Origin of the sequence: Streptomyces rubiginosohelvolus, from assembly GCF_014649875.1 — a bacterium.
Lineage (GTDB): Bacteria > Actinomycetota > Actinomycetes > Streptomycetales > Streptomycetaceae > Streptomyces > Streptomyces rubiginosohelvolus.
In genome coordinates, this window is sequence record NZ_BMTW01000003.1 from 113215 (window position 1) to 557194 (window position 443980).

Below are 443980 nucleotides of genomic sequence, written 5' to 3' on the forward strand. Positions count from 1 at the left end.
ACGCGGCGGGCGACGAGGCCGGGGTCGCGGTGTTCGCGGCGCTGCGGCCGCTGGCCGAGGACCCGGGGGTGCTCGCGCTGTACGAGCGGCTCGACGAGCTGGAGGAGGCCGGGGTCGACGATCCGCGGATCGCGCCGCTGGCGGCCGAGCTGGCCGCCGCCGTACCGGACGAGGTCCTGGCGGTCATCCCCGAGGGGGAGCCGTCGGCGACGGGGTTCGGGCGGGTGCTGCTCGACGACTATCCGCCCGCGCAGCGTGCGGTGGTGCGCCGGGTGATGGAGGAGCTGGCCGAGCGGGTGCGGAGGAGGGGGACGTCATGAGGGCACGGGTGGCGAGAGGCCTGCGGGTCGCGATGTGGGCGGTGCTGCCCGGGGAGCTGGCGCTGGTGGTCTGTCTGGTGGCCGGGGTGCGGATACCCGGTGCCGTTCTGCTGGCGGCCGAGGCGCTGGTGGTGGGGATGCTCGCGCTGGAGGCGTACGTGATGTGGCCCCTGTACGCGGCCCGGCGGCGGGCGGGCGACACCCGGCGGGAGGCCGGGCTCGCCGTGGTGCGTGCGGCGGTGCCGGTCGCCCTGCGGCGGCTGATCGTCCATGAGTTCCGGGCGCTGCACAGTCTCGGGCTGTGGACCGTACGGCGCCGCCACCGGATTCCGGAGGGGGCCAGGCCGTTCTCGTACACCGAACCGCAGACCGGGATCATGTGGGCGTTCCTCTTCGTCTCCGTCGTCGAGACCGTGGTGCTGGCCCTGGTGATCCCCTGGCCGCTGGTCCACGCGATCGTGCTCGTGGTGGACGTGTACGGGATCGTCATCATCCTCGCCCTGCACGCCGCCGCGGTGACCCGGCCGCATCTCGTGGGGGCCGACGGTTCGCTGCGGCTGCGGTACGGGGCGTTGTTCGACCTCCGGGTGCCCGCCGCCGCCATCGCCTCCGCCCGGGTCGAGCGGCGCTTCCCGGACGGAGGTCTGGTCGGGGTCGACGAGGACGGGACGCTGGATCTGGCGGTGGGGAGCCAGACGACGGTGACCGTGGAGCTGACGGGGCCGGTGGAGTTCGTGCGGCCGCTCGGGCGGCACGGGAGTGCGCGGACGCTCCGGTTCCACGCGGACGATCCACGGGCGGTCGTCGCCGCGCTCACCGTTCCCGGGCGGGCCGCACCGTCTGCGCTGCCGACGGAGGACGCCGTGCCGCCCCGGGCCTCGCTCACGCCGGAGCAGGCCGCCCAGCCCCGACCTCGCCTCTGACTCCGCCCCGGGCCTCGCTCACGCCGGAGCGAACAGCACCGTCCCCGCCGCCGGCCCCGCCCGCGTGAGCCGGACCCGCAGCCGCTCCCCCAGCGGCAGCGGGGCCGTGCCGCCCTCGATCCGGCCGACGATCGCCGGGTCCCGGAGGTGCACCGTGCCGATGGCCGGGTCCCGGTCCTGGACGTCGACGACGTACGCGTCGAAGAGTTCGCCCTCGCGCCCCTCCAGCAGCGCCGCCTCGACCAGATCGACGCAGGCCCGCTCCACGGTGCCCGCGCGGCGCGTCCCCTCGGCCATCTCCTTCGGGAGGGCGGGGAGGGCCTCCCGTACCCACTCCGGGGGCGCCTTCCCGGCTGTCGCGGCGAGGCTGAGTTCGGAGGCGTACCGGTCGACCAGGCGCCGCAGCGGTGCGGTGCAGTGCGTGTAGAGGTCGGCGACGGCGGCGTGCACGGCGGGGTCGGGGAGGTCGCCGCCCTCGAAGACGGTGTAGCCCGCGCCGCGCAGCAGGGTGGTGCACTCCTGGAGGAACGCCGCGTGGTTGCTCTTCCCCGGGTCGAGGGAGCGGACGACCTCGGCGTACGGGACATGGTGTGGCCAGTCGATGCGCAGGGCGTGGGCGGAGCGCCGCAGCCGGGCGACGGCCCCGTCGGGCGCGAGCGGCAGGGTGCGCAGGATGCCGGTGCCCGTGTCGGCCATGAGCCGGGCGGCGGCCATTCCGGTGAGGAGCGAGATCTGCGCGTTCCAGGCCTCGGCGGGGAGCGTGGCGCGGTAGGCGAGGCCGTACGAGCCGTCGTGCTCGGTGATCTCCTGCTCGGGGACGTCGAGCGAGATGCCGCCCCGGGCCACTTCCTGCTCGGCGCGCAGCCGCCCGATGTCCCGGAGCAGGGCGAGGGGTTCCTCCGCGGTGCCCGCGTCGATCTGCCGCTGGACGCCCGCGTAGTCGAGCTTCGCGCGGCTGCGGATCAGGGCCCTGCGTACGTCCGTGGCGACGGCCACCCCGTCGCCGTCCAGGTCGATCCGCCACAGCGCGGCCGGGCGCGTCTCGCCGGGGAGGAGGCTGGCGGCGCCCTCGGAGAGGACGGTGGGGTGGAGGGGGATCCGGTCGTCGGGGAAGTAGAGGGTGGTGACCCGGCGGTGGGCCTCGGCGTCGAGCGCGCCGCCCGGGCGGACGAAGGCGGCGACGTCCGCGATGGCGTAGTGCACCCGGTAGCCGCGCCCGTCCCGGCGGCGCTCCAGGTGCATCGCCTGGTCGAGGTCGGTGGAGGCGGGCGGGTCGATGGTGAGGAAGGGGAGGTCGGTGGCGTCCTCGTGGGCCGACAGGTCCGGGGCCCGGGCGGCTTCCGTCGCCTCCGCGAGTACGTCGGGCGGGAAGGCGCCGGGCAGGTCGAGTTCGGTGCGCAGCGCCCGCAGGGCGGCCCCGAGCGAGCAGTCGGCTGCGCCGGTCATACGCAGGTGGCGGCGGGGCATGGCCCGAGCGTAGGCCGGGAGGGGGCGGGCGGCATCCGGGGCGGTTCCGGGGCCCGGACGGTAGGTCCCGTCCGAGGGGACGAGGGCGCGCGGGAAGCCGCATCCGGAGGCAGCAGCTCCCGGGCCGCCGTTCGGGGGCGGTGGACGAGGGCCCGCGCGGGGAAGCCGCAGAAGGATCCCCGGACCCGCCGCCGTACGGGAACCCCCGCCCCGCCCCCGTACCCTTGCCGAGGACCCGGCGAGCCCGCACGCCCCCGGATCCGCGCTCGCCGTACGTACGAAGGAGAACCGCCGTGCTCGTGCTGTTGCCGCCCTCCGAAGGAAAGGCCGCCTCGGGGCGCGGGGCCTCGCTGAAGCCGGAGTCGCTGTCGCTGCCTGGGCTCGCCCCGGCCCGTGCGGCGGTGCTGGACGAGCTGGTCGAGCTGTGCCAGGCGGACGAGGAGAAGGCCCGGGAGGTGCTCGGGCTGAGCGTGGGCCTTTCGGGCGAGGTCGGCAAGAACGCCGAGCTGCGCACCGCGGGGACCCGCCCGGCCGGGGAGCTGTACACCGGCGTGCTGTACGACGCCCTCGACCTGGCCACGCTGGAGACGGCCGCGCGACGCCGGGCGGCCGCCTCGCTGCTGGTCTTCTCGGGGCTGTGGGGCGCGGTCCGGATCGGTGACCGGATTCCGCCGTACCGCTGCTCGATGGGGGTGAAGCTGCCCGGTCTCGGCGCCCTCGGCGCGTACTGGCGCACCCCCATGGAGACCGTGCTGCCCGAGGCCGCGGGCGACGGGCTCGTCCTGGACCTGCGGTCCTCCGCGTACACGGCGGCGTGGAAGCCGAAGGGCGAGGTGGCTTCCCGGACGGCGAGCGTGCGGGTGCTCCACTCGCAGATCGTGGACGGCGTGGAGAAGCGGTCCGTGGTGAGCCACTTCAACAAGGCGACCAAGGGCCGGCTGGTCCGCGACCTGCTGGTGGCCGGTGCGCGGCCCAAGGACCCGGCGCGGCTGGTGGAGGTGTTGCGGGACCTCGGTTACGTGGTGGAGGCCGAGGCGCCCGCGCGGGCCGGGCGGCCGTGGTCGCTGGACGTGGTGGTGACGGAGATCCACTGAGCCGACCGCACGGGTAGGCGCGTTGCGCAGGACGCAACGCTCGTTGCAGATATTGGCGGCTGCGCGGCAGGATGACCCCATGACCTCCTCCGTGCCGCCCGCCGCGCCCTCCGCCGCACCCACCCCCGACGCCTCCGTGCTCGATCTCGCGCCCGTCGTCCCCGTCGTCGTCCTGCACGACGCCGCCGACGCGGTGCCGCTGGCTCGGGCGCTGGTGGCGGGCGGGCTCCCGGCGATCGAGGTGACGCTGCGGACGCCCGCCGCGCTGGAGTCGATCCGGGCCATGGCCGCCGAGGTGCCGGGCGCGGTGGTCGGCGCGGGCACGGTGATCTCGCCGGAGCACGTCCGGGAGACGGTGGCCGCCGGGGCCCGGTTCCTGGTCAGCCCGGGGTGGACGGACGCGCTGCTGGAGGCGATGAAGGCGTCCGGGCTGCCGTTCCTCCCGGGGGTCTCGACCACCTCCGAGGTGGTGGCCCTGCTGGAGCGCGGGGTGAGCGAGATGAAGTTCTTCCCGGCCGAGGCGGCGGGCGGCACGGCCTATCTCAAGGCCCTGTCGGCGCCTCTCCCTCAGGCCCGCTTCTGCCCCACCGGCGGCATCTCGCTCGCCTCCGCGCCCTCCTATCTCGCGCTGCCCAACGTCGGCTGTGTGGGCGGCAGTTGGATGGTCCCGGGCGATGCGGTGGCGGCGAAGGACTGGGACCGGGTGGCCCGTCTGGCGGCCGAGGCCGCGGCGCTCGCGCCGTAGGCATCCCGCCCGTCGGCGTCCGGCCCCGGGCGCACCCGACAGCGCGGGATCAGCGCAGGAGTTGCACCGCGTACAGCCCTCCGACGCCCAGGGCCAGCACCCCCAGCAGCAGCCGCAGCGCCGTTTCCGGCAGGCGCGGCTGGAGGCGGGCGCCCAGGTAGCCGCCGCAGAGTCCGCCGAGTCCGCAGGCCAGGCCGAGGGACCAGTACGGCGCGATGTCGCCCGTGGTGGTCAGGGACAGCAGTGCGTACGTCCCCGCGCCCACCACCGAGGTCACGAAGGTGGCGGCGAGCGCGGCCGGGGCGACCTTCGCCACCGGCATGCCGCGTCCGACCAGGATCGGGCCGAGGAGTGAGCCGCCGCCGATCCCGTAGATCCCTCCGGCGACGCCGACCGCCATGGCCAGCCGGGTCACGGCGCGGGACGAGGGCTCCCGTGCGGGGGCCGGGCGGGAGGCGCGGCGCAGGGTGCGCAGGCAGAGCCAGCCGCCCAACGGCAGGAGCAGGACGGCGATGAGCAGCCGGAACACCGACGGGCCCGGCACCGCGAACACCCGGATCACCGCCCCGACGACGACCCCGGGCACGGTGCCCAGGACGAGCAGCCGGGTCAGCGGCCCCCGCAGGGTCCCGGCCCTGTGGTGCCGCAGCAGGGCCCCGGGGCCCGCCACCACGTTGTAGAGCAGGTTGGTCGGGGTGACCGCCGGGCTGGGCACCCCGAGCACGCTGACCTGGACCGGCAGCAGGAACACCGCGCCCGAGACGCCCACCGGCGCGGTGGCCACGGAGATCAGCAGCCCGGCGGCGAACCCGAGCAGCCCCGTCGGCCAGTCCATGTGCGCCCGGCCCCGCTAGCGCAGGTGCGAGGTGTCGTTGAGCAGGCGTACGGAGGCGTTGCCGTCCGCGTAGTACGCGACGGTGGAGATCGAGGCCGCCGACAGCTCCATCCGGAACAGTGCCTCGGGCGGGGCTCCAAGGGCGAGCCGGACGAACGTCTTGATCGGCGTCACATGCGTGACCAGCAGGACCGTGCGGCCCGCGTACCGGGCGACGAGCCGGTCCCGGGCGGCGGCGACCCGCTCGGCGACCTCGGCGAAGCTCTCGCCGCCGCCGGTCGGGGCGGTGTCCGGGGAGGCCAGCCAGGCGGTGAGGTCGTCGCCGTACCGCTCGCGTACCTCGCCGAAGGTCAGACCCTCCCACGCGCCGAAGTCCGTCTCGCGCAGGCTCTCGTCGATCCGGACGTCCAGGCCGAGGCGGGCGGCGACGGCGGCGGCGGTCTCGCGGCAGCGGCGCAGCGGGGAGCTGACGATCTCCTGGACGGTGCCGAGGGCGGCGAAGTGCCCGGCGGCCCGTTCGGCCTGGCCGCGGCCGACGGCGGAGAGTTCGGGGTCGGTGCCGCCGCTGCCGGAGAACCGCTTCTCGGGCGTGAGGGCGGTCTCGCCGTGCCGGAGCAGGACGAGGGTGGCGGGCGCGCCCAGATCGGGGGCCGCACCCCAGCCGGCCTGCGGGGTCCCGGCGGACTGCTGCGGGGCGGGGTGGGCGTCCGTCGGCTCGCCGCCCGATTCCGCCGTCTCCTCGGCCAGGGAGAAGAGCGCGTCGGCGGCCGGGGCGGCCGCACCACGGGCCGCCGCCAGCGCCGCGCGGGCCCTGGCGGCGCCCGCGGCCTGGTCGCCGACCGGGCCCTGCACCGGCGACGGGGTGCCCGGGGTGCGGGCGGACGGGGCGTCCAGGGCGGCCGTCGAGGCGGATGCCTCCCACTGCCGGCCGTCGCGCCCCGCGTCCATCGCCTCGTTGGCGAGCCGGTCCGCGTGCTTGTTCTGCGCGCGCGGGATCCATTCGTACGTCACCGAGGACGGCGGCAGGATCGCGGCGGCCCGGGCCGCCAGCGGCTTCATGTCGGGGTGCTTGATCTTCCAGCGCCCCGACATCTGCTCGACCACGAGCTTGGAGTCCATCCGGACGTGGACCCGCAGCGCCTCCCCCGCATCCGGGAACAGCGCCTTCGCGGCCGTCAGTCCGGCGATCAGGCCCCGGTACTCGGCGACGTTGTTCGTCGCGACGCCGATGTACTCGGCGGCCTCGGCGAGGGGCTCCCCGGTGGCGGGGTCGATGACGACCGCGCCGTAACCGGCGGGTCCCGGGTTGCCCCGGGAGCCGCCGTCGGCCTCGACCACCACCTGGCGGGCGACGCTCATTACAGGCCCGACTCCGAGGTGCGGACCAGGATGCGGTGGCAGTTCTCGCAGCGCAGGACCGTCTCGGGGGAGGCGGCCTTCACGTCGTTGACCTCGGCCATGTTCAGCTCCAGGCGGCAGCCCTCGCAGCGGCGCTGGTAGAGCCGGGCGGCGCCGACCCCGCCCTGCTGGACGCGGAGCTTGTCGTACAGCTTCATCAGGTCGGCGGGGACGACCTCGGCGACGACCTGGCGGTCCTTGGTCACCGTGGCGGCCTCGGCGTCCAGTTCGGTGGTGGCCGCGTCGCGGCGGGCGGTGGCGTCGTCGACCTTGGCCTGGACGGCGGATACCCGCTCGGTCAGCTCGGCGACCCGCTCCTGGGCGGCCTCGCGGCGCTCCATGATCTCCAGGACGACGTCCTCCAGGTCGCCCTGGCGCTTGGCGAGCGAGGTGATCTCGCGCTGGAGGCTCTCCAGGTCCTTGGGCGAGGAGACCGCGCCGGAGTCCAGGCGCTGCTGGTCGCGGACGGCGCGCTGACGCACCTGGTCGACGTCCTGCTCGGCCTTGGTCTGCTCGCGGGCGGTGTCGCTCTCCTCGGTGGTGGAGGCGACCAACAGGTCACGCAGCTGCGCGAGGTCGCTGCTGAGCTGCTCGATCTCGGCGTGCTCCGGCAGCGAGGACCGCTTGTGGGAGAGCTGGGCGAGACGGGTGTCGAGGGCCTGGACGTCGAGAAGTCGGATCTGGTCGGCGGGCGCGGCGTTCAGTTGGGGGCTCCAGAGGAATGGTGGGTGGTCCAGGGGTCGGTGACCTGCTTCGAGACATGGACCCGCAGGTCCCATCCGTGGCGGTCGGAAAGCGCGTCGAGCTGGGCCGCCGCCTGCTCGCACCAGGGCCACTCGGTGGCCCAGTGCGCGGCGTCGACGAGGCCGAGCGGCGAGTGCTGCACGGCCTCGGACGCCGGGTGGTGGCGCAGGTCGGCGGTGAGGAAGGCGTCGACGCCCGCGGCGCGCACGGCGTCGAAGAGGCTGTCGCCGGAGCCGCCGCTGACGGCGACGGTGCGCACGAGCGCCTCCGGGTCGCCGGCCAGCCGGATGCCCTGCGCGGTGGCGGGGAGCCGGGCGGCGGCGCGGGCGGCGAAGGCGGCCAGGGTCTCGGGGTGGTCGAGCTCGCAGATCCGGCCGAGTCCGCGCCGCCCGTGGGGGTCGGTGGGGTCCGGTACGAGGGGTCCGGTGACGCGCAGGTCCAGGGCGCCGGCCAGCGCGTCGGAGACGCCGGGGTCGGCGGTGTCGGCGTTGGTGTGCGCGACGTGGAGGGCGATGTCGTGCTTGATGAGGGTGTGGACGACCTTGCCCTTGAAGGTGTCGGCGGCGACCGTCGTCGTCCCGCGCAGATAGAGCGGGTGGTGGGTGACGATCAGCTGGGCGCCGAGCTCCAGGGCCTCGTCGGCGATCTCGCGGACCGGGTCGACGGCGAACAGCACCCGGTCGATCTCCGCGTCCGGGTCGCCGCAGACCGTCCCGACCGCGTCCCATCCCTCGGCCCGCTCGGGTGGCCAGAGGGCGTCGAGGGCGGCGATGACTTCAGACAGACGGGGCACGGGGGAAAGGCTACCTGTCCGGGGTGGTCCGCCGCCCCTGGCCGCCGGACCTGTACGCGAGGACCGGCGGCCGGACACGAATCGTTACGTCAGAGGTCGTCGCCTTCTCGGTGACGCGGTCACTTCGCCAGGTCCGCGCGGAGGTCGTCGAGGACCAGGTCGGCCGAGGTGACGCCGAGGCCCAGGTACCAGGTCTCGTCGGAGACGTCCTTGGCCCGGCCCTCCCTCACGGCCTTCAGGTTCTTCCACAGCGGGTTGGACCGGGCGGTGTCGCGCTGGGTGGCCTTCGGGTCGCCGTAGACGCCGGTGAAGATCCAGTCGGCGTCCGCCTCGTCGATCTTCTCCGGGCTGATCTCGGCGGCGAGGTCGTCGATCTGCTGGTTCTCCGGACGCGGAAGACCGACGTCTTCGAGGATCGTGCCGATGAACGAGGCCTTGGCGTAGAGCCGGAGGCGGTCGGGCATGTAGCGGACCATGGACACGGTCGGCTTGTCCGGGCCGATGTCGTCGCCGAGCTTCTCGGCCTTCTTCTCGTACGCGGCGAGCGCGGACTCGGCCTGCTGGGTGCGGTCCAGCGCCTGGGCGTTGAGGAGGTAGTTCTCCTTCCAGGTGAAGCCGGGGCGGATGGAGAACACCGTGGGCGCGATCTTGGACAGCTCGTCGTACTTGTCCGCGGCGCGGAGCTGGCTGCCGAGGATCAGGTCCGGCCGCAGGCCCGCGATGGCTTCGAGGTTGAGGCTGTTGATCGTGCCGACGCTCTTCGGTGCGCCCGCGTCCTTCTTCAGGTACGAGGGAATGGCCGCGTCGCCCTCGCTGGGGGCGTAGCCGACCGGCTTCAGGCCCAGCGACACCACGTTGTCGAACTCGCCGACGTCCAGCACGACCACACGCTGCGGCGCGGCCTTGATCTCGGTCTTCCCCATGGCGTGGGTGACCGTACGGGGGAACTCGCCGGCCTTCGCGTCCGTGCCGTACGACGCGGTCTTCTTCGCCGCGTCCGCGAAGTCCTTGCCGCCCGTGGCGACGGCGGCCTTCTTGCCGCCGTCGGCCTTCGCCGCGTCCGCGTCCCCGCCGTCACCGCCTCCACAGGCGGACAGTGCGAGGGCGGCCGCCACGGCCAGGGCTGCTGCGGCGGTACCGCGGGGGCGTAGGGACATCACTTGCTCCAGCACGGGTGTTGGTTAGGGCCGCCTCACCATAGACAGGACCACCTCCAGCAGCACACTCACCCCCTCCACCTCAGGAGAATCCGGGCATCGCCACCCTTATGTGTGAAGTGCGGTGGCTCGTGTTGTTCGGCTGGAAGTGCGAAAACTAGCTTTCGTAGCCGGAGGTGACGAGTCCATGACTGCCTGTGCCATCGAGGGTGGATCCGCCGGGGCCGCCGCGACGGCGGACCCGGAAGCGGAACCCGAACCGGAAGAGCCCGGAGAGCCCGCCAGGGCGGACGGCTCCGGCCTGCTGCCCGCATCCACCGCGGCCGGACAAGCGGACGAGGGGAACGGGGAAACCGAAGAAGCGGAAGCATCGTCCACGGTGACCGACGCACGGTCGCACGCCGACGCCCCACCGCCCCCCGGCGGCTTCACGCTCACCGCGGACGGCGCCTATGCCGCCCGGCTCACCGCGGCTCCCGGGCCGCCGGGCGAGCGCGCCTGGTACCCCGAGCGGTGGACGCTGGACGGGCCCGAGCCGTACGCGGTGCCCCTCCCCCTCGACCAGCCCGAGGAGCCGGACTCCGAGGTGTCCCCGCTCGCCGACGGGCGGGTGCTGATCCGGCGGAGGGTGGCGGACCGGCAGATGTTCTCGCTGCTCTACCCGACCGGGCCCGGGACCGGCGAACTCCTGCTGGGCGCGGTCGGATGCGCGGAGATGACCCTGCTGCCGCCGTCGCCGGACGGCCGATGCGTGTACGCCCAGGCGGCCGGCGCGGACCACACATCGCTGTGGCTGGTGGCGGGCGGCGCGTTCGGGCCCGAGGAGGTCGCGCGGATTCCCGGGCACTGCTCGGGCGGGGTGTGGCTGGACCGGGCGGGCCGGATGCTGGCACTGGACCGGCAGGAGCCGGGCGGCGGGCCGGTCAAGGCGGTCGCCGTCGACCTCGGGCGGCAGGGTGAGGTGACGCCGCTGCTCCAGATCGCGCCGGGGAGCGACGACCGGCTGCTGCTCGCGGACCCGGACAGCGGGCTGCTGCTGCTCCGCTCCGACGCCCCGGGCCACGACCGGCTCGGCTGGGGCGTGCTGGGGAGCTGCCTGCCCGTGAGGTTCCCCGAGTGCCTGCGCCTCCCGGACGTGGCGGTGACGCCGTTCGCGGTGCAGCCGGGCCAGATGCTGATGCCGGAGAGCTGCGCGGTGGCGCTGCGGATCGACGGGGCGCCGGGCAGCTGGGTGGGCGTCTGGCGTCCGGCGGGCCGGCAACTGCACCAGTTCGCGGCCCCGTTGGGCTGGGTGCCGGGTGCCGGGTACTGGAGCCGGGACGGCGTGCTGCGCCTGCCGTACGCGAACGGGGCGACGCCCTGCGGTGTGGCGCTGCTGGAAGCCCCCGAGGACGTGGAACCCTCCGCCGTGACCGGCCGTACGGGGGGCGGGGAAGGCGGAGGGGAACCGTCCGCCGCCGATGCCGCTCCTGCTGTGTGTAAGCCCGTTCCGTTGGGGCAGGCGCCTCTGCACGGAGCCGCTCGACCTGATTGAATTCGGGGCCTGGGCTACGCGACCGTTCCGGGCGGGTACCGACGGTGACCGGGTCGGACGACGGTGGCGGGCCTTGCGACACACGTAGGCGCGACACAAGCAAGCGATCACAACGGGGTGACTTCCCACATGTCCGAAGCACGGACCGACACGACCCACCAGCGCCCGACGGGGGCGGACGAGGGGACTGGAACCGGTGGTTCCGGAAAGCACCGAGGGGGTGCGTCGGCGGAGAACACGTCGGTGCAGCCGCACGGCCGCCACCGCCGGCCCGTCGAAGCGGAATCCTCGGCGGCCTGAACCGCCTGGCAGTGCACTGAGGAGGGCCGGGACCGGCGGACGACCGCCGGTCCCGGCCCTCCCGTGCGTACGCCGGCCCTCCGGTGCGTACCGGGGATTCGGTTCGTGCACGGGATACGGCTACGGCTACGTACACGGGATTGGGCTACCGCCGCTTCAGCCCCAGCACTTCGGCGGCGGCGAACGTCTCGTTCGGCGGCCGGTCCGCGTAGTACGGGGTGAGCAGTTCGTCGAGCTCCGCGAAGGTGAACGTCTCCTTCGCCGCGTCGAACCGGGCCGCCACCCGCGGCCGTTCGACGACGGCGACCATCCCCCCGTGGACGACGAGCACCTGCCCGTTGACCCCGGCCGCCGCCGGTGAGGCGAGATAGCCGACGAGCGGGGAGACATGCTCGGGCGCCAGCGGGTCGAGGGTGCCGTCCGCCGGTTCCTGGAAGCCCGCGAAGACGTCCTCGGTCATCCGGGTCCGGGCGCGCGGGCAGATGGCGTTGGCGGTGACGCCGTACTTCGCGAGGGCGAGCGCGGTGGAGGTGGTGAGCCCGACGATGCCGCCCTTGGCCGCCGCGTAGTTGGGCTGCCCCGCCGAGCCCGCGAGGAACGCCTCCGACGAGGTGTTGACGATCCGCCCGTAGACCGGGCCGCCGGTGGCCTTGGAGCGGGTACGCCAGTGGGCGGCGGCGAAGTGCGTGGTGTTGAAGTGGCCCTTGAGGTGGACGCGGACCACCGAGTCCCATTCCTCCTCGGTCATCGAGAAGACCATCCGGTCGCGCAGGATGCCCGCGTTGTTGACCAGGATGTCGAGCCGGCCGTGGGCGGAGATCGCCGACTCGACGAGTTCGCGGGCCTGTTCGTGGTCGGACACGTCGCCGAGGTGGGCGACGGCCTGCCCGCCGGCCGCGCGGATCTCGGCGGCGACCTCCTCGGCGGGGGCGGCGGACGCCTCGCCCGAGCCGTCGCGGCCGGGCTGCCCGTAGTCGTTGACGACGACGGCCGCGCCGAGACGGGCCAGTTCGAGGGCTTCGGCGCGGCCGAGGCCGCGGCCCGCGCCGGTGACGATCGCGGACAGCCCGTCCAGCGGGAGGGGAAGTGACATCACGGTCCTCGGCTTCCTTGGATGCGGGCGGGGTTCAGAGCTCGATGCAGGTACGCAGCGCCTCGCCCGTGCGCATCTGGTCCAGGGCGTCGTTGATCCCGTCCAGCCGGACCCGGTGGGTGATCATCGACTCCAGGTCGATACGGCCCGCCCGCCAGAGCGCGATGGCCCGCTCGTAGGAGCGCAGGACGTCCCCGCCGCCGTACATGGAGGGCAGGATGCGCTTCTCGTCGAAGAACAGCTCGAACATGTTGACCTGGAAGGTGTCGTCCATGGCCCCGGCCCCGACGACGCAGAGGGTGCCGCCGCGGCGGGTGTTCTCGTAGGCGGTGCGGGCGGTGGCGGACTTTCCGACGACCTCGAAGACGTAGTCGAAGCCTTCGCCGCCGGTGATGCGCTGCTTGGCGTCGGCCAGTTCGCCCGGGTCGACGGCCTCGGTGGCGCCGAAGCGGAGGGCGGCCTCGCGGCGGGAGGCGACGGGGTCGACGGCGACGATCTGGGCCGCGCCCTGGACCCGGGCGCCCTGGATCGTGGAGATGCCCACGCCACCGCAGCCGATGACGGCGACCGATGAACCGGCTTCCACCTGGGCCGTGTTGATGGCCGCGCCGAGGCCGGTGGTGACTCCGCAGCCGATCAGGGCGGCGATCTCGAACGGTACGTCGTCGGGGATCGGCACCGCGCAGCCCGCGCCGACGACGACCTCCTCGGTGAAGGTGCCGGTGCCCGCGAAGCCGAAGACGTCGCCGCCGGGACGCTTGAAGTTGGGGGTGCCCGCGTTCATGAAGCCCGCCAGGCACAGGTGGGTCTGGCCGCGCTTGCAGGACGGACAGTCCCCGCAGGCGGGCAGCCAGCAGACGAGGACCCGGTCGCCGGCGCTCAGCCCGGTCACCCCGTCGCCGACGTCGACGACCTCGCCCGCGCCCTCGTGGCCGGGGATGAAGGGGGCGGGCTGCGGGAGGACGCCGCTCATCGCGGAGACGTCGGAGTGGCAGAGGCCGGTGGCGCGGATGCGGAGCTTGACCTTCCCCGGGCCGAAGCCCACCGCCTCGACGTCGTCGAGGACTTCGAGCTTCTCCTGGCCTATCTCGTGCAGTACGGCTGCGCGCATGGGTGGGACTCCCTCGATTCGGCTGCCAGACAAGAGTGCTGTTGGGTTCAGGAGTGTTCGACGAGCGTGTCGGCGAGGACCGGCGCGTCGTCGCGTTCGACGGCGGTGACCGTGACCTGGACGCGGCCGTCCCCGGTCCACATCCGGATACGGAGGGTCTCGCCGGGGAAGACCACTCCGGCGAAACGGGTGCGGTAGGCGGTGATCCGCGAGACGTCACCCTCCAGCAGGGTGTCGGTGACGGCCTTCAGGGTCATGCCGTAGGTGCACAGCCCGTGCAGGATCGGCCGGTCGAACCCGGCCAGCTTGGCGAAGGCGGGGTCGGCGTGGAGCGGGTTCCAGTCGCCGGAGAGCCGGTAGAGCAGCGCCTGGTCCTCGCGGATGCGCCGTTCGACCGTGCGGTCCGGGGCCCGCTCGGGCACGGTGAGCCGGTCGGACGGCCCGCGTTCCCCGCCGAACCCGCCCTCTCCCCGTACGAAGATCTCGGCGTCGTTGGTCCACAGCGGCCCGTCGTCGTCGCTCGCCTCGGTACGCAGCACGATGACGGCGGCCTTGCCCTTGTCGTACACCGCCGCGACCTTCGAGGTCTGGACGGCCCGGCCGGTCACCGGGATCGGGCGGTGGACGCGCACGGTCTGGCCGCCGTGCAGGACCGCGGCGAGGTCCACGTCGATGCCGGGCGCGCCCATCCCCCCGAAGGCGGCGGTGCCCGCGCCCGCGACGGTGGCGAAGCAGGGCAGTACCTGGAGCCGGGACTCCAGGGTGTAACGCAGTTCGTCGGGGTCGGTGGCGGGGGTGCCCGCGCCGAGACCGAGGTGGTAGAGCTGGACGTCCTTGTGGTCCCAGCCGATCTCGGCCCGGCGGGGTTCGGCGGCGAGGGCCGCTGAGGCATCAATGGGCATGACGGAGCAGCTCCTTGATGGTCCAGGGTGGCGGGAAGACCTCGGCACGGCCGTCCGCACCGTCGGCCGCACCGAGGTCGTGCGGTGACCGGCAGGGCACGCCCCTTCTAGAACGCGTTCTAGCCGATGCCGATGGCCCATGTATAACGCAGGCCCCGGAAGTTGGGAAGAGTGCTGACGCCCTGTCAGATCCAGCAAGTCCTAGGGCGTGGGGCGGGGCGTGCGGTGGTTCGGCAGCCAGAGCAGCATCACGATCACCCCGGCCAGCAGCACGCCGCTCGCCGTGCGGAACGCCATGGCGTATCCGGCGGTGATCTCGGCCGTGTCGCCGGAGCCCGCGGTGCGCGCGGCGGCGACGGTGGAGAGCACCGCGAGGCCCAGCGCGCCGCCCATGGTGCGGGAGGTGTTGACCAGGCCCGAGACGAGTCCGGCGTCGCCCGGCTCCGCGCCGGAGGTGGCGAGGGTGGCGAGCGGGGTGGAGGCGAGACCGGCGCCGGCCATCATGAGGACGCCGGGCAGGCAGATCGCGGTGAGGTAGGAGCCGTCCACGCCCATCGTGGACTGCCAGCCGAAGCCCGCGGCGGTGATCAGGACCCCGGCGACGGCGAGGCTCTTCGCCCCGGTGCGGACCATGAGGCGGGGGGCCAGCTTGGAGCCGATGACGACGGCGGCCGAGGTCGGGATCAGCGCGAGGCCGGCCTGCAACGGCGTGTAACCCAGGACGTTCTGGGCGTACACGGTCATGAAGTACCACATGGAGAAGGTCGCCGACCCCATGAGCAGCATCGACACGTTGGCCGAGGAGACGGCCCGTACGGAGAAGACGCGCAGCGGGATCAGCGGGACCGCGGTCCGGGCCTCGACCAGCACGAAGGCGGCCAGCAGGGCGAGCCCGGAGAGCAGCGGCACGAGGGTCGCGGCGGCCGTCCAGCCCTCGGCCTCGGTCTGGACGATGCCGTACGCGACGGCGGCGAGGCCCGCGGTGACCAGGACCGCGCCCAGCAGGTCGATACGGCGGCGGTCGCCCGCGCGGCCCTCGGTGATGCGGAGGGCGGCGGCGATCAGGACGAGCGCGCCGACGGGCACGTTGATCAGGAGGACCCAGCGCCAGGAGAGGGCGTCGGTGAGGACCCCGCCGATGAGCCCGCCGGCCGCGCCGCCGCCCGCCCCGACGGCCATCCAGGTGCCTATCGCCTTGGTACGGGCAGGCCCCTCGGGCACGGCCGCGGTGAGGATGGTGAGGGTGGCGGGCGCGAGGACGGCGGCCCCGAGGCCCTGCACGGCACGGGCGGCGAGGAGCTGCCAGCCCTCCTGGGCGAGACCGCCCGCGAGGGAGGCGGCGGTGAAGAGGCCGAGCCCGACGAGGAACATCAGCTTGCGCCCGTAGATGTCGGCGGCCCGCCCGCCCAGCAGCATGAACCCGGCGAACGCGATCGAGTAGGCGTTGACGACCCACTGGAGCCCCGCCGCGCTCAGCCCCAGGTCGGCCCGCATGGAGGGCAGCGCCACATTGACGACGGAGACGTCGAGGACGACGAGGAACTGGCCGGTGCAGGCGGCGAGCACGACGGCCCAGGTGCTGGGGCGTATGCGGGAGGAGGCGGGCGGGGCGGCGGCGGGCGCGGAGACATCGGGCATGACGGCCATGGTCGCAGGCGTCGGGTGGCCGGTACATCGGGTATCCGACCGAGGTTCGGGAGCGTGGTCACCGGTCGGGGGACCTAGGACCTGCGGCTGCCGCTTTGACACCTCAATGTCCTGATAAGTAACTGGATATATCCATTAGTCCCGGTTCTGTGCTGCTCCGGGAGAGCACTATGGGAGACCGCGAGACCGGCATGGCTGCCCTGCTGGGCCGTACGGCCGCGGCGGGCAACGTGTGAAGCCGCCAGGTCACCTATTACCCCATCGTGGGCATGGACCAGCCCACCCCGCAGTCCGTCCGGGTGCAGGACGGAAGCACCGAATCCTTCTGGGACCTGGAAGGCCGGGGCCTGACGGGCGACGGCACCGTGCCCGGGATCTCCGCTCACCTCGACGGCACGGAGGACGCCCGCGTCTTCACTCCGCAGCTGCACTCACGCCTGCAGGCGGAAGGGGCGATGCTCCACCACGTACGCGGGTTGCTCGGCTCGTTGGACCAGCCTTCGCCCAAGGATCTGCGCTCCGCCGCCCCGGTCTGGTTCAGCTACCGGGGCGAAGACGTGTACCTGACGGACGACCGCGTCACGGTGGAGCTGAGCGCGGAGAGCCACTTCAGCGAGAGTCAACTGCCGGTCGTCGAGGCGACGGTGGTCCTGCACAACCGGTCCACCGGGCAGACCCCGGTCCGCAGGACGGTGACCGTGGCACGGCAGCGACAGACACTGGACCTGGGAACGCTCCCGGCCGGCACCTACGAGATGCACGTCTCCGGGGACGAGCGGACCGTCCCGCTGTCCGATGTCCTCGTCGTGGCGGAAGTCCCCGACGAGGAGGAGAGCGGGTGAGGGCCCCTCACCGCCGCAGCAGTGTGACCACCGCCGCTCCGCCGAGCCCGATGTTGTGGGCGAGGGCGGTCCGGGCGCCGGGGACCTGGCGGGGTCCGGCCTCGCCGCGCAGGTGCCAGGTCAGCTCGGCGGCCTGGGCGATGCCGGTGGCGCCCAGCGGATGGCCCTTGGAGATCAGCCCGCCGGACGGGTTCACCACCCACCGGCCGCCGTAGGTGGTGGCCCCGGACTCGACGAGCTTGCCGGACTCGCCCTCGCCGCACAGGCCCAGCGCCTCGTAGGTGAGGAGTTCGTTGACGGAGAAGCAGTCGTGCAGCTCGATGACGTCGAGGTCGTCGGGGCCCAGGCCCGATGCGGCGTACACCTGCTCGGCGGCGGCCTTCGACATCGGGGCGCCGACCGCGTCGATGCAGCTGCCGGAGGCGAACGACGCCTCGGTGTCGGTGGTCATGGCCTGGGCGGCGATCTCCACCGCCCGCTCCCCGAGTCCGTGCCGCTCGACGAACCGTTCGGAAACCACGACGGCCGCCGCCGCACCGTCGGAGGTGGGCGAGCACTGGAGTTTGGTGAGGGGGCGGTGGACGGTACGGGCGGCGAGGACCTCCTCGACCGTGTACGGGTCCTGGAACTGGGCGTACGGGTTGTGCACCGAGTGCCGGTGGTTCTTGGCGCCGACCGCCGCGAGCTGCGCGGGCGTCGTCCCGTACCGCTCCATGTGCTCGCGGGCCGCGTTGCCGAAGATCTGGGCGGTGGGCGGGGACATCTCGAAGCCGTGGGCGGCCGCCATGATGCCGTAGTGCCGGGCGACGGGCGAGGTCGCGAAGTCGCCGCCGCCCGCGCCGCCGCCCAGTGATCCGCGCGCCATCTTCTCGAAGCCGACGGCGAGGACGCAGTCGCTGCCGCCGCCCTCGACGAACTGCCGGGCCAGCATCAGGGCGGTGGAGCCCGTGGCGCAGTTGTTGTTGACGTTGTAGACGGGGACGCCGGTCAACCCCAGTTCGTAGACCGCTCGTTGCCCGGCAGTGGATGCCTGGAAGCAGTAGCCGACGGGGACCTGCTCGACCTGGTCGTAACGGACCCCCGCGTCCGCCAGCGCGGCGGTGCCCGCCTCGCGGACCATGTCCCAGTACTGCCAGTCGCGGGTCTCGGGCTTCTCGAACTTCGTCATGCCGACGCCGACGATGTAGGCCTTCATCTCTTCCGACTCCTCCTGATGGAAGGGGTGTTCAGTCCCGGGGCAGGCCGAGGATGCGCTCGGCGACGACGTTGAGCTGGATCTGGGTGGTGCCGCCCGCGATGGTCAGGCAGCGGGACATCAGGAAGCCGTGGAGGGCCCGCTCCCCCGCCGCCGGTTCGTCCACCGAGCCCTGCGGGCCGAGGAGTTCGAGGGTGAGTTCGGCGACCTTCTGCTGGTGGAGTGTCTGGACGAGCTTGCGGACCGAGGCCCCGGCGCCCGGTTCGTTGCCGGAGACCTGCTGGAGGGTGGTGCGCAGCCCGACGCAGGCGAGCGCGTGGGCCTCGGCGGCGAGGGCCCCGACCCGGGCGCGAACGGTTTCGCCGAGCCCGGCCGAGAGGGCGATCAGGGCCTCAAGACCGCTGTCGAAGGTCAACTGGTCGGCCATGTGGACGCGTTCGTTGCCGAGCGTGTTGCGGGCGACCCGCCAGCCGCCGCCGACCTCGCCGACGACGGCGTCGGCGGGCAGCAGGACGTCGTCGAAGTACACCTCGTTGAAGAGGGATTCGCCGGTGATCTCCTTCAGCGGGCGGATGTCGATGCCCCGGGCCCGCTTCATGTCGACCAGGAAGTAGGTGAGCCCGCGGTGCTTGGGCACGTCCGGGTCGGTGCGGGCCAGCAGGATGCCGTGGTCGGCGGTGCGGGCGGCGCTCGTCCAGACCTTCTGCCCGGTGATCCGCCAGCCCTCGCCGGTCCGTACGGCACGGGTGCGCAGCGCGGCGAGATCGGACCCGGCGTCGGGTTCGGAGAAGAGCTGGCACCACTGGAGGTCGCCGCGCAGGGTGGCCGGCAGATAGCGCTCGCGCTGCTCCTCCGTCCCGTACGCGATCAGGGACGGCACCACCCAGGTGGCGATGGAGAGGTCACCGATCCGGATCCCCTGCTCGCGCAACTCCTGCTGGATCGCGAGCTGTTGTAGGGGGCCGGCGTCCAGCCCGTAGGGGGCGGGGAGGTGCGGGGCGGCGTAGCCGGTAGGGGCGAGGGCGCGGCGGGCCTCACGGGGCGCGAGGCCCCGGGCGGTGGCGAGGTGGGGGCGGGCCTCGGCGCGGTGACGGTCGGCCTCGGCGGGGAGTTCCAGGGCGAGTTCGCGGCGGGCCCCGGTCTCGGCGAGGCGGGCGGCGCGCAGCCGGTGGGCGTCGGCGGGTCCGAGGAGCTGCCGGGCGAGGACGGCCCGGCGCAACTGGAGGTGGGCGTCGTGCTCCCAGGTGAAGCCGATGCCGCCGAGGATCTGGATGGCGTCCTTGGCGCAGGTGTACGCGGCCTCGGGGGCGGTGGCGGCGGCGAGCGCGGCGACGAGCCCGCGCGCCTGGGGGCCGGCCGCCTCGGACCCGGCCGTCTCACTCGCGGCCGCCTCGGACCCGGCCGCCCCATCCTCGGCAGCCTCGGCCCCGGTCTCCTCGTCCACCGCGCGGGCCGCGTCCCAGGTGAGGGCGCGGGCCTGTTCGAGGCGGACGAGCATGTCGGCGCAGAGGTGCTTGACCGCCTGGAACGCCCCGATGGGCCGCCCGAACTGTTCGCGTACGGCGGCGTGCGCGACGGCGGTGTCCAGGCTCCGGGCCGCGGTGCCGCAGGCGTCGGCGGCGAGGAGGACGGTGGCCAGGTCCCGGGCGAGCTCCGGGTCGGCGATCGGCACGGCCCGGTCCGTCGGTACAAAGACGGCGTCGGCCCGCACCTCTGCGGTGGGCCGGGTCGGGTCGACGCTGCGGTGCGGGCGCACGGTGAGCCTCTCCGCCCCGGCGTCCACGAGGAACCAGCGCTCGCCGTCGGGCGTGGCGGCGGGCAGCAGGAGCAGGTCGGCCGCGTCGGCGCTCAGGACGGGCGGGGCGGTGCCGTCGAGGCGGTGGCCGGTCGCGGAGGGGGTGGCGGTGAGGGTGCCGGGGGTGAGGGCGAGGGCGGCGGTGCGGTCCCCCGCGGCCAGCTCCCGCAGCGCCCCGACCAGCGCGTCGGCCGTGACCGGGGCCCCGCCCCTGGCTGGCGCCCCGGCCCCGGCCGACGCCCCTGCCCCGCCGCCCGAGGAGCGGTGCCCGGCCGGCTCCCCGGCCCCGGCGGCCACCACCTGGTGCAGCACGGCGGAGGTGAGCGTCGTCGCGAGGTACGGGCCGGGGAGCGAGGCGTACGCGGCCTCCTCCAGGACGACAGCGAGGTCGAGGAGACTCCCGCCGCCACCTCCGTACGCCTCGGGCAGATGGATGCCGGTGAGCCCCTGGGCAACGAGCGCCTTCCAGTGCGCGGGGCGCACACCGGGGGCGGCCGGGCTCCCCGCGTCGAGGAGTTCCCGCACCTCACCCGGGGGTGCGGCGCGGGCCAGCCACCCCCGTACGGAGTGCGCCAGCGCGCGGTGCTCCTCGGTGATCCCGATGCCGGTACCGACGGCCGTGCCCCTGACCGTGCCCCTGCTCATGCGCGTCTCCGCCGGTCGCAGCCACTGGAACGGCGCAAGAGTAGAACACGTTTCAATCTGACGGAAGGTCAGAAGACTGCCGGATCCGCACAGGGAACAGCCGGAATAGAAGCGCCGCCCGGAAGCGTTCACCCTGCACACACTTGGGGGGAGCCCGGGTGACCGAAGGCTGCCCGGGAGGCCCCACGCATGCGACGGACGCGACAGACACGGCACATACAGGAGCTTCCCGAGCCGCCGAAAGCGCGGCGTTCCGGCGGCATCGTGCCCGTCCTCGCCTTCGCGGGCATCACCGTCGCGGTCATGCAGACCCTGCTCGTCCCGGTCATCAAGGATCTGCCGGTCCTGCTGGACACCGCCCCGGCCAACGCCACGTGGGTGATGACCGCCACCCTGCTCGCGGGCGCCGTCTCGACCCCGATCATGGGCCGCCTCGGCGATCTCTACGGCAAGCGGCGGATGCTGCTCGCCTCGCTGGCCGTGATGGTGATCGGCTCGCTGATCTGCGCCTCCACCGACGACCTGATCGTGATGATCACCGGCCGCGCGCTCCAGGGCTTCGCCATGGGCGCCATCCCGCTCGGCATCGGCATCATGCGCGACGAGCTGCCGCGCGAGAAGCTTGGCTCGGCAATGGCTCTGATGAGCTCGTCCATCGGCGTCGGCGGCGGACTCGCGCTGCCCGTCGCCGCGCTGGTCGCCCAGCACGCCGACTGGCACGCCCTGTTCCTCGGGTCGGCCGGGCTCGGCCTGCTCGCGATGGCGCTCACGTACGCACTCGTCCCCGAACCCCCGCTGCGCGCGCCCGGCTCCTTCGACCTCCTCGGCGCCCTCGGGCTCTCGCTCGGCCTGGTCCTCCTTCTCCTGCCGGTCACCAAGGGCAGCGACTGGGGCTGGACCTCGGCGCCGACCCTCGGGCTGCTCGCCGCCTCCGTGGCCACCCTGCTGCTGTGGGGCCTGTTCGAACTGCGCACCCCGGCGCCGCTGGTCGATCTGCGCACCACCGCCCGCCGCGAGGTGCTGCTCACCAACCTCGCGTCGATCATGGTCGGGGTCGCCTTCTACGCGGTCTCCCTGGTCCTTCCGCAACTGCTCCAGCTGCCCACGTCGACCGGTTACGGCCTCGGCCAGTCCATGGTGGTCGCCGGGCTCTGCGTGGCCCCGCTGGGCGTGACGATGATGTTCGTCGCCCCGCTGTACGCCCGGATCTCGGCCCGCCGGGGCCCCAAGGCCACGCTGATGCTCGGCATGCTGGTCATCGCGATCGGTTACGGGGCCGGGCTCGGCCTGCTCTCCGCCGCCTGGCAGACCGTGCTGATCGCGGTGGTGCTCGGCGCGGGCATCGGCCTCGCCTACTCCTCGCTGCCGGCCCTGATCATCGGGGCCGTCGACCCGTCGGAGACCGGCGCGGCCAACGGTCTCAACACCCTAATGCGGTCCATCGGCACCTCGGTGTCGAGCGCCGTCATCGGCATGGTGCTGGCCAACACCTCCGCGACCATGGGCTCGGTCGAGGTGCCGTCCATGGAGGGATTCCGGATCTCGTTCCTGATCGCCACGGGCGCGGTGCTGATCGGCCTGGTGCTGGCGGCGTTCCTGCCCGCGCAGCGGCCCTCCGCGCACCCGGTGCTCCTGGCGAGCAGCGCGGACGCCGGACCGGGCCCCGCCCCCTCCCCCGTGCCGGTCGCCCCGGTCGCCGCCACGGCCCCCGCCGAGGCCGTCGGCCGGAACGTACGGCACGATGGGTCGCCGTCGACCGGCCCGTGAGCCGCCCCGCCCCACCTGGAGGAACCCCGTGACCGCCGCCGCTTCCGCTTCCACCTCCGGACCCGCTGCGGCCGCCGGACCCGGGCCGGAGATCCTCGCGGCGTTCGAGGCCGCCAAGGGCTTCATGCCGGTACACGAGGGCCTCGCCCTGTACGCCGCCGCCACCGGGGCCGGTGCGCTCGGGCTGCCGCTGCTGGAGGTGGGCACGTACTGCGGGCGCTCCGCGATCCTGCTGGCGGACGCGGCGCGGAGCGTCGGGGTGACCGCGCTCACCGTGGACCACCACCGGGGCAGCGAGGAGCAGCAGCCGGGCTGGGAGTACCACGACCCGAGCGTGGTGGACCCGGAGGTCGGGCTGATGGACACCCTCCCCACCTTCCGCCGCACCCTGCGCCGGGCCGGCCTGGAGGACCACGTGGTGGCACTCGTCGGGCGTTCCCCGCAGGTCGCCGCCGTGTGGAGCGGACCGCTCGGGCTCGTCTTCATCGACGGCGGGCACACCGACGAGCACGCGAACGCCGACTACGAGGGCTGGGCCCCGCATGTGGTCGAGGGCGGGCTGCTGGTGATCCACGACGTGTTCCCCGACCCGGCCGACGGCGGGCAGGCCCCCTACCGGATCTACCGGCGGGCGCTGGCCTCCGGGGCGTTCACGGAGGTGTCGGTGACGGACTCGCTGCGTGTGCTGCGCCGCACGGGCGCCGGGATCTGAGCCGCCGGACGGCCGCATGGGTAGCATCGCCGCGTGCCGTACGACGACTGCCCTCCCCCCACCCGCCGTGCCCGGCCCCTGTCCGTGGCCGCCGCGCTGGCCGCCGTATGTCTGACCGCCGCCGGATGCGGCGGCGGCCCGGAGACCGGCGAGGCCGGTGCGGCCTCACCCCGGCCGGGCGCTGACGCCGCCACCTCGGCGGCCCCGACGCCGACCGGGAAACAGCCGCTGCCGAAGGGCCCGCTGACCGGCCGGACCGTGGTGATCGACCCCGGCCACAACCCCGGTAACCGCGATCACACCCGCGAGATCAACGAGCAGGTCGACATCGGCACCGGCCGCAAGGAGTGCGATACGACCGGGACGGCCACCAACGACGGTTACGCGGAGGCCCGGTTCACCCTGGACGTCTCCCACCGGCTGCGCGCACTGCTGGAGGCCGAGGGCGCCCGGGTCCGGCTGACGCACGACGCGGACCGGCCGTTCGGGCCGTGCATCGACGAGCGGGCCCGGATCGGGAACGAGGCGAAGGCCGACGCGGTGGTCTCGGTGCACGCGGACGGATCCGCGGTGGGCAACCGGGGCTTCCATGTGATCCTGCCCGCCGGGGTGAAGGGCGGTGGGGCCGACACCTCGAAGATCGTGAAGAGTTCCGCCGATCTCGGCGCGAGGATCGCGGGGCACTTCGCCCGTACGACCGGAAGCGCGCCTTCCAATTACATCGGCGGAAATACCGGCCTGGACACCCGCGATGATCTCGGTGGACTGAATCTGTCGACCGTGCCCAAAGTGTTCGTCGAATGCGGCAATATGCGTGATCCGAAGGACGCCGCGCTGCTCACCGCCGCGAGTTGGCGGCAGAAGGCGGCCCAGGGACTGGCCGACGGCATTGCCGGCTACCTGAAGGGGTAGTTCTGCGGTGATATTGGGGGGATAACCGTTCATGATCCGGGCTCGGGAGCAACCCGACCGGGCAGACGATAGATTCATCCGTACGATGGGGAGCCGCTCCCGAGCTTCGAGCCGCACCGGCGGCAGCGACGACCGCCCCGACGAGACGACCGACTAAGGACCTTCACGTGAATATCCGATCCCTCACACGAGGCGACGGCGTGGTGATCGGAGCAGCGGTCGTGCTGTTCATCGCCTCTTTCCTCGACTTCTCCAGCTACGACTGCCCGCAGGGCGTCGACTGCTCCCGGTTCGACAGCCCGAACGCCTGGGACTCGCTCGGTCTCCTGATGAGCGTCTTCCTCGCGGGCGTCATCGGCGCGGCGCTCCTGATCGTCAGCCGTGCGATGCCGGGCCGGAAGGTCGTCGGGCTGGACCTCGGCCAGTTCGGCGTGGCGCTCACCGTCTTCGCCCTGTGGACCGCTTTCTGGACGATCCTCGACGTCAACAACGCCGGAGCCGGCCTGATCCTCGGCCTGCTGGCCGCCCTCGTGCTCGCCGCCGGAGCAGTGGCCGGCCCGCTGGTCCCCGCGCTCAAGGCCCCGCTCCTCAGCCCGTCCGGCCCGTCGCAGGGCGTGCAGGGCGGCCAGCAGCCGTACGGTGCGCAGCCCGGCCAGGGCTACGGCTTCCCGGGCGGCCAGCAGCAGGCGCCGTACGGTGCCCAGCCGAGCCAGGGTTACGGCTACCCGGGCGCGCCCCAGCAGGGCCAGCCCGCCCAGGCCGACCCGGCGCAGGCGCAGCAGGCCCAGGCCCAGGCGCAGCAGCCCGCGCAGGGCGGTGCGGCCCCGGCGGGTGACTTCACCCCGTTCTGGTTCGCCGTTCCGGTGGCGCGCCCGCTGTACGGCGAGGACGGTTCGCCGAACCCGATCGCCGAGCTGGCGCCGGGCACCTGGTACCTCGCGGTGGAGCAGCGCGGCCAGAGCCTGATCGCGCAGACGCAGGACGGCCGTCGCGGCGTCCTCCAGGACACCACGGGCATCCAGCGCGGCTGATCCCCGACGCGTACCCCGCGGCCCCTCGCCCTTCCGGGCGGGGGGCCGTTGTCGTACAGTCCACCCCGCACCCAACGCTTCTGACACACCGTCAGTCACGGCTGGAGGGAACGGTATGCGGCTCGGACTCGCGCTCGGCTACTGGGGCCGCGGCCCGGACGCCGGCCAACTCGGCCTGGTCCAGGAGGCGGAGCGGCTCGGCTACGCGTCGGTGTGGACGGCGGAGGCCTGGGGCTCGGACGCCTTCACACCGCTGACCTGGATCGCCGCCCACACCTCGCGGATCCGGCTGGGGACCGGCATCGTCCAGATGGCGGCGCGCACCCCCACCGCGACGGCCATGCACGCGCTGACCCTGGACCATCTCTCCGGCGGCCGGATGCTGCTGGGCCTCGGCCTGTCGGGCCCGCAGGTGGTGGAGGGGTGGTACGGGCGGCCGTTCCCGAAGAGCCCGCTGACGGCGACCCGGGAGTACGTCGAGGTGATCCGGCAGGTGCTGGCGCGGCAGGGGCCGGTCGAGCTGGCGGGCCGCTTCCACTCCCATCCGTACGCCGGTCCGGACGCCACCGGGCTCGGCAAGCCGCTGAAGCCGATCACGCATCCGCTGCGCGCCTCGCTGCCGGTCCTGCTGGGGGCGGAGGGCCCGAAGAACATCGCGCAGACCGTGGAGATCGCGGACGGCTGGCTGCCGCTGTACTGGTCACCGCTGCGCACCGATGTCTACGAGACCTCCCTCACCGGGCTCCGGGAGGGGTTCATGGTCGCGCCGATGGCCCGCGCGCACGTCTGCGACGACGTGGCCGAGGGGCTGTGGCCGGTGAAGGCGATGCTCGGCTTCTACATCGGCGGGATGGGGCACGCGGCCCGCAACTTCCACGCCGACCTGATGGCCCGCATGGGGTTCGAGGAGGAGGCCCGGCGGATCCAGGAGCTGTTCCTCCAGGGCCGCAAGGAGGAGGCGGTGCGGGCGGTGCCGGACGCGTTCGCCGACGAGATCTCGCTGATCGGGCCGCGCGCCCGGATCGCGGAGCGGCTGGAGCTGTGGCGCACGGGACCGGTGACCGATCTGCTGGTCACCGCACCGGACCCGCACACGCTGCGGGTCCTGGCGGAGCTCAACTCCTAGGCGGGACAGCCCAGCAGGGTGCTCAGCCGAACGAGGACCGGTCCAGCCAGAAGTCCAGCAGCGCCGCGTCGCCGAGCACCTCGACCCGTGAACTGGTGGGCTCCAGGCGGCGGTTGAAGACGAGCATCAGATCGGTGAGGGTGCCGCGCAGGGCGACCGTGGCCTTGTCGTGCGCGTGCCGCCAGGTGAAGCGGTCGTCGCCGAACTCGATCAGCCACTCCGCGCCGGGCACATCGGTGGCGTGCAGATGCAACGACCGCCCGCCGCCCCGCAGTTCCGCCGCCTCCGGGTCGCCCTCCTCCTGGGCCAGGGCGACGATGCCGAGCCACTCCTCGATGGTGTCGGCGGCCACCTCGGCGTCGACCTCGTACGGGGCGCGGGCGGCGAGCGCCGCGTCCGCCCGGTGCACGGCCGTCTCGTGCGTCATGCGACGCGCCCAGAAGGCCGCACGCTGTTCGGTCACCCACGTCCACACCTCGGCGGCCGGCCCCGCCTCCCGCAGCGCGGCGACGGTGGCGGCCGCACCTTCGGCGAGCCAGGCGTCCAGCGCGGCCGGGTCCTCACTGTCCGGCCCCTCGAAGCCGGGCACCTTGTCCTCCGGGAACTCCTCGGAAGCACGGGTCCGGACGATCTCACCGACCCAGCGGTGCGCGCCGCCGACATGCACCGCGAGCTCGCGGAGGGTCCAGTCGGGGCAGCTGGGGACGGTCACGCCGAGATCGGCACCGGTCAGCACCGCGCGCAGGGCGTCGGTCTGGGCCAGGATCTCGTCGCAGTAACGGTCGTGGGAGAGAGACGTCATGCGGCACCTTAACCGGCGGCACCTGGGATGATCATTCCGATATCCGCCGGTCGTCGCCCCGCTCACCGACGGAACCATGAAGGCACCCATGCGAAGAAGGGCTACGCGACCCACTGATGCGCTTCTCCTCCGACGACCTCGTCTGCCGCATCGCCTGCAATCTGGAGCAGGTGCACACCGCCGACGAGGCGATGCGTGCCTGGCTGCCGCTGGTCTCCGAGCTCCGGCCGGTGTCGGCGGCGTTCGAGGCGGCCCATCCGGACGGCCTGCGCCGGGGCTACCTGGCCGACCTCCTCGTGGTCTCCTCCCTTCAGGACGGGGCCGGCGGCGGGAGCACCCGGAGCCGGCTGCTCGCCACCGTGGACGCGCTCGCCGTACGCCTCGGCCTGGACCCGGCGGACTTCGAGACCGACGAGGACGGCGCCGGCGGAGCGCTGGAGGCGAAGGACGAGCAGGACGGCTCGCCCTACGGCGCGTATCTGGTGCTCGCCCTGACCGGTGCGGACCCGCTGAACCCCGACGGCGAGGAGAAGGACTACGCAGACACGGGTGAGGACCTGCCCTGACCCTCGCGTGCCGCTATCCGGTCAACTGGGAGGTGGAGGGAACCTTGTCCTTCACCTCGGCACCCGCGTCCTTGCCCGCGTTCTTGATGCTGTCGATGACGCTCTCGAACGCTCCCACGTCGCCCTCCCCCGCCTCGCCCTTGCGGAGCTTGGTGCCCAGCCCCTTGAGCGATTCGATCCCGGCGGTGAGCGGGGCGACGGCCTTCGAGAGCAGCGGGTCGCCCTTGGCGTTCCTGGCCGCGGCCTGGAGCCGGTTGTAGGCGAACCCGCCCGCCAGGCCCGCCTTCACGAGGGCGAGCCTCCGGCCCTCGGCGCCCTTCTTGAACGTCCCGGCGCGGTACGGCTTCACGATCCACTGGTACGTCGCCCCGGCCGCCAGCCCCGCGTTGGCGACGAACCGGGTCTTGGCGAGCCGCTGCTTCTCGGCCGAGGCGGATACGGAGACGGAGGGGCTGGCGGCGGCCGAGGCGCTCGCGGCGTTGCCGCCCGAGGTGTCGTCGGAGTCGCCGCACGCGGTGGCGCCCGCCACCAGGGCGCAGGACAGCAGCAGCGCGGCCAGGGTGCGGCCAAGCGGTACGGAACGGGGCACGGCGGGGCCTCCTGACCGAGAGTGACGAATCTCGACACTCCCGCCCAGACTCACCCGTTCCTCAGGGGGCGGCCACCCGGCAGGGGCCGTCCGGGTTTCACCCTGCGTAAAGCGGCAACCAGAGTTCCATGTCTCCCAGAACCCGTTCAGGTAGCAGCTCAGCGGCACGCGTGATAGCCGTCGTGGCCGACATCTTGGCCTTCATCATCATCCTGTGGATCCTGATGTACCTGCTGGACGCCAACCGCGGCAACGACTTCGTGCAGTGGGTGCACGACGCGGCCCGCTGGCTGGCCGGCTGGTCGTACGACCTGTTCACGTTCGACAAGACGTGGGCGAACGTGGTCGCCGGTTACGGTCTCGCGGCCGTGGTCTACCTCTTCATCGGGCATGCCGTGGCGGGCCGGATCCGTCGCTGAACCGGCGCCACCCCAGGCGGTGTTCAGCGGCAGCAGTCCGGCTCCAGGCCGACCGGCAGCCGCTCGCCCCCGAAGACCGCGGTGGTCGCCTCGTCCCCCCCGAGCGCGGCCACCGCGAGCAGCAGGGAGCCCGCCGTCCAGGTGGTCAACTCCTCGGGCCAGACGGCCTTGTTGCCCTCGAAGACGTACCCCGTCCAGTACAGCCCGCCCTCGGCGCGCAGGTGCTGGATCGACTGGAGGATCTCCAGGGCCCGGTCCGACTCCCCCGTCGCCCAGAGGGCCAGGGCGAGTTCGCAGCTCTCGCCGCCGGTCACCCACGGGTTGGGCAGCACGCAGCGCACCCCGAGGCCGGGGACGACGAAGCGGTCCCAGCCCTCCTGGATGCGGGCGGTCGCCTCGGCCCCGGTGACGGCGCCGCCGAGGACGGGGTAGTACCAGTCCATCGAGTAGCGATTCTTGTCGAGGAACCGCTCGGGGTGGCTGCGGATCGCGTGCGCCAGCGCCCCGGTCGCCAACTCCCAGTCGGGCTGCGGCTCCTCGCGGCGCTCGGCGATGGCCAGCGCACAGCGCAGCGCCTGGTGGATCGAGGAGGATCCGGTCAGCAGCGCGTCGTTCACCGGGGTGCCGTCGGCCTCCCGCTTCCAGCCGATCTGGCCGCCGGGCTGCTGAAGCCGGAGCACGAACTCGACCGCCGCGTAGACCGTGGGCCACATCCGGTCGACGAACGCGTCGTCGCCGGTGGCGAGGTAGTGGTGCCAGACGCCCACGGCCACGTAAGCGCAGAAGTTGCTCTCCAGGCTCCGGTCCGTCGGCTGCTGCGGATCGCCGTCGTGGTAGGCGGCGTACCAGGAGCCGTCGGCGTTCTGGTTGCGGGCGAGCCACGCGTAGGCGCGGGCCGCCGCCTCGTGCTCGCCGGCCGCGTCCAGGGCCATCGCGGCCTCGGTGTGGTCCCACGGGTCGAGGTGGTGCCCCCGGAACCAGGGCAGCGCCCCGTCCTCCCGCTGTACGGCGGCGATCGCGGCGACCGTCTCGGCGGCCTGGGACACCGTCAGAACACCCGGCAGAACGAGGTGTTCGGTCTGTTCGGGAGTGCTCACGCCTCGGCCTTCGGCAGGTGCGGCTTGGTGGCGTACGCGACGAAGCTCTTGCCGACGACCGGGTTGAGGAGCTGCTCGGCGACCCGGGTCGCGAGCGGCTTCTTCATGATGTCCCAGACCAGCAGCTTGTGGTACGCCCGCACCGGCAGGGCCTTGTCGTTGTCGACGCCGAAGGCGCACTTGAGCCACCAGTACGGCGAGTGCAGGGCGTGCGCGTGGTGGGTGCCGTACGGCTTGAGCCCGGCCTCGCGGATCCGGGCGAGGAGCTGGTCGGCCTTGTAGATGCGGATGTGGCCGCCCTCGACCTCGTGGTACGCGTCGGAGAGCGTCCAGCAGATCTTCTCGGGGCCGTAGCGCGGGACGGTGATCGCTATCCGGCCGCCCGGCTTGAGCACCCGGACCATCTCGGCGAGGACGCCCTTGTCGTCCGGGATGTGCTCCATGACCTCGGAGATGATCACGACGTCGAAGGAGTCGTCGGGGAACGGCAGGTTGAGGGCGTCGCCCTCCATCGCGGTGGCGGTGGCGCCCTCGGGGGCCTCGCCGGCCTCCTTCATCGCGGCGAACCACTTGGCGACCTCGCGGATCTCCTCGGCGTTCTGGTCGAGGGCGACGACCTGCGCTCCGCGCCGGTAACACTCGAAGGCATGCCGGCCGGCACCGCAGCCCAGGTCGAGCACTCGGTCGCCGGCGGCGAGCGGGAAGCGGGTGAAGTCGACGGTCAGCACGAGGGCCTGCCTTCGAGGTCGGAGGTACGGGTTCCGGTAAACGCGGTCGCGGTCACCTGCGGACTCCGCGGGCGGTGATCGCCTGACGGTACAGCTCGGCCGTTCCGGCGGCCGCCCGGGCCCAGGTGAAGTTGGCCAGCACCCGTGCGCGGCCCGCCGTGCCGAGCCGGGCGCGCAGCTCCGGGTCGGCCAGCAGCCGGGCCAGCGCACCGGCCAGCGCGTCCGCGTCGCCGGGCGCCACCGCGAGGCAGGTCTCGCCGTCGCGGCCGGAGACCTCGGGGATCGCGCCGCCGGTGGTGGCGACGAGCGGGGTGCCGGTGGCCATGGCCTCGGCGGCGGGCAGCGAGAAACCCTCGTACAGCGAGGGCACGCAGGAGACCTGGGCGCTGCGCACCAGGTCGACCAGCTCGGCGTCGCTGATGCCCTTGACGAACTCGACGGCGTCCGCGAGCCCATGCCGCTCGATCGCGCGGGCGACCGGCCCGTCCTCGGCGCGCTTGCCGACGACGACGAGGTGGGCGGCGGGGTTCTCGGTGCGGAGCTTGGCGAGCGCGTCGACGAGGTGGACGAGGCCCTTGAGGGGGACGTCGGCGCTGGAGGTGGTGACGATCCGGCCCGGGACCTCGGGGACGGAGGGGTCGGGCGACCACAGGTCGGTGTCGGCGCCGATGTGGACGACGCTGATCCGGTCCTTGCGTACGCCGAGGTCCTCGACGATCTCGTCGCGGGAGGAGCCGGAGACGGTGAGGACGGTGTCCAGCTTGCGGGCGACCCGCTTCTGCATCCGCGTGAAGGCGTACCAGCGGCGTACGGAGGCGCGTCGGCGGCGACTGGTCGCGGCGGCCAGGTCGAGCCTGCGGTCCACGGTGATGGGGTGGTGGATCGTCGTCACGAGCGGGGCCCCGAGGTCGCCGAGGAGCCCGTAGCCGAGGGTCTGGTTGTCGTGGACGACGTCGAACTCGCCGCGCCGGGCCAGCAGATGGCGGCGGGCGCGCAGGCTGAAGGTGAGCGGTTCCGGGAAGCCGCCGGTCCACATGGTGGCGACCTCGGCGAGGTCGATCCAGTCGCGGTACTCGCCGCGCTTCGGGGTGCGGAAGGGGTCGGGCTGCCGGTAGAGGTCGAGGCTGGGCAGCTCGGTCAGCGGGACGCCCTCGTCGAGCACCGGGTAGGGCTGCGCGCCGATGACCTCGACGCTGTGGCCGAGGCGCGCCAGCTCGCGCCCGAGGTGGCGGACGTACACGCCCTGGCCACCGCAGAACGGATTGCCCTTGTAGGTGAGGAGTGCGATGCGCAACGGCCGGTCGCCGGTCCCGGCGATGCTGCCGTCGCCCGTGCGGGGGCCTGTCTCCACGGCCTCAGCGGTCACACTCGGCCCCCTTCTGACTGCGTGTTCGCCGGAGCGTAACCGGTCGCGCTAATCTAGAACAAGTTTCAGACTTGCTAGAACAAGTTTCATACTTGATCGCTCGACGTGCATCGAATCTACCGGCAGGTAGCGACGGCGGAACGGCCGGATCAGGTGATTCGCGCCACGGCGGACGCCCCTGGCATGCTGTGCGCGCCCGGACCGCCCGCTTCGCCCGTCCGGGTGGATCAAGCCATGGATCGTGGATCGTGGAACGGGGACAGCATGACCGCGGACGCCAGACCGGCAGCGCCTGCGCTGACCGAGCGCCAGGAGGCCCGTCGCCGCCGCATCCTGCACGCCAGCGCCCAGCTGGCCAGCCGGGGCGGGTTCGAGGCGGTGCAGATGCGGGAGGTGGCCGAGGCCGCCGGGGTCGCGCTGGGCACGCTCTACCGCTACTTCCCGTCCAAGATCCATCTGCTGGTCGCGACCATGCAGGACCAGCTCCAGCACCTGCACACCACGCTCCGCAAGCGCCCGCCGGCCGGCGACGACGCGGCCCAGCGGGTGGCCGAGACGCTGATGCGCGCCTTCCGCGCCCTGCAACGCGAACCGCACCTCGCGGACGCCATGGTCCGCGCCCTCACCTTCGCCGACCGCAGCGTCAGCCCCGAGGTGGACACGGTCTCCCGGCTCACCACGGCGATCATCCTGGACGCGATGGGCCTGGAGCACCCGACCCCGGAGCAGCTCTCGGCGGTCCGGGTCATCGAGCACACCTGGCACTCGGCGCTGATCACCTGGCTGTCGGGCCGGGCGTCGATCGCCCAGGTGAAGATCGACATCGAGACGGTCTGCCGCCTCATCGACCTGACGGCGGGACCTGACCGAGGCTGAGCGACGGCACGGGGGCCTTGGCGGCTCCGTCGGCTGCGGCGCCCCTGTCAGCCCCGTCAGCTCCGTCCGCTCCGTCCGCTCCGTCCGCTCCGGCGAGGGCCACCACGGCCGCGCGGCGCCGGTCCGTCCATTCGGTCAGCCGGACGTCGTCCCTCCCCGCCTTGAACAAGGCCTCCCGCCGGACCCACAACCGCAGCAGCGCCGGACCGGGATCCGGCTCGGCGCAGGCGGCGTCCACCTCGTCGTGCGGCAGCAGCCGCCTCAGTACGGAGACGGGCCCCGGCCGACGCGTCAGGGGCTCCACGTCGATACCGACCGGGCCCGGCCCGACCACCGCCGCTGCCAGACCGTCGGCATGGCTGAGACTGGCGCCGAGCCCGGGGCGGTCCGGAAGATACGGCCGACCGTGCCCGTCCCGCCCGCACCCGGGGCAGCGCTGGGCCGGCTCCACGTCACGTGGCGGCAGCCCGGTGACCCGGGAGGCGCACAGCCGCAGCAGCAGCCGGGCCGCCACCACGTCGTCGCGCCGGGCGGGCACCCGGATGCCCGCGAGCCGGTGCCGCTCCCAGGGGGCGAGCAGGCCCTCGTCCAAGTCCGGATGGGCCAGCACCTCGGCGGTGGTCGCGACGAGCGCCACGGCGGCCGCGCCCACCCGGCCGGGACCTGTGCCCACCCGGCCGGGACCTGAGCTCACCCGGCCGGGACCTCCGCGTGGCCGGCGGGGTCGAGGAAGCGCTCCTTGACGCGGGCGAGGGTGCGGAAGTCGTCGATGGTGACCTCCTGCAGATCGATGCTGCTGCCCGAGATCTCCTCCAGGAGATCGACGAACTCCAGGAAGTCCATGGAGTCGATGAGGCGGGCCTCGATGAGGTCCTCGTCCACGCCGATCGGGCCGTCGAGGCCGGGGTTCTTCTCGTGGAGCCACGCTGAGACCTGGTCCATGGGGGAAATCGCTCCTCTTGCTGTTCTGGTGACCGAACCGTTCCGGCGGCCGACGGACGGGGTGGAGGTCAGGAACCGGTGACGGCGGCCCGGAGCCGCTCCAGCGCCTGCTCGGCCGTGCCGTGGGCGAGGATCATCGCGTGCACCCAGCGCTCGACGCCGAAGGCGACGCAGGAGCTGTACGCGGGCCCGTGGGAGCCGGCGCGGATGCCGAGCCGCTCGCCGAAGAAGTTGCGGTGCCGGTTGACGGAGGCGATGGCCGTACCGTCGGGGGCGCTGTACTCGTACTTGACCGGGTCCAGTGCCATGAGGCGGGCCCGCGACCCCCCGTTGTCGTAGAACGGGTCGTCGGCCGCCGCCCGGGTCAGGGTCAGGCCGAGCCGCCCCGCCACCTCCTGGACGAACTCCCCTCCCCGCGCCTGGTGTTCGGTGGCCCCGTCCTTGGTCCCGAGGTAGAGCACCTCACGCATATGGAACCCCCACAGGCGGCGCAGGCCGTCGTAGTGGGTCTCGTTGCGGAAGCAGCGGCCGACCGCCGAGAGCCGCAGCCCGTCGTCACCGACGTCCTCGCCCTCCAGGGAGAGCAGCAGGCCGTAACAGGTCGCGGACGGCAGCACATGGCCGGTCGGCTGGAGCGGGAGATCCTGGGGCGAGCCGCCGGAGGCCAGACCGTCGAGCGCGTCCGGGCCGAACCGCCCTGCGGATACGCCGAGATGGGGAAAGTTGCGGAAGAAGTCCAGCCGCGCAAGGCCGTCGACGGAGAGCAGGGGCGGCCCCACCACTTCGGGGGCCGAGAGCTGTGCGGCCAGGCCGGTCAGGAGGTCGTCCAGGCCCCGCAGCAGGGCGGTGCGGACCGGGTCCAGCGTGATCAGCCCGGCGCCGGGGCTCTTCAGCTCGATGTCCGGCAGGGCGGTGATGCTGGGTGTGTTCATGGGACCGCGTCTTTCTGAAAAGCGGGTTGACAGGTCGTCACGAACCCGACCGCGCCCTTGGACACTAGGCCCGCTGCTCGCTTGTTGTCTAGACCAAAAATACCGAACGCCAGGTATCGGCTCCATGGCCACCTGGCACAGGACGGCACGCCATATCCCCATATGTAACGGGCACTTGACAGTCCGGGCGGTCTGGACCAATCCTGCTGATCGACGTGGTCACGGCTCCTCGCACCACGGCACTGCCATCCGTCCCGCCGACCGCGGCGACCCCGCTCCCCCGGGGTCGCCGCGCGGCCGGCCGAGGAGAAGAACCTGCCATGAACCTCATGACGACCCCCGCCCCTCGCCGCCGTCCCCGCCTGCACCGCGCGGCGTCGGACATCCCGTACTTCAGCGCGGACGGCGAGGCCTACCTCGCGCAGACGGCCCTGCGGGAGCTCGACAAGTCGCGTCCGCTGCGGGTGCTGTCCGAGGAGGACTTCGCCCACTGGCAGACGTACGGCTACGTCATCGTCCGCGAGGCGATACCGGCGGCAACAGCCCGCCGACTGCTCGACTTCACCTGGGAGTTCCAGGGCCTGGACCCCGAGCGGCCGGAGAGCTGGTACGAGGACCGGCCACTGCGCTCCGAGCTGGACCAGCAACTGCACATCTACGGCTTCGTCGAGGCGTACCACCACCAACTCCTCTGGGACAACCGGCAGTCGCAGCGGGTGTACGACGCCTTCGTCGACGTGTGGGACTGCGAGGAGCTGTGGGTCACCCTGGACCGGCTCAACCTCAACCCGCCCAACCGGGGCAACCGCGACCGCGCCCTGATCGAGGCGACGGACCGGGGCTTCGACATCGAGCTGCACTGGGACATCGACACCACGCTCGCCGTGCCGCCCCAGCGGGTGCAGGGCATCATCGCGCTCAACGACACCCGGCCGGAGACGGGCGGTTTCCAGTGCTGCCCGGAGCTGTTCCGGCAGTTCGACGCCTGGAAGGTCGCCCAGCCCGCGGACCGGGACCCGTTGCGCCCGGCCATCGACCGGGACGAACTCCCCGTCGTACGGCCGGATCTGCGCCCCGGCGACCTGCTCATCTGGAACGGTCTGCTGGCCCACGGGGTGGCCCGCAACCTCTCCGAGAACGGGGTGCGGGCCGTGCAGTACCTGTCGATGATGCCCGCCCTGGAGGAGCACGAGCGGCTGCGCAAGTCCCGGGTGGAGTCCTGGCGCCATCTGCGCACCCCGCGGTGGAACCGCACGCTGGTCGGCGACCCGGTGCTGCCCGAGTCCAAGCGCTACCCGACGGCCGAGCTGAACCCGCTGGGCAGCCGGCTGCTGGGGCTGGCCTCCTGGCAGGACCCGGTCGAGGACACAGCGGCCACTGCACCCGCCGCCGCAAGCGGGGAGCCTTCGTGCGCCGCGTCTGCCTGACCCTGCCCACGCACCGGGCATGCACCGGGACGATCACGGCGATCGCCGAGGAAGCGGCTTACGGGGCAAGGGAGCTCGGGGCGGAGGTGCACCTCCTGATCCTGGACTCCTCCCCCGCGCCGGTGCTTACCGAGCACCGGCAGGCGGTGGCCGCGCTGTTCGCGCAGCCCGGGGTAACCGTCCACCACCTCGACGAGGACGAGCAGCGGACCTTCCTGCGCGAGGTGGCGACCCGGTCCGCCGGGGATGCGGCTTCCGCGGACCGGCTGCTGGAGCTGATGCTGCCGTCCCGCGTCTCCTACGGGGCGTGCACCAACCGGGCGTTCCTCATCGCCCAGGCCCTCGGCTGCACGTCCGTCCATCGCCGGGACTCCGACAGCCGCTACCAGCGCGCCGACGGCGAGCCGGTCTTCCCTCTCCACCAGGAACTCACCTACCTCGGACAACGGGCGGACAACGTAAGGAAGTCGGCGACGAGGAGCAAGCTGCCGCCGGGCTCGGGAGACCGGCGGGTGGCGGTGGCGGGCGGCTCGTTCGTGGGCGAGATGTCGGTGGACGTCGCGGAGATCCGCGACCTCGACCCGGACACGTACGGCGAACTGGTCGGCCTGTCACTGCCCGAGGGCTCCCCGTCGATCTGGCGCAACCACCTGATCGACGCGTCGTTCCGGGGCGCGGGGAACGGGACGTTCGACGGCGACCACGCCACGCTCGCCCCGATCAGCCCGATGCGCGTGGACATGTGCAACGTGGCGCTGGACCACGAGGTCTACAGCCGGGTGCCGCTGCCGCCCGCCACGGACACCATCGGCACCGACTACTTCCTGCTTCACCTCACCCACGACGCCCGGCTTCCCGGCCTCCAGCACAACCGGCACATCGTGAACTTCCATACGGAGGAGCGGCGTACGGACGCCGGGTTCCTGGCGTACCAGGTCCGGTTCGCGAAGTTCCTTCTGGCGAAGGCGTATCTGAACACGGTGTACGCGAGGACGGCGGCGGCCGGTGACGCGCTGCTCGACGCGGAGGGCCACATCGAGGCATCCACGGTGGCCGGCTTCGTCCGGGACAGCGTCGGCCTGGACCGTACGGACGTGGCCCGCCGCCTGGACGTCATCGACCGGGCGTACCGCCGGCTCGGCGGCCGCTACACGACGGTCGCGGACACACTCGCCGACCGCCGCTCGCGCCTCCTGGACGAGGCCCGCGACGACATGGCCGACTTCGCCCACCTGATGGACCACTGGGAGGCCCTGACCGGTGCGAGCGCCGAAGCGGGCCTGGCCGTGACCCGATGACCCCGACCCCCGCCGTCGGCAAGGACACCATGCACCAGAACCCTCCGCCCCTCACCACGACCACGGTCACCGTCGCCTACGCGGGCGGTGACGAGCGCCGGGGCCCCGTCACCATGGGCCAGGCCAACATGATCCGCTGCATCCTGCGGGACGACCCGACCCACATCAACATCCACGATGTGTGGCCCGTCCCGGAGGGCACCACCTCGGCGGCCGTCACCGACGCCCTGCGGGCCCTGGCCGTACGGCACGAGGGGCTGCGCACCACCTTCCCGCACCCGCCGGGCGCGGCACCGGTCGGCCAAGTCGTGTCGGCGGAGGGCACGTTCACGGTGACCGTCCTCGACCACGCCGAACTCCCCGGCGATCCGGCGGAGTACGCGGAGTCGGTGGCGCGGGCGGCGCGGGCAGGGCGCTTCGCCCTCGATCGGGAGTTCCCGGTGCGGATCACCCTGCTCACCGTGGCCGGACAACCGGCCTACGTGGCACTGGCGTTCAGCCATGCGGTGGCGGACGGCAGCGCGATGGCCATCCTGCGCGAGGAGTTCGCCGAACTGCTGGCGGGCAAGGAGCTGCCGGGGCTCACGTCCCTGCCCCCGGTCGACCTGGCCGCCGTGGAGGCGTCCTCGGCCGGGCTGCGGAAGTCGGAGGCGTCCCTGCGGTACTGGGAGCGGATCCTCCGCACCGGGCCGCAGGAGATGTTCGCCGAGCCGCGCGGCAGGAGGCCGGGCACCGACGAGGAGGCCCGGCAGCTGACGCTCCGCTCGCGCCGGGGGGCCCGGGCGCTCGCCGGGGCGGCCCGCCGAACCGGGCACCCCGAGGCCACCGTGCTGATGGCCGCCTGGTGCGCCCTGGTGGCCCACCGGGCGGGCCAGGACAGCTGCGTCACCGCCGTTCCGAGCGCCAACCGGTTCCACGCGCGGGTCGCCCGTTCGGTGACCACGACGTCCCAGGACGCGCTGCTGCACCTGGACGTCCGGGTGGAGACGTTCGACGCGCTGGTCGCCCGGACGTGGGGGGCGGTGCTCAACGCCTACCGGCACAGCCAGTTCGACTCCGTACGGCTGTGGGAGATGATCGACCGGGTCACCGCCGAGCGCGGCAGCCACTTCGGCCGGGACGTGGTGTTCAACGACGTGAGCGCCCTGCCCGCCCCGCTCCTGGGCACGGACGCGCAGGAGCGCGACGACGCCGAGCAGGAGCTGACCTGGGGGCCGCCCCAGGCACTGCCGACCCGGCTGCTCGCCTTCACGTACCGGACGGCCCCCCAACTGCACATCTCCCTGTGGGCCGCCCCCTCGGTCTTCACCCCCGAGGAGGCCGAGGGTTTCCTCTCCGGGCTGGTCCTGCTCCTGGAGGCGGCCGCCGCCGGGGACGTGCCGATGAAGGCGCTGGCCGAGGTGACGGGAGTCCGCCCCGCCGAACGCGGGCCCGACTGGCTCCGGGTGGACGGCTGCTGGGTCTCGCCCGACGCCGTGCGCGAGACCCTCGGCCGGGCGGTGGGCGGACTGCCGGTGCGGGTGCAGGTGACCGAGACGTCCGGCGCCGAGCCGTACCTGACGGCGTACATCGCCCTCGGCGACACCTCGTTGACACCCACCGAGGCCCACCGGGCGCTGACCGCCCTCATCCCGGCCGCCGGTTCGGGGGTCCTGGCGCCCCACCGCTACGTACTCGTGGAGAACCCGCCCACCGAGCCGAACCGGAGCGACGCATGGCGTCGACTGAACACCATCGATGAAGGGACCGGCAGAAGCCGGCAGGTGTGACATGAGCGTTGACGACACGACCCTCCCGCAGCAGTCGGCCACGCTGCCGAGCCCCTGGCGATCGACCCGGTTCCGGCTGTTCTTCACGGCCCGCAGCGCGTCGCTGCTGGCCGACGGCATGCTGATGGTCTCCCTGACCACGGCGGTGCTGGGGGCGGGCCACGGGGCGAGCGGCGTCGGGTACGCGCTGGCGGCGTGGATGACCCCGATCGTGCTGCTGGTGCTGTTCGGCGGGGTGCTGGCCGACCGGTTCACGCCGCAGCTGATGATGATCTGCGCGGACGTGGCGCGCATGCTGGCCATGCTGACGCTGGCCACGCTCCTCTTCTCCTCCGACAGCGTCCCCCTGTGGCAGATCATGGGGTTGATGGCGCTGAGCGGGGCCGCGACGGCGATGTTCCAGCCCGGGATGGCGAGCATGGTCCCCCGGGTCGCGGAGGACATCCAGAAGGCCAACGCCCTGCTGCGGATCTCCGAGGCGCTGAGCACGCTGCTGGGCCCGGGCCTGGCGGGCATCCTCGTCGCGTACTGGCAGGTCTCGGGCTCGTACATCGTCATCGCGGCGGCGTACGCGCTCAGCGCCCTCGTCCTCCTCCCCCTGCGCAAGCTGCACACGGAACGCGACGAGGGCGACGCCCCGATGTGGCGCAGGCTGGCGACGGGCTGGCAGGAGTTCCGGTCCCGCCAGTGGCTGTGGGGCGTGATCGCGGTCTGGTCGGTGTACGGCCTGTTCGTGTTCGGCCCGGCGCTGCCGCTGGGGGCGGCGCTGATGATCGAGCAGCACGGGGCGAGCGGGTACGGCTGGATCGCCTCGGCGGACGGCGCGGGCACGATCATCGGCGGCCTGATCGGCATGCGCGTCCGCCCGCGCCGCCCCTTGGTCGCGGGCGCCCTGGCCATGCTCTGCTTCGCGCTCAACCCCCTGGCCCCGGCGCTGGAATGGTCCTTCGCGGCCACGGCGATCGCGCATGTCATCGCGGGTTACGGCTTCGCGTTCTGGGGCGTGATGTGGGCTACGAGCGTCCAGTCACACATCCCGCTGACGGTCCTGAGCCGCGTCTCGGCGTACGACGTCGCGGGCTCCATCATGGTCATCCCCCTGGGCCGCGCCCTGGCGGGCCCGGCGGCGGACGCGTTCGGCGCGAACGAGGTGCTGATCTTCTCGTCGGTGATGTCGTGCGCCCTGCTGGCGGTGATGCTGAGCGTCCCGGCGATCCGGGCGCTGCGGCGGGCGCCGGAGGGCGTGCTCCGGCCGAAGGCGGAGGGCGAGCCGGCGGTCTGATCTCGCGCGATCAGACCCGCACAACTGTCACGTCGTACTGCTGGATCCAGTCGCTCCGCGTGACGAGCACGAGGCGATGGGCCTGCGCCTGGGCGATGAGCAGCCGGTCGAAGGGGTCCTCGTGGACCAGGGGCAGCCGCCCGGCCCGGACGCCGTGGGCGGCGGTGACGGGAGGCTCGGGAAGGCGAGTCTTCGGCGAGCGTAAGGCGGTCCGGCCGCAGGACGGCCAGGGTCCGAGGCCGGGCCCTGCGCACTTACGCCATGCTGCGCAGCACCGCGTACGGCGATCACCTCAGCAATCCCGCTCACGACAGCATGGCCTCTGCCTGCTTTGGAAATCCCCGGAGCCCGCCGGCCCGCCCTACCTCGATCCGGACCGAGGCGATGCACTGCGTCCGGTCTGAGGCATCTGCCCGGCCACCCCCTCCCCCGAGAGCAGGTCATTGTCTTACTGAGCTTCTTCGGAACGGCCATGATCGGGTGACGGCGGTGTCTGGGACGTCGAGCTGCCGCAGCTCAGAGACAAGTCAGCCAAGGAGCGACCATCACTCCCTGGAGCGGCCGCTGGAAAGGCTCATTGTGCGTCCGCTCGGCTGAGCCGGGCAGCCCCCGGCCCCCCTCGCCCCCTCAGTCCTCCGGCGGAAACACCACCTCCCCCGACCCCGCCAGCGTCAGCGTGATCGCCTCCACCGGGCAGCCCTCCGCCGCCGCCAGGACGTGTTCGCCCGCGTCGCGGTCCTCCTTCGTCGGGTGGGACTGGCGGGCCGAGTCCAGGTGGAAGGCGTCGCCCGCGTGGTTGACGCACATGCCGGAGCCGATGCAGACCGAGCGGTCGACCTCCACGTGCCAGCGGTCGCCCATCACGCCTCCCGGTAGCCGGCGGGCAGGTGGATCATCTTGTGCTCGAAGAACTCGCCGTAGCCCTCGGGGCCGAACTCGCGGCCCAGGCCCGAGTTCTTGTAGCCACCGAACGGGCCGAGCATGTCGAGGCTGAAGGTGTTCACGCTGTACGTGCCCGTGCGGATGCGGCGGGCGATGTCGATGCCGCGTTCCGTGTCCGCCGTCCAGACGCTGCCGCTGAGGCCGTACGGGGAGTCGTCGGCGATGCGGACCGCCTCGGCCTCGTCCCCGTACGGGATGAGGCAGATGACCGGGCCGAAGATCTCCTCGCGGGCGATGCGCATCGAGTTGTCTACCGAGCCGAAGAGGGTGGGTTCGACGTACCAGCCGCGCTCCTGGGAGGCCGGCACGTTGCCGCCCGTGAGGATCTTGGCGCCCTCCTCCTGGCCCAACCTGATGTAGTCCAGGGAGCGTTGCTGCTGGCGTCGGGCCACCAGCGGGCCCAGTTCGGTGGTGGGGTCCATGGGGTCGCCTACACGCAAGGCTCCCGCCGCTGCCGCGAAGGCCTCCGCTATTTCCTCGTAGCGGCTGCGTGGCGCCAGGATGCGCGTCTGCGCCACGCACGCCTGGCCGTTGATCATCCACGCGAACGGGACGATGCCCGCCACCGCCGCCTCCAGGTCCGCGTCCGGGAGGATGACTGCTGCCGACTTGCCGCCCAACTCCAAAGTGACTCGCGTCAGGTTGTGCGACGCCACCTCCATCACGCGCCGGCCTGCCGCCACCGAGCCGGTGAAGGAGACCTTGTCCACGTCCGGGTGGCCCACCAGGTACTCGCTCACCTCACGGTCGGCCGGGAGGATGGACAGGACCCCGGGCGGCAGGCCCGCCTCCTCCGCTATCTCCGCCAAGAGGTAGGCGTCCAGCGGGGTTTCCGGGGAGACCTTCAACACCGCCGTGCAACCCGCCAGCAGTGCCGGGGCCAGCTTCGCCGCCGCCGTGAACTGCGGGACGTTCCACGGGACCACCGCCGCCACCACGCCCACAGGTTCACGGCGGACCAGCAGCGGGCCGAGGACTCCGTCGCGCCGTTCCTCGTACGGGAACGTCCGCGCCACCGTGATCGCCGAGTCCCACACCATCATCGCGGCCAGCGCCTGCACCATGACGCTCGCGCTGTACGGAGTGCCGTTCTGCGCGCTGATCAGGCGCGCGAACTCCTCGTGGCGTACGGCGAAGGCGTCCTTGATCCGGGTGATCACCGCGATCCGCTCGTCCAGTGTCATCCGGGGCCAGGGGCCCTCGTCGAAGGCGCGGCGAGCCGCGGCGACCGCCCGGTCGACATCCGCCTCCGAGGCGTGCGGCACGCGGCCGATGACCTGCTCGGTGTGCGGGGAGATCACCTCGATGACCTCGGTGGAGAGCGGATCGGTGAACTCCCCGCCGATGAACAGGCGTCCGTGCTCCACCAGCTCCGTACGTTCCGTCATGGCCGTCCCGCCTCCCGTGAACCCGTAACACCCGCACACACGAAACTGACTGTTCGTCAGAACTGATACCAGTTCTTGTTTCAGTAGTCCACGGGGGTCGCAGCGTCAATGGCCCCCGCACTCCGATGATTTGGTAGACCGGGGCTACCACTGAAACGAGTTCTCGTTACAGTGGAGGCCGAAGCGGAGAAGGGGAGCCCATGGCGCAGGTGACTCACGGGACCGGGACGCAGGTGGCCGATCACGGCGGGGGCGTCCACAGCATCAGGGTGCCCATCCCGGACAATCCCCTCGGGCACACCCTGGTCCATCTCGTCGACACCGACCGGGGGCCCGTCCTCATCGACACCGGCTGGGACGATCCCGCCTCCTGGGACACCCTGGTCGCCGGGCTCTCCGCCCTCGGTACCGCCGTCACCGACATCCACGGCGTCGTCATCACCCACCACCACCCCGACCACCACGGCCTCTCCGGCCAGGTCCGCGAGGCGTCCGGGGCCTGGATCGCGATGCACGAGGCCGACACCGCGATCGTCCGGCGCACCCGGGAATCCGAGCCCGGCACCTGGCTCGACTACCTCACCCGCAAGCTCGCCGGCGTCGGCGCACCGGACGACCACCTCGCCCCGCTGCGTGCCGCCCGCAGCGGGGGGCGGCTGCGGACCCTGCCCGGGCTGCGTGCCGCCCTGCCGGACAGGGAGATCGTCCCCGGGGAGCTGCTCGACCTCGCCGGGCGGCGGCTGCGTGCCGTCTGGACGCCCGGGCACACCCCTGGTCACGTCTGCCTCCATCTGGAGGAGCGGCATCCCGCCGGGCTGGAAGGGAACGGGCGGCTGTTCTCCGGCGACCACCTGCTGCCGGGGATCAGTCCGCACATCGGGCTGTACGAGGACCCGGACGACACCGCCGTCACCGATCCGCTGGGCGACTACCTCGCCTCGCTGGAGCGGATCGGCCGGCTCGGGGTGGCCGAGGTGCTGCCCGCGCACCAGCACGCCTTCACCGACGCGGGCGGGCGGGTGCGGGAGCTGCTGGACCACCACGAGGAGCGGCTGACCGGGCTCCTCGCCCTGCTCGCCACGCCCCTCACCCCGTGGCAGCTCGCCGAGCGGATGGAGTGGAACCGGCCCTGGGAGCAGATCCCGCACGGTTCGCGGTCCATCGCCGTGTCGGAGGCCGAGTCCCATCTGCGGCGACTTGTGAAGCTCGGCCGCGCGGAGGCCGTCCCGGGCGGGCCCCCGGTGACCTACATCGCCGTGTGAACCTCACTCGGCTGCGGACGACCGCGGTGACCTACATCGCCGTCCGAGCCCCCCACCAGGGGCGACCCCGGTGACGTACATCGCTGTGCGCGGCCCCGGCCCCTCCCCTACGGACCGGTAGAGTGGGCAGGTCGTCATCATGCCCGTACAGGGGGACGCCGGAGATCACCGGCGCAGCGCCCCAGCCGTGACCCGTCCGCCCGACGGCAGCCGGACCGCCCTCCGCGGAGCGTGACCGGCTCGGGCCACCGGAACCCCGGTGGCCGGCACCGTCGAGGCATACGGGGCCGGAGCCCGGTGCCCTCGTGCGCCCGGGGAGTCCGGCCCTCGCAGGAGAGGCCCAGCCAGCCATGACCGTACGCCGCAGCGCAGCCGCGCTCGCGACCACCGCCGTGCTCCTGGGCGTCGCCGCCCCCGTGGCGGTCGCCCCTGTGGCGGTAGCCGCACCGAGCCCTTCTCCTTCGGCGGATCTGCCGGCCGGGCTCTACGGCACCACGGACCCCACGTACGACGGGGTGTGGCGGCAGTCGCTCGCCTTCCTCGCGCAGAAGATCGAGTACGTCACGCCGTCGACGCAGGCGGTCGACTGGCTGGTGGGCCAGCAGTGCGACAGCGGGGCGTTCACCTCGTACCGGGACGCCTCCAAGCCCTGCGACGCGTCGACCGTGATGGACACCAACGCCACCGCCATCGCCGTCCAGGCCCTCGTCGAGATCAACCAGCGCCGCGAGGACGCCAACAACGGGGCCGACTGGCTGAAGTCCGTGCAGAACGAGGACGGCGGCTGGGGCTACAACCCCGGCAGCCCGTCCGACGCGAACTCCACCTCCATCGTCATCGGCGCGCTGGCCCGCACCGGCGTCCCGGTCAACGAGCTCACCACCGCCAACGGCAGCACCCCGTACACCGCGCTCCAGTCCCTGGCGATCGCCTGCGGCGAGAAGGACGGCGGCGCGTTCGCCTACCAGCCGGGCAAGAAGGGCGAGCTGACCGCCAACATGGACGCCACCGCGGCCTCCGTGCTCGGTCTGATGGGCAAGGGCATCGCCTCCGGCACGTCCAACGCGGTCAAGGATCCCTCCTGCACGAAGGGCGACGACCTCAGCCCGGAGCAGAGCGCCCAGAACGGCGCCTCCTTCCTCGCGGACACGCTGAAGAAGCAGCCGTATCTGGAGCAGGCCCCGATGCCGGGCGCCGAGGACTCCGCCCCGCAGCCCGACTACGGCAACACCTCGGACGCCGTCGTCGCGCTCGCCGCCTCCGGGCACGCGGACAAGGCGAAGGCGTCGGTCGCCTGGCTGCAGAAGAACGGCACCGGCTGGGCGAAGCAGGGCGGCCCGGCCGCCACCGCGCAGCTGATCCTCGCCGCCCACGCCACCGGCGCCGACGCGCGGAGCTTCGGCGGCGTCGACCTCGTCAAGCAGCTCAACTCGATGGGGCCCTCCCCGGCCGCCACCGCCCTCCCCTCGCCGACGCCCACCGGTCCGCAGCCCTCCAGCGGCACCGACAGCGACGACGGCGGACTGAGCCTGGGGTGGCTCATCGGCATCGGGCTGCTCGCCGGTACCGGCATCGGCTTCCTGCTCAGCATGCGCGGGAAGAAGAAGCAGCCGTGAGCCGTACGCCGATGGGTTCGGCAGCCGTGAGCCCTGCGCAGGCCACCGCCCGGCTGCGCGTTCCCCTCGTCGCCCTCCTGGCCGCCCTCGTCGCCGCCTCCGCCGTGCTCCTCGGCGCGGGAAGCGCCCAGGCCGCCGGGTACCGCTACTGGTCCTTCTGGGAGGGCAACGGCAAGAACTGGGAGTACGCCACCCAGGGGCCGTCCCTCCTGCGCCCGGACGACGGTACGGTCCAGGGCTTCCGGTTCGCCGTGAGCGAGGACTCGGGCGACGCGGACCAGCCGCGCCGGGCCCCCGACTTCGGGGCGATCTGTGCGGACACCCCGGCAGAGGACGGGAAGAAGCGGGTTGCGCTGGTGATCGACCCGGGGACGAGCACGGACGCTCCGGACGGGGAGAAGCCGCCGGCGCTGCGGACGGCCTGTGCCCAGGTCGCGCCGGACGCCAGCAGCGCGGAGGCGCTCGCCGCGGTGGCGAAGCCGCTGCGGTACGACGACAGCGCCATGCTCTGCGCGATCTCCGGCTATCCGAAGTCCGGCTGCGGCGAGCAGGTGTCGGGCGACAGCGGCAGCGCGAAGCCGTCGGAGCCCACGAAGACCACCGGCGACCAGGACAAGGGCGAGGAAAGTGACGGCGGCGGCGGTCCGTCCGTCGGGCTCCTCGTCGGCATCGGCGCCGTCCTGCTGCTCGGCATCGCCGCCGTCGTCCAGGCCCGCCGCCGCCGGTGACCGCCGCCCCCGCCCCGGCCCGGCTGCTGCGCCGGGCCCTGCACGCCCCCGAGGCGGACCGCGCCAACGCGCTGCCCGCCGGGGCGTGGTGGCTGTGGGCGCTGGGGCTCGCCACCGCCGCCTCCCGGACCACCAACCCGCTGCTGCTCGGGCTGCTGGTCGGCGTGGCGGGGTATGTGGTGGCGGCCCGGCGTACGGACGCGCCGTGGGCCCGTTCGTACGGGGCGTTCATCAAGCTCGGGCTCTTCGTCGTGGCGCTGCGCCTGGTCTTCTCCGTCTTCCTCGGCTCGCAGATCCCCGGCACGCACACCGTGTTCACGCTCCCCGAGCTGCCGCTGCCCGACTGGGCGCGGGGCGTGCGGATCGGCGGCCGGGTCACCGCCGAACAGCTCGTCTTCTCCCTCTACGACGGGATGAAGCTGGCCACCCTGCTGATCTGCATCGGCGCGGCGAACTCGCTGGCCAATCCGGCGCGGCTGCTGAAGTCACTGCCCGGTGCGCTGTACGAGGCCGGGGTCGCCGTCGTGGTCGCGATGACGTTCGCGCCGAACATGGTGGCCGACGTGGTCCGGCTGCGCACCGCGCGCCGGCTGCGGGGGCGGCCGACCGGCGGGGTGCGGGCGGTGGCGCAGATCGGGCTGCCGGTGCTGGAGGGCGCGCTGGAGCGGTCGGTGGCCGTGGCCGCGTCGATGGACGCGCGGGGGTACGGGCGTACCGCCCAGGTCCCGGCGGCCGTCCGGCACACCACTAACGTCCTCACCGTGGGCGGGCTGCTCGGGGTGTGCGCCGGTACGTACGGGCTGCTGGCCGCGCAGGGAGCGGTGTACGGGCTGCCGTTGCTGCTGGCCGGTCTGGTCGTCGCGATGGCCGGGCTGCGGCTCGGCGGGCGGCGCTCGGTGCGTACCCGCTATCGCCCGGACCGGTGGGGTGTGCGGGCCTGGCTGGTGGCGTGCTCGGGTGCGGCGGTCGCGGCGGCGATGATCTGGGCGGGGGCGGTGGACCCGGAGGCGCTGCGCCCCGGTGTCGTACCGCTGACCGCGCCGGTGCTGCCGCTGTGGCCCGCGGCGGCGGCGCTGATCGGGCTGCTGCCCGCGCTGGTCGCCCCCGTACCGCCGTCGGAGCGGGCGGCCGACAGACCAGTGCGACGCGGCAAGGAGCAGGCGTGATCAGGTTCGAGCGGGTCTCCGTGCGGTACGAGGGCACGGAGCGCCCCACGCTGTCCGGGGTCGACCTCACGGTCCCCGAGGGCGAACTCGTGCTGCTCGTCGGGCCCTCAGGTGTCGGCAAGTCGACTTTGCTGGGTACGGTCTCGGGGCTCGTCCCGCACTTCACGGGCGGGCTGCTGTCGGGCCGGGTCACGGTGGACGGCCGCGACACCCGTACGCACAAGCCGCGTGAACTGGCCGATCTGGTCGGGACCGTGGGCCAGGATCCCCTGGCCCACTTCGTCACGGACACCGTCGAGGACGAGCTCGCGTACGGCATGGAGTCGCTGGGTCTCGCCCCGGACGTGATGCGCCGCCGGGTCGAGGAGACCCTCGATCTGCTGGGCCTGGCCGAGCTGCGCGACCGGCCGATCGCGACCCTGTCGGGCGGCCAGCAGCAGCGGGTGGCGATCGGTTCGGTGCTCACGCCGCACCCGAAGGTGCTGGTGCTGGACGAGCCGACCTCCGCTCTGGACCCGGCGGCGGCCGAGGAGGTCCTCGCGGTGCTCCAGCGGCTGGTGCACGACCTGGGCACGACCGTGCTGATGGCCGAACACCGGCTGGAGCGGGTGGTGCAGTACGCGGACCAGGTCGTCCTGCTGCCCGCCCCGGGCGCGCCCCCGGTGATGGGGCCGCCCGACGGGATCATGAAGGTGTCGCCGGTCCGGCCGCCGGTGGCCGAGCTGGGCCTGCTGGCGGGCTGGGACCCGCTGCCCCTGTCGGTACGGGACGCCCGGCGCGCGGCGGGCGGGCTGCGGGAGCGGCTGGCGGGGGCCGCGGTGCCCGTGCGGGCGGGCGTTGCCCCGGCATCGGGGCCGGCGCCGGTGCCGGTGCCGGTGGTCGCCGCGGAACGCTCCCGCCCCGGCCGCCTCGCCCGGCTGCTGGGCCGGGGGTCCGCCGAGCCGGTCGCCCCGGCCGCCGCCGATCCGGTCACCCGCGTCGACGGGCTCGGCGTGCGGCGCGGCCGGGTCGAGGCGCTGCGCCGGGTGACGCTCACCGTGGCTCCGGGCGAGACGGTGGCCCTGATGGGGCGCAACGGGGCCGGCAAGTCCACGCTGCTCGGCGCGCTCGTCGGGATGATCGAGCCCACCGCGGGCTCCGTGCGCGTCGGCGGCCTGGCCCCGGCCCGGACGGACCCGCGCGCGATGGTGCGCCGCGTCGGCCTCGTACCGCAGGAGCCGCGCGATCTGCTGTACGCGGACACGGTGGCCGCCGAGTGCGCCGCCGCCGACCGGGACGCCGGCGCGACGGAGGGCACCTGCCGGGCGCTGGTGTCGGAGCTGCTGCCGGGGGTCGGGGACGACACCCATCCCCGGGACCTGTCCGAGGGGCAGCGCCTCGCGCTCGCCCTGGCGCTGGTGCTGACGGGCCGCCCGCCGCTTTTGCTGCTGGACGAGCCGACGCGGGGCCTGGACTACGCGGCGAAGGCCCGGCTCGTCGGCGTACTGCGCGGACTCGCGGCCGAGGGGCACGCGATCGTCCTGGCGACACACGATGTGGAGCTGGCGGCGGAACTGGCGCACCGGGTGGTGATCCTCGCCGACGGGGAGGTCGTCGCGGACGGCCCGACCGGTCAGGTGGTCGTCTCTTCCCCCGCCTTCGCCCCGCAGACGGCGAAGATCCTCGCCCCGCAGGAGTGGCTGACCGTGTCCCAGGTGCGCGGGGCGCTGGAGGCGGGAGCGTGAAGGCGATGACGGACGTCACCGAACGGGCTCCCCGGCCCGTGCGCCTCGGGCCGAAGTCCGTGGCCGTGCTGCTGCTGACCGGGGCCATCGGTGTGGTCGCCTTCGGGTGGCCGCTGCTGGTGGACACCGGGTCCGGGCTCGCGCACGCGCAGGACGCGCCCTGGCTGTTCGCGGCGCTGCTGCCGCTGCTCGTCGCGGTGGTGGTGGCGACGATCTCCGAGTCCGGGATGGACGCGAAGGCCGTCGCGATGCTCGGCGTGCTGGCGGCGGTCGGGGCGGCGTTGCGCCCGCTCGGGGCGGGCACGGCGGGCCTGGAGCCGATGTTCTTCCTGATGGTGCTGAGCGGCCGGGTGCTCGGACCCGGGTTCGGCTTCGTGCTCGGCTCGGTGACCATGTTCGCCTCGGCGCTGCTGACGGGCGGGGTCGGGCCGTGGATGCCGTTCCAGATGCTGTCGATGGGCTGGTTCACCATGGGCGCGGGCCTGCTGCCGGGGCCCGACCGGCTGCGCGGGCGGGCCGAGCTGGCGATGCTCGCGGTGTACGGGTGCGTCGCGGCGTTCGCGTACGGCGTGGTCATGAATCTGCAGGGCTGGCCGCTCATCACCGGTCTCGGTTCGGGGATCTCGTTCGACGAGGACGACCCGCTGCACCAGAACCTGGTGCGGTTCGTCGCCTACTGCCTGACGACCTCGCTGGGCTGGGACCTGGGGCGGGCGGTACTGACGGTGGTCCTGACCCTGACGCTCGGCCCGACGCTGCTGAAGGCGCTGCGCCGGGCCACCCGCCGCGCCGCGTTCGACGCGCGGGCGGCGTTCGGGGAGCCGGAGAGGCAGCCCGAGGGGACGGCCCCGGGCTCATCATGATGGGCCGCTGAGGCCGACAGGACCGCTGGACGCCCCGCCGTATGGACCGCTGGGCGCTCCCTGCGGGGTCACAGCCGCTGGATGATCGTTCCCGTCGCCAGGGCTCCTCCCGCGCACATCGTGATCAGCGCGAACTCCTTGTCGCGGCGTTCCAGTTCGTGCAGGGCCGTGGTGATCAGCCGGGCGCCAGTCGCGCCGACCGGGTGGCCCAGCGCGATCGCGCCGCCGTTGACGTTGACCTTCTCCAGGCCGTCGAGATCCGCCTCGAACTCCTGCGCCCAGCTCAGGACCACCGACGCGAACGCCTCGTTGATCTCGACGAGGTCGATGTCCCGCAGCGACATGCCGGCCTTGCCGAGCACCGCCCGGGTCGCGTCGATCGGACCGTCGAGGTGGAAGTGCGGGTCGGAGCCGACGAGGGCCTGGGCGACGATCCGGGCCCGGGGCTTGAGCTTGAGGGCCCGCGCCATGCGTTTGGAGGACCACAGGATGGCCGCGGCCCCGTCGGATATCTGCGAGGAGTTGCCCGCCGTGTGGATCGCGCTCGGCATCACGGCCTTCAGTCCGGCGAGCGCCTCCATCGAGGTGTCGCGCAGCCCCTCGTCCCGGTCGACGAGCCGCCACATGCCCTGCCCGGCCGCCTGCTCCTCCTCGGTGGTCGGGACCTGGACGGCGTACGTCTCGCGCTTGAAGCGCTCCTCGGCCCAGGCGGCGGCCGCCCGCTGCTGGGAGAGCAGGCCGAGGGCGTCCACCCGCTCCCGGGTCAGACCGCGCTTGCGGGCGATGCGCTCGGCGGCCTCGAACTGGTTGGGCAGGTCGACGTTCCACTCGTCGGGCCAGGGCTTTCCCGGTCCGTGCTTGGAGCCGCTGCCCAGCGGCACCCGGGACATCGCCTCGACGCCGCAGCTGATGCCGACGTCGATGACCCCGGCGGCGACCATGTTGGCGACCATGTGGGAGGCCTGCTGCGAGGAGCCGCACTGGCAGTCCACGGTGGTGGCGGCGGTCTCGTAGGGCAGGCCGACGGTCAGCCAGGCGGTGCGGGCCGGGTTCATCGACTGCTCGCCGGCGTGGGTGACGGTGCCGCCGACGATCTGTTCGACGCAGTCGGCCTGAATGCCGGTGCGGCCGAGAAGTTCACGGTAGGTCTCGCCCAGCAGGTAGGCGGGGTGCAGATTGGCGAGTGCGCCTCCACGCTTGCCGATGGGGGTGCGTACGGCTTCGACGATGACGGGTTCCGCGGCCATGAGCTCGTCCTCTCCTCGCGCTTCCGCAGGGGGCGTCCCGGCGCCCGCGGAAGGAACTAGTACGCGTTCTAGTTCTGCCCAGCAGTCTCGTGACGGCGACCCGGCTGCGCAAGGGGCGTGCACGCACCGCACACGCGCGACTCCGCAACGGAAGACCCCTTCCGCGCCTCCGCACACCCGCCCGGGGCGATGGATCCGGCCACGGCTCTTGCCACTTGTAGAACTCGTTACTACCTTGCGGGCAACTCCTGATGGGCCGTCAGAAGCAGGATGGCGCGCCCGTCGGACTCGGACGGTTCGCGATCAGATCCGGAGTGGAGAGGTGCCCATGCGCTGCCCCCATCTGCCCGACGGGTTCGACTTCACCGATCCCGATCTCCTCCAAGACCGTGTGCCGCACCCGGAGTTCGCCCTGATGCGGGAGACCGCACCGGTCTGGTGGTGCACCCAGCCGCCCAACATCTCCGGGTTCGGCGACGAGGGCTACTGGGTCGTCACCCGCCACGCGGACGTCAAGTACGTCTCCACGCACCCGGAGTTGTTCTCCTCGAACACCAACACCGCCGTCATCCGCTTCAACGAGACGATCAGCCGCGACCAGATCGACGTCCAGAAACTGATCATGCTGAACATGGACCCGCCGGAACACACCCGGGTCCGCCAGATCGTCCAGCGCGGCTTCACCCCGCGCGCGGTGCGCTCGCTGGAGGCGGCCCTGCGCTCCCGGGCCCGCTCCATCGTCGAGACGGCCCTCGCGTCGGCGGACGCGGACGGCTCCTTCGACTTCGTGACGAACATCGCGGTGGAGCTGCCGCTCCAGGCCATCGCCGAGCTCATCGGCGTACCGCAGGACGACCGGTCCAAGATCTTCGACTGGTCCAACAAGATGGCCGCGTACGACGATCCGGAGTACGCGATCACCGAGGAGGTCGGCGCCGAGGCGGCGATGGAGATCGTGGCGTACTCGATGAACCTGGCGGCGGCCCGCAAGGAGTGCCCGGCCCAGGACATCGTCACGCAGCTGGTCGCGGCGGAGGGCGAAGGGAACCTGTCCTCCGACGAGTTCGGGTTCTTCGTGATCCTGCTCGCGGTGGCCGGGAACGAGACGACCCGTAACGCGATCAGCCACGGCATGCACGCCTTCCTCACCCATCCCGAGCAGTGGGAGCTGTACAAACGGGAGCGGCCGAAGACCACCGCCGAGGAGATCGTGCGCTGGGCGACGCCGGTCGTCTCCTTCCAGCGGACCGCCACCCAGGATGTGGAGCTGGGCGGTCAGCGGATCAGGAAGGGCGAGCGGGTGGGTCTCTTCTACTCCTCGGCCAACAACGACCCGGAGGTGTTCGACGCCCCGGAGACCTTCGACATCACCCGCGACCCCAATCCGCACCTCGGGTTCGGGGGCGGTGGCCCGCACTTCTGCCTGGGCAAGTCGCTGGCCGTGATGGAGATCGACCTGATCTTCAACGCCGTCGCCGATGTGCTGCCGGACCTGCGGCTGCTGGAGGATCCGCGACGGCTGCGGTCGGCCTGGCTCAACGGGATCAAGCAGCTCCAGGTGACCACGGCGGCGGAGTCCTGACACCGGTCCCGAGTGGCGGGGCGGGCGCGACGGGCGGACCATGTGAGGACGCGGCGATCCACGCCGAAGGGGTGCCGGGACGGTGAACGTCGTCCCGGCACCCCTTCGGCCTGCTCACCCGCTGTGTGCCGCCTCCTGCTTCCCGGCCGGCACGGGCTCCGCCTGCTCGGCCGCCGGTTCCGCGGGCGGCGGCTCGACGGGTTCCGCCGCCGCTCCCCGCTCCTCGTCGACCAGCTTCCGCGGACCCGACAGCACATACGTCAGCCCGAAGCCCAGCCCCACGACGAGCGCGCCGCCGACCGCGTCGAGCACCCAGTGGTTGGCGGTGGCCACGATCGCGGCGATGGTGAAGAGCGGGTGCAGCAGGCCGAGCGCCTTCATCCACAGCTTCGGGGCCAGCATCACGATCACCACACCGCACCACAGCGACCAGCCGAAGTGCAGCGACGGCATCGCCGCGTACTGGTTGGTGACGGTGGTCAGCGTCCCGTAGTCGGGCTTCGCGAAGTCCTGCACCCCGTGGACGGTGTCGATGAAGCCGAGGCCGGGCATGAGCCGGGGCGGGGCCAGGGGGTAGAGCCAGAAGCCGACGAGCGCGAGGAGCGTGGCGAAGCCGATGGAGGAGCGGACCCAGCGGTAGTCGGCGGGGCGGCGCACGTACAGCACGCCGAGGATCGTCAGCGGGACGATGAAGTGGAACGTGGAGTAGTAGTAGTCGAAGAACTCGCGCAGCCAATCGATCTTGACGACGGCGTGGTTGACCCAGTGCTCGATGTCGATGTGCAGCCACTGCTCGATGGCGTGGATCTGCCGGCCGTGCTCCTCGGCGAGCGGGCGGCCCGCCCGGGCGGCCAGGCGGACCTGGGCGTAGGCGTCGTAGACGACCCGGATGAGCAGGAGTTCCAGCAGCAGGTTGGGGCGGGTGAAGACCCGGCGCCAGAACGGCAGGAGCGGCACGCGTCTCCAGCGCGCCGCGACCGGTTTCGCGTAGTCGGTGGGGACCGGGTGCTGCCAGTACGGCGAGGTGCGGGGCAGGAACGGGGCGAGGCAGGCCGCGCCGAGCGCCGTGAGGAGCAGGATGTTGTCGCGTACGGGGAAGAGCGCCTCGATGTTCGGCAGCAGCATCGTTCCCGGCAGGGTGGCGGCGAGCACCACCACGGACGGCCAGACCAGCCGGTCGGAGGCCCGCTTGCCGACCTTGCCGACGACCGCGAGGAGCACCCAGAGCAGCTGGTGCTGCCAGGCGGTCGGCGAGACGGCGACGACGGCGCAGCCGGTCACGGCCACCGCGAGGAGCAGCTGACCGTCCTCGGCGTACCGCACCGCGCGCCGCAGCCCGACGACGACGACGACGGCGGAGAGCACCAGGAACAGGGCGATCTCCAGGGGGCCTTCGAGGCCGAGCCGGAGCAGCGCCCCGTGCAGGGACTGGTTGGCGAGGCTGTCCGGCCGCTCCCCCAGTCCGGCGCCCGCGAGATGGTGCACCCAGTACGTCCACGAGTCCTTCGGCGCCGCGGCCCACGCGACGGCCGTGGCGAGGGCGAAGGTCGCGCCCGCGCACACCGACGCCTGCCGTCGGCCGGTCAGCCAGAGCAGGGCGGCGAAGAGCAGCAGCACCGGCTGGAAGGCGGCGGCGATGCCGACGAGGACGCCCGCCGCCCGGTGGTCCCGGACGACGAACCAGGCCAGGAGCACCAGCAGGACGGGCAGGATGCTCGTCTGGCCCAGGTGCAGGGCGTTGCGGACCGGCAGCGACAGCATGAACAGGCTGATCGCGACGGGGGCCGCGAGCAGGGCCGTCCGGCGGCCCACCGGCCCGGGCAGGGCCTTGGCCGCGACGAGGCCGAGGGCGACGACGAGCAGCAGGGACCCGAACGTCCAGGCCACGCCCAGGGTCTGCTGGGCCGTGGCGGTGAGCGGTTTCAGGACGAGCCCGGCGAAGGGCGTCCCGGTGAACCGGCCGCCGTCGTACAGCGAGCCCGTCATGTGCAGGACGCCGTTCTCCCCGATCCAGGTCTCCAGATCGAGGAGCCGTTCCCCCGGTGGCTGCCGGAGCACCACCGCCACCTGCCGTACCGCGAGCACGGCCACGACCAGCCAGAGCAGGGCCCTGGTCAGCCCCGCCCCCGCTCCCGTGTCCGCCGCCGCGTCACCGCGCACACTGTGATCCGCATTCACCACGCTGCGCCGACCCTCCCACCCGTTCCGTGCATCGCCCTTGGAAGTGGGGGCCATGCAGGATGAAGCCTCGCATTGCCCAACGAGGTAGACCCAATCAACCCCCTCTTTGCCTGGCTGTCATCCTGCTTTGGTCCGGAAGAACTCGTCCGTGGGGATGACGGGGGGCGCCGGAAGGCCTCGGGTCGGCGCGGGGAGGGCCTCAGGCGTCCGGGCCGGCGGGGGTGTCCGCCTGCCAGGCGGTGAACAGGGGTACGTCGCCGGCTCCGGCCAGCACGACGATGCCGAAAGGCCGGTCGAAGGCGATGTGGTGGACCCGCTGCGGCCGGGGCGCGGCACCCGCCGGGGCCGCGACCACCGTCACGGCCGCGGCCTCCACGCCCTCCTCGGCGATCTTCAGCACGGCCTCCTGGATCACGTCGGAGACGCGAAGGCGTTCGGGCGAGAGGCCGGAGAAGTCGGCGTCGTCCGAGGTGGCCAGCCGTACGCCGAGGGCGGGCAGCTGCTCGGTGACGGACACCCGGGTCCGCAGGGCGAGCCGCGGCAGCCCGACGGTCACCCGGTCGGTGTCCAGCGCGGTGCCCGCGGTCCGGGGTGCCCAGCCCACGGGGAGGACGCGTTCCGGGCCCGCCCCCGGCTCGCCCAGGACGAGGCGGACCCGGGCCCCGGGAACGCCGCCCGGCTCTTGGGCGCAGCGCAGCTCGACGGCGTACGCCCCGCCGGCCGTCCAGGCGTCGGCCATCGGCACGTCCTTGGACATGGTCGGCACCGGGCGGACCGTCCCGGCCGCGTCGGTGAACGGCAGAACCCGGGTGCGCCGGCCCTCGAACGGCTTCTCCCAGCGGGCCTTCAGCGCCAGGACGTTGACCAGGGCGAGCAGGGTGTCGTCGGTGATCTCCAGCGGCAGCCGCTCGATCAGCCCGCCGGTGGCCTCGCGCGCCCAGGCGTCGACGGCCGCCGGGTCCATCGGGTCGAAGCGGACGTCCGGCAGCGCCTCCCGGTACGCGCGCAGCACGGGCACCCGGCTCCAGACCCGGGTGGCCACGCCCAGCGCCCCGGTCGCCGCCAGCTCCCGGGCCACCTTCGTGACGGCCGGGGCGGCTTCCCGGTCCGCGGTGCCGAGGAGGGCCCGCAGCTCGGCGGCGGTCGCGCCGCGGGCGCCCGCGGCGACGGCGGCCAGGGCGAGCCACAGCCCGGCGGGCGAACAGACGAAGCCGACGGTCGGCACGGTACGGCCCCGGCGCCACCACCGCTCCCGCCCCCGGCCCGCTGTTCCCTCGGCGGCCATGCCGTCCTGTATCCAGCGTTCGGCGAGATGCTGGATCGCCCGGGTGTCGTGGTCGCGGCGTCGGTCGCGGACACGTCGGTCACTGCTGCCCCCTGCAGGTAATGGCGTCGTCGTCAGGCCGTACGGCAGCAAGAATGCCTGACATGACCTGGACCGTGGCCGCCGAACGTTTCGACTCCCCCGACGCGAGCGCACTGCGCCGTGACTACTACGACGAGGTCGCGAGCCGCTACTGGAACCGGCCCGCGACCGCCGCCGAGATCGCCGACGGGCTGGCCGACGACGGGGCCGACCTGCTCGTACCGCCGACCGGTCAGTTCGTCGTCGGGCGGTACGGGAGCAAGGCGGCGAGCTGTGCCGGTCTGGTGCTCACGGAGGAGGCCGGGGCGGGCACGGCGGAGCTGACGCGGGTGTACGTACGCCCGGCGTTCCGGGGGACGGGCGGCGGCGGGCTGCTGCTGGCCGCGGTGGAGGAGGCGGCGAGGGCGTACGGCGTACGGCTGCTGCGGCTGGACACCCGCAACGACCTGGTCGAGGCGCGCGGGCTGTACACGAAGCACGGGTACCGGGAGGTGCCGGCGTTCCACCGCCGCAACCCGTACGCGGAGCACTGGTTCGCCAAGGAGCTGTGACCCGGCCCCGGCGCGCGTGAACCGTCCGGGCTCAGGAGGGCGGGTGCGGGTGACCGTGGTCGCCCTGGTCGTCGAGGGCCCGGCTGTGGGCCTCGCGCTCGTCGCGGCGCAGGTGGGCCTCGTGGTCGCGGGGTGGCGTCGGGGAGTGGGGCCGTTCCCTGGTCGAGCCGCTGACCTCGGCGGTCAGTTCATGGACGAGTGTGACCAGGTCGGTGGGGCGCTCGGGGCCCCACCAGTCGCCGAGGAGTTTGGCGAGCGAGTCCTCGCGGGCTTGCGAGAGCCGCACGACGGCCTCGGCCCCGGAGTCGGTGAGGATCATCTGCAGGCCCTCCCGGCGGGCCAGTCCCCGTTCCTCGACCTGCCGGGCCGCGTCGGTGATCACGTGCAGCGGTACGGGAGCCGTCTCGGCGAGCCGGGCGGGTTCGACCATGCCGTGCCGCTTGATCCGCAGGAGCAGCCAGCTGGCCGCGGGCAGCAGGTCGTACCCGGCCCGCGCGGTGATCTTCTCGTAGATCTCGCGGCGGCCCTCCCGGGTGGCGAGCACGGACAGGGCACGGGCGCACTCGTCGTACGAGGAGCGCTCGACGGGGTTGGAGGCGAGCGTCTGGCTCGTGTCGGGGGCGGTCACCGAGCCCCGGAGCTTGTCCTCGCGGAGGAACCAGGCGAGGACGAAGGCGAGGAGGACGACCGGGGCGGCGTACAGGAAGACGTCCGTGATGGAGGTGGAGTACGCGCTGAGGACCGAGGGCCGCAGGTCGGCGGGGAGCTGCCCGATGGCCCGGGGGTCGGCGGACAGGCTCCCCGCGTCGATGCCCGGGGGCAGCGGCTGCCCGGCGAGCGCGTCCGTCAACTGGCCGGTCAGCCGGTTGGTGAAGATGGTCCCGAAGACGGCCACGCCGAACGCCGCGCCGATGGACCGGAAGAACGTCGCGCCGGAGGTGGCGACCCCGAGGTCCTGGTAGGAGACGGAGTTCTGGGCGACCAGGACGAGGACCTGCATCACCAGGCCGAGACCGGCGCCGAAGACGAAGAAGTAGACGCTCATCAGCCAGGTGGAGCTGGACTCGTCGAGGCGGTGGAGCAGCAGGAGACCGGCGGTGGTGAGGGCCGTGCCGAGGACCGGGAAGACCTTCCAGCGGCCGGTCCGGCTGACGATCTGGCCCGAGGCGGTCGAGGTGATCAGCAGGCCGAACACCATCGGCAGCATGTGCACGCCGGACATCGTCGGGGTGATGTCGTGGACCACCTGGAGGAACGTCGGCAGGTAGGTCATCGCGCCGAACATGGCGAAGCCGATGACGAAGCTGATCACGGCGACGAGGGTGAAGGTGCGGATCCGGAACAGCTTCAGCGGCAGCACGGGCTCGACGGCACGCCGTTCGGCGGCGATGAAGGCCACGAGCAGGACGACGGCGAGCACCGCGAGCGCGATGATCTGCGGGGAGCTCCAGGCCCAGGTCGTCCCGCCGAGGGAGGCGATGAGCACCAGGCTGGTCGCGACGGCCGCGATGAGGAAGGTGCCGAGGTAGTCGATGGTGTGCTTCTCGCGGCGGACCGGGATGTGCAGGACGGCCGCGATGACGCCCAGCGCGACGACGCCGATCGGCAGGTTGATGTAGAAGACCCAGCGCCAGCTGAGGTGTTCGGTGAAGAAACCGCCGAGGAGCGGCCCGAGGACGCTCGTCACCCCGAAGACGGCACCGAAGAGCCCTTGGTACTTGCCGCGTTCGCGCGGGGTGACGAGGTCGCCGACGATCGCCATCGACAGCACCATGAGCCCACCGCCGCCGAGTCCCTGGAGAGCCCGGAACCCGATCAGCTGGGGCATGTTCTGGGCGACTCCGCAGAGCGCGGAGCCGATCAGGAAGATCACGATCGCGGTCTGGAAGAGCTTCTTGCGGCCGTACTGGTCGCCGAGCTTGCCCCAGAGCGGGGTCGCCGCGGTGGCCGCCAGGAGATAGGCGGTCACCACCCAGGAGAGATGGTCGAGCCCGCCGAGCTCGCTGACGATGGTCGGCAGCGCGGTGGAGACGATGGTCTGGTCGAGTGCCGCGAGCAGCATGCCGAGGAGCAGCGCTCCGATCGCCACCAGGACGCTCCGGTGGGAATGTCCCTCACCGGGGGCCGCGGCCGAGGGCGGCGGGCTCAGCTGCTGGGACATGGGCGTCTCCTCTGCCGGGCCATGGCGTCTCCTCGATCCGCTGCGTCCGCTGATCCACTACACCCCCATCCTGGACGTTTCGCCCCGTTATGGCCTGCCGAAGGCGGGCGGAGCCCGCTGCGGGCCGTTGGGCTTCCCCGGAGCGGGCTGCATAATCGCAGGCAGTTCAAGGGGAGGGGACCCACGATGACCGGACACGCATGCCCGGAGTGCGGTAGACGGACGGCCGGGGAGCCCGGCACGGAGCACCGGGTTCCGTGCCGGTGCGGCGCGGGCGCGGGTTCGGCGCCGCTCACGGAGGACGAGCAGCGCGCCGCCCGTACGGCGGAGATCGCCGCGGCCGAGGACTTCGATCCGCTGCGCATCCGGCCGTACGTGACGCTGACCGAGCAGGCGACTGCGGGGGCGGACCGTACCGGGGCGGGCGAGGCTTCTCGTACGCCGGAGGGCGCGCAGCCCGGTACGCGGGCGGGCGAGGCTTCCGGGGCCGAGCGGCGTGGGTCCGACGTTCCGGGGGCGGCGGCGACCACGATGCCGCTGTTCCTGGGCGGCGACGGCCCGGACGCCGGTACGGGTACGGCTACGGGTGCAGGCCCGGGCGCGGGCACCGCCACCGGCGCGTACGCCGCACCGGCCGGAAGCGGAGACCGCAACCGCAGGCGGACCGCCGCCGCGAGCCCCGCCTTCGCTCCCGACCCCGTGCAGCCGCGCCGCAGGCGGCCTTTCGGGGCGCTCGCCGTGGGGGCGGCCGTGGCCGCGGTGGTCGGCACGGCGGCCTTCGCCGGGGGACTGTTCGGCGGCGACGACAGCGGGGACGAGGCGCTGCCGGAGGCGACCACGAGCGTCCCGGACACGGACGGCGAACCGGCCGCGTCGGTGGCCCCGTCCCCGTCCGCGTCGGCAGCTCCGTCCCGTACGCCGTCCCGCTCGGCGGCTCCGTCGGCCTCCCCGTCCGCTTCCGCATCGCCGACCAGGAGCCGGGAGCCCTCGCCGACCGCCAGCGCGTCCGCGTCACCGACGGCGAGTGCCTCACCCGCCCCGGAGGGCGGCGGCGCGCCCACGTCCTCGCCGTCCGCCGCCCCGCCCGCGGAGTTCGCCGGCCCCTCGCTGCGGCCGGGCGACCGCGGCCCGGAGGTCGGGGTGCTGCAGAACCGGCTCAGGGAGGTGTGGCTCTACTCGGGGCCGTCCGACCAGAACTACAGCGAGCGGGTGGAGAACGCGGTGGCGGTCTACCAGTCGTACAAAGCGATCCAGGGCGATCCGATGGGCGTGTACGGACCGAACACCCGGCGCGCGCTGGAGGCGGAGACGACCGGGCGCGGGCACGGCTGAGCCCGGGCGGCCGGGGGATCTGCGTGCGGCGAGCGAGGGGATTGGCGTTCCGGCTCCGGTTTTTGTATCGTGATGGAACAAAGTAGCTCCCGCCCGCACTCCCTGACCGGCGGGCGGGGGTTGCTCTGGTACGGCCCTGCGGCACGCGCGCCCGGGCCGTTCGTACACCTCCCCGCGTTTCTGGAGCAGCCGATGCCGGCCACCGTCCTCACCGCTCACGCCCTCCTTCTGGACATGGACGGCACCCTCGTGAACTCCGACGCGGTGGTGGAGCGCTGCTGGCGGCGCTGGGCGATCGAGCACGGGCTGGACCCCGAGGCGGCGCTCAAGGTGGTGCACGGCCGCCAGGGGTACGCCACGATGGCCGTCCTGCTCCCGGACCGCCCGATGGAGGAGAACTACGCGGACAACCGGGTGATGCTCGCCGAGGAGACCGCCGACGTCGAGGGTGTCGTGCCGATCGGCGGGGCGCCCGCGTTCATGGCCGCGATCGCCGAGCTGCCGCACGCCCTGGTGACCTCCGCCGACAGCGCGCTCGCGACGGCCCGGATGGGTGCGGCCGCGCTGCCGATGCCCGCCGTCCGCGTCACCGCCGAGCAGGTCGGCGCCAGCAAGCCGGACCCTGAGGGCTTCCTCAAGGGCGCGGCGGAGCTGGGCTTCGACGCGGCGGACTGCATCGTGTTCGAGGACTCCGAGGCGGGTATCGCGGCGGGCCGGGCGGCGGGCATGCGCGTCGTGGGCGTCGGCCCGCGCGCCGCGGCCCTGGCGCCGGACGCCCATGCGGCGGACCTGACGCAGGTGCGGGTGGAGGCGGCCGAGGACGGCTCGATCCGCCTGCACATCGACGAGGCCTGAGAGCCCCGGGGTTCAGTCCCGGTACAGCAGCCCGCGCGCGACCAGTTCCAGGACCGTCGCGACGGCCACCACCTGGACCGCCATCAGCGCCACCAGGACGAACAGCTGCACCGCGCCCGCCTCCACGGGTGAGGCGCCGCCCAGCAGCATGCCCACGAACGCCCCCGGCAGCGTGACGAGCCCGACCGTCCGGGTCTGGTCGAGCCCGGGCAGCAACGCGTCCGACGCCGCCGGCCGGACGATCTCCAGCCGGGCGTCCCGGTCGAGCAGGCCGAGGGCCATGCCCGCCTCCACCTCCCCGCGCCGGGCGGCGAGTTCGTCCAGGGCCCGCCGCCCGCTGAGTACGGTCGCGGTGAGCGCCCCGCCGATGAGGATGCCCGCCACCGGGATGAGCGCCATGCCTCGGACCGGCACGAGCCCCGTGAGCAACAGGGACCCCACCACGGGGAGCACCCCCGCCCCGATCGGCACGGCCGCCCAGCGCCAGGTGCGGTTGCCGGTGATGCGGCGGCCGGCGGTCCATACGGCCACGGCGAACATCAGCGCCACGAACCCGAGGAGCGGCGCCACCGAGCGGACCACCCAGCCGATGAGCAGGGAGACGGCGGCGAGTTGGGCCGCCGCCCGCACCCCGGCGACGAGGATCTCGCGCGACCGGCCCAGGGAGGCCCACGCGGCGACGGCGGCCGCGAAGACCAGCAGGACGGCGAGGACGACGCCGAGGGTGACGGAGACCGGAAGCAACACGCGGCAACGATAGAGCCGCACCCGGCTTCACCGAACTCCCCGGCGGCCCCGGGCCCGTACGGGCCCCGCATCCCGGGGACGACCGGAACGGCACCGATCCTCACCGGCCCCCGGGGACACGACCGGGCCCTCGGCGCCGCCCGGAGCCGCGACCGGCCCCAGGCCGCCCGGCTCGGGCGCGACCACACCCAGGCCACCCGGCGAGGCGCGCCGCACGGTCCGCACCCGGTGGGGGCGCGACCGGAACCACGAGCGCCCCCGGCTCTCCGGGACGGCACCCAACACCACCCGGACCACCCCTCCGTGACGGACCGACGCGCCCCCGTGATCCGTCACTCCCCTTGCACACCCCTTGATGTGACGTGCACATGTCGCCACTCTGTTACCTGACGCCCACCCCACGGAAACCTGGCGTCGCCACCATGGCCGGGATCTGCCCAGAGCCCGATCGTCACCCACCCACGTACCCCCCACATCAAGGGAGTTCGCATGTCCGGTGTCTACGCGCGTCGCCTCTCCGTCGTCGCCGCAACCGCAGCACTCGCCGCCACGTCCGCCCTGTTCACCGCGCCCAGCGCCCAGGCCGCCATGCCCACCCCGGTCAGCGCGGCGACCGCGCGGACCTACCTCGGCCAGCTCACCGTCGGCGCGGAGGGCTCGTCCAGCGGCTACAGCCGTGACAAGTTCCCGCACTGGATCACCCAGTCGGGAGCCTGCGACACCCGCGAGGTCGTCCTCAAGCGCGACGGCACGAACGTCCAGCAGAACTCCTCCTGCCAGGCGACCAGCGGCAGTTGGTACTCGCCCTACGACGGCGCCACCTGGAGCGCCGCCTCCGACGTGGACATCGACCACATGGTCCCGCTGGCCGAGGCCTGGCGCTCCGGCGCGAGCAGCTGGACCACCGCCCAGCGCCAGTCGTTCGCCAACGACCTGACCCGCCCCCAGCTCATCGCGGTCACCGACAACGTGAACCAGTCCAAGGGCGACAAGGACCCGGCCGAATGGATGCCGCCGAGCTCCTCGTACAAGTGCACCTACGTCCGCGCCTGGGTCCACGTCAAGAAGCAGTACAACCTGAGCGTCGACTCCGCCGAGAAGAGCGCCCTGCAGTCGGCCCTGAACGGCTGCTGACCCCGGGCGCGGCCCCCTGACACTCCCGGGACCCGTGCGCAGCCCTTCCGCGTTCTGTACGTTACGGAGCCGATCCGTTCCGGCGTCGCGAGGAGGCACCACATGGCCGGGCTGCGCCTGGGACCACTGCTGCGGTACGTCGACTGGGAGTCCGGGTCCACCGCGACCGTCTGGGTCGAGGCGAGCCGTCCGTGCACCGTGGAGGTCCGGTGCGCGGACGGCGCCTCGGGGACGTCGCCCACCTTCTCGGTGGCCGGGCATCACTACGCCCTGGTCGCGGTGGAGGGGCTGACGCCCGGCTCGACGACGGCGTACGAGGTGCTGATCGGCTCCCGGCGCGTCTGGCCGCCCGAGGACACCCGTCTCCCGCCGAGCACCATCACCACGCCGCCGGTGGCGACACCGGCGAACCCGGGGAAGGGCGCGACGGAGAGCGGCGGGGCGGCGCCGGACGGCGTGCGGATCTCGTTCGGGTCGTGCCGCTGGGCGGCCGCCCCGGACGGCGGGCACGATCCCGTGGGGCCGGACGCCCTGGTCACCCTGGCCACCCACCTCGCCGCGGATCCGGCGGCCGAGCGGCCCGACGTCCTGCTGCTCCTGGGCGACCAGGTGTACGCGGACGAGACCTCCGCCGCGACCCGCCGCAGACTCGCCGCCCGCCGGGACCTGAAGGAGCCGCCCGGCGCGGAGATCGCGGACTACGAGGAGTACACCTACCTCTACGACGAATCGTGGCGCGATCCGGAGGTCCGCTGGCTGCTCTCCACGGTTCCCAGCTGCATGATCTTCGACGACCACGACGTGATCGACGACTGGAACACCAGCGCCGCCTGGCAGCGGGACATCCGCGCCACGCCCTGGTGGCACGAACGGATCGTCAGCGGGCTGATGTCGTACTGGGTCCACCAGCACCTGGGCAACCTCTCCCCCGCCGAACTGGCCGCCGACCCCGTGTACGCGGCGGTCAGGGCCTCGCCCGACGGCACGGAGGCGCTGCGCCGCTTCGCCGCCGAGACCGACGCGGACCCCGCCCGTACCCGGTGGAGCTATCGGCGTGTTTTCGGCCGAGTACGGCTGGTGATGGTCGACACCCGCGCGGCCCGCGTCCTGGCCGAGGACCGGCGGGCGATGCTCGACCCCGAGGAGGCCGACTGGCTGCGGGAAGCGGTCCTGGACGACCCCGCTTCGTATGACCATCTGCTCATCGGCAGCTCTCTGCCGTGGCTGCTGCCCCCGCTCGTCCACGACACGGAGCGCTGGAACGCCTCGCTGTGCGCCGGCGTACGCGGGGACCGCTGGGCACGCTTCGGCGAGAAGGTGCGCCGTGCCGGTGACCTGGAGCACTGGGCCGCCTTCCCGGAATCCTTCGACCGGTTCACGGAGCTACTGCGGGAGGCCGCGAGCGGTCCGGACGCCCCGGCGACGGTATGCGTCCTCTCGGGCGATGTGCACCACGCCTACATCACCGAGCCCCGGTGGCCGGACGCCCCGCCCGGGAACGGACGCGCTTCCGGTACCGCCTCCGGCCCCGGCCCGGGAGGCGCCCCGGTGTCCCGCGTCCTCCAGCTGACCTGCTCCCCCGTGCACAACTCGGTCCCCCGGTGGATCCAGGCGGGATTCCGCTTCGGCTGGAGCCGGACGGGCCGGCGGATCGGCCGGTTCCTGGCGCGCCACGGCCGCACCGGGGCGTCGCCGGTCACCTGGGACAGGGCGGGCGGCCCCTGGTTCGGTAACCAGCTCATGACGCTCACATTGCTTGGCCGGAAGTCTGCGCTGACATTGGTACAGGCCACAGCGGGGAAGCAGGGGGCCCAGCTCGAAGCGGTTCTTGAGCGTTCACTCACCCCTGAGGGTTAGACGATTTTCAGCCATCCGACAGAATGTTGAAGTTGCAAGCACTGGTGAGGTTTCCCTAACCTGATGCGCCCAGTCGGTTCACGTCCCCACCCCGACCGAAGGAGCCCACCCCCCATGCTCATCCGCTTGAACCAGGCGCAGCCCTATGTGCTCAGCCTCTTCCGCTTCATCGTCGGCCTGCTCTTCGCCTTCCACGGCGCCGCCTCCCTCTTCGGGGTGCTCGGCGGCAACCAGGCGGAGACCGGTGCCTGGCCCGGCTGGTACGCCGCTCTGATCCAGCTGGTCTGCGGGTCTCTCGTCGCCCTCGGACTCGGCACCCGTGCCGCGGCGTTCCTCGCCTCGGGCTCGATGGCCTACGCGTACTTCAAGGTGCACCAGCCGGAAGCGTTCCTGCCGCTCCAGAACGGCGGCGAGCCGTCGGCGATGTTCTGCTGGGCGTTCCTGCTGCTGGTCTTCACCGGTCCGGGAGCGGTCGCCCTGGACCGCTTCTTCGGTTCGCGGAGCACGGGCACGGCGGCCACCGCCAAGGACACGACCCGGCACGACAAGGCCCCGGCCGTCTCGGTCTGACCGGCCCTCCCCGGCCCCCGCGTTCCGGCGCCGACCCGGCGCGCGGCGGGACCGGAAACGTACGGCGGCGCCCCGTTCCCCCGAGTTCGCGGAGGGAGCGGGGCGCCGCCGCGTACGCGGCGCTACGCGGTCAGGCCTGTCCCTCAGGCCCGAACGGCACCGTGAAGCAGGCGGCCCGCTCCCCCGCACCGCCCTGCCGGTCGTGGATGATCACCGACCGTGCCCCGCCCTCCCGGAAGTTCCAGCCGTGCAGGGCCTCCGCGCGCCCGTCGCCGTCCTCGTCCGTCCGGAAGTCCAGCCACACCTCGTTGACCGGGTCCGCGGTCGCCGACGGGCGGTGCTGGTAGTGCGGTCCCGCGGCGGCCGGGTCGGCACCGCAGGGCGAGGTGTGCACGTGCATCCCGTACGCACGGCCGGGCACGAGCCCGTGCAGGCGCGTCCCGACCCGGGTGCCGGACGGGTCCGTGAACTGGGTGACCTCGATCCGGGCGCCTGCCGGCACCAGCCGGGTGTCGTACGTCAGCGCGTCGGACGGCACGAAGGAACCGGGCGGGGAGAACACCCCCGCGGCCCGCATCCACGAGCTGCCGCCCGTGGCGGCGAGGTCATCCGTACGGCTCGGATCTGCCGCGAGAGCGCCGGGCGCGCCGTGGTCTCCTGAGCCGTCATGCGCTCCGGAGGCGCCGTGGGCGCCCGGGGCGTCGTGAGCTCCCGGGGCGTCGTGGGCGCCCTGAGCACCCTGCGTGCCGTGCCCGCTGTGGGCGGACTCCTGGGCGACGCCGACGCCCGATCCGTACGCCAGCGTCAGCAGCACCGCCGCTCCCGCCAGCGCGCCGGGGACCCGCGGGATCCCCCGGCCCCGCGACCTCGTACCGCCCTCGGGTCCCGCCGTCGGCCGCTGTCCCGAAATCGGGTGCGCCGGACCGGGTCCCGTCCGTACCATCCATGCCGTCATGCGCTGCTCCTCGCTCGTGCCGGTCTTTCTCCCCGCCTAACGGGCGCATGGCCGTCAGGTGTACGTGACCTGCACAACATCACCCGCCCTGGGCGATCTCGGGAGAGGCCCCACGCGTACGCTGTACAGCTGAACCTGCCGCCCCTGCCGCTCCCCTGCGACCGTCGCGGCGTCGACACGATCGGGGAGTCGTAGACGGTGTTGGAGAGTGTGGCTGCGCTGACCAGCAGCCCATGGATCTACGTGGTGGTCGCCGCCTCCGTCCTCCTGGACGTCTTCCTGCCCCTCCTGCCGAGCGGTGTTCTCGTCATCACGGCCGCCACGGCGGCGGCAGCGGGCTCCACCACCGTGAACGGCGCCGGTGAGGGCACCGGCGGGCAGGTCCCCTCGCTCGTCGTCCTGATCCTGTGCGCGGCCACCGCGTCGGTGCTCGGCGACCTCGTCGCGTACCGGCTCGCCTGGCGCGGGGGCGACCGGCTGGACCGGGCCATCGCCCGCTCCCGGCGCCTGACCAGCGCGCAGGAACGTCTCGGCGCGGCACTGAGCCGGGGCGGGGGCGCGCTGGTGATCATCGCCCGGTTCGCCCCGGCGGGCCGCTCCGTGGTCTCCCTCGGCGCGGGCGCCGCCCACCGAAGGAAGCGGGACTTCCTCCCCTGGTCCGCGCTGGCGGGCCTGGCCTGGGCCGGTTACAGCGTGGGGCTCGGCTACTTCGGCGGCCGTTGGCTGGGGTCGACCTGGTTCGGCACGGCCGTCTCGGTGCTGGCCCTGTTCGCGGCAGGCGCGCTGGCGGCGTTCGTGGTCAAGCGCCCCGCGACGCGCCCCGTATCTCCAGCCCGTCGAGCAGCTTCATCGTCGCTGCGGTGATCTCGTCGACGGCACGGTCGAACACCTCCCGGTTGTGCGCGGCGGGCGCGCGGAACCCGGAGACCTTGCGTACGTACTGAAGGGCGGCGGCCCGCATGTCCTCCTCGGTGGCCTCTTCGGGGAGGGCGGGCGGGCGGAGCGTCTTGATGCTGCGGCACATGACTCCAGTGTGGACCGCCCCACTGACAACGGACACCCGGCCGCCCCGCGGCCGGGTGACTCTCTGCCTGCGCCGGTCGCTCAGCCGCTCCGCGCCCAGTCGTCCCTGTCCGACCGGTCGGTGCACAGGGCCCAGATGACGAAGACGTCGATCGCGATGGTGACGATGGCCCAGACCGGGGTGTACGGGAGCCACATGAAGTTGGCGATGAGGTTCAGGGAGGCGAGGGCGACGCCCGCGCCGCGGGCCCAGGCCGCGCCTTTGAGGATGCCCCAGCCCACGAGGATGAGGACCACGCCCAGGATGAGGTGGATCCAGCCCCACGAGGTGACGCTGAACTTGAAGACGTAGTCGTTGATCCGCGTGTAGACGTCGTTCGAGGCGATCCCCGCGATGCCCTTCAGCACTCCGAGGACACCGTCCACGAAGAGCAGGACACCGGCGAACACCGTTCCCCCGGCCGCCCACGGGCTGCCCGGGTCGCCGCCCGGACGGGGTTCGGCGGGGCGCGAGGCGCCGGGCGGGGGCGGGGGTGTGCTGGACTGCGACATGAGGACTCCTTAGCCGGAACAGGCGCCGGTTCAGCCGGAACGGATGCCGGGCGCCTGCTGCCCTGACCCGCCCCGGTGGTGCGGGCAGATCAGCTCCGACGTTCCTCGCGGCGTCCGGGCGCGGCCAGCGGGACGCACCCGTTCGGGTGAAGGGTCACGGCGCACTGACCGTGACGATGCGCCCCTGGGCGTCGACGGTGAGCGCCTCCCGTTCGACGCGGTTGACCAGGGCGAGACCAGCCCACACGACGCCCCACACCAGGCACGAGAAGACGGTGAGGAAGGCGTGCAGCACGTGGTTCACCGGCTGCCCGCGCACCAGCACCACCTGGCTCCCGGAGCGGGACTCGACGCGCCAGCCGCTCGCGATGCGCCGGCTCACGACCCAGTCCAGGATGAGCGCCCGCTGCGCTGCGTCGGGAGGCTCGCGCCCGGCGTCCCCGGCGACGTAATAGCCGGGCGGAGGTTCGATCGACGCGCTCTCCCGTACCGTTCGACGACGCTTCACGGGATCACCCCCAGGTGTCGAGGTCGCCGCCGCGCCATTCGATCAGCCCGGGCCGGTCCAGCTCGACGATCTTGTCGGGCCCGGGGGCGAACCCCGCGGCCCGCAGCAGCGCGGCCACCTCGCCCCGCCCGTGCGCCAGGCCCACGATCTGGCCGTGCACGGTGACCCGCCGTCCTCCGGTCGCGGAAGGCGGATAGACGATCACGGGCGGGTGCTCGGCCATGCCTCCACGGTGCCCCGAGCCCTGCCCCCGCGCATCCCGGGCGGCCCCGCCCCGCTCCACGGAACCGCCCGGCCGCGGCCGGGCGTCCCCGAAGACATCTCTACGATCATGAATCGCGATGGAGGACCCGGCCCATGACGGCAACAGCCGCCCGCTATCTGTACGTGACCCGGCACGGTGAGGCCTCCGAGGACGAGACCACGCTGACGGAGGCCGGCCGCCGTCAGGCCGCCCTGCTCGGGGAGCGGCTGCGCGGGGCCCCGATCACGGCGATCCACCACGGCCCGCTCCCCCGCGCCGAGCAGACGGCGCGGCTGGTGGGCGAGCAGTTGCCGGGGGTTCCCCTGCTGCGGTCCGAACCGGCCGGCGACTACCTCCCGTACCTGCCGTCACGGGAGGAGCTGCCGGCGGAGTCGGCCGACCGGACGCTCGCCCGGCTGGCCGAATTCCCGGCGGCGGAACGCGAGCTGGGCCCCGGTCTCGCCGAGGAGGCGCTCGTACGGTTCACGGGAACGGTCGAGGGTGACGAGCCCCGCCATGAACTCCTCGTCACCCACAACTTCCTGGTCGGCTGGCTCGTCCGGGCCGCACTGGACGCCCCGAAGTGGCGCTGGCTGGGCCTCAACCACGCCAACGCCGGGCTGACCGTGATCCGTTACGCGCCCGGCCGTCCCCCGGCGCTCCTCCTGTTCAACGACACGGGCCATCTGCCCGCCGAACTCCGCTGGACCGGCTTCCCGCCCGAACTGCGCGTCTGAGGGGTTCAGCCGGTCCGCCCGCGACCGCCGATCATCGACATGAGCAGCTCGTGCGTCCCCGCGTCCGCGGCCGCGACGAGCCCGCTGCCACCCGATCCGCCCGGTCCGACCGGGCGGCCGTCGACCCCGGTGACGACGCAGCCGGCGGCCCGGCACAGGGCGATCCCGGCGGCGAAGTGCACGCTCCCGCTCAGGTCGCCGCCGTCCGTGACGTAGGCGGCCCGCCTGCCCGCCGCGACCCAGGCCAGCGCCAGCGTCGTGGAGACGACGCGCGGGCGGAAGCTCTCGATGAACCCGGGGTGGGCGAGCAGGTCGACGGCCCGGAATCCCGGGGCGCTCGGGAAGGGCGGATCGAGGTTCACGTCCACCAGCCGGGTGTCCGCCGTGGGCGTCAACGGCCGCTCGTCGCCCGGCACTCCGGTCCGGACCCGGGCGCTCTCCCCGTCGGTGAGGAAGACCTCGCCGCTGAACGGATCGGCCACGGCGGCCGGGCCGTTGCGCAACACCACGTTGACGGCGACGAGTTGGGAGCCGGTGGCGTAGTTGAGCGTCCCGCACAGGGGGTCCACCAGCCACTCCCGCTCCGCGTCGGCCGCCCCCTGCCTGCCGCCCTCCTCGCCGTGCACCGCGTCCCCGGGCCGGGCGGCACGGATGACGTCGAGGATCGCCTGCTCGGCGGCCAGGTCGGCGTCGGTGGCGAAGTCCCCGGAACCCTTGTCGATACGGGAGTGGATCCGCCCGTACCGGGCCCGCACGACCTCCGCCCCGGCCAGCGCGGCGGCTGCCGCGACCTCGGTGTCCGTCGGGTTCGTGGATGAGCCGATCACGCCCCCTCCCGACGGCCGAGGAGCAGCGCCTCCGAGCCGACCGGCCGGAATCCGGCGGCCTGGAACGCCCGGATGCTGCGCGCGTTGCCCGCGGCCTGCTGCGACCAGAGCGGTTCGCCCGGGGGTACGAGATGCCGTGCGGCTCTGGCCAGGGCTCGCCCGAGCCCCCGGTGCCGGGCGTCCTCGTCCAGCTCGACGGCCACCTCCCAACGACCGGCCACGCCGCGCCCGAGCACCAGCACTCCGCCGTCGACCTCCCACATCCGGACCCCGTCCCGGCGCCGCCGGGCACTCACGACCCGCGGGTGCACAGGATCGGTGATCTCCCTTATTTCCAGGCCGGGTTCACCGGGCAGCGAGGACGCCACGGTCAGGAGGTCGATCGTGTCGGTGGTCCGCCCGGTACGTTCCAGGAAGGCCGACAGGAAGCGCGGATGCATGGTCGCGGCCAGCGCATCGCAGTCCAGGGCGGCCAGCGTGGCATGGACCCACTCGGGGTCCTCGTCGGTGAACACGACCGAGTGCGCGGTGAAGGCGATCACCCCCGTGTCGCGGCCACTCGGCGCGGCGACCACGGTCGTCCTCCCGTCGGTCTCCGGAAACCGCCCGCACGCCGCTCCGTCCAGGATCTCCGTCAGTGTCTGCCCCATCAACTTCCCCCTCCTCCTTCACCGTTCGCCGCCCGCGCTCAGGAGAAACACGGATCGACCTTCAACGGTCAACGGCAGAAGGGACGATAACCCCATGACCGATGAAGATCTGTTCGAGCCCGACCCCTGCGACCGCAGCGAGACCGACGGGGATCACGTCTGATGTGGGAAAGCGCGATCGCCGTCATAGGCACCCTCGCCGGCGGACTCATGGTCACGGTCACCCAGCAGCTGACCGACCGGCGCCAGAAGCGCGAGCAGCACCGTGAGCGCGTCGCGGACCTCACCGGCCAGCTCCTGAGCGCCGCGCTCCGCTACCGCCAGCTGTACTGGCTCCGGGTGGACGCCCGCCGGGCGGGCGAGCCGGACCCCGTCGTCCGGGCGGATTTCTACCAGGCCCGCAGCGATGTGACCGAGGCCCGGGACCGGCTGGCCCTGGCCGTCACCGACGAGACCTTGCTCCGGGCGGCCGGACGCGCGGCCTGGAGTGCCCTGGACCTGAGCGACATCGACCCCGGCGTCCCGGAGGACGGCCGCTACACGCCGGAGACCGAGGCCCGGCTCGAAGCGGCGCGGCAGCGTACGCACAACGCCCACACCGAGCTGCGGCAGGCCGCCACCGGCTACGGCACCGCGTCGGCCCCCGGCCGTGCCGTCGACACACGGTCGCAGTCCACCTGACGTCCCTGTGGCCTCTTGGTGGACTTCCGGCATGAGAAGGCCCCCCGATCGATCACGATCGGGGGGCCGGAACAGGCTCTCACCTGCTACTCACTGCTGTGGGCGCGGACGGTTTCGAACCGCCGACATCTGCTTTGTAAGAGCAGCGCTCTACCCCTGAGCTACGCACCCGTGGATGAGGCAACAGCGTACATGGACCGGGGCCCTGCTCATAAACCGTTCGGGACCGGGGGATAACCCCACCCCCGAGACGGTGGTCGGCCGGATCCCGCCGGGGGCCGTCGGTGCATACGGTTTGAGTGCACCGGCAACGACGCCCGGTGGCACGCACCGCACGCACTGGGGGACCGATCACCGTGGACATCGTGACGAGCGCACCGACTGGCACCCGTTCCGGGGCGCGCCTCGGGGGCACCGGGCGGGCCCTCGCTCTCGGGGGCGGGGTGGCGTTCCTGGCGCTGGCTCTCACCGGGTGCGGGAGCACGGACGTGGACGGCGCCCCCGTCGAGCGCAAGTCGTTCGCTCTGGAGGGGAAGACGCTGACCATCGACGCCGAGAACGGAGTCGTGGACCTCGTGCCGGCCGATGTCGAGCAGGTCGAGGTGGAGCGGCAGTTCGACGGGTGGGCGGTGTTCGGCAGCGGGCCCGACGCCGTGTGGAAGATGGAGGGCGACACCCTCACGCTCCGCGTGACGTGCGAAGGCATCGGCAACTGCGACTCCCGGCACCAGGTGAAGGTGCCCCGCGGGGTCGCGGTGACAGCCGCCTCGGACAACGGGACGGTCACCGCCACCGGCTTCGACAGCGCGCTGGATCTGTCCTCCGACAACGGCGAGATCAACGTCCGGGACGCCGGCGGCGCGCTGAAGCTCAAGAGCGACAACGGGGAGGTGCGGGCCGAGCGGATATCCGGCCCTTCCGTGACCGCCCGCGCCGACAACGGGGAGATCCGGCTGGGCTTCGCCTCCGTGCCCGACCTCGTGGACACCGTGAGTGACAACGGGAGCATCACCATCGATCTGCCGTCGGGCGGGCAGAAGTACAAAGTCGATGCCTCCGCGGACAACGGGGACGTCTCCGTGGACGTGCCGCGCGGCGACGACAGCGCCCATGTGGTGAAGGCCTACAGCGACAACGGGGAAGTCACCGTGCGAAGCGCGAACTAACCGACCCGTGTGTTCGTCCTTACCTGGTGGGAGAATGTACCGGGCAGGGCGAATCGGCACGGGAGAGGGATGTGACGGCGACCAACGCGCGGCCGGAGGCAGGAGCGGGTGCGAGTTCCGCCGTTCGCAGTGGCCGGGACCTTCTGGCGCTGATGCTGCTGCCCGTGCCCCTCGTGCTGGCCGTGCTGCCCGCCGCCTTCGCCGGTGGCGGTACGCGCCGGTGGTTCGGCGGACGCGGGGGGGAGAGTCAGCGGGCCGAGGCGCAGGCCGCGAAGGACGCCGCCGCCGAGGCTTTCTACGACCTGGACACCGCCCAGCGTGATCTGCGGATCTCCATCGAGACCATCAACGCCGTGGACAGCTCCCCGCGCGGTCGCAAGGCGTCCGAGGACTTCGCCGCGCTCGGCCGGCGGATCGACGAGGTCAGCCACACCTACATCACCGCCGTCGACAGCCATGATCTGGACCGGGACGATCTGGAGCCCGCCGTCGCCTCCCGGGCCCGCACCGAGCTGACCCGGGCCAAGGACGACCTCGTGCGGGTCAAGGGCGAGCTGGACCGCTTCGCCCAGGGGCTCGGGCCGCTGCTGGGCAGTGCGGAGACCCAGCTCGCCCGGCTCGCCCCCGCCGTCGAGCGGGCCCGGCAGGCGCTCCTCGCGGCCAGCAACGCCCTCGACACCGTGCGGGCCGCGGGGCTGCGGGCCGATGAGCTCGCCGCCCGGCTCGCCGCGCTCGCCCCCGAGCTGACCAAGCTGAACCAGGGCGCGGGGAAGCACGGCGTCCCGGAGACCCTCCAGCGCGCCGATGTGGTCCTCCGTGACGCCGAGGCCGTGCGCACCGAGGCGGAGCGGCTGCCCGAGCGGGCCGCCGAGATCGACCGGCGGCTGGTGTCCCTGCGGACCCGGGCGCAGGCGCTCACGACCCGGGCGGGATCGGTGGAGCCGGTGCTCAGCGAGTTGCGGCGGCGTTTCTCGGCCGCCTGCTGGCAGGACCTCCAGCCCGTCCCGGAGCAGGCCGCCGTCAACGTACGGCAGGCGGAGGACAAGCTCGCCGAGGCGGCGAAGGCGCGGGAGGAGCAGCGCTGGGCGGACGCCACGTCCCGGCTGTCCACGGTCCGCGCCCTGCTCAACACGGTGGACGAGGCGGTCTCCGCCGCCGGGGACCGGTTGCAGCAGCTGAACGCGGTGGCGAAGGACCCGCAGCAGGAGATCGAGCGGACCCGGTTCGCGGTGCGGGACGCCCAGCGCCTCGCCATGGCCGGCCGGCACACGCCCGATCCCCGGCACGCACGGCCGCTCGACGATTCCGTCGCCCGGCTGGAGCGGGCCATCGCCGGGCTCGAAGGGCGCCACCCCGACTACTGGCACTTCCTGACCGAGACCGAGGCCGTGCGGCAAACCGCGGCCCGGGTCGTCTCCGACATCCGCGAGGAACGCGGCGGCGGCGCGTAGGGCCTTGTCGTCGAACTGCCGCCTGCCGCGCTCCGGGCGACGACTGCAGATGGACGCCTGGCCCCAGGGACGCGTGCTCTAGCCTGAGCCCATGCCTCGATACGAATTCCGGTGCCGCACCTGCGGAGACACCTTCGAAGTCAGCCGTCCCATGGCGCAGTCCTCGGACCCCGCCTCCTGCCCCGCGGGCCACGACGACACCGTCAAGCTGTTGTCCGCCGTGGCCGTGGGCGGCGCTGCCGGGTCCGCGCCGGCGCCCTCCGGCGGAGGCGGTGGCTGCTGCGGGGGCGGGTGCTGCGGCTGAGCCCCCGGAATCCGTCCCCGCAGCCAGCCCGCCACTACCTCTTGCGGGACAGCGTCAGGCCGTCCGCGACCGTCAGCAGCACGCTGTCCATCCGGGCGTCCGCGCTCACATGGTCGTTGAACTCCTTGATCGCCGCCGTCGGGCCCGTCGCCTCCGGGTCCGTCACCCCGCCGTGGAAGAGCACGTTGTCCGTGGCGATGACCCCGCCCTGCCGCATCCTGGGCACCAGCTCCTCCCAGTACGCGATGTAGCCGCCCTTGTCCGCGTCCAGGTAGGCGAAGTCGATGTGCGGCTCGGCGGGCATCGCGCGCAGGGAGTCCAGGGCCGGGGCGATCCGCAGGTCGATCCGGTCCGCGACGCCCGCCTTCTCCCAGGCGTCCCTGCCGTACGCCGTCCACTCCTCCGAGATGTCACAGGCGATCAGCGTGCCGTCGGCGGGCAGCGCCTGGGCCATCGCCAGGGCGCTGAACCCCGTGAACGTGCCGACCTCCACCACATGCCGGGCGCCGACCAGCCGGACGAGGAAGGCCAGCAGCGGGGCCTGTTCCTCGGCCGACACCATGCCCGCGTGGTCGGGGAATCGTGCGTACGTGGTGTCCACCAGCTCCCGCTGGACGGGGTCCAGCGGCGGGTTGTGGGCCAGCATGTACCGGTAGAGCTCGTCGGTGATCGTGGTGTCGTTGCCCTTGGTCATGCCCCCAGCCTCGCGCAACGCGCGCCCGCGCGCAGGAGAACTCACACAGCGGCGGCCGCCAGGAAGCGGCGCAGGATCTCCTCCCCCGCAGCCCCGCCCCGCTCCTCCAGGGCCACCACGTGCGGGGCCCGCCAGCCCTCGTCGGCCAGTTCGCCGTGGCCGGGGCGCCAGCCGAGGTCGGCGGCGAGCAGCAGGTCGGCGTCGAGGAGGGAGTCCCCGGCGGCGAGCGTGCGGGTGGCTCCCGTGCGGCTGGCGACCTCGTGCATCGCGGCGCTCTTGGTGAGCGGCGCCGGGACCGCGTAGATCTTGCGGCCCTGGAGGGAGACCGTCCAGCCGCGCGGACGGGCCCAGGCCGCCAGCTCCTTCACCCACTCCTCGGGCAGCAGGGACCGTTCGACGACGAGGTAGGTGAAGAGGTCCTCGGCGACCCGTTCCTTGAGCAGCCAGGCCGGGTCGGCGGTGGTGGCGAGGTGGGCGCGGATCTCGCTGAGCGGCGCGCACTCGGCCGCGATCCGGGACTCCACCTGCTGCTGCCAGTCGCGGTCGGAGACGCCGTCGACCAGGATGTGGCCGCCGTTGGCGCAGATCGCGTACCGGGAGGCGGGGCCGGGGAGGTGGATGCGGTGGTACTGCTCGCGGGTGCGGGTGGTGGTCGGCACGAAGACGGTGGCGCCCGCCACCTCGGTGAGGAGGGCGGCGGCCGTCTCCGTCATATAGGAGAGCGGCTTGTGGCCGTACACCTCGACGCACAGGAGCCGGGGGGCCTCCGCGTCCGGCATGGACAGGTCGAGCGAGGCGGCCGAGTAGATCAGCGTACGGTCGAGGTCGCTCGCCACCAGGGTGGTGGCCGAAGAGGTCGAAGAGGTCACGCTCATGCGCCCTTCACCGCCTTGCCGTCCGCGCCCGTCGCGCCGCGTGTGTACCGGGGGTGGATCAGACCGACACAGCTGTACGGGAGGCCGTCGACCTCCTCGACCGGGACGCCGCGCTGTTCGGCCAGCAGCCGGATGTGGGTCAGGTCCGCGCCCGCGCCGCGCTTCGCGAGGATCTTCCAGGGGACGCGGCGGAGCAGCACCCGGGTGGTCTCGCCGACGCCCGGCTTGACCAGGTTGACGTCGTGGATGCCGTACTCCTCGCTGATCCGCTCGACGGCCGCCCAGCCCTCCCAGGTCGGGGCACGGTCGGCGGCGAGCAGTTCCTTGGCCTCGTCCTCGACCTGGCCCGCCACCTCGTCGAAGCGGGCGGCGATCGTGTCGAGGAAGCGGACCGAGACGTCGGCGCCGGCCAGCTCCCGGTAGAACTTCCCGCCGTGGAAGTCGTTCGGCCCGACCAGGTCGGCGCGGAGCACCGTACGGGAAATGAGGCCGGAGACCGTGGAGTTGAGGCAGGCCGAGGGAATGAGGAAGTCCTCGCGGGTGCCGTACGTCCGCACACAGCCGCCCGGGTCCGCGAGCACCGCGATCTCCGGGTCGAAGCCGGCGGGCCCGCCCGACGCCTCGAACTCCTCTATCGCCGCTGCCAGTTCGCGGGTGATCGCACCCTTCCCCGTCCAGCCGTCGACGAACACCACGTCGGCCGGGTCGTGATGGGCGGCCAGCCAGCGCAGGGCGGTGGCGTCGATGCCCCGGCCCCGGACGATGGAGATGGCGTAGTGCGGCAGGTCCAGGCCGTGCCGGTGCTGGGCCCAGCGGCGCATCAGCACCCCGACCGGGGTTCCGGCCCGGGCGAGCGAGACGAGGACGGGGCGGGGGCCGCGTTCGGCGAGGACCGTCTCGGTGACGGTGCCGACGGCGCGGGCGATGCGCGCGGCGGAGGTCTCCAGGGCGGTGGAGAACAGCGCCTGGTACTCGGCGCTCGGCTGGTACTCCACGGGCAGCGACTCCGCGTAGTGCGCGCCGCCGCTCTGGATCGCCTCCTCGCGCTCCTCGGTGGGCGCCTCCAGCTCGGTGTCCGAGAGGTCCTGGAGCAGCCAGCCGACGTCCTCGGGCGCGTAGCTGGAGAAGTCGGGGCCTCGGAGGGGCTCGGGCAGCACGGCGGACTCCTGCGAGTGGGAGACAGGTGTGGGGGTGTACGAGGGGACGACCGCGAGGATCACCTGGCCGGTGTGGGCCGCCAGGCGGGCCAACAGCCCTTCGGAGGCGTGCAGTTCGGAGGTGTCGGCGGTGGAGTCGACGACGGCGACCACCGCGTCGAAGCCGGCGCCGGCCACGTTGTACGCGTACCGGTCGCCGGGGCCGTCCGCCGGGGTGTCGTGGGCCGGGAAGACGAGGCGGGTGCGTATCGCGTAGCCGGGGTCGTCGACGGCGAGGACGGGTGAGCGGGTGGTGGTGGAGTAGCGGACCTCCGTGTCGGCGCCCAGGGTCTCCTCCAGGGCCGTGCCCAGGCGCAGCGGCGCGTACATCAGCTCCTCGAAGCCGAGGACGAGCACCCGGCCCAGGCGCGCCCCGCCGCCCAGCGCGCCCGCGATCCGCTCCGCCATGCCCGGCAGCGCCGCTTCGAGCGCCGCCCGGTGGGCCGGGGTGAAGCCGTGCCGGCCGCCGTCGGGAACGCCCGCGGGCCAGTCGAGGTCGACGCGGGTGACCGGGGCGGGAGCCGGTACGGAGGGCGGCGCGGAGGCGGTAGCCTCCCGCGCTTCCCCGGCCTCCCCCGCCTCCGCCTGCTCCGCCTCCTGGGCCGCGACCAGGGCCTGGCCGCGTTCCAGCACGCCGTCCGGGAGCGTGACCGTGCCCGTGGAGCGGGTCACCAGGTCCACGCGGGCGCCGATCTCGGCGGCGAAGGCGGTCAGCCGGTCGCGGTCCGCCGGGGAGCGCATGTCGACCAGCGCGACGATGACGTACCGGTCGCGCGGGTGCAGTTCGTGCAGGGCGCGGATGGTGTTGAGCACCGTGTTGCCGGTGGAGAACTCGTCGTCGACCAGCACCAGGGTGGAGGCCTCCGCTCCCTGGGCCAGCAGCTCGGGGTCCTCCGGCAGCAGCAGGTGCGAGGTGGCGTGCGAGTGGGCCTCCTCGAAGCCGCCCGCCTGCGCCACGCCCGACACCGGGCGCCGGGTGGAGTGCAGGTACGGGGCGTCGCGCAGGCCGTCCGCGACGGCGTGGCCGAGGCCGGTGGCCGTCTCCGCGTATCCGAGGACCACCGCGCGGCGGGCCCCCTCCTCGCCGAGCAGCGCCCGGACCCGCTCACCGAGCCCGTATCCCGCCGCGTACACGACGGAGGGCCGCTGGGGCACATGCTTGCCCAGCACGTTGGAGACGAGCAGGTGCGCCCGCTTGGGGTTGCGGCGCAGGGCCAGGCCCAGTAGCTCCCGCAGGTCTCCGTCACCTTCGAGGGCGACTCCGAGCCGCTCGGCCACCCAGTCGCCCGACCACACCACGTCCACGTTCTCTTCTCTCGTCGCGCGCTCGCTCATCGACGCGCGCTCAGTTCGTCAGGCCGGCGGCCAGCAGGTCCACGAAGCCGACGTCTTCCCTCGCCACCCCGAAGACCTCGGCCCGCTGGAGCGTGCGCTCGGCCCAGGCCCGGTGCGGCTTCACTTCATTCATCTTGTTCGTGTACGCCGAGCGCAGCACCCCGCCGCCCCCGCGCTCGGGGCTCAGGATGTCCTGGGCGTCGGTGAACTCCTCGTGGCTGACCACGGACAGTGCGTGGACGGGCGCCACGTGCGACGGGTGGATGCAGGTCTTGCCGAGCAGGCCGTTGGCCCGGTCGAGCTCGATCTCCCGGAGCAGTCCGTCCATGTCGTGCTCGATGAGGGCCGTGCGCAGCTCCTCGGCGCGGCCCTCCAGGAAGGGGCTGCGGCGCAGCTGGGGCTTGAACATGCGCTCCTGGCGGCGGAAGTACTCCCAGACCGGGCCGGTGATCGTGAAGCCGGTGCCGTCGGCCCGGCCGAGCACGTTGACCACGTCGGCGATCACGGAGGCGACGATGTGGACGTCGTACGCCGTCATGTCGGGGGCGCGGCGCAGTCCGTAGGCCGAGCAGAAGTCGGTGACGCCGAGCCGCAGGGCGAGGACCCGGTCCCGGTATTTGTCGACGCTGCGGGCGATGCCCCGGAGGATGTCGCCGCGCGTCTCCAGATGGAGCAGCTCGGGGGATTCGAGGACGGGCATGGCGAAGAGCCGTCGGCCGCATGCCGTCTCGGCCTCGGCGAGCGCCTCCAGGAAGTGCCTGCCACGCTCTTCGGTGAATTTGGGAAGTACGAAACCGGACAACATCCGGACCGAGTCGCCGAGGCGGTGCACCAGGTCGGTGATCTGGGCCGGTTCCCGTACACGGATGAAGAGGAGCGGGACGTCCTCGCCGGCCTCGCCCTGGGCGTCGCCCGTGCTGCCTGCGGTAGGCCCGGACGCCGCGTCCCGGGCGGCCAGCGCGGCGAACTGCCTGATCAGGTTGGCTTCGGCGTCGGTCACCTCGGCGTCGTCGATCGAGTCCTCCAGGCAGAGCACCATGGAGACGACACCGCGCGCGGCCTGCTTCAGCACGTCCTCGGCGAGCGACGGACGGGTGGCCGGGGAGTAGAGCGTGGCCCCCAGGGCGACGGAGAGCATCTTCGCCGGGGACTCCGCGGTGAAGGTGCTGGGCTCTCTGTGGAACAGGCCCTCGCGGGCAGCGGGCGATATGTGCCCGAAGTGACGCATGATTTTCCCCCGAACTGCCTGACCGGCCGAACAACGCATGGCCGGTAATAGTACGTACGGACGGGTGTCAACAGTTCCCCATGTACATGAATTTCCGGTTACTCGCCCCTTGTCCGGCCCCCTCTCGCGGTACGGTCCCGCTCGGCCCGCGCCGAAACCGGGTACGGCCGTGCCGCCCCCCGCGTTGTCCGCACGGGCCCCCAGCAGGCAGGATGACCGTCATGACGCACACGATGCTGAAGGGCTCGAACGTCCCTGTCGATGCCGCGGCCGTCCGGGCCGTGCTGCGCTGGACCCCGGGCGCCGGGGTTCCCGACGTGGACGCCTCCGCCCTGCTCCTCGGTGCGTCCGGACGGGTGCGGTCGGACGAGGACTTCGTCTTCTACAACCAGCCCCGGCACCCCTCCGGCCTGGTCCGGCGGCTGCCGAAGCGCAGCGTCCCGGAAGGGCTGACGGACACCATCGAGGCGGACCTCGGGGCGCTCGACGCTTCGGTGGACCAGGTCGTCATCGCGGCCTCCTCCGACGGGGCCGCCTTCGAGCGGGTGCCGGACCTGCGGATACTCCTGTTCGACTCCGCGTTCGCCGACGGCGAGCCGCTGGCGGTGTTCGATGTGCGGCCGGAGACCGGGGAAGAGACGGCGATCATCTGCGGCGAGCTGTACCGCCGCGGCGAGGGCTGGAAGTTCCGTGCGGTCGGCCAGGGCTATCCCACCGGCCTGATCGGCCTGGCCACCGCCTTCGGTATCTCGGTGGACGAGTCGGAGGGCGCGGACCGGGCGGCCGACGGGACGCAGGAGCCGGCCGCCGCGGGACCTCTCCCGGCCGCCGTGCCGCCGCCTCCGAGCGCGCCGCCGGGACCCGTCCCGGCCGCGGTCACCGGGGCCGGGGCCGACTCCCAGGCCACGGTGCAGCATCAGCAGCCCTCCTACGGCTATCCGCCCCCGGCCGCGCCCCCCGCTGCCCCCGGGGCCCAGCAGCCGGCGTACGGCTATCCGCAGCCCGCCGCCGCACCGCCCGCCTACGGTTATCCGCAGCCCGCGGCAGCCGCCGCGCACGCGCCCGACCCCCATTTCGCGCTGCCTCCACAAGGTCCGCAGTTCGTCCGGTCCTGAGTCGTGCCCCGGGAGCGGCCCCGGATCAGGTCCGGGACTTGTAGCCGCGCCCCCATTGCATGCCGTAGCCGTACAGCCGGTCCAGCTCGGACTGGAATCCGTACACGAACTTCACCTCGCGGCGCACGATCAGCTCGTCCTTGATGTTCTCCACGGTGAACACCGCGCAGGAGCGGGCCTGCGGGGCGCGTTCGTCCAGCTCGATCTCGATCCGCGGGCCATGCCCCGGGTAGAGCGTGATCTTGGCGTGCGTACGGTCGAACGCCGGCGTCCGGTCGTAGATGTAGACGAAGAACAGCAGCCGCTTGATCTTGTCGCGCTGGTCGAGGTTGACGTAGACCGTCTCGCCCGAGGGCGCGCCGAACCGGTCGTCGCCGCTGAGCCGGACGTAGGGCGGGCCGTTGAGGTCGCCGATCAGACTGCCCAGCGGCTGCACGACCCCCTTGGTGCCGTCCATCAGCTCGTACATGCAGCCGAGGTCCAGGTCGACGTTGACGACGCCCTGGGTGTGCGCCTGGACCACCTCGGGCTTGAAGAGCTGGAGGGGGCGCCGCAGCCTGCCGCTCTGGCGTGAGCGGCCCTCGATGTCCGAGGTCCGCATCCGCCAGGAGAGGTTGACCCGGAGGTTGCCCGAGAGGGCTCCCTGCTTGTTGAGCGAGATCGTGGCGTTCCGCTTGGACAGCACGACGGCGCTCGACGTCGCGTTGCCCGAGTCGAACTGTGCCGCGCGCCCCGGCCACAGGCCGTCGAAGAATCCCATCCCTACCCCCACCTGTTCGCGTCGCCTGTTCGCGCCGACTGCTCGCGCTGCCTGTTCGCGCCCCGGACATCACTGCGGGGCGGCCGCCGGGCCGGGTCCGGGAGTTCCCGGAGAGCCGTCGCCGTGTGGGCCGCCCCGCAGAGAGCGTTCCTCAATCCTTACCGGGTCACACCCCGGAGGACACTTCCGCCTTGGTGCCCGAGCCGTCGCCCCCGCCGGATTCCGCGGCGAGCGCGCGGTTGCGCTTGACCGAGGACCAGAAGGAGAGGGCGATCAGGATCACGCCGACCGAGCCGGTGATGAGCTCGTTGATCTCGTGCTGGATGGTGATCAGCAGGATGATCGAGAGCGCGCCGATCGCGTAGTGCGCGCCGTGCTCCAGGTAGACGTAGTCGTCGAGCGTGCCCTCGCGCACCAGGTAGACGGTGAGCGAACGGACGTACATGGCGCCGATACCGAGGCCGAGGGCCATCAGCACGATCTCGTTGGTGATGGCGAAGGCGCCGATGACGCCGTCGAAGGAGAACGAGGCGTCCAGGACTTCCAGGTAGAGGAAGAGGAAGAACGCGGCCTTTCCGGCGAGGGCGACCCCGGTGACGGGCTTGCCCTTCTTCTTGGCCTCTTCCTCGGCCTCGTGCTCACGCTCCTCCTCCTCTTCGAGCTTGCCCTCGAAGAATCCGGAGAGCCCGCCGACGACGAGGTAGGTGATCAGACCGGCGATGCCGGAGAGCATGACCGTCCCCGACTTGTCCACGTGCCCGCCGCCGTGCTGGTGGGCCTGGGTCGCGAAGGTCATGGCGGTGATCATCAGGATGATCAGGGCGACGCAGACCGACAGCATGTCGACCTTGCCGAGCTTGGCGAGCGGACGCTCGATCCAGCGCAGCCAGTGGATGTCCCGGTCCTCGTCGAAGATGAAGTCGAGGAAGATCATCAGCAGGAACATGCCGCCGAAGGCGGCGATCGACGGATGGGCGTCCGTCACCAGTTCCTTGTACTTGTCCGGGTCGTTGAAGGACAGGTCGATGGCCTCGATCGGTCCGAGCTTGGCGCTCACGGCCACGATCACGACGGGGAACACCAGTCGCATACCGAAGACGGCGATGAGGATGCCGATGGTGAGGAAGATTTTCTGCCAGAAGGCATTCATCTTCTTCAGGATTCCGGCGTTGATCACCGCGTTGTCGAAGGACAGCGAGATCTCCAGGACGGACAGGATCGCGACGATGCCGAATGCCTGCCACCCCCCGTAGAAAATCGCTGCGACCAGGCCGAGCGCGGTAACCGCGAACGACCAGCCGAAGGTTTTCAGTACCACTGGCTACCCCATCGTGTTGTTAAAAGGGTCTCCCCCGGTGTGTCGGGGCCCCCCGCGCCGTGCGCGGCGTTATGAAACGTTGACGCCGAAGTCTAGAGCGATGCCCCGCAGGCCAGACGCGTACCCCTGGCCGACTGCACGGAATTTCCACTCGCCGTTGTACCGGTAGAGCTCGCCGAAGATCATCGCGGTCTCCGTCGAGGCGTCCTCGCTGAGGTCGTAGCGGGCCAGCTCCTGGCCGTCGGCCTGGTTGACCACGCGGATGAAGGCGTTGCTGACCTGGCCGAACGCCTGGCCCCGGTTGTCCGCGTCATGGATCGAGACCGGAAAGACGATCTTGTCGCAGTGGGCCGGGACCTGGTCGAGGCGGACGATGACGGACTCGTCGTCGCCGTCGCCCTCGCCGGTGAGGTTGTCGCCGGTGTGCTCGACGGAGCCGTCCGGGCTCGTGAGGTTGTTGTAGAAGACGAACCACTCGTCACCGAGCACCCGGCCCGACTGGCACAGCAGGGCGCTGGCGTCGAGGTCGAAAGCGGCGCCCGTGGTGGAGCGTGCGTCCCAGCCGAGCCCGACCAGCACCTGGGTGAGGTTGGGTGCGACCTTGGAGAGGGAGACATTGCCTCCCTTGGCGAGCGTGACGCCCATGTGTGTCCTCCCCGAGTCGTGAAAAAACGCTGCCGGGCGCTTTCGACGCCCGGGGTCGGGCGTCGAAAGCGCCCGGTCGGGGGCGTCCGGCGGGTCAGGACCGGCCGGACGCCCCCATGGCGCCAGAACGTCAGACGTTGACGCCGAAGTCCTGGGCGATGCCGCGCAGGCCGGAGGCGTAGCCCTGGCCGATGGCGCGGAACTTCCACTCGGCACCGTTGCGGTAGAGCTCGCCGAAGACCATCGCGGTCTCCGTCGAGGCGTCCTCGCTCAGGTCGTAGCGGGCGAGCTCGCTGTTGTCGGCCTGGTTGACCACGCGGATGTACGCGTTGCGGACCTGGCCGAAGCTCTGCTGACGGCTCTCGGCCTCGTAGATCGAGACCGGGAAGACGATCTTGTCGACGTCGGCCGGGACACCGGAGAGGTTCACCTTGATGACCTCGTCGTCGCCCTCGCCCTCACCGGTGGTGTTGTCACCGGTGTGCTCGACGGAGCCGTCGGGGCTCTTCAGGTTGTTGAAGAAGACGAAATTGCCGTCGGCGGCGACCTTGCCCTCGGCGTTCGCCAGCAGGGCGCTGGCGTCGAGGTCGAAGTCACCACCGGTGGTGGTGCGGGCGTCCCAGCCCAGACCGACGATGACCGCGGTCAGGTTGGGCGCGGCCTTGGTCAGCGAGACGTTGCCGCCCTTGCTGAGGCTGACTCCCACGAGTCCTCCAGTAGTTTTCTCAGGGGCCGGCAGACACCAGCGTCCCCGTCGTTCGTTGGCATCGGATCAACGATTGGATCCTAGTGACCGGTTCCCGGCCAAAACAGGCTTTTGACCGGGCGTCGCCAGGAGATCGTCTCAGAGCGCTTCGAGCGCCTTGACGTAATCGTTCAGGTCACGGGCGTCCGGGAGGCCGTTGACGACGCTCCAGCGGACGACGCCCTCCTTGTCGATGACGAAGGTGCCGCGCACCGCGCAGCCCTTGTCCTCGTCGAAGACGCCGTACGCCCGCGAGGTCTCCCCGTGCGGCCAGAAGTCGGACAGCAGCGGGTATTCGAGACCCTCCTGCTCGGCGAAGACGCGCAGGGTGTGGATGGAGTCGTTGGAGACGGCGAGGAGCTGGGTGCCCTCGTTCTCGAAGCGGGGCAGCTCGTCGCGGAGGGCGCAGAGCTCGCCGGTGCAGACGCCGGTGAAGGCGAACGGGTAGAACACCAGCACCACGTTCTTCTCACCGCGGAACTCCGACAGCCGCACGGTCCGGCCGTGGTTGTCCTTGAGCTGGAAGTCCGGGGCCTGGCTGCCGACCTCGATCGTCATGGAACACGTATCCCTTCGCCGCTTCTCCGCTTCCCGGCTCGGGTCCGTCCGGGTGACTCCCACCCTACGCAGACCGGCTGCGGCCAGACGAAGGCCCTCACGGGTGCGGGATGCGCCCGTGAGGGCCTCGGGGTGGTGCGAAGAGCGGTTCAGCGCTTGGCCTTGGCCCCCTTGGGAGTGGCCAGACGGCTGCCCGTCCAGTCCTTGCCCGCGCTGATGCTCTTGGTCTGGGCGAGCCCGGCCGTCTGGGCGGCCTCATTGATGTCGCTCGGTTCGACGTAACCGTCACGGCCGGTCTTCGGCGTCATCAGCCAGACCATCCCGCCGTCCTCGATCAGACCGATGGCATCCACCAGCGCGTCCGTAAGGTCGCCGTCCTCGTCGCGGAACCAGAGCAGAACGACGTCTGCGACGTCGTCGTACTCCTCGTCGACGAGTTCCTGGCCGGTAGTGGCCTCAATGCCCTCACGGAGCTCCAGCTCGACGTCGTCGTCGTAGCCGATCTCCTGGACCACCTGTCCGGGCTCGAACCCCAGGCGTGCTGCCGGGTTGGTCCGCTCCTCCGCGTGGTCCGCGGTCGCGCTCACGGGATGCCTCCTGATCATGTCTTCGGAAAATGCTGCAGCCACGCGCGTGCGCGGGGCGTAGGCCGTAGTCCACACGGGCCCGGCGAATCGCGCAAGTACCCAGCGTGCGAGACCGCCTATACGGTGACGTTCCCTGCCACGTCACCGCAAGTTCCGGCATGTCTCTCCGGCGGCTTCCCGGGGCCTGCCCGGGTCGCTCCGTCCGTTTACGTCCTTCCTCAGCTTATGCGGTTTCGCTCCGCCAATAGGAGTCGAACAGCCTTTGGGAACGCTTGGACGCCTTGGGCGTAAGGTTGCGGTTTGCCCGTACCCAGCCGTGCACTGCCCACACGCCTGCCCCGCGGACGAGTTCTCCGAACCGTGGGGTTACCCCTCGGTAGAGATGACGTTCGGGGCCTCGCGGTAGCACGATGGAGGCGGCGCGCACAGAGTTGACAGAGCTGTTCGGGGGGCACGTTCCCCGTAACAGCCCCGAGCACCACCGAACAGCGAAGGAACAGTGTGGCTTCCGGATCCGATCGCAACCCGATCATCATTGGCGGCCTTCCGAGCCAGGTCCCGGATTTCGATCCCGAGGAGACCCAGGAATGGCTCGACTCCCTCGACGCCGCCGTCGACGAGCGCGGCCGTGAGCGGGCCCGCTATCTGATGCTCCGGCTCATCGAGCGCGCGCGTGAGAAGCGCGTCGCCGTGCCGGAGATGCGCAGCACGGACTACGTGAACACGATCGCCACGAAGGACGAGCCGTTCTTCCCCGGCGACGAGGAGATCGAGCGCAAGGTCCTCAACGCGACCCGCTGGAACGCCGCCGTGATGGTCTCGCGGGCCCAGCGTCCCGGGATCGGCGTCGGCGGCCACATCGCCACCTTCGCCTCCTCCGCCTCGCTGTACGACGTGGGCTTCAACCACTTCTTCCGGGGCAAGGACCAGGGCGACGGCGGCGACCAGATCTTCTTCCAGGGACACGCGTCCCCGGGGATCTACGCCCGCGCGTTCCTGCTGGACCGGCTGAGCGAGGCGCAGCTCGACGCGTTCCGCCAGGAGAAGTCGAAGGCCCCGAACGGTCTGTCCAGCTACCCGCACCCGCGGCTGATGCCGGACTTCTGGGAGTTCCCGACCGTCTCGATGGGCCTCGGCCCGCTCGGCGCGATCTACCAGGCGCGGATGAACCGCTACATGGAGGCGCGCGGGATCGCCGACACCTCCAAGTCGCACGTCTGGGCCTATCTGGGCGACGGCGAGATGGACGAGCCGGAGTCGCTGGGCCAGCTGTCCATCGCGGCCCGTGAGGGCTTGGACAACCTGACCTTCGTCGTCAACTGCAACCTTCAGCGGCTCGACGGTCCGGTGCGCGGCAACGGCAAGATCATCCAGGAGCTGGAGTCGCAGTTCCGGGGCGCCGGCTGGAACGTCATCAAGCTGGTCTGGGACCGCTCCTGGGACCCGCTGCTGGCGCAGGACCGCACGGGCATCCTGGTCAACAAGCTGAACACCACGCCGGACGGCCAGTTCCAGACGTACGCGACCGAGACCGGCGCGTACATCCGCGAGCACTTCTTCGGCGACGACCCGCGGCTGCGGGACATGGTCAAGGACATGACCGACCAGCAGATCCTGCACCTGGGCCGCGGCGGTCACGACCACCGCAAGGTCTACGCGGCCTACGCGGCGGCCAAGGCCCACAAGGGCCAGCCGACGGTCATCCTGGCGCAGACCGTCAAGGGCTGGACGCTGGGGCCGAACTTCGAGGGCCGCAACGCGACCCACCAGATGAAGAAGCTCACGGTCGAGGACCTCAAGCGCTTCCGGGACCGCCTGCACATCCCGATCACGGACAAGCAGCTGGACGAGGGCTACCCGCCCTACTACCACCCGGGCCGCGACTCGGAGGAGATCCAGTACATGCACGACCGCCGGCAGGGTCTGGGCGGTTACGTCCCGACCCGGGTGGTCCGTGCGAAGCCGCTGCCGCAGCCTGCGGACAAGACGTACGCGGCCGCGAAGAAGGGTTCGGGTTCGCAGTCGATCGCCACCACCATGGCGTTCGTCCGCATCCTGAAGGACCTGATGCGGGACAAGGAGATCGGCAAGCGGTTCGTGCTGATCGCCCCCGACGAGTACCGCACGTTCGGCATGGACGCGTTCTTCCCGAGTGCGAAGATCTACAACCCGCTGGGCCAGCAGTACGAGGCGGTCGACCGGGAGCTGCTGCTCGCGTACAAGGAGTCCCCGACGGGTCAGATGCTGCACGACGGCATCTCCGAGGCGGGCTGCACGGCCTCGCTGATCGCGGCCGGTTCGGCGTACGCCACGCATGGCGAGCCGCTGATCCCGGTGTACGTCTTCTACTCGATGTTCGGGTTCCAGCGGACCGGCGACCAGTTCTGGCAGATGGCCGACCAGCTCTCGCGCGGCTTCGTGCTGGGCGCGACCGCCGGCCGCACCACGCTGACCGGTGAGGGCCTCCAGCACGCGGACGGCCACTCGCAGCTGCTCGCCTCGACGAACCCGGGCTGTGTCGCGTACGACCCGGCCTTCGGGTTCGAGATCGCGCACATCATGCAGGATGGGCTCCGCCGGATGTACGGCGAGGCGAACGAGGACGTCTTCTACTACCTCACCGTCTACAACGAGCCGATCCAGCACCCGGCCGAGCCGGAGAACGTGGACGTGGACGGCATCCTCAAGGGTGTCTACCGCTTCAAGCAGGGCGAGGCGGGCGAGATCCCGGCGCAGATCCTGGCGTCCGGTGTGGCGGTCCCGTGGGCCGTCGAGGCGCAGAAGATCCTCGCCGAGGAGTGGAACGTCAAGGCGGACGTCTGGTCGGCGACCTCCTGGAACGAGCTGCGCCGCGACGCGGTGGACGTGGAGCGCCACAACCTCCTGCACCCGGAGGAGGAGCAGCGCGTCCCGTACGTGACCAAGAAGCTCGAAGGGGCCCAGGGCCCGTTCGTGGCGGTCTCGGACTGGATGCGTTCGGTGCCGGACCAGATCGCGCGCTGGGTTCCGGGCGCGTACCAGTCGCTGGGCGCGGACGGCTTCGGCTTCGCGGACACCCGGGGTGCGGCCCGCCGGTTCTTCCACATCGACGCGCAGTCGATCGTGCTGGCGGTGCTGACCGAGCTGGCCAAGGAGGGCAAGGTCGACCGGTCGGCCCTGAAGAAGGCCGTCGACCGCTACGAGCTCCTGGACGTGGCCGCGGCCGATCCGGGCGCGGCGGGCGGCGACGCGTAAGCGGGAAACGCTGCGAAGGGGCGGTGACGCGGGCGCGTCACCGCCCCTTCGCATGTCCGGGGCCGGTGGGCTCAGTTCTCCCAGATCTTGAAGGCGCGTACCTGGTACGGGGACCGGGGCGCCCAGGTGCCCCCGCCCGGGTACGTCTCGAACTCCCCGGTCTCCGCGCACTCGGCGGACTGGTAGGTGGTGACGGGCCGCCCGGTGCGGTTGGCGAGGGACTGGGCGTCGCCGCCCTTCGGCAGGGGGACACAGCTCTCGATCTCGGTGTCGGAGAGCTCGAAGGTGTGGCGGGCCCCGGTGAAGTCGGGCTTCTTCCAGAGGCAGAGCCTGCCGGCCTCACAGGCGCCGAGAGCGACGCCCGGGGACCGCTCGGGGGCAGCGGCCGCCCGGTCGTGGGCCAGGGCCTGGGGAACGAGTGCGGAGACGGCCAGGACGGCCGCGAGAACGGCCGTACGCGTGAGGTTCGTGCGGGTGGGATTCGTACGCATGGGATTCGTGAGCGTGACGTTCGTGCGCATGGTGGATCAACCCCCGTGGTTGGTCGGTGATGTGCTTCCGCCGCTCACTCTGAGTCACCGGGGCGGCGGTGCGGAAGAGGGGACGGGGTGCTCCACCCTGATAGGCGACAGCCCCGCCGAAAGGATTCGGCGGGGCTGTGACCTGCACTGTGTTGACGATCCGTGTCGTCCTACGGGGCGCGTCAGATGTGACCGACCCCGGAACCCGCCTCGGCGTTCTCGCCGCGCTTGGTGAGGGTGGCGACGAGGGCGGCGACGACGGCGACACTGCCCGCGACGGTGAAGGCCAGGCCCATGCCGGACATGAAGGTGTCGTGGATGACCCCGCCGATGCGGTCGACGATGTCCGGCGTCATGCCGGGAGCCTTGGAGAGCGCCTCGGTCGGGACCATGCCGAACTCGGCGGCCTCCTCCAGCTTCGGGTCGGGTGCGCCGGGCAGGCCCGCGCCCGCCCAGTTGTCCGCGAAGTCGGCGCTGACCTTGGAGGACATGACCGCGCCGAGGACGGCGGTACCGAGCGCGCCGCCGACCTGCATGGCGGCCTGCTGGAGACCGCCGGCCACGCCGGACAGCTCCATGGGCGCGTTGCCGACGATGACCTCGGTGGCGCCGACCATGACCGGGGCGAGACCGCAGCCGAGCAGGGCGAACCAGAGGGACATCGCGAAGGTGCCGGTGGACTCGCTGAGCGTGGTCATGCCGAACATCGCGGTGGCCGTGCAGACCATGCCGCCGACCAGCGGGACGCGCGGACCGAACTTGGTGATCAGCGCACCGGCGACCGGCGAGGAGACGATCATCATGGCCGTCAGCGGCAGCAGGTGCAGACCGCTGTCGACCGGGCTGAGGCCGTGGACGCCCTGGAGGAAGAACGTCACGAAGAAGAGGCCGCCCATGAAGGCGAAGGCCATCAGCGTCATGAGGACGACACCGGCCGTCAACGGGATGGAGCGGAACATCCCCAGCGGGACGAGGGGCTCACGGACCCTGGTCTCCCAGAGGCCGAAGATGACGAAGAGCGCGACGGCGGAGGCGAGCCAGGCCCAGGTCCGCCCGTCGCCCCAGCCCCAGGACTCACCGGCCTTGATGATGCCCCAGATGAGGGCGAACATCGCGCTCGAGAGCAGCACGATGCCGGGGATGTCGAAGGAGCGCGGCGCGTTCGCGGCGCGGTGGTCCTTGAGGATCACCAGGCCGAAGGCGAGTGCCACGATGCCGACCGGCACGTTGATGAAGAAGACCGACTGCCAGCTGACGTGCTCGACGAGCAGACCGCCGACGATCGGGCCGCCCGCGGTGGAGGCTCCGATCACCATGCCCCAGATGCCGATCGCCATGTTCAGCTTCTCGGCGGGGAAGGTGGCGCGCAGCAGGCCGAGCGCGGCCGGCATCAGCAGGGCGCCGAAGAGGCCCTGGAGCACGCGGAAGAGAACGACGAGGCCGATCTCCTTGGAGAAACCGATCGCGGCGGACGAGACGGCGAAGCCGGCGATGCCGATGAGGAAGGTCTGCCGGTGGCCGAAGCGGTCACCCAGCTTGCCCGCGGTGATGAGGGCCACCGCGAGGGCGAGCAGATAGCCGTTGGTGATCCACTGGACGTCGGCGAGCGTGGCGCCGAGGTCCTTCTGGATGGCGGGGTTCGCGATGGCGACGATGGTGCCGTCGAGGGCGACCATCATCACGCCGATGGCGACGGCGAAGAGGGTCAGCCAGGGGTGGCCGCGAAGCCCCTTGACCGGGGCGGGTCCTGCGTTGTCTTCGGGCTCCCGCGGCGCCTTCTCGACGGTGGTCTGACTAGTCATACGGGGAGACTAGTGACAGCCTCTGACAGTTGACAAACCAATTCACAAGTCAGTAACTGTCACGTAGCTCACACGTTGCTCGCAGGTATGCTGAGCTGGACAAACACGGGAAAAGAGGGACCGGTACGTGACCGACGGGCAGACAGTCGAGCCCCGACCCGGACTGCGTGAACGCAAGAAGCAGCGCACCCGCGACGCCTTGTTGCGCGCCGCCCTCGAACTGTTCACGACCCAGGGGTACGAACGCACCACCGTCGACGAGATCGTCGACGCCGTGGAGGTCTCCCAGCGCACCTTCTTCCGCTACTTCGCGAGCAAGGAGGAGACCACCTTCGCCGTGCAGGAGATGGTCGAGTCCCGCTTCATCGAGGAGCTGCGGCGGCGCCCCGCGCACGAAGCGCCCTTCGAGGCCATGCGCCGGGCGGTGCTGTGCGCCTGGAACAGCATCGGCGAGGCGATCGAGGAGGTCATCACCGTCGACCTCCATATGCGGACCTACCAGATGATCGAGTCGACCCCCTCCCTGCTCGCCGCCCATATGCGGCGCGGCATCGCCTTGGAGAACCAGATCGCCCGGCTGATCGCGGAGCGCGAGGGGCTGGACGTGGAGCGGGACCCCCGGCCGCGGGTGGCCGTCGCCGCGTTCTCCGGGGTGATGCGGGTGACCGGCCAGCTGTGGGGGCAGGGGGTCGACCCGAGCGTGGAGGCGCTGCGCGATCTGACCGAGGAGTATCTCGACCAGCTCGTCCCGGCCCTCGCCCGCGACTGGCGCGAGAACTAGGGCCTGTCGTCGAACCGCCGTCGTCGCCCGGCGGTCCTGCCGACGACAGGTAGCACAGCCACGGGGCAGCTGTGACCCTCCGTGAGAAATCCGGGCTGAATCCTTCGCGGACGGGTGATGTACCTCACCTGAATCACGGTCGTCGGCGCGGGTCTCCTAGGGTGTGGCGCAGTGACTTCCTTCGACACCTCCCCCACGTTGACCGTATGGCGCGCGCTGCTCGCCGTAGCGGTGGTGTTCGTGATGCTGGCGACGACGGGCTGGAGCGCCGTACGCGATCAGCAGGCCGGCGGCCCCCGCGAGCTGGCGCTCGCCGCCTGGGCGCGGGACCGGATAGCGGGCCATTCGCTGCCGGAGGCCGACGCCCCCGCCTATCGGCTGGCCCACTTCTTCGCCACCCTCACCTCGGGCCAGCGGTTCGCGCTCGCGGACAAGTACCCGTCGGTGGTGGGAAACCTGGACGGCGCCCCGGTCACCCTGCGCTACCACGCCAACCGGGTGGCGCTCGGACAGGCCGTGGCCGTGGAGAAGATGCGGGCGCACGACGCGAAGTTGTCACCGGACGGGCGCGACGAGGCGCGGGCCCGGCTCGACCGGTTCCGTTCGCTGCTCAAGGGCGACCGGCAGATCCTGGCCTTCGATCCGTCCGGGAGGGGCCGGGCGGCCGAGGTGTTCGGCGATCTCGACCGGGCCGCCCGGGTCTCCGTCGTCGTCCCGGGCGTCGACACCCATCTGCTGACCCTGGAGCGCAGCAAGAGCAGCAAGCGCAGATACGCAGCCCCCGTCGGGATGGCCGAGTCCCTGTACGGGGCAGAGCGCTCGGCCTCCCCGGGCACGCGTACGGCGGTCATCGCGTGGGCCGACTACACCGCCCCGGCCGGTCTCGGCATGGACGCGGCGCTGGGCGGGCTCGCTGCGGACGGCGCGGTGCGGCTGAACGCGATGGTCGGCGCGCTGCCCGGCACCTCGAAGGTCTCGCTGTTCTGCCACAGCTACGGCTCCGTGGTGTGCGGGGTGGCCGCGCACCGGGCCCCCGACCGGGTGGCCGACATCGCGGTCGCGGGCAGCCCCGGCATGCGGGCCGCCAACGCCGGGCAGCTGGAGACCGGCGCCCGGATCTGGGCGACGCGGGACGGGGACGACTGGATCGGGGACGTACCGCACATGGAGTTCGGCGGGATCGGTCACGGGGCCGACCCGGTCGACCCGGCGTTCGGCGCGCGGATCGTCTCGGCGGCCGGGGCCGCCGGGCACAGCGGCTACTTCGAACCGGGCACCGAGAGCCTCGACAACTTCGCAGCGATCGGCGTCGGAGCGTACGGATCGATCAGCTGCGCGGGCGCCGACAGCACATGCCACAGCGGTATTTCCGGCGAGCGGGACGGCTGACGCGCGTAGAGGACCGTACCGGGCCGAAAAATTGGGACGTACTTCGAGGGGGGACGTGCGGGACTGTGCCGCATACGATGAGGCACATGGGTGATGTGCTGGCCGGAATTCATGCCACCTGGGAGTTCGACACCGACTCCGTGCTCATCCGCTTCGAACGGGGCATCCGCACACCGAAGCTCTTCCAGAGCCTGCGGGAACGCCGCATCCCGTATGCGGCGCTGTCGTCGGTGACGCTGACCCCCGGGAAGCGGGGCACGGTGGTTCTGCGTGCCGTGCCGAGGGTGGGTGCCGATCCTCTGGTGGAGGCTGCCTCCGGGCAGCTCAAGGAGGGGTGCGACCCCTATCGCCTGGTGCTTCCGGCGGAGCGGGAAGTGCTCGCCGAGTACTACGCGGACGAGCTGCGGGCCCTGCTGGACCCGGCGTCCGACGAGCCCGCCGACCGCTTCCTGGTGGCGGCCCCCGAGGCCCCGATGAACTTCAAGGCGTACGACGGGCGGGCCGGCTTCGACGGCGAGCGGGTCTCCTTCCGGTGGTCCTGGACCGGGGCGTCCAGCGCCAAGTGGAAGGCCGGCGACCAGAGCTTCAAAGTGAGCGAGTTGGCCGGAATCGTATGGCGCTCGCCCGAGGCGCTCGACGGCTACCTGCGGCTGCTGCCCCGCGCGGCGGCCCCGGTCGACCACCGCACCGGCGGCAGCCTGGGCGATCTGCACGGCCCCGGCGGCTCCGGGAGCGCGGACGGCGCGAGCGCCGACGGGGTGCCCGTGGCGGCTCCGGTCACCCGGGCCGCGGACCAGGATCCGGCCGCCGTGCTGTTCGGCCTGGGCTACGGGCCGGTGCACGAGTCGCTGCCCTTCGCCGCCGCCGTCCTGGAATCCGTACGCCGGACCCAGCCCGCGCCGGCCGCCTCCGCCCCGGCCCTGGTGAACGCCGGGCGGCGCGATCCCGCGGACATCGCCGAGCGGATACATCACCTCGGCGAGCTGCACCAGGCCGGACTGGTGACGGACGCCGAGTACACCGCGAAGAAGGCCCAGCTGCTCGCGGAGCTGTGACCGGGGCAGCGCCTGCTGCCGCGTACGCCGTGCCCTGCCGTCGCCGGGCCGTGACCGTACGCGGGGCCTCGACCCCGTACCGGAGTATGAGGCGGATCCGGCCGGGTCGGAACCCCGGTATGACGCCCGAGGGGCCTTCGCCTGCCTAGGCTGACCGGGCCATGGCCACTTCTCCTTCCCCCTCCCCCGCCGGGCCCCCGCCGCCCGCCGACGGCCTGCTGAGCGCCGCCCGCCGCAATCTGCGCGAGCTGGCCCACGGGCTGTCCCACGCGTCCCATCCGTCCACCCCGCTGCTGGCCGACGCGCCGAAGCCGTGGCAGCGGCTGCTGCCGTACGTCGTGGTGCTCGCCCTGGCCGCGACCTTCATCCCGGTCACCATCACCGTCCTGGCCTCGCAGTACGGCGTGCCGGGCGCGCTGGCCGGGGCGCTCGGGGTGGCCCAGGCGGCCCCGCTGCTGATGCTCGCCCACCGGCCCCTCCAGGCGTGGTGGATCATCTTCCCGGCCGACATCGTGAGCGCGCTGGTGCTGCTGGCCCACGATCCCGGGCGGCACGACACCTGGCCCTGGCCCCCGCCGACGCTGGTCGCCTACCTCTTCCTGCTGCTGGCCCTCGGCCTGCGCGAGACCCGGCGGACCGTCGTCGCGGTGTGGGCGGCGACGGCGGCGGCCGGGGCGGTCCTGCATCTGATCGCGCCCTCGGACCGCGCCACCGGCAGCGCTCTGCTGCTGCCGATCCTCGGCGCGGTGGTCCTGGTGATCGGCGCGGCGGTACGGGAGCGGGGCGAGGCGACCCGGCGGCTGGCCGAGCAGGAGACGATCAGCGAGGCGGAGCGGGCGCAGCGCACACTGCTGGAGGAGCGGACGCGGATCGCCCGCGAACTGCACGACGTGGTCGCGCACCACATGTCGGTGATCACCGTGCAGGCGGACTCCGCGCCGTACCGGATCTCCGGTCTCTCGGAGCCGGCGCGGGAGGAGTTCGCCTCCATCGCGGCGGCCGCGCGGGAGTCGCTCGGCGAGATGCGGCGGCTGCTGTCGGTGCTGCGCAGCGACGGCACCGAGGGCGACCGGGCCCCGCAGCCGGGACTGGACCGGCTCCAGCAGTTGGTGGAGGCGACGGTACGGGCCGGGCTGCCGGTGGAGCTGTCGCTGGCCGCGGATCTGGGTGAGGTGCCGTCGGCGGTGGATCTGTCGGCGTACCGGATCGTGCAGGAGGCGCTGGCCAATGTGGTGCGGCACGCGCCGGGTGCGCGCACCCAGGTCTCGGTCCGGGCGTCCGCGGGTCATCTGAACGTGCTGGTGGTCAACGGGCCCGCGCCGAAGCCCGCTTCGCCGCTGGAGAGCGCCGGGACCGGGCACGGGCTGGTGGGGATGCGCGAGCGCGTACGGTTGACCGGCGGCACGCTGGACACCGGTCCGCTGCCCGACGGCGGGTTCCGGGTGGCCGCCCGGATGCCGCTGCCCCCGGCCCACTCCCCGGCCGGCTCCCCGCCCGACTCCCCTTCCGTACAACCTTCTTCGGAGGATCTGTGACCATCCGCGTGATCATCGTCGACGACCAGGCCATGGTGCGGGCCGGGTTCGCGGCGCTGCTGGCAGCGCAGAGCGACATCGACGTGGTGGGCGAGGCGGCGGACGGCCGCCAGGGCGTGGACGTCAGCCGCAACCAGCATCCCGACGTGGTCCTGATGGATGTGCGGATGCCGGAGATGGACGGACTGGCCGCCGCACGCGAGCTGTTGAACCCGCCGGTGGGGGTGGTGCACCGGCCGAAGGTCCTGATGCTGACGACGTTCGACGTGGACGACTACGTGTACGAGGCGCTGCGTGCCGGGGCGTCGGGCTTCCTGCTGAAGGACGCGCCGCCAGCCGATCTGATCGCGGCGGTACGGGTGGTGGCGGCCGGGGACGCGCTGCTCGCACCCTCGGTGACCCGGCGACTGATCGCGGACTTCGCGGCGCAGCGGCCCGCCGGGGCGACGCGCACCGGGCAGGCGCTCCGGCTGAACGGGCTGACCCCGCGCGAGAGCGAGGTGCTGGAGCTGATCGCCCGGGGTCTTTCGAACCAGGAGATCGCGGGGCGGCTCGTGCTGGCCGAGCAGACCGTCAAGACGCACATCGGGCGGGTGCTGGCCAAGCTGGATCTGCGGGACCGGGCGCAGGCGGTGATCTTCGCGTACGAGTCGGGGCTGGTGACGCCGGGGGACGCGGGGGCGTAGCGGCCGCCCCCGGTTCCCCCACCCCCTACCCCGGTATCACCCCGCAGTTGGCTCCCCGGTGTGACGTCGCGTCACCCGTCCTCTTCCTACCTTCCTCCCGGTCGCACCGCCCGGTGCGGATCCGGAGAGGGAGGGCACGATGCGCCGATACGCGAGGACCCTGGTCGCGTTCGCACTGGCCGCCGGGATGGCGGCGGGAACCACCGGCTGGGTTTCGGGGGACGCGCAGCAGGCGCTGACCGGGCCGCCGCCGGGCAGTGCGCAGTGGCGGGCGGACCGCGCGCTGCTGGGCGCGGAGCTGCCCGATCCTGAGCGCACCACGCCTGCCGAAGTCGCGCGCTTCTTCGCGGGGTTGAGCACTGCCGAACAGCAACTGCTGCTGGTGCGGCATCCGTCCGTCGTCGGCAATCTCGACGGGGCGCCGCTGGAACTGCGCTACCGCGCCAACTCCCTTGCCCTGGCCGCCGAGGACGACCCCCGCTACCGTTCGCTCGCCGCTACCGGCCGGCAGATCCTCGCGTTCGACCCGCGCGGACGCGGCCAGGTCGCCGAGGTCTTCGGGGACCTGCGCACCGCGCAGCGGGTCTCCGTGGTGGTCCCCGGGTCCGACAACGACGCCGGGACCTTCGACCGGAAGGTCGCCGCGCACGGGGCCCCGCCCGGGATGGCCAGGACCCTGCACACGGCGGCCGGTCCGGGGACGGCCGTCGTCGCCTGGGTCGGGTACACCACTCCGGTGGGCGTCGGCATCGACGCGGCCACCGGCAGCCTCGCGGAGGCGGGCGCCGGGCGGCTGACCCGGTTCGCGGAGGGCCTGACGGCGGACGGACTGCCCGAGCCCGCCGTGTTCTGCCACAGCTACGGCTCCGTCGTCTGCGGGATCGCCGCACACCGTCTCCCCGCCACCGACGTGGTGGTCCTCGGCTCCCCCGGCATGCGGGCGGACGATGCCGCGGGGCTGCGGACGAAGGCGCGGGTGTGGGCGGCGAAGGACCCGACCGACTGGATCGACAACGTGCCGAACGTGCGTTTCGCGGGCCTCGGCCACGGCACGGACCCGACCGACCCGGCGTTCGGCGCCCGCCGCGTACCGGCGGAGGAGGCCCGGGGCCATGCCGGTTACTTCGCGCCGGGGACGGATTCGCTGCGGGCCTTCGCCGCCATCGCGCGGGGCACGGCCACGCCGGATGAGGCCGAGACACCCGCGGACGCACGGGCTTTGGCGCACGCGCCGGTCCTGGAAGGAGTCGCCCGATGAACGCCGTACGGGAGAACGCGCGGCGGCTCGCCGCCCGTGTCGACGCCTCCACCCCCGCCCACCGCGACCGCGCCGTCGACGGCCTGCGCGCGCTGGCCCTGCTCGCCGTGCCGCTCGGTCACTGGATGCTCGGCGGGTTCCGGCTGGACGCCGACGGTCTGCACAACGCGAGCCCGCTGGCCACGTTCGGCGCGCTCGCCCCCGCGAGTTGGGTGCTCCAGATGCTGGGGATCTTCTTCCTGGTCGGCGGGTACGCCTCGGTCCTCTCCTACCGCCGCCGGGCCTCGACGACGGCCGCCTGGCTGGGCGGCCGGCTGGCCCGGCTCGGCCGGCCGGTCCTCGGGGTGAGTGCCGTGTGGGCGGTGCTGGTCGCGGTGCTCTCCGCGCTGGGCGTACCCGGTGACACCCTGCGTACGGGGTCGACGCTGGTGATCCAGCCGCTCTGGTTCGTCGGGGTGTACACCGTGGTCACGGCCCTCACCCCGGTCTGCGTCACGCTGGCACGGAAGCTCGGCGGCTGGGCGGCACTCCCGCTGCTGGTCTCCGTCGCAATCGTGGACTTCCTGCGCTACGGGCCGTACGCGGAGGCGATGCCGTCCTGGCTGAGTGTGCTCAATGTCCTGCCCGGCTGGCTGTTCGCGTATCAGCTCGGCGTGTCCTGGGGCGAGGGGCGGATCGGGAAGCGCGGGGCCCGGCTGCTGCTGGTCGGCGGCGGGTTGCTGTTCGCCGTGCTGCTGCTGGTCTTCCACTACCCGGCGTCGATGGTCGGCGTGCCGGGCGAGGCCCGGACGAACTCGCATCCGCCGTCGCTGCTGGTGGTGGCGTTGGCGGCGGCCCAGAGCGGGGCGGCGATCCTGCTGCGCGACCGGCTCGGGCGGCTGCTGCGCAACCCGCTGCTCTGGGCGCCGGTCGTGGTGGTCAACCTGTCGGCGATGACGATCCTGTGCTGGCACCAGACGGCGATGCTGGCCGCCGCCGTACCGGCCTCGCTCGCGGGGACGGGGGGCATGGCGGTGGCCGGGCTGACGACCGCGCCGGACACGGTGGGCTGGATCCTCGCCCGGGCCGCTTGGCTGCCGGTGTTCGCCGGGCTGCTGGTGCTGATCGCCCGGTACGCGCGCCGCTTCGAGGCGCCGTGGCGGGCGGGCACCCGCGCCGCGAACGCCCGCCGCGCGCTGGCGGGGCTGCTCGCGGCGGGGTTCGCGGTGTTCGCGCTGGGGCTGGCGTGAGGCGGCGGCGTCGTCATGAACTTCATGAACCAGGCGATCACCGCGGACCCCTCCGGGCTACGCCTCCCGCGCCGCCGACGTACTGCTCATGTCCGGGTAGCGGTCCCCCGCCACCCGCCCCGCGATCGGCTCCAGCGCGGCCAGTTCATCGGCCGTGAGGGTCAGCCGGGTCGCCGCGACGTTCTCCAGGAGGCGGCCGCGCTTGCGGGTGCCGGGGATCGGGACCACGTTCAGGCCGTGGACCCCGGCGCGCTGCTGGACCCAGGCGAGGGCCACCTGCGCGGCCGTCGCCCCGTGCGCGGCGGCGATCTTGTGGACGGGCTCCAGCAGGGCCGCGTTCGTCCGGGCGTTGTCGCCGGTGAACCGGGGCTGGTGCTTGCGGAAGTCGCCCTCGGTGAGCTCCTTGCCCGCGTCGGTGAAGGCCCCGGTGAGGAAGCCCCGGCCGAGCGGGGAGTACGGGACGAGCGTGACGCCCAGCTCGGCCGCCGCGCCGACGGCGCTCTTCTCGACGTCCCGGCTGAAGAGGGACCACTCCGACTGGAGGGCGGCGATCGGGTGCACGGCGTACGCCTCGCGCAGTTCGGGGCCGGTCACCTCGCTCAGCCCGAGCTGCTTGACCTTGCCCTGCCGGACCAGCTCCGCCAGCGCGCCGACCGATTCGGCGAGCGGGACGGCCGGGTCGCGGCGGTGCATGTAGTAGAGGTCGATGACGTCGGTGTTCAGCCGGCGCAGGCTCGCCTCGACGGCGGTACGGATGTACGCGGGGTCGTTGCTGATGCCCCGGTACCGGGGGTCGTCGGTGCGGACGAGGGCGAACTTGGTGGCGAGGGTGATCTCGTCCCGGTGGGCCCCGACGAACGGGGCGAGGAACTCCTCGTTGGCCCCGCGCCCGTAGGCGTCGGCGGTGTCGAGGAGCGTGACGCCGGCCTCCAGGGCCGCGTCGAGGGTGTCGCGGGCGGCGCGTTCGTCGGTGTCGCCGTAGAACTCGCTCATGCCCATGCAGCCGAGGCCCTGGACGCCGACCCGCGGTCCGCCCGCTCCCAGCTCGACGGTGGCGATCTTGTCAACAGTCATCAGGCGCTGTGCCTCTCCGGCGCCCGGCGGGCGCCCGCATAGAAATCGATCTTGTGGTCGAGGACGGCGAGGGTGTCGTGGAGCTCCGCGATCCGCGAGATCACATCGCGGCGGGTCGCCTCCAGCAGCTCCTGCCGTGCCTCGAAGGTGGACTCCCCCTCCCGCAGCAGCTCCGCGTACCGCACCATGTCGGCGACGGGCATCCCGGTCAGCCGCAGCTTGCCGACGAAGGCCAGCCAGTCGAGGTCGCGGTTGCTGAAGCGGCGCTGGCCGGTGTGCGAGCGGTCGACGTGGGGCATGAGCCCGATGCGCTCGTACCAGCGCAGGGTGTGCGCGGTGAGGCCGGTGAAGGCGACGACCTCGCTGATCGAGTAGCTGTCCTGGCCCGCGGGGCGGGGGTGCTCCGTCATGTGTTCCACGCTAGATCCTTGGAGTGCACTCGAAGCAAGCGGAATCGGCGTCGTCTCCCCACGTCTCCTCCGATCCCCTCCGACCGCATATGCGCCGATTGCCCGAGATGAAGGAATGTTCATCCTGGCTTCATGTTCGTACCGCCCGGGACCGTCAGGGTGAACGCATGGCTTTCTCACCTCGTCTGGCGGCCCTGGCAGCCGTCGTCGCCGTGCCGCTGGGCATAGCGGCCACCAGCTATGCCATGACCGACACCTCGGAGGCGCCGAAGGTGCCCCCCACCGTCCAGCTGGAGGAGAGCCCGCGCGGCACACCGTCGCCGGGCCGGGACGCGTCGCCGAGCGGTGCCGCGTCCCCGAGCGGCTTCCCGACGCCGAGCGGTTCCTCCACCCCGACCCGTACACCGGACAGCTCCGTCGTCCCGGGCCCCTCCGCGGCCGACGACGACGATGACGACGACTTCGGTGATGACGGTTAGCCGGTCGCCCCTGGGGTTCCCGAGGATCTCCGCCCGCGTTCGGATCCTTCTGTGGTTGCTGGTCGTGATGGCGGTCGCGCTGGGCGCGGTCGCCGTCACCGTGCGCTCGATCCTCCAGCGGGACGTGGACCACCGCATCAGCCAGCTGCTCACGCAGGAGACCGGCGAGTTCGCGAACTTCGTGCCGCAGGGGGTGGACCCGGACACCGGCGGCCGGTTCGACACCGCCGACCGGCTGCTCCGCATCTATCTGCAACGCCAGTACGCCGACCCGGACGAGGAGCTGCTGGGGCTGACCGGCCCGGCCGGCGACCGGCCCGACGTCATCCGGCAGCGCCGCGACCTCCCCCCGGACACCGCCCTGTGGCAGGACACCGCATCGCTCACCCGGATCCGCGCCGACAAGGACTCCTTCGGCACGCTGGAGCGCCCGCAGGGCGAACTGCGCTGGGCGAAGGTCGAGATCGGGCCGTCGGCCGGCGGGCAGCCCGGGGCGTTCGTCGTCGCCTTCCACCCGGAGCGCGAACGGGACGTCGCCGACAAGACGTTCTGGATGCTGCTCGCCCTGTCCGGGGTCGCCCTGCTGATGACGACCGGGATCGGCTGGGCCGTCGCCGGACGCATCCTCGCGCCCGTCCGGCTCGTGCGGACGACGGCGGCGGAGCTGACCGAGCAGGATCTGACCCGGCGGATCCCCGTGGAGGGCCGGGACGACATCGCGGCCCTCGCCGAGACGTTCAACGCGATGCTCGACCGCCTTGAGCGGGCGTTCGCCGCGCAGCGGGTCTTCGTCGACGACGCCGGGCACGAGCTGCGCACCCCGATCACCATCGTCCGGGGCCATCTGGAGCTGATGGGCGACGATCCGGCGGACCGGGAGGAGACAGTACGGCTGGTCACGGACGAGCTGGACCGGATGAGCCGGATCGTGGAGGACCTGCTGCTGCTCGCGGGGGCCGAGCGCCCCGACTTCGTGCGCCCGGAGCCCGTCCAGCTCGCGGAGCTGACCGCCGACGTGTTCGTGAAGGTGCGGACCCTCGGTGAGCGGGAGTGGCAGCTCGACGGGGTCGCGGACCGCGAAGTGCGCCTGGATCCGCAGCGGATGACGCAGGCGATGGTCCAGCTCGCGCAGAACGCGGTCCAGCACACCGTGCCCGGCCAGCGCATCCGGATCGGCTCCCGGGCCGTCGGCTCCCGCGCCGAGGGCGACCGTATCGAGCTGTACGTCGCCGACCACGGGCCCGGCATTCCGCCGGAGGACGCCGAGGTCATCTTCGAGCGGTTCCGCCGGGGCACGTCCCGGCGCGGGACCCGCACCAGCGGGGCCGGGCTCGGCCTCGCCATCGTCAAGGCCATCGCGGAGGGCCACCACGGCCGCGTCGAACTCCGCCGGACCGAGGGCGGCGGAGCCACCTTCGTACTCACGCTGGAGACCGATTCATGAACCGCATCCTGATCGCCGAGGACGAGGAGCGCATCGCCTCGTTCGTCCAGAAGGGCCTGCGCGCCAACGGCTTCACCACGGTCGTCGCCGAGGACGGTGACCTGGCGCTCGGCCATGCGCTGACCGGCGGGTTCGACCTGATGGTGCTCGACATCGGGCTGCCGGGCCGGGACGGCTTCACCGTGCTCCGGGAGCTGCGGGAGGCGCGCGTCACGCTGCCGGTGATCGTGCTCACCGCCCGTGACTCCGTCCGGGACACGGTGGCCGGTCTGGAGGGCGGGGCCGACGACTGGATGACGAAGCCGTTCCGCTTCGAGGAGCTGCTCGCCCGGGTACGGCTGCGCCAGCGCACCGCGGCCCGGGCCCCCGAGGTCACCATGCTGCGCAGCGGCACCCTCGCCCTGGACCTGCGGACGCGCCGGGCCCGCGCGGAGGACCGGACGGTGGATCTGACGGCGCGCGAGTTCGTACTGCTGGAGATGTTCCTGCGCCACCCGGGCCAGGTGCTGTCGCGGGAGCAGATCCTGTCGCATGTGTGGGGGTACGACTTCGACCCCGGCTCCAACATCGTGGACGTGTATGTCCGGGCGCTGCGGAAGAAGTTGGGGGCGGAGCGGCTGGAGACGGTACGGGGGATGGGGTACCGGCTGCCTTAGCGGCCGGGTCCCGGCGGGCGGCCAGGGGCTGCCCCGAGCCGGCTCGACCGGACCGCCGTCGGCCATCAGGAGGTCGGGGCGGCGGGGAGATGAAAAGCCCTTCACGGGCGGCTCATCGACCGCTCACCCCGCCTTCAGAGGCTGTACAGCGTGCCTCTTCCTCTCCGGCAGACCGTCGGCCTCTGTGCCGTCCTCGGGCTCTGCGCTCTCCTCGCCGTCCCCGGCGCCGCCCCCGGCCTCAGCGCCGACGGGCGGCTCTCGCTCGCCGTCTTCGCCCTGGCCACCGCCGCCTGGATCGCCACCCCGGTGGACGACGCCTACATCGCGCTCGGCGCGGGCCTGGCGCTGACGGTGACGGGGGTGATCAGCAGCGAGACCCTGTTCGCCACGTTGGGCGACGAGACGGTGTGGCTGCTGATCTGCGCCTTCGTCCTGGCGGCCGCCGTGACCCGGACCGGGCTCGCGGGCCGGGCCGCCGTCTTCCTGGTCGGCGGGGCCAGGACCGTACGCCAGCTGGTGCACCTGACCACCGCCGGTCTCGTGGTCACCGCGTTCGCCGTGCCGGCCACGTCGGGGCGGGCCGCGCTCGCCCTCCCGGTGTTCCTGGCGCTGGCGGCCGCACTCCGTGAGCGGACCCGCCTGGTCGTCATGCTGGCGCTGCTCTTCCCCACCGTCATCCTGCTGTCCGCCGTCGCGACGCTGATCGGGGCGGGGGCGCACCTGATCACGGTCGGGGTGCTGTGGGAGCAGACCGGGGAGCAGCTGAGCTTCGTCCAATGGCTGGTCCTCGGGCTGCCGTTGGCCGTCGTCTCGTCCCATCTCGCCGCAGAACTGGTGCTGTTGACGACCACCCGGCGGGCCGACCGGAAGGGACCGGTCACGATCACGGCGGCGCAGATCCAGGAGCACTCCGAGACGGCCGTCGAGGGCCCGTTCACCCCGGCGGAGTCCCGATGCCTGCTGCTCCTGGCGACGGTCGTCCTGCTGTGGTGCAGCGAGCCGTTGCACGGGGTGTCGCCCGCCGTCGTCGCGCTCATCGGCGCGCTGGTGGCGACCTCGCCCGCGCTGGGGACGGTCCGCTTCAAGGACGGTCTGCGGACGGTCCCCTGGCCGCTGCTGCTGTTCATGGCCGCCACGATGGCGATGGGCGTCGCGCTCTCCGACTCGGGTGCGGCCGACTGGCTGGTGGGGTGGATACCCCTGGGGGCGTCCACGCCCCCGTGGATGTTCCTGGCCGGAGTGGTCGTCGTCAGCACGGCCGCCCACCTGGCGCTCCAGTCGCGCTCCGCCCGGTCCTCCGTCCTCGTCCCGCTGGTGGTCGCGGCGGCGGTCGGGGCCGGGGTCAACCCGGTCACGGCGGCGCTGGCGTCCACGGCCGCCGCCGGCTTCTGCCACACCCTGCCGTCCTCGGCCAAGCCGGTCGCGCTCTTCGCGGACGTGCCCGGCACCCCGACGTACACCCCGCGCGACCTGCTGCGGCTGTCCGCCTTCCTCGCGCCGCTCACGGCGGTCCTCGTCCTCGCCTTCGCCCTCGTCGTCTGGCCGCTGCTCGGCGTGCCTGTCCTCCTGGAGACCCAGCCATGACCCTTCGTCCTCACCGCATCGCCATCGCCCCCAGCGGATTCAAGGAGTCCCTGTCGGCCGCCCGGGTCGCGGAGGCCATCGCCACCGGGGTACGCCGGGTGATCCCCGACGCCGACCTCGACCTCATCCCCCTCGTGGACGGCGGCGAGGGTACGGCCGAGGCGCTGGCCCTGGCGGGCGGTGGCCGCCTGGTCCCGGTCACCGCGACGGGCCCGGTGGGCGACCCGGTCGCCTCGCACTTCGCACTGCTGGGCGGCGGCACAACACCCGGTCCGCTGACCGCCGTCGTGGAGATGGCGGCCGTCGCGGGCCTCGCCCTGGTCCCGCCGGACCGCCGCCACCCGGGCGCGACGACGACGTACGGTGTCGGCGAGCTGATCCGCGCGGCTCTGGACGCCGGGGCCCGGCGCATCCTCGTCGGCTGCGGCGACTCCGGTACGTCGGACGGCGGCGCGGGCGCGCTCCAGGCGCTCGGGGCCCGGCTGACCGACCGGCACGGCCGTGAACTCCGGCCGGGCGGAGGTGCGTTGCACGAACTGGAGCACATCGACCCGTCCGGCCTCGACCCGAGGCTCGCCGACGCCGAGCTGCTCGTGGCATGCAACCCGTACAACGTGCTGTGCGGAAAGCGCGGCGTGGCCCGGGTGTTCGGGCCGCAGAAGGGGGCGACCCCGGCGGAGGTGGAGCTGCTCTCGGCGGGCCTGGAACGGCTGGCCGCCGTCCTCACCCGGGACCTGGCCCCGGCGTTCGGCGCCACGGCTCTAGATCTGCGGACGGCCCCCGGCACGGGCGCGTCGGGCGGTCTGGGGGCGGGGCTCGCGTCCGTGGGCGCCCGGCTCCTGCCCCGGTACGACGTCCTCCTCGACGGCCTCGACCTGGACGCCCGCCTGGCCCGCGCCGACTTCGTGATCACGGCGGAAGGGGCGCTCGACCACCAGACCGTACGCGGCAAGATCCCGGCGGAGGTGGCGCGCCGGGCGCAGGCGGCGGGGGTACCGGTCCTGGTGCTGGCCGGGACGATCGGGCCGGGCGCGCAGGACGTACGGGCGGTGGGCGTGGACGCGTACAGCGCGATCCTGCCCGCGCCGATGACGCTGGTGGAGGCGATCGGCCGGAGCGGCGAGTTCCTGGCGGACGCGTCGGAGCGGGCTATGCGGATCATGGCCCTGGGGACCCGGTTGGCGCCGGTGGCCCCGCTGGCCGCGTGAGGGGGCAATCACCAGGTGCTGCCCGCCTGGATCAGGCCACCAGCCGGGCCCAGGGCATCTTGGACGGGCAGCACTGGAAGGAATGAGCTGGCTCTCTTATTGAGCTTGCCCATTCTTCCCCCTTTGAATGAAAAAGTAACCGATGACGGAGATGCATCCAATAATTCCCAGGAGCGCCCACCCGCCACTATTGCCGGAAACAATCAGAAAAACAGAAAGGGCGACACCGGCGACTGCAAATGCGGCGGCGAACTGAACGTACCGCTTTACGGCAGCGCGCTGCTCCATTGTCCATCCGACGTGCGGCTCCGACATTTTCATTCCTTTCGTGCGCCCTGGGGACCTGCTCGGTGGTGGCACCCGCTGAACGCCGCGAGGACCATAGGCGTACGTGTTGGCCTTCGCGCCGGCTTCGTCCGCCAACGCCATAACACTGCCGGGTGCAGCCCCCAAAGGCACCAGGAGGGCGAGCACCATTGCGTGAGCTCGCCCTCCTGAATCCAGGATGGATCAAAATTGGTTCTTGTTCCGATGGCGTGCACTCAAGGTGGCGGCGGCCCACGTGGCCAGGGTGATACCTAGGACGGTGAGACCGCCGGCAGTCATGCCCATGGCCAGGAGCGCTATGGAGAGAATCACCCCAAGGAAGCCGAAGATATGACTGGTCACCAGCAGTCGTTTCAGCAGCGACTGCCGTTGCAGTGGAACTCCGACTTGGCGCATGCCATATCTCCTTTCGCAGCTCTGAAGGGATGCCCCTCCAAGAGCGATCCGTTTAGTTGAAGGGCATTTGGGCTATCTGACTGACAGCCCATCCAGCCGCATAGCAGCCAGCGGCAAAACCCAGCGAGGTTCCGAGTGTCAGCGGGGCCGCGACCACAGCGCTCGCGCAGTACACGGAGACACCGCCCCCGGTAACCGCACCCGCTACGTCGCCCCACAGCGCCTCGGTGTCACCCTCAGCCAGATGCTGCCCCGCCTGAATGAGGTCACCAGCAGGGCCCAGGACATCCAGGAACGCCAGTCCGGTGGGGTCGATCTTGTTGACGGGGTCGCCTGCGGCATAGAGGTAGGGGTTCTGTTCCTGGCCGGAGGGGTCGGGGGTGGTGAAGCGGCCGATGTTGGGGTCGTAGTAGCGGGCCGCGAAGTGGTAGAGCCCGGTGGGGTCCTGGTAGCCGCCGGCGAAGCGGTAGGGCTGGGGGACCTGCTCGGTGGTGGCGGCTCGCTGGACGCCTCGCGGGCTGTAGGCGTACGTGTTGACCTTCGTGCCCGCTTCGTCCGTCAGGGCGACGACGCTGCCGAGTGCGTCGGTCAGGTAGTAGTGGTTCTTCCCCCCACGGGTCATGGAGTTCAGCGTTCCCCCGGGTTCGCGGTTGAATCCCGTGTCCACTCCGGCCGTTGAGGTGGCCGACAGGCCGAGGGGACCGTTGTGGAAGAAGGTGTCGCCGAGCTTGATGCGCTCGGACTGGTCGGTGGAACCGTACTGGCCCGCGTACGTCTTGCCGCCGGTCGTGATCGACGTCATCTGGGAGTGGTCCGACCACTTCATCCCGGTGCGGGTCGACTCGGGGGTGGAGGCGGCGGCTGTCTCATTGCCGATCTTGTCGTAAGCCCAGTTCGTGGCCGAGCCGTTCTTCGCGGTGATCTGCTGGGCGTCGTTGACCGTATAGGTGGTGCCACGCGGGCAGCCCTTGTCGACGCCCTGGGAGGTGAGGTTCCCGGCGAGGTCGTAGCAGTACTGCCAGGAGGAGGTGAGGGTGTTGCCCTTCTTCTCCGCCGCGTAGGAGAAGCGGCCTGACGTGTCGTATTCGTAGCTCGTCTTCGTCCCGGCGACCGCGTCGGTCGTGGTGCCGATCTTGCCGCCGTCCTTGCCGTCCGGGCGGGCGTAGGTGTACGCCAGGTCGACCAGGGTGCCCTTCGGGCTGGTGGCCTTGATCTTCTCCGGGCGGCCGGACTTGTCCGGGGTGACCTCCTGGACCGTGTTGCCCGGGTAGGTCGTCGTGGTGCGGACGTCGTTCCTGTTGTACCCGTACGTGGTGACCTTGCCCTTGGGGTCCTTCAGCTCCTTGAGCTTGTTGACCTCGTTCCAGGTGTAGTCGGTCAGGCCGGCGGGGTCCTTGTAGGTGTCGACGTTGCCCGCCGGGGTGTACGCCAGGACCGTCTGCGCCCCGTTCTGCAGGGTGCGGACCGTCTCGCGGGAGAGCGGGTCGAAGTCGTACCGGATGACTCCCGTGCCGTCGGAGCGCTGGGTGAGGTTGCCGTCGCCGTCGTACTCGTAGGTGACGGCCTGGTAGTTGGAGGAGTCGACCTTCTTCACCCGGTCACGGTGGTCGTAGGTGTAGACGATCGTGACCCCGCGGGCGTCCTTCACCGTCTCGGGGCGGCCCAGGGCGTCGTAGGTGTAGGTGGTCGTGCCCAGCGGTGCGGGGGCCTTGACCGTCTTCAGGTTGCCCTGGGCGTCGTAAGTGAACGTCGTGGAGACGGACTTCGCGTCCGTCATCTTCGTGGTGACCTTGCAGACCTGGCCCTCGAAGCCGCCGCAGGTGGGGGTGGCCGGGTTGTAGTCGAAGGACTGGTTGCCGCCGCCCGTTCCCTGCACGGCGACGGACTTGGTGTTGCCCGCCGTGTCGTAGGTGTACTTCGTCTTCTCGTCGTCCGCCGTGGTCATCGTCTCGGGCAGGTCCGACCCGGCGATCGTCTGGTAGCCGCTCATCGTGGCGGTCGCGCCGGTCGGAAGCTCGGACGATGTGGGGTTGTTCCGGGAGTCCCACCCGTACTTGGTGACGTTTCCGGAGGCCCCGCCCATGCCCATGGCGTCCGCGGCTTCCTCGACGTTGCGGTTCGCGTCGTACTTCTTGGAGCGTGACCGTTCCAGTGCGTCGGTGACCTTCTCGACCTGGCCGTCCGCGTCGTGCTCGTACGTCGTCGCGTGGTTCTCCGGGTCGGTGACCGTCGTCCTGCCGACCGCCGACGGGGAGGCGGCGGAGTAGGCGTAGGTCCAGGTCGGGCCGGTGTGGCCGGAGCCGTTGAACTCGGTGGCCCGGAGCATCGAGGTGACCCGGTTGTGGTCGTCGTAGGTGAAGACCGTCACCCGGCCCTCGTGAGTGGTGATCTTCGTCAGGCGGCGTGAGGAGTCATAGCCGAAGACCGTGGACTTCCCCTCGGTGTCCGTCGTCCTCTCCAGATCCCCGGCAGCGTTCAGGTCGAAGACGGACGTGCGGCCGGTGTGGTCCTCGGCCTGCCACTGGTTCGGGTACGTCTTGACCAGGTCCACCCAGCGCCCGGAGCGGGTCTCGGTCAGCTTGAAGCCCTTGTGCTCGCCGCCCTGGTCGTGCTGGGTGACCGTGATGGCGCCCTTGTTCTTGTCGGTCACCTTGGTCAGCGTGCCGTCGGCATTGTAGGTGTCCTTCGAACCGGACTTGCGGTCGGTCAGCGTGTACGTGCCGTCCGCGTTCTTCTTCAGGTCCTTGGAGTAGCCCTTGGGAGTGGTCAGGGACCCGTCGGACTCCTTCGCGAAGCGGACCGCCGCCCCGGTGGCGTCGTACAGGACCACCTCGCCGCCGTCCGCGAGGTTCAGATAACGCTCGTACTCCTGCCACCACCGCTGCGACACCTTGCCCCACGGGGCGTCCAGCGAGTTGTACGTCCGGGCCAGCCGCAGCTTCTGACCCACTCCGGCGATCTCGAAGTCCGTGCCCGCCAGCATCAGGTTGCCGGTGGAGTAGTTCACCCGCGCCACCAGCGAATCGGTGATCCGGAAGTCGGATATCTGGTGCCAGGGCACCGAACCCTGACCCTCCGGAACGTACGCGGCCGCTGCCGCCCCCCGGGCCGCCTTCCGGCCGGCCGGTGCGGGCGGTGTACCGGTTGCCGCACGCTCCTCCTCGGCCTCCAGCCAGGCCGCCTTCTCCGCCGAGGGCGCCGCCTCGTCCTCATTGCCGAACGGCTTGTTGGAACCGACCTTCACCGGCGGGATCTCCGCCTTCGGGCCGCCCGGGCCCCAGGCGGATGTCGCCGCTCCGTCAGCAGCCGGGCCTGCGCCCGGTGCCGCCAGTGACGGCAGCGCCGATGCCCCCAGAGCCGCCACCACCAGGGCGGCGGTCAGAGCGCTTCTGCGCTGTATACGGGCACGCCGAGATGGCGTGCCGAAAGCACGCGAAACCATGCGATCCCCCCACGGGATACGTAGACGCGGCGACCGCGGAGGCGATCGCCGGAGGCCCACACGCTGCCACGGTTCCTTCACGCGGCACGAACAAGTTCTCGACCAAAAACGCGCAAACGAGCGAGAACAAGCCGACTTTCACGCCCGCTTCGCCCCGAAAAGAACCTAGACCCAGCGTGACTTTCCCTGTGGCAACTGTTTCGGCGTCAACAAAAGCGGGGCTGAAAGCCAGCCCCGGACTCCCCCATTCCGCGCACCGAAACGCTTGAACAGTCAAGGTCGGGCAAAGAAGCACACGGCGAGGGACGGGGAATCATGGAGCAGCAACAGCGCGGGGCGAGATCCGGCCTGCGGAGGATCGACCGCACTACCCGCAGGGTCGGCATCGCGCTGTGCTGGTCCCACGCGATCGCCATCGCCCTCACCGCTGCCGAGGCCATCCTCCGGACGGCTACCGGCTGGTGGGTCATCAGCTGGGCGCTGACCGCCGCTCTCGTCACCATCTGGGCGCTGCTCCGGGCTGCCCAGAAAGGGCTCCTCCGAAGGGCCGCCGGCAGTGAAGGAAAGGAGCCCGACCCCTGCTGGCACGAAGGGCCCCCTCACTACGATCGCGCCGCATAGAGGCCCGGGTCCGACGACTCCGCCGACCCCGGAAGGCCGCCGAAGCCGACCGGTTAGGCTCGGACGCATGGAGAGCCTGCGCATCATCGACACCTGGCCGGTCACGACGGCGGCGGCCGCCGTCGTGCGGGCGGACGGCACGGTCCTCGGCACGCACGGGCCGGCCGACCACCGCTTCCCCCTCGCCTCGGTCACCAAGCCGCTCGCGGCCTACGCGGCGCTGGTGGCGTACGAGGAGGGGGCCGTCGAGCTGGACGAGCCCGCCGGGCCCGAGGGCTCCACGGTGCGCCACCTGCTCGCCCACACCAGCGGCCTCGCCTTCGACGAGCACCGGGTGACGGCCCCGCCCGGCAACCGCCGCCTGTATTCGAACGCGGGCTTCGAGGTACTCGGCGACCACATCGCCAAGGCGTCCGGCATCCCGTTCGCGGAGTACCTGCGCCAGGCCGTCCTGGAGCCGCTGGGCATGACCTCCACGACCCTCGACGGCTCCCCCGCCCGCGACGGCGTCTCCACCGTCGCCGACCTGGTCCGCTTCGCCGCCGAGGTCCAGGCCCCGCGCCTGCTCGACCCGCGTACGGTCCTGGAGGCCCAGAGCGTCGTGCATCCGGGCCTCAAGGGCGTCCTGCCGGGCTACGGCCACCAGAGCCCGAACGACTGGGGTCTCGGCTTCGAGATCCGCGACTCCAAGTCCCCGCACTGGACGGGCGACACGTCCTCCCCGGCGACGTTCGGGCACTTCGGCCAGTCGGGCACGTTCCTGTGGATCGACCCGGTCGCGGGCGCCGCCTGCGTCGCGCTGACCGACCGCGCCTTCGGCCCGTGGGCGGCGGAGGCCTGGACCCCGTTCACGGACGCCGTTCTGGCCGAGCTGCCCTGAACCGGCTGCTCAACTCGCCGTGTCCGCCAGCAGCTTCTCGTAGCCGACCAGGCGCACGCAGGCCGTGACGCCCGCGATCGCCTGCTCCAGCTCCTCGGGGGTGGGGAAGCTGGGCGCGATCCGGATCACCGCGTCGTCCGGGTCCTGGCCGTGCGGGTGGGTGGCGCCCGCCGGGGTGAGGACGATGCCCGCGTCGGCGGCGCGGCGCACGACCTCGCGGGCACAGCCGTCGAGGACCTTCAGGGTGATGAAGTAGCCGCCCTTGGGGTCCGTCCAGGTGGCGAGGCCGGTGGAGCCGAGTTCGGCTTCGAGGATGCGCAGGACGGCGTCGAACTTCGGGCGGAGCTTGGCGCGGTGGAGGTCCATGTGGGCGTGCACGCCCGCCTCGTCCTTGAGGAAGAGCGCGTGCCGCAGCTGGTTCACCTTGTCCGGGCCGATGGTGCGCTTGGCGAGGTTGCCGAGCAGCCAGGTGACGTTGTCGGGCGAGGCGCCGAAGAAGCCGACGCCGCTCCCGGCGAAGGTGATCTTCGAGGTGGAGCCGAAGACGAAGGCCCGGTCGGGGTGGCCGTGGCCGGCGCAGGCGGCGAGGACGTCGGCTATCGCGACGCGCTCGTCGGTCAGGTGGTGGACCGCGTACGCGTTGTCCCAGAAGATCCGGAAGTCCGGCGCGGCGGTGGGCATGGCGGCGAGCCGGTCGACGACCTCGTCGCTGTAGCTGATCCCGTCCGGGTTGCTGTACTTCGGGACGCACCAGATGCCCTTGACCGAGGCGTCCTCGGCCACCAGCCGCCCCACGGTGTCCATGTCCGGGCCCTGGTCGGTCATCGGGACCGGGATCATCTCGATGCCGAGCCGCTCGCACACGCCGAAGTGCCGGTCGTAGCCGGGTACGGGACAGAGGAAGGCGATCCGCTCCTGGTCCACCCAGCGGGAGGCGGCCCCCGGCAGCACGCTCAGCATCGCGTGCACCAGGCTGTCGTGCATCAGCTCCAGGCTGGAGTTGCCCGCGGCCACCAGCTGCTCGACGGGGACCTGGAGCGGGCCGCTGAAGATCTCACGCAGCTCGCGCAGGCCGTGGAGGCCGCCGTAGTTGCGGGTGTCCACGGATTCGGCGCTGCGGTACGTCTCGCCGGGCAGGGCGAGCAGCGGCGCGGACAGGTCGAGCTGGTCCGCGGCCGGCTTCCCGCGCGTGAGGTCGAGGGAGAGGCCCCGCCCCACCAGCTCGACGTAGTCCTGCTGCGCGCGGTCTCGGTGGGCGGCCAGGGCTTCGGGGCCGGACACGATGGTGTTGATGGCAGATCTCCTTCGCGGGCGAACGCACGGCATACGGACATATGACGCCGCCTGCACCTTACGAAGGCGCCCCGCTCCGGCAGGCCCCAGGGTCGGTGTCCCACGTCGCAACCGGTCGCCCGCGATCACGCCGGGGCGAGCCACGGGGTGCGCTGCTAGATTCGTCCGCCATGCGATCACGAGACTACGACCTCGAATTCCGGGAACAGGCCGCCCGCATACGTACCTGGGGCCTCGGCCTGCTGGTCCTGGCGGGCCTGCTCTGGGGCTGGTGCGCCTATCTGCTGATGACCGAGTACACGATCGAGACGCGCACCGGCTTCGAGAAGGAGTGCGCGGCGCGGCTGTTCACGGACGGCGGCACCGCCAACGAGGGTGTGTATGCCGGGGATTACTGCGCGGACGAGCGCGACTGGCCCGAGGCGCTGGTCGTCCTGGGGCTCTCCATCCCCGTGTCGCTCGTGGGGACCGCGCTGGTCACGACCGGCAGTGTGAGCCGGCGGATGAGCGGGCACGCCCAGGCGATGCGTGAGCTGGACCGGATCGCGGCGAGGCGGGAGAAGAAGTCCGAGCAGGCCCAGGGGTGATCGGCGGCTCCGGTACCCCTCCGGGAATTCGGTCGCGCCCCACGGGGTGAGCCCTTAGCTTCCCTCCGGACGCCGGGGTTCGCCCGGGGCTCTACGACGAGGGGGCCGCGTATGAGCGGCGAGGGTCCGCGGACCGACCGGCTGGGCATTCTGCTGGAGCAGTTCGACCAGGCACGGGAGATGGCCGAGGTCCGGCTGCACGGGCTCGGCGACGAGGAGTACCTCTGGGAGCCCGCGCCCGGCAGCTGGTCGATCCGCCGCCGGGAGGAGGCGGTGACGCCCCGGGCGTACGGTCCCGGCGCCTGGGTCATCGACAAGGGGGCGCCGGAGATCCCGGCGAGCGAGTACGCGGAGGTCGCGCGGCAGGCGGCGGACGGGATGTCCGTTGCGAAGATCGCCGAGGACTGGAGCGTGAGCGTCGAACGGGTCGAGGAGGTCCTCGCGTTCACCGGTGAGCCTGAGCCCGACGTCGTACCGGTCACCACCATCGCGTGGCGGCTCGGGCATCTGCACTCCGACTTCGAGGGCCGCTGGGAGTGGACCTTCGGCGAGCGGCGGCAGGACCCGCATCTGCTGGTCGACTTCACCCCGTCCGCCTCGCTCGCGCTGGAGCGGTTCTGGGCCACCCTCGACCGCCACCGCGCGAGTATCGGCGCGCTCACCGAGGGGCAGCTCGACACGGTCGGCCTCTCGCAGTACCCGTACGGCTCCGATCCGGACGACGCGTACATCGGCACACTGGCCAACGGCAATCTGGAGCTCATCCACCACATGGCCGAGATCGCGCTCCTGCGTGACCTGTGGCGGGCCCGCCGGTAGCGACAGCCCTCAGCCCGCCAGCTCCCAGACCAGCAGCTCCGCCGGGCCCGCCACCGCGACCGCCGCCAGGCCCCGGGCGTCGGTGATCCGGGCGGCGTCGCCGGGGCCGAGTTCCTCGCCGCCGAGGCCGACGCGGCCCCGCACCACATGCACGTACAGGCGCACCGCGTCCGGGACCGCCGTGCGTTCGTCCTCGGTCAGGCGGCGGACGTGGAGCATCGCGCCCGCGCCGGGCAGAGCGTACGGCGTGGAGTCGGCGATGCCGGGCACCACCGTGTACGAGGGTTCACCGCCCGGCTCCAAAGGGGCCAGCCACATCTGGAGGAAGGTCAGCGGATCGGTGCCGTCGTTGCGTTCGACGTGGCGGACCCCGGAGGCGGCACTCAGGTGGGCCACGTCCCCGGCCCGGACGACGGTGGAGTGCCCGGCCGAGTCGCGGTGGGTCAGCTCGCCCTCGACGACCCAGGTGACGATCTCCGTATGGCTGTGCGGGTGCTCGTCGAACCCGGCACCGGGGGCGAGGCGTTCCTCGTTGCAGGCCAGGATCGGGCCGAAGCGGAGGTTGTCCGGGTCGTAGAAGGAGCCGAAGGAGAGGGCGTGCCGGGTGTCGATCCCGGCGGCCCCGTCGCCGCCCCGGTAGCGGTCGTCGGACCGGTGCACGGATATCACCCGGCCACGGTAACCGGGGCCTCCGCGAGGTGTGCCGCTACCCGCCGGTACGGGCCGGCGTCGCCCCGCCCCACCGAGCCACCGGCCCGATAAGGCAGTCTTGTCCTCGTGCCCCGACCCGATCCTGAGCAGCCCCCCGCCCACGACGCCCACCTGCATGCCGCGACCCTGAAACGGCTGGAGCAGTCCTCCGGCCGGCTGGCCGCGAACGCGATTGCCCGCATGGACGAATCGCTGCCGTGGTACCGGGCGATGCCGCCGGAGAACCGGTCCTGGATCGGCCTGGTCGCCCAGGCCGGTATCGCCGCGTTCACCGAGTGGTTCCGGCATCCCGAGACCCCGCAGGCGATCTCGACCGACGTGTTCGGCACCGCCCCGCGCGAACTGACCCGGGCCATCACCCTGCGGCAGACCGTGGAGATGGTGCGGACCACGATCGAGGTCATGGAGGCCGCGATCGAGGAGGTGGCCGCCCCGGGCGACGAGTCGCTGCTGCGGGAGGCGCTGCTCGTCTACGCGCGCGAGATCGCCTTCGCAACCGCCCAGGTCTACGCCCAGGCCGCCGAGGCCCGGGGTGCCTGGGACGCCCGTCTTGAGTCGCTGGTGGTGAACGCGGTGCTCTCCGGCGAGGCCGACGAGGGTGCCGTATCCCGGGCCGCCGCGCTCGGCTGGAACTCCCCCGAGCACGTCTGCGTCATCCTCGGCACCGCGCCCGACGGGGACAGCGAGCTGACCGTGGAGGCGATCCGGCGGGCCGCCCGGCACGCCAAGCTCCAGGTCCTCACCGGGGTGCTCGGCAACCGGCTCGTCGTCATCGCGGGCGGCAGCGACAATCCGCTCCAGGTCGCAAAGGGCCTGATCGGGCCGTACGCGGCCGGGCCGGTCGTCGCGGGGCCCGTCGTGCCCGACCTGCTGGCCGCGACCCGGTCCGCGCAGGCGGCGGCGGCCGGGCTGAAGGCGTGCTCGGCGTGGCAGGACGCGCCGCGCCCGGTGCTGGCGGACGATCTCCTCCCGGAGCGCGCGATGGCCGGAGACCCGGCCGCGCGGGACCAGTTGGTGGAGGAGATCTACAGACCGCTGGAGGAGGCCGGCTCGGCTCTGCTGGAAACGCTGAGTGTCTATCTGGAGCAGGCGAGCAGTCTGGAAGGCGCCGCCCGGATGCTTTTTGTGCACCCCAACACCGTGCGCTACCGGCTGCGACGTGTGACCGACGTCACCGGATGGTCACCCTCCGATGTGCGCTCCGCGTTCACGCTGCGGATCGCCCTGATCCTGGGGCGCTTGGCCGCAGCGGATCCTCAGTCCTAGACTTTTGTTGGACTTCAACAATTCCCCCGACGGTTCTTCGTCCCTGTCCCCACGGGCGTGCGGAGCCGTCCACAAGAGAGAGTGTGAGGGTGCTCGTACTCGTCGCTCCCGGCCAAGGCGCTCAGACGCCCGGCTTCCTGACTCCCTGGCTCGACCTCCCCGGTGCCGCTGACCGCATCGCGGCCTGGTCCGACGCCATCGGGCTCGACCTTGCCCACTACGGCACGAAGGCCGACGCGGACCAGATCCGCGACACGGCCGTGGCCCAGCCGCTCCTGGTGGCCGCCGGGCTGCTGTCGGCGGCCGCCCTGGACGCCGCCTCCCCCGACGTCGTCGCGGGCCACAGCGTCGGTGAGATCACCGCCGCCACGCTCGCCGGTGTCATCGAGGACGAGGCCGCCCTGCGCTTCGTCCGGACCCGCGGGCTCGGCATGGCCGAGGCCGCCGCGGTCACCGAGACCGGGATGGCGGCCCTCCTCGGCGGCGACCCCGCCGTCACGGTCCCGCACCTGGAGAAGCTCGGGCTGACCCCGGCCAACGTCAACGGCGCCGGCCAGATCGTCGCCGCCGGCACCGCCGCCCAGCTCGCCGCCCTGGAGGGCGACAAGCCCGAGGGCGTGCGCCGGGTCGTCCCGCTGAAGGTGGCCGGCGCGTTCCACACGCACCACATGGCCCCGGCCGTGGAGAAGCTGCGCGCGGCGGTCGGCGACCTCACCGTCTCCGACCCGACCGTGCGCTACGTTTCCAACGCCGACGGCCACACCGTGGCCACCGGCACCGAGGTCATCGCCCGGCTGGTCGGGCAGGTCGCCAACCCGGTCCGCTGGGACCTGTGCATGGAGACCTTCCAGTCCCTGGGCGTCACCGCACTCGTCGAGCTGAGCCCCGGCGGCACCCTGACCGGGATCGCCAAGCGTGCCCTGCCCGGCGTGCGGACGCTCGCGCTCAAGACCCCCGACGACCTCGACGCGGCCCGCGCGCTCATCTCCGAGCACGCAGGCGTCTAAGGAGCGAGCATGTCGAAGATCAAGCCCAGCAAGGGCGCCCCGTACGCACGGATCCTCGGGGTCGGCGGCTACCGCCCGACCCGGGTCGTGCCGAACGAGGTGATCCTCGAGACGATCGACTCGTCCGACGAGTGGATCCGCTCCCGCTCCGGCATCGTCACCCGCCACTGGGCCTCCGAGGAGGAGACCGTGGCCATGATGTCGATCGAGGCGTCCGGCAAGGCCATCGCCGACGCGGGGATCGACCCCGAGCAGATCGGCGCGGTCGTCGTCTCGACCGTCTCGCACTTCAAGCAGACCCCGGCCGTCGCCACCGAGATCGCGCACCGGATCGGCTCGGGCAAGCCCGCCGCCTTCGACATCTCGGCCGGCTGCGCGGGCTTCGGCTACGGCCTCACCCTCGCCAAGGGCATGGTCGTCGAGGGCTCGGCGGAGTACGTCCTGGTGATCGGCGTGGAGCGGCTCAGCGACCTCACCGACCTGGAGGACCGCGCGACGGCCTTCCTGTTCGGTGACGGCGCGGGCGCGGTCGTCGTCGGCCCCTCCCAGGAGCCGGCCATCGGCCCGACCGTGTGGGGCTCCGAGGGCGACAAGTCCGAGACCATCAAGCAGACGGTCGGCTGGAACGAGTTCCGCCTCGGCGACGTCTCGCAGCTGCCGCTCGACTCGAAGGGCGAGGTCAAGTTCCCCGCCATCACGCAGGAGGGCCAGGCGGTCTTCCGCTGGGCCGTCTTCGAGATGGCGAAGGTCGCCCAGCAGGCGCTGGACGCGGCCGGGATCGCCCCGGAGGACCTGGACGTCTTCATCCCGCACCAGGCCAACATGCGGATCATCGACTCGATGGTGAAGACCCTGAAGCTGCCGGAGCACGTCACGGTCGCCCGTGACATCGAGTCCACCGGCAACACGTCCGCCGCCTCGATCCCGCTCGCCATGGAGCGGCTCCTGGCGACCGGTCAGGCGAAGAGCGGCGACACCGCGCTCGTCATCGGCTTCGGGGCGGGTCTCGTCTACGCCGCGACGGTCGTTACCCTCCCCTAGGCACACCGGACCTTTTGGGTCCGGATGCACGAACACCGAAGAAACCACCGAAGGAGCGCCAAGATGGCCGCCACGCAGGAAGAGATCGTCAAGGGTCTCGCCGAGATCGTCAACGAGATCGCCGGGATCCCGGAGGAGGACGTCCAGCTGGACAAGTCCTTCACCGACGACCTCGACGTCGACTCGCTGTCCATGGTCGAGGTCGTCGTCGCCGCCGAGGAGCGCTTCGACGTGAAGATCCCCGACGAGGACGTCAAGAACCTCAAGACGGTCGGCGACGCCGCCGACTACATCCTGAAGCACCAGGGCTGATCCCAGCCCGGCTGTGTCGCCACCCGGCGGTGGCGCCGCTGATTCACGACCCTCTACACGTGGAGAAGATTTTCCAGTGAACTCGACCAATCGCACCGTGGTCGTCACCGGTATCGGCGCAACCACTCCGCTGGGTGGCGACTCCGCATCGACCTGGGAAGGTCTGATGGCCGGCCGGTCCGGCGTCAAGCCTCTCGAAGGCGAGCGCTTCGCCGAACTGCCCGTCCGGATCGCCGCCCTCGCGGCCGTCGACCCGGGCGACGTCCTTCCCCGCCCGCTGGCCCGCAAGCTGGACCGCTCGGCGCAGTTCGCGCTGATCGCGGCCCGCGAGGCGTGGGCGGACGCGGGCTTCACCGCCAAGGCCGGCGAGGACGAGTCCATCGCCCCCGAGCGCCTCGGCTCGGTCATCGCCTCCGGTATCGGCGGCGTGATCACCCTGCTCGACCAGTACGACGTGCTGAAGGAGAAGGGCGTACGCCGCGTCTCCCCGCACACCGTGCCCATGCTCATGCCCAACGGCCCGGCGGCCAACGTCGGCCTGGAGGTCAACGCCCAGGCCGGTGTCCACACCCCCGTCTCGGCCTGCGCGTCCGGCGCGGAGGCCATCGGGTACGCCGTCGAGATGATCCGTACCGGCCGTGCCGACGTCGTCGTCGCCGGTGGCACGGAGGCGGCGATCCACCCGCTGCCGATCGCCGCGTTCGCCAACATGATGGCGATGTCCAAGAACAACGACGAGCCCCAGAAGGCCTCGCGTCCGTACGACACCGGCCGGGACGGCTTCGTCCTCGGCGAGGGTGCGGGCGTCGTCATCCTGGAGTCCGCCGAGCACGCCGCGAAGCGTGGCGCGAAGGTCTACTGCGAGGTGCTGGGCCAGGGCCTGTCGGCCGACGCCCACCACATCGCGCAGCCCGAGCCCACCGGGCGGGGCATCGCCGCCGCGATGCAGAACCTGCTGGACTCCAGCGACCTCAAGCCGTCCGAGGTGGTCCACCTCAACGCGCACGCCACGTCGACGCCGCAGGGGGACATCGCGGAGATCAAGGCGCTGCGGAAGGTGCTGGGCGACGACCTGGACCATGTCGCGATCTCCGCGACGAAGTCGATGACGGGCCACCTGCTGGGTGGCGCGGGCGGTATCGAGACGGTGGCCACCGTTCTCGCGCTGCACCACCGCATCGCACCGCCGACCATCAATGTCGACGACCTCGACGAGGCGGTCGAGGCGGACGTCGTGCGCGGTGAGCCCCGGGCGCTGCCCGAGGGGCCGATCGCGGCGATCAACAACTCGTTCGGGTTCGGTGGGCACAACGTGGTGCTGGCGTTCCGGTCCGTGTGACCTTGCCTTTACGGGTGAAGCCCGCTTCCCGGTCCTCGGGAGGCGGGCTTCTCTGTCAAGCCCCTCCGGCGATTGAGGAGCGGGGTCCGGGGCAGCGCCCCGGGAAGGTCACACGACCTGGTGCAGCCAGCGGACCGGCGCGCCCTCGCCCGCGTGGCGGAAGGTCTCCAGCTCGTCGTCCCACGGCTTGCCGAGCAGGGAGGCGATCTCGGCCTCCAGGTCGCTCTCGCCGCGTACCGACCGCGCCAGCGCGGCCCGTAGCCGGTCCTCGGGGACCAGGATGTCGCCGTGCATGCCGGTGACGGCGTGGAAGATGCCGAGGCCGGGGGTGGAGCTGTAGCGCTCGCCCTCGGCGGTGGGGCACGGTTCGGCGGTCACCTCGAAGCGCAGCAGATCCCAGCCGCGCAGGGCGGAGGCGAGCTGTGAGGCGGTGCCTGCGCGGCCCTTCCAGGAGAATTCGGACCGCCAGGTGCCGGGCGCGGCCGGCTGTCTGATCCAGTCCAGCTGGACCCGCACACCGAGGACGCCCGCCACTGCCCACTCGACATGTGGGCACAGCGCGCGCGGTGCGGAGTGAACGTACAGGACTCCACGTGTCGTCACCGGAACCTCCCGTATGGGACGAGGTACGCCTTCCCCAGCGGCCTCGCGTCCGTACCGCCTCTTTCCGGCCAGCGCCCGAGGTTGTCATCAGTAAACAGCATCGGGAGTTAATCTCCTGAAAAGGGACAGCATGTGACGTGACGTAATGTACCGGAGCCGTCCGTGTGTGCGCGGGCGGGCGGAACGCCACTGGTTCGACGGGGAAAAGCTACCGTGCGCCGGGGCCGTCCGTGTGACGTACCGTCGGTCTCAGGCCCCTGATTCGCCGGGTTTCACCCGGCAGGGCGCGCACAGCCCCGACCTGGGGATCATGTGCTTGCCGGGGGCATGTCCAGAGGCATACGCCACAGGTTGACCGGAGGGGATCCGACCGATGCCGGAGCGTGCGACACGCCCACGGATGCGTACCGCTGCCGCCGCGCTGACAGCGCTCTCGCTCGTCGGCGTCGCGGCGCTGGCGGGATGTTCCGGGGGTGGCTCGGAAGGCGGCGTGTCGCAGAACGCGCCGGCCGCCTCGCGCAGTACCTCGCCGTCCCCCTCCCCCGCCCCGGGCTGGAATCCGAGGCCCGGATCGATCGCGGCGGTCGGGGATTCGATCACCCGGGGTTTCGACGCGTGCTCGGTGCTGGCCGACTGCCCCGACGTGTCGTGGGCGACCGGTACGGACGACACGGTGCGCAGTCTCGCGGTCCGGCTGCTCGGCCCGTCGAAGGCGGCGGACCGGAGCTGGAACCTCGCGGTGTCGGGGTCGCGGATGGTGCAGTTGCCCGAGCAGATGGCGCGGGCGGCGAAGGAGCGGCCGGAGCTGGTGACGGTGATGACGGGTGCGAACGACGCGTGCCGGGACTCGGTGCGGCTGATGACGCCGGTGGCGGACTTCCGGGCGTCGTTCGAGGCGTCGATGCGGCAGCTGCGGGCCGGGGCGCCGAAGGCGCAGGTGTACGTCTCCAGCGTGCCGGATCTGAAGCGGCTCTGGTCGACGGGGCGGGTGAACGAGCTGGGCAAGAAGATCTGGGACCTCGGGATCTGTCAGTCGATGCTGGCCGACGCGGACGACCTCGGGCCCGCCGCCGTGGCCCGGCGGGACGCGGTGCAGGACCGGGTGGTGGCGTTCAACGAGGTGCTGCGGGACGTGTGTGCGAAGGATCGTCACTGCCGTTACGACGGCGGGGCGGTGTTCGACTTCCGGTTCACCGGGGCGCAGCTCAGCCCGTGGGACTGGTTCCACCCGAGCCGCGACGGCCAGGCCCGGCTGGCGGAGATCGCCTACCGCAACGTCACGGCCGCGGAGCCGCCCGCGTAGGGTCGATGACCATGACCAGCGGCACGGACACGGCGGTACAGGCGGAGAACTTCGGCGCGCTCGCGGACGGGACGCCCGTGCGCCGGTGGACGCTGGAGCGGGACGGGGTCCGGGTGCGGATCCTGACGTACGGCGCGATCGTGCAGTCGGTGGAGGCGCCGGGACGGGACGGCTCCCGGGCCCCGGTGGCGCTGGGGCTGCCGGATGTCGGCGGGTACGAAGAGTTCCCCGGGCCCTACTTCGGCGCGGTGGTCGGGCGGTACGCGAACCGGATCGGCGGCGCGTCGTTCGTGCTCGACGGGCGTACGCACCGGCTGACGGCCAACGAGGGCGCCACCCATCTGCACGGCGGGGCCAGGGGCTTCGACAAGCGGGTGTGGGACGCGGTGGCGGTGCCGGGCGGGGTGCGGATGTCCCTGGTATCGGCGGACGGGGACGAGGGGTATCCGGGGCGGCTCGACTTCTCGGTGACGTACACCCTGGAGCCGGGCGGGGCGCTGGTGCTCGACTACCGGGCGGTGACCGACGCGCCGACCGTGCTGAACCCGACCAGCCATCTGTACTGGAACCTGGCGGGCACGGACAGCGGGAGCGCGCTGGGCCAGCAACTGCGGATCGCGGCCGGGCACTTCACCCCGGTGGACGGGGCGTCGGTGCCGACCGGTGAGGTGCTGCCGGTGGCCGGGACCCGGTTCGACTTCCGTCGGACGCGGGCGGTGGGCGCTGGGTACGACCAGAACCTGGTGCTGGAGGAGGGGGCGCGGGACGGGGACGCCGTCGCCGCCGAGCTGTACGACGCCTGGTCCGGGCGGGTGCTGACCGTACGGACCACCGAGCCGGGGCTCCAGCTGTACACGGCCGACCACTTCGACGGGCGGCCGTTCGGGCCGTGTGCCGGGATCGCGCTGGAGACCCAGCACTTCCCGGACTCGCCGAACCGGCCGGAGTTCCCGACGACGGTCCTCCGGCCGGGCGAGGAGTTCGCCTCGCGCACCGTGTACGCCTTCTCGGTGCGCTGAGACGCTCCTATCGCAGTGCTCCTTGTACGGTGCTCCGCTCAGCGGGCCAGGCCCAGGGTGACGCCGAGGCCGACCAGGACCGAGCCGATTCCGCGGTTCAGGGCCTTCTGGCGGCGCAGCATCGCGCCGCGCAGCCGGGAGTGCGAGAAGAACAGCGCGACCAGGGCGAACCAGCCGAGGTGGGCGGCGGACATGAACAGGCCGTACCCCGCCTGCTGCCAGAGCGCCGTGTCGGGGCCGACGACCTGGGTGAAGGTCGCGACGACGAACAGGGTCGTCTTCGGGTTGAGCGCGTTGGTCAGGAAGCCGCTGCGCAGCGCCCCGAACGGGGAGAGTCCCGGCCGGTCCGACAGGTCGACGTCGAGGTCGGCGCGGGCCAGGAAGGTGCGCACCCCGATGTAGATCAGATAGGCGGCGCCGGCCAGCTTGACCGCGGTGAACAGGGCGGTCGAGGAGGCGATGAGCAGCCCGACGCCGAGCATCGTGTACGTGACGTGGACCAGGACGCCCGCGGCGACGCCGGCGGCCGCGAGGACGCCGGTGGTGCGCCCGTACAGATAGCTGTTGCGGACGACCATGGCGAAGTCGGCGCCCGGGGAGACGACCGCGAGGACGGTGATGGCGGCGACCGCCAGCAGCTCGGTCATGCGGACCACGCCCGGGAGGCCGGAGCGTCACCGCTGTCGGCGGTTCCGGGCCTGCCGTCCGGGTCCGGGTCGACCAGGTCGCGGGCGAGCAGGGTGGCCCCGGCGACGGCTCCCGGCATCAGGAACACCGCGACGAACGGGATCAGGAAGGACAGGACCAGCGGGACGCCGAAGCCGAGCACCAGCAGCCGGCGGCCGCGGAGCAGGACGAGGCGGTCCTTGAGGACCATGCCCCGGCGCTGGAGGGCGACGGCGGTCAGCTCCTCGGCCAGGAAGTAGCCGGAGACGCAGAAGCCGATCGCGGGGACCACGGTCTGCCCGACGACCGGGATGAAACCGCAGGCGAAGAGGATGATCCCGTACAGGGCGACACGCAGCAGGATGCGTACGGAGTCGCGGGCGGAGATCCACAGTTCCCGCCAGAGCGGCAGTCCGGACTCGGGGACCTCGCCGCCCTCGCTGCGGTCGACCTCCTCGGAGAGCGACTCGTAGAAGGGCTGGCCGACCAGGAGGGTCACGGCGGTGAAGGTGATGACCGCGAGGAACAGGCCGAAGACGAAGACGAGCGCGGTCAGCCCGGTGCGCAGCAGTCCCTGCCAGGGTGAGGACCAGTCGTCGGCGAACGGGGTCGCCCAGCCGACGAGGTCGTCGGCGCCGTAGCCGAGCCCGATCAGCGCTCCGGCGTAGACGACGAGGGTGACGAGTCCGGGCAGCAGCCCGAAGCCGAACCATCGTCCGTGTCGGGCAACCCAGCGTTGCCCCTTCATCAAGTAACCGAAACCCGCCCCGAGATCACTCATGGGCGTCAGCGTACGGCGTGCGGAAACGCGGCGAGGACCGCACCCCGGAGCGGGCTGCGGTCCTCGCGTGCGGTGCGGTGTCCGGTCAGGCGACCGACAGCTCGACCTTGATGTTGCCGCGGGTGGCGTTCGAGTACGGGCAGACCTGGTGGGCCTTCTCGATGAGCGCCTGCGCGGTGGCGGCGTCGACGTTCGGGATGGAGGCGCTGATCGCGACCTCCAGGCCGAAGCCGCCGGCCTCGGTCTTGCCGATGGAGACCGAGGCGGTCACCGTCGAGCCGGAGATGTCGGCCTTCTCCTGGCGGGCGACGACGCCCAGCGCGCCCTGGAAGCAGGCGCTGTAGCCCGCGGCGAAGAGCTGCTCGGGGTTGGTGCCCGCGCCGCTGCCGCCCATGGCCTTCGGCGGGTTCACGACGACGTCGAGCTGACCGTCGTCGGAGGAGACCCGGCCGTCGCGGCCGTTCTCGGCGGTGGCGACGGCGGTGTAGGCGACGTCGATCTTCTGGATGGTCATGGTGTGACGATTCCTCCGGTTGGTGCGCCGCGACTCGCGCCCACGATCGCGACGGCCTGCGGATGAGCCTAACGCGTGGCCTGCGGGGACAGGCGGTGGGTCAGACCAGGGAGACGATCATCTTGCCGGTGTTCTCGCCGCGGAGCAGGCCGACGAAGGCGTCGTAGCCGTTCTCGATACCCTCGACCTTGGTCTCCTGGAACTTCAGCTCGCCCGAGGCCAGCCAGCCGGCGACCTCCTGGACGAACTGCTGCTGGAGGTCGGAGTGGTCGCTCACGAGGACACCCTGGAGGCGCAGCCGCTTGCCGATGATCATCGCCATGTTGTTCGGGCCGGGGGTCGGCTCGGTGGCGTTGTACTGGGCGATCATGCCGCAGATGGTGGCGCGGCCGTGGACGTTGAGCGAGGAGATCGCGGCTTCGAGGTGCTCGCCGCCGACGTTGTCGAAGTAGACGTCGATGCCGTCGGGGGCGGCCGCCTTGAGCTGGTCGCGGACCGGCCCGTTCTTGTAGTTGAAGGCGGCGTCGAAGCCGTACTCCTCGGTGAGGAGCTTGACCTTCTCGTCGGAGCCCGCGGAGCCGATGACCCGGGAGGCGCCCTTGAGCTTCGCCATCTGGCCGACCTGGCTGCCGACGGCTCCGGCCGCGCCGGAGACGAAGACCGCGTCGCCCTCCTTGAAGGAGGCGACCTCGAACAGGCCCGCGTAGGCGGTGAGTCCGGGCATGCCGAGCACGCCGAGGTAGGCGGAGAGCGGGGCGATGTCGGGGTCGACCTTCACCGCGTGCTTGGCGGGCAGGTCGGCGATCTCGCGCCAGCCGAGGCCGTGCAGGACGTGGTCGCCGACGGCGAAGCCCTCGGCGTTCGAGGCGATGACCTCGCCGACCGCGCCGCCGTCCATGGGGTGGTCCAGCTTGAAGGGCGGGGTGTAGGACTTCACGTCGTTCATCCGGCCGCGCATGTACGGGTCGACCGAGAAGTACTTGTTGCGGACGAGGATGCGGCCTTCGGCCGGAGCGGCCACCGCGGCCTCACGCAGCGCGAAGTCCTCGGCCTTGGGCCAGCCGTGCGGGCGGGCGACGAGGTGCCATTCGCGGCTGGACGTGGGAAGTGCTGCAGACATGGGCTCGGGTTCTCCTCAATGTCCTACGGGGGGTGAGCCTCCGCGCCGTACTGGCTACTGCGCGAAAAGCTTCATGACATGAAACAACCATGCTCCTGAATATTTCATGATGTCAAGTAAATCGGTACGCTGTCGTCCATGGCCACTCGTACAGACACCCTTACCCTTGAGGTCGTCGAGCTCATCGGCACCGTCGTGGCGCGCTACCACGAGGAGTACGACCGGGCCGCCGCCGAGCACTCCCTCACGGGCGCGCAGGCACGGGTGCTCGGGCTGCTCTCGCTGGAGCCCCTGCCGATGCGGAAGATCGCCGTCAGGCTGAAGTGCGAGCCGTCGAACGTCACCGGGATCGTCGACCGGCTGGAGACCCGGGGCCTGGTCGAGCGCCGGCCCGATCCGGCCGACCGGCGGGTGAAGCTGGCCGCCGCGACGGAGACGGGCCGGCGCACGGCCCGTGAGCTGCGGGACGCGCTGGACTTCGCCCGGGAGCCGCTGGCCGGGCTCTCGGATGCCGAGCGCACGGTGCTGCGGGATCTGCTGCGCCGGATGCTGGGCGAGGAGACCCCGTAGGCGTCGCGCCTACGTGCACCACCACAGGAAGCGGGTGCAGGTCGGGGAGGGGGTCGGGCTGGGCGTCGGCTCCGCCGGGGGCGGCGGGGGTGCGGGCGCGGTCGTCGGCTGCTGCGGGTCGTCCGAGCCCGGTGGGTCGGCGGGCGGGCTGTCCGGGGCGTCGGACGGGTCAACCTCGTCCGGGTCCGGGGAGGCGGTGGGCTCGTCCGGGGTGGAAGCGTCGGGGCTCGGCGACCCGGACGGGTCCGGGCTCCCGCTGCGGGCGTCCGCCGGTTTCGCGTCCGTGCCGGGGCCCGTGGTCGCCCCGGCCCGGGAGCCGACAGGGCCGGGGTCGCGGGGTGCGTCGGCGGAGGTCTCCGCGGGCGGGGGCTTGGCCGGGTCGCCCGGCGCGTCGCTGACGAAGTCGGCCGCGGTGTCGTCCTGCCCGGGCTCAAGGGCCAGTTCCGCCAGGCTCAGCGCACCTGCGGCGAGGAGCAGCCCGAGGGCTCCGAGCAGCACGGTCCGGCCGCGTCTGCGGTGGCTGCCGCGGGCCCGCCGCCGGGAGGGGCGGGGCTCGCGGGCGGCGTCACGGCGGGCGGCCCTCCTGGTGCGGCGGGGGGCGTCGGTCTCGCCGGCCCGGGCGGTCGTCCCGTACGGCTCGTCCGGGGCGGGGCCGGCGGGCGCGGGCATCGCATAGGGGCCCAGCGCCTCGGCGGGCGTACCGCACCCGGCGCAGGCCAGGGCTCCGTTGAGATGCCGTCGGCACGGGTGGCAGTAATCCATGGCGCCCGCAGGTTAGGCGCGCGCGGAACAACCGGGGAAGCCGCCCAGGTGAGGATTGTGTGAGGAAGCTCGGCTTCCGGGGACAGCCGGTCCGATACGCCTGACACGCGGGAGGATGGGCGGCATGAGCACTCCCGCCCCCTTCGGCCCGCTCCAGTTCCAGCTCGTCCTGCTCCGCCGGATGGCCGATTTCCAGCCGGACCTGGTCGAGGATGCCCGGCACGAACTCAGCGCCTCCCTCGCCGACGTGCGGGAGGCCAACCGCCGCTGGCAGGCCATGGTGCGGGCGCCCCGGGGACGCGGATCGCTGCGGCGCTACCGCTCGGTCCTCGGCGAACCGGAGCTGATCCTGCCGCGCCGGGTCGGGGACCTGGAGTGCGAGGCGCTGCTGTGGCCGGTGCCGCTCTGGCCCGATCTGCGGTTCGAGGTGATGGCCGGGCCCGGCGGCGCCGTCTGGAACGAGTGGCTGGTCCGGGCCCCGGGCGCGGCGGGCCCGGAACTCACCTCCGTAACCGATCTGCTCCCCTGGTCGTGCACCGTGGACGAGGCGGCCCGCGCCTTTCCCCCGGCCCGGCCGATGGAGGGCAGCGCCCCGACCCGGTGGTCGCTCGCCGTCACGGATCCCGGGTCCGGCCGGGAGCGGGTCGCCGAGTTCACCTGGGGTCTGTTCCAGCGGCTGCTGCCGGGCGCGTGAGCTGAGGAGCCGTCAGCTCCAGCTCCCCTTCCGGCGCATCTCAACGCGCGCGACGGGCCGGACAGCGCCACAGTTGTCAGGAGAGATACCGGCTGCCGCCGGTGCCCCCTCCATCCGCGCGCTCGGGAGAATCGCCGTGACCGTCAGCCTTGAGCAGTTGCAGCGTTGCCATGTCGCCGTCGACCTCGGGGCCGCGAGGACCCGGGTGTACGTGAAGGGGCTCGGGCTCGTCGTCGACGAACCGAGCGTCGCCGCCGTCAACACCCGTACCGGCTCCCTCATCGCCGTCGGCGCGCTCGCCGAGCAGATGACCGGCCGCACCCCGGAGTACATCCGGGTGGCCCGCCCGGTCTCCGGCGGGAGCGTCGTCGACATCGAGATGGCCCAGCGGATGCTGCGTCATCTGCTGGGCGACAAGCTCCGCCGCCAGTTGCGCCGCAAGCCGCGGCTGCGCGCCGCCGCCTGCACCCCGCACGAGGCCGATCCGCTGGCCCAGCGGGCGACGGTGGAGACCCTCGTCGGGCTCGGCGCCCGCCGCGTCGAGCTGGTGGACACGCTGATCGCGGCGGCCGTGGGCTGCGGGCTGCCGGTCGAGCAGCCGACCGCCACCATGATCATGGTGTGCGGGGCCGCCACCACCCAGATCGCGGTGCTCTCGCTCGGCTCGATCGTGACCGCCGTACGGATCCCGGTGGGCGGCAACGCGATCGACGAGGCGATCATCCAGTACCTGCGCCAGCACCACGAGCTGCTGCTGCCGAGCCAGTCCGTGCGCCCGCTCCAGCTGGCCCTGCACGGCAACGGCATCCAGCTCACCGGCCCCGCGCTCACCGACATCCACGGCCGCGACGTGGCGACCGGGCTGGCCCGCACGGTGCAGGTCGACACCGCCGCCGTACGGCAGGCCATCAACACCCCGCTCACCGCGGTGCTCGACGGCGTGGGCAAGGTGCTCCGCGACTGCCCGCCGGACCTCGTGGCCGACCTCGCGGACCGCGGGATCATGATGGTCGGCGGCAGCGCTCTGCTCCCGGGCCTCGACCAGATGCTGCGGGACGCGACCGGGATGCCGGTGCACATCGCCGAGCGCCCCGACGTCTGCGCGGTGCTCGGTCTCGGCGCGATGCTGGACGGGAAGATCCAGCCGATGGTCCTCAACCCGCTGGCGGGGTGAGCGCGTCGGCGCGGACGCCGGGGACGGTGGACTCCGGACCGGCCGAGAACGGGCCGGCTCAGCCGGAACCGGCTCAGCCCGGAGCGGCTGGGTCCGATGCCGTCGTCGGGCGGCTGCCGATGCTGCTGGAGGCGGTCCTCAGCGTCGGCAGCGATCTGGATCTGGGCTCCACCCTCCAGCAGATCGTGGAGACCGCCACCGCTCTGACCGAAGCCCGCCACGGTGCGCTCGCCGTGCTGGAACCCGACCGGGACCGGATCGACGCCCTGTACACCACCGGAACGGCGGAGGCGGAGGCTGAGGGGAGCTTCCTCCGGGCGGCGATCGTGGTGCACACCGAGGTGTTCGGCCACCTCCACGTCGCCGGGAAGCGGGCGGGGCCGTTCACCGACGCCGACCTGGGTCTGCTGCGGGTGCTGGCCGCCCAGGCGGGCATCGCGATCGGCAACGCCCGGCTGTACGGGACGGCCCGGCAGCGCGAGCGCTGGATCGCGGGCGCGGCGGCCGTCACCACGGCCCTGCTGACCGGCAGCGACGCGGCCGACGCGCTGATGACGGTGGCGGAGCAGGCCCGGGTGCTGGCGGGCGCGTCGGCCGGGGTGATCCTCCAGCCGACGGAGGCGGGCGGGATGGAGATCGTGACCGCCTCCACGCCGGACGATCCGGCGGGCATCGTCGGCACGGTGATCGAGCCCGGGTCCGCGGTGCTCGTGCAGTTGCTCGGCGGCGAACCGGTCTTCATCGACGACTCGGCCACCGATCCCCGGATGACCACCGGCGTACGCTCCCGCTTCGGGCCGAGCATGATGCTGCCGCTGCAGAGCGGCGGGCGGCTCATCGGGACCCTTGCCCTTCCCCGGCGGCGCGGCGAGCGCCCCTACACGGATGTCGACCGGCTGCTGGCGACGCAGTTCGCCTCGCAGGCGGCCCTCGCCCTGGTGCTGGCGGACGCGCAGGCCGACCGGGAGCAGCTCGCGGTGTACGAGGACCGCGACCGGATCGCCCGCGACCTGCACGATCTGGTGGTCCAGCGGCTCTTCGCCACCGAGATGATGCTGGAGTCGACCCGGCGGCGGGCGGCGTCGGAGGAGGAGAGCGCGGGCGCCACGGAGGCGGGGCACGGCGGGGAGGCCGAGGAGCAGGCGGAGGCCGGGGTGCTGCTGGGGCGGGCCGTGGACGAGCTGGACTCCACCATCCAGGAGGTACGCACCGCCATCTTCGCGCTCCAGCAGCCGCCCGCCGCGGCCCCGAGCACCTTCCGGGGCCGGGTGCTGCGGGAGACCGGGGGCGCGGCGGCCCTGCTGGGCTTCCCGCCGTCCGTGCAGTTCACCGGGGCCGTGGACGCGCTGGTGGGCGAGGAGACGGGCCGGGAGCTGCTGGCCGCCCTGCGCGGGGCGCTGGCCGCGGCGCACCGCAGGCCCGGGGTCTCGGCCATCGAGGTCGAGGTGGACGCCACGGTCCGGCTGCCGGACGGGCGGATCGGGGTGCGGCTGGTGGTCGCGGACGACGGGCGCGGCGAGGACGGCGGCCGGCCGACGACGGTGACCTGGCAGGCCCCGGTCTGATCCCGGGCCCGTCCTCGCCCGCTCCCAGTGCTTCGAAACCGGCCCAGTGCTGCGAGACCGGGCCTCAGTGCTTCGGGGCTGCCCGCAGCGCGATCCGGGTGTTCGAGTGGGCGACGCCCGCCTCCCGTTTCAGCCGCCGCAACAGGCTGTCCAGCGCCCCCGGGTCGGCGGCCGTGGCCCGCAGGAGGTAGTCGTGGCCGCCGGTCACGTGCACCACCTCCGTGATCCCCGGCAGCATCAGCACCGAGCGTTCGAACTCCTCGTTCGTCGTGTCGAGGCGCAACGTCACATCGATGAAGACGACCAGGCCCGAACGGGTGTCGGCGGCCGGGTCGACGATGACGGTGAAGCCCCGGATGACCCCGTCGCGGCGCATCCGGCGGACCCGGTCGCCCGCCGCGTTGGCGCTGAGCCCCACGCGTACGCCCAGATCCCGGTACGAGATCCGGGCGTCCTCCTGGAGAATGCCGAGGATTTCCCTGTCCAGCCGATCCATACGGCGATTGTCCCAGCTTGTGACGATATTGGCTGAGGAAGCCCGGGGACGGGCCGTAGTCGCCCGGTCGGCGCAGTCCGACGGGCCGTGCGATGTCCCGCGCCCTTGACTTGCTGGTGTGGACACCTCTGTCAAGCAGTCCCCCGAGCCGCCCGCACCGGCGGCAGCGGCGCCGTCCCCGGCCGCGTACCGCAATCTCATCCTGGCGACGGTCGGCTTCGCGCTGACCTTCTGGGCGTGGAATCTGATCGCGCCGATGTCCGGGGACTACAAGGACCGCCTCGGGCTCAGCTCGTTCCAGCAGTCGTTCCTGGTGGCTGTGCCGGTGCTGGTCGGGTCGCTCGGCCGGATCCCGGTGGGGGCGCTGACGGACAAGTACGGCGCGAAGCTGATGTTCCCACTGGTCTCCGCGCTGACGATCGTGCCGGTACTGCTGCTGATCCCGGCGAAGAACTCGTACGGGGCGATGCTCGCGGTCGGCTTCCTGCTGGGGCTCGGCGGGACGACGTTCGCGATCGGCGTTCCGCTGGTCAACGCGTGGTTCCCGCCGCACAAACGGGGCTTCGCGCTGGGTGTGTTCGGCATGGGCATGGGCGGGGTGGCGCTGTCGGGGTACTTCACCCCGCGGATCGCGAAGCACGGCGACGATCTGCCGTTCCTGGTGGTCGCGGGGGCGCTCGTGGTGTTCGCGCTGGTGGCCGCCGTGCTGGTGACCGACCACCCGGGCCGGAAGATCCCCACGGACACCCTGGCGCACCGGCTCGGCGAGGCCGGGAAGCTGCGGGTGACGTGGGAGCTGTCGGCCCTGTACGCGATCGGCTTCGGTGGCATCGTGGCGTTCGGGGTCTATCTGCCGACGTATCTGAAGACCTGGTACGAGATGTCGCCGACCGAGGCGGGCACCAAGGCGGCCGGGTTCGCCCTGGTCACGGTGGTCTTCCGGCCGATCGGCGGCTGGCTCTCGGACCGGATCCACCCGGCGGTGGTGACCTCGGTGGCGCTGTTGCTGGCCGCGCTGATGGCGATCGTGCAGGCCTTCGAGCCGCCGCTGAACCCGGTCGGCACGATCGCGCTGCTGGCCATGGCGGCCGGGCTCGGCACCGCGAGCGGCAGTGTGTTCGCCCTGGTCTCGCAGGTGACGCCGCAGCCGAAGGTGGGCAGTGTGACGGGCATCGTCGGGGCGATGGGCGGCCTCGGCGGGTTCGTACCGCCGCTGGTGATGGGCGCGATCTACAGCGCCAAGGACTCCTACGCGATCGGCTTCATGCTGCTGTCCGATCTGGCGCTGGCGGGGTGTGTGTACGCGTACGGGCGGATGCGGACCATCCAGCGCGACGAGTGACGCGTCGGGCGTGGAGAACGGCCGCGTTCCCGCCGGAACGCGGCCGTTCGTGTGCGGGCTACCGGCGCTGCCGGAGCTGTTCTTCGAACCGGTCCGCCCAGTACGCGGTCCGGTCGAGGTAGGCCGTCTCGGCGGCTTCCCCGGTCTTTCCGTAGGCGCCCTCGAAGGTCTCGTAACCGTGGCCCGGGGGCGGGGTGGAGGAGGCGGGTTCGATGGAGCTGCCCTCGTGCCACTCGTTGAACGAGGTGACGGAGACCCAGGTGGGGTCGCCGCCGATGGCCGGGTCGAGGGCGTTGTTCCACTCCAGGTCGTACGAGGCGCCGTCCTCGCGGCCGAGGGTCGGGGTGGTGTTGCCGGGGACGGCCCGGTCGTCGATGTAGCCGGGGGCGACCGAGGGGGCCCAGACGAGACCGTTGGCCTTGGCGTAGTCGCCCGCGTTCTTCCAGCCGGGGGCGGTGGCGCCGGCGATGCCGTCGTAGGTGTAGATCCCGCCGAAGTGGTCGACCTTGCTGGTGTCGGTGGTCTGGGCGAGGACGATGGCGGTGTCCTTGACTGCGTCCAGGGCCGACCAGTCCTGGATCTTCAGGCTCTCGAAGATGTAGTAGGCGTTGCGGTCGCCGTTGGCCGCGTCCCGGTAGAACGCGGGGTGGTCGCCGAACTTCCCTTCCAGATAGGCGATGTCGTCGACGACGGACGCGGCGGTACGGCCGCCGTACGGTTCGATGTGCCAGGCGACCTCGATGCCGTGGCGGGCGGCGGCGTCCATCACGTCACCGGCGATGCTGTCCTCGTACCCCCCTTGGCCCCACCAGCTGTAGACGATGACGCCCGCGCCGGACCGTTTCACCCACTCCATGTGCTGGTCGACGGCTCCGGCGATGTCCCCGGAGTCGTACGGGCCGAGCTTCGGGTAGAGGTCGGCGCCGAGGGAGTCGGGCGGGGTGTGGCCGCCCTGCTGCCAGTGCCGCCAGCTGCCCGCCGGGCCCTCGGGGGTGCCGTACCAGGGGTAGTAGAAGAGGTGCACGTTGGACGAGCCCTCGTCCTCGGTGGCCGGGGCGCGGGTCAGGGTGAAGCGGTCCACGTCGAAGAGGGCGCCCGCTCCCCCGGTGAACCGCAGGAACAGCGGGCCCGTTCCGGCGGTCAGCGTGGTGGTGACCTCGGTGAAGGTCTCCCAGCCGCCGGTCGGGGCGACGTCCACGGAACCGAGGAGCGGCCCGGTGGCCGAGCCGGAGCGGATCTCGATCGTGCCGCCCGCACCGGCCGAGGAGACGGTGGCGGTGAAGGCGGTGGCCCCGGCGGCGTCGAGGGAGGAGTAGCCCGCCCAGTCGCCGTCGTCGATGTAGCCGAGGGTGGCTCCGCCGCTCGCCGATCCGTGGGCGGCGCTCTGGACGCCGGAGGAGGAGGTGTACGCCTCCGCCTCCGCGCTGTCGCCGCCCGGGCCCGGTCCTGGATCACCGGCGGAGCAGTCGGCCTCGACGGCTCCGGCCGCGTACTGGACTCCGCCGAGGAGGAGTTGGCGGAAGTCCGGGTCGGCGAAGGACTCGATGGTGTGGCCGAGCCCGGTGTAGAAGGAGCGGCCCTCCTGCTGTTCGTGGCACCAGGTGATGGGGTGGTCGCCCATCTCGCCGCCGCTGTAGCTGGATTCGTCCAGGGACTGGAGCACGTGGACGCTGTCGCGGGGGTTGGAGCGGTAGTTGTACCACTCGTCGGTCCGCGTCCAGGTGTCGTCCAGGTGCGCGGTCGCCGGGTGGGCGTGGTCCTCGGTGGTGAGGCGGGCCTCCTGGATCGCCGGGTGGCTCTGGAACCACGCCCCGACCAGGTCCTCGTACTCCGGCCAGTCGTACTCGGTGTCGGCAGCGGCGTGTACGCCGACGAAGCCGCCGCCCCCGTCGACGTACCCCTTCAGGGCGCTCTGCTGGGTGTCGTTCAGGACGTCGCCGGTGGTGGAGAGGAAGACGACGGCTTCGTAGTCGGCGAGGTTCGCCGGGGTGAAAGCAGCGGCGTCCTCGGTGGCGGTGACGGTGAAGTCGTTCTCCGAGCCCAGCTGTTGGAGGGCGGTGATGCCCGCCGGGATGGAGTCGTGGCGGAATCCGGCGGTCTTGGAGAAGACCAGGACCTGGTACGGGTCGGCGGCCGCCGCGCTCTGTACGCCGGGGCTCAGGAAGGCGGCCCCGAGGGTGAGGGCGACGGCGCAGGCGAGCCGTCGGGTACGGGATCGTCTCATCGGTCGTTCACCTGCGCTCCCTGAGTGGTGAAGGTGAAGGCGTCCAGGTCGAAGAGGCTTCCCTGGCCCGTCGGTCCGGTAAAGACGAAGAACAACTCCGTTGATCCGGCAGGGGCGTTGTTCACGTCGGCCGTGACGTCCACGAAGTTCTCCCAGCCGCCGGTCGGGGCGACGGGCAGGGAGGAGAGCAGGGTGCCCGTCGGGGAGCCGGCCCGTACCTCCAGGGTGCCGCCCGCGCCGCCCGAGGCGACCCGGGCCGTGATGGAGGTGGCGTTGGAGAGCACGTACGGCGCGAAGGAGACCCAGTCGCCGTCGTCCGTGTAGCCGACGGTCGCGCCGCCCTCCGCCGGGCCGTGCGGGGCGATCTCGATGCCGTTCTGGGCGGCGAAGTGCTCGCCCTGGCGGTGGCGGGGCTGGAGGATGGAGTCACTGTGCGTGGTGAGCCCGCCCGCGTCGGTGTACTCGGCGTCGAAGACCCCGTAGATGTTGGCGGCGCTGTCGTGCTCGCCGTCGACGGGGACGTCGATGGTGCCGGAGCAGCCGTTCTTCGAGGTGATCTGGTGGCGGTGGCTGTCGTGGCCGAGGAGGTAGGTGACCTTGACCTTGGAGCAGTCGACCGTGCCGTCCTCGGGGTCGCTGACGGTCACGGTGAAGGGGACGGAGTCGCCGAAGGAGAAGAGGCTGCCGTCCGCCGGGGTGGTGAGGGTGACCGTGGGTGCGGTGTTGCCCGCCGTCACGACCAGGCTCGCGGTGCCGGTGAGCCCTTCGGGGTCGGTGACGGTCAGGGTCGGGTTGTAGGTCCCGGCGGTGGTGTAGGTGTGGCTGGGGTTCGGGTCGGTGGAGGTGGTTCCGTCGCCGAAGTCCCAGGCGTAGGTGAGGTTTCCGCCCTCGGGGTCGGCGCTGCCGGCCGAGGAGAAGGAGACGGCGAGCGGGGTGGGCCCGGACGTCTTGTCGGCGGCGGCCTTGGCGACCGGGGACCGGTTGCTGCCCGCGAGGTACTCGACGCGGTACAGGGCCTGGTTGCCCGCGCCGGTGCCGTAGTCGAGGACGTAGAGCGCGCCGTCGGGTCCGAACGCGGAGTCCATGACCTGGGTGCCGGTCCACGGGAAGGTGTCGATGGTTCCCGGTGATCCGTCGGCCTTGACCTCGACCGGCTTGATCCACTTGCGGCCGTACTCGGTGGCGAAGAAGCGGCCGTCGAGGGAGGCGGGGAACTTCACGGCGGAGTCGAGGTCGGCGTCGAAGTTGTATACGGGCCCGGCCATCGGGGACTCGGAGCCGCCGCCGAACTCCGGCGGGGAGCCCGCGTCGCCGGCGTACCGGATCCAGGCGGGCTGGGCGGGCGGCAGGGTGGCGAGGCCGGTGTTGCGGAAGGAGTTGTTGGCGGGGCCGGAGGCACAGGCGTACTTCGCGCCGGACGGGCCGCCGGGGAAGGTGTACTCGCCGTACGTCTCCGTGGGCGTGTTGGTGCCCGTGCAGTACGGCCAGCCGAAGTTGCCGGGCTGGGTGACCCGGTTGAACTCGACCTGGCCGCTGGGGCCCCGGTTCGGGTCGGTGGTTCCGGCGTCGGGGCCGTAGTCGCCGATGTAGACGGCTCCGGACTCCTTGTCGACGGACATCCGGAACGGGTTGCGGAAGCCCATCGCGTAGATCTCGGGACGGGTGTTCGCGGTGCCGGGCGCGAAGAGGTTGCCCGCCGGGACGGTGTAGCCGCCGTCGGCCGTGGGCTTGATGCGGAGCAGCTTGCCGCGCAGGTCGTTGGTGTTGCCGGAGGAGCGCTGGGCGTCGAACTGCGGGTTGCGGTCGGTACGTTCGTCGATCGGGGCGTAGCCGGCCGACTCGAAGGGGTTGGTGTCGTCCCCGGTGGTCAGATACAGATTCCCGGCGGCGTCGAAGTCGATGTCGCCGCCGACGTGGCAGCACTGGCCCCGGTCGCTCTCGACTTCCAGGACGACCTTCTCGCTGCCGAGGTCGAGCGTGCCGTCGGCCTTGAGGACGAAGCGGGAGAGGTTGAGGTGCCCCTTCCATGCTGCGAAGTCGGCGGCCGAGCCGGTGGTGGGGGCGTCGCCGGGCGGCGTGTTCAGGAGCGGGGAGTAGTAGAGGTAGACGAAGCGGTTGGCCGTGAAGTCCGGGTCGACGGCGATGCCCTGGAGGCCCTCTTCGTCGTGGGTGTAGACGTCGAGCTTGCCCGCCGTCTTCGTCGACCCGGCGGCGTCGGTCAGCCGGACCGTGCCGTCGCGGGCGGTGTGCAGTACGGACCGGTCGGGCAGCACGGCGAGCGACATGGCCTCGCCCAGTTTGGCTGCTCCGAGGGCGAGTTGGACCTGCTGGTAGTCGGCGGCGGGGATGTCGGCCGCGATGCGCGGGGCTCGCGTCTCGGGGTCGGCGGCGAGGGCCGGTCCTGCGGCGGGGACGGCGAGCGTGGCCGCGAGGAGGGCGGCGAGGGCGGTGGCGTATCTGGACCACCGCGGGGGTGCGGGTGACATGGTCGAGTGGTTCCTTCCTGACGGTACGTGGGGTCTGTCAGGCAAGGCGCTGTCGCGCTTTGCGACGTGCAGGGGGAGGCTCGGGCGCTCGGGTGCGGGCCGGTTTTTCCCTGGAGAGAGCGCTCCAACTCGCTTACTGAGCAAGCTTTTTGCATGCTGGCAACGCAAAATTAATTTGTCAATGCTGTGTCGAAATTGCGGTTCGATGCTCCGTGCAGCCATGTGGCGGACGGGGCGGGCCCTCCGAATGCCCGACCTGGGGTGACGCTGCCCTCATCGGTCTCCGGGTCCCGGCGGTGCCGCCGCCGACGCCCTAGGCTTCCCGGCGTGACCCTCCTTCTTCCCGCGCTCCAGTCCCCCACCGGCCCGGCAGCCTCCCGGGAGGCCGTCCGGTTCGGCGCCCTCTCCCTGTCCTACGGCGAGCTGGCCGCCGCCTCCACCGCCCTCGCCGCCCGGATCGCGGACGCGGGCCGGGTCGCCGTCTGGGCCACCCCGACGCCGGAGACGGTGATCGCGGTGGTGGCGGCGCTGCGGGCCGGGGTTCCGGCGGTGCCGCTCAACCCTCGTACGGGCGAACGCGAGCTGGCGCACATCCTGGGCGACAGCGAGCCCACGGCCGTGCTGGCGGGCCCGGACGACGAGCTGCCCCCGGGGCTGGAGAAGCTGCGGCGGGTGACGGTGGACGCGCGAGCGGCGGCGGTCCCGGTAGCCCCGGCAGGCTCTCCGGCGCACGGGGCGGGCGCGGCGGGCCCCGACGTGTACGAGACCGGCGAGGCCGGTCCCGAGGATCCGGCCCTGATCGTCTACACCTCCGGCACCACCGGCCCGCCCAAGGGGGCCGTCCTGCCTCGCCGGGCCGTCGCCGCTTCCCTGGACGCGCTGGAGGACGCCTGGGGGTGGACCGGCGACGACGTCCTGGTCCACGCGCTGCCGCTGTTCCACGTCCACGGGCTGATCCTGGGCGTCCTCGGCCCGCTGCGGCGCGGCGGCTCCGTGCGCCACCTGGGGAAGTTCTCGCCCGAGGGCGTGGCCCGTGAGCTGGGGTCCGGGGGCACGATGCTGTTCGGTGTACCGACGATGTACCACCGGCTGGCGGAGGCGCTGGACGGACCGGCGGGTACCACCGAACGGGACGCGCTGGCAGGGGCGTTGGGCGGGGCGCGGCTGCTGGTCTCCGGTTCGGCGGCGCTGCCCGTGCACGACCACGAGCGCATCGCGGCGGCGACCGGGCGGCGGGTGATCGAGCGGTACGGCATGACGGAGACCCTGATGAACACGGGGATCCGGGCGGACGGCGTACCACGCCCGGGTACGGTGGGGCCGCCGCTCGCCGGGGTGGAGCTGCGCCTCGCGGAGGACGACGGCGCGGTGCTCGACGAGCCCGGCGCCATCGGCGAGATCCAGGTCCGGGGCCCCAACCTGTTCACCGGCTACCTCAACCGGCCCGACGCCACGGCTGCCGCCCATACGGCGGACGGCTGGTTCCGTACGGGCGACGTGGGCACGGTGGACCCGGACGGGTACGTCACCATCGTCGGGCGCAAGGCCACCGACCTGATCAAGAGCGGCGGCTACAAGATCGGCGCGGGCGAGATCGAGAACGTGCTCCTCGCCCACCCCGGAGTCCGGGAAGTGGCGGTGACCGGCGAGGAGGATCCGGACCTCGGCGAGCGGGTGGTGGCCTGGGTGGTCGCGACGGACCCCGAATCCCCGCCCTCCCCGCAGGAGTTGGCGGACCGGGTGGCGGCCCAGCTGGCCCCGCACAAGCGCCCGCGCACCGTGCGCTACCTGGACGCGCTGCCCCGCAACGACCTGGGCAAGATCATGAAGAGGTCGCTCCGTGCCTGACGCCACCCCCGCCCGCGCGACGGCTCGTGAGGCGATCGCCCTGCTCACCGGCGCGGCGGGCTTCACCGAGCACCGCCCGTCGCCGAGCCCCCTGCCGCCGGACGGCCCGCTCGGCTGGGCCGGGTACGACGCGGCACGGGAACGCGCCTCGGCCCGGACCGGCGAGGAAGAGTCCGTGGTGTACGGCACCGGGGTCGTCGGGGACCGCGCGTGCGTCCTGCTCTCCTTCGAATTCGGCTTCCTGGGCGGCTCGTTGGGCCGGCAGACCGGAGACCGACTGGCGGCCGCGTACGAACTGGCCCTGACCCGCCGCCTTCCGCTGCTCGCGCTCGTCGCCACGGGCGGCAGCCGGATGCAGGAGGGCATGGTCGCGCTCACCCAGCTCCAGCGGGTGGCCGCGGCCTCCGTCCGGCTGCGCGCGGCCGGCCTCCCGCAGATCGCGGTGGTCCGCGACCCGACGACCGGCGGCGGCTGGGCCACGGTGGGGGCGGGCGCGGATGTGGTGCTGGCGCTGCCGGGCGCGCAGGTGGGCTTCGCCGGTTCCCGGGTACGGCCACCGGGTGCCGACCCGTACGCGTACAGCGCCGAGGGCCAGTTCGCGGCGGGCCAGGTGGACGCGGTCGTCCCGGCCGACGAGCTGACCGCCACGGTGACGGACTGGCTGCGCGCACTGGGGCCGCACGAGGAACTGCCCGCAGCGCCGGTGCCGGGTGCGCTGTCGGCGGGCGGTGGCGAGCCGGGGGCCGGAGCCGGTACGGGATCGGGAGGCGGTACGGGATCGGGAGCCGGTATGGAGGCGGGAGCCGGCACGGGCGCGGGAGCCGCTACGGGATCGGCAGCCGGTACGCCGTCGGCGGCCGGTGCCGAGTCCGTGGCCGACAGGGACCCGGCGGCCCCGCTTCCCGAGACCGGGCGGGAGGCGGTGGCGCGGGCGCGCGATCCGCGACGGCCGCGCGCGGAGGCGTATCTGGCCGACTACTTCGCCGTACGGCTCCCGCTCCACGGGGACCGCTCCGGCTCCACGGACCCCGGGCTGCTCTGCGGCTTCGGGCTGCGCGCGGACGGGCAGCCGGTGGCGTACGTCGCCCAGTGCGGTACGCCGACCCGCCCGGCCGGATACCGCGCGGCGGCCCGGACGATCCGGCTGGCGGACCGGCTCGGTATCCCCGTCCTGACCCTGGTCGACACCCCCGGCGCGGCCAACGACGCCGAGGCGGAGCGGGCGGGCGCGGGCGCGGCCATCGCGGACACCTTCGCGGCGATCGCGGCGGCCCGGATCCCGGTGACGACGCTGGTGATCGGTGAGGGCGGTTCGGGCGGGGCGCTGGCGCTCGCGGCACCGGGCAACACCCATGTCACGGTGGACAGTTACTTCTCCGTCATCGCCCCGGAACTGGCCGCGGCGATCCTCAAGCGGCCGCCGTCGGAGACGGGCGCCACCGCCGACCAACTGCGGCTGCGCCCGCAGGACCTCGTGGACCTGGGCTTCGCCCGCTCGATCGTCGGTTAGACACGGTTCAGGACCCGCTCATGGCTGCGGGGCCGCCTGTCGCACCAGGGTGTCCCAGAGGCCGACGGCCCGGTCCACCGTGGAGCGGAGCCGCTCCACGGGCACGCCGTCGCGCGCCTCGATCGAGAGGCCGTACAGGATGGTCGCGTAGAAGTCGGCGACGGAGCGGACGTCCGTCTCCGGTGCCAACTCACCTTCGATGATCGCGCGTTCCAGCCTGTCCTCCAGCTCGGCAACCGTTCTCCGGCGGTGGCCGGCCAGATGCTCGGCGACGCCTCTGTTCTGGTGGGCGCAGTTGGCGGCCGCGAGGACGATCATGCAGCCGCTGGGCGTGCCCGTGTCGGCGAAGATGTCGATGTTCCCGCGCAGCATGGCTTCGACGGCGGCCCGGGCCGTCGGCTCCTCGCGCAGCGCGCGGGTGGTCGCCGAGCCCGTGGTGCTGCCGTAGAGCGCCACGGCCTCGCGGAACAACTGCTCCTTCGAACCGAAGGTGTTGTACAGGCTGGCGGAGTTGATGTTCATGGCGCCGGTCAGATCGGTGAGCTTCGTGCCCTCGTAGCCGAGCTCCCAGAACACCTCCATCGCGCCCCGCAGCGCCACCGTGCGGTCGAACGCCCGCGGTCGTCCTCTTTCAGCCATATCTGCCTTCTCGTAAGGGAGTTCGTGCCACCCCAGTCTGCCCGGTGTGTATTTTTAGATCGTTCGACCTAAAAATAGCTCACCATGGCGGCGGAAGGAACAAGATGTCTCAGCTCGCGGGCAGAGTGGCGTTGGTGACCGGGGGAAGTCGCGGCATAGGCGCCGCGGTCGCTCTCCGACTGGCGGAGGGCGGCGCGGATGTGGCGCTGACCTATGTGAACGCGGCCGACAAGGCGGCGGAGGTCGTGGCGGCGATCGAGGCCCTGGGCCGCAAGGCGCTGGCCGTCCGGGCCGACAGCGCGGACCCGGCGGCCGTCGTGGACTCCGTGGAGCGGGCCGCGGCCGCGTTCGGCCGCCTCGACATCCTGGTGAACAACGCCGGGATCTTCCCCTTCGGCCCGGTCGAGGACACGCCCCTGGCCGAGATCGACCGCACGCTCGCGGTCAATGTGCGGGCCGTCTACCTCGCCACCCAGGCCGCCCTCCCCCACATGGGACACGGCGGACGGGTCATCAGCATCGGGAGCTGCTGGGGCGCCCGCGTCCCCGTGTCGAACGTGACGCTGTACGCGATGAGCAAGTCGGCGCTGGTCGGCTTCACCAAGGGCCTGGCGCACGACGTGGCGCCCAAGGGGATCACCGCGAACATCGTGGACCCCGGCCCCACGGTGACCGACATGAATCCGGCGGGTACGGAGGTGGCCGAGGCGGAGCGTCTGAGGACGGCGGCGAAGGTCATGGGGGCCGACGTGGACATCGCGAACGCGGTGGCCTTCCTGGCGGGCCCGGAGGCGCGGTGGATCACCGGCACCACGCTGGCGGTGGACGGCGGGTACACGGCCTGACGGCTCTCTCGTCCGCTACGGCTACGGCTACGGTTGCGGGTCGCGGGCGTCGTAGCGGGCGAAGGCGCGCCACTTCAGCGCGAGCAGGGCGACGCCGGTGACGCACAGGACGCCGCCACCGGTGACGGCGACGGTGGGCGATGCGAGGTCGGCCACCGAGCCCGCCAGAAAGTCGCCGAGGCGGGGGCCGCCCGCCACGACGACGATGAAGACGCCCTGGAGGCGGCCGCGCAGTTCGTCGGGCACGGCCGCCTGGAGCATCGTGTTGCGGAAGACCATGGAGACGGTGTCCGCGCAGCCGGCGAGGGCCAGGAACACCAGCCCGAGCCAGAGGTTGCGGGTGAGTCCGAAGACGGCGATGGCGGTGCCCCAGAAGCCGACCGCCAGCAGGATCGCGAGTCCGTGCCGCCGGATCCGGCCGAGCCAGCCGGAGAACACCCCGCCGAGCAGCGCGCCGAGGGCCGGGGCGGCGACGAGCAGGCCGGTGGTCCGCGCGTCGCCCCCGTACCAGAGGACGGCGACGGCCGGGAACAGGGCGCGGGGGTGGGCGAGGACCATGGCGCACAGGTCGGTGAAGAAGGTCATCCGCAGATTCGGCCGGGTCCCGAGGAACCGCAGCCCGTCCAGGACGGAGGCCCGCTTGCCCGCCTCGCCGTCCTTGCGGTCGGGCAGCATCGAGGGCAGGCGCCACATCGCGTACAGGGAGGCGGTGAAGCAGACGGCGTCCACGGTGTACGCGGCCCGGTAGCCCCACCAGCCGACGATCAGGCCGCCCAGCATCGGACCCACGAGCGTGCCCGTCGTGCCGGTCATGGTCGTCAACGCGTTGGCGGCGGGCAGTTGTTCGGCCGGCAGCAGCCGGGCGATCATCGAGGAGCGGGCCGGGGCGTTGAGGGCGAAGCAGACGGCCTGGAGGGCCACGATCGCGTACAGCAGCCCGACGTGCTCGATGCCGCCGACGGTCGCCGCCACCAGGACGAGGGAGAGCCCGAACGACCCGGCGGCGCTGAACAGCCCGAGCTTGCGCCGGTCGACGGTGTCGGCGACGGCCCCGCCGTAGAGCCCGAAGACGACGAGCGGCACCAGTGAGCAGAACCCGATGAGCCCGACGGAGAACGCGGACCCGGTGATGTCGTAGACCTGGAGCGAGACCGCCAGCGCCGTCATGCCCTGGCCGATCCAGGAAACGGTGTTCCCGAACCAGAGCCGCCGGTAGTCGGGCGAGGTCCGCAGGGGCGTGAGGTCGGCGAGTATATGGGTGCGTCGTGCACGCGGTTCGGCTGATTCGGTCACAGGGGATGGTAGCCAGGGCCCTTGATCCGACAGCTCCGGGGGCCGGGACAGCACCGCGACCGGCAGGGGCAACCGAACAGGTTGCCGACTTGGCCGGAAGCAGATGCGCCACCGGGATACGGTCGGAGCCGTCCTTGCCATCACCCCGAGAGGCTGCTCGCGTTGTCCGCGTCTGTCCGAGGATCTCTCCGGCGTCACCGGTTCATCGGCACGGCCGTCTCCGTGTCGGCCGCCATCGCCCTCGCCGCCACGCTGTCGGCGTGCGCCGGCGACGGACCGCCGAAGAAGGCGTACACCGTGCCCGCGTCGCTGTGCGGAATCGCCGTGGACCCCGCACTGGTGAAAGCCGTCCTGCCCGGCGGGGACTCGCTCACCACGGCCACCGTGAAGCCGAACGGGGGAACGGTGCGCTGCAACCTGTCCGTGGACGGCAAGGATGCTCTCAGCCTCGCCCAGGCCTGGTGGTCCCAGGGGCAGACCACGGCGACGGTCTCGCAGGGGTACTCCCACACGGACGACGGAACGTTGTCGGAGGACGAACGCTTCGTCCACACCGGGAGGGCCGGCGTCGGCCGGACCGTTTCGTCCTGCGAGGTGTCGGAGCACCCGGAGCAGGACCTCTACATCGTGGTCGAGACGCGCGACACGGGCGTCGGCGACCCCGAGGCCATCGAGAAGCTCCTCGTCGCCTACACCAAGGCCGTCGAAGGGTCACCGGCCTGCCGGTGACCCGCAGGCGCCGTTCGCGGACGCCCTGCCGCAGGCCGAAGCGGGCGGGCGTCCGCGTGACGAGCCGTGGGGTGTGGGGTGTTCAGTCCAGGTCGGCGAGGTCGATGACGAACCGGTAGCGGACGTCGTTGCGGCGCAGGCGCTCCAAGGCCTCGTTCACCCGCGAGGACGGCAGCAGTTCGATATCCGCGGTGATGCCGTGGGCGGCGCAGAAGTCCAGCATGGCCGCGGTCGCGGGCAGGCCGCCGCTGCCTGCGGAGCTGAGCTTCTTGCGCCCCACGAGGAGGTCCATGGTCTCCACAGTGACGGGCCCGAGGTACCCGAGCTGGCTGAGGGTGCCGTCCATGGCGACGAGCCGGAGGTACGGGCCGAGGTCGTGCGGCGCGGAGATGGTGTCGATGACGACGTCGAACCGGTCCCGCGCCGCGGCCAGTTGTTCCGGATCACCGGACACGACGAGGTCGTGCGCGCCGAGGCGGCGCGCGTCCTCGGCCTTGTCAGGCGAGCGGCTGACGACCGACGTGGTGGCGCCGAGCGCCACGGCCATCTTGACCGCGAGGTGCCCCAGCCCGCCGAGCCCCGCCACGGCGACCCGGCTCCCGGGTCCCACACCGAGGGCCCGCAGCGGCTCCCAGACGGTCACACCGGCGCAGAGGAGGGGAGCGGCGGCGGCCGGGTCGAGGCCCGCGGGAAGGCGGTGGGCGCACCGGTCGCGGACGACGTACTCGCGGGAGTACCCGCCGAGGGTGGGCGAGCCGTCGTGCCGGTCGGTGCCGCCGTAGGTCAGGGTCGGGAAGTCGTGGCAGAAGTTCTGCTGGCCCGCCCGGCACATAGCGCACCGGCCGCAGGAGTCGACGATGTTGCCGACCGCGACAAGGTCGCCGACGGCGAAGCCGGAGACGTCGGGCCCGGTCGCGGTGACGACGCCGGTGAACTCGTGGCCCGGGACCAGAAGATTTCCGGCCCCGCCGTCGTCACCGTCCAGCGCGTGCAGGTCGGTGTGGCAGACGCCGCAGTAGTCGATCCGCACGGCGAGATCGTCGGCGCGCAGGTCGCGACGCTCGATCGGGGCGCGGCGCAGCGTGCCGGTGGTGCCGTCCGCCTGCCATCCGGTGGTGGAACGCATGACTCCTCCTTAAACAGACTGTTCGGTCTATCCGAGAGTAGGCACCCTTCCGGGCGAGAAGCAAACCAACTGTTCTGTCTGATAGCGTCGTGGACATGGCGGATCAGCCCCTCACCCCTCGCGGAGCCGCGACCTACCAGCGCATCCTCGACACAGCGACACAGGAGTTCGCCGAGCACGGCATCGCCGGCGCCCGTATCGAGCGGATCGTGGCCGCCGCGCGCACCAACAAGGCGCAGCTCTATGCCTACTTCGGCAACAAGGAGCGGCTCTTCGACGCGATCTTCCACGCGTCCCTGGAGCGGATCACGAACGTCGTGCCGATCGACGCGGCCGACCTCGCGGACTGGGCCGTACGGCTCTACGACGAGTACCTCCTGCGCCCCGACCTGATCCGGCTGGCCACCTGGGCCCGTCTGGAACGCCGCCCGGCCGGTCACCTCGTCGTCGAGCACGAGCACTACGACGACCGCAAACTGCGTGCCATCGCCGAGGCCCAGGCGGCCGGCCGGGTGCGCCCGGGCGATCCGTTCGACGTGCTGGCCCTGGTCATCGGTATGTCCATGGCCTGGTCACCGGTCAGCAACGTCTACGCGGCGACCGCCGACGAACCTCCCGAGCTGCACGAGCAGCGCCGCACACTCCTGCGCGAGACGGTCCGGCGCGCCGTCGCGGCGGAGTGACGCCGACCGCGCCGAGGGGTGCTGCTCCCGACGGGCCCGCCCCGGCGGCGGCGAGGCAGGCCTCCCGCAAGGCTCCGAACAGGCGACGGTACGCCGCGCGGAGGGCTGCCGCCCCCGGGCCGCTCCCGCCCCCTGTGTGTCCCCTGGTTCTTGATCCGAACGAATGAACGGGGGCCGCCACTCCGAAGTGGCGGCCCCCGTTTCACGTTCCCGCGGGTAGAAACGGTTCTCCACGAGATCCGAACGGTGGGGCGGGTGGGACTCGAACCCACGGCCGACGGATTATGAGTCCGCTGCTCTAACCGGCTGAGCTACCGCCCCGTTTCGGCGTGGCGCGTACAAGTGTGCGCACCGTCTGCCGCAGCATAGCCGGTCATACGATCTCTCGCTTCGGTTGGCCGACTTCACCTGATCTTGAGGACGTCGCTGCGTGCTGCCCGGTTGCAGGGAAGATCGAGACGACCCGAAAGAGTCGTACCGAGGCCCTGTCCACCGCCCTGGAGGGGATCAGGGCGCGCACGCGAAAGAGGACCCCGAAGGGCCCTCTCCCGTTCTGCTCCCCCGACTGGACTCGAACCAGTAACCCTCCGGTTAACAGCCGAATGCTCTGCCAATTGAGCTACAGGGGATCGCGCTCCCCCGACTGGACTCGAACCAGTAACCTGCCGGTTAACAGCCGGCTGCTCTGCCAATTGAGCTACAGGGGATTGCTGCGTTGCTTCGAAATCGTACCTGCCTGGCGGCTGCCGGGCGGCGCGCGTTCGCTGCGACACATACATTAGCGCAAGCAGGGGGGTGCTCCGCCAATCGGTATCGCCCGGGGTGATCTCGGGTGCTCGCGGGTAGGCGGGCTGCACACGTCGCACCAAGCGTAGGAAGGGTGGCAGCCATGCGGTACCGGCTCACGTTCATCGCCGGAGTGGCCCTCGGTTACGTGCTCGGCACGCGAGCCGGGCGCGAGCGTTACGAGCAGTTGAAGAAGTCGGCCCGGCAGTTCACGGAGAACCCCGCCGTGCGCAACGCCGCCGAGAGCGCCGCCCACAGCGGGCGGGACATCGCCGGCAAGGCGTACCACTCGGTCAGCGACAAGGTCGGGGACAAGGTCCCCGCATCGGTCGCCGAGCGGGTCCGGTCGCTGCGGGACCGCAGCAGCCAGAACGGCTTCGAGGACGACTGGGGGACGACCAACACCTGAGGGTGCCGTGGGGCGCAGGTGAGTTCCGGGATGGTCCCGCGGTGCGGCAGAATCTCCCTATGGGCATAGTCGCGGGGCTGGACAGTTCTTCCGCCTTCACTCACATCGTCGTCTGCGACACGGATTCGGGCGCCGTGCTCCGGGAGGGGTACGCCGCCCATCCGGTCGAGGCCAAAGCCGCCGAGGTCGATCCGCAGGCCTGGCTGCTCTCGCTCGGTGAGGCGGCCTCCGGCGGGCTGCTCGAAGGCGTGCAGGCCATCGGGGTCTCCGCGCAGCAGCACGGGCTCGTCCCTCTGGACCAGCAGGGCAATCTCGTACGCCCGGCCCTGCTCGGCAACGACCGGCGGGCGCAGGTCGCCGCGGCCGATCTCGTCGACGGGCTGGGCGGGCGGCAGGCCTGGGCCGAAGCCGTCGGGGCCGTGCCGAGCGCCGCGCAGCCGGTGGCGAAGCTGCGCTGGCTGGCGCGGACCGAGCCGGAGAACGCCCAGCGGGTGGCCGCCGTGCTCCAGCCGCACGACTGGCTCGTGTGGCAGTTGCTGGGCCGGCCCGCCCGGCGGACCACGGACCGGGGTGCCGCATCGGGCACCGGCTACTGGTCGGCCGGGTCCGGCTCCTACCGGCCCGATCTGGTCGAGCTGGCCCTCGGGCACTCCGCCGCCCTGCCCGAGGTGCTCGGGCCCGCGGACTCCGCCGGGATGACCCCGGAAGGGCTGCTGATCTCCGCGGGCACCGGCGAGACCATGGCCGCCGCCTTCGGGCTCGGGGTCGCCGTGGGCGACGCGGTGGTGTCGCTGGGGGCCTCCGGGTCCGTGATGGCGGTCCACCACGAGGCGCTCGCCGATCCGAGCGGGATGATCACCTCGTTCGCCGACGCCACCGGCATGCATCTGCCGGTCGTTCACCTCTCCAACGCCGTACGTGCCCTGCGCGGCACCGCCGAGATGCTGGGGCTGGACGGGCTGGAGGAGTTGTCCGCCCTCGCCCTGAAGTCGACGCCCGGGGCCTCGGGGCTCGTCCTGCTCCCCTATCTGGAGGGCGAGCGCACTCCTCAGCTTCCCCACACCGCCGGCACCCTCTGCGGGCTGCGGCGTGAGTCGATGAAGCCCGAGCACTTGGCGCGCGCCTCGTTCGAGGGCATGCTGTGCTCGCTCGCCGACGCCCTGGACGTGCTGCGCGGGCGGGGTGTGGAGGTGCGGCGGGTGTTCCTGCTGGGGGCCGCCGCCGAGCTCCCCGCCGTACAGGCGCTGGCTCCGGCGGTGTTCGGCACGCAGGTCGTGGTGCCGCAGCCCGCCCAGTACGCGGCGATCGGCGCGGCCCGGCAGGCGGCCTGGGCGCTCGGGGTCTCGCAGGGCTCCCTCGACCCGCGCACTCCCCCGGCCTGGCAGGGTGCGGCGGCCCAGGTGCTGGAGCCCGGTGACGAGCTGGCGGTGGGCGGGGCGGTGCGGCAGCAGTACACGGCGACCCGGGACCAGATCCACCCCGGGGCCTTCGGCGGGCAGCACCCGGCGTAGGGCCCGCTTCTCGGTCAGCGGCCCGCGCCCCGCACAGGTCCCGTTTCCCGCGCGGCGGCGCGCACCCCGCGCAGTCCTGACACCGGGGCGCGCCCGGCCGTGAGCTGGAGCGCGGGGGCTCCCCCGCGCTCCAGGTTTGACCCGGGCTTGGGGAAAACGGTTCGCTCGTGGAGTACGGCGTACGCGAAACTGGGTCGGCCTCTGCCTGCCGCCGATTCCGAGAGACCCGCGTGCTCATAAAACTCCTGCGGGCCCATCTGGGCCCGTACAAGAAACCCATCGTGCTGCTGGTGCTCCTCCAGTTGCTCCAGACCTGCGCCACCCTTTATCTGCCCAGCCTGAACGCCGACATCATTGACAACGGTGTCGTCACGGGCGATACCGGCTACATCCTGGAGTTCGGCGGTCTGATGATCGCCGTCAGCGTTCTGCAGGTGCTGTGCAATGTCGGGGCCGTGTATTACGGGGCCCGTACCGCTTCCGCCCTCGGGCGTGATGTGCGGGCCGCCGTCTTCGACCGGGTGCAGTCCTTCTCCGCCCGGGAGCTGGGGCGCTTCGGGGCCCCCTCGCTGATCACCCGGACCACCAACGACGTCCAGCAGGTCCAGATGCTGGTCCTGCTGGCGTTCACGCTGATGGTGTCGGCCCCGATCATGTGCGTCGGCGGGATCATCATGGCGCTCGGCCTCGATGTGCCGCTCTCCGCCGTGCTGCTGGCGGTCGTGCCGGTGCTCGGGGTCTCGGTCGGCCTGATCGTGCGGAGAATGGGACCGCTGTTCCGCACTATGCAGGAGCGGCTGGACGGTGTGAACCGGGTGCTGCGCGAGCAGATCACCGGCAACCGGGTCATCCGGGCGTTCGTCCGGGACGGGTACGAGGAGAAGCGCTTCCGGCAGGCGAACACCGAGCTGACCGATGTGTCGGTGGCGACCGGGCGGCTGATGGCGCTGATGTTCCCGACCGTGATGACGGTGGTGAACCTGTCGTCGATCGCGGTGGTGTGGTTCGGCGCGCACCGGATCGACAGCGGCGGGATGCAGATCGGTGCGCTGACCGCGTTCCTCGCCTATCTGATGCAGATCGTGATGGCCGTGATGATGGCCACCTTCATGTTCATGATGGTGCCGCGCGCCGAGGTCTGCGCCGAGCGCATCGAGGAGGTCCTCGGGACCGATTCGAGTGTCGTGCCGCCCGTCGCGCCCGTCACCGAGCTGCGCCGGCACGGCCATCTGGAGGTGCGGGGCGCGGAGTTCCGGTACCCGGGTGCGGAGGAGCCGGTGCTGCGGGCCGTGGATCTGGTGGCCAGGCCGGGTGAGACCACCGCGGTCATCGGGTCGACGGGCAGTGGGAAGTCCACGCTGCTCGGGCTCGTACCCCGGCTGTTCGACGTGACGGACGGCGAGGTGCTGGTCGACGGCGAGGACGTGCGGACGCTGGATCCGGCGCTGCTGGCGAGGACGGTGTCCCTGGTGCCGCAGAAGCCGTACCTCTTCTCGGGGACGGTGGCGACGAACCTGCGGTACGGGAATCCGGAGGCCACCGACGAGGAGCTGTGGCACGCGCTGGAGGTGGCGCAGGCCAAGGAGTTCGTGGCCGCCCTGGAGCACGGGCTCGACGCGCCGATCGCGCAGGGCGGCACCAATGTGTCCGGCGGTCAGCGGCAGCGGCTCGCGATCGCGCGGACGCTGGTGCAGAAGCCGGAGATCTATCTCTTCGACGACTCGTTCTCCGCGCTGGACTACGCGACCGACGCGGCGCTGCGGGCGGCGCTGGGCCGGGAGACGGCCGGGGCGACCGTGGTGATCGTGGCGCAGCGGGTGTCCACCATCCGTGACGCGGACCGGATCCTGGTGCTGGACGAGGGCCGGCTCGTGGGCACCGGCACCCATCACGAGCTGATGGACGGCAATGAAACGTACCGGGAGATCGTGCTCTCCCAGCTGACGGAAGCGGAGGCCGCGTAATGGCCGGTCCGGGCGGACGGATGATGGCCGGGGGCGCGCCCACCGACCGGTCGATGGATTTCAAGGGGTCGAGCAAGCGGCTGCTGAAGCGGTTCGGCCGGGAGAAGACCACGCTCTGGCTGATGCTGGGCGCGGTGGCGGTGAGCGTCGCCCTGTCGGTGGCCGGGCCGAAGATCCTGGGCAGGGCGACCGACCTGATCTTCGCCGGTGTCGTCGGGCGGGAGATGGCCGAGGGCACGACGAAGGCGCAGGCGCTCGAGGGGCTGCGGGAGAACGGCCGCGGGTCGATGGCGGACATGCTGTCGGGCGTGGACTTCACCCCGGGCCAGGGCATCGACTTCGACGCGGTGGGGAACGTCCTGCTGATGGCCCTGGCGGTCTACGTCGGGGCCGGGCTGCTGATGCTGGTGGCGACCCGTCTGTCGATCCGGGTGATCAACCGGATCGTGTTCCAGCTGCGTGAGGACCTGCAGACGAAGCTGGCGCGGCTGCCGCTGTCGTACTTCGACAAGGCCAAGCGCGGTGAGGTGCTGAGCCGGGCGACGAACGACATCGACAACATCTCGCAGACGCTCCAGCAGACGATGGGCCAGCTCATCAACTCCCTGCTGACCATCGTCGGCGTGCTGATCGTGATGTTCTGGATCTCGCCGCTGCTGGCGCTGGTCGCGCTGGTGACGATCCCGCTGTCGGTGGTCGTGGCCACCCAGGTCGGCAAGCGGTCGCAGCCGCAGTTCGTGCAGCAGTGGCGGGTGACGGGCACGCTCAACGCCCATATCGAGGAGATGTACACCGGGCACACCCTGGTGAAGGTCTTCGGCCGGCAGGAGGAGTCCGCGCGGGACTTCGCCGAGCAGAACGAGGCGCTGTACGAGGCGGGCTTCAAGGCCCAGTTCGCCAGCGGGATCATGCAGCCGCTGATGTTCTTCATCTCGAACATCAACTATGTGCTGGTCGCGGTGGTCGGCGGGCTCCGGGTCGCCTCGGGCGCACTGTCGATCGGTGACGTGCAGGCGTTCATCCAGTACTCGCGGCAGTTCTCGATGCCGCTGACGCAGGTCGCCTCGATGGCCAACCTGGTGCAGTCCGGTATCGCGTCGGCGGAGCGGGTCTTCGAGCTGCTGGACGCCGAGGAGCAGGACGCGGACCCGGAGCACGGGGAGCGCCCGGAGCGGCCGGAGGGCCGGGTCTCGCTGGAGAAGGTGTCCTTCCGCTACGAGCCGGACAAGCCGCTGATCGAGGGCCTGTCGCTGAGCGTGGAGCCGGGGCAGACCGTCGCGATCGTCGGTCCGACGGGTGCGGGCAAGACGACGCTGGTCAATCTGCTGATGCGGTTCTACGAGGTGACCGGCGGGCGGATCGCGCTCGACGGGGTCGACGTGGCGAAGATGTCCCGGGACGACCTGCGGTCCTCCATAGGGATGGTCCTCCAGGACACCTGGCTGTTCGGCGGGACGATCGCGGAGAACATCGCGTACGGCGCTTCGCGCGAGGTCACCCGCCAGGAGATCGAGGAGGCGGCGAAGGCGGCGCACGCGGACCGGTTCATCCGGACGCTGCCCGACGGGTACGACTCGGTGATCGACGACGAGGGGACCGGGGTCAGCGCGGGCGAGAAGCAGCTGATCACCATCGCGCGGGCGTTCCTGTCCGACCCGGTGATCCTGGTGCTCGACGAGGCGACCAGCTCGGTGGACACCCGGACCGAGGTGCTGATCCAGAAGGCGATGGCGCGCCTGGCCCACGGGCGTACGTCGTTCGTGATCGCGCACCGGCTCTCCACGATCCGGGACGCGGACGTGATCCTGGTGATGGAGAACGGCTCGATCGTCGAACAGGGCACGCACGACGAGCTGTTGGCGGCCGGTGGGGCCTATGCCCGGCTGTACGCCGCCCAGTTCGCGGAGGCGCTGGCCGAGGTGGACTGACTCCGCTCGCGCGGATCAGTCGAGGTAGCCGCGGAGTTGGTCGGCGAAGGCGTGGTCCCGCAGCCTGCTGAGGGTCTTGGACTCGATCTGGCGGATACGTTCGCGTGTCACGCCGAAGATGCGTCCTATCTCCTCCAGGGTGCGGGGCCGCCCGTCGTCCAGGCCGTAGCGCAGTTGGACGACCTTGCGTTCGCGCTCGCCGAGGGTGGAGAGCACCGCCTCCAAGTGCTGGCGCAGGAGCAGGAAGGCGGCGGACTCGACGGGTGAGGTGGCGTCGCCGTCCTCGATGAGGTCACCGAAGGAGACGTCGTCCTCCTCGCCGACGGGGGCGTGCAGGGAGACCGGTTCCTGGGCCAGGCGCAGGACTTCGGTGACCCGCTCGGGCGTCAGGTCCAGCTCGACGGCGATGTCCTCGGCGGTCGGCTCGACGCCGCGCTCCTGGAGGAGGCGGCGCTGGACGCGCACCACGCGGTTGATCAGCTCCACGACGTGGACGGGGACGCGGATGGTGCGGGCCTGGTCGGCCAGGGCGCGGGACATGGCCTGGCGGATCCACCAGGTGGCGTACGTGGAGAACTTGTAGCCCCGGGCGTAGTCGAACTTCTCCACCGCCCGGATCAGGCCGAGGTTGCCCTCCTGGACGAGGTCGAGCATGGTCAGCCCGCGGCCCACATACCGCTTGGCGACGGAGACGACGAGGCGGAGGTTGGCCTCGATGAGGCGGCGTTTGGCCGTGCGGCCCATCACGACCAGCCGGTCCAGGTCCACGGCGAGGCGGGAGTCGAGGTCCGGGGTGCCCGCGAGGCGCTCCTCGGCGAAGAGCCCGGCCTCGACGCGGCGGGCGAGCTCGACCTCCTCGGCGGCGGTGAGCAGCGGGATGCGGCCGATCTCGCGCAGATACTGCCGGAACAGGTCGGAGGTGGGGCCGCCGGAGTCCGCCCGGTTCCTGGGGTCCGGCGGTTCGGGGAGGTGCGTCGCTTCCACCATGACTGCCTCGGGTGCGTGTCCGGGCGGGCCGGCTGCGGTCTCCGGGTGGTGCAGGGCCCTGTTCTGCGCGGGGATCGCCGCCATGGGCGCGGTCGTGGTCGTCACGGTCCGGGTCTGCACGGGGGCGACCTCCAGGTGATCGCTGCCGGTTGACGGGGGCGGAGGTCTGTCCGGGCCCGGGTGTTCCCCTGCGGACCGGTGTGCTCCGATGACTCAGACATTCCCCAGTGTGGGGTACGACACACGGCTGTCACGAGGGGCGTGCGGGGACTTTCTGATTCCGGTCCGTCACCGGGCGGTTACCGGCATGCCGGGGCCGGAGTGGGCTCAGAGCGCGGCTGCGCCGTGGGCGCGCAGGGTCTGGGCGTACTGCTGGAGGACCCAGACCTCGTTCTGCGCGGCGGCCAGGTCCTGGGGTGCGACGTGGTTGCCGAGGCGGGCAAGGCTGCTCTGTACGTCGGCGATGCGGCGGTCCACCGCGCGCAGCCGGACGTGGACGAGGTGCATGCCGGCGTAGGTCTCGTCGATGGTGCGGCCGTGGAAGACCTCGACGGCCAGCTCGGTGACGAGGTTGCGGACGGTGTTGTCGGGGGCGGCGTCCAGGACCGCGCCCAGATACGCCCGGTCGTCGGCGATCCCCTGCTCGGCGCCGCCCGCCTCCTCGATGCAGCGGCGCACGGCGGCGTAGGGCGCGGCGGTGAACTCGTCCACGCCGTACGCGTCGAAGGCCGGGGAGACCAGGGCGGGCTTCTGGAGGGCGAGCTTGAGCAGTTCGCGCTCGGTGCGGTGGGCGGGGCTGCGGAGGTTGAGCGCGGGGCCGGAGAAGGCGGGCGCCGGAGCGGGGGCGGCCTGCTGCGGGGCGCCGCCGCGCGGGCCCCGGCCCTGGGGTCCGCCCCGGCCGCCCCGGTCCCCGTGGTCGCCGCCCTTGTCGCGGGCCCAGCGGGCGAGCTGGGCGACACGGCGGACGACGAACTCCTGGTCGAGGATGCCGACGAGACCGGCGAGCTGGACGGCGACCTCGCGCTGCACACTGCTCGTCTTGATCTTGGCGACGACGGCGGCGGCCTCGTCGAGAGCGGCGGCGCGGCCCGCCGGGGTCTCCAGGTCGTAGCGGCCGACGATCTGCCGCAGCGCGAACTCGAAGAGCGGGGTGCGCGGCTCGACCAGGTCGCGCACCGCGTCGTCGCCCTTGACGAGGCGCAGGTCGCAGGGGTCCATGCCGTCCGGGGCGATGGCGATGTAGGTCTCGGCGGCGAACTTCTGGTCGTCCTCGAAGGCGCGCAGGGCGGCCTTCTGGCCGGCCGAGTCGCCGTCGAAGGTGAAGATCACGCGGGCGCTGCCGTTGTCCATAAGGAGGCGGCGCAGGATCTTGATGTGGTCGTTGCCGAAGGCGGTGCCGCAGGTGGCGATGGCGGTGGTGACCCCGGCGAGGTGGCAGGCCATGACGTCGGTGTAGCCCTCGACGACGACGGCGCGGCTGGCCTTGGCGATGTCCTTCTTCGCCAGGTCGATGCCGTACAGCACCTGGGACTTCTTGTAGACCGGGGTCTCGGGGGTGTTCAGGTACTTCGGGCCGTTGTCGTCGTCGCGGAGCTTGCGGGCGCCGAAGCCGACGATGTCGCCCGCGGTGTCGCTGATCGGCCACATGAGCCGGCCGCGGAAGCGGTCGATGGGGCCGCGCCGGCCGTCCTGGGAGAGGCCGGAGGTGATCAGCTCCTTGTCGCTGAAGCCCTTGCCGCGGAGATACCGGGTGAGGTGGTCCCAGCCGGCCGGGCTGTAGCCGACCCGGAAGTGGGTGGCGGCCTCCTGGTCGAAGCCGCGTTCGGCGAGGAACTTCCGGCCGATCTCGGCCTCGGGGCTCTCCAGTGCACGGACGTAGAACTCGGCGGCGGCCTGGTGGGCCTCGATCAGCCGGATGCGTTCGCCGCGCTGGTGGGAGGGGTTGTAGCCGCCCTCCTCGTACCGCAGGGTGATGCCCGCCTTGGCGGCGAGGCGCTCGACCGTCTCCGAGAAGGAGAGGTGGTCGATCTTCATCACGAAGGCGATCGTGTCGCCGCCCTCCTGGCAGCCGAAGCAGTGGAACAGGCCCTTGGAGGGGCTGACCTGGAAGGAGGGGGACTTCTCGTCGTGGAAGGGGCAGAGGCCTTTGAGATTCCCGCCGCCCGCGTTGCGCAGCTGGAGGTACTCGGACACGACGGCGTCGATCGGGACCGCGTCCCGTACCGCCTTCACGTCGTCGTCATTGATCCTGCCAGCCACGCATGAAGTCTACGGGTGGGCTCGGACAGCCCGGGTCCCGGCGGGCGGGCGGCCGGGGCGCGGGCGGCGTGGCCCGTGCCCCGGCCGTACGTCTCAGAGCAGGGAGTCCAGCGGGACCGACGGGTCGGCGAGGGCCTCCGGGTCGTGCTGCTGACGGGCCCGGATCAGCTCCTGGACGGTCTCGGTGACATCCCACACGTTGACGTTCATCCCGGCGAGGACGCGGCGGTCCTTCAGCCAGAACGCGATGAACTCCCGCTTTCCGGCGTCGCCCCGGATGATCACCTCGTCGTAGGAGCCGGGCGGGGCCCAGCCGGAGTACTCGAGGCCCAGGTCGTACTGGTCGGAGAAGAAGTACGGGATCCGGTCGTACGTCACGTCCTGGCCGAGCATGGCGCGGGCGGCGGCAGGGCCGCCGTTCAGGGCGTTGGCCCAGTGCTCGACGCGCAGCCGGGTGCCGAGCAGCGGGTGCTGGGCCGCGGCGACGTCCCCGGCGGCGTAGATGTGCGGGTCGGAGGTGCGCAGCGAGGCGTCCACGGCGATGCCGCCGCCGTGGGCGCGCTCGGCCAGCTCCAGGCCGGCGGCCTCGGCGAGGGCGGAGCGCGGGGCGGCGCCGATCGCGGCGAGCACGTCGTGGGCGGGGTGCTCCTCGCCGTCGTCGGTGCGGGCGGCGAGCACCATGCCGTCCTGGCCGGTGATCTCGGTGAGGCGGGCGCCGAAGTGGAAGCGGACGCCGTGCGAGCTGTGCAGCTCGGTGAAGATCTGGCCCAGCTCGGGGCCGATGACCTGGTGCAGCGGGGTGGGCTCGGCCTCGACGACGGTCACCTCGGCGCCGTAGCCGCGGGCGGCGGCGGCGACTTCCAGGCCGATCCAGCCGGCTCCGGCGATGACCAGGTGGCCGTTGTCGCGGCCGAGGGCGGCGAGCACGTTGCGCAGCCGGTCGGCGTGGGCGAGGCGGCGCAGATGGTGGACGCCGGCCAGGTCGGTGCCGGGGATGTCGAGGCGGCGCGGTTCGGAGCCGGTGGCCAGCAGCAGCTTGTCGTAGTGGATGACGGTGTTGTCGCCGAGCTGCACGGTCTTCGCGTACCGGTCGAGCGCGGTGACCGGCTGGCCGAGGTGCAGTTCGACGTCGGCGCCCGCGTACCAGGGGCGTTCGTGGGTGAAGACGCTGTCCCGGTCGGCCTTGCCGTCCAGGTATCCCTTGGAGAGCGGCGGGCGTTCGTAGGGGTGGTCGCGCTCGTCGCCGATGAGGATCACCCGGCCGGTGAACCCTTCGGCACGCAGTGTTTCGGCCGCCTTCGCCCCTGCGAGTCCTGCTCCGACGATGACGAACGTCTGATGTGCGTCGACCACTTGATGCCTCCTCAGTGCTGTGCTGCGCGGCGCCCCCACAGCTGCGAGCGTCCCGCACGCAGCGTGATGGCGAAAGAGGGTGTGCCCCGGACAGGTCACACCCAGTGGTCAGAAGTCCGGCCCCTTCCAGTCTGCCCCTCAGCCACGGCGCGCTGTGAGCGCGGCGTGCAGGGATCGTGCGGAGGCGTCGGTGAGGGCGGCGATCTGGTCGATCAGGACCCGCTTGCGGGCGTGGTCGTCGGGGGCCTGGTCGAACAGGGCGCGGAAGTGCGGCTCCAGGCCCTCGGGGGCGCGGGCGGTGAGGGCGGCGGCCAGCTCGGCGATGACGATGCGCTGGTCGGCGCGGAGGGTCTCCTGTTCGGCGCGCTGCATCACGTAACGGTCGGCGACCGCCTTGAGGACGGCGCACTCGTTGCGGACGGTGCGCGGGACGACGAGCTCCGCGCCGTACCGGCCGAGGCGGCCGGGGCCGTACACCGCGCGGGTGGCGGTCTCGGCCTCGGTGCAGAAGCGGCCGATGAGCTGGCTGGTGGCGTCCTTCAGGCGGGCCTGGGCCACGGCGGAGCCGTCGTAGCCGTGCGGCCACCAGTCCTGGTCGATCAGCCGGTCCAGGGCCTCGGCGAGCTCCTGCGGGTCGGTGCCGGCGGGGACGTAGCGGCCGATGGCGACGGCCCAGATCTCCTCGCGCTCCGGTTCGGCGTAGAGGCAGTTGGGGTCGATGTGCCCGGCGTGCAGCCCGTCCTCGAAGTCGTGGACGCTGTACGCCACGTCGTCGGACCAGTCCATCACCTGCGCCTCGAAGCAGGTGCGGTCCTCGGGGGCGCCCTCGCGGGCCCAGGCGAAGACCGGGAGGTCGTCGGCGTACACCCCGAACTTCACCGAGTGCGGGTCGGTGGGGTGCGCGCCGCGCGGCCAGGGGTACTTGGTGGCGGCGTCCAGGGCGGCCCGGGTGAGGTTGAGGCCGACGCTGACCAGCTCGCCGGTGCGCGGGTCGTGGACGAAGCGCTTGGGCTCCAGGCGGGTCAGCAGGCGCAGCGACTGGGCGTTGCCCTCGAAGCCGCCGCAGTCGGAGGCGAAGTCGTTGAGGGCCTGCTCGCCGTTGTGGCCGAACGGCGGGTGGCCCATGTCGTGCGAGAGGCAGGCCGTCTCCACCAGGTCGGGGTCGCAGCCGAGGACCGCGCCGAGCTCGCGGCCGACCTGGGCGCACTCCAGGGAGTGGGTGAGCCGGGTACGGGGGCTGGCGTCCCACTGGTGGGAGCGGGTGCCGGGGGTGACGACCTGGGTCTTCCCGGCGAGCCGACGCAGGGCGGCGGAGTGCAGGACCCGGGCGCGGTCGCGCTGGAAGGCGGTGCGGCCGGGCCGCTTGTCCTCCTCGGTGTCGAAGCGCTCGGTGTCGGCGGGGCCGTAGGGGCTCGCCTCCGTGCCGCTCTGCGCGTTTCGTGCGCCGTGCGTGCCGTGTGCCGGTTCTGCCCCGTGTGCGCCCTGTGTGCCGTCCATGGTCCCGACAGTAGCGACCGGGACGGACAACGGGCGTGAGCGGGCCGGGATGTCAGGCGGAAGCGAGCAAGCTCACGGCGTCGGCGGGGGCGACCGCCGTCCTTGCCTGGTCGTAGCGGTGCAGGACGAGGCGGGCCATCGCCGGGTGGGTGCCGAGCGGGGCGGCGGCCCGGTGCGGTACGGCGTCGGCGCAGGCGCTCGCGAAGCGGCCGGGGGCGGTGAAGTACGAGGCGACGAAGGCCCGGTGGCGTCCCCTCGCGGCCAGCGCGCGCAGGGCGGCCGGGACGGTGGGCGCGGTGGCGGAGGCGTACGCGGGCACGACGGGCACGCCGAGGCGTTCGGCGAGCAGGCGGGCGGTGCGCCGGGTGTCCTGGGCGGAGTCGGGGTCGCGGGACCCGGCGGCGGCGAGGACCACGGCGGCGTGGCGGCCACCGTGGTCGGCGGCGTCCCAGCCGGCTTCGACGAGCCGCCCGTACAGCGCCTCCACGAGCAGGGGGTGCGGGCCGAGGGGCGCGGCGATCCGGGCCCGTACGCCGGGGGCGGCGGCCGTCGCCGCGGGCAGGTCGCGCTTGACGTGGTGGCCGCGCCCCAGGAGCAGCGGTACGAGGACGGCTTCGGCCCCGCGCAGGCCGTCCAGGGTGTCCGGGAGCAGCGGTGCGTTCAGCTCGATGTGGCCGAGCCGGACGTCGAGGCCGGGCCGCAGGTCGCGGACCCGGTCCAGGAGAGCCAGCACGGTGCGCAGGGCCTGCGGGTCGCGGCTGCCGTGTGCCACGGCGACCAGGGCCGGGGCGGAGGTGCCGCCGTCCGCTGCGGGGCGGTCGGGGTGCCGGGTGCGGTGCATGGGTCTGCGGGTTCCGTTCCGGGAGACGAGGCTGAGCTGTGCGCCGAGCTGGTCGGTGATGCGGGCGAGAAGGTGCGCGGTGCTGTGGGTCAGCGGGGGTGACTGCTGAGGGTGTTCCGGGGCCGGCTCCGTCATGGACCGATGGTGCCGGGCGGAGGTTGCCGGGCCGTTGCGTGAGGGTCACGGGGGTTTGCCGCCACCTCACGGCGGGGGCGGGGGCGGTGTGCGGTGCCTCGGAGGGCCGGGCCGGAGGTGGGGTGTCGGGCGCGTGTCCGGCGTGCGCGGGTCCGGCGCGGGCGGGCGTGCGCGGGTCCGGCGCGGGTGTCGGGCGCGGGTCGGGCGCGGGTGTCGGGCGCCACAGGCGGGGCGGCGGGCGAACCTTTGCGGCTTCCCGGTCGTCAGGTGGGGTGGGGGCACGGTGCGCGCACGGCGCGGCCGACGGACGGACGGCGCGGGGACGAGTGGGGGTTGCGGTGCGTGGGAAGAGCGGGGAGAGACGGAAGCGGCTCGGGCGGTCGGCGGGCCCGCGGCTGCCGGAGGGGCCCGCTGCCGTGCGGATCCGGGACCGGTTCGCTGCCGTACGGCTGCCGGGGCGGCCCACGCCGCGGCTCCGGGGCCGGTTCACCGGGCCGCGGCTCCCGGAACGGCCCACGCCTCGGCTTCGCGAGCGGCTCGCCGCCCTGCGGCTGCCGCGTACCCGGCGCGGGCAACGGCGGCTGGTGCAGGGGCTGATGGTCGCCTGTGTGCTGGCGCTCGTGCCCGCGACCTGGATGCGTCTGGCGGCCGGTGACCGGGTGGGCACGACAGCCGAGGCACCGGCCCGGGAGGTCGCCGTGGTGTTCGGGGCCGGGCTGTGGAACGGCCGGCCGACCCCGTATCTCGCGCACCGGCTGGACGCGGCGGCCGAGCTGTACCGCACCGGGAAGGTCAAGGTCGTCCTCGTCACCGGGGACAACAGCCGGGTGGAGTACGACGAGCCGGACGCGATGCGCACGTACCTCACCGGGCGCGGGGTGCCCGACGGGCGGATCGTGAGCGACTACGCCGGATTCGACTCCTGGGACTCCTGCGTCCGGGCCAAGAAGATCTTCGGGGTCGACCGGGCGGTGCTGGTGAGCCAGGGCTTCCACATCCACCGGGCGGTCACCCTGTGCCGGTCCGCCGGGATCGACGCGTACGGCGTCGCGGTCGACGAACCCCGGGACGCCACCTGGTACTACGGCGGCGCCCGGGAGCTGGCCGCCTCGGGCAAGGCGGCCCTCGACGCCCTGTTCCGGCCCGACCCGCGCTTCCTGGGGCCCGAGGAGCCGGGCGTGGCGGAGGCGCTTGCGCCGAGCGGGTGAAGCCCGGCGTCGGGGTACACCCCCTCAGCGTCCGGTGACCCACCGCCCCTCGGGAATGACCACGCCGCCGGTCCGCAGCGAGCGGGTGACGGCGGTCGCCGCGAGGTAGACCCAGGCCCGCACCGGGCCCCCGTCGCCGGGTCCCGGCAGCTCGACCTCGCGGACGACGCGTTCGTACAGGTTGCGCGGGTGGCCGGGCCCGAGGAACTCCTCCAGGTGGTCCAGCAGCCCGAGCAGCTCCCCGTACACCCCGGGCGCGGCGACGAGCAGGGTGCCGTGGACGCGGCCGTGGCCCTCGATGGCGTACGGGTAGCCGGGGCCGTCGTAGAGGAGGGCCCGGGGCAGCACGGCCGGGCGCTCCCCCGCCGTACGGCCCCGGAGGAACAGGTCGTGGTTGGGTTCGCCCGGCAGCAGCGTCCCGTACACGAAGAAGGGCAGTTCGGCGCCGGCGGAACCGCCGCCGCCCGGGCCGGGGGTGGTCATGGCCGCCGCCGTCACAGGGCTGCCGGAGGAGCCGTCTCCGCCGTCACCCAGCCGAGGTAGCGGGCGCTGCCCCGGATCACCGGCAGGGCGATGATCTCCGGCGTGTCGTAGTCGTGCTCGCGCTGGAGGTGCTCCTCCAGTTCGTCGTAACGCTCCGCCGCCGTCTTGAAGAGCACCTGCCACTCCTCGCTCGTCTCGATGGCGTTCTGCCACCGGTAGACGGAGGTGACGGGGGCGGAGATCTGCGCGCAGGCCGCCAGCCTGGCCTCCACCGCCGACTGCGCCAGGGCGTGGGCCTTGTCCTCGCTGTCGGTCGTGGTCAGTACGGTCAGCCATGCCGGCGGCGCTGTCATCGTCGGTCTCCTCGGAATGCGGACTCGGGGCACCTTGCCCGTGGGCCTTCGATGCGATTGTCGGCCCACCGGGCGTCAGGCGCCGTACGGACGGGACTTTCTGGCGTCGCGCAGGGCCGTGCCCCACCACACCACCTGGTCCAGCAGTACCTTGGCGGCCGCGTCGGCGGGGCCCGGGTCCCGGTGGCGCCCTTCGTCGTCGAAGAGGGCGCCCGCGTTGTGGAAGGACACGGTGTCGCGGACGGTGACGGTGTGCAGCTCGGCGAAGACCTGCCGCAGCTGCTCGACGGCGCGCAGCCCGCCGGAGATGCCGCCGTACGACACGAAGGCGACGGGCTTGGCCTGCCATTCGGCGCTGTGCCAGTCGATAAGGGTCTTCAGCGGTGCGGGGAAGGAGTGGTTGTACTCAGGGGTGAGGACGACGAAGGCGTCGGCCGCCGCGAGCCGTTCGGAGGCCGCCGCGAGCCGCGCCGCCTCCTCCGGACCGGGGCTGAAGGTGATCGCGGTGGGCAGGCCGGCCTCGGCGACGTCGATCAGGTCGGTCTCGATGCCGGGGTGCCGGGCCGCGCGGCCCAGGAACCAGTCGGCGACGACGGGGCCGAAGCGGCCGTCGCGGTTGCTGCCGAGGATGACGGCGACCTTGAGGGGGGCCGCCCCGGCGGACGAGGTGGGTGAAGTGGATGACGTGGATGCGGCTGTGGTGTCCATGGCGTCGACCTTTCTCCCTCAACCATGGTTGAGGTCAAGCCCTCGTCCCGACATGCGCCGCCTACGGTGGCCGCATGACGACACAGCCGCCTCCGCCCCACATCGAGCTCGACGGCCGCCCGGCCACCGAGGAGACCCTGCGGATCCCCGCCCTGTACGGCTTCGGCCACTTCACCGCACTCCAGGTGCGGGACGGCCGGGTGCGGGGCCTGGGCCTGCACCTCGCACGGCTGGACGCCGCGAACGGGGAGCTGTTCGGCCTGCCTCTGGACGGCGACCGGGTGCGGGAGCTGATCCGGCACGCCCTGGCCGGGGCGGGGCGGCGGGACGCCTCGGTGCGGGTGAACGCCTATCTGCCGCCCGGGGCGACGCGTACGACCCTGATGGTGACGGTCCGGGAGCCCGCCGTCATGCCGTCCGGGGCGCGGAGCCTGATGTCGGTGCCGTACGTACGCACCGCCCCGCACATCAAGCGGCCCGGCGAGTTCGGGCAGACGTACTACGGGGTGCTGGCCGGGCGGGCGGGGTTCGACGACGCGCTGCTGACCGCGCCGGGCGGTGTGGTGACCGAGGGGGCGATCACCAACATCGGCTTCTGGGACGGGACCTCGGTGGTGTGGCCCGACGCCCCGGCGCTCACCGGCATCACGATGGCCCTGCTGGAACAGGGCCTGGAGCGGGCCGGACGGCCATCGGTCCGCCGTCCGGTGACGCTGGACGGGCCCGACGGGGTGGGCCGTTTCCCCGCCGCCTTCGTCTGCAACTCGCAGGGCGTCGCACCGGTGCGGCGGATCGACGACACCGTGTTCCCGGTGGACGAGGAGCTGATGAAGGACCTGGGCGCGGTGTACGACAGCGCTCCGGAGGAGACCGTGTGAGGCTCCCCGTACGGATAGGGGGGTGGGCGAGCCCGGCCGTGCCGGACCATGGGGACATGCAGATCCACATCGAGGCCTCGGCCCTCCCCGGCCGCGCCTGCGGCCCGGACAGCGACTTTCCCGGCTACGAGAACATCCACGTCGGCGTCCAGCGCAAGGACCGGCCGGGCGAGCTGCTCGGCCTGCACCCCGGGGACGCCCCCACCGCGTCATGGGTGCTCGACTGCGAGGCCACCGAAACGGAGGACGGGGTCGCGGTGTCGGGGCCCTACGTCCAGAACCGGCTGGGCGGGCGGTTCGTCTATCTGTCCTGGGGCACGGTGGACGACGCCGGGGTCTTCACCATGTTCCGGCGCGCGAAGCTGATGTTCAGCGACATCGATCCGGAGGTCCTCGCCGCCGCCGCGCGCTCCGGGCAGCTCACCGGGCGGCTCGGGCTCACCGACGCCAAGGGACAGCCGCTGTGCGCCCGGGTGCGTCCGCCGCAGATCGTCTGGAGCGCCACAGGCGGGGCCTGAGCACCCCCGTACGGGCCGGCCGGCCGGAGGCGGATCCGACACCGCCCCCACCGGTCCAGGGGGGAGTGGGCCGGTGGGGGCGGGTGCCGTGGGGGGCGGGGATCCGTCCCGTGGGGGGGATGTCTTGCGTGTGCCCGGGGCCCACAAGGTCACACATGTGACCTACATCACACTCCACGTATGCGCCTCACCCGATCGGCACCCGGCCCGGCAGCTCGGACCGAACGGCCCAGCCACACCGCTGCGACCTGCGGTGATCCATTCCGGCAAGGGTGCCGCGCCGGTCCGTACGGGTGAAAGCTGACCCCGCGTCAGAAGGCGTGGCGGGCCGCGCCCCCGTTGGCTCGGGGACAGGACACACCCGCTCGCGCCGTCTGCCCGGAGGAACCCCATGCGCAGTCCTGCCCGCCTCGTGACCGGTACCGTCGGTGCCGCGTTCACCGTCATCGCGTTCGGTCTCACCGCCGCCGCTCCGTCCGCGTACGCGGGTGACTTCGGCCGTCTGGAGATCACCCCGGCGACCGCTCCCCCCGGCGCCACCATCACCGTGAACACCACCGCCTGCGGCAAGAAGGGCTCGGGCATCGGTGACGCGAACGAGCTGGACGCCGGGGACTTCGAGATGCGCCCCGGCACCCACAAGGAGGTCGTGGTCGGCCAGTTCACCGTGCCGCACGACACCCGGCCCGGTGTCTACGAGATCGTCGTCTCCTGCGACAACGGCAAGGACGCGGTCGGCGACCTCAAGGTGATCGGCGGCGGCAAGCACGAGAAGCCCATCCACGACCGCCCGTCCGGCCATGTGCGGACCGGGGTCGGCGGCAGCGTCGAACCGAACTCCACGCAGGTCGCCCTCGGCGTCGGCGTGATCGGCCTGGCCGCCGTCGGCGGACTGTGGCTGCTGCGCCGCCGCTCCGAGGGCGCCGAAGGAAGCTGATCCGCCGCTTCCCCTCTGACCGGGCGGGGCGCGTCCCCGAGCGCGTCCCGCCCGTCCCGGACCACCGACCGAGGACGACGCCGTGTCTCCGAGCGCGCAGAAGGCCAAGGGCTGGCTGGTGGGCATCGCCGTGCTGTGCGGCATCTGGCTCATCCAGAACGGGCCCGGCGGCCAGCTGATCCCGCCGCAGCCCTCCAGCGCCCAGGCCTTCGCCGCCGGCCCCCAGCTCCAGCCCGGCTCCCCGGTCGCCGAGCCGCTGAACCCGTCCGATCCGGTCCGCATCCGCATCCCGACCATCGAGGTGGACGCGCCGATGACGCCGCTGGGGCTGGCCGCCGACGGCAGCCTCGACGTACCGCCGGACGAGGACCGCAACCTCGCGGGCTGGTACGAGGACGGCGTCCCGCCCGGCGCGAAGGGCACCGCGATCGTCGCGGGACACGTGGACAACGCCGAGGGGCCGTCCGTCTTCTACGCCCTGGGCGCCCTGACCAAGGGGACCCGGGTCGAGGTGGACCGCCGGGACGGGCGCACGGCCGTGTTCTCGATCGACGCCATCGAGGTCTACGACAACGACGACTTCCCCGACCAGCGCGTCTACGGCGACGCGCCGCACGCCGCGCTCCGGCTGATCACCTGCGGCGGCGGGTTCTCGAAGGAGACCGGCTACCAGGGCAACGTGGTGGCGTACGCGCACCTCACGGACGTGCGCTGACCACCCGGGGCGCTACGCGTTCCACTGGTCGAAGCCGAGCTTGGCCACCAGCGAGAACACCACCGTCAGCAGCACCGCCCGGACGAAGCCGCTCCCCCGGCTCAGCGCCATCTTCGCCCCGATCATCCCGCCCGCCAGGTTGAAGACGGCCATCACGGCCGCGAGCTGCCACAGCACGGTGCCCTGGTACGCGAACATCGCCAGCGCCCCCGCGTTGGTGCACACGTTGACGATCTTCGCGGTGGCCGACGCGGTGACCAGGTCGAGGTGGAGCACGGCGGTCAGGGCCAGCACCAGGAAGGTGCCGGTGCCCGGCCCGAACAGCCCGTCGTAGAAACCGATCCCGCCGCCGACCAGCACGATCGCCGTGATGATCCGGACCCGGGCGACCGGCCGGTCCGTGCCGTCGCCCGCCGCCGCCGTGCCGAAGGACGGGCGCAGCATGACGAAGGCCGCGACCCCCAGCAGCACCACCATGATCACCGGGCGGAGCACCTCGCTGCTGATCCCGGCGGCGAAGAACGCCCCCGTCATCGACCCGGCGAGCGCCATCAGCCCGATCCGCACCGCAAGACCCACCCGCACCGGGGCTTTCCGCAGGAAGGTCACCGCCGCACCCGAGGTGCCCACGATCGCGACGGCCTTGTTGGTGCCGAGGACATGGGCCGCCGGTACGTGCGGCAGGCCGAGCAGCAGCGCGGGCAGGAGCAGCAGTCCGCCGCCGCCCACCACCGCGTCGATCCAGCCCGCGGCGGCCGCGGCGAGGCAGAGGAGGATCAGGGTCGACAGGGTTATGTCAGGCACGAACCGACCTTAGACGCCTGTCGCCCATGCCCCCTCACCTGGTCCCTCACAGGGCCCCTGCCCGGTCGCTGAGCGCAAGGTTCCGCCCGGGAAACAGCCGGGATGCGGCCGGGTAACACCTCCCGCCCAGGCTCGGGGCATGAGGACAACCGACGGAGGCCACTGAGATGCCGGAGCCCACCTTCGAGCCGCGCACCACCGCCGCCGCCTCGAACGCCACCCCGAACGCCCAGGCGCACACCGCCGTTCCGACGATCGTGGTCGTCGGGCACGGCATGGTCGGCCAGCGGTTCCTGGAGGCCCTGGCCGAGCGCGGGCTGACCCCGGCGGCCGGCGGCGCCCGCGTCGTCGTGCTCTGCGAGGAGCCCCGGCCCGCCTACGACCGGGTGCGGCTCACCTCGTACTTCGCCGGGCGGAGCCCCGAGGACCTCTCGCTGGTCGAGCCGGACTTCATGGCCCGGCACGGCGTCGAGCTGTACGTCGGCGACCCGGCGACGGCCGTGGACCGGGCGGGGCGGACGGTGACCGCGCGGTCCGGGGCGGTGTTCCCGTACGACACGCTGGTGCTGGCGACGGGCTCGTACCCCTTCGTGCCGCCGGTGCCGGGGAAGGACGCCCGGGGCTGCTTCGTCTACCGGACGATCGAGGACCTGCTCGCGATCGAGGAGTACGCGAGGGGCGCGGCGACCGGTGCGGTGGTCGGCGGCGGGCTGCTGGGTCTGGAGGCGGCCGGGGCGCTGAAGGGGCTCGGGCTGGCCACCCATGTCGTGGAGTTCGCGCCCCGGCTGATGCCGGTCCAGGTGGACGAGGGCGGGGGCGCGGCGCTGCTGCGGACGATCCAGGACATGGGTCTGAGCGTGCACACGGGGGTCGGTACGCAGGAGGTCACCGCGGGCGAGGACGGCGCGGTGACCGGGATGTCCCTCTCCGACGGGTCCTCGCTCGCCGTCGATCTGGTCGTCTTCTCGGCGGGCGTACGGCCCCGGGACCAGCTGGCCCGGGAGTGCGGCCTCGCGGTCGGGGAACGCGGCGGGATCGTCGTGGACGAGGAGTGCCGGACCTCCGATCCGGCGGTGTTCGCGATCGGCGAGTGCGCACTGACCGCCGACGGCCGGGTGTACGGCCTGGTCGCGCCGGGCTACGACATGGCCCGGACGGCGGCCGAGGTGATCGCGGGCGGGCGGTCCGCGTTCACGGGGGCGGACCTGTCGACGAAGCTGAAGCTGCTCGGGGTGGACGTGGCCTCGTTCGGCGACGCGCACGGGGCGGCCGAGGGCTCGCTCGACGTCGTGTACTCCGACGCCCGGGCGGGGGTCTACAAGAAGCTGGTGATCGGACCGGACGGGACCCTGCTGGGCGGGGTACTGGTCGGCGACGCGGAGCAGTACGGCACGCTGCGGCCACTGACGGGCACCGTACTGCCCGTCGCACCGGAGCAGTTGGTCCTGCCGGCCGGTTCGGGCGGCGGACCGGTGTCGCTCGGCCCCGGCGCGCTGCCGGACGAGGCGGTGATCTGCTCCTGCCACAACGTGACCAAGGGCGCGATCTGCGAGCACACCACGCTGCCCGAGGTGAAGAAGTGCACCAAGGCCGGTACGGGCTGCGGCAGTTGCCTCAAGGTGATCGGGCAGCTGATGCCGCCGCCGGAGGATTCGGGGCTGTGCGGCTGCTTCCCGTACAGCCGCAGCGAGCTGTACGAGATCGTCCGCACCCTGGAGGTCACCTCGTTCGCCGAACTGCTCGACTCGCACGGCCGCGAGGAGGCGCGGGGCAGTGACGGCTGCGAGGTCTGCAAGCCGACGGTCGGCTCGGTCATCGCCTCGCTGGCGCCCACGGTCGGCGCGAGCGGCTATGTGCTGGACGGCGAGCAGGCGGCGCTCCAGGACACCAACGACCACTTCCTCGCCAACCTCCAGCGCAACGGGTCCTATTCGATCGTGCCGCGCATCCCGGGCGGTGAGATCACCCCGGAGAAGCTCATCGTCATCGGTGAAGTGGCCCGCGACTTCGGCCTCTACACGAAGATCACCGGCGGCCAGCGCATCGACCTCTTCGGCGCCCGGGTGGACCAACTGCCGCTGATCTGGACCCGCCTGGTCGACGCGGGCTTCGAGTCCGGGCACGCGTACGGGAAATCGCTGCGCACGGTCAAGTCCTGTGTGGGGCAGACCTGGTGCCGCTACGGCGTGCAGGACTCGGTGAAGATGGCGATCGATCTGGAGCTGCGCTACCGGGGCCTGCGCTCCCCGCACAAGCTGAAGTCGGCGGTCTCCGGCTGCGCCCGCGAGTGCGCGGAGGCCCGGGGCAAGGACTTCGGGATCATCGCGACCGCCCAGGGCTGGAATCTGTACGTCGGCGGCAACGGCGGAGCCACCCCGCGCCACGCGGACCTGCTGGCCCAGGACCTCTCCGACGCCGAACTGGTGCGGCTGATCGACCGGTTCCTGATGTTCTACATCCGCACCGCCGACCGCCTGGAGCGCACCTCCGCGTGGCTGGAGCGGATCGACGGCGGCCTGGACCACGTCCGGGACGTGGTCGTCCACGACTCGCTGGGGCTCTGCGAGGAGCTGGAGCGGCTGATGGCCGACCATGTCGCGGGCTACCGCGACGAGTGGGCGGAGACCATCAACGACCCGGAGCGGCTGCGCCGGTTCGTCACCTTCGTCAACGCCCCCGACGCCCCCGACCCCTCGGTGAGGTTCGTTCCGGAGAGGGACCAGATCAAGCCGGATCTGGAACTGCTCGCGGGACCCGTCCTCGCCGTCCGCACCCTCGAAGGGACCGCATCCTGATGGCTACGGCGACGATCACGACAGCGCGGGGCACCGGATCCGTCCGGCTCGCCCACGGCGAGGACTGGCTGACGGTCTGCGAGCGGGGGCTGCTGATCCCCGGCCGGGGGGTGGCGGTGCTGCTGCCGGACGGGGACCAGGCGGCCGTCTTCATGGACCGGTCCGGCCAGGTGTACGCGATCGGCAACCGGGACCCGTTCACCGGGGCGTACGTCCTCTCGCGCGGGCTGCTCGGCTCGGCGGGCGGGCGGCCGTTCGTGGCCTCACCCCTGCTGAAGCAGCGCTTCGACCTGGCGACGGGGGCGTGCCTGGACGACGAGGAGGTGTCGGTGCCGGTGTTCGCCGTACGGGCGGACTGAACCGGACAACGGGAAAGGCCGGGGCGGGAGGGCGCAGCCCGGCCCCGGCCCGGAAGCCGGAGGGGTGGCCTGCGCAACCCCTCCGCCGCCCGTTCATCTTCATTTGACGTTCCGTCAACTCTGCACTCCTACAGTCCTGACGCGCGACCCGCCGGTCCGTCCGGAGCGGCGGGCCACACTCATGCGTGGAGTGATCGTGGAACGTCGGAACTTCTTGCGCACCGCGGTGATCGGCAGCTCGGCGGCGGCCTTCGGCGGCACCCTGTGGCGGGGCGCCGCCTTCGCCGACCCGGCCCAGCCGGCCCCCGGCCCGTACGGCACCCTCCAGGCGGCCGACGGCAACGGCATCCAGTTGCCGAGCGGCTTCACCAGCCGCGTGATCGCCCGCTCCGGGCAGACCGTGCCCGGCACCTCCTACCGCTGGCACAGCGCGCCCGACGGCGGGGCGACCTACGCCGACGGCTCGGGCTGGATCTACGTCTCCAACGCCGAGGTGTCCCCGAGCAGCGGGGGCGGGGCGAGCGCGGTGCGGTTCAGCTCCTCGGGGACGGTGACCTCCGCGTACCGGATCCTGGGCAACACGAACAACAACTGCGCGGGCGGCGCCACCCCGTGGAAGACCTGGCTCTCCTGCGAGGAGGTCACCCGGGGGTACGTCTACGAGACCGACCCGTGGGGCGTGAACGCGGCTGTGCGGCGCCCGGCGATGGGCCGCTTCAAGCACGAGGCGGCGGCGGCCGACCCGGACCACGGCTACGTGTATCTCACCGAGGACGAGAGCGACGGCCGCTTCTACCGCTTCCGGCCCACGGCCTGGGGGAATCTGTCGAACGGCACGTTGCAGGTGCTGGTCGCGGGTACGGGCACCTCGGGTCCGGTGACCTGGGCGAACGTACCGGATCCGGCCGCCTCCTCGACGCAGACGCGGCACCAGGTGTCCGGGGCGAAGGTGTTCAACGGCGGCGAGGGCTGCTTCTACGCGGCGGGCACCTGCTGGTTCACCACCAAGGGCGACAACCGGGTGTGGGCGTACGACGCGGCCACCTCGTCGATCTCGCTCGCCTACGACGACTCGCTGGTGACGGGCGGCTCCGCCCCGTTGACCGGGGTGGACAACGTCACCCGGTCCGGGTCCGGCGACCTCTACATCGCGGAGGACGGCGGGAACATGGAGATCTGCCTGATCACGCCGGACGACACGGTGGCCCCGTTCCTGCGGATCACCGGCCAGTCCGGTTCGGAGATCACCGGTCCCGCGTTCTCGCCGGACGGCAGCCGCCTCTACTTCTCCTCGCAGCGCGGGACGAGCGGCAGCTCGTCCGGCGGTATCACGTACGAGGTGAAGGGGCCGTTCCGCAGCTGACGCGGACGCCCGCGTGCGCCGGGGCTCCCCCGTGCCCCCGGCGCACGCCCTCGCGGGTCGGGCGGCTCAGCCCTGGGCGGCGGCCTCGTCCATCCACATGACCTCCCAGATGTGGTGGTCGGGGTCCTGGAACGAGCGGCCGTACATGAAGCCCATGTCCTGCGTCTCGCCCGCCGGGAACCCGCCGGAGGCCAGCGCGGCGTCGACGATCTCGTCGACCTTCTCGCGGCTGTCGGCGCTGAGCGCGAGGATGACCTCGGTCGCCTTCGAGGCGTCGACGATGTCCTTCTTGGTGAAGTCCTTGAAGCGCGGCTCCGTCATCAGCATGGCGAAGATCGTGTCGCTGATCACCAGACACGCGGTCTTGTCGTCGCTGAACGCCGGGTTGGTCGTGAAGCCGAGCTTCCCGAAGAAGCCCACCGTCGTCTCCAGGTTCTTCACCGGCAGGTTCACGAAGATCATCTGAGCCATGGTCGTTTCCTCTTCCTCTGTCCCGTGGCGCCCTCGGTGTTCCGTCCGGCGCTTTCGATGGTTAGACGGCGGGGCCGCGCAGAACTCATCGCCGTCGGCAGAAGAATTTCCCGGAACCTCAGGCGGGGCCCTAGTGGAGGGTGAGCGGGGCTCCGCCGCGCAGCAGGGAGCCGCCGAGCGGCGTCAGCGTGTGGAGGACCGAGCTGCCGTGGCGCAGCGTCAGGACGAGGCCCGCCTCGCGCAGCACGGAGGCGTGCTGGCTCGCGGACGCCAGCGACACCCCGGCCCTGCGGGCGAGTTCGCTGGTGGTGCAGCCCGTCCCTATGGAGGAGAGGACGGCCGAGCGGGTGTGCCCGACGAGCCGGCCGAGCCAGGGGCCCGGCTCGGCGAAGACGGGGGCGCCGGGGTTGGCCACCGGGTAGACGAGGACCGGCGGGAGGGAGGGGTCCCGGTAGACGACGGGCGCGCCCCGGCAGAAGAAGGACGGCTGGAGCAGCAGCCCGCGCCCGTCGAGATACAGATCGCGGTCGAAGGGGTAGTCGGCCTCCAGCACGGGTGAGCGCCAGCGGATCGACGGCGGCAGGGTGGCCAGCAGCTCGTCCGTGCCGCCGTCCAGCAGGGCCCGGCCGCGCACGGCCCGGTCCGCCTCGACGCTGGCCCGGATGTGCGGCCAGTAGGGCTCGACGGCCGCCTGGTGGTAGCTGCGGAGCGCGCTGATGAGCCGGGTGAGCGGTTCGGCGTGGCCCTCCATGAGCGCGGCGGGCAGCGCCGCGCCGGCCCGCCCCGCCCCGGCGGCCCGCTGACCGACCGACCGGTCTGCCCGCTGCCGGGTCCGGCCGGCGGCCAGCAGCTCCAGCTCGGTGTGGACCCGGTCGGCGGGAGTGTCGCGCAGGGCCTCGATGCCGGTGTCGAGTCCGAACGGCTCGGCGCCCTCTTGAGAGGGCGTCAGGAAATCCGGGAAATAGCCGCGGGGCGGAACGACCGCCGCCAGCAGCTGTGCTTCACCATTCAACCGCGCCCGGGATTCCGTACGCCATTTCCCGAACACCGTCGAAGCACGCCGGTCCCTGAGCCGGTGGAAACTCAGAATGGTTTCCCACAAGGCGTCCGGTCTCGTGGCCATCCGCACCCGCGAAAGGTCCAGCCTGGACACATGGATCCGCAGCACTACTCCCCCACCTGTTGCATTCTGTTGCATCCGCAATTGCCCCCACCGAAGGGTATGCGGACCGTCACAGGAGGTCACCACGGGGTTTCGGCCAGAAGTGAAAGGCCTCGCCCCGTTCCGCTTCACCGATGAGGCTGTACGACGTCGGGTACGCATCCGGTGCCCACCGGATGAGCACGTGAAGGCCGTGGGGGGCTTTGTGTGTTCGGCGGCGGTGGGCGACGGTGCGGCTCCGTACCCGACGGGGGTAAGCCGGGTGCGGTCCATGGGTGGGGATCCATGGACCGCACCCCGGTCCCGCTTCCCGCCCTTCACCCGAATTTCTTTGCGCATTAAACGAAGCAATGTGCTCTGCGCCACATTCTTCGCGCTCCATTCGGTGCGCGCTCCTGACGACTTCTCCGGACCGCCGGTCATTTCCGCGCACACCCCTCCCGTACCGCCGGTCACTTCCGGTCGGCGCAAAGCGAAGCGGCGGCACCCCCGCACAGGGTGCCGCCGCTTCTCGGTGCTCCGGGGCCGCCGCCGGGCCGGTGCGCCCGGTGAGGGCCGGGCTCGGCTTCCGGGGCGGTCCCGGAGGGGCGGGCCGCTCGGCGGCCTCGGTCGGTGGGCAGGGCTGTTCGTGCAGCCCTGCCCCTGAGGTCCGGGGTGTTCGTGCACCCCGGACCGTGAGTCCGGGTCAGCGGCTGTCACTGCCCCGGGACTCGGCTGCGGCCCGGCCCGCCTCCAGGCGGGCTACGGGGATGCGGAACGGCGAGCAGGAGACGTAGTCCAGGCCCACCTCGTGGAAGAAGTGCACCGACTCCGGGTCTCCGCCGTGCTCACCGCAGACGCCGAGCTTGAGGTCCGGGCGGGTGGCCCGGCCGGCCTCGACGGCGCTGCGGACCAGCGCGCCGACGCCGTCCTTGTCGATCGTCTCGAACGGGGAGACCCCGAAGATGCCCTTCTCCAGGTACGCGGTGAAGAACGAGGCCTCCACGTCGTCGCGGGAGAAGCCCCACACCGTCTGGGTCAGGTCGTTCGTGCCGAAGGAGAAGAACTGCGCGGCCTCGGCGATCTGGCCCGCCGTCAGCGCGGCGCGCGGCAGCTCGATCATGGTGCCGATGGTCAGCTTGAGGTCGGTGCCGGTGGCGGCCTGGACCTCCTCGATGACCCGGTCGGCCTCCTCGCGGACGATCTCCAGCTCCTGGACCGTACCCACGAGCGGAATCATCACCTCGGCGCGCGGGTCGCCCTTGGCGTTCTTGCGGTGGGCGGCGGCCTCGGCGATCGCCCGGACCTGCATGGCGAACAGACCGGGGATGACCAGGCCGAGGCGCACGCCGCGCAGGCCCAGCATCGGGTTCTGCTCGTGCAGCTTGTGCACCGCCTGGAGGAGGCGCAGGTCGTTCTCGTTGGCGTCCTTGCGGGACTCCGCGAGCGCGACGCGGACCGACAGCTCGGTGATGTCGGGCAGGAACTCGTGCAGCGGCGGGTCCAGGAGGCGGACGGTGACGGGCAGTCCGTCCATCGACTCGAACAGCTCGATGAAGTCGGCCTTCTGGAGCGGCAGAAGAGCGGCGAGAGCGGTCTCGCGCTCCTCGTCGGTGTCCGCCAGGATCAGCTTCTCGACCATCTCGCGGCGCTCGCCGAGGAACATGTGCTCGGTGCGGCACAGGCCGATGCCCTGGGCGCCGAAGCGGCGGGCCCGCAGGGCGTCCTCGGCGTTGTCGGCGTTGGCCCGTACGCGCAGCCGGCGTACCCGGTCCGCGTACGCCATGATCCGGTGCACGGCGGCGACCAGTTCGTCGGCGTCGTCGGCGCCCGCGTGCATGCGGCCCTCGAAGTACTCGACGACCGGGGACGGTACGACGGGGACCTCGCCGCGGTAGACCTTGCCGGTGGAGCCGTCGATCGAGACGAGGTCGCCCTCCTCGATCACCGTGCCGCCGACCGTCATCCGGCGGCGCTTGGTGTCGACCTCCAGGTCCTCGGCGCCGCAGACACAGGTCTTGCCCATGCCGCGCGCCACGACCGCCGCGTGGGAGGTCTTGCCGCCGCGCGAGGTGAGGATGCCCTCGGCGGCGATCATGCCTTCGAGGTCGTCGGGGTTGGTCTCGCGGCGGATCAGGATGACCTTCTCGCCGGAGCGGGACCACTTGATCGCGGTGTACGAGTCGAAGACGGCCTTGCCGACGGCGGCGCCCGGGGACGCGGCGATGCCCCGGCCGAGCAGCTCGGTCTTCGCCTCGATGTCGAAGCGGGGGAACATCAGCTGGGCGAGCTGCGCGCCGTTGACCCGCTGGAGGGCCTCGGCCTCGTCGATCAGGCCCTGGTCCACGAGCTGGGTGGCGATACGGAAGGCGGCGCCGGCGGTGCGCTTGCCGACCCGGGTCTGGAGCATCCAGAGCTGGCCGCGCTCGATGGTGAACTCGATGTCGCAGAGATCCTTGTAGTGGTTCTCCAGGGTCTCCATGATCTGCATGAGCTGGTCGTACGACTTCTTGTCGATCGACTCCAGGTCGGCGAGCGGCACCGTGTTGCGGATACCGGCGACGACGTCCTCGCCCTGCGCGTTCTGGAGGTAGTCGCCGTAGACGCCCTGGTGGCCGCTGGCCGGGTCGCGGGTGAAGGCGACGCCCGTACCGGAGTCGGGGCCCAGGTTGCCGAAGACCATCGAGCAGACGTTGACGGCCGTGCCGAGGTCGCCGGGGATGCGCTCCTGGCGGCGGTAGAGCTTGGCCCGGTCGGTGTTCCACGAGTCGAAGACCGCGTTTATGGCGAGGTCCATCTGCTCGCGCGCGTCCTGCGGGAACTCGCGTCCGGCCTCGGACTCGACGATCTTCTTGAACTGCTTGACCAGCTTCTTCAGGTCGGCCGCGGCGAGGTCGGTGTCGACCGTGACCTTCTTCGCGTGCTTGGCGGCCTCCAGGGCCTCCTCGAAGAGCTCGCCGTCGACCCCGAGGACGGTCTTGCCGAACATCTGGATGAGGCGGCGGTAGGAGTCCCAGGCGAAGCGCTCGTCACCGGACTGGGTGGCGAGACCGGCCACCGAGGCGTCGGAGAGACCGATGTTCAGGACCGTGTCCATCATGCCCGGCATGGAGAACTTGGCGCCGGAGCGGACGGAGACCAGCAGCGGGTCGTCGGCCTGGCCGAGCTGCTTGCCCATGCGCTCTTCCAGCGCCTTGAGGTGCGCACTCACCTCGTCGCGCAGCGCGGTCGGCGCGTCGCCGCTCTCCAGGTAGACCTTGCAGGCCTCGGTGGTGATCGTGAAGCCCGGAGGGACGGGCAACCCGAGGTTGGTCATCTCGGCGAGGTTGGCGCCCTTGCCGCCCAGAAGATCCTTCAGATCCTTGTTGCCCTCGGTGAAGTCGTAGACGAACTTCTGGGGATCTTTGTTTTCCGACACGGGTCTCGACTCCTCGAGGACGCGGTGGCTGCCCTGACGGCGAGGAACATACCCAGATCGAAGGTGTATGGGTACGTCCACTTGGTCGTCATACGGCCGCAACCACCCGTCCGCCAGCAGATCGAAAGGGTCGCCCGGCCGAAGCGCAGGAATCCTTGCCTTCACCTCCTGAAGGCGGCATGGCTGAAACTTGACCATAGTCGCTCACCTGAGCGGGACCCGGAGCAGGTGAGTCCACTTCTCGAAGGCAAGAGGGTGGCACTGAGTGCCACGTCTTCCAGAAGTGCAGCCAGCCACTTTTCGCTCATCTGAGCGCAACCCCGATCAAGGGTGGCGTGAATCACGCCCGATTCGGACCCCGGATTTCAGGATCCGGACGCCTCGGGACGCCTCAGGCAGTCGCTGAGCACCCCGAGATCCACCTCTTCCAGGCTACGGGCGAAGGTCCTCCCCCGCGCGGGATCGACCGGCAGGAGCGAGGGCACCACCAGCACGGCACACCCTGCGGCGTGCGCGGACGCGGTGCCGTCCGGGGAGTCCTCGACGGCCACACAGGCCGAGGCGGGGCCCGGGGGCGGCGGGGCGCCCGCGTCGATCTTGCAGGGGAAGGAGCCGGTGAGCTCGGCGGCGACAGCGGGCAACCCGTCCGCCGTCCCTCCCGTCACCGCGATCAGATGAGCGGCGGTGTCGGCGACGGGCCGACCGGGGGCGCGTACGCACTCGGCCGCCGGGCTCGGGGCGCGTACCGCGAGCGGAACCGGCCGCAGGGGCGGGTACGCGCTCAGCCTCGGAGACGTACGCCAGCGGGCCCGGCCGCAGGAGTCCGGCAGCGTACGGGCTCAGCCGCCGGAGGTGTCCAGCTCGGCGTCGGCGCTGATGCCGGCGCAGTCGTACGGGTCCTTGAGCCAGCCGTCCGGGAGGACGACCCGGTTGTTGCCGGAGGTCCGCCCGCGGGGTCCGTCGGCGCCGTCCGGCCAGGGCTGGTCGAGGTCCAGCTCGTGCAGCTGGCCGCCCAGCTCCTCCAGCGAGGAGGTGACGGCGAGCTTCTTGCGCATCTCGGAGCCGACCGCGAAGCCCTTCAGATACCAGGCCACGTGCTTACGGAAGTCGATGACGCCGCGCGCCTCGTCGCCGATCCACTCCCCCAGCAGCGTCGCGTGGCGCACCATGACGTCCGCGACCTCGCGCAGAGTGGGCGCGTGCCGTTCGCCGCGCCCCTCCATGGCGTTGACCAGATCGGCGAAGAGCCAGGGCCGCCCGAGGCACCCGCGCCCGACGACGACCCCGTCGCACCCGGTCTCGCGCATCATCCGCAGGGCGTCGTCGGCGCACCAGATGTCGCCGTTGCCGAGGACGGGGATCTCGGGGACGTGCTCCTTGAGCCGGGCGATGGCGTCCCAGTCGGCGGTGCCGCCGTAGTGCTGGGCGGTGGTGCGCCCGTGCAGGGCGACAGCGGTCACCCCCTCCTCGACGGCGATGCGCCCGGCGTCGAGGAACGTGAGGTGGTCGTCGTCGATGCCCTTGCGCATCTTGATGGTGACGGGAAGGTCCCCGGCGCCCGAGACGGCTTCCCTGAGGATGGCCCGCAGCAGGGGCCGCTTGTACGGAAGCGCGGAGCCGCCGCCCTTGCGGGTGACCTTGGGGACGGGGCAGCCGAAGTTCAGGTCGATGTGATCGGCGAGGTTCTCGTCCACGATCATGCGGACGGCCTTGCCGACGGTGACCGGGTCCACTCCGTACAGCTGGATCGAGCGCGGGGTCTCGGTCGCGTCGAAGTGGATGAGCTGCATCGTCTTCTCGTTGCGCTCGACCAGCGCCCGCGTGGTGATCATCTCGCTGACGAACAGCCCCTTGCCCCCGGAGAACTCCCGGCACAGCGTCCGGAACGGGGCGTTGGTGATACCGGCCATCGGGGCCAGCACGACCGGCGGCTGCACGGTGTGCGGGCCGATACGGAGCTGCGGGAGGGCGGGGGCGAGCGTGGTCATTGCTCCATTGTCGCGTACGCCGGAGGGTGGCGGACCGGGCTGTGTTCGCGATGCCGCCATCGGGCGGTTTCCGCCCATGCGCCGGACGTCGAGAATCGAGCGGCGGCTCCGTCCCAGAAGCAGATGCAGGAGCAGAAGCAGGAGCGGAAGCCGCAGCAGCGGACCGACTGCACGACCGAGAAGGAGTCCCCCGTGACCGTTCTTCGCATGGACAACGTGGCCGTCGTCGTCGACGATCTGGCGGCCGCAACCGCCTTCTTCATCGAGCTCGGCCTGGAGCTGGAGGGTGAAGCGCAGGTCGAGGGAGCCGTGCCGGACCGGATGACCGGCCTCGACGGGGTCCGCAGCGCCATCGCGATGATGCGCACCCCGGACGGCCACAGCAGGCTGGAGCTGACCAAGTTCCTCGCCCCGGCGGCGGTCGGCGCCGGGGCGGACGCCCCGGCGCCCAACACCCTGGGCCTGCACCGGGTGATGTTCGCGGTCGACGACCTGGACGACACGGTCGCCCGGCTGCGCGGCCACGGCGCCGAACTCCTCGGTGAGGTCGTGCAGTACGAGGACGCCTACCGCCTCTGCGACCTCCGCGGCCCTTCGGGGATCATCGTCGCCCTGGCCCAGCGGCTCGGCTGACCGAAGCCTCCCGACGGCGTCACCGGTCGCCGTCCACCGCGATGCGGTGCAGCCGTTCCAGCCGGCTCCGGGTCTCCTCGTCCACCGGCGGATAGCTCACCAGGCGCGGCCCGCTGGACGGGCCGAGCCAGAGGTTGGTGTGCTCGACGTGGAGCAGTCCCACCTGCGCGTTGCGGATGTACTTGGTGCGGCCGCGCTGGTCGACCACCTCGTGGCGGCCCCACACCTCGCGGAACTCCGGTGATCGCGTCTCCAGCCGGTGCAGCAGCGCCTTCCAGGCCGGCTCGGCGAGATGGCCGGCCATCGAGGCACGGAACTTGGCGGCCATCATGCGGGTGACCTCGGGCAGGTCGACGATCGAGGCACGCCAGTCGTCATGGGTGAAGGCCAGGAGCAGGCAGTTGCGGTCCTCGGGTGCCACCGCGTCCAGGTCGCAGAGCAGCCGGGCGTAGGTGCGGTTGTAGGCGAGGACGTCGTACCGGCTGTTCTGGACGCAGGCCGGAATGGGGTCCAGCTGCTCCAGCATGGTCCGCAGCGCCGGGGTGACGGTGGGGCACTCCGTGCCGGGTGCCGGGTCCGGAGCCGCGGCGAGGGCGAAGAGATGGGCGCGCTCGCTCGGGTCGAGCAGCAGGGCGCGGGCGAGGGCGTCCAGCACCTGGGCGGAGACCTGGATGTCCCGGGCCTGTTCGAGCCAGGTGTACCAGGTGACCCCGACCGCCGAGAGCTGGGCGACCTCTTCCCGGCGCAACCCCGGGGTGCGGCGGCGCCGTCCCCGGACGAGGCCCACCTGCTCGGGGGTGATGCGCTCGCGGCGGCTGCGCAGGAAGGCGGCCAGCTCGTGCCGCCGGATGTCGGACGGGGACTCCGTGCTGTCCGGTGCGAGCAGGGGGTCGGCTGCCATGGTCGTCATGCCTCCAGCGTGCGGGGTCTCGCCGCCTGTTGCCAGGTACTCCTGGTACCAGGATAAGAAGACTCTGGTACCAGGCTGGGATCGGCGGGAGAGTCGATGGCGTGAGTGAATCATCCGTACACACCTCTCCTCGTGCGGCTTCCGGACCGGCCCGGGCGACCCCCGCCGGCCAGGAACCCGTCCGCCACCACGACCACCCCACGCCCGTGCTGGGCGCGCTCGGCCTCTTCACCGTGCTGCTGGGCGCGGCTCTCCCGCTCATCGACTTCTTCATCGTGAACGTCGCGCTGCCCACGATCGACCGCGATCTGGACGCGGGCCCGGCCATGCTCGAACTCGTCGTCGCGGGCTACGGTCTCGCCTACGCCGTGCTGCTGGTCCTCGGCGGACGGCTCGGCGACATGGTGGGCCGCAGGCGGCTGTTCCTCATCGGCATGGCCGCCTTCGGGATCACGTCGCTGGCCTGCGGGCTCGCTCCGGACGCCTGGACGCTGGTCGGCGCCCGGGTGGCGCAGGGCGCGGCCGCCGCGCTGATGCTGCCGCAGGTGCTGGCCACGATCCAGGCGGCGACGCGGGGACCTCGCCGGGCCCGGGCGATGAGCCTGTACGGGGCGACGGCCGGGCTGTCGATGGTCGCCGGCCAGATCCTGGGCGGGGTGCTGGTCGCCGCCGCCCCGATGGCCTCGGTGTTCGGTGAGAGCGCGGGCTGGCGGTCGGTGTTCCTGGTGAACGTCCCGGTGGTCGTGGTGGGTCTGGTGCTGGCCGCCCGCGCGGTGCCGGAGACTCGCTCGGACCGCCCGGCCCCGGTCGACGTACCCGGAACGCTGCTGCTCGCCCTCTCCCTGGTCACCCTCCTCGCCCCGCTGACGGAGGGCCGGGCGGCGGGCTGGCCGCTGTGGACCTGGCTCTCGCTGGCCCTGTTCCCCTTCTCCGCGTACGCCTTCTACCGGGTGGAACGCCGGGCCGACCGGCTGGGCCGGGTGCCCCTGGTCCCGCCGAGCCTGCTGCGGCTGGACTCGCTGCGGCGGGGCCTGACTCTGGTGGTGCCGTTCTCCATCGGCTTCGGCGGCTTCATGTTCGTGATCGCGGTGGCGCTCCAGCAGGGCCTGCGGCTGGGCCCGGCCGCGGCCGGACTCTCGCTGGCCCCGATGGCCCTGGCCTTCTTCGGCGCCTCCCTGGCGGGCCCGCGCCTGGTACGCCGGTACGGCACCCGGGTGGTCACGGCGGGCGGCCTGATCCAGGCGGTGGGCGTGGTGGTCCTGGCGCTGACGGTGCACTACGCCTGGCAGGGCCTCGGCATCTGGGGCCTGCTCCCGGGGGTGGCGATCGCGGGCCTCGGCCAGGGTCTCCAGCTCCCCGTGCTGTTCCGGATCGTGCTCTCCGACGTACCGCCGGAGAAGGCCGGGGTGGGCGGCGGCGTGATGACGACGACCCAGCAGGCGGCGCTGGCCCTCGGGGTGGCCACGCTGGGCACCCTGTTCCTGGCGCTGGTGCCGACCCTGGGCATGCGGGACGCGCTGGTCGTGACCTTGCTGGCGCAGTTGGCGGCGGTGGCGCTGACGGTGGGGCTGAGCCTGCGGTTGCCGCGCACGGTGGGATGAGCGGGCCGCGGCGTGGGCCGCGTCCGGATCAGGCGAGGCGCGAGGCGTCCCAGGCCGCCTCGATCATCCGGAAGACCTCGTCCACCGCGTCCCCCGGCTCGGCCGCCTCACAGGCCAGCGCGAAGGCGTCGATCACGAACCTCGCGATGGTCCGGCAGGCCGTCGACGTCTCCGGTACGCCGAGTTCGGCGGCGATGGCGATGGCCAGCGCGTCCGCGTGGCGCAGCCGCATCGACTCCTCGTAGTCCCGCAGTGCCGGTGAGGACACGATCAGGCTCCGGACCGGAGCGGCCTCGGGTGCCGTGCAGTGGCGCACCATGGCGTGGATCTCCTGGCGCAGCGCCGGGATCAGCGGCTCGCCCGGCACCCGGTCGGCGACCGCCCGCACGAGGCCGCGCTCGAACCCCTGGTCGCGCTCGAAGACCAGCGCCTCCTTCGCGGCGAAATGCGAGAAGAGGGTGGTGACGGCCACATCGGCCTCGGCGGCCACGTCCCGGATGCCCACGTCGTCGTAGCCGCGTTCCAGGAAGAGACGCAGAGCGGTGTCGGCGATCTTCTGGCGGGTCGCGGCCTTCTTGCGCTCGCGGCGCCCGGACGGCTCGATCATGCGCTGACACTACCAAATACAAAACAACAACCGATCCAAAACCCTAACGGTTAGTGTTACGGTCGGCGCATGAAGAAAGTGAGCTTCGCCGAGTTCGGCGGCCCCGACGTCCTGCACCTCATCGACGCCGAGGAGCCCCACGCGGGCCCCGGCGAGATACGCATCTCCGTACGCGCCGCGGGGGTGAACCCGGTCGACTGGCGCATCCGCGAAGGCCAGGTCCTCGGAGCACATCCGACCCAGCTGCCGTCAGGGGTGGGCCTCGACGCCGCCGGAGTGGTGGACGAGGTCGGCGAGGGCGTCGGCGGAGTGGAGGTCGGCGACCCCGTGTTCGGCGAAGGGTCCAGTACGTACGCCGAGTTCGCCGTGCTGGGGGCCTGGGCCCGGATGCCGGAGGGCCTGGCGTTCGAGGAGGCGGCGGGGTATCCGTCGGTGGTGGAGACCGCGCTGCGCGTCATCCGCGAGGTCGGCGTAAGGACCGGCCAGACCCTGCTGGTCAGCGGCGCGTCCGGCGGCGTCGGTTCAGCGGTTCTGCAGATCGCGCGCGAGCGGGGCATCAAGGTCATCGGCACGGCCGGCGCTGCCAACCAGGACTATCTGCGCGGCCTGGGCGCGCTCGCCACCACGTACGGCGAGGGCTGGGCCGAGCGGGTGCGCGGCCTCGGCCGCGTCGACGCGGCGCTCGACCTGGCGGGCTCCGGCGTGATCCGCGAGCTCGTCGAACTGACCGGAGACCCGCAGAAGGTGGTCAGCATCGCGGACCTGGACGCGCCGGAGTCCGGCGTCCGCTTCTCCGGCGTGGCGGGCAGCGTGCCGGACGCGCTGACCGAGGCTGCCGCACTCATCTCGCGCGGCAGGCTGCACATCCCGGTCGAGAAGTCCTACGCACTGACGGAGGCCGCGGCCGCCCACGCCGACAGCCGGGCGGGCCACACCCGGGGCCGCCGCGTCATCGTCATCTGATACAGCCGGAGAGCGGCGCGTCAGAAGACGGACAGACCCGTGAGCGTGGTGAACCGGTCGAGCGCCGCCACGCCCGCCACCGAGTTGCCGCGCCGGTCGAGCCCCGGGCTCCACACGCACAGGGTGCACTCCCCGGGCACGATGGCGATGATCCCGCCGCCGACGCCGCTCTTGCCCGGCAGCCCCACCCGGTAGGCGAACTCCCCGGCCGCGTCGTACGTCCCGCAGGTGAGCATGACCGCGTTGACCTGCTTCGCCTGGCTGCGGGTCAGCAGTGCGGACCCGTCGGCCCGGACCCCGTGCCGGGCGAGGAACCCGGCGGAGAGGGCCAGATCCGCGCAGGACGCCTCGATCGAGCACTGGCGAAAGTAGGCGTCGAGCAGTTCGGGCACCGGGAGCGTGACGTTGCCGTAGGAGGCCATGAAGTGGGCCAGCGCGGCGTTGCGGTCGCCGTGGGCCGCCTCGGAGGCGGCGACGTCCGGGACGAAGTCGATGGCCGCGTTGCCGCTCTCCGTACGCAGCAGCTCCCGCACCTGCCCGGCGGCGTCCCCGGTCAGCGCCTGCAGCCGGTCGGTCACCACCAGAGCGCCCGCGTTGATGAACGGGTTGCGGGGGATGCCGTTCTCGTACTCCAGTTGCACCAGGGAGTTGAAGGGGTTGCCCGAAGGCTCACGGCCCACCCCCCGCCATATCCGCTCGCCGTCCAGGGAGAGCGCCAGGGCCAGGGCGAAGACCTTGGAGATGGACTGCGTCGAGAACGGCTGCCGCCAGTCCCCGACCCCGTACACGGTCCCGTCCGGCTCGGCGACGGCCATGCCGAAGCGGCGGGGGTCGACGCCCGCGAGCATCGGTATGTAGTCGGCGGGGGTGCCGTGGTCGTCGCGGGCGGCCATCTCCTCGGCTATCCGGCTGATGACGGCACTGAAGCGGTGCGCACCGGCGGGCGGGGCGGCAGCGCTGCTCGCCGGGACGGCGGCGGCGGAGGCGTGGGACACGGCGATTCCTGACGGGGAGCGGAGCGGGCCCCGGCGGCCGGGGCGGGGCCGGGGAGAGCGCCCACAGTCTGCCCGCCCACCGGAAGCAGCCCAAATGTCCCGCGTGCCCCGGCCCCGCCCGCACCCTTGGCGCGACGCCCCGCGCCTCGTCCGCGTGCCGTGCCCGCGCCCGCACGGCTCACCCGTGGAGGCCAGGCCTCACGGCTCACATGCTCGCGAAGATCGCGCCCAGGACCATGCCGCCGACCAGTCCGATGGCGCTGACCGGCCTGACGTTCGGGTGCCCCCCAAGTCCCTTGCCCACAAGCCTGTTTACTCGCGGGAGCAGTTCCGACGCGGGCGCTGCTAGCGTGCAGCGATGAGTGAGCGACGACCGCCGGGCGGCGAAACGGGACGCCCCCTTCCCGCCGATGAGCACCTACCCGATGGCGGCACGGAACTGTCGCCCAGCGAGATCGAGGCCCTCGACTCCCGGTGGGCGTCCGCCTGGACTCCGGACGAAGTTGCGCGGCGGCTGGCCGGGGTCCGGGCACCGTGGTGCGTGGCCGCGGGCTGGGCGCTGGACCTGTTCCGCGGCCGGCAGACCCGGGCGCACGGGGACATCGAGATCGCGGTCCCGGCCGGGCGGTTCCCCGAGGTGCGCCGCCGCTTCCCCGGCTACGTCTTCGACGCGGCGGGCAGCGGCCGGATCTGGGAGGACGCCGCGCCGGACGTGCTGGCCGCCGTGCACCAGACGTGGGTCCGCGATCCCGCCACCGGCGACTACCTGCTGGACGTGTTCCGCGAGCCGCACGACGGCGACACCTGGATCTGCCGCCGCGACGAGAGCATCCGGCGCCCGTACGACGAGATCGTCCACCACACCCGGGACGGCATCCCGTACCTGGCGCCCGAGCTGGTCCTGCTGTTCAAGGCCAAGCACGCCCGCCCGAAGGATCAGGCGGACTTCGACGCGACGGTCCCGTACCTGACCCCGGAGCAACGCGCCTACCTGGGGCGGCTGTTGAACCGCGTCCACCCGGGGCACCCCTGGTCGGCGGGCCTGTAGCCGGCGGGCCTGCAGTCCGCGCGCCACCCACTCCCGCCGACCGCTCCCCCTCCCCGTCAGCCCAGGATCTCGACGTACCCGTCCGTTCCGTGCACGCGGATGCGCTGTCCGTCCCGGATCAGCCGGGTGGCTTGGTCCACGCCGACGACGGCGGGCAGTCCGTACTCGCGGGCGATCACCGCGCCGTGGGTCATCAGGCCGCCCACCTCCGTCACCAGCCCCGCGACGCCGAGGAACAGCGGGGACCAGCTGGGGTCGGTGAACCGTGTGACCAGGATGTCGCCCTCTTCGAGCTCGGCGTCGGCCAGGTCGAGAATGACGCGCGCCCGCCCCTCGGCGCTCCCGGTGGAGACCGGGAGACCGGCCAGCGCTCCCGCCGGCACGTCGTCACGCCGGTACGCGCCGTTGACGGCCTCGCCGTCCGAGGTCAGCACCCGGGGCGGGGTGAGCGCCTCGTACGACCGGAACGCTTCCTTGCGCCGCGCGATGAGCCGGGGGTCGGCGCGGCGCGAACGGACGACGTCCTCCAACTCCTGGAAGGTGAGGTGGAAGACGTCCTCCCGCTCGTCGAGCACGCCGTCCCGCACGAGCCGCCCGGCCTCCTCCAACAGCGCCTGCTTGTACAGGAAGTAGCGGCAGACGATGCCGTACTTCGGGTACTCCCGGTATCCGGCGAAGGCCCGTACCTGGTCGATCATCCGCTTGGTCGCTTCGGCCTTCCGCTCCCCGCCCGGCAGGGCCCGCAGCCGGGCCAGCACGTCCTGCTCGGTCCGGAGCGCCCGCAACCGGCCCTGCTCGAAGCGGCGTTCGGCGGCGCCGGGCCCGAAGTTCCGGATGTTGTCGAGGATCAGCGGGACCAGCGTGGCGGGGCGCTCGCTCCAGCGGGGCCGCGCGATGTCGATCTCGGCGACGCAGCGCATGCCGTAGCGGCGGAGGTACGTATCGATCGCTTCGCGCGCCGCGCTGCCGCCGGGCAGTTTCACGAGCCCGTCCAGGAAGCCGTCGCCGTGGGCGTCGTCCTGGACGTCGGTCAGGAACGCCACCACCTCAGGGTGCGGGCGGATCGCGTCGGCCACGTCGAGCAGGTCGAGACCCATCTCGGACGTGATGTTGCCGGGGGCCGAGAGCGTGAGCGCGTCAGCCGCGTTCTTCTCGCCCAGCCACTCCCCCAGCTTCTCGTTGAGCCACCAGGTGGCCTCCATCCCCGCCATGATCGCCCGCATGCTCAGCGGGTCGCTGAGCACGCGCTTGTGCTCCTCGAAGGCCTCCGCCAGGAAGTCGAACAGCTCCGGACCGCTCTTCGTCCGGATGTCGCGTTCCAGGGCGGCGACGGACGTCTCGCTGCGTTCGACCAGTTCCGCGACGATGGCGGGATCGGCCTCGGCCACCGACGCCTGGGGTGCGCCGCCCGCAGGAGGGCCGACGGGGCCCGCCTGGCCCGCGGCGCCTGCCTGGTCCGTGTCCGGAACCGGCAGTTCGAACTCGTCCCGCTCCAGAACCGTTTCCAGTGCGTCCCGGACCAGCGGATCGCCCTTCCCCATGACGTCCAGGAGGGCGGCGCGGGACGCGGGCGAGGCGAGCCGCGGGGTGACGTCCACGAACAGCCGCCCGCCGGCCTCGTGCATCGGCACCATGGCGGTGCGCTGCCACATGGACCAGCCCAGCGGCTTCATGGCGTCGGTCATCATCTGCTGATGGCCGACGGAGACGTAGACGCTCGGGGTCCGGCGCTCCACGGCCTCCGGTACGGGGTCGGGGACGGGGAACAGCGTCGTGATCGGCCGGCTCTGCACGATCCGGAAACCGTCGTCGGTCAGGCACCACTCGATGTCCTGCGGACACCCGAAGCGGTCCTCGATCCGCCGCCCGAGCCGTACGAGCTCCACGACCTGCGCATCGGTCAGCGCCGGTCGCTCCTGCTGCCGCGGTTCGACCGTCACCTCCCGCGTACCGCCACCCGGCAGAGCGTGAACGGCGCGCTGTTTGACGGCGATCGTCCTGGCGACGACCGCGTCGTCCCGCACGGTGAAGACGTCGGGGTTCACCAGCCCGGAGACCAGCGCCTCGCCGAGCCCGAACCCGGCGTCCACGGTGGCGGTCCGCCGGTGGCCCGTGACGGGGTCGGCGGTGAACAGGACCCCGGACGCGTCCGGGAGGACCATGCGCTGGACGACCACGGCCATCCGGACCGTACGGTCGTCGATGCCGCTGCGCCGCCGGTAGATCACCGCCCGCTCGGTGAACAGCGACGCCCAGCACCGGCTGACGTGCCGGAGGACCTCCGCGGGCCCGACGACGTTCAGGTACGTGTCCTGCTGCCCGGCGAACGAGGCCGTCGGCAGGTCCTCCGCCGTGGCGCTGGACCGCACGGCGTACGCGGCCTCCTCGCCGAGCCGGGCGACCGCGCCGGTGATCCCGGCTGCGAGGCCGTCGGGGATCACCGCCTCTTCGACGGCCCGCCGCAGCTCCGCGCTCAGTGCCCGGACCGCCTGCCGGTCGTCCGGGTCGGCGCCCGCCAGCCGGTCGAGCAGCGCCTCGACCTCCGGAGCCCGTTCCACGACCCGCCGGAAGGCGTTCGTCGTCACGCAGAAGCCGTCCGGCACCCGGACACCGTCGAGCCGGGAGAGCTCACCGAGATGGGCCCCCTTCCCGCCGACGAGCCCGGCCTGATCCTCGCCGACCTCGCCGAGACCCAGCACGGTCTCGCATCCTTCGTCGAACCTCGTGTCGCGCACGTCGTCCTTCCAGGTTTTTTCCGCAGGCTGTGGCATAGGCGGACATTCTGCGCCCCACCCCGGGCCTTGCGGCAAGCCCCCCTGTGCGCTATAAGTTGAGCACGGCGAGGAGAGGTTTCTCCTCGCCTTTGTGCTGCGTACGGGCCTCAGCGCGCCCTCCGGCGGCTACTGCTGACCGCCGGCCGGTGCCCCGCTGGGCGGCTGTCCTCCCGGGCCTCCGCCGCTCACGCCTTCCGGTCCTTCCCCGCCCGGGGCGTCGCCCCCGGTGGGCTCGGTGCTGGTGTCGATGGGCACGGTCAGGGTCGCCGTGTAGCCGGCTCCCGGGGATCCGCTGGTGGCGGCGAGCTGGTGGACACCGCCGTCGTCCCCGAAGACGTTGTCGGTCTTGAGGGTGAGCTGGGCGAGGTTCGCGACGGAGGACTCGTAACCGGCCGTCGCGAAGACGGTGTCGCAGACCTTCTTGGGGACCGCCAGTTGCGAGGTCGACAGCCGCTTGTCGTAGTCGGTGACGGAGTCGAGGTCGGGGGGTCGCGGTCAAGTCCCGTAACCTGCCGCGCCGCCCCGGCTACTGACGACCAGTCAGCTCAAGCACACGTAAGGCCGCGGCCCGCAGGGCCGGCACCCTCAAGACCACATTCCGCAAGCCCATGAGGAGAAGCACCTTGCAGATCACCGCCTCCACCGCCTCGCTCACCGTCGACGATGTCGCCGCGTCCCAGCGGTTCTTCACCACGCATCTCGGCTACACGGAGCAGGCGGCTGCCGAGGGGTTCGCCTCCCTGACGCGCGACGACGCCGCCATGGACATCGTCCTGCTGGCACGGGGTACCGGAGTGCTGCCGGCCGACCAGCGCGATCAGCGGGCCTCGGGCCTGATCCTCGCGTTCACGACCACCGGCCTGGAGGCCGAGGAGAAGCGGCTGCGTTCCGAGGGCGTCGACATCACCATGCCGCTGCGCGAGGAGCCCTGGGGCGAACGCCTCTTCCAGGTCACCGACCCCAACGGCGTGATCGTTCAGTTCGTCGAGTGGGTCACGCCGTCCGCCCCCGAGGGTGCCTGAGCGCTACCGCCGTGGCGCGTACGAAGCCCTGCGGGTTGTCCAGCATGATGTTGTGGCCGCAGTCCGGGACCGGAACGACGGACACCCCGGCCCGGGTGAGTGCGTCGGCGCCCGGGAGGGGGCCGTCGGTCTCGGGCAGCAGATAGGTTCGGGGAATCCTCAGCTCCACCAGCAGTTCGCGCAGGGTGGGGACGGTCCCCCGGACGAGATGGGTGGCGGTGCGGTGCAGGGCCTCACGCCCGGCGAGGCGCATGGTGGACCACCAGCCGGGAGACCAGATGGGGGTGGCGGGCGGCGAGAACGACGGCCACCGAACCGCCCATGCTGTGCGCGAGCCCCGACGACCGACCGGAGTCCGCCTCATGGCCGAGGAAAAAGAGACGCCCGACGGAACGACAACGCTCCACGGAACGATGACCCGCCTCGTCCCGACCACAGAGGCTGACCTGGACCTGCTGGCCGGGTGGTTCGCCTCCCCGGACTTCGTCGCGTACTGGGGCGGCGTACCCCTGTCACGTACCGAGGTGGCGGCGAAGTACGTCGGACGGCGTCGGCCGCGCGTGGAGTCCTACCTGGTGCTGGCCGAGGGCGCCCCGGTGGGCTACGCCCAGTTCTGGTACGCCGACGAGGCCGAAGGCGGCATCGACCTGGTGCTTCAACCGGAAGCCCAGGGATGTGGGTTGGGCCCGGACGCCACGCGGGCGCTCCTGGCGCACCTCGGCGGCGAGCTGGGCTGGCGGCGCGTGACCGTCGATCCCGTACGCGAGAACGTACGGGCTGTGCGCGCGTGGGAGAAGGCGGGATTCCGGCAGGTGCCGAGCGAAACCGGGGAGCTCCTGATGGAGTTCCGCTTCCCCTCATCGTGATGCACGGGTGCACAACCTTGGATGGATGCCGGGTGTCTGTAAAGCGTTGGAGGGACGAGCCTCCGACGCCTTTCCGTACGGAGAATCGGGGTTCAGGTGGGGAAGCAGGTCTGGAGAGCCGTCGTGGCCGGAGGTGCGGCGGCGGTGTTCACGGCCGTGGCCGCGGCGCCGGCCGGTGCGGCCGAGGGCGGGGCCTCGTTCAGCCGTATCCAGGTGAACGGCGGCAAGCCGATCGTGATCGGGACGACGAACGAGGTCAAGGTGCCCGTGTCCTTCCGGATGACCACCACGAAGCAGTGGAAGGTGCCGGGGTTGCTGTTCCTCCACCGCAACAAGGGGGAGGAACAGCTGTGGCACTCGATCGAGACGAATGACTGCCCCAACCGTCTCGGCATCTGCGACATCACGGAGACGATGTACTTCGACCCGAGCGAGTGGGACATGTACAACAGCGAGGCCGGGGCCTGGAGGGTCGGGGTCCAGGTGCGCTTCAAGGACGGCAGCGGTGACACCGACGACAAGGGCATGGCGGTGTACGTCCAGCGCAACTCGCGCCTGACCGTCAACGCCTCGCCGGAACCGGTGGGCAAGGGCAAGACCATCACGGTGACCGGGAAGGTCACGCGGGCCAACTGGGAGACCAGGAAGTACGCCTCTTACGGAGGCCGCCACGTCAGCCTGCAGTTCAAGCCGTCCGGCTCGGCCTCCTACACGACCGTGAAGAAGGTGTACGCGAACGGCTCGGGCAACCTCAAGACGACCGTGAAGGCGTCCAAGACGGGTACGTGGCGCTGGGTGTACTACGGCAACACGACCACCGGGGCGTCGACGTCGTCCGGGGACACCGTCGTGGTGAAGTGAGGCCACGGCGCCGGGGTCGGGGTCGGCCGCAAGCAGGGCGGGCCCGGGCCCCGGCGCTGTGCGCCCCTGAGGCCGGTCACCGCCCCGGCGGACGGCACAGCGCGAAGGTGAAACGGTCGGCGGCTTCGCCGGGCGTGACCGACTGGCGGCGTCCCGGCACGTCGTGGACGGCGGCCGCGCCCTCGTCCCGGAGCCGGTCGACACCGGCGTCACGGCTCATCACGTCCGCGTAGGCGCGGACGTCCACCTCGGTGAGGTCCGTACGGCCCCGCTCGGTGTACTGCTGGAGAAGATCGGCGACGTCCGGGGCGAACCGCAGAACGGTCACCGGGGCGCCGAAGCGCCGGGCCAGGCCGATGAGCCGCTCCCGCGCCTGGGGCGTGACATTCGTCGACTCGGCGATCACGCTGAGCCCGGCGGAGAGCCGGGCGACGATGCGACGGTCGCGCTCCTCGAAGATCCGCGCGTCGGCGGCGTCGGCCGCGCCGGAGTCGGCCGACTCGGCCGAAGCGCCGAACAGCTCCGTACGAATCTCGTCGCTGGACACCACCGCCTCCACGTCGACCTGCCGCCGCTCGACCAGCGCCCGGACGAAGCCCGTCTTGCCGGAGGCGGGCGGACCGACGAGGACGACGAGTCCGGCGGGAATCCGGATCGGCGGGGTGAGGTCGTGGGGGCGAGGGTGACCGCCTGCGCGGTCCGGTGAGTTCTCCGGCACGGGCCCATCCTGCCGGGTGCGGCACAGGTCCGCCTCGGCCGGTGGGCAGGAGCGCACCGCCCCGCCGAGCAGCCGCCCCCAAGAGTCACTCCGGCTCGCGGACCGCTTCCACCGCCTCCCGGACATCCGGGTGCGGGTCGTCGGCCAGGCCGTCCAGCAGTTCGGCAACACCGGGAGTGGACCAGCGGGCGACCGCCCACACCAACTCCTCCCGCACCCCGGGGTCGGGGTGGGCCGCGAGGCGCTTCAACCGGTCGACCGGGCCGCGCCGACGCATGCCGAACCAGTGCAGGGCCTCCCGCAGCGCGGCCGGGTTCGCGGGGTCACCGGCTTCGACGCGGGCGAGGAGCACCGTGACGGGTGGCGGCGGGCCGTCCAACGGATGCGGCAACCGCTCGCGCAGGCGCCGCGCCCCGTACCCGCCGCGCACGCGGCACCCGAAGCAGGTGCAGGGGCGCACACCGTGTGCGTCCGGGAGGTACCGCCAGCCCACGACCTGCGGCGCGCTGCGGATCCGGTACCCGTACCAGCCGAACGAGCCCTGAACACGCGCCCGCCACCCGCGCCGAGTTCCCCGCGGGGCGCCTCAGATCTCCTGGGGGTGGCCGCCGTCGCCCTCGACGACGAGCCGGTCCGTGCCGGGCTCCTCCGCCCCCTCGACGACCGTCACGTCGACCGTGCCGTCGCCGGTGGTGTCGAACTGGTAGAGATCCGCTCTGCCGTCGCCGGTCGTGTCCGTCATCCACACGTCCGGCTTGCCGTCGCCGTTGGTGTCGGCGCTGAGGAGGAGGTGGTTCTCCTCGCCCTGGGTCGGAGCCACTTCTTCAGTACCTGTGTCGGTGCTTATGTTGGTTTCCATGGCGGCCGGTTGCCCCCGGGCCATGGTTCAAAACCGCTCGGAGCGCGGCATCGCGATCCGCTACGACAGGGCCGCCGAGTCCTGCGGCGTGAGTTGGTCGATGATCTGCTTCGTGAGCTCGATGGCGGGTGCCGTGCCGTCGGGTGACTGGTTGAGGTTGGTGAGCACCACGATGGTGGTGCGGCTGCCCGGGTCGTAGCCCATGAAGCTGTTGTAGCCCGGGATCTCACCGTCGTGGCCGATGTATCCCAGGATGTTCGCGACGCCCAGGCCGTAAGTCGGTGCCCCGGGGAGGTCGGAGGTCGGCACGAAGGTCAGTCTTTCGCGTTGCACTGCGGGGCTGAGCAGGGTTCCCGTGGCGAGGGTCTTCGCCCAGCGACGCAGGTCGTCCGCCGTGGAGACGGCCGCTCCGGCGGACCACGCCAATGAGGCGTTGTCGCGCGTGGCGTTTCTGGGGTTGCCCGCCGACCAGTCTGCCCAGGCCGCGTCCTTGCCGGTCAGGACCGGGGCGGTCAGGCTGTCCACGTTGTCGATGAACATGTAGCCCTGAGCGTGTGGACGGGGGATCGAGCGACCGTTGGCGAAGCTGGTCTCCTCAAGTCCGGCCGGTTCGAAGACGCGTTCTCGGAGGAGGCGGGCGAGCGGTCGGCCTGTGACCTGCTCGGCGATGAGGCCGAGCAGCACGTAGTTGGTGTTGGAGTAGTGGTACCCGGTGCCTGGGGGAAAGTAGACAGGATGGCGGAAGGCGATGTCGAGGAGCTCCTGCGGGGACCAGTAGCGCTCCGGCTGCTGGTCGAGTTGCCGGTTGAAGCGGGGGTCCTCGGCGTAGTTGTACAGGCCGCTGGTCATCTGCAGGAGCTGGCGGATGGTGATGCGCCTGCCGTTCGGTACGCCTTGGCGGTATGCCGCCACGGGCTTGTCCAGGGCGAGTCTGCCCTCCTGGACGAGTTGCAGGATCACCGTTCCGGTGAAGGTCTTCGTGATGCTGCCGACCCGCATGTGGTCGCGGGCACTGATCGGCGTCCCGGTCGCCAGGTCCGCGGTGCCCAGCGCTGTGGTCCAGGTGCCTTGCGCGGGTGTGGACACGGACACGATGGCACCGGGAACGCGCAGCCGCTGCATGTGGGCCAGCAGATCCGCTGTCAGTTTCCGCGTGAAGGGTGTGTCCTGGGCGTCCTGAGAAGCGCGGGCGTCGGCGGACGCGACGGTGGTCGGGCCCCTGGGGACCGCAGGAGCGGGGGTGGCCATGGCGATGGCGATCGCACCGGCCGTCAGCGCGGCTGCCATGAGGCGCGGTCTCCGGGTGCGGGTGCCGAGTACGCGCGTTCCCGCCGTGCCGGGACGGACTTGTGCTCTCTGCCTGGGGTGCATCTGTGAGCCTCGATCCGCAGCAAGGGATGTGACCCCGCATGATTTAGCACCTGCTCGTCACTCCCGCCCCGGTTCAGCCACTGGTGGGCGTGGTGCGCCCGGTCGGCCGGCAGACCGCCGGGGCCGTCTCCCTGCGAGATCAGGGAAGATCCCGTGTTGTGAGTATGGGCATCTCCGGCTTCGAGCCGACCTTCCTCGTCGGGCTGGAAGCCGTCCGCGAGAACCACGGACCACGCTTTGCGGCGCTTGGCGGGCGGCGACTGACCGGGTACGCAGTCGTGCGCTTCGTGGAGGACGGGGAGTGGTTCGCCGATTGCCCGGTGCTGTTGGACTTCGAGGGCGTGCGGGTCGAGATCTGCCACTGGAAATTCGATGAGCTGTCAATCAGCTGGGACACCATCGACACCACAGCCGTGATCACCGGCTGGCAGTGGTCAGAGTTCACGCCGACGTGGTCCAGCGCGGACGAACGGCTCGAACCGTTCGTCGGCCAGGAACTCCGCGAAGTTTCCCTGCTTGAGTGGCGCCCGTCGGGCCAGGACCTGGCCGACGGCACCATCGCCGTCGAGTTCGCCTTCGACGCGGGTCGCTTCTGCATCGCCAACGGCCTCGACGAGAACAGCATTGAAGTGGGCGATCCCCACCCAGACTTCGTGCGGCATCAGCTTGGCTCGTGAGGGTCGGCTGAACACAACGGCTTCCGGGCCCCTGGCTTCAAACAGCCTGAGGCAGTCCCCGCCGTGCACGGCACGGCGGGGCGTCCTCCTGCTCTGTTCGTCAGACGGTGTCGAACGTCCCGCCCCGCACGCCCGCGACGAACGCCGCGAAGGCGGTGGCGGGGACAGCGACCACGGGGCCGTCGACGGCCTTGGAGTCACGGACCGGGACGATGCCGTGCGATGCGGTGAGGTTCGCGGCGACCTCGATGCAGTTGCCGCCGTTGTTGCTGTACGAGGACTTGAACCATCGGGGGGATTCGGTCGTCACAGGGTGCCCTTTCGCAACTGGCTGATCTTGGCCACCGACGCCGTCTGCGACAGCGACGCGCCCTGAAGTTGATGGTAGGCCGTCAGTATGGGCAGGACGAACGAGCTTTCCCGGTCGAGGTGCCCCTGAGTCTGCGACTCGGCGTAGCAGATCACGGACCGGTCCGGCAGCGTCAGAATGCTGACCGGCAGGTCGAACGTCCGCTGTTCACCGATCTCGTACGGAGCCACCTGGAGCAGGGTGTTGGGCAGCTCGGCGAACTCCACCAGCCGGTCCAGCTGGGCGTTCATGACAGCGGAGCCTCCGACCGGACGGCGAATACAGCTTTCGTCCATGGTCACGAAGAGCATGGGCGGATTCGGCCGCGCCAAAGCCGCTTGGCGCTCCGCCAGGAAGGACACGCGTTCGTCGGCCTGCTCCGGCGTGATCGCTCCCCGCCGTACGGCACTGTCGGCCAGGACCCGGGCGTACTCCGGCGTCTGCAACAGTCCAGGAATGATCCCGACTTCGTAGAGCCTGATCTCCACCGCCCGGCCCTCGTAGCGCGCGTACTCCGGGAAGCCCTCCAGCAGGGTCAGGTCCTTCATCGCCTGGACCAAGCGGCTGAATTTGTCGCCGGTCCCCAGCGCCCTGTCAACACTTCTCGCGAAGCGTGGAGTCGGAGAACGACGACCAGTTTCCACGGCCGAAATATGCGTCCCCGAGCAGCCCATGCGGCCGGCTAACTCATCCTGCGTCCAGCCGCGCGCGTCTCTGGCCTGCCTCAACTGCAAACCGAAGGAAACGTCCGGATCCTCGGGATCGAGCTGCTTGCGATTCACCATGCCGAAGCCCTAACTCTCTGAGCAAAACTCGCAGGTTGAAGACAAGGCCGACCCTAGGTCACGCTGAATCGCCCCGGTAGCCAAACGGCTACGGAGAGGAGCGATCGATGTACGGCGAGAACTTACGCCCGAATAGCCAGGAACCCCCCGACCTCCCCGCCCTCGGAACCCTCATGGTCGACACCAGCCGCGCCGACCGCGTGGGCGAATTCCGAGGCGTCGCCGGCCCCTACTGGTCGCTCCGGCCCGTCGGAGGCGGCGCGGAGTGGGAGGTCGAGCCCCGCCACGTACGCCCCGCGCTCCTCATAGAGCAGCTCCGCGCCCGTACCGCGCGGCTCAACGCCCGCAGCCGGGGTGAGGTCCTGTGAATCCGCATCCGCAGCCGCACCCCCTCGCCGAACTCGTCCGGATCGAGTCCGACCCGGCCTACCGAGCGCTCTTCTGCGCCGAGTTGGACGCAGCCATCCAGGACCGCTTCGCGAACCGCGCCGCCGTGGTCGCTGAGGTCCAGGCGGCGGCCGACCGGCTGCGGGCGTTGATCCTGCACGGCGAACCCGGGCCGTCCACATGACGCGGCGCGTCACCGGGTACGCCGCCGAGGTCACCGTCTCCGACGGGCAGCGGTTCGCCTCGCTCGGCGGGGTCGTCGTACGGAACCGGCGGCTCGTCCTCCTCTGGCTCCGGCGGCAGGCCCTCCGGCTGGCCAACGGTCACGGGCTCCCCCTCGCGCCCGAGCCCGTACGGCTGTCGACCGGCGACGATGTACAGCCGGTTCACTTCCACGGCTCGGACGCACCTGACGAGTTGCGCCGCTGGGCCACCCACAGCGCTCACCAGGACCACGCGATACAGGCCCTGGAGGCGGGGTTTCCCGCGCTGTTCACCGTTCTCGATCCCGCCGTCGGGCTGAGCCTGACGCTCGCCGGGTGGCGCGGCCGCCCCGGCGACCGGTAGTCCCCCGCCACGAAACGGAGTTGGACGTCGTGCTCCAGTGCTCCGCCGTCACGTTACTTCCGCCCGACGCCGTGCTGCGGCTCGCCGCCCCGGGCGCAGACGGCCCCGAAGACCCCGAGCCGTACGTCCTGTGCGAACTCGGCGAGCACGACAGCACCCCCACCGGCCCGCACACCGAACACGCCGCCTACCTCGGCCCCGGCCGAACGCCGGACTCACCGGCGCTCTGGTTCTTCTGGACCGGCAGCGGCCCCGGACGCACCCACCGGGCCGTGTCCGCCCCCTGGTGCCCCGCCGTCCTCCGTCGGCTCGACTCCGGCCTCGTACGGCGGTGCGCGCTCTTCGACCACCACCCCGCGTCCCACTCCTGGGACGTGACCGACCCGCTCGGCGACCTGATCGCGGAGCGGCTCGTCTCCGGCGGCTCCCCCGAAGGGTGATCCGTAACCGTGAACCAGTGCACCGCCGTCGCGTTACTGCCGCCCCCGGAGCACGTACTCGCTCTGTCGGCCCCCGGCCATCGCCCCGAGGCCGGACACGTCCTCTGCGAGCTGGGCGAGGGCCACGACGGCGATCACTCCGCGATGCTGTGGGACGAGGGCGGACGGCCAGGAAGCGCCGTCTGGGTCCGGTGGGACCGGAAGCGCGCCCGGCTCCTGCCACTCCCCTGGTGTCCCGCCCGCGCCTCCCGGAAGGCGGACGACGCGTGCGGGCTGTTCGCCGGGCACCCGTCCGGGCACGGCTGGGAGATAACCGACCCCACCGACGAAGCCATCACGCGGGACCTGGCCCGGCGGCATCCGCACCTGTTCCGCTAGGCCGTGTTCCGCGTCGCGGCGCCGACTCAGCCGGCACCGCTGCTCAGCCTTTCGATCTCGGCGAGCACACCGTCCACATGAGGTCGGACCCGCGTCCCCAACGCCTCGCTCCAGCTTTCCTCCGCGTATGAGCAGGTGAGGTAGAGCTGTCTGGCGTGCTCCAGCACGGCTCGGTGCTCAGGAGGGAGTTGGCCGACGGCCCAGTCGGCGGCAGCGTCCTTCGGCATGATCCGGCCGGTGGCGAGCGTGGCCCAGATGCGCGCGAGGGTCAGCAGGACGTTGCGGGTGTCGCCCTCCAGGTCGTCGAGCAGTTCGGGAATGCCCGCCACGCTCGCCCGGACCAGGTCGGCGTGCGGGACGGGGTCGAGGACCTGGGCCGGCCGGGGGCCGGTGAGGGGGGCGTCGCCCGTCAGCGTCATCGAGATCAGCAGGGCCAGATCGGGCATAGGCTCCGCCCGGGGCACCGTCCCGGCCTCGTAGTCGGCGCGCAGCCACTCGCCGTACAGGAAATCGCAGGTAGGAGAGTAACGCCAGGGCCGCACCTCGGACTGGACGACCACGGTGAGCTCGACCGGGCGGGCCGTGTCCCCAGAGCCGGAAATGCTGAGCAGGCCTTCGAGAAGCGCCCGACGTTCTTGCTCGTCCATCGACCTCCGGGAAACGAGCAGGACGTCCACGTCGCTGGCCGGTTTGAGACCTCCGAGCACGGAAGATCCGTGCAGGTAGGCGCCGATGAGATTCCCGCCCAGCACACGGTCGGCCCATCCCACGGTCTCCCGAAGCTGATTCATCGCGCCAGTGTCTCCCGCCGTCCTGCCTGGCTGCGGTCCGGACTGCGCCAGGTGTCGAACAGCCGGACAGGGGCCGGCCCGGAAAACCTTTTGGCGGCCCCCGACCCTCCCTGCTACGTTTTCGCGAGCCGTGCTGAAGACCGAGGAGGTGGTACCCGTGAACGCAATGTCGACATGGGTGCTCCCCTGCGGGGTCACGGTCGGGCGATAGGTCGTCCGGGAGCGCCGTTCACGCGCACTTCCGAAAGGCACGACCGTGCATTTCTCTTCCGAACAGCGACTCGACGACGCCGTGGTCGAGCGCGCATTCACCCTTGGCGAGATCCCCGGCATTCTGTGGACGCCCGCGGCCCTGCCCCCCGATTCCGTACCGGCGCCGCTGATCCTGATCGGCCACCCCCCGCTGGGGCTCGGCCGGATGTATCCCCGGCTGGCGGGGCGGGCGCGGCATTACGTGGCGGAGTACGGGTTCGCCGCGGCCACCATCGAGCTCCCCGGCAGCGGTGTACGGCCCCGCTGGGCCGCCGCCGAGCAGGCCCGCGCCGATCTGCGCCGGGCGATGGCTATTGAGAGCGGTGGGCCGGTCGGTGGCGAGATCATCGACGCCCTCATCCTTCCGCTGGTCGACCGGGCGGTGCCGGAATGGCAGGCCGTCCTGGACGAACTGCTGTCGCTGCCCGGGATCGGCGGGCCGGTCGGGTACGAAGGGGGCGTGATCTCCATCGGCGTCCGCCTCGCGGTCGTCGAGCCGCGCATCGTGGCCGCCGGTCTCTTCGCCGGAAGCCTCGTGCCCGCCGCCGTGTTCGAGGAGGCCCGCCGGGTCACGATTCCCCTGCACGTCCTGCTGCAGTGGGACGACGAGGGCAACGACCGGCAGGCGGCCCTGGACCTGTTCGACGCCTTCGGGTCCCGGGAGAAGACCCTGCACGCCAACCTCGGCGGGCACACCGGCGTTCCGCAGTTCGAACTCGACACGGGGGCCCGCTTCTTCGCCCGGCATCTGACGGGCGAGCCCCGCTGACCGGCGCGGGTGACGCGCTCCGCCACCTGGGTCAGCGCAGCGACTGTGTGCCTATGACCGACAGCAGCCGCAGCCGCTCGTAGCTCTCGCTGCCCGGCGCGGCCGTGTACACGAGCAGGCTGTGCGACTGGTCCGGGTCCAGCAGCCGCTGGCAGTTCAGCTCCAGGACGCCGACCTCGGGGTGGACGAAGCGCTTCACCTCGTTCGGGCGGATGCCGATCTCGTGCTCGTCCCAGAGCCGCCGGAACTCCTCGCTCCCCTCGCGCAACAGCTCGGCGCAGTACGCGGCCCGGGAGCCGGTCCCCCGCAGGGTGGCCAGCTCCCGCAGGCCGGAGGCGAACATCCGGGAGAGGAAGGCGTGGTCCTCGGCCACGTACTGCGCACGGGTGGCGGGGTCGGTGAACCACCGGTAGCCGATGCTGCGCGCGAGGCCGGTGTACCGGGTCGTGTCGCCGGTGAGGGCGACGCCGAGCGGGGTCTGCCGCAGCGTCTCACCCAGTTCGGTGACGATCTCGGCGGGGGTGTCGTCCAGCCGGTCCAGGATGCGGAGGAGGCCGGGGCTGATGTGTTCGCCGGTGGTGCCCGACCGCACCGGCCCCGCCGTCACAGGCCCGACCCCGGGGCCCGACCTCACAGGAGTGATCCTCATGGCCCGCCAGCCCATCGACCTCCCCGTCCCCGACCTCTCGGGCAAGCGCGCCGTCGTCACCGGAGGGAGCGACGGCATCGGCCTCGGGATCGCGGCACGGCTCGCCGCCTCCGGAGCCGAGGTCGTGCTGCCGGTACGCAACCCGCGCAAAGGGGAGGCCGCCGTCGCCGAGATCGCGCGGCGGGCACCCGGCGCGCAGGTGTCGCTGCGCACGCTCGACCTGTCCTCGCTCGACACCGTCGCCGCACTCGGCGACTCCCTCATCGACGAGGGCCGGCCGATCCATCTGCTGGTCAACAACGCGGGCGTCATGACCCCGCCCGACCGGCAGACGACCGCCGACGGCTTCGAGCTGCAGTTCGGCACCAACCACCTCGGGCACGTCGCCCTGGTCCTCCGGCTGCTGCCCCTCCTGCGGGCCGGGCAGGCCCGGGTGACCTCGCAGATCAGCGTCGCCGCCAACCGCAACTCCATCAACTGGGACGACCTCAACTGGGAGCGGACCTACAACGGCATGCACGCCTACAGCCAGTCGAAGATCGCCTTCGGGCTCTTCGGCCTGGAACTCGACCGGCGCAGCAAGGCCGAGGGCTGGGGCATCACGAGCAACCTCTCCCACCCGGGCGTCGCCCCGACGAGCCTGCTCGCCGCCCGCCCCGAAGTCGGCCGCGCCAAGGACACGTTGGGCGTCCGTCTGATCCGTCTGCTGTCCGCCCGGGGCATCCTGGTCGGCACCGTGGAGAGCGCGAAGTTCCCCGCGCTGTACGCGGCGACCTCGCCGGAGGCCCGGGGCGGTGCCCTCTACGGGCCGGGCGGGCCCGGCAACCTGGGCGGCCCGCCCGCCGAGCAGAAGCTCTACAGCCGGCTGACCGACCCCGAGGAGGCCCGGCGGGTGTGGCGGGTCTCGGAGGAGCTGGCCGGGGTAGCAAGTCAGCAGCCCGGTAAATGAGTTGCCCGTGCTGAGGAGCGGTTGTTAGCGTCACGCCGGCGCGAGAGACGCGTGCTCGGTGGGACAGGGAGGTTGATGAATATGGCTGCCGTCGGCTGCTTTCGTCATGCCCTTGTCCGGCCCGCGCGCTGACGACAGCGCGGCCCGGGTCGTCTCTTCGGCGAGCATCCCGCCTGGCTCGACGCCTACGGTCACCGCCTGGTGGTCGAGCGCGGGAGCGGCCTGGTGGTGGGCTCGATCGGCCTGTTCTGGCCGCCCGCCGAGGGCGTCGTCGGCATCGGGTACGGCATCGTGGCCTCCCGGCGTGGCCGGGGTTACGCCACCGAGGCCACACGGGCGCTCGCGGAGTTCGCCCTCACCGCGGCCGAGGTCCACACCGTGTCCGCCGATGTGGAAGGGGCCAACCCGGCCTCGGTCCGCGTACTGGAGAAGGCAGGCTTCCGGCGGTGGGCCGGCCCGGAGAGCGCGGACCAGCCGGCGCGATTCAGGATCACAGGTCCCGACTGCGTGCGGCGGTGAACGCCAGGGCCCTGGAGGCATTGCCTCCAGGGCCCGTTCGGTGGTGTCGCGGCGTCAGCTCTGCGTGGACGACGCGTTCTCGTCGGCGCTCGGCTCAGCGGTCGCGGCCGGCTGGGCCTCGGCGCGCTCGCGCATCTTGCGGACCAGCTCCTGCTTCTTGTCCTCGGCGACCTTGCGGTCGGCGGTGCGCGCGGAGCCCGCGCCCTGCTGGTCGGCGCGGGACAGCTTCTTGCGCTGTCCGCCCACGCCGAGGAGGTTGTTGCGGCTCTTGGCCATGGTGTTCTCCCCTACGGAAGGTGAAGTGAGTCAGGTGAAGGTGATCGGGGCCGGTCGCGCCGAGCCCCGGGCTGCGGCGGGGTGTGTGCACCCGCCGCGCTCTCACTCGTAGATCTGGAAGAACGAAGACATGCGGAAACCGTACCGCGCTCCCCGCGAGCACCGCACCAGGTTTTCCGGCCGCCGGGGGTCTCAGGCCGCCAGGGAGGGATCAGGCCGTCGGGTCGACCGTCGCCTGGTGAGCCTCCGCCAGGTGCTCCTCGGCCTTGAGCCAGGGCAGGAACTGCGCCGAGCGCCGCCAGGCGCAGGTGGTGCAGGTCAGCTGGCGCGTGACGCCCGACTTCCTTACCTGCACGACGTGTTCACGGCCGTGCTGGTCCCATCTGCTGACCTTGCTGGTGGTGATCGACGGCATGGCGTACCTCCCGGAACGGCGGCGGAGGCTCCGGTGGACCGTACGACGAAGCCCCCGGTTCCGTACCCGGAACCGGGGGCCTCACGCACACAAACGGGTGTCAGCAGCCGAGCAGACGCGCGCCCAGGTACGCCTGGATCTGGTCCAGCGAGACACGCTCCTGCTTCATCGTGTCGCGCTCGCGGACGGTCACCGCGTTGTCGTCGAGGGTGTCGAAGTCGACGGTGACGCAGAACGGGGTGCCGATCTCGTCCTGGCGGCGGTAGCGGCGGCCGATGGCGCCGGCGTCGTCGAACTCGATGTTCCAGTTCTTGCGCAGGTCGGCCGCCAGGCCCTTGGCCTTCGGCGAGAGCTGCGCGTTGCGGGACAGCGGCAGGACCGCGACCTTGACCGGGGCCAGGCGGGGGTCGAGGCGCATCACGGTGCGCTTCTCCATGACGCCCTTGGCGTTGGGGGCCTCGTCCTCGACGTAGGCGTCGAGGAGGAACGCCAGCATCGCGCGGCCGACGCCGGCCGCGGGCTCGATGACGTACGGCGTCCAGCGCTCCTGGGCCTCCTGGTCGTGGTAGCGCAGGTCGGTGCCGGAGGCCTCGGAGTGCGCCTTGAGGTCGTAGTCGGTGCGGTTGGCCACGCCCTCCAGCTCGCCCCACTCGCTGCCGCCGAAACGGAAGCGGTACTCGATGTCGGCGGTGCGCTTGGAGTAGTGGGAGAGCTTCTCCTTCGGGTGCTCGTACCAGCGCATGTTCTCCTCGCGCATGCCGAGGTCCGTGTACCAGTTCCAGCGCTGGTCCATCCAGTACTGCTGCCACTCCTCGTCCTCGCCCGGCTTGACGAAGAACTCCATCTCCATCTGCTCGAACTCACGGGTCCGGAAGATGAAGTTGCCCGGAGTGATCTCGTTCCGGAAGGACTTGCCCATCTGCGCGATACCGAACGGCGGCTTCTTGCGCGAGGTCTGGAGCACCTGGCCGAAGTTGGTGAAGATGCCCTGGGCCGTCTCGGGACGCAGGTAGGCGACCGAGCCGGAGTCCTGGGTCGGGCCGAGGTGGGTGGAGAGCAGACCCGAGAACTGCTTGGGCTCGGTGAAGGTGCCCTTGTTGCCGCAGTTGGGGCAGTTGAGGTCGGCGAGGCCGTTGACCGGCGGCTTGCCGTGCTTCTCCTCGTACGCCTCCTCCAGGTGGTCGGCGCGGAAGCGCTTGTGACAGGAGGTGCACTCGGTCAGCGGGTCCGAGAAGGTGGCGACGTGACCCGAGGCGACCCAGACGTCCGGCGCCAGGATGACCGACGAGTCGAGACCGACCACGTCCTCGCGCGCGGTGACCATGTAGCGCCACCACTGACGCTTCAGGTTCTCCTTCATCTCGACGCCCAGCGGCCCGTAGTCCCAGGCGGCGCGCTGGCCACCGTAGATCTCACTGCAGGGGTAGACGAAGCCACGGCGCTTGCTCAGGCTGACGATGGTGTCGATCTTGTCGGCGGCCACGGTGCTCTCTTCATACGACGATGACGAACGGCGAATGACTCAGGTTACCGGCGTGCGCACCCCCCGGATCAAATCGGTAGGGGCTCAAAAGAAGCCCTGCGGCTCCGGCTCGTGATCTTCCGGGCATCTCATCAGCCTTGTTGACAATCGTTTCCACTTTTGTTGAAAATGACTGTCATGAACGTACGTCGCCTCATACCCACCACCGCCGTCGCCGGAGCAGTCGTCCTCGGCCTGACCGCTCTCTCGGCCTGCTCCACCTCCGACGCGGCGGACGGGGGCAACGGGGACAAGCTGAAGGTGACCGCGTCGTTCTACCCGATGCAGTTCCTGGCCGAGAGGATCGGCGGCGAGCACGTCGCCGTCACCAGCCTCACCAAGCCGGGCGTCGAGCCGCACGACCTGGAGCTCACCCCGCGCCAGATCGGCTCCATCAGCGAGTCCGACTACGTGCTGTACCTCAAGGGCATCCAGCCCGCCGTGGACGACGCGATCAAGCAGTCCGGTGTGCAGAACACCGTCGACGCCGCGACCCTCACCACGCTGGAGAACCACGGCTCCGAGGTCAGCGGCCACGACCACGGCCACGAAGGCGAGGAGCACGCGGACGAGCACGGCCACGAGGGCGAGGAAGCCCACGAGGAGCACTCCGAGGGCGACGGCCACAACCACGGCGAGGAGGGCGGCGCCGACCCGCACATCTGGCTGGACCCGGTGAAGTACGCCGAGGTCGCCAAGGGTGTCGGCAAGTCGCTGGAGAAGGCCGACCCCGACCACGCCGCCGACTACAAGAAGAACACCGACGCCCTCGTCGCCGAGCTGGGCGAGCTGAACACGGCGTACGAGACCGGGCTGAAGAACCCGGCCACCAAGACCTTCATCACCACCCACTCCGCCTTCGGCTACCTCGCCGAGCGCTACGGGCTCACCCAGCAGGGCATCGCGGGCATCGACCCCGAGGCCGAGCCGAGCCCCGCGCGGATCCAGGAGATCCACACCATCGCGGAGAAGGAGAAGGCCACCACGGTCTTCTTCGAGACGCTCGCCAGTGACAGGACGGCGAAGACCCTCGCGAAGGACACCGGGCTGAAGACCGGCGTCCTGGACCCGCTGGAGGGAATCACGGACAAGTCCCGGGGCGCTGACTACATCGAGGTCATGGAGTCCAACCTCGCCGCGCTGCAGAAAGCCCTCGGCGCGAAGTGACCCGCACCACCCGCACCACTTGTGACGTTCGGATCGGAGGCGCTCATGCCGGAGCGTGAGAGCACCCCCCGCGAGGCCGTGATCAGCCTGCGCGGCGCCACGGCCACCCTCGGCGCGCGCCCCGTGCTGCGCGGGGTCGACCTGACCGTGCACCGGGGCGAGGTCGTCGCCCTGCTCGGCGCCAACGGTTCCGGCAAGTCCACCGCCGTACGGTCGGTCATCGGGCAGGTCCCGCTGACCGGCGGCAGCGTCGAGCTGTTCGGCACCGAGCTGCGCCGCTTCCGCCGGTGGGGCCGGATCGGGTACGTCCCGCAGCGCACCACGGCCGCGGGCGGCGTGCCCGCCACGATCCGCGAGGTCGTCGCCTCCGGCCGGCTGTCCCGTACGGGGCTGCGGTGGCCCGGGAAGGCGGACCGGGCGGCCGTGGACCGTGCCATCGAGCTGGTGGGCCTGGCCGACCGTGCGAAGGACTCCGTGAGCGCCCTGTCGGGCGGCCAGCACCAGCGCGTGCTGATCGCCCGCGCCCTGGCCTCCGAGCCGGAACTGCTGATCATGGACGAGCCGATGGCGGGGGTGGACCTGGCCAGCCAGGAGATCCTGGCCTCGACCCTGCGCGAGCAGGTGGCGCTCGGCACCTCCGTGCTGCTGGTGCTGCACGAGCTGGGCCCGCTGGAGCCCCTGATCGACCGGGCCGTCGTCCTGCGCGACGGCTGCGTGACGCACGACGGGCCGCCGCCCGAGGCGCTCGGCCAGCACGCCCTGCCCGGCCACGACCACGTACACCCCCACGCGGCCGCCGAGCCCGTCCGGACGGGACTGCTGACCTGATGCTCTTCGAATTCCTCAACCCTCCGTTCATGCAGCGGGCGCTCATCGCGGCCGTGCTGGTCGGGATCACCGCGCCCGCCATCGGCATCTACCTGGTGCAGCGGCGCCAGGCCCTGATGGGCGACGGCATCGGGCACATCGCGATGACCGGCGTCGGCCTCGGCTTCCTGCTCTCCACCAGCCCCGTGTGGATGGCGACCGCCGTCGCGGTGGCCGGCGCCGTCGTGATGGAGCTGATCCGCTGGTACGGACACACGCGCGGCGACCTCGCCCTGGCGATGCTGTTCTACGGCGGCATGGCGGGCGGGGTCATGCTGATCAACCTGTCCGACACCGGCTCCAACGCCAATCTGACCTCGTACCTCTTCGGCTCGCTCGCCACCGTCTCCGAGTCGGACGTCGTCGCGATCTGCGTCCTGGCGGCCTTCGTCGTGCTGGTCACGGTGGGGCTGCGGAGGCAGCTGTTCGCGGTCAGCCAGGACGAGGAGTTCGCCCGGGTCTCCGGGCTGCCCGTCCGGGTGCTGAACCTGCTGGTAGCGGTGACCGCGGCCGTGACCGTGACCGTCGCGATGCGGGTCGTCGGGCTGCTGCTGGTCAGCGCGCTGATGGTGGTGCCGGTGGCGGCCGCCCAGCAGATCACCAAGTCCTTCAAGGTCACGTTCGTGCTGTCCGTGGTGATCGGCACCGCCGTCACCCTCACCGGCACGGTGACCTCGTACTACCAGGACGTTCCGCCCGGCGCGACGATCGTGCTGCTCGCCATCGCGGTGTTCGTCGCGCTGACCGCGCTCGCCGCTCCGCTCGCGCGGAGGCGCGCCCGGGCGAGCGAGGCGAAGGGTGCCGAGTGCACCCTGGAAGTACCACCCGCCCGGCGGGGCGCGGACGACGTGCGCGTTTGAGTACGGCGCCCGGTCGGGCTGGCACAATGGCCCGACACATGTACGGGCGACACGAGGAGGCACCTGTGGCCACGGCGCCGATCAGTGGCACGAACGCAGCGCCGGTACGCGGCCGGTCCACCCGGCAGCGGGCGGCGGTGGCGGCGGCGCTCGACGAGGTCGACGAGTTCCGCAGCGCCCAGGAGCTGCACGACGTCCTGAAACACCGCGGCGACTCCGTGGGCCTCACGACGGTCTACCGGACCTTGCAGTCCCTCGCCGACGCCGGTGAGGTCGACGTCCTGCGCACCACCGAGGGCGAGGCCGTCTACCGGCGGTGCTCGACCGGCGACCATCACCACCACCTGGTCTGCCGGCTCTGCGGCAAGGCCGTGGAGGTCGAGGGCCCGGCCGTCGAGCAGTGGGCCGAGATGATCGCCGCCCAGCACGGCTATGTGAACGTCGCGCACACCGTCGAGATCTTCGGTACGTGCGCGGAGTGCGCCGAGAAGAAGGCGTAACGGACGGACGAGAGAGGGGCGGGCCCGGTGCACACGCACCGGGCCCGCCCCTCTCGCCGTGCTCACTTCTCCGTGCTCACTTGGCGGCTTCCGCCTCCTGCGCCCCGCCGAAGCGGCGGTCGCGCTGGGCGTACTCCAGGCAGGCCCGCCACAGATCCCGGCGGTCGAAATCCGGCCAAAGAACGTCCTGGAAAACCATCTCGGCGTAGGCGCTCTGCCAGATCAGGTAGTTCGAGGTGCGCTGCTCGCCGCTGGGGCGCACGAAGAGGTCCACGTCCGGCATGTCCGGGTAGTACGTGTACTTCGCGAAGGTCTTCTCGTTCACCTTGGACGGGTCGAGCTTCCCGGCCGCCACGTCACGGGCGATAGCCTGCGCGGCGTCCGCGATCTCGGCGCGACCGCCGTAGTTGACGCAGAAGTAGAGCGTCATCTTGTCGTTGTCCTTGGTCTGCTCCTGGGCGACCTGGAGCTCCTGGACGACGGACTTCCACAGCTTGGGCATGCGGCCCACCCAGCGGATGCGGATGCCGAGCTCGTCCATCTCGTCGCGGCGGCGGCGGATCACGTCGCGGTTGAAGTTCATCAGGAACTTCACCTCGTCCGGCGAGCGCTTCCAGTTCTCCGTGGAGAAGGCGTAGAGCGAGAGGTTCTTCACGCCCATCTCGATACAGCCCTTGAGGACGTCCATGACGACGCCCTCACCGACCTTGTGGCCCTCGGTACGGGGCAGGCCCCGCTCCTTCGCCCAGCGGCCGTTGCCGTCCATCACGACGGCGACGTGCTGGGGCACCAGCTCGCCGGGGATCTTCGGCGGCACCGCGCCCGAGGGGTGCGGCTCGGGGGTCTTGTACGTGCGCCGGTTACGGCCGCCGAGGATCCCGCGTACTGCCATGTGCTTCTCAGTCTCCCTGTGTCACTTCTCCACGCACCGCGCCGTCTGCCCGACGCACCGCGTCACTTCTCTACGTACCGCAGCGAGCGCAGGCCGCGCTCCAGATGCCAGTGCAGATAGGCGGACACCAGCCCGCTCCCCTCCCTGACATGACGCGCCTCGCACGCGTCCGCCGTCGCCCAGTCGCCGCTGAGCAGTGCGCTCAGCAGTTCGAGGGCCTGTGCCGAGGGTACGACGCTGCCGGGCACCCGGCAGTCACCGCATATGACGCCCCCCGCCGCGACGGAGAAGAACCGGTTCGGACCGGGCATTCCGCACTTGGCGCAGTCCTCGAAGCTGGGCGCGTACCCGTTGACCGCGAGCGAGCGCAGCAGGAACGCGTCCAGGATCAGATGGGGGGCGTGCTCGCCCCGGGCGAGGGTGCGCAGGCCGCCGACGAGCAGCAGATACTGCTGGACGGCCGGTTCGCCCTCGTGGTCGGTGAACCGCTCGGCGGTCTCCAGCATCGCGGTGCCCGCGGTGTAGCGGGCGTAGTCGGCGACGATCCCGCCGCCGTACGGGGCGATCGTCTCGCTCTGGGTGCAGAGCGGCAGCCCGCGGCCGACCAGCTCGCTGCCGCGCGCGAAGAACTGCACGTCGACGTGGGAGAAGGGCTCCAGGCGGGCGCCGAACTTGGACTTGGTGCGGCGCACCCCGCGGGCGACGGCGCGGACCCGGCCGTGGCCACGGGTCAGGATCGTGATGATCCGGTCGGCCTCGCCCAGTTTCTGCGTACGCAGCACGATGCCGTCGTCCCGGAACAAGCTCATGGGCCCATTGTCGCCCACCGGGGACGGCCTGCGGGAGCCTCTACCCGCGGTAGCTGCCGGGGGTGCGGCCCATGACGCGGGTGAACGTGTCGATGAAGGCGCTGGGGGTGGCCCAGCCACACGTGTGTGCCGCCTGTGTCACGGTCGCTCCCTCACTCAGTTCGATCATCGCCTGGAAGATCCGGGCGTTGGTGCGCCACTGGGGATAGGTTCCGCCGAACTCCGCGCGGAAGAGCCGTCCCAGCTGCCGCTCGCCCACGCCGACGCGTCCGGCCAGCCAGGTGAGGGTCCGGGGCTGGGACAGATCCCTCAGTACGAGGCCGCATGCGGCGGCCAGGCGGGGGTCGCGGGCCGTGGGGAGCTGCAGGGCGGTGATGTCGGCACGCAGCAGCCGGTCGTTGATCACACCGAGCAGCCGGCGCCGCTCGGCAGGTGCGAGGCCGGGCTCGGTGCAGGCGATCAGCAGTTCGCGCAGGAGTGGGCCCACCGCGATGACCGTCGGCGTCGTGTAGGGGAGCGTTGTCCGGCCGGTGGGGAACATCAGGGTGTGCACCGTCGTATGCCCGTGGACACGGTGTTCGTGCCAGGTGCGCGCGGGAATCCAGACCGCGCGCTGGGCGCCGGCCACCCAGGCGCCGTGATCGGTGCGTACGGCCAGGATGCCGTCGCTGACGTACACCAGCTGATGCTCTTCGTGCTGGTGCCGCTCGATGTACTCGCCGGGCAGATGACCGTGTCGGATATACGACATCACCCGTCAGAATATCGGAAGCCGTCATCGGGGTGGGCGGCCGATGGTGGATCTTGTGAGCCATCCTCCGCAGATACCCCCTCCGCCGGCAGATTCCGAGCCCGTGTCCTCCGCCTCCGCCGCCGGCGCCTCGCACGGGGCGGATCCCGGCGACGCGCCTCCGCGCGGCCGTACCCGTCCCGTCGGCCGTGTCCGGACCCTGCTGTCGCGCAGCGTGGCGGACACCCGGCCACTGTCCCTACCAGTCTTCCGGCGCACCTTCGTCGGGCAGAGCGTGTCCGTGATCGGCCTCATGGCTTCCTCGGTCGCCGTCCCCGTCGAGTTGTACGCGCTGACGCACTCCTCCGCGGTGGTGGGCGTCAGCGGACTCGCCGCGCTGCTGCCGACCGTGGTCTTCGGCCTCTACGGCGGAGCGGTCGCCGACGCGGTGGATCGCCGGAAGCTGTATCTCGGGTCGTGCTGGCTCACCTGGATCGTTTCTCTGGCCTTGATGCTGCAGAGCCTGCTCCACGTGCGGTCGCCCGCGCTGATCCTCGTCCTGGTCGCTGTCCAGTCCGGCGGGTTCGCCGTCTCCTCATCGGTCCGCGGCGCCATCGTGCCCCGGCTGGTACCCACAGGCCAGATCTCCGCCGCGAACGGTCTCCTCTACAGCGTCGGCAACCTCGGACAAGTACTCGGCCCTCTCCTCGCCGGTGTGCTGCTCGGCCTTCCCGGTGGGTTCGCCCTCGTCTACGGAGCCGACGCCGTACTCTTCACCGTCGCCCTCTACGCGGCCTTCCGGCTGCCCCGCCTCCCCTCCCCCTCCTGCGGATCCGCCGGCTTTCCCGGCCTGCGCTCGGTGGCGGACGGCCTGCTGTTCATCAGCCGTCATCCCGTGCTGATCATGTCTTTCCTCGTCGACATCGCCGCCATGGTGCTGGCCGCGCCCGAGGCCCTTTTCCCTCAAGCCGCGGCCGAACGGTTCCACGGCGGGGTGGGCCCGCTGTACTCCGCGATCGCGGCCGGAGCGCTTGTCGCCGGACTCTTCAGCGGCTGGATCGGCCGCGTCCGGCGCCAGGGCGTCGCCCTGACCGCGGCCGTGATCGTGTGGGCCACGGCCATCGCCGCCGCCGGACTGACCCGCACCCTGTGGGCCGCGATCGCCCTGCTGGCCCTCGCCGGCGCCGCGGACCTGGTCAGCGCCGTCTACCGGCAGACCATCCTCCAGTCCTACGTGCCCGACCACCTCCGCGGCCGCCTCCAGGGCGTCCACACCGTCGTCGTCGCGGGCGGGCCGAGACTGGGTGACCTGCGCGCCGGGACGATGGCCGCCGTCATTCCTCTCACCCTCGCCTGGTCGGCCTCCGCCTTCGTCTGCGCCGCCCTCGTCCTCGCGGCCGCCCTGGCCGTACGCCCGTTCTGGCGCTACCGGGCCGGGACTGCCGGCTGATTCGGGCCCACGAACGGCGTTGAGTTCCTGCGAACGCTGAACTGAGTCGACTTCCTGCGAACGCCTACGACGGCGTACGGGCCGCCTCGGCCAGCACCCGCGCGGTCTCCTCGGCGGGGATGCCGAGGGCGCTGCCGACCGTCGTCAGGACCTGGCGCTCGGCGGCGCAGTAGGGGCCGTCGGCCAGGGCGATCCGGGCGCCCTGGAGGAGGACGGACGCGCGGCCGGCGGTGGCCAGGTGCGGGGCGAGCGGGGCCAGCACCTCGTGCAGCTCGATGGCGAGGGTGGGGCCGCAGGCCTCGGCGGCCGGGTCGGTGCCGGAGCCGCGGCCGGTGTCGGCGGCCAGCACCTCGACGACCGTGAACAGCTGCTCCTGGGTGCAGTCGTCGAGCCCGGCGTCGCGCACGGTGGCGACGGCGGCCTCCAGGACCGTGCGGGAGGTGGTGCCCCCGGCGGCGAGGACGGCCAGGGTGACGGTGTGGACGGCCTCGCGGAGCATCGCGGAGAACCGGGTCGTGGTGGGGTGCTCCAGCGCATCGGGGGCGTGGTGGGCCAGGCAGGCGGCGCACTCGACGACGGGCTCGGCCTCCCCCCGGCGGACCAGCGGGACCCCGAGGACGGTGAGGCGGCGGCGGCCGGTGAGCCGGCGGTAGTTGCGGTCTCCCCCGCAGCCGGGGCAGAAGAAGGCGCCGTCGCCGACGGTGTCCCAGACGGTGCGAACGCCGCAGAGGACCGGCCTCAGAGCGCGTTGTCCTTTGGCTGACCGCACGTCGCACACCTCCGTAACGCTCCGGCAACACTGCCGTGTGTTGGACGTGATGTTAGCCACATTCGCGAGGGGGCGTCAGCCTCTTGGACGTCACAACTCCCGGATATGGCCGAACCCCGACCTCCCGGGGCGGGCGGTCGGGGTCCGGAACGAGCCGTTCGGCGTCAGCGGGCCGCGCGGTTGACGGCGGAGACGACCGCCTTCAGCGAGGCGCGGGTGGTGTTGGCGTCGATGCCGATGCCCCACAGGACCTTGCCGTCGATCGCGCACTCGATGTACGAGGCGGCCTGGGCGCTGGCCCCCTCGCTCATCGTGTGCTCGGTGTAGTCCAGCAGCCGGGCGTCGATGCCGATGGCCTGCAGCGCTTCGAAGAACGCGGAGATCGGGCCGTTGCCGGAACCGGTCAGGACGGTGTCGGCGCCGTCCACGACGGCCTCGACGGTCAGGGTGTCGGTCCCGTCGGTGTCGGAGGTGGTCTGGCCGGAGCGCAGCTGGATACGGCCCCAACGCGCCCCCGCGTTCTCCGCGTTGGGCAGGTACTCGTCCTGGAAGGTGGACCAGATCTGGGTCGGGGTGACCTCGCCGCCCTCGGCGTCGGTCTTGGCCTGAATGATCCGGGAGAACTCGATCTGCATCCGGCGCGGCAGGTCCAGCTTGTGGTCGTTCTTCAGGACGTAAGCGATACCGCCCTTGCCGGACTGCGAGTTGACCCGGATGACGGCCTCGTACGAGCGGCCGACGTCCTTCGGGTCGATCGGCAGATACGGCACGGCCCACTCGATGTCGTCGACCGTCTTCCCCTGGGCCGCCGCGTCCTTCTCCATCGCGTCGAAGCCCTTCTTGATGGCGTCCTGGTGGGAGCCGGAGAAGGCGGTGTAGACCAGATCGCCCGCGTAGGGGTGGCGCGGGTGGATCTCCATCTGGTTGCAGTACTCGCTGGTGCGGCGGATCTCGTCGATCTGCGAGAAGTCGATCTGCGGGTCGACGCCCTGGGAGAACAGGTTCATGCCCAGGGTGACCAGGTCGACGTTGCCGGTGCGCTCGCCCTGGCCGAACAGGCAGCCCTCGATGCGGTCGGCCCCGGCCATGATGGCCAGCTCGGCGGCGGCGACGGCGGTGCCCCGGTCGTTGTGCGGGTGGACCGACAGGCAGACGTGCTCGCGGCGGGTCAGGTTGCGGGACATCCACTCGAAGCGGTCCGCGTGGGTGGAGGGCGTGGAACGCTCCACGGTGGCGGGCAGGTTGAGGATGATCTCGCGGCCCTCCTCCGGCTGCCACACGTCGCAGACGGCCTCGCAGACCTCCAGGGCGAAGTCCAGCTCGGTGTCGGTGAAGATCTCCGGGCTGTACTGGTAGCCGAAGATCGTCTCGGGGCCCAGGATCTTCTCGGCGTACTCCATGACCAGCCGGGTACCGTCCACCGCGATCTGCTTGACCTCTTCGCGGGAGCCCCGGAAGACGACGCGGCGGAAGGTCGGTGCGGTGGCGTTGTACAGGTGGACGGTGGCCCGGTGGGCACCGACCAGCGACTCCACGGTGCGCTCGATCAGCTCCTCGCGGGCCTGCGTCAGGACGGAGATCGTCACGTCCTCGGGGATCGCGCCCTCTTCGATGATGGAGCGTACGAAGTTGAAGTCGGTCTCGCCGGAGGACGGGAAGCCGACCTCGATCTCCTTGTAGCCCATCTTCACCAGCAGGTCGAACATCTCGCGCTTGCGGGCCGGGGACATCGGGTCGATCAGGGCCTGGTTGCCGTCGCGCAGGTCGGTGGACAGCCAGCGGGGCGCCACGGTGATGCGGTTGTCGGGCCAGGTGCGGTCGGGGATGTCGACGGCCTCGTAGCGGCCGTACTTGTGGACCGGCATCCCGGAGGGCTTCTGCAGCTGCGTCGCGTTGGTGATCGGGGTGGGGCGGCCGACAGAATTACCGGCGGGATTCACGGTGGTCATGGCGTAGGGCTCCTCGGTCCAGCGGGGATCGGCCGACTGTGTCGCTGCAGCACCAGACTCCGCGGGGAGGGGGTCGGCCTACGACTACAGGCCCTCGCCGCGGCAGCTAAGAAGAAGCAGCCCGAAACGCATGATGCGACGAGCGTAACCGAGTGTGGCCCGTGGTGTCGGTCCGTATCAGTATGCGGGACCGAGCATCGATGACGGGTAAACAGTGACTCATCACTCCATTTCGTCAATCATCGTCGCAACCAGTGACAGCGCAGTGACGGAGTGCCACAGTCGTTTACATGCACCTTCGAACCGACGGCGAGCTCAACCCCGTCTTCTGCACCATCGTTCCGCCCCACGTCCTCGATCACCTCTCCCGGTCCGCCGACGCGCGGCTCGCGGACCCGGCCCGCCGCACCCTGGCGGCCGACGCCCTGCGCCGTGACCGCCGCCGGATCACCGCGCTCGCCGCGACACCGACCCGGCACACCGCCGGCGCGGTGCCCAGCAAGCCGCAGCGGCTCCTGTACGACTGCGAGACGGGCACCACCCTGCCCGGCGTCAAGGTCCGCGAGGAGGGCGACAAGCCCACCTCCGACGCCAGCGTCAACCGCGCGTACGCCGGGCTCGGCGCCACCTTCGAGCTGCTGCTCTCGGCGTACGGGCGCAGCTCGATCGACGGCAAGGGCCTCCCGCTGATCGGCTCCGTGCACTACGGCCAGGAGTACAACAACGCGTTCTTCGACGGCGAGCAGATGGTCTTCGGGGACGGCGACGGCGAGATCTTCCTCGACTTCACGGTCGCGGTGGACGTGATCGCCCACGAACTGGCCCACGGCCTCACCCAGTACACCGCCAACCTGCGCTACGAGGGCCAGTCGGGCGCGCTCAACGAGTCCGTGTCCGACGTGATCGGCTCCCTGGTCAAGCAGTACTCGCTGGGCCAGAGCGCCGAGCAGGCCGACTGGCTGATCGGCGCCGGGCTGCTCGCGCCCCGGGTCAGCGGGGACGCGCTGCGCTCGATGAAGGCCCCGGGCACGGCGTACGACGACGACGTCCTCGGCAAGGACCCGCAGCCGGGCTCCATGGACGACTACATCGAGACGGAGGAGGACAACGGCGGTGTCCACCTCAACTCCGGCATCCCCAACCGCGCGTTCTACCTCCTGGCCACCGCGCTGGGCGGGAATTCCTGGGAGCGCGCCGGGCAGATCTGGTTCGACGTGCTGACCGGCGGCGAGCTGACGGCGAACGCGGACTTCGCGGAGTTCGCCCGGCTGACGGTCGCGGCGGCGGGCGCCCGCTTCGGCGAGGCGGACGAGCGGGAGGCGGTCCTCAAGGCCTGGTCGGAGGTGGGCGTTCCCACCCGGGCGTGACCCGGACCGTCGCAGGCCCGACCGGCGGGCGGGGTTGAGTGCCCGTCCGGCCCCCGATAGACAGGACCCCATGCGCATTCAGGTCAGCCGGACCGGCGGCTTCGCCGGCATCGCCCGCCGCCATGAGGTCGACACGGAGGGCCGGGCGGACGCCGCGGAGTGGCGGTCCCTCGCCGAGGAGGCGCTCGGCGCGGCGCGGGACACCCCGTCGGCCGGGGTGCCGGACGGCTTCCGGTACGCGATCACGGTCGACGGCCGCACCGTGTACTGCGCTGACCCCGATCTGACCGGGGCGCAGCGCACGCTGATCTCACGCGTCCTGAAGGAGGGCGCGTGAGATCGGCACCTGGGCACGCGAGGGGTCAGAACCCCAGCTTCCGCAGCTGCTTGGGATCGCGCTGCCAGTCCTTGGCGACCTTCACGTGCAGGTCCAGGAAGACCGGCGTGCCGAGCAGCGCCTCGATGTGCTTGCGGGACTTGGTGCCGACGTCCTTCAGCCGCTTGCCCTTCGGGCCGATGATGATGCCCTTCTGGCTGGGCCGCTCGATGTAGACGTTGGCGTGGATGTCCAGCAGCGGCCGGTCCGCCGGGCGGTCCTCGCGGGGCAGCATCTCCTCGACGACGACCGCGATGGAGTGCGGCAGCTCGTCCCGTACGCCTTCCAGCGCGGCCTCGCGGATCAGCTCCGCGACCATGACCATCTCCGGCTCGTCGGTGAGGTCGCCCTCCGGGTAGAGCGGCGGGCTCTCGGGGAGCAGCGGGGCGATGAGGTCGGCCAGCAGGTCGACCTGCTTGTCGCCGACCGCCGACACCGGCACGATCTCGGCCCACTCGAAGCCCAGCTCCTCCGCGAGCGCGGAGACGGCGAGGAGCTGTTCGGCGAGCGCCTTGGACTCCACCAGGTCGGTCTTGGTGATGATGGCGATCTTGGGGGTCTTCTTGATCCCCGCGAGCTCCTTGACGATGTACTTGTCGCCGGGGCCGAGCTTCTGGTCGGCGGGCAGACAGAAGCCGATGACGTCGACCTCGGCCCAGGTGGTCCGCACGACGTCGTTGAGCCGCTCGCCCAGCAGGGTGCGCGGCTTGTGGAGGCCGGGGGTGTCGACCAGGATCAGCTGCGCGTCGTCACGGTGCACGATGCCGCGCACGGTGTGCCGGGTGGTCTGGGGGCGGTTGGAGGTGATCGCCACCTTCTGACCGACGAGAGCGTTCGTGAGGGTGGACTTGCCCGCGTTGGGGCGGCCCACGAAGCAGGCGAAGCCGGCCCGGTGGGGGGAGGTGGTCTCCGCTTGCGGGGCAGCGGATTCTTGGTTCGGTCGAGCGCTCATGGCGACCATTCTCCCCGATCCCGGCGGCGCTCTCGTACAGCGGTACGCCGGAACGCGCCGGAGCGCCGGGAGGAACGGCCGCCGGAGCGGTCGCTCAGCCCGCCGTGACGCGTACGCGCAGGGTGCCGTCCGGGCCCGCGAGCAGCACCGGGGTGTCCGGTCCGCCGAGGTCCCGCACCGCGGCCCGGTCGCCGTCGGAGGGGGTCTCGGCGGAGGAGACGACGGCCGCCGCCTCCAGCGAGGTGGCGCCGCTGGCCACGGCCATGGCGACGGCGGTCTGCAGCGCGCTGAGCTTCAGCGACTCCAGCGCCACCGTGCCCGCGACATACGTACGTCCCGTCTCGTCGCGTACGGCCGCGCCCTCGGGCACCCCGTTGCGGGCGCGGGCGCTGCGCGCCAGGGTGACGATCTTGCGGTCCTCGGCGTCGAGGTCGGTGGTGTCGGTCATGGCACGAGCATACGAAGCGGGCGACGGGCCGGCCGAGCGGGCCACCCGGCACCGGTCACCCCGGCACCGGATACATCGGGCCGCGGCGGTACGTCGATGGGCCCGCTCCCCACGGGGAGGAGCGGGCCCGTCCGCGTAACGCCTGACGGCCTACGGCCGGTCCAGGCGGAGCCGTTCCGCTTTCGGGAGTCCGGCGACCACCAGGTCGTAGGAGTCCTCGATCATCTCGCGCAGCAGCCGGTCGGGGACGCCGGAGACGGTGACCGTGTTCCAGTGCCGCTTGCTCATGTGCCAGCCGGGCACGACCGCGGTGTGCGTCTCGCGCAGGCGGATCGCCTCGTCGGGGTCGCACTTGAGGTTGACGGTGAGCGGGCGGGCGTCCAGGGCGGTGAGGGCGAACATCTTGCCGAGCACCTTGAAGACCGAGGTCTCCGGGCCGAACGGGAACTCCTCGACGCTCGCGTTGAACTCCAGGCAGAAGGCCCTCAGCCGCTCCGGCGTCATTCCGCTTCCTTCTCCTCGGGTTCCTGGTGCTCCGGCTCCACGAGCACCGTGACGATCTTGTTCCGGCGGCCCGCCGGGGACTCCGCGGTGAGCCGGAGCCGGCGCTGGTCCGGCAGTTCGACGACGGCGGAGGCACCGGCGATCGGGACCCGGCCGAGCGCCTTGGCGAGCAGGCCGCCGACGGTCTCCACGTCCTCGTCGTCGTACTCGTCGAGCCCGAAGAGGTCGCCGAGGTCCCCGATGTCGAGGCGGGCGGTGACCCGGTAGCAGTTGTTCTCCAGCTCCTGGACGGGCGGCAGTTCCCGGTCGTACTCGTCGGTGATCTCGCCGACGATCTCCTCCAGGATGTCCTCGATGGTGACGATGCCGGCGGTGCCGCCGTACTCGTCGATGACGACCGCGACATGGCTGCGGTCCTGCTGCATCTCGCGCAGGAGGTCCCCGGCGTTCTTGGTGTCGGGGACGAAGGCGGCGGGGCGCATCGCGGTGGAGACGGGGTCGGCCTCGGACTCGCGGTTGATGTGCGTCTTGCGGACGAGGTCCTTGAGATAGACGATCCCGACGACGTCGTCCTCGTTCTCCCCCGTGACCGGTATCCGGGAGAAGCCGGAGCGCAGGGCGAGGGTGAGGGCCTGGCGGATCGTCTTGTAGCGCTCGATGGAGACAAGGTCGGTGCGCGGCACCATGACCTCGCGGACCAGGGTGTCGCCCAGCTCGAAGACCGAATGCACCATGCGGCGCTCGTCGTCCTCGATGAGCGACTCGGCCTCGGCGAGGTCGACCATCGCGCGCAGTTCCGCCTCGCTGGCGAAGGGGCCCTTGCGGAACCCCTTGCCCGGGGTCAGGGCGTTGCCGACGAGGATCAGCAGCTGCGGGATCGGGCCCATGATCCTGGCCAGCGGGAGCAGGACGTACGCCGAGGCCGTGGCCGTGTTCAGCGGGTGCTGGCGGCCGATGGTGCGCGGGGAGACGCCGATGGCGACGTAGGAGACGAGGACCATCACGCCCATCGCGACGGCCAGCGCCTCCCAGGTCTCGGGGAACTCCTGGAGGCAGACGTAGGTGACGAGGACTCCGGCCGACATCTCGCAGGCGACCCGCACCAGCAGGGCGACGTTGAGATAGCGGGTCGGGTCGGCCGCGATCTGCGCGAGCTTCGCGCTGCCGCGCCGGCCGGACCGGACCGCCTCGTCCGCCCGGAAGCTGGAGGTGCGGGCGATGCCGGCCTCGGCGCAGGCGGCCAGCCAGCCGACCATGACCAGCAGGACGGCGCCGACGATCAACGGGGTGCTCACGAGACGGTGGGGGCGGGGGACGCGCCGGTGAGCCCGTGCTCGCCGCGCCAGCCGTCCACGATGGCGGCCTGGAGACCGAACATCTCGGCCTTCTCGTCCGGCTCCTCGTGGTCGTACCCCAGCAGGTGCAGCACCCCGTGGACGGTCAGGAGCTGGAGCTCCTCGTCCATGGAGTGCTGCGTCGGGGCCTCTTCGCCCTGCTTCTTCGCGACCTCCGGGCAGAGCACGATGTCACCGAGGAGCCCCTGCGGGGGCTCCTCGTCGTCCTTGGCCGGCGGACGCAGCTCGTCCATCGGGAAGGACATGACATCGGTCGGACCGGGGAGGTCCATCCACTGGATGTGCAGCTGCTCCATGGCGTCGGTGTCCACCACGATCACCGAGAGCTCGGACAGCGGGTGGATCCGCATCCGGGCCAGTGCGTAGCGGGCGATGTCGAGGATCGCCTGCTCGTCGACCTCGGTTCCGGACTCGTTGTTGACGTCGATCGACATGGTGCGCTGCGGCTACTTCCCTTTTCGACGGTCGCGCCGGTCGTCCTGGCGGCCTTCCGCCCGACCGTCCTGCTGACCGTTTCGGCTGTCGTACTTCTCGTACGCGTCGACGATACGGCCGACGAGCTTGTGCCGGACGACATCCTGGGAGGTGAGGCGGGAGAAGTGCACGTCCTCCACACCCTCCAGGATCTCCTGGACCTGCCGCAGACCGCTCTTGGTACCGCTCGGCAGGTCGACCTGGGTGATGTCACCGGTGATGACGATCTTGGAGTCGAAGCCGAGGCGGGTGAGGAACATCTTCATCTGCTCGGCGCTGGTGTTCTGCGCCTCGTCGAGGATGATGAAGGCGTCATTCAAGGTCCTGCCACGCATGTACGCCAGGGGCGCGACCTCGATCGTGCCCGCCGCCATCAGCCGCGGGATCGAGTCGGGGTCGAGCATGTCGTGCAGCGCGTCGTAGAGCGGGCGCAGATACGGGTCGATCTTGTCGAACAGGGTGCCCGGCAGGAAGCCGAGCCGCTCCCCCGCCTCGACCGCGGGCCGGGTCAGGATGATCCGGCTGACCTGCTTGGACTGCAGGGCCTGGACCGCCTTGGCCATGGCGAGGTAGGTCTTGCCCGTACCGGCGGGGCCGATGCCGAACACGATCGTGTGCTCGTCGATCGCGTCCACGTACCGCTTCTGGTTGAGCGTCTTGGGGCGGATGGTGCGGCCGCGGTTGGAGAGGATGTTCTGCGTGAGCACCTCGGCGGGCGTCTCGCCCTGGGGGTCTCCCTGTCCGTTGCCGGCCGCCCTGAGCATGGCGATCGACCGTTCCACTGCGTCCTCCGTCATCGGCGCTCCGGTGCGGAGCACGAGCATCATCTCGTCGAACAGGCGTTGGATGAGAGCGACGTCTGCGGCCTCACCCGTGGCACTGATCTCGTTGCCCCGGACATGGATGTCGGCCGCCGGGAAAGCCTCTTCGATCACGCGCAACAGCGAGTCGCCCGATCCGAGGAGCATCACCATGGGGTGTGCGGCCGGGATCCTGATCTGGGCACGCGCCTGCGGCTGTGTGGGTGACTGAGTCATGGGCCGGCCCTATGGCCTGCGCATACCTCCCGTTGCAGGGTTCTCGCTGCTCGACAACCTCTGGATTACCAAGCCTACGACCTGGCAGTGACAACACCGAGGGGTTTTACCGGCCGTGTGTGCGACGCGGCCCGGCGTCCGCGTGTGGGACCGGCCGCCGCCCGCTCACTGGCGGAAGCCGATCGTGGGCACGGCGCGCCGCAGCGGCCAGGCGCGGGCCGTGGCGGGCAGCAGGTCGTCCAGGAAGGCGTAGCGCTCCAGGGCGGCCGGGTCCTGGCGGTCGCAGGTGCGGATCAGCTGCCACCAGGCGGCGATCTCGGCCCAGCCGGGGGCGGAGAGCGAGCCGCCGAACTCCTGGACCGAGAGGGCGGCGGTGAGCCCGGCGAAGGCGAGCCGGTCGGCGAGCGGCCAGTCGGCGAGGGTGCCGGTCACGAAACCGGCGACGAAGACGTCCCCCGCCCCGGTCGGATCGAGCGCCTCCACCTCGATGGCGGGCACGGCCGCTGCGGTGCCGGTGCGCCCGTCGACGGCGTACGCGCCCTCCGCACCGAGGGTGACCACAGCGAGCGGGACGCGTTCGGCGAGCGCGTGCGCGGCGGCGCGCGGGCAGTCGGTACGGGTGTAGCGCATCGCCTCCTCCGCGTTGGGCAGGAACGCCTCGCAGTGCGCCAGGTCGGGCAGGGCGTCCAGGTCCCAGCGGCCGGTCTCGTCCCACCCGACGTCGCCGAAGACCAGCGCACCGTCCCGGGCGGCGGTGGCCACCCAGGGCTCGCTCCGGCCCGGGGCGAGCGAGGCGATGGCGGCGCGGGCGCGCGGCGGACACTGCGGGAAGACCGGGGCGGCGGCGCCGGTGGAAGTTCCGTTTTCGGGGGTCCCGGTGGAGGTTCCGGTTTCGGTGGTCCCGGTGGAGCTTTCGGTCCCGGCGGCCCCTGCCCGGCTTCCGGTTCCGGCGTCGGGCGCCGGGGCGGGGGCCTCGTGGCCGTGCGAGACCATCGTGCGCTCGCCCTCGTACGCCATGGAGACGGTGACCGGGGAGTGCCAGCCGGGGACGGTGTGCGACATCGACAGGTCGATGCCCTCGCCCTGTTCCAGGGCGTCCCAGCAGTACTCGCCGTAGTGGTCGTCCCCGAAGGCGGCGGCGAGGGAGGTGTGCAGCCCGAGGCGGGCGAGGGCGGTGGCCATGTTGGCGACGCCGCCGGGGCTGGAGCCCATCCCCCGGGCCCAGGACTCGGTGCCGCGCACGGGGGCGCTGTCGAGGCCCGTGAAGATGATGTCGAGGAAGACCGGGCCTGTCAGGAAGACGTCGCAGGCGGGGTCGCGCGGGGCGCGCAGCGCCTCCAGCGGGTCGATGCCCGGAGTGTCTGTGCTCACCGTGCGCTCCCGGGGTCGTGCGGCGGATCGCGGCGGGATCCGGACCGTGTGAGGTGCGGTCAGTCTGCCCGATCCGCGGAGGGGAACGCAGTGTCCGCGCCCATGTGTTCGCAGCACGCCTGACCTGCATAAACATGCGCTAATACCCGGCGTTCGACTGCATAAACGCATAAGTGATCCAGATCACATCGGGGCGACTTTCGGGGAGCCGGAAGCGCTTGATACAAATTGCCCCGCGAGCACCTTCGGGGACGTTGTCCGACGAGAGCCGCAATCCCCTGGCATAGCGCCATACCTCCCGCAGCACCCCCATGCCTTCCCGCAGTACCCCTTGCCTTGCCTCCCCCTGCCTTCGCGCAGTACCCCCGCCCCACCTCCCGCTGCCTTCCCGCAGCGCCCCGCCCTACCTCCCCCTTGCCTTTTCGCCGTACCCCCTCCCCTCCCCCCGCCTGCTCAGGCATGTCTTCAGGAACGCCCATGTCCTCGCGCCCTGGTGCCGCGTGGCCCCTGGTGGCCGTGTTCACCGCCGGTTACCTCGCCTCTTATCTCCTCCCCACCGTCGTCGGCCGGCTCAGCGCTCATCTCGGGCTGAGTCCCGCCCAGGCCGGTCTGGTCGGCAGCGCCCTGCTCCTCAGCTCGGCCGGTGCCGGCTTCGCCCTCGCGGGCCGGGTCGAGCGGTTCGGGGCCCGTACCCCTGCCCGCGCCGGACTGATACTCGCCGCCGTCGGCTACGGCTGTGCCGCGCTCGCCGGGTCCGTGCCGCTGGTGGTGCTCGGTGTGATGGTCGGCGGCTTCGGCTCGGGCACGGCGACGGCGGTCGCGGCATCCGGGATCGCCGCCCGGCGCGACCCGCACCGGACCTCCTCGCTCGGACTGCTCACCGTGTCCGCCACGGCGGGCGTCCTCTACCTGACCATCCCTCACCTCGGCGGCGGCCACCGGCTTCCCTTCGCCGCGATCGCCCTGGTCGCCCTGCTCGTCTGGCCCGCGACCGCCCGGCTCGACGGCGCGCGGACGGCGGAGGAGACCAGCTCGCCGATCACGGGCCGGCTGCCGCACCGCCGCTCCGGGCTCGTCCTGGCGGGCGGCATGCTCGTCTGGTCCATGGCGCAGAACGCGCTGTGGGGCGTGAGCAGCCGCATCGGCCTCGACCAGGCGGGGCTGTCCGAGGTCACCGTCGGCGCGGTGTTCGCCGCCGCGCTCGGTGCCGGGCTGCTCGGGGTGACCGGTGCCGGGCTGCTCGGCGCCCGGCTCGGCCGGGCGGTGCCGATCGGGCTCGGGACCGTGGTCATCGCCGCGAGCATCGTGCTCAGCTCGTCGGCCCGGGACCTCGGCTCGTTCGCGACCGGCGAGATCATGTGGAACACCGTCTACCCGGTGGTCCTCTCCTACCTGATCGGGCTGGCCGCCTCGCTGGACATACGCGGCCGCTGGGCGGTGCTGGCGGGCTCGGCCTCTTCGATAGGGGTGGCCTGCGGCCCGCTGCTGGGCAGCGTGCTCTCCGAGGAGGCCGGCTATCCGGCGATGGGGCTCATCCTGGGGGCGGCCACCCTGCTGGTCGCCGCCCCGGTGACCGCCGTGGCGCTGCACACCGGCGGCCGTCCGCTGGTGCCCGGTTCGGTACGCCGTCGCGGTGGCGCCCCGGCCGCGCTGCTCGCCGCCACCACCGGCGGCCTGTCCGGCGCGGTGCCGAAACTCGGCTCGCCGGAGCAGGCCGTCACGGAACTGCGCGTACGGCGCAGGCGGCTGGTGCGCAGTGCGATCCGGACAGCCGGTCCGGACGGCGGTTCCGGTCAGTCGAACGCGTACGCCTCGACCTCGGCCAGGTAGCGCGCCCGGCGCTCCTCGTCGTGGTCGAGGAAGGCCGCCTCGAAGGAGTTGCGGGCCAGGGTGCGCAGCTGCTCCGGGTCCAGGGCGAGCGCGTCACGGACGGCGTCGAAGTTATCTCCGGCGTACCCGCCGAAGTAGGCGGGGTCGTCGGAGTTGACCGTGCAGTGCAGTCCGGCGGCCAGCATCGCGGGCAGCGGGTGGTCGGTCAGCTTGTCGACCGTGCGCAGCCGTACATTGGAAAGCGGGCAGAGCGTGAGCGGCACCCGGTCCGCGACCAGCCGTGCCACCAGCTCCGGGTCCTCCATGCAGCGCAGCCCGTGGTCGACGCGCTCGACGCCGAGGATGTCCAGGGCCTCCCGGATGTACTCCGGCGGGCCCTCCTCCCCCGCGTGGGCCACCTTGCGCAGGCCGAGCGCGGTGGCCGCCTCGTACACCTCACGGAACTTGGCGGGCGGGTGGCCGACCTCGGCGGAGTCCAGGCCGACGGCGCTGATCCGGTGGAGGTACGGCTTGGCCGCGTCGAGGGTGCCGAGGGCCGATTCGGCGGACAGGTCGCGCAGGAAGCACAGGATGAGCTGGGTGGAGACGCCGTGGGTCTCCTCGCTGCGCTCCAGCGCGCGGCCGAGCCCTTCGATGACCGTGCCGATGGGGACGCCCCGGGCGGTGTGGGCCTGCGGGTCGAAGAAGATCTCGGCGTGCCGGACCCCCTGGGCGGCGGCGCGGGCGAGGTAGGCGTCGGCGAGTTCGGCGAAGTCGTCCTCGGTGCGCAGGACGGCCATCAGCGCGTAGTAGAGGTCCAGGAAGGACTGGAGGTCGTCGAACTGGTAGGCGGCGCGCAGTTCTTCGGTGGTGGCGTACGGCAGGGTCACCCCGTTGCGTTCCGCGAGGGCGAAGGCCAGCTCGGGTTCGAGGGTGCCTTCGATGTGGAGGTGGAGTTCGGCCTTGGGGAGGTGCACGGTGTCTCGCAAACGGTGGTGCTGGTGGGGTCAGTGGTGCCGGGTGGGGAGCGGGACGCGGATGAGGTCCTGGGCGACGGTGAGTTCGCCGTCGAACCCGGCGGCGCGGGCCTGGGTCTCGAAGAGTTCCGGGTCGTTGTAGCGCTGGGAGAAGTGGGTGAGCACGAGGTGGCGGACGCCCGCCTCCGTCGCGACCCGGGCGGCCTGTCCGGCGGTCAGGTGGCCGTGGTCGACGGCGAGTTTCTCGTCCTCGTCGAGGAAGGTCGACTCGATGACGAGCATGTCGCAGCCCTCGGCGAGCGCGTACACCCCGTCGCAGAGCCGGGTGTCCATGACGAACGCGAACCGCTGCCCGCGCCGGTGCTCGGAGACCTGCTCCAGCGTGACGCCGCCCAGGGAGCCCTCGCGCTGGAGGCGGCCCACGTCCGGTCCGGCGATGCCGTGCTCCTTGAGCAGGGCGGGCAGCATACGGCGGGTGTCGGGCTCGGTGAGGCGGTAGCCGTACGACTCGACGGGGTGCGAGAGCCGATGGCTGTCCAGGGTGTACGCGGGGGTGGTGGCGAGGATTCCGCCGTCCCCGGCGACGGGGTCCTGGGCCAGCTCGACGGTCTCGCGGTAGGCGGTGGCGTACCGCAGCCGGTCGAAGAAGTGCTGCCCGCTCGCCGGGTAGTGGGCGGTGACCGGGTGCGGCACCTGGTCCAGGTTGATCCGCTGGATCACCCCGGCGAGCCCGAGGGAGTGGTCGCCGTGGAAGTGGGTGACGCAGATCCGGTGGATGTCGTGCGCGGCGACCCCGGCCCGCAGCATCTGGCGCTGGGTGCCCTCGCCGGGGTCGAAGAGGATGCCCTCGCCGTCCCAGCGCAGCAGATAGCCGTTGTGGTTACGGTGACGGGTGGGGACCTGGCTGGCGGTGCCGAGCACCACCAGCTCGCGTACGGACATGGGGAAACGCTCCTGCGCTGCTGCTGTACGGGAAGGGTTATCCGGGGGGCCACTGGAGGCCGCGGCCGCCCAGGACGTGGGCGTGCGCGTGGAAGACGGTCTGGCCGGCGCCGGACCCCGTGTTGAAGATGACCCGGTAGCCGGTGGAGTCGATCTTCTCGTCGGCGGCGACCGCTCCGGCCTCGGTCAGCACGTCGGCGGCGATCTGCGGTTCGGCGGCGGCGAGGGAGGCGGCGTCCGGGTAGTGGACCTTGGGGATGACCAGGACGTGGGTGGGGGCCTGCGGGTTGATGTCGCGGAAGGCGACGGTGGTCCCGCTCTCGCGGACGATGGTCGCCGGGATGTCCCCCGAGACGATCTTGCAGAACAGGCAGTCGGACTGCGGCTCTCCCGCCATGGCGCCGGGCCTCCTCATTCGCTGATGATCAGTACGGCTCATGCTAGAGCCTCTTGCCGGGCCGCCGGGCACGGTTCACGCCTGCGGCACGGTGCGTCCCGGCAGCGCTTTATCCCCAGCGGCCGGTGCGTCCCAGCAGCAGCGCGGTCGCCGCCGTCCCCGCCGTGGACGTACGCAGCACGCTGCGGCCGAGCCGGTAGGGGCGGGCGCCCGCCTCGGCGAAGGCGGTCAGTTCCTGCGGGGAGACGCCGCCCTCGGGGCCGACGACGAGCACGATCGTGCCCTCGGCCGGGAGTTCGGCGGTGGCGAGCGGGGTGCTGTCGTGGTCGCGGTCCTCGTGGAGGACCCCGGCGAAGTCGGCTCCGGCGAGCAGGGCCGCGACCTGCTTGGTCGTCATGGCCTCGGCCACCTCGGGGAAGCGCACCCGGCGGGACTGCTTGCCCGCCTCGCGTGCCGTGCTGCGCCACTTCGTCAGGGCCTTCGCGCCCCGGTCGCCCTTCCACTGGGTGATGCAGCGGGCGGCCTGCCAGGGCACGATCGCGTCGACGCCGGTCTCGGTCATCGTCTCGACGGCCAGTTCGCCCCGGTCGCCCTTGGGGAGGGCCTGGACGACGGTGATCCGGGGCGTGGGCTCCGGCTCCTCCTGGACGCCCGCGTGGAGTGTGACGGTGAGGCGGTCCTTGCCCTCGGCGGAGCGGACCTCGCCCTCCGCCCAGTGGCCGAGTCCGTCGGTGAGGATGACGTCCTCCCCGGGCTGGAGCCGCTTGACGGAGACGGCGTGCCGTCCCTCGGGGCCTTCCAGGACGAACTCCGTTCCGGTGGGCATCCGTTCGACGACGAAGACCGGTGCGGTCACCGGGGGCTCCTCATGCTCAGGGCCGCCCTGGCGGCCTCCAGTTCGGCGGCGAGCAGCTCGATCAGCTCGCCCGCGGGCAGTTCGCGGGCCATCCGGTGGCCCTGTCCGGCCCACAGGGCCATGCCCTGGGCGTCCCCGGCCTTGGCGGCGGCCTGGCGCAGCCCGCTGGTGACGTAGTGGACCTGGGGGTAGGCGGCGGGGGCGTACGGGCCGTGCTCGCGGACGAAGCGGTTGACCAGGCCGCGGGCGGGCCGCCCGGAGAAGGCGCGGGTCAGCTCGGTGCGGACGAACAGGGGGTTGGTCAGGGCCTGCTTGTGCAGCAGGTGCGCGCCGGACTCGGGGCAGACCAGGAAGGCGGTGCCGAGCTGGGCGGCGTCCGCGCCCGCCGCGAGGACGGCGGCGATCTGGGAGCCGCGCATCACGCCGCCGGTGGCGACGATCGGGAGCTGCACGGTCTCGCGGACCTGGGCGACGAGGGAGAGCAGCCCGGTGCCGGTCTGGTCGAGCTGCGGGTCGTCGCGGTGGGTGGACTGGTGGCCGCCCGCCTCGACGCCCTGGACGCAGACGGTGTCGGCGCCCGCCCACTGGGCGCTCTGGGCCTCCTCGGCGGAGGTGACCGTGACGATGGTGTGCGTACCGGCGCGGGCGAAGGCGTCCAGGGTGTCGCGGGTGGGGCAGCCGAAGGTGAAGGAGACGACCGGGACCGGATCGTCGAGCAGGATCGCGACCTTCGCCTCGTAGCCGTCGTCGCCGCTGCTGTCCGGGTCGCCGAGCGGGGTCTCGTACCAGGCGGCCTCGCCGGCGAGCTGGTGGCGGTAGACCTCGACGGCGCTGGGGTCGGCGAGTGCCGGCTGCGGCATGAAGAGGTTGACGCCGAACGGGCCGGAGGTGAGCCGGCGGAGCTGTTTGATCTCGTTGTACATTCCGTCCGCCGTTTTGTACCCGGCGGCCAGGAATCCGAGCCCGCCGGCTTCGGCGACGGCCCCGGCGAGCTGAGGTCCGGACGTGCCGCCCGCCATGGGGGCCTGCACGATCGGATACCGGCAGAGATCGGTCAACTCGGAGGACATGAGCGCATCGTGCCACGTCCCGTGCACGGGGCCGAATCAGCCAGCCGACGGCCTGACCGGTTCTCCCGCCGAACGCCGCACCGCCCGCCGGTGAAGAACCGGCGGGCGGTGCGGTGAAAGGCGGAAAGCGGTTCAGCGGCCGTTGAACGCGTCCTTCAGACGGGAGAAGAGGCCCTGCTGACCTGGCTGGAATTGACCCAGGGGCCGTTCCTCGCCGCGCAGCTTGGCCAGCTCTCGCAGCAGCCGCTCCTGCTCGGGGTCGAGCTTGGACGGGGTGATCACCTCGACGTGCACGATCAGGTCGCCCCGCCCGCCTCCGCGCAGATGCGTGATCCCGCGTCCGTGCAGGGGCACGGACTGGCCGGACTGGGTGCCGGGCCGGATGTCGATCTCCTCCAGGCCGTCCAGCGTCTCCAGCGGGCACTTGGTGCCGAGGGCCGCGGCCGTCATGGGGATGGTGACCGTGCAGTGCAGATCGTCGCCGCGCCGCTGGAAGACGGAGTGCGGCAGCTCGTGGATCTCGACGTACAGGTCGCCGGGCGGGCCGCCGCCGGGGCCGACCTCGCCCTCTCCGGCGAGCTGGATACGGGTGCCGTTGTCGACGCCCGCGGGGATCTTGACCGTGAGCGTGCGCCGCGAGCGGATACGGCCGTCGCCGGCGCACTCCGGGCACGGGGTGGGCACGACGGTGCCGAAGCCCTGGCACTGCGGGCAGGGCCGCGAGGTCATGACCTGGCCCAGGAAGGACCGGGTGACCTGGGAGACCTCGCCGCGTCCGCGGCACATGTCACAGGTCTGGGCGGAGGTGCCGGGGGCCGCGCCCTCGCCGCTGCAGGTGTTGCAGACGACGGCCGTGTCGACCTGGATGTCCTTGGTGGTGCCGAAGGCCGCCTCGTTGAGGTCGATCTCCAGGCGGATCATGGCGTCCTGGCCGCGCCGGGTCCGCGAACGGGGCCCGCGCTGCGCGGCGTTGCCGAAGAAGGCGTCCATGATGTCGGAGAAGTTGCCGAAGCCGCCGGCTCCGAAACCGCCCGCACCGCCGCCTCCGCCGTTCGCGGAGAGCGGGTCGCCGCCGAGGTCGTAGACCTGCTTCTTCTGCGGGTCCGAGAGCACCTCGTAAGCGGCGTTGATCTCCTTGAACCGCTCCTGGGTCTTCGGGTCCGGGTTGACATCCGGGTGCAGCTCGCGGGCGAGCCGACGGAATGCCTTCTTGATCTCGTCCTGAGATGCGTCGCGGCGCACGCCGAGTACGGCGTAGTAGTCCGTGGCCACTTACGACTCCGCCAGGATCTGTCCGACGTAACGTGCCACTGCGCGTACCGCTCCCATCGTTCCGGGGTAGTCCATGCGGGTCGGTCCGACCACGCCGAGTTTGGCGACTGCCTCGTCGCCCGAACCGTAGCCGACCGCGACGACGGACGTGGAGTTGAGCCCCTCGTGGGCGTTCTCATGCCCGATCCGTACGGTCATGCCGGAGTCCGTGGCCTCACCGAGCAGCTTCAGCAGGACGACCTGCTCCTCCAGTGCTTCCAGCACCGGCCGGATCATCACCGGGAAGTCGTGTCCGAAGCGGGTGAGGTTGGAGGTGCCGCCGATCATCAGCCGCTCCTCCGTCTCCTCGACGAGTGTTTCGAGGAGGGTGGAGAGAACCGTGGAAACCGTCCCCCGGTCCTCGCTGTCGAAGGATTCCGGCAGCTCCTGCACCAGGCGCGGGACATCCGCGAAGCGTCGTCCGACGACCCGGCTGTTGAGCCGGGCCCGCAGATCCGCCAGCGATGTCTCACCGAACGGCGCAGGGCAGTCGATCATACGCTGTTCGACCCGGCCGGTGTCCGTGATCAGGACCAGCATCAGCCGGGCGGGGGCGAGCGAGAGCAGCTCCACGTGCCGCACCGTCGAGCGGGTCAGCGAGGGGTACTGCACGACGGCGACCTGCCGGGTCAGCTGCGCGAGCAGCCGCACCGTCCGGCCGACCACGTCGTCGAGGTCGACCGCGCCGTCGAGGAAGTTCTGGATGGCCCGGCGCTCGGGCGAGGACAGCGGCTTGACGCCCGCGAGCTTGTCGACGAAGAGGCGGTACCCCTTGTCGGTGGGGATGCGCCCCGCGCTCGTGTGCGGCTGGGCGATGAAGCCCTCGTCCTCCAGCACCGCCATGTCGTTGCGGACGGTGGCCGGGGAGACTCCCAGCCGGTGCCGCTCGGTCAGCGCCTTGGAGCCGACGGGCTCCTCGGTGCCGACGTAGTCCTGGACGATGGCGCGCAGCACTTCGAGTCTGCGTTCGCTGAGCATCGCGCACACCTCCAGCTGTCCGTCTCCGGTCTCCGACTGGCACTCGGTGCGTACGAGTGCCAGCAATCCCGTCGTCAGTGTACGGGGGTGGGGTGGGGCCTGGGCAAGGGCGACCGGCCGCCCCGCCACGGGACCGCGCAGGTCGATGCCGATAGCGTCCTGGTATGGACGTCGCTTGGGAAGACTTCGGGTGGGAGCGGTTGGGCAACGGTGTCGGCCGGCGGCGGCTCCCGGGCTGGGACGCCACCGTCGCGCTGGTCGCCGGTGCGGAGGGGGTGCTGCTGTACGACACCGGTTCGACGCTGCGCGAGGGCGTGGAGCTGCGGCGGCAGGCCGAGGCGCTGCTCGGCCGCAGGGTGACGCATATCGCACTGAGCCACCCCCATTTCGATCATGTACTGGGCACGGCGGCGTTCGCCGGGGTCCAGGTGTACGGCTCGGCGGGGCTGACCGCCCTGCTGCGGAACGGGGAGCAGGCGCTGTACGGGGACGCCGTGCGGCAGGGCGTCCCCGAGGACGAGGCGGCCCGGTCGGCGGACACGCTGGTGGTGCCGCACCACGAGGTGCACGGCGAGCGGACGCTCGACCTGGGCGGCGGGCGGCGGGTGCTGCTGGCCGATCTGGGCCCCGCCCACAGCGGCCATGACCTCGCGGTGGTGGTGCCGGGCTCGGACGGCGAGCCTCCGGTGGTGCTCTGCGGCGATCTGGTCGAGGAGTCGGGCGATCCGCAGGCGGGCCCGGACGCGGACCCCGCGCGCTGGCCGGCCGCGCTGGCGAGGCTGCTGGAACTGGGCGGCGAGGACGCGCTGTACGTACCGGGGCACGGAGCGGTGGTGGACGCGGCGTTCGTCCGGAAGCAACGGGCGACGCTGGCGGAGCGGTTCGCGGCGGTGTGAGCGTCTTCGCGGCGGCGTCGAAGACTTTCGCTGCGACGTGAGCATCTCCTCGGCGGCGTCGAGGATCTTCGTGGCGGCGTGAGGTTCTTCACGGCGGCGGGCCGATTATCGTCGGGCCATGCGCAGCTACCAGCCGGACCTGACCCCGCCGTGGAAGCGGTCCGCCCCCGTGCCCGAGGTGCCCGCCGAACCCGATCTGGTCGTGGAGGAGGTCGCCACCGGCTTCTGCGGGGCGGTGATCCGCTGCGAGAAGACCGCCCAGGGGCCGACGGTGACCCTGGAGGACCGGTTCGGCAAGCACCGGGTGTTCCCGATGGAGCCGCGCGGCTTCCTGCTGGAGGGCAAGGTCGTCACGCTGGTGCGCCCGGGCCCCGGCGGTCCCGTGCGTCCCACCCGTACGGCCTCCGGTTCGGTGGCGGTGCCCGGCGCGCGGGCCCGGGTGGCGCGGGCCGGGCGGATCTATGTGGAGGGGCGGCACGACGCGGAGCTGGTGGAACGGGTGTGGGGCGACGACCTGCGCATCGAGGGCGTCGTCGTGGAGTACCTGGAGGGCGTCGACGACCTTCCGGCGATCGTCGGGGAGTTCGGGCCCGGTCCGGACGCGCGGCTCGGCGTGCTGGTGGACCATCTGGTGCCCGGCTCCAAGGAGTCCCGGATCGCGGCTCAGGTGACCGGGGACCACGTGCTGGTGGTGGGGCACCCCTACATCGACGTGTGGGAGGCGGTGAAGCCGTCCTCGGTGGGGATCGACGCCTGGCCGGTGGTGCCGAGGGGCCAGGACTGGAAGACCGGCGTGTGCCGTGCGCTGGGGTGGCCGGAGAACACCGGGGCCGCCTGGCAGCACATTCTGTCGAAGGTCCGCAGCTACAAGGACCTGGAACCCCAACTGCTGGGCCGGGTGGAGGAATTGATCGACTTCGTCACCCTTCCGGACTGATGTCCCCGGGCTGAGACCGGCCTGTCCCGGACGATCACGTACCGATCTCTATGAATGCCTGCGTCCCACACGCACCATCGGTTATTGAGGGTTACCGAGGGTGCGAACGGGCCGGCGGTTCACGGGGGAAGGGCACGGGACGATGGCGCGCGAGGTGTGGCGGGACAGTGCGGACAACGAGGCGGCTTCGGCCGTCTTCCACCTGATGCAGCAACTGATCGACCGGTACCGGGTCAACCGGCCGGTGATGCCGCTCGTGGTGGCCCAGGCGGCGGACGCCGGGGCCGGGCCGGAGATCGACGACCGGGTCGAGCGCCTCGTGCGCCAGGTGCACGAGGCGAACGCGCTGCGCCGGGTGCCGGTGCAGTTGCTGGAGGGCCGGGGGGACACTCCGTACGAAGCGGCGCTGGACATGGTGCGCACGCTCTCCGAGAAGCCGTGGGAGACCCGCGACACCACCCAGTACAAGAACTTCTCCTTTCCGCGCTCGCGGCTGCTCGGGGCGATCGAGCAGGCCACCGCGACGGTCGTGGAGCAGTCCGGCAGCCCCTCGGAGGTGCCCGGGGAAAGGATTCTGGAGCAGCTGAGCCGGCTCAGGTGGCGGGCCGACCGCCCGCGCCGGGGCTCCTGGTGGAACTCGCTGCGGGACTCGGTGCGGCCGGAGACCTTCGTCGGGGCGCTGTTCATCGCCCTGCTCAGCGTGCTGCTCGGGGAGATCGACTGGCTGCTGACGGCCCTGGTGGCGGCCCTCGCGCTGATAGCCCTGGCCGTGGTGGGGCTGATGACCCGGGCCGCGCCGCCGCTGCTGTGGCTGCGCGGGGCCAGCCGCTGGCTGGCCACCACCTCCTCGCTGGCAGCCTCCAGCACGGGCTATCCCTCCGACGGCTGGTCCTGGTTCTCGCCGAGCGGGTCGTGGCGGGTGATCCGGGCCCGGGCCGCGGCCGTCGCGGTGCGGGTGGCGGAAGCGGGGGCGGACGACGAGCAGACGGAGCACGCGCGCCAGTTCCATCTGGAGCTGCGGGTGCAGGCGCTGCTGGAGGACCTGCGGTACGCCTACCGCCCGCACGCGCTGGACTGGCGGCGCAGCAAGCGGACGGTTCCGCCGGTGGTGTTCCTGCCCCGGGCCACGCAGGACAACGGCGGCATCCTGCTGATCAACGCGATCAACAACGTACGGTCGCGGCGCAGTGAGGTCGATCCGCTGCTGCTCCTCGCCTCGCTGCCGGCCTCCGAGATCATGCGGCACACCCCGCCGCTGCCGCCGGAACGGTCCGGCACGGGTCCGGCGGCCTCCTCGGGGGCCAGGGCCCGCTACGAACGCTGGGTGGACGCTCTGAGCCTGGGCCAGTCGCCGGTGGCGGCGGCGACGCTGGCGTGGGTGCTGCGGCTGCCGCTGTCCACGGAGAAACTGACCCACGAGCACGCGCACGCCCAGCTCGTCACCTACCGGGTGCGGCGGACCTGGGCGTGGTGGGTGATGTCGCGGGCGAGCATCGCCCTGGTCGTGGTGGGCAGCCTGCTGGGGGCGTTCCTGTGGGCCGGGCACTGGCGGGACGCCTACTGCCACGGGCCGCTGACCGACCGGAGCACTGACGCGATCTGGATCGGTGAGGGCGGGGACCGGGAGTGCGTCGGCGTGGCGACCGTGCCGGAGGTGCGGTTCGCGCGCGGCAACGGCCTGGAGCTGAGCGGGGCCGGGAAGGGCGTCACGTTCGACCGGATCGAGCGGGCGATCCGGGAGGAGAACCGGACCGTCGAGAAGGACGGCCGGTACGTCACGGTGGTCTACGCCGGTCCGCTCACCGCCAGGGGCGACGAGCGCGAGGCGACCCGCAAGGGCCTGGAGGAGCTGACCGGCGTCTACCTCCAGCAGCAGTCGGTGAACAGGACCGTGCGGCGGTCGGTCAAACTGCGGGTGCTTCTCGCCAACGGCGGCGAGGACATGCTGCGGCAGCTCACCGCCGTCCGCAAGATCATCGAGGTGGCGGAGCGGGACCCCACGGTGGTGGGCGTGGTGGGCCTCGGCCGGAACACCGACGAGAGCGACGACGCGGCGGAGCTGCTGCGCGAGGCCGGGCTGCCGCTGGTGAACACGACGAACTCCAGCAGCAGCCTCCCCCGGCAGTACCCGAACTACTTCGGGCTCGCGGCGACGGACGAGGAGCAGACGTACGCCTTGGGGCTGGTCGCGGGTCAGGTCGCACGGAAGCTGGACGACCCGCAGGCGATCGTGCTGTCGCGCCGGGCCCGCAACGGGGACAAGGACCGCTACACCGCCGAACAGCGTGCCGCGGGGAAGGAGATGCTCCGGGAAGCGGGCTTCTCGCTGGGCGGGGACATGTACTACGACCTGGTGGGCGAGGCCAGTCTGAACACCCCGCTGACCACCATCTGCCAGGGCGAGCGGGTTCCGGACGCGTTGTACTTCGCCGGGCGCGTCGAGGACGTCCCGGCCCTGATGGACGGTCTGTCGGTCACCACCGGGTGCTCGGACCGGAAGATGACGGTCTTCACCGGGGACGACCTGTCGAAGGGGACGTTCGACGACAGCACGTCCATCGCGGCGAACGTCACGCTGTACCACTCGTCGCTGGCCCCGCTGGACCGGGGGAAGAACCTCGGCTTCTACGGGGACGCGTACCGCACGCTGCGGGACCTGCACCCCGAGGGCGAGCCCATCGCGCTGGCCTCGGGGCTGCCGGTGTACGAGGACGATCTGTTCGCCAGCGGGCAGATCGTCATCTCCTACAGCGCGGCGGCGGCCCTGTACGACGCTGCCGCACGCGGGGACGAACCGCGCAGCGCCGCCGAGACCTGGGCGACGCTGCACACGGTGGATCTGAACAACATGCCGACGGGGACGATCTCGTTCAGCAGGGCGCGGTCCTCGGTCTCGGACAATGTGCACGGCCTGAACATCGTCAAGGTGGTCCGGCCGGGGCCGAGCGCGGAGCGGACGCTGGTCTGCGGCAAGCCGGCCGGGGTCGCGCCGCCGCTGACGGCGAAGGACTGCAAGCCGTGAGGCCGTCGTTCCGGGGGCTCGGTCGACGCACCGTGAGGCCGTCGTCCCCGGGGCTCAGTCGACCAGGTCGCGGACGACGGCGTCGGCGAGGAGCCGCCCGCGCAGGGTGAGGACCGCGCGGCCCTTGTCGTACGGCTCCGCCTCCAGCAGCCCGTCGTTCAGGGCGCGGCGGGAGGCGGCGAGGCCGTCGGGTTTGAGCAGGTCCAGCGGGCAGCCCTCGCGCAGCCGCAGCTCCAGCAGGATGCGCTCGACCCGGCGGTCCTCCTCGGCGAGGATCTCGCGGCCCGCGCCGGGCGAGCGGCCCTCGGCGAGCGCCTGGGCGTACGCGCCGGGGTGCTTCACGTTCCACCAGCGCACGCCGCCGACGTGGCTGTGGGCGCCGGGGCCCGCGCCCCACCAGTCGGCGCCGCGCCAGTACAGCTCGTTGTGGAGGCAGCGGCCGGCTTCGGTGGTGGCCCAGTTGGAGACCTCGTACCAGTGGAAACCGGCGGCGGCGAAGGCCTCGTCCGCGATGAGATAGCGGTCGGCGTGGGCGTCGTCGTCGGTCATCGGGATCTCGCCGCGCCGGATGCGGCGGGCGAGCTGGGTGCCCTCCTCGACGATCAGGGCGTACGCCGACACGTGGTCGGGGCCCGCGCCGATCGCGGCGTCCAGGGTGGCCCGCCAGTCGTCGTCGGACTCGCCGGGGGTGCCGTAGATCAGGTCCAGGTTGACGTGGTCGAAGCCCGCCGCACGCGCCTCGGCGACGCAGGCCTCGGGGCGGCCGGGGGTGTGCGTGCGGTCGAGGATCTTCAGGACGTGCTGCTTGGCGCTCTGCATCCCGAAGGAGACCCGGTTGAAGCCGCCCTCGCGCAGGGCTTCGAGGTAGGCCGGGTCGACGGACTCGGGGTTGGCCTCGGTGGTGATCTCGGCGTCGTCCGCGAGCCCGAACTCGTCCCGGATCGCGCCCAGCATGCGGACGAGGTCGGCGGCGGGGAGGAGCGTGGGCGTGCCGCCGCCGACGAAGACGGTACGGACCGGGCGGGGGTCGTCGCCGAGGACCTTGCGGGCCTGGCGGACCTCCTCGATCAGGTGGACGGCGTAGTTGTCGCGGGAGGCCAGCGCACCGCCGGAGCCACGCAGCTCGGTGGCGGTGTAGGTGTTGAAGTCGCAGTAGCCGCAGCGCGTGGCGCAGTACGGAACGTGCAGGTAGAAGCCGAGCGGGCGGTCGGCGGCGCCTTCCAGGGCGTGGCGGGGCAGCGCCCCGTCGTCGGGCACGGGCTCACCATCGGGCAGTACGGAAGGCATACCGACCATTGTCGCTCGCCGCCGGAGCTTCCCGGACCGGGCGGGCTCGGCGGCCCGGTCCGAGCCCGGTCCGGCCCGTTCAGTCCGCGTGCAGGACCAGCAGGGCCACGTCGTCGTCCGGGGGCTGCTCGGCGAACTCGTGGACCGCACGCCGGATCTTCTCGGCGGTGGCCTCGGCGGGCAGCCCGGCGCATCCGGCGAGCACCCGGGCCAGCCCGTCCCCGTCGTCGAACATCAGCGGGCCCGACCGCCGCTCGGTCACCCCGTCGGTGACACAGAGCAGGGTGTCCCCGGGCGCGAGGTCGAAGACCTGGCTCTCGTACGCCACGTCCTCGACGACCCCGAGCAGCACCTGGGGCTCGGCGGCCGGGCGTACGGAGCCGTCGGGGCGCAGCAGCAGGGGCAGCGGGTGTCCGGCGCTGGCCACCGTGCAGCGGACCCCGCCGTCGGGGAGCGGCACGACCTCCCCGTACAGCAGGGAGAGGAACCGCGACTGGGTGCCGTCGTGGAGCTGCTGGCCCCCGGCGGCGGCGACCATCAGGGCGGCGGCCTCGGCGGCCTCCATGGCGTCGTCGAGGAGGAGGCGGTTCAGCCGGTCCAGGACCTCCCCGACGCCGAAGCCCTCCCGGGAGAGCAGGCGGAGCCAGGGGCGGGCGAGACCGGTGACGACGGCGGCCTCGGGGCCCGAGCCCTGGACGTCGCCGAGGACGAAGCACCAGCGGTCGCCGGGGCACGGGAAGATGTCGTAGAAGTCACCGCCGACCACGCCGTCGTCGCTCGGTTCGTAGACGAGGGAGCTGGTGACGCCGGGGATGTCCGCGACCTTGCTGGGGAGCAGGCCGCGCTGGAGGATCCGGCTGATGGTGGCCTGCCGGGTGTAGGCGCGGGCGGCGCCGACGGCGAGGCCGAGGCGGCGGACGAAGTCCTCGATCAGCGAGGAGACGGCCTCGGGGACCTGGGCGTCGCCCTCCCGCCCGACGAGGACGGTGCCGAGCATCCTGCCCCCGGCGGTGATGCGGAACGCGAGCGCGGCCCCGTCCCGGCCGCCGGGCTGCGGCGGTGCGGCGTCCTCGGCCTCCCCGGGCTGATCGGCGGGGTGGCCGGGGTGCGCGGGCCAGGGCACGGGGACGGGGCCGGAGCCCGCCCCGGCGGGCAGGGTGACCGGGGCCCGCTCCAGAGCGGTGCGCAGGGGCTCGGCGCCGGCCTCGTCGCTGTGCCAGACCCGGGCGAGCCGGGGTTCGGCAGCCGGTCCCCCGCCCTCGGTCTCCAGCCAGATCGCGCACCAGTCGGCGAGCCGGGGCACCAGCAGCTGGCCCGCTATGGCGGCCACCAGGTCCTCGTCGAGCTGCCCGGCGAGCAGATCGGAGGCCTCGGCGAGGAAGGCGGGGGCGCCCCGGCTGTCCCAGACCGCGTCGTCGCGTTCGGTGCGCCGGGCGGCGGGGGCGAGGATCTCGGCGGCGCGCAGACCGCGCCGCAGGGCCTCTCCGTCGGGCGGGGCGGGCGGGGCGCTCCAGTCGTCAACGGGGAGGCGGGCCCAGACGGTCTTGAGGCCGGTGCGGTAGGTGATGCCCCAGGAGTCGGCGAGGGTCGCGACGAGCTGGAGGCCCCGGCCGTACTCGGCGGGGTCCGGCAGCTCCCCCGCGACCGCCCGGCCCGGTTCGGGTGCGGGCTCCGGCTCGTCGCCGCTGACCGGGCGGGCCGGGTGGTGGTCGGTGACCTCCAGGACGAGGGCGGCGGACGGCTCGTCGCCGCCCTCCTCCTCCAGCCTGAGGACCAGGTCGACGGTGGTGCCGGCGTGCACGACGGCGTTGGTGACCAGCTCGTTGGTGACGGTCACGGCGTCGTCGGCCAGCCGGTCGCTGAAGCCCACGGCGGCGGGCACCCCGAGCCCGGTCCACTCCGCGAGCGCGGCCCGCACGAACCGCCGGGCGGCGGACGGGGCGAGCGGTATCCCGGGCAGGCTGGTGCGACTGGCCAGGCGCGGGCCGTGCGCGCCCCCGGCACGGGTGGTGGGACGCTGCACGGTGTCCCGCTGCAAGGGAATGGGCGCCACGGAGCGGCTCCTACGGGTCGGACGACACCGACAGGGTGACAGACCGGCCGCATCCATAAGCACCGAGTTACGGAAGTGAGCAGAAAATCGAGCAGATTCGAACGCGCGGGACGGGTTACGACTTGTCGGAAGCGGCGTCACCGGCGGACGGGACGGCCGCCTCGTCGATCACCACGGCGTCCGGGGTCTCGTCCATCCTCACCGCGCGTCGCCTGCGGTACGCCACCACCCCGCCCACCGCGAGCAGGAGGACGACCACGCCGGCCACGCCGAGGGCCGTCTGCTCGGCGAAGAGCCGCCCCAGCCCCTTGAGGATGCCGAGTCCCGCCGTCGCGTAGATCAGCGCCCAGGCGGCTCCGCCCACGAACAGGGCCGGGAGGTAGCGCGACAGGGGCATGCGCATGCTGCCCGCGAGGAAGTTGGCGGCGGTCTGGAACCCGACCGTCAGGAAGGAGACGGCCACCACCGGCGCGCCCCACCGCTGGATCGCTTGCTCGGCACGCCGGAACTTCGCCGAGGAGGCCCGCTCGGCGAACCTGCTGCGCCGGGCACCGGCTCCGGCGAGCCACCCGACGGCGAACGTCCCTCCGGCGCGCAGCAGGACGATGACGTACAGGGCTCCGGCCGCGAGCGCGATCTCATCCACGACGCCTCACCCCGGGCGCACGGCGGGCACGAGCCCGGTCACCGTCTCTCACCTGCGCCCCGCCTCTGCCCTGTTCCGTCCGCCGGGTACCACACCAGGCAAGGCCAGCCTAACCGGACGCGCATACGGCGGGCACCGGCCCCCTGACCATCCCCCGAGAAGGGGATACCTACCACTCGGTCGGAATTCATCACCCCGAAGAGTGTACGTTCGTACGCTCTGGAGCTAGGGTCATCCGCATGACCGTCGACATCGAGACACGGCCTCTCCCCGCCGCGCGCCACGCGCGGGCCGCCGTAGCCGTCCTGTTCTTCACGAACGGGGCTCTTTTCGCCAACCTGCTGCCGAGGTATCCGCAGATCAAGGAAGATCTGGCGATCGGCAACGGCGCCTACGGTCTCGCGGTCGCCGCGTTCCCGGCGGGGGCCATCACGGCCGGCCTCGCGGCAGGGGTGCTCGTCCGCCGCATGGGCTCGGCGCGGGTCGCGGTGCTCGGGACCCTGTTGACGGGTGCCGGAATCCTGGCCGCCGGTCTGGCGCCGTCGGTCGCCCTGTTCGCGACCGCCCTGTTCCTGGCCGGGGCCATGGACGCGCTCACGGACGTCGCGCAGAACGCGCACGGTCTGCGGGTGCAGCGCCTCTACGGGCGGTCCATCCTCAACTCCTTCCACGCCATCTGGTCCATCGGCGCGGTCACCGGTGGGCTGATGGCGGCGGGGGCGATGTCGCTGGGTCTGTCGCTGGGCGTGCACCTGGCGGTCGCGGCCGTCGTCCTCGTGGCCGCCGCCGGAGCCGCCCTGCGCTTCTGCCTCCCCGGACCGGACAACGCACCGGAGGAGGCCGGCCCGGAGCAGCGCGGCACGGAAGGGGCGCGCGGCACCTCGCGCGTCGGGCTGGTGCTGGCGGCCCTCGTCCTGATCGCCACCGCCGGAACGCTCGTGGAGGACGCGGGGAACTCCTGGGCCGCCCTCTATCTGAGCGACGCCCTGCACGCCTCCGCGGCTCTCGCCGCCTCGGGCTTCATCGCTCTGGTGGGCGCCCAGTTCATCGGGCGCATCATCGGGGACCGCCTCGTCGACCGCTTCGGCCAGCGTGCCGTGGCCCGGTCAGGAGGGCTGATCACGGCGGTCGGCATGGGTCTCGCCCTGGCGGTGCCGACGCTGCCCGGCACCGTCCTGGGTTTCGCCCTGGCCGGATTCGGGGTGGCGACCCTGGTGCCCGCCGCGATGCACGAGGCCGACGCGCTGCCCGGTCTCAAACCCGGCTCCGGTCTGACGATCGTCTCCTGGCTCATGCGCCTGGGCTTCCTGCTGTCGCCGCCGATCGTCGGCCAGGTCGCCGACGCGGCCGGCCTGCGCACCGGCCTGCTGGTGATCCCCGCCGCCGGAGTGCTGGTGGTGCTGCTCGCCGGGGTCCTGCGGGCCCGCCCTCGCCGCGACTGAACCGGCCGGGGGGCGGCGGCACGGCATGCGGCCTCCGCGTAGAGAAACAGGCACGGCATCGGCCCCCGGCGCTGGAAAACAAACGGGCGGGGAGCCCGGGCCCGTGAGGGTCCGCACTCCCCGCCGTGCCCGTCCGGGGCCGAGCCCCCGGACGGGTTCACGCGCGCAGCCGCTGGGCCTCGCGCGAGCCTGCGTACCTCAGGCCTCTCGCGAGCCCGCGTACATCTCGTCGATGAGCCCCTGGTACTCGCGCTCGACGACCGGCCGCTTCAGCTTGAGGCTGGGGGTCAGCTCGCCGTGCTCGACGTCCAGGTCGCGCGGCAGGAGCCGGAACTTCTTGATGGTCTGCCAGCGCTGCAGGCCCTCGTTGAGACGCTGGACGTACCCGTCGATCAGCTCGACGGTCTGCGGGGCGGCGACGACCTCCGCGTACGACTTGCCCGCCAGGCCGTTCTCGGCGGCCCAGCCGAGGATGGTGGGCTCGTCGAGGGCGATGAGCGCGGTGCAGAAGTTACGGTCCGCGCCGTGCACCAGGATGTTGGAGACGAACGGGCAGACCGCCTTGAACTGGCCCTCGACCTCCGCCGGTGCGACGTACTTGCCGCCCGACGTCTTGATCAGGTCCTTCTTGCGGTCGGTGATACGCAGGTAGCCGTCGGCCGACAGCTCGCCGATGTCCCCGGTGTGGAACCAGCCGTCCGACTCCAGGACCTCCTCGGTCTTGTCGGGCAGCTTGTGGTAGCCCTGCATGATGCCGGGGCCGCGCAGCAGGATCTCGCCGTCGTCCGCGATGCGCACCTCGGTGCCGGGGAGCGGCTTGCCGACGGTGCCGGTGCGGTAGGCCTCGCCCGGGTTGACGAAGGAGGCGGCGCTGCTCTCGGTGAGGCCGTAGCCCTCCAGGATGTGCACCCCGGCGCCCGCGAAGAAGTAGCCGATGTCCGGGGCGAGGGCGGCGGAGCCGGAGACACAGGCGCGCAGCCGGCCGCCGAAGGCCTCGCGGATCTTGGAGAAGACGAGCGTGTCGGCGACCTTGTGCTTGGCGCCGAGCGCGAAGGGGACGGACGCCTTGCCGGTGCGCCGGAAGTTGTCCTGGGAGACCTTGGCGTACTCGCGGCCCACCCCGGCGGCCCACTGGAAGATCTTGTACTTCGCGCCGCCGCCCGCACGGGCCTTGGAGGCGACCCCGTTGTAGACCTTCTCGAAGATGCGGGGGACGGCCGCCATGTAGGTCGGCTGGACGACCGGCAGGTTCTCGATGATCTTGTCGATGCGGCCGTCGATGGCGGTGACGTGGCCGACCTCGATCTGGCCCGAGGTCAGGACCTTGCCGAAGACGTGGGCGAGCGGCAGCCAGAGGTACTGCACGTCGTCGGCGTTGATGAGGCCGGTCGAGACGGTGGCCTTGGCCATGTACGACCAGTTGTCGTGCGGCAGCCGTACGCCCTTGGGCCGGCCGGTGGTGCCGGAGGTGTAGATGAGGGTGGCGAGCTGGTCGGCGGTGATCGCGGCGACCCGCTCGGTGACCGCGTCCGGGGTCTTGGCGAGCAGCTCGTTGCCCCGGGCCTCCAGCTCCGCGAGGGTGATGATCCAGCCCTCGGGGTCGCCCTCGGCGGGCTCGGCGCCGGCCGGGTCGATGACGACGACATGGGCCAGGTCGGGCAGATCGGTGCGGCGCTCGCGGGCCTTGGCCAGTTGCTCGGCGTCCTCCGCGATGAGGATGCGGCTCTCGGAGTCGGCCAGGATGAACGCGGACTCCTCGGCGTTCGTGGAGGGGTAGATCGTCGTGGTCGCGGCGCCCGCGCACATCACCCCGAGGTCGATGAGGATCCACTCCACCCGGGTGGCCGAGGAGAGGGCGACCCGCTCCTCCGGCTGCACGCCGAGCGCGATCAGCCCGGCGGCGATCGCGTAGACCCGCTCCGAGGCCTGGCCCCAGCTCAGCGACTTCCAGTCGTCCGGGCCCTGGCCCGAGGCCGACGGCACCGGATAGCGGTACGCCTCCCCGTCCGGGGTCGCCGCCACGCGGTCGATGAAGAGGGACGCCACGGAGGGCGGCCGGTTATCGATCAAGGTCTGTGTGTCGCTCACGACGTCCTCCGGGCCTGCGGCATTGCTACGACCGGCTTCTTTGATCCTGCGACTACTGCTGCTGTCCTGCTGCGCAACCTGCTTGTTCGGCTTGTTTAACTGGCGAGTAACCAACGATGCGTGATCAGAGTAGAGCGCACGCGCGCGCCACGTAAGAGGCAACGGGCCGCCGCTTTCATAACGAAAGGGCCCTCACGCCGCACGTTACTGCGGCGTGAGGGCCCTTGGTGCCGTTGACGGCCGGGGCCGGGACGGTGGAGGGAGGAGCGGGCGGGCTACTTCTTGCCCTTGCTCTCCCCCGCGGACTCGTCGGTCGACAGGACGGAGATGAAGGCGTCCTGCGGAACCTCCACGTTGCCGACCATCTTCATCCGCTTCTTGCCTTCCTTCTGCTTCTCCAGCAGCTTCCGCTTACGGGAGATGTCACCGCCGTAGCACTTGGCGAGCACGTCCTTGCGGATGGCGCGGACGGTCTCACGGGCGATGACCCGGGCGCCGATGGCCGCCTGGATCGGCACCTCGAAGTTCTGCCGGGGGATGAGCTTCTGCAGCTTGGCGACGAGCCGTACGCCGTACGCGTACGCCTTGTCCTTGTGCGTGACCGCGGAGAACGCGTCCACCTTGTCGCCGTGCAGCAGGATGTCGACCTTGACGAGGTTGGCCGTCTGCTCGCCGGTGGGCTCGTAGTCGAGGGAGGCGTAACCCCGGGTCTTGGACTTCAGCTGGTCGAAGAAGTCGAAGACGATCTCCGCGAGCGGCAGGGTGTAGCGGATCTCGACCCGGTCCTCGGAGAGGTAGTCCATGCCGAGCAGGGTGCCGCGCCGGCCCTGGCACAGCTCCATGATCGCGCCGATGAACTCGCTCGGGGCCAGCACCGTGGCGCGGACGACCGGCTCGTGCACCTTGTCGATCTTGCCCTCGGGGAACTCGCTCGGGTTGGTGACGACGTGCTCGGTGCCGTCCTCCATCTCGACGCGGTAGACCACGTTGGGGGCGGTGGCGATCAGGTCGAGCCCGAACTCGCGCTCCAGCCGCTCGCGGACCACGTCCAGGTGGAGCAGGCCGAGGAAGCCGACACGGAAACCGAAGCCGAGCGCGGCGGAGGTCTCCGGCTCGTAGACCAGGGCGGCGTCGTTGAGCTGGAGCTTGTCCAGCGCCTCGCGCAGGTCCGGGTAGTCGGAGCCGTCCAGCGGATACAGCCCCGAGAACACCATGGGCTTGGGGTCCTTGTACCCGCCCAGCGCCTCGGTCGCCCCGTTGCTCAGGGAGGTGATCGTGTCACCGACCTTGGACTGCCGGACGTCCTTCACCCCGGTGATGATGTAGCCGACCTCGCCCACGCCGATACCGTCGGCCGGGGTCATCTCCGGGGAGGACACCCCGATCTCCAGCAGCTCGTGGGTGGCGCCGGTCGACATCATCCGGATGCGCTCGCGCTTGTTGAGCTGACCGTCGACGACACGGACGTAGGTGACGACACCGCGGTACGAGTCGTAGACCGAGTCGAAGATCATCGCGCGGGCGGGGGCGTCCGCGACACCGACCGGGGCCGGAACGTCGCGCACGACCCGGTCGAGCAGCGCGTCCACGCCGACGCCGGTCTTGGCGGAGACCTTGAGCACGTCCTCGGGCTGGCAGCCGATGAGGTTGGCCAGCTCCTCGGAGAACTTCTCCGGCTGGGCGGCCGGGAGGTCGATCTTGTTGAGCACCGGGACGATGGTGAGGTCGTTCTCCATCGCGAGGTAGAGGTTGGCCAGCGTCTGGGCCTCGATGCCCTGCGCGGCGTCGACCAGCAGGACCGTGCCCTCACAGGCGGCGAGCGAACGGGAGACCTCGTAGGTGAAGTCCACGTGGCCCGGGGTGTCGATCATGTTGAGGACATGGGTCAGCCCCTTGTCCTCACCCTCGGTGGGTGCCCAGGGCAGCCGGACCGCCTGGGACTTGATGGTGATGCCGCGCTCGCGCTCGATGTCCATCCGGTCGAGGTACTGAGCACGCATCTGCCGCTGGTCGACGACACCGGTCAGCTGGAGCATCCGGTCGGCAAGGGTCGACTTGCCGTGGTCGATGTGCGCGATGATGCAGAAATTGCGGATCAGCGCCGGGTCGGTACGGCTCGGCTCGGGCACGTTGGAAGGAGTCGCGGGCACGCAGGGTCCTGATTCTTGAGACGCCGAACGCCGTGTCTCGGGTCGATGTCGGGTCGGTCGGATCGTCGGTCGGATCGATACGTAGGCTCCATCGTCCCACGCCTGCGGGGCAGCGACCGGTTTGGGCCGGTCGGAGGGTGACTGCTACCGTGGACAGCTGTGCCTCGTGGCTCTCACGAGCGGCGGGGCTCACCTAGAAGATCCAACGAACCTGAAAAGGCTCTTTCGTGGCGAACATCAAGTCCCAGATCAAGCGGAACAAGACCAACGAGAAGGCGCGCCTGCGCAACAAGGCCGTCAAGTCGTCGCTCAAGACCGCGATCCGCAAGGCCCGCGAGGCCGCCGTTGCCGGTGACGTCGAGAAGGCCACCACGGCCGCTCGCGACGCCTCCCGTCAGCTCGACAAGGCTGTCTCGAAGGGTGTCATCCACAAGAACGCCGCCGCCAACAAGAAGTCGGCGCTGGCGTCCAAGGTTGCCGCCCTGTCGGCCTGAGCTTCTTCCCGAAGCTCACTGATGTGATTCGCCGGGACGGACCAGCGGGCCCTCTCTCCCGCCCCTGACCGGCACCCCGCGCCGCACACCGAACCTGCGTTCGCCACGCGGGTGCGGCGCACCACAGCATGACCCGGAAGCCCCGGCCGCCGATCTCCCCAGATCGAGACCCGGGGCTTCCGTGCGTTCGCCTTCAGCCCCTCCGGCGCTTGAGGACGGACCCGGTGCCCGCCCGGGGCATCTCCAGGCCGTCCGGCGTTTGAGGACGGAACCGGCGATCACACGGGCGCCCGCACCCCCGGGCACGACGCCGAGGCAATCCCAGCCCGTCCGGCGCTTGAGGACGGAACCGGTCACGACAGGGCCCCGCACCCCGCGGCGAACCCGGCAGGAACGGCTACCGCCCCGACCTCGCGGCCCGGGCGACCACGACGACGGCCTTCTCCAGGGCGTACTCGGGATCGTCCCCCCCGCCCTTCACCCCCGCATCCGCCGCGGCCACGGCCCGCAGGGCCACCGCCACCCCGTCCGGCGTCCACCCCCGCATCTGCTGCCGCACCCGGTCGATCTTCCACGGCGGCATCCCCAGCTCCCGGGCAAGATCAGCCGGCCGCCCGCCCCTCGCGGAGGACAGCTTCCCGATCGCCCGCACCCCCTGCGCCAGCGCACTGGTGATCAGGACGGGCGGAACCCCGGTCGACAACGACCACCGCAGCGCCTCCAGCGCCTCCGCCGCCCGCCCCTCGACCGCCCGGTCGGCGACGGTGAACGACGACGCCTCGGCCCGCCCGGTGTAATAGCGCCCGACGACCGCCTCGTCGATCGTGCCCTCGACGTCCGCGATCAGCTGGGACACCGCACTGGCCAGCTCCCGCAGATCGCTGCCGATGGAGTCGACCAGCGCCTGGCACGCCTCCGGCGTCGCGGACCGCCCGTGGGTCCGGAACTCCGACCGTACGAACGAGAGCCGCTCGGCCGGCTTGGTGGTCTTCGGGCAGGCGACCTCCCGCGCCCCGGCCTTGCGCGCCGCGTCCAGCAGCCCCTTGCCCTTCGCCCCGCCCGCGTGCAGCAGGACGAGCGTGATCTCCTCGACCGGCGCACCGAGATACCCCTTGACGTCCTTGACCGTGTCGGCCGAGAGGTCCTGCGCGTTGCGCACGATCACGACCTTGCGCTCGGCGAAGAGCGAAGGACTGGTGAGCTCGGCGAGCGTGCCCGGCTGCAACTGGTCGGACGCCAGATCACGTACGTCCGTGTCGGCGTCGGCAGCACGCGCGGCCGCCACCACCTGCTGCACCGCACGGTCCAGGAGGAGGTCCTCCTGGCCCACGGCGAGGGTGACGGGAGCGAGCGGATCGTCGGTGGAATTCTTCCTGGTGGCCATCGCGATCCAGCATCCCACGCCCCGCTGACAGCCAAGGACGGCCCAGGCGGCCCAGGGCACGGGCCACGGCTCCCCGTACCGGAGAATGTCCGGGTGAGCGATGTGAGACACGTACTGGTGCTGCCCGACCGCGACGCCGCCGAGGAGGTGGCCGAGGAACTGGCGGACCGCTTCGGGGTCGCCGAGGAGCCCCAGCTCGTACGGGACGCGCTGGCCGGCGAGGACGACGCCGAGGACGCCCAGTGGCTGGTCGTCGTGGAGGACGCGACCGGGCGCCTGGACCCGGCCGCGCTCGACGAGTTCGCCGCCGAGTACGAAGGCTGGCTGGAGAAGCCGTAACCGCTCCGACGCCCCGGCCCCCGCCCGCGCCCTCCCGCAGCCGATTCAGCCCCGAGGCACGATCTGGATGTCCAGGTCGATGCTGATGCTGGGCCCGACCACCGCGATCCCGCGCGCCAGCATCGTCTGCCAGGTGAGGGTGAAGTCCTCGCGGTGCAGTTCGGTGGTGGCCCGGCAGGCGGCGCGCGTCTCGCCCTCCAGACCGTTGCCGAGACCGAGGTACTGGGTGTCCAGCGTCACCGTACGGCTGACGCCGTGCAGGGTCAGCGCACCGGTGACACCCCACCGGTGGCCACCCCGGTGGACGAAGCGCTCGCTGTAGAACTCCAGCGTCGGATAGCGGCCGACGTCGAGGAAGTCACCGGAGCGCAGGTGGTCGTCGCGCATCTGCACATTGGTGTCGATCGACGCCGCGTCGATGATCACGTGCATGGCGGAGTCCTCCATACGGTCGGCGATCCGGACCGCCCCGGCGAAGGTGTTGAACCTGCCGTGGATGCGGGCCAGCCCGATGTGCCGGGCGGTGAAGCCGATCTGCGAGTGGTTCGGCTCGATGTCCCAGTCGCCGGGGTCGGGCAACTGCGGGGGCTGCGCCACCTGGAGGGTCACATCGCCCAGGGTGGCGTGCGCCCCCTCGGTCACCGTCGCCGCCCCGTGGAACGGAGTGAACCCCTCGGCCTTGACCGCCAGTCGGTAGTCCCCGGCCGGAACCGTGGCGAGAAGACTGCCGAAGGGGTCCGTCTCACCGGCGGTCACTTTGCGGCCGACGCTGTCCGTCATGACGAACTCGGCCTGCTGAACCGGCTCGTTGACCGGGTCCAGCACCCGGCAGCTGAGCACACCCGCGGTACGCGGTACCTGGACTCCGGCGAGGGCCCCACCGCGCCCACCCGCCTGGCCTCTGTTTCCCAGCCAACGGCCGAACATCTTTTACGTACCCCCAGGGGCGCTTCGCACTTCGGGGCCCTGACAGATGGACGTCTTCGTCGGATCAGCGGCCCGCCGACGAGCATGCATTCGATCACTGGTGCGGCGTTCGAGGCAAACGCAGAGCATCGGAAGGAGTTGTACGGAGGTGTTACCGAAGGTCCGAATTCGCAGGATCCCAGGAGTCCTAGGACTCCTGCCCGAGGCCCCTGGCCCGAGGCGCGAGCGGTGGCCGCCCTCTAGCGTGTCGATCATGACCGAGTACGAGTCCCCGCGCAGCCGGGAACAGCGCAAGCAGGACGTCCTCGACCACCTGCGGCAGGACGAGGACGCATGGGTGGCGACGGCGTCCCCGGACGGCGTTCCCACCCTGGTGCCGCTGTCGTTCCTCTGGGAGGAGGAGACCGGCACGCTGGTGATGGCCACCCGGCGGACCAACCCGACGGCCGTCAACGTGACTCCCCACGGGCTGATCCGGGTCACCGTCGGCCACACCCGCGACGTGGTGCTGATCGAGGGCGAGGCGACGATCGTGGAGGCGACGGACCTCCCCGCCGTGACGAGGGATGCCTTCGCCGCGAAACTCCGGGGATGGAGCCCGCGCGGCCCCCGCTGGGTGTTTCTGCGCATCACCCCCCTCACCGTGCGTTCCTGGCGCGAGGAGAACGAACTCGCCGACCGCGACCTCATGCACACCGGCACCTGGCTGTCCTGACCCGCGCGCTCCGGCCTCGGCGACGGGACAGGGGCGGAACAGGGGGCGGGAGCGGGACAGGTGGGCGGGACACGTGGGCGGGACAAGCAGGTCCACCAGGACGCGGGCGGCGAGCGGCGCGCGGCCTGAGCCGGACGGCCACGCGGGGCCGGATCTCGCGGTGTCACGACCGGCTCACCGCCCGCAGTTCCTTCCCCGCTCCCGCCACCGCGATCGGGCCGTCGGTGTCGGTGCGCAGGACCCTGGCCCCCGCCGCCCCGAGAGCGGCCACCGTACGGGGCGAGGGGTGGCCGTACGGGTTGTCCGCGCCGCAGGAGATCAGCGCCAGCCTCGGCCGTACGCTGTGGAGCAGCCCGGGGTCCTGGAAGGCCGAGCCGTGGTGGGCCACCTTGAGGACGTCCACCGGGCCCGGCGCCTCCGGCCCGCGCAGCAACTCCCGCTGGGCCGGGGGTTCGAGGTCCCCGAGGAGCAGCAGCGTCAGCCCTCCTGCCGCCCGTACCCACAAGGTGACGCTGGAGTCGTTCGCCTCCCGAACCGCCGCCTCCCCCGCTCCCCCGGGCCCGGGGCGGGGCCAGAGGACCCGCCACTCGACCGGTCCCGACCGGCGGCGCTCACCGGCCTCGGCCCGCACCGTCGGGACCCGTGCGGCGGCCGCCGTCCTCCGGACGAACGCGGCCTGCTCGGGCGGCTCTTCGAGGCTCGTCGTCTGGATCGCGCCCACCGCCCGGCCCCGGAGCACTCCCGGCAGCCCGCGCACATGGTCGGCGTGGAAGTGGGTGAGGACCACGAGCGGGACCCGGGTCACCGCCAGATCGCGCAGACACCGGTCGACCGCCCCGGGGTCGGGTCCGGCGTCGACGACTACCCCCGTGCCCTCCCCCGCCGCGAGGACCATCGCATCGCCCTGCCCCACGTCGCAGAGGGCGAACGACCAGCCTGGCGGCGGCCATCCGGTCATGATCCGGGTCAGCGGAAGCGGCCGCAGCACCGCCAGCACCAGAAGCAGCCCGGCAGCACCGCAGATCCAGGGGTGACGGGCCAGCCTCGGGGCCAGGAGCACGGCCAGGACCGTGAGTCCGGCCAGCAGCGCGGCGCCGGACCACCCTCCGGGCCACTGCGCCTCGGCCCCGGGAAGGGCCGCCCCCGTCCGGGCGACCGTGGCAATCCACCCGGCCGGCAAGCTCGCGACCCACGCCAGCACCTCGGCCACCGCCGGGGCGACCGGGGCGACGGCGAGAGCCGCGAACCCGAGCACCGTCGCCGGCGCCACCGCGAACTCCGCCAGCAGATTGCACGGGACCGCCACCAGGCTGACCCGCGAGGCCAGCACCACCACCACGGGCGCGCACACGGCCTGCGCGGCCGCCGCCGCGGCGAGAATCTCGGCAAGCCTGCCCGGCACCCGCCGCGCCCGCAGGGCGGCGCTCCACCGCGGCGCGAGCGTCAGCAGCGCACCGGTGGCCAGGACCGACAGCAGGAAGCCGTAACTCCGGGCGAGCCAGGGGTCGTAGAGCACCAGGAGGATGACAGCGGCCGCCAAGGCGGGGATCAGGGACCTCCGACGGCCCGTCCCGATCGCGAGGAGGGTGATCAGCCCACAGGCCGCCGCACGGAGCACGCTCGGTTCCGGACGGCACACGACGATGAACGCGAGGGTGAGCACACCGCCGATCACCGCGGTCCTGCGCAGGGAGAGCCCCAACAGGGGTGCCAGGCCGCGCCGTTCCGCGCTCGACGCCGATCCCGGCGGCCCGACCAGGAGGAACAACAGAATCGACAGATTAGCCCCGGAAACACTCAACAAGTGAGTCAGATCCGTCGCTTTGAAGGCGTCGTGGAGTTCGGGCGGGATTCTGGAGGTGTCGCCGACCACCAGCCCCGGCAACAGCGCACGCGCATCCGCGTCCAGACCGTCCGTCGCCTCCCGCAGCCCGGCGCGCAGGTCTCCCGCCGCACGCTGGATCCCCGTCGGGGGCCCGGTGATCCGGGGCTCCTTCGCATCGTCCACCCGCAGGACCGCGGCGAGGCGTTCGCCGTCGTGTGCGGGAGGCGAGAGCCGGCCGGCGAGCCGGAGCCGCGTGGACGGAAGCAACTGCTGCCAGTCAGCCCGATGGTCGCCCGCCGCGACCATGAGCAGCACCGGTGTCCGGACCCGGGTCGTCGCCCCGTCCGGCGTCCGCACCTCCATGACCTCCGCGTCGATCAGGAGAAGGACCGGGGCACTGTGGTTGCCGCGTACCGCCGGTCGGGTCGTCCGGGGATCCGAGGTCACCCGTACCTCGGCGTCGATCCGCGCATACTCACGGGCCAGCCCGGGCACGGGCCCGCGCCGCACATCGGCCCCGTGAAGCCCGGCCACGGCCGCCCCCGCCGCCGCGCAGAGCAACACGGCTCCCCCGGCGGCAAGCACCCGGGCCCGCCCGACGGCCCTCCCGGCCCGCGCCCCTCTGTCGGCCCTCCCGGCCCGGAGCCCCGTGTCGGTGCCTCCGGCCCCGGACTCTCCGGACGGCCTCCCCTCCCGGGAATCTCCGCCGGTACTCCCGGCCCACGCCCCTCCGATCCCCCTCCCCCGCCGAGTGGCACGCCCGGCCGCCGCCAGCAGAACCAGCGCCGGAAGCGAACAGGCGACGGCCACAACGACCGCCCACCGCCCCGAAAGGCCCAGCGTCGCCGCCGCTGCCGCCCAGACCGCCAGGGCGGGCGGAACGAGCCGCAGATCCGTGGGCCCCTCCCGCCGTGAACCCTCCCCCGCCGCGGCCGCGCTTCCGATGCCGTCCCTGTCCACGTCCTGGAAATCGGGCCTGGAGTCGTCCCGGCAGTCGGGCCGGGCCTCACGGCTGCTCATGGCCGTACGAGGGGCTGGAGGTCGGCGAAGCGGCGGTCGCCGATCCCGTTGACCCGCCGGAGTTCGTCGACGGATCGGAAGCCGTTGTTCTCCGTGCGGTAGTCGATCATGTGCTGGGCCAGCACGGGCCCGACCCCCGGCAGGGTTTCGAGCTGTTCCGCGGTCGCCGTGTTCAGGCTCAGCGGCACCGAAGGCCCGGCCCCGCCCGGCCCACCGGCCGCCTCGGACCCGACCCCGCCGCCCCCGGGCGTCCCCGTGACCGGCAGGCCCGGCGGAAGGCCGACGGCGACCTGTTCACCGTCCACCAGGACCCGCGCCCGGTTGAGTCCCGTGACGTCCGTGCCGGCGCGCACACCACCCGCCGCCTCGAGCGCGTCCTCCACCCGTGACCCCGCCGGAAGCCGACGGACGCCCGGCCGGTGCACCTTGCCGCTCACATCGACGACGATCTGCCCGCTCCCGATCCCGCCGCTCCCGCTCGGCGGCTCCCCGGAAGCCGGGCGGGAAACCGGACCGGGGGCGCCGGACCGTAACGGATCCGGTGGCAGCGCGGGCGCCGCCGCTTCGTCCGAGACCGGTTCCGGCGCACGCACGGCCTCGGGGCGTACGGACCAGAAGTGCACGGTGGCGACGGCCACGGCGGCGAGCAGCACCAGACCGAGGACCACGGGCGTACGCGGCGCCATCCCGCACCGCAGCCGCACCCACAACGGCAGCCGCTCCCGGACGGCCGACACGGGACGACGCGCCCTCGACGTATCGACGGGCACCTCCCCCACCGTCTCCGGCTCGGGTGGTGTCGGTGCGGGCACGGGCGTCTCCGCCGGCTCATGGACCGCTACGGGCGCGGCATCGCTCGCGAGCCCGGAGGCGCCCGTCATCAGCGCATCCGCCCGGCGACGCGCGGCCGCCGACGCGAGGGCGGACCGCCCGCGCACGGACCGCCGCCCGCCGTGGCGCGGACCGGGACGGGCCCCGGGGCGCACACCCGCCCGGCCGCTCGGGCGGGTACCGGATCCGTGCCGCCCCCGCGCGGGCGTGGACGAGGAATCAGAGGAGTCGGACGAGGACGCAGAGATGAACGGCGCGTCGGGAGCCGACGCCCGAGAAGTTCGAAGGGCCATGCCTCACGACGTTAGGCACAACCGCCGAATCCCGCTGAGCAGCACCGATTCCTGTGGACAGAGCGGAAGTTGTGGAAAACTCGGCCACTCCACGGAGTGAATCTCCCCGGCGAGATCAGCGCAGGCGGTTCATCGCGAGGAGATCACCGCACCGAGCAGCCCCGGCCCCGTGTGCGCCCCGATCACCGCGCCGACCTCGCTGACGTGGAGGTCGACAAGGCCGGGAACCCGTTCACGCAGCCGCTCCGCCAGGCGGTCCGCGCGCTCCTGGGCGGCGAGGTGGTGGACGGCGATGTCCACCGGGGCCGTACCCGCCCGCTCGGCGACGATCTCCTCCAGGCGGGCGATCGCCTTGGACGCCGTCCGCACCTTTTCCAGCATCTCGATCCGGCCCCCGTCGAGCTCCAGGATCGGCTTGACTGCGAGCGCGGATCCCAGCAGGGCCTGGGCCGTGCCGATGCGGCCGCCCCGGCGCAGATAGTCGAGCGTGTCGACATAGAAATACGCCGAGGTGCCCGCGGCCCGCTTCTCCGCCGCCGACACCGCCTCGTCCAGGCCGCCGCCCGCCTCGGCGGCCTCCGCCGCCGCGAGGGCGCAGAACCCCAGGGCCATGGCGACCATGCCGGTGTCCACCACGCGCACCGGAACGGGGGCGTCCTTCGCCGCGAGCTGCGCGGCGTCGTAGGTGCCCGAGAACTCCGACGACAGGTGCAGCGACACCACCGCGTCCGCCCCGCCCTCGGCCGCCGCCCGGTAGGCCGCGGCGAAGACCTCGGGGCTGGGGCGGGACGTGGTCACGGAGTGGCGTTTCTGCAGGGCCTGGGCGAGCGAGCGGGCGGAGATCTCCGTGCCCTCCTCCAGCGCCCGGTCGCCCAGGACGACGGTCAGCGGCACCGCGGTGATGCCGTGCCGTTCCATCGTCGGGCGCGGCAGGTAGGCCGTGGAATCGGTGACGATAGCGACATGGCGGGACATGAGCCGGAGGTTACCTGGCGGGGTGGGAGTGCGGCAGCCCGGCCCCGGCCCTCTGATCATTCCTGGCCGCTTCGGAACGCATCCGTTCGGGGCTGAACCGACCCGCGTGCGTCAGTTCGTCGTTTCCGGCCGGGTGGACTTCTGCCAGGGGTAGGTCGTGCGCAGTCGCGGGTCCGGGGCGGTGATCGCCTGCGGGCTCTCCTCGCGGGCCGGTCCGGACCACGCCTCGTCGGCCGTGCTGCTGCCGGCCGAAGGGTCTGCCGAGGCGGCCGGCTCCGGCCAGTCCGTCCCCGGGTCCTGACCCGGCGCCGTGGCGGAGGCGCCCGTGCCGGACGTCCGCGACGACGGTTCGTCCACGGCCCAGTGCCGCAGCGCACCGGCCTCGATGTCGATCTGCGCGTTCAGCGCGTCCAGGTCGTCGTCGGCGAACTGGCGCGCCCGGTCCCGCGCCGCCCAGCGCAGCGACTCCGCCGAGTGCGTGATCCGCTGCGTACGCTCCCGCAGCTTGGGCAGCAGGCCCGCGACCGTCGCCCGGTCGGGCTCGCGCTCCAGCCTCTTCAGCTCGTCGTCCAGCTCCAGACCGTGGGCGCTCAGCCGCCGGAACAGGTCCACCGACTCCGCCAGCGAGGCGTCCTCGGCGACACCGGCGTGCAGGGCGTCCTGCGTGGCCCGCATCGAGGTGCGCAGGGAGAGCCGGAGCTGTGCGAGCTCGCCCGCGACCCCCACCTGTCCGAAGCTCTTGGCCCGGAGCGTGGTGTCCTCCACCGTGCGACGGGCCTGCGTGATCGTGCGGTCCACGCCCCGCTTGGCCGCGCCGACGGCCTTCACGGTCGCGTAGACACCCAGCGCGACGAACGCGACCAGGAGCAACGCCAGGATCGTGAGCGCGGCTTCCATGAATGCCCCTCGGTGTCTCGATGCGGCCGCCGGTACCGGTCGCCCCTTCCACCGTAAACGGAACGGGCAGGCCGAGGGTTCCTTCGGAACCCCCAACCTGCCCGTAGGGGATGGCCCTAACAACGTACGAAAAGGGTCACGCGGGGACGATGTTCACCAGCTTCGGCGCCCGCACGATCACCTTGCGGATGCCCGCCCCGCCCAGCGCCGCGACGACCGCATCGTCGGCCAGGGCGAGCGCCTCCAGCTCCTCGTCCGTGATGGAGGGCGAGATCTCCAGGCGCGCCCGGACCTTGCCCTTGATCTGGACGACGCAGGTGACGGTCTCGTCGACCACGTACGCCGGGTCGGCCACCGGGAAGTCCTGGTGGACGACGGAGTCGGTGTGGCCCAGCCGGCGCCACAGCTCCTCCGCGATGTGCGGGGCCAGCGGGGCGATCAGCAGGACCAGCCGCTCGGCGACCGAGCGCGACAGCGGGCCTCCGGCCTTCGTCAGGTGGTTGTTCAGCTCGGTGACCTTGGCGATGGCGGTGTTGAACCGCATCCCCGCCATGTCCTGGCCGACGCCGTCGATCGCCTTGTGCAGCGCGCGCAGGGTGTCCTCGCCGGGCTCCGTGTCGACGACGGTGACCTCACCGGTCTCCTCGTCGACGACGTTGCGCCACAGACGCTGCAGCAGCCGGTACTGACCGACCACGGCACGCGTGTCCCAGGGACGCGACACGTCCAGGGGGCCCATCGCCATCTCGTACAGGCGCAGGGTGTCCGCGCCGTACTCCGCGCAGATCTCGTCCGGCGTGACCGCGTTCTTCAGGGACTTGCCCATCTTGCCCAGGACGCGGCTGACCTTTTCGCCCGCGTAGTAGAACGCGCCGTCGCGCTCCTCCACCTCGGCGGCGGGGACGGCGATGCCCCGGCTGTCGCGGTAGACGAAGGCCTGGATCATGCCCTGGTTGTACAGCTTGTGGAACGGCTCGGCGGAGGAGATGTGGCCCAGGTCGTGCAGCACCTTGGACCAGAAGCGCGCGTACAGCAGGTGCAGCACGGCGTGCTCGGCCCCGCCGACGTACAGGTCGACGCCGCCGGTGGGCTGCCCCTCGCGCGGGCCCATCCAGTACTGCTCGATGGACGGGTCGACCAGCTGACGGTCGTTGTTCGGGTCCAGGTAGCGCAGCTCGTACCAGCAGGAACCGGCCCAGTTGGGCATGGTGTTGGTCTCGCGGCGGTACGCGCGCGGACCGGAGCCGTCACCCAGGTCCAGCGTCACGTTGACCCAGTCCGCGTTGCGCGACAGCGGGGTCTCGGGCTGGGCGGACGCGTCCTCCGGGTCGAAGGTGCGCGGGGAGTAGTCCTCGACCTCGGGCAGCTCCAGCGGCAGCATCGACTCGGGCAGCGCGTGGGCGATGCCGTCCTCGTCGTACACGATCGGGAAGGGCTCGCCCCAGTAGCGCTGCCGGCTGAACAGCCAGTCGCGCAGCCGGAAGTTGACGGTGCCCTCGCCGACGCCGTGCTCCCGCAGCCACTCGGTGATCGTCGCCTTGGCCTCGACGACGCCCAGGCCGTCCAGCGAGATCTCGTCGTTGGCGGAGTTGACCAGCTTCGCGTCGTACGAGCTGAAGGCGTCGTCCCACGTGGCGGGGTCGGTGCCCCGGTCGTCGGAGGGCTGGACGACACAGCGCATCGGCAGCTCGAAGGCGCGCGCGAAGGCGAAGTCGCGCGCGTCGTGCGCCGGTACGGCCATGATCGCGCCGGTGCCGTAGCCCATCAGGACGTAGTCGGCGATGAAGACGGGGACCTTCTCGCCGCTGACGGGGTTGGTGGCGTACGCGCCGGTGAAGACACCGGTCTTGTCCTTGGCCTCGGCCTGCCGCTCGACGTCGGACTTGGCGGCGGCCTGCTTGCGGTACGCGGTGACGGCCTCGGCCGGGCTCGCGTGGCCGCCGGTCCACACCGGGTGGGTGCCCTCGGGCCAGGCGGCCGGAATGATCCGCTCGACCATGTCGTGCTCGGGCGCCAGCACCATGTACGTCGCGCCGAACAGGGTGTCCTGGCGGGTGGTGAAGACGGTGATGCCGCCCGCCGTGTCCACCGGGAACTCGACCCGGACGCCCTCGGAGCGGCCGATCCAGTTGCGCTGCTGCAGCTTGATGGCCTCGGGCCAGTCCAGCCCGTCCAGGTCGTTCAGCAGCCGGTCGGCGTAGGCGGTGATGCGCATGTTCCACTGGCGCAGCTTGGCCTTGAAGACGGGGAAGTTGCCGCGCTCGGAACGGCCGTCGGCGGTGACCTCCTCGTTGGCCAGGACGGTACCCAGGCCGGGCGACCAGTTCACCGGGGCGTCGGAGGCGTACGCCAGTCGGTACTGGCTCAGCAGGTCGGCGCGCTCGGTGGCGCTCAGCGCGCTCCACTCACGGCCGTCGGGGGTCGCGCGCGCGCCGCTCTCGAACTGCTCGACCAGCTCGGCGATCGGGCGGGCCTTGTCGGCCTCGGCGTCGTACCAGGAGTTGAAGATCTGCAGGAAGATCCACTGCGTCCACTTGTAGTACTCGGCGTCGATCGTCGCGAAGGAGCGGCGGTTGTCGTGGCCCAGACCCAGCCGGCGCAGCTGGACCTTCATGTTCTCCATGTTGGCCTCGGTGGAGACCCGGGGGTGGGTGCCCGTCTGCACCGCGTACTGCTCGGCGGGCAGGCCGAACGCGTCGAAGCCCAGGGTGTGCAGCACGTTGTGGCCGGTCATCCGCTGGTGGCGGGCGTAGACATCGGTGGCGATGTAGCCCAGGGGGTGTCCGACGTGCAGACCCGCACCCGAGGGGTACGGGAACATGTCCATGATGAACTTCTTGGGCTTGGCGGCCAGCTCCGGGTCGCCCGCCAGGTCACCGGTGGGGTTCGGCGCCTCGTACGTTCCCTCGGCGTCCCAGAAGTCCTGCCAGCGTGCCTCGATGTCGGCGGCCATCGCCGCCGTGTAGCGGTGCGGCGCGGCCGTCTCGGCAGCGGAATTCGTCTCGCTCATGATCCTCAAAGCTCCATCGATCGTCATCTGCCGGGAAACGAAAAATCCCCTCGCACAGGAGGGGACGCCGCGCTGACTCCGACCAGGCGTTCTCACCGGTCGGGACTCTTCAGCGCGGCTCGCTAAGCAGAAGGCGTACGGCACGCATGGCGTCAGGGTACCGCACGGACCCGGAAGGGAGCGGGGAGTAACCGGAGGGCGGACATCGTCCGCACGAGACCGGATCCCCGCCACCCGCGCGCCACTCTCCGTAGTCGGAACATGGCGTTCCCGTGGCTGCGGCGTGTGCGCCCCGCGCGCTTCGCATGAGGTTTTCGCGGAGCCCTGGGACGACCTCGGGAGCGGGGAGAACGCCCGGGAAGCAGGGGTTACTCCGCGTACCGACCTCTATCGGGGCAACCGAGCAAACCTCGTACTGGTTGGTATGGGGCGTCCTAGCATGCGGCAACGGGACCGCTTTGCCGAACTATTCGGAGTCGCCCCCATGAACCCTCATCGCAAGATCCGCGTATCCCCCAGCATGAGCCCCGCAATGAGTCGGCCGGTACAGGGCGGCCTGACTGTCGCCGCGTTGGTCTTCGTCCCTCTGTTCGCCGTCGCAGGGAGCGACGAGCTGCGCGCCACCCTCGATTTCACCACCGGCGTCCTGTCGCTGGTGTCGCTCAGCGCGGCCGTCGCCTGGGGCCTGCTGGCCACCGACCGGCTGTTCCTCTCCACCCGTCAGCGGATCGTCTGCCAGGGCATCCACCGGGCCACCGCCCTAGCCGCGCTCGGCTTTCTGCTGCTGCACGGAACCGTGAAGGTCGCCCTCGGGCATGTGGCTCTGATCGGCGCCCTCATACCCTTCAGCCTCGGCGTGACCGGCGCGGCGGGGCTGATCGGTTTCGGTTCGCTGGCCGGGCTGCTGATGGTCGTCACGGCCGCGACCGGCGCCCTGCGCAGCGCCTTCGCCCACCCTTCCCCCAAAGCCGCCCGGCTCGGGCAGTCACTGGGGTCGCCCCGGGACACGGGCGGGATCGCGGGCCGGTGGCGCGCCCTGCACGCGCTGGCGTATCCGGCGTGGTGCGCCGCGCTGATCCACGGCCTGTACGCGGGGCGTGCGCCTGCCACCTGGGTGGTCGTGATGTACGGGCTCTGCCTCGTCGGAGTCGCCGGGGCGCTGTGTCTGCGGCTGCTGCCGCGCCCGACGAAACGGCGGATCGCCGACCGGGTCGCCGAACTGCTGGGCCAAGGGCCCCCGGCCGCCCCCGATCCGGTCCTGCGGGAGTCCTCCTCGTCCGCCGGGGAGCCCTGGTCCGATCCGGCCGCCTGGGGCGAGACGGACCGGGACGTACGGGGCACGCCGGTGCGCCCGCGCACGCTCTCGGCGCCGCTACCCCCGACCGCGCCCCCTCCCACGGCGATCCCCGGCACGCTGCACGAAGCGCCGACGGAGACGCTGTACAGCGGCCGGTCACCGCTGTACGAGCCCCCGCTGTACGAGCCTCCGCCCCGCAGCGCCGACCGCATCGCCTTCGGCCCGCCGGAGGAGCTGCCGGACCCGGGGCGCGGGAAGGCGGGGCCGGGGCCTGGACCGGGCATAACGGCCGGGTACCGCGCCGTCTCGCTCGGCGGCGGCATATCGGGCCCGTCGACCCCCTCGGAGACCCGCTGGCCCTCGCCCTCCCCCGCCCCGCCCGGACAGGCGCACCACGGTCCGCCCCCGCAGAACCCGCCCGCGTACACCGCGCAGGAGCACGCGTACGCGACGTCCCCGTACGAAACGCCGGGGCACGGCACACCGAGGTACGGGCCCACGGAGCCCGCCGAACCGAAACACGCCGCTCCGGAATCCGGCACACCCGAAACCGGCACACACGGGTCCGGCACACCGACGTACGTGACATCGGAGTACGCCGGCGCACCGACCCCGTACGACACCACCGCATCCGCTCCCCTCACCTCCCCCTCGCCCTTCGCCGCGCCCCGTGCCGAGTCGGGGGCAGGGCCGTTCACCGCGCCCCCGGCCGGCGAACCCTGGCACGCACCCGCAGGAGACCGATAGTGAACGTCCCCCTCCCCGATGTGCCCGAGGTCCGCGTCGTCGGACTGCCGCAACTGACCACCGGCTTCGACCTGGTGGAGCGGCTCGACCTCGCCATGCACCTCAAGGTGCACGGCCCGCTGGAGCCGATGACCGGTGAGCGGCTGGCCGAACTGGCCGAAACGATCTCCCTGCGCGGAAGGGGAGGCGCCGGTTTCCCGTTCGGCAAGAAGCTGCGCGCGGTGGCGAAGGCGTCCATCCGGCGCGGGGTGCGGCCCGTCGTGGTGATCAACGGCAGCGAGGGCGAACCCGCCTGCCGCAAGGACACCGTGCTGCTCAACCGCGCCCCGCACCTGATCCTGGACGGTGCGCTGCTGGCCGCGGAGGCGCTAGGCGCACGCACCCTGGTCGTCGCCGTCACCCGCAACTCCACGGAGATCTCCGTACGGGCTGCCCTCGCCGAACGCGGCCTCTCCGACCGGCGCGGCCAGCAGTTGCGCGCCCGCGTGGTCCGCACCCCGGAACGCATGGTCTCGGGCGAGGCGTCCTCGGTGATCCGGGCGGCGAACGGCGGGCCCGCCCTGCCGCCGGGCCGGCGCGAGCGGGCGGCGGAGACCGGGGTGGGCGGCTCGCCGACGCTGCTGTCGAACGCGGAGACGTACGCCCAGCTCGCCGTCGCCGCCCGGATCGGCCCCCGCCGCTACGGGCACACCGGGCTGCCCAACGAACCCGGCACCGTCCTGCTCACCGTCTCGGGCGCCGTGGCGAGGCCCATGGTCGTCGAGGTGCCGACCGGGGTGCCGCTGCGGTACGTCCTGGAGATGGCCGGGGCCCCACCGCTCCCCCAGGGCGTGCTGACCGGCGGCTACCACGGCAACTGGATCGACGCGGTCTCCTCGCACAACGCCGTGATCTCCCGCGAGTCCCTGGCCACCGTGGGGGGCGCGCTCGGTGCGGGGGCCATCCTGCCGATCGGCCCCGACACCTGCCCGCTCGGCGAGTCCCTCCGGATAGCCAACTGGCTGGCCGCCGAGACCGCCGGGCAGTGCGGCCCGTGCAAGCTGGGGCTCCCCGCCGCCGCGGGTGGGCTCTCCGACGTGCTGAACGGCGGCGGGCCCGCCGCTCTGGAGGCCCTGCGCCAGGTCGCCCAGGCCGTTAAGGGCCGCGGGGCGTGCAAACACCCGGACGGTTCCGCCCGGTTCCTGCTCTCGACCCTGTCGGCGTTCACGGACGATCTCGCCGCGCATGTCCTGGACGGCGGCTGCGGCCGCGAGACCGTCGGGGTGCTGCCGCTGCCCGCACCGGGCTACCAGGATCTGGAGGAGTCGATTCCGAGCGGCGAGAAGCTCGCGGTCGACTGGACGCTCTGCCAGGGCCACGGCCTGTGCGCGGACATCGTCCCCGAGCTCATCCGGCTGGGCGCAGACGGCTATCCGGCACTGGCGGACGCCGCCGTTCCGGTGCATCTGCGCGGACGTGCCCAGCGGGCCGTACGGCGCTGCCCCGCGCTGGCGCTCCGTATCGACCAGCCGCCTGCCGAACAGCGCCCCGCCCTGCCGGCAGCCAATCGACGCGCACTGGGCAGCGGGCGCGGCTGATCCGAGCCGAAGGCGATCCGGACAAAAGAAGCGGGCCACCCGATCCGGGTGGCCCGCTTCTTTACTGTCGATCCTGTGGAGCTAAGGAGAATTGAACTCCTGACCTCCTGCATGCCATGCAGGCGCTCTACCAACTGAGCTATAGCCCCTCGTTGCTTGCCGCCCGGTTCCCCTTGGCGACATCGAGAACATTACACGGTCCCCCCGGTGCTTCACCAAATCGTTTCCGGTCCGCACCGATATGCCCGGATCATCCAGGACGTTCGACCGTCAGCCGCAGGTCAGACCAGGTCAGGCGGTCGCGAAGGAGTAGAAGCGCTTGAGGGTGCAGTGCTCCTCCAGGAGCCGCCCGTAGATCGGCTCCCCCTCCAGCTCCCGGTAGGTCTCGATGGGGTCGCCTTTTATGATCAGCGCCCGTGCGCATTCCTCGCACCAGTACTGGTACTCCGCGTTGACCGGGTCCATGTCCCTGACGATGGGCGTACCGCTGCCGCACCAGTCGCATTTACGCCTGTGTGCACCCATCAGTCAGCTCCAGCTGTGGCCGCAGGCCGTGCACACGTAGGAGACCCCTCCGTTGTCACCCAGAACCTGGGCCACATGGGACGAACCGCAGGACGGACAGCCGAGACGGGATCGAACGTCGGACGTTACGGGGCCGGGGGGCGAGGCGGCGACAAGGCGCTGGTCGGGGACGTGTTCGCGACTCGCAGGCATCGCGCTCCCTCCCGATCGGTACGTCGCCCCCTCCGGCGTTCCGATTCTGCCATGGCCCCGCAAGAGGGGCAGCCCGCTCGACGCCCTCCGTCCCCTCCATGCAGAAGATCCCGCCCCCTGATGGGGACGGGATCCTGATTGTGGAGCTAAGGAGAATTGAACTCCTGACCTCCTGCATGCCATGCAGGCGCTCTACCAACTGAGCTATAGCCCCGCTGTTCGCTGTGTTTCCCTGCGTTTCCGCGCTGCGAACAAGATGAACTTTAGCCTGCGACCGGCCGGAAAGTGAAATCCGGCCCGGGCCGCCCGGGGACGGCCCGCGAACGGCCTCCCGACGACCGCTGGACGGCCGCCCGGAAGGCCGGTCTAGGCGTCGTCGCCGAGTACCGGCTCCGGAAGCGTGCCGGCGTTGTGCTCCAGCAGACGCCAGCCGCGCGCGCCCTCCCCGAGGACGGACCAGCAGCAGTTGGACAGACCGCCGAGCCCTTCCCAGTGGTGCGCTTCCAGGCCGAGCAGCCGGCCGATCGTCGTCCTGATCGTGCCGCCGTGGCTGACGACGACGAGCGTGCCGTCATCCGGAAGCTTCTCGGCATGCTCCAGAACGACCGGAGCAGCCCGGTCGGCGACCTCGGTCTCCAGCTCGCCACCGCCCCGGCGCACGGGCTCCCCGCGCTTCCAGGCGGCGTACTGCTCGCCGTAGCGCTCGACGATCTCCTGGTGCGTCAGCCCCTGCCACTCGCCCGCGTACGTCTCACGGAGTGCGGCGTCATGGGCGACGGTCAGGCCGCTGACGGCGGACAGCTCGGCGGCCGTGGCCGCCGCCCGCCGGAGGTCGGAGGCCACGATGGCGTCCGGCTTCAGCGAGGCGAGCAACCGGGCGGCGCGGCGGGCCTGCCCGATGCCGGCCTCGGTCAGCTCGATGTCCGTGGAGCCCTGGAAGCGACGCTCCAGGTTCCATGCCGTCTGGCCGTGCCGCCAGAGGACGATTCTGCGGCCCTTGCCGCTCTTGCTGCCGTTCAGCTCTGGTCACCTTCCGTGCCGCCGTTGAGCTGTGCGTGCTCCTCGGCCTTGCCGCGGGTCTTGATCGCGTCCTCGGGGAGGGCGATCTCCGGGCAGTCCTTCCACAGGCGCTCCAGCGCGTAGAAGACGCGCTCCTCGCTGTGCTGAACGTGGATGACGATGTCGACGTAGTCGAGGAGGATCCAGCGGGCGTCGCGGTCGCCCTCGCGGCGCACCGGCTTGGCGCCGAGCTCCTTCTGGAGCCGCTCCTCGATCTCGTCGACGATCGACTTGACCTGACGGTCGTTGGGGGCCGAGGCCAGCAGGAAGGCGTCGGTGATCGACAGCACATCGCTGACGTCGTAGGCGATGATGTCGTGCGCGAGCCGGTCGGCGGCCGCCTGTGCGGCGGCGTTGATGAGCTCGATGGAGCGGTCCGTGGCGGTCACATGCAGGCTTTCGTCGGCGGTCGGATGCAACCACCAGGGTCTCACGGACCGCCGACAGAGCCTTACTGCGTTCCCCGGGCTGCCGCCGGCCGACGGCAGCCCGAGGGCTACTGGACCTTGTAGTCCTGGCCGAGGACCGCGGACACGTCGGCGTTGGCGGCCGGCTCGCCCTTCTTCACATCGCCTGCGGAGAGACCCAGGGTCTTGGCCACCTCGACGGCCTTCTCCTTGTCCTCGGCGGACCGGTAGAGCACGACGGACGACGCCTCGGCCCCGGCCTTGCCGCTGTCCACGAAGGCGTAACCGCCGTTGACCAGCTGGACCCGGGCGGCCTCGGCGGCCTTCTGGTTCCCGGTGGCGTTGCGGACGGCGACCCGGAGCGGAGCGCCTTCCTCGGGGGCCTTCACGGTGCCGCCGAGGATGTCCTTGACGACGCCGCGGGTGTCCGCCTCGGTGAGCGTGCCGTCCGCCTGGACCGGCAGCAGGGCCGTCTTGTAGTCGCCGACCTTGGCCCGCGAGGCCAGCTTGGCGAGCGAGGCCCCTAGGTCCTTCTCGGGCAGCGACGGGTCGAGCACCTGGAGCAGCGTCTCGATGGTGACGGTGGCGGCCTTGGGATCCTCGGAGACCTTGCGCAGGGTGGCCCGCATGACCTCGCCGAAGCGGGTCAGCTGCTTGGCCTCGGGCTCGCCCTCCGCACGGTAGGTGGCGTACGCGACGGCCATCGGGCCGCTGAGCGTCTGGGCCTCGCCCTTGTTCACCAGGGGCGATTCGCCCTTCTTCGCGGCGGGCACCTCGGTGTCGGTGTCGACCTCGATGTTGCCGACCAGCTCGACGAGGTTCTCCAGGTACGGGGTGTCCAGCCGCCAGGTGCCGGTGATCCGGGTGCCGAGGAGGGTGTCGATCGACTCCCGGGTGCCGGTCCTGCCGTCGTCCTCGACGGACTTGCCGAGCGTGGTGGTGGTCCCGTCGTCGCCCGCGACGGCGAGGGAGTTGGGCAGCAGGACGGTGGTGCCCTGCTTGGTGGTGGTGTTGTCGACGAGCAGCGCCGTCGAGGTGCCGCCCTTCTTCGTGTCGTGCAGGTGCACCACGATCATGTCGCGCTGCTGGGCCCCGGCGGCGACGGCCTTCTTCTCGTCCGTTCCGGACAGGCCCGGGAGCATGTCGGCGGACCACAGATAGCCGACCCCGCCGACGACGACGAGAACGGCGACGACTATCAGGGCGACCATGCGGTTGCGGCCCTTGCGCCGGGCCTCCTCGCGCCGCTCGCTGCGGCTCTCGGTGAACTTCAGCCAGTCGATGACGTCTTCGGAGTCCTCGTCGGGCTCCTCGATGAACGAGAACTGCTCGGTGCGGTAGTCCGGGGCGGGCTTGCGCTGCCCGGGAAGCGCGGCATCGGCCTCCGCCTCCGGCGCGGCCTCCTGCGGCGAGGGCTGTACGGGGGTCTGCGGCGGGGCCTGTTCCGGTGCGGGGGCGGCGCCCTGCTGCGGGATGCTCCAGTGCTCGCCGGTGTCGACCGCGGCGGGCTGCTGCCCGGTGGCGTAGCCGTAGTCGGTGTAGGAGCCGTAGCCGTACCCCTGGTCGCCGCCCTGCCCCTGCTGCGCCTGGCCCTGCTGACCGGTGGCGTAGGGGTCGTAGCCCGGCTGCTGCTGAGGGTTGCCGTACGCGTCGTAGCCGTAGCCGTAGCCGGTGGTGTCCTGGGTCTGGTGGCCCTGGCCCTGCTGGGCGGCGTAGGGGTCGTAGCCCTGGCCCTGCTGGTCGTAGCCCTGCTGCCCCTGCTGCTGGTAGACCGGCTGCCCGTACGCGTCGTAGCCGACGATCTGCGGCTCCTGGTAGTACGGGTCGTACGGGTTCTGTCGGTCGTTCACCGGTGCCCCTCTCCGTGGCTCATTCGCCGCGGTACAGCTGGCGCTTGTCGATGTAGCGGACCACGCCGTCCGGCACCAGGTACCAGACCGGCTCCCCCTGCGCGACCCTCTCACGGCAGTCCGTGGACGAGATCGCCAGCGCGGGCACCTCCACGAGGGAGACACCGCCCTCGGGCAGTCCGTCGTCCGTGAGCACGTGACCCGGGCGGGTCACACCGATGAAGTGGGAGAGCGAGAACAGCTCCTCCGCGTCGCGCCAGGTGAGGATCTGGGACAACGCGTCGGCGCCGGTGATGAAGAAGAGGTCCGCGTCGCCGTGGACCTCGCGCAGGTCCCGCAGCGTATCGATGGTGTACGTCGGTCCGCCACGGTCGATGTCACTGCGGCTGACGGAGAACTGCGGGTTGGACGCGGTGGCGATGACCGTCATCAGATAACGGTCTTCGGCCGGGGAGACGTTCTTGTGGCTCTTCTGCCACGGCTGCCCGGTCGGTACGAAGACGACCTCGTCCAGATGGAACTGGGCGGCCACTTCACTGGCCGCCACCAGGTGTCCATGGTGGATCGGGTCGAATGTCCCGCCCATCACGCCGATACGGCGCTTGCCGGGGCCGGTAGGCACTTCCTGCTCTCCCATGCGTGCAGAGCCTACTGGCACAGCTGTACGCCCCCGGCTCAGCGGTCGCGGTTGAAGCTGATGGTGATGAACAGGAGCAGCATCAGCGCGACAAAGGCCCCGGCGCCGACGAAGTAGGGGTTGAGGCTTTCGTGGTTGCCGCCGCCCTCGCCCCCGGAGGCGAGAGTGACCAGCTGGTGAGTGGTGCTCGTGAGGCTCATCTTCGGCAGGACCTATCGATCGTGAGTCGGAAGGAAGACGTCGGGGCCATCGTATGCGGGACCCTCGGGCACGCTCACGGCGACTCAGTCGTTGTTGTCGTCGTTGCGGTATCCACGCAGCAGGAACCAGGCGAGCAGCACCGCTCCGAGGATCGAGACGAGCAGCACGATCCGGAGGGTGTCGCCCGGTCCCTGCTCCTGGGACGCGGCGGCGAGCAGTACGGCGGTGTGCGGCATTTCGGGCGCTCCTCAAAGTTATCCACAGCCCCCCGCACACCGTAGCGCCAGCGCATACGCTGGCTTTTGTCCGGGGGACGAGCAACGTCTCGTACGAACAGGGGGCCATCCATGACCGACAACAGTCACGAGAACGTGCCGAGCAGGGCGCGCCGGCGATTTCCCGGGATCTCCTCCCGGGCCTACGAGCACCCCGCCGACCGCTCGGCCCTGGTGGCCCTGCGCAAGCTGACCGGGTTCGACACCGTGTTCAAGGCGCTCAGCGGGCTGCTCCCGGAGCGGAGCCTCCGGCTGCTTTTCCTCTCCGATTCCGTCCGGGTGAGCGACGCGCAGTTCGCCCATCTCAACGACATGCTGCGCGACGCGTGTTACATCCTGGACCTGGAGAAGGTCCCGCCGATGTACGTGAAGCAGGACCCGCAGCCCAACGCCATGTGCATCGGTCTCGACGAGCCGATCATCGTGGTCACCACGGGCCTGGTCGAGCTGCTCGACGAGGAGGAGATGCGGGCGGTGGTGGGCCACGAGGTGGGCCACGCGCTCTCCGGTCACTCGGTGTACCGGACGATACTGCTCTTCCTGACCAACCTCGCCGTGAAGGTCGCCTGGATCCCGCTGGGCAATGTGGCGATCATGGCGATCGTGACGGCGCTGCGCGAGTGGTTCCGCAAGTCGGAGCTGTCCGCGGACCGGGCCGGGCTGCTGGTGGGCCAGGACACCCAGGCGTCGATGCGCGGCCTGATGAAGATCGCGGGCGGCAATCACCTCCACGAGATGAATGTGGACGCCTTCCTCGCCCAGGCCGACGAGTACGAGAAGAGCGGTGACCTCCGCGACTCCGTCCTCAAGATCCTGAACGTGCTGCCCCGGACGCACCCGTTCACCGCCGTGCGGGCCGCCGAGCTGAAGAAGTGGTCGGAGACCCGCGAGTTCCAGCGGATCATGGACGGCCACTACCCCCGTCGCGACGAGGACAAGGACACCTCGGTGACCGACTCGTTCCGGGAGTCCGCGTCGCACTACGCGGACACGGTGCGCACCAGCAAGGACCCGCTGATGAAGCTAGTGGGCGACATCGCCGGGGGCGCGGGGGACCTGGGCGGCAAGCTGCGCGACAAGTTCACCGGAGGCGGCTCCGGCTCCGCTACGGGCGGGGAGTCCGGTCGGCCTCAGGACCCGGAGGAGGGGAGCTCGGGGCCGTCGAAGGGCTGACGTCCGCCAGGGTCCCGCACAGGGCCGCCGTGGGCGGGCCCGAGGCGTACGGGTCGGTGGCGGCGGGGCCGCGGGCGTCCGCCTTCTCCCCGGCCAGGAGAGGGCGGAGCATCCCGGTCGCGTCGGCCGAGCAGGACTGCGGCCCGGCCTGGACGTGGGCGGTGCGCACCTCCAGGCGGTGCAGCCGCAGGTCCTCCCGGTCGAAGCGGAAGTGCAGCTCGCGACGCACGGTGAACAGGGACGCGCCGTCCTTGCTCGGGGACCCCTCCGCCGGGCGCAGGGCGTAGGTGAAGGTGTGGTCCGAGACGACGCCGAGGACGCCCGCCGCCTCCTCCTCGTAGCGGAGGGTGCCCTGGACCCGGATCTGCGGGTCCGCGAGCTCCACCCGCTCCGGGTCGAAGCGGACCAGCCAGCCGGTGGCGGCGTGGCTCCCGTCGTCCGCCGGGTCGCTCAGGCTCCGTTCGAACTGGGTGCGCTGATCCGGGTCGATGAGGTGCTCGACGGGCCGGCGTACGGAGCCGGTGAGGACGTCGGGGTTCAGGGACGACTCCACCAGGTAGTCCTTGACGGTGGCGAGCGCGGCGGTGATCTGGCTGTCGGAGAAGTTCTGGGTGCGCTTCACGGCGGGGAAGTTGATGCCCTCCGCGCCCGTGCGGAATCCGGAGACCGGCTCGGCCCGGTAGAGCTGCTCGGGTGATCCGCCCGGGACGGCGCCCCGGGGAGCCAGGGGGATGACGGTGGTCCGCAGGGGTTCGGCGCGCCGGGGGGCCGGCTGGGGATACGGGCTGCGGAATCCGATGTAGACGGCCACGGCGAAGGCCAGGGCGATGAGGACGACCAGGGCTATGGCGGCCCGGGAGCCGCCTCCGCTGCGCACGGGCGGCTGCTCCTCCGGCACGGTGCGGACGGCGCGGGCGTGGTCGCCCATGCGTTCCTGCGCCGAGTACTCCCGCATCCGGGCAGCCTGGATGAACGATTCGTCGAAGACGAGCGAGCGGTATTCGTCCTCGCCGCCCGCGGGGTTCTCGGGCGGGCCGTCCGGCGGTTCTGAGCGGCCTGTCATGACTTCTCTCCCGATCTCCACACCGGTCGGTTCGGTGCGCAACGGTCTGCTTCGGCCGAGCGGGGCGTGCGGCAGCGAGAAGCCCCCCTGGGAACGAGGGGTCACATCTTCAGGGTAGGTCGATTGCGGTCCGTGTAAACGCGGAGACCGCTGGGAACTGCGGAGGCGACGGGGGTCGCGGTCGGCGAACGGGTGACGGGAGGGGGCGGGGAGCCGGGGTCCTCGGGGGCCGGCCGCCCGGAGCCCGGCTCAGGGGACCCGGGGCTCGGCGGAGACCACGGGGCGGGAGTAGTCCGCGGAGGCCGACGGGGCAGCCCCGGGCTTGTCCACACCGCTGCTGGCGGGGGGCGGCACCTGGTCCTCGCGGTTGTTCGACGCGCCCCGGTAGACCGCGGTGAAGGCGAGGGAGACCATGCCGACGCCCATCACCACGGCGAGCAGCCAGGCGACCGGCCGGTGCCAGCGGGCGGAGTTGCGGTAGGGGCGCAGGGAGCCGCCGTGGCGGCCGTAGGGCCCGGGGCCGCCGCCGTCGTCGTCCCCGAAGCCGTCGTCCGGGTCGTAGTCGAGGTCCTGGGGGTCGTGGTAGCCCCGGGAGCCGCCGTAGCCGTATTCGTCGTCGTCCGCGCGACGGGTGCGGCGGGCGCGGGCCGCGTCGGCCTCGGCACGGGCCTCGGCGGCGGCGAGCAGGCGCTCCACGGCGGTGGGTTCGTGGACGGGCGCCGACCGGACGAAGTCCTCGTCGAACACCACGGAGGCGAAGTCCTCGTCCGCGCCCCCGCGGTCGTCGTCGGGCTCCCAGCCGTCAGGAAACGGCTTGCCCCCCACGTCGTCCGGCACGGTTTCAGGGTAGCCGGGCCGGGACCTTTTGGGCAGGGACCCCGCAAACTCCCCCGGATCGATCCGGAGGGGACATGCGGTCGGCCCCCTCCCGAGTGAAAGAGGCCGACCGGCGAGACCTAGCGGGTGTGGCCGTCGCCCGTGACGATGTACTTCGTCGACGTCAGCTCGGGCAGGCCCATCGGGCCGCGGGCGTGCAGCTTCTGGGTGGAGATGCCGATCTCGGCGCCGAAGCCGAACTGCCCGCCGTCCGTGAAGCGGGTGGAGGCGTTCACGGCGACCGTCGTCGAATCGACCAACTGGGTGAACCGGCGGGCGGCGGCCTGCGAGGTGGTGACGATCGCCTCGGTGTGGCCGGAGGACCAGAGCCGGATGTGGGCGACCGCCGCGTCCAGGGAGTCGACGACCGCCGCGGCGATGTCGTAGGAGAGGTACTCGGTCTCCCAGTCCTCCGTCGTCGCCGGGACCACGGTGGCCTTCGAGCCCTCGGCGCGCTCCAGGACGTGTTCGTCGCCGTGGACGGTGACCCCGGCCTCGGCCAGCGCGTTCAGGGCGAGCGGCAGGAAGTCGTCCGCCACGTCCTTGTGGACGAGAAGGGTCTCGGCGGCGTTGCAGACGCTGGGGCGCTGGGCCTTGGAGTTGATCAGGATGTCGACGGCCATGGCCAGGTCTGTCTGCGCGTCGACGTAGACGTGGCAGTTGCCGGTGCCCGTCTCGATGACGGGGACGGTGGACTGCTCGACGACCGTGCGGATCAGCGAGGCGCCGCCGCGCGGGATGAGGACGTCGACGAGGCCGCGGGCCCGCATCAGTTCCGTCACGGAGTCACGGTTCTCGCCCGGGACGAGCTGTACCGCGTCGGCGGGGAGGCCGGAGCCGCCGACCGCGTCGCGCAGGACGCGGACGAGCGCGGTGTTGGAGGCGTAGGCGGAGGAGGAGCCGCGCAGCAGGACCGCGTTACCGGACTTCAGGCAGAGGGCGGCGGCGTCGACAGTGACGTTGGGCCGGGCCTCGTAGATGATGCCGACCACGCCGAGCGGGACCCGGACCTGGCGGAGGTCGATGCCGTTGGGGAGGGTCGAGCCGCGCACCACTTCCCCGACCGGGTCGGGGAGGGCCGCGACGTCCCGTACGTCGGCGGCGATGGCGCGGATGCGGTCCGGGGTGAGGGTCAGGCGGTCGATGATGCCTTCGCTCGTCCCGGCCTCGCGGGCGCGCTCGACGTCCTTCGCGTTGGCCTCGACGATCTCGGCGGTCCGCACTTCCAGGGCGTCGGCGATGGCCAGCAGCGCGTCGTCCTTGGCCGCGCGCGGGAGGGGCGCGATGTCGGCGGCGGCGGCGCGGGCCCGGTAGGCGGCCTGCGTGACCGGGGAGAGGTTGTCGTAGGGCGAGAGCGTGGTCATGCCCGCAGAGTAATGCGCGCTCTGCGGGCATCCGTCACGTATCCCGTGATGCGAGACGGCCGACCGCGGGCCGGACGCCTCCCCCGGGACCGCCGGCCCGGCCGTCAGTACGGGTGGACGCCCACGGGGGAGGCGGGCGGCGGCCCGTAGCCCTCGGCGACCCGCAGGTGGTAGGTCTCGCGGTCGATGACTTCGAGGCCGACGATCTCCCAGGGCGGGAGCTGGGCGCTGGAGCGGTGCTCGCCCCACAGCCGCAGCGCGACGGCGGCCGCGTCGTGCAGGTCGCGGGCCTCTTCCCAGTAGCGGATCTCCGCGTGGTCGCCCGCGTAGCGGCTGGTCAGCAGGAAGGGGTGGTCGTGCGCGAGCTGTTCCAGGCCGCGTCTGATCTCCGCGAGCGGAGTCTCGGTGCCCGACACGCTGAGGGTGATGTGCCAGAGTCTCGAGTGCGGGGACTCCTCCTCAGCCGTCGTGACCGGCTCCCGTTCGGCGGTGTCCGACGGAAGGGGATTCCGGTCGAAATCCACCCCCGCTCCGACACTCGTCAGGGCGCGGTTGGCCGTGCCTCGGGGCGGCGCCCCCGGGCGCGCTCGTCTCACCGGCGGCCTCCTGTGATGTGTTGCAGTCCGGTCCCCTGTTTCCCCACTACAAAGTGGACCAGTCCACAGCCGGGCGTGGGGTGGTTTTGGCGAAGGTCCCCGCCGAAGAGCCGGACTTTCAGCCGTTTCAGGGGGTGAGGCGCGGCGTGAGAATGACCAGATCGTCCCTGTGTACGACCTCGCGCTCGTAGGCGGGTCCCAGTTCACGGGCCAGGTCCCGGGTGGAGCGGCCGAGCAGCTGGGGGATCTCCTTGGCGTCGAAGTTGACGAGTCCGCGGGCGACCGGGGTGCCGTGCGGATCGCGCAGTTCGACCGGGTCGCCGGCGCTGAACTCGCCCTCGACGCCGGAGATTCCGGCGGGCAGCAGCGAGGTGCGCCGTTCCACCACGGCCCGTACGGCGCCGTCGTCGAGGGTGAGCGCGCCCTGCGGGGTGGAGGCGTGGGCCAGCCACAGGAGCCGGTCGGCGGAGCGGCGGCCGGTGCGGTGGAAGTACGTGCCGGTGTCGCGGCCCGCGAGGGCGTCGGCGGCGCGGCTGGCGGAGGTGAGGACGACGGGGACGCCGGCGGCGGTGGCGATGTTGGCGGCCTCGACCTTGGTGACCATGCCGCCGGTGCCCACGCCCGCCTTGCCGGCGCTGCCGATGGTGACGCCGGCCAGGTCGTCGGGGCCGGTGACCTCGGCGATCCGGGAGGCGCCGGGGGTGCCGGGCGGTCCGTCGTAGAGGCCGTCCACATCGGAGAGCAGGACGAGGAGGTCGGCGTGGACGAGGTGGGCGACGAGGGCGGCGAGCCGGTCGTTGTCGCCGAAGCGGATCTCGTCGGTGGCGACGGTGTCGTTCTCGTTGACGACGGGGACCGCGCCCATCTCCAGGAGCTTGTCCAGGGTGCTGTAGGCGTTGCGGTAGTGGCCGCGGCGGCTGGTGTCGTCGGCGGTGAGGAGGACCTGGCCGACGCGGACGCCGTAGCGGGCGAACGAGGCGGTGTAGCGCGCCACGAGGAGGCCCTGCCCGACGCTGGCGGCGGCCTGCTGGCGGGCGAGGTCCTTGGGCCGGCGGACGAGGCCGAGCGGGGCGAGTCCGGCGGCGATGGCTCCGCTGGAGACGAGGACGACCTCGCGTTCGCCGCCGTCCCTGACCTTGGCCAGGACGTCGACGAGGGCGTCGACCCGGTCGGCGTCGAGGCCGCCGGAGGCCGTGGTGAGCGAGGATGAGCCGACCTTGACGACGACTCTGCGGGCGCCGGTCACCGCCGACTCGCGGTGCGACGGCCTCTGCTCTGCCACGTGCTTCCTCGCTCTGGATCGCCCCGGTGTCCGACGGGGGCGTCGCAGCCGGTCGCCCGGTGCCGCCCCCGGCACGTCACAGTACGCGAGCGGCCGCCCCCGCCGCCTGCCCGTTCCGCTCGGTGGACGTCCGGCGCGGGGCCGGGGACGTCGGGTGGGCGGGCGGCGGGGGCGGCCGGTGGGCTCAGCTCTGCTGCTCGTCCTTGACGGCGAGCATCCGGTCGACGACCCGGGCGGAGGCGCGGCCGTCGGAGGGCTCGCAGAAGTCGACCCGGAACTGGGCGTACTTCTCCTTGTACTCCTCGCTGACCGCGTCGATGTTCCGGATCGCGGAGACCAGGTCCTCGGAGGTCTTGATCAGCGGGCCGGGGGCGCGGGAGGTGAAGTCGAAGTAGAAGCCGCGCAGGGTGTCGCGGTAGTGCTCCAGGTCGTACGTGAAGAAGAGCATCGGACGCCCGGAGTGCGCGAAGTCGAACAGCACCGAGGAGTAGTCCGTGATCATCACGTCGGCGATCAGGTAGAGGTCGGCGATGTCCGGGTAGTACGTGACGTCGTAGACGAAGCCCTGTCCGGCGCCGGGGATGGAGTCGAGGACCTTGTGGTGCTTGCGGTAGAGCAGCACGTGGTCCTCGCCGAGCTCGCGCTGGGCGGCCTCGACGTCGATCTTGTTGTCGAGCTTGAAGCGGCGGCCGCCGTAGCGCTGGTCGTCGCGCCAGGTGGGTGCGTACAGGACGACCTTCTTGCCTGCGGGGATGCCGAGCTTCTCCCGTACGGCCGCGGCGCGCTTGACGCGGTCGGGGGCGTGGAAGACGTCGTTGCGCGGGTAGCCCGCCTCCAGGACCTCGCACTGGAGGCGGAAGGAGTTGGTCATGATCGGGGTGGTGAAGGCGTTCGGCGTGATGAACAGGCTGTACTGGCGCGAGCGCTGCGGGAGGCTCGCGATGTAGGCCAGGTTCGCCTTCGGGGTGCCGAGGAGGTCGGCGCCGATGCGCTTGAGCGGGGTGCCGTGCCAGGTCTGGACGACGACCTGGCCCTCGCGGCGGACGAACCACTCGCGGATGCCGCCGTTGGTGACGACGTACCGGCTGCGGGCCAGTGCTTCGTACCACTCCTTGCTGCCCCACTCGACGCCCCGGACGCCGGGCGGCAGCACGACCTGCTGGTCGTGGACCATCGCGATGTGCTCGACCTCGGTGCCGCGGCGCTTGAGTTCCTCGTAGACCGCGCGGGGCGAGTCGGAGAACTGCTTGCCGCCGAAGCTGTTGTAGAGCACGGCCTCGCGGAGCGGCAGTTTGCGCTGCTCGGGGGTGTAGACGTCGCGCATCAGGCGCTGGCGGTAGGCGCCGCGCAGCTCCGGGCCGAGGACCGGGCCGGACTCCACGAAGATCCGGTCGAAGTCGACCCGCTCGACGGTGTACGTGCGGTGCTCGCCCCGGTGGGCCAGCGGGAGCGTGCCGACGAGGTCGGGGCGGACGGTGACCGGCAGGTCGCGGGTGTGGTCCCACTCGGTGGTGCGGCGCAGCCGCGGCATCCAGCGGCCGGCGCGCAGCGGGACGGTGCCCTCGTAGGTGGGCATGGTGTCCGGGCGCAGCCGGGCGGTGAAGCGGCCGTCGGCGAACTCGACGGGCAGCGGGCGGTCCTCGTTGCGGCCGGTGTGGCGCAGGACCATCTTCATCTGCTCGGCGGGGCCGGTGTAGACGCCGGTCAGGACCAGTTCGCCGTCGGCGGTCCACTCGACGCCGTCGACGACCGGCTGGACCGTGCGGACCTGCGGGGTGAAGTTGCCCGCGCCGTCGGTGAGGATCGCCAGCTCGCGGCCCTCGGGCAGCGGGTGTACGCCGGTGACGGGGCCGGTGCCGTTGGTGGCGCGGCGGGTGGTGCCGTCGGCGAAGACGATGAGCGTGCGGTACTTGACGGACTTGCCGGGCCGAACGCCGTCTACGGGCAGATCGGCCAGGGGCAGCCGGGCGGTGTGGCGGAGCCAGCCGTCCGCGCCGGTCTCGCCCTGCTGGAGCGGGAGGTCGGTGGCGAAGCCGCTGGGCTCGTGGTCGATGCGCAGGGCGGTGGGGTACTTGCCCGCGGGGGTGGTGACGCGGGAGCGCAGGGTGACGGTGAGGGTGTCGCCGTCGGCCTCCTGGGCGATGATCTCGGCCGGGACGACGTCGACGGACAGCCTCAGCCGGTTGCGGTCGAAGCCGGCGACGAGGCGGACGCCGTCGTCGAGGGTCCGGGTGAGGCTGTGTCCGGCCGCGCCCGCGTTGTTCTTGGTGATGCTGCCGACCGACATGCCGCCGGGGCGCGGGATGCCCACGCCCAGGCGCCAGATGCCGGGCTGCCACTGGCCGCGTACCCGGAGGCGGGCCGGGTCGACGGCGATCTCGAAGCCGGACCAGTCGTAGTTGTGCAGGGCGCCCTTGGCCTCGGCGGTGGCGCGGGGCTCGACGACCGTGCGCAGCCGCAGCGGGAGGGTGGAGCGGCTGCCCTGGCGGCGGAGCACGGCGACGCGCAGCGAGCGCTTGCCGGTGGCCGAGGGGACGTTGGGGATGTAGGCGTAGCCCTTGATCTGGAGCTTGCCGTCCTCCCAGGCGAGGCCGAGGAGCTTGCCGCGTACGGGGAGCTCGCTGCGGTTGAAGTTGCGCACGGAGGAGGGGAGCGAGGAGCTCTCGACGCCGGGCAGCTCGATGCGGGCGCGCCGCAGGCCGCGGACGGAGAAGGCGCCCGGGTTCTCGCGCTCGTAGTGCAGCAGGTCGATCAGCTCGTCGCCGCGGCCGCTGGCCGCCAGGTGCCACTTGACCCGGGCCATCGGGGAGAACTGCCGGACGACCTTCGGGGCGGCACGGGCCAGGAAGTCCTTGGCCTGCCGGTGAAATTCGGGGCGCTCCTCGGCCGGAGTCTCCGGGAAGTACTTCATGAGCCGACCGAGCTCGTCGGGGATCGCTTCGAGGGACGCCACGGGGGGAAGGCCTTTCCGGGGGGACGTGCAGATCATGAACCCCAGGAAGACGGGGCGTTAATGAGACGTGTTCAACGGTCTCATGGTTGCCCCACAGTATGACGTGACACCCCTCACAGGACGAACTCGCCCTGGTCGGCGCCCAGGACGGGAAGCCATGTTCGAGGGCTGACCGGGAGCCCCGGCGAGGGCTCCCGGTCAGCCCTCGAACTCCCGGTCAGACGCGGTGTGCGCGGGGGGTGCGCAGGGCGCTGAGCACGGTCCGGCGGGCCTTGCGGACCACTCGCCGGGCGAAGGACGGGCGGGGCCCCCGCTGCGGCGCCTCGATCCGCCGTCCGCCGACCCATTCCGTGACGGTCACCTCGTAAGCGCTGTCGGGGAGCACGGAACTCTCGCCGAAGTGCGGGTAGGCGAGGTGCGGACGGGGCGGGTTTCCCCGGCGGACGATCTCGGGCTCCTTCTTGTCGCGCAGGAAGGCGGCGATCTCCAGGAGCAGGTCGAGCCGGCCCGCGGCGAGGCACATCAGCCGCAGCCGTTCGTTCACCTTGAGGTTGCGGCCGAGCCCCGGCGTCCAGTACGCCTTCATCAGGGGGGCCGCGAGCGCCATCTTCCGCTCGTGGACCTTGGCCTTCTGCTTCACCAGTCCGGGGCCGAACTGCGGCAGCAGGGTGATGACGAAGGGGCGCACCATCAAGGCGTCGCGCCGGGGGCCCGGGGGCACGTACTCGGCGATGAGCCCCATGAGGGCGCGGGCCGAGTCGAAGCGGCGCTGGAAGCCGCCCTTCTTGGTCATCTGGTTGCGGTCCTCGCGGCCCACCAGGTAGTAGCAGGTGTAGTCGGCGACGACGGAGATCCCGTTGCCTCGCAGATACGCCTCCATCGTGAACAGGGCGTCCTCGCCCGTCTTGAGCTTCTCGTCGAAGGCCATGCCGAGGCGTACGAGCAGGTCGCGCCGGAACAGTTTCTGCGCGCTCAGGGTGAACTTGATGTTGGAGGAGTACAGGTCGGCGCGCTCGACGGTCTCCCCCCACATCGACTTCGCGGCACCGCGATTGACGCCGACGATCTTCCCGAGGACCACGTCCGTGCCCGCCCGGTCCCCCATGGCGACCATGCGCTCCAGGGCTTCCTCGCCGAAGTAGTCGTCCGCGTCGAGGAAGAAGACGTACCGGCCGCGGGCGAGGTCGAGGCCCCGGTTGCGCGGGCCGCCGGGTCCGCCGGAATTCGGCTGCCGGACGACTCTCATGGGGATCGCGGTCCGGGCGGCGAACTCCTCCAGGCAGGCGCCCGTGCCGTCGGTGGAGCCGTCGTCGATGGCGACGATCTCCATGCGGTCCGCGCCGATGGTCTGCGCCTCGACGGACTCCAGGCACCGGACCAGGTAGGGCATCGCGTCATACGCCCCGATGATCACACTGACATCGGGCTCGTGGTTCTTCCTGGGCATGTCGACCATGTGCACCTGTCGATTTGATCACGAAAGGAGGCAGATTGCCCGACTATGCAACTTTTATGCATCAACATGCCGAACGACCCGTACATCCCTCCCTCAGGAGAGACGTACGGGTCGCGGTCGGGGTTGCCTGCTTTTCAGCCAGTTCGATCAGATGTACGGCGTGCGACCGTACGACTGCATAGCGCTCAGCGCACGGACGGGGTCCCCTCGCTGAGCGCGGCCTTCGCCTCGCCCTCCGCCGCGTCGGCCTCCGGAGCGTCCGGGTCCGCCGTGGCGTCGGCCTCGACGGCCGCCTGCGGATCGCCGGTGCCGACGCCGCTGGTGACGGCCTCCGCGTCCGGCACCGCCACGGCCTGCTCACCGATCCGCTGGGCGGCGGCCAGGTTACGGGCCTCGGCCTTGGCCGCCAGCGCCCGTACGGCGGCGTTGAACTGCTCCATGGAGGTCGGCTCGTCCGGCCCCAGGAGGTAGGTCTTCAGCTCACGCCGGGCATCCGCCAGCGCGTCCGCCGCCGGGTCGGCCACCGCGGCCAGCAGCGCGTCGAGCTCCTCGGCGCCGTTGGACAGGATGACCGCGGCGCGCACCGCGGTGTTCTGCCGCTTGAACTCCGCGGCTCCGAGCGCGGCCGAGTCGGTGACCGCGTACGGCTTGCCGCTCGCGATGAAGTCGGAGACCACACTGGAGATGTCCGAAACCATGGCGTCGGACTCGTTGAAGCAGTCGTACAGCTTGGGCTGCGCGCCGGTCACCGTACGGTGCTCCCACCAGCCGAAGGAGCGCCAGTAGGCGTCGTTCCACTCGGCCCTCAGGCGTACGGTCTCCGCCTCGCGGACCGGGTCGGCGAGCGAGAGCCGCGACTCCTCCGCGTCGTCGCCGCCCGCGCGGCCGGTGGCCGCGAGCTGCGCGAGCCGCGCCTCGATCCGGGCCAGCTCGGCCTTGGCGGCACTCTGCCCGGCGGCGGCCGACGATGCCTCCTTCGCCCAGCGGGGCTCCGCCGCGCGCTCGGCGGCGGCCTTCTCCAGCATGGCCCGGATCCGGGCGTTGACGGCCTTGGCCTTGGCGCTGCGGATGCCGGTGAACGGGTGCGGCTTGTAGATGATCCGGACCGGGTCGGCGGCGTTCAGCAGCCGGCGCACGATGTTCTCGCCCGCCAGCAGCAGGGAGGTGTTGCCCGGGTTGTCGTCCCAGCCCTCCCAGGTGGGCGCGTACAGCACGGTCGGGATGGGGTTCTTGACCGTTCCCGTCCAGCTCTTGATGGGCTCCAGCTGCGGGCGCCCGACCTCGACGATGTCCTCGTCGCGGATCCCCACATCGGCCAGCGCGTACCGGTCGCGGCCGGCCCGGCCCGCCGTCCACACCTCGTCGTACACCTTGGAGTAGGGGTTCACGCTGGCGAGCTTGTCGCTGTCGCCGTGGCCGATGAAGACGTGCTTCATGGTCGGCACGCGCAGGATGTGGATGTTCTTGCCCACGTTCGCGGGGTAGAGGCAGACCCGCACCGTGGAGAGGTCCAGGTTCATCAGGTGGGTCCCCGCCGGGACGCAGATCACCGGGACCGAGGTCTCGGCGAGCTGCGGGACGAGACCGCGCTCCCGCATGATGATCAGCGGGCGGCCCTCGACCCGGCTCATGGTCTCCAGCCACATGTTGCCCTGGTAGGCGGACTCGTTGGAGCCGGAGAAGTAGAGCACGACCGTCGGCTGGTACTCACGCAGCCAGCTGTCGACGGCCTTGAGCACGGCGGGGGCCGGAGGAGCCAGCCGGCCGCGGCGCACGTACGGGACGAGCAGCGCGAGGGAGAGCAGGGCCAGCAGCAGCGTCAGGCCGATGCCCGCATAGCCGATGACGTCCTCACCGGTCCCGGCGGCGATCAGCACGCCCACCACGGCCGGAATGTCGAGGTGCAGCATCTTCTCCGCGGAGCGCCGCATCAGCGCGCCGGGCGGGGCGTCGGGGATGCGGACCGCGTGCAGGTCCACGTTGCGGGTGACGACCGGCATGGTGCGGCGGAGCCGGATCAGGGTCGTCATGGCCCCGTGCGGCGCCTGGAGCCCGTAGAAGAGCAGGAAGCAGGCCACCGCCGCGTAGAACAGCGGCGACTCGGCGAGGTCCAGGCGGGCCAGCAGCAGGATGACCATCAGCTGCCGGAGCAGGAAGCGGATCGACAGCCCGGCGCGCACCTTGCCGAGCCGGTTGATCAGATAGCTCCCCCGCTGGTGCAGATACCAGTCCGCGACATACGTGACAGCTGTGGGCGCCGCGAAGAACCAGACGTTCGGAATGAGCGCGGCGAGCATGACGCAGGGATATCCCAGCCCCATCAACACTGCTGCCGCCAGTTCTGACCTGCTGCCCACACGGGCCAGGCGAATGGCTGTCGAGATCACGAAGAACCTGCTCCAGGGGGTGCCGGTTGATTCACGTATTGGCGGAAATGTGAAGGTGCGGCTTCACGCATTCGGGCCTCTGCCATCGCGGAAAGCGACGAACAGAGGCCCGGAAAAGCACATTTGTCAAGAATTATTACACATCTGCTTGACGGTCCAGCACGGAGGCCAGGGCCTGCTCGAAGCCCGAGGACTCGGCGGCGCCCGCCGTCGGGTCCTGCTGCCGTACGTCGATGACATGGCCGGTCAGCTCGGAGAGCAGGACGTCCAGCGAGGTGCGCGCGACGGCCTCCGAGGAGAGCAGCGAGCCCTCGGGCTCCTGGCCGAACGCCTTGGTCCGCATCGGGGTCGCGGTGCGCTCCGGGTTCACACAGTTGACCCGGATGCCCTCGCCCGCCCACTCGTCGGCGAGCGCCTGGGTGAGGTTGACCATGGCGGCCTTGGTGGAGGAGTAGAGGCTGTACTCGGCGCGGCCCCGGGTGTAGCTGCTGGAGGTGTAGAGCAGCAACTGGCCCTGGGTCTCCGCCAGGTACTTGTACGAGGCGCGGGCGATCTGCACGGGGGCCAGGTAGTTGACGTTCAGCGCTTCCTGGATCGTCGTGTTGTCGGTCTCGGCCAGCTTGCCGATCCGCAGCACGCCCGCGGTGTTGATGACGTAGTCGATCCGGCCGGTCTCGCCGTACGCCTTGGAGAGCGCGTCGTCCACGTGCTCCGGGTTCTCCACGTGCGTTCCCGTGGTGGAGCGGCCCAGCGCGTAGACCTTGGCGCCGTAGCTCTCGGCGAGGGCGGCGATGTCGGCGCCGATGCCGTACGAACCGCCGAAGACGACGAGGGTCTTGCCGGTGAGCAGCTCACGGTAGGCGGCCTCGTCGGCCTGGCGCGGGGCGGCGGTGGAGGCCAGCTGGAAGAGCTTGTCGGTGATGAAGACGTCGACCGGCTGGGTCACCTTCATGTTGTACTCGTCGCCCGCGACCACGTAGATCGGTACGTCGGGGAGGTACTTGAGGACCACCGAACAGTCGTCGGTGGCCTGGAAGTTGGGGTCCCCCGCCGCGACTTCGTACGCCTTGCGGATCGTGGAGAGCTTGAAGGCCTGCGGCGTCTGGCCGCGGCGCAGCCGGGAGCGGTCGGGCACGTCGGTGATGAACTCGCCGTCCTCACCGTGCGTACGCGTCACGATGATCGTGTCCGCGGACGGGATGGCGACGTCGACGGCCTGGTAGCGCTCCAGCGCGTCGACACAGTCCGTGATCACACGCTGTGACAGCAGGGGGCGGACCGCGTCGTGGAAGAGGACGTTGCGGTCCTCGCCCTCGGCGAGACCCTCGCCGAGGGCCGCGATGGCGCGCTCGGTGGTCTCGTTGCGGGTGGTGCCGCCCTCGATGATCCGGGTGACCTTGCGCAGTCCGGCCTTCGCGACGATCTTCTCGACGTCGGGGACGAAACCGGGCGCCATCAGCACGATGACGTCGTCGATGCCCTCGGCGTTCTCGAAGATGGTCAGCGTGTGCTCGATGACGGCCTTGCCGGCGATCTTCAGCAGCTGCTTGGGGATCGAGAGGCCGACGCGCTGACCGGTGCCACCGGCGAGTACGACCGCTGTGGTCCGGGGCTTGGCTTCATGCGGCACAGACACAGACGACCTACCTTGCTATGACGGGGGAACAGTGTGATGGTCGCACTCTCCGTGACCGTCTCGCAAGGTGGACGTCGTCCGTCGCTCGTCCCGCGGATACCCGCAGTTCACCCTCTGGCCAGGGAGGTTGGGCGCTCCGGGGGTGTTGCGCGGGGTGACCGACCCCACAGATGTGTTGCGTAATCGGCACATGAGCAGCACGTGCACCCGGTGTGACCGGCGGAAACCGCCGACGCCCGGCCCCGAGGCTACCGGACGGCCCGCCTCCGCAGAGACGGGCCACCGGTCACGGCCCTGGAAGGGGTTCGACTAGAAGGGGTCGAACTCGTCGTATTCCTTCTGTGCGTCGTCGCGTTCGGCCTCGCGGTCCCTGCGGCGCTGCGCCGCGGGGCGCGGGGCCTCCATGCGGTGGTCCTCGCCGCGGCGGCCGAGCATCTCCGCACCGGACTGCATGGTCGGCTCCCAGTCGAAGACGACCGCGTTGTCCTCGGGGCCGATCGCGACGCCGTCGCCGGCCCGGGCGCCGGCCTTGACCAGCGCGTCCTCGACGCCGAGGCGATTGAGCCGGTCGGCGAGGTAGCCGACGGCCTCGTCGTTGTTGAAGTCGGTCTGGCGCACCCAGCGCTCAGGCTTCTCACCGCGCACCCGGTAGAGGTCCTCGCCCTCGGCGGTGACCGTGAAGCCCGCGTCGTCGACGGCCTTCGGGCGGATGACGATGCGGGTCGCCTCCTCCTTCGGCTTGCTGGCGCGCGCCTCGGCGATGATCCCGGCGAGCGCGTAACTCAGCTCGTTGAGGCCCTTGTGGGCGATCGCGGAGACCTCGAAGACGCGGTAGCCGCGGGCCTCCAGGTCGGGGCGGATCATGTCGGCGAGGTCCTGGCCGTCGGGGATGTCGACCTTGTTCAGGGCGACGATGCGGGGCCGGTCCTCCAGGCCGCCGTACTGGCGCAGCTCCTCCTCGATGATGTCGAGGTCGGAGACGGGGTCGCGGTCGGACTCCAGGGTGGCGGTGTCCAGGACGTGCACGAGCACCGAGCAGCGCTCGACGTGCCGCAGGAACTCCAGGCCGAGGCCCTTGCCCTGGCTGGCGCCGGGGATGAGGCCCGGGACGTCGGCGATCGTGTAGACGGTCGAACCGGCGGTGACGACGCCGAGGTTCGGTACGAGGGTGGTGAACGGGTAGTCCGCGATCTTCGGCTTGGCCGCGGAGAGCACCGAGATCAGCGAGGACTTGCCCGCGCTCGGGTAGCCGACGAGGGCCACGTCGGCGACGGTCTTGAGCTCCAGGACGATGTCGCGGCTCTCACCCGGCTCGCCGAGCAGCGCGAAGCCGGGGGCCTTGCGGCGGGCCGAGGCCAGCGCGGCGTTGCCGAGACCGCCGCGGCCGCCCTGACCGGCCACGAAGGTGGTGCCCTGGCCGATGAGGTCGGCGAGGACGTTCCCGGCCTTGTCGAGGACGACGGTGCCGTCGGGGACGGGCAGGACCAGGTCCTGGCCGTCCTTGCCGGAGCGGTTGTCGCCGGCGCCGGGCTGGCCGTTGGTGGCCTTGCGGTGGGGGTGGTGGTGGTAGTCGAGCAGCGTGGTCACGGACTGCTCGACGACGAGGATCACGTCGCCGCCGCGTCCGCCGTTGCCCCCGTCGGGGCCGCCCAGCGGCTTGAACTTCTCACGGTGTACGGAGGCGCAGCCGTGGCCTCCGTTACCCGCGGCGGCATGCAGCTCGACGCGGTCCACGAAGGTGGTCATGGTGGGTGCCTCCAGATAACAGGTGCAGGTGGAGCGGAAAAAGCGGAATTGTCTCTGTCGTAACACGCCGAGGGCGGACCCGCTTCCCCGTTCGCCGGGAAAGCTGAGATCCGCCCTCGGAAGGTGCTGTGTGTCGTTCTGCGCGCGTCGAGAGGACTCAGACGGCGAGCGGAACGATGTTCACGACCTTGCGGCCGCGGTGCGTGCCGAACTCCACCGCACCGGCGGTCAGCGCGAACAGCGTGTCGTCGCCGCCACGGCCGACGCCCGCGCCGGGGTGGAAGTGGGTGCCGCGCTGGCGGACCAGGATCTCACCGGCGTTGACGGCCTGACCGCCGAAGCGCTTCACGCCGAGCCGCTGAGCATTGGAATCGCGCCCGTTCCGAGTGGACGATGCGCCCTTCTTGTGTGCCATGTGTTCTCAGTCCCTTACTTCGCAGCCGTGGGGATACCGGTGACCTTGATCGCCGTGTACTGCTGGCGGTGACCCTGGCGGCGGCGGTAGCCGGTCTTGTTCTTGTAGCGAAGGATGTCGATCTTCGCGCCCTTGTGGTGGTCCACGATCTCGGCCGTGACCTTGATGCCGTCCAGCACCCACGGGTCGCTGGTGACCGCGTCACCGTCGACAACGAGCAGGGTCGAGAGCTCGACCGTGTCGCCAACCTTGGCAGTGGAAATCTTGTCAACCTCAACGATGTCGCCGACAGCAACCTTGTGCTGGCGACCACCGCTGCGCACGATGGCGTACACGCGGATCTCTCTCTCGCTCGGAACGGAACCCCTGATGCCAGCCGCCCGCACGGGCCGGGGCCCGTGTCGATCCGGAAGGATGAGCGGCCTCTCCTGGCGGACGGCGCGAACACCGACCGTTACCGGGAGGGATGTGCTCAGGGGTGGGCGCGTTAAGGAAACACACCGAGGGTCAAGGTTACGGGGCGGGGGTGTGGGGGTCAAACCGGGCCCGGTCACCCCCAGGGCTTGGCATTCCCCATGCAGACCTGGTCGTAGTACTCGCCGCCGAGTCCGTCGACGCCTATGCGGCTGCTGAAGCCCCCGGCCGGGAACGTACGCGCCTCGCGGAACCACGGGTACTTGTCGTGCGGCACCCACACGATGGCCTTGACCGGGAGGTTGTTCTTGTAGGAGGCGATCCAGTCGAAGTCGTAGGAGGACGTCGAGAAGCAGGAATTCGTGCTTCTGCTGGAGATCTTCTTGCCGGTGAAGCTGGACCCGTCGTAGACGCAGAGGGCATCCGACGCACACGCTCCGGCCGCCTGGGCCGAGGGGGCTCCGGCCAGGAGGCTGCCCGCCACCAGTGCCATACCGGACACCGTGGTCGCGGCTCTCTTCGTCCAGCTGCTCATCCGCATGTTCCTCTTCCGTCTCTTCCGTCAAAGGGCAAGCACCCAAAGGGTGTTGAGCAGGCAGCCTAGCTTTCGGGCATGCCCGGCACAGCGGAATATCCAGGTGGTCGTATGCTCGCCGGACAGCACGGCTCAGGTGTTTCTTCCGGAAGGCGCAGTACGTGAACTACAGGGTCCAGCCCACCGCCCAGGTCGACGAGACCGCCGAGATCGGGGACGGCTCCAGCGTCTGGGAGCTGGCGCAGATCCGCGAGGGAGCCAGGCTCGGCGAGGGCTGCGTCGTCGGCCGGGGTGCCTACGTCGGCACCGGGGTGCGCATCGGTGACAACGTGAAGCTGCAGAACTACGCCCTCGTCTACGAGCCCGCAGAGCTCGGTGACGGCGTCTTCGTCGGACCCGCCGTCGTCCTCACGAACGACCACAACCCGCGATCGGTCGACCCGGACGGCAAGCAGAAGCGTGGCGGCGACTGGGAGGCCGTCGGCGTGAAGGTCGCCGAGGGCGCGTCGCTCGGCGCCCGCTCGGTCTGCGTCGCGCCGGTCCGTATCGGCCGGTGGGCGATGGTCGCGGCCGGTGCCGTGGTCACCAAGGACGTGCCGGACTTCGCCCTGGTGGTCGGTGTGCCCGCACGGCAGATCGGCTGGGTCGGCCGGAGCGGGGTCCGCCTGGTCGCACGCGAGGGCGAGCCGGGAGTCTGGGAGTGCCCGCAGAGCGGGGCGGTGTACGAGGAGAAGGACGGGGTCCTCGGGGAGCGCGCCGCGTAGGCCCTCCGCGCCGCAGGAGTACGGGCCGGGTCCACTGGCTGCGGCCCGCTCCGGCGGTGTCTCGGTGTGCCCCGGACTCTCCGGTCGTTCCCCGTGGGGTGCCTTACTGTGGTGCCTTTCCGGGCGAGCCGAACGAGGCACCATGAGCCAGATCGAGGTCAAGGTGGCCGATGCGTCGGCCATACCCGCAAAGGTGGGGCACCAGGGTTCCGGCCCGTCGGCCACGCCGCGGCTGTACGCCCTGGACGCCCTGCGGGTGATGGCCGCGCTGAGCGTCCTGGCCTTTCACTACACCGGCGTGGACGCGGCGACCGCGGCCAACTGGGGGGTGAACCCCCGGGAGCTGTTCCCCTGGCTGTTCCCCGTGACCTCGTACGGTTCGTACGGGGTCCAGCTCTTCTTCCTGATCAGCGGCTTCGTCATCTGCCTGTCGGCCTGGGACCGCAGCCCGGGCCAGTTCGTCCGGGCCCGCTTCCTGCGGCTCTTCCCCGCCTACTGGTTCTCGGCGGTCGCCGCGTTCGTGGTCTGGCGGGCACTGCCCGACGGGGCGCGCACCGGGCCGAGCATCAGCGAGTCGCTGACGAACCTGACGATGCTCCAGGTCCCGCTCTCCGCCCAGCATCTGGTGGGCGCCTACTGGACCCTGTGGGTCGAGCTCACGTTCTATCTGATCTTCCTGCTGGTGATCTGGAAGGGGCTCGACTACCGGCGCGTCTCGGTCTTCTGCTGGCTGTGGCTCCTGGCGAGCGTGCTCGTGCAGCAGCCGGGGAACCAGGTGCCGATCCTCGGGATCTTCGCGCAGCCGCTGAACACCGCGCTGTTCGTGAGCGGCATCGCGATGTATCTGATGTACCGCTTCGGGCCCGACCTCCAGCTGTGGGGGCTGCTGGCCGCCGGCTGGCTGGTGATGCAGAGCGATCTGGTCCAGCACGCCGACGGCCTCCGGCACGACCGCGGCATGGACCGCGACCCGTACATCGCGCTCGCTCTGGTCACCGTGTTCTACCTGCTGGTGCTGGCGGTCGCCCTGCACAAGCTGGACCGAGTGGGATGGCGTGGGTTCGCGCCCGCCGGGGCCTTGGTCTATCCGCTCTACCTGCTGCACGAGGAGCTCGGCTGGGCGGTGATCCGCAGCCTGTACGGAAGGCTGGGCGCCTGGCCGACCCTGCTGCTCACCGTCGCGCTGATGATCCTGGCGGCCTGGCTGCTCCACCGCCTGGTCGAGCGGCCGTCCCAGCGGTGGCTGCGGAGCCGGCTGGCCCGGGAGGACCGGGACCGGGCGGACCGCGGCACGCCGAAGAGCCCCCGGCCGGATGACGGCGGAGGCTCCTCGGTCCTGCCCGGCGGTGTCAGCCGCCGATGACGACGCGGCGCACGCCGGCCCAGTTGGCCGGGTCCGTCGTGCGGCGGCCGTCGACCAGGACGCGGACGTCCGGAAGGTCGGCGGCGGACAGCTCGCGGTACTCGGCGTGGTCGGCCTGGAGGACCGCCGCGGTGACGGCCTGGCCCTCGTGCGGGACGAGGCCCAGAGCGGTCAGCTCCTCCGGGGTGTACATCGGGTCCGAGACGAACGGCACCGCGCCCCGCGCCTTCAGCGCCTCCACGACACCGAAGACACCGGAGAAGGCGGTCTCCTTGACGCCGCCGCGGTACGCCGCGCCCAGCACCACGACCCCGACGCCGTCCAGGTCGCCGTACGCGGCGGCCAGCAGGTCGACGGCGTAGGCGGGCATCGCGGCGTTCGCCTCGCGGGCCGAACGCACGACGGTCGCCTCCGGGTCGTTCCACAGGTACATCCGCGGGTAGATCGGGATGCAGTGGCCGCCCACGGCGATGCCGGGCTGGTGGATGTGGCTGTAGGGCTGGCTGTTGCAGGCCTCGATGACCTTCTTGACGTCGATGTCGTTCTGGTCGGCGAACCGGGCGAACTGGTTGGCCAGACCGATGTTCACGTCGCGGTAGGTGGTCTCGGCGAGCTTCGCCAGCTCGGAGGCCTCCGCCGTACCGAGGTCCCAGACGCCGTTCGGGCGGGGCAGGTCCTCGCGCTCGTCGAAGTCGAGGACGGCCTCGTAGAAGGCGACGCCCGCGGCGGAGGACGCCTCGTCGATGCCGCCGACGAGCTTGGGGTAGCGACGCAGGTCGGCGAAGACCCGGCCGGTGAGCACCCGCTCCGGCGAGAAGACCAGGTGGAAGTCCTCGCCGGGGGTGAGGCCCGAGCCCTCGGCCAGCATCGGCGCCCAGCGGGTACGGGTGGTGCCGACCGGGAGCGTGGTCTCGTAGCTGACCAGGGTGCCGGGCTTGAGGCCGGCCGCGATGGCCTTGGTGGCGGCGTCCATCCAGCCGAAGTCCGGGGTGCCCTCGGCGTCCACGAAGAGCGGGACGACGACCACGACGGCGTCGGACGCGGCGACCGCGGCCGTGGTGTCCGTCGTCGCGGAGAGCAGGCCCGCGCCGACCGTCTCCTTCAGCTTGACGTCCAGGTCGTGCTCGCCGGGGAACGGCTCGGTGGCCGCGTTGACGAGTTCGACGACCTTCTCGTTGACGTCCGCGCCGATGACCTTGTGGCCCTTGGCGGCGAACTGCACGGCGAGCGGAAGCCCGATCTTGCCGAGCGCCACTACACAGATGTTCATCGGGGTTACTTCCTCTTCGACCTGGACAGCGTTCGGCGCAGCCGCGCGCCGACGCCGGACTTCGGTTCCCGCAGGGGGGCCGTCGTGATCACGAGCCGGCCCTTGGTGTTGCCGTTCGCTGCCACGCGGTGGGGCTCATCGCTCCCCCAGCGGCGTGCCAACGGCATCGGCCGCCCTTCGGTGCGTACCGGGATCTCGTACGTCGAGCCCGCCACGTCCACGTACAGGCGCACGCCCCTCTTGGAGCGCGTGGGAGCCAGCGGAATCCGGGCGGTCAGCAGGGTGCCGCCGTCCTCGGCCGGGCCGGTGGTGAGCGTGCCGACGCGCTTCGGGCGTGCGGCGTCCCCCGGGAGCTTACGTGCGCCCGCTTTGTCCGCGCTCTGCGGCATGGCGCCCTGAGCGAGGGCGACCACGGCCGACGAGGTGTCGCCCGTGATGCCGACGCGCAGGTTCACGACGGCGGAGAGCTCCGTGCCGTGCTGTTCCCAGTCGGCCGACTCCAGGCGCGTCCCGGCGGAGAGGCGGCCCGCCACCGTCTCGCGCACCTCGTAATAGCGGTCGTCGAGACCGACGGCCGGGTCCCGGAATCCGGGATAGGCGGCGAAGGCACGGTCGCCCTCCAGCAGGAAGGGGGGCGCTCCGTGCGCGGTCTCCTCCGCGATGGCGCGGGTCAGCTCCTCGACGGCGCCGCTGCGGGCCAGGCCGAAGCGCACCCGGCGCTTGACCCCGGTGCCGTCGCGCAGGCCGTCGGTGAAGTAGGCGTCCACCAGGGCGCCGACGCCCTCGCACACCTGGCGGCGCGTGTCGGCGTCGAGCGCGGGGAAGTCCTTCTGCAGAAGCTTGGTCAGCTCCCAGTCGAAGTGCCGCTTGAACACGGCGTCGCGCCGGGGACCCGCGGGGATCAGCGCGGCCGTGTGCTCCATGATCCGCTGGACGCAGCGGAGCCGGGCAAGGTGGTTCGCCCGGTAGGTGATGTTGCTGGCGTCGCCGCGCTTGACCGCGTAATAGCAGGTGTAGTCGGAGAGCACGGAAATCTTCCGGGCCCGGACGCACGCCTCGATGGTGAACGGCTGGTCGCTTCCGACCGGCATGTCCTCGGGAAAGCGAAGTCCGTATTTCTCGACCAGTTCGCGGCGAAAGAGCTTGGTATTGGCCAGAGTGAAAGGAAGCTCGGAATCGTCGAGGGTGACGTCGCGGTTTCCGGTGTACAGCTTCTGGTGGACGTAGCGTCCGTTGGTCCCGACCATCTTGCCGATGACCACGTCGGATTCGTTGGCGTCGGCGCAGGCGACCATCCGCTCCAGCGCCTCTTCGCCGAGATGGTCGTCGGAGCCGATGAAGTAGACGAAGCGACCGGTCGCCAGTTCCAGTGCCCGGTTGCTCGGAGCGGCCGGGCCGCCCGAGTTGGGCTGGTGGACGACGGTGAAGACGTCCGGGTACAGGTGCGCGAAGCGGTCGAGTTCCTTGCCGCTGTCGTCGGTCGAACCGTCGTCGACCGCCACGACCTGCAGCCGGTCGTGGCCGATGCTCTGTCCCACCAGCGAGTTCAGGCACTCCGTGAGATAGGGCATCGTGTTGTAGACCGCGACGACGACGCTGACGTCGGGTGTGGCGCTCATCCTCGGGTGCCCGCCTTCTTCACATCGGAAAGCAGTCGCGTGTACAGGCCGTCCAGCACTTCGGCCTGGGCCTCCCAGGTCCAGGTGTCGAGCATTTCCGGCTTGTCGTAGGCCGCGGTGTAGCGGTCCGGTTCGGCCAGGACCTGCTTGATCGCCCGGACCAGGTCCGGGACGTCCTCGGCGACACAGATCTCGCCCTGCCCGGTGGAGCGGACGACCTCGGACATGGTCTTCACATCGCTGACCACCAGCGGAAGCCGCGCGTGCGAGTACTCGAAGAACTTGGTGATCAGAGCGATCTCATGGTTCGGCCAGTGGTGGATCGGGATGCAGCCCACGTTCGCGGCCGACAGGAAGCGGACCACCTGCCAGTGCGGGACGTAGGGCACGACGTGCAGCCGGTCGCCCGCACCCAGCTCCTCCGCCCTGGCCTGGAGCCCCTTGATGTACGCGGCCGCGGGCCGGGGGACGACCAGGGCCATGTGCACCCCGTCGAGCGCGGGCAGCGCCTCGACCATGTCTCCGAGGCCGCGCTGCGGGCCGGGCGATCCGCTGTAGACGGCCAGCGGGACGTCGGGGCCGATGCCGCACAGCTCACGGAGATCGGGTACGGGCTCGGTCTCCTCGCCCTCGCGCGGCTCGACGGGACGGTCCGGCGCGTTGAGAACGACCGTGGGCCGCTCCGTGAGCCCGTGCCGCTCGCGCAGGAGGTCACCGAGCCCTTCGGAGACCGTCACGACGGCGTCGGCGAAGGGGGCGTACTCGCTCTCGTGCGCCGTGTTGCCCGGGATCCAGTGGGCGTTGTCCTCCCAGGGGCGCACCCCGGGCAGGAACTCGTGGGCGTCCCACACCAGCTTGACCTGGCGCCCCTTGGCCCGCGCCCGTATCGCGGCGCGGGCGCCCACACCCAGCATCCGGAAGTCGTTGGCGTGGATGAGGTCCGGCTTGAGGGCGTCGATCTCCTTGCCGTACGTCAGCTCGTAGTCCCAGAGGACGGGTTCGAGCCTGCGCCAGGCCCTCTTGCCCTTCACAGCCTTCCAGAACGCGGTGAACGCGCGGTCCAGCGGGCCGCGCAGCGCACGCCCGGCGCGCTGCGCCTCGGCCGTCTGGCCGGAGCGGAAGGCGACCCAGCTCTGCACGATCCGGGAGACCGGTCCGGCGACGACCAGACGGACCTTCTCGGACTTGCGGAACAGCGGGGAGCCCACGGAGTGCGGAGCCACCTTGAGCGCCGCACGCCTGGTCATCACGTCCGCCCGCCACGCCTTCACCCACTGCCGCCGGTAGGCCCCGAGGGGACCCGGCGGGTAGGCCAGCGGCCGGCGCAGCAGGGAGCGGTGCCGCTCCGCGTGCCGCTTGGCCAGCGGGGTCTTCAGCGGCAGCAGCCGCACCTGTGCGTCCCCGAGCTTCCAGCTGCGCCCGCTGCCGCTGCGCACCAGGCCGAGGAGGGTCACGTCCCAGCCGGCCGCGGCCATGGACTCCGCGGCCTTCTGCACCCGGGAGTCGCCGTCGACCTTGTTGTCGACCAGCATGACGACCCGGCCCCTGCCGGGCCCGTCCTCCGACACGTCCTGCGCTTCCATCAACAGCCTTTCTGGACCATTCACTTCAGGAATCCACCCAGCACTTGGGCGGTCCAGGTTCCGTCATGGTAGGTATGGGCGAACTCGACCGACGCCCGCCCGATCGCGGCAGTGCCCTCCCGGTCCTCCAGCAGGGCGCCCAGCACCTCCCGAAGGGTGTCGGGGGTGGCGTTGACGATGGGAAGCCCTCCTTGCGTGGCCTTCCTCACCGTCTCGCTGATGTAGCCGACCACGGGCTTGCCCGCCGCCATCGCCTCCACGGCGAAGGTGCCGTAGCTGCCGGTGGTGAACTGGTCCAGGACCAGGTCCGCCGACTTGACCAGCTCCTGCATCTCGCTCCAGGGGATCCCCTCGGCGAGCCGGAAGTCGATCACTCCCTTGTCGTGGAGCTCCGTCAGCACCGGCATGATCCGGTCGGTGCCCTTGGTCCACCGCTTGGAGGGGGCGTGCAGCACGATGGGCCGCTCCCGCTCCATCACCGGCCGGTCGTCGGCCCAGGAGGCCACATCGACGACCAGGGGCGCCCACTGGGCGGTCGGCAGGTCCTCCAGCAGGTCGGGGGTGGTGACGAAGAGGGGCAGCCCGCTCTTCTCGGCGATCTTGAGGTTCCTGCGGGCCTTCGTCCGGAGCTTCTCCGCGATTCCCTCGGGGGCGTCGCGGAACAGGGAGAACTCGTGGCGCTCCAGGTGGCGGCCCGGATCGCGGATCTCGCTGCCGTGGGCCAGCAGGGCGACCTTGACGCGGGCCTTGCGGAGCGCGGCGAGATCACCCTGGATCGAGTCGCCGTTGAGCCGCCCGAAAAGCGGCTGGAACGCGTCGACCAGCACATGTGTATAGCGGCCGATGACCCGCTTGACCTGCTCCAGCTGTACGTCGAGTTCGGCGAGGCTCGTGGCGTCGACGTAGACGTCGGCGGGGTAGTCGAACGACTCGGGAAGCTGGTTCATCACCACTTCGACCGATACGTCCGGATTAGCCTGGGTGACCGCCTGGGCGAACGCGGCGCCCTGTCCGGCGTAGTTCGCGGGGCCGAGACCGAGCTTGATCCGGGTCGCTCCGAGCTTCCGCCAGGTCGGTGCGGTGCCCTCACCCGAGGCCTTCACCGGGCGGTTGAGCCCGGGGGTCTCCTGCACGGTCCACGGCACGTCCGTGCGCGGGCCGGGCGGCGTCTTCTTGGACAACGAGCGGTAGAGCTCCAGCAGGGCCGCGCTCTGCTGCTCCCAGGAGAGGTCCTTGAGCACGTCCTCGGTGATGTGCCCGGCCAGCTCCCGGCGCCTGCTCAGCGCGTCCCGGGCGGCGGCCACGAAGGTCTTGGGGTCGTCCCAGGTGAAGACCGTACCGAGCCCCTTCTCCTCGACGTAGGCCTTGATGACCCGCACGTCGCTGGTGACCAGCGGGAGCCCGGCCTGCAGATACTCCGCCACCTTCGTCGGCAGCGAGACCTCGCAGTTGGGCACCCGGCGGAACGGGGTGAGGCCGACGTCCGCGGAGGAGAGGTAGTCGGCGACCTCGTGCTGGAGCACGTACGGCACGAGGTGGACGCGGTCGCGTACGCCGAGCGACTCCGCCGTCTGCAGCAGTTCCTCCAGCAGCGGGGTGACCCGGCTGGAGACGATCGCCAGGTGCACCCCGGGCAGCTCGGAGAGCCCGTCGATGACGGCGTCCACACCGCGCTCCGGGCCGAGCCAGCCGGAATAGACCATCAGCGGTACGTCGGGCCCCAGGCCGCAGGACTCGCGGACGGACGGTCCGGCCCGGCCGGAACCGATCACCTCACGCACCGGCGAGTTGCCCACCACCACGGGCGGGCGGGGGAGCTTGTGGTCGGCGGCGAGGAGTTCGGCGAGCTGGCTGGAGACCGTGACCACCGCGTCGGCGCGGCCGATGAACTCGGCCTCGACGGCCGGGAACGCGTAGGCCTGCCGGCGGTTGGGCCATTCGACGCCCCGGACGTACTCGTGCGCGTCGTAGATCCAGACACAGCGGTGCCCCGCCGCCCGCAGCCGCGCCGAGCTGCGGGCGGCGGTGACGATCGTGGTGGCGTCGTTGGCGTGGATGACGTCCGGTTTGAGCTTCTCCAGCACCGGACCGAAGGCCAGGTCGATGTCGACGAGCTGCGGCCAGTCTCGGCGCCAGTCACGGACCGGAGCGGGGTCCTTGGACGACCCACGTCGCTCCTCCCACTTGAACGCGCGCAGACGCAGCTGGTGGAGGACACGGCGGGCCCGCAGCACGGCCTTCAAGGACGCCTTCCGGGGCTCCTTCGCCCAGGCCGACTCCGCGGACTTCTGGCGGACCCAGGCACGGTAGGAGGCCTTGTACCGGTTCAGCTCGTTCTGGTCCCGGATCCCGAACTGTGTCACGGAGCCGCGCAGCGGATGGGTTCTGCGCACATTCACCGCACGCTTGAACTCCGTCGTCACGGGCACCTTGATCACATCGATCGGGCCCATCCTGGAGCGCTCGACGCGCTTGCCGGTACTCCTCCCGATCAGCGTGACGTCCCAGCCGTCCCGGGCGGCTGCCACAGCCGTCTTCTGCACCCGCGAGTCGCCCGTGACACCGTTCGCGACGATCACTGCGAGCCGCGGGCGGCGGGCAGGGGATTCCATTACGTGCTTCCTCCAGTGAAAACAGGCGGGTCCGGGCGGGCGGACTCGGGCCCGCCTGCCCGGAACATCAGCGGCACGCCGTGTCGCCGGGCAACCGGCCTGTCGTGCCGAGTCTCAGGTTGTGGTGCTGGTGGCTTGGGGACGAACCGTGGTGCCCCGGGTCGCCGACTCGATGACCGCGGCGGCCACCTCGACCGTACGAAGCCCCTGGCGCAAGGTGCAGATGTCTGCGGGCTTGCCCTGCACAGCGTCGCGGAACAGCTCGTGCTCGACAAGCAACGGCTCGCGCTTGGGGATGGCGTAACGGATCATGTCGCCCTCGGCGACCCCGCGGAACGCGCGCAGCGCCTCCCACTCGGTGGCGACGGCGGCGTTCGAGTGGAACGTGAGGTCGGCGGTGAGGGTGTCGGCGATGAAGCAGCCGCGCTCGCCGGTGACCGAGGTGAATCGTTCCTTGAGCGGGCTCAGCCAGTTGACCAGGTGGTTGACCATCGTGCCGTCGGACAGCTGGCCCACCGCGGAGACCATGTCCTCGTGCGGGCGGCCCGACTTGGAGACGGTGTGCGCCGCGATCGACGTGTACGTCTGGCCGGTGACCCAGCCCGTCAGGTCGATGTCGTGGGTGGCCAGGTCCTTGACCACGCCGACGTCGGCGATCCGGTGCGGGAAGGGGCCCTGGCGGCGGGTGACGACCTGGTAGACGTCGCCCAGCTCGCCGGCCTCCAGGCGGGCGCGGAGCGAGAGCAGGGCGGGGTTGCAGCGTTCGATGTGGCCGACGCCGGCGACCAGGCCGCGCGACTCGAAGGCGTCGACGAGGCGGCGGGCGCCCTCGACGGAGTCGGCGAGCGGCTTCTCGATCAGGGCGCCGACACCGGCGTCGGCGAGCTGGAGGCCGACCTCCTCGTGCAGCGCGGTCGGGCAGGCCACGACGGCGTAGTCGATGCCGAGGGCGATGAGCTCCTCGACGGTCGACAGGACGGGGGCGCCCTGGGCCCAGCCGTTCTTGTCGCCCATCGGGTCGACGACGCCGACCAGTTCGACGCCCTCCAGGCTCGCGAGGACGCGGGCGTGGTGGCGGCCCATGGAGCCGAGGCCGACGAGCCCGGCCTTGAGTACGGCGGTCACAGGTTCTCCCCGAGGTCGTTCACGGCGGTGACGATGCGCTCCAGGTCGCCCTGGGTGAGCGAGGGGTGGACGGGCAGCGAGACGACCTCGGCGGCGGCCTTCTCGGTCTCGGGCAGGTCCCAGGTGCGGCCCGCCTTCTGGTCCGGCTCCCAGTAGGGCTTCAGGCGGTGGATCGGCGTCGGGTAGTAGACCGCGTTGCCGACGCCCGCCTCGGTGAGCTTCGCCATCGCGGCGTCCCGGTCGCCCTGGATGCGCACGGTGTACTGGTGGTAGATGTGCCGCGCGCCCTCGGCGACCGGCGGCGTGGTGACGGCCGGGGCGGTGATGTGGGCGTCGAGGTACGCGGCGTTGGCGCGGCGCTGCTCGGTCCAGCCCTCCAGCTTGCCGAGCTGTACGCGGCCGACGGCGGCGGAGACGTCGGTCATCCGCATGTTGGCGCCGACGATCTCGTTGGCGTAGCGCTGCTCCATGCCCTGGTTGCGCAGCAGGCGCAGGGTGCGGGCCAGCTCGGCGTCGGCCGTGGAGACCATGCCGCCTTCGAGGGAGTGCATGTTCTTGGTCGGGTAGAAGCTGAAGGTACCGCCCGCGCCGAACGCGCCGACCGGGGTGCCGTTCAGCGCCGCCGCGTGGGCCTGGCAGGCGTCCTCGACGACGGCGAGCCCGTGCTTCTCGGCGATGGGCATGAGCTTGTCCATCGCGGCGGGGTGACCGTAGAGGTGCACCGGCATGATCGCGGCGGTGCGCGGCGTGATCGCGGCTTCGACGGCGGCCGGGTCGAGGCCGAAGCTGCCGGGCTCGATGTCGGCGAACACCACGTCGGCGCCGACCAGACGGACGGCGTTGGCGGAGGCCGCGAAGGAGAAGGAGGGGACGATCACCTCGTCGCCGGGGCCGATGCCCAGGGCCAGCAGCAGCAGGTGCAGAGCCGAGGTGCCCGAGTTGACGGCGACGCAGTGCCGGTCGTCGACCAGCCGCGAGAAGCCTTCCTCGAAGGCCGCGACCTCCGGGCCCTGCACGACGCGACCGCTGCGCAGTACGCGTACCGCAGCCTCGATCTCGTCTTCCCCGATGACGGGGCGGGCAGCAGGAATCGGCTGCTCGTTGATGCTCGACATGAACGTCCTCCTTGAACACCGCAAGAGCTCGTTACCAGGCAGAGCCTTGAGGTGCGGGACGCCTTACGAGGTCGCGCGTAACCCCACCGGCACAATGCCGACGCCCTGCCGAGGAATCCGGCCCGGCCGGCATCGCCGCCGGGCCTTGTCACCGCCCGTGAGTTCCGCCAAGAAACCGCACAAGTATGGCAACCGTCGTCACATTATCAGGGATTTCTCGACCCATTTCGGGCTCGTTAACCGGTGCTTGCATCAGTTCTGAAACAAAGCAGGTGTCCCGCCCCGACGTGCTCGGAACGGGACACCTGATGTGAACAACCGGTTACGGATCCATCAGCTCGCCGACGACTCGCCCTCCGCCGAGGGCGCGTTGACCGTCACGGACGGCGACGACTGCTCGGCGGCGACGGTCTTCTTCGTCGCCTTCTTCGCGGCCGTCTTCGCCGTCGTCTTCTTCGCGGCGGTCTTCTTCGCAGCGGTCTTCTTGGCCGCCGCCTTCTTCGCCGGGGCCTTCTTGGCGGCGGCCTTGCGGGCCGTCTTCTTCGCCGGGGCCGGCTCCGCCGCCTCGGAATCAGCCGTTCCGGCGTCCGTTGCTCCGGACTCCGCGGATTCCTCGGGCGCCTTCGTCTCGGGCGCCTTCGTCTCGGGCGCCGAGGCGACCACGACGATCTCCGCGTCGTCCGACCCGGTGGGCGAGCCGGCCGGAGCGGTGACCTTACGGGTCACACGGCGGCGGGCACGCGGCGGCGCGGCCTCGGGGGCCTCGGCCACGGGGGCCTGCTCCGCCGGGGCCGGGGTCTCGGCGGCGGGCGCCTCGACGACCGGGTCCTCGACCGCGACCGGGTCCGTGCTCGGCTCGGCCGGCTGCACCGGCTCCGCCGCTTCGGCCTGCTTCGGCGAACCCGCCGGGGCGGTGGCCTTACGGGTGGCCCGACGGCGCGTACGGCCCGGGGGCGCGGCCTCGGCCGGAGCCTCGGGGGCCTGGGCGGCCTCGGGGGTCTCCGCGACCTCCGTAACCTCCGCGACCGGCGCCTCGGCAACGGGCGCCTCCACGACCGGGGCGGGCGCCTCGGCCTTCGGGGCGCCGACCGGGGCCGACGCCTTGCGGGAGGCCCGGCGGCGGCCACGGCGCGAGGCGGCCGCCTCGGCCTCGGCGGGGCTGCCGTAGAACTCGTCGTCCTCCCTGACCGCGGGCTCCACGGCCACGGGGGCGGCGACCTCGGCGGCCAGCTCGGCCTCGGTCTCCGTCTCCACGGGCTCGGCGGACGCGTGGTCGTCGGCGTGGTCGTGCTCGTGGTCCTGGCCCGCGCCGCCGCGGCCGCGCTTCTTGGACTTCTTGCCGCCACCACCGCCGCCGCTGGACGTCGGCTGCTCCATGTGGACGATGACACCGCGCCCGTTGCAGTGGACGCAGGTCTCGGAGAAGGACTCCAGCAGACCCTGGCCCACCCGCTTGCGGGTCATCTGGACCAGGCCCAGCGAGGTGACCTCGGCGACCTGGTGCTTGGTGCGGTCGCGGCCCAGGCACTCCAGGAGGCGTCGCAGCACGAGGTCCCGGTTGGACTCCAGGACCATGTCGATGAAGTCGACGACGACGATGCCGCCGAGGTCGCGCAGCCGCAGCTGGCGCACGATCTCCTCGGCCGCCTCCAGGTTGTTCCTGGTGACGGTCTCCTCCAGGTTGCCGCCCTGGCCGGTGAACTTGCCGGTGTTGACGTCGACGACGATCATCGCCTCGGTCTTGTCGATCACCAGCGAACCGCCGCTGGGCAGGTAGACCTTGCGGTCCAGCGCCTTCATCAGCTGCTCGTCGATGCGGTACGTCGCGAAGACGTCGACCTCGGAGGTCCAGCGGGAGAGCCGCTCGGTGAGGTCGGGCGCGACGTGCGAGACGTACCCGTGGATGGTCTCCCACGCGTCGTCGCCGCTGACGATGACCTTGGAGAAGTCCTCGTTGAAGATGTCGCGGACGACCCGGACGGTCATGTCCGGCTCGCCGTAGAGCAGCGTCGGCGCGTTGGAGCCGCTGGTGCCCTTCGCCTTCTTCTGGATGTCCTCCCACTGCTGCTGGAGCCGCTCGACGTCACGGCGCAGCTCGTCCTCGCTCGCGCCCTCGGCGGCGGTGCGCACGATGACGCCCGCGTCCTCGGGGACGATCTTCTTGAGGATGGTCTTGAGGCGGGAGCGCTCGGTGTCGGGCAGCTTGCGGCTGATCCCGGTCATCGAGCCCTCGGGCACGTAGACCAGGTAGCGGCCGGGCAGCGAGACCTGGCTGGTGAGACGGGCGCCCTTGTGGCCGATCGGGTCCTTGGTCACCTGGACCAGGACCGATTGGCCGGACTTGAGCGCGGTCTCGATGCGGCGCGGCCCGTGGGCCATGCCGAGCGCCTCGAAGTTGACCTCACCGGCGTACAGGACGGCGTTGCGGCCCTTGCCGATGTCGACGAAGGCGGCCTCCATGGACGGCAGCACGTTCTGGACCTTGCCCAGGTAGACGTTGCCGACGTAGCTGGTGGCCTGCTCCTTGTTGACGTAGTGCTCGACGAGCACGTTGTCCTCGAGGACGCCGATCTGGGTGCGCTCGCCGTTCTGGCGGACGACCATCACGCGCTCGACGGCCTCGCGGCGGGCGAGGAACTCCGCCTCGGTGATGATCGGGACCCGGCGGCGGCCCTGCTCGCGGCCCTCGCGGCGGCGCTGCTTCTTGGCCTCCATCCGGGTCGAGCCCTTGATGGACTGGACCTCGTCGAAGCCAGTGCCGGGCTCGCGCTCCTCCTTCTTGCGCGGCTCGCGGACCTTGACGACCGTACGCTCCGGGTCGTCGGAACCGTTGTCGGTGTCGGCGGCGGCGTCACCGCTGCGGCGACGGCGACGGCGGCGACGACGGGAGCTGCTGCTCGAACCGGAGGCCGAGGAGTCGTCGTCCTCGTCGCTCTCCTCGGCGGCCTCCTGGGCCTGGCCGCGGCCGCCGTCCTGCTCGTCCTCGGAGCGGGACTCCTCGGCACGGGCGGGCGCGTCCTCGGTGGTCTGCTCGTCGTCCGCGTCGTTGGCCTCGCCACGACGGCGGCGACGGCCACCACGGCGGCGACGGCGCGAGGGACGGTCGCCGTACTCGTCGGTGTCCTCGCCCTCGAACTCGTCCGCCTCGGCCTCGGGGGCCTCGTCGGCGGTCTGCTCGGCGGGCGCCCGGTCCTGGGCGGCGGGCTCGGCGGCCTGCTCGGTCGCCTCGGCCTCGCCACGGCGGCGGCGACGGCGGCGCGAACCGCCCTGCGGCGCGGCCTCGGCGGGCGCGGTGCTCTGCTCGGCCTCGGCGGTCTGCTGCTCCTCGGCCTCGTCCACCTCGTCGTACGCCGAGGTGGAACCGGCCGCGGCGGCGGCGGCCGCAGCGGTCTCGGGGGTCTGGAACATCGGCTCGGCGAAGACCGGGGCCTGGAAGACGGCGACGGCGGGGCGCGTCGCGCGGCGGCCCTTGCGGGTCGGCTCCTCGGTCTTGGCGGTGAACTCGGGGCGGCCGGCGGCGGTGGCGCGGCGCCGCTGGCGTCCGCGCGGGGCGGCCTCCTCGACCTCGTCGGCCTCGGCGGCGAGTTCCTCGGCGACAGCGGCGGGCAGGCTCTCGCCGGTCTCGACGGGCTCCTCGACGCTCTCGGCGGTCTCGGTCTCGGTGACCTGCGGCGCACCGGCGGGCGCGGACGCCTTACGGGACGCGCGGCGGCGGGTGCGCGGGGCAGGCGCCTCCTCCGTGGCCTCGGCGGCGGGGGCGGCGGGCTCGGCGACCGCCGGCTCGGTCACCGGCTCGGCGGCGGGCGCGGCGGACTGCGGCGCACCGGCCGGGGCGGAGGCGCGGCGGCGGGCACGGCCACGCGGGGCGGCGGGCTCCGCGGCAGCGGGCTCGGTCGCGGGCTCGGCGGCCGGGACGGGCTCAGCGACAGCGGAAGCAGCGGCGGCGGGCTCGACGACCACGGCGGCCTCGGCGGCCTGCGGGGCGCCGGCGGGCGATGTGGCCTTGCGGGAGGCGCGACGGCGGCGGGGCGCCGGGGCCTCGTCGGGGTTCTCCACGGCGACCTCGGTCTCTTCCTCGGCTGCGGGTTCCGGAGCGGGCTCGGCCGGGGTCTCGACGACCGGCGCGGGGGCCTCGGCGGCCTGCGGGGCGCCGGCCGGGGACGTCGCCTTGCGGACCGCGCGACGGCGGGTGCGCGGCGCCGGTGCGGCGGGCTCCTCGTCGGCGGCGGGCTGGGCGGGGGTCTCGGCGACCGGAGCGGGCTCGGCGGTCTCCGCCTCCACCGGCGCACCCGCGGGCGCGGCGGCCTTGCGGACGGCGCGGCGGCGCGTACGGGCGGGCGGGGTGGTCTCGGCGACCGAATCGCCGGGCGTGTCGTCTGCGGCCGGGGCGGCGGACTCGGCGGCCGGTATGGCCGGCGTGACGTCCTCGGCTGCGCTCACGGGGCTGCCGGGCGGGCCGGCGGGGCGGGAGGCGGCGCGGCGCCTGCGGCGCGGCGGCAGCTTGTCCCCGGGGGTGTTCTCTTCGTTGTTCCCGGTCGTGCCGGGTTCGTTCGGCTGAGGCATGCGGGCGGTTCTCCCGTCGTGCTCCCGGGCGCCGCGTCTGATTCCGGTCCGGCTCGGTCCGCAGTGGTGCGATACCGCCGTCCGGGGCGCGGGCGCCGCACGGGAACTGATGTCTGGCTCGCCGGTTCCGTATGCGGTGTGCGTACGGCCTGGCGAAAGTCTTGTGGGTCAGTGCGCGGCCCGACCCAGGTGGCTCCCGGGTCACAGGGCTGCGCTACAACGACCGCCTTACGCGGAACCTGCACCTTCCGGCGCCGTCGCGACGGCTGCCCCGGCGACCGCGGGATGTGCGGTCGGGGCGGCCTCGCGGTCGGGCGCGAGCGGGTCGGTCACCGTGCCGGACTCCTCGTCGAAGAGCCCCTGCGCCAGCCTCGTCACCGCGGCGGGGACGGGCGGCGCCAGGTCGGCCACAGCTCGGAGACCGGACAGGACGTCGTCGGGTCGCACGGCAGGTGTCACGTGCCGAACAACCAGGCGCAGTATCGCACAGGGCCGCTCACCCGGCCTATCGGCCGGAGCGTCGACGACCCGCAGGTCGGCGACGGCGGCGCGGGCGTCGAACGTCCGGATGCCGTTCTTGGCCTTGCGCTGGACCTCGACGGTCTCGGCGTCGTTGAACGCGGCCACGGCGGTGCGGACGTCCTCGGGGTCGACGCCGTCCAGGCGCATCTCCCAGACGGAGGCGGTGAGCCGTTCGGCCAGGCCCGAGGTGCGGGCCTCGACCGCGTCGACGATGTCGAGGCCGGCCGGCATGGACGCGTCGAGCAGTCCGCGCAGGACCTCGGGGTCCCGCGCCTCGGTGAGGGCGATCTCCAGGAACTCCGCCTCGCTGCCCGTGCCGGTGGGTGCGGCATTGGCGTAGGAGACCTTGGGGTGGGGCGTGAAGCCCGCCGAATACGCCATCGGCACCTCGGAGCGGCGCAGTGCCCGCTCGAAGGCCCGCTGGAAGTCTCGGTGGCTGGTGAACCGGAGGCGGCCGCGCTTGGTGTAGCGCAGACGGATGCGCTGCACTGCCGGTGCGGGCGGCGGGCCTTCGGGCTGTCGCTTGCCCAGTGGTTCTTCTCCTCGGTGCGGGGCGGGCGCGGTGGCGCGCCGCCCACGAAATACGGGTGGTCCCCGGGGTGCCGCTCCGGCTCACCCCTGTTTGGCGAATGGATCGCCGCCCAGAGGGGTCTCGGACGCCTGCGCCGCGCTGGGGACAGTCGTTGTACTACCCAGAGTACGCGCAGGGATCCCTCGCGGTTCCCCGGACCGTGCGCCGCCCGGGGCGCCGACGAGGGCCCGCCAGGCGTCGCGGCGCGCCTGCCGCACGGTTTCCCGGGCGGTGGCCAGGGCCGCTCGGGCGGCCCGGCCCGCTTCGGCGGCGGCGCGCCGGGCCGGGGCCCAGACCGCGTCGCGCAGGAAGTGGCCGACGGGGGTGCACACCGTGCGGTACGCCCAGGAGAACGGTGCGCCGATCAGGTACCAGGCGATCGTGGCGAGGGCCCGGCCGACGGCCCGGGAGATGTACCCGGCGATCCGCCAGGCGACCCCGAACGCGGCGGCGATCTCCCGGCCGACCGGGGTGAGGATGTGGCGGTACGTCCAGACGAGGGGCGCGACCAGCAGCGTCATCACCAGCCAGGCAACGGCCAGGCCGAGACCGCGTCCGGTGGCCGCGATCCCCCGCCAGAGCTGTGCCAGAACCCAGGCGGTGCCCTGCCAGAGCATGCCCAGGGTCCAGGCGGTGCCCTGCCAGAGCGTGCTCAGGACCCAGGCCGTGCCGCGGCCGGCCGGCGTGAGGACGGCTTCGTACAGCCACACCACCGGGACGACCAGGCCGTACCGCACCACCGGGACGGCCACGTACCGCCAGAGGAACTGCAGCGGCAGGATCAGCAGCACGGTGATCAGCCACCCGATGCCGTTGCCGAGGCCGTGCAGCGCGGGGAGGAGCAGGGCGGTGCCGATCCAGCGCAGGCCGTGGCCCAGCGGGGTGAGGACGTGGGCGTACAGCCACACCGCCGGAACCGCGATCCCGTACCGGGCGACGGGGACGATCACGTACCGCCACAGGCCGATCCAGGGCCAGATGAGCACGGCGACGGCCAGCCAGGCTGCGGCCTTGCCGAGGGGGGTGAGGACCCAGGTGTACAGCCAGGCCAGCGGGGTCAGGACGAGCGTGTCGAGCAGCCACAGGAGGGCCCGGCCGAGCGGGCGCAGCAGGACGCGGTCGGCGGCGTGCCAGAGCGCGGTGAGCGCGTCCCAGACCATGCGGGCGGGCAGGACGAGCACCAGGACGACGATCCGGACCGGGATCCTGATCAGGGTGGTCAGGATCCCTTCGCCGGGCTCGTACCCCTGGGGTGCCTGGTGCTTGCCGTAGTCCATGCCGTCAAGGACGCGTCAGGCCCGGTCCGGGGTTGCCGGACCGGGCCTGCGGTGTGTCACGGAGCTGCTACTTGTTGACCACGCTCAGCGGGAGCAGCTTCTTGCCCGTCGGGCCGATCTGGATGTCCAGGTCGAGCTGCGGGCAGACGCCGCAGTCGAAGCAGGGGGTCCAGCGGCAGTCCTCGACCTCGGTCTCGTCGAGGGCGTCCTGCCAGTCCTCCCAGAGCCAGTCCTTGTCCAGGCCGGAGTCGAGGTGGTCCCAGGGCAGGACCTCCTCGTAGGTGCGCTCGCGGGTGGTGTACCAGTCGACGTCGACACCGAACTCGGGGAGCGTCTTCTCGGCGCAGTTCATCCAGAGGTCGTAGCTGAAGTGCTCGCGCCAGCCGTCGAAGCGGCCGCCGGACTCGTAGACCGCGCGGATGACGGAGCCGACGCGGCGGTCGCCGCGCGAGAGGAGGCCCTCGACGATGCCGGGCTTGCCGTCGTGGTAGCGGAAGCCGATGGAGCGGCCGTACTTCTTGTCGCCCCGGATCTTGTCGCGGAGCTTCTTCAGCCGGGCGTCGGTGTCCTCGGCGCTGAGCTGCGGGGCCCACTGGAAGGGGGTGTGCGGCTTGGGCACGAACCCGCCGATGGAGACGGTGCAGCGGATGTCGTTCTGGCCGGAGACCTCGCGGCCCTTGGCGATGACGTTGACCGCCATGTCGCCGATCTGGAGGACGTCCTCGTCGGTCTCGGTGGGCAGGCCGCACATGAAGTACAGCTTCACCTGACGCCAGCCGTTGCCGTACGCGGTGGCGACCGTACGGATCAGGTCCTCCTCCGAGACCATCTTGTTGATGACCTTGCGCATGCGCTCGGAGCCGCCCTCGGGGGCGAAGGTGAGGCCGGAGCGGCGCCCGTTGCGGGTCAGCTCGTTGGCCAGGTCCACGTTGAACGCGTCGACGCGGGTGGAGGGCAGCGAGAGGCCGATCTTGTCCTCGGTGTAGCGGTCGGCGAGGCCCTTGGCGATGTCGCCGATCTCGCTGTGGTCGGCGGAGGAGAGCGAGAGGAGGCCGACCTCCTCGAAGCCGGTCGCCTTGAGACCCTTGTCGACCATTTCGCCGATGCCGGTGATGCTTCGCTCCCGCACGGGGCGCGTGATCATGCCGGCCTGGCAGAAACGGCAGCCGCGGGTGCAGCCGCGGAAGATCTCGACGGACATCCGCTCGTGCACGGTCTCCGCGAGCGGGACGAGGGGCTGCTTGGGGTAGGGCCACTCGTCGAGGTCCATCACCGTGTGCTTGGAGACCCGCCACGGCACACCGGACCGGTTGGGCACGACGCGGCCGATGCGGCCGTCGGGGAGGTACTCGACGTCGTAGAAGCGCGGGACGTAGACGCCGCCGGTCTTCGAGAGCCGGAAGAGCACCTCGTCGCGGCCGCCGGGGCGGCCCTCGGCCTTCCAGGCGCGGATGATCTCGGTGATCTCCAGGACGGCCTGCTCGCCGTCGCCGACGACCGCGCAGTCGATGAAGTCCGCGATCGGCTCGGGGTTGAAGGCCGCGTGGCCGCCCGCGAGGACGATCGGGTGGTCCACCGTGCGGTCCTTGGACTCCAGCGGGATGCCCGCCAGGTCCAGGGCGGTGAGCATGTTGGTGTAGCCGAGCTCGGTGGAGAAGCTGAGCCCGAAGACGTCGAACGCGCCGACGGGGCGGTGGCTGTCCACGGTGAACTGGGGCACGTCGTGCTCGCGCATCAGCTCTTCGAGGTCCGGCCAGACGCTGTACGTGCGCTCGGCGAGGACGCCCTCGCGCTCGTTCAGTACCTCGTAGAGGATCATGACGCCCTGGTTGGGGAGCCCGACCTCGTAGGCGTCGGGGTACATCAGGGTCCAGCGGACGTCACAGCTGTCCCAGTCCTTGACGGTGGAGTTCAGCTCACCGCCGACGTACTGGATGGGCTTCTGCACATGCGGGAGCAGAGCTTCGAGCTGTGGGAAGACCGATGCGGCAGACATCTCGCGAACCTTCGTGAGCCGGCAGGGGTGACCATCCAGCGTACCCCGCGTCTCAGTGCTTCAGATCCGCCCGCAGAACGGGGTCCGAGGCGCGGGCCCAGACCTCGGGCAGCTCACGCTCCCGGGCCTCGGCGGCCGCCTCCTCCTGCCCGTACAGAAGTCCCCAGGTGAACGCGGTCTCCCCCGCCGCGTGCGCCTCGATCGCGAGCACGCGCAGGGCCTCGCGGGCGACGACGCTGTCCTGGTGGTCGCCGAGGACGGTCTGCACGGCCTTCACCCGCTTCGCGAACCGCTTGGCGGGCTTTCCGAGCGCGGGGCGGGCCGACTCGCCCGCGTACCGGGCGCGCTTGGCGGCCTTGCGGGCCTCGTGCATCGCGGTGTCCCGCTCGGGGCCCGGCGGGTGCTCCAGGGCGTGGTCCATGCGGCGCGCGAGCTTCTCGTAGTCCTTGAGGACGGCCCGGGGCAGGGCCTTGCCCGGTGCCTTTCCGGCGGCCGGGCGCAGGGGCGGTTCGGCGCTCAGGGTGTCGAGGGCCTCCAGGAGGTCGAGATACCGCTGCCCGTCGAGTACGTCGATGATCCTGCGGCGCGATCCGGTGCGGCGGGCGGCCGACCAGGCGCGGAGCCGGCCGCGCACCGGGCCGAGGGCCAGGGTGGCGGGCAGGGCCTCGACGCGGGAGCCGATGCGCTCGTCCAGGACTTCCTGGTCGCGGTCGAGGCCCAGTTCGGCGGCCAGCCACTTGAGCTCCGCGCCGAGGGGGTCGGTGACCTCGCGGTCGAGGATCTTGCGGTGGGTCTTGAAGGTGCTGCGCAGCCGGCGGGTGGCGACGCGCATCTTGTGCACCGAGTCGGGCAGGTCGCGGCGGACGGCGGGGTCGAGGCGGACGATCGTGGCGATCTGCTTGCGTACGTAGGCGAGGACGTGGTCGCCCGCCGTCCGCGGCGCGTCCTCCTCCTGCTCGTCGCCGTCCCGTCGGGGGGTCGTCTCCGCCAGCGCCCTGGCGAGCTTCGAGGAGGATGCCGCGGGGCGCACCCCGGCCTTGCGGAGCCGCTTCTCCACGGCGTCCAGGACAGCCGGGTCGCCGTCGTCGGCCAGCTCGACCTCGATCTCGGTCCAGGCGGCGCTGGTGCCGCTCCCCTCCCCCGCGAGCCGCTCCGCGAGCACCGTGTCGACGCTGACCTCGGCGAGGAGCGTGCCGTCGTCGGACAGCAGGTGGTGGACGTCCCGCGAGGAGAGCAGCCGGACGACGGGGGCGATCTCCGCGTTACGGACCCGGGAGCGCAGGAGAGCGGCCAGCGAGGGCGGCAGGGTGTCGGAGAGCGGTTCGTGGATCTCGTCCCGGACGCCGAGCGCGACGGGGAATTTCACGTGCCAGCCCTCGTCGTCCCCGCCGGTCCTGCGGCGCAGGGTGAGGGAGTCGGCCGCCAGGCGGAGGTCGGCGGTGTCCCAGTAGACGGCGTCGAGCTCGGTCCGGCCGCGCGGGGCGACCCGGCCGACCCCGGCCGCCCGCGTCAGGTCGGGCAGCCGGGTGTCTTCGGTGGCTTCGTACTTCCGCTCGATCTCGCGTTTGGTGTCCGCCATGTAAGGACACCTACCCGCGACCGTCCGGGTTCAGGCGGACATCGGCCGTTGCACCCTGATGGACTGGAGCAGACCGACCGCCACCCAGACGGCGAACATCGAGGATCCTCCGTAGGAGACGAAGGGCAGCGGCAGTCCGGCGACCGGCATGATGCCGAGCGTCATGCCGATGTTCTCGAAGGACTGGAAGGCGAACCAGGCGATGATCCCGGCGGCGACGACCGTGCCGTACAGCTCGGTGGTCTCGCGGGCGATCCGGCAGGCGCGCCACAGGACGACGCCCAGGAGCACGATGATCAGTCCCGCGCCGAGGAAGCCCAGCTCCTCGCCGGCCACGGTGAAGACGAAGTCGGTCTGCTGCTCGGGCACGAACTGACCGGTGGTCTGGGTGCCTTCGAAGAGTCCGGTGCCGGTGAGTCCGCCGGAGCCGATCGCGATGCGGGCCTGGTTGGTGTTGTAGCCGACGCCGGCCGGGTCGAGCGCGGGGTTGGCGAAGGCGGCGAACCGGGCGATCTGGTAGTCGTCGAGCAGGCCGAGCTGCCAGATGGCGACGGCCCCGCCCGCGCCCGCGCCGATGAGGCCGAAGACCCAGCGGTTGGAGGCGCCGGAGGCCAGCAGGACGCCGAGGACGATGACGGCCATGACCATCACCGAGCCGAGGTCCGGCATCAGCATGACGATGGCCATCGGGACCGCCGCGAGGCCCAGCGCCTTGGCGACGGTGCGGTGGTCGGGGTGGGCCTGGTCGCCCGCGTCGACGCGGGCGGCCAGCAGCATCGCCATCACGAGAATGATGGTGATCTTGGTGAACTCGGAGGGCTGGATCGAGAAGCCCGCGGGCAGCTTGATCCAGGCGTGCGCGCCGTTGACCGTGGTGCCGAGCGGGGTGAGGACCGCGAGGACCAGCAGCACCGAGATGCCGTAGAGGATCGGCACGGCCCCGCGCAGGGTGCGGTGGCCGAGCCAGATCGTGCCGATCATCAGGGCGAGACCGATGCCGGTGTTGAGGGCGTGCCGCAGGAGGAAGAAGTACGGGTCGCCCTGGGTGAGGTGGTCGCGGTTGCGGGTCGCGGACCACACGAGGAGCGAGCCGAGGAACGAGAGCGCGAGCGCGGCCCCGAGCAGCGGCCAGTCCAGCCGCCGCACGAGGGAGTCGCGGGCCGTCAGCTTGGCCCAGGAGCCCTGGTCGGGGGTGTACCGGGAGACGGAGAATCCACCTGCCATTACGGCTGCCTCCCCGTGGACGCGGGCGATCCGGTGAGTCCGGGCTGGCCTCCGGGCGGCAGGGGCAACTGGGGTTCCTGTCCCCCCGGCTGCTCCTCGGGCGTGACCGGGGTCGGGTCGTAGGGCTTGACCTTCGGCGCGGGGATCGAGCCGTCGGGCTGGACCTTCGGCAGCGCCTTCTGGGGCTCGGGCAGCAGGGCCCTCTTCTTGTCCTGGTTGCCGGCGGAGTCCAGGCCGTAGAGCGCGTCGTAGATCTTGCGGACGGCGGGCCCGGCGGAGCCGGAGCCGGTGCCGCCCTGGGAGATCGTCATGACGATGGTGTAGTCGTCGGTGTAGGTCGCGAACCAGCCGGTGGTCTGCTTGCCGTACACCTGGGCGGTGCCGGTCTTGGCGCGCATCGGGATCTTGTCCTGCGGCCAGCCGCCGAACCGCCAGGCGGCGGTGCCGCCCGGCTCGACCACCGAACGCAGCCCCTTGTCGAGGTCCTTGATGGTCTGGGCGTTGACCGGGAGCTTCCCGCTGACCTTGGGCTTGATCTCCTGGACGCTCTTGCCGTCGGGGCTGATCACGGCCTTGCCGACGGTGGGCTCGTGGAGGGTGCCGCCGTTGCTGATGGCGGCGTAGGCGGTGGCCATCTGGATGGGAGTGACGAGGACGTCGCCCTGGCCGATCGAGTAGTTGATGCTGTCGTAGGCCTTGAGCTGGTTGCCTTCGAGGCAGCTCTCGTACGCGATCTGCTGGACGTAGGTGCCGCCCTTCTTGCCCTCCTTGCACCAGGCGTCCTTGTTGGCCTCCCAGAAGTCCTGCTTCCACTGGCGGTCCGGGATGCGGCCCTTGACCTCGTTGGGCAGGTCGATGCCGGTCTCGGAGCCGAGCCCGAAGTCACGGGCGGTCGTGTAGAACCAGTTCTTGGCGTCCTTCTTGGGCTTTATGCCGCCGTCCTTCACCCACTCCTCGTGGCCGAGGCGGTAGAAGACGGTGTTGCAGGAGTACTTGAGCGCGTCCCCGAGGGTGATGGGCCCGTGGCCCTGGGACTCGAAGTTCGCGAAGGTCTGGTTGCCCAGGCTGTAGGAGCTGCTGCACTCGTAGCGGTCGTTGAAGGCGTGGCCGCCGCGCACGGCGGCGCTGGCCGAGACCACCTTGAAGATCGAGCCGGCCGGGGCCTGGCCCTGGATGCCCCGGTTGAGCAGCGGGTAGTTGGACTTCTTGCTGGTGAGCTTGGCGTACTGCTTGCCGGAGATGCCGCCGACCCAGTCGTTGGGGTCGTAGTCGGGCTGGGAGGCCATCGACACGATGCGGCCGGTCTTCGACTCCATGACGACGACGGCGCCGGAGTCGGCCTCGTACTTCCGGCCGGTGATCTTGTCGGTCTCGCCGCGGACGGTCTTCATCGCCTGGGCGAGCTCGTACTCGGCGACCGCCTGGACGCGGGCGTCGAGGCTGGTGACGAGGGTGGAACCGGCCACCGCCGGGTCGTTCTCCGCCTCGCCCATGACGCGGCCGAGGTTGTCGACCTCGTAGCGGGTGACGCCCGCCTTGCCGCGCAGCTCCTTGTCGTAGGTGCGCTCGATCCCGGACCGGCCGACCTGGTCGGAGCGCAGGTAGGGCGACGGGCCGTCCTGCGCCTTCTGGATCTCGTCGTCGGTGACGGGTGACAGATAGCCGAGCACCTGTGCGGTCCGCGCCTTGCCGGGGGCGGCGTAGCGGCGTACGGCGGTGGGTTCGGCGGTGATGCCGGGGAAGTCCTCGGCGCGCTCACGGATCTGGAGGGCCTGCTGGGTGGTGGCCTCGTCGGTGACCGGGATCGGCTGGTAGGGCGAGCCGTTCCAGCAGGGCTGGGGGGTCTTGGAGTCGCAGAGGCGGACCTTGTCCCGGACGTCCTGGACCTTCATGTCGAGGACGTCGGCGAGACGGGTGAGGACGCCGACACCGTCGTCCTTCATCTTCAGCAGGTCGGTGCGGCTGGCGGAGACGACGAGACGGGTCTCGTTGTCGGCGAGCGGTACGCCGCGGGCGTCGAGGATCGAGCCGCGCACGGCGGGCTGGACGACCTGCTGCACCCCGTTGCCCGCGGCTTCGGCGGTGTACTCGTCGCCGTTGCGGATCTGGAGGTACCAGAGGCGGCCGCCGAGGGTGAGCAGCAGCGAGAAGACGAGGACCTGGATGACGATGAGCCGGATCTGGACCCGCTGGGTCCGCCCGGTCTCGGGAATGTTGCTCACGGGGTGCCCCCGGTCGTGGTCCGGCTGGGGGTACGGGGGCCGTCCCCCGGGAAACGCTGCCTCACAGGCGCTTGACCCCCTTGATCCTGCCCGCGCGGGAGGCCCGGTTGCGGGCGGCCTTGGCCCGCAGGCCGCCGCGCTGGTTGCCGATCCGCAGACCGGTGCCCGAGGCGAGCCAGCCGGCGGCGACGTCGTTGCCCCCGGAGGAGGCCTCGGCGAGCGGGTCGTTCTCGGTGCGTCTGGCCAGCGCCATGATGAGCGGCACCGTGAAGGGCGCCAGCAGCAGGTCGTAGATCACTGCCGTGAACAGCAGGCTGCCGAGGCCGACATGGCGGGCGGCGGTGTCGCCGACGAGCGCGCCGACGCCCGCGTACAGCAGGGTCGAGCCGATCGCGGCGGCCACGACCGCGGCCATCGGGGCGAAGGCCGACTTCAGCTGCCCGTTCTCCGGGCGGATCATGCCCGCGAGGTAGCCGATGACGCAGAGCACCAGGGCGTAACGTCCGGCGGCGTGGTCGGCGGGCGGCGCGAGGTCCGCGAGGAGGCCCGCGCCGAAGCCGATGAGAGCGCCGCTGACCGGGCCGTACACGAAGGCGAGTCCGAGGACGGTGAGGAGCAGCAGGTCCGGGACGGCGCCGGGGAGCTGGAGGCGGGCGAGGACGGAGACCTGGATGACCAGGGCGACCACGACCAGGGCGATGGAGAGCAGGGTCCGGTTGATGCGCATGGGGATCAGCCCTGCTCCTGGCCGTCGGCCGCGTTGTCGGGTTGCTGGGCGTCGCCCTGCTGGTTGCCTGCCGCGTCACCGGCGTCGCCGCCGCCCGGCTTCTCGTTGATGTTGCCGACGACCTTGCCGGAGCCGTCCACCAGGTCGCCGTTGGGCTGGACCGTGACGGTGACCGTGGGGGTCGGCTTCGGCTTCGTCTTGACGGGCTGTTTGGGCAGGACCGTGTCGCGCGGGTCCTGGCGGGGGGCCTGGACGACGACGCCGACGATGTCGAGCTTGGTGAACCCGACGTACGGCTTCACATAGACGGTGCGGGTCAGTGCGCCGCCGGACGGGTCGACGCGGACGACCTCGCCGACCGGGACGCCGGGCACGAAGGGCTTGTCCTTGCTGGAGCCGAAGGTCACCAGCCGGTCGCCGGCCTTCACCTTGGCCTTGCCGTTGAGGAACTGCACCGACAGCGGGCGCGAGCCCTGGCCGGTGGCGAAGCCGAGCTCGTCGGTCTTCTCCATCCGGGTGCCGACGGTGAAGTCGGGGTCGTTGGCGAGCAGGACCGTCGCGGTGCTCGGGCCGACGGTGGTGACCCGGCCGACCAGCCCTTCCCCGTTGAGGACGGTCATGTCGCGGCGGATACCGTCATCGGACCCGGCGTCGATGGTGACCGTCCAGGAGAAGCCCTGGGCCGCTCCTATGGCGATGACCTCGGCACCCTTGATGCCGTACTGTCCGGCGCCCGCGTTCTTCAGCATGGCGTCGAGCTGACGGACCCGGCTGTTGGTGCGGTCGTCGCTGCCGAGCTTGGCCTTCAGCGCCGCGTTCTCCTTCTCCAGGGTGGAGATCCGGTCGTGCCGGTTGCCGGAGTCCCTGACCGCCCCTATGGCGTTGCCCACCGGGTCGACCGCTGCCGCGACGCCGTTCTCGACCGGTCCGAAAACGGTGGCCGCGGCCTGCCGCGCGCCGTCGACCGGTGACCCCTCGCCGCCTCGGATATCCACCGTGATCAGGGCGAATGCGATGGCGATCAAGAGCACCAGGAGCAGCCGGCTCTCTCGTGTGTCCCTCACGTGCGGCGGCCGTGCCTTCCTCGTCGGAATATTCGTGCCTGTATACGTCTCCGTACGGGGTACCGGTCGGGTGTGTCCCCGCTCCAGTACGCGTACAGCAACGATCTATATCAACGATCCGGCGACCGGAGCGGGTTCGTCCGCTCGCCGGATCGGGTGTGTCCCGGGGAATCCACGCTCCGTCTAACGACGGGGCTGGGCGTCCAGCACCTGCTGGAGCGCCTCGAACTCCTCGACGCACTTGCCGGAGCCGAGCGCCACCGAGTCCAGCGGGTCCTCGGCGATGTGGATCGGCATGCCCGTCTCGTGGCGCAGCCGTTCGTCGAGACCGCGCAGCAGCGCGCCGCCGCCGGTGAGGACGATGCCGCGGTCCATGACGTCGCCGGACAGCTCGGGCGGGCACTTGTCGAGCGTCGTCTTCACGGCGTCGACGATCGCGTTGACCGGTTCCTCGATGGCCTTGCGGACCTCGGCGGCCGAGATGACGACCGTCTTGGGGAGGCCGGAGACCAGGTCGCGACCGCGGATCTCGGTGTGCTCGTCCTTGTCCAGGTCGTACGCCGAACCGATGGTGATCTTGATCTGTTCGGCGGTCCGCTCACCGAGGAGGAGCGAGTACTCCTTCTTGATGTGCTGGATGATCGCGTTGTCCAGTTCGTCACCGGCGGTCCGGATCGACTGGGCAGTGACGATTCCGCCGAGCGAGATCACGGCGACCTCGGTGGTGCCGCCGCCGATGTCCACGACCATGTTGCCGGTGGCCTCGTGGACCGGCAGCCCGGAGCCGATGGCCGCGGCCATGGGCTCCTCGATGATGTGCACCTGGCGCGCGCCGGCCTGCGTGGACGCCTCGATGACGGCGCGGCGCTCGACCCCGGTGATACCGGAGGGCACGCAGACGACGACACGGGGACGGGCCAGATAGCGGCGCTTGTGGATCTTGAGGATGAAGTAGCGGAGCATCCGCTCGGTGATCTCGAAGTCGGCGATCACGCCGTCCTTCAGCGGCCGCACGGCAACGATGTTGCCCGGCGTGCGGCCGATCATCTTCTTGGCCTCGGAGCCGACCGCAAGAATTCCGCCGGTGTTGGTGTTGATGGCCACGACGGACGGCTCGTTCAGAACGATGCCGCGCCCCCTGACGTACACCAGCGTGTTGGCAGTCCCGAGGTCGATAGCCATGTCACGGCCGATGAACGACATTGAGTTCCCCTTGTTCCCCATGAGGATGCGTCGGGCCTTCCCAGGTAGCGAAGATGGCTTGTTCTGGTAGGCGAGGTTGGCGCTGCGGGCGTGGAAGCTTCCATCGTAGTGCCGTATGCACGGACACAGCGCGAGGGTCCTTCGCCTTTGTGAGCGGAACGGGTGGCCGTTCTACCCAAGGTGACGTTACGTCGGAGGGATGCGTTCCCGCGATCCCAAACCCTATGCCGAGGGGCGACCGAATTACTTCGGTCGCCCCTCGCCTACAGCGCTGTTTGGCCGATCGGGTCAGGAAAGTCCCGGAAAGAAGAGCTTCAGTTCTCGCTCTGCGGACTCCTCCGAGTCCGAGGCGTGGATGAGGTTCTCCCGGGTGATCGTGCCGAAGTCACCACGGATGGACCCGGGCGCGGCGGCGATCGGGTCGGTGGGGCCGGCCAGGGCGCGGACGCCCTCGATGACCCGCTCGCCTTCGGCCACCAGGGCGACGACGGGGCCGGACGCCATGAACTCCATGAGCGGCTCGTAGAACGGGCGGCCCTTGTGCTCGCCGTAGTGCTGCTCCAGCGTCTCGTGGTCCAGCGTGCGCAGCTCCAGGGCGGTGATCCGCCAGTTCGCCTTGCGCTCGATGCGGCCGACGATCTCGCCGATCAGGCCACGGCGGACAGCGTCGGGCTTGAGCAGGACGAGAGTGCGCTGAGTCATGTACGGCTCCTTGCAAGGCCAGGCATACGGGTGCGGTGAGGCGAGATTACAGGGGTACGGGAACGGATCCACGCCCGGGTTCACCCTGGGTCACCTTCGGCCCCCGGATCCGCCCGAAAGCGCGGCGGCGACGGGCGTGTCGGCGGCCGCCGGAGGTGCTCAGGCGGTGGCCTCTTCGGCTTCCTGCTGGGCGGCCCAGCGCGCCTTGGCCTCGTCGATCTTGCGGCCGTAGTGGATCGAGGCCCACCACAGTCCGCCGAAGGCCAGCCCCAGGACGAACATCATCGGGACCACGAACCCGCTGAGGACCAGCGCGACCTGGAGCGCCCAGCCGAGCTGGATGCCGCCGGGCCGGGTGATCATTCCGCACAGCAGCACGGACAGGGCCATGCCGATGCCGCACACCGTCCAGACCACGCCCATGGAGGCGTCGTCCAGCTTCATCGCGACGAGACCGGCGAAGCCGATGACGAAGAACTCACCGATCAGCGTCGAGGCGCAGAGCGTCCGCATCCCTCTCAGCCCCTTCCCAGCAGCAGCCGGGCTTCGCCGACCGTGATCACGGACCCGGTCACCAGCACCCCGGCGCCCGCGTACTCGTCCTCCTCCTCGGCCAGCGTGATCGCCGCCTCCAGGGCGTCGTCGAGGCGCGGCTCGACCTGGACCCGGTCGTCCCCGAAGACCTCGACGGCGATCGCGGCCAGCGCGTCCGCGTCCATCGCGCGCGGGGTGGAGTTCTGCGTGACGACGATCTCGGCGAAGATCGGCTCGAAGGCCTCCAGGAGCCCCCGGACGTCCTTGTCGTCGCTCGTGCCGACCACGCCGATCAGCCGGGAGAAGCTGAACGCCTCGGAGATGCCGTCCGCCGCCGCCTTGGCCCCGGCGGGGTTGTGCGCGGCGTCCAGGACGACGGTCGGGCTGGAGCGCACGACCTCCAGGCGGCCCGGGGAAAGCACCGAGGCGAACGCCTTGCGGATGGCGTCGATGTCGAGGGAGCGGGCCTGCTCGGCGCCGATGCCGAAGAACGCCTCGACGGCGGCGAGGGCGACGGCCGCGTTGTGCGCCTGGTGGGCGCCGTACAGCGGAAGGAAGATCTCTTCATACTCCCCGCCGAGGCCCCGCAGGGTGACGAGCTGGCCGCCGACCGCGATCTCGCGCGAGGTGACGCCGAACTCCATGCCCTCGCGGGCCACGGTGGCGTCCACCTCGACGGCCTTCTTCAGCATCACCTGCGCGGCGTCCACCGGCTGCTGCGCCAGGATGACCGTGGCGCCCTCCTTGATGATCCCGGACTTCTCGCCGGCGATCTCGGCGGGCGTGGTGCCGAGCCGGTCCGTGTGGTCCAGCGAGATCGGGGTGACGACGGCGACCGTGGAGTCGATGACGTTCGTCGCGTCCCAGGTGCCGCCCATGCCGACCTCGACGACCGCGACATCGACGGGGGCGTCGGCGAAGGCGGCGTACGCCATGCCGGTCAGGACCTCGAAGAAGGAGAGCCGGTAGGGCTGCTGGGCGTCGACCATCTCGACGTACGGCTTGATGTCCTCGTACGTCTCGATGAACCGCTCGGCCTCGATCGGGGAGCCGTCGAGGCTGATCCGCTCGGTGATCGACTGGACGTGCGGGGAGGTGTAGCGGCCGGTGCGCAGCTCGAAGGCGTTGAGCAGGGCCTCGATCATGCGGGCCGTGGAGGTCTTGCCGTTGGTGCCCGTGATGTGGATCGAGGGGTAGGCGCGCTGCGGCTCACCGAGGACGTCCATCAGGGCGGCGATCCGCGTGACGGAGGGCTCCAGCTTGGTCTCGCCCCAGCGTCCGGCGAGCTCCTGCTCCACCGCGCGCAGCGCCTTGTCGGTCTCGGGGTCGGCCGGGCGGGCGGGGACCGCTTCGCCCTGCGGCTGGCCCGAGTGGGCGCGCAGCGTGCGGCTCCCGGCCTCGATCACCGCCAGGTCGGGGTCGCGCTGGGTCGCCTCGTCGACGATCTCCTCGAAGGTGTCGTCGGGATCGGACGCGTCGTGCCGGTCTGGGCGGGGCTCACTCACGGGCCCAGTCTACGGATGGGCACCGACATCGCGCGCAGCGCCCGGCGAACTGCCGGCGAGCGGTACGGCGAAGCCCCCGCGTCCCGGTCGGTCGGGTGCGCGGGGGCTTCGCCGTCAGCTGATCAGCTCTGCGGGAGGGCCGCCAGCTGGGCGCCGATGCGCTCGATGTCGGCCTCGGCCTTGGCGAGCCGGCCGCGGATCTTGTCGACCACGTTGTCCGGGGCCTTGGCCAGGAAGGCCTCGTTGCCGAGCTTGCCGGTGGCCTGGGCCTTCTCCTTCTGCGCGGCCTCCAGGTCCTTGGTGAGGCGCTTGCGCTCGGCCGCCACGTCGATCGTGCCGGACAGGTCCAGGGCGACGGTGGCCCCGGCGACCGGGAGGGACGCGGTGGCGTGGAAGCCGTCGCCGGCGGGCTGGAGCCGCAGGAGCTGGCGCATGGCCGCCTCGTGCGGGGCGAGCGCCGTGCCGGTCAGGGTCAGCTCGGCCGGGACCTTCTGGCCGGGCTGGAGGCCCTGGTCGTTGCGGAAGCGGCGGACCTCGGTGACGACCTGCTGGACCAGCTCGATCTCCTTCTCGGCCGCGTCGTCGCGGAAGCCGGAGTCGGCCGGCCACTCGGCGATGACGATCGACTCACGCCCGGTGAGCGCGGTCCACAGCGCCTCCGTGACGAACGGGACGATCGGGTGCAGCAGCCGCAGCATCACGTCGAGGACCTCGCCGAGGACCCGGCCCGAGACCTCGGCGGGACGGCCGCCCGCGAAGAACGTGGTCTTGGAGAGCTCGACGTACCAGTCGAAGACTTCGTCCCAGGCGAAGTGGCGCAGCGCCTCGCTGATCTTGGCGAACTGGAAGTCGTCGTAGAACGCGTCGACGTCCGCGACGGTCTTGTTGAGGCGCGACAGGATCCAGCGGTCGGTGACCGACATCTCCTCGGCCGGGGGCAGCTCGCCCTCGATCGTGGCGCCGTTCATCAGGGCGAAGCGGGTGGCGTTCCAGATCTTGTTGGAGAACTTCGCCGAGCCCTGGACCCAGTCCTCGCCGATCGGGACGTCGGTGCCCGGGTTGGCGCCGCGCGCGAGGGTGAAGCGCAGGGCGTCGGAACCGTACTTGTCCATCCAGTCCAGCGGGTTGACGACGTTCCCGAAGGACTTCGACATCTTCTTGCCGTGCTCGTCGCGGACCATGCCGTGCAGGACGATGGTCCCGAACGGCGGGACGCCGTCGTTGACGTACAGGCCGAACATCATCATCCGGGCGACCCAGAAGAAGAGAATGTCGTAGCCGGTGACCAGGACGGAGTTCGGGTAGAACTTCGCGAGGCTGTCGGTGCGTTCGGGCCAGCCGAGCGTGGAGAAGGGCCACAGGCCGGAGGAGAACCAGGTGTCCAGGACATCGCTGTCCTGGGTCCAGCCCTCGCCGGTGGGCGCCTCGTCGTCGGGTCCGACGCAGACGACCTCGCCGTTCGGGCCGTACCAGACGGGGATGCGGTGGCCCCACCAGAGCTGGCGCGAGATCGTCCAGTCGTGGAGGTTGTCGACCCAGTCGAAGTACCGCTTCTCCATCTCCTGCGGGTGGATCTTGACCTTGCCGTCGCGGACCGCGTCACCGGCGGCCTGGGCGAGCGGGGCGACCTTGACCCACCACTGGAGCGACAGGCGCGGCTCGATGGTGGTCTTGCAGCGCGAGCAGTGCCCGACGGAGTGGACGTACGGGCGCTTCTCGGCGACGATCCGGCCCTCGGCGCGCAGGGCGGCGACGATCGCGGAGCGGGCCTCCAGGCGGTCCAGGCCCTCGAAGGGGCCGGGGACGGTGATGACCGCGCGCTCGTCGAGGACGGTGATGAACGGCAGGTCGTGACGGTTGCCGATCTCGAAGTCGTTCGGGTCGTGGGCGGGGGTCACCTTGACCGCGCCGGTGCCGAACTCCGGGTCGACGTGGTGGTCGGCGACGACGGGGATGGTGCGGTCCGTCAGCGGCAGCTTGATCTGCTTGCCGATCAGGTGCCGGTAGCGCTCGTCGTCGGGGTGGACGGCGACGGCGGTGTCGCCGAGCATCGTCTCGGCGCGGGTGGTGGCGACGACGATGGTCTCGTCACCCTCCCCGTACGTCATGGAGACGAGCTCGCCGTCGTCCTCCTGGTACTCGACCTCGATGTCGGAGATCGCGGTGAGACAGCGGGGGCACCAGTTGATGATGCGTTCGGCGCGGTAGATCAGCCCGTCGTCGTACATCTGCTTGAAGACGGTCTGGACGGCCTTGGAGAGGCCCTCGTCCATGGTGAAGCGCTCACGGGACCAGGCGACGCCCTCGCCGAGGCGGCGCATCTGGCCGGAGATCTGGCCGCCGGACTCGTTCTTCCACTGCCAGACGCGCTCGACGAACGCCTCACGGCCCAGGTCGTGGCGGGACTTGCCCTCCTTGCCGAGCTCGCGCTCGACGACGTTCTGGGTGGCGATGCCGGCGTGGTCCATGCCCGGCTGGTACAGCGCCTCGAAGCCCTGCATCCGCTTCCGGCGGACGAGGGCGTCGATCAGGGTGTGCTCGAAGGCGTGGCCCAGGTGGAGGGAGCCGGTGACGTTCGGCGGCGGGATGACGATGCTGTAGGGCGGCTTGTCGCTGTGCTCGTCGGCTTCGAAGTAACCACGCTCTACCCAGCGCTCGTACAGCTTCCCCTCTACATCGGCCGGCGCGTACGTGGTCGGCAGTTCGGGGTTGCTGGCTGGCTGCTGCGATGAGTTCTCGGTCACGGGAGACAGTTTAGGGCCGTCACAGGTCTGCACTGAAACGGATTGGTTCAGTAACGGTGTCCGGGCCGATCCCCCGTGTCAGGGCGGCTTCCGTCAGGATGTTCGCAACGCATAAGGATTCTTGAGGGGACACCGCAATGAGCTACAACCAGCCGGGCCCGTACGGTGGGCAGCCGCCGCAGGGCCAGCCCGGACCGTACGGACAGCAGCCGGGCCCGTACGGTGCCCCGCCGCCGCAGGGCCAGCCCGGCTACGGCTACCCGCAGCAGGCCCCGCAGGGCGTCCCCCCGCAGCAGCCGAACCCGTACGGGCAGCCTCCGGCGCCGCAGCAGGGTTACGGCTACCCGCAGGCGCAGCAGCCCGGTCCGTACGGGCAGCAGCCGCCCCAGCCGCCGTACGGCGGGCAGCCCATGTACGGCCAGCAGCCGCCGTACGGCGGGCAGCCCATGTACGGCCAGCAGCCGCCGCAGCCGAAGAAGAAGACCGGGCTGATCATCGGCGTCGCCGTGGTGGCGCTGGCGGTCATCGCGGGCGGGGTGTACTTCCTCACGGGCGACCGGGCCAGCAACTCGGACGTCTCCGAGGCGACCAAGGGCTACAAGATCACGCCCCCGGACGCGGTCGACGACTACAAGCGGGACACCTCGAAGCCGGTGCTCAGCGCGCCGCTGACCGGGACGAAGAAGACGGACGTCGAGGCGCTGGGCATCAAGAACCCCAGCGCGGCCAAGGCCGACTACTCGGTGGGCACCGCGGCCGCCGCCACCAAGGTGCTCAACTTCGAGGGCTTCTGGGGCGAGATCGCCGATCCGGCCAAGGTGGTCAACAACGCTTTCAACGACGTCGAGAAGGACGCCAAGTCGGGCAGCGGCGAGGTCTCCATCGAACTCGTCGGTTCGGCCGAGACCGCTGAACCCGAGGGGTTCGACGGGGCGGTGATGAAGTGCCAGGACCTCAAGGTGACCAACAAGAACGGCGACGGCTCGGTCGCCAAGGGGCCCCAGCACTTCATCCTCGCGGTCTGCGTCTGGGCCGACTACAGCACGGCCGGCATCACGACCACCGCGGACAAGGCGCTGGCGCTCGCCGGTCAGGGCGTGCCCAAGGACCAGGCCGCGGCCCTCACCGCCAAGCTCTACAACACCGCCCGCACCAAGATCTGACCGCTCGACGCCGAAGGGGCGCCCGCCGGTTCATCCGGTGGGCGCCCCTTCGGCGTAGGACAAGTCCTCTGCGGCTAGGCCGACTTCTCGTGGCGGCCGCCGTCGTTCTTGCCGATCGTGCGCGGCTCGCGCGGGACCAGCGTCGGGTTGACGTTGTCGCGGACGACGTCGGGCGTGATGACGACGCGGGCGACGTCCTTGCGGGACGGGACCTCGTACATCACGGACTGGAGGACTTCCTCCATGATCGCCCGCAGACCGCGCGCGCCGGTCTGGCGCAGGATCGCCTGGTCGGCGATGGCCTCCAGCGCCTCGCGCTCGAAGTCCAGCTCCACGCCGTCGAGTTCGAAGAGGCGCTGGTACTGCTTGACCAGGGCGTTGCGCGGCTCGATGAGGATCTGGAGCAGGGCTTCGCGGTCCAGGTTGTGGACCGAGGTCAGCACGGGGAGACGGCCGATGAACTCCGGGATCATCCCGAACTTCACCAGGTCCTCCGGCATGACCTCCTGGAACTGGTCGCTCGCCTGGATCTCCAGCTTGGAGCGGATCGTGGCGCCGAAGCCGATGCCCTTGGCGCCGGCCCGGGACTCGATGATCTTCTCCAGGCCGGAGAACGCGCCGCCCACGATGAACAGCACGTTCGTCGTGTCGATCTGGATGAACTCCTGGTGGGGGTGCTTGCGTCCGCCCTGCGGCGGGACGGAGGCGGTGGTGCCCTCCAGGATCTTCAGCAGGGCCTGCTGCACGCCCTCGCCGGAGACATCGCGGGTGATCGAGGGGTTCTCGCTCTTGCGGGCGACCTTGTCGATCTCGTCGATGTAGATGATCCCGGTCTCGGCCTTCTTGACGTCGTAGTCGGCCGCCTGGATCAGCTTGAGCAGGATGTTCTCGACGTCCTCGCCGACATAGCCGGCCTCCGTCAGCGCCGTCGCGTCCGCGATCGCGAACGGGACGTTGAGCATGCGGGCCAGCGTCTGGGCGAGAAGCGTCTTACCGGAACCCGTGGGGCCCAGCAGGAGGATGTTCGACTTGGCGAGCTCGATCGCGTCCTCACGACCGGCGCCGCCGCCGTTCTCCCCGGCCTGGACCCGCTTGTAGTGGTTGTACACCGCGACCGAGAGGGCCTTCTTCGCGGGCTCCTGCCCGACGACGTACCCCTCCAGGAACTCGTAGATCTCGCGGGGCTTGGGAAGCTCTTCCCAGCGCACCTCGCTCGTCTCCGCGAGCTCCTCCTCGATGATCTCGTTGCAGAGATCGATGCACTCGTCGCAGATGTACACACCGGGTCCCGCGATGAGCTTCTTCACCTGCTTCTGGCTCTTCCCGCAGAACGAGCACTTGAGCAGGTCGCCGCCATCACCGATGCGTGCCACGAGGTGCTTCCCCTTCGCCTGGGACGCCGCCTGGTTCAGCGGCTCCTGGTGCCTCTATCCGACGGTACCTTGCCTGGGCCCCCGTTCGGGCCCCCCTTGGCACGGTTCACACGGCCGTGGTCGTGCAAACGGAATGTGCCAAGGGGAAAGACCGACGTCAGAGCGATGCGCCCGCGGTGGTCTTGCGGGTGGAAACGATCTGGTCGACCAGACCGTAGGCCAGGGCGTCCTCGGCCGTGAGGATCTTGTCGCGCTCGATGTCCTCGCTGATCTTCTCCAGCGGGGTCGTCGAGTGCCGGGCCAGCATCTCCTCCAGCTGCGTCCGCATACGGAGGATCTCGTTGGCCGCGATCTCCAGGTCGGAGAGCTGCTCGCGGCCCGTCTGCGAGGACGGCTGGTGGATGAGGACCCGGGCGTGCGGGAGCGCCATGCGCTTGCCCGGGGTGCCGGCGGCGAGCAGCACGGCGGCGGCGGAGGCCGCCTGGCCCATGCAGACCGTCTGGATGTCCGGCTTCACGAACTGCATCGTGTCGTAGATCGCGGTGAGCGCGGTGAACGAGCCGCCGGGGCTGTTGATGTAGATCGAGATGTCGCGGTCGGGGTCCATCGACTCCAGGCATAGCAGCTGCGCCATGACGTCGTTGGCCGAGGCGTCGTCGATCTGGACGCCGAGGAAGATCACGCGCTCCTCGAAGAGCTTCGCGTACGGGTCGTACTCGCGCACACCCTGCGAGGTGCGCTCCACGAAGCGCGGGACGACGTAGCGGTTGTCCACCTGCGGGCCGGTGTAGAGGCCGCTCGCGGAGGCGCCGGAGAAGTTGTTCATGTGGGTGTTCACCATCCTGGTGGCGTTCTGGGGCTGGAGGTCTCGGCGTACGAGATGAGGGTGCGGGAGTGGTGCCGACGGTCCGGTGGGGACCGGATCAGGCACCGGTGCCGCCGCCGCCCGGGATGCCCGACGCGAACGTGATGATCTCGTCGATGAGGCCGTAGTCCTTGGCCTCCTCCGCCGTGTACCAGCGGTCGCGGTCGCCGTCGCGGATGATCGTCTCGACGGTCTGGCCGGAGTGGTGGGCGGTGATCTCCGCCATCCGCGTCTTGGTGCGGAGCAGGTACTCGGCCTGGATCTTGATGTCCGAGGCCGTGCCACCGATACCGGCCGAACCCTGGTGCATGAGGATGTCGGTGTTCGGGAGCGCGAAGCGCTTGCCCGAGGCGCCGCCGGTGAGCAGGAACTGGCCCATGGAGGCGGCCATGCCCATGCCGATGGTGACGACGTCGTTGGGGATGTACTGCATGGTGTCGTAGACCGCCATGCCGGCCGTCACCGAACCACCGGGGCTGTTGATGTAGAGGTAGATGTCCTTGTCCGGGTCGGCGGCAAGGAGGAGAAGCTGTGCGGTGATCTTGTTGGCGATGTCATCGTCGACCTGCTGACCGAGGAAGATGATGCGCTCGCCGAGCAGTCGGCTGTAGACCTGGTCACCGAGGCCACCACCGAGGGACGGCTCTCCGGCGGCGTAGGGCATCAGATTCGTCACGTATCCACCTGCTCGTCTCTGACGGCTCCGGCCGTCTCAGCGTCTTCGTACCGGGCGGGTGGAGCCACTGCTCCACCCTTCCTCTTCATGGACCCTAACGCGCAGGTGGGACAACGCCATCCCGCTTCCGCAACTGTTCGCTGGGAGCGCAAGGTCCGCAGTGGGCACAAGGGTTCCGGGGGCGCACGGGGATCCGGCGCGCTACGCCGACGGGCCCCGAACACAGGATGCGTTCGGGGCCCGTCGTGACGGTCAGCGCGAGGCTGTCGCGGGTCGGAGCGAGGCTCAGGCCTCGTTCTTCTCCTCGGCCTTGTCGTCCGCCTTGTCCTCGGTGGCGGCCTCGGCCGTCTCCGTGGCCTCGGCGGCCTCTGCTGTGTCCTCGTCGTCTTCGAGGTCGACGACCTCACCGTTGGTGTCGACGACCTTGGCGGCCTCGACGACGACGGCGAGCGCCTTGCCGCGGGCGACCTCGCCGACGAGCATCGGCACCTGGCCGCCCTCGACGACGGCCTGGGCGAACTGGTCGGGGCTCATGCCGGAGGAGGCGGCACGCCGCATGAGGTGCTCGGTGAGCTCCTCCTGGTTGACGTTCAGCTTCTCCTTGTTGACGAGCTCGTCAAGGATGAACTGGGTCTTGATGCCCTTGATGGCCTGCTCGGAGGTCTCGTTCTCGAACTCCTCCAGGGTCTTGCCCTGGATCTCGAGGTACTTCTCGAGGTCGAGGCCCATCTGGCCGAGCTGGTGGTGCTCCAGGTTGTGCTTGCGGGTCTGGACCTCGTCCGCGAGCAGCTTCTCCGGGATCGGGACCTCGGCGAGCTTCAGCAGCTCCTCCAGGACGCGCTCCTGGGCCTGCGTGGCCTGGTCGTACTGCTTGGTGGTCTCCAGGCGCTTGCGGCTGTCGGCCTTCAGCTCCTCCAGCGTGTCGAACTCGCTGGCCATCTGGGCGAAGTCGTCGTCCAGCTCGGGGAGCTCACGGGCGGCGACGGCGGTGACCTTGACGGTGACCTCCGCGTCCTTGCCCTCGGCGGAGCCGCCCTTCAGCTGCGAGGTGAAGGTGGCCTCGCCACCGGCCTCCAGGCCGGTCACGGCCTCGTCGATGCCGTCGAGGAGCTCGCCGGAACCGATGGTGTACGAGACACCGTCGGCCACGCCGTCCTCGAGGACCTCGCCGTCGACCTTGGCCTGCAGGTCGATCGTGACGACGTCGCCGTCGGCGGCGGCGCGCTCGACCGGGTTGGTGGAGGCGAAGCGCTCGCGGAGCTGCTCCACGGCCTTCTCGACCTCTTCGTCGGTGACCTCGAGGGCGTCGACGGTGACCTCGATGCCGGAGTAGTCCGGGATCTCGATCTCGGGGCGTACGTCAACCTCGGCGGTGAAGGCCAGCAGCTCGCCGTCCTTCAGCTCGGTGATGTCGACCTCGGGCTGGCCGAGGACGTTCAGCTCACCCTCGTTGACCGCCTCGGTGTAGAACTTCGGGAGGGCGTCGTTGACGGCCTCCTCCAGCACCGCACCGCGGCCGAACCGCTGGTCGATGACCCGGGCGGGGATCTTGCCCTTGCGGAAGCCCTTCACCGTGACCTGCTGGTTGATCTTCTTGTACGCCGCGTCGAGGCTGTCCTTGAGCTCCTCGAAGGGCACCTCGATGCTGAGCCGAACCCGAGTCGGGTTCAGGGTCTCCACGGCGCTCTTCACGGTTCGGTCTCCTTGGTGGCTGACTTCTTGGGGTTCTGCTGGGCCGCCGAGTGGCGGCTTCGCGGACCGAGCCCGGTACATCAGACACACGGGCACGCATTTTGCATAGTAACGGCAAGGGGGAGGACTCCCACAATGCGATCTTGCTGGTGGTCGGGGTGGCCGGATTCGAACCGACGACCTTCCGCTCCCAAAGCGGACGCGCTACCAAGCTGCGCCACACCCCGTCGGTGCGACACGTAGGGTACATGCACGGCGACCGTGGGATCCGCCGCTTTACGGAGCGGCTCCACCGCGCCGGGACGGTCGCGGCACGCGTCCGGCCGGGCGGCCGGCACAACGGGTGTGCGGGCACCGCCGCCGACCCGCTACGATGCTCTTCGTGCCGCGGTCCACGGACCTGCGGTGCGACGCTTGCGGGCGTAGCTCAATGGTAGAGCCCTAGTCTTCCAAACTAGCTACGCGGGTTCGATTCCCGTCGCCCGCTCCACGCAGTCGAGGGCCCGGCCCGGAGGATCATCCTCCGGGCCGGGCCCTCACGCTGTGCGCGCTGTCCGCGACCGACCGCTCCGCGCCTCAGAAGCTGATCTGGTTGATGGTGTCGGCCACCGAGTTCATGAACCTGTTGATCGACGGGGCCATGCCGGTCGATGCCAGGAAGAAGCCGAAGAGCACCGCGACGATCGCGGGTCCGGGCTTGATGGAGCCGCTACGGATCATTACCACCAGGATGACCGCGAACAGCAGCACCATAGACAGTGATATAGCCACGTCTGATCACACCCTCGGTCGGTCCGCCTTGCCGGCCCGGAAGCGTGCACCACCGCGCGCCCCGTCGCCTCCATCGTGCCACCAACTCCCCCGTGGTTGCTGCCGGGTGACGGAACGGGGTGATGGGATCCCGCCATCCTTGACGGCCGGTGCCGTCGCGGCGACGGGTGCGGGCGCGGGGCCGCGGTCGCGCCGCGCCCGGGAAGCGGGCGGGAGCCGGGCCGTTGCACCGCTCCCTGTGCGCCGGCTGTGAATACCCGGCGGCCGAATATCCGTCACCGTGATCGTCTCCGCATCCCCACACTTCATTCACAGCCAATTGACGGCGTGGATGCGACGTAATTCACTCCGGCCAACTGCTTGGCTATATGCCCCATTTAAGCGGGATCAATGGTGCCATAGCGGGCGGTGTTCGACGGTTTCACATTCGAATGGAGGGGAACACGCGATATCTCCCCGCAGTTTTACGCGAGGCAATCGACCGGTCTAAGGTGCCTTAGATGTTCCAAGCTCCGAGCGTATTTCAGAGGGCCCCGCTCCCCCCGGCGACCCGGGAGTCGGAGCCCAGACACGCGCAGACGCTCACCACCACCGCGCCCCGGCCCACTCCCGGGACCAGCGCTCCGGACGCCACCGCTCCGGCGCCCGCGGCAGCGAAGAAGCGCGACCCCTACTTCGACAACGTGAAGTATCTGGCCATCGTCCTCGTCGCGGTGGCCCACGCCTGGGAACCCGTGATGGACGGCAGTCGGGCCACCCGGGCGCTGTACATGATCGTGTACATGTTCCACATGCCGGCGTTCATCCTCATCTCCGGCTATTTCTCCCGGTCGTTCGACATGACGGCGCCCAAGGTGAAGCGGCTGCTCACCTCGGTCGTGGTGCCGTACCTGGTGTTCGAGACGGCCTATTCGCTCTTCAAGCGGTACGCGGACGATTCGCCCGACATGGCGATCAGCCTGGTGGACCCGTTCTTCCTGACCTGGTTCCTGATCGCCCTGTTCATCTGGCGGGTGACCACGCCGATCTGGCAGGCGATCCGCCATCCGCTGCCGGTGGCGCTCGCCATCGCCATGCTCGCCTCCGTCTCCCCCGACATCGGTGACGACCTCGATCTCCAGCGGGTGCTGCAGTTCCTGCCGTTCTTCGTGCTCGGCCTGCTGGTGAAGCCCGAGCACTTTCAGCTGGTCAGGCGGCGCGAAGTGCGACTGCTGTCCCTACCGCTGTTCGCCGGCGCGCTGCTCTTCGCGTACTGGGCCGCCCCGCGCATGCAGCTCGGCTGGTTCTACCGCGCCAACAGCGCCCAGGAGATGGGCGCTCCGTGGTGGTCGGGCGCGGTGATGACGCTCGCGATGTTCGGCTGCGCCCTGGTGCTGACGGTCGGCTTCCTGGCCTGGGTGCCCGGCCGGGAGCGGTGGTTCACGGTGCTCGGCGCCGGCACGATCTGCGGCTATCTGCTGCACGGCTTCCTGATCAAGGGGGCCGAGTACGCGGGCCTGTTCGACCACTACACCTGGCTCTCCGGCCCGGTCGGGCTGGTCGTCGTCTCGCTCGTGGCGGCGGTGGCCGTGACGCTCATGTGCGCCCCCCTGGTGGGCCGCGCGCTGAAATGGGCCACCGAGCCGGACATGAACTGGGCCTTCCGGAAGGTCTCCGCGCGGCGCTGAGCCCCGGAGGACCGGCGCCTTCGCCGCCCCGGCCGCCGCCCTCCCCGCCGCTCTCCGCGCCACTCCCCCTGATCCACCCGCCGGCCCCGCCGTGGGTGGATCAGCGCGCTTCCGGGTTGGCCGAATTCTTTCGGTCCGAGGGTGATTCGCCGCCGACCAGCCCCAGCAGCCCTCGCACCTGCGCATACTTCGCCGTCAGCCGGGTACGGGTCGGCTCGTCCAGGACCGCCAGGCGGGCGGGATCCGCGTTGTGGGCGAGATCCGCCTCTTTGACGAGCAGCGCGCCCGGGGTGGCCAGGATCCGCGCGGTGTACGAGGACAGCTCCTCCCCCGGCCGCTTGGTCACCGCCAGGACCATGTCCTTCACCTCCTGCGGCAGAGCCGCGGCCGCCAGCCACTCGGCGGAGAGCGCGTCGTCCTCGACCGCGTCGTGCAGCCAGGCCGCCGCGATCTGCCCGTCGTCGCCGCCGCGTACCCGTACACCTTCGGCCACCGCCGCGAGGTGTTCCCCGTACGGGCGGCCCGCCTTGTCGGTCTGCCGCGCATGGGCCGCGCGGGCGATGGCCTCCACCTCGGAGACGCTCAGATGCCGTCCAGTCATGGGCCGACTCTACGGCCGCGTCCGGGGCCGGATCCGAAGTCGCCGCTCCCGCAACGGTGTTGACGGGACCCCTCGATCGGACCAAGCGGACAAAAATGGGCAAGCTGACGGATCCATAGTTGCAGCGTCAATCGTTCGGTAAACTAATTACTGATGGATTCTTGATGCCCCCTTGACCCTCTCTTGACCGACCTCGAAGGACCAGGCTCATCGGACACGCAGACACCCTCCTCGCCATGGGCGGCGCCTTCCTGGCCGCTGCCGTCCTCGCCCGCCTCGGCGGCCGTATCGGGCTGCCGACGATCCCCCTGTTCATCCTGGCCGGGATCCTCCTCGGCCCGCACACCCCCGGATACACGCTCCTCTCCAACCCGCACGACCTGGAGATGCTCTCCGCGCTGGGACTCGTCCTCCTGCTCTTCTACCTGGGGCTCGAGTTCCACATGGACGACCTCAAGACGGGCGGCCGGAAGATGGCCATCGCGGGCGGGACGTATCTCGTCCTGAACGTCGGCGCCGGTCTCATATTCGGCTTCGCGCTGGGCTGGGGCACCTCGGAGGCGCTGGTCCTCGCCGGTGTCCTCGGCATCTCCTCGTCCGCGATCGTCACCAAGATCCTGGTGGACCTGGGGCGCATCGGTAATCCGGAGACCCGTCCGATCCTCGGCATCATCGTCGTCGAGGACATCTTCCTCGCCCTGTATCTCGCCGCGCTCCAGCCGATCCTGTCCGGTGCGGACAGCCTCTCGGCCGCGCTGGTCGACGGCGGCAAGGCCTTCGGCTTCCTGCTGCTGCTCGCGCTGGCGGCCCGGTTCGGCACGAAGCTCATCGGCAAGCTCATGAACACCAAGGACGACGAGCTCCTCGTCATCTCGTTCCTGGGTGTGGCCGTCTTCGTCGCCGGTGTCTCGGAGATGTTCGGCGTCGCCGACGCGATCGGCGCGTTCATGGTCGGCCTGATGCTCGGCTCCACCTCGTCGGGCGACCGCATCCTCAAGCTGGTCCACCCGCTGCGGGACGCCTTCGGCGCCATCTTCTTCTTCGCCTTCGGCCTCTCCATCGACCCGGGTGACCTGCCGAGCGTGCTGTGGCCGGTGGTGGCGGCCGTGGTGCTGACGCTCGCCATGAACATCGCGGCCGGACTCGCGGCGGCGAAGGTGTACTCCTTCGGCGCCCAGGCCACGTCCAACATCGCCACCACGCTGGTGGCCCGCGGTGAGTTCGCGCTCATCCTCGCCACGATGGCGGCGGCCGCCGGACTGGACGAGCGGCTCTCGCCGTTCATCGCCGGCTACGTCCTCCTGCTCGCCGTCCTCGCGCCGCTGGCCGCCGGACGCTCGCACTGGCTGGCCCGCATCCTGCCGGGCGGCCGCGACAAGGACGACCACCAGGACCAGGAGCAGGTACCTGTGTCGGTCTGACCCGGCACCGGCTGAGCACCGGCGAACGGCGGAGAGGCGCCCCGATACCCGGCCCCCGGGTGACGGGCGCCTCTCCGCCGTCCGGATCCGGCGACGGCTCCGGGGTCCGCCCGGCCCCCTGGGAGGCTCAGGCCCGGCGGGAGAGCAGCAGCAGCGCCCGGTCGTCGTTGACGTCCTTGGCGCAGGCCTCGATCAGATGCCAGGCCGCGCCCTCGAAGCCGGTGGAGACATACCGGTCGGCCTCGCCCGTCAGCCGGTCGATGCCCTCAGCGATGTCCCGGTCGGACGCCTCCACCAGACCGTCGGTGAAGAGCATCAGGACGTCGCCGGGCGCGAGCGAGCCCTTCACCGCGTCGAACTCGGCCCCGTCGTAGACGCCGAGCAGGGGCCCCTCCCCCGACTTCTCCTCCCACTGGCCGCTGCCCGCGTGCAGTTGGAGGGCGGGCGGATGGCCGGCGGAGTAGATCTCGTAGTCGCCCGACTCCAGGTCCAGCACCAGGTGGATGGAGGTGGCGAACCCCTCGTCCCAGTCCTGGCGCAGCAGATAGCCGTTGGCGGCGGGCAGGAAGGCGTGCGGGGCCAGCGAGCCGAGGAGCCCGCCGAAGGCGCCGGACAGCAGCAGGGCCCGGGAGCCCGCGTCCATGCCCTTGCCGGAGACGTCGGTGAGGACGGCTTCCAGGGTGCGGCCCCCGTGGGTGCGGGCCGCGACGACGAAGTCCCCGGAGAACGACTGGCCGCCGGCCGGGCGCAGGGCCATCTCGCGGTGCCAGCCCTGGGGCAGCCGGGGCAGGGAGCTCTGGACCCGGATGCGTTCGCGCAGGTCGAAGAGCATCGTGCCGCCGCGCCGCCAGGGCACGCCGACCCGGGCCCGGAACTGGGCGAGGACCAGCCCGAAGAACCCGCAGGCGGCGACCACGAGCACGGTGCCCGGGGTGACCCGGGCGGGGCCGTCCAGATACGGGCCGAGGGTGAGGGCCTCGATGATCAGTGCGCCGGCGGCCGTCGCGTACAGCCCCAGCAGGCTGGAGGGGCGCAGCAGGAGGCCGCCCGCCACGATGGGCAGGGCGAGGGCGGCCGGGTCGAACCAGATCGGACTGACGACGGTGGCCACGGTGATGGCCGGGATCGTCAGCAGCAGGCCGGCCAGGGCGATCCAGTCGGAGCCGTCGCCGCGGAAGTAGTCGACCCCGGATTTGCGCAGCCCGATACGGGCCCGGTGCATCTTTCTGCGCCACCGGGCCCAGAAGTCGTCTGTTCCTCCGCTACGGGCCACTGCCGGGACCTTATCCACCCGAACGCCTCCGGTGCAGGGGGACCCCGGTGACAATGCGCTCGAAATGGGGGCGTCCGCGCGTTCCCACCGGTCTCCTTCGGGCGGTTTTCAGCCTTTTCTGCCGTCGGAGGGGCCCGTGGGCTGGCACCGGGGGCACCAGAAGAGGTTGCGCGAGACCAGGTCCGCGGTGCGGATCTCCGTACCGCAGATGTGGCAGGGCAGGTTCGCGCGCCGGTAGACGTAGACCTCGCCGCCGTGGTCGTCCTTGCGGGGTGGGCGGCCCATGGCCTCGGGAAGGTGTTCGGGGCGGACGGTGTCGATGCGGTTGTTGCGGACGCCCTCGCGCATCAGCTCCACCAGGTCCGCCCAGATCGTGTCCCACTCGGCGCGGGTGAGGTCGCGGCCCGTGCGGTACGGGTCGATGCCGTGGCGGAAGAGGACCTCGGCGCGGTAGACGTTGCCGACGCCCGCGATGACCTTCTGGTCCATCAGCAGGGCGGCGATGGTGGTCCGGCTGCGGGAGATCCGCTGCCAGGCGCGCTCCCCGTCCTCGTCGCCGCGCAGCGGGTCCGGGCCCAGGCGCTCGTGTATCGCGCGCTTCTCGGGCTCGGTGATCAGGGCGCAGGTGGTGGGGCCGCGCAGATCCGCGTAATGGCCGGCGTTGACCAGGCGGAGGCGGACGGTGTCGGTGGGCGGCGGGGGCGGGGCGGCGCCGAAGCCGAGCTTGCCGAAGAGGCCGAGGTGGATGTGGACCCAGCCGGTGTCACCGAAGCCGAGGAAGAGGTGTTTGCCGTGGGCGTCGGTGGCGGTGAGGGTGTGTCCGTCGAGCAGGGCCGCGCTGTCGGAGAACTTCCCCTGCGGGCTGCTCACCCGGACCGGCGCGCCCGCGAAGCGTTCGGCGTGGTCGTCGGCGAGACGGCGGATGGTGTGTCCCTCGGGCACGGCGGGGCTCCTGCGACTGCGACAAGGACGGGCGGTGGCATGGCCGTGCCGCCGGGTCCGGGACCCGGCGGCACGCAAGAGGGTGGGGGCGGGATCAGCCCTGCTGGGGGTGGTGGGCCGGGATCGGGGGGAGCTCGCCGGTGTTCTCGTACGCCGAGAGCATCTCGATGCGGCGCGTGTGGCGCTCCTCGTTCGAGTACGGCGTGGAGAGGAAGATCTCGACGAACTTCGTGGACTCCTCGACCGTGTGCATACGGCCGCCGATCGCGACGACGTTGGCGTCGTTGTGCTCGCGGCCGAGGGCTGCGGTCTGCTCGCTCCAGGCCAGTGCGGCGCGGACGCCCTTGACCTTGTTGGCGGCGATCTGCTCGCCGTTGCCGGAGCCGCCGATCACGATGCCGAGGCTGTCCGGGTCGGCGGCCGTCTTCTCGGCGGCCCGCAGGCAGAACGGCGGGTAGTCGTCCTGGGCGTCGTAGATGTGGGGGCCGCAGTCGACGGCCTCGTGGCCGTGGGCGCCGAGCCACTCCACGAGGTGGTTCTTGAGTTCGTAGCCGGCATGGTCGGATCCGAGGTACACGCGCATGGTGCGAAGTGTGGCACGAACTCGGCGGGGCAACCGTCACGGGGCGGCCGTCAGCGGGGCTCAGGCACCGATTCGATGGTTCGCAGGTCTGGACCCGATTTTGTGTGGCGAACACCACTCAAGCAACGATCCGGCAAACGATCCGAAAGAGGGGGTTCCCCTTCTGCCTTGTATCGGGCTTGAATGCGTGGCCTTGTCTTCGCACACCCCACGGGCACGATCCGACGGCGGAGCAGGGCACACCCTCATGCTCGAAAAGGTAAGGAATCCCCCCATGACGTCGCAGACGACGCTGGCGAAGCCGGGCCAGGAGCCCGGTGAGCCGGACCGGCCGGACTCGTCGGGCGGGCTTCAGGCAGGCCTGAAGAACCGCCACCTCTCGATGATCGCGATCGGCGGCGTGATCGGCGCCGGGCTCTTCGTGGGATCGAGCGCGGGCATCGCGGCCGCCGGTCCGGCGATCCTGATCTCGTACGCGATGGTCGGCCTGATGGTCGTCCTCGTGATGCGGATGCTCGGCGAGATGGCCGCCGCCCGGCCGAGCTCCGGCTCCTTCTCCGCCTACGCCGACCAGGCGCTGGGCCGGTGGGCCGGTTTCTCCATCGGCTGGCTGTACTGGTTCTTCTGGGTCGTGGTGCTCGCCGTGGAAGCCACGGCGGGCGCGGCGATCCTGGAGAACTGGATCCCGGGCGTGCCCCAGTGGGCCTGGGCGCTGATCGTGATGGTCGTGCTGACCGCCACCAACCTGGTCTCGGTGGGCAGTTACGGCGAGTTCGAGTTCTGGTTCGCCGGGATCAAGGTCGTGGCGATCGCCGCGTTCGTCGTCGTCGGCTTCCTCGCCGTCTTCGGGCTGCTGCCCGGTTCGGACAACCCGGGGTCGGGTCTGGCCCATCTGACGGACTCCGGCGGGTTCTTCCCCGAGGGGCCGGGCGCGATCCTCACCGGTGTGCTGATGGTCGTCTTCTCGTTCATGGGCAGTGAGATCGTGACGCTGGCCGCGGGCGAGTCCTCCGACCCGCAGCGCGCGGTGTCGAAGGCCACCAACAGCGTGATCTGGCGTATCGCCGTCTTCTACCTCGGCTCGATCTTCGTCGTGCTGACGCTCCTGCCGTGGAACGACCCGTCGATCCAGGAGAAGGGCAGCTATGTCGCCGCCCTCGACTCGATCGGGATCCCGCAGGCCGGCAACGTCATGGACTTCATCGTGCTGACGGCCGTGCTGTCCTGCCTCAACTCCGGCCTGTACACGGCCTCCCGGATGGCGTTCTCGCTCGGTGAGCGGGGCGACGCGCCGAAGTCCTTCGCCAAGGTCAACCGGCGCGGTGTGCCGCAGGCGGCGATCCTGGCCTCGGTCGTCTTCGGCTTCGTGGCGGTGTTCTTCAACTACCAGTGGCCGGACACGGTGTTCCAGTTCCTGCTGAACTCCTCCGGCGCGGTCGCGCTCTTCGTGTGGCTGGTCATCTGCTTCACCCAGCTGCGGATGCGCGGGATCATCCTCCGCGAGACCCCGGGCAAGCTGGTCGTACGGATGTGGCTCTTCCCGTACCTCACCTGGGCGACGATCGCGGCGATCTCCTTCATCCTGGTCTACATGCTGACCGACGACACCGCCCGCGAGCAGGTCGTGCTGTCGCTGCTGGTCGCGGCTCTGGTGGTGGGCATCTCGCTGTTCCGGGAGATGCGCAACCGCAAGGCCGTCTCGAAGTGATGCATACCTGACGAAGGGTGTCAGGTATGCCGGGGAGGCTCTTCTTCGTACCGCGCAGAACGCGAGCGAAGGAGAGCCTCCCCTCATGGTTTCCGCATCCTCTGGCCCCGCCACCCCCGCCACCTTCCAGACCGGTTTCCCGATCCGGCCCGACCGGCTGGTCGAGGCCCGTACCCCCGACGACGTACGGGAGGCCGTGGCGTACGCCGCCGGGCACGGGCTCCGCCTGACCGCGCACGCCACCGGGCACGGGCTGCCCGGGGCGGTCGAGGGCGGCGTCCTGGTGGTCACCAGCGGCCTGGACTCCGTCACCGTCGACCCGGTCGCCCGCACCGCCACGATCGGCGCGGGCGCGACCTGGGGCGCGGTGACCGCGGCGGCGGCCCCGCACGGTCTCGCCCCGCTCAACGGCTCGTCGCCCTCGGTGGGCGCGGTCTCGTACACCCTGGGCGGCGGACTGGGCATCCTCGCGCGGCAGTTCGGGTACGCCGCCGACCAGGTCCGGGCGCTGGAGGTGGTGACCGCCGACGGGGCCCTGCGCCGGATCACGCCGGAGCGCGAGCCGGAGCTGTTCTGGGGGCTGCGCGGCGGTGGGCACCGGCTGGGGGTGGTGACCTCGCTGGAGATCGGCCTGGTGGCGGTGGAGCGGCTGTACGGGGGTGCGATCGCCTTCGACGGGGAACGGGCGGCCGAGGTGACGGCCCGCTATCTGGAGTGGACCCGGACCGTGCCGGAGACCCTGACGTCCTCACTGTGCGCACTGCCCTACCCGGACCTGCCGCAGGTGCCGGAGGAGGTGCGCGGGCGGTACGTCGTCTCGGTGCGGGTCGCGTTCACGGGGGACGCGGCGGAGGGCGAGCGGCTGGTGGCCCCGCTGCGGGCGATCGGGCCGGCGCTGGAGGACTCGCTGCGGGAGATGCCGTACACGGAGAGCCCGACGATCCACAACGACCCGCCGTTCCCGCACGCGTACTACGGGGAGGGGCTGATGCTCCGGGAGCTGGACGCGGCGCGGGCCGCGCGGGTGCTGGAGCTGACCGGGCCCGGGGCGCCGATGATGAACGTGGTGCAGCTCAATCATCTGGGTGGAGCTATGGCCGGGCAGCCGGAGCCGGAGAGCGCGGTGCCCTACCGGGACGCGGGTTTCCTGCTGCGGCTGCTGGCGCCGCTGGACGGTACGGACGTGGCGGCGGTGCGCGCGCTGTACGGGGAGGTGTCCGGGGTCCTGGGGCCGCTCGTCCAGGGGCGCGCGGCCAACTTCTGCTTCGGCGGCGGGGACCGTACGGCCGGTTTCCATGAGCCGGAAACGGCGAAGAGGCTCGCCGGTCTGGTCTCCCAGTACGATCCGGCGGGCCTCTTCGGGGGGCCTTACGAGGGCTGAGCCCTCAAGGGCGGGTGTCAGCCGCGGCGGTCGAGCAGCTTCCAGGTGGTCGGCAGGAGGCCCATGGCCAGCGCCGCCTTGAGGGCGTCGCCGATCAGGAACGGGGTGAGGCCGGCCGCGACGGCGGCGCTCAGCGACATCCCGGTGGAGAGCGCGAGGTACGGCACGCCGATGGCGTAGATGATCGCGGAGCCGAGCACCATCGTGCCCGCGGTGCGCAGGACGGAGCGGTCGCCCCCACGGCGGGCGAGGGCGCCGACGACGGTGGCGGCCAGGAGCATGCCGAAGACATAGCCGAGGGACGGCATGCTCCAGCCCGAGCTGGCCTCGGCGAACCACGGCATGCCGGCCATGCCGACGAGGGCGTACAGCGCGAGGGAGAGGAAGCCGCGGCGGGCGCCCAGCGCGGTGCCGATGAGGAGCGCGGCGAAGGTCTGGCCGGTGACCGGGACCGGGGAGCCGGGGACCGGGACGGCGATCTGGGCCGCTATGCCGGTCAGGGCCGCGCCGCCGAGGACGAGAGCCGCGTCCACGGCGTAGCGGTGCCGGGCTGCGGGCAGCAGGTCGGCGAGGACCGCTCCGGAGCGGACGGGGGCGGCAGCAGTGCTCATCGGGACTCCGCGGGTGAGGGCAGGTGGGCCGGGGTGGCCCCCGGCGGTCGGGGTGGGTCGGGCTCCCGCCGACGTTAGTCCACGGGTCAACGCTCGTTCACCATCAGCCGCCCACAAAGCGGTGGTTGATGGGTTGGTGGGATTCACACAAAGCCTGCGGCGCAATCACGTTCCCGCGTGACGCTCGTCACGGAGGTCGGGCGGGTGGGGGTCCGTTTTGGTGGGAGAGGGACCGCGGCCCCAGACTGTAGGTTCCCGATAAATCATCCGAGAGTGAACCGCACCCCATGCACGAGGCTCCCCCCACCCCCTCCCCCACCTCGCCGGCAGCCCCCGCCGAGCCGCTCTCGCACGGGCTCAAGCAGCGCCATCTGACGATGCTGGGGCTCGGCGGGGTGATCGGGGCGGGGCTGTTCGTGGGCTCGGGCGCCGGGATCGCGGTGGCGGGGCCCGCGATCGTCGTCTCGTATCTGATCGCGGGCGCGCTCGCGATGCTGGTGATGCGGATGTTGGGCGAGATGTCGGCCGCGATGCCCGCCTCCGGTTCGTTCTCCGTGCACGCGGAGCGGGCGCTCGGGCGGTGGGCCGGGTTCAGCGTCGGCTGGCTGTACTGGTTCCTGCTGGTGGTGGTCCTCGCCGTGGAGGCGACGGCGGCCGCGCAGATCGCGCACGGCTGGGTGCCGGGCGTCGAACCCTGGGCGTGGGTGCTGCTGTTCATGGTCGTGTTCACCGTGGCGAACCTGACGGCGGTGAAGAACTTCGGCGAGTTCGAGTTCTGGTTCGCCTCCTTGAAGGTCGGCGCGATCGTGGTCTTCCTGGTGCTCGGGGGGCTGGCGGTCTTCGGCCTGCTCCCGGACACCGACCCGGTCGGGATGACCAACCTGACCGGCGAGGGCGGCTTCCTGCCGAACGGCTGGAGCGGGGTCGTCTCCGGGGTGCTGACCGTGGTGTTCGCCTTCGGCGGGCTTGAGGTCGTCACCATCGCCGCCGCCGAGACGGACGACCCGGCGCGTGCGGTGGGGCGGGCGGTGCGCAGCGCGGTGGTGCGGATCCTCTTCTTCTACGTCGGCTCGATGCTGGTGATCGTGACCGTGCTGCCGTGGACCGCGCAGCAGGCCGGGCTGAGCCCGTATGTGAAGGTGCTGGACGCGATCGGGGTGCCGTCGGCCGGGCAGATCATGAACATCGTGGTGTTCGTGGCGCTGCTCTCCGCGCTCAACGCCAATCTGTACGGCTCCTCCCGCATGATCTTCTCGCTGGCGGAGCGCGGGGAGGCGCCGCGCGGGCTGCTGAAGGTCTCGGGCGGCACAGAGAAGGGCAGCGGCGCTCAGGAAGGGGCGGGCGGCGTGCCGAGGCGGGCGGTGCTGGCGTCGGTGGCCTTCGGTTTCGTCTCCGTGGTGCTCAATCTGCTGTGGCCCGACACGGTGTTCCTCTACATGCTCAACTCGGTCGGCGCGGTCCTGCTGTTCGTCTGGGCGCTGATCGCCGCGTCCCAACTGCGGTTGCGCGCCCGCCTGGAACAGGAGGCTCCCGACGCGCTCGCGCTGCGGATGTGGTGGTTCCCGTATCTGACCTGGGTGACGCTGGCCGGGCTGCTGGGCGTGCTGCTGCTGATGCTGACCGATGACGCGGCCCGGCCGCAGGTGCTGTGGTCGGCCGGGGCGACGGCGCTGGTGCTGCTGGTGGCGGTGGGGCGCGAGTGGCGGGAACGCCGAGCCCGTCGGGCCCCCTCGGCGTTGACCGATCGGTAGGCACGTGTGCACCTTGTGTGAGCCTGGTGACCGTATAGCGGACAGTCATTCCGTGTGAGCGGTACGGATGCCCAGACTGTGGGTTCGTCCCCCTGTCTCAGCTAACGAACAGAGCTTGTCCATGCCTCGGACCTCCGCGTCTCCCCCCACCGCAGACTCCGCGGCCCCCGCAGGGCCCTCGGCGGACTCCGCGCTCACCCACGGCCTCAAGCAGCGCCACCTCTCGATGATCGCCCTCGGCGGGGTGATCGGCGCCGGGCTCTTCGTCGGCTCGGGCGCGGGGATCGCCGCCGCCGGACCCTCGATCATCATCGCGTACGCCATATCCGGGCTGCTCGTCATGATGGTGATGCGGATGCTCGGCGAGATGTCGGCCGCCAATCCGGCCTCCGGCTCCTTCTCCGTGCACGCCGAGCGGGCGATCGGTCCCTGGGCCGGGTTCACCGCGGGCTGGTCCTTCTGGTTCCTGCTCTGCGTCGCCGTGGGCCTGGAGGGCATCGGCGCCGCGCAGATCGTCAGCGGCTGGCTGCCCGGGACCCCGGAGTGGGCCTGGGTCGCCCTGTTCATGGTGATCTTCCTCGGGACGAACCTGGCCGCCGTGAAGAACTTCGGCGAGTTCGAGTTCTGGTTCGCCGCGCTCAAGGTCATCGCGATCACGCTGTTCCTGGTGCTCGGCCTGCTGGCGATCTTCGGCGTGCTGCCCGACACGGACGCGCCCGGCCTCACCAACCTCACGGGCGACGGCGGATTCCTGCCGAAGGGCATGGACGGCTTCATCATCGGACTCCTCGCCTCCGTCTTCGCGTACGGCGGTCTGGAGACCGTCACCATCGCGGCGGCCGAGTCCGAGAACCCGGTGCAGGGCGTCGCGAAGGCGGTCCGTACGGCGATGTGGCGCATCGCGGTCTTCTACATCGGCTCGATGGCGGTCATCGTCACGCTGGTCCCCTGGGACGACCCGAAGGTCGCCGAGGTCGGCCCGTTCTACGCGATGCTCGACCACCTGGGCGTCGGGAGCGCGGCGCAGATCATGAACGTGGTCATCCTCATCGCGCTGCTCTCCGCGATGAACGCCAACATCTACGGGGCGTCCCGCATGGCCCGTTCGCTGGTCGCCCGCGGCCAGGGCCCGTCGGTGCTCGGCAGGATCTCCTCCGGGGTGCCGCGCAACGCGGTGATGTTCTCCTCGGTCTTCGGGTTCCTGTGCGTGCTGCTCAGCTACTGGCGTCCGGACGACGTCTTCCCCTGGCTGCTGAACATGATCGGCGCGGTGATCCTGGTGGTGTGGATCTTCATCGCGGTCTCGCAGCTGATCCTGCGCCGGCGCACCGAGCGGGAGGCACCTCAGACGCTGGTCGTCCGGATGTGGTTCTTCCCGATCGGCACGATCGTCGCGCTGGCGGCCATGGTGGGCATCTTCCTGCTGATGCTGCGCCAGCCGGACACCCGTGACCAGCTGCTGGCCACCGGGGCGCTGACGCTGGTGCTGATCGGCCTCGGCCTCCTGCGTCAGCGGCAGCGGGGCGCCGAGGGAGCCGACGACGGCACGGGGGCCGGCACCGGCACCGCGGCCGAGATCCCGGCGCAGCGGAAGTAGTTCCCGCCCAGCGGTACGGCTGTGGTTTCCCGCCCAGCCGTACGGCTGTGGTTCCCGCACGGCCTCTTCGAACGCCGGGCTCCTCCTCGTACGATCGGGGCGGAGCCCGGCGTTTCGGCGTTTCTGCCTCTCGCGCTCCGGTGCCGGACCCCGGCGCGGCGCGCATCCGTGGCCGACAGGACATCGCAGGGCCGGGCACCGTACCCCGGGCCGTCACCCGTGCTCGCTTCCGTGATGGCTCACCCCATCCGAGGAGCCGTCATGTCCGTTGCCCCCAGGCGCCGTTCGATCCTCCTGGCCACCGCCGCCGTCACCGCCGCGGCCACCGCCCCGGCCGTCGCCGCCCCCGCCGGGGACCGGCACCCCCACCACCCGTCGGGCCCTCTGGTCATCGGGCATCGCGGGGCGGCGGGCTGGCGGCCCGAGCACACCGCCGAGGCGTACACCTATGCCGTACGGGCCGGGGCCGACTGGATCGAGCCGGACCTCGTGCCGACGAAGGACCATGTCCTGGTCGTGCGGCACGAGAACGAGATCGGCGGGACGACGGACGTCGCGGGCCGCGCGGAGTTCGCGGACCGCCGCACCACGAAGACGGTCGACGGCAAGGCGGTGACCGGCTGGTTCACCGAGGACTTCACCTTGCGCGAGCTGAAGACGCTGCGCACGGTGGAGCGGCTGCCGCTGGTCCGGAACCGCAACACGGTCTTCGACGGGCGGGGCCGGGTGCTGACGTTCCAGGAGGTCGTGGACCTGGCGCGGCGGCTGTCGCGGGAGTCGGGCCGGCGGATCGCGGTGTTCCCGGAGACGAAGCACCCGACGTACTTCCGCTCGATCGGGCTGCCGCTGGAGGAGGAGCTGATCCGGGTGATCCGGCGCAACCGGCTGACCGCCCGGGACTGTGTCGTCCAGTCCTTCGAGCCCGGCAGCCTGCGCCGGGTGGCCGCCGCCCGCCTCGGCCTCCCGCTGTGGCAGGCGCTGGGCACGAGCGGCGGCCCGTACGGGCACGGGATCACCTACCGGGACATGATGACCCCGGCCGGGCTCCGCGAGATCGCCTCGTACGCGCAGTGGATCGGCCCGGACAAGTCCTCGCTGGTCCCGCCGAACACCCTGCTGGCGGACGCCCACGCGGCGGGCCTGAAGGTGGGCGCGTACACCTTCCGGGCGGAGAACCAGTACCTCCCGGCCGCATACCGCCGGGGCACCGACCCGAACGCCTTCGGCGACGCGTTCGCCGAGTACGCCTTCCACTACGGGCAGGGCGTGGACGCGGTGGTGACGGACTTCCCGGACATCGCGGTACAGGCCAGGGAGGACCTGCGGGGGTAGGGGGCGGCCGACGACGGCGCTCGGGCGAAGCGTCCGGGCCGACCGCCCTCCGTGGCAGGTGTCAGCGGGTGGTGCGCCGGCTCGCCGTCGTCTTCTTCACCGCCTTCTTGGCGGTCTTCTTCGCCGCGGTCTTCTTCGCCGGGGCGGGCAGCGCCGTCTTCTTGGCGGGGGTGCGCTTGGCAGCGGCCCGCTTCGGGGACGCGGCTTCGGCCGCCGCCTCCTCGGTGTCGGCTCCGGCGTTCGACAGGGTGCCGGAGCTGGACTCCAGGTGGGCCCGGACGAACCACTGGAACTGCTCCAGGCCGCGCAGGTGCTCGATGAGCAGGTCCTCCGTGACGGGGTCGATCTCGCCGGCCTTCTCGACCGCCTCGCGGTGGTCCTCGATGATCCCGGTGTAGACGAGGTCCAGGGCGCCGAGGTGGGCGATGGCGTCGGCGCGGCCGACGCTGTAGTCGTCCCAGGTGCGCTCCCTGACCAGGGCGCCCGGCGTGCCGTTCGGCTCGCCGCCGAGGGCGGAGATGCGCTCGGCGGCGGCGTCCGCCATGTCCCTTACGGCGGCGGTCTGCGGGTCGAGCATCTCGTGGACGGCGATGAAGTGCGGTCCGACGACGTTCCAGTGGATGTGCTTGAGGGTGAGCGCGAGGTCGTTGAGCGCGTGCAGGCGCAGCGTCAGGAGGTCGATGACCTGACGGCCCTCGTCGACGCCGAGGCCGGGCACGGTGTAGCGGGGGGTACGTGCGGGGGACATGGGGCTCCTGTTCCTGTGTACGTCGATCGATCGGGATGGCTTTTTCGGTGCGCGGGCCGGGCGGGGCCGGGGCCTAACCGGCGTCCCCGGTGCCGCCTTCGGTCGGGGTCGCGCCGGGCCGGTCCCCGCCGGGCCGAACGGGTCCGGCGGCAGCGCGGATGCTGTCCCGCGCGGCTTCGGCGACCGCGCCGGGCGTGATGCCGAACTCCTCGTACAGGCGCTGGTAGGCGGCGGACGCGCCGAAGTGCTCCAGGCTGACCATGCGGCCCGCGTCGCCCACCACGTCCCGCCAGCCCTGGGCGACGGCCGCCTCGACGCTCACCCGGGCCCGGACCCCGGGCGGCAGCACCGCGTCCTGGTAGGCGTACGGCTGGTCGGCGAACCACTCGCGGCAGGGCATCGAGACCACCCGCGCGTCGACCCCGTCGGCGGCCAGCAACTCCCTTGCCTCCAGGGCGATGTGGACCTCGGAGCCGGTGCCGACGAGGATGACGTCAGGGGTGTCGCCCCGGCTGTCGGCGAGGACGTAACCGCCGCGGGCGGCCCCCTCGGCGGAGGCGTACGCGCCGTCGCCGTCGCCCCGCTCCAGGACCGGCAGCGGCTGCCGGGTCAGGGCGAGTCCGGCGGGCCGGTCGTGGTGCTCCAGGACCGTGCGCCAGCAGACGGAGGTCTCGTTGGCGTCGGCGGGCCGTACGACGTCGAGGCCGGGGATCGCGCGGAGTGCGGCCAGTTGCTCGACGGGCTGGTGGGTGGGGCCGTCCTCGCCGAGGCCGATGGAGTCGTGGGTCCAGACGTAGGTGACCGGCAGCTTCATCAGGGCGGCGAGGCGGACGGCCGGGCGCATGTAGTCGCTGAAGATCAGGAACGTACCGCCGTAGGGCCGGGTGAGGCTCTGGAGCGCGATGCCGTTGAGGGTCGCGCCCATGGCGTGCTCGCGGATGCCGAAGTGGAGCGTGCGGCCGTACGGGTTGCCGGGGAACTCACCGGTCTGCTTGGACTCCGGCACGAAGGACGGCTCGCCCTCCATGGTGGTGTTGTTGCTCCCCGCGAGGTCGGCCGAGCCGCCCCACAGCTCGGGCAGCACGGGGGCCAGCGCGGTGAGCACATCGCCGGAGGCCTTGCGGGTGGCGATGCCCTTGGGGTCGGCGTCGAAGACGGGCAGGCTGTCGGTCCAGCCCTCCGGGAGCCGCTGCTCCCGCAGCCGGTCGAGGAGGGCGGCGCGCTCGGGGTGGGCGGCGCGCCACACCTGGTAGCGGGGCTCCCAGGCGCGGTGGGCCGAGGCCCCGCGCTCGACGACCGCGCGGGCGTGCTCCAGTACGTCGTCCTCGACGGTGAAGTCGGCGTCCGGGTCGAAGCCGAGCAACTTCTTGGTGGCGGCGACCTCGTCGTCGCCGAGCGCGGAACCGTGGGCCTTGCCGGTGTTCTGCTTGGTGGGCGCGGGCCAGCCGATGATCGTGCGCAGCAGGATCAGGGAGGGCCGGCCGCTCTCGCTCTTCGCGGCCTCGACGGCGGCGAGCAGGGCGTCGACGTCCTCGACGTAGTCACCGGTGCGGGTGAAGTCGACCGTCTGGACGTGCCAGCCGTACGCGGCGTAGCGGGCGGGGACGTCCTCGCTGAAGGAGATGTCGGTGTCGTCCTCGATGGAGATGTGGTTGGAGTCGTAGAAGACGATCAGATTGCCGAGCTCCTGGTGTCCGGCGAGCGAACTGGCCTCGGACGTCACGCCTTCCATCAGGTCGCCGTCGGAGGCGACGACGTACACATGGTGGTCGAAGGGGCTGGTGCCGGCGGGCGCGTCGGGGTCGAGGAGCCCGCGCTCCCGGCGGCCCGCCATGGCCATGCCGACGGCGGAGGCGAGCCCCTGCCCGAGCGGTCCGGTGGTGATCTCGACGCCCCGGGTGTGGCGGTACTCGGGGTGGCCGGGGGTGATCGACCCCCAGGTGCGCAGCGCCTTCAGGTCGTCCAGCTCCATCCCGTACCCGCTCAGGTAGAGCTGGATGTAGAGGGTGAGGCTGGAGTGGCCGCAGGAGAGCACGAAGCGGTCGCGGCCGATCCACTGGTCGTCGGCCGGGTCGTGCCGCATCACCTGCTGGAAGAGCAGGTACGCCAGCGGGGCCAGGCTCATCGCGGTGCCCGGGTGGCCGTGGCCCGCCTTCTGCACGGCGTCGGCGGCCAGCGCCCGGACGGTGTCGACGGCACGGACGTCGAGCGGCCCCCAGCCCGCCGCCTGAGCCAGCGGCGGGGCCAGTCGTGGATCGCGGCCGCGGTCCGGGCCGTCCGTCGCTTCGGGGGCGTTGGGGGGTGCCATCGAGTCCTCCTGGTCAGCGGGGTGGGCGGGCTGCGGGCGGCGCGCACGCGGTCCCCCGAACCCGAGCCGCCCGGCTGCGTGGCCGGGTCCCCCGGGAAGCGGTGTCCAAACCTGGGCGCCCGCAGGGATGGGGGCAGGCGAGAAGACGGAACGCCTTTATAGCAATAAAAGTGAGGATAATAGGACACCCGGCGAGAGTGAGAGGCTCACCATGTCGAAGAAACCGCCCCGGCCCGGCGAGGGGCCGAGCAGATTCAAGGGCGAGGGGCAGCACGGCTGGTCCCCCGATGTCGACGAGGAGTCCCAGCAGCCCAACCCCAGCGCGCACCGCTCCTTCCACCCGGACACCTACGCCCCCGAGCCGGACAGGCCCCGCAAGAAGCCGACCGAGGAGGAGAAGCGCGCCTCCCTGGAAGGCACCCCGCCGGAGAGCGCCACCAGCCGCGGCAAGGACTCCGACATGCGCGACACCGGACGACGGGGCAGGTCCGGCCGCCCCAGCGGCGAGAAGGACGCGTCCGCCCACACGGGCGTCGACCCGCAGGAGCGCAAGGGCAGCGACCCCACGCACTGAGCCACCCACCCCACGACGCGGGCCCGGCCATCTCCCCCGGCCGGGCCCGCTCCGTATGCCCGGCCCCCGCACACCCCACCACCTCGGCCCACCCCGCCGCGTCGCTGGTCCTAGGCCGAAGGGCTGATCACTTGGCGGAGCGTCCTGCTGTTAGCCTGCTCCTAGATTGCTCCTGCATATAGGTTGCAATAACAACTGGACGGCATTCCCAGCAGTCGGAGGGTTCGAACCATGGCCACGTACACGCTCCCGGAACTCCCGTACGACTACGCGGCGCTCGAACCGGTCATCAACCCGCAGATCATCGAGCTGCACCACGACAAGCACCACGCCGCGTACGTCAAGGGTGCGAACGACACCCTGGAGCAGCTGGAAGAGGCCCGCGACAAGGAGGCCTGGGGAGCGATCAACGGCCTCCAGAAGAACCTCGCGTTCCACCTCTCCGGCCACATCCTGCACTCGATCTACTGGCACAACATGACCGGCGACGGCGGCGGCGAGCCCCTCGCGGCGGACGGCGTGGGCGACCTCGCCGACGCGATCACCGAGTCGTTCGGCTCCTACGCGGGCTTCAAGTCCCAGCTGACGAAGGCCGCGGCCACCACCCAGGGTTCGGGCTGGGGCGTGCTCGCGTACGAGCCCGTCAGCGGCAAGCTGATCGTCGAGCAGGTCTACGACCACCAGGGCAACGTCGGCCAGGGCTCGGTCCCGATCCTGGTCTTCGACGCCTGGGAGCACGCCTTCTACCTGCAGTACAAGAACCAGAAGGTGGACTTCATCGAGGCGATGTGGCAGGTCGTCAACTGGCAGGACGTGGCGAAGCGTTACGCGGCGGCCAAGGAGCGCGTGAACGTGCTGCTGCTCGCCCCCTGAGTGACGCCGGCCCGCCGGAATCGTCCTGCCTCGTGATCGTCTTCTCAACCTTCACTTCGGCAGGCGGATGAAAGAAGAGCCCCCGCGAGGACGTGACTCGCGGGGGCTCTTCCATGGCCCCTACTTAGCTGTTTAGCTCATGTGCTAAACATGCACACATGGAATCACCCGCCGTTCCGTCCGACGACGAGGCGAGCGCCTTCCGCGCGCTCGCCGATCCCACCCGCCGCCAGATCCTGGAGGACCTGCGGGGCGGCGAACTGGCCGCCGGGGAGATCGCGAGCCGGTTCTCGATCAGCGCCCCGTCCATCTCGCGCCACCTGGGCGTACTGAAGGGGGCGGGGCTCGTCACCGAGCGCCGGGACGCCAACCGCATCCTCTATTCGCTCGCCGAGGAGCGGCTCGCCCTGTGCGTGGGCCGCTTCCTCAGCACGGTCTGCCCCGAGCAGATCGTCCTCCGCAACACCAAGTGGCGCTCCGCGCCGGAAGGCGACGCCTCATGATCAGACCCCGGCTGTCCAGCGTCATCGAACGCCGCCTCCTGGTGAACTACCGGGTGGACCCGTACGTCGCGGCGGCCCTGCTGCCCGCGCCGCTCCGCCCCCACCTGGTGCGCGGCCAGGCGGTGGCCGGGATCTGCCTGCTCCGGATCGGCGGCGTCCGCCCCGCCTGGGCCCCGGCCGCGACCGGGCTGACCAGCGAGAACGCCGCGCACCGCATCTCCGTCGAGTGGGAAGGACCGGACGGCGTCGAACGGGGCGTCTACATCCCGCGCCGCGACACCGCCTCCCGCCTCAACGCCTTCGCGGGCGGCCGGATCTACCCGGGCGAGCACGGCCGCGCGGACTTCACGGTGCGGGAGGACCCCGACGCCGTACGGGTGGCCTTCGCGACCCGGGACGGCGAGGTGGAGGTGGACGCCACGGTGGAGCCGGCCGGGGAACTGGACGGCAGCGGCCTGTTCACGGACCTGGCGGAGGCGTCGGAGTTCTTCCGCCGGGGCAGCCGGGGCCTCTCCCCCAACGCGGACGGCACGCACCTGGACGTCCTCGAACTCTCCACGGACGCCTGGAAGGTGACGGCGGGCCGCCCGCGCCACGTACGCTCCTCGTTCTTCGAGGACCTGGACCGCTTCCCGCCGGGCAGCGCGGTGCTGGACAGCGCGCTGGTGATGCGGGGCGTGGCGGCGGACTGGTCGCAGGGGGAGCCGTTCCGGGTGGGGGAGCCTTTCTCGCTGGGGTGCGGGGCGGGAGTCGGGGCGGCGGAGGGGTTGGCGGGCTGAAGCCGGCGTGGGGCGGTTACGGGAGGCGACCGGGCGGAAATTCTCGGCGGGACAGCAGGCCCGGATGCCACGATGACGTCATGAGTTCTGCCCCCGCGCCCGTACCGGCGGACCCCACCGTCCTGCACCCGATGCCCGGCCAGCCGCGCGTGGTGCAGCTGAAGCCTCTGGTCACCTCGGAGCTGATCGAGGTCGGTGACCACTCGTACTACGACGACCCCGAACACGCCACGGAGTTCGAGACCCGGAACGTGCTGTACCACTACGGCCCGGAGCGCCTGGTGATCGGCAAGTTCTGCGCGCTGGCCACAGGGGTGCGGTTCATCATGAACGGCTCCAACCACCGCATGGACGGCCCGTCCACGTTCCCCTTCCCCACGCTCGGCGGCTCCTGGGCCGACCACTTCGACCTGCTGACGGGCCTCCCCAACCGGGGTGACACGGTGATCGGCAACGACGTCTGGATCGGCTACGAGGCGGTGATCATGCCGGGCGTCCGGATCGGCCACGGCGCGATCATCAGCGCCCGGTCCGTGGTGGTCTCGGACGTGCCGGACTACGGCATCGTCGGCGGCAACCCGGCCCGCCTGATCCGCACCCGGTACGAGGAGGCGGACATCGCGCGCCTGCTGGCGGTGGCCTGGTGGGACTGGCCTGCGGAGCACCTCACGCACCACATCCGTACGGTGATGTCGGGCACGGTGGCGGAGCTGGAGGCGGCGGCGCCGGGGGGTGTGTAGGGCGGGCCTGCGGGGCGGTCACGCCTACGAGAACCGGGCGACGTACTCGTCGAAGGGCTCGATGCCGACTGTCGCCCGGAGCTCATCCACGCGCTCGGGCTCCTCACAGGGCCACGGAACCGGTGCCCCGTCCTTCACACCGGCGATCTGCGTGCCGTAGACCTGTTGACGGCCCTCATTGACCAGCGTGCGGTCGCGCAGAAAGGCCAGTTCGCGTGGGCCGGCCGCGCCCGCCGACACCGCCTGCTGCATCAGCTGAAGGGCGCGGCGCTGAATGTCGAGCTGCCGGTCGGCGTGCTGAGCGACCAGCCATGCCGCACGTGCGGCCTCGTCGCCGACCAGTTCCGCCGTCGGCCAGCCGTACTCCGCCATGATCTCGCCGAGCCGGTCACCGTGCCGGGCGGCCAGCCGCCGCCAGGCCAACTGCTCGGCGGGGTCATCGCTGTTCGCGTGGACTGCGGTCCGGTGATCGGCCGCGGCCATGTCGGTGAGTTCCACCGCCAGTGCGGCAATGTCGTGCGCCACTCTCAACTCCTGGATCAGGTAGGCAGTTTGCGTTTCGCCTGTAACCCTAGAGGCGCAAAAAGGACGTAAAGATCATTCCGGAGAACGGTGACAGACGCCCCGCCGCGCGGAGATAATGGATCTACCGCTGGGGCCGGAGCCGTTGCGTCGCGACTGGGAAGTGGTGCCGGCGACGCGGAGTTTCCCATCAGGCGAAGCAGCTCTCCGCGTCGCCCATTTCCGGCTTCTGTGGGCCGGCGTCGGCACCCACCGCGTCTGCCGGTCCTCCGCCTTTCCCCTGTGCCCTGCGCTCCTCCGCGACCTGATCGCCGAGCGCATCCACAGGGAAGTCCGGCGGATCGCTACCGGTGACGACAACCCCACTGATACCGAAGATCCCTGATGCTTCCTCACCGAGGCCGCCTACGCTGAATCGTTCCCGGGTCCGACCAGGGATTCGGCATCGCGAGGGGAGCAGCGATCATGGGGGAACTGGAGGGCAGGACCGCACTGGTGACCGGCGGGTCGCGGGGTATCGGGCGGGCGGTCGCCCTGCGGCTCGCGGGCGAGGGGGCGTTGGTCGCGGTCCATTACGGCGGCAACGAAGCGGGCGCCGCCGAGACCGTGGCGCGGATCGTCGAAGCCGGTGGGCGGGCGTTCGCGGTGCGGGCCCTGTTCGGTGAGAACGGGGCGGTGGACCGGCTGTTCGAGGGGTTCGGCGCCGGGCTGAAGGACCACGGTGCGGACGGCCTGGACATCCTCGTCAACAACGCGGGCACGCACTCGGTCTGTCCGATCGAGCAGCTCACCGAGGAGGAGTTCGCGCGGGTGCTCGCGATCAATGTGAGCACGCCGGTCTTCGTCGTCCAGCGGGCGCTGCCGCTGCTGCGGGACGGCGGACGGATCATCAACATGGGCTCGGCCGCCACCCGCATCGCGAACCCCGTGCAGATCGGCTACACCGTCAGCAAGGCGGCACTGGCGGCTCTCGGGCCGTCGCTCGCCAACGAACTGGGCCGGCGGGGCATCACCGTGAACACCATCGAACCCGGCGTAGTGCTGACCGACATGATCGGCGACTACGCCACGGTCCCCGAGGCGGTGGCCGCCCTTGAGTCGATCACCGCGCTCGGCCGGATGGGCCTGCCGGAGGACGTCGCCGACGTGGTGGGCTTCCTGGCTGGGCCGCAGGGCCGCTGGGTGACCGGGCAGACCATCGACGTCTCCGGAGGTACCTACCTCGGGCCGCTCATGCCCGGGTGATCGCGTCACTGGCCGCCATGGCCGCGCACGCCTCCTTGTCCGTCACGCCCGACTCCGTCGTCAGCCCGATCAGCGCGTCCAGCCGGTCTCGGGCGGCCAGGAGGGCGGCGGCGGCCTCGTCGATGCGGGTGCGTTCGCGGTGCAGGTCGGGGAGCATGCTGGAGCAGGCCGGCTCCAGGATGCGGCCCTCGTCGACCATGCAGGGCAGCAGTTCGGCGATGACGGCCGTGTTGAGTCCGGCGGCCAGCAGCATGCGGATGCCCCGTACCGTGACGACGTCCGGCTCCTCGTACTCGCGGTAGCCGCTCGGGCGGCGGGTGGGCCGTAGCAGGCCCTGCTCCTCGTAGTAGCGCAGCGACCGCTGGCTGACGCCCGTCCGGCGGGAGAACTCCCCCATGCGCATATGACGACCACCACATTCGGTTGACTCTCACACCGGTGTGAGACACCAGCCTATGCCGCATGACACAGCAGCCTTCAACACCTGCGCAGAACAGCCCCGTTACCGTCGTCGGCCTCGGTCCCATGGGGCTCGCCCTTGCCGCGGCACTCATGGAGAAGGGACATCCCACCACCGTCTGGAACCGCACTCCCGAGAAGGCCCGCGATCTCGTCGCCCGGGGCGCCCTGCTCGCGCCGTCCGTCGCCGACGCCGTGGCCGCCAGTCCTCTTACTCTCGTCTGTCTCAAGGACTACGCGGCGCTCTACGAGGCCCTCGGGCCGGTCGGCGGCCCGTCGGCGGGCCGGGCCCTGGTCAACCTCAACTCCGGGACGCCGAAAGAAGCGCACGCGGCCGCCTCCTGGGCGGCCGAGCGGGGAGTCGCCTATCTGGACGGCGCGATCATGGTGCCGCCGCCGCTCGTCGGGGACCCCGGGTCCGTCTTCCTCTACAGCGGTCCGCGCGAGGTGTTCGACGCCCACCGGGACACGCTGGCGAGCCTGGGCGATTCCCAGCACCTCGGGTCCGACCCCGGTCTCGCCGTGCTCCACAACGCGGCGCTGCTCGGTCTGATGTACGCGACGATGAACGGGTTCCTGCACGCCACCGCGCTGGTCGGGTCGGCGGGCGTACCCGCGGCGGAGTTCGCCGACCTCGCGGTGAACCGGTTCCTGCCCACCGTGGTGGACGCGACTCTCGTCGAGCAGGCGCCGAACCTCGACGCGGGCCACTATCCGGGCGACCTCGGCACCATGGAGATGAACCTGAACGCCCTGGAGCACATCGCCCGCACCTGTGAGGAGCAGGGCGTGCATGCCGGGCAGCCCCGGCTGATGCGCGACATCGCGGCGCGGGCCATCGCGGACGGCCACGGCGGGTCGAACTACCTCGCAGTGGTCGAGGTGTTCAGGAAGGCCGCCGCGCGGTAGCGACAGCGGCAGCCGTCGCAGCGCCTGGCGGGGCTCCCCCGTCCCGCCAGGTCTCGCTCATGACGACCCCGGCAGCCGGCTCCAGAAGTGGTCGACGATGTTCTCGATGTAGCGGCGGCCGTCCTCGCCGGATGCCGTGGTGCCGCCCGCCCGGCTCAGGGTGGCCGTCATCAGCGCCTGGTAGTCCTGTTGCATGGCCTGCAAGGGGGCCTTCAGGTCGCGGCGGTCCATGGAGACCAGCTTGGCGATGGCGCGGATGTGGGCCTGCCAGCGGGTGGAGACCGCCTCCGTGAGCAGGCGGGCCAGCTCCTCCTCCAGCCTCGTGATCGCGATGAAGTCGCGGGGAGGCAGGCGGAGGACCTCGCCGAGCTTGGCCGACTGTCGTTTGTCGCCGGTCCAGTGACCGGCCTCCTCCATGGACAGGTACGCGTCGAGGGTCAGGCCCGTGGCGCGTGCGACGTCCTCGGCCGAGACGCCTCGCGCGATGCGGTGTTCCAGCAAGGTGCCGGGGTGGCCCATCAGTTCACTGGGCTGGCACCACAGCGCGCCCGCGAGGGCGGTCAGTTCGCCCGCGTCGGGCACGTGGGTGCCGCGCTCCCAGGCGATCACGTGCTCGGGGGTGATGTGCGTTGTACCGAAGGACGCGCGCATGCCGTAGGCGACATGACCGGGGGCCATCCCGAGCTTCTCGCGCAAGGCGCGCGCTGCCCGCGCGTTGAAGGGGAGTGGTGGGTGCACACACGGAGAGTAGGGGAGTTGTCACCGTCACTTCCATGCCCTCTGTCGGCTGCCTGCCGGTTTGGCGGCAAAGGTCGCCGTCGATTCCGTAGGAACGCACAGGAGCGAAAGGGCATCAACTGCACGCTCTACGCGGGTAGTTGCGATCGCCTGAGTGCCGCGTATGATCCGCTCGCAAGGTGCCGTATGTGCGTTCGCACAGTGCCTGTCACTCGCTGCGTGGAGTGTCGGCGCCCCCGTCCCCTCATTCATCCGCTTGCCCAGGAGACTCCGTCATGCACGCCAGCCCGACCAGCCCACCGCCGCCCGACGGAAAGCCCGCAGGATCGGAGGGCGCCGTCGACCGGTTCTTCCGGATCAGCGAACGCGGCTCGTCCTACATACGGGAGATACGCGGTGGATTCGCCACGTTCTTCACGATGGCATACATCCTCGTGCTCAACCCGATCATCCTCGGCGGGGCCGAGGACAAGTTCGGTGAGACGCTGGACAGCGTGCAGTTGGTCACCGCCACCGCTCTGGTCGCCGCGGTGATGACGCTGATCATGGGTGTGGGCGGCAACCTGCCGCTGGCCCTGGCGGCGGGTCTGGGCATCAACGCCGTCGTGGCCTTCCAGATCGCGCCCCTGATGAGCTGGGAAGACGCGATGGGGCTCATCGTGCTTGAGGGCTTGCTGATCTGCGTTCTGGTGATGACCGGGTTGCGCGAGGCGATCATGCACGCCATCCCGCAGCCCCTGAAGCAGGCGATCAGTGTCGGCATCGGTCTGTTCATCGCCTTCATCGGCTTCGTGGACGCCGGGTTCGTCACCCGGATCCCCGATGCCGCGAACTCCACCGTGCCCGTCCAGCTCGGCACCGGCACGCTCACCGGCTGGCCGATGCTCGTCTTCTGCCTCGGCGTGCTCCTGACGATCGTGCTGGTCGCCCGGAAGGTGAAGGGCGCCATCCTCATCAGCATCGTCCTGATGACCGTCGTCGCCATCGTCATCAACGAGATCGCCGACATCAAGGCCTGGGGCCTGACGTCGCCCTCGATCCCCGGCAACCCCGTCGCCGCACCCGACTTCGGGCTGCTGGGGCAGTTCGACCTGTTCGGGTCGTTCGGTCAGGTCAGCGTGCTGACGGTCGTCCTGCTCATCTTCACCCTGATCCTGTCCGACTTCTTCGACACGATGGGCACCGTCGTGGGTGTCACGGCCGAGGCCGGTCTCCTCGACGAGCGGGGCCAGGTGCCCGGTCTCGGCCGCGTCCTGCTCATCGACGGTGCTGCCGCCGTCGCCGGTGGCGCCGCGTCCTCGTCGTCGGCCACCACCTACATCGAGTCCGCTGCGGGTGTCGGTGAGGGAGCCCGCACCGGCTTCGCGAACCTGGTCACCGGCGGGCTGTTCGCGCTCGCCCTCTTCCTCACGCCCGTGCTGACCATCGTGCCGATGCAGGCGGCGGCACCCGCCCTCGTCGTGGTCGGGTTCCTGATGATGACCCAGGTCAAGCACATCGACTGGGACCGCTACGACGTCGCCATCCCGGCATTCCTCACGATCGTCGTCATGCCGTTCACCTACTCCATCACCAACGGCATCGGCGCCGGCTTCGTCGCCTACGTGGTCATCAAGGCGTGCCTGGGCAAGGCGCGCGAGGTCCACTGGCTGCTGTGGGGCACAGCGGCGCTCTTCCTCGTGTACTTCCTCATCGACCCGCTGGAGCAGGTGCTGGGAATCAAGTAGGGGAAGCCGGGGCGGATCAGCGGGTCCCGGGGTCGGTCGACCCCGGGACCCGAGGCCTTCGGGAGCCGGTCAGTGGCTGCCCGCGTCCGCCAGGCAGAACTCGTTGCCCTCCGGGTCCTTCAGGACCGTCCAGGTCATCCCCTGCATCGACTGCTCGCCGACGACGGTCGCGCCCAGCTTCTCCAGGCGCTCCACGTCGGCCGAACGGTCGGGCGAGGCGAAGTCGATGTGCACCCGGTTCTTGCCGGGCTTGGGCTCGGGCACCCGCTGGAAGCCGAGGACCAGCGGGGTGGCCGCGAGGACGACGAACGCCTCGTAGTCCTGGGTGTCCTCGACGCCCAGCGCCTCGGCCCACCAGGCGGCCAGCGTCTGGGGGTCGGCGCAGTCGATCGTGATCATCTCCGGTGAGATTCGCATGCCCCTCACCGTACGGCGCACCACTGACACCGCCCCTCGCCTCGCCTCGCCCACGGGTTCACCGCCCGCGTCAGTCGAAGACCGGCCCCTGCGTCCGGGTCCGCTTGATCTCGTAGAAGCCGGGGATGGACGCGACCAGCAGCGTGCCGTCCCAGAGCTTCGCCGCCTCCTCGCCCTTGGGGGCCGGGGTGACGACCGGGCCGAAGAAGGCGACCTGCTCGCCGTCCGCGCCGGGGACCGCGATGACCGGAGTGCCGACCTCCTGGCCGACCTTGTCGATGCCCTCCTGGTGGGAGGCGCGCAGCTCGGTGTCGTACGTGTCCTTGTCGGCGTACTCCGCGAGGTCCTCGGGCAGGCCGACGTCCTTCAGGGCTGCGGCCACGGCCTCGCGCGTGGGGCCTTCGCCGTTGTTGTGGAAGCGGGTGCCCAGCGCGGTGTAGAGGGGGCCGACGACGTCGTCACCGTGGAGCTGCTGGGCGGCGATGACGACCCGGACCGGGCCCCAAGCCTGGTTCTCCAGCATGTCCCGGTACTCCTCGGGCAGCTCGTCCAGCTTGTCCTCGTTGAGGACGGCGAGGCTCATCACGTGCCAGCGGACCTCGACGTCGCGGACCTTCTCCACCTCCAGCATCCAGCGCGAGGTCATCCACGCCCAGGGGCAGAGCGGGTCGAACCAGAAGTCGACCGGGGTCTTGCCGTTCGCCGGGGTGTTCTCGGACATGTCTCTCCTCTGAAGGGGCGTGTTCCACAGCAGGGTGTGACGCACGGAGGGCACGTTCACCTTCGAACGAGAACGCCTCCCGGGGACGACCCATTCCCTGCCTGCCGACGCGCGAGGACGCATGCAAGGATCAATGGGTTCGAACACGACACAAGACGCGCGTCACGAAGGAGTGCCCGTGCCCGGTGAAAACCTGTCCCGCGACGAGGCCCAGAAGAGGGCCGAGCTGCTGACCGTCGACGGATACGAGGTCGCCCTCGACCTGCGGTCCGCCGTCGGGGAGCCCGAGGGGGCCGGCGGGGACGGCGGTCCGCTGACGTTCCGGTCGCTCACCACGATCCGGTTCCGCTCGGCCCGGGCCGGCGCCTCGACCTTCGCCGACCTGGTCGCGCCGGGTGTGGACGCCGTGACGCTGAACGGGAAGGCCCTGGACCCGGCGGTCGTGTTCGACGGGGCCCGGGTGGCCCTGGACGGGCTCCTGGAGGGCGAGAACGTCCTCGTGGTCGACGCCCGCTGCGCGTACAGCCGGACCGGCGAGGGCATGCACCGCTTCGTCGACCCGGAGGACGGCGAGGTCTACCTCTACACGCAGTACGAGCCGGCCGACGCCCGCCGCGTCTTCGCCAACTTCGAACAGCCCGACCTGAAGGCCCCCTACCGCTTCCAGGTCACCGCCCCCGAGGGCTGGCGGGTCTGGTCCAACGGGGCCGAGGAGTCGCGGGAGGGCGGGGTGTGGCGGTTCGCCGAGACCAAGCCCATCTCCACCTACATCACCGCCGTCGTCGCCGGCCCGTACCACTACGTGAGCGACCACTACAGCTGTACGTTCGCCGACGGCACCACGCTGGACATCCCGCTCGGCGCGATGTGCCGCAAGGGGCTCGCCAAGCACTTCGACGCGGACGACGTCTTCCTGATCACCAAGCAGGGCCTGGACTTCTTCCACGACCACTTCGACTACCCGTACCCCTTCGGCAAGTACGACCAGGCGTTCGTGCCCGAGTACAACCTCGGGGCCATGGAGAACCCGGGCATGGTCACCTTCCGCGAGGAGTACATCTACCGCGGCAAGGTCACGTCGGCGGCCTACGAGCGGCGGGCCAACGTCATCCTGCACGAGATGGCGCACATGTGGTTCGGCGACCTGGTCACCATGGAGTGGTGGGACGACCTGTGGCTGAAGGAGTCCTTCGCGGACTTCATGGGCTCCTTCTCGATGGTCGAGGCGACCCGCTTCACCAACGGCTGGATCACCTTCGCCAACAACCGCAAGGCCTGGGCCTACCGCGCCGACCAGCTGCCCTCCACGCACCCCATCACGGCCGACATCCGTGACCTGGAGGACGCCAAGCTGAACTTCGACGGGATCACGTACGCCAAGGGCGCCTCCGTGCTCAAGCAGCTCGTGGCGTACGTGGGGCGGGACGCGTTCCTGGAGGGCGCGCGGCGCTACTTCAAGAGCCACGCGTACGGCAACACCCGCCTCGGGGACCTGTTGTCCGTGCTCGCCGAGACCTCCGGGCGGGACATGACCGCCTGGTCGCGCTCCTGGCTCCAGACGGCGGGCGTCAACGTGCTCACCCCGGTGCCCGCGTACGACGCGGCGGGCGTCCTCACCGAGCTGGCCGTCGTCCAGGAGGCCGCCGCCTCGCACCCCGAGCTGCGCCCGCACCGCGTCGCGGTCGGCCTGTACCGGCGTACGCCCGAGGGCGAGCTGACGCGGTACGCGCGCGCCGAGGTGGACGTGGCCGGCGAGCGGACCGTGGTGGAGGCGCTGGCCGGTTCCGAGCGGCCCGATCTGATCCTGGTCAACGACGACGACCTCACGTACTGCAAGGTCCGCTTCGACGAGGGCTCGCTGGCCACGCTCCGCGAGCACCTGGGCGAGATCACCGACCCGCTGGCCCGTGCCCTGTGCTGGTCGGCGCTGTGGGGCCTGACCCGGGACGCCGTTCTCCCGGCCCGTGACTTCGTCGCGCTGGTGCTGGCGCACGCCGGGCGCGAGAGCGACATCGGCGTGCTCCAGATGCTGCACGCCTGGGCGCAGTCCGCGCTGGTCAACTACGCGGCTCCCGACTGGCGCGAGGAGGGCGGCCGGGCGCTGGCCGAGGGTGCGCTGCGCGAGCTGCGGGCCGCCGAGCCGGGCAGCCAGCACCAGCTGGCCTGGGCCCGCTTCTTCGCCGCGGTCGCCTCGTCCGAGGACGACTTCCGGCTGCTGGGCGGGCTGCTGGACGGCACGGCCCGCATCGACGGTCTCGACGTCGAGCAGGAGCTGCGCTGGGCCTTCCTCTCCCCGCTGGCCTCGCACGGGGCGGCGAACGAGGCGGCGATCGACGCCGAACTGGCCCGCGACGACACGGCGTCCGGCAAGCGTCACCACGTACGGTGCCTGGCCTCGCGGCCGTCGGAGGCGGTGAAGGCGCAGGCGTGGGCGGCGGTCGTGGAGTCGGACAAGCTGTCCAACGCGCTGGTCGAGGCGACCATCGCGGGCTTCGAGCAGTCCTCGCAGCGGGAGCTGCTCGCCCCGTACGCCAAGCGCTACTTCGAGGTGATCGAGCGGATCTGGGCGGAGCGGTCCATCCAGATCGGCATGCATGTGGTGCGGGGGATGTTCCCCGGTCTGCAGGACAGCCCCGCGACCCTCGCGGCGACCGACGCCTGGCTCGCCGAGCACGAGGACGCGGCCCCGGCGCTGCGGCGGCTGGTGCTGGAGTCCCGCGACGATCTCGCGCGGGCGCTGCGCGGGCAGGAGTGCGACCGGGCGGCCTGAGTTACGGGCGCGTGCGGGAGTGAGAGAGGGGCGCTCGGGTACGGCGTGCGCGCGGCGTGAAAGTGGCGCTCGTACATCTGCCCGGGACGCCCCTCCCCCAATTCCCGGCGCGACGGCCCATTTCGGTTGTCGAACGTCCGTACTTTAGGACGGCGTTGTCCGGGAATGTCGACGGGCGTGTAACAGGGGTTAGGGCCCCCTCCGCGGGCGGGAAACCCCGGGACATGACCCAGAACACCCCGCTCTCCGCCCGTCTCCCGCGTCTCCCCCTTCACTCCGATGATGTGACGCAGCGTGTCCTGTCCGCCGCCCAGTTGAGGACGCGGGGCGTGTCCGCCGCGCAGACATCGGCCCAGTGCCTGCCGGGCGGTCCCTGGCAGCACCTGCTGCCGGGGGTCTACCTGCTGCACCCGGGCCCGCCCACCGGCCAGGAGCGGCTGCACGGGGCGCTGCTGTACGCGGGTCGCCCGCCGGTCTCCGCGCGGCGCGGTGCGGCGGGCCCGTCGGACGCGGGGTACGGGGAGGCGATGGTCACCGGGGTCGCCGCGCTCGCGCTGCACGGCTTCGCCTCGGTCGGGGAACTGGGCGCGCTGCACCGGATCGACGTGCTGGTCCCCCGCACCCGGCGGCTGCGGTCCACCCGGTTCGTGGAGGTGCTGCGGACCGCCTCGATGCCGGTCCCGGTGCGGGTGGGCGAGGTGCCCGTCGCCCCGGTGGAGCGGGCGCTCGCGGACGCGGTGGCAGCCATCTCCGACTCGGCGGACGTCCGGCGGCTGCTGACCGAGGCGGTACGGGACGGGCACTGCGAACCGGCTGCCGTGGTACGTGAGTTGAGCGAGGTGAAGTTGCTGGGGCGGCCCGCCGTGGTGGGTGCGGTGGACGCTCTGCTGGCCGAGGGGCGGGCGGTGGCGGAGGCGCGGCTGTACGCGATGGTGCGCGAGTACGGGCTGCCGGAGCCGGTGTGGAACGTGGAGCTGCGGCTGCCGGGCGGGCCGGGCCTCGGCGGGGTCGACGCCTACTGGCCCGATCACGCGGTGGCGGTGGAGCTGGACTCCCGGGCGCCCCGGCACGCCGTGCACGGCGTGTCCGGCCGGAGGGGCGGCCGGGCCCAGGAGGACCCGCAGTGGGCCGCGTGCGCCGCGAAGCGGGAGCATCTGGAGCGGCTCGGGGTCACGGTCGTCCACCTCACGCCGAGGAAGCTGCGCGAGGCGCTGGACCAGCAGGCGACGGTGGTGCGGACGGCGCTGATGGCGGCGGCGGACCGGGAGCCGGCCGCGTATGTGATGGTGCTGCCGCGGTGAGTGGGCCTTGAGCCGGTCCGGATCACCGGCACCGCTGGTCCGGACCACGGTCGGGCTGGTCCGGACCACCCGCCCGGCCACACGGGTCATCAGGCGCCACCGGCGTACCGTTTGGCCTCATTCCTCCCTCGTGGCATATCGCGCCCCGTGGCGGATCTATGCCATGTCCCTGACTCGTCTCCGTCAACTCTCCACAAACCCCTGTCATTTACGACAGGCTGAGCGGTCATCCGGTACCGAATTCCGGACTCTCTCTTTCAATTACAGGGATGCTGATGACCAAGGAATCCCCCAGCTCCATACCCGGGGCGAGACGCGCGGCTCGTATCGCGGCCGCTGCCGGTCTGGCGGCCGCACTGGCCGCCTCCGGCGCCGCACCGGCGCTCGCAGTCGACGACCCGGCACCGGCACCCGTCAAACCGGCCGCCACCAGCGACCGGGGCGACAAGCTCGGCAAGGCCGACGCCGATGTGCTGGCGAAGGCCGAGGCCAAGGGCGAGAAGAACATCACCATGATGGTCGCCACCACCCCCGGGTCGACCGAGCAGGTCAGCAAGCAGCTCGACGCCGTCGAGGGCTCCGTGCTCGGCCAGACCTACGACAAGCTCGGCTACGTCCGGGCGACGGTCCCGACGCGGAGCGCCGAGTCCACCATCAAGGCGGCCTCCAAGCTCTCCTCCGTCCTCGGCATCGATCTCAAGCAGGAGATCAAGCTGGACGACCCGACGCCCAAGGGCGACCGGGCCGCCGGAGCCAAGCAGACCAAGGCCACGGGCAGTTACGCGGCGCCGAACAAGAAGACCCCGGCGAAGAACCCGTACAACCCGTCGTTCGAGACGGGCGCGGTCGACTTCGTCGCGAAGAACCCGAAGGCCGACGGCCGCGGGATCACCATCGGCGTCCTGGACTCCGGCGTCGACCTCGGTCACCCGGCGCTCAAGAAGACCACCACCGGCGAGCGCAAGATCGTCGACTGGGTGACCGCCACCGACCCGGTGAGCGACGGCGACGGCACCTGGCTGCGGATGACCGAGTCCGTCAGCGGCCCGACGTTCACGTCCGGCGGCAAGACCTACGCGGCCCCCGCGGGCAGCTACAAGTTCGCCACGTTCGCCGAGTCGGCCACCACCGGCGGCGACATGGCGGGCGACCTCAACCGCGACGGTGACACCACCGACGTCTGGGGCGTGCTGTACGACCCGGTCACCGGCACCACGCGGGTCGACCTGAACAGCAACGCGGACTTCGCCGACGACACGGTTCTCAAGCCGTACAAGGAGAAGTTCCAGGTCTCCTACTTCGGTGAGGACGACCCGCGGACCCCCGTCGTCGAGCGCATCCCGTTCGTCGTCGAGACCCGCAAGGGCGTCACCTACAACGCGGCCGGCGCCAAGGCCGACTTCGTCAACATCGGTGTCATCGAGGGCTCGCACGGCACGCACGTCGCGGGTATCACCGCGGCCAACGGGCTGTTCGGCGGCGAGATGAACGGTGCCGCCCCCGGCGCCAAGATCGTCTCCTCGCGCGCCTGCACCTGGTCGGGCGGCTGCACCAACATCGCGCTGACCGAGGGCATGATCGACCTCGTCGTCAACCGCGGTGTCGACATCGTCAACATGTCGATCGGCGGCCTGCCGCCGCTGAACGACGGCAACAACGCGCGCGCCGAGCTGTACAAGCGGCTCGTCGACATCTACGGCGTGCAGCTGGTCATCTCGGCCGGCAACAGCGGCCCGGGGCTCAACACCATCGGTGACCCGTCGCTCGCCGACCACGTGATCTCGGTCGGCGCGTCGATCTCCAAGGAGACGTGGGCGGCCAACTACGGCTCCAACGTCACCAAGAAGTACGACATGCTGCCCTTCTCCTCGCGCGGTCCGCGTGAGGACGGCGGCTTCACGCCGATCATCTCGGCGCCGGGTGCGTCCATCAACACCACCCAGACCTGGGCGCCGGGCGGTCCGGTCAAGGAGGCGGGTTACGACCTGCCGGCCGGCTACTCCATGCTCCAGGGCACCTCGATGGCCTCCCCGCAGGCCGCGGGCGCTGCCGCGCTGCTGCTGTCGAAGGCGAAGCAGACCGGCATCGAGCTTCCCCCGGCCGACCTGCGCGTGGCGCTGACCAGCACCGCGGGCCACATCGCGGACGTGCCCGCGCACGTCCAGGGCTCCGGTCTGATCGATATCGTCAAGGCCTGGAAGCAGATCTCCAAGCAGGGCAAGCCCGCGCACGAGTTCTCGGTGAAGGCCCCGGTCGACACCGCGATCGACTTCGCGCTCAAGGACCCGGGCTTCGGCACCGGCCTCTACGACCGCGAGGGCGGCCTGAAGGTCGGCGAGTCCAAGGTCTACGACGTCGTCGTCACCCGCACCACGGGCCCGGACCGCGACGTCCAGCACAAGCTGACCTGGAAGAACAACGACGGCACCTTCGAGCTCAGCAGCCCCGAGTACGTCTCGCTGCCGCTCGACACGCCGGTCAAGCTGAAGGTCAGGGCCAAGGCCAAGACCGCCGGGGTGCGCAGCGCCATCCTCCAGGTCGACGACAAGAAGACCTCCGGCGTCGACCACCAGATCATGACCACGGTCGTCATCGCCCACGAGCTGCAGCAGCCCGGCTACGCCTACAAGGCGTCCGGATCGGTGCAGCGCAACGGCACGACGTCGTACTTCGTCAACGTGCCGGAGGGCGCGAAGACCCTTGAGGTCGCCCTCAGCGCGCTGCGCTCGGGCAGCCAGACCCGGTTCATCGCCCTGCACCCGTACGGGACGCCGGTCGACCCGACCTCCACGGTCAACTGCTACCCGAACTACGAGAACCCGGCCAACACCTGCCGCCCGGACGCGCGCTCCTACAAGGACCCGCAGCCCGGCGTCTGGGAGATCGAGGTCGAGTCGCGCCGTACGTCGCCGCTGCTGGACAACCCGTACAAGCTGGATGTCTCGCTGCTCGGCGTGACCTTCGACCCGGCGGTGCGCACCATCGCCGAGGCGAAGATCGGTGCCCCGGCCGCGGTGGACTGGAAGGTCACCAACACCGCCGCCGCCCTCCAGGGCAAGCTCCAGGGCGGTTCGCTGGGCTCGGCCAAGGTGGACAAGCCGTCGATCTCCACGGGTCAGACCCGTGAGACCACGGTGACCATCGGTGCGGGCGTCGAGAAGCTCGACTTCGCCATCGGCGGTACGTCGGACGCCAACGCCGACCTCGACCTGTACGTCTTCCGGGGCGCCACGCAGGTCGGCAGCGGCACCACCGCCGGTTCCGAGGAGGCGGTCAGCCTGCTGAAGCCCGCCGCGGGCACGTACACGGTCGTCGTCGACGGTTACTCGGTCCCGGCCGGGTCGACCACGTACGACTACCGCGACGTGTACTACGCGGCGTCGCTCGGCACGATCAAGGTCGACTCCTCCAAGGCGGTGAACCTGGCCAACGGCGCGTCCGCCCAGGTCGGCGCCGAGGTCGTGGTCGCCGGGGCGGCTCCCGAGGGCCGTCAGTTCTTCGGTGAGGTCCAGCTGGTCAACGCGCGCGGCACCGCCGCGGGCACCGGCAGCGTCGTGATCGAGAAGGTCACGCCGTAACGGATCCCTGCGATACGACGGCGGGGCGGGCGCTCTCACGAGCACCCGCCCCGCTGTGCGTGTTCCTCGTCACAGGCCGCGCACGGCGCCGCAGATGTTTCCCCACGCGGGCACGGACGTTGCAGATTCTGCGGCCCTCGCGGGAAGAGTCCGCAGGTCGGACAATGGATTGGACAAGCCGGGCCCGGACATACGCATCATGGTGCGGCATACGGACCGCACAGACGCACAGGTGTACAGAACAGAGGAGTCCTCGTGAAGGTCGGAATCGTCGGCGCCACCGGTCAGGTCGGCACAGTCATGCTCAGGATCCTGGCCGAGCGCTCCTTCCCGGTCGACGAGCTGCGGCTGTTCGCCTCCGCCCGGTCCGCGGGCTCCACGATCGACTTCCAGGGCTCCCCCGTCACCGTCGAGGACGCCTCCACGGCCGACTACACCGGCCTGGACATCGTGCTGTTCTCCGCCGGCGGCGCGACCTCCAAGGCGCTGGCCGAGAAGGTCGCCGCCCAGGGCGCCGTGGTGATCGACAACTCCTCCGCCTGGCGCAAGGACCCCGAGGTCCCCCTCGTCGTCTCCGAGGTCAACCCGCACGCGGCGAAGGTCCGCCCCAAGGGGATCATCGCCAACCCGAACTGCACCACGATGGCCGCGATGCCGGTGCTGCGCCCGCTGCACGACGAGGCCGGCCTCGAAGCGCTGACCGTCGCCACCTACCAGGCCGTCTCCGGCTCCGGGCTCGCCGGGGTCTCCGAGCTGCACGGCCAGGCCTCCAAGGTCGTCGCCGACGCCGAGAAGCTGGTCCACGACGGCGAGGCCGTGGACTTCCCCGAGCCCGGCGTCTACAAGCGTCCGATCGCCTTCAACGTGCTGCCGCTGGCGGGCTCGATCGTGGACGACGGCTCGTTCGAGACGGACGAGGAGCAGAAGCTCCGCAACGAGTCCCGCAAGATCCTGGAGATCCCGGAGCTGAAGGTCTCCGGCACCTGCGTCCGGGTCCCGGTCTTCTCCGGCCACTCGCTCCAGATCAACGCCCGCTTCGCCCGCCCGATCGGCGTCGAGCGCGCTTACGACCTGCTCAAGGACGCCGAGGGCGTCGAGCTGTCCGAGATCCCGACCCCGCTCCAGGCGGCGGGCAAGGACGCGAGTTACGTCGGCCGCATCCGGGTCGACGAGACGGTGGACAACGGCCTCGCGCTGTTCGTCTCCAACGACAACCTCCGCAAGGGCGCGGCGCTGAACGCCGTGCAGATCGCGGAGCTGGTGGCGGCCGAGCTGAAGGGCTGACGCCCGGCGTCACGCGTACCGCCGAAGGGGCGGCCACCGGAGTGCACCGGTGGCCGCCCCTTTCGCGTGCCGGTTCAGTTCCTGCGCACCTCGAAGTGGAAGCACCCGTACTCCACGGCCCGCACCTGCGCCAGCGCCACCTCCGGGTCGGCGAACGCCTCGTCCAGGGCCGCGTCGAACCCCTTCGTCTCCTCGGCCGGGATCTCCAGCAGCCGGCCGCCGACGATACGGCCGTGTGCGTCGTAGCGGCGGACCGTACGCAGGGCGCCGGGGCGCGAGAACGGGTAGCCCTCACGCTCCGGGTCCGGGCCCGCGCACGCCTCGGCGTGGATGAAGACCGGGCCCTGCTCGTCGTACGCCCCCGGACTCGCCCCGGTCGCGGCGGCCCAGCGGCGCAGCGGGGCGTAGGAGACGAGCGCGATGCGCTCACCCGGCTCGCTGCCGCGCAGGCAGCAGCGCAGGGGGTGGCCGCCCTCGTCGGCGGTGAACGGCAGGCAGGGGCGGCCCGCGTCGTCGGTGGCGCGGAGTTCGCCGAGGGCGGCGGGATCGATGGGGCGGGGCTCGTATCCGGTCATGGTTCGAGCCTGTCCCCCGGAGCCGTCCGTGTCCGGCGGAAAACGGACATCGCGCTGGGAGCACGGTACGTGGAAGGATGGCCGGAAACGCCGCATATCAAGTCGCACACCTAGGAGATGACCGCGTGCCTGGCACGAATCTGACCCGCGAAGAGGCACAGGAGCGGGCGCGCCTGCTGACCGTGGACGCGTACGAGATCGATCTCGACCTCTCCGGAGCGCAGGAGGGCGGCACCTACCGGTCCGTGACCACCGTGCGCTTCGACTCCGCGGAGGCCGGTGCGGAGACCTTCATCGACCTGGTCGCCCCGGCCGTCCACGACGTGGTGCTGAACGGCAAGAACCTGGACGTGGCCGCCGTGTTCCGTGACGCGCGGATCGCGCTGCCGGAGCTGCGCGAGGGCGCCAACGAGCTGAAGGTAGTCGCCGACTGCTCGTACACCAACACCGGTGAGGGCCTGCACCGGTTCGTCGACCCGGTCGACGAGCAGGCCTACCTGTACACGCAGTTCGAGGTCCCGGACGCCCGCCGCGTCTTCGCCTCGTTCGAGCAGCCGGACCTGAAGGCGACCTTCCGGTTCACCGTGAAGGCCCCCTCCGGCTGGACGGTCATCTCGAACTCGCCGACGCCGGAGCCCAAGGACGACGTCTGGACGTTCGAGCCGACGCCGCGTATCTCCACGTACATCACGGCCCTCATCGTCGGCCCGTACCACGCGGTGCACAGCACGTACGAGAAGGACGGCCAGACCGTCCCGCTCGGCATCTACTGCCGCCCCTCGCTGGCGGAGTACCTGGACGCGGACGACATCTTCGCCGTGACCCGGCAGGGCTTCGAGTGGTTCCAGGAGAAGTTCGACTACGCGTACCCGTTCGCCAAGTACGACCAGCTCTTCGTCCCGGAGTTCAACGCGGGCGCCATGGAGAACGCTGGCGCGGTCACCATCCGCGACCAGTACGTCTTCCGCTCCAAGGTGACGGACGCGGCGTACGAGGTGCGGGCCGAGACCATCCTGCACGAGCTGGCCCACATGTGGTTCGGCGACCTCGTGACGATGGAGTGGTGGAACGACCTCTGGCTGAACGAGTCGTTCGCCACCTACACCTCGATCGCCTGCCAGGCGGACGCGGCGGGCTCGAAGTGGCCGCACTCCTGGACGACGTTCGCCAACTCCATGAAGACCTGGGCGTACCGGCAGGACCAGCTGCCCTCCACGCACCCGATCATGGCGGACATCAGCGACCTGGACGACGTCCTCGTCAACTTCGACGGGATCACGTACGCCAAGGGCGCCTCGGTGCTCAAGCAGCTCGTGGCGTACGTCGGCAAGGACGCGTTCTTCCAGGGCGTGCAGGCGTACTTCAAGGCGCACGCCTTCGGCAACACCCGCCTCTCCGACCTGCTGGGCGCGCTGGAGAAGACCTCGGGCCGCGACCTGAAGACCTGGTCGAAGGCGTGGCTGGAGACGGCCGGGATCAACATCCTGCGCCCGGAGATCGAGACCGACGCCGACGGTCGCGTCACCTCGTTCACCGTGCTCCAGGAGGCCCCGGCGCTGCCCGCCGGCGCCAAGGGCGAGCCGACGCTGCGCCCGCACCGGATCGCCATCGGCTGCTACTCCATCGACGATGCCGCCGACGGCAAGCTCGTGCGCACCGAGCGGATCGAGCTGGACGTCGACGGCGAGCGCACCGACGTGCCCGCCCTGGTGGGCAAGGCCCGTCCTGCGGTCGTCCTGCTCAACGACGACGACCTGTCGTACGCGAAGGTCCGCCTGGACGCCGAGTCGCTGCGGGTCGTCACCGAGCACCTGGGTGACTTCGCCGAGTCGCTGCCGCGCGCCCTGAGCTGGGCCTCGGCGTGGGACATGACGCGTGACGGCGAACTGGCGACCCGCGACTACCTCTCGCTGGTGCTCTCGGGCATCGGCAAGGAGTCGGACATCGGCGTCGTCCAGTCGCTGCACCGCCAGGTGAAGCTGGCGCTCGACCTGTACGCGGCCCCGGAGACCCGTCAGGCCGCGCTCAACCAGTGGACGGAAGCGACGCTGGCGCACCTGCAGGCGGCGGAGCCGGGCAGCGACCACCAGCTGGCGTGGGCCCGCGCCTTCGCGGCCACGGCCCGCAACCCGCAGCAGCTGGACCTGCTCCAGTCGCTGCTGGACGGCACCGAGTCGATCGAGGGCCTGGCCGTCGACACCGAGCTGCGGTGGGCGTTCGTGCAGCGGCTGGCGGCCGCCGGGCTGCTGGACGAGGAGGAGATCGCCGCCGAGTACGAGCGGGACAAGACCGCCGCGGGCGAGCGCCACGCGGCCTCCGCGCGGGCGGCCCAGCCGTCCGAGGAGGCCAAGGCCCAGGCGTGGGCCGAGGTCGTCGAGTCCGGCGAGCTGCCCAACTCGCTCCAGGAAGCGGTCATCAGCGGCTTCGTCCAGCCGGACCAGCGTGAGCTGCTGGCCCCGTACTCGGAGAAGTACTTCGCCTCGGTGAAGGACGTCTCGGGCTCCCGCAGCCACGAGATGGCCCAGCAGATCATCGTGGGCCTCTACCCGGCCCTCCAGGTCTCGCAGGAGACGCTGGACGCCACCGACGCGTGGCTGGCCTCGGCCGAGCCGAGCGCGGCCCTGCGCCGGCTGATGTCGGAGTCGCGGTCCGGTGTGGAGCGCGCCCTGAAGGCCCAGGCGGCGGACGCCGCGGCGGCCACGGCCTGACCCGCACGTCCCGAGGGGGCGTCCTCTCCGCCGCGGCGGAGGGGGCGCCCCTTCGGCGTACGCCCGCGCGCGGGCGGGTCTCCCGTGGCCTACGGTCCGAAGGGTCGTCGCAGTCCTCGGAGGCAGGCCACGGGAGGGTTCGGATGCCCGGCTTCGCCGCCGTGCCGGTCGCGCTGGCCCTGTGCGCGGGGCTGATGACGGGCAGCCCCTCCCCCGCGCCCGCCGCCGCGTCTCCCGCCGCCGACTGCCGGGCCGGTCCGGCGGGCTGCTACGACCTCTACACGTACGGCTACACCCTGGGGCTGCATCCGTTCAGCGAGCCGGACGCCGTACGGCGGCAGCTGACCGACCACTTCTGGCTGTTCCCGGTCAGCGGTGGCTGTGCGGGGCGGATCCGGGCCGGGGCGCGCTGCGAGCTGCTGGGCGGCAACCCGGTCGAGGTCGAGTACATCGGGGACGACTTCTTCCAGATCAACACGCTGCCGGGCCACCAGCTGGGCCGGGGTATGCACATCCGCTTCGCCTTTTCGCGGACCCTCGGCTTCCACACGATGACGGTCCGGGCCTGGCAGGACCGGCCCACCGAGTGCACGGGCGAGGCCTTCTGCAACGGGGTGAACCGGGCGTTCGCCTGGGTGACCTGGCGGGTGCTGGCCAAGACGCTGTACGTCACGGCGTACGCGGCCTGAGCCGCCGGGCCGCCGGGCCTGTTGGAAACCGCCCGGCGGGCGGGCGCTGATGCGCAACCGTCCGCCGGGCGGAGACTGGAGGGCTTTGCGGGTTACGCGCCCGACTCCTCGTAGCGGCGGGTCAGCTCGGCCGCGCCGGACTCCGTGAGGGTGCCGTGCAGCCGCATCCGGGCCACGCCGCCGTCGGGGAAGGCGTCGAGGCGGACGTGGGTGACGACGGCCTGGGCGCGCAGCACGAAGCGGTGCAGGGTGTCGGGCTGGAGGCGGGTGCGCGGGAGGATCTCGAACCACTCGCCGGTGTCGCCGTTACGGCCCTGGAGGGCGATCCAGCCGGCGGAGTTGCCCTTGAGGTAGGCGGTGTCGATCTCGATCGCGCGGACCGCGCCCTGGGCGGGGAGGCGGAAGCGCACCCAGTCGTTGGTGTCGCGGACCCGGCGGCGGCGGTTCTCCCAGCCGTCGTCCATCTTGCGGGAGGTGCCCGGCAGGATGATCTGGGTGGGCGAGGAGTAGAAGCGGTCGGAGGCGTCCTCGTACGTACCGCCGTTGAGTACGGAGATCAGGTCGACGGTGCCGAGCGCGGCGAGCCAGGCCGGGTCCGGGACGACCTCGCCGTGCACGCGGAGGCGGGCGATGCCGCCGTCGGGGTGCTGGCAGAGGCGGATGTGGGTGTAGCGGCGGCCGCTCGTGATCTCGAAGGCGTTGGCCGCGTGGCCGCGTACGGGGGTGGGCGGGAGGATCTCCTCCCACTTCACGTCGTCGGCGAGCAGTTGCTCGGGGCCCGGGGCGCCCTCGACGGAGGTGGCCTGCACGGATACGCGCTGCGGGTAGTTGCCGCGGAAGTGGGCGGTGTCCACGACCAGGCCGCGGATGATGCCGGGCGCGCCGAGGCGGACGATCGCCCAGTCGTGGTCCTCGGGGGCCGGGAAGGGGTGGCCGGCGTCGGCGCCGCGGCGGCGGCGGGTCTCCCAGCCGTCCATGATCTTGCCCTTGTGCCCGAAGCGCTCGGGGTCGAAGACGGCGCGCTCGCGGATCAGGAGGTTCTCGCGCTCGGCGAAGAACTCGTCGTTGGCGGCGATCACGCCCGCGCCGAGGCGGCGGTCGGCGAGGTCGACCAGCTCGGTGAAGGGGAGGTCGCCGGCCTCGCGGTAGTCGGCGTACGGGTCGCCGCCGCCGTAGGGCGCGGCGTCATTGGCGTGGGGGTCGGTGTCGGAGTTCTGGAATGTGGTCTCGCTCGCGTCGAAGGTCATGTCTCTTACCTTGACGCCACCGGACCCATCAGGTCCATCGAAAGTTTTCGCAGATATTGTTCAGTTCAGCTGAAAGATCGGGCGCTCTCGGTGAGCGCCGCGAGGACCCGGGCCACCGCCGGTCCGCTCTCCGCCCCGTGGCGGACCGCCGCCACCACATGGCGGCGCGGCCGGTCCGCCTCCAGCACCCGCATCACCACGTCCTCACGGCGCTCCCGGGCGGCCATCCGGGGGACCAGGGCCACGCCCATGCCCGCTTCGACCAGTGCGAGGATCGCGGTCCAGCCGGCGGCGCTGTGGGCCTGCTCGGGGACGAAGCCGGCCGCCTCGCAGGCGGCGGTGGTGATCTCGGACCAGGGCCCGGAGCCGCCGAAGATCCAGCGGTCGGCGGCCAGGTCCGCGAGGCGCAGTCCGGGCGCGTCGGCCAGCGGGTGGCCGGCGGGGAGCGCCACGTCGAGCGGGTCGGCGAGCAGCGGGAAGAGGCTGAAGCGGGGGTCGCGGGCGGTCGGCGCGTGGGCGGCCAGCGAGAGGGCCAGGTCCACCTCGCCCGCGGTGAGCAGCTCGTACGCCTGGGCGGCCTCGGCCTCCCGGACGCGTACGTCGGGTCCCGGGCGGTCCCCGGCGCGCAGCAGCCGGACTGCGGGGACGACGAGGGCGGGCACGGCGGTGGAGAACGCGGCGACCCTGACCTCTCCGGCCTCGCCGCGCAGATAGCCGGTCAGTTCGGCCTCGGCCCGCTCCAGCTGGGCGAAGACGGCCTCGGCGTGGCGCAGGACGAGATGGGCGGCGTCGGTGAGCCGGACCCGGCGGCCCTGGGCCTCCAGGAGGTCCACCCCGAGCTGCTTGGCCAGATTGGTGAGCTGCTGGGAGACCGCGGAGGGGGTCATCAGGAGCGCCTCGGCGGTCGCCGTGACCGTGCCCCGGTCGCGCAGGGTGCGCAGGATGCGGAGCTTCTTGACGTCCCACTCGGTCATGGGCGCAACCTACCGGGCGGGCGCACTTCCCGGCGGGCCCGTCCGGGGCCGGACGCACGGATGCGCCGCGCGGTAGCTCCTACCGGCGGCGCACCCTTCACGCGCGTGCGTACGCGTGCGGGTCAGACCTGCTTCTTGGACTTGTCCAGGACCATCACCAGGGCCGTGATCACCACGAACAGGGCGATGGGCGCGACCACGTAGAGACCGATGGTCTCGATCGCGCTCAGGCGCGGAGCCGGGTCGTCACCGTCGTCGGGCGTGAGCGCGAGCGCCGGGGCCGACATGAGCAGCATCATCAGCGTCGTCCCGGCCGCAACGACGCCGGCGCGCATAGCGTTCTTCTTGTCCACGGTGCAAACGTAGCGAACGCCTAAGGACGGCGCTCGCCCGGGGGTGCCGTATGAGGCTTTCGGGGCCTGAGGACCTCCATCAGCCCGTGCAGCCGGGGCGAGGCGGTGATCTCCTCCAGGGTGACCGGATGGCCCTCGGGGTCGGCGATCGGGAGCCGCCAGTTGGGATACTGGTCCCAGGTGCCCGGAAGGTTCTGCGGGCGGCGGTCGCCCACGGTGTCGGGGAGCCAGACGCCGGTCATCCGGGCGGGGGTGCGGCGCAGGAAGCGGTGGACGGCCCGGACGGCGGCCTCCTCGTCGCCGTCGCCCTCGGGGAGCATCCGCAGCCGGGCGAGGAGGGCGAGCCACTCGGCGGTGTCGGTGAGGTCGGCGGTCAGCTCCTCCTCCAGCGACCGGGTGAGCAGGCCGAGGCGGTGGCGCAGCGTCACATGATCGCCGGTCAGCCGGGCGGCGGTGGACGGCAGATCGTGGGTGGTGGCGGTGGCCAGGCAGTCCCGGCGCCACTCCTCCGGGGCGAGCGGCCGGCCGCCCCCTTCCCAGTCGCGCTCGAACCAGAGCACCGAGGTGCCGAGCACCCCGCGCCGGGCGAGCGCCTCGCGGACCCCGGGGGCGACGGTGCCGAGGTCCTCGCCGACGACGGAGGTCCCGGCCCGGTGGGCCTCCAGGACGAGGACGGCGAGCATCGCCTCGGCGTCGTAGGCGACGTACGTGCCGTCGGTGGGCGGGCGGCCCTCGGGGACCCACCAGAGCCGGAAGAGGCCCATGACGTGGTCGATGCGCAGGGCCCCGGCGTGGGCCAGCAGGCCGCGCAGCAGGCCCCGGTAGGCGGCGTAACCGGTGGCGGCGAGGACGTCGGGGCGCCAGGGCGGCAGGCCCCAGTCCTGGCCGCGCGCGTTGAACGCGTCGGGCGGCGCGCCGACGGACATGCCGTGGGCGAAGGCCTCCTGCTGGGACCAGGTGTCGGCGCCGGCCGGATGCACACCGACGGCGAGGTCGTGGACGATGCCGACGCCCATCCCGGCGTCCTCGGCGGCCCGCTGGGCGGCGGCGAGCTGGCCTGCGGTCAGCCAGGCGAGGCGGCAGTGGAAGTCGACCCGGTCGAGCAGTTCGGAGCGGGCGCGGGCGGTCCCCGGCGAGCGGGGGGCGCGCAGCGCCTGGGGCCAGGTGTGCCAGTCGGGGCCGTGCACCTCGGCGAGCGCGCACCACAGGGCGTGGTCCTCCAGCGCCTGCCCCTGCTCGGCCAGGAAGTCGCAGTAGTCGGCGCGGCGGCCGGGGGTGAGGGGCACCTGGGCGACCAGCTCCAGGGCCTGGCGCTTCAGCTCCCAGACGGCGTCCCGGTCGATCAGGGCGCCCTTGTTCAGCACGGCCTCGCTGAGGGCTGCGGCGTCCTGCCGGAGGTCGTCCAGGGCGGCCCGGTCGCGGACGTGCCCGTATTCGGGGATCGACTCGACGTGCAGGTGCACCGGGTCGGGGAAGCGGCGCGAGGAGGGGCGGTACGGGGAGGGGTCGGTGGGCTTCCCGGGAACGGCCGCGTGCAACGGGTTGACCTGCACGAACCCGGAGCCGACGCTGCGCCCGGCCCAGGCGGCGAGGTCGGCCAGGTCGCCGAGGTCGCCCATGCCCCAGGAGCGGGCGGAGAGCAGGGAGTAGAGCTGCACCAGGAAGCCGTGGGTGCCCTCGGGCGGCTGCGGCAGGCGGGGCGGGGCGGCGACGAGGGTGGCGGTGGCCCGGCGGTTGTCCGGCGTACGGACGTGGATGCGGTGGACACCGTGGGGCGGCGGAATCCACCAGGCGGGGGCGGAGCCCCCGGTGGCCGGGGCGGGGGCGGAGCCCCCGGTGGCCGGGGCGGCGGCGGTCTCGTCGCCGGGAGGCGTCATGGCGCCCACGGGGGCCGCACCCGGAGCGGGAGCGGCCTCCGGAGCCGGAACGGCCTCCGAAGCGGGCTCACCCGACGCCACCGGCTCGGCCGGGGCCGCCGCCCGGGCCCGCATGCTCAGCGGAGCGGGCGGGCGGCCGGCGGGGTGTCCCGGGAGATCGGACGGCTCCGGCTCGACCGTGACGGTCGAGCCGGGGGGCAGGCCGGCCAGAGCGGGCGGCAGGGGCTCGCCGGCCCAGACCACCACGGTCGGCGGCAGCAGGCGCGAGCGGGACTCCGCGGCGGCGAGGCACTTCCGTACGTCCGCCGGAGTGCCGGCGTCGACGCCCAGCGCGGCGAGCACGGCGATGACCGTGTCGTCGGGGACGGACACCGTGACATCCGGCGACGGGGAGTAGGAGGTGGCGACACCGTGCAGTGCGGCGAGCCGGGACAAGCCCATTCAGACTCCTGGGAACTCCATGCCCCCCGCGGTGCCGGGTGCGGTCGGCTCGCTGGTCAGTGGGGCGACGGCGGCGAGCGGCGGCTCGCTCGTGAGAGGGGTGGCATCGGCGAGCGGCGGCTCGCTGGTCAGCGGCGCGGAATCGGCGAACGAGGATTCACCGAGCAGCAGGGAGACATCGGCGAGCGGCGGCCCGCTGATCAGGTGGGCGACATCGGCGAGGGGAAGCTCGCTGGTCAGCGGCGAGGATTCGGACTGGGCGGGTACCTGTTTGGAGAGGGCGGAGAGCAGAAGCTGCGCAGCTGCGGGCATGGTGGCCTCCTGGCCGTGGAGAACAGGACACAGCAGACCTACCCAGGCCTCGCTCCGGCAGACGTGGATGTGATGCAGGCGTTATGACAACGACCCCAACATGCCCTGGGTCACATTCCGTTCCCCCGTACGGCAGGTATGGGCCGTTTTCAGCCACTCCCGTCCGTCACGCCGGCCCCACAGGGTCCGAGGTGTCGCGATTTCCGGCAATTCCGGCAGAACGGCCAAGCACATTGACACCCTTGCGCCCGGGTGGTGGGCTCGGAGCCCGCCAGGGGCAGTGGGGACGTACGGAAGGGGACGCGACGTGCGGATCGGGCGCAGAAGGCAGGCGACGGCCGTGGCGGCCGCCGTGATCGGCGGACTCCTCGGATCCGTCTCCGTCGCTCCGTCGGCGGTGGCCGCGCCTGCCGCCCCCAGCGATCCCGGCAGGCCCGTATCCGGCACCTCCGACCGTGCCGACAGCGCCCGGACACCGTCCGTGTGGCCCCGCCCGCAGAGCATGAGGACCACCGGGTCCGCCGTGCCGCTCGGCTCCGAGGCCACGCTCGTCGCCGCGCCGGACGCCGATCCGTACGCCGTCGAGCAGACGCGCTCGCTGCTGCGCTCGGCGGGCGTCCGGACCCTGCACGAGAGCCTGCCGGGCCGCGGCCCCGTGATCCGGCTCGGCGGCACAGGCGCGGGCGAGGCGCTGCGGGCGCTGCGCGCCCCCGGCCGGGCCGATCTGCCGTCGGGCGGCTACCGGCTCGCGGTCGGCGAAGCCGCCGGACGGCCCACCGTCGCGCTGGAAGGGCTCAGCGGGGACGGCCTGTTCCACGGCGTCCAGACCCTGCGCCAACTGGTCGTCGGCGGATCGGTGGCCGGGGTGACCGTCCGGGACTGGCCGGGAACCGCCGTACGCGGCATGGCCGAGGGGTTCTACGGACAGCCGTGGACCCGCGAGGAGCGGCTCGCCCAGATCTCCTTCATGGGCCGCACGAAGCAGAACCGCTATCTCTACGCGGCGGGCGACGACCCCTACCGGCTGGCGCGCTGGCGCGAGCCCTACCCCGCGGACAAGCGGGCCGACTTCCGGGCGCTGGCCGAGCGGGCCCGCGCCGAGCACGTCACGCTCGGCTGGGCCGTCTCGCCCGGTCAGGCCATGTGCATGGCATCGGACCAGGACGTCAGGGCGCTGACCAAGAAGGTCGACGCGATGTGGGCGCTGGGCGTCCGGGTCTTCCAGCTCCAGTTCCAGGACGTCAGCTACAGCGAGTGGCACTGCGACTTGGACGCCGAGACCTTCGGCAGCGGTCCGAAGGCGGCGGCCCGCGCCCAGGCCCGGGTGGCGGGCGCTCTCGCCCGGCACCTGGCGGAACGGCACCCGGACGCGGCCCCGCTGTCCGTCCTGCCGACGGAGTTCTACCAGGACGGCGCCACCGACTACCGCACCGCGCTGGCGGCCGAGCTGGACGACCGGGTGCAGGTGGCCTGGACGGGTGTCGGGGTGGTCCCGAAGAAGATCACCGGCGGTGAACTGGCCGGGGCCCGCGCCGCGTTCCGCCACCCGCTGGTGACGATGGACAACTACCCGGTCAACGACTACGCCCAGGACCGCATCTTCCTCGGCCCGTACACCGGCCGGGACCCGGCGGTGGCGAGCGGTTCGGCGGCGCTGCTGGCCAACGCCATGGAACAGCCGTCCGCCTCCCGGATCCCGCTGTTCACCGCCGCCGACTTCGCCTGGAACCCGAAGGGGTACGACCCCGCCGCGTCCTGGCGGGCGGCGATCGACGATCTGGCGGACGGGGACGCGGCCGCCCGGGACGCGCTGCTGGCCCTGGCCGGGAACAGCGCGGGCTCGGTGCTCGGCGCGGAGGAGTCCGCCTACCTCCAGCCCCTGTTCGACGCCTTCTGGAGCACCCGCGCCGACGCCTCCCGCCGCGACCGGGCGGCGGACGGGCTGCGGGCGGCGTTCTCCGTGATGCGGCAGGCCCCCGAACGGCTGAAGACCCCCGCCGAGGGCCGGCTGACCGACGAGGTGCGCCCCTGGACCGAGCAGCTGGCCCGCTACGGCCGGGCCGGTGAGCTGGCGGTGGACCTGCTCCAGGCCCAGGCCGCCGGGGACGGGGCCGCCGCCTGGCGCATCCAGCTGGCGCTGGAGCCGCTGCGCGAGGAGATCGGGGCGAGCCGGGCCACGGTCGGCAAGGGGGTGCTGGACCCGTTCCTGGACAAGGCGGTGAAGGTGGCCGCCGGGTGGAACGGCACCGACCGCGCCTCGGGCCGGGTCACCAAGGACGCCCGCAGCTATACGGTCCGGCTGGACGCGCCCCGCCCGGTGGAGGCCGTCACGGCGCTCGCCGAGCCCGGGCACGCCCTCGCCGACGCGGTCGTGGAGGCCCATGTGCCCGGTGAGGGGTGGCGGCCGCTCGGGCGGCTGTCGCCGAGCGGCTTCACCCAGACCGCCGCGAAGGGGCTGCGCGCCGACGCCGTGCGGGTCACCGTGCCGGAGGCGGCCCGGACCGCCCGGCCGCCCTATCTCAGCCCGACGCTCCCCGCCGCACCCGCCGTCGTGGCGGGGACCCCGCAGGTGCGGGCCCTGGTGCCGTGGTTCGGTGACGAGCCCGCGGCCACGCTCGACCTGAAGCACGGCGAGACCGACGCGGAGATCGGCGGCGAGCCCCAGCGGGTCGCGGCGCGGCTGGCGGGCCGTCGTCCGGTCGAGGTCAAGGGCAAGCTCACCGCGAAGGCCCCCAAGGGCATCGAGGTGCGGGTCCCGAAGCAGACGACCGTGCCGCGCGGATCGCGTACGGAGGTGCCCGTGGACATCACCGTCCCGAAGGACACCCCGGCGGGCGAGTACGAGGTGCCGCTGACCTTCGGCGGCCAGGAGTCCACGCTGACCGTGCGGGCCTTCCCGCGTACGGGCGGCCCGGATCTGGCGCGTACGGCGAAGGCCTCCTCGTCCGGCGACGAGACCCCGGACTTCCCCGCGTCCGCGGCCACGGACGGCGATCCGGAGACCCGGTGGTCCTCACCCGTGGAGGACGGCGCCTGGTGGCAGACCGAGCTGGAGAAGCCGGTACGGCTGGGCCAGGTGGTGCTGAGCTGGCAGGACGCGTACGCCTCCCGCTACCGCGTACAGGTCTCCGCCGACGGCCGCGTCTGGCGCACCGCCGCGACCGTGACGGAGGGCCGGGGCGGGCGCGAGTCGGTCCGGATGGACGCGAAGGACACCCGGTTCATCCGGGTGCAGGGCGAGGGCCGGGCCACGCAGTACGGCTACTCGCTCTGGTCGGTGGAGGCGTACGCGGTCGCGGACGACTGAGCCGTACGGGAACGACCGACGACTGAGCCGTACGAGGGAGCCGAAGGACGACCGAGGACGACGAAGGCCCGGACTCAGGCGGACACGCCGTCGATCCGGGCCATCACGTCGTCCGCGCCGAACGGTTGCAAATACGGCAGCCAGCGCGGGTCGCGGTGGCCGGTCCCGATGATCCGCCAGGCCAGGCCGGTCGGCGGGGCGGGCTGATGGCGCAGCCGCCAGCCCAGCTCGGGGAGGTGGCGGTCGGCCTTCACATGGTTGCAGCGACGGCAGGCCGCCACGACGTTGTCCCAGGCGTGCTGCCCGCCGCGGCTGCGCGGGATGACGTGGTCGACGCTGGTGGCGGCGGCCCCGCAGTACATGCAGCGCCCGCCGTCCCGGGCGAACAGCGCCCGCCGCGTCAGGGGGACGGGGCCCCGGTAGGGCACCCGGACGAAGCGCTTGAGCCGGACCACACTGGGTGCGGGCACGGCACGGGTGGCACTGTGCAGAAAGGCGCCGGACTCCTCAAGACAGATGGCCTTGTTCTCGAGGACGAGGACGAGCGCGCGGCGGAGCGGTACGACGCCGAGCGGCTCGTACGACGCGTTGAGAACCAGGACGTGCGGCACGGTGGATGCCTCCTTGTACGCCGGCGGCGCGTGGCTCGCGCCGGGACGATCCGATCTCAGTCTCTCCTCATGCCTGGTCAAAGCGCCACCACGTACGGGTAACGGGCCGGGAGGATTTTTCTCACCCCGGGCCCCGCGCACCGTTCAGCGGGGTCGAACAGGTGCCTCACCAGGGCGGCCGTCCGCGCTGTGCGATCGGCCACAGCACAGGTGTTCCCGGTGAGACCTGTCTCTCCTCCCGCGACGGCAACGATCCACTCCCCCGGCTTCGTTAGTGTTGTTGACCAGCCGTCGTCCCCCTGGAGGTCTCTGCCGTGTCCCTGTCCGTCCTCTTGGCCGCAGCCCCGTCTCCCGGGCCGGGTGGCTCGCTGGACGAAGCCGCCGAACGGGCCGGGAACGCCGCGGGCTGGGTCGAGGAGAACTGGTCCACCTGGCTGAGCACCGGGTTGCGCATCCTGCTGATCGTCGCCGTGGCGATCACGCTGCGTTATCTGATCCGGCGCGCCCTGACCAACCTCATAGACCGGATGAACCGCAGCGCCCAGGCGGTGCAGGGCACCGCGCTGGGCGGGCTGCTGGTGAACGCCGAGCGCAGGCGCCAGCGCTCGGAGGCGATCGGCTCGGTGCTGCGCTCGGTGGCCTCGTTCCTGATCATGGGCACGGCCGCCCTGATGATCCTGGGCGCCTTCAAGATCAACCTGGCGCCACTCCTGGCATCCGCCGGTGTCGCGGGTGTGGCGCTCGGCTTCGGCGCCCGCAACCTGGTCACCGACTTCCTCTCCGGCGTCTTCATGATCCTGGAGGACCAGTACGGGGTCGGCGACACGATCGACGCGGGCGTCGCCTCCGGCGAGGTCATCGAGGTGGGGCTGCGCGTCACCAAGCTGCGCGGCGACAACGGCGAGATCTGGTACGTCCGCAACGGCGAGGTGAAGCGGATCGGCAACCTCAGCCAGGGCTGGTCCACGGCAGGGGTCGATGTCACGGTGCGCCCGACCGAGGACCTGGAGCAGGTCCGTAAGGCGATCACCGCGGCGGCCGAGACGATGACCAAGGAAGAGCCCTGGGCGGAGCGGCTGTGGGGCCCGGTCGAGGTGCTCGGCCTGGACGCGGTGCTGCTGGACTCGATGACGGTCCGGGTGACCGCGAAGACGATGCCGGGCAAGTCGCTCGGGGTGGAGCGCGAGCTGCGCTGGCGCATCAAGCAGGCGCTGGAGGACGCGGGCATCCGCATGATCGGCGTGCTGCCGCTCCAGGCCGACGGCGAGTCCTCGGCGGACCCGACGGCGGCGATGGCGGCCCCCTCCGCGTACGCGTCGGCGACCTCCCCGCAGTCGATGGCGACCACCCCGATACCGCCGCCGACGAACCTCAACAAGCAGTAGGCAGCCTTTCCGCCGACGCCCCCGGCCGCTCCTGGATCCCAGGACAGCGGCCGGGGGCGTCCGCGTCCCAGGTAACACTTTGATTGCCGGACGGGTGGCACCCATTGACGCCCCGGTGACCAGCGCCCTACCGTCCTCTCAACCGAATAGGAAACTTTCCTAACAGAGTCACGGCGGACGTCACGCACGAACGTCGCGGGCGGACGTCACGGACGTGAGTTCCTGACAGAGGGCGGTGCATCCACGATGGCGGGAACCACTCCGGGCTCACCCGGCGCATCCGGCACTCCGGGCACCCCGCGCGTGCTGCGGGCCATGAACGACCGGGCCGCCCTCGATCTGCTGCTGGAGCACGGGCCGCTCTCCCGGACCCGGGTCGGCAAGCTGACCGGGCTCTCCAAGCCCACCGCCTCCCAGCTGCTGGCACGGCTGGAGGCCGCCGGGCTCGTCGTCGCCACCGGGACCAGCGAGGGGCGCCCCGGACCCAACGCGCAGCTCTACACGGTGAACCCGCGCGCCGCCCATGTCGCCGGGCTGGACGTGAACGGGCAGCGCATCGTCGCCGCCGTCGCGGACGTGACCGGGGCGACCGTCGGGCAGTTCGAGCTGGCCACCCCGGGGCGGCGCGCCGACAGCGTGGTGCGGCAGGTCGCCGACGCGCTGGACGGGGCGGTCAAGGACGCGGGGCTGACCCGCGCGGACGTGCACCGGATCGTCATCGGCACCCCGGGCGCGTTCGACCCGGGCACCGGGCGGCTGCGGTACGCCTCGCACCTGCCCGGCTGGCACTCCCCCACCCTGCTGGACGAGCTGGCCTCGTTCCTGCCGATGCCGGTGGAGTACGAGAACGACGTCAACCTCGTCGCCGTCGCCGAGCAGCGCCTCGGTGCGGCCCGCGGCCACGAGGACTTCGTCCTGCTGTGGAACGAGGAGGGCCTCGGCGCCGCCCTCGTCATCAACGGCCGGCTGCACCGCGGCTTCACCGGCGGCGCGGGCGAGGTCGGCTTCCTGCCGGTGCCGGGCACCCCGCTGGTCCGCCAGGTCGTCAAGGCCAACAGCGGCGGCTTCCAGGAGCTGGCGGGCGCCCAGGCGGTGCCCCGGCTCGCGAAGGCGCTGGGCATCGACACCCCGCAGCAGCCGTACGCGAAGGTCGCCGCCGAACTGCTGGCGCGGGCGGCCGCCGCGTACGAGGAGGACGAGGCGCTCACCGAGCTGCTGCGCCAGTACGCCCAGCGGCTCGCCACCGGCCTCGCCTCCGTCACCGCCGTCCTGGACCCCGGGCTGATCGTGCTCTCCGGCGGGGCGGTCGCCGCGGGCGGCGAGATCCTGCGCTCCCTGATCCAGTCCGAGCTGGCCGAGCTGGCCGCCTCCCGGCCGCGTCTCGTCGTCGGCGAGATCGACCGCACCCCCGTCCTGCGCGGCGCCCTGGAGAGGGCGCTCGCCGACACCCGCGACGAAGTGTTCGACACCTCGCGCTGAACCGCCCCCTTCCCGCATCCCCCGTCGTCTGCCTCTCTTCCCCGCCCCTGGTCCCTGGGAGTTTTGTCATGCGCACCAGCCGTCTCACCACCACCGCTGTCGCCGTCGCCGCGATATCGGTGCTCGCCACCGCGTGTACCGGCCAGTCCGAGGCCGGCGCCTCCGACGATCCGGACGCGAAGACCACCATCAACTTCTGGCACGGCTGGAGCGCGCCCGCCGAGGTGAAGGCGGTCCAGGACAACATCGACCGGTTCGAGAAGGCCCACCCGAACATCACGGTGAAGGTCTCCGGCAACATCAACGACGACAAGCTCAACCAGGCGCTGCGCGCGGGCGGTTCGGACGGGCCGGACGTGGTCTCGTCCTTCACCACGGCCAACGTCGGCAAGTTCTGCTCGTCCGGCGCCTTCACCGATCTGCAGCCGTTCATCGAGAAGTCGAAGCTGAACCTGGAGAAGACCTTCCCGAAGGTCCTCCTGGACTACACCCAGTTCGAGGGCAAGCGCTGCGCCCTGCCGCTGCTCACCGACGCCTACGGCCTCTACTACAACAAGGACGCCTTCGAGAAGGCCGGGATCACCGCGCCACCGAAGACGATGTCCGAACTGGCCGACGTGGCGAAGAAGCTGACGGTCGAGAAGGGCGACACCTACCAGCAGCTCGGCTTCATGCCGAACTTCCACGGCTACGAGACCGTCGTCAGCCACTACATGCCCTCGTGGGAGCACGCCTACTTCGACGAGAACGGCAAGTCCAACATCGCCAAGGACCCGGCGTTCGCCAAGATGTTCACGTACCAGAAGAAGCTGGTGGACAACCTCGGCGGTTACAGCAAGCTGGAGAAGTACCGGGGCACCTTCGGTGACGAGTGGGGCGCCAAGCACCCGTTCCACACCGGCCAGGTGGCCATGCAGCTGGACGGCGAGTGGCGGCTCGGGATGGCCGAGGACGCCGGGGCGGACTTCGAGATCGGGGTCGCGCCGATGCCTGTCGCGGACGACGAGGCGGACAGCTACGGCAAGGGCTACCTCTCCGGCACCATCGTGGGCATCGCCCCGGCCAGCAAGAAGCAGAACGCCGCCTGGGAGCTGGTCAAGTTCATGACCACCGACACCGAGGCGGTCGTCAACTTCTCCAACGGCATCCGGAACGTGCCCTCCACGTTGGAGGCGCTGAAGTCGCCCGGCCTGAAGTTCGACCCGCGCTTCAAGACCTTCCTGGACATCGCCCAGCACCCGGAGTCCAGCACCTCCGACGGGGCCGTCAACGGGGCCACGTACCAGCTGACCCTCCAGGACTTCGGCTACCAGTACGAGAAGGGCGCGGTGAAGGACCTCCAGGCGGGTCTGGAGAAGACCGCGCAGCAGATCGACACCGACATCGCCAAGGCCAAGTAGCCCGACGATGACGACGCACACCCTCCGCTCCAAGCGCCGCAGGTCGGCGCTGCGGAACGCGGCCTTCATGTCGCCGTGGCTGATCGGGTTCTCGTTCTTCTTCGCCTATCCGATGGTCTCGACGGTCTACTTCTCGTTCACGGACTACGACGGGTTCGGGGCGCCGGCATTCAACGGGCTGACCAACTGGACGTACGTCTTCCAGGACTACCCGATGTTCTGGCCGTCGCTGCGGAACACGCTCTGGCTGGTGCTCGTCGTGGTCACCTGCCGGGTCGCGTTCGGCCTCGGAATCGGGCTGCTGATCACGAAGATCAAGACGGGCACCGGGGTCTTCCGGACCCTGTTCTACCTGCCCTATCTGGCTCCGCCGGTCGCCGCGACGCTCGCCTTCGTCTTCCTCCTCAACCCCGGCACCGGGCCGGTCAACGCGATCCTCGGGGACTTCGGGCTGCCGACGCCCGGCTGGTTCAACGACGCCTCCTGGTCCAAGCCGGCGCTCACCATGCTCGCGGTGTGGGGCATCGGGGACCTGATGGTCATCTTCATGGCCTCGCTGCTGGACGTGCCGACCGAGCAGTACGAGGCGGCGGAGCTGGACGGGGCGTCCGCCTGGCAGAAGTTCCGCTTCGTGACCCTGCCGAACATCTCGCCCATCGTGCTGTTCGCGGTGGTGACGGGCGTCATCCAGGCGATGCAGTACTACACACAGCCGCTGGTGGCCGGAAAGGTCGCCTCCGGGGTCATCGGCGGCTCCGGCCAGTCCTTCGAACCCGGCTATCCCGACAAGTCGACACTGACGCTTCCGCAGCTCGTCTACAACCTGGGCTTCCAGCGCTTCGACTACGGCGCCGCCTGTGTCGTCGCCCTCGTGCTGTTCGCCCTGGCCATGGCCTTCACGGCGCTGCTGATGCGGGGCCGCAACAACCTGATCTCGGCCGGTGACTGAGCCATGACCCACCTTCTCGACCCTGTCCGCAAAGCCGCTGCCGCCTCCCCGGAGCGCCCCTCGCGCACGCCCGCCGCCCGCACCGCACGCCGCAAGGCGCTGCTGCACTGGATCGCCGTGCACTCCCTCGGGATCGCCGCCGCGCTCTTCTTCGTGCTGCCGTTCGTCTTCGTGGTGCTGACGTCGCTGATGAGCGACCAGCAAGCCCTGACCCGCGACCTCACCCCCAACACCTGGGAGTGGGGCAACTACGAACGGGTCTTCAACACCCCCGGTTTTCTGACCTGGTGGCGCAACACCCTGCTGTACGCGGGTCTCGGCACCGTCCTCACCGTGGTGTCGTCGATCCCGGTGGCGTACGCGCTGGCGAAGTTCCGCTTCCGGGGGCGCAAGCTGTCGCTGATGCTCGTCATCTCGATGATGATGCTGCCGCCGCAGGTCGTCATCATCCCGATGTACCTGTTCTGGGCCAAGCAGATGGACCTGTCCGGCACCTTGTGGCCGCTGATCATCCCGATGGCCTTCGGCGACGCGTTCTCCATCTTCCTGCTGCGGCAGTTCCTGCTGACCATCCCGAACGAATACCTGGACGCCGCGAAGGTCGACGGCTGCGGTGAGTTCCGTACGCTGATGAAGGTCGTCCTGCCGATGGCCAGGCCGGGGATCGCGGCCATCGCCCTCTTCCAGTTCTTCGCCGCCTGGAACGACTACTTCGGACCACAGATCTACGCCTCGGAGAACCCGGCCGCCTGGACGCTCAGTTACGGCCTCGAATCCTTCAAGGGCGCACACCACACCGACTGGAACCTGACCATGGCCGCGACCGTTCTGGTCATGGCCCCCGTGATCGCCGTCTTCTTCTTCGCCCAGAAGGCATTCGTCGAGGGCGTCACACTGACCGGAGTAAAGGGCTGACATGAAGCTCGCAGTAGTGGGTGGCGGGTCCACCTACACCCCTGAACTGATCGACGGATTCGCCCGGCTGCGGGACACGCTGCCGATCGAGGAGCTGGTGCTCGTCGACCCGGCGGCCGACCGCCTGGAGCTGGTCTCCGGCCTGGCCCGGCGGATCTTCGCCAAGCAGGACCACGCCGGGAAGATCACGACGACCACCGACATCGACGCGGGCGTCGCCGACGCCGACGCGGTCCTGCTCCAGCTGCGCGTCGGCGGGCAGGCCGCGCGCAACCAGGACGAGACCTGGCCGCTGGAGTGCGGCTGCGTCGGCCAGGAGACCACCGGCGCCGGCGGCCTCGCCAAGGCGCTGCGCACCGTGCCGGTCGTCCTGGACATCGCGGAGCGGGTCCGCCGCACCAACCCGGACGCCTGGATCATCGACTTCACCAACCCGGTCGGCATCGTCACCCGCGCCCTCCTCCAGGCCGGGCACAAGGCCGTCGGCCTGTGCAACGTGGCGATCGGCTTCCAGCGGAAGTTCGCCCGGCTGCTGGAGGTGGAGCCGGGCCAGGTGCACCTCGACCACGTCGGGCTCAACCATCTGAGCTGGGAGCTGGGGGTGCGCCTCGGCGGCCCCGACGGCGAGAACGTCCTGCCGAAGCTGCTCGCGGAGCACGGCGACGCCATCGCGGACGACCTGCGCATGGACCGCCGGATCGTGGACCGGCTCGGCGTCGTCCCCTCCTACTACCTGCGCTACTTCTACGCCCACGACGAGGTGGTGAGGGAGCTGGGCACCAAGCCGTCGCGGGCCGCCGAGGTCGCGGCGATGGAGAAGGAGCTGCTGGAGATGTACGGCGACCCGGCGCTCGACGAGAAGCCGGAGCTGCTCGCCAAGCGCGGCGGCGCGTTCTACTCCGAGGCGGCCGTGGACCTGGCGGCCTCGCTGCTGGGCGACGGCGGCTCCTCGGTGCAGGTGGTCAACACGTACAACAACGGGACCCTGCCGTTCCTCCCGGACGACGCGGTGATCGAGGTGCAGGCCCGGGTCGGGCGCGACGGTGCCACGCCGCTGGCCGTCCCGGCTCTGGACCCGCTGTACGCCGGTCTCATCGCCAATGTCACGGCGTACGAGGACCTCGCCCTGGAAGCAGCGCTGCGCGGGGGCCGGGACCGGGTCTTCAAGGCGCTGCTGGCCCACCCGCTGATCGGCCAGTTCGACTACGCCGAGGGCCTCACCGACCGGCTGATCGCGCACAACCGGGAGCACCTGGCGTGGGCGTGAACGTGTCGGTCGTCGCCATCGACGCGGGCAACAGCAAGACCGATGTGGCACTGATCGGCGAGGACGGCACGGTGCTGGCCACGGCGCGGGGCGGCGGTTTCCAGCCGCCCGTGATCGGGGTGGAGGCCGCGATCGACGTGCTGGCCGGGGTGCTGGAGCGGGCGGTCGCCGAGCTGCCGGCTCCGCCCGTCCTCGCCGGTCATGTGTCGGCGTGTCTGGCCAACGCCGATCTGCCGGTCGAGGAGGCCGAGTTGGCCGCCGCTCTGGGGGCGCGTGGGTGGGGCTCCTCGGTGGAGGTGCGCAACGACACCTTCGCGATCCTGCGCGCCGGGGTGGACGAGCCCCGGGGCGTCGCGGTGGTGTGCGGGGCCGGGATCAACTGCGTGGGCATGACCCCGGACGGGCGGACCGCCCGCTTCCCCGCGATCGGGCGCATCTCCGGTGACTGGGGCGGCGGTTCGGGGCTCGCGGAGGAGGCGCTGTGGTTCGCCGCGCGCGCCGAGGACGGGCGCGGCGAGGCTTCGGAGCTGGCCCGCGCGCTGCCGCGTCATTTCGGGCTCGACTCGATGTACGGGCTGATCGAGGCGCTGCACCGGGGCGCGATCCCGCTGGGGCGGCGGCACGAGCTGACGCCGGTGCTGTTCGCGACGGCGGAGGCCGGGGACCCGGTGGCGGCCGCGCTGGTGAAGCGGCAGGCGCACGAGGTGGTGGCGATGGCCTCGGTCGCGCTGGACCGCCTCGATCTGCTGGAGGAGGAGGTTCCGGTGCTGCTCGGCGGCAGTGTGCTGGCCGCGCGGCACCCGCAGCTCAACGACCGGATCGCCGCGCTGCTGGCGGCCCGCGCCCCGAAGGCCGAGGTGCGCGTCGTGTCCGAGCCGCCGGTGCTGGGCGCGGCGCTGCTGGGCCTGGACCGGACGGGCGCGGGCCCCGAGGTCCACCAGAGGCTGCGCGCGCGGTACGCCTGAGGGTTTCCGGTACACGAATCGTCGGAGAAACGCCGAGGAAACGTCCCTCCACGCAGACCGCGTGGGGGGACGCTTCTCGTTCGTTCCTCGTACCTTCCTCGTACGGGTGAACGACTGGCGTACGAGGGGCGCGAGGGAACCGATCGGGCTTCTGGAACGTGTACCTGATGGGAAGTCCGTTCGCTTATGGGGATGTATCCGGGCACGTTGTGCTGCTTGCCTTGATCGGCCGCGTCCGCCCTGATCGAATGCGGGGACTGATGACGGGGACGGGACGGGGAACCCACTGTCAGTGACCGAGGGGGAGGTCGAGTGACACACCCGCCGAGCGGCGGCGCGCAGACGCTGCGTACGCCGGACCCGGTGTCCGGGCACGTCGGCGTGCCCGCACAGCGCACCACGTGGACCACGCAGGCGCGGCGCCTGCGTGCCGTGGCGACCACCGAGCCCGGCCGGCTCCAGATCATCGGGGCCGTTCTGGCCCTGCTGGTCGTCGCGTTCGGCGCGGTGACCACGCTGGAGATATCGCAGCGGGCCTCCTCGGCCGACGACGTGGTCAGCCGGAGCCAGCCGCTCAGCGCCGACGCGGCGGACATCTACCGCTTCCTGGCGGACGCGGACACCACGGCGGCCAGTGGGTTCCTCGCGGGGGCGCAGGAGCCCGAGGCGGTGCAGGAGCAGTATCGGAAGGACATCGAGGAGGCGGCCCGGCTGCTGGTGAAGGCGTCGGGGAGCACCGACTCCGCCAGCGCTTCCAGCCGTGAGATAGCCACCCTCAACAAGCTGCTCCCGGTGTACACGGGCCTGATCGAGCGCGCCCGCGCCAACAACCGCCAGGGCCTCCCGCTGGGCGGCGCCTATCTCCGGTACGCGAACCAGAAGATGACCGGCGAGATGCTCCCCGCCGCCGAGCGGCTGTACGCGGCGGAGACGGGACGACTGGAGAGCGACTCGGCCGACGCCCGGCAGTGGCCGCTGTGGTCGATCGGGGCCGGGATCGTCGTGCTGGGCGCGCTGGGGTGGATGCAGCGGCGCACCTACCGCCGGACGAACCGGGTGCTGAACCACGGGCTGCTGGCGGCGACGGCCGCCGCATCGGTGGTGGTGCTCTGGCTGGCCGTGGGGCACACGGTGGCGCGCGCGGAGCTGCGGTCGGCGATGGTGCACGGGCAGGAGTCGCTGGACGTCCTCAACGACGCCCGGATCAACTCCCTGAAGGCGCGGGCCAACGAGAACCTCACGCTGGTGGCGCGGGGCGCGGTGCTGACGCCCGACGGCTCCGCCGACCAGTACGAGGCGGACTACAGCTCGGGGATGACGGCGCTGAAGGCGCAGCTGGAGAAGGCCGGGCGGCTCGCGGACGACGACAGCGGGAGCGCGCCGGTGGCGACGGCGGCGGACGGCGTGGCGCAGTGGCAGGCGCGGCACCGCGAGGCCCGGGCCACGGACGACCGGGGCGACTACGACGGCGCGCTGGCGCAGATCATCGGGACGGAGAAGTCCACCGGGCAGTCCTTCCAGCAGGTGGACGCCGCGCTGGAGAAGGCGCTCGCCCATGAGCAGGGCGAGTTCACCTCGGCGGCGAAGGACGGGCGCGGGGCCCTGCGGGGCCTGCCGACCGGGGCCGCGGCCCTGGCGGTGCTGGGGGCCGTCGCCGTCATCGTCGGGGTCAACCGCAGGCTCTCGGAGTACCGGTGAGAGGGGCAGCGATGAGCAGGCCGAAGGACCGGCCCGGGCGCGGCGGCCTGCGCGGCTGGGGCGGGGTGACGGGGATGGCGGTGGCGTGCGCGGTCACCGCCGCGGTCACGCTGCTGCCGCTGGCCCACCACGACGGCGGATCGGCCGGGGCGGGCACGTCGGGCGGGGTCGTGACGGCCGACCGGACCCGGGCCGAGGCGTGCACGGAGCCGGAGGCGAGCCTGCCCGCGTCCGGGGCCGACGGGCCGAACATCGACAGGATCAAGGAGCGCGGCAAGCTGATAGCGGGCGTCGACCAGAACAGCTTCCGCTGGGGCTACCGCAATCCGGAGAGCGGGGATCTGGAGGGGTTCGACATCGATCTGGTGCGGGCCATCGCCGATGACCTCCTGGGCGACCCGGACGCGGTGATCTTCCGGGCCATCCCCACCAACCAGCGCATCGCCGCCCTGGAGAACGACCGGGTCGACGTCGTCGTGCGGACGATGACGATCAACTGCAAGCGGCTGGAGCAGGTCTCCTTCTCCACCGCGTACTTCCAGGCCGGGCAGCAGGTGCTCGCCCCGAAGGAGTCGCCGATCACCGGCTACGACTCCTCGCTGAAGGGCAAGCGGGTCTGCTCGGCCGAGGGCTCCACGGCGTACGAGGCACTGGAGGAGACGTCCTTCGGGGCGCTCTACAAGGACGATTTCGACGGCACCGAACGCGACCCGGACCGGCTGACCGTGCCCAACCAGCTGGACTGTCTGGTGCGACTCCAGCTCGGCGAGGTCGACGCGGTCGTCACGGACAACGCCCTGGCGGCCGGGCAGGCGGCGCAGGACCCGGCGGTGGAGCTCAAGGGGAAGGACCCGTTCACCACGGAGTACTACGGCGTCGCCGCGAAGAAGGGCTCCGACGACCTGGTGGCCCGGGTCAACAAGGTCCTCGTCGACTACCGGGCGGGCGGCAAGGACAGCGCCTGGATGCGGTCCTACGAGAAGTGGCTGGCGACCGGCCTGCCCGGGATCACCGCACCGCCCGCCCCCAAGTACCGAACCGACTGACCCGGTGACATCGCGGCACCTGCGCCGCGGCACCGAGCACCACAGCAGCGAACCGACCGGAACGAGCGGGCCGGAGCAGACCTAAGCAGACCGATCCCGCCGGGCCGACCGGCCCGGCGGGGAGAGCGGAGAGGTGATCGATGGGCGTCGCGGGATCCTTTCCCAGCTTCGCGGGGAGGCCCTCCGGACCGGTCATGGACCGGGAGGAGGCGGACCGTGCGCTGGCCCGGCTCGGGGCGGAGCACGAGGCCATCGAGACCTCGCTCCTCGCGCTCCAGGACCACGCCGGGCGCCGGCTCCTGGAGGGCGCCGAGCTGACCGGCGTCACCCGGGAGCGCTGGGCCGCCACCGAGCAGTCGATCACCCTCCTGTGGGGGTATTTCGACGCGTACGCGGGGGCGCTGTCCGAGGCCCGCGAGATCCGTGCGCGCCGCCGCCATCCGAACCGGGAGGACCTCGCCGCGCTGACCGAGCTGCTGCGCGGCGAGTCGGTCACGGTCGCCAACCCCCGTGCGGTGCCACCGCCTTCGGCCGACGGCCCGGCCCGGCTCTCCGAGCGGTTCTCGCTCCAGGAGCTGGTCGCCCGGATGAACGAGCTGTACGCCAGGTCCCTGGACATGGTCGTCGCCTCCGACTCCGTCTGGTCGGCACTGCCCGCCCGGATCGACCTGCTCGCGGCCGAGCTGCACCGGACGCGTTCGCTGGCCCACTCGGTGGGGGTGCGGCCCGGTGAGCATCCGGCCGGGGACGATCTGGCGGAGATCACCGAGGAGCTGACGACGCTGCGGGTGCAGGTGATCTCGGACCCGCTGGCGTTCTGGCTGCCGGGTCCCGGCAGCGCCGCGCCCGGCGGCGGCCGCCCCGACACCTCGCGCTACGACCGGGCCGCCCGCGCCCTGGAGGACGTACGGCGCGAGATCGAGGCGGTGCTCGCGGTCCGGCAGGACGCGGAGGCGCGCCTGGTGCGGCTGCGGGACGTGCTCTCGCGGGCCGACCGCACCCTGACGGAGGCGCGGGCGGCGCGCGGCGAGGTGCTGGCGAAGATCGCCGCATCCGAGGTGCCCGCGGTCAGCGGTCCGCCGACCGCTCTTCAGGAGCGTCTCGCGGCCGCGTCGGAGCACCGCAGGCACGCCCAGTGGCACCGGCTGTCGCCGCTGCTGGAGTCCCTGGAGCAGGAGGCCGAGGACGAACTGCTGCGTGCCCGTGAGTCGTTGACCTCGGTGACCGCGCCGCTGGCGGTCCGCGCGGAGCTGCGCGGCCGGCTCGACGCGTACAAGGCGAAGGTGGCCCGGCACGGCCTGGCGGAGGATCCGCTGCTGATCGAGCGGTACGACGCGGCGCGCCGCATGCTGTGGAGTGCGCCGTGCGATCTGCGGGTCGCCGAGCAGGCCGTCCTGCGTTACCAGCACGCGGTCGCGGAGTCGCTGCCGTCGCGCCGGCCCGACGGACCGCAGGGCGGGCAAGGCGCGGGCGAACAGGGGGAATCACGATGAGTACGCAGTGCCAGCGCCCCGCGTGCGAGGGCAATTACGAGGACATGGGCGGCGGTGAGCTGTACTGCGACACCTGCGGTCTGGCTCCGGTCGTCTCGCCGACGGGGATGGTCTCCTCGCCGCCGACCGGGATCGCCGGGGGCGGCCGGGCGAGCAGCCGGGACAGTTCCTCGCAGCGCTCCAGCTCCCGTGCCTCCGCGCGGTCCTCGTCCCGTTCGTCGACCTCGCGCCGGTCGGTCTCCGGCCGGCTGTCGCGTTCACTGTCCGGGGCGTCCACCTCCCGTTCGGTCTCGGTGCGTTCCTCCGGCTCGACGTCGGCGGCCTCGGCCCGGGGGCGGCTCGGCGTCGGCCTGGTGGAGGTCCCGGACGTCCCCCGGCCCGATCCGCGTACGGCGGTGATGGAGCGGGCGGAGGTGCCCGAGCGCAAGCGGTTCTGCTCCCGTTCGGACTGCGGGGCTCCGGTGGGCCGTTCGCGCGGTGAGCGGGAGGGCCGCACCGAGGGGTTCTGCACCAAGTGCGGCCACCCGTACTCCTTCGTGCCGAAGCTGACCGGCGGCGACATCGTGCACGGCCAGTACGAGGTCGTGGGCTGCCTGGCGCACGGCGGTCTCGGCTGGGTGTATCTCGCGGTGGACCGGGCCGTCTCCGACCGCTGGGTGGTCCTCAAGGGCCTGCTGGACACCGGCGACCAGGACGCGATGGCCGCCGCGATCTCCGAGCGCCGCTTCCTCGCCGAGATCGAGCACTCCAACATCGTGCGGATCTACAACTTCGTCGAGCACCTCGACCAGCGCACCGGCTCCCTCGACGGCTACATCGTCATGGAGTACGTCGGCGGCAAGGCCCTCAAGGAGATCGCCAACGAGCGCCGGACCCCGGCCGGGAAGCGCGACCCGCTGCCGGTGGAGCAGGCCTGCGCGTACGGGATCGAGGCGCTGGAGGCGCTCGGTCATCTGCACAGCCGCAATCTGCTCTACTGCGACTTCAAGGTCGACAACGCGATCCAGACCGAGGACCAGCTCAAGCTGATCGACATGGGCGCGGTGCGCCGGATGGACGACGACGAGTCCGCGATCTACGGCACGGTCGGCTACCAGGCCCCCGAGGTGGCGGAGCTGGGCCCGTCGGTGGCCTCCGACCTGTACACGGTGGCCCGGACGCTGGCGGTCCTCACCTTCGACTTCCAGGGGTACACGAACGTCTTCGTGGACTCGCTGCCGGACCCGGACACCATCGAGGTGCTGCGCACCTACGAGTCGTTCTACCGGCTGCTGGTGCGGGCCACCGACCCGGACCCGGCCCGCCGGTTCGGCTCCGCCGCGGAGATGGCCGAGCAGCTGACGGGGGTGCTGCGGGAGGTCGTGGCGCTGCAGACCGGCCGGCCGCGCCCGGCCCTGTCGACACTGTTCGGCGCGGAACTGCGCGTGGTCGACACGGAGTTGTTCGCCCCGCAGACGGACAACGTCTCGCAGCTGGGCGGCCGGGACACCGGCTCCGCGCGGAGCGGGCTGCTGGGCCGCCGCAAGGGCCGCGGTGGTCAGCCGGCCGGCATTCCCGCGCAGGCCGGCGCGGGGCAGGTCCACGGCGGTGCGGCTCCGGTCGCGCCGGGGGCCGTGACGTCCGCGGTGGCCGGGGCGCTGCCGGTGGGCGCGCAGCCGTCCGGCCCGGCGGGGGGTCACGCGGCGGGCGCCGCTCCCCTGGCCGTGCCGCCGACCCATGTCCGGGGCTCCGCGCCGGGCGGCGGGGCTCCGCTCCCGTACGCTCCCCCGGCGCACGCACCTGTTCCGGCGCCCCGCGCGCCCGGCAAGGCCCCGGGCTCCGCGCCCGGACCGTATGCCACCGGTGCCCCGGCCGGACCGTACGTCCAGACAGCCCCGGCCGGACCGAACGGCCCCGGTGGCGGTGTCCGGCTCGCCCTCTTCGACGCCCCGGCCACCGCGTTGGCGCTGCCGGTCCCCCGGGTCGACGCGCTGGACCCGAACGCCGGTTTCCTCGCGGGTCTGATGGCCTCCGCCCCGGCCGAGCTGATCACCGCCCTGCACACGGTCCCCGTCCCCTCGCTGGAGACCCGGCTGCGGGAGCTGCGGGCCCGGCTGGAGATGCGGGAGCCGGATGCGGCCGCCCGTGCGCTGACCACCCTGGAGGGTGAACACGCGGACGACTGGCGGGTCGTCTGGTATCGGGGCGTCACCTCGCTGGTGACCGGCGACCACGAGACGGCGGCGCTCTCCTTCGACGCGGTCTACGACGCGTTCCCCGGCGAGACGGCGCCCAAGCTGGCGCTCGGGATCTGCGCGGAGGTGCTGGGCCAGCTGGACAACGCCGCCGAGTACTACCGCCTGGTGTGGGCGACCGATCCCGGGTTCGTCAGCGCCGCGTTCGGCCTGGCCCGGGTGCAGATCGCCGCCGGGGAGCGGGGTGCGGCGGTGAGCACCCTGGAGTCGGTGCCGGAGGCCTCGATCCACTACACGGCGGCACGGGTCGCCGCCGTCCGGGCGCGGCTGCGCGAGCGCTCGCACCGGGAACCGCTGCTGACGGATCTGACGGCCGCCGGGGGCCAGGTGACCGCGCTGGGCGCCTTCGGTCTGGACCCGGTGCGGCACGAGCAGTTGTCGACGGAGGTACTGGGCAAGGCGCTCGACTGGGTACTCTCCGGTGGTCCCGGTGTCCCGGGGTCGGGCGGACCGGCCGCCGGTCCACCGGATGCACGGAAGCTGCTCGGCGCGGAACTGACTGAGCGGGGACTGCGGTTCGGGCTGGAGCGCTCGTACCGGATGCTCGCCCGGCTCGCGCAGCGGGGCGACGAGAGGATCGAACTGGTGGAGCGGGCCAACCGTTTCCGCCCCCGGACGTGGGTGTGAAGATGTCTCAGAGCCACCAGCAGCCCGCCCTGTCGAAGTGCCCCGGCTGCGCGGAACCGCCGGCCGCGGGCGACCTGTTCTGCGGGGCGTGCGGCTACGACCTCTCGGCCGTGCCCGGGCGCCCGGGTGACCGGCCCACGATGGCCATCACCGTGCCCCCGGCCGCGTCGGGGTCCGAGGCCGTGCGGTGGCCCGCAGCCGCGGAGACCGACAGTTCGGACGTGCCCGCGCCCGTGCACCGCCCGTCGGACCTGCCGGGGACGGACTCGGGCGGCAGGCCCTTGGCAGAGCAGGTACAGCAGCGGGAACAGGCCCAGGAGCCGAGTGCGGCGGCCGGGCAGGGCGCGCCGGTCGGGCCCGGGCCGGAGCCCGTCGGCGGTCCTGAGTCCTCGGCCGTTCCGGTGCGCCACGACGACCGGGCGGTGCCGGGCGGTGCGGAGCACTCCGGTGACTTCGCGCTGGCCGCGCCCGATCCCCGTACGGCCGAGCACGCCGCGGCGGCCGCCGCTCCCGCCGCCGGGGGGAAGGTCTGTGTGGCCTGCCGCTCCGGCCGGGTGGACCCCGACGGCTACTGCGAGAACTGCGGGCACGCCCAGCCCCGTGAGCGCGACCACATGGAGCAGGAGCTCGGCTCGGTGGCCGCGGTGAGCGACCGGGGCCTGCGCCACCACCGCAACGAGGACTCCTTCGCGGTGTCCTCGACCGCGCTGCCGGACGGTTCGCCCGCCGTCGTCGCGATCGTCTGCGACGGCGTCTCCTCGGCGAGCCGCCCCGACGAGGCGTCGGCCGCCGCCGCGAGCGCCGCCAACGAGTCGCTGCTGGAGTCCCTGCCGCGCGGTACGCATCCACAGCAGGCGATGCACGAGGCGATCGTCGCCGCGTCCGAGGCGGTCAACGCCCTGGCGCAGGAGCCGGCCGGGGCGATGGAGCACGACGCGCACCGCCACCAGAACGCCCCGGCCTGCACCCTGGTCGGCGCGGTCATGGCGGGCGAGCTGCTGATCGTCGGCTGGGTCGGCGACAGCCGGGTCTACTGGGTGCCCGAGGACCGGAGCCGGCCGACCGCCCGGCTCACCGAGGACGACTCCTGGGCCGCGCAGATGGTGGCGGCCGGCCTGATGAACGAGGCCGAGGCATACGCGGACGAGCGCGCCCACGCCATCACCGGCTGGCTCGGCGCCGACGCGTACGAACTGGAGCCGCACACCGCCGCGTTCAAGCCGGACCGGCCGGGTCTGGTCGTCGTGTGCACGGACGGCCTGTGGAACTACGCCGAGTCCGCCGAGGAGATGGCCGCCGCGGTCCCGGCCGACGCCCAGGAACACCCGTTGCGCGGCGCCCAGGTGCTCGTCGGACACGCGCTCGACGGCGGGGGCCACGACAACGTAACAGTGGCACTTCTGCCGTTCGCCGTCCGGCCGCAAGGGGCAGGATCGGCCTGCGAAACCGTTTGAGCCTCAAGGAGCCGACCAGATGGCCAACTTCTCCAAGTCGCAGGTGCCGCAGTTCTCCGTCGAGGTCTACCAGAACGAGTTCCTGCCCGAGGGCGGCCGTGAGGTCAACGCGATCGTCACCGTGACCTCGACCGGCGGCGGCACCACCGGCGGGATACCGCTGGCGGACGCGGCGCCCGCGTACGGGGCGGGGCAGGGGCCCGGCGCGGCCGTGGTGCTCATGGTCGACTGCTCGGGCTCGATGGACTACCCGCCGACGAAGATGCGCAACGCGCGCGACGCGACGGCCGCGGCCATCGACACCCTGCGCGAGGGGACCCAATTCGCGGTGGTCGCCGGAACGCATGTGGCGAAGGACGTCTATCCGGGCAACGGCCGGCTCGCGGTCGCCGACGCGCGGACGAAGGCGCAGGCCAAGGAGGCCCTGCGAAAGCTGAGCGCGGGCGGAGGCACCGCGATCGGCACCTGGCTGCGGCTGGCGGACCGGCTGCTGAACTCGGCCGACGTCTCCATCCGGCACGGCATCCTGCTGACCGACGGCCGCAACGAGCACGAGTCGCCCGAGGACCTGCGGGCGGCCCTGGACTCCTGCGCGGGCCGGTTCACCTGCGACGCCCGAGGGGTCGGCACCGACTGGGAGGTGAAGGAGGTCACCGGCATAGCCGCCGCCCTCCTCGGCACGGCCGACATCGTCGCCGACCCCGCGGGGCTGGCCGCGGACTTCACGCACATGATGGAGAACGCCATGGGCAAGGAGGTCGCGGACGTCGCGCTGCGGCTCTGGACCCCGGTGGGCGTGGAGATCCGGTTCGTGAAGCAGGTCGCGCCGACCGTCGCCGACCTGACCGCCCGGCGCACCGAGGCGAACGCCCGGGCCGGGGACTACCCGACCGGTTCCTGGGGCGACGAGTCCCGCGACTACCACGTGTGCGTCCTGGTGCCGGAGGCCGGTATCGGCCAGGAGATGCTGGCGGCCCGGGTCTCGCTGATCCTGCCCGACCCCTCGGGCGCGGGCACGCCGCAGACGCTGTCGCAGGGGCTCGTACGGGCCGTGTGGACGGACGACATGGTGGCGTCGACCTCGATCAATCCGCAGGTCGCGCACTACACGGGTCAGGCGGAACTGGCACAAGTCATCCAGCAGGGGCTGGACGCACGCAAGTCGGGCGACTTCGACGGCGCGACGGCGAAGCTGGGCCGTGCGGTGCAGCTGGCGTCGGCGTCCGGGAACCAGGACACCGCGAAGCTGCTTTCGAAGGTGGTCGACGTCGTCGATGCCGCGACAGGTACTGTGCGACTCAAGGCGAAGGTCGCGGAAGCGGACGAGATGACCCTCGAAACGCGCTCCACCAAGACCGTTCGCGTCAAGAAGTAGCACAAAGCGATCACCTCGCGGTCAAGGCACCGCGACCGAAAGCATGCGGCCTCCGCGGCCGGTAGAGGAGAGGGGGAAGCGCCGACATGCCGACCTGCCCGAACGGACACCAGTCGGGTTCCGAGGACTGGTGCGAGGTCTGCGGACACCGCATGACGACCGGCGGTGCGCCCGCCGGCGCGGTGCCCCCGCCGCCTCCCCCGCCGCCAGCGCCCGGTTACGGCTACCCCCAGCCGGGTTCCGGCACCGGTGGCGGACAGCCCACCATGCAGGCGGAGCTCTGCCCGCAGTGCCGTACGCCGCGTGAGGCGATGGCGCCGTTCTGCGAGGAGTGCCGCTGGAACTTCCTCACGAACACGGCGACCTCCTACACCCCGCTGGCCCCGCAGCACAGCACGCCCAGCGGCCCGCCGCCCGGCCTCAACCTGCCGCCCGGCTTCCAGGCGCAAGGCCCCGGCGGACAGCCCGGCCCCGGTGGTCCTGGAGGGCCCGGTGGTCAGCCCGGCCCCGGTGGTCCCGGTGGTCCCGGTGCGCAGGGCGGGCCGCCCGGCGCGCCTCAGCAGCGCGACCCGTTCGACTACCAGGGCTCGCGGCCCTCGCAGATGAACCGTCCCGCCGAGCCGCTCACCCCGGAGCAGAACGGTCCGCAGGGGAACAGCGGCCCGCAGGGGAACGGCGGCCAGGGCGGTCCTCCGCAGTCGTTCCAGCAGGGTCCCCCGCCGTCCGCGTTCCAGCAGCAGGGCCCGCCGTCGGCGCGTTCGCCGTTCGAACCGCAGCAGTCGGCTCCGTCGCCGTTCGAGCCCCAGCAGGCCTCGCCCTTCGCGCCGCCGCAGCAGCATCAGCAGTCGGCGCCACCCGCGCCTCCGCAGTCGTCGGGCCACGCCGGTGGCGGGGACGACTGGATGCTGTCGCCGCCCTCCCAGGCGCAGCCGCCGCAGCCGCCCCAGCAGTTCCAGCAGCCGGGCCCCCACCAGGGCCAGGGCCAGCCGGGTCACCCGGGCCAGGGCCATCAGCAGCACGGGCAGGACCAGGGGTACGACCAGGGTCAGCAGCACGGTGTGCCCGGCCAGGGCCGGCCGCAGCAGCCCGCCACCTGGACCGCCGTGATCGCCCCGGACCGTGCGTACTTCCTCGCGATGATGCAGCGCAGCGGCCCCGAGGCGACCGGGCTGAACCTGCCCGCGTACTCCCCGGAGCAGCGCCTTCCGCTCACCGGCAGCCAGGTCACCATCGGGCGCCGCCGGCAGAGCACCGGCGAGTCCCCGGACGTCGATCTGTCGGTGCCCCCGGAGGACCCGGGCGTCTCGCACCAGCACGCGGTGCTGGTGCAGCAGCCCGACGGCGGCTGGGCGGTCGTCGACCAGAACTCCACCAACGGCACGACGCTGAACGGCGCCGAGGAGCCGATCCAGCCCTACGTCCCCGTGCCGCTCCAGGACGGCGACCAGGTGCACGTCGGGGCCTGGACGACGATCACGGTCCGCCGGGACTGATACCGCCGGGCCGGGCCCGCGCAGAAGCCCGAGCACACGCCGGGCCGGGCAGGACGCCGGTGCTCGCCGCCCCCGTTCACCGGCCGGCGGCGAGCGGCCAGGTGTAGGGGCCCTGCGGGTCGTCGAGCCAGGCCCACTGCCGTCCCTGGCCGACCGTGATGCCGTACCTCTCCCGCTGCGGGCGCCCCTCGCGCTCCCAGAGGGAGAGGGCCTCGTGCGGATCGAGGGTGCCCGCGGTCAGCGTCAGGAGGAACCGGAACAGATCGTCCCCGGCCACCCGGCGCGGCAGTCCGCCGAGGTGCGGCAGCCCGTCGGCCAGCGGCAGCGCCCCGCGTAGGGGCACGAAGTACGCCGGGGTGTGCAGGAAGTGCCCCTCGGCGCGCGGTCCGTGCGCCGTCGCACGGACCTCCAGCAGGACCAGGCCGGTGGCGAGCGGCGCGAGGATCAACGCCCCCGGACGGCACTGCTCCGGCCAGCTCTGCGGTACGGAGGGCAGGGTGCAGGTCGCGATGATCCGGTCGTACGGGGCACGCTCCGGACAGCCCCGGGCGCCGTCGCCGGTGATCACCGTCGGGTGGTACCCGGCCGCGGCGAGGTGGCCGCGGGCCGAATCCGTGATCTCCGGGTCCAGATCGACGCTGGTCACGGCGGGGTCGCCGAGCCGGTGGGCGAGGAGGGCCGCGTTGTAGCCGGGGCCGGTGCCGATCTCCAGGACCGTGTGTCCGTCGGCCATATCGAGGGCGTCGAGCATCAGGGCCATCAGGGACGGCTGACTGGAGGACGAGACGAGTTCGCCGTCCTTGAGCCAGGTGGCCAGCGCCCCGTCCGCGTACACCCCGTGCAGCCAGCGGGAGCGTTGCCCGGGGTCGGCGCCCTCCCCGAGGCGTTCGTAGCCCCCGATCCCGTGCACGTAGAAGAACGGCACGAACAGATGGCGGGGCACCTCGGCGAAGGCGGTACGCCAGGCGGGATCGGTGAGTCCGCCCCGCGCGACGATCTCCCGCACGAGGGCGTCCCGCGCCGCGTCGGCCTCGGCGTCGGGAGCGGACGGGGAGGGGCCCTGCCGGTGTGCACCCATGTCTCCACTGTCCTGCGCCGGGGCTGTGGGGGCGAGAGGGAGCACACGGGCTCCGATCCCGGACGTTGGTCCTAGGACCGCTGACCTCGGGCGGTGCGTCTGCGACCATGGACGGGTGACTGAGATTCCGCGCGACACGCTTCAGGAGCAGACCTTCTACGAGCAGGTCGGCGGCGAGGCGACCTTCCGGCGCCTGGTGCACCGCTTCTACGAGGGCGTGGCGGGCGACGAGCTGCTGCGGCCGATGTACCCGGAGGAGGATCTGGGCCCGGCCGAGGAGCGGTTCGCGCTGTTCCTGATGCAGTACTGGGGCGGCCCGCGCACCTACAGCGACCACCGGGGCCACCCGCGGCTGCGGATGCGGCACGCGCCGTTCCGGGTGGACCGCGCGGCCCATGACGCCTGGCTCTCCCATATGCGGGTCGCGCTGGACGAGCTGGGGCTCGCGCCCGAGCACGAGCGGCAGCTGTGGGACTACCTGACGTACGCCGCCGCCTCGATGGTCAACACCGCGGACTGAGCGCTTCCGGACGTCGGCGGACCACCGGTCGGCGGCTACGTGAACGTTCTGTGACCAGACGCCTCCGGAATTCGACGCTCCACCTCCGGATAACGATCACGATCGCATCAAGGTGCGCCTGTAAGCGGTTACCGAAACCCAGGTGCCTCTGAAAGCATCACCGGTACGTCGGGGGGCGTGCGCGTGTGGTGTTTCCGGGGCTGGGGGATCAGGTGACGGGTTTCGTCCTTCTGCGGGTGCGGGCTCATCGCCTGTTGCTCTCCGCGGCCGTCCTCGCCGTCCTGCTGACCACCTCCGTCCTGGCCGCGCTCACCGCGTTCTCGGGTTCCGTGGGGGACGCGGCCCTGCGCCACACGCTCACCCACCGCTCGGCCGCGTCCGCCGCTCTCGTCGTGTCCGCGTCGGTGGACCACGAACAGCGCGCGGAGGCCGACGAGGCCGTCCGTAAGGCCTCCCTCGACGCCTTCGACGGGCTGCCCGTGACCGTGGGGAAGCTGGAGAGTTCGGGGTCGTACGCGCTGCCGCGAAGCCTCCAGGACCCGGCCGCCCGGCGCGGCGAACCGGACCTCACCCACTTCGCCGCCCTCGACCGCGGCCGCGTGCGGGTCACGGAGGGCAGGGCGCCCGCCGCCTCCGATGGCACCGCCCCCGTACAGGTCGCGCTGCCCGTCGTCGCCGCCGAGGCGCTGAAGCTGAAGCCCGGCGCCCGGCTCACCGTCACCGACCGGCTGCGGGACGACAAGAAGCAGCGGGTCCTGGTCACCGGTGTCTACGAGGCGGCCGACCGGTCCGACCCGTACTGGCAGTTGGACCCGCTGGGCGGGCGCGGAGTGCGCAAGCTCGCCTTCACGACGTACGGCCCGCTGCTCACCGACCCCTCGGTCCTCGCCTCGGGCGCGCTCGGCGGCGGGCAGACGTCCTGGCTGGCGGCCGCCGACTTCGCCACGCTGACCACCGGCTCCATGGCGGGGCTGCGGGACGCGTCGGCGGGTGCCCCGAAGGCGCTGGCGGCCGCACCGGTGTTCAAGGCCGGTGTCACCGCGCGCATGTCGCTGCCGACCGTGCTCGACCAGCTCGACCGGGCGCTGCTGGTCTCCCGTTCCACGCTGATGATCGTCGCGGTGCAGCTGGTCCTGCTGGCCGCGTACGCCCTGCTGCTCGTGGCCCGGCTGCTGAACAGCGAGCGGGACGGCGAGCGCGAACTGCTGCGGGCCCGGGGCGGTTCGCGGGGCCGGATCACCTCGTTCGCCGCGATCGAGGCGCTGCTGCTGGCCGTGCCCGCCGCCGTGGTCGCCCCGCTGCTCGCGGGGCCGCTGACCGGGCTGCTGGCCGAGCGCAGCGCCCTGTCCCGGATCGGTCTGGAGGTCGGCGCGGCCTCGACCGGGACCGTGTGGCTGGTCTCCGCGGCCGTCGCGCTGGCCTGCGCCCTGGCGGTGGTGGCCCCGTCGCTGACGGCCGGGGCGGGCGGGCGCAGGACGCGGGCCGCCTCGCTGCCGGGGCCGGTGCGGGCGGGCGCGGACCTCGGGCTGCTGCTGATCGCGGGGGTGGCGTACTGGCAGCTGGACCGGCAGGCCGGCGGCGGGGCACTCACCGGCGACCGGGCGGGCAACCTCGGGATCGACCCCCTGCTGGTCACCGCCCCCGCCCTCGCGCTGCTCGCCGGAACGGTCCTCACGCTGCGGCTGCTGCCGCCCGCCGCGCGGCTCGCGGAACGGCGTGCGGCCAAGGGCCGGGGGCTGCCCGCGGCCCTGGCGGGCTGGCAGTTCAGCCGCCGCCCGTTGCGGGGCGCGGGGCCGGTGCTGCTGCTGGTCCTGTCGGTCGCGATGGGCATGCTTGCGATCGGCCAGAGCGCCTCGTGGAACCGTTCGCAGTCCGACCAGGCCGACTTCGGCTCCGGCGCGTCGGTCCGGCTGGTGGGCGGTCACGGCAGCGGTCCGGCGTCGGCCGGGATCTACAGCGGCCTGGACGGGGTGCGGCAGGCGGCGCCCGCCCACCGGACGACGGTGGAGGCCTCCGGGGGGCGCACGGCCGAGATCCTCGCCCTGGACACCGCCCACGCGGACGAGGGGATGCTGATGCGCTCCGACCTCGTCGGCGGAAGCCCGCGCCGGGTGTTCGACACCATCGCCCCGAAGCGGACCCCGCGCCCCGGGCTCGTCCTCCCGAAGGGCAGCACCCGGGTGCTGATGGACCTGCGGATCACCACGGTGTCGCCGAAACGCTCCGAGGCCGCCCCCGGCACCTCGCCGCCGGTGGTCACCGTGCTCCTGGAGGACCGCTACGGCCTCCCGTACCGGTTCCTGGCCGGTCCGGTGCCCGTGGACGGCCGCCCGGTCCCGGTGTCGTTCACGGTGTCGGCGGCGGGCGGTCTGGCCGTGACCGGCATCGAGGTGGACGACCAACCGCCGTACGGCCGGGCGGAGAAGCGCCGGGTCACGGTGAGCGACGTCCGCGTGGTCACGGGATCCGGCGACGACAAAGCGTCGGGCTCCGGCTCCCCCGAAGGGTCTGAAGGCTCCGCAAAATCCGAGGACTCCGCAGGCCAGGGACGCCCGGAACGCCCGGTGCCGGTCTCCGGACCGGTGCGCTGGGACGCGTCGATGGCGCTCACCCAGAGCGGTGACAGCCGACCCGGCAGACCGCCGGTGGGCAACGGGGCAGCGGGCCTGCCGGACTTCACTTACGACACCGGGGTGAGCAGCGAGGACACCTGGGAGCCGACCACCAGCACCCTGCGGATCACCGCCGCCCGGCCGAAGGCCGCGCCGCTCAAGGCGGTCGCGACGGACGCCTATCTGAAGAGCACGAACGCGAAGCTGGGGGACGAGATCGACCTCACCCTGGCCGGGAACACCGTCCGGGTGACCCTGGCAGACGCGGTGCGCCGACTGCCGACCACCGGGGCCGCCGAGCTGTCCGGCGCCGCGGACCCGGCGCAGTACGGCGGCGCGCTGCTGCTGGACCTCAAGGCCGTCACCGAACTCCTGGCCGGGCGCACGACGGCCACCATCGAGGCGACCGAGTGGTGGCTGAGCGCTGCCCCCGGGGACGCCCCGAAGGTCGCCGCCGCGCTGCGCGCGCTGCCGGACACCGACCCGGCCCAGGTGCTGGTCCGGGCCGAGGCCGCCCGGCAGTTGGTGGACGACCCGCTGGGAGCGGGGCCGCAGTCGGCGCTGCCCGCCGTCGCGGTGGTCGCGGCGGCGCTGGCGGCGGTCGGCTTTGCGGTCAGCGCTTCGGGCTCCCGGCGCGAACGGGCGGCGGAGCTGGGCGTGTTGCGGGCGCTCGGTGCCCCGCGTCGCCAGCTGGCCCGGATGATCGCCGCCGAACAGGGCGTGCTGATCGCTCTCGCCCTGCTGATCGGGCTCGGCATCGGCACGGTGCTGACCCGCGCCGTCGTCCCGCTCATCGTGCTCACCGGGCAGGCGGACCGGCCTGTTCCGCCGGTGCTGGTCGAGCTGCCCGCCGGGCAGGTCGCCGCGCTGCTGGCCGGGGTCGCCGCCCTGCCGCTCGTGATCGTCGCGACGATGGCGCTGCGCCGCGGGGACCCGGCGGTCACACTGCGCCACCAGGGGGACCACTGACATGAGCGACGGCAAGCGGGCGGCGAGCGCCCCCTGGATACGGACCCGGCTGCGCACCGCACCCGGCGCCGCGGTGGCCCTCGCGGTGCTGGTGCTGGTGACGGCGTTCCTCGCCGCGGCGTTCCCGCGGGCCGTGGACGCGTACGAGACGAAGGGGCTGCGCCACGACATCCGGCTGGCCGACGCCGGGCGCAGCGCCGTGGAGGTCTCCCGCCCCCAGCCCGGACTGGAACTGCCGCGCGAGCAGCGGGAGGCCGGAGTACGGACGCCCGAGCTGCGGCGGATCGGCGGTGCGCTCGGCAAGGCCCTGCCCGATCCGCTGCGCGCGGACATGTCGTCCGTGGCGTTCGGCGTGCGCACCCTGAAGCCGGTGCTCGCGACCGAGCCGTGGCTGCCGAGGCCCGACACGGTGCCGCCGCAGCTCTCGTACACGGCGCAGACCGGGCTGAAGGAGCACGCCCGGCTGGTCAAGGGTGCCTGGCCGACGACGCCCGACGCGGTGACGGCCGGCTCGCGTGCGGTGCGGGGCGCGGTCACCGAAGAGACGGCGGCCGCGCTGAACATGAAGGTCGGCTCGACCCTCCGACTGCCCACCGCCGTCGGGGGTCCGCTGACGGTGACCATCACGGGCATCGTCGCCCCGCGTGACCCGGGCGGCAGCTACTGGTCCGCCGATCCGCTGGTGCGCACCCCGTCCCTGATCCCGGACCCCGCGAGCCCCTTCCCGCAGAACTACTGGACCGGCACCGTCCTGCTGGCCGAGGACGCGGGTCCCGCCCTCCTGGCCACCGCCACCGAACCGTCACTGTTCTGGCGGTTCCCGCCCGACGCCTCCGCGCTCACCGGCCCCGACGGCGCCCGGCTGACGGCCGTCGTCAACTCGCTGGAGAGCGGCCCCGGGCTGCTGAAGGTGCGGGCGATCGCCGGGGACACCGCGGAGGTCCTCACCGGGCTCGGGCACATCGTGCAGGCCAACGCGCGGATGCGCGACGCGATCAGCCCCGTGATCGCGGTCGCCGCCCTCGGCATCGGCTCCGTGGCGGCCGTCGTCCTGGTGATGACGGGCGCCCTGATCGCCGCCCGCCGCAAGGCCGAACTGGCCCTGATGCGCTCGCGCGGCGGCTCGCTGCGCGGGATCGGCGGCCGTCTGCTCGCGGAGACCGCGGTGACCGTGGTGCCCGCGAGTGCGCTCGGCCTGCTCCTCGCGGTGCTGGCCGTGGGCGAGGGCCGCTGGTGGCCGGCGGCGCTGGCGGCGGCGGGCGTCGGGCTTCTCGTCTGCGTCGCGCTGCCCCTGCGGACCACGCTCCAGCACATCCGGCCCACCCTGCACGGCGCCCGCGAGGACATGGTGAGCGCCCGGCCCTCGCGTCGGCGGACCGTCGCCGAACTGACCCTGCTGGTGCTGGCGGTCGGTGCGGTGACGGCGCTGCGCCGTCGCGGTACGTCCGGGGGCGGCACCGATCTGCTGGTCAGCGGCGCGCCTGTGCTGCTCGCGCTGATCGCGGCACTGGTGCTGGTGCGGCTCTACCCGCTGCCCCTGCGGCTCGCCGCGCGTCCGGTGGCCCGGCTGCGCGGGGCGATCGGCTTCCTGTCGCTGGCCCGGGCCGGACGGTCCTCGGCGGGCGGGGCGCTGCCGCTGCTGGCCCTGCTGCTGGCGCTGGCCACGGCGGCGTTCGGCGGCTCGGTGATCGCCGGGATCGGGGACGCGCGGGACGACGCGGCGCTGACGACCGTCGGCGCGGACGCCCGGGTCAGCGGCAAGAGCGAGCGGGCGACCCTGCCCGACGAACTGGTCCGCACGGTGCGCGGCCTGGACGGGGTGCGGAACGCGGCCCCACTGCGGGTCGAGTTCGGCGTGACCATGCCGGAGACGGCGGCCGGTGGCGGCGGGGCAGGCAGCGGTACGGATACGGGCGCGGACAGCGGAGGTGGCGGCGACGCGGCCGGGGCGAGGGCCACGACCATGGTGGGCGTCGACCCGGCCTCGTACACCCGGCTGGCCCGCACGACCGGGCTGCCGGACTTCCCGAGCGGCCTGCTGAAGGCCACCGGCGCCTCGGCACCGCTGCCCGAGGGCGCGAAGTCCGGCCCGGAGCGCGTGCTGCCGGTCATCGCCTCCCCGGCGGTGGCGGCCCGGCTGGGCAAGGAGCAGCACGCGGTCGACACCCTGTCCGGGAACTTCAAGGTCCAGGTGGTGGGGACCGTCGAGCGGGTGGCGTCCCTCGCCTCCACGAACTTCCTGATCGTCAACTCCGCCTCCCTGGAGCAGCGGGTGCCCACCACGCTGCTGCTCACCGGCGCCCCCGACCCGGGGAAGCTGCGCGCGGCGGCCGACGGGAACGGCGAGGAGTTCGTCGTACAGCTGCGTTCCGAGGAACGGGCGCGGTATGTGAACACCCCGATGCAGGCGGGGGCCGAGCGGATCTATCTGGCGGCCGTCGCGGCGGGCGCCGGTTACGCGCTGCTGGCCGTTCTGCTGTCGCTGCTCCAGACCGCGCCCGAGCGCAAGACGCTGCTGGCGCGGCTGCGGACGATGGGGCTCACCACCGGACAGGGCAGGCGGCTGCTGGCCTTCGAGGCGACCCCGCAGGCGCTGCTGGCGGCGGGCGGCGGCCTGCTCACCGGCTGGGCGACCATCGTCCTGCTCTCCCCAGGCATCGATCTGGTGCCGCTCGCGCTCGCGGGCGTCGCCGGATCGGACACGAGCCCCGTCACGCTGCGCGCCGACCTCTGGTCGCTGGCGCTGCCGGCCGCCGGGGTGGTGGCACTCGCCGCCGCGGTCGCGGGCGTGCAGGCGTGGTGGGCGAGCCGCCGCGGATCGATCACCGAACTCAGGGCAGGAGACTCCCGATGACCTCGTCCACCGAGACGGCAGGCACGCCCCGCGCGGCCGAGACGACGCTGGCGGAGCTGGAGCGGCGGGCCGCGGCCCGCCGGGACCGCCCCTCCTACGGGCACGACGCGCTGATCGCCTGCGACCGGGTGGTGCGGATCTTCACCACGGACGGGGTGGAGGTGCAGGCCCTCCAGGGCCTCGATCTGCTGGTCACCGAGGGCGAGTTGATGGCCCTGGTGGGGGCGTCGGGCAGCGGCAAGTCGACGCTGATGAACATCCTGGCGGGGCTGGACGTGCCGACGGCGGGCTCGGCGAAGGTCGCGGGGTGCGATCTGCTGTCGATGGGCCCGAAGGAACGGCTGCGCTACCGGCGGGACGTGGTCGGGTTCGTCTGGCAGCAGACCGCCCGCAATCTGCTCCCGTATCTCACCGCGATCCAGAACATCACCCTGCCCATGCAGTTGCGCGGCGGGGGGAGCAAGCGCGAACGGGCCGCCCGGGCCGAGTCGTTGCTCGCCATGCTGGACATCGCGGACTGCCGCGACCGGCGGCCCCAGCAGCTCTCCGGCGGTCAACAGCAGCGGGTGGCGATCGCGGTGGCGCTGGCCAACAACCCGTCCGTGCTGCTGGCGGACGAGCCGACCGGTGAGCTGGACTCGGCCACCGGGGAGCAGGTCTTCGCCGCGTTCCGGCGCGCCAACGAGGAGTTGGGCACCTCGATCGTGATCGTCACCCATGACCAGGCGGTCGCGAACGAGGTCCGGCGTACGGTCGCCATCCGCGACGGCCGTACGTCCTCCGAGGTGCTGCGCCGTACGGAGGTGGACGCGGCGACGGGCCAGGAGTCGCAGGTGGCCCGGGAGTACGCGATGCTCGACCGGGCGGGGCGGCTCCAGTTGCCCGCGGACTACACGCAGGCGCTGGGTATGGAGCACCGGGTGCTGCTGGAGCTGGAGCAGGACCACATCGGCGTCTGGCCGGACGCGCACGGCGCTCCGGAGAAGCCGGAAGGGTCTTCGGACCCGCAGGAGAAGCGGGAGAAGTAGCGGCGGAGGCGACCGGCCCCGCCGATCCGGCCGTCGGCCGGTCAGCCGGGCCGCCGGTTCAGCCGGGCTCGACCGACAGGCCGAGCCCGCCGAGCCCGCCGGCCGGGTCGCGGCGCAGCGCGATCGAGCCGAAGGGCGTCCGCAGCCGCAGCCAGCCGCCCGCGGAGAGCAGCGAGACGGGGAAGTCCGGGTCGGGACGCAGGAAACCGAGGGACTGGGCGGCGTGCACGGCGCGCAGGGGCAGGTCCGTGGTACCGACCGGCCGGGACCAGATCTCGCGGCCGATCCGGTCGCGCTCGGCGCGGGTCCGCGACTCCTCGGGCAGCGCCTCGTCCCGCGTACGGAATTCGGCGACGGCCTCGTCAAGCGCGACGCGCAGCGCGTCGGGGGCGGGCAGCCCTGCCTGCTCCTGCCAGGGCCCCCGGGGCGGCAGGACGCCGGTCCAGGGCGGCCCGGTGACGGGCGCGGGCAGCGCACCGCCCCGCTCCCCCGGGCCCTCGCCGTCGCCGGAGACGTCGAGGGACTCCAGCAGCTCCCCGGCCGACACCGTGACGTCGAGCGTCTCGGGGCGGGCCAGGCGGGCGGTGCGGATGGCGAGGACCTCGAAGGAGGGCGGGCGGCCGAACACCGCCAGCGCGTCGCCGCCGCCCGCCTGCAACCGGACCGCTGCGGCCCGGTCGTAGTGGAGCAGCCGGCCGAGGAAGGCGGCGAGATCCGCCGCCTCCCTCGGGTCGGCGAACAGCAGCGACTGCACGGGCACGGTCATGCCGCGGCGGGCTCCTCTGCCAGGTACTGCTGGAGGAAGAGCTTCTCCTCGGCGGAGATCCGCCGGGGCCGCTCCGCCGCCAGGTCGTACGGCACGACGACGGTCGAGGCGCGTACGTACACCTGCTCGGGGTCCTTGATCTCGTAGGCGATCGTCAGGGACGCGGCGCCTATCTTCGTGACCCACGACTCGACGGTCACCGGCTCGTGCCGGTGGACCAGCGGCCGTACGTAGTCGATCTCGTGCCGGGCCACGACGGACCCGCCCGAGAACGACGGGGAACCGTCCCCGGGCGCCAGCCGGAACATGAAGTCGATGCGCGCCTCCTCCAGGTAGCGGAGGAAGACCACGTTGTTGACGTGGCCGAAGGCGTCCATGTCCGACCAGCGCAGGGGGCAGCTGTAGAGGTGACGAGCCAAGAGGATCAGCCTCGCGTGAGCTTCTTGTACGTGGCACGGTGCGGGCGGGCCGCGTCCGGGCCGAGGCGGTCGATCTTGTTCTTCTCGTACGACTCGAAGTTGCCCTCGAACCAGTACCACTTGGAGTCACCCTCGTAGGCGAGGATGTGCGTGGCGACGCGGTCCAGGAACCAGCGGTCGTGGGAGATGACCACGGCGGCACCGGGGAACTCCAGCAGCGCGTTCTCGAGCGAGGACAGGGTCTCCACGTCGAGGTCGTTGGTGGGCTCGTCGAGGAGCAGCAGGTTGCCGCCCTCCTTGAGCGTCAGCGCCAGGTTGAGGCGGTTGCGCTCACCACCGGAGAGGACGCCGGCCGGCTTCTGCTGGTCCGGGCCCTTGAAGCCGAACGCGGAGACGTAGGCGCGGGACGGCATCTCGACCTGGCCGACGTTGATGTAGTCCAGCTCGTCCGAGACGACGGCCCAGAGGGTCTTCTTCGGGTCGATGTTGGCGCGGGACTGGTCGACGTAGGAGATCTTGACCGTGTCGCCGATCTTGACCGAGCCGCTGTCGGGGGTCTCCAGGCCCTGGATCATCTTGAACAGCGTGGTCTTGCCCGCGCCGTTCGGACCGATGACGCCGACGATGCCGTTACGGGGCAGCGTGAACGACAGGTCGTCGATGAGGACCTTGTCGCCGAAGGCCTTCGAGAGGTTCTCGACCTCGACGACGATGGAACCGAGCCGGGGGCCCGGCGGGATCTGGATCTCCTCGAAGTCCAGCTTCCGCATCTTGTCGGCCTCGGCCGCCATCTCCTCGTACCGGGCGAGACGGGCCTTGGACTTGGTCTGGCGCCCCTTGGCGTTCGACCGCACCCACTCCAGCTCCTCCTTGAGGCGCTTCTGGCGCTTCTCGTCCTTGCGGCCCTCGACCTTGAGGCGGGTGGCCTTCTTGTCGAGGTAGGTGGAGTAGTTGCCCTCGTAGGGGATCGCGCGGCCGCGGTCGAGTTCGAGGATCCACTCGGCGACGTTGTTGAGGAAGTACCGGTCGTGCGTGACGGCGACGACGGCACCCGCGTACTTCGAGAGGTGCTGCTCCAGCCAGTTCACCGACTCGGCGTCCAGGTGGTTGGTGGGCTCGTCGAGGAGGAGCAGGTCCGGGGCCTCGATGAGGAGCTTGCAGAGCGCCACGCGGCGCTTCTCGCCACCGGAGAGGTTGGTGACCGGCCAGTCGCCGGGCGGGCAGCCCAGGGCGTCCATGGCCTGCTCCAGCTGGGCGTCCAGGTCCCACGCGTTGGCGTGGTCCAGGTCCTCCTGGAGCTTGCCCATCTCCTCCATCAGCGCGTCGGAGTAGTCGGTCGCCATGAGCTCGGCGACCTCGTTGAAGCGGTGGAGCTTGCCCATGATCTCGGCGGCGCCGTCCTGGACGTTCTCCAGGACGGTCTTCGACTCGTCGAGCTTCGGCTCCTGCATGAGGATGCCGACGGTGAAGCCGGGCGACAGGAACGCGTCGCCGTTGGACGGCTGCTCCAGGCCCGCCATGATCTTCAGCACCGTGGACTTACCGGCGCCGTTGGGGCCCACGACACCGATCTTCGCGCCGGGCAGGAAGTTCAGATTGACGTCATCGAGAATCACCTTGTCGCCGTGCGCTTTGCGCGTCTTGCGCATGGTGTAGATGTACTCAGCCAAGAGAAACCGTCCGGCAGCAATAGAGGTGTGGGCAGATACACCCATCTTGCCTGACGTCCGCCTCCGGACGGAAACCCGTCTCGCCGGAGGACCCTCAACAGCCACCCTCGCCACACGGGCTCAAGGCCGAACGTCACCGGTTGTAGCCACTGCATTGCGGGAAGAATGCCGACGACGACGTCCTCTCAGCCGGCCACGGGGGTCACATGGGAAGCGCTCTCATCGGATTGGCCGCCGCAGTGGTCGGTGTCACGGGCACGCTCATCGCCTCCGTGCTGTCCCAACGCCTTCTGGCCCGCGTGCAGGCGGAGCAGTTCGACCGCCAGCAGCTGTCGGCCGAGGCGCAGTGGCGGCGCGAGCAGCAGGTGGCTGAACTGAGCCGCCGACGCGACGGCTACATGCAGGTCAACGCGTCATTCCGGCGCTACCGAACGCACCTCATGGACTTCCTGTGGACCCTGCAGAAAGGAGCGGTGACGCCAGAAGCTCGAGAACGGGTCGAAGAGGCCCGACGCGATCATCACGCAACCTTCGCCCAGGCCCAGTTGATCGCGTCCACAGCGGTTCTGGCCGAGCTGGACGGGATGACCGCCGCATTGTCGGAGGTGTACCGCCGGGTCATGTCCCTGGAAGAAGGGACTCCCGACCCGGACGGGTCCTTCGAGGGCCTACGGTCGGACTTCGATCACCTGTGGGAGCGATGGGAGGGGATGCGCGCCACGATGCGCGCCGATCTCGGGGCCGGGAACGATCACGACGGGGAGCAGCGGACCGGCCCCGTGCAGCTTCCCTCGCCCCGGCCTGGGGGCCCGGAGACGCCCCGAGCCGCCTGACACGGCAAGCCGGATGACCTTCCGCGCTTCCTCGCTCACTCACCGTCGGTGTGCGGCTTCTTCCGGCGGAGGGCGAAGACCGCACCACCGCCCACGACGAGCAGTCCGATGGCGACGGCGGCGAGCATCGGGGTGGCGCTGGAGCCACCCGTGGCGGCGAGGTCGCCCTCAAGGCCGGACGTGGCGGCGCCGGTCGTGGCCGGGAGGGACCGCTCGGCGCTCTGCGTGCCGACGTCGTTGCCCGCGCCGCCCGCCTCCTCGCTCTCCTGCTCCAGGACGCTGCCGCTGGTGGCGCAGTCCAGCATCCCGGTGAAGGTACGGCTGAACCCGGCGGGCCCGGTGATGGTGAAGTCGTACGCCTGGTCCTCGGCGACGGGGACGGTGACCGTGCTGGTCTCCCCGGCGGCGACGGTGTGCTCCTCACCGGCCAGCTCGAAGGTGAACGGCTCGTCGCCCCGGTTGGCGGCCGTGACGTCCACCCCGCCCTTCGCGCAGTTCTTCCGGGCGGTCACCGCCGGGGCGGCGCCGGTCTCGGCCCAGGTGGCGGTGGCCCGGGCGGAGACGGTCGACTCGCTGGAGCCGGCCAGGATCTGGGTCTGGGTGCGGCCCGTCCCGGCGAAGGCCCGGCCGACCGGCACGGAGGTGGTGGCCTGGACGCTCAGCGACGCGGTGCCGTCCGCGGTGTTCTTCGGTACGGCGAAGTAGAGCTGGTCCCCGTCGGACGCCTCGGTGACCGGGGTCCCCTTCTTGTCGGTGACCTGGACGCCGCTGGCCGCGGCGTCCACCGGGGGCGACACCGAGACCTGGCCCGCGGCGGTGCGGACGTTCACGGGACCGATCGGCTCTCCGGCGCGGCCGGAGACGGCGGCCGGCTCCAGGGTCAGTGAGGTCCGGGGCTCCTTCTCCGGGCGTGCGCTGCGCTGCAGCCAGTCGGCGAGCTTCTCCGCCTGCTTGTCCGACGCGGTGACGTCGGCGTTGTCCGAGTAGCGCCAGATGGCGACCTGGGTGCCGGCGGCGGCGGTCCGCTCCGTCAGCGGGCCGGTACCGGCCGCCTCGGCGAGCGCGGCCAGGTCGTCGACCTGCGGGTAGGAGTGCTGGAGGATCCAGCGGATCTTCCCCGCGTTCCGGTTGCCGCTGAGCGAGGTCTCGGCCCAGGGGGTCTCCAGGTACTTCGCCTGGTCCTGGGTGGGGTTGTGGAGGTCGATGCAGTAGGTCTTGAGCTTGCCGCCGCCGTCCACGGTCATCTCGAACAGTCCGGCGGGCAGTTCCTGGGTCCGGGCGGGCGCGCCGTCCTCCCCCGCGATGCGGAGCACGGCGCTGTCGAAGGTCTTCAGTCCGTCGAGCACGGCGGCCGCGCCGCCGTGGTGCCGGCTGGTGTCCTCGGCCGCCGCAGGTCCGGCGCCGACGAGCGCGGCGGCCGCGACGAGACCGGAGACCAGCAGCGCGGCGACCGGGCGGAGGATCCCGCGGCCGGGGTCCGCTCCTGTCGTGCCGGACGACGCAGCGGACGCTGAAGGCGCAGAAAACACAGAATTCCCCTCCGGGCGAGGCCCTCGCGCGTGGTGCGCGTGTGGGGAATGCCTCGCCAGCAGACCCAAGTGACCCGTGAGCACTGGGAATCCTAAAGAACGGGCCGAGGTGAGTCCCCCGAACTGCCCTTCGCCAACCATTCCGAATCGGAATCGTTATCGCGGGATGGCGCCCGAACGCGTCGCCGAACAGCCTTTTCAGGACACTGCGGCCATTGCGCCGACCTGTTCCCGTTCTTTCGGCGACTCCTCCGTGTCGCCGTCCGTGACGCGCTCCGGACGCTCCGTCAGATGTGGTTCCATCCTGGGCGTCCGACGGAAGGCGGCCGTCCCCCGGCTCAGGTCGTGGCCGACGGCGACGGCCTCGACATCGACGAACGTCCGTCGCTGACCGGCCTGTTCCTCCTCGCGGACCTTCAACCGGCCGTGCACGACCAGGGGTTCCCCGACCGAAACGGAACCAGCGAGATTCGCGGCGAGCGTCCGCCAGGACCAGACGGTGTAGAAGCTGGTGCGGCCGTCGGCCCAGAGCTGTTTCTCGCGGTCCCAGCGGCGCGGAGTGACGGCGAAACGGAATCGCGCCATTCCTCCGGTGGCCGTCTCCCGGAAGTCCACCGCGGTCGCCGCGTTACCCACCAGGGTCACCAAGGTCTCGTTCATTTCCCGCCCCCGCTTTCCTTGTCTTCCGTGTGCACCGCGCGTACCTCGTCGTCCGGCGGTGTGTACGCACTCCATGGTGGGGGCCGGAAAGGAATCGCGTCGGGGCCTGTGGACTACCGGCCGGTTGTGGAAAACTCCGTCACCGTCACGTACCGCTCGCGCACTTCCCGGTAGCGCACCAGCTCTGCCGCGACCGGATCCAGGACCCTGGCCCGTCCGCAGCCGGCCGCGGCCTCGCGCAGCCGCCGCTCGGCGTCCTGCCCGTACCGTCTGGCCGGTCCCCGGATGGCCGCGGCGCAGCCCCACTCGACCAGCGGGCCCCCGACGACACCGGCCAGCATGATGAGCGCGGGGGTGACGAGCCCCGGCTCCAGGACGCCGATGATCTGGCCGACCAGCCACAGGCCGCCGAAGATCTGCAGGAGCGTCATCGACGCCTGGGCCAGCACCGCGGCCGGCCACCACTTCGGCCGGGGCGGCTTGGGCGGCCGCCCGCCGAGCTGGGGGACCGTGCTCTTCCCCGTCTCCGTCCCGCCGCCCCGCTTGGACGCGCCGGGGGCCCCGGCCCTGACCGCCAGTTCGTCCAGCGCCTCGGGCAGCCCCTGCGCCCCGGTGAACGCGGCCTCGCGCACCGCCTGCGCCCAGGGCCCGGGCAGCCCGTCGGCGGCGTCGTCCGCGACGATCCGCACCGCCTGCTCGACCCGCTGCCGGGCCGTCAGCTCCTCCTCGGGCGGGGTGAGCGCCTGGCCCAGCCGGTCGAGGCTGCCGGGCAGGCCCCGGTTCTCGTACCAGCGCCAGAGCCGCAGCCAGGGCGTCCCGCAGGCCCGGCTCGCGTTGCGGCGCCACTCCCGCTCGGCGGCCTGTCCGGCGGCCGCCGCGCCGACGGCCTCGGCCAGCCGGTCGGTGAACTCCTCGCGGGCCCGCTCGCCGAGACCGGGCCGCCCCTCGGCGACGTACACCTTGCGCAGCCGGGCCGCCGCCGCGTCGACGTCGGCGGAGAGGCGGCGGGTGGCGGCGGTGCGGTCAGAGACGAACCGACCGATCATCTCGCGGAGTTCGGGGACCCCGTCGCCGGTGAGCGCGGACAGGGACATGACGGTGGCGCCGGGTTCGCCGTGCTCGCCGAGCGCGATGCCGTCCTCGTCGAGGAGGCGGCGGAGGTCGTCGAGGACGAGGTCGGCGGCCTCGCCGGGCAGCCGGTCGGTCTGGTTGAGGACGACGAAGGTGACCTCCGCGTGTCCGGCGAGCGGGCGCAGATAGCGTTCGTGGAGGGCGGCGTCGGCGTACTTCTCCGGGTCGACGACCCAGATCACCGCGTCGACCAGGGCCAGCACCCGGTCCACCTGGTCGCGGTGCTCGGTGGCCGCCGAGTCGTGGTCGGGCAGGTCGACCAGGACGAGCCCCTGGAGCGCCTCGTCGAGCGCGGCGGGTCCCGGGTGGGGCCTGCGCCGCAGCCGCCCGGGGACGGCGAGGCGGTCCAGCAGTCCCGCCGCGCCGTCGGTCCAGCTGCACGCGATGGGCTGGGAGGTGGTGGGGCGGCGCAGCCCGGTGTCGGAGATGGGGGCCCCGGCGAGCGCGTTGAACAGGGTCGACTTCCCGCTGCCGGTGGCTCCCGCGACGGCGATGACCGTGTGCCGGGAGGAGAGCCGCTGCCGGGCCGCGGCCTCGTCCAGGACGCGGCCCGCCTCGGCGAGGGTGTCCCGGTCGAGCCGGGCGCGGGAGAGTCCGACGAGTTCGCGCAGGGCGTCGAGCCGGGCGGGCAGCGGTCCGTCGGCGGCGGCGTACGCCTCGACCTGCGGCTCCGCCTCGACCTCGGCGGGCGGGGACGGCGCGGCCTCCTCCGCTTCGCGGGCCTCGGCCGCGCGCCGGGCGATGAGCCCGTCGTCCCAGCGCCCGTCCGCGCGCCCGTCCGGCTTCCCCGTGCCGTCGCCCTTGCCGTGGTCCTCGTCCGTGACGGCAGTCATCGCTGCCACCTCTCCTTCTGCAGTACGGAAAGCGCGGCGATCAGTTCGGCCTGGGGTTCGGGGGCGACGTCGAGCGCGTCGAGCGGGGCGAGGCGGCGTTCGCGTTCGCCGCCGAGGACCTGGTCGAGCGTGGTCGTCAGCTGCTCGCCGCCCTTGTCGCGGAGGCGCAGCGCACCCTGGGCGCCGATGCGTTCGGCGAGCTGCTCCCCCGCCGCCCGGGCGCGCCGCCCGCCGAGCAGGGCGGCCGCGAGGAGGGCTGCGACGCTCTCGGGGGCGGGCGCCACGCTGCGGTCGAGCTGGCGCACCTCCTCCTCGGCCAGCTCCTCCAGGACCCGGCGCCACCGGCGTACGGCGACGGCGATCCGCCCTTCGACGTCTTCGGCGGGCCCCCAGCCCCCGGCCTCCCGTCCGGCGCCCTCGAACCGGAACAGGGCCCCGGCGGGTTCGCGGTGCCAGTGGGTGCGGATCTGTTCGTCGGCGGCGGAGACCGAGCACTGGAGCAGGGCCACCAGGCTGTCGACGAGGGCTTCGAGGAGTTCCTCGGGCGAGCTGTAGAGGGGGTGGCCGCGCCACCGGGTCCGCGCGTCCCCGGAAAGCACCGCCCCGTTCTTCAGTCGGCGGCGGATCCGGGTGGCTTCCTTGCCGTACGCCTCGTCGACCGCCGCGGTGAGCCGTACGGAGGCGGCGTACTGGGCGGCGACGGCGGAGGCGAGGGCGGGCATCCGTACGTTGAGCGACTCGATGACGCCGGAGGCGGTACGCCCCACCGCCTGCTGCCGGGCGGCGGGGTCCTGGGCCCGGTGGGCGAGCCAGGCGCGCAGCGGGGCGACGGCGCTGGCGGGGAGCAGTCCGCTGCCGCCGCCGGTGGACTCGGGCAGTTCGGGGATGGTGAACCGCGGTACGTCCCCGAGTCCGGACCGGGTCAGCAGGGCCGCGTACTGCCGGGACACCTCGGCGATCACCTGGTGGGGCACCCGGTCGAGGACGGTGACGAGGGCCGCGTCGTACTCCTTCGCGGTGCGCAGCAGATGCCAGGGCACGGCGTCGGCGTAGCGCGAGGCGGTGGTGACCATGACCCAGACGTCGGCGGCGCAGATGAGTTCGGCGGCCAGGACGCGGTTGCGGACGACGAGCGAGTCGATGTCGGGGGCGTCCAGAATGGCGAGCCCGCGGGGCAGGCTGAGCGCGGTCTCCACGCGCAGGGCGGCCTCCCCGTCCTCTCCGCGCGCGGCGAGGTCGTCGAGCCCGTCGGGGTCGGGCGTCTGGCCCGGCGGCAGCCAGATCCGGGTGAGCTGCGGCAGCACCCGTACACCCGCGAACCAGTGGTGGTCGTCCGGGTGGCAGACCAGCACCGGGGTCCGGGTGGTGGGCCGCAGCACCCCGGCCTCGCTGACCCGGCACCCCACCAGCGAGTTGACCAGGGTGGACTTCCCGGCCCCGGTGGATCCGCCGATCACGGCGAGCAGCGGCGCCTCGGGGTCCTTGAGGCGTGGCAGGAGGTAGTCGTCGAGCTGGGCGAGGAGTTCGACCCTGGTCTGCCGGGCGCGTTCGGCCCCCGGCAGGGGCAGTGGGAGACGCACGGCGGCGACACGGTCGCGCAGGGCGGAAAGTGCGTCGATGAGCTGAGGCCGTACGTCCATGGTCACCACATGCGAAGAATGCCCAATTTTGGAGCCTTTTTGAAGCGTATAGACCCCTCTGCGCGGCGGTTCCACCCTCTGGACAGAGTCAGGACAGAGGGGACGAGTGGGGCGGGGGCATAACGACTGCACAACACCCGGCGCGTGGTAGGCGAAAAGCGCTGCGGGAATCGCACCTACCTGCGATTATCGGTTCGCTTCACCGAACCTCCACAACGTGCCACGCAGGTGAAGCAACCGGGTCCAGGGGATCGGAGCCCTATCCTTGTCCCGGCACGGCCACGGAACCACCGATCAGGACTCCCGGCCCCCGTAGCTCAGTGGATAGAGCAGGCGCCTTCTAAGCGCTTGGCCGCAGGTTCGAGTCCTGCCGGGGGCGCCACCGACCGCACGACCGTGAGGCCCTCCGCGCAGGAGGGCCTTTCGTCGGTCCGGGGGACGTTAGCGGGCCCGGCGTCATGACGGCGTAAGCGACGGGGACCCGGCCTCTCTACACATCCCGCCGCCGGAGCAGCACCAGCGCCCCCAGCGCGAGCGCCGTCGTGTACGCGGCCACCAGGAGCAGGGAGGGCCAGGGGCCCAGGCTGCCCACGGTGTCGGCGGCGGCGTCCGAGGTCTGGGTGAGCTTCTCCAGGGCGGCCGTCGGGGAGAGGCCGGCGATCCAGCGTTCCGCGTCGCCGAAGAGCGGGCCGAACAGGGACGGCAGGAGCAGCAGGCCGATCACCGTGGTGACCGCCCCGGCGGAGTGGCGTACGAGGGTGCCGACGGCGAGACCCAGCAGGGCGGCGACCGCGAAGGACGCGGCGATCCCGAACAGGGCGGGCAGCGGATCGCCCTGGGCGTACCGGCCCTCGGGCAGCAGGGCGTCCCCCACGAGGTAGGCGAGCGTGCAGGAGGCCAGGGCGAGGACGTACATCACGCCCGCCACCAGCGCGGCCTTGGCGGCGAGGACCGAGGAGCGGCGGGGGCGGGCCGCGAACGTCGTCCGGATGGTGCCGCTGCTGTACTCCCCCGTCATCACCAGCGCACCCACCACCGCCGCCAGCATCTGGGCGACGACGGAGAGCGTGAGGCTGCCGCCCAGGACGGTGTCGTCGGACTGGAGGCTTCCGGTCGTGGCGACGAACACCGCGCCCAGAACGGGCAGTACGGCGGTCGCCACCGTCGTCCACACCGTGGAGCGCACGCTGCGGAACTTGATCCACTCGTAGGCCAGGGCCTGGGCCCCGGGAGCGGCTGTCGTCGTCATCGGACTGTCTCCTTCCGGCTGGGCGCGGCGGGGCGGTCCCCGGTGGACCGGCCCTCGGTGGACCGGTCCTCGGTGCGGTACTCGACCGAGGACTGCGAGAGTGCCGTGTAGACCTCCTCCAAGGAGGAGTGGGCAGGGGTCAGTTCGTGGACGGCGACGCCGTGGTCGCGGGCCAGGTCGCCGATGGCGGCGGCGTCCGGTCCTTCGACCCGCCAGCCGCCCGTGGGCTCCAGGCGGACCTGTGCCCCCGCCGCTTCCAGCAGGGCCCGGAGCTTGTCCGGTTCGGGGGACCGTACGAGGGTGTGCGCGCGGGAGTTGGTCTCGATGAAGTCGCGCATGGTCGTGTCCGCGAGGAGCCGGCCCTGTCCGATCACGACGATGTGGTCGGCCGTCAGCTCCATCTCGCTCATGAGGTGGCTGGAGAGGAAGACCGTGCGCCCCTCCGACGCCAGCGAGCGCATCAGTCCGCGGATCCAGCGGATGCCCTCGGTGTCGAGGCCGTTGACCGGTTCGTCGAGGATCAGCACCTCCGGGTCCCCGATCAGCGCCGCCGCGATCCCGAGCCGCTGGCCCATGCCGAGCGAGAAGCCCTTGGTGCGCCGGCGGGCCGTCTCCTCGGGCAGCCCGACCAGGTCGAGGACCTCCGCGACGCGGCGGCGCGGGATGCCGTTGCTCGCGGCGAGCCCGGCCAGGTGGTGGTAGGCGGAGCGGCCGCCGTGGACGCCCTTGGCGTCGAGCAGTGAGCCGACCGCCCGCAGCGGTACGGGCAGGTCCGCGTAGGCCTTGCCGCCCACGGTGACCCGTCCCGCGCTCGCGGAGTCCAGGCCGAGGATCAGGCGCATGGTGGTCGATTTCCCGGCGCCGTTCGGGCCGAGGAAGCCGGTCACGCGGCCGGGGCGGACGGTGAACGACAGCTGGTCGACGGCGGTCCGGCCGCCGTAGCGTTTGGTGAGTTCCGTTGCTTCGATCATGCGGCCGACGCTACGAGCGGGCCCCGGATCGCGAATCCTCCGGCGGGAGCCGGGGGCTACTCCCGCCGGAGTAGGGCCCGCTTCAGCGTTCGCCTGCTCTGACCAGGCCCGTTTCATAGGCGATGACCACCAGCTGGGCACGGTCGCGGGCGCCCAGCTTCGTCATGGTCCGGCTGACATGGGTCTTCGCGGTCAGCGGGCTCATGATCAGCGCCCGGCCGATCTCCTCGTTGGACAGTCCGGCGGCGACGAGCGCCATCACCTCGCGCTCGCGGCCGGTCAGCACGGCGAGCCGTTCGGCGCCCGCCGCCTCGGGGGCCTTCAGCCGGGCGAACTCCTCGATCACCTGGCGGGTGACGGCGGGGGCGAGCAGGCTCCGCCCCGCCGCGACCGTACGGATCGCGGTGCGCAGGTCGTCCGGCTCGATGTCCTTGAGCAGAAAGCCCGCAGCGCCGTGGCGCAGGGCCTCGAAGACGTAGGCGTCGACCTGGTACGTGGTGAGCATGACCACGCGGACCGGGTCGAGGGAGCGGTCCTCGGCGATCCGGCGGGTGGCCTCCAGGCCGTCGACGCCGGGCATCCGGATGTCCATCAGTACGACGTCGGGGCGGGTCGTCCGGACCGCCTCGACGGCCCGGGCCCCGTCGGCCGCCTCCGCGACGACGACCAGGTCGTCGGTGAGGTCGAGGAGGGCGCGGAATCCGGCCCGTACGACGGTCTGGTCGTCGGCGAGGACCACACGGACAGTCGTGGTTCGTTCGCTTCTTCCGTCGGTCATGGGGCCGCGCCTTCCGTCGGTGGTCCGGCTTCCGTCGGTGGTCCGGCTTCCGTCGGTGGTCCGGCTGTTGTCGGCGGTGCGGCTTCCGCCGGCAGTCCGGCTTCCGTCGGCAGTTCGGCGCGGACGCGGAAACCGCCACCCGGCACCGGACCGTGCCGGACGCCGCCGCCCACCGCGACCGCCCGCTCCCGCATGCCGATCAGGCCGAAGCCCCGCTCGGAGTCCGGGGCGGCGGGCGGCCGTGCCGCTGGGCCCTCGTCCACCACCTCGACGATCAGCCGACCACACTCGCAGGTCACCGACACGGCGGCCTGCCGTGCCGCGGAGTGCTTCACCACGTTGGTCAGCGCCTCCTGCACGATCCGGTACGCCGTGGCCTCCACGACCGCCGGAAGCGCGGCGCCCCGGGTGTCCCGCCGCAGACTGACCCGTACGCCGCCCGCCTCGACCCCCGCGACCAGTTCGTCCAGCTGGTCGAGGCGGGGAGCCGGGGCCGTGGACTCCGCCGCGCGCAGCACGGACAGCGTGGCGCGCAGTTCCCGTACGGCCTCCTTGCCCGAGGCGCGCACCTGGGTCATCGCCTGCCGCGACACCTCCGGCGCGGCGTCCAGCGCGTCCAGGGCCACTCCGGCCTGCACGGTCATCGCGCTCACCGTGTGGGCGAGGATGTCGTGGATCTCCCGGGCGACCCGCACCCGCTCCTGGCGGACGCGGCGGGCGGCCTCCCGTTCGCGGTCCTCCTCGGCCCGGGCGGCGCGCGCCGCGTACTCCGCGAGCAGCTCCCGGCGGGTCCGCACCACCTCACCCAGGAGCAGCGGGACGAGCGGCCAGACCATCTCCAGGACGGGCAGCCCCTGCGGGTTGACCACGTCCCGGCCGACCTTCAGCGCCACGAGACCGGAGACCGTCGCGGCGATCGCCCCGGTCCACAGGGTGCGCCGGCGGTCCCCCAGCACCGCGACCGTGTACAGCGCCACGATCACGGGGAGGTTCAGCAGCTCGCCGATGTGCCCGTGCAGCGCCCACCCGGCGCAGGCCGCCCCGGTCACGCAGACCACCGGAACGGGCCAACGGCGGCGGCAGGCGAGCGCCGCCAGCGAGACCACGAGGAGGGCCCAGGTCAGCGCGTCGGCCTGCCGGTAGCCGGGCTCGTTGACGGCCGCGTCGGCGGTGGTGAACGCCCCCACCACCGCCACCACCAGCAGATCCGCGACGATCGGCGGCAGCGCCCGCACCCGGGCGGCCAGGCGGTCCAAGGTCATCACCCCCTCACGGTAGGAGGCACGGCGTCCGGCCGCATACGCCGACGGGAGTAGGGCGCTGCCTCCGATGCGCGCGACCTTCGGGCAGGAGTTCGGACATACCCGGACGGGAGTTCGGGTGCGGTGAAACCTTCCGCCCGGCGGGACGTTCGTCAGGGCATGGGAACGGGCAAATCGATCAGGTGGGCTCCGAAAGGCGGAATCCCCTCCCGCGGGACCGGCCCCCCGCCCCGTCCCGTCACCCGGCGGGCATTCGCGACCTCGTGCCGCCGCCCGTCCACCCGGTCCCGCCGCCCGCACACCGAAGCGCCTGCGTGAACCACGCATCATCAGGGAAAGGAGCGCCGCGATGGCGACGCCGCTGTCCGCCGACAAGCTGCTCAAAGCCCTCCGCGACGAAGGCCTCCACGTCGTCGAACACCGGAGCTGGCGTACCAACAACCGCAATCACAAGGGTCCTTGGGGACCGGCGCACGGGGTGATGATCCATCACACGGTCACCTCGGGCACCGCGTCCTCCGTCGAGCTCTGCTACAACGGCCACTCCGCCCTGCCGGGACCGCTCTGCCACGGTGTCATCGCCAAGGACGGGACCGTCCACCTCGTGGGGAACGGGCGGGCGAACCACGCCGGGCTCGGCGACGACGACGTCCTGCGCGCCGTCATCGCGGAGAAGGCCTTGCCCCCGGACAACGAGGCCAACACCGACGGCAACCGGCACTTCTACGGCTTCGAGTGCGTCAACCTCGGTGACGGGAAAGACCCGTGGCCGGCGGCCCAGTTGCTGGCGATCGAGCGGGCCGCAGCCGCCGTCTGCCGGGCGCACGGGTGGTCCGAGCGGTCGGTGATCGGGCACCTGGAGTGGCAGCCGGGCAAGGTCGATCCGCGCGGCTTCACGATGAACTCGATGCGTTCGCGGGTCGGCAAGCGGCTGGACGGTGCCCCGGACGGCCCCTCCAAGCCGCCGCCGAAGCCGACGTACGAGCCGTTCCCGGGCGCCGCGTTCTTCAAGGTCGGCCGGAACAGCGCCGTCATCACGGCGATGGGCAAGCGGCTGGTGGCCGAGGGCTGCGGCCGGTACACGGTGGGACCGGGACCGGCCTGGTCCGAGGCCGACCGGAAGTCGTACGCCGCCTGGCAGCGCAAGCTGGGCTACTCGGGCGGGGACGCGGACGGCGTTCCCGGGAAGAGCAGTTGGGACCGGCTCAAGGTGCCCAACGTGTGACACCGGGGAGGGCGGCCCGGCTCACGCTCTCCGGGAAGCTCCGGACGAGCGCGAGCCGGGCCGCCGCACGCGGATCAGCCGTCAGCTGTCTCAGCGGCCAGCGGCCAGCGGTCAGCGGTCAGCGGTCAGCGGTCAGCGGTCAGCGGTTGAAGCTGCTGCCCAGGCCCGCCTTCGTGGGCACCGTGCCGAGCGCCCCGTGCCCGAAGCTGAACGAGCCCTTGGCCGCCAGGCCGGAGGCGGCGGCCGGGAACACCCACAGGGAGCCCTCGCCCGCGTTCTCCCCCGGTGCGCCCACGGCCAGTTCGGTGCGCCCGTCGCCGTTCAGGTCGCGCAGGGACACCGCGCCGCCGAAGCGGTCGTCCTTCTCCACGGCTCCGACGACATCCGGGGTGCCCTGGTTGAAGCCGTAACTGCCTTTGCCCGTGGGGCCGGTGGCGGTGCCGGGGAGGACGACCATGCCGCCCGCGTTCGCGACGGTGCCCTGGTCCTCGCCGGGGACTCCCACCGCGATCTCGCCGTAGCCGTCGCCGTCGGTGTCGCCGATCGCCACGGACGCGCCGAAGTTGTCGCTGTGCTCGGCGGCCCCGGGGACGCCGGGCGAGTCCTGGTTGAGGACGACGGCCTTGGTGCCCTGCGGTCCGGTCGCGCTGCCCGGTACGTAGGTGAGCATCCCGCCCTTGGCGAGCGGCAGGTCCAGGTCGCTGTCGTACCCGTCGATGGCGCGCCCGACGGCGAGGTCGGCGTACTTGTCGTTGTTCACGTTGCCGACGGCGAGGTGTTCGCCGCCCTGCAGGGAGTACCCGTCCTTCCCCTTGATGCTGGTGAGCTCCTGGCCGAGCCCGGCCGCCGAGCCGAGGCCGATGTGGATGCGCCGGGCGTCGAACTCGTCGCCGTCGTTGACCAGGACGGCGAGGTCGTCGCGCCCGTCACCGTTGACGTCGCCCGCCGCCAGATCGAGGTAGCGCTCGTCGTCGAGGTTCGGGATCTCGCCCTTCGCGGCCGCCGCGCCGTCCCGGGTAAAGGGGCCCGTGAGCGTGCGCAGGGTGTCGCCGCCCCGGACCACGAGGTCGGGTGCGCCGTCGCCGTTGAAGTCGCCGACGGCCAGACCGCGCCCGAGGTCGTCGTACTCCTCGCCGGACAGCAGGGTCGCCCCGCCGGACAAGCCGCCCGGGCCGCCCCACAGGACGGTGGCGCCGCCGCCCGCGACCTCGGCCGATCCGATCTTCTCGCCGGGCGATCCGACGATCAGGTCCGCGTAGCCGTCCCGGTCGAGGTCGGCGGAGGTGACGGAGGTGCCGAAGACGTCACCGGCCTCCGGAGTGCCGGGGACGCCCGCCGATGCCTGGGTGAACACCCTCTTCGCGGAGTCCTTGACCCCGGTACGGGAGCCGTAGGCCACGCCGACGTATCCGGCACCCTTGAACCCCTTGACGGTCGCTCCGGGCGCGGCGAACGCCAGGTCCGGGTAGCCGTCGCCGTTGAAGTCGGCGCGGGGGCCGTGGGGGTCGGGGGCGGGGGCCGGTGCGGCGTGGGCGGTGGCGGGCAGGGCGACGACTGCGGTGGCGAGGGTGAGGGCCAGGACCACACCGGTACCAAGTGCTCGGGATGTCACAGGGACTCCTTCTGCTGGAACGTTCGCTGCGCCGGTGACGGGCGGACAGACAGCGGGAAAGCGCTGTCCGCCCGTCGCCGTGGCGTACTTGGCTGACACGGAAACGGAGACGATCGAGTGGCCACTCGCACCCCTTCAGACGGGCTCACCGGGCGAAGGGTTGTGCCGGGTACGGCAGTTCGCGCACACACCGCCCTCTAGGGTTTGCCCGCGGCACCGGTGACCTGCCGATGGTCCGCCGATGGATTCCGAGGGACGGTGCGATGACGACCGAGGTACGAACGGTGCAGGCCGGCGAGGTGATCCGGTACGCCGACGGCATCCGCGACGTGTACGCGAGCGCCTTCGCGGCCCCGCCCTGGAACGAGGATCCGGCGGAGGCCGACGTCTACGCGGAACGGCTCGCCCGGGACGCGCTCCGGCCCGGGTTCACGGCGGCGGTGGCGACGGCCGGGGGAACGGTAACCGGTTTCGCCACGGCCTGGATCACCCCGGAGGTCTTTCCGGCCGACCGCAGCTACGGGCAGGTCGCCGAGGCGCTCGGGCCCGCGCGTACGCGGGCGTGGCTCTGCGGGGCGCTGGAGGTGAACGAGCTGGCGGTCGCCCCGGAGGCGCACGGCGGCGGGCTCGGCGCGGCGCTGCTGGACGCGGTGACGGGGCCCGCCCCGGGCGGCCGTTGCTGGCTGCTGACCTCCGTGCGGGCCGGGGCGGCCCTGCGCCTGTACGAGCGGACCGGCTGGCGGCGGGTCGATACACCCGTGCCGGGGAAGGCCGCCCTGGTGGTGCTGCTCGGCCCCCGGCATCCGGGGCGGGAGGAGGCAGGGGGCGGGGACGGGGACGGCCGGTAGCCGCGCCCCGGGGGGCCTACAGCGCGACGGCCAGCAGCACGAACGCCGCCAGCGAGAGCACCGTGCGCACCCGGTGCAGCATGTTCCAGCGGCCCTCGAAGGCCGCGCGGGCCGCGCTGTCGTCGCCGCCCTCGGAGGCGGCGAGGGCGTTGTTGAGCGGGATGTTCCCGGCCACGGTGATCAGATGCCCCACGACCGAACAGACCAGCGCCGCCAGGATGGCCGGCCCCGCCGCCCCGTCATGCTCGCCGAGGCCCGTGAAGAACGCGGCGGCGGGCAGCGCGACGACGCCGAGGAACAGGACCAGGAAGACCGGCCCGGGGACCTTCTCGTTGAAGCGCCGCATGGCCGAGGTGAACTGCTCGTCCGTCAGTTGGGCGAGGCCGGGCATGATCCCGGTCAGGAAGGTCAGCATGAAGCCCGCGTAGAGGCCGGTGACGATCGTGGCGAGCACCAGGAGGAGGGAGGTCATGGCGGACATCATGGCCCGGGAGGGCGGTTCGCAGGACGCATTTTCGAGCGGCCGTGCGGCCCGGCGCGCCCGGACCGGGGTCCGGTGCGGGCAGGGTCGGGCTCACGCGCCCCCGGGCCCGCACCGCCCCCGGTCCGGTCCCCGCGCGGGCGGTCCGTCTCAGCCGATCTCGCCCTCGCTCGGTTCCGGTTCGTCGTCCGCCCCTGCTCCGCGCTGGAGCCGGTCCGCCTGGCCGATGGCCGTGGCCAGCTTCTCCACCGCGCTGTCCTCGGTCGACTCCGCCAACCCGGATGCCCGGGAGGCGAGTTCGCCCAGGCCGGGTGCGCCGGGCAGGTCGCCTCCGCGCAGGCGGTCGGCGAAGTAGGCGGCCACGGCCGCGACCTGGAGCCGGTCGTTCTCGCCGCCCCAGAGGGTTGTGTCGACCGCCCCGGTCGTGACGGTTCCGGTCTCCTCCTCGGCCTTGCGGGTCTTGGGGTCGAGCCAGCGCACCGTCGCCTTGGCCACCGTGCCGGACGCGCCCTCGCGCAGCCGTACGGCGTACAGAGCGGTCACGGTGTGGCCGGGGCCGACCTCGCCGCCGTCGACGCCGTCGTTGCGGAAGTCCTCGTCGGCGACCTTGCGGTTCTCGTAACCGATCAGCCGGAACTGCTGCACGTTCTTCCGGTCGAACGCCACCTGGGCCTTGGCGTCGCGGGCCCGGATCTCCAGGTGGGCGGGCAGCTGGTCGACGAAGACCTTGCGGGCCTGCGTCTCGTCGCCGACGTACGTGGTGTTGCCGTCGCCCTTGTTGGTGAGCTGCTCCATGAACGCGTCGCCGTAGTCGCTGCCGACACCGACGCCGAAGAGCGTGATGCCGTACTCGCGGCGAGCGGAGTCGATCTTCTTCAGGATGCCCTCGGCCTCGGTGTCGCCGGTGTTGGCGAGGGCGTCGGAGAGGAGCACCACGCGGTTGGTGGCGCCTTCGCGGTGGCCCTCGACCGACTCCTCGTAGCCGCGGGTGATGCCCGCCTCGACGTTGGTGGACTGGGCGGGCTCCATCTCCGCCACCACATCCTTGATCCGGTTCCGGTTGCCCTTGACGCGGGTCATCGGCAGCCGGGTCTCGGCCTCGTTGCTGAAGGTGACCAGGGAGAGGGAGTCGTCGTCGCGCAGTTCGTCGGCGAGGATGGTCAGGGACTTCCGGACCAGGTCCAGGCGGCCGGTCTCGGACATGGACCCCGAGATGTCGACGACGAAGGTGAGCGCGGCGGGCGGCCGTTCGGAGGCGGGCGGTGCGGTCTTCGTGGCCAGGCCGACCCGCAGCAGCGACCAGTCGGAAGCTCCGGTTCCGCCGTCCCCGCCCTCTCCGGAGCCGATGCGCGCCCCGTCGACGTTGACCGAGAAGCCGTTGCCCTCGGGCCGTTCGTACCCCTGGCGGAAGCTGTTGACGAACTCCTCGGGGCGTACGTCCTCGGCGGCGGGCAGCCGGCCGTCGCCGAGGGTGCGGCGCGCGTAGCCGTAGCTGGCGGTGTCCACGTCCAGGGCGAAGGTGGAGAGGTAGTCGGGCGCCTTGACCTCCGGCGCGGCGGAAGCCCCGGACTCGGCGTCTCCCTCCGGTGCGGCCGAGCGGCCGGTCTCGGGCGCCACCGCGTCCGGCGCGGGCTGTCCGCCGCCGGTCGAGCTCTGCCCCTTGCGCGAGCCGGAGCTGAGGTCGGGCGTGCCGTCCGACCCGCTGCCCGCGCCGCAGGCGGTGAGCGCCATGGCGCCGGCGAGGAGCAGCGCCACAGCCCCCGCCCGGCTGCCTCCCGCCCGGTACCCCGCTCGGTCTCCCGCCCGCTTCTCATGTCGTCGGTCGGCCTGGTTCATGCGTAACCCCCCACGTCGTCACGGTGTCCTCGACACCTGTGAATGTGACGTACGGGCCCGCCGACCGGAGTCGACGAAAGCGTTGCGGAACCATCTCGATGCGGCAACAGCGGGCGGGAAACCGGCGGAACATCAGGTTCAGGACACGATGTCCTTACGACTGAACCCGCGGAAGGCCAGCGCGAACAGGATCAGGGCATAGGTCACTGATACGGCCGCGCCCTTGATCATGCCGCCCCACTCCAACTGCGGCTGGAGCGCGTCGGCCCAGGCGAACTGCCAGTGCGCGGGCAGGAAGTCACGCCAGGAGCCGAGCGCGGTCACCGCGTCGAGCACATTGCCGACGATGGTGAGGAAGACCGCGCCGCCGACCGCGCCGAGCGGCGCGTCCGTCTTGGTGGAGAGCCAGAACGCCAGCCCCGCCGTGACCAGTTGGGAGACGAAGATGAACGCCACGACGAGCGCGAGGCGCGGCACGGTGTCCCCGGCGGACAGGGCTCCCCCGGTCGGCAGTTTCAGCGGCCCCCACCCGTAGGCCGCCGTGCCCGCCGCCAGCGCGACGACCGGCAGCAGCACCATCGCGGCGAGGCTGAAGCCGAGCGCGACGACGAGCTTGGACCACAGCAGCCGGACGCGCGGCACCGGCGCGGCGAGCAGATAGCGCAGGGACGACCAGCTCGCCTCGGAGGCGACGGTGTCCCCGCAGAACAGGGCCACCGGGATCACCAGCAGGAAACCGGCCGAGACGAAGAGCGAGGTGGCCGCGAAGTTCGCGGCGGACTCGGTCGCCACGTCCATCAGGTTGATCCGGCTGCCGCCGCCCCGGCCCCCGCCGCCGTCCTCGCCGTCCGGCGTGCCGCCGATCGCGAAGGCGATGATCAGGATGAAGGGGAGGGCGGTGAGCACCCCGCCCATGAGCAGGGTGCGGCGGCGGCGCAGCTGCCGCATGGCCTCGACGCGGAGCGGGAGCGTCCGCCCGGCGCGGTAGCCCGCGGCCTCCGGGTGTTCGCTCGCCACCCGGGCCTCGGGCGGCTGGACGGGGGCGCTCATGCTGCTCCTCCGGAGATCAGGGTGAGGAAGGCGTCCTCCAGGCGGCGGTGCGGTCCGACGCCGGTGACCGGGACGTCGAGCCGGACCAGGTCGGCGACGAGCCGCGAGGTGGTGGCCCCGTCCAGGCGGACGAGGAGCCCGCGCCCGTCGTCGGTCGGGATGGCGGAGCCGATGCCGGGCAGGGCGGCGACCTTCTCCGCGAGCGGCTCGGACACCTCCTCTGCCGTGGTCACCAGGATCATGTCGCCGGAACCGGTGATCTCGGCGACCGGACCGGCCTGCACGAGCCGGCCCCGGTCCATGACGACCAGGTGGGTGCAGGACTGCTCGACCTCCGAGAGGAGGTGGCTGGAGACGATGACGGTCCGGCCCCCGGCCGCGTACCGGATCATCACGTCCCGCATCTCGCGGATCTGCGGCGGGTCGAGCCCGTTGGTCGGCTCGTCGAGGATCAGCAGGTCCGGCATGCCGAGCATGGCCTGGGCGATGGCGAGCCGCTGCCGCATGCCCTGGGAGTACGTCCGTACGGCACGGGCCAGCGCGTCGCCGAGGCCCGCGATCTCCAGGGCCTCGTCGATGTGGGAGTCCTCGGCGGGGCGGCCGGTGGCCTGCCAGTACAGGTCGAGGTTGGCACGCCCGGAGAGGTGCGGCAGGAAGCCCGCGCCCTCCACGAACGCCCCGACCCGGGACAGCACCGGGGCGCCGGGCCGGATGGCCTGCCCGAAGACGCGGATCTCGCCCTCGTCGGGGGTGATGAGCCCCATGAGCATGCGCAGCGTGGTCGTCTTGCCCGCGCCGTTGGGACCGAGGAGCCCGAGCACCTGGCCCTTCTCCACGCGGAAGGACAGCTCGCGCACGGCGTACCGGTCGACGGACTTCGCGTACTTCTTGGAGAGCCCGGTGATCTGGAGCGGTACGTCGGTGAGTTCGGGGTCCGGTGCGGGCGTCGCGGTCCGCCGCCGGGCGGTGATCAGGAGCGCGGCCGCGATGACGAGCGCGGCGGCCGGGAGGCCCCAGGTCCACCACGGGAGGGCGGCGGCGGCGGTCTTCACGGCGGGGGCGGTGGGGACGGTCAGCGGTCCGTCGAGCGTCACGTTGTACGTGGCGGGCTCGGCCGGGGACGCGTAACCGAGGTCCGTCGCGGAGAACACGAGGCGCATCCGGTGTCCGGCGTCGAACTCGTGGTCCACGGCGGGCAGGGCCAGCTCGATCGGCTTGCCCTGCTGGTCGGGGGTGATCCGGTAGGGGGCGACGAGCTGGTGGGGCAGGACCTGCTGCCTGCCGTCCGGCGACACGTCGTACACCTTGCCGAAGAGCACCGCGTCGCGGTCGCCGTCGGCCTTCACGTTCACCGTGACGGTGGGTGTGCCGGTGACGCGTACGGAGGTGTCCAGCGGCTTGGACTCGAACCGGCCGAACTGTCCGGGGAAGTCGAGCGAGAGCCCGACGCCGAGGGAGGAGAGCTGGGCCAGTCCGCCGCCGACCCCGGGCACGGCGGAGATGGCGGGCGGCGCGGCCCCGGCCGGGTTGCGGAAGGTCTTCGTCCCGCCGCCGAGCGCGATGTCCCGGCCGCCGCTGCGCAGCCCCGGGTAGGTGTCGCCGCTCGCACCGCGCAGGAGGGCGGCGCCGTCGGTGGAGTCGACGCCTCCGGTGCGGGTGACGCGGAAGGCGGGCCCGGTGGCGGTGCCGGTGTCCTCCTTGAGATACCGGTCGAACCAGTCCCCGACGCGCCCTTCGACGCGCCCGGTCTCGCTGTCGCCGCCGTCGTGACCGCCGGAGATCCAGTCGACGGAGACGGGTGCGCCGTTGGCGCTGATGGCCTTCTGCATGGCGTCGGCCTGGCCGAGCGGGAAGAGGGAGTCGGACTGCCCCTGGAGTAGCAGCGAGGGGACCTTGATGCGGTCGGCGACGGCGGACGGCGAACGCTCGGTGAGGAGCTTCACCGCCTCGGCGTCGGGCTTGCCGCTGACGGCGACCCGCTCGTACATCTCGCAGAGCTGCTTCTCGAACCTCTCGCAGCCGCCGCCGGTGGTGATGAAGATCCCGGCCCAGAGCTTCTTGAAGACCCCGTCGGGGAAGAGGGCGTCGGCGAGGTTCCAGTAGGTGATGACGGGCGCGATGGCGTCGACGCGCTCGTCGTGCCCGGCGGCGAGCAGGGACACGGCCCCACCGTAGGAGGCCCCGGTGAGACCGACCCGGGGGTCGCCCTTGCCGTCCAGCTCCACCTCGGGCCGCTCGGCGAGCCAGTCGATGAGCCGGGAGACGTCCTTGACCTCGTGGTCCGGATCGTTGAGGGAGATCTTCCCGCCGGACTTCCCGAAGCCTCGCGCCGACCAGGTCAGCACGGCGTATCCGTCGGCGGCCAGCTTCTCGGCCTGGGCCCGGACGTCGTTCTTGCTGCCGCCGAACCCGTGCCCGATGAGCACGGCGGGCCGCTTACCGGAACCCTTGGCATGGAAGTACGAGGTGTCGATCGGCACCCCGTCCATGCGCAGGATCCGGTCCTCGCGCTGCACGGCGGGCGAGCCGTCGTCGGCGACGGCGGACCAGGTGCCGCCGCCCACGAGCACGGCGAGCGCGGCGCCGACCGCGGCCCACCGGGCAGGGGTACGGGGCAGCAGGCGCCGCCATCGAGCAGTAGGGGTCTCCATCCCTCGACCCTAAACGGAGGACGCAAGCCGGTTGCGTGCCGCCAGGGTGAAGTGCGCGGCCTCCCTGAGAGGTACGGTGCGCCTCGCCCGTACTCCGGACGCGGTACGGAATTTCTGCCCCGGGAGGCCATTGTGGATATTCGCCCCGCTTCGACCGTCGCGGAGCTCCTGGCCGCCGGCCATCTCTTCGACGCCCCGCCCCGCGAGGAGTGGGCGGCCCGTTTCCTCGCCGCGGACGGTCATGTGCTGCTGATCGCGTACGTGGAAGGCGTCCCGGCGGGCTTCGTCTCGGGCATCGAGATGCTGCACCCGGACAAGGGCACGGAGATGTGCCTGTACGAACTCGCGGTCGACGACCCCTTCCGCCGCCGGGGCATCGGCGGGGCCCTGACCCGGGCGCTGGTGGACCTCGCCCGGGAGCGGGGGTGCTACGACGTGTGGGTCGGGGTGGAGCCGGACAACGAGGCGGCGCTCGCCACGTACCGGTCGACGGGGGCGGGTGACGACGGACGGTTCGCGATGCTGGTGTGGGAGTTCGGGGGCGACGAGGACGGAAGTCAACCCTGACCTTCGTCGAGGGCGGCTCCTGCCCTTCGGCCCCCGCGCCGGGCCGTCGTCCGTCCGTACGTTCGCCGCATGGCACAGCACACACGTCAACACCACTGGCCCGCGCGGCTGTTCGGATCGGCCGCCCTTCTGACGACGGCGGCGGCCGTGATCACGATGCTCTCCCCGGGAGGGCTGGGGCGGCCCGGCCCGACCGAGGTCACGGACGGGGCGTCCGTTTCCGCGTACCGCTCACTGACGGAGGCGGTCGGTGATGCCCCGGGGTGGCTGGGCCACCTGCTGGAGCTGTCGTCGGAGGCCACGCTGATCGTGCTCGGTCTGCTGCTGCTCGGGGTCTGCTGGACCGCCCTGCGCCGACGGGATCCGGACGCGGTGGCGGGGGCCGTGCTCATCGGCGCCGGGACCGTCGTGGCGTACGCCGTCAGCGAGGCTCTCAAGCTGGTCGTCGACGAGGAGCGGCCGTGCCGGGCGCTGGACGGCGCCGAGGCGGTCGCCGCGTGCCCGGAACCGGGCGACTGGTCGTTCCCGAGCAACCACGCGACCCTGGCCGCCGCCCTCGCGGTCGGGCTGGCCGTGCGGCGGCCCCGACTGGCCGCGGTGACCTTGCCGTTGGCGGTGGCGGCGGCGCTGCTGCGGGTCCTGGTGGGGGTCCACTATCCGCACGACGTGATCGCGGGCGCCCTGCTCGGCGGTGCGGTGGCCGCCTCGGTGCTCCTGGTGCTGGTGCGGCCCGCCGGTCTGCTCGCCTCAGCGCTGCTCGGGCGATGGTGGGGGCGGAATGCCGGCCTCGTGGGCGACGACGGCGGCCGCGGCACGGTTGTCGACGCCGAGGCGGGCCAGGACCGAGCTGACGTGCGCCTTGACCGTGCCTTCGACCAGGTGCAGCCGCCGGGCGATCTGCCCGTTGGACAGTCCGCCGCCGAGGTGCGCCAGCACGTCGCGCTCCCTGGGGGTCAGCCCGGCGACCCGCTCCCGGGCGGCGTCCCGCCGTTCGGCCATGGCCCCGGCCCCGGTGGACGCGAGGTGCGCGACCACCCGGGCGGCGACCTTCGGTGAGAGGTAGGCGGCGCCGTCGGCCACGGCCCGCACCCCGGCGAGCAGTTCCTCGGGCTCGCCGGACTTGATCAGGAATCCGGTGGCCCCGACGCCCAGTGCCCGCAGGATGTAGTCGTCCTCGCCGAAGGTGGTCAGCATGACGACACCGGTGCCGGGCACGGTGCGCCGGATCTCGGCGGCGGCGTCGATGCCGTCGGTCCGCGGCATGCGTACGTCGAGGACGGCCACGTGCGGGCGGTGCGCCCGGACCAGCTCCACGGCCTCGTGCCCGTCGGCCGCCTCGGCGACGACCTCGATGCCCGGGTCGGTGGCGAGCACGGCGCGTACACCGGCCCGGATCATGGGCTCGTCGTCGGCGACGAGCACCCGAACGGGTCCGGCCGCCGCCGTACCGTCCCGGCTCATCGGGCGCTCACGGTGTCAGCGCGTCGCGGGAGACCAGCCTGCCGTCCCGGAAGCAGAGGCGGTACGCGTCGCCGGACCGGTCGTCGAAGCGGTCGGCCGTCATCGCGTAGAACTCGCACGTCACTCCCTGTTCCTGGCGTTCCTCCGGTGCCGCGCCCGTCGGCCGCGCCGCCGACTGCCGGTCCGGCAGCACCTTTTCGATCTCCGGCCGATCCTGCCCCACCCGCAGCCGGGCGTAGTCGCCCGGGTCGAGGACGGACCGGGACGCGGCCACCGTCTCCCACATCCCCACCACGGCGAGCAGCACCGCCCCCGCCGCCAGCGGCACCGTCAGCGCGGTGAGCAGAGTGCGGCGGACGCGCCGCCGGGCCCGCCGGTAGCCCGGGAGCGCGGGGCTCTCCCGGTGGTCGGCGGGGAGCGGCGGGAGCTGCGCGGGGGCGCGGTGGGGCAGCCGGGCCGAGACGGTGAAGCCGCCGTCGCGGGGCCCGTGGTCGAGGGACCCGCCGACGAGCCGGACGCGTTCGTCCAGCCCGATGAGCCCGCGTCCGCCGTTGCCGGAAGGTGGGGCGGAGGGGTGCCGGGCCGGTGAGCCGGGCGGCGGGCCGGAGAGGTGCGCGGCCGGTTGCCCCGACCGTACGCCGGCCCCGGCAGCAGGGGCTCCGTTGCGGACCGCCACCCGGGTCTCCGTCGCGGTGTGCGAGAGCTCGACGGTCACGGACGCGCCGGGCGCGTGCTTGGCCGCGTTGGTCAGGGCCTCCTGCACGACCCGGTGCGCGGCGCGCCCGACGGTGGGCGGCAGCCCCGACGCGTCGCCGTCCACGGAGAGTCCGACCGGGAGCCCGGAGGCGGCCGCGTCGGCGACGAGCCGGGGGATGTCGGAGTCTCCCGGCGCCCGGGGCGGGCTCTCGCTCTCCTCGCGGAGGACCCCGACGACCTCGCCGAGGCGTTCCACCGCTGCCGCCGCCCTGCCCCGGATGTCCTGGGCGGCCCGCCGGTGCTGCTCGTCCAGGCCGGGCGCCAGTTTCAGGGCCCCGGCCGACAGGGCGATGAGACTCAGGTCGTGGCCCAGCACGTCGTGCATGTCCTGGGCGATCCGGGCCCGCTCCAGCAGCCTCGCCTGCTCGGCGACCAACTGCCTTTCCCGTTCCATCTGTTCGGCCCGCTCCCAGCCGGCCCGGACCAGCTCCCGGTACTGGCGGGAGAACCGCCCCACGAACCAGGGCACCAGCACGGCGAGGACGATGACCGCGACGAACTGCGTCGCGAGGGTGAGCAGGGACGGCACGAAGACCACCGCCACCGCCCCGGCTACCAGGGCCCCGGCCAGGAACAGGACGACGGTCCTGCCGCGCCCGGGCCCCCGCCCGGCGGCGAACGCGGCGATCGCGGTCGGCAGGCCCCACCACCAGCCCACCAGGCTCAGCGCGCCGAACGCCGCCGTGGCGGGCACCAGCAGACCCCCCGGGTCCGCCCACCGGAGGCCGGGCCGCCCGCAGGCCGTCCTTTTCACGAGGGAGAAGCTGTTCACGAGGGAGAGGTTACGGAGACCGGCGGGCCGTCCGGCACTGCCGAAAGTCACATGCCCGGAGCCGGGGAACCGTCCCGTACCGGCCGGGGCGCCGCGAGGTCGAGCGGCGTCTCCACGGGCAGCAGGGCGGCGGCCCGCTCCCGCTCCCCCGCCCGGACCGCCGCGTGGACCTCGCGGGCGAGCGGGGTGACATCGCGTACGGAGACGGTCCACTCGTCCGCGTACCGCCGGGACGCCTCGCCGCTCAGCCCGAGCTGGAGGGAGCGGTACGGGAGCGGGTTCAGGTCGAGGTCGCGTTCGGGGTCCCACTGCACCCGGGCGGGGGCGGTGCGCAGGCTGCGCTGCCAGGAGGCCTGGTCCGGGTGCACACCGCGTACGTAATGGGAGAGTTCGGCGTGGGCGAGGGCCCATTCCAGGCCGCTCCGGGAGATCTCGACGGCGAGGACGACCTCCTGCCCCTCCTTGGTGCCCCAGCCGCAGCGGTACATCATCCACAGGAAGCTGGGCTTGATCCAGGTCATCCGGTCCCGCTTCCACTCGGCGGGGAACCGTCCGTCGCGGGCGGCGGGGAGGCCGATGGCCGGCCGGTACGCCTGGTAGACGGTGACCGTGGTGGCGGTGTGGAGCGCGCGGATCTCGTGGCGGGGCGGGACGGGCGGGGTGTTCATACGCCCCAGGATGGGGGACACGACAGCGCCCGGGCATCCGGATTTCACCGGAGGCCCGGGCGCGGCCGGGGGGTCGGTCAGTGGTTGCGCGGGAAGCCGAGGTCGACGCCGGCCGGGGCGTCGGCCGGGTCGGGCCAGCGGGTGGTGGTGACCTTGCCGCGGGTGTAGAAGTGCACGCCGTCGTTGCCGTAGATGTGGTGGTCGCCGAAGAGCGAGTCCTTCCAGCCGCCGAAGGAGTGGTAGCCCACCGGGACCGGGATCGGCACGTTGACGCCGACCATGCCGGCCTCGATCTCCAGCTGGAAGCGGCGGGCCGCGCCGCCGTCGCGGGTGAAGATCGCGGTGCCGTTGCCGAACGGCGAGGCGTTCATGAGGGCGACGCCGTCCTCGTACGACTCCACGCGGAGCACGCACAGGACCGGGCCGAAGATCTCGTCCTTGTAGGCGTCGGAGTCGGTGGAGACCTTGTCCAGGAGGGACAGGCCGATCCAGTGGCCGTCCTCGAAGCCCTCGACCGTGTGGCCCGTGCCGTCGAGGACGACCTCGGCGCCCTGGGCTGCGGCACCCGTGACGTACGAGGCGACCTTGTCGCGGTGGGCGGCGGTGATCAGGGGGCCCATCTCGGAGGTGGGGTCGTTGCCGGGGCCGATCTTGATCTTCTCGGCGCGCTCGCGGATCTTCGCGACCAGCTCGTCGCCGATCGCGCCGACCGCGACGACCGCCGAGATCGCCATGCAGCGCTCACCGGCGGAGCCGTACGCCGCCGAGACCGCCGCGTCGGCGGCCGCGTCCAGGTCGGCGTCCGGGAGGACGAGCATGTGGTTCTTGGCGCCGCCGAGCGCTTGGACGCGCTTGCCGTTGGCGGAGGCGGTGGCGTGGATGTAGCGGGCGATGGGGGTGGAGCCGACGAAGGAGACGGCCGCCACGTCGGGGTGGTTGAGCAGGCCGTCCACCGCGATCTTGTCACCGTGCAGGACGTTGAGGACGCCGTCCGGAAGGCCCGCCTCGGACGCCAGCTCGGCCAGCAGGTTGGCGGCCGACGGGTCCTTCTCGCTCGGCTTCAGCACGAACGTGTTGCCGCAGGCGATCGCCAGCGGGAACATCCACATCGGCACCATGGCCGGGAAGTTGAACGGGGTGATGCCCGCGACCACGCCCAGCGACTGGCGGATGGACGAGACGTCGACCCGGTTGGAGACCTGGGTGGACAGCTCGCCCTTGAGCTGGGTGGTGATCCCGCACGCCAGCTCGACGATCTCCAGACCCCGGGCGACCTCGCCCAGCGCGTCCGAGTGCACCTTGCCGTGCTCGGCGGTGATCAGCGCGGCGATGTCGTCACGGTGGGCGTCGAGCAGCGCGCGGTAGCGGAAGAGGACGGCGGTGCGCTGGGCGAGCGAGGAGGTGCCCCAGGTGGCGTACGCGGCCTTCGCCGCCGCCACGGCCGCGTCGACCTCCTCCACGGAGGCCAGCGCGACCTGCGTGGTGACCGCGCCGGTGGCCGGGTCGGTGACGGGACCGTACTGGCCCGACGTGCCCTCCACTGTCTTGCCGCCGATCCAGTGGTTGACGGTCTTCGTCATGACGTACTCCTTCAGGCTTCGGGCAGGCGCGGGGGCTGGGCTCACAGGTGGCGGCGTCGGGCGGCGACCTGGCGGTCGTACTCCTCCCGGGCCTTCACCGCCGCCATTCGGCTCGCGGTTTCGGCTACCGGAACATCCCACCACGCCTGCGCCGGAGGGGGGCCCGACACTGTGTCGGGCGTTTCGGTCTCGACGTAGACACAAGTGGGGCCCTCCGCGTCGCGGGCCTCGGAGAGAGCTTTGCGCAGGTCGTCGACGGTGGCGGCGCGCAGGACCCGCAGGCCGAGGGAGGCGGCGTTGGCGGCCAGGTCGACGGGGAGCGGCGGGCCGGTGAAGCCGCCGTCGGCGTCGCGGTGGCGGTAGGCGGTGCCGAAGCCTTCGGCGCCGACCGACGCGGAGAGGCCGCCGATGGAGGCGTACCCGTGGTTCTGGAGGATCAGCAGCTTCAGCGGCAGGTTCTCCTGGACGGCGGTGACGATCTCGGTGGGGTTCATCAGATACGTGCCGTCGCCGACCAGGGCCCAGACCGGGCGGTGCTCCCGGCTGCGGGCTCCGGTGGCGAGGAGGACGCCGATGGCCGCCGGGATCTCGTAGCCCATGCAGGAGTAGCCGTACTCCACGTGGTACTGGTCGCGGGAGCGGGTCCGCCAGAGTTTGTGCAGGTCGCCGGGGAGGGAGCCGGCGGCGTTGATGAGGATGTCCTCCTCGGTGACGAGGTCGTCCAGGAGGCCGAGGACCTGGGTCTGGGTGGGGCGCGCGGTGGGGTCGGGGGTGGCGAAGGATGCCTCGACCCGCTCCTCCCACGCCTCCTTCGCGCCGGTGTACTCCGTCTCGTACGCCGGATCGACCCGGTATCCGCGTCCGGCGAGGGCCGCCGTGAGCGCCTCAAGCCCCGCGCGGGCGTCGGCGACCAGGGGGAGGGCGGCCAGCTTGTGGGCGTCGAAGGCGGTGATGTTGAGGTGGAGGAAGCGGACGGCCGGGTCGGCGAAGAGGGTGCCGGATGCGGTGGTGAAGTCGGAGAAGCGGGTGCCGATGCCGATGACCAGGTCGGCGGTGCGGGCCAGCTCGTCGGCGGTGGCGGTGCCGGTGTGGCCGATGCCGCCGACGTCGGCGGGGTGGTCGTGGCGGAGCGCGCCCTTGCCCGCCTGGGTGGAGGCGACCGGGATGCGGGTCGCGGCGGTGAACGCGGCGAGCGTCTCCTCGGCGGCGCTGTGCCGGACCCCGCCGCCCGCGACGATGAGGGGGCGGCGGGCGGAGCGGATCGCCCGTACCGCCGTCTCCAGCTCGTACGTGTCGGGCGCGGGCCTGCGGACGTGCCAGTCGCGCTCGGCGAAGAACTCCTCCGGCCAGTCGTACGCCTCCGCCTGCACGTCCTGCGGCAGCGCGAGCGTGACGGCCCCGGTCTCGGCGGGGTCGGCGAGGACCCGCATCGCCTGGAGGGCGGCCGGAATCAGCGCCTCCGGCCGGGTGATCCGGTCGAAGTAGCGCGAGACCGGCCGCAGACAGTCGTTGACCGACACGTCACCGGCGTACGGCACTTCGAGCTGTTGCAGGACGGGGTCGGCGGGCCGGGTCGCGAAGGTGTCACCGGGCAGGAGCAGGACGGGCAGCCGGTTGATCGTGGCGAGGGCGGCCCCGGTGACGAGGTTGGTGGCCCCCGGCCCGATGGACGTGGTCACCGCGTGCGCGGAGAGCCGGCCCGACTGGCGGGCGTACCCCACGGCCGCGTGCACCATGGCCTGTTCGTTGCGGCCCTGGAGGTACGGCATGCGGTGCGCGGTGCCGTTCCCTCCGTGGCCCGCCTCCACGAGCGCCTGGCCGATGCCCGCGACGTTGCCGTGGCCGAAGATGCCCCAGGTGGCGCTGATCAGCCGCTGGCGGCGGCCGTCGCGCTCGGTGTACTGCCGGGCCAGAAAGGCGACCAGGGCCTGAGCCGTGGTCAGACGGCGGGTGGGGGCCGGGTTCTTCGGGCTCTCAGGGCTCGCGGGACTCGCGGAACGTGCGGGGCTCGCGGGACTCGCGGGACTCGCGGGACTCGTCGGGCTCAAGGCGTTACCTCCGGGCCGGGCGACGGATGCGCCGTGTAGAGCGGGAGTCTGGCGTCGATCGGCTCATCCGGCCAGGTGTCGCGGATCCACCGGTGGTCGGGATGGTCGCGGATCAGCCAGGCGCGCTCCTCCCCCGGCCCGGCCATCACGTTCAGGTAGTACAGCGTCCGGCCGGGCGGGGCGATGGACGGGCCGTGCCAGCCGTCGGGGATGAGGACCACGTCGCCGCCGCGGACTTCGGCGAGGACGTCCGTACCGCCGTCGCGCGACGGGGAGACCCGGTGGTAGCCGAGCCCGCCGTCCTGCACGTCGAAGTAGTAGATCTCCTCCAGTTCGCACTCCTCGCCCGGCACGTGCTCGTCGTGTTTGTGGGGCGGGTAGGAGGACCAGTTACCGCCGGGGGTGAGGACCTCGACGGCGATCAGCCGGTCGCAGTCGAAGGTGTCGGCGGCGGCGAAGTTGTTCACCTGGCGGGAGCAGGTCCCGGAGCCGCGCAGCTCGACGGGTACCTCCGGCGCGGGGCCGTAGCGAGCGGGGAGTCGTCGCTCGCACTTCGCTCCTGCCAGGGCGAAGCGGCCTCCTGCGCCGGAGGAGATCTCTGCGCGGGCGTCGCGCGGTACGTAGGCGAAGTCGGAGACCCCGCTGAACACACTCTTCCTGCCCCGCAGTTCAAAGGTCTCACCTGCGATACGCACCGTACAGCCACCGGCCAACGGCAGGACGATCCATTCGCTGTCTCCGGTGACGAGCGTATGAACACCACCCGGCTCCAGCTCCAGCACCCGCAGGGCGGAGCGGTCCCAGCCGGCCGCCTCGGGATCGATGTCGACGGCGTACGCCCCGCGCGCGGCGCTGCCGGACGGCAGGTGGAACCGGCGCGGTTCCTGGCCCTGGTTTCGGTCCCGGTGCTGTCCCTGGCCCTGGTGCTGTTCCTGGTCCCGGTGCTGTTCCTGGTCGGGGTGATCCGTCGTCATGGCCCTTCCCTACCCGGCCGGAGCAGCGATACGGCGGTGTCGACGGCGAGCGTCACGTCCCCGTCGACCGGGTAGAGCAGCGAGCGTCCCACGACCAGCCCCCGCACCGTGGGCAGCCGCAGCGCGTCGCGCCACTTCCCGTACGCGGCGTCCTGGTCGTCGCCGACCTCGCCGCCGAGCAGGACAGCGGGCAGCGTGGAGGCCTCCATCGCCCGGCCCATGGCGTCGGGGTCGTCGGTGACCGGCACCTTCAGCCAGGTGTACGCGGACGTCCCGGCGAGGCCCGACGCGATGGCGATGGAGGTCGCCACGGCGGCGGCGCCGAGGTCGTTGCGGAGGCGGCCGTCGACGCGGCGGCAGAGGAACGGTTCGACGAAGACGGGCAGCCGGTGGGCGGCCATCGCGTCGATGGTCCGGGCGGCGGTGTGCAGGGTGTCCAGCGAACCGGGGTCGTCGTGGTCGATGCGCAGGAGCAGTTTCCCCGCGTCGAACCCCTGCCGGACCAGGTCGTCGGGGCGGTAGCCGGTGAACCGGTCGTCGAGCTCGAAGGCCGCGCCCGCGAGACCGCCGCGGTTCATCGACCCCATGACGACCTTGTCCTCCAGGGCGCCGAGCAGGAGGAGGTCGTCCAGGACGTCGGCCGATGCGAGCACCCCGTCGACCCCGGGGCGGGAGAGGGCGAGGCAGAGCCGTTCCAGCAGCTCGAAGCGGTTGGCCATGGCGAGGGACCGGTCCCCCACGGCGAGCGCGCCGCGCGCGGGGTGGTCGGCCGCGATGATCATCAGCCGGTCGCCCGGCTGCCGGATCAGCCGCCGTCTGCTCCGCCGCGCGGCGGCCTCGGCAACGGCCTCGGGACGCTCGGCGCGCAGCCGGACGAGCGCGGAGAGGGAGGGCGCGAGCGGCGTCATGAGTCCGCTCCGGTCCGGGGGGCCGTGGGGGCGTCGGGGGCGGCCCGCGACGCGAGTTCCGGCGTCACTGCCCCGGCCGCGAGGGCCTCCTCGACCTCGTCCGGGAACGGCATCGCGGACGAGCAGGCGAGCCGGGAGGCGACGATGGCTCCGGCCGCGTTCGCGTACCGCACGATGCGGTCCAGCGGCCATCCGGCGAGCAGCCCGTGGCAGAGCGCGCCCCCGAACGCGTCCCCGGCGCCGAGTCCGTTGACCACCTCGACCGGCAGCGGCGGGCAGTCGGCGGCGGTGCCGTCGCGGTGGACGGCGAGGACGCCCTTCGGCCCCTGCTTGACGACGGCGAGCTCCGCCCCGGCCGCGAGCAGGGCCCGGGCGGCGGCGTACGGTTCGCGTTCGCCGGTCGCGATGGCGCACTCGTCGACGTTGCCGACGGCGACCGTGGCATGGGCCAGAGCCTCGCGGTACCGCGCGGGCGCCTCGGCGCTGTCGTCGCCCCCGTCCCAGAACATCGGCCGCCAGTCGAGGTCGAAGACGGTGGCCGTGCGCCGTGGGGCGCCCGCCGGGCGCTCGGCCCGCGCGGCGCTCTCGCTGCGGGCACGGAGGGCGGCCAGCGTCGCGGACCGGCTCGGCTCGGCGCTGAGTCCGGTGCCCGTCATCCAGAAGATCCTGGCGTCGCGCACGGCGTCGAGGTCGAGGTCCGGGGCGTGGATCTCCAGGTCGGGGGCCTTGGGCCGGCGGTAGAAGTAGAGCGGGAAGTCGTCCGGCGGGAAGATCTCGCAGAAGGTGACCGGGGTCGGATACTCCGCGACGGCCGTCGCCCAGCGGGGGTCCACGCCGAACCGTTCCAGTTCCTGGTGGAGGTAGGCGCCGAAGGGGTCCTGCCCGGTCCGGGTGATGACCGCCGTACGCCGCCCCTGCCGGGCCGCCGCCACCGCGACGTTCGCCGGGGAGCCGCCGAGGAACTTGCCGAACGTCTCGACCCGGGCGAGCGGTACCCCGACCTCCAGCGGGTAGAGGTCCACCCCGATCCGCCCCATGGTGATCACGTCGTACGGCTCAGGCATGCCCATCCCTTCGCACCACCGGCTCGCACCGCCGGTTCGCCCCACCGGTGGCCGGCTGGTCCCAGGTCTAGCCCTCCGCCCGGAACCCTGTCAACATTTTGTCCGGACATTCGGACGAACCCTTGACACTCTTCCGCGCGGGCCAGGAGGCTGGCCGTTATGACCCCCTCCGTCCCCTCCTCGGCCCGCATCCGTATCGGCTCGGCCCCCGACTCCTGGGGCGTGTGGTTCCCCGACGACCCCCAGCAGGTGCCCTGGCAGCGCTTCCTCGACGAGGTGGCCGAGGCCGGCTACGCGTGGATCGAGCTCGGCCCGTACGGCTATCTGCCCACCGATCCGGCCCGGTTGGCCGACGAGACGCGCGGCCGGGGGCTCACGGTCTCCGCCGGAACCGTCTTCACCGGATTGCACCACGGCCCGGACGTCTGGGACCGGACCTGGGCGCATGTCGCGGACATCGCCGCGCTGACCCGGGCCATGGGCGCCGAACACCTGGTCGTCATCCCCTCCTTCTGGCGCGACGACAAGACGGGCGAGGTGCTGGAGGACCGCACGCTCACCCCCGCGCAGTGGCGCGATCTGACCGCACAGACGGAGCGACTCGGCCGGGAGGTCCGGGAGCGGTTCGGGCTGCGGATCGTCGTCCACCCGCACGCCGACACCCACATCGACACCGAGGAGAACGTCAACCGCTTCCTCGACGCCACCGATCCGGACCTCGTCTCGCTCTGCCTGGACACCGGGCACTACGCCTACTGCGGCGGAGACAGCGTCAAGCTCATCGAGACGTACGGGGAACGCATCGGCTATCTCCATCTCAAGCAGGTCGACCCGGAGATCCTGGCGGCGGTGGTGGCGGACGAGGTGCCGTTCGGCCCGGCGGTGGCCCGGGGCGTGATGTGCGAACCGCCCGGCGGAGTCCCCGCGCTGGAACCGGTACTGGACGCGGCGCGGGCCCTGGACGTCGACCTGTTCGCGATCGTGGAGCAGGACATGTACCCCTGCCCGCCGGACAAGCCGCTCCCCATCGCACGCCGCACCCGGGAGTTCCTCCGCTCCTGCGGACGCCCTGGCTCACCCCTCTGAGCCCGGGGGTCCTGGGCGAAGGTGGCGTCCTGGGCCAGCTGCCGGCCGCCTTCGCACCCAGGCCTGACAGCAGCCGCACCTCATCCTTTCTGTCACAGCAGTAACCGTTTCGGGACACATGTCTCCGTTACGCGGGTTTTCTGTCACAGCCGGTCGACAGCCCCACCCCGCCTGCCGCCAGGGGTCGTTCAACCGAGCACAGGCTGAGTGATCGTCGGCTTGGTCAGTGCAGAGAGGTGTCACCGATGACGGACAGAACGCTCTGGTCCTACAAGGACATTGCCGCGCACATCCAGGTCCAGCCGGACACCGTCCGCTCCTATCGCAAGCACGGGCTCCTGCCCCCGCCGGACCAGGTGAAGAACGGGAAGCCGTACTGGTACGGAGACACCGTCCGCGCCTGGGTCGCCTCGCGCCCCCGCAACCGGGGGCGCTGACGCCCCGCTACCCCTGGCCGGCGGCCCTGCGGAAGAGGGCCGTCCAGAGGAACGACTCCCCGAAGAGCGGTGATTCGGGTGCCTCGTCGCTCATCCGGCGCAGTTCGATCTCCGTCAGCCCCGAGAAGACGCGGCGCAGTTCGTCGTCCGTGTAGGCGAGTCCGCCGTGCAGACCACCCGTCAGATAGAGCTGGGCGTCCGGCAGTTCCGAGCCCATCCCGCCCGCCCCGGCGGCGAAGCAGGTGAGCGCGAAGTGGCCGCCGGGCGCCAGGCAGCGCTCCAGGAGGGCGAGATAGCTGATCCGCCGGTGGGGCGGTAGATGATGGAAGCAGCCCGAGTCGTAGATCAGGTCGTAGGGGCCGGCGAGGGCGGCCCCCGCCGCCGTCAGGGCGAACGCGTCACCGCGGTGGAACCGGATGGAGCCGGCCCCCGCCTCCTCGGCCCGCTCCCGGGCCCAGGCCAGCGCCGCCGGGGAGAGGTCGACCGCGTCGACGTCGAAGCCGAGCGCGGCCAGGTGGAGCGCGTTGCGGCCGGGCCCACAGCCGAGTTCGAGCGCGCGCCCCGGGGCGATCCGCCCTTGGCGGAGGTGGGCGTCGAGGTTCTCGTCGGGCTTGTCCGCGAAGAACGGCACCTCCCGTGAACGGTCCGCGTAGAACGCGTCCCACCAGGACGCCCCGTCGGCCGTCCACCGGTCCGCCTCCGGGGCGAACAGGCCGTCCATCAAAGCCAGCACGTCATCGACTGTGGATACGTTCCGGTCCATCCGGGCCCCCTTTTCCGTTGAGGAAATCTTAGGCTGGATGAGCAGGAAAGCCCAGGTCAGCGGCGTTTTGCCGATGCCGCCCGCGAGCCTGTGGAGCCTCCCTGGCGGGCGGAGGGGCCGGGCCCCCGCCCGTCACCCGTTCGGTGGCGGGCGGGCCCGTCCTGTCGCCTCCAGGAGGCATCCCCGGCTTCCCCGAGGACCCTTTCCGGACGACTTTCCCGCGCGGGTCTCAGCGTCGCGCCGGTTCGCCGATGTCCCTGCTGGTGTCCGATATCTCCTCGGTCTCCGCCGTCGCTTCGGGGTCCTCCTCAGGGCCTCCCCGGCCGCCCGGGTCCGGCAGAACGGCTGGGGCGACGGCCGGAGCGGCCTCCCCTTCGCTCAGGCCGAACCTGCGGTGGAAGGCCCTCAGGGGCGCGGGGGCCCACCAGGTGGAGCGGCCCATCAGCTTCATCACCGCGGGGACCAGCAGACTGCGCACCACCATGGCGTCCATCAGGACCGCGAGGGCGATGCCGAGCCCCAGCATCTTGGTGTTGGTGACCCGTGAGGTGCCGATGGCGACCATGACGACCGCGAGGATCACGGCGGCCGCGGTGATCAGCCCACCGGTGTGCCGGAGCCCGAAGGTGACGGAGCGCTCGTGGTCGCCGGTGCGGTCGTACTCCTCCTTGATCCGGGATATCAGGAAGACCCCGTAGTCCATGGAGAGTCCGAAGGCCACGCAGAACATCAGGACGGGCAGCGTCGTCTCGATGTCGCCCGTGCTGGTGAAGGCGAGCAGTCCGGAGAGGTTCCCGTCCTGGAAGACCCAGACCACCGCTCCGAACATCGCGGTCAGGCTGAGGGCGTTGAGCACGACCGCCTGGAGCGGGATGAGCACGCTGCCGGTGAGCAGGAAGACCACGAGCAGCGTCGCGACCACGATGATCGCCAGGGCCCAGGGCAGCCGGTCGGCTATGGAGTCCTTGGAGTCGACGAGGACCGCCGCCGTGCCCGTGACCGAGACGTCGAGCGAGGATGCGGAGGGCACGGCCCTCAGGTCGCGTACGAGCTGCTGGGTCTCCTCGCCGACGGCTTCGCCCTTCGGCAGCACGCTGTAGTAGGCGGCGGGGCCCTCGGCGACCAGGCCTTCGACCCGCAGGACGCCGGGGAGCTGCTCGATCCGGGCCTTCAGGTCCGCGTGGTCGGCCCGGGAACCCTGCCCCTCGACCAGCACCTCCAGGCCGCCGCCGGGGCTGCCGGGGAACCCGTCGCGGATGTGCTCCTGCACGACCCGGGACTCCGCGGAGGCCGGCAGCTGGCGGTCGTCCGCCGTGCCGAACTTGACCCCGAGGAAGGGCAGCCCGAGAAGCAGGAGCCCGACAGTCGTGACGATGGCGAAGACGGGCGCCCGGCGCATCACCAGCGCCCCCAGCCACGCCCAGCCCCGGCCGGGCGACGCGTCGGCGCCACCGGCGGAACCCGCCCCGGGACCACCGGCCGCAGCACCCGCCGGGTCCGCCCCGGCCGACGCGGTCTTCTTCCGGCGGCGGAGGAGCCGGCGCAGGTCCAGTGAGTTGATCCGGGGGCCGAGCAGCACGAGCGCCGCGGGCAGCAGGATCAGTGCGGCAGCGGCGGCCAGGAGGACCACGGCGATCCCGGCGTAGGCGAAGGACCGCAGGAAGTACTGGGGGAAGACGAGCATGGCCGACAGGGACACCGCCACGGTCAGCGCGGAGAACAGCACCGTACGCCCGGCGGTCCGCAGCGTCGTGCCCACCGCCGTCCGGGTGTCCGCACCGGTCGCCAGCTCCTCGCGGAAGCGGCGGACGATGAACAGGGCATAGTCGATGGCGAGTCCGAGGCCGAGGGCCGTGGTGAGGTTCATCGCGAAGACCGAGACGTCGGTGAACTCCGTCAGCCCTCGCAGCACCGCGTTGGTGCCGAGGATGGCGACGATGCCGACGGCGAGCGGCAGCATCGCGGCGACGGCGCTGCCGAAGACCATGACCAGCAGGACGAGCGTCACGGGCAGGGCGATCAGCTCGGCCCGCAGCAGATCTTCCTGGATGATCGTCTGCATCTCGTGCTGCACGGCGGCCGGCCCGCCGAGGGAGACCGTCACCGGCCCCCGCTCCCCCGCGAAGGCCGGGGCCAGCCGGTCGAGGGTCTCGCCCGCGGTCTTCTCGTCGCCCCCGATCCGGGCGGCGATGATCGCCTCCCGGCCGTCCTCGGAACGCAGGGCGGGCGACGCGGTCTCCCAGTAGGACCCGACGCCCGATATCCCGGGCTCGGCCTTCAGCCGCTCCGCCAGACGGGCGGCCTCGGCGGCCACGGCCGGGTCGTCGACGCCCGCGGAGCCGCTGTCCACCAGCAGGAGCAGATTGGGCTGCGAGGCCGGGAACTCCCGGGCAAGCACCTCCGTCGCGTACGTCGACTCGGCGTCGGGGGCCTGCCAGCCGCCGCTGCCCATCCGGTCCGCCACCCCGCTCCCGGCGAACACGGCGAGTGCGGTGATCACCAGTGCGGCCAGCAGCGCGAGCCGTGGCCGGGCGGTGACGAACCGGGTCCAGCCGCCGACCGGGGGCGGCGCGGAACGGTTGACTTCGGGCATGGTGCGGTGTCCCCTTCACCGAGACCCGGGCAGCGCAGGGCAGCATGGGTCGGTCGTTGCCGTTTATCGTGGCAAACACGAGTAGTCGCTCGCGTTTCTCTAGAATGCGAGCGACCACTCGCGTTTGTCAATCGCGTCATGAGAGCTGGGGATTGACCGTGCCGGAGGCCAAAGCCAACAAGACCGCCGCCGAGGCCGCCGTCGAAGCCGCCACCGGGGCGGCCGGGGACACCGCCGACGAGGCGCAGGACTCCGCCCGCCCCCGCCGACGCCGCCAGGCCCGCGGCGAGGCCCGGATCGCCCAGCTGCTCCGGGCCGCCGCCGATGTCTTCTGCGCCAGCGGCTACACCGCGTCCAGCACCAACGCGATCGCCCGCGAGGCCGGGGTCTCACCGGGCACGCTCTACCAGTTCTTCCCGAACAAGGAGGCCATCGCCGTCGAGCTCGGGGACCGGCTGCTGGACCGCTGGCGGGACACCTACGGAGCCGCCTTCGCCCAGAGCCACACGGAGCTGCCGCTCGACCGCATGCTGGACGCCGTGCTCGACCCGCTGATCGCCTTCAACTGCGAGAACCCGGCGTTCTTCGTCCTGATGCACGGCTCGGAGATCCCCGGACAGATCACCGAGGCGCACGACACGCTGCACGCCACGATGCTGACGCGGGTGGAATCGGTGCTCGCCGACTACCTCGCGGACCTGCCCGCCCCCCAGATCCACCGCATCGCCGAAATGGCCTTCATGGTGTTCAAGGCCGGGCTGGACCTGATCATGGCCTCCGAGGGCGAGGAGCGCGCGGCCTACATCCAGGAGCTGAAGACGGTGATGTTCCGCTACCTGGACCCCCTGGTCGGCGACGACGCGTCGTGCCCGGCGCCGACGGAGCGGATTGATACCCCCTAGGGGTATAGTATGGGTGAGGCGGGGACGCCACGGGGGCCTCTGCGGTCCCACGTGCCCCGCCGTGCCGCCCGAAACGTGTTCGCGAAGAGGAGAACGTCATGACCGCCGAGACCGCCACCACGCCGTCCACCGGTTCCTGCTGCTCGCCCACCGGCTCCTGCCACGACGGCGCGGCCGACGTGCAGATCGAGCAGGCCGACTCGGTCACCGCCGTGTACCAGGTCAAGGGCATGACCTGCGGCCACTGCGAGGGGGCCGTGTCGGAGGAGATCTCCGGGATCGCGGGCGTCACCTCGGTCGCGGCCGTCGCCTCCACCGGTCTGGTCACCGTGACGTCCAAGACCCCGCTGGCCGAGGACGCCGTCCGTGCCGCCGTGGACGAGGCCGGTTACGAGCTCCTCGGCCCGGCCGCCTGAGCGCCGGCCCTCCGCCGCACCACCCGTCCGCCGTCGGGCCGGCCGCACCAGTCGATACTGGTGGGGTACGGCCCGATCTGCGTTTTCCAGGAGTTCCGGACATGGCCAGCACAGCAGCAGCCCACTTCCCGGCCGCCGACGCCTCCGAGGCCGAGCTCATGATCGGCGGGATGACCTGCGCCTCGTGCGCCGCCCGCGTCGAGAAGAAGCTCAACCGGATGGACGGCGTCACCGCCACGGTGAACTACGCGACCGAGAAGGCCCGCGTCACCTTCGGGGAGGGGCTGAAGCTGGGGGATCTCGTCGCCACGGTCGAGAAGACCGGCTACACGGCCCGCCCCGTCGCCCAGCCGCCCGTTCCGGCCCCTGCACCCGCCCCTGAGAGCACCCGGGGGGCCGGCCCGGGCCCCGCGCCGGAGGTCTCCCCGAAGCCCGCCTCGGAGTCCACGCCGGAATCCGCCCCGGTACCCACGCCGGAGTTCACTCCGGAATCCGCTGCGGAGCCGGCTTCGGACCCCACCCCCGATTCCGTCGCCCGGGACGTCGAAGCCGAGCAGGAAGCCTCCCTCGCCGCGCTCCGTCAGCGCCTCGTCGTCTCCGCCGTGCTCGCCACCCCCGTCGTCCTGCTCGCCATGGTCCCGGCGCTCCAGTTCGACTTCTGGCAGTGGCTGAGCCTCACACTCGCCGCGCCCGTCGTCGTCTGGGGCGGCCTGCCCTTCCACCGCGCCGCCTGGACCAACGCCAAGCACGGCGCGGCGACGATGGACACGCTGGTCTCGCTCGGCACGCTCGCCGCGTTCGGCTGGTCGCTGTGGGCCCTGTTCCTCGGCGACGCGGGCATGCCCGGTATGCGCCACGGCTTCGACTTCACCGTCTCGCGCGCCGACGCCACCTCGACGATCTACCTGGAGGTGGCGGCCGGAGTCATCACGTTCATCCTGCTGGGCCGCTATCTGGAAGCCCGTGCGAAGCGGAAGTCCGGCGCGGCGCTGCGGGCGCTGATGCACCTGGGCGCGAAGGACGTCGCCGTACTGAGGGGAGGCAGGGAGGTACGTGTCCCGGCGGGCACGCTCGTCGTCGGCGACCGCTTCGTCGTCCGTCCCGGGGAGAAGATCGCGACGGACGGGACGGTCATCGAGGGCTCGTCCGCGGTGGACGCCTCGATGCTGACGGGTGAGTCCGTGCCCGTCGAGGTCTCGGTCGGCGACACCGTCACCGGCGCCACCCTCAACGCCGGCGGACGCCTCGTCGTCGAAGCCAC

General features: G+C 71.9%; 382 protein-coding genes, 9 tRNA genes and 6 pseudogenes (1 of these 397 cut by a window edge). 173 read left to right on the forward strand and 224 right to left on the reverse strand.

Annotated features, from left to right (window positions below):
- Both IE134_RS10305 and IE134_RS10310 read left to right on the forward strand, forming a co-directional pair.
- On the forward strand, nt 1-320 hold the final stretch of the coding sequence (locus IE134_RS10305) for a MerR family transcriptional regulator (RefSeq protein WP_030707847.1). Its footprint begins 430 nt before the window's first position; 320 of the gene's 750 nt are visible here — the last part of the coding sequence; its start codon lies beyond the left edge, outside the window; it ends in the stop codon at nt 318-320.
- Complete coding sequence (locus tag IE134_RS10310; RefSeq protein ID WP_229823484.1) at nt 317-1243, forward strand: hypothetical protein; 927 nt, start codon at nt 317-319, stop codon at nt 1241-1243. The genes IE134_RS10305 and IE134_RS10310 overlap by 4 nt, the downstream gene beginning before the upstream one ends.
- Before the next feature lie 18 nt (nt 1244-1261).
- Here IE134_RS10310 and IE134_RS10315 read toward each other — a convergent pair whose 3' ends face one another.
- Nucleotides 1262-2689, reverse strand: a complete 1428-nt coding sequence (locus IE134_RS10315) for an RNB domain-containing ribonuclease (RefSeq protein ID WP_189430450.1) — start codon at nt 2687-2689, stop codon at nt 1262-1264.
- Nucleotides 2690-3003: 314 nt separating this feature from the next.
- On the opposite strand from IE134_RS10315, the gene yaaA reads away from it, so the two are divergent.
- Together yaaA and eda are read left to right on the forward strand one after the other, a co-directional pair.
- The gene (gene yaaA, locus IE134_RS10320) at nt 3004-3804 is read left to right on the forward strand and encodes a peroxide stress protein YaaA (RefSeq protein WP_189430273.1); all 801 of its coding nucleotides are present in this window, start codon (nt 3004-3006) and stop codon (nt 3802-3804) included.
- A 79-nt stretch (nt 3805-3883) separates the two neighbouring features.
- The gene (eda, locus tag IE134_RS10325) at nt 3884-4549 is read left to right on the forward strand and encodes a bifunctional 4-hydroxy-2-oxoglutarate aldolase/2-dehydro-3-deoxy-phosphogluconate aldolase (RefSeq protein WP_126931322.1); all 666 of its coding nucleotides are present in this window, start codon (nt 3884-3886) and stop codon (nt 4547-4549) included.
- A gap of 49 nt (nt 4550-4598) precedes the next feature.
- Here the strand turns inward: eda and IE134_RS10330 are convergent, their stop codons facing one another.
- From IE134_RS10330 to IE134_RS10350, 5 genes are all read right to left on the reverse strand, one after another.
- Nucleotides 4599-5384, reverse strand: coding sequence for a sulfite exporter TauE/SafE family protein (locus tag IE134_RS10330; RefSeq protein ID WP_030707856.1), 786 nt, complete (start codon nt 5382-5384; stop codon nt 4599-4601).
- Between the two features lie 15 nt (nt 5385-5399).
- On the reverse strand, nt 5400-6743 hold the full coding sequence (locus tag IE134_RS10335; protein ID WP_030707857.1) for a bifunctional RNase H/acid phosphatase: 1344 nt from the start codon (nt 6741-6743) through the stop codon (nt 5400-5402).
- A complete protein-coding gene (locus tag IE134_RS10340) occupies nt 6743-7486 on the reverse strand; it encodes a zinc ribbon domain-containing protein (RefSeq protein ID WP_179255816.1) in 744 nt (247 codons plus the stop codon). Before IE134_RS10340 ends, IE134_RS10335 begins: the two co-directional genes overlap by 1 nt.
- The gene (locus tag IE134_RS10345; protein WP_030707859.1) at nt 7483-8319 is read right to left on the reverse strand and encodes a Nif3-like dinuclear metal center hexameric protein; all 837 of its coding nucleotides are present in this window, start codon (nt 8317-8319) and stop codon (nt 7483-7485) included. The genes IE134_RS10340 and IE134_RS10345 overlap by 4 nt, the downstream gene beginning before the upstream one ends.
- A gap of 119 nt (nt 8320-8438) precedes the next feature.
- The gene (locus IE134_RS10350) at nt 8439-9476 is read right to left on the reverse strand and encodes an ABC transporter substrate-binding protein (RefSeq protein ID WP_098895156.1); all 1038 of its coding nucleotides are present in this window, start codon (nt 9474-9476) and stop codon (nt 8439-8441) included.
- 187 nt (nt 9477-9663) lie between these two features.
- Between IE134_RS10350 and IE134_RS10355 the strand changes: the two genes are divergently transcribed.
- Nucleotides 9664-11010 (forward strand): hypothetical protein, encoded by a 1347-nt coding sequence (locus tag IE134_RS10355; RefSeq protein WP_189430275.1) that lies wholly within the window; start codon nt 9664-9666, stop codon nt 11008-11010.
- A gap of 445 nt (nt 11011-11455) precedes the next feature.
- Here IE134_RS10355 and IE134_RS10360 read toward each other — a convergent pair whose 3' ends face one another.
- The 4 genes from IE134_RS10360 to IE134_RS10375 all read right to left on the reverse strand — a co-directional run bounded on the left by IE134_RS10360 (nt 11456) and on the right by IE134_RS10375 (nt 16063).
- Entirely contained in the window at nt 11456-12403 is a 948-nt protein-coding gene (locus IE134_RS10360; protein WP_098019939.1) for a 3-oxoacyl-ACP reductase, read from the reverse strand.
- Between the two features lie 34 nt (nt 12404-12437).
- Nucleotides 12438-13514, reverse strand: coding sequence for a Zn-dependent alcohol dehydrogenase (locus tag IE134_RS10365; protein WP_030707867.1), 1077 nt, complete (start codon nt 13512-13514; stop codon nt 12438-12440).
- Nucleotides 13515-13561: 47 nt separating this feature from the next.
- Entirely contained in the window at nt 13562-14416 is an 855-nt protein-coding gene (chsH3, locus tag IE134_RS10370) for an enoyl-CoA hydratase ChsH3 (protein ID WP_030707869.1), read from the reverse strand.
- 201 nt (nt 14417-14617) lie between these two features.
- Nucleotides 14618-16063 carry an MFS transporter gene (locus IE134_RS10375; RefSeq protein WP_030707871.1) on the reverse strand — a complete coding sequence of 482 codons (1446 nt, stop codon included), beginning with the start codon at nt 16061-16063 and terminating at the stop codon, nt 14618-14620.
- A 269-nt stretch (nt 16064-16332) separates the two neighbouring features.
- Here IE134_RS10375 and IE134_RS10380 point away from each other — a divergent pair, with 269 nt between their 5' ends.
- Nucleotides 16333-16905 (forward strand): hypothetical protein, encoded by a 573-nt coding sequence (locus IE134_RS10380; protein WP_098895150.1) that lies wholly within the window; start codon nt 16333-16335, stop codon nt 16903-16905.
- Between the two features lie 7 nt (nt 16906-16912).
- Here IE134_RS10380 and IE134_RS10385 read toward each other — a convergent pair whose 3' ends face one another.
- On the reverse strand, nt 16913-18100 hold the full coding sequence (locus tag IE134_RS10385) for a lipid-transfer protein (RefSeq protein ID WP_098895149.1): 1188 nt from the start codon (nt 18098-18100) through the stop codon (nt 16913-16915).
- A 31-nt stretch (nt 18101-18131) separates the two neighbouring features.
- Nucleotides 18132-20540, reverse strand: a complete 2409-nt coding sequence (locus IE134_RS10390; RefSeq protein WP_189430277.1) for an acyl-CoA dehydrogenase family protein — start codon at nt 20538-20540, stop codon at nt 18132-18134.
- A gap of 189 nt (nt 20541-20729) precedes the next feature.
- Here IE134_RS10390 and IE134_RS10395 point away from each other — a divergent pair, with 189 nt between their 5' ends.
- The 5 genes from IE134_RS10395 (at nt 20730) to IE134_RS10415 (ending at nt 26088) form a co-directional block, all read left to right on the forward strand.
- Complete coding sequence (locus IE134_RS10395) at nt 20730-22307, forward strand: MFS transporter (RefSeq protein WP_098019935.1); 1578 nt, start codon at nt 20730-20732, stop codon at nt 22305-22307.
- Between the two features lie 124 nt (nt 22308-22431).
- Nucleotides 22432-23019, forward strand: a complete 588-nt coding sequence (locus tag IE134_RS10400) for a class I SAM-dependent methyltransferase (RefSeq protein ID WP_229823519.1) — start codon at nt 22432-22434, stop codon at nt 23017-23019.
- Between the two features lie 33 nt (nt 23020-23052).
- Nucleotides 23053-23931, forward strand: coding sequence for an N-acetylmuramoyl-L-alanine amidase (locus IE134_RS10405; protein WP_189430281.1), 879 nt, complete (start codon nt 23053-23055; stop codon nt 23929-23931).
- A gap of 167 nt (nt 23932-24098) precedes the next feature.
- Nucleotides 24099-24962 carry a DUF5336 domain-containing protein gene (locus IE134_RS10410; RefSeq protein ID WP_050513547.1) on the forward strand — a complete coding sequence of 288 codons (864 nt, stop codon included), beginning with the start codon at nt 24099-24101 and terminating at the stop codon, nt 24960-24962.
- 115 nt (nt 24963-25077) lie between these two features.
- Complete coding sequence (locus tag IE134_RS10415) at nt 25078-26088, forward strand: LLM class F420-dependent oxidoreductase (RefSeq protein ID WP_097972481.1); 1011 nt, start codon at nt 25078-25080, stop codon at nt 26086-26088.
- 22 nt (nt 26089-26110) lie between these two features.
- Here IE134_RS10415 and IE134_RS10420 read toward each other — a convergent pair whose 3' ends face one another.
- Entirely contained in the window at nt 26111-26890 is a 780-nt protein-coding gene (locus tag IE134_RS10420; RefSeq protein WP_098019932.1) for a maleylpyruvate isomerase family mycothiol-dependent enzyme, read from the reverse strand.
- A gap of 116 nt (nt 26891-27006) precedes the next feature.
- Between IE134_RS10420 and IE134_RS10425 the strand changes: the two genes are divergently transcribed.
- Complete coding sequence (locus IE134_RS10425; RefSeq protein ID WP_030707892.1) at nt 27007-27456, forward strand: hypothetical protein; 450 nt, start codon at nt 27007-27009, stop codon at nt 27454-27456.
- A gap of 13 nt (nt 27457-27469) precedes the next feature.
- Here the strand turns inward: IE134_RS10425 and IE134_RS10430 are convergent, their stop codons facing one another.
- Nucleotides 27470-28045, reverse strand: coding sequence for a hypothetical protein (locus IE134_RS10430; RefSeq protein WP_030707894.1), 576 nt, complete (start codon nt 28043-28045; stop codon nt 27470-27472).
- A 128-nt stretch (nt 28046-28173) separates the two neighbouring features.
- Between IE134_RS10430 and IE134_RS10435 the strand changes: the two genes are divergently transcribed.
- Entirely contained in the window at nt 28174-28464 is a 291-nt protein-coding gene (locus tag IE134_RS10435) for a hypothetical protein (RefSeq protein ID WP_010057578.1), read from the forward strand.
- Between the two features lie 23 nt (nt 28465-28487).
- Here the strand turns inward: IE134_RS10435 and IE134_RS10440 are convergent, their stop codons facing one another.
- Genes IE134_RS10440 through IE134_RS10450 form a run of 3 tightly spaced genes read right to left on the reverse strand, consistent with a single transcriptional unit; the run spans nt 28488 to nt 31655 of the window.
- A complete protein-coding gene (locus IE134_RS10440; protein ID WP_030707896.1) occupies nt 28488-29561 on the reverse strand; it encodes a prenyltransferase/squalene oxidase repeat-containing protein in 1074 nt (357 codons plus the stop codon).
- Nucleotides 29558-30289 carry a class I SAM-dependent methyltransferase gene (locus IE134_RS10445; RefSeq protein WP_030707898.1) on the reverse strand — a complete coding sequence of 244 codons (732 nt, stop codon included), beginning with the start codon at nt 30287-30289 and terminating at the stop codon, nt 29558-29560. Before IE134_RS10445 ends, IE134_RS10440 begins: the two co-directional genes overlap by 4 nt.
- A gap of 52 nt (nt 30290-30341) precedes the next feature.
- A complete protein-coding gene (locus tag IE134_RS10450; RefSeq protein WP_030707899.1) occupies nt 30342-31655 on the reverse strand; it encodes a glycosyltransferase family 4 protein in 1314 nt (437 codons plus the stop codon).
- Nucleotides 31656-31919: 264 nt separating this feature from the next.
- On the opposite strand from IE134_RS10450, the gene IE134_RS10455 reads away from it, so the two are divergent.
- The gene (locus IE134_RS10455) at nt 31920-32531 is read left to right on the forward strand and encodes a TetR family transcriptional regulator (RefSeq protein ID WP_097887433.1); all 612 of its coding nucleotides are present in this window, start codon (nt 31920-31922) and stop codon (nt 32529-32531) included.
- On the opposite strand, the gene IE134_RS10460 is transcribed toward IE134_RS10455, so the two are convergent.
- The 3 genes from IE134_RS10460 to IE134_RS10470 form a co-directional block, all read right to left on the reverse strand.
- Nucleotides 32497-33225, reverse strand: a complete 729-nt coding sequence (locus tag IE134_RS10460) for a 4'-phosphopantetheinyl transferase family protein (RefSeq protein ID WP_229823485.1) — start codon at nt 33223-33225, stop codon at nt 32497-32499. The two genes, IE134_RS10455 and IE134_RS10460, sit on opposite strands and share 35 nt — an antisense overlap.
- Nucleotides 33222-33473 carry a hypothetical protein gene (locus tag IE134_RS10465; RefSeq protein WP_030707905.1) on the reverse strand — a complete coding sequence of 84 codons (252 nt, stop codon included), beginning with the start codon at nt 33471-33473 and terminating at the stop codon, nt 33222-33224. The genes IE134_RS10460 and IE134_RS10465 overlap by 4 nt, the downstream gene beginning before the upstream one ends.
- A 68-nt stretch (nt 33474-33541) precedes the next feature.
- The gene (locus tag IE134_RS10470; protein ID WP_030707906.1) at nt 33542-34405 is read right to left on the reverse strand and encodes a class-II aminoacyl-tRNA synthetase family protein; all 864 of its coding nucleotides are present in this window, start codon (nt 34403-34405) and stop codon (nt 33542-33544) included.
- A gap of 320 nt (nt 34406-34725) precedes the next feature.
- Between IE134_RS10470 and IE134_RS10475 the strand changes: the two genes are divergently transcribed.
- From IE134_RS10475 to IE134_RS10490, 4 genes are read left to right on the forward strand one after another with little or no spacing between them, the layout of a single operon-like run.
- Nucleotides 34726-35832, forward strand: a complete 1107-nt coding sequence (locus IE134_RS10475) for a phytanoyl-CoA dioxygenase family protein (RefSeq protein WP_030707908.1) — start codon at nt 34726-34728, stop codon at nt 35830-35832.
- Nucleotides 35814-37130 carry a DUF6271 family protein gene (locus IE134_RS10480; RefSeq protein ID WP_030707911.1) on the forward strand — a complete coding sequence of 439 codons (1317 nt, stop codon included), beginning with the start codon at nt 35814-35816 and terminating at the stop codon, nt 37128-37130. The genes IE134_RS10475 and IE134_RS10480 overlap by 19 nt, the downstream gene beginning before the upstream one ends.
- Nucleotides 37127-38899, forward strand: coding sequence for a condensation domain-containing protein (locus IE134_RS10485; RefSeq protein WP_189430283.1), 1773 nt, complete (start codon nt 37127-37129; stop codon nt 38897-38899). The genes IE134_RS10480 and IE134_RS10485 overlap by 4 nt, the downstream gene beginning before the upstream one ends.
- Nucleotide 38900: 1 nt before the next feature.
- Nucleotides 38901-40181 carry an MFS transporter gene (locus IE134_RS10490; protein ID WP_189430285.1) on the forward strand — a complete coding sequence of 427 codons (1281 nt, stop codon included), beginning with the start codon at nt 38901-38903 and terminating at the stop codon, nt 40179-40181.
- 627 nt (nt 40182-40808) lie between these two features.
- On the opposite strand, the gene IE134_RS10495 is transcribed toward IE134_RS10490, so the two are convergent.
- Together IE134_RS10495 and IE134_RS10500 are read right to left on the reverse strand one after the other, a co-directional pair.
- Nucleotides 40809-41042, reverse strand: coding sequence for a ferredoxin (locus IE134_RS10495; protein ID WP_030707921.1), 234 nt, complete (start codon nt 41040-41042; stop codon nt 40809-40811).
- Nucleotides 41042-42511, reverse strand: coding sequence for an aldehyde dehydrogenase (locus IE134_RS10500; protein WP_189430287.1), 1470 nt, complete (start codon nt 42509-42511; stop codon nt 41042-41044). The genes IE134_RS10495 and IE134_RS10500 overlap by 1 nt, the downstream gene beginning before the upstream one ends.
- Nucleotides 42512-42711: 200 nt before the next feature.
- Here IE134_RS10500 and IE134_RS10505 point away from each other — a divergent pair, with 200 nt between their 5' ends.
- The 6 genes from IE134_RS10505 to IE134_RS10530 all read left to right on the forward strand — a co-directional run bounded on the left by IE134_RS10505 (nt 42712) and on the right by IE134_RS10530 (nt 49870).
- Nucleotides 42712-43773, forward strand: a complete 1062-nt coding sequence (locus IE134_RS10505) for a Strvi_7410 family MBL fold metallo-hydrolase (protein ID WP_189430289.1) — start codon at nt 42712-42714, stop codon at nt 43771-43773.
- Between the two features lie 350 nt (nt 43774-44123).
- Entirely contained in the window at nt 44124-45389 is a 1266-nt protein-coding gene (locus IE134_RS10510; protein ID WP_030707930.1) for an SCO2321 family membrane protein, read from the forward strand.
- A gap of 11 nt (nt 45390-45400) precedes the next feature.
- Nucleotides 45401-46117 carry an SCO2322 family protein gene (locus IE134_RS10515; protein WP_050513548.1) on the forward strand — a complete coding sequence of 239 codons (717 nt, stop codon included), beginning with the start codon at nt 45401-45403 and terminating at the stop codon, nt 46115-46117.
- Nucleotides 46114-47283: an energy-coupling factor transporter transmembrane component T gene (locus IE134_RS10520; protein WP_189430291.1), complete on the forward strand. Its 1170-nt coding sequence runs from the start codon at nt 46114-46116 to the stop codon at nt 47281-47283. Before IE134_RS10515 ends, IE134_RS10520 begins: the two co-directional genes overlap by 4 nt.
- Nucleotides 47280-49007 carry an ABC transporter ATP-binding protein gene (locus IE134_RS10525; RefSeq protein ID WP_126931333.1) on the forward strand — a complete coding sequence of 576 codons (1728 nt, stop codon included), beginning with the start codon at nt 47280-47282 and terminating at the stop codon, nt 49005-49007. Before IE134_RS10520 ends, IE134_RS10525 begins: the two co-directional genes overlap by 4 nt.
- A 5-nt stretch (nt 49008-49012) precedes the next feature.
- Complete coding sequence (locus tag IE134_RS10530) at nt 49013-49870, forward strand: ECF transporter S component (protein ID WP_189430293.1); 858 nt, start codon at nt 49013-49015, stop codon at nt 49868-49870.
- A gap of 68 nt (nt 49871-49938) precedes the next feature.
- Here IE134_RS10530 and IE134_RS10535 read toward each other — a convergent pair whose 3' ends face one another.
- Entirely contained in the window at nt 49939-51117 is a 1179-nt protein-coding gene (locus tag IE134_RS10535) for a steroid 3-ketoacyl-CoA thiolase (protein ID WP_030707937.1), read from the reverse strand.
- A gap of 328 nt (nt 51118-51445) precedes the next feature.
- Between IE134_RS10535 and IE134_RS10540 the strand changes: the two genes are divergently transcribed.
- The gene (locus IE134_RS10540) at nt 51446-52699 is read left to right on the forward strand and encodes a cytochrome P450 (protein WP_030707938.1); all 1254 of its coding nucleotides are present in this window, start codon (nt 51446-51448) and stop codon (nt 52697-52699) included.
- 114 nt (nt 52700-52813) lie between these two features.
- On the opposite strand, the gene IE134_RS10545 is transcribed toward IE134_RS10540, so the two are convergent.
- A complete protein-coding gene (locus tag IE134_RS10545; RefSeq protein WP_179888018.1) occupies nt 52814-54859 on the reverse strand; it encodes a bifunctional glycosyltransferase 87/phosphatase PAP2 family protein in 2046 nt (681 codons plus the stop codon).
- Between the two features lie 220 nt (nt 54860-55079).
- Entirely contained in the window at nt 55080-56165 is a 1086-nt protein-coding gene (locus IE134_RS10550) for a serpin family protein (RefSeq protein ID WP_229823486.1), read from the reverse strand.
- A 143-nt stretch (nt 56166-56308) separates the two neighbouring features.
- Here IE134_RS10550 and IE134_RS10555 point away from each other — a divergent pair, with 143 nt between their 5' ends.
- Nucleotides 56309-56797, forward strand: coding sequence for a GNAT family N-acetyltransferase (locus IE134_RS10555; protein WP_030707946.1), 489 nt, complete (start codon nt 56309-56311; stop codon nt 56795-56797).
- 31 nt (nt 56798-56828) lie between these two features.
- On the opposite strand, the gene IE134_RS10560 is transcribed toward IE134_RS10555, so the two are convergent.
- Nucleotides 56829-58958: an MDR family MFS transporter gene (locus IE134_RS10560; RefSeq protein WP_189430295.1), complete on the reverse strand. Its 2130-nt coding sequence runs from the start codon at nt 58956-58958 to the stop codon at nt 56829-56831.
- A 186-nt stretch (nt 58959-59144) separates the two neighbouring features.
- Here IE134_RS10560 and IE134_RS10565 point away from each other — a divergent pair, with 186 nt between their 5' ends.
- Complete coding sequence (locus IE134_RS10565) at nt 59145-60290, forward strand: peptidoglycan-binding domain-containing protein (protein ID WP_189430297.1); 1146 nt, start codon at nt 59145-59147, stop codon at nt 60288-60290.
- Between the two features lie 192 nt (nt 60291-60482).
- A complete protein-coding gene (locus IE134_RS10570; protein ID WP_189430299.1) occupies nt 60483-61145 on the forward strand; it encodes an HAD-IA family hydrolase in 663 nt (220 codons plus the stop codon).
- A 12-nt stretch (nt 61146-61157) separates the two neighbouring features.
- Here IE134_RS10570 and IE134_RS10575 read toward each other — a convergent pair whose 3' ends face one another.
- Nucleotides 61158-61892 (reverse strand): ABC transporter permease, encoded by a 735-nt coding sequence (locus IE134_RS10575; protein WP_098894608.1) that lies wholly within the window; start codon nt 61890-61892, stop codon nt 61158-61160.
- Between the two features lie 489 nt (nt 61893-62381).
- On the opposite strand from IE134_RS10575, the gene IE134_RS10580 reads away from it, so the two are divergent.
- The 3 genes from IE134_RS10580 (at nt 62382) to IE134_RS10590 (ending at nt 65453) form a co-directional block, all read left to right on the forward strand.
- Complete coding sequence (locus tag IE134_RS10580) at nt 62382-63026, forward strand: HNH endonuclease family protein (protein ID WP_030707962.1); 645 nt, start codon at nt 62382-62384, stop codon at nt 63024-63026.
- Between the two features lie 102 nt (nt 63027-63128).
- Nucleotides 63129-64883, forward strand: a complete 1755-nt coding sequence (locus IE134_RS10585; RefSeq protein WP_189430301.1) for an alkaline phosphatase D family protein — start codon at nt 63129-63131, stop codon at nt 64881-64883.
- Between the two features lie 114 nt (nt 64884-64997).
- Nucleotides 64998-65453, forward strand: coding sequence for a DoxX family protein (locus IE134_RS10590; RefSeq protein WP_189430303.1), 456 nt, complete (start codon nt 64998-65000; stop codon nt 65451-65453).
- Nucleotides 65454-65583: 130 nt separating this feature from the next.
- Here the strand turns inward: IE134_RS10590 and IE134_RS10595 are convergent, their stop codons facing one another.
- Entirely contained in the window at nt 65584-66408 is an 825-nt protein-coding gene (locus IE134_RS10595; protein WP_030707967.1) for a superoxide dismutase family protein, read from the reverse strand.
- Nucleotides 66409-66606: 198 nt separating this feature from the next.
- Between IE134_RS10595 and IE134_RS10600 the strand changes: the two are divergent.
- Nucleotides 66607-67251, forward strand: a pseudogene (locus IE134_RS10600) (DedA family protein); the annotation flags it as partial.
- Here the strand turns inward: IE134_RS10600 and IE134_RS10605 are convergent.
- The 4 genes from IE134_RS10605 to IE134_RS10620 form a co-directional block, all read right to left on the reverse strand.
- Nucleotides 67208-67432: a DUF2277 domain-containing protein gene (locus tag IE134_RS10605; RefSeq protein WP_006124165.1), complete on the reverse strand. Its 225-nt coding sequence runs from the start codon at nt 67430-67432 to the stop codon at nt 67208-67210. The pseudogene IE134_RS10600 and the gene IE134_RS10605 sit on opposite strands and share 44 nt — an antisense overlap.
- Before the next feature lie 80 nt (nt 67433-67512).
- On the reverse strand, nt 67513-67983 hold the full coding sequence (locus tag IE134_RS10610; protein ID WP_030707969.1) for a DUF7144 family membrane protein: 471 nt from the start codon (nt 67981-67983) through the stop codon (nt 67513-67515).
- 154 nt (nt 67984-68137) lie between these two features.
- A complete protein-coding gene (locus IE134_RS10615; RefSeq protein WP_030707970.1) occupies nt 68138-68491 on the reverse strand; it encodes a DUF8108 domain-containing protein in 354 nt (117 codons plus the stop codon).
- A 4-nt stretch (nt 68492-68495) separates the two neighbouring features.
- Nucleotides 68496-68714 carry a hypothetical protein gene (locus tag IE134_RS10620; RefSeq protein WP_030584114.1) on the reverse strand — a complete coding sequence of 73 codons (219 nt, stop codon included), beginning with the start codon at nt 68712-68714 and terminating at the stop codon, nt 68496-68498.
- A gap of 134 nt (nt 68715-68848) precedes the next feature.
- On the opposite strand from IE134_RS10620, the gene IE134_RS10625 reads away from it, so the two are divergent.
- On the forward strand, nt 68849-69472 hold the full coding sequence (locus IE134_RS10625; RefSeq protein ID WP_030707973.1) for a histidine phosphatase family protein: 624 nt from the start codon (nt 68849-68851) through the stop codon (nt 69470-69472).
- Between the two features lie 5 nt (nt 69473-69477).
- Here the strand turns inward: IE134_RS10625 and IE134_RS10630 are convergent, their stop codons facing one another.
- Together IE134_RS10630 and IE134_RS10635 are read right to left on the reverse strand one after the other, a co-directional pair.
- Complete coding sequence (locus IE134_RS10630) at nt 69478-70299, reverse strand: inositol monophosphatase family protein (RefSeq protein WP_189430305.1); 822 nt, start codon at nt 70297-70299, stop codon at nt 69478-69480.
- A complete protein-coding gene (locus IE134_RS10635; RefSeq protein WP_030707978.1) occupies nt 70296-70949 on the reverse strand; it encodes a GNAT family N-acetyltransferase in 654 nt (217 codons plus the stop codon). The genes IE134_RS10630 and IE134_RS10635 overlap by 4 nt, the downstream gene beginning before the upstream one ends.
- Before the next feature lie 162 nt (nt 70950-71111).
- On the opposite strand from IE134_RS10635, the gene kilB reads away from it, so the two are divergent.
- A complete protein-coding gene (gene kilB, locus IE134_RS10640; protein ID WP_030707980.1) occupies nt 71112-71630 on the forward strand; it encodes a plasmid transfer protein KilB in 519 nt (172 codons plus the stop codon).
- A 99-nt stretch (nt 71631-71729) separates the two neighbouring features.
- Here kilB and IE134_RS10645 read toward each other — a convergent pair.
- Nucleotides 71730-71801: transfer RNA gene (locus IE134_RS10645), tRNA-Val, on the reverse strand.
- Between the two features lie 185 nt (nt 71802-71986).
- Here IE134_RS10645 and IE134_RS10650 point away from each other — a divergent pair.
- The 3 genes from IE134_RS10650 (at nt 71987) to IE134_RS10660 (ending at nt 74551) form a co-directional block, all read left to right on the forward strand.
- The gene (locus IE134_RS10650) at nt 71987-72796 is read left to right on the forward strand and encodes a DUF4097 family beta strand repeat-containing protein (RefSeq protein WP_189430307.1); all 810 of its coding nucleotides are present in this window, start codon (nt 71987-71989) and stop codon (nt 72794-72796) included.
- Nucleotides 72797-72867: 71 nt separating this feature from the next.
- The gene (locus IE134_RS10655; protein WP_098017132.1) at nt 72868-74247 is read left to right on the forward strand and encodes a hypothetical protein; all 1380 of its coding nucleotides are present in this window, start codon (nt 72868-72870) and stop codon (nt 74245-74247) included.
- Nucleotides 74248-74338: 91 nt separating this feature from the next.
- Nucleotides 74339-74551, forward strand: a complete 213-nt coding sequence (locus IE134_RS10660; protein ID WP_006124175.1) for an FmdB family zinc ribbon protein — start codon at nt 74339-74341, stop codon at nt 74549-74551.
- Nucleotides 74552-74585: 34 nt separating this feature from the next.
- Here IE134_RS10660 and IE134_RS10665 read toward each other — a convergent pair whose 3' ends face one another.
- Genes IE134_RS10665 through IE134_RS10680 form a run of 4 tightly spaced genes read right to left on the reverse strand, consistent with a single transcriptional unit; the run spans nt 74586 to nt 79879 of the window.
- Nucleotides 74586-75245 carry an O-methyltransferase gene (locus IE134_RS10665; protein ID WP_030707986.1) on the reverse strand — a complete coding sequence of 220 codons (660 nt, stop codon included), beginning with the start codon at nt 75243-75245 and terminating at the stop codon, nt 74586-74588.
- A gap of 41 nt (nt 75246-75286) precedes the next feature.
- Nucleotides 75287-76120 (reverse strand): HAD family hydrolase, encoded by an 834-nt coding sequence (locus IE134_RS10670; RefSeq protein ID WP_189430309.1) that lies wholly within the window; start codon nt 76118-76120, stop codon nt 75287-75289.
- A complete protein-coding gene (locus tag IE134_RS10675) occupies nt 76117-78651 on the reverse strand; it encodes a phosphoribosyltransferase (protein WP_189430311.1) in 2535 nt (844 codons plus the stop codon). Before IE134_RS10675 ends, IE134_RS10670 begins: the two co-directional genes overlap by 4 nt.
- A gap of 10 nt (nt 78652-78661) precedes the next feature.
- On the reverse strand, nt 78662-79879 hold the full coding sequence (locus IE134_RS10680; RefSeq protein ID WP_030707990.1) for an HpcH/HpaI aldolase/citrate lyase family protein: 1218 nt from the start codon (nt 79877-79879) through the stop codon (nt 78662-78664).
- Nucleotides 79880-80100: 221 nt separating this feature from the next.
- Here IE134_RS10680 and IE134_RS10685 point away from each other — a divergent pair, with 221 nt between their 5' ends.
- Complete coding sequence (locus tag IE134_RS10685; protein ID WP_030707993.1) at nt 80101-80994, forward strand: TerD family protein; 894 nt, start codon at nt 80101-80103, stop codon at nt 80992-80994.
- Between the two features lie 25 nt (nt 80995-81019).
- On the opposite strand, the gene IE134_RS10690 is transcribed toward IE134_RS10685, so the two are convergent.
- The 6 genes from IE134_RS10690 to IE134_RS10715 all read right to left on the reverse strand — a co-directional run bounded on the left by IE134_RS10690 (nt 81020) and on the right by IE134_RS10715 (nt 85607).
- A complete protein-coding gene (locus tag IE134_RS10690; protein WP_030592952.1) occupies nt 81020-81754 on the reverse strand; it encodes a TerD family protein in 735 nt (244 codons plus the stop codon).
- A gap of 166 nt (nt 81755-81920) precedes the next feature.
- Nucleotides 81921-83072, reverse strand: coding sequence for a DUF475 domain-containing protein (locus IE134_RS10695; protein WP_030707997.1), 1152 nt, complete (start codon nt 83070-83072; stop codon nt 81921-81923).
- Nucleotides 83073-83141: 69 nt separating this feature from the next.
- Complete coding sequence (locus tag IE134_RS10700; RefSeq protein ID WP_010057499.1) at nt 83142-83717, reverse strand: TerD family protein; 576 nt, start codon at nt 83715-83717, stop codon at nt 83142-83144.
- Nucleotides 83718-83847: 130 nt separating this feature from the next.
- Complete coding sequence (locus IE134_RS10705; RefSeq protein WP_030708002.1) at nt 83848-84423, reverse strand: TerD family protein; 576 nt, start codon at nt 84421-84423, stop codon at nt 83848-83850.
- A 138-nt stretch (nt 84424-84561) separates the two neighbouring features.
- A complete protein-coding gene (locus IE134_RS10710; protein WP_006124187.1) occupies nt 84562-85020 on the reverse strand; it encodes a peroxiredoxin in 459 nt (152 codons plus the stop codon).
- Nucleotides 85021-85169: 149 nt separating this feature from the next.
- Nucleotides 85170-85607, reverse strand: a complete 438-nt coding sequence (locus tag IE134_RS10715) for a DUF3052 domain-containing protein (protein WP_030592963.1) — start codon at nt 85605-85607, stop codon at nt 85170-85172.
- A gap of 501 nt (nt 85608-86108) precedes the next feature.
- Between IE134_RS10715 and aceE the strand changes: the two genes are divergently transcribed.
- Nucleotides 86109-88841, forward strand: a complete 2733-nt coding sequence (aceE, locus tag IE134_RS10720) for a pyruvate dehydrogenase (acetyl-transferring), homodimeric type (RefSeq protein WP_030708004.1) — start codon at nt 86109-86111, stop codon at nt 88839-88841.
- 71 nt (nt 88842-88912) lie between these two features.
- Here aceE and IE134_RS10725 read toward each other — a convergent pair whose 3' ends face one another.
- Both IE134_RS10725 and IE134_RS10730 read right to left on the reverse strand, forming a co-directional pair.
- A complete protein-coding gene (locus tag IE134_RS10725; RefSeq protein WP_030708006.1) occupies nt 88913-89332 on the reverse strand; it encodes a peptidase inhibitor family I36 protein in 420 nt (139 codons plus the stop codon).
- Between the two features lie 212 nt (nt 89333-89544).
- The gene (locus tag IE134_RS10730) at nt 89545-91041 is read right to left on the reverse strand and encodes an MFS transporter (RefSeq protein WP_373296741.1); all 1497 of its coding nucleotides are present in this window, start codon (nt 91039-91041) and stop codon (nt 89545-89547) included.
- A 250-nt stretch (nt 91042-91291) separates the two neighbouring features.
- Between IE134_RS10730 and IE134_RS10735 the strand changes: the two genes are divergently transcribed.
- From IE134_RS10735 to IE134_RS10765, 7 genes are all read left to right on the forward strand, one after another.
- On the forward strand, nt 91292-91945 hold the full coding sequence (locus IE134_RS10735; protein WP_030708010.1) for a TetR/AcrR family transcriptional regulator: 654 nt from the start codon (nt 91292-91294) through the stop codon (nt 91943-91945).
- Between the two features lie 171 nt (nt 91946-92116).
- Nucleotides 92117-93334 (forward strand): alpha/beta hydrolase, encoded by a 1218-nt coding sequence (locus IE134_RS10740; RefSeq protein ID WP_030708012.1) that lies wholly within the window; start codon nt 92117-92119, stop codon nt 93332-93334.
- 86 nt (nt 93335-93420) lie between these two features.
- Nucleotides 93421-94389 (forward strand): DUF4429 domain-containing protein, encoded by a 969-nt coding sequence (locus tag IE134_RS10745; protein ID WP_126931359.1) that lies wholly within the window; start codon nt 93421-93423, stop codon nt 94387-94389.
- A gap of 161 nt (nt 94390-94550) precedes the next feature.
- Nucleotides 94551-95924 (forward strand): sensor histidine kinase, encoded by a 1374-nt coding sequence (locus IE134_RS10750; protein ID WP_098894601.1) that lies wholly within the window; start codon nt 94551-94553, stop codon nt 95922-95924.
- Entirely contained in the window at nt 95921-96610 is a 690-nt protein-coding gene (locus tag IE134_RS10755) for a response regulator (RefSeq protein ID WP_030592982.1), read from the forward strand. Before IE134_RS10750 ends, IE134_RS10755 begins: the two co-directional genes overlap by 4 nt.
- 139 nt (nt 96611-96749) lie before the next feature.
- On the forward strand, nt 96750-97868 hold the full coding sequence (locus IE134_RS10760) for an alpha/beta hydrolase (protein ID WP_189430313.1): 1119 nt from the start codon (nt 96750-96752) through the stop codon (nt 97866-97868).
- Nucleotides 97865-99097: an acyltransferase family protein gene (locus IE134_RS10765; protein WP_189430315.1), complete on the forward strand. Its 1233-nt coding sequence runs from the start codon at nt 97865-97867 to the stop codon at nt 99095-99097. The genes IE134_RS10760 and IE134_RS10765 overlap by 4 nt, the downstream gene beginning before the upstream one ends.
- A 57-nt stretch (nt 99098-99154) precedes the next feature.
- On the opposite strand, the gene IE134_RS10770 is transcribed toward IE134_RS10765, so the two are convergent.
- Together IE134_RS10770 and IE134_RS10775 are read right to left on the reverse strand one after the other, a co-directional pair.
- Nucleotides 99155-100171 (reverse strand): aldo/keto reductase, encoded by a 1017-nt coding sequence (locus tag IE134_RS10770; protein WP_098894599.1) that lies wholly within the window; start codon nt 100169-100171, stop codon nt 99155-99157.
- Nucleotides 100171-100581, reverse strand: coding sequence for a MerR family transcriptional regulator (locus IE134_RS10775; RefSeq protein ID WP_030708023.1), 411 nt, complete (start codon nt 100579-100581; stop codon nt 100171-100173). The genes IE134_RS10770 and IE134_RS10775 overlap by 1 nt, the downstream gene beginning before the upstream one ends.
- A gap of 167 nt (nt 100582-100748) precedes the next feature.
- On the opposite strand from IE134_RS10775, the gene IE134_RS10780 reads away from it, so the two are divergent.
- The 5 genes from IE134_RS10780 (at nt 100749) to IE134_RS10800 (ending at nt 105952) form a co-directional block, all read left to right on the forward strand.
- Entirely contained in the window at nt 100749-101060 is a 312-nt protein-coding gene (locus IE134_RS10780) for a hypothetical protein (RefSeq protein WP_032784841.1), read from the forward strand.
- On the forward strand, nt 101050-102504 hold the full coding sequence (locus IE134_RS10785; protein WP_030708027.1) for a sensor histidine kinase: 1455 nt from the start codon (nt 101050-101052) through the stop codon (nt 102502-102504). Before IE134_RS10780 ends, IE134_RS10785 begins: the two co-directional genes overlap by 11 nt.
- Entirely contained in the window at nt 102501-103160 is a 660-nt protein-coding gene (locus IE134_RS10790; protein ID WP_030708028.1) for a response regulator transcription factor, read from the forward strand. The genes IE134_RS10785 and IE134_RS10790 overlap by 4 nt, the downstream gene beginning before the upstream one ends.
- A gap of 150 nt (nt 103161-103310) precedes the next feature.
- Nucleotides 103311-104744 (forward strand): SLC13 family permease, encoded by a 1434-nt coding sequence (locus IE134_RS10795; RefSeq protein WP_098017141.1) that lies wholly within the window; start codon nt 103311-103313, stop codon nt 104742-104744.
- Nucleotides 104741-105952 carry a glycerate kinase family protein gene (locus tag IE134_RS10800; RefSeq protein ID WP_189430317.1) on the forward strand — a complete coding sequence of 404 codons (1212 nt, stop codon included), beginning with the start codon at nt 104741-104743 and terminating at the stop codon, nt 105950-105952. Before IE134_RS10795 ends, IE134_RS10800 begins: the two co-directional genes overlap by 4 nt.
- A gap of 510 nt (nt 105953-106462) precedes the next feature.
- Here the strand turns inward: IE134_RS10800 and IE134_RS10805 are convergent.
- Complete coding sequence (locus IE134_RS10805) at nt 106463-106675, reverse strand: hypothetical protein (protein WP_088577408.1); 213 nt, start codon at nt 106673-106675, stop codon at nt 106463-106465.
- 52 nt (nt 106676-106727) lie between these two features.
- On the reverse strand, nt 106728-109919 hold the full coding sequence (locus IE134_RS10810) for an RHS repeat-associated core domain-containing protein (protein ID WP_229823488.1): 3192 nt from the start codon (nt 109917-109919) through the stop codon (nt 106728-106730).
- A gap of 513 nt (nt 109920-110432) precedes the next feature.
- Between IE134_RS10810 and IE134_RS10815 the strand changes: the two genes are divergently transcribed.
- Both IE134_RS10815 and IE134_RS10820 read left to right on the forward strand, forming a co-directional pair.
- Complete coding sequence (locus IE134_RS10815; protein WP_189430319.1) at nt 110433-110738, forward strand: hypothetical protein; 306 nt, start codon at nt 110433-110435, stop codon at nt 110736-110738.
- 67 nt (nt 110739-110805) lie between these two features.
- Nucleotides 110806-111618 carry a serine hydrolase domain-containing protein gene (locus tag IE134_RS10820; protein ID WP_098017143.1) on the forward strand — a complete coding sequence of 271 codons (813 nt, stop codon included), beginning with the start codon at nt 110806-110808 and terminating at the stop codon, nt 111616-111618.
- Between the two features lie 9 nt (nt 111619-111627).
- Here the strand turns inward: IE134_RS10820 and IE134_RS10825 are convergent, their stop codons facing one another.
- Nucleotides 111628-112899: an aspartate aminotransferase type Ic gene (locus tag IE134_RS10825; protein ID WP_189430321.1), complete on the reverse strand. Its 1272-nt coding sequence runs from the start codon at nt 112897-112899 to the stop codon at nt 111628-111630.
- A 182-nt stretch (nt 112900-113081) separates the two neighbouring features.
- Here IE134_RS10825 and IE134_RS10830 point away from each other — a divergent pair, with 182 nt between their 5' ends.
- Nucleotides 113082-113498, forward strand: coding sequence for a hypothetical protein (locus IE134_RS10830; RefSeq protein ID WP_030708036.1), 417 nt, complete (start codon nt 113082-113084; stop codon nt 113496-113498).
- 111 nt (nt 113499-113609) lie between these two features.
- The gene (locus IE134_RS10835; protein ID WP_030708037.1) at nt 113610-114317 is read left to right on the forward strand and encodes a DinB family protein; all 708 of its coding nucleotides are present in this window, start codon (nt 113610-113612) and stop codon (nt 114315-114317) included.
- Between the two features lie 9 nt (nt 114318-114326).
- Here IE134_RS10835 and IE134_RS10840 read toward each other — a convergent pair whose 3' ends face one another.
- On the reverse strand, nt 114327-114986 hold the full coding sequence (locus IE134_RS10840; protein WP_030708038.1) for a pirin family protein: 660 nt from the start codon (nt 114984-114986) through the stop codon (nt 114327-114329).
- A gap of 108 nt (nt 114987-115094) precedes the next feature.
- Between IE134_RS10840 and IE134_RS10845 the strand changes: the two genes are divergently transcribed.
- The 5 genes from IE134_RS10845 (at nt 115095) to fabF (ending at nt 119993) form a co-directional block, all read left to right on the forward strand.
- On the forward strand, nt 115095-116294 hold the full coding sequence (locus tag IE134_RS10845) for a PucR family transcriptional regulator (protein ID WP_010064382.1): 1200 nt from the start codon (nt 115095-115097) through the stop codon (nt 116292-116294).
- A gap of 89 nt (nt 116295-116383) precedes the next feature.
- Nucleotides 116384-117301: an ACP S-malonyltransferase gene (locus IE134_RS10850; protein ID WP_030708040.1), complete on the forward strand. Its 918-nt coding sequence runs from the start codon at nt 116384-116386 to the stop codon at nt 117299-117301.
- Between the two features lie 9 nt (nt 117302-117310).
- Nucleotides 117311-118342 (forward strand): ketoacyl-ACP synthase III, encoded by a 1032-nt coding sequence (locus IE134_RS10855; protein ID WP_030708041.1) that lies wholly within the window; start codon nt 117311-117313, stop codon nt 118340-118342.
- 63 nt (nt 118343-118405) lie between these two features.
- The gene (locus IE134_RS10860) at nt 118406-118654 is read left to right on the forward strand and encodes an acyl carrier protein (protein ID WP_003969376.1); all 249 of its coding nucleotides are present in this window, start codon (nt 118406-118408) and stop codon (nt 118652-118654) included.
- 76 nt (nt 118655-118730) lie between these two features.
- Nucleotides 118731-119993: a beta-ketoacyl-ACP synthase II gene (gene fabF / locus IE134_RS10865; RefSeq protein ID WP_010064379.1), complete on the forward strand. Its 1263-nt coding sequence runs from the start codon at nt 118731-118733 to the stop codon at nt 119991-119993.
- A 108-nt stretch (nt 119994-120101) separates the two neighbouring features.
- Here the strand turns inward: fabF and IE134_RS10870 are convergent, their stop codons facing one another.
- Complete coding sequence (locus IE134_RS10870; protein ID WP_030801370.1) at nt 120102-120596, reverse strand: DUF3145 domain-containing protein; 495 nt, start codon at nt 120594-120596, stop codon at nt 120102-120104.
- A gap of 400 nt (nt 120597-120996) precedes the next feature.
- Here IE134_RS10870 and IE134_RS10875 point away from each other — a divergent pair, with 400 nt between their 5' ends.
- A complete protein-coding gene (locus IE134_RS10875) occupies nt 120997-121899 on the forward strand; it encodes an SGNH/GDSL hydrolase family protein (RefSeq protein ID WP_030708043.1) in 903 nt (300 codons plus the stop codon).
- Between the two features lie 5 nt (nt 121900-121904).
- Entirely contained in the window at nt 121905-122918 is a 1014-nt protein-coding gene (locus tag IE134_RS10880; RefSeq protein WP_098894591.1) for an aldose epimerase family protein, read from the forward strand.
- Nucleotides 122919-122956: 38 nt separating this feature from the next.
- On the opposite strand, the gene IE134_RS10885 is transcribed toward IE134_RS10880, so the two are convergent.
- The 4 genes from IE134_RS10885 to IE134_RS10900 all read right to left on the reverse strand — a co-directional run bounded on the left by IE134_RS10885 (nt 122957) and on the right by IE134_RS10900 (nt 125999).
- On the reverse strand, nt 122957-123565 hold the full coding sequence (locus IE134_RS10885; RefSeq protein WP_029182722.1) for a LysE family translocator: 609 nt from the start codon (nt 123563-123565) through the stop codon (nt 122957-122959).
- Entirely contained in the window at nt 123562-124365 is an 804-nt protein-coding gene (locus IE134_RS10890) for an EI24 domain-containing protein (RefSeq protein WP_030708045.1), read from the reverse strand. Before IE134_RS10890 ends, IE134_RS10885 begins: the two co-directional genes overlap by 4 nt.
- A gap of 85 nt (nt 124366-124450) precedes the next feature.
- Nucleotides 124451-124879 (reverse strand): organic hydroperoxide resistance protein, encoded by a 429-nt coding sequence (locus IE134_RS10895; protein WP_006124225.1) that lies wholly within the window; start codon nt 124877-124879, stop codon nt 124451-124453.
- A gap of 100 nt (nt 124880-124979) precedes the next feature.
- On the reverse strand, nt 124980-125999 hold the full coding sequence (locus IE134_RS10900; RefSeq protein ID WP_030708046.1) for an NADP-dependent oxidoreductase: 1020 nt from the start codon (nt 125997-125999) through the stop codon (nt 124980-124982).
- Between the two features lie 138 nt (nt 126000-126137).
- Here IE134_RS10900 and IE134_RS10905 point away from each other — a divergent pair, with 138 nt between their 5' ends.
- Nucleotides 126138-126569 carry a MarR family winged helix-turn-helix transcriptional regulator gene (locus IE134_RS10905; protein WP_030708049.1) on the forward strand — a complete coding sequence of 144 codons (432 nt, stop codon included), beginning with the start codon at nt 126138-126140 and terminating at the stop codon, nt 126567-126569.
- Nucleotides 126570-126578: 9 nt separating this feature from the next.
- Here IE134_RS10905 and IE134_RS10910 read toward each other — a convergent pair whose 3' ends face one another.
- Nucleotides 126579-127331 (reverse strand): SCO2400 family protein, encoded by a 753-nt coding sequence (locus IE134_RS10910; protein ID WP_030708051.1) that lies wholly within the window; start codon nt 127329-127331, stop codon nt 126579-126581.
- 124 nt (nt 127332-127455) lie between these two features.
- Here IE134_RS10910 and IE134_RS10915 point away from each other — a divergent pair, with 124 nt between their 5' ends.
- From IE134_RS10915 to IE134_RS10925, 3 genes are all read left to right on the forward strand, one after another.
- A complete protein-coding gene (locus IE134_RS10915) occupies nt 127456-128025 on the forward strand; it encodes a hypothetical protein (RefSeq protein ID WP_189430323.1) in 570 nt (189 codons plus the stop codon).
- Nucleotides 128026-128161: 136 nt separating this feature from the next.
- A complete protein-coding gene (locus IE134_RS10920; RefSeq protein ID WP_030708055.1) occupies nt 128162-129199 on the forward strand; it encodes a rod shape-determining protein in 1038 nt (345 codons plus the stop codon).
- A gap of 119 nt (nt 129200-129318) precedes the next feature.
- On the forward strand, nt 129319-130764 hold the full coding sequence (locus tag IE134_RS10925; protein WP_098017152.1) for a sensor histidine kinase: 1446 nt from the start codon (nt 129319-129321) through the stop codon (nt 130762-130764).
- A 64-nt stretch (nt 130765-130828) separates the two neighbouring features.
- Here the strand turns inward: IE134_RS10925 and IE134_RS10930 are convergent, their stop codons facing one another.
- Complete coding sequence (locus IE134_RS10930; protein WP_030577666.1) at nt 130829-131260, reverse strand: Lrp/AsnC family transcriptional regulator; 432 nt, start codon at nt 131258-131260, stop codon at nt 130829-130831.
- A 118-nt stretch (nt 131261-131378) separates the two neighbouring features.
- Between IE134_RS10930 and IE134_RS10935 the strand changes: the two genes are divergently transcribed.
- Entirely contained in the window at nt 131379-132602 is a 1224-nt protein-coding gene (locus IE134_RS10935) for a nitrate/nitrite transporter (protein WP_030708060.1), read from the forward strand.
- Between the two features lie 58 nt (nt 132603-132660).
- Here the strand turns inward: IE134_RS10935 and IE134_RS10940 are convergent, their stop codons facing one another.
- Complete coding sequence (locus IE134_RS10940; RefSeq protein WP_189430326.1) at nt 132661-134826, reverse strand: glycoside hydrolase family 99 protein; 2166 nt, start codon at nt 134824-134826, stop codon at nt 132661-132663.
- A complete protein-coding gene (locus tag IE134_RS10945; protein WP_189430328.1) occupies nt 134823-137312 on the reverse strand; it encodes a PQQ-dependent sugar dehydrogenase in 2490 nt (829 codons plus the stop codon). Before IE134_RS10945 ends, IE134_RS10940 begins: the two co-directional genes overlap by 4 nt.
- A gap of 327 nt (nt 137313-137639) precedes the next feature.
- Between IE134_RS10945 and IE134_RS10950 the strand changes: the two genes are divergently transcribed.
- Complete coding sequence (locus IE134_RS10950) at nt 137640-139160, forward strand: acyl-CoA synthetase (protein WP_098895497.1); 1521 nt, start codon at nt 137640-137642, stop codon at nt 139158-139160.
- Entirely contained in the window at nt 139153-140670 is a 1518-nt protein-coding gene (locus tag IE134_RS10955) for a carboxyl transferase domain-containing protein (RefSeq protein ID WP_189430330.1), read from the forward strand. The genes IE134_RS10950 and IE134_RS10955 overlap by 8 nt, the downstream gene beginning before the upstream one ends.
- 18 nt (nt 140671-140688) lie before the next feature.
- Here IE134_RS10955 and IE134_RS10960 read toward each other — a convergent pair whose 3' ends face one another.
- A complete protein-coding gene (locus IE134_RS10960) occupies nt 140689-141309 on the reverse strand; it encodes a TetR/AcrR family transcriptional regulator (protein ID WP_030708070.1) in 621 nt (206 codons plus the stop codon).
- A gap of 104 nt (nt 141310-141413) precedes the next feature.
- Here IE134_RS10960 and IE134_RS10965 point away from each other — a divergent pair, with 104 nt between their 5' ends.
- Nucleotides 141414-142154: an SDR family NAD(P)-dependent oxidoreductase gene (locus tag IE134_RS10965; protein ID WP_030708073.1), complete on the forward strand. Its 741-nt coding sequence runs from the start codon at nt 141414-141416 to the stop codon at nt 142152-142154.
- Between the two features lie 27 nt (nt 142155-142181).
- On the opposite strand, the gene IE134_RS10970 is transcribed toward IE134_RS10965, so the two are convergent.
- Nucleotides 142182-143447 carry an MFS transporter gene (locus tag IE134_RS10970; protein ID WP_189430332.1) on the reverse strand — a complete coding sequence of 422 codons (1266 nt, stop codon included), beginning with the start codon at nt 143445-143447 and terminating at the stop codon, nt 142182-142184.
- Between the two features lie 222 nt (nt 143448-143669).
- Here IE134_RS10970 and IE134_RS10975 point away from each other — a divergent pair, with 222 nt between their 5' ends.
- Entirely contained in the window at nt 143670-144176 is a 507-nt protein-coding gene (locus IE134_RS10975; protein ID WP_189430334.1) for a hypothetical protein, read from the forward strand.
- 82 nt (nt 144177-144258) lie between these two features.
- On the opposite strand, the gene IE134_RS10980 is transcribed toward IE134_RS10975, so the two are convergent.
- A complete protein-coding gene (locus tag IE134_RS10980) occupies nt 144259-145302 on the reverse strand; it encodes an NAD(P)-dependent alcohol dehydrogenase (protein ID WP_189430335.1) in 1044 nt (347 codons plus the stop codon).
- A 95-nt stretch (nt 145303-145397) separates the two neighbouring features.
- Between IE134_RS10980 and IE134_RS10985 the strand changes: the two genes are divergently transcribed.
- Entirely contained in the window at nt 145398-145985 is a 588-nt protein-coding gene (locus IE134_RS10985) for a TetR/AcrR family transcriptional regulator (protein WP_030708081.1), read from the forward strand.
- A gap of 247 nt (nt 145986-146232) precedes the next feature.
- Here IE134_RS10985 and IE134_RS10990 read toward each other — a convergent pair.
- From IE134_RS10990 to IE134_RS11000, 3 genes are all read right to left on the reverse strand, one after another.
- A tRNA-Ile gene (locus IE134_RS10990) sits at nt 146233-146306 on the reverse strand.
- A gap of 235 nt (nt 146307-146541) precedes the next feature.
- Nucleotides 146542-146614 (reverse strand) — tRNA-Asn (locus IE134_RS10995).
- Nucleotides 146615-146619: 5 nt separating this feature from the next.
- Nucleotides 146620-146692, reverse strand: a tRNA-Asn gene (locus IE134_RS11000).
- A 182-nt stretch (nt 146693-146874) separates the two neighbouring features.
- Here IE134_RS11000 and IE134_RS11005 point away from each other — a divergent pair.
- From IE134_RS11005 to IE134_RS11020, 4 genes are all read left to right on the forward strand, one after another.
- Nucleotides 146875-147180, forward strand: coding sequence for a hypothetical protein (locus IE134_RS11005; RefSeq protein WP_003969335.1), 306 nt, complete (start codon nt 146875-146877; stop codon nt 147178-147180).
- Nucleotides 147181-147239: 59 nt separating this feature from the next.
- A complete protein-coding gene (locus IE134_RS11010; protein ID WP_030708084.1) occupies nt 147240-148691 on the forward strand; it encodes an FGGY family carbohydrate kinase in 1452 nt (483 codons plus the stop codon).
- Nucleotides 148692-148921: 230 nt separating this feature from the next.
- Entirely contained in the window at nt 148922-150655 is a 1734-nt protein-coding gene (locus IE134_RS11015) for an ABC transporter ATP-binding protein (protein WP_030708091.1), read from the forward strand.
- The gene (locus IE134_RS11020; RefSeq protein ID WP_030708093.1) at nt 150655-152583 is read left to right on the forward strand and encodes an ABC transporter ATP-binding protein; all 1929 of its coding nucleotides are present in this window, start codon (nt 150655-150657) and stop codon (nt 152581-152583) included. The genes IE134_RS11015 and IE134_RS11020 overlap by 1 nt, the downstream gene beginning before the upstream one ends.
- A gap of 15 nt (nt 152584-152598) precedes the next feature.
- Here the strand turns inward: IE134_RS11020 and IE134_RS11025 are convergent, their stop codons facing one another.
- From IE134_RS11025 to IE134_RS11045, 5 genes are all read right to left on the reverse strand, one after another.
- Nucleotides 152599-153690, reverse strand: coding sequence for an RNA polymerase sigma factor (locus IE134_RS11025; protein ID WP_030708095.1), 1092 nt, complete (start codon nt 153688-153690; stop codon nt 152599-152601).
- A gap of 207 nt (nt 153691-153897) precedes the next feature.
- Nucleotides 153898-155829 carry a DNA primase gene (gene dnaG / locus IE134_RS11030; protein ID WP_097973223.1) on the reverse strand — a complete coding sequence of 644 codons (1932 nt, stop codon included), beginning with the start codon at nt 155827-155829 and terminating at the stop codon, nt 153898-153900.
- Nucleotides 155830-155922: 93 nt separating this feature from the next.
- Nucleotides 155923-157182 (reverse strand): NAD(P)/FAD-dependent oxidoreductase, encoded by a 1260-nt coding sequence (locus IE134_RS11035; RefSeq protein WP_030708099.1) that lies wholly within the window; start codon nt 157180-157182, stop codon nt 155923-155925.
- A gap of 138 nt (nt 157183-157320) precedes the next feature.
- Nucleotides 157321-158679, reverse strand: coding sequence for a deoxyguanosinetriphosphate triphosphohydrolase (locus IE134_RS11040; protein ID WP_030708101.1), 1359 nt, complete (start codon nt 158677-158679; stop codon nt 157321-157323).
- 52 nt (nt 158680-158731) lie between these two features.
- The gene (locus IE134_RS11045; protein WP_126931372.1) at nt 158732-159655 is read right to left on the reverse strand and encodes a sirohydrochlorin chelatase; all 924 of its coding nucleotides are present in this window, start codon (nt 159653-159655) and stop codon (nt 158732-158734) included.
- Nucleotides 159656-160071: 416 nt separating this feature from the next.
- Here IE134_RS11045 and IE134_RS11050 point away from each other — a divergent pair, with 416 nt between their 5' ends.
- The gene (locus IE134_RS11050) at nt 160072-160863 is read left to right on the forward strand and encodes a SanA/YdcF family protein (protein WP_229823489.1); all 792 of its coding nucleotides are present in this window, start codon (nt 160072-160074) and stop codon (nt 160861-160863) included.
- Between the two features lie 24 nt (nt 160864-160887).
- Here the strand turns inward: IE134_RS11050 and IE134_RS11055 are convergent, their stop codons facing one another.
- From IE134_RS11055 to IE134_RS11065, 3 genes are all read right to left on the reverse strand, one after another.
- Complete coding sequence (locus IE134_RS11055; RefSeq protein ID WP_030708107.1) at nt 160888-161346, reverse strand: gamma-glutamylcyclotransferase family protein; 459 nt, start codon at nt 161344-161346, stop codon at nt 160888-160890.
- A gap of 11 nt (nt 161347-161357) precedes the next feature.
- Complete coding sequence (gene cutA / locus IE134_RS11060; RefSeq protein WP_030708109.1) at nt 161358-161699, reverse strand: divalent-cation tolerance protein CutA; 342 nt, start codon at nt 161697-161699, stop codon at nt 161358-161360.
- A 75-nt stretch (nt 161700-161774) separates the two neighbouring features.
- The gene (locus IE134_RS11065; protein ID WP_189430337.1) at nt 161775-162407 is read right to left on the reverse strand and encodes an NADPH-dependent FMN reductase; all 633 of its coding nucleotides are present in this window, start codon (nt 162405-162407) and stop codon (nt 161775-161777) included.
- A 74-nt stretch (nt 162408-162481) separates the two neighbouring features.
- On the opposite strand from IE134_RS11065, the gene IE134_RS11070 reads away from it, so the two are divergent.
- From IE134_RS11070 to IE134_RS11085, 4 genes are all read left to right on the forward strand, one after another.
- Nucleotides 162482-163285, forward strand: coding sequence for an aminotransferase class IV family protein (locus IE134_RS11070; RefSeq protein WP_030708112.1), 804 nt, complete (start codon nt 162482-162484; stop codon nt 163283-163285).
- A gap of 56 nt (nt 163286-163341) precedes the next feature.
- Nucleotides 163342-163803 carry a DUF5990 family protein gene (locus IE134_RS11075; protein WP_030708115.1) on the forward strand — a complete coding sequence of 154 codons (462 nt, stop codon included), beginning with the start codon at nt 163342-163344 and terminating at the stop codon, nt 163801-163803.
- Nucleotides 163804-164194: 391 nt separating this feature from the next.
- Nucleotides 164195-164740 carry a GVDTG sorting domain-containing protein gene (locus IE134_RS11080; protein WP_030708117.1) on the forward strand — a complete coding sequence of 182 codons (546 nt, stop codon included), beginning with the start codon at nt 164195-164197 and terminating at the stop codon, nt 164738-164740.
- Nucleotides 164741-164822: 82 nt separating this feature from the next.
- The gene (locus IE134_RS11085; RefSeq protein ID WP_089115099.1) at nt 164823-165455 is read left to right on the forward strand and encodes a class F sortase; all 633 of its coding nucleotides are present in this window, start codon (nt 164823-164825) and stop codon (nt 165453-165455) included.
- A gap of 12 nt (nt 165456-165467) precedes the next feature.
- Here the strand turns inward: IE134_RS11085 and IE134_RS11090 are convergent, their stop codons facing one another.
- Nucleotides 165468-166259 (reverse strand): TSUP family transporter, encoded by a 792-nt coding sequence (locus IE134_RS11090; RefSeq protein WP_098894483.1) that lies wholly within the window; start codon nt 166257-166259, stop codon nt 165468-165470.
- A 167-nt stretch (nt 166260-166426) separates the two neighbouring features.
- On the opposite strand from IE134_RS11090, the gene nirB reads away from it, so the two are divergent.
- The 3 genes from nirB to IE134_RS11105 all read left to right on the forward strand — a co-directional run bounded on the left by nirB (nt 166427) and on the right by IE134_RS11105 (nt 170776).
- Nucleotides 166427-169054 (forward strand): nitrite reductase large subunit NirB, encoded by a 2628-nt coding sequence (gene nirB / locus IE134_RS11095; RefSeq protein ID WP_189430339.1) that lies wholly within the window; start codon nt 166427-166429, stop codon nt 169052-169054.
- Nucleotides 169054-169413, forward strand: a complete 360-nt coding sequence (gene nirD, locus IE134_RS11100) for a nitrite reductase small subunit NirD (protein WP_030708129.1) — start codon at nt 169054-169056, stop codon at nt 169411-169413. The genes nirB and nirD overlap by 1 nt, the downstream gene beginning before the upstream one ends.
- Before the next feature lie 196 nt (nt 169414-169609).
- Nucleotides 169610-170776, forward strand: a complete 1167-nt coding sequence (locus tag IE134_RS11105) for an alkaline phosphatase PhoX (protein WP_189430341.1) — start codon at nt 169610-169612, stop codon at nt 170774-170776.
- Between the two features lie 66 nt (nt 170777-170842).
- Here the strand turns inward: IE134_RS11105 and IE134_RS11110 are convergent, their stop codons facing one another.
- From IE134_RS11110 to dusB, 5 genes are all read right to left on the reverse strand, one after another.
- On the reverse strand, nt 170843-171247 hold the full coding sequence (locus tag IE134_RS11110) for a VOC family protein (RefSeq protein ID WP_030708133.1): 405 nt from the start codon (nt 171245-171247) through the stop codon (nt 170843-170845).
- A 130-nt stretch (nt 171248-171377) separates the two neighbouring features.
- Complete coding sequence (locus IE134_RS11115) at nt 171378-172415, reverse strand: ArsR/SmtB family transcription factor (protein WP_030708135.1); 1038 nt, start codon at nt 172413-172415, stop codon at nt 171378-171380.
- A gap of 679 nt (nt 172416-173094) precedes the next feature.
- Nucleotides 173095-175806, reverse strand: coding sequence for a pyruvate, phosphate dikinase (ppdK, locus tag IE134_RS11120; protein WP_097982297.1), 2712 nt, complete (start codon nt 175804-175806; stop codon nt 173095-173097).
- 365 nt (nt 175807-176171) lie between these two features.
- The gene (locus IE134_RS11125; protein ID WP_229823490.1) at nt 176172-176447 is read right to left on the reverse strand and encodes a hypothetical protein; all 276 of its coding nucleotides are present in this window, start codon (nt 176445-176447) and stop codon (nt 176172-176174) included.
- Between the two features lie 198 nt (nt 176448-176645).
- The gene (gene dusB, locus IE134_RS11130) at nt 176646-177794 is read right to left on the reverse strand and encodes a tRNA dihydrouridine synthase DusB (RefSeq protein ID WP_098019575.1); all 1149 of its coding nucleotides are present in this window, start codon (nt 177792-177794) and stop codon (nt 176646-176648) included.
- 207 nt (nt 177795-178001) lie between these two features.
- On the opposite strand from dusB, the gene IE134_RS11135 reads away from it, so the two are divergent.
- The gene (locus tag IE134_RS11135) at nt 178002-178427 is read left to right on the forward strand and encodes a VOC family protein (protein ID WP_030708143.1); all 426 of its coding nucleotides are present in this window, start codon (nt 178002-178004) and stop codon (nt 178425-178427) included.
- Between the two features lie 19 nt (nt 178428-178446).
- On the opposite strand, the gene IE134_RS11140 is transcribed toward IE134_RS11135, so the two are convergent.
- Nucleotides 178447-179337 (reverse strand): MmyB family transcriptional regulator, encoded by an 891-nt coding sequence (locus IE134_RS11140; protein WP_010064223.1) that lies wholly within the window; start codon nt 179335-179337, stop codon nt 178447-178449.
- Between the two features lie 206 nt (nt 179338-179543).
- Between IE134_RS11140 and IE134_RS11145 the strand changes: the two genes are divergently transcribed.
- Nucleotides 179544-180938: an MFS transporter gene (locus tag IE134_RS11145; RefSeq protein ID WP_189430456.1), complete on the forward strand. Its 1395-nt coding sequence runs from the start codon at nt 179544-179546 to the stop codon at nt 180936-180938.
- A gap of 28 nt (nt 180939-180966) precedes the next feature.
- Here IE134_RS11145 and IE134_RS11150 read toward each other — a convergent pair whose 3' ends face one another.
- Complete coding sequence (locus IE134_RS11150; RefSeq protein WP_030708147.1) at nt 180967-181545, reverse strand: TetR/AcrR family transcriptional regulator; 579 nt, start codon at nt 181543-181545, stop codon at nt 180967-180969.
- Between the two features lie 69 nt (nt 181546-181614).
- On the opposite strand from IE134_RS11150, the gene IE134_RS11155 reads away from it, so the two are divergent.
- Nucleotides 181615-182508, forward strand: coding sequence for an NADP-dependent oxidoreductase (locus IE134_RS11155; RefSeq protein WP_126931378.1), 894 nt, complete (start codon nt 181615-181617; stop codon nt 182506-182508).
- 20 nt (nt 182509-182528) lie between these two features.
- On the opposite strand, the gene IE134_RS11160 is transcribed toward IE134_RS11155, so the two are convergent.
- A complete protein-coding gene (locus tag IE134_RS11160; protein WP_030708151.1) occupies nt 182529-183503 on the reverse strand; it encodes a glutaminase in 975 nt (324 codons plus the stop codon).
- 358 nt (nt 183504-183861) lie between these two features.
- Here IE134_RS11160 and IE134_RS11165 point away from each other — a divergent pair, with 358 nt between their 5' ends.
- Nucleotides 183862-184551 carry a nucleotidyltransferase domain-containing protein gene (locus tag IE134_RS11165; RefSeq protein ID WP_189430343.1) on the forward strand — a complete coding sequence of 230 codons (690 nt, stop codon included), beginning with the start codon at nt 183862-183864 and terminating at the stop codon, nt 184549-184551.
- Nucleotides 184552-184607: 56 nt separating this feature from the next.
- Here IE134_RS11165 and rph read toward each other — a convergent pair whose 3' ends face one another.
- Nucleotides 184608-187286: a rifamycin-inactivating phosphotransferase gene (gene rph / locus IE134_RS11170; RefSeq protein ID WP_189430345.1), complete on the reverse strand. Its 2679-nt coding sequence runs from the start codon at nt 187284-187286 to the stop codon at nt 184608-184610.
- Nucleotides 187287-187948: 662 nt separating this feature from the next.
- Between rph and IE134_RS11175 the strand changes: the two genes are divergently transcribed.
- Nucleotides 187949-188347 (forward strand): VOC family protein, encoded by a 399-nt coding sequence (locus tag IE134_RS11175; RefSeq protein ID WP_030708158.1) that lies wholly within the window; start codon nt 187949-187951, stop codon nt 188345-188347.
- Here IE134_RS11175 and IE134_RS11180 read toward each other — a convergent pair.
- Nucleotides 188319-188682: pseudogene (locus IE134_RS11180) on the reverse strand (alpha/beta fold hydrolase); the annotation flags it as partial. The gene IE134_RS11175 and the pseudogene IE134_RS11180 overlap by 29 nt on opposite strands.
- Nucleotides 188683-188709: 27 nt before the next feature.
- On the opposite strand from IE134_RS11180, the gene IE134_RS11185 reads away from it, so the two are divergent.
- Entirely contained in the window at nt 188710-189213 is a 504-nt protein-coding gene (locus IE134_RS11185) for a GNAT family N-acetyltransferase (protein WP_098894478.1), read from the forward strand.
- A 96-nt stretch (nt 189214-189309) separates the two neighbouring features.
- Nucleotides 189310-190074, forward strand: a complete 765-nt coding sequence (locus IE134_RS11190) for a hypothetical protein (RefSeq protein ID WP_098019587.1) — start codon at nt 189310-189312, stop codon at nt 190072-190074.
- A 76-nt stretch (nt 190075-190150) separates the two neighbouring features.
- On the opposite strand, the gene IE134_RS11195 is transcribed toward IE134_RS11190, so the two are convergent.
- From IE134_RS11195 to IE134_RS11210, 4 genes and pseudogenes are all read right to left on the reverse strand, one after another.
- Nucleotides 190151-190792, reverse strand: coding sequence for an ATP-binding protein (locus IE134_RS11195; protein WP_229823492.1), 642 nt, complete (start codon nt 190790-190792; stop codon nt 190151-190153).
- An 85-nt stretch (nt 190793-190877) separates the two neighbouring features.
- Nucleotides 190878-191357: pseudogene (locus IE134_RS11200) on the reverse strand (HEAT repeat domain-containing protein); the annotation flags it as partial.
- 21 nt (nt 191358-191378) lie between these two features.
- Complete coding sequence (locus IE134_RS11205; protein WP_030708171.1) at nt 191379-191651, reverse strand: hypothetical protein; 273 nt, start codon at nt 191649-191651, stop codon at nt 191379-191381.
- Nucleotides 191652-191711: 60 nt separating this feature from the next.
- Nucleotides 191712-192938, reverse strand: coding sequence for a serine hydrolase domain-containing protein (locus IE134_RS11210; protein WP_189430347.1), 1227 nt, complete (start codon nt 192936-192938; stop codon nt 191712-191714).
- A 248-nt stretch (nt 192939-193186) separates the two neighbouring features.
- Here IE134_RS11210 and IE134_RS11215 point away from each other — a divergent pair, with 248 nt between their 5' ends.
- Entirely contained in the window at nt 193187-193699 is a 513-nt protein-coding gene (locus IE134_RS11215) for a hypothetical protein (protein ID WP_030708174.1), read from the forward strand.
- A 100-nt stretch (nt 193700-193799) separates the two neighbouring features.
- On the opposite strand, the gene IE134_RS11220 is transcribed toward IE134_RS11215, so the two are convergent.
- Together IE134_RS11220 and IE134_RS11225 are read right to left on the reverse strand one after the other, a co-directional pair.
- Nucleotides 193800-194009: a DUF397 domain-containing protein gene (locus tag IE134_RS11220; protein ID WP_030708176.1), complete on the reverse strand. Its 210-nt coding sequence runs from the start codon at nt 194007-194009 to the stop codon at nt 193800-193802.
- Nucleotides 194006-194833 carry a helix-turn-helix domain-containing protein gene (locus IE134_RS11225; protein ID WP_189430350.1) on the reverse strand — a complete coding sequence of 276 codons (828 nt, stop codon included), beginning with the start codon at nt 194831-194833 and terminating at the stop codon, nt 194006-194008. The genes IE134_RS11220 and IE134_RS11225 overlap by 4 nt, the downstream gene beginning before the upstream one ends.
- Before the next feature lie 107 nt (nt 194834-194940).
- Between IE134_RS11225 and IE134_RS11230 the strand changes: the two genes are divergently transcribed.
- Genes IE134_RS11230 through IE134_RS11250 form a run of 5 tightly spaced genes read left to right on the forward strand, consistent with a single transcriptional unit; the run spans nt 194941 to nt 196605 of the window.
- Nucleotides 194941-195201, forward strand: coding sequence for a hypothetical protein (locus tag IE134_RS11230; protein ID WP_030708185.1), 261 nt, complete (start codon nt 194941-194943; stop codon nt 195199-195201).
- Nucleotides 195198-195404, forward strand: a complete 207-nt coding sequence (locus IE134_RS11235; RefSeq protein ID WP_030708187.1) for a hypothetical protein — start codon at nt 195198-195200, stop codon at nt 195402-195404. The genes IE134_RS11230 and IE134_RS11235 overlap by 4 nt, the downstream gene beginning before the upstream one ends.
- Nucleotides 195401-195787 (forward strand): hypothetical protein, encoded by a 387-nt coding sequence (locus IE134_RS11240; RefSeq protein WP_189430352.1) that lies wholly within the window; start codon nt 195401-195403, stop codon nt 195785-195787. The genes IE134_RS11235 and IE134_RS11240 overlap by 4 nt, the downstream gene beginning before the upstream one ends.
- Before the next feature lie 29 nt (nt 195788-195816).
- Nucleotides 195817-196227 carry a hypothetical protein gene (locus IE134_RS11245; protein WP_189430354.1) on the forward strand — a complete coding sequence of 137 codons (411 nt, stop codon included), beginning with the start codon at nt 195817-195819 and terminating at the stop codon, nt 196225-196227.
- Nucleotides 196228-196236: 9 nt separating this feature from the next.
- Nucleotides 196237-196605 carry a hypothetical protein gene (locus IE134_RS11250; RefSeq protein WP_189430356.1) on the forward strand — a complete coding sequence of 123 codons (369 nt, stop codon included), beginning with the start codon at nt 196237-196239 and terminating at the stop codon, nt 196603-196605.
- Between the two features lie 26 nt (nt 196606-196631).
- On the opposite strand, the gene IE134_RS11255 is transcribed toward IE134_RS11250, so the two are convergent.
- Nucleotides 196632-197396, reverse strand: a complete 765-nt coding sequence (locus IE134_RS11255) for an aminoglycoside adenylyltransferase family protein (protein WP_126931386.1) — start codon at nt 197394-197396, stop codon at nt 196632-196634.
- Nucleotides 197397-197652: 256 nt separating this feature from the next.
- On the opposite strand from IE134_RS11255, the gene IE134_RS11260 reads away from it, so the two are divergent.
- Nucleotides 197653-198417, forward strand: a complete 765-nt coding sequence (locus IE134_RS11260; RefSeq protein WP_189430358.1) for an alpha/beta hydrolase — start codon at nt 197653-197655, stop codon at nt 198415-198417.
- Between the two features lie 31 nt (nt 198418-198448).
- On the opposite strand, the pseudogene IE134_RS11265 reads toward IE134_RS11260, so the two are convergent.
- Nucleotides 198449-199012: pseudogene (locus IE134_RS11265) on the reverse strand (MmyB family transcriptional regulator); the annotation flags it as partial.
- A gap of 52 nt (nt 199013-199064) precedes the next feature.
- Between IE134_RS11265 and IE134_RS11270 the strand changes: the two are divergent.
- On the forward strand, nt 199065-200015 hold the full coding sequence (locus IE134_RS11270; RefSeq protein WP_098019593.1) for an SDR family oxidoreductase: 951 nt from the start codon (nt 199065-199067) through the stop codon (nt 200013-200015).
- A gap of 153 nt (nt 200016-200168) precedes the next feature.
- Nucleotides 200169-200534: pseudogene (locus IE134_RS11275) on the forward strand (GNAT family N-acetyltransferase); the annotation flags it as partial.
- Between the two features lie 54 nt (nt 200535-200588).
- Here IE134_RS11275 and IE134_RS11280 read toward each other — a convergent pair.
- The 3 genes from IE134_RS11280 to IE134_RS11290 form a co-directional block, all read right to left on the reverse strand.
- Nucleotides 200589-200810 (reverse strand): DUF6243 family protein, encoded by a 222-nt coding sequence (locus IE134_RS11280; RefSeq protein WP_030708210.1) that lies wholly within the window; start codon nt 200808-200810, stop codon nt 200589-200591.
- A gap of 211 nt (nt 200811-201021) precedes the next feature.
- Nucleotides 201022-201225, reverse strand: a complete 204-nt coding sequence (locus IE134_RS11285) for a hypothetical protein (protein ID WP_030708212.1) — start codon at nt 201223-201225, stop codon at nt 201022-201024.
- A gap of 100 nt (nt 201226-201325) precedes the next feature.
- On the reverse strand, nt 201326-202708 hold the full coding sequence (locus tag IE134_RS11290; RefSeq protein WP_030708214.1) for a glycine--tRNA ligase: 1383 nt from the start codon (nt 202706-202708) through the stop codon (nt 201326-201328).
- Nucleotides 202709-202885: 177 nt separating this feature from the next.
- Here IE134_RS11290 and IE134_RS11295 point away from each other — a divergent pair, with 177 nt between their 5' ends.
- The 4 genes from IE134_RS11295 to IE134_RS11310 all read left to right on the forward strand — a co-directional run bounded on the left by IE134_RS11295 (nt 202886) and on the right by IE134_RS11310 (nt 206141).
- Complete coding sequence (locus IE134_RS11295; RefSeq protein ID WP_189430360.1) at nt 202886-203914, forward strand: metal ABC transporter substrate-binding protein; 1029 nt, start codon at nt 202886-202888, stop codon at nt 203912-203914.
- Nucleotides 203915-203959: 45 nt separating this feature from the next.
- Nucleotides 203960-204742 carry a metal ABC transporter ATP-binding protein gene (locus IE134_RS11300; protein ID WP_030708218.1) on the forward strand — a complete coding sequence of 261 codons (783 nt, stop codon included), beginning with the start codon at nt 203960-203962 and terminating at the stop codon, nt 204740-204742.
- Nucleotides 204742-205641, forward strand: a complete 900-nt coding sequence (locus IE134_RS11305; protein ID WP_010064183.1) for a metal ABC transporter permease — start codon at nt 204742-204744, stop codon at nt 205639-205641. The genes IE134_RS11300 and IE134_RS11305 overlap by 1 nt, the downstream gene beginning before the upstream one ends.
- A gap of 65 nt (nt 205642-205706) precedes the next feature.
- Nucleotides 205707-206141, forward strand: a complete 435-nt coding sequence (locus IE134_RS11310) for a Fur family transcriptional regulator (RefSeq protein WP_006124317.1) — start codon at nt 205707-205709, stop codon at nt 206139-206141.
- Nucleotides 206142-206217: 76 nt separating this feature from the next.
- On the opposite strand, the gene IE134_RS11315 is transcribed toward IE134_RS11310, so the two are convergent.
- The 3 genes from IE134_RS11315 to IE134_RS11325 all read right to left on the reverse strand — a co-directional run bounded on the left by IE134_RS11315 (nt 206218) and on the right by IE134_RS11325 (nt 208593).
- A complete protein-coding gene (locus tag IE134_RS11315) occupies nt 206218-207033 on the reverse strand; it encodes an isoprenyl transferase (RefSeq protein WP_030708221.1) in 816 nt (271 codons plus the stop codon).
- A 62-nt stretch (nt 207034-207095) separates the two neighbouring features.
- Nucleotides 207096-207842 (reverse strand): DNA repair protein RecO, encoded by a 747-nt coding sequence (gene recO, locus IE134_RS11320; protein WP_006124319.1) that lies wholly within the window; start codon nt 207840-207842, stop codon nt 207096-207098.
- Nucleotides 207843-207882: 40 nt separating this feature from the next.
- Nucleotides 207883-208593 (reverse strand): AraC family transcriptional regulator, encoded by a 711-nt coding sequence (locus IE134_RS11325; protein ID WP_189430361.1) that lies wholly within the window; start codon nt 208591-208593, stop codon nt 207883-207885.
- 103 nt (nt 208594-208696) lie between these two features.
- Here IE134_RS11325 and IE134_RS11330 point away from each other — a divergent pair, with 103 nt between their 5' ends.
- Nucleotides 208697-210022 carry an MFS transporter gene (locus IE134_RS11330; protein ID WP_229823493.1) on the forward strand — a complete coding sequence of 442 codons (1326 nt, stop codon included), beginning with the start codon at nt 208697-208699 and terminating at the stop codon, nt 210020-210022.
- A 64-nt stretch (nt 210023-210086) separates the two neighbouring features.
- Here IE134_RS11330 and IE134_RS11335 read toward each other — a convergent pair whose 3' ends face one another.
- Together IE134_RS11335 and leuA are read right to left on the reverse strand one after the other, a co-directional pair.
- On the reverse strand, nt 210087-210791 hold the full coding sequence (locus IE134_RS11335) for a TerB family tellurite resistance protein (RefSeq protein ID WP_030708227.1): 705 nt from the start codon (nt 210789-210791) through the stop codon (nt 210087-210089).
- 164 nt (nt 210792-210955) lie between these two features.
- Nucleotides 210956-212740: a 2-isopropylmalate synthase gene (leuA, locus tag IE134_RS11340; RefSeq protein WP_089115124.1), complete on the reverse strand. Its 1785-nt coding sequence runs from the start codon at nt 212738-212740 to the stop codon at nt 210956-210958.
- A 290-nt stretch (nt 212741-213030) separates the two neighbouring features.
- On the opposite strand from leuA, the gene IE134_RS11345 reads away from it, so the two are divergent.
- Together IE134_RS11345 and IE134_RS11350 are read left to right on the forward strand one after the other, a co-directional pair.
- The gene (locus tag IE134_RS11345; protein ID WP_030708231.1) at nt 213031-214107 is read left to right on the forward strand and encodes a M4 family metallopeptidase; all 1077 of its coding nucleotides are present in this window, start codon (nt 213031-213033) and stop codon (nt 214105-214107) included.
- 70 nt (nt 214108-214177) lie between these two features.
- Entirely contained in the window at nt 214178-214444 is a 267-nt protein-coding gene (locus IE134_RS11350) for a protealysin inhibitor emfourin (RefSeq protein WP_010070649.1), read from the forward strand.
- A 25-nt stretch (nt 214445-214469) separates the two neighbouring features.
- On the opposite strand, the gene era is transcribed toward IE134_RS11350, so the two are convergent.
- The 7 genes from era to IE134_RS11385 form a co-directional block, all read right to left on the reverse strand.
- Complete coding sequence (gene era, locus IE134_RS11355) at nt 214470-215444, reverse strand: GTPase Era (protein WP_030708233.1); 975 nt, start codon at nt 215442-215444, stop codon at nt 214470-214472.
- An 85-nt stretch (nt 215445-215529) separates the two neighbouring features.
- Nucleotides 215530-215883 carry a cytidine deaminase-like protein gene (locus IE134_RS11360; protein ID WP_098894472.1) on the reverse strand — a complete coding sequence of 118 codons (354 nt, stop codon included), beginning with the start codon at nt 215881-215883 and terminating at the stop codon, nt 215530-215532.
- A gap of 150 nt (nt 215884-216033) precedes the next feature.
- Nucleotides 216034-216387, reverse strand: a complete 354-nt coding sequence (locus IE134_RS11365; protein WP_030708237.1) for an MmcQ/YjbR family DNA-binding protein — start codon at nt 216385-216387, stop codon at nt 216034-216036.
- The gene (locus tag IE134_RS11370; RefSeq protein WP_126931390.1) at nt 216384-217682 is read right to left on the reverse strand and encodes a hemolysin family protein; all 1299 of its coding nucleotides are present in this window, start codon (nt 217680-217682) and stop codon (nt 216384-216386) included. The genes IE134_RS11365 and IE134_RS11370 overlap by 4 nt, the downstream gene beginning before the upstream one ends.
- Entirely contained in the window at nt 217679-218176 is a 498-nt protein-coding gene (gene ybeY / locus IE134_RS11375; RefSeq protein WP_003969265.1) for an rRNA maturation RNase YbeY, read from the reverse strand. Before ybeY ends, IE134_RS11370 begins: the two co-directional genes overlap by 4 nt.
- Before the next feature lie 12 nt (nt 218177-218188).
- Nucleotides 218189-219253 carry a PhoH family protein gene (locus tag IE134_RS11380; protein WP_078862966.1) on the reverse strand — a complete coding sequence of 355 codons (1065 nt, stop codon included), beginning with the start codon at nt 219251-219253 and terminating at the stop codon, nt 218189-218191.
- A 165-nt stretch (nt 219254-219418) separates the two neighbouring features.
- A complete protein-coding gene (locus tag IE134_RS11385; RefSeq protein ID WP_030708245.1) occupies nt 219419-220624 on the reverse strand; it encodes a carbohydrate kinase family protein in 1206 nt (401 codons plus the stop codon).
- A gap of 477 nt (nt 220625-221101) precedes the next feature.
- Here IE134_RS11385 and IE134_RS11390 point away from each other — a divergent pair, with 477 nt between their 5' ends.
- On the forward strand, nt 221102-222454 hold the full coding sequence (locus tag IE134_RS11390; RefSeq protein WP_030708247.1) for an MFS transporter: 1353 nt from the start codon (nt 221102-221104) through the stop codon (nt 222452-222454).
- On the opposite strand, the gene IE134_RS11395 is transcribed toward IE134_RS11390, so the two are convergent.
- The 7 genes from IE134_RS11395 to hrcA form a co-directional block, all read right to left on the reverse strand.
- Complete coding sequence (locus IE134_RS11395; RefSeq protein WP_032784933.1) at nt 222418-223410, reverse strand: adenosine deaminase; 993 nt, start codon at nt 223408-223410, stop codon at nt 222418-222420. The two genes, IE134_RS11390 and IE134_RS11395, sit on opposite strands and share 37 nt — an antisense overlap.
- A gap of 30 nt (nt 223411-223440) precedes the next feature.
- On the reverse strand, nt 223441-224352 hold the full coding sequence (locus IE134_RS11400; protein WP_030708251.1) for a ribonuclease Z: 912 nt from the start codon (nt 224350-224352) through the stop codon (nt 223441-223443).
- A gap of 37 nt (nt 224353-224389) precedes the next feature.
- Entirely contained in the window at nt 224390-224749 is a 360-nt protein-coding gene (locus IE134_RS11405; RefSeq protein ID WP_030708253.1) for a histidine triad nucleotide-binding protein, read from the reverse strand.
- Nucleotides 224750-224858: 109 nt separating this feature from the next.
- Nucleotides 224859-225605 carry a 16S rRNA (uracil(1498)-N(3))-methyltransferase gene (locus IE134_RS11410; RefSeq protein WP_098894471.1) on the reverse strand — a complete coding sequence of 249 codons (747 nt, stop codon included), beginning with the start codon at nt 225603-225605 and terminating at the stop codon, nt 224859-224861.
- The gene (locus IE134_RS11415) at nt 225602-226675 is read right to left on the reverse strand and encodes a nitronate monooxygenase (RefSeq protein ID WP_030708257.1); all 1074 of its coding nucleotides are present in this window, start codon (nt 226673-226675) and stop codon (nt 225602-225604) included. The genes IE134_RS11410 and IE134_RS11415 overlap by 4 nt, the downstream gene beginning before the upstream one ends.
- 132 nt (nt 226676-226807) lie before the next feature.
- Nucleotides 226808-227947 (reverse strand): molecular chaperone DnaJ, encoded by a 1140-nt coding sequence (gene dnaJ / locus IE134_RS11420; protein ID WP_030708262.1) that lies wholly within the window; start codon nt 227945-227947, stop codon nt 226808-226810.
- Complete coding sequence (gene hrcA, locus IE134_RS11425) at nt 227948-228964, reverse strand: heat-inducible transcriptional repressor HrcA (RefSeq protein ID WP_010064157.1); 1017 nt, start codon at nt 228962-228964, stop codon at nt 227948-227950.
- 164 nt (nt 228965-229128) lie between these two features.
- Here hrcA and IE134_RS11430 point away from each other — a divergent pair, with 164 nt between their 5' ends.
- From IE134_RS11430 to IE134_RS11440, 3 genes are all read left to right on the forward strand, one after another.
- On the forward strand, nt 229129-229860 hold the full coding sequence (locus tag IE134_RS11430; protein ID WP_189430366.1) for an MBL fold metallo-hydrolase: 732 nt from the start codon (nt 229129-229131) through the stop codon (nt 229858-229860).
- Between the two features lie 118 nt (nt 229861-229978).
- Entirely contained in the window at nt 229979-230797 is an 819-nt protein-coding gene (locus IE134_RS11435) for a DUF3097 domain-containing protein (RefSeq protein ID WP_006124342.1), read from the forward strand.
- A 142-nt stretch (nt 230798-230939) separates the two neighbouring features.
- Nucleotides 230940-233819 carry an ABC transporter substrate-binding protein gene (locus IE134_RS11440; protein WP_098894470.1) on the forward strand — a complete coding sequence of 960 codons (2880 nt, stop codon included), beginning with the start codon at nt 230940-230942 and terminating at the stop codon, nt 233817-233819.
- A 54-nt stretch (nt 233820-233873) separates the two neighbouring features.
- Here the strand turns inward: IE134_RS11440 and hemW are convergent, their stop codons facing one another.
- The 3 genes from hemW to IE134_RS11455 form a co-directional block, all read right to left on the reverse strand.
- Nucleotides 233874-235115 (reverse strand): radical SAM family heme chaperone HemW, encoded by a 1242-nt coding sequence (gene hemW / locus IE134_RS11445; RefSeq protein WP_098018368.1) that lies wholly within the window; start codon nt 235113-235115, stop codon nt 233874-233876.
- A 70-nt stretch (nt 235116-235185) separates the two neighbouring features.
- Nucleotides 235186-237159, reverse strand: a complete 1974-nt coding sequence (locus IE134_RS11450) for an ATP-binding SpoIIE family protein phosphatase (protein WP_189430368.1) — start codon at nt 237157-237159, stop codon at nt 235186-235188.
- 115 nt (nt 237160-237274) lie between these two features.
- Entirely contained in the window at nt 237275-237805 is a 531-nt protein-coding gene (locus tag IE134_RS11455) for a DedA family protein (protein WP_030708273.1), read from the reverse strand.
- 239 nt (nt 237806-238044) lie between these two features.
- On the opposite strand from IE134_RS11455, the gene IE134_RS11460 reads away from it, so the two are divergent.
- Entirely contained in the window at nt 238045-239247 is a 1203-nt protein-coding gene (locus IE134_RS11460) for an MFS transporter (protein ID WP_189430370.1), read from the forward strand.
- 198 nt (nt 239248-239445) lie between these two features.
- On the opposite strand, the gene IE134_RS11465 is transcribed toward IE134_RS11460, so the two are convergent.
- Complete coding sequence (locus tag IE134_RS11465; protein WP_097881747.1) at nt 239446-241335, reverse strand: AMP-dependent synthetase/ligase; 1890 nt, start codon at nt 241333-241335, stop codon at nt 239446-239448.
- Nucleotides 241336-241610: 275 nt separating this feature from the next.
- Nucleotides 241611-243485 carry a translation elongation factor 4 gene (gene lepA / locus IE134_RS11470; RefSeq protein ID WP_030708278.1) on the reverse strand — a complete coding sequence of 625 codons (1875 nt, stop codon included), beginning with the start codon at nt 243483-243485 and terminating at the stop codon, nt 241611-241613.
- Nucleotides 243486-243712: 227 nt separating this feature from the next.
- On the opposite strand from lepA, the gene rpsT reads away from it, so the two are divergent.
- Nucleotides 243713-243979: a 30S ribosomal protein S20 gene (gene rpsT / locus IE134_RS11475; protein WP_010064145.1), complete on the forward strand. Its 267-nt coding sequence runs from the start codon at nt 243713-243715 to the stop codon at nt 243977-243979.
- Between the two features lie 397 nt (nt 243980-244376).
- Here rpsT and holA read toward each other — a convergent pair whose 3' ends face one another.
- A complete protein-coding gene (gene holA / locus IE134_RS11480; RefSeq protein ID WP_098018376.1) occupies nt 244377-245363 on the reverse strand; it encodes a DNA polymerase III subunit delta in 987 nt (328 codons plus the stop codon).
- Nucleotides 245364-245456: 93 nt separating this feature from the next.
- On the opposite strand from holA, the gene IE134_RS11485 reads away from it, so the two are divergent.
- Nucleotides 245457-245702 carry a hypothetical protein gene (locus IE134_RS11485; protein ID WP_029182690.1) on the forward strand — a complete coding sequence of 82 codons (246 nt, stop codon included), beginning with the start codon at nt 245457-245459 and terminating at the stop codon, nt 245700-245702.
- 45 nt (nt 245703-245747) lie between these two features.
- Here IE134_RS11485 and IE134_RS11490 read toward each other — a convergent pair whose 3' ends face one another.
- Nucleotides 245748-246629, reverse strand: coding sequence for a YceI family protein (locus IE134_RS11490; protein ID WP_030708282.1), 882 nt, complete (start codon nt 246627-246629; stop codon nt 245748-245750).
- Between the two features lie 253 nt (nt 246630-246882).
- On the opposite strand from IE134_RS11490, the gene IE134_RS11495 reads away from it, so the two are divergent.
- On the forward strand, nt 246883-247344 hold the full coding sequence (locus tag IE134_RS11495; RefSeq protein ID WP_189430372.1) for a pyridoxamine 5'-phosphate oxidase family protein: 462 nt from the start codon (nt 246883-246885) through the stop codon (nt 247342-247344).
- Nucleotides 247345-247507: 163 nt separating this feature from the next.
- Here IE134_RS11495 and IE134_RS11500 read toward each other — a convergent pair whose 3' ends face one another.
- The 5 genes from IE134_RS11500 to leuS all read right to left on the reverse strand — a co-directional run bounded on the left by IE134_RS11500 (nt 247508) and on the right by leuS (nt 256195).
- On the reverse strand, nt 247508-250189 hold the full coding sequence (locus IE134_RS11500) for a ComEC/Rec2 family competence protein (protein WP_229823494.1): 2682 nt from the start codon (nt 250187-250189) through the stop codon (nt 247508-247510).
- Nucleotides 250186-251070: a ComEA family DNA-binding protein gene (locus IE134_RS34075; RefSeq protein ID WP_308431993.1), complete on the reverse strand. Its 885-nt coding sequence runs from the start codon at nt 251068-251070 to the stop codon at nt 250186-250188. The genes IE134_RS11500 and IE134_RS34075 overlap by 4 nt, the downstream gene beginning before the upstream one ends.
- Before the next feature lie 372 nt (nt 251071-251442).
- Nucleotides 251443-252288, reverse strand: coding sequence for a DegV family protein (locus tag IE134_RS11510; RefSeq protein ID WP_030708290.1), 846 nt, complete (start codon nt 252286-252288; stop codon nt 251443-251445).
- A 111-nt stretch (nt 252289-252399) separates the two neighbouring features.
- On the reverse strand, nt 252400-253185 hold the full coding sequence (locus IE134_RS11515; protein WP_030708295.1) for a hypothetical protein: 786 nt from the start codon (nt 253183-253185) through the stop codon (nt 252400-252402).
- Between the two features lie 136 nt (nt 253186-253321).
- A complete protein-coding gene (gene leuS, locus IE134_RS11520; protein WP_189430374.1) occupies nt 253322-256195 on the reverse strand; it encodes a leucine--tRNA ligase in 2874 nt (957 codons plus the stop codon).
- A gap of 532 nt (nt 256196-256727) precedes the next feature.
- On the opposite strand from leuS, the gene IE134_RS11525 reads away from it, so the two are divergent.
- Both IE134_RS11525 and IE134_RS11530 read left to right on the forward strand, forming a co-directional pair.
- Nucleotides 256728-258239 carry a hypothetical protein gene (locus tag IE134_RS11525; RefSeq protein ID WP_189430376.1) on the forward strand — a complete coding sequence of 504 codons (1512 nt, stop codon included), beginning with the start codon at nt 256728-256730 and terminating at the stop codon, nt 258237-258239.
- Entirely contained in the window at nt 258239-259816 is a 1578-nt protein-coding gene (locus tag IE134_RS11530; protein ID WP_098018383.1) for an NADH-quinone oxidoreductase subunit NuoF family protein, read from the forward strand. Before IE134_RS11525 ends, IE134_RS11530 begins: the two co-directional genes overlap by 1 nt.
- Nucleotides 259817-259892: 76 nt before the next feature.
- Here IE134_RS11530 and IE134_RS11535 read toward each other — a convergent pair.
- The 10 genes from IE134_RS11535 to IE134_RS11580 all read right to left on the reverse strand — a co-directional run bounded on the left by IE134_RS11535 (nt 259893) and on the right by IE134_RS11580 (nt 264923).
- Nucleotides 259893-259965 (reverse strand) — tRNA-Ala (locus tag IE134_RS11535).
- A gap of 142 nt (nt 259966-260107) precedes the next feature.
- Nucleotides 260108-260341 carry a hypothetical protein gene (locus IE134_RS11540; protein WP_003969224.1) on the reverse strand — a complete coding sequence of 78 codons (234 nt, stop codon included), beginning with the start codon at nt 260339-260341 and terminating at the stop codon, nt 260108-260110.
- A 3-nt stretch (nt 260342-260344) separates the two neighbouring features.
- Nucleotides 260345-260533, reverse strand: coding sequence for a hypothetical protein (locus IE134_RS34615; protein ID WP_073776932.1), 189 nt, complete (start codon nt 260531-260533; stop codon nt 260345-260347).
- A 141-nt stretch (nt 260534-260674) separates the two neighbouring features.
- Nucleotides 260675-260747: transfer RNA gene (locus IE134_RS11550), tRNA-Ala, on the reverse strand.
- A 152-nt stretch (nt 260748-260899) separates the two neighbouring features.
- The gene (locus IE134_RS11555) at nt 260900-261553 is read right to left on the reverse strand and encodes a histidine phosphatase family protein (RefSeq protein ID WP_030708300.1); all 654 of its coding nucleotides are present in this window, start codon (nt 261551-261553) and stop codon (nt 260900-260902) included.
- The gene (gene rsfS, locus IE134_RS11560; RefSeq protein WP_010062919.1) at nt 261550-261981 is read right to left on the reverse strand and encodes a ribosome silencing factor; all 432 of its coding nucleotides are present in this window, start codon (nt 261979-261981) and stop codon (nt 261550-261552) included. Before rsfS ends, IE134_RS11555 begins: the two co-directional genes overlap by 4 nt.
- Before the next feature lie 107 nt (nt 261982-262088).
- The gene (locus tag IE134_RS11565; protein WP_189430378.1) at nt 262089-263849 is read right to left on the reverse strand and encodes an LCP family protein; all 1761 of its coding nucleotides are present in this window, start codon (nt 263847-263849) and stop codon (nt 262089-262091) included.
- 19 nt (nt 263850-263868) lie between these two features.
- Entirely contained in the window at nt 263869-264486 is a 618-nt protein-coding gene (gene nadD / locus IE134_RS11570; protein ID WP_030708304.1) for a nicotinate-nucleotide adenylyltransferase, read from the reverse strand.
- Between the two features lie 38 nt (nt 264487-264524).
- Nucleotides 264525-264686 carry a hypothetical protein gene (locus IE134_RS11575; protein ID WP_010062923.1) on the reverse strand — a complete coding sequence of 54 codons (162 nt, stop codon included), beginning with the start codon at nt 264684-264686 and terminating at the stop codon, nt 264525-264527.
- Between the two features lie 84 nt (nt 264687-264770).
- A complete protein-coding gene (locus tag IE134_RS11580) occupies nt 264771-264923 on the reverse strand; it encodes a hypothetical protein (protein WP_010062924.1) in 153 nt (50 codons plus the stop codon).
- Between the two features lie 111 nt (nt 264924-265034).
- Between IE134_RS11580 and IE134_RS11585 the strand changes: the two genes are divergently transcribed.
- A complete protein-coding gene (locus tag IE134_RS11585; protein ID WP_030708307.1) occupies nt 265035-266135 on the forward strand; it encodes a M48 family metallopeptidase in 1101 nt (366 codons plus the stop codon).
- On the opposite strand, the gene IE134_RS11590 is transcribed toward IE134_RS11585, so the two are convergent.
- The 13 genes from IE134_RS11590 to IE134_RS11650 form a co-directional block, all read right to left on the reverse strand.
- The gene (locus tag IE134_RS11590; RefSeq protein ID WP_098894883.1) at nt 266068-267198 is read right to left on the reverse strand and encodes an SCO2583 family membrane protein; all 1131 of its coding nucleotides are present in this window, start codon (nt 267196-267198) and stop codon (nt 266068-266070) included. The genes IE134_RS11585 and IE134_RS11590 overlap by 68 nt on opposite strands.
- 249 nt (nt 267199-267447) lie before the next feature.
- Nucleotides 267448-268035, reverse strand: coding sequence for an SCO2584 family spore wall biosynthesis protein (locus tag IE134_RS11595; RefSeq protein ID WP_030708312.1), 588 nt, complete (start codon nt 268033-268035; stop codon nt 267448-267450).
- 119 nt (nt 268036-268154) lie between these two features.
- Nucleotides 268155-269438, reverse strand: a complete 1284-nt coding sequence (locus IE134_RS11600; protein ID WP_030708314.1) for a glutamate-5-semialdehyde dehydrogenase — start codon at nt 269436-269438, stop codon at nt 268155-268157.
- A 104-nt stretch (nt 269439-269542) separates the two neighbouring features.
- Entirely contained in the window at nt 269543-270034 is a 492-nt protein-coding gene (locus tag IE134_RS11605) for a DUF8830 family protein (RefSeq protein ID WP_030708316.1), read from the reverse strand.
- 127 nt (nt 270035-270161) lie between these two features.
- Nucleotides 270162-271316 carry a glutamate 5-kinase gene (proB, locus tag IE134_RS11610; protein ID WP_229823500.1) on the reverse strand — a complete coding sequence of 385 codons (1155 nt, stop codon included), beginning with the start codon at nt 271314-271316 and terminating at the stop codon, nt 270162-270164.
- A gap of 184 nt (nt 271317-271500) precedes the next feature.
- The gene (locus IE134_RS11615; protein ID WP_189430380.1) at nt 271501-274269 is read right to left on the reverse strand and encodes a CDP-glycerol glycerophosphotransferase family protein; all 2769 of its coding nucleotides are present in this window, start codon (nt 274267-274269) and stop codon (nt 271501-271503) included.
- Between the two features lie 217 nt (nt 274270-274486).
- Entirely contained in the window at nt 274487-275725 is a 1239-nt protein-coding gene (locus IE134_RS11620) for a glycosyltransferase family 2 protein (protein ID WP_189430462.1), read from the reverse strand.
- Nucleotides 275726-275910: 185 nt separating this feature from the next.
- The gene (locus IE134_RS11625; RefSeq protein ID WP_229823503.1) at nt 275911-278022 is read right to left on the reverse strand and encodes a hypothetical protein; all 2112 of its coding nucleotides are present in this window, start codon (nt 278020-278022) and stop codon (nt 275911-275913) included.
- A 226-nt stretch (nt 278023-278248) separates the two neighbouring features.
- Entirely contained in the window at nt 278249-279748 is a 1500-nt protein-coding gene (locus tag IE134_RS11630; protein ID WP_029182535.1) for a bifunctional cytidylyltransferase/SDR family oxidoreductase, read from the reverse strand.
- Between the two features lie 309 nt (nt 279749-280057).
- Complete coding sequence (gene obgE, locus IE134_RS11635; protein ID WP_030708325.1) at nt 280058-281494, reverse strand: GTPase ObgE; 1437 nt, start codon at nt 281492-281494, stop codon at nt 280058-280060.
- Between the two features lie 157 nt (nt 281495-281651).
- On the reverse strand, nt 281652-281909 hold the full coding sequence (rpmA, locus tag IE134_RS11640) for a 50S ribosomal protein L27 (RefSeq protein ID WP_006124388.1): 258 nt from the start codon (nt 281907-281909) through the stop codon (nt 281652-281654).
- 14 nt (nt 281910-281923) lie between these two features.
- Entirely contained in the window at nt 281924-282244 is a 321-nt protein-coding gene (gene rplU, locus IE134_RS11645; RefSeq protein ID WP_010062939.1) for a 50S ribosomal protein L21, read from the reverse strand.
- 215 nt (nt 282245-282459) lie between these two features.
- A complete protein-coding gene (locus IE134_RS11650) occupies nt 282460-282858 on the reverse strand; it encodes a peptidase inhibitor family I36 protein (protein ID WP_189430384.1) in 399 nt (132 codons plus the stop codon).
- A gap of 161 nt (nt 282859-283019) precedes the next feature.
- Between IE134_RS11650 and IE134_RS11655 the strand changes: the two genes are divergently transcribed.
- Both IE134_RS11655 and IE134_RS11660 read left to right on the forward strand, forming a co-directional pair.
- The gene (locus tag IE134_RS11655) at nt 283020-283622 is read left to right on the forward strand and encodes an acyltransferase (RefSeq protein ID WP_097986822.1); all 603 of its coding nucleotides are present in this window, start codon (nt 283020-283022) and stop codon (nt 283620-283622) included.
- Nucleotides 283623-283764: 142 nt separating this feature from the next.
- On the forward strand, nt 283765-284985 hold the full coding sequence (locus IE134_RS11660) for an acyltransferase family protein (RefSeq protein WP_189430386.1): 1221 nt from the start codon (nt 283765-283767) through the stop codon (nt 284983-284985).
- Here IE134_RS11660 and IE134_RS11665 read toward each other — a convergent pair.
- The 20 genes from IE134_RS11665 to IE134_RS11760 form a co-directional block, all read right to left on the reverse strand.
- Complete coding sequence (locus tag IE134_RS11665) at nt 284972-286255, reverse strand: nucleotide sugar dehydrogenase (RefSeq protein ID WP_032785019.1); 1284 nt, start codon at nt 286253-286255, stop codon at nt 284972-284974. The genes IE134_RS11660 and IE134_RS11665 overlap by 14 nt on opposite strands.
- Before the next feature lie 5 nt (nt 286256-286260).
- Nucleotides 286261-287874 (reverse strand): glycosyltransferase family 2 protein, encoded by a 1614-nt coding sequence (locus IE134_RS11670; RefSeq protein ID WP_098020227.1) that lies wholly within the window; start codon nt 287872-287874, stop codon nt 286261-286263.
- Nucleotides 287871-289457 carry a glycosyltransferase family 4 protein gene (locus IE134_RS11675; protein WP_229823505.1) on the reverse strand — a complete coding sequence of 529 codons (1587 nt, stop codon included), beginning with the start codon at nt 289455-289457 and terminating at the stop codon, nt 287871-287873. The genes IE134_RS11670 and IE134_RS11675 overlap by 4 nt, the downstream gene beginning before the upstream one ends.
- 20 nt (nt 289458-289477) lie before the next feature.
- Nucleotides 289478-292069, reverse strand: a complete 2592-nt coding sequence (locus IE134_RS11680) for a glycosyltransferase family 4 protein (RefSeq protein ID WP_189430388.1) — start codon at nt 292067-292069, stop codon at nt 289478-289480.
- Nucleotides 292070-292183: 114 nt separating this feature from the next.
- Entirely contained in the window at nt 292184-293194 is a 1011-nt protein-coding gene (locus tag IE134_RS11685; RefSeq protein ID WP_098020225.1) for a Gfo/Idh/MocA family protein, read from the reverse strand.
- Nucleotides 293191-294309: a DegT/DnrJ/EryC1/StrS family aminotransferase gene (locus IE134_RS11690; protein ID WP_030708353.1), complete on the reverse strand. Its 1119-nt coding sequence runs from the start codon at nt 294307-294309 to the stop codon at nt 293191-293193. Before IE134_RS11690 ends, IE134_RS11685 begins: the two co-directional genes overlap by 4 nt.
- Before the next feature lie 333 nt (nt 294310-294642).
- Nucleotides 294643-298872 (reverse strand): ribonuclease E/G, encoded by a 4230-nt coding sequence (locus IE134_RS11695; protein ID WP_189430390.1) that lies wholly within the window; start codon nt 298870-298872, stop codon nt 294643-294645.
- A gap of 228 nt (nt 298873-299100) precedes the next feature.
- Nucleotides 299101-299883, reverse strand: a complete 783-nt coding sequence (locus IE134_RS11700; RefSeq protein WP_006124399.1) for a TIGR03936 family radical SAM-associated protein — start codon at nt 299881-299883, stop codon at nt 299101-299103.
- 123 nt (nt 299884-300006) lie between these two features.
- Nucleotides 300007-301242 (reverse strand): hypothetical protein, encoded by a 1236-nt coding sequence (locus tag IE134_RS11705; RefSeq protein ID WP_030708355.1) that lies wholly within the window; start codon nt 301240-301242, stop codon nt 300007-300009.
- A 67-nt stretch (nt 301243-301309) separates the two neighbouring features.
- The gene (locus IE134_RS11710) at nt 301310-303238 is read right to left on the reverse strand and encodes a TIGR03960 family B12-binding radical SAM protein (RefSeq protein WP_097885974.1); all 1929 of its coding nucleotides are present in this window, start codon (nt 303236-303238) and stop codon (nt 301310-301312) included.
- A gap of 52 nt (nt 303239-303290) precedes the next feature.
- The gene (locus IE134_RS11715; RefSeq protein ID WP_189430392.1) at nt 303291-304817 is read right to left on the reverse strand and encodes a CYTH and CHAD domain-containing protein; all 1527 of its coding nucleotides are present in this window, start codon (nt 304815-304817) and stop codon (nt 303291-303293) included.
- A 30-nt stretch (nt 304818-304847) separates the two neighbouring features.
- The gene (gene rodA / locus IE134_RS11720) at nt 304848-306041 is read right to left on the reverse strand and encodes a rod shape-determining protein RodA (RefSeq protein WP_010062953.1); all 1194 of its coding nucleotides are present in this window, start codon (nt 306039-306041) and stop codon (nt 304848-304850) included.
- On the reverse strand, nt 306041-308263 hold the full coding sequence (gene mrdA, locus IE134_RS11725) for a penicillin-binding protein 2 (protein WP_030708362.1): 2223 nt from the start codon (nt 308261-308263) through the stop codon (nt 306041-306043). Before mrdA ends, rodA begins: the two co-directional genes overlap by 1 nt.
- Nucleotides 308264-308324: 61 nt before the next feature.
- Nucleotides 308325-308990, reverse strand: coding sequence for a rod shape-determining protein MreD (mreD, locus tag IE134_RS11730; RefSeq protein WP_010062956.1), 666 nt, complete (start codon nt 308988-308990; stop codon nt 308325-308327).
- A gap of 5 nt (nt 308991-308995) precedes the next feature.
- Complete coding sequence (mreC, locus tag IE134_RS11735; RefSeq protein WP_010062957.1) at nt 308996-310054, reverse strand: rod shape-determining protein MreC; 1059 nt, start codon at nt 310052-310054, stop codon at nt 308996-308998.
- Nucleotides 310055-310237: 183 nt separating this feature from the next.
- Complete coding sequence (locus tag IE134_RS11740; protein WP_006124407.1) at nt 310238-311257, reverse strand: rod shape-determining protein; 1020 nt, start codon at nt 311255-311257, stop codon at nt 310238-310240.
- Between the two features lie 288 nt (nt 311258-311545).
- Nucleotides 311546-311959 (reverse strand): nucleoside-diphosphate kinase, encoded by a 414-nt coding sequence (ndk, locus tag IE134_RS11745; protein ID WP_006124409.1) that lies wholly within the window; start codon nt 311957-311959, stop codon nt 311546-311548.
- A 159-nt stretch (nt 311960-312118) separates the two neighbouring features.
- Entirely contained in the window at nt 312119-312472 is a 354-nt protein-coding gene (locus IE134_RS11750) for a DUF4233 domain-containing protein (RefSeq protein WP_030708366.1), read from the reverse strand.
- 5 nt (nt 312473-312477) lie between these two features.
- Entirely contained in the window at nt 312478-313998 is a 1521-nt protein-coding gene (gene folC, locus IE134_RS11755; RefSeq protein WP_058953945.1) for a bifunctional tetrahydrofolate synthase/dihydrofolate synthase, read from the reverse strand.
- A gap of 122 nt (nt 313999-314120) precedes the next feature.
- The gene (locus IE134_RS11760; RefSeq protein ID WP_030708374.1) at nt 314121-316742 is read right to left on the reverse strand and encodes a valine--tRNA ligase; all 2622 of its coding nucleotides are present in this window, start codon (nt 316740-316742) and stop codon (nt 314121-314123) included.
- Between the two features lie 137 nt (nt 316743-316879).
- Between IE134_RS11760 and IE134_RS11765 the strand changes: the two genes are divergently transcribed.
- The gene (locus IE134_RS11765) at nt 316880-317905 is read left to right on the forward strand and encodes a hypothetical protein (protein ID WP_189430394.1); all 1026 of its coding nucleotides are present in this window, start codon (nt 316880-316882) and stop codon (nt 317903-317905) included.
- A 74-nt stretch (nt 317906-317979) separates the two neighbouring features.
- Here the strand turns inward: IE134_RS11765 and clpX are convergent, their stop codons facing one another.
- The 5 genes from clpX to IE134_RS11790 form a co-directional block, all read right to left on the reverse strand.
- Nucleotides 317980-319278 carry an ATP-dependent Clp protease ATP-binding subunit ClpX gene (gene clpX, locus IE134_RS11770; RefSeq protein ID WP_006124414.1) on the reverse strand — a complete coding sequence of 433 codons (1299 nt, stop codon included), beginning with the start codon at nt 319276-319278 and terminating at the stop codon, nt 317980-317982.
- Between the two features lie 157 nt (nt 319279-319435).
- Nucleotides 319436-320119 (reverse strand): ATP-dependent Clp protease proteolytic subunit, encoded by a 684-nt coding sequence (locus tag IE134_RS11775; RefSeq protein WP_006124415.1) that lies wholly within the window; start codon nt 320117-320119, stop codon nt 319436-319438.
- An 82-nt stretch (nt 320120-320201) separates the two neighbouring features.
- Nucleotides 320202-320807, reverse strand: a complete 606-nt coding sequence (locus IE134_RS11780) for an ATP-dependent Clp protease proteolytic subunit (protein ID WP_030708378.1) — start codon at nt 320805-320807, stop codon at nt 320202-320204.
- Between the two features lie 297 nt (nt 320808-321104).
- Entirely contained in the window at nt 321105-322511 is a 1407-nt protein-coding gene (gene tig, locus IE134_RS11785; RefSeq protein WP_030708380.1) for a trigger factor, read from the reverse strand.
- Nucleotides 322512-322661: 150 nt separating this feature from the next.
- Nucleotides 322662-322738: transfer RNA gene (locus IE134_RS11790), tRNA-Pro, on the reverse strand.
- Nucleotides 322739-322927: 189 nt separating this feature from the next.
- Between IE134_RS11790 and IE134_RS11795 the strand changes: the two genes are divergently transcribed.
- A tRNA-Gly gene (locus IE134_RS11795) sits at nt 322928-323001 on the forward strand.
- Between the two features lie 86 nt (nt 323002-323087).
- On the opposite strand, the gene IE134_RS11800 is transcribed toward IE134_RS11795, so the two are convergent.
- Nucleotides 323088-323282 carry a hypothetical protein gene (locus tag IE134_RS11800; protein WP_029182536.1) on the reverse strand — a complete coding sequence of 65 codons (195 nt, stop codon included), beginning with the start codon at nt 323280-323282 and terminating at the stop codon, nt 323088-323090.
- 500 nt (nt 323283-323782) lie between these two features.
- Between IE134_RS11800 and IE134_RS11805 the strand changes: the two genes are divergently transcribed.
- The gene (locus IE134_RS11805) at nt 323783-324949 is read left to right on the forward strand and encodes an acyltransferase family protein (RefSeq protein ID WP_030721151.1); all 1167 of its coding nucleotides are present in this window, start codon (nt 323783-323785) and stop codon (nt 324947-324949) included.
- Between the two features lie 100 nt (nt 324950-325049).
- Here IE134_RS11805 and IE134_RS11810 read toward each other — a convergent pair whose 3' ends face one another.
- Nucleotides 325050-325550, reverse strand: coding sequence for an HD domain-containing protein (locus IE134_RS11810; protein ID WP_030721154.1), 501 nt, complete (start codon nt 325548-325550; stop codon nt 325050-325052).
- A 236-nt stretch (nt 325551-325786) separates the two neighbouring features.
- On the opposite strand from IE134_RS11810, the gene IE134_RS11815 reads away from it, so the two are divergent.
- Nucleotides 325787-326971: a cation:proton antiporter gene (locus IE134_RS11815; protein WP_030721158.1), complete on the forward strand. Its 1185-nt coding sequence runs from the start codon at nt 325787-325789 to the stop codon at nt 326969-326971.
- 127 nt (nt 326972-327098) lie between these two features.
- Here IE134_RS11815 and IE134_RS11820 read toward each other — a convergent pair whose 3' ends face one another.
- The 3 genes from IE134_RS11820 to IE134_RS11830 form a co-directional block, all read right to left on the reverse strand.
- Entirely contained in the window at nt 327099-328193 is a 1095-nt protein-coding gene (locus IE134_RS11820) for a PP2C family protein-serine/threonine phosphatase (RefSeq protein WP_202521864.1), read from the reverse strand.
- A 159-nt stretch (nt 328194-328352) separates the two neighbouring features.
- Nucleotides 328353-329186 carry an Fpg/Nei family DNA glycosylase gene (locus IE134_RS11825; RefSeq protein WP_189430395.1) on the reverse strand — a complete coding sequence of 278 codons (834 nt, stop codon included), beginning with the start codon at nt 329184-329186 and terminating at the stop codon, nt 328353-328355.
- Nucleotides 329187-329280: 94 nt separating this feature from the next.
- Nucleotides 329281-329769 carry a ribose-5-phosphate isomerase gene (locus IE134_RS11830; RefSeq protein WP_030077742.1) on the reverse strand — a complete coding sequence of 163 codons (489 nt, stop codon included), beginning with the start codon at nt 329767-329769 and terminating at the stop codon, nt 329281-329283.
- A gap of 274 nt (nt 329770-330043) precedes the next feature.
- Between IE134_RS11830 and IE134_RS11835 the strand changes: the two genes are divergently transcribed.
- The gene (locus tag IE134_RS11835; RefSeq protein ID WP_030721166.1) at nt 330044-331477 is read left to right on the forward strand and encodes an amino acid permease; all 1434 of its coding nucleotides are present in this window, start codon (nt 330044-330046) and stop codon (nt 331475-331477) included.
- An 85-nt stretch (nt 331478-331562) separates the two neighbouring features.
- Entirely contained in the window at nt 331563-332858 is a 1296-nt protein-coding gene (locus tag IE134_RS11840) for an FAD-binding oxidoreductase (RefSeq protein WP_189430396.1), read from the forward strand.
- Nucleotides 332859-332875: 17 nt separating this feature from the next.
- On the opposite strand, the gene IE134_RS11845 is transcribed toward IE134_RS11840, so the two are convergent.
- The gene (locus IE134_RS11845; RefSeq protein ID WP_030721172.1) at nt 332876-333469 is read right to left on the reverse strand and encodes a biotin transporter BioY; all 594 of its coding nucleotides are present in this window, start codon (nt 333467-333469) and stop codon (nt 332876-332878) included.
- Between the two features lie 287 nt (nt 333470-333756).
- Between IE134_RS11845 and IE134_RS11850 the strand changes: the two genes are divergently transcribed.
- The 3 genes from IE134_RS11850 (at nt 333757) to IE134_RS11860 (ending at nt 338149) form a co-directional block, all read left to right on the forward strand.
- Complete coding sequence (locus tag IE134_RS11850) at nt 333757-335220, forward strand: amino acid permease (protein WP_030721175.1); 1464 nt, start codon at nt 333757-333759, stop codon at nt 335218-335220.
- Nucleotides 335221-335341: 121 nt separating this feature from the next.
- On the forward strand, nt 335342-336817 hold the full coding sequence (locus IE134_RS11855; protein ID WP_030721178.1) for an amino acid permease: 1476 nt from the start codon (nt 335342-335344) through the stop codon (nt 336815-336817).
- Nucleotides 336818-337078: 261 nt separating this feature from the next.
- On the forward strand, nt 337079-338149 hold the full coding sequence (locus IE134_RS11860; protein WP_189430397.1) for a glycerophosphodiester phosphodiesterase family protein: 1071 nt from the start codon (nt 337079-337081) through the stop codon (nt 338147-338149).
- A 61-nt stretch (nt 338150-338210) separates the two neighbouring features.
- Here the strand turns inward: IE134_RS11860 and IE134_RS11865 are convergent, their stop codons facing one another.
- Both IE134_RS11865 and tkt read right to left on the reverse strand, forming a co-directional pair.
- Complete coding sequence (locus IE134_RS11865) at nt 338211-338897, reverse strand: Dps family protein (RefSeq protein ID WP_030721185.1); 687 nt, start codon at nt 338895-338897, stop codon at nt 338211-338213.
- 73 nt (nt 338898-338970) lie between these two features.
- Nucleotides 338971-341205 carry a transketolase gene (tkt, locus tag IE134_RS11870; protein WP_189430398.1) on the reverse strand — a complete coding sequence of 745 codons (2235 nt, stop codon included), beginning with the start codon at nt 341203-341205 and terminating at the stop codon, nt 338971-338973.
- A gap of 211 nt (nt 341206-341416) precedes the next feature.
- Between tkt and IE134_RS11875 the strand changes: the two genes are divergently transcribed.
- The 5 genes from IE134_RS11875 (at nt 341417) to IE134_RS11895 (ending at nt 344674) form a co-directional block, all read left to right on the forward strand.
- Nucleotides 341417-341779, forward strand: a complete 363-nt coding sequence (locus tag IE134_RS11875) for a hypothetical protein (protein ID WP_189430399.1) — start codon at nt 341417-341419, stop codon at nt 341777-341779.
- 231 nt (nt 341780-342010) lie between these two features.
- Nucleotides 342011-342652: a superoxide dismutase gene (locus tag IE134_RS11880; RefSeq protein WP_003969159.1), complete on the forward strand. Its 642-nt coding sequence runs from the start codon at nt 342011-342013 to the stop codon at nt 342650-342652.
- 158 nt (nt 342653-342810) lie between these two features.
- On the forward strand, nt 342811-343155 hold the full coding sequence (locus IE134_RS11885) for a metalloregulator ArsR/SmtB family transcription factor (protein WP_010062985.1): 345 nt from the start codon (nt 342811-342813) through the stop codon (nt 343153-343155).
- Nucleotides 343152-343934, forward strand: coding sequence for a DUF2071 domain-containing protein (locus IE134_RS11890; protein ID WP_189430400.1), 783 nt, complete (start codon nt 343152-343154; stop codon nt 343932-343934). Before IE134_RS11885 ends, IE134_RS11890 begins: the two co-directional genes overlap by 4 nt.
- An 80-nt stretch (nt 343935-344014) precedes the next feature.
- A complete protein-coding gene (locus IE134_RS11895; RefSeq protein WP_030721198.1) occupies nt 344015-344674 on the forward strand; it encodes a CatB-related O-acetyltransferase in 660 nt (219 codons plus the stop codon).
- A 24-nt stretch (nt 344675-344698) separates the two neighbouring features.
- On the opposite strand, the gene IE134_RS11900 is transcribed toward IE134_RS11895, so the two are convergent.
- The gene (locus IE134_RS11900) at nt 344699-345199 is read right to left on the reverse strand and encodes a DUF6624 domain-containing protein (RefSeq protein ID WP_189430401.1); all 501 of its coding nucleotides are present in this window, start codon (nt 345197-345199) and stop codon (nt 344699-344701) included.
- A gap of 462 nt (nt 345200-345661) precedes the next feature.
- Here IE134_RS11900 and IE134_RS11905 point away from each other — a divergent pair, with 462 nt between their 5' ends.
- Nucleotides 345662-346441 carry an SDR family NAD(P)-dependent oxidoreductase gene (locus IE134_RS11905; protein WP_189430402.1) on the forward strand — a complete coding sequence of 260 codons (780 nt, stop codon included), beginning with the start codon at nt 345662-345664 and terminating at the stop codon, nt 346439-346441.
- Here IE134_RS11905 and IE134_RS11910 read toward each other — a convergent pair.
- Nucleotides 346428-346844, reverse strand: coding sequence for a MerR family transcriptional regulator (locus IE134_RS11910; protein ID WP_098894456.1), 417 nt, complete (start codon nt 346842-346844; stop codon nt 346428-346430). The two genes, IE134_RS11905 and IE134_RS11910, sit on opposite strands and share 14 nt — an antisense overlap.
- Nucleotides 346845-346903: 59 nt before the next feature.
- Here IE134_RS11910 and IE134_RS11915 point away from each other — a divergent pair, with 59 nt between their 5' ends.
- The gene (locus IE134_RS11915; RefSeq protein ID WP_098016778.1) at nt 346904-347809 is read left to right on the forward strand and encodes an NAD(P)-dependent oxidoreductase; all 906 of its coding nucleotides are present in this window, start codon (nt 346904-346906) and stop codon (nt 347807-347809) included.
- 57 nt (nt 347810-347866) lie between these two features.
- On the opposite strand, the gene IE134_RS11920 is transcribed toward IE134_RS11915, so the two are convergent.
- The gene (locus IE134_RS11920) at nt 347867-348487 is read right to left on the reverse strand and encodes a helix-turn-helix domain-containing protein (protein ID WP_078614529.1); all 621 of its coding nucleotides are present in this window, start codon (nt 348485-348487) and stop codon (nt 347867-347869) included.
- Between the two features lie 335 nt (nt 348488-348822).
- On the opposite strand from IE134_RS11920, the gene IE134_RS11925 reads away from it, so the two are divergent.
- The gene (locus tag IE134_RS11925) at nt 348823-350274 is read left to right on the forward strand and encodes an NCS2 family permease (RefSeq protein WP_030721213.1); all 1452 of its coding nucleotides are present in this window, start codon (nt 348823-348825) and stop codon (nt 350272-350274) included.
- 69 nt (nt 350275-350343) lie between these two features.
- Here IE134_RS11925 and IE134_RS11930 read toward each other — a convergent pair whose 3' ends face one another.
- A complete protein-coding gene (locus tag IE134_RS11930; RefSeq protein ID WP_030721216.1) occupies nt 350344-350691 on the reverse strand; it encodes a VOC family protein in 348 nt (115 codons plus the stop codon).
- Between the two features lie 70 nt (nt 350692-350761).
- Nucleotides 350762-351412: a mycothiol-dependent nitroreductase Rv2466c family protein gene (locus IE134_RS11935; protein WP_010062997.1), complete on the reverse strand. Its 651-nt coding sequence runs from the start codon at nt 351410-351412 to the stop codon at nt 350762-350764.
- 178 nt (nt 351413-351590) lie between these two features.
- Between IE134_RS11935 and pepN (IE134_RS11940) the strand changes: the two genes are divergently transcribed.
- From pepN (IE134_RS11940) to IE134_RS11955, 4 genes are all read left to right on the forward strand, one after another.
- Complete coding sequence (gene pepN / locus IE134_RS11940; RefSeq protein ID WP_189430405.1) at nt 351591-354182, forward strand: aminopeptidase N; 2592 nt, start codon at nt 351591-351593, stop codon at nt 354180-354182.
- Nucleotides 354183-354406: 224 nt separating this feature from the next.
- Complete coding sequence (locus IE134_RS11945; protein WP_189430407.1) at nt 354407-355483, forward strand: hypothetical protein; 1077 nt, start codon at nt 354407-354409, stop codon at nt 355481-355483.
- Nucleotides 355484-355752: 269 nt separating this feature from the next.
- A complete protein-coding gene (locus IE134_RS11950; RefSeq protein ID WP_189430408.1) occupies nt 355753-359061 on the forward strand; it encodes a S8 family serine peptidase in 3309 nt (1102 codons plus the stop codon).
- A 255-nt stretch (nt 359062-359316) separates the two neighbouring features.
- Nucleotides 359317-360345: an aspartate-semialdehyde dehydrogenase gene (locus IE134_RS11955; protein ID WP_030721227.1), complete on the forward strand. Its 1029-nt coding sequence runs from the start codon at nt 359317-359319 to the stop codon at nt 360343-360345.
- Nucleotides 360346-360419: 74 nt separating this feature from the next.
- Here IE134_RS11955 and IE134_RS11960 read toward each other — a convergent pair whose 3' ends face one another.
- Entirely contained in the window at nt 360420-360920 is a 501-nt protein-coding gene (locus IE134_RS11960; protein WP_030721230.1) for a DUF1203 domain-containing protein, read from the reverse strand.
- A gap of 125 nt (nt 360921-361045) precedes the next feature.
- Here IE134_RS11960 and pepN (IE134_RS11965) point away from each other — a divergent pair, with 125 nt between their 5' ends.
- Both pepN (IE134_RS11965) and IE134_RS11970 read left to right on the forward strand, forming a co-directional pair.
- Nucleotides 361046-363628, forward strand: coding sequence for an aminopeptidase N (pepN, locus tag IE134_RS11965; RefSeq protein WP_189430410.1), 2583 nt, complete (start codon nt 361046-361048; stop codon nt 363626-363628).
- Nucleotides 363629-363771: 143 nt separating this feature from the next.
- The gene (locus IE134_RS11970; protein ID WP_098016773.1) at nt 363772-364317 is read left to right on the forward strand and encodes a hypothetical protein; all 546 of its coding nucleotides are present in this window, start codon (nt 363772-363774) and stop codon (nt 364315-364317) included.
- Between the two features lie 92 nt (nt 364318-364409).
- On the opposite strand, the gene alc is transcribed toward IE134_RS11970, so the two are convergent.
- The 5 genes from alc to IE134_RS11995 all read right to left on the reverse strand — a co-directional run bounded on the left by alc (nt 364410) and on the right by IE134_RS11995 (nt 369521).
- Nucleotides 364410-365564 carry an allantoicase gene (alc, locus tag IE134_RS11975; RefSeq protein WP_189430412.1) on the reverse strand — a complete coding sequence of 385 codons (1155 nt, stop codon included), beginning with the start codon at nt 365562-365564 and terminating at the stop codon, nt 364410-364412.
- Nucleotides 365565-365629: 65 nt separating this feature from the next.
- Nucleotides 365630-366538, reverse strand: coding sequence for a LysR family transcriptional regulator (locus IE134_RS11980; RefSeq protein WP_189430414.1), 909 nt, complete (start codon nt 366536-366538; stop codon nt 365630-365632).
- Between the two features lie 122 nt (nt 366539-366660).
- On the reverse strand, nt 366661-366891 hold the full coding sequence (locus tag IE134_RS11985) for a hypothetical protein (protein ID WP_006124466.1): 231 nt from the start codon (nt 366889-366891) through the stop codon (nt 366661-366663).
- A 20-nt stretch (nt 366892-366911) separates the two neighbouring features.
- Nucleotides 366912-369209, reverse strand: coding sequence for a 4-alpha-glucanotransferase (gene malQ / locus IE134_RS11990; protein WP_189430416.1), 2298 nt, complete (start codon nt 369207-369209; stop codon nt 366912-366914).
- A complete protein-coding gene (locus tag IE134_RS11995; protein ID WP_030721246.1) occupies nt 369210-369521 on the reverse strand; it encodes a hypothetical protein in 312 nt (103 codons plus the stop codon).
- A gap of 307 nt (nt 369522-369828) precedes the next feature.
- Here IE134_RS11995 and IE134_RS12000 point away from each other — a divergent pair, with 307 nt between their 5' ends.
- Nucleotides 369829-372828, forward strand: a complete 3000-nt coding sequence (locus IE134_RS12000) for a glycoside hydrolase family 84 protein (RefSeq protein WP_189430417.1) — start codon at nt 369829-369831, stop codon at nt 372826-372828.
- Nucleotides 372829-372902: 74 nt separating this feature from the next.
- Here the strand turns inward: IE134_RS12000 and IE134_RS12005 are convergent, their stop codons facing one another.
- On the reverse strand, nt 372903-373439 hold the full coding sequence (locus IE134_RS12005) for an HNH endonuclease (RefSeq protein WP_006124472.1): 537 nt from the start codon (nt 373437-373439) through the stop codon (nt 372903-372905).
- A 314-nt stretch (nt 373440-373753) separates the two neighbouring features.
- On the opposite strand from IE134_RS12005, the gene IE134_RS12010 reads away from it, so the two are divergent.
- The 14 genes from IE134_RS12010 (at nt 373754) to IE134_RS12075 (ending at nt 393219) form a co-directional block, all read left to right on the forward strand.
- Complete coding sequence (locus tag IE134_RS12010; protein WP_030721251.1) at nt 373754-374824, forward strand: mechanosensitive ion channel family protein; 1071 nt, start codon at nt 373754-373756, stop codon at nt 374822-374824.
- A gap of 246 nt (nt 374825-375070) precedes the next feature.
- Nucleotides 375071-376303, forward strand: a complete 1233-nt coding sequence (locus tag IE134_RS12015) for an ROK family transcriptional regulator (RefSeq protein ID WP_189430419.1) — start codon at nt 375071-375073, stop codon at nt 376301-376303.
- A 68-nt stretch (nt 376304-376371) separates the two neighbouring features.
- Nucleotides 376372-377703 carry an ABC transporter substrate-binding protein gene (locus tag IE134_RS12020; RefSeq protein ID WP_098016769.1) on the forward strand — a complete coding sequence of 444 codons (1332 nt, stop codon included), beginning with the start codon at nt 376372-376374 and terminating at the stop codon, nt 377701-377703.
- A gap of 7 nt (nt 377704-377710) precedes the next feature.
- Nucleotides 377711-378652, forward strand: coding sequence for a carbohydrate ABC transporter permease (locus IE134_RS12025; RefSeq protein WP_030721260.1), 942 nt, complete (start codon nt 377711-377713; stop codon nt 378650-378652).
- Between the two features lie 3 nt (nt 378653-378655).
- Complete coding sequence (locus IE134_RS12030; protein ID WP_030721263.1) at nt 378656-379567, forward strand: carbohydrate ABC transporter permease; 912 nt, start codon at nt 378656-378658, stop codon at nt 379565-379567.
- A 1-nt stretch (nt 379568) separates the two neighbouring features.
- Entirely contained in the window at nt 379569-380834 is a 1266-nt protein-coding gene (locus tag IE134_RS12035; protein WP_189430421.1) for a 6-phospho-beta-glucosidase, read from the forward strand.
- Entirely contained in the window at nt 380825-381799 is a 975-nt protein-coding gene (locus tag IE134_RS12040) for an N-acetylglucosamine kinase (protein ID WP_030721268.1), read from the forward strand. Before IE134_RS12035 ends, IE134_RS12040 begins: the two co-directional genes overlap by 10 nt.
- Before the next feature lie 312 nt (nt 381800-382111).
- The gene (locus tag IE134_RS12045) at nt 382112-383497 is read left to right on the forward strand and encodes a GlnX family signal transduction membrane protein (RefSeq protein WP_189430423.1); all 1386 of its coding nucleotides are present in this window, start codon (nt 382112-382114) and stop codon (nt 383495-383497) included.
- Nucleotides 383498-383508: 11 nt separating this feature from the next.
- The gene (locus IE134_RS12050; RefSeq protein ID WP_030721274.1) at nt 383509-384543 is read left to right on the forward strand and encodes a glutamate ABC transporter substrate-binding protein; all 1035 of its coding nucleotides are present in this window, start codon (nt 383509-383511) and stop codon (nt 384541-384543) included.
- A gap of 140 nt (nt 384544-384683) precedes the next feature.
- Nucleotides 384684-386036, forward strand: coding sequence for a coiled-coil domain-containing protein (locus IE134_RS12055; RefSeq protein WP_126931444.1), 1353 nt, complete (start codon nt 384684-384686; stop codon nt 386034-386036).
- Complete coding sequence (locus tag IE134_RS12060) at nt 386033-388897, forward strand: serine/threonine-protein kinase (protein WP_189430425.1); 2865 nt, start codon at nt 386033-386035, stop codon at nt 388895-388897. The genes IE134_RS12055 and IE134_RS12060 overlap by 4 nt, the downstream gene beginning before the upstream one ends.
- Nucleotides 388898-388899: 2 nt before the next feature.
- The gene (locus IE134_RS12065) at nt 388900-390351 is read left to right on the forward strand and encodes a protein phosphatase 2C domain-containing protein (protein WP_189430427.1); all 1452 of its coding nucleotides are present in this window, start codon (nt 388900-388902) and stop codon (nt 390349-390351) included.
- A 19-nt stretch (nt 390352-390370) separates the two neighbouring features.
- Nucleotides 390371-391726, forward strand: coding sequence for a vWA domain-containing protein (locus IE134_RS12070; protein ID WP_189430429.1), 1356 nt, complete (start codon nt 390371-390373; stop codon nt 391724-391726).
- 86 nt (nt 391727-391812) lie between these two features.
- A complete protein-coding gene (locus tag IE134_RS12075) occupies nt 391813-393219 on the forward strand; it encodes an FHA domain-containing protein (protein ID WP_189430431.1) in 1407 nt (468 codons plus the stop codon).
- 76 nt (nt 393220-393295) lie between these two features.
- Here the strand turns inward: IE134_RS12075 and IE134_RS12080 are convergent, their stop codons facing one another.
- On the reverse strand, nt 393296-394297 hold the full coding sequence (locus IE134_RS12080) for a methyltransferase domain-containing protein (protein WP_030721295.1): 1002 nt from the start codon (nt 394295-394297) through the stop codon (nt 393296-393298).
- A gap of 115 nt (nt 394298-394412) precedes the next feature.
- Here IE134_RS12080 and IE134_RS12085 point away from each other — a divergent pair, with 115 nt between their 5' ends.
- From IE134_RS12085 to IE134_RS12100, 4 genes are all read left to right on the forward strand, one after another.
- The gene (locus IE134_RS12085; protein WP_006124491.1) at nt 394413-394817 is read left to right on the forward strand and encodes a globin; all 405 of its coding nucleotides are present in this window, start codon (nt 394413-394415) and stop codon (nt 394815-394817) included.
- A 212-nt stretch (nt 394818-395029) separates the two neighbouring features.
- Entirely contained in the window at nt 395030-398398 is a 3369-nt protein-coding gene (locus IE134_RS12090) for an FtsX-like permease family protein (protein WP_189430433.1), read from the forward strand.
- Nucleotide 398399: 1 nt separating this feature from the next.
- Nucleotides 398400-401252, forward strand: coding sequence for an ABC transporter permease (locus IE134_RS12095; protein WP_189430435.1), 2853 nt, complete (start codon nt 398400-398402; stop codon nt 401250-401252).
- Nucleotides 401249-402280, forward strand: coding sequence for an ABC transporter ATP-binding protein (locus IE134_RS12100; RefSeq protein ID WP_030721305.1), 1032 nt, complete (start codon nt 401249-401251; stop codon nt 402278-402280). The genes IE134_RS12095 and IE134_RS12100 overlap by 4 nt, the downstream gene beginning before the upstream one ends.
- A 58-nt stretch (nt 402281-402338) precedes the next feature.
- Here the strand turns inward: IE134_RS12100 and IE134_RS12105 are convergent, their stop codons facing one another.
- From IE134_RS12105 to ettA, 3 genes are read right to left on the reverse strand one after another with little or no spacing between them, the layout of a single operon-like run.
- The gene (locus tag IE134_RS12105; protein ID WP_030721307.1) at nt 402339-403046 is read right to left on the reverse strand and encodes a DUF8010 domain-containing protein; all 708 of its coding nucleotides are present in this window, start codon (nt 403044-403046) and stop codon (nt 402339-402341) included.
- Complete coding sequence (locus IE134_RS12110; protein WP_003969105.1) at nt 403043-403465, reverse strand: acyl-CoA thioesterase; 423 nt, start codon at nt 403463-403465, stop codon at nt 403043-403045. Before IE134_RS12110 ends, IE134_RS12105 begins: the two co-directional genes overlap by 4 nt.
- Nucleotides 403466-403470: 5 nt before the next feature.
- Nucleotides 403471-405135 carry an energy-dependent translational throttle protein EttA gene (ettA, locus tag IE134_RS12115; protein WP_010063043.1) on the reverse strand — a complete coding sequence of 555 codons (1665 nt, stop codon included), beginning with the start codon at nt 405133-405135 and terminating at the stop codon, nt 403471-403473.
- A gap of 206 nt (nt 405136-405341) precedes the next feature.
- Between ettA and IE134_RS12120 the strand changes: the two genes are divergently transcribed.
- A complete protein-coding gene (locus IE134_RS12120) occupies nt 405342-405968 on the forward strand; it encodes a hypothetical protein (protein ID WP_050513829.1) in 627 nt (208 codons plus the stop codon).
- 35 nt (nt 405969-406003) lie between these two features.
- On the opposite strand, the gene IE134_RS12125 is transcribed toward IE134_RS12120, so the two are convergent.
- From IE134_RS12125 to IE134_RS12140, 4 genes are all read right to left on the reverse strand, one after another.
- Nucleotides 406004-407497 (reverse strand): Cys-Gln thioester bond-forming surface protein, encoded by a 1494-nt coding sequence (locus IE134_RS12125; RefSeq protein ID WP_189430437.1) that lies wholly within the window; start codon nt 407495-407497, stop codon nt 406004-406006.
- Nucleotides 407498-407695: 198 nt separating this feature from the next.
- Nucleotides 407696-408157, reverse strand: coding sequence for a single-stranded DNA-binding protein (locus tag IE134_RS12130; protein ID WP_030721315.1), 462 nt, complete (start codon nt 408155-408157; stop codon nt 407696-407698).
- A gap of 113 nt (nt 408158-408270) precedes the next feature.
- Nucleotides 408271-410121, reverse strand: coding sequence for a GTPase (locus tag IE134_RS12135; protein WP_189430440.1), 1851 nt, complete (start codon nt 410119-410121; stop codon nt 408271-408273).
- Nucleotides 410118-411761 (reverse strand): ATP-binding protein, encoded by a 1644-nt coding sequence (locus IE134_RS12140; protein ID WP_126931450.1) that lies wholly within the window; start codon nt 411759-411761, stop codon nt 410118-410120. Before IE134_RS12140 ends, IE134_RS12135 begins: the two co-directional genes overlap by 4 nt.
- A 306-nt stretch (nt 411762-412067) precedes the next feature.
- On the opposite strand from IE134_RS12140, the gene IE134_RS12145 reads away from it, so the two are divergent.
- Nucleotides 412068-412143: transfer RNA gene (locus IE134_RS12145), tRNA-Arg, on the forward strand.
- Nucleotides 412144-412251: 108 nt separating this feature from the next.
- On the opposite strand, the gene IE134_RS12150 is transcribed toward IE134_RS12145, so the two are convergent.
- From IE134_RS12150 to IE134_RS12165, 4 genes are all read right to left on the reverse strand, one after another.
- Nucleotides 412252-413010: an ABC transporter permease subunit gene (locus IE134_RS12150; RefSeq protein ID WP_030721321.1), complete on the reverse strand. Its 759-nt coding sequence runs from the start codon at nt 413008-413010 to the stop codon at nt 412252-412254.
- Nucleotides 413007-413981 (reverse strand): ABC transporter ATP-binding protein, encoded by a 975-nt coding sequence (locus IE134_RS12155; RefSeq protein ID WP_229823508.1) that lies wholly within the window; start codon nt 413979-413981, stop codon nt 413007-413009. The genes IE134_RS12150 and IE134_RS12155 overlap by 4 nt, the downstream gene beginning before the upstream one ends.
- An 82-nt stretch (nt 413982-414063) precedes the next feature.
- The gene (locus tag IE134_RS12160) at nt 414064-414759 is read right to left on the reverse strand and encodes a response regulator (RefSeq protein ID WP_126931451.1); all 696 of its coding nucleotides are present in this window, start codon (nt 414757-414759) and stop codon (nt 414064-414066) included.
- A complete protein-coding gene (locus tag IE134_RS12165) occupies nt 414756-416021 on the reverse strand; it encodes a sensor histidine kinase (RefSeq protein ID WP_229823510.1) in 1266 nt (421 codons plus the stop codon). Before IE134_RS12165 ends, IE134_RS12160 begins: the two co-directional genes overlap by 4 nt.
- A gap of 349 nt (nt 416022-416370) precedes the next feature.
- On the opposite strand from IE134_RS12165, the gene IE134_RS12170 reads away from it, so the two are divergent.
- Nucleotides 416371-417246: a peptidoglycan-binding protein gene (locus tag IE134_RS12170; RefSeq protein WP_030721332.1), complete on the forward strand. Its 876-nt coding sequence runs from the start codon at nt 416371-416373 to the stop codon at nt 417244-417246.
- Nucleotides 417247-417385: 139 nt separating this feature from the next.
- Here the strand turns inward: IE134_RS12170 and IE134_RS12175 are convergent, their stop codons facing one another.
- Entirely contained in the window at nt 417386-418858 is a 1473-nt protein-coding gene (locus tag IE134_RS12175) for an FG-GAP and VCBS repeat-containing protein (protein WP_030721334.1), read from the reverse strand.
- Between the two features lie 263 nt (nt 418859-419121).
- On the opposite strand from IE134_RS12175, the gene IE134_RS12180 reads away from it, so the two are divergent.
- Entirely contained in the window at nt 419122-419706 is a 585-nt protein-coding gene (locus tag IE134_RS12180; RefSeq protein WP_098894730.1) for a GNAT family N-acetyltransferase, read from the forward strand.
- 16 nt (nt 419707-419722) lie between these two features.
- On the opposite strand, the gene IE134_RS12185 is transcribed toward IE134_RS12180, so the two are convergent.
- The 4 genes from IE134_RS12185 to IE134_RS12200 form a co-directional block, all read right to left on the reverse strand.
- Nucleotides 419723-420178, reverse strand: a complete 456-nt coding sequence (locus IE134_RS12185) for an anthrone oxygenase family protein (protein WP_229823512.1) — start codon at nt 420176-420178, stop codon at nt 419723-419725.
- Between the two features lie 159 nt (nt 420179-420337).
- Nucleotides 420338-422023, reverse strand: coding sequence for a vWA domain-containing protein (locus tag IE134_RS12190; protein WP_229839686.1), 1686 nt, complete (start codon nt 422021-422023; stop codon nt 420338-420340).
- A gap of 138 nt (nt 422024-422161) precedes the next feature.
- Nucleotides 422162-423073, reverse strand: a complete 912-nt coding sequence (locus IE134_RS12195; protein WP_030721345.1) for an ABC transporter permease — start codon at nt 423071-423073, stop codon at nt 422162-422164.
- The gene (locus tag IE134_RS12200; RefSeq protein WP_179888056.1) at nt 423070-425724 is read right to left on the reverse strand and encodes an alpha/beta fold hydrolase; all 2655 of its coding nucleotides are present in this window, start codon (nt 425722-425724) and stop codon (nt 423070-423072) included. Before IE134_RS12200 ends, IE134_RS12195 begins: the two co-directional genes overlap by 4 nt.
- A 132-nt stretch (nt 425725-425856) precedes the next feature.
- Here IE134_RS12200 and IE134_RS12205 point away from each other — a divergent pair, with 132 nt between their 5' ends.
- Nucleotides 425857-426291: a GNAT family N-acetyltransferase gene (locus IE134_RS12205; protein ID WP_030721352.1), complete on the forward strand. Its 435-nt coding sequence runs from the start codon at nt 425857-425859 to the stop codon at nt 426289-426291.
- 69 nt (nt 426292-426360) lie between these two features.
- Nucleotides 426361-427077, forward strand: a pseudogene (locus tag IE134_RS34720) (phosphatase PAP2 family protein); the annotation flags it as partial.
- Here the strand turns inward: IE134_RS34720 and IE134_RS12215 are convergent.
- The 8 genes from IE134_RS12215 to iolC all read right to left on the reverse strand — a co-directional run bounded on the left by IE134_RS12215 (nt 427039) and on the right by iolC (nt 436522).
- Complete coding sequence (locus IE134_RS12215) at nt 427039-427752, reverse strand: response regulator (RefSeq protein ID WP_098016754.1); 714 nt, start codon at nt 427750-427752, stop codon at nt 427039-427041. The pseudogene IE134_RS34720 and the gene IE134_RS12215 overlap by 39 nt on opposite strands.
- 7 nt (nt 427753-427759) lie before the next feature.
- Complete coding sequence (locus IE134_RS12220) at nt 427760-429202, reverse strand: sensor histidine kinase (RefSeq protein ID WP_179888058.1); 1443 nt, start codon at nt 429200-429202, stop codon at nt 427760-427762.
- 125 nt (nt 429203-429327) lie between these two features.
- A complete protein-coding gene (locus IE134_RS12225) occupies nt 429328-429948 on the reverse strand; it encodes a DUF4291 domain-containing protein (RefSeq protein ID WP_032785188.1) in 621 nt (206 codons plus the stop codon).
- Between the two features lie 77 nt (nt 429949-430025).
- Entirely contained in the window at nt 430026-431528 is a 1503-nt protein-coding gene (gene mmsA / locus IE134_RS12230) for a CoA-acylating methylmalonate-semialdehyde dehydrogenase (RefSeq protein ID WP_030721368.1), read from the reverse strand.
- A 41-nt stretch (nt 431529-431569) separates the two neighbouring features.
- On the reverse strand, nt 431570-433576 hold the full coding sequence (iolD, locus tag IE134_RS12235) for a 3D-(3,5/4)-trihydroxycyclohexane-1,2-dione acylhydrolase (decyclizing) (protein WP_373301886.1): 2007 nt from the start codon (nt 433574-433576) through the stop codon (nt 431570-431572).
- Nucleotides 433573-434550, reverse strand: a complete 978-nt coding sequence (gene iolB, locus IE134_RS12240; protein WP_229823516.1) for a 5-deoxy-glucuronate isomerase — start codon at nt 434548-434550, stop codon at nt 433573-433575. The genes iolD and iolB overlap by 4 nt, the downstream gene beginning before the upstream one ends.
- Nucleotides 434547-435458: a Cgl0159 family (beta/alpha)8-fold protein gene (locus tag IE134_RS12245; protein ID WP_030721375.1), complete on the reverse strand. Its 912-nt coding sequence runs from the start codon at nt 435456-435458 to the stop codon at nt 434547-434549. The genes iolB and IE134_RS12245 overlap by 4 nt, the downstream gene beginning before the upstream one ends.
- A complete protein-coding gene (gene iolC / locus IE134_RS12250; RefSeq protein WP_050513832.1) occupies nt 435455-436522 on the reverse strand; it encodes a 5-dehydro-2-deoxygluconokinase in 1068 nt (355 codons plus the stop codon). Before iolC ends, IE134_RS12245 begins: the two co-directional genes overlap by 4 nt.
- A gap of 159 nt (nt 436523-436681) precedes the next feature.
- On the opposite strand from iolC, the gene IE134_RS12255 reads away from it, so the two are divergent.
- Nucleotides 436682-437608 (forward strand): sugar phosphate isomerase/epimerase family protein, encoded by a 927-nt coding sequence (locus tag IE134_RS12255; protein WP_032785108.1) that lies wholly within the window; start codon nt 436682-436684, stop codon nt 437606-437608.
- A 245-nt stretch (nt 437609-437853) separates the two neighbouring features.
- Complete coding sequence (locus IE134_RS12260; protein ID WP_010064909.1) at nt 437854-438045, forward strand: helix-turn-helix transcriptional regulator; 192 nt, start codon at nt 437854-437856, stop codon at nt 438043-438045.
- A gap of 7 nt (nt 438046-438052) precedes the next feature.
- On the opposite strand, the gene IE134_RS12265 is transcribed toward IE134_RS12260, so the two are convergent.
- Together IE134_RS12265 and IE134_RS12270 are read right to left on the reverse strand one after the other, a co-directional pair.
- On the reverse strand, nt 438053-438808 hold the full coding sequence (locus IE134_RS12265) for a class I SAM-dependent methyltransferase (RefSeq protein ID WP_030721384.1): 756 nt from the start codon (nt 438806-438808) through the stop codon (nt 438053-438055).
- A 229-nt stretch (nt 438809-439037) separates the two neighbouring features.
- Entirely contained in the window at nt 439038-441401 is a 2364-nt protein-coding gene (locus IE134_RS12270) for an MMPL family transporter (RefSeq protein WP_189430442.1), read from the reverse strand.
- 158 nt (nt 441402-441559) lie between these two features.
- On the opposite strand from IE134_RS12270, the gene IE134_RS12275 reads away from it, so the two are divergent.
- From IE134_RS12275 to IE134_RS12285, 3 genes are all read left to right on the forward strand, one after another.
- A complete protein-coding gene (locus tag IE134_RS12275; protein WP_032769508.1) occupies nt 441560-442303 on the forward strand; it encodes a TetR/AcrR family transcriptional regulator in 744 nt (247 codons plus the stop codon).
- 98 nt (nt 442304-442401) lie between these two features.
- Complete coding sequence (locus tag IE134_RS12280; RefSeq protein WP_189430444.1) at nt 442402-442719, forward strand: heavy-metal-associated domain-containing protein; 318 nt, start codon at nt 442402-442404, stop codon at nt 442717-442719.
- A gap of 101 nt (nt 442720-442820) precedes the next feature.
- A partial coding sequence (locus IE134_RS12285) for a heavy metal translocating P-type ATPase (protein WP_189430446.1) occupies nt 442821-443980 on the forward strand: 1160 nt, incomplete at its 3' end.

Excerpts from the sequence above, each read along its gene's own strand:
- IE134_RS11415 (WP_030708257.1), bottom strand. The coding sequence starts at position 226,675 with ATGTCCTCCGAGTTGACCGATCTCTGCCGGTATCCGATCGTGCAGGCC.
- IE134_RS10385 (WP_098895149.1), bottom strand. The coding sequence starts at position 18,100 with ATGAAGGCCTACATCGTCGGCGTCGGCATGACGAAGTTCGAGAAGCCC.
- IE134_RS11855 (WP_030721178.1), top strand. The coding sequence starts at position 335,342 with ATGCCTCGGACCTCCGCGTCTCCCCCCACCGCAGACTCCGCGGCCCCC.
- mmsA (WP_030721368.1), bottom strand. The coding sequence starts at position 431,528 with ATGACGAAGACCGTCAACCACTGGATCGGCGGCAAGACAGTGGAGGGC.
- IE134_RS11315 (WP_030708221.1), bottom strand. The coding sequence starts at position 207,033 with ATGGCAGTACGCGGGATCCTCGGCGGCCGTAACCGGCGCACGTACAAG.
- IE134_RS10475 (WP_030707908.1), top strand. The coding sequence starts at position 34,726 with ATGAACCTCATGACGACCCCCGCCCCTCGCCGCCGTCCCCGCCTGCAC.
- IE134_RS11920 (WP_078614529.1), bottom strand. The coding sequence starts at position 348,487 with ATGGCCCCCGGTCATGTCGCCTACGGCATGCGCGCGTCCTTCGGTACA.
- IE134_RS12130 (WP_030721315.1), bottom strand. The coding sequence starts at position 408,157 with ATGAACGAGACCTTGGTGACCCTGGTGGGTAACGCGGCGACCGCGGTG.
- IE134_RS10670 (WP_189430309.1), bottom strand. The coding sequence starts at position 76,120 with ATGAGCGTGACCTCTTCGACCTCTTCGGCCACCACCCTGGTGGCGAGC.
- IE134_RS11440 (WP_098894470.1), top strand. The coding sequence starts at position 230,940 with ATGGCGCGCGAGGTGTGGCGGGACAGTGCGGACAACGAGGCGGCTTCG.
- IE134_RS11960 (WP_030721230.1), bottom strand. The coding sequence starts at position 360,920 with ATGACCGGATACGAGCCCCGCCCCATCGATCCCGCCGCCCTCGGCGAA.
- IE134_RS11715 (WP_189430392.1), bottom strand. The coding sequence starts at position 304,817 with ATGGCGGACACCAAACGCGAGATCGAGCGGAAGTACGAAGCCACCGAA.
- IE134_RS11995 (WP_030721246.1), bottom strand. The coding sequence starts at position 369,521 with ATGCCCGCAGCTGCGCAGCTTCTGCTCTCCGCCCTCTCCAAACAGGTA.
- IE134_RS10355 (WP_189430275.1), top strand. The coding sequence starts at position 9,664 with ATGACTGCCTGTGCCATCGAGGGTGGATCCGCCGGGGCCGCCGCGACG.
- IE134_RS11045 (WP_126931372.1), bottom strand. The coding sequence starts at position 159,655 with ATGACGGAGCCGGCCCCGGAACACCCTCAGCAGTCACCCCCGCTGACC.
- IE134_RS11710 (WP_097885974.1), bottom strand. The coding sequence starts at position 303,238 with ATGTCTGCCGCATCGGTCTTCCCACAGCTCGAAGCTCTGCTCCCGCAT.
- IE134_RS11540 (WP_003969224.1), bottom strand. The coding sequence starts at position 260,341 with ATGGGTGCACACAGGCGTAAATGCGACTGGTGCGGCAGCGGTACGCCC.
- IE134_RS10830 (WP_030708036.1), top strand. The coding sequence starts at position 113,082 with ATGCGATCACGAGACTACGACCTCGAATTCCGGGAACAGGCCGCCCGC.
- IE134_RS10335 (WP_030707857.1), bottom strand. The coding sequence starts at position 6,743 with ATGAGCGTCGCCCGCCAGGTGGTGGTCGAGGCCGACGGCGGCTCCCGG.
- IE134_RS10595 (WP_030707967.1), bottom strand. The coding sequence starts at position 66,408 with ATGACGGCATGGATGGTACGGACGGGACCCGGTCCGGCGCACCCGATT.
- IE134_RS11185 (WP_098894478.1), top strand. The coding sequence starts at position 188,710 with ATGGCCGAGGAAAAAGAGACGCCCGACGGAACGACAACGCTCCACGGA.
- leuS (WP_189430374.1), bottom strand. The coding sequence starts at position 256,195 with ATGAGCGAGACGAATTCCGCTGCCGAGACGGCCGCGCCGCACCGCTAC.
- IE134_RS10515 (WP_050513548.1), top strand. The coding sequence starts at position 45,401 with ATGGGTTCGGCAGCCGTGAGCCCTGCGCAGGCCACCGCCCGGCTGCGC.
- IE134_RS11300 (WP_030708218.1), top strand. The coding sequence starts at position 203,960 with ATGCCGGAGCGTGAGAGCACCCCCCGCGAGGCCGTGATCAGCCTGCGC.
- dusB (WP_098019575.1), bottom strand. The coding sequence starts at position 177,794 with ATGACCACGCTCGCCCCCGCCCTCCCGCAGCTCCGTATCGGCCCGCAC.
- IE134_RS12200 (WP_179888056.1), bottom strand. The coding sequence starts at position 425,724 with ATGGAGACCCCTACTGCTCGATGGCGGCGCCTGCTGCCCCGTACCCCT.
- IE134_RS11885 (WP_010062985.1), top strand. The coding sequence starts at position 342,811 with ATGGAATCACCCGCCGTTCCGTCCGACGACGAGGCGAGCGCCTTCCGC.
- mreD (WP_010062956.1), bottom strand. The coding sequence starts at position 308,990 with ATGCGCATCAACCGGACCCTGCTCTCCATCGCCCTGGTCGTGGTCGCC.
- IE134_RS10495 (WP_030707921.1), bottom strand. The coding sequence starts at position 41,042 with ATGGGCGACCGCTGGCACGTGGAGGTCGACCGCTCGGTCTGCATCGGC.
- IE134_RS12030 (WP_030721263.1), top strand. The coding sequence starts at position 378,656 with ATGACCCACCTTCTCGACCCTGTCCGCAAAGCCGCTGCCGCCTCCCCG.
- IE134_RS10315 (WP_189430450.1), bottom strand. The coding sequence starts at position 2,689 with ATGACCGGCGCAGCCGACTGCTCGCTCGGGGCCGCCCTGCGGGCGCTG.
- IE134_RS12280 (WP_189430444.1), top strand. The coding sequence starts at position 442,402 with ATGACCGCCGAGACCGCCACCACGCCGTCCACCGGTTCCTGCTGCTCG.
- IE134_RS10675 (WP_189430311.1), bottom strand. The coding sequence starts at position 78,651 with ATGAGCGAGCGCGCGACGAGAGAAGAGAACGTGGACGTGGTGTGGTCG.
- IE134_RS11950 (WP_189430408.1), top strand. The coding sequence starts at position 355,753 with ATGCTGATGACCAAGGAATCCCCCAGCTCCATACCCGGGGCGAGACGC.
- IE134_RS11435 (WP_006124342.1), top strand. The coding sequence starts at position 229,979 with ATGCGCAGCTACCAGCCGGACCTGACCCCGCCGTGGAAGCGGTCCGCC.
- IE134_RS10500 (WP_189430287.1), bottom strand. The coding sequence starts at position 42,511 with ATGACGGAACGTACGGAGCTGGTGGAGCACGGACGCCTGTTCATCGGC.
- IE134_RS11680 (WP_189430388.1), bottom strand. The coding sequence starts at position 292,069 with ATGGAATCCCCTGCCCGCCGCCCGCGGCTCGCAGTGATCGTCGCGAAC.
- IE134_RS11775 (WP_006124415.1), bottom strand. The coding sequence starts at position 320,119 with ATGGTGAACACCCACATGAACAACTTCTCCGGCGCCTCCGCGAGCGGC.
- IE134_RS11270 (WP_098019593.1), top strand. The coding sequence starts at position 199,065 with ATGGCCCGCCAGCCCATCGACCTCCCCGTCCCCGACCTCTCGGGCAAG.
- IE134_RS12140 (WP_126931450.1), bottom strand. The coding sequence starts at position 411,761 with ATGGACGTACGGCCTCAGCTCATCGACGCACTTTCCGCCCTGCGCGAC.
- alc (WP_189430412.1), bottom strand. The coding sequence starts at position 365,564 with ATGACCTTCGACGCGAGCGAGACCACATTCCAGAACTCCGACACCGAC.
- IE134_RS11070 (WP_030708112.1), top strand. The coding sequence starts at position 162,482 with ATGACGACACAGCCGCCTCCGCCCCACATCGAGCTCGACGGCCGCCCG.
- IE134_RS12135 (WP_189430440.1), bottom strand. The coding sequence starts at position 410,121 with ATGACTGCCGTCACGGACGAGGACCACGGCAAGGGCGACGGCACGGGG.
- IE134_RS10965 (WP_030708073.1), top strand. The coding sequence starts at position 141,414 with ATGTCTCAGCTCGCGGGCAGAGTGGCGTTGGTGACCGGGGGAAGTCGC.
- nirD (WP_030708129.1), top strand. The coding sequence starts at position 169,054 with ATGGCTACGGCGACGATCACGACAGCGCGGGGCACCGGATCCGTCCGG.
- IE134_RS10760 (WP_189430313.1), top strand. The coding sequence starts at position 96,750 with ATGCGCCGATACGCGAGGACCCTGGTCGCGTTCGCACTGGCCGCCGGG.
- IE134_RS11620 (WP_189430462.1), bottom strand. The coding sequence starts at position 275,725 with ATGGTCGACATGCCCAGGAAGAACCACGAGCCCGATGTCAGTGTGATC.
- IE134_RS11280 (WP_030708210.1), bottom strand. The coding sequence starts at position 200,810 with ATGGCCAAGAGCCGCAACAACCTCCTCGGCGTGGGCGGACAGCGCAAG.
- IE134_RS12035 (WP_189430421.1), top strand. The coding sequence starts at position 379,569 with ATGAAGCTCGCAGTAGTGGGTGGCGGGTCCACCTACACCCCTGAACTG.
- IE134_RS10775 (WP_030708023.1), bottom strand. The coding sequence starts at position 100,581 with ATGACGGAGCACCCCCGCCCCGCGGGCCAGGACAGCTACTCGATCAGC.
- IE134_RS11325 (WP_189430361.1), bottom strand. The coding sequence starts at position 208,593 with ATGTCGTATATCCGACACGGTCATCTGCCCGGCGAGTACATCGAGCGG.
- IE134_RS11835 (WP_030721166.1), top strand. The coding sequence starts at position 330,044 with ATGACGTCGCAGACGACGCTGGCGAAGCCGGGCCAGGAGCCCGGTGAG.
- IE134_RS11405 (WP_030708253.1), bottom strand. The coding sequence starts at position 224,749 with ATGGCGGGAGAGCCGCAGTCCGACTGCCTGTTCTGCAAGATCGTCTCG.
- IE134_RS11765 (WP_189430394.1), top strand. The coding sequence starts at position 316,880 with ATGAGCTACAACCAGCCGGGCCCGTACGGTGGGCAGCCGCCGCAGGGC.
- IE134_RS10945 (WP_189430328.1), bottom strand. The coding sequence starts at position 137,312 with ATGTCACCCGCACCCCCGCGGTGGTCCAGATACGCCACCGCCCTCGCC.
- IE134_RS11805 (WP_030721151.1), top strand. The coding sequence starts at position 323,783 with ATGTTCCAAGCTCCGAGCGTATTTCAGAGGGCCCCGCTCCCCCCGGCG.
- IE134_RS10420 (WP_098019932.1), bottom strand. The coding sequence starts at position 26,890 with ATGACGTCTCTCTCCCACGACCGTTACTGCGACGAGATCCTGGCCCAG.
- IE134_RS11005 (WP_003969335.1), top strand. The coding sequence starts at position 146,875 with ATGCGGTACCGGCTCACGTTCATCGCCGGAGTGGCCCTCGGTTACGTG.
- IE134_RS11225 (WP_189430350.1), bottom strand. The coding sequence starts at position 194,833 with ATGGTGAATCGCAAGCAGCTCGATCCCGAGGATCCGGACGTTTCCTTC.
- IE134_RS10745 (WP_126931359.1), top strand. The coding sequence starts at position 93,421 with ATGGGTGATGTGCTGGCCGGAATTCATGCCACCTGGGAGTTCGACACC.
- IE134_RS11345 (WP_030708231.1), top strand. The coding sequence starts at position 213,031 with ATGCACCTTCGAACCGACGGCGAGCTCAACCCCGTCTTCTGCACCATC.
- IE134_RS10750 (WP_098894601.1), top strand. The coding sequence starts at position 94,551 with ATGGCCACTTCTCCTTCCCCCTCCCCCGCCGGGCCCCCGCCGCCCGCC.
- nadD (WP_030708304.1), bottom strand. The coding sequence starts at position 264,486 with ATGGGAGAGCAGGAAGTGCCTACCGGCCCCGGCAAGCGCCGTATCGGC.
- IE134_RS12055 (WP_126931444.1), top strand. The coding sequence starts at position 384,684 with ATGGGCGTCGCGGGATCCTTTCCCAGCTTCGCGGGGAGGCCCTCCGGA.
- IE134_RS10665 (WP_030707986.1), bottom strand. The coding sequence starts at position 75,245 with ATGACCAAGGGCAACGACACCACGATCACCGACGAGCTCTACCGGTAC.
- leuA (WP_089115124.1), bottom strand. The coding sequence starts at position 212,740 with ATGACCACCGTGAATCCCGCCGGTAATTCTGTCGGCCGCCCCACCCCG.
- IE134_RS11150 (WP_030708147.1), bottom strand. The coding sequence starts at position 181,545 with ATGATCGAGCCGTCCGGGCGCCGCGAGCGCAAGAAGGCCGCGACCCGC.
- IE134_RS11525 (WP_189430376.1), top strand. The coding sequence starts at position 256,728 with ATGAGTCGGCCGGTACAGGGCGGCCTGACTGTCGCCGCGTTGGTCTTC.
- IE134_RS34075 (WP_308431993.1), bottom strand. The coding sequence starts at position 251,070 with ATGACGGGCGCCTCCGGGCTCGCGAGCGATGCCGCGCCCGTAGCGGTC.
- IE134_RS10470 (WP_030707906.1), bottom strand. The coding sequence starts at position 34,405 with ATGAACACACCCAGCATCACCGCCCTGCCGGACATCGAGCTGAAGAGC.
- IE134_RS11080 (WP_030708117.1), top strand. The coding sequence starts at position 164,195 with ATGCGCAGTCCTGCCCGCCTCGTGACCGGTACCGTCGGTGCCGCGTTC.
- IE134_RS10635 (WP_030707978.1), bottom strand. The coding sequence starts at position 70,949 with ATGGGGCAGACACTGACGGAGATCCTGGACGGAGCGGCGTGCGGGCGG.
- iolB (WP_229823516.1), bottom strand. The coding sequence starts at position 434,550 with ATGACGACGGATCACCCCGACCAGGAACAGCACCGGGACCAGGAACAG.
- IE134_RS10985 (WP_030708081.1), top strand. The coding sequence starts at position 145,398 with ATGGCGGATCAGCCCCTCACCCCTCGCGGAGCCGCGACCTACCAGCGC.
- IE134_RS10570 (WP_189430299.1), top strand. The coding sequence starts at position 60,483 with ATGCCGGCCACCGTCCTCACCGCTCACGCCCTCCTTCTGGACATGGAC.
- IE134_RS12050 (WP_030721274.1), top strand. The coding sequence starts at position 383,509 with ATGAGCAGGCCGAAGGACCGGCCCGGGCGCGGCGGCCTGCGCGGCTGG.
- IE134_RS12225 (WP_032785188.1), bottom strand. The coding sequence starts at position 429,948 with ATGAACACCCCGCCCGTCCCGCCCCGCCACGAGATCCGCGCGCTCCAC.
- IE134_RS12215 (WP_098016754.1), bottom strand. The coding sequence starts at position 427,752 with ATGAGCCGGGACGGTACGGCGGCGGCCGGACCCGTTCGGGTGCTCGTC.
- IE134_RS11980 (WP_189430414.1), bottom strand. The coding sequence starts at position 366,538 with ATGACCGAGTGGGACGTCAAGAAGCTCCGCATCCTGCGCACCCTGCGC.
- IE134_RS11580 (WP_010062924.1), bottom strand. The coding sequence starts at position 264,923 with ATGCCGCACACCGCCGTACTGCTCGCCGCCGCGTCCCAGGAGCAGGGA.
- IE134_RS11285 (WP_030708212.1), bottom strand. The coding sequence starts at position 201,225 with ATGCCGTCGATCACCACCAGCAAGGTCAGCAGATGGGACCAGCACGGC.
- IE134_RS12015 (WP_189430419.1), top strand. The coding sequence starts at position 375,071 with ATGGCGGGAACCACTCCGGGCTCACCCGGCGCATCCGGCACTCCGGGC.
- IE134_RS11140 (WP_010064223.1), bottom strand. The coding sequence starts at position 179,337 with ATGACGACCATGGCAGCCGACCCCCTGCTCGCACCGGACAGCACGGAG.
- iolC (WP_050513832.1), bottom strand. The coding sequence starts at position 436,522 with ATGCCTGAGCCGTACGACGTGATCACCATGGGGCGGATCGGGGTGGAC.
- IE134_RS11865 (WP_030721185.1), bottom strand. The coding sequence starts at position 338,897 with ATGTCCCCCGCACGTACCCCCCGCTACACCGTGCCCGGCCTCGGCGTC.
- IE134_RS10905 (WP_030708049.1), top strand. The coding sequence starts at position 126,138 with ATGGCCACTCGTACAGACACCCTTACCCTTGAGGTCGTCGAGCTCATC.
- IE134_RS10730 (WP_373296741.1), bottom strand. The coding sequence starts at position 91,041 with ATGATGGTCGCCCTCGACGGCACCATCGTCGCCATCGCGAACCCCGCC.
- IE134_RS12070 (WP_189430429.1), top strand. The coding sequence starts at position 390,371 with ATGGCCAACTTCTCCAAGTCGCAGGTGCCGCAGTTCTCCGTCGAGGTC.
- IE134_RS11380 (WP_078862966.1), bottom strand. The coding sequence starts at position 219,253 with ATGACTCAGTCACCCACACAGCCGCAGGCGCGTGCCCAGATCAGGATC.
- hrcA (WP_010064157.1), bottom strand. The coding sequence starts at position 228,964 with ATGCTCAGCGAACGCAGACTCGAAGTGCTGCGCGCCATCGTCCAGGAC.
- IE134_RS11010 (WP_030708084.1), top strand. The coding sequence starts at position 147,240 with ATGGGCATAGTCGCGGGGCTGGACAGTTCTTCCGCCTTCACTCACATC.
- IE134_RS12265 (WP_030721384.1), bottom strand. The coding sequence starts at position 438,808 with ATGGACCGGAACGTATCCACAGTCGATGACGTGCTGGCTTTGATGGAC.
- ybeY (WP_003969265.1), bottom strand. The coding sequence starts at position 218,176 with ATGTCGATCGACGTCAACAACGAGTCCGGAACCGAGGTCGACGAGCAG.
- IE134_RS10820 (WP_098017143.1), top strand. The coding sequence starts at position 110,806 with ATGGAGAGCCTGCGCATCATCGACACCTGGCCGGTCACGACGGCGGCG.
- IE134_RS10310 (WP_229823484.1), top strand. The coding sequence starts at position 317 with ATGAGGGCACGGGTGGCGAGAGGCCTGCGGGTCGCGATGTGGGCGGTG.
- IE134_RS12165 (WP_229823510.1), bottom strand. The coding sequence starts at position 416,021 with ATGACCTTGGACCGCCTGGCCGCCCGGGTGCGGGCGCTGCCGCCGATC.
- IE134_RS10465 (WP_030707905.1), bottom strand. The coding sequence starts at position 33,473 with ATGGACCAGGTCTCAGCGTGGCTCCACGAGAAGAACCCCGGCCTCGAC.
- IE134_RS10880 (WP_098894591.1), top strand. The coding sequence starts at position 121,905 with ATGACCATGACCAGCGGCACGGACACGGCGGTACAGGCGGAGAACTTC.
- IE134_RS10855 (WP_030708041.1), top strand. The coding sequence starts at position 117,311 with ATGTCGAAGATCAAGCCCAGCAAGGGCGCCCCGTACGCACGGATCCTC.
- IE134_RS11945 (WP_189430407.1), top strand. The coding sequence starts at position 354,407 with ATGACCCAGAACACCCCGCTCTCCGCCCGTCTCCCGCGTCTCCCCCTT.
- IE134_RS11600 (WP_030708314.1), bottom strand. The coding sequence starts at position 269,438 with ATGACCACGCTCTCGCCCTACGACAACCTCTCCCCGGTCACGCAGGCC.
- IE134_RS34615 (WP_073776932.1), bottom strand. The coding sequence starts at position 260,533 with ATGCCTGCGAGTCGCGAACACGTCCCCGACCAGCGCCTTGTCGCCGCC.
- IE134_RS10455 (WP_097887433.1), top strand. The coding sequence starts at position 31,920 with ATGACCGCGGACGCCAGACCGGCAGCGCCTGCGCTGACCGAGCGCCAG.
- IE134_RS11810 (WP_030721154.1), bottom strand. The coding sequence starts at position 325,550 with ATGACTGGACGGCATCTGAGCGTCTCCGAGGTGGAGGCCATCGCCCGC.
- IE134_RS11665 (WP_032785019.1), bottom strand. The coding sequence starts at position 286,255 with ATGAACATCTGTGTAGTGGCGCTCGGCAAGATCGGGCTTCCGCTCGCC.
- IE134_RS12075 (WP_189430431.1), top strand. The coding sequence starts at position 391,813 with ATGCCGACCTGCCCGAACGGACACCAGTCGGGTTCCGAGGACTGGTGC.
- IE134_RS11815 (WP_030721158.1), top strand. The coding sequence starts at position 325,787 with ATGGGCGGCGCCTTCCTGGCCGCTGCCGTCCTCGCCCGCCTCGGCGGC.
- kilB (WP_030707980.1), top strand. The coding sequence starts at position 71,112 with ATGTGGGAAAGCGCGATCGCCGTCATAGGCACCCTCGCCGGCGGACTC.
- IE134_RS11360 (WP_098894472.1), bottom strand. The coding sequence starts at position 215,883 with ATGACCGACACCACCGACCTCGACGCCGAGGACCGCAAGATCGTCACC.
- IE134_RS10915 (WP_189430323.1), top strand. The coding sequence starts at position 127,456 with ATGAGCACTCCCGCCCCCTTCGGCCCGCTCCAGTTCCAGCTCGTCCTG.
- IE134_RS11155 (WP_126931378.1), top strand. The coding sequence starts at position 181,615 with ATGAAGAAAGTGAGCTTCGCCGAGTTCGGCGGCCCCGACGTCCTGCAC.
- IE134_RS11970 (WP_098016773.1), top strand. The coding sequence starts at position 363,772 with ATGCCCGGCTTCGCCGCCGTGCCGGTCGCGCTGGCCCTGTGCGCGGGG.
- IE134_RS12260 (WP_010064909.1), top strand. The coding sequence starts at position 437,854 with ATGACGGACAGAACGCTCTGGTCCTACAAGGACATTGCCGCGCACATC.
- IE134_RS10350 (WP_098895156.1), bottom strand. The coding sequence starts at position 9,476 with ATGTCCCTACGCCCCCGCGGTACCGCCGCAGCAGCCCTGGCCGTGGCG.
- IE134_RS10770 (WP_098894599.1), bottom strand. The coding sequence starts at position 100,171 with ATGACTGTTGACAAGATCGCCACCGTCGAGCTGGGAGCGGGCGGACCG.
- IE134_RS10560 (WP_189430295.1), bottom strand. The coding sequence starts at position 58,958 with ATGTCCCAGCAGCTGAGCCCGCCGCCCTCGGCCGCGGCCCCCGGTGAG.
- IE134_RS11690 (WP_030708353.1), bottom strand. The coding sequence starts at position 294,309 with ATGTCGAGCATCAACGAGCAGCCGATTCCTGCTGCCCGCCCCGTCATC.
- IE134_RS10930 (WP_030577666.1), bottom strand. The coding sequence starts at position 131,260 with ATGGATCGGCTGGACAGGGAAATCCTCGGCATTCTCCAGGAGGACGCC.
- IE134_RS11850 (WP_030721175.1), top strand. The coding sequence starts at position 333,757 with ATGCACGAGGCTCCCCCCACCCCCTCCCCCACCTCGCCGGCAGCCCCC.
- IE134_RS11495 (WP_189430372.1), top strand. The coding sequence starts at position 246,883 with ATGACCGAGTACGAGTCCCCGCGCAGCCGGGAACAGCGCAAGCAGGAC.
- IE134_RS10360 (WP_098019939.1), bottom strand. The coding sequence starts at position 12,403 with ATGTCACTTCCCCTCCCGCTGGACGGGCTGTCCGCGATCGTCACCGGC.
- IE134_RS12255 (WP_032785108.1), top strand. The coding sequence starts at position 436,682 with ATGACCCCCTCCGTCCCCTCCTCGGCCCGCATCCGTATCGGCTCGGCC.
- IE134_RS10725 (WP_030708006.1), bottom strand. The coding sequence starts at position 89,332 with ATGCGTACGAATCCCACCCGCACGAACCTCACGCGTACGGCCGTTCTC.
- tkt (WP_189430398.1), bottom strand. The coding sequence starts at position 341,205 with ATGGCACCCCCCAACGCCCCCGAAGCGACGGACGGCCCGGACCGCGGC.
- IE134_RS12170 (WP_030721332.1), top strand. The coding sequence starts at position 416,371 with ATGGCGACGCCGCTGTCCGCCGACAAGCTGCTCAAAGCCCTCCGCGAC.
- IE134_RS10415 (WP_097972481.1), top strand. The coding sequence starts at position 25,078 with ATGCGGCTCGGACTCGCGCTCGGCTACTGGGGCCGCGGCCCGGACGCC.
- IE134_RS10380 (WP_098895150.1), top strand. The coding sequence starts at position 16,333 with ATGGACCAGCCCACCCCGCAGTCCGTCCGGGTGCAGGACGGAAGCACC.
- IE134_RS10605 (WP_006124165.1), bottom strand. The coding sequence starts at position 67,432 with ATGTGCCGCAGCATCAAGACGCTCCGCCCGCCCGCCCTCCCCGAAGAG.
- IE134_RS11625 (WP_229823503.1), bottom strand. The coding sequence starts at position 278,022 with ATGCTCGCCGCGCTCATTCCGAACGTCTGGTTCTTCGCGGCGCCCACA.
- IE134_RS10835 (WP_030708037.1), top strand. The coding sequence starts at position 113,610 with ATGAGCGGCGAGGGTCCGCGGACCGACCGGCTGGGCATTCTGCTGGAG.
- IE134_RS12025 (WP_030721260.1), top strand. The coding sequence starts at position 377,711 with ATGACGACGCACACCCTCCGCTCCAAGCGCCGCAGGTCGGCGCTGCGG.
- IE134_RS10785 (WP_030708027.1), top strand. The coding sequence starts at position 101,050 with ATGACGGTTAGCCGGTCGCCCCTGGGGTTCCCGAGGATCTCCGCCCGC.
- IE134_RS12065 (WP_189430427.1), top strand. The coding sequence starts at position 388,900 with ATGTCTCAGAGCCACCAGCAGCCCGCCCTGTCGAAGTGCCCCGGCTGC.
- IE134_RS10365 (WP_030707867.1), bottom strand. The coding sequence starts at position 13,514 with ATGCGCGCAGCCGTACTGCACGAGATAGGCCAGGAGAAGCTCGAAGTC.
- IE134_RS10555 (WP_030707946.1), top strand. The coding sequence starts at position 56,309 with ATGACCTGGACCGTGGCCGCCGAACGTTTCGACTCCCCCGACGCGAGC.
- IE134_RS12155 (WP_229823508.1), bottom strand. The coding sequence starts at position 413,981 with ATGATCGAAGCAACGGAACTCACCAAACGCTACGGCGGCCGGACCGCC.
- IE134_RS12180 (WP_098894730.1), top strand. The coding sequence starts at position 419,122 with ATGACGACCGAGGTACGAACGGTGCAGGCCGGCGAGGTGATCCGGTAC.
- IE134_RS12185 (WP_229823512.1), bottom strand. The coding sequence starts at position 420,178 with ATGACCTCCCTCCTCCTGGTGCTCGCCACGATCGTCACCGGCCTCTAC.
- IE134_RS12120 (WP_050513829.1), top strand. The coding sequence starts at position 405,342 with ATGGGAAGCGCTCTCATCGGATTGGCCGCCGCAGTGGTCGGTGTCACG.
- IE134_RS10510 (WP_030707930.1), top strand. The coding sequence starts at position 44,124 with ATGACCGTACGCCGCAGCGCAGCCGCGCTCGCGACCACCGCCGTGCTC.
- IE134_RS10890 (WP_030708045.1), bottom strand. The coding sequence starts at position 124,365 with ATGAGTGATCTCGGGGCGGGTTTCGGTTACTTGATGAAGGGGCAACGC.
- IE134_RS11925 (WP_030721213.1), top strand. The coding sequence starts at position 348,823 with ATGCACGCCAGCCCGACCAGCCCACCGCCGCCCGACGGAAAGCCCGCA.
- IE134_RS11510 (WP_030708290.1), bottom strand. The coding sequence starts at position 252,288 with ATGTCCCGCCATGTCGCTATCGTCACCGATTCCACGGCCTACCTGCCG.
- IE134_RS10425 (WP_030707892.1), top strand. The coding sequence starts at position 27,007 with ATGCGCTTCTCCTCCGACGACCTCGTCTGCCGCATCGCCTGCAATCTG.
- IE134_RS10875 (WP_030708043.1), top strand. The coding sequence starts at position 120,997 with ATGCGTACCGCTGCCGCCGCGCTGACAGCGCTCTCGCTCGTCGGCGTC.
- IE134_RS12150 (WP_030721321.1), bottom strand. The coding sequence starts at position 413,010 with ATGACGACGACAGCCGCTCCCGGGGCCCAGGCCCTGGCCTACGAGTGG.
- IE134_RS10960 (WP_030708070.1), bottom strand. The coding sequence starts at position 141,309 with ATGGCTGAAAGAGGACGACCGCGGGCGTTCGACCGCACGGTGGCGCTG.
- eda (WP_126931322.1), top strand. The coding sequence starts at position 3,884 with ATGACCTCCTCCGTGCCGCCCGCCGCGCCCTCCGCCGCACCCACCCCC.
- IE134_RS11830 (WP_030077742.1), bottom strand. The coding sequence starts at position 329,769 with ATGCGCGTGTACCTCGGATCCGACCATGCCGGCTACGAACTCAAGAAC.
- IE134_RS10660 (WP_006124175.1), top strand. The coding sequence starts at position 74,339 with ATGCCTCGATACGAATTCCGGTGCCGCACCTGCGGAGACACCTTCGAA.
- IE134_RS11875 (WP_189430399.1), top strand. The coding sequence starts at position 341,417 with ATGTCGAAGAAACCGCCCCGGCCCGGCGAGGGGCCGAGCAGATTCAAG.
- IE134_RS11040 (WP_030708101.1), bottom strand. The coding sequence starts at position 158,679 with ATGGACGGCACACAGGGCGCACACGGGGCAGAACCGGCACACGGCACG.
- IE134_RS11860 (WP_189430397.1), top strand. The coding sequence starts at position 337,079 with ATGTCCGTTGCCCCCAGGCGCCGTTCGATCCTCCTGGCCACCGCCGCC.
- IE134_RS10860 (WP_003969376.1), top strand. The coding sequence starts at position 118,406 with ATGGCCGCCACGCAGGAAGAGATCGTCAAGGGTCTCGCCGAGATCGTC.
- IE134_RS11660 (WP_189430386.1), top strand. The coding sequence starts at position 283,765 with ATGAGCCAGATCGAGGTCAAGGTGGCCGATGCGTCGGCCATACCCGCA.
- nirB (WP_189430339.1), top strand. The coding sequence starts at position 166,427 with ATGCCGGAGCCCACCTTCGAGCCGCGCACCACCGCCGCCGCCTCGAAC.
- malQ (WP_189430416.1), bottom strand. The coding sequence starts at position 369,209 with ATGGGCTTGTCCCGGCTCGCCGCACTGCACGGTGTCGCCACCTCCTAC.
- IE134_RS11205 (WP_030708171.1), bottom strand. The coding sequence starts at position 191,651 with ATGGAAACCAACATAAGCACCGACACAGGTACTGAAGAAGTGGCTCCG.
- IE134_RS10610 (WP_030707969.1), bottom strand. The coding sequence starts at position 67,983 with ATGTCGCAGTCCAGCACACCCCCGCCCCCGCCCGGCGCCTCGCGCCCC.
- IE134_RS11020 (WP_030708093.1), top strand. The coding sequence starts at position 150,655 with ATGGCCGGTCCGGGCGGACGGATGATGGCCGGGGGCGCGCCCACCGAC.
- IE134_RS12020 (WP_098016769.1), top strand. The coding sequence starts at position 376,372 with ATGCGCACCAGCCGTCTCACCACCACCGCTGTCGCCGTCGCCGCGATA.
- IE134_RS10690 (WP_030592952.1), bottom strand. The coding sequence starts at position 81,754 with ATGGGATTCTTCGACGGCCTGTGGCCGGGGCGCGCGGCACAGTTCGAC.
- IE134_RS12100 (WP_030721305.1), top strand. The coding sequence starts at position 401,249 with ATGACCTCGTCCACCGAGACGGCAGGCACGCCCCGCGCGGCCGAGACG.
- IE134_RS10815 (WP_189430319.1), top strand. The coding sequence starts at position 110,433 with ATGGAGCAGCAACAGCGCGGGGCGAGATCCGGCCTGCGGAGGATCGAC.
- IE134_RS10530 (WP_189430293.1), top strand. The coding sequence starts at position 49,013 with ATGACGGACGTCACCGAACGGGCTCCCCGGCCCGTGCGCCTCGGGCCG.
- IE134_RS11215 (WP_030708174.1), top strand. The coding sequence starts at position 193,187 with ATGGGCATCTCCGGCTTCGAGCCGACCTTCCTCGTCGGGCTGGAAGCC.
- IE134_RS11895 (WP_030721198.1), top strand. The coding sequence starts at position 344,015 with ATGAGTTCTGCCCCCGCGCCCGTACCGGCGGACCCCACCGTCCTGCAC.
- IE134_RS10790 (WP_030708028.1), top strand. The coding sequence starts at position 102,501 with ATGAACCGCATCCTGATCGCCGAGGACGAGGAGCGCATCGCCTCGTTC.
- IE134_RS10625 (WP_030707973.1), top strand. The coding sequence starts at position 68,849 with ATGACGGCAACAGCCGCCCGCTATCTGTACGTGACCCGGCACGGTGAG.
- IE134_RS11845 (WP_030721172.1), bottom strand. The coding sequence starts at position 333,469 with ATGAGCACTGCTGCCGCCCCCGTCCGCTCCGGAGCGGTCCTCGCCGAC.
- IE134_RS11515 (WP_030708295.1), bottom strand. The coding sequence starts at position 253,185 with ATGGAAGCCGCGCTCACGATCCTGGCGTTGCTCCTGGTCGCGTTCGTC.
- IE134_RS10580 (WP_030707962.1), top strand. The coding sequence starts at position 62,382 with ATGTCCGGTGTCTACGCGCGTCGCCTCTCCGTCGTCGCCGCAACCGCA.
- IE134_RS10900 (WP_030708046.1), bottom strand. The coding sequence starts at position 125,999 with ATGTCTGCAGCACTTCCCACGTCCAGCCGCGAATGGCACCTCGTCGCC.
- hemW (WP_098018368.1), bottom strand. The coding sequence starts at position 235,115 with ATGGTCGGTATGCCTTCCGTACTGCCCGATGGTGAGCCCGTGCCCGAC.
- IE134_RS11210 (WP_189430347.1), bottom strand. The coding sequence starts at position 192,938 with ATGGCAGCCGCGCTGACGGCCGGTGCGATCGCCATCGCCATGGCCACC.
- IE134_RS10330 (WP_030707856.1), bottom strand. The coding sequence starts at position 5,384 with ATGGACTGGCCGACGGGGCTGCTCGGGTTCGCCGCCGGGCTGCTGATC.
- IE134_RS12080 (WP_030721295.1), bottom strand. The coding sequence starts at position 394,297 with ATGGGTGCACACCGGCAGGGCCCCTCCCCGTCCGCTCCCGACGCCGAG.
- IE134_RS11590 (WP_098894883.1), bottom strand. The coding sequence starts at position 267,198 with ATGACAGGCCGCTCAGAACCGCCGGACGGCCCGCCCGAGAACCCCGCG.
- IE134_RS10910 (WP_030708051.1), bottom strand. The coding sequence starts at position 127,331 with ATGGATTACTGCCACCCGTGCCGACGGCATCTCAACGGAGCCCTGGCC.
- IE134_RS11750 (WP_030708366.1), bottom strand. The coding sequence starts at position 312,472 with ATGCGGACGCTCTGCGCCTCGACGCTGATCGGTGAGTTCTTCGTCATC.
- IE134_RS10700 (WP_010057499.1), bottom strand. The coding sequence starts at position 83,717 with ATGGGCGTCACGCTCGCCAAGGGAGGCAATGTCTCCCTCTCCAAGGTC.
- IE134_RS11365 (WP_030708237.1), bottom strand. The coding sequence starts at position 216,387 with ATGACGCCGGAGCGGCTGAGGGCCTTCTGCCTGGAGTTCAACGCGAGC.
- IE134_RS10940 (WP_189430326.1), bottom strand. The coding sequence starts at position 134,826 with ATGAGACGATCCCGTACCCGACGGCTCGCCTGCGCCGTCGCCCTCACC.
- IE134_RS12095 (WP_189430435.1), top strand. The coding sequence starts at position 398,400 with ATGAGCGACGGCAAGCGGGCGGCGAGCGCCCCCTGGATACGGACCCGG.
- ndk (WP_006124409.1), bottom strand. The coding sequence starts at position 311,959 with ATGACTCAGCGCACTCTCGTCCTGCTCAAGCCCGACGCTGTCCGCCGT.
- IE134_RS10485 (WP_189430283.1), top strand. The coding sequence starts at position 37,127 with ATGACCCCGACCCCCGCCGTCGGCAAGGACACCATGCACCAGAACCCT.
- IE134_RS11575 (WP_010062923.1), bottom strand. The coding sequence starts at position 264,686 with ATGAGCCTCACGAGCACCACTCACCAGCTGGTCACTCTCGCCTCCGGG.
- rodA (WP_010062953.1), bottom strand. The coding sequence starts at position 306,041 with ATGGCAGGTGGATTCTCCGTCTCCCGGTACACCCCCGACCAGGGCTCC.
- IE134_RS10395 (WP_098019935.1), top strand. The coding sequence starts at position 20,730 with ATGCGACGGACGCGACAGACACGGCACATACAGGAGCTTCCCGAGCCG.
- IE134_RS10685 (WP_030707993.1), top strand. The coding sequence starts at position 80,101 with ATGACGCACACGATGCTGAAGGGCTCGAACGTCCCTGTCGATGCCGCG.
- IE134_RS11240 (WP_189430352.1), top strand. The coding sequence starts at position 195,401 with ATGACGCGGCGCGTCACCGGGTACGCCGCCGAGGTCACCGTCTCCGAC.
- IE134_RS11500 (WP_229823494.1), bottom strand. The coding sequence starts at position 250,189 with ATGAGCAGCCGTGAGGCCCGGCCCGACTGCCGGGACGACTCCAGGCCC.
- IE134_RS12190 (WP_229839686.1), bottom strand. The coding sequence starts at position 422,023 with ATGAACCAGGCCGACCGACGACATGAGAAGCGGGCGGGAGACCGAGCG.
- IE134_RS11305 (WP_010064183.1), top strand. The coding sequence starts at position 204,742 with ATGCTCTTCGAATTCCTCAACCCTCCGTTCATGCAGCGGGCGCTCATC.
- IE134_RS11055 (WP_030708107.1), bottom strand. The coding sequence starts at position 161,346 with ATGACCACCCCCGGCCCGGGCGGCGGCGGTTCCGCCGGCGCCGAACTG.
- IE134_RS10765 (WP_189430315.1), top strand. The coding sequence starts at position 97,865 with ATGAACGCCGTACGGGAGAACGCGCGGCGGCTCGCCGCCCGTGTCGAC.
- IE134_RS11905 (WP_189430402.1), top strand. The coding sequence starts at position 345,662 with ATGGGGGAACTGGAGGGCAGGACCGCACTGGTGACCGGCGGGTCGCGG.
- IE134_RS10390 (WP_189430277.1), bottom strand. The coding sequence starts at position 20,540 with ATGAGCAGGGGCACGGTCAGGGGCACGGCCGTCGGTACCGGCATCGGG.
- chsH3 (WP_030707869.1), bottom strand. The coding sequence starts at position 14,416 with ATGCCCATTGATGCCTCAGCGGCCCTCGCCGCCGAACCCCGCCGGGCC.
- IE134_RS11165 (WP_189430343.1), top strand. The coding sequence starts at position 183,862 with ATGAGTGAGCGACGACCGCCGGGCGGCGAAACGGGACGCCCCCTTCCC.
- recO (WP_006124319.1), bottom strand. The coding sequence starts at position 207,842 with ATGAGCTTGTTCCGGGACGACGGCATCGTGCTGCGTACGCAGAAACTG.
- IE134_RS11650 (WP_189430384.1), bottom strand. The coding sequence starts at position 282,858 with ATGAGCAGCTGGACGAAGAGAGCCGCGACCACGGTGTCCGGTATGGCA.
- IE134_RS10565 (WP_189430297.1), top strand. The coding sequence starts at position 59,145 with ATGACCGGACACGCATGCCCGGAGTGCGGTAGACGGACGGCCGGGGAG.
- IE134_RS10885 (WP_029182722.1), bottom strand. The coding sequence starts at position 123,565 with ATGACCGAGCTGCTGGCGGTCGCCGCCATCACCGTCCTCGCGGTCGTC.
- IE134_RS10805 (WP_088577408.1), bottom strand. The coding sequence starts at position 106,675 with ATGCGCCAAGTCGGAGTTCCACTGCAACGGCAGTCGCTGCTGAAACGA.
- IE134_RS12105 (WP_030721307.1), bottom strand. The coding sequence starts at position 403,046 with ATGACCGTGCCCGTGCAGTCGCTGCTGTTCGCCGACCCGAGGGAGGCG.
- IE134_RS10400 (WP_229823519.1), top strand. The coding sequence starts at position 22,432 with ATGCCGGTACACGAGGGCCTCGCCCTGTACGCCGCCGCCACCGGGGCC.
- IE134_RS10540 (WP_030707938.1), top strand. The coding sequence starts at position 51,446 with ATGCGCTGCCCCCATCTGCCCGACGGGTTCGACTTCACCGATCCCGAT.
- IE134_RS10620 (WP_030584114.1), bottom strand. The coding sequence starts at position 68,714 with ATGGCCGAGCACCCGCCCGTGATCGTCTATCCGCCTTCCGCGACCGGA.
- IE134_RS12245 (WP_030721375.1), bottom strand. The coding sequence starts at position 435,458 with ATGACGCCGCTCGCGCCCTCCCTCTCCGCGCTCGTCCGGCTGCGCGCC.
- IE134_RS10550 (WP_229823486.1), bottom strand. The coding sequence starts at position 56,165 with ATGGCCGCCGAGGGAACAGCGGGCCGGGGGCGGGAGCGGTGGTGGCGC.
- IE134_RS11695 (WP_189430390.1), bottom strand. The coding sequence starts at position 298,872 with ATGCCTCAGCCGAACGAACCCGGCACGACCGGGAACAACGAAGAGAAC.
- IE134_RS11880 (WP_003969159.1), top strand. The coding sequence starts at position 342,011 with ATGGCCACGTACACGCTCCCGGAACTCCCGTACGACTACGCGGCGCTC.
- IE134_RS11230 (WP_030708185.1), top strand. The coding sequence starts at position 194,941 with ATGTACGGCGAGAACTTACGCCCGAATAGCCAGGAACCCCCCGACCTC.
- IE134_RS11915 (WP_098016778.1), top strand. The coding sequence starts at position 346,904 with ATGACACAGCAGCCTTCAACACCTGCGCAGAACAGCCCCGTTACCGTC.
- IE134_RS10505 (WP_189430289.1), top strand. The coding sequence starts at position 42,712 with ATGGCGCAGGTGACTCACGGGACCGGGACGCAGGTGGCCGATCACGGC.
- IE134_RS11350 (WP_010070649.1), top strand. The coding sequence starts at position 214,178 with ATGCGCATTCAGGTCAGCCGGACCGGCGGCTTCGCCGGCATCGCCCGC.
- obgE (WP_030708325.1), bottom strand. The coding sequence starts at position 281,494 with ATGACCACCTTCGTGGACCGCGTCGAGCTGCATGCCGCCGCGGGTAAC.
- IE134_RS12060 (WP_189430425.1), top strand. The coding sequence starts at position 386,033 with ATGAGTACGCAGTGCCAGCGCCCCGCGTGCGAGGGCAATTACGAGGAC.
- IE134_RS10980 (WP_189430335.1), bottom strand. The coding sequence starts at position 145,302 with ATGCGTTCCACCACCGGATGGCAGGCGGACGGCACCACCGGCACGCTG.
- IE134_RS10680 (WP_030707990.1), bottom strand. The coding sequence starts at position 79,879 with ATGCGTCACTTCGGGCACATATCGCCCGCTGCCCGCGAGGGCCTGTTC.
- IE134_RS10585 (WP_189430301.1), top strand. The coding sequence starts at position 63,129 with ATGGCCGGGCTGCGCCTGGGACCACTGCTGCGGTACGTCGACTGGGAG.
- IE134_RS11460 (WP_189430370.1), top strand. The coding sequence starts at position 238,045 with ATGACCGTCGACATCGAGACACGGCCTCTCCCCGCCGCGCGCCACGCG.
- IE134_RS11135 (WP_030708143.1), top strand. The coding sequence starts at position 178,002 with ATGGACAACGTGGCCGTCGTCGTCGACGATCTGGCGGCCGCAACCGCC.
- IE134_RS10435 (WP_010057578.1), top strand. The coding sequence starts at position 28,174 with ATGTCTCCCAGAACCCGTTCAGGTAGCAGCTCAGCGGCACGCGTGATA.
- IE134_RS11890 (WP_189430400.1), top strand. The coding sequence starts at position 343,152 with ATGATCAGACCCCGGCTGTCCAGCGTCATCGAACGCCGCCTCCTGGTG.
- IE134_RS11780 (WP_030708378.1), bottom strand. The coding sequence starts at position 320,807 with ATGCCCTACGCCGCCGGAGAGCCGTCCCTCGGTGGTGGCCTCGGTGAC.
- IE134_RS12195 (WP_030721345.1), bottom strand. The coding sequence starts at position 423,073 with ATGAGCGCCCCCGTCCAGCCGCCCGAGGCCCGGGTGGCGAGCGAACAC.
- cutA (WP_030708109.1), bottom strand. The coding sequence starts at position 161,699 with ATGACAGCGCCGCCGGCATGGCTGACCGTACTGACCACGACCGACAGC.
- IE134_RS11935 (WP_010062997.1), bottom strand. The coding sequence starts at position 351,412 with ATGTCCGAGAACACCCCGGCGAACGGCAAGACCCCGGTCGACTTCTGG.
- IE134_RS10535 (WP_030707937.1), bottom strand. The coding sequence starts at position 51,117 with ATGGCCGCGGAACCCGTCATCGTCGAAGCCGTACGCACCCCCATCGGC.
- IE134_RS11065 (WP_189430337.1), bottom strand. The coding sequence starts at position 162,407 with ATGGACACCACAGCCGCATCCACGTCATCCACTTCACCCACCTCGTCC.
- IE134_RS11820 (WP_202521864.1), bottom strand. The coding sequence starts at position 328,193 with ATGCACCGGGCCCGTATCGGGCTGCGCAAATCCGGGGTCGACTACTTC.
- IE134_RS11585 (WP_030708307.1), top strand. The coding sequence starts at position 265,035 with ATGACCGACAACAGTCACGAGAACGTGCCGAGCAGGGCGCGCCGGCGA.
- IE134_RS10800 (WP_189430317.1), top strand. The coding sequence starts at position 104,741 with ATGACCCTTCGTCCTCACCGCATCGCCATCGCCCCCAGCGGATTCAAG.
- IE134_RS11490 (WP_030708282.1), bottom strand. The coding sequence starts at position 246,629 with ATGTTCGGCCGTTGGCTGGGAAACAGAGGCCAGGCGGGTGGGCGCGGT.
- IE134_RS11255 (WP_126931386.1), bottom strand. The coding sequence starts at position 197,396 with ATGAATCAGCTTCGGGAGACCGTGGGATGGGCCGACCGTGTGCTGGGC.
- IE134_RS10375 (WP_030707871.1), bottom strand. The coding sequence starts at position 16,063 with ATGGCCGTCATGCCCGATGTCTCCGCGCCCGCCGCCGCCCCGCCCGCC.
- holA (WP_098018376.1), bottom strand. The coding sequence starts at position 245,363 with ATGGCCACCAGGAAGAATTCCACCGACGATCCGCTCGCTCCCGTCACC.
- IE134_RS11910 (WP_098894456.1), bottom strand. The coding sequence starts at position 346,844 with ATGCGCATGGGGGAGTTCTCCCGCCGGACGGGCGTCAGCCAGCGGTCG.
- IE134_RS10895 (WP_006124225.1), bottom strand. The coding sequence starts at position 124,879 with ATGACCATCCAGAAGATCGACGTCGCCTACACCGCCGTCGCCACCGCC.
- IE134_RS11670 (WP_098020227.1), bottom strand. The coding sequence starts at position 287,874 with ATGAGCGCCACACCCGACGTCAGCGTCGTCGTCGCGGTCTACAACACG.
- IE134_RS10710 (WP_006124187.1), bottom strand. The coding sequence starts at position 85,020 with ATGACGATCGAGGTCGGCAGCCAGGCCCCGGACTTCCAGCTCAAGGAC.
- IE134_RS11390 (WP_030708247.1), top strand. The coding sequence starts at position 221,102 with ATGTCCTCGCGCCCTGGTGCCGCGTGGCCCCTGGTGGCCGTGTTCACC.
- IE134_RS10780 (WP_032784841.1), top strand. The coding sequence starts at position 100,749 with ATGGCTTTCTCACCTCGTCTGGCGGCCCTGGCAGCCGTCGTCGCCGTG.
- IE134_RS11110 (WP_030708133.1), bottom strand. The coding sequence starts at position 171,247 with ATGGCTCAGATGATCTTCGTGAACCTGCCGGTGAAGAACCTGGAGACG.
- era (WP_030708233.1), bottom strand. The coding sequence starts at position 215,444 with ATGGTCGCCATGAGCGCTCGACCGAACCAAGAATCCGCTGCCCCGCAA.
- IE134_RS11295 (WP_189430360.1), top strand. The coding sequence starts at position 202,886 with ATGAACGTACGTCGCCTCATACCCACCACCGCCGTCGCCGGAGCAGTC.
- IE134_RS11075 (WP_030708115.1), top strand. The coding sequence starts at position 163,342 with ATGCAGATCCACATCGAGGCCTCGGCCCTCCCCGGCCGCGCCTGCGGC.
- IE134_RS11840 (WP_189430396.1), top strand. The coding sequence starts at position 331,563 with ATGGTTTCCGCATCCTCTGGCCCCGCCACCCCCGCCACCTTCCAGACC.
- IE134_RS11400 (WP_030708251.1), bottom strand. The coding sequence starts at position 224,352 with ATGTCCGTACGCGAGCTGGTGGTGCTCGGCACCGCCAGCCAGGTCCCC.
- IE134_RS12160 (WP_126931451.1), bottom strand. The coding sequence starts at position 414,759 with ATGACCGACGGAAGAAGCGAACGAACCACGACTGTCCGTGTGGTCCTC.
- IE134_RS11430 (WP_189430366.1), top strand. The coding sequence starts at position 229,129 with ATGGACGTCGCTTGGGAAGACTTCGGGTGGGAGCGGTTGGGCAACGGT.
- IE134_RS12270 (WP_189430442.1), bottom strand. The coding sequence starts at position 441,401 with ATGCCCGAAGTCAACCGTTCCGCGCCGCCCCCGGTCGGCGGCTGGACC.
- IE134_RS11675 (WP_229823505.1), bottom strand. The coding sequence starts at position 289,457 with ATGGAAGCGCAGGACGTGTCGGAGGACGGGCCCGGCAGGGGCCGGGTC.
- IE134_RS10490 (WP_189430285.1), top strand. The coding sequence starts at position 38,901 with ATGAGCGTTGACGACACGACCCTCCCGCAGCAGTCGGCCACGCTGCCG.
- IE134_RS10590 (WP_189430303.1), top strand. The coding sequence starts at position 64,998 with ATGCTCATCCGCTTGAACCAGGCGCAGCCCTATGTGCTCAGCCTCTTC.
- IE134_RS11930 (WP_030721216.1), bottom strand. The coding sequence starts at position 350,691 with ATGCGAATCTCACCGGAGATGATCACGATCGACTGCGCCGACCCCCAG.
- IE134_RS10925 (WP_098017152.1), top strand. The coding sequence starts at position 129,319 with ATGCTGCTGGAGGCGGTCCTCAGCGTCGGCAGCGATCTGGATCTGGGC.
- IE134_RS11740 (WP_006124407.1), bottom strand. The coding sequence starts at position 311,257 with ATGTCGTTCATCGGCCGTGACATGGCTATCGACCTCGGGACTGCCAAC.
- rpmA (WP_006124388.1), bottom strand. The coding sequence starts at position 281,909 with ATGGCACACAAGAAGGGCGCATCGTCCACTCGGAACGGGCGCGATTCC.
- IE134_RS11705 (WP_030708355.1), bottom strand. The coding sequence starts at position 301,242 with ATGGACTACGGCAAGCACCAGGCACCCCAGGGGTACGAGCCCGGCGAA.